The organism is Actinomycetospora sp. CA-101289 (genome assembly GCF_050955895.1).
GTDB lineage: Bacteria > Actinomycetota > Actinomycetes > Mycobacteriales > Pseudonocardiaceae > Actinomycetospora.
In genome coordinates, this window is sequence record NZ_CP192093.1 from 5,793,435 (window position 1) to 6,143,525 (window position 350,091).

Consider the following 350,091-nt stretch of genomic DNA (forward strand, 5'->3'; position numbering starts at 1 on the left):
ATCGAGCCCGACCGGGTGCTGCCGACGATGCACCAGCTGCTGGTGCACGAGCGCAGCAACCCCGCCCTGTTCACCACCCTCGCCACCGCCACCGTCGACCCCACGCGCTCCCGGATGACGCTGCGGCTCGCGGGCCACCCGCCGCCCGCGCTGGTCGGCGAGGGCGAGGACTCCCGGATCCTCTCCGACGCCCGGCTCGGCATGCCCCTGGGCGTCGGTGACGGCAGCGCCTGGGCGCCGCTCGAGGTGGAGCTCCCGCCGAAGTGGACCCTGCTGCTCTACACCGACGGGCTCATCGAGGGCCGCCAGCCGTCCGGTGACGTGCTGTGGACCGACGGGCTGCTCGAGTTGCTGCGCGAGGTCACGGGTGCCCCGGAGCCCTGGCGCGACGACCCGGCCGCGATGCTGGACGGCGTGATGGAACGGGTGCGGTCGCTGTCGACGGCGCAGACCGACGACGTGGCCGCCGTGCTGCTGGTGTGCGACCGGTGAGCGCGCCGACGGTCACCCCCCCGTCGACGGCGGACGCCCCGGCCGAGGGCGACGCCCCCGCGCCCCTCACCCATCCCCGACGGCGGCACCGGGAGGGCCTGAGCCACTGGTCGCTGCAGCGCATCCTCGCCGTCACCGGCACCGCGCTGGCGGTGCTGCTCGTCATCGCGGCCGTCGTCGGGATCGTCGGCCTGGCGGCGCTCGGCCAGCAGCGCATCGCGCTGGTGGATCGTCTCGACCCTGCCCTGCTCGCCGCCCAGCAGCTGGATGCGGCCACGGTCGACCAGGAGACGGGGGTACGCGGCTTCGCGCTCCTCGCGCGACCGGACCTCCTCGAGCCCTACCAGCGGGGACGCGCCGACGAGGCCCGGCTGGTCGGTGAGCTGCGGACGCTGCTGGCGGACCGTCCCGACGCGCTCGCCGAGCTCGCCGAGGTGGAGGACGCCGTCGACGCGTGGCGCGCGACCTACGCCGAGCCGACGCTCGCCGCGGCGGCGGCGGGCACGCCCGGCCCGCCGCTGGAGGCCGGCAAGGCGGCCTTCGACCGCGTCCGCGTCGCGATCGAGGCCCAGCGCGGCCGTCTGCTCGTGCTGCGCGACGACGCCCGCGACGCGCTCGAGAGAGCGGCGGACACCCTCTACGTCGTCGGCGCCGGGACGCTGGTGCTGCTCGCGCTCGGGGTCGCCGCGCTGCTCGCGTGGCTGCGCCGCGTCGTGGTCGTGCCGACCCATCGGCTGGCGCACGAGGTCCGCCAGGTGGTCGACGGCGACCTCGAGCACCGGGTGAGCACGTCCGGCCCCCAGGAGATCACCGAGCTCGCCGAGGACGTCGAGGCGATGCGCGTGCTCATCGTCCGCGAGCTCGCCGACTCGGAGCGGTCCGGCCGGGAGCTCGCCCGCTCGAACTCCGACCTCGAGCAGTTCGCGTACGTGGCGTCGCACGACCTGCAGGAGCCGCTGCGCAAGGTCGCCAGCTTCTGCCAGCTGCTGCAGCGCCGCTACGCCGGCCAGCTCGACGAGCGCGCCGACCAGTACATCGAGTTCGCCACCGACGGCGCCAAGCGCATGCAGGTGCTGATCAACGACCTGCTCGCGTTCTCCCGCGTCGGACGCGGGGGCGACGCGATGGAGCCGGTGGACCTGGGCACGCTGGTGGACAGCGCCGTGCAGAACGTCGCCGGCGCGCTCGAGGAGAGCGGCGGCTCCGTGTCCCACGGCGACCTGCCGACCGTCCTCGGCGCGCCCGCCCTGCTCACCACCGTGTTCCAGAACCTGCTGGGCAACTCGCTGAAGTTCCGCGGCGACGAGGCGCCCCGCGTGCACGTCGAGGCCGAGCGCGTCACCGAACCGAAGAGCGACCGGTGGCTGCTGCGCTTCACCGACAACGGCATCGGGATCGACGCCGAGTACGCGGAGCGCATCTTCGTGATCTTCCAGCGGCTGCACGCCAAGAGCGACTACCCGGGCACCGGCATCGGGCTGGCGATGTGCCGCAAGATCGTCGAGCGCCACGAGGGCGAGATGTGGCTCGAGCCCCGGTCCGGACCGGGCACCACCTTCGTCGTCGCCCTGCCCGCGCTGCCCGACACCCCCGCCGACACCCCTGCCGACGCCCCTGCCGACGTCCAGCCCGCCCCGGAGGCCGCCCCGTGACACCCGCCGACGAGATCCACGTCCTGCTGGTCGAGGACGACCCCGGGGACGTCCTGATGACGCAGGAGGCCTTCGAGCACCACAAGCTGCGCAACCAGCTGCACGTGGTGGCCGACGGCGTCGAGGCGCTGTCGTTCCTGCGCCGCGAGGGCGAGTACGCCGACGCGCCGCGGCCCGGGCTGATCCTGCTGGACCTCAACCTGCCGCGGAAGGACGGCCGCCAGGTGCTCGAGGAGGTCAAGAACGACCAGACGCTGCGCAGCATCCCGATCGTCGTGCTGACCACCTCGCAGGCCGAGGAGGACATCCTGCGCAGCTACAACCTGCACGCCAACGCCTACGTCGCCAAGCCGGTGGACTTCGAGCGGTTCATCGAGGTCATCCGGCAGATCGACGACTTCTTCGTGACGGTGGTGAAGCTCCCCCGGTGACGCTCGACCTGCGCTCGGACACCGTCACCCGTCCCTCGCCCGCGATGCGCGAGGCGATGGCCACCGCCGAGGTCGGCGACGACGTCCTCGACGGCGACCCGACCCTCGCCGCGCTGCAGGCCCGCGTCGCCGACCTGCTCGGCGTCGAGGCCGCGCTGTGGACGCCGACGGGCTGCATGGCCAACACCATCGCGCTCATGCACCACCTGACACGCGGTGACAGGTTCCTCGCCCCCGCGCACGCCCACGTGCTCGAGGCCGAGCTCGGGACCTCGGCGTGGCTCGCGGGCGGGCTGCCCGTGGCGCTCGAGCACGACGCGGGCCCCGGCCGTCCGACGCCCGCCGCCGTGAGCGCGGCCGCGGCGCCCGCCGGCCCCTACTTCGCGCTGCGCACCACGCTGCTGTGCCTGGAGAACACCCACAACGGCGCCGGCGGCGCGGTCACCCCGGTCGACGAGCACCGCGCGCTCGTGGCCGCGGCCCGGGACGCGGGGCTCGCGGTGCACCTCGACGGCGCCCGGATCTGGCACGCCGCGGCGGCGCTCGACGTGCCGCTCGCGGAGCTCACGGCCGGCGTGGACACGGTCAGCGTCTGCCTGTCCAAGGGGCTCGGCGCGCCGATGGGCTCGCTGGTCGCGGGCTCCGCCGCCTTCGTCGACGAGGCCTGGCGGCTGCGCAAGATGCTCGGCGGGGGCATCCGCCAGGGCGGCGTCGTCGGCGCCGCGGGCCTCGTGGCGCTCGACCAGCGCGACGACCTCGCCGGCGACCATGCCCGCGCCGCCCGGCTCGCCGCGGGGCTGCGGGCGCTGGGCTGGCCGGTGATCGCCCCGGACACCAACATCGTCCTGGTCCCGACGGACGACCCCGCGACGCTGGTCGCCGCCCTGCTCGCCGAGGGCGTGCGGGCGGTGCCGTTCGGTCCGGGCGTGCGGTTCGTGACCCACCGCGACGTCGGCGACGACGACCTCGACGCGGTGCTCGAGCGCGCCGCCGAGGTGCCCGCCCCCTCAGCGTGACGCCTGCTCCCGGCCCTCCACCTCGTCGAGCCGGGCGCGCAGCGCGCGGATCTCGACGAGCAGCTCGGCGACCTCGGACGGGCCCGCGCCATTGACGCCGGGAATCCCGGGACCGAGCCCCGCCCGCGGGTCGGGCGGGTCGACCGCGCCGGCGGCGGGGTCCGGGGTCGGGCCGCGCACCGCGTCGGCCGGGTCGCGGGCCCCGACCTGCTCGAGGAACCACGTGGCGATCGCGGCGGTCACGGTGCCCAGGACGGCGATGCCGGCGAGCATGAGGCCCGCCGCGACCAGCCGGCCCTCGACGGTGACCGGCGACAGGTCGCCGTAGCCGACGGTGGTGATCGTCGTCAGCACCCACCACAGCGCGTCCCCGAAGGTCAGGATCGACGCGTCGGGCGCGTCCCGCTCGGCCTCGAAGACGCCGAGCGCCGCCACCACGCTGAGCAGGGTCACCGAGACGATGAGGTAGCTGCCGACACGGCCGCGGAAGTCGTCGCGCAGCACCCGCCCCAGCGTCGAGATCGCGGCCACGAGCCGCAGCAGGCGCAGGAAGCGGAAGAACGGGGCGGCGACGATCAGCAGGTCCAGCGGGTGGCGGTAGATGAAGCGCCACGTGCGGTTGGCCAGCACCAGGCGGATGAGGTAGTCGACGACGAACAGCACCCACACCGCCCAGAGCGCGACGTCGAGCCGCCACCACCACGGGTCCGGGCGGCGGGTGGCGAGCACCTGCACCGCGTAGATCACCAGGTAGAGCACCGCGAGCCCCGTGAGGGGGTAGTCGGTGCGACGCTCCCACGCCTCGAGGCGGGGCTCGTCGGGGTCGGCGGCCATGCGCCGAGAGAGTAGGGCGGCCCCGCGCCTCAGCGCACCGGGTAGTGCGTGCCCGCGGCCTTGACCGTGCGGATCACGGGCGCGGTCTCGACGGTCTGCACGCCGGGCAGGGCCGCGACACGGGTCGTCAGGTAGCGGTACAGCCCGGCCGCGTCGGTGGTGGCGACGCTGGCGTAGATGTTCGCGCGGCCCGCAATCGCCGCGGCGAAGGGCACCTCGGGGTGGGCGGCGAGGGCCCGCCCGGCGGCGTCGAGGTGCGCCGGGGCGACGGTCAGCCACAGCATCGAGCGCAGCCGCAGGTCCGAGACCTCGGGCGTCACGTCGACGTCGAGGTAGAGCAGGCCGCCGGCGCGCAGGTCGTGCAGCCGGCGGCGGACGGTCGACGCCGACGTCCCGCACGCCCGCGCCATGTCCTCCACCGGGGCGCGGCCGTCGACCCGCAGCAGGTCGAGCAGGTGGCGGTCGACGTCGTCGAGACGCGGCGCGGGCCCGGGGGCGGGCACGTGCTCGGCGAGCCGCTGCACCTGCTCCTCGGTGAGCGCGCCCTGCTTCGTGAACGGCTCGCGGGCGCCGCCGTAGAACACGTGCAGGACCTCCTGGGCGCTGACGTCGAGGATGCGCGGGGTCCGCGGGAGGCGGTGCAGCAGCATCTCGTCGGCCGACCGGCCGCGGGCGCGCAGCGCCCCGACGATCTCGGAGCCGCCCGAGATCAGGCTGATCCAGGACGTGTCCTGCAGGCGGGCGAGCGCGTCGGCGATCTCGACGCTCGCGTCGGGCGCGCAGCGCAGCCGCACGTGCCACTGGTCGTCGCCCACCACCGCGGGGTCGCTGAACCCGACGACCCGCAGCGCCCGGGCCGCGCGCAGCCGGGCGTAGCGACGCGCGACGGTCTGGTCGGAGACCCCGAGGACCTCCGCGACCCGGCGGAAGGGCGCCCGGCCGTCGACCTGGAGCGCGTGGACGAGGGCGCGATCGATCTCGTCGAATTCCACCACACCCCGGCCTTCCGGTGTCGATGATCGCTGACAACGCCGTTCACGGGCGGCCTTCGCGGCGGGCGATGTCGAACATGGTCGCACGGCACCCCGCCGTCGAGACCCGATCTACTCCCGTGGAGGAGACCCTCATGCGTTCCTGGTGGCCCCTGGTGGCGATCTGCCTGGGCACCTTCGTGCTCCTGGTGGACGTCACCATCGTGAACGTCGCCCTGCCCCCGATCGCCGCGTCGCTGGGGACGTCGTTCTCCGCGCTGCAGTGGGTGATCGACGGGTACGCGCTCGCGCTCGCCGCGCTGCTCATGGTCACCGGCACCCTGGCCGACCGATTCGGGCGGCGCCGGCTCTACCTGGCCGGGCTCGGGGTGTTCGCGGCGTCCTCGCTCGCCTGCGGGCTCGCGCCGTCCGCGGGCGCGCTCGTCGCGGCCCGGGTCGCGCAGGGCTGCGGCGGCGCGGCGATGTTCGCGACGACCGCCGCGCTCATCGCGACGACCTACCAGGGCCCGCGCCGCGGCACCGCGTTCGGCGTCTGGGGCGCGGTCAACGGGCTCGCCGCCGCGTGCGGACCGCTGCTGGGCGGCCTGCTCACCGAGGCGTGGGGGTGGCGGGCGATCTTCCTGGTCAACCTGCCGGTCGTCGCGGTCGCGGTCGTCCTGACGCTGGCCGTGGTGACCGAGTCGGCGCCCGGCCGCGCCGGGCGCGTGGACGTCGCCGGCGCCACGACCTTCACGGTCGCCGCCGCGTCGCTCGTCTGGGGCCTCGTCTCGGCCGGCGAGCGGGGCTGGGGAGCGACGCCGACCGTGGTGGCGCTCGCGCTCGCGGCGGTCGCGCTCGGCGCGTTCCTCGCCGTGGAGCACCGCAGCGCGGCCCCGATGCTCGACCTCGGGCTGTTCGGCCGGTCGTTCTCGGCCCTCATGGTGGCCGCCGCCGTGCTCTCGGCGTCGGCGTTCGCGCACCTCGCGCTCGTCTCGCTGTGGCTGCAGTCGGTGCTGGGGCTCAGCCCGATCCGCGCCGGGCTCGTGGCGCTGCCGCTGAGCCTCGCGGCGTTCGCGGTGTCCGCGGTCGCCGGGCGCTTCCTGCACAGCGGCTCGCCCGCGCGCCCGGTCGGCGGGGGCCTCGCGCTCATCGGGATCGGCGTACTGCTCATGACCGCGGTCGGCGCGGGATCGGGGCCGTGGGCGCTGGTGCCCGGGCTCGTCGTGGCCGGCCTCGGCGTCGGCCTCGCGACGCCCGTGCTGGTCTCGGCCACGCTCGCCGTCCTCCCGCCGCACAGCGCCGGGGTCGGCAGCGCCGCGGTGAACACGTTCCGCCAGCTCGGCCTGGCCGTCGGGCTCGCCGTGCTGGGCACGGTGTTCACGCGGCGGGTCGCGACGGTGCTCGGTGCGGCCGGGGCGCCGGACGCCGACGGGCTCGCGGTCGTCCTCGCCGGCGGCGGGACGCCCGGCGTCCTCGCGGCCACCCCGCCGGCCGAGCGCCCGGCCGTGGCGGCGCTGGTGGGCGAGGCCTTCCCGGCCGGGCTGGACGCCGTCTTCGTCGTCGCGGGCCTCGCCGCCCTCGTCGCCGCGCTGCTCGTCGCCGTGCTCGTGCGCCCCGCGGCGCCGGCCGACGCGGCGGCCGTGCCTCAGACCGTCGGCAGCCAGTGAGCGAGCCGGTCGAGGGCCTCGCGCACGTCGGCCGTGGCGCCGGCGAAGGACAGCCGGATCCAGGTGTGGCCGTCGACGGGGTCGAAGTCGATGCCCGGCGCCACCGCGACGCCGGTCTCGGCGAGCATCCGCTGCCCGAAGGCGAGCGTGTCGTCGGTGAGGTGGGCGACGTCGGCGTAGACGTAGAACGCGCCGTCGGCGGGCGCGAGCCGCGTCAGCCCGAGGCGCGGGAGGCCGTCGAGCAGCAGGCGCCGGTTGAGGGCGTAGCGCTCGACGTGGCCGTCGGCCTCGGCCACCGAGGCGTCGGTGAACGCCGCGAGCGCCGCGTACTGCGCGGGCACCGGCGGGCAGACCGTGAAGTTGCCGGCGATGACGTCGACGGCACGGCGCAGCCGCTCGGGGACGAGCAGCCAGCCCAGGCGCCAGCCGGTCATCGACCAGTACTTCGAGAACGACGTGACGACGATGGCCTCGTGCGAGGTGCTCCACGCGCTCGTGGTCGCGGGGGCTGATTCTCCGGCCCCGTACTCGATACCGTGGTAGATCTCGTCGCTGACCAGCTGGACGCCGTGCTCGTCGCACCAGCGCGCGAGGGCGGCCAGCTCGCCGGGCTCGATGACGCTGCCGGTGGGGTTCGCGGGGCTGGCGACGACGAGGCCCTTCGGCGGGCGGTCGAGGGCCTCGAGCATCGCGACGGTCGGCTGGAAGCGCGTCTCCTCGCCGCACGGCAGCTCGACGACCTCGCACCCCAGCGCGGCCAGAATGTTGCGGTAGCAGGGGTAACCGGGGCGGGCGAGCACGACGGTGTCGCCCGCGTCGAAGGCCGCGAGGAACGCCAGCAAGAAGCCGCCCGAGCCGCCGGTGGTGGCCACGACGTCCTCGGCACGCACGGTCTCGTCGCCGTAGCGGGCGCGGTGGTGGGCGGCGATCGCCGCGCGCAGCTCGGGCGTCCCCAGCGAGCCCGTGTAGCCGAGGATCTGCTCGTCGAGGGCACGCTTGGCCGCCGCGCGCACGTCGGCCGGGGCGGGCGTCGAGGGCTGGCCCGCGGAGAGGTTGACCAGGTCGCCGTGGGTGCGCGCCCGTTCCCCGGCGGCCGCCCACACGTCCATCACGTGGAACGGGGGGACCATCGCCCGCACCGCCGGACCGAGGCGCGCCAGAGTCGTCACCGCGTCACCCTGACACGGGAGCGCGCTAGTAGCCGACGTAGGCGTCGCCCCGGGCGACGGCCTCGACGCCCGGCACCTGCGACACCGACCCGTAGCGGTCGATGGCGTAGCGGACGCCCGCGATGATGTTGTCGATCGGGTCCTTGATCTCGTCGTGGCCCTCGAGCTTGTACGAGTCGAAGGTCGGCCCGATCGTCTGCATGAGCCCCTGCGACGGCGTGCCCTTGGCGGCGTTCGAGTCCCAGTCGTTGGTGGCCTCCGGGTCGCCGCCCGACTCGTGCTCGATGATCGTGGCGATGTCGTCGGGGTTCATCTTGTCCAGCGGCACGCCCTCGGCCTGCAGCACCACCGTGGCCTCGCGGATCCAGTCGCCGACCTGACCCTGCGGCCCGCCCGTCGGCGCGGCCCCGTCGCCCGAGGCGTCGGGGTCGGTCGAGGCGCCGGTGACGGCGCCGTCCTCCTTGGCGTCGGCGTCGGCGTCGGCGTCGGCGTCGGCACCATCGGTGTCGGAGCCGGTAGCCGCGTCATCGTCCTGCGCATCGGCGTCGTCCGGCGCGTCAGCGTCGTCCTGCGCGTCGGCGTCGTCAGCGGTGGCGTCGGCAGCGGCGTCGTCGTCCTGCGCATCGCCATCAGCGTCCGCACCCGCGCCGCCGGCGGCGTCGTCGTCCCGCCCGTCGACGTCGACAGCGGCGTCATCGCCCTGCGCATCGACCTCAGAGTCGGTGTCCTGAGCGTCGGCACCATCCGCCGCGGCCGGGTCGGTCGCATCCCCGGCGTCCACGCAGTCGTCCGACTGGTCGCCGGCCGGCACGTCGTCGTCGGCCGTGCGCTCGCCCGCGCCGGCCTCGTTCCCGCCGCCGGATGCTTCGGAATCCGAAGCATCGCCGCTACCCGAGCCGTCCCCCGCGTCTGCAGCGGAGCCGGTCGACGCCCCCGCGTCCGAACCGCCCCCGCCCGCACCCCCACCAGATGCTTCGGAATCCGAAGCATCTCCGGTACCGGTCCCGTCCTCGGGGCAGTCGTCCGAACCGCTCCCGCTGTCATCGCCCGTCGTCCCCGGGTCCGCGAGGTCTGAGGTGCTGTCCGCACCACCGCCCGAGAGATCGATGCCCTGCGTCCCGCCGTCGGACCCACCCGAACCGGAGCCGTCGGCCAGCGCGGGAGCGGTGGAGATCGACTCGCCGGTGGGCGCCGGGGCCCAACCGGAGGCACCGATCGTGCGCGCGTCGGGGGTGGGGAGCCGGGAGAAGGCGCGGGCGTCGGCGGCGAGCTCGTGGAGCACGGTCGCGGTGTCGCCGAGATCGGTCTCGGCGCGGGCGAGGGCGGCGCGGGCGGCGGCAGTGGGCTCGGCCATCGCCTGGGCCGCGAGCTGGTCGGCCAGCGGGGCCCGGACCGGGTCGGCGAGGGCCTCGGCGCGGGCGCGGCGGGCGGCGTCGAGGGCGCGGGTGACGTGCCCGTCGACCTCGCGGCGCAGCCCGTCGAGCACCTGCCCCGCGCCGTCGACGCGCTCCCGCATCCGGCCGCTCGCGTCGAGCGTGGTCCGGCCCGCCCGGTCGAGATCGCCGAGGTACTCGGTGAACGCCTCCGCGCCCCGGCCCCGCCAGGCGGCGCGCACCTCCTCGCCGTGGCGGCCCACCGTGGCCAGCGACCCGTCGACGCCCTCGGCCATCGACCCGAGCCCGCGACCGACGGCGCGCAGGACCTCGGGGTCGAGGCGCTGCACCCGGTCGGCGAGGGCGCTGAGCTCCTGCCCGCCCGGCTGCGCGGCGAGCTCGCCGACGGCGTCGAAGGCCACCACGACGTCAGGCCGCGGCAAGCGAGGCGGCGGCGTCCCCGTCACCCGTGCGGACGGCGGTGAGGGCGGCGTCGAGGGCGCGGTCGAGCCCGTCGAGGCACGAGCCGGCGGCGCCGAGCTCGGCGTCGAGGGACCGGACGATCTGGTCGAGCGCGCCGAGCAGCGCGCCGGCGGAGCTCAGGTCGCCGAGGCCGCCGCGGGGCGCGACGACCTGGTCGATCATCGCGGGCAGCCGCCGCGCCTCGGCGGCGACACCCGTGCGGGCCTGCTCGAGGGCCGCCGGCGCGAGGTCGAGGTCGGGCATGGCGCGAGGGTAGGTCGGCGCTCCGCCCGTGTGGGGCCGTTCCGAGAGATCCGGTCAGGACACCGGCACGGCGACCCGGCCGGCGGCGGCGTCCCGCGCGATGTCGGTGCGGTACTGCCCGCCGGGGAGGTCGACGGTGGCGAGGCGGTCGTAGGCGTCGCGGCGGGCGTCCTCGAGGTCGTCGCCGGTCCCGACGACCGAGAGCACCCGGCCGCCGCTCGACACGACGGCCCCGTCGTCGCGCCGCCGCGTGCCGGCGTGCAGGACGCCGTGGCCGTCGGCACCGCGCAGGACGTCGCCGGTGCGCACGGCGCCGGGGTAGCCCTCGGCGGCGACGACGACGGTGACGGCGGCGCCCGGCGCCCAGGTCGGCGGGAGCTCCTGCGCGAGGCGCCCGTCCGCGGCCGCGGCGAGCAGCGAGGCCGCCGAGCTGCGCAGGAGCGCGAGGACGGGCTGGGTCTCGGGGTCGCCGAAGCGGCAGTTGAACTCGATGACCTGCGGACCGGAGGACGTCAGCGCGAGGCCGGCGTAGAGCAGGCCGGAGAACGGGGTGCCGCGGGCGGCGAGCTCGGTGACGACCGGGGCGATGATCCGGTCGACGACGTCGTCGACGAGGCCCTCGGGCGCCCAGGGCAGCGGGGCGTAGGCGCCCATGCCGCCGGTGTTGGGGCCGGCGTCGTCGTCGCCGAGGCGCTTGAAGTCCTGGGCGGGCACGAGCGGGACCACCGTGGTGCCGTCGACGACGCAGAACAGCGAGGCCTCGGGGCCGTCGAGGAACGACTCGAGGAGCACCGGGTGCCCGGCATCGAGCACGGCGGCGGCGTGACGGCGGGCGTCGTCGCGATCGGGGGTGACGAGCACGCCCTTGCCCGCCGCCAGGCCGTCGTCCTTGACGACGTAGGGCGGGTCGAAGCGGTCGAGGGCACGGTCGAGGTCGGCGAGGTCGCGGACGGCCTCGCTGCGCGCGGTGGGGACGCCGGCCGCGGTCATGACGTCCTTGGCGAACGCCTTGGAGCCCTCGATGCGGGCCGCGGCGGCGCTCGGGCCGAAGCAGGCGATGCCGGCGGCGCGCAGCGCGTCGCCCACGCCCGCCACGAGCGGGGCCTCGGGGCCGACGACGACGAGGTCGGCGCGCCAGCGCTGGGCGAGGGCGACGACGAGCTCGGGGTCGGTGGCGTCGGCGAGGCCCGGGTGCTCGGCGATGGCGGCCGTGCCCGCGTTGCCGGGAGCGGCGGCGAGGGCGGTGACCTGGGGGTCGCCGGCGAGGGCGAGCAGCAGGGCGTGCTCGCGGGCACCGGAACCGATCACCAGGACGCGCACGGGCGACACGCTACGGGGGGCGGGCGAGGATCGAGATGGGGGCTTTCCTGGCGTTGAACGCCAGCGTGGCCCCCACGCTTGCATGAACACGTCGACGGCGGTTGGTGGTGGCGGAGGTCGGCGCGGTCGGGAACACTGCCCCGCGATGAGTTCGCCGGGGTGGCCCTCCGTGTCCCGACGGTCCGCGCTCTGGGGCGGTCTGGCCGCCGCCGGGGCGCTCGCGGCGGGGTGCACCAACGCCCCGCCGGGCGCAGCCGCCCCGCCCGCCACGGCGGCGCCGCTGCCCAGCAGCCCCGCCCCCGCTCCACCGTCGGGCGCCGGCATCGAGGCCGTCGAGCCCGGGCGCATCGTCGTCGTCGGGCACCGCGGGGCCTCGGGCTACCGCCCCGAGCACACGCTCGCCGCCTACGAGCTCGCGATCCGCCTCGGCGCCGACGCGGTCGACGTCGACGTCGTCCCCACCCGTGACGGGGCGCTCGTCGCCCGCCACGAGCCCGAGATCGGCGGGACCACCGACGTCGGCACGCGCCCCGAGTTCGCCTCCCGCCGCACCACCAAGGAGATCGACGGGACGGCGTCGACCGGCTGGTTCACCACCGACTTCACGCTCGCCGAGATGCGCACGCTGCGCGCGAAGGAGCGCATCCCGGCCACGCGCCCGCACAACACGCTCTACGACGGCCGGTTCCCCGTGGTCACGTTCGACGAGGTCCTCGACCTGCTCGACCGCCTCGCCGCCGAGCTCCGCCGCCCCGTCGGCGTGCTGCCCGAGATCAAGCACTCGACCTACTTCGCGAGCCTCGGCCTGCCCGTGGAGCCCGCGCTGGTCGAGACCCTGCGCCGCCGGGGCCGCGACCGCGCCGACTCCGGGGTGGTCATCCAGTCGTTCGAGACCGCGAACCTCCGGGCCCTCAAGAGCCAGGTCGGGTGCCCGCTGCTGCAGCTCGTCGACGCCGCCGGCACCCGGCCCGCCGACCTCGTCGCCGCCGGCGACCCGCGCACCTCGGAGACCCTGGTGACCCCGGCGGGCCTGCGCGGCGTCGCCGGCTACGCCACCTGGATCGGGCCGACGAAGGAGCTGATCGTGCCGCTGGGCCCGGGCGACGCCGAGACCGCGCCGACGACCCTGGTGCAGGACGCGCACGCCGCGGACCTCAAGGTCATGCCGTACACGTTCCGCAACGAGAACGAGTTCCTGCCCGCCGCCAGACGACGCGGGGGACCGGGCGCGCCGCCCGACACCTACGGGGACGCGTTCGGCGAGTACCAGCAGTACGTCGCGCTCGGCGTCGACGCCGTGTTCAGCGACGACCCCGACACCGCGCTCGCCGCGGTCCGACCCTAGGGCGCGAGACGCCGGTCGACGTAGCACCAGCGCCAGGTCTCGCCCGGCTCGTACGAGCGCATCACCGCGTGCCCGGTGACCTCGTGGTGCTTCGAGGCGTGGCGGTACGGGCTGGAGTCGCAGCACGCGACGTGCCCGCACTCCAGGCACTTGCGCAGGTGCGCCCACGCCGTCGAGCCCTCGGCCCGGCAGTCGGGGCACAGCAGCGTCTCGCCGTTCGTCGCGACCGCGTCGGGGGTCGGGTCGGTGGCCACGCCCCCGGTGCCGATGGTCAGGAGGTGTTCACAGGCGCCCACCCGGACGAGTCTAGTTGCTCGCGCCAAGGAGGTGCGGCCGTCAGCGCTCCTACGTCGCGCTACCGACCGACCTCCGGCGCGTCATTGACCGACTTCCCGGGTGACGGTCTCTTCGCGACCCGGGCCCACGCCGATCGCGGACACCGGCGCCCCCGAGAGCTCCTCGATGCGCTCGACGTAGTCGCGCGCCTTGGCGGGCAGGTCGGCGAACGAGCGGCACGCCGAGATGTCCTCGAACCAGCCCGGCATCGACTCGTACACCGGCGTCGCGGTGCCCACGTCGGCCTGCGTCATCGGCATCTCGTCGACACGCCGGCCGTCGACCTCGTAGCCCACGCAGATCGGCACGTTCTCCAGCCCGGAGAGCACGTCGAGCTTGGTGAGGAACAGGTCGGTGATGCCGTTGACCCGCACCGCGTAGCGCGCGATCACCGCGTCGAACCACCCGCACCGGCGGCTGCGGCCCGTGGTCACGCCGAACTCGCCGCCGGTCTTGCGCAGGTACTCGCCGTCGGCGTCGAACAGCTCGGTCGGGAACGGGCCCGAGCCCACGCGGGTGGTGTAGGCCTTGAGGATCCCGATCACACGGCCGATGCGCGTCGGCCCGATGCCCGAGCCGGCCGCGGCCCCGCCCGCCGTCGGGCTCGAGGACGTGACGAACGGGTAGGTGCCGTGGTCGACGTCGAGCAGCGTGCCCTGCGAGCCCTCGAGCAGCACGGTCTCGCCGCGCTCGAGGGCGTGGTGCAGCGCGAGGCGGGTGTCGGCGATGCGGTGCGCGAAGCCCTCGGCGTGCCCGAGCAGGGTGTCGGCGACCTCGTCGACGTCCAGCGCCCGCCGGTTGTAGATCTTGACGAGGATCTGGTTCTTGAGCTCGAGCGCCGCCTCGACCTTCTCGCGCAGCAGCTTCTCGTCGAGCAGGTCCTGCATCCGCACGCCGACGCGCGCGACCTTGTCCTGGTACGCGGGCCCGATGCCGCGCCCGGTGGTGCCGATGCGGGACTTGCCCAGGAAGCGCTCGGTGACCTTGTCGATGGCCACGTGGTACGGCGTGATGACGTGCGCGTCGGCGGAGATCAGCAGCTTGCCCGTGTCGACGCCCTTGGCCTCCAGGCCCGCGAGCTCCTCGAGCAGGACGCCGGGGTCGACCACGACGCCGTTGCCGATCACGTTGGTGACCCCGGGCGTCAGGATCCCGGACGGGATGAGGTGCAGCGCGAAGTTCTGGCCGTCGGGCAGCACGACGGTGTGCCCGGCGTTGTTGCCGCCCTGGTAGCGCACCACCCACTGGACCTGCTCACCGAGGATGTCGGTGGCCTTGCCCTTGCCCTCGTCGCCCCACTGGGCGCCGATGAGGACGATGGCCGGCATGTGACACTCCCTGGGTCGACGCCACTGGTCGCACGGGAGTGCAGGCCGCCCCGTACAGCGGAAGGGTAGTCCACGCGTGTGCTCCGGCTCGCCCTCACGGGGGCCCCTGGTGCGCGTGGTGACCTGCGGGGAGACCGCCCGGGCGCGCTGGGGCCCGGCGCTGGCCGACGCGGCGCTCCCCGTGGACGACCTGCCGGCCCTGCCCGCGCGCGCCGAGGTCGACCCGCTGCTCGACGCCCTGCCCGACGACGCCCGCCTGGTCGTCGCCGGCGACGACGCCGCGCTGGCCGCGGTGCTGGTGCGCCTGCTGCGCCGCGAGCGCCTGGCCCTGGCGGTGGGCGTCCTCCCGGCCGCCGACTCGGCCGCCGCCGCCGTCTGGGGCCTGCCGACCGACGTCGAGGCCGCGCTGGCGCTCGCCCGCACGGGCACCGCACGGCCGGTCCCGCTCGTGCGCGACGACCACGGCGGCGTGGTCGCCGGGCGCCACGAGGTCGGCCCCTTCCACGGCGCCGTCTACTGCGAGGACCGCCTGGTCGCCGAGGGCGACGCCGCCGGCATGGTCGTCACGCCCGACCCGGACGCCGGGGTGGCCGTGACCGTCACCGGCCCGCGGCGCCTCGGTGGCCTGCGGGCGGGGCGGGTCGCGGCGCACGCGGGACGCGCCGTGCAGCTCGGGTGCCGGCCGGGCGTCACCGTGGTCCGCGACGGCCTCGCGGCCGACCGGCCCGTGACCCGGCGCAGCTGGTACCGGCACATCGAGGACTGGCGGCTCGTCCGGCCCTGACGTCCGGGGGTCGGGCTCAGTCCTCGGGCGGGGTCAGCGGCACGGTGACGACCAGGACCTCGTGGAGCCCCTCGGACGCGTGCTCGGCGCGGCGGCGCTCGGCGTCGAGGCGGGCGGCCTCGCGGTCGAAGGGGCCGAAGGCGTCGGTCTCGCCGGTGATCGGGTCGGCGACGAGGACGACCCAGGCGGTGCCGCGCTCACCGGCCACCCCGGGGCCGCCGACCGGCTCCGGGTACGCCCCGCCCGCGGCGGGCCCCGACACGTCCACCACGGCCGGAACGTACCCCGCGGTCGGTGCGGGGAGGGGAGCCCGACGCGCCCGGTGATCGCCCCACCGCGACGACCGGCCGGTAGCTGGCCGATCGGGTGGCCGGGCGGCTCCGGAGGGCGACCGCCGCGCCACCGTCCGTGCCTCATCGTGCGGATCACGCATGGGCGGCCGGGGGCGGGGTATGCCAGGAACATGCTCGCCGTGGTGGTCCTCGTCCCGATCGCACTGATGATCCTGGCGTGCTCGCTGGAGCGCTTCGAGGCCCTCACCACGCGCGTCCCCACCCCGCGCGCCCCCCGCGGCGCAGTGCCGGCCCCGCCGGCCGCCCCGACTCCGCACCTGCGCCTGGTGCCGGGCGCCGGCACCCCCGCCGACGTCGTCGCGCCGCCCGCCGACGAGGATCTCCGCCGCGCGTCCTAACCGTCGTCCGGCCGTGACCGGTCCGCCGCCCTGACCGCCTCGTCGCGGTCCATCCCGGTGGCGCGGAGCAGGTCCACGAGCATCGATCGCACCTGGGCGAGCACCACCTCGGCCGAGTAGCCCCCGCCCCGCGCCGGCACCTCCGCCGCCGTGTCGAGCAGCGCCACGCGCGCCCCGTCGGTGGATTCGCCGGTGGTCAGCTCGCGGCGCAGCACCCCCACCGCCTCGGCGAAGCGGCGCAGCACCGGCACCAGGTCGGCGTCCGGACGCTCGCCGTCGCGCAGCGCCGCGTAGCCGCGCCGCGCGAGCACCCGGGCGTTGCGCAGGGCCAGGTCGACGGGCCGCACGGCCGCGCGGAGGCGGGCGAGCTCGCCGCGGTGGCGCCGGCGCTGCGGGGCGATCGTGGTGATCTCGAAGCCGGCGTCCACCGCGTCGGCCAGCGCGTCGACGCGCCCCTGCGTCGCCCGCGCCCGTTCGAGGACCGCGGTCGCGGCCTCGGCGTCGCCCGCCTCGAACGCGTCGGCGATCCCGGTGAGCACGGCCTCGAGCTCGTCGAGCAGCGCGGCGAGCCCACGGCGTGCCCGGGTCAGCGGGTGCGAGGGCAGCGTCGCCGCGGTGAGCAGCCCGATCGCCGCCCCGATCAGCGTGTCGATCCAGCGCGAGAACGCGGCCGTGGTGCCCGGCGGCTGCAGGGTCGCGATGAGGACGGCGGACACGGCGGCCTGGTTGAGCAGCAGGGCGCCGACGTCGAACAGCAGCGCGGCGAGCAGCGCGAGGCCGACGACCACGCTGATCTGCCACCAGCCCGGCCCGATGGCGGCGACGATGAGGTCGCCGACCGCGACGCCGACGCTGACCCCGACGGCCAGCTCCACCGAGCGCCGCAGCCGGTTGGTCACGCCCACGCCCAGCACGAGCACGCACGCGATGGGCGCGAAGAACGGCAGGGCGTGCCCGACGACGTTGCGGGCCACGAGGAACGCGAGGCCCGCCGCCAGCGCGCACTGCAGGATCGGCAGCCCCGAGTCGCGCAGACGCCGGGTGCGGCTGCGGGCGATCCGGCGCAGGCCCTCGGCGGCGGTCACGGGCGGGTCGGCGGTGGGGTCAGCGGTGGGATGAGCAGCGGGTCAGGCCAGGCCCAGGGCCCCGAGGGCCTGCGGGTCGCAGTCGGCCACCAGCGCGGTGCAGCGCTCGACCTCGTCGGTCTCGCCGATGGCCTGCGCGGCTTTGGCCAGCGCGGCCACCGCGCGCAGGAAGCCCTGGTTGGGCTCGTGGTCCCACGGCACGGGGCCGAAGCCCTTCCAGCCGTTGCGCCTCAGCTGGTCGAGCCCGCGGTGGTAGCCGGTGCGCGCGAACGCGTAGGACGTGACGTGCTCGCCCGCCGCGCCGGCACGCTCGGCGAGCGCCGCCCAGCCCGCGCTGTAGGTCGGGTGGTCGGCGACGACGGCGGCCGGGTCCTCCCCGGCCGCGAGGCGCGACGCCGGCTCCGGGGACTCCGGCAGGTACGTGGGCTGGGGTCCGAGCAGGTTGTGCCCGTGGCCCGCACCGGGCCCGGTCGGGATGGTCATGTCGACCATTGTCCCGCCGGGCCCCCCGCGCTCAGCGGCCCAGGGTCTGCCCGGTCGAGCGGAGGTCCTCGCAGGCCGTGACGACGCGGGCGCCCATGCCCTTCTCGGCCTCCTTGAGGTAGCTGCGCGGGTCGTAGACCTTCTTGTTGCCGACCTCGCCGTCCACCTTCAGCACACCGTCGTAGTTCGCGAACATGTGGCCGGCGATGGGCCGGGTGAACGCGTACTGGGCGTCGGTGTCGACGTTCATCTTGATGACGCCGTAGTCGAGGGCCTCGTGGATCTCCTCGAGCAGCGAGCCCGACCCGCCGTGGAACACCAGGTCGAAGGGCTTCGAGCCGTCGGGAAGGCCGAGCTTGCGGGCCGCGACCTCCTGGCCCTCCTTGAGCACCGAGGGCTTGAGCTTGACGTTGCCCGGCTTGTAGACGCCGTGCACGTTGCCGAAGGTGGCCGCCAGCAGGTAGCGGCCCTTCTCGCCGCCGCCGAGGGCGTCGACGGTGTGCTCGTAGTCGCCCGCGGCGGTGTAGAGCTTGTCGTTGATGTCGTTGGCGACGCCGTCCTCCTCGCCGCCGACGACGCCGATCTCCACCTCGAGGATGATCTTCGCCTTCGAGGCCTCGGCCAGCAGCTCCTGGGCGATCTCGAGGTTCTCGTGCAGCTCCACCGCCGAGCCATCCCACATGTGGGACTGGAACAGCGGATTCTGCCCGGCGTTCACGCGGTCCTGACTGATCGCGATCAGCGGGCGGACGAAGGCGTCGAGCTTGTCCTTCGGGCAGTGGTCGGTGTGCAGCGCGACGTTGATCGAGTACTTCTCGGCCACGACGTGGGCGAACTCGGCCAGCGCGCTCGCGCCGGTGACCATGTCCTTCACCGACTGGCCGGAGCCGAACTCCGCGCCGCCGGTGGAGAACTGGATGATCCCGTCGCTCTCGGCCTCGGCGAAGCCGCGCAGCGCGGCGTTGATGGTCTCGGAGGACGTGCAGTTGATGGCCGGGAAGGCGAAGCGGTTCTCCTTCGCCCGGTCCAGCATCTCGTTGTAGACCTCGGGGGTCGCGATGGGCATCGTCGTGCCTCCCAGGAGCGTGTCGACACGGCCGGTCACCGCGGGGTGCGGGCGGCGGGCTGCGGCGCAGTATGACGCAGCGCCCCCGCCCGGCGCTGCGTCGCGGAGGTGTGACCCGGTCGCCGTGGTGCACCCGGGCGCGGTGCCTGGGCCGCGCGGGTGACGACCGGCCGGGCCCTCGTCCCCACCGGGACCACGGGTGGTGAAGGGCTATCGTCGGTGACGTGGGCCATGCCGGGGAGAGTGCCGTCGAGCGCACGCTGGGCAGCCTGAGGGCCATCGACGCGGTCGCCCCGTCCGACGCCTCGGTGCCCCACCCCTCGGCCCCGCCGGTCGGCCCGCCGCCCGGGCTCTTCGGGCCGCAGGTCCCCGCGCCGGTGGCCACCCAGCCGGGGCCCGACGAGGCGCCCCGCACCCTCGAGGACCTCTACCGCGAGCACCGGATGCGCTTCGTCCGGCTCGCCGTCCTGCTCGTCGACGACCCGGCGACCGCCGAGGACGTGGTCCAGGAGGCGTTCACGGGGCTGCACCGGCACTGGAGCCGGCTGCGCGACGAGCACGCGGCGCTGGGCTACCTGCGCACGGCCGTGGTCAACGGGTCGCGCTCGGTGCTGCGCCGCCGGCGCACGGCCCGCGAGTACACCCCGCCGCACACCGCGGACGCCCGGTCGGCCGAGTCGCTGGCGATGCTCTCCGCCGAGCACCAGGCGGTGGTCTCCGCGTTGGGCAAACTCCCGCGGCGCCAGCGTGAGGTGCTGGTGCTGCGCTACTACGGCGGCCTGTCCGAGGCCGAGATCGCGGAGGCGACGGGCATCAGCAAGGGCACGGTCAAGTCCACCGCCAGCCGGGGTCTCGAGGCCATCGGCAAGCTCGTCGGCGGGGTCTGACACCGCACGGACGGCCCCTGGGGCGCGGCGGGCGGCGCCGCTAGCATCCCCCGGGATGGACGACGAGCGACTGCTGGCCGAGGCCCTGCGCGCCCAGGCTGCGGGCGGGGTCTCCACCCCCGGCGTCCCGTCGGACACCGCTCGTCCCGCCGGGCCCACGACCGGCGCCGCCCCCGAGGCGGCCGGCCCCTCCCGGCTCCGTGACCGTTTCCGCCCGCTCGCCCGGTCCCGCCGCCAGGGCGACGGCGACACCCCCCTCCCCGGAGGTCCCGCGATCCCTGCCGAGCCGGCCACCCGTCGCACGCCCGCCCCGCCGACGGCACCCACCAGCACGGGCCGCGGCGCGCCCTCCGTGGGCGCCCCGCCGGTCCCGCGCCCCGCGCCCGGGACGCCCGAGCGGCCCTGGCCGCAGGCGGGTCCCCGTCCACCGGTCCGTCCGGTGCCCGGCCGCCCGCTGCCCACGGGGCCGGTCGCCCACCCGGGCGCGGCCGGGGTTCCCCACCCGCGGCAGCACCCGACCGGCGCGACCCCGGCCGCGCCCGCGCCGGCCGACCCGACCGCGTGGACGCCCGCGCGCATCGCCTGGTGGTCGGGCGTCGCGCTGCTCGCCGGGGCCGTCGCCGGGGCCCTCGCGGCCGTCGGGACGCTGGCCCTACCGGGCTGATCCGGACGATCCGGGAGGCACCCCGGGGTCCCCACGGCGGGCTGCCGCGTACGGTTCGGAGGCGTGTCGCCCACGCTCGCCGCCGCCTCGACCTCCGTGCAGGCCCTCGGCCCGGAGTGGCTGGACCCGCAGTACATCATCCAGGCGCTGGGCCCGTGGGCCCTCGCGGGCGTCTGCCTGATCATCTTCGCGGAGTGCGGGCTGCTGATCGGCTTCTTCCTCCCCGGCGACTCGCTGCTGTTCATCACCGGCCTCGCCGTGGTCACGGACCTCATCGACGCGCCGCTGTGGCTGGTGTGCCTGCTGCTGGTGGTCTCCGCGTTCCTGGGCAACGTCGTCGGCTACTACATCGGGCGCAAGGCCGGGCCGGCGATCTTCGACAAGCCGGACTCCAAGCTTTTCAAGAAGGAGAACGTCGACCGGACGCAGGCCTTCTTCGACAAGTACGGCAACCGCGCGATCGTGCTGGGCCGCTTCGTGCCGATCGTGCGCACGTTCATCACGGTCATGGCCGGCGTCGGGCGCATGGACGCCAAGCGCTTCTTCACCTTCTCGGCGATCGGCGGCGTGCTGTGGGCCGCCGGCGTGACGCTGCTGGGCGCCTGGCTCGGCCGCTTCGACATCGTCAAGAACAACATCGAGGCGATGCTCATCCTGGTCGTGGCGCTCTCGCTGATCCCGATCATCATCGAGGTCATCAAGGCGCGGCGCGAGAAGAAGCTCGGTGCGCAGGGCCTCGCGGAGGACGTCCTCGACGGCGCCACCGACGACGAGCCCACCCGCCGGCTCCCGCGCCAGACCTGAGCTAACCGCCGGGGGCCGCGTGCTCGCGGACCCACGCGTGCATGGCGATCCCGGCCGCGACGCCGGCGTTGATCGAGCGCGTCGAGCCGAACTGGGCGATCGAGAGCACCACGTCGGCGCCGGCGACGGCCTCCGGCGTCAGCCCGACGCCCTCCTGGCCGAACAGCAGCACGCACCGCCGCGGCAGCGCCGCGGTCTCCAGCGACCGCGCGCCGGGCCCGTTGTCGACGGCGACCACCGCGAGGTCCTCGCCGCGCGCCCAGGCCAGCAGCGTGGCGACGTCGGGGTGGTGGTGCACGTGCTGGTAGCGGTCGGTGACCATCGCCCCGCGCCGGTTCCAGCGGCGCCGCCCCACGACGTGCACCGCGGCGGCCGCGAACGCGTTGGCGGTGCGCACGATCGTGCCGATGTTGGCGTCGTGGTGCAGGTTCTCGATCGCGACGTGGAACGGGTGGCGCCGCGTGTCCAGGTCGGCGACCACGGCCTCGCGCCGCCAGTACCGGTAGCGGTCGACGACGTTGCGCCGGTCGCCGCCGGCGAGCAGCTCCGGGTCGTAGCGGGGATCGTCGGGCCACGCGCCGGGCCCTCCTGGCCACGGCCCGACGCCGACGGCCTCCGGACCGGTGCGCCACTCGGTGGGGCCCGGTGCGTCGTCGTCGGGGCCGTCGGGACCGTCGGGGCTGTCGGGGCCGGTCACAGCCCCAGGTCGGCCAGCCCGAGCAGCGAGCGGCACGCCAGGCCGCGGGCCTCGACGGCCTCGGTCGCCCCCGTGCCCCGGTCGACGACGGTGACGACGCCGACGACCTCGGCGCCCGCCTCGACCAGAGCATCGACGGCGGTGAGCACGCTGCCGCCCGTGGTCGAGGTGTCCTCGACGGCGAGCACCCGGCGCCCGGTGACGTCGGGGCCCTCGATGCGCCGCTGCATGCCGTGGGTCTTGGCCGCCGAGCGCACCACGCAGGCGTCGACGGGCGCGCCCGGGGCGTGCATGACGGCCAGCGCCACCGGGTCGGCGCCGAGGGTCAGGCCGCCGGCGGCGTCGTAGGTCCAGTCGGCGGTCAGCTCGCGCACCAGCCGCCCGATGAGGGGCCCGGCCTCGTGGTGCAGGGTCGCCCGGCGCAGGTCGACGTAGTGGTCGGCCTCGCGGCCCGAGGACAGCGTCACGCGCCCGTGCACGACGGAGAGCTCGGCGACGAGGGCGGCGAGGCGGGCGCGGGCGTCCGGGTCGACCGCGGGGCCGGCGGGCGCGGTCATCCGCGCCCCGAGGCCGAGCGGGCCGCGATCGCGCGCAGCAGCGCGCGGGGCACGAGGCGGGTGACGCCGACGATCGTCTTGTACACCGCGCCCGGCACCGACACCGACTTCCCGGCCTCGAGGTCCTCCATCCCCTCGGTGACCACCCGGTCGGCGTCCAGCCACGCCCACGCCGGGCCGGAGCGGCCCGTGCCGAGGCGCTGGTGGAACTCGGTGCGGGTGAAGCCCGGGCACAGCGCCATGACGCGCACGCCGGTGCCCGCCACGGTCAGCGCGAGGTTGCGCGACAGCGCCGTGACGTAGGCCTTGCCGGCGCCGTAGACCGAGCCACGGCCGGGCAGGAACCCGGCGACGCTGGAGACGTTGACGACGTCGCCCTCGCCGCGCGCGACCATGCCGGGCAGGGCCGCGGCGGTCAGCTCGAGCACGGCGGCCATGTTGACCTCGTAGTTGGCGCGCAGGTCGGCGGCGTCGGTGTCGACGAACTCGCCCGCGGTCGCGTACCCCGCGTTGTTGACCAGCAGGGACACCGGCGCGCCGCCGGTCAGGCGTTCCGCCACCCGTCGGCGGCCCGCGGCGTCGGCGAGGTCGGCGACGAGCACCTCGACCTCGATGCCCTGGCCGCGCAGGCGCTCGGCCGTCGCCTCGAGCCGGTCGACGTCGCGGGCGACGAGCACCAGGTCGTGGCCGAGGGCGGCGAGGTGCTCGGCGAAGGCGGCGCCGATCCCGGAGCTGGCGCCGGTGACCAGGGCCGTGCCCGGCCGCGGACCGCGCGGGCCGCGCCGCCCACGCGGGGCCCCGGGCCCGGCGGCGAGCCGGGCGGCGGGGTAGGGCACGAGCCGCGACGCACCGACCAGCGCGCGCGTGGGGACGCCCGGCACGGACATCGCCCGGCCCGCGGCGTGGTCGGCGAGCGCCGCGGCCGCCACGGCGTCCGGCGTCGGCGGGGCGAGGCGCAGCGGCACCGCCGCCGACCCGCCCGGGGTGCCCGGCGGCGGCGGGCAGACGACGGTGATCGCGAGGCCGTCGCGCGCCAGCGCCTGGGCCAGCGACTCGGTGAGGGTCACGACGTAGGCCTGGACGGCGCCGTCGAGCCCGGCCGCCCCGGTGGCGGGCAGGAACCCGGCGACCCCGGCCACGGTGATCACGCCGGTCGGGCCCGGGTGGGCGCGCGCGATCATCCCCGGCAGCGCGGCCCGGGTGAGCGCCAGCACCGCGCCCGCGCCGCGGTCGAGCGCCGCGCGCAGGTCGGCGGGGTCGGCGCCGGGCAGGCCCTCGGTGTGCGGGGGCGGCGGGCCGACCACGAGCAGGTCGACCGGGCGGGTGTCGGCCTGCAGGCGGCGGACGACGAGGTCGAGGTCGTCCGGGTCGGCGAGGTCACCGGGCAGCACCTCGGGGCGCGTGTCCGCGGCGGCGCCGCCGAGCTCGCCGGCGAGCGCCTCGAGGGCGTCGCGCGGCCCGCCGGCGAGGACCAGCGCGTCGCCGGCGGCGTGCAGGCGGTGGGCGAAGGCCCGGCCGAGGTCGGTGTCCGCGCCCGTGACGAGGACCCGGCGCGGTGTCGGGGCGCTCACCGCCCCGAGGACGAGCTGCTGCGGGCGCCGGGCCCGAACTCGTCGTCCTCGATGTCGTAGGGGATGTCGGCGGGGCGGTCGCGGTGGGTCGGGCGCGGTGCGGGCTCGGGCTCGGGCTCGGGCTCGGCGGCGGGCTCCGGGGGGAGCCCGGCGTCGGCGGCCGGCCCGTCCTCGTCGGCGCCGCCGGCGGCGTCCTCGAGGGCGACCGACACCTCGACCAGCGTCTGCAGCAGCGTCTGCACGCGCTCGGGGTCGGCGCCGGGGTCGATGCTGGCGAGCACCCACGTGTCCTCGGCCCACACCAGCGGGACGTCGTTGCCGACGAGGTCGGCCGCGCGGGCGAGGTCGGGCGTCAGGAGCGCGCGCGCCCGGGCCACCGAGGTGACGAACGCGTAGCGCTCGCCGACCTGGCCCAGCGAGTCGAGCCCGGCGTCGTCGGGCAGCGGCGCCGAGGGCAGCCGCAGCTCGAGGGCGACCGGCAGCGTCGCCACCCCGCGCACGGCCGCCACGATGCCGGTGATCTGGCCGGCCTGCTCGTGGTCGAAGACGTGGGCGAGGCGCCGGCCGCCGGGACCGGGCACGGCGCCGGTGGCGAGGTCGAGGGCGCGGCCGGGGCCGCCCTGGTGGACCGCGCCGTAGCGCCAGCGGCTCGGCAGCACCGGGTCGGTGTCGACGAACTCCCAGCTCTTCTGCTCGGCCCAGCGGCGGCGATCGCGGCGGTGGCCGCCGGAGCGGGCACGGTCGGAGAACAGGAGCAGCGCCCCGCCGCCCGCGGCGAGCACCGCGATGACGAACCAGACCCAGGCAGGCACGACCCGCAGCGTACGACGCCGGTGTCCCCCCATCGTGCAGCACGTCACGGCGTGCCGGACCCATGTGAGCGGAATTCGCGGTCATACCCGGGAAAACCACTCACGAAGGGGGTGGCGGGGCGCGGTTAGGCTCGGTGATCGTGAGCGCCACGCTGGTCGCGCGGGACCTCGCCGCCGCGCACGGCGCCCGGGTGCTGTTCTCCGGACTCGACCTCGTCGTCGCGCCCGGGGACGTCATCGGGCTCGTCGGGGTCAACGGCGCGGGCAAGTCGACGCTGCTGCGCCTGCTCGCCGGGCTGGCCGCGCCGGATGCCGGCTCGATCGCCCTGGCCCCGGCCACCGCCACCGTCGGGCACCTGCCCCAGGAGACCGCCCGGGTGCCGGGCGAGACCGTGCGCGGCTTCCTCGGCCGGCGCACCGGGGTGACCGCCGCGGCCGCCATGCTGGAGTCCGCGACGACGGCGCTGGCCGAGGGCGCGCCGGGTGCCGACGACGCCTACGCCGCCGCCCTGGAGCGCTGGCTGGACCTCGGGGGCGCGGACCTCGAGGAGCGCACCGAGGAGGTCGCCGCCGACCTCGGCCTGTCGGTCGACTTGCTCGACGCCCCGATGACCGCCCTGTCCGGGGGCCAGGCCGCCCGCGCCAACCTCGCCTCGCTGCTGCTCGCGCGCTTCGACGTCTTCCTGCTCGACGAGCCCACCAACGACCTCGACCTCGCCGGACTCGAACGCCTCGAGCGCTGGGTCCACGACCTGCGCGCCGGCACCGTCGTGATCAGCCACGACCGCGAGTTCCTCGCGCGCACGGTGACCTCGGTGCTCGAGCTCGACCTCGCCCAGCAGCAGATCACGCACTACGGCGGCGGCTACGACAGCTACCTCGCCGAGCGCGAGACCGCCCGCCGGCACGCCCGCGAGGCCTACGAGGAGTACGCCGACAAGCGCGGCGAGCTGACGAGCCGGATGCAGACCCAGAAGCAGTGGGTGGACAAGGGCGTGCGCAACGCCCGCAAGAAGGCCACCGACGGCGACAAGCACGTCAAGCACCACCGGGGCCAGACCTCGGAGAAGCAGGCGTCGAAGATCGCGCAGACCGAGCGCCGGATCGAGCGCATGGAGGTCGTCGAGGAGCCCCGCAAGGAGTGGGAGCTGCGGATGTCGATCGCCGCCGCGCCCCGCTCGGGGACGGTCGTCGCCACCCTGGACGGCGCCGTCGTCCGCCGCGGCGACTTCACCCTCGGCCCCGTGAGCCTCCAGCTCGACTACGCCGACCGCGTCGCGATCACCGGCGCCAACGGCGCGGGCAAGACGACGCTGCTCGCGCTGCTGCTCGGCCGCCTCGCGCCCGACGAGGGGCGGGCGGCGCTGGGCTCGGGCGTCGTCGTCGGCGAGGTCGACCAGGCGCGGAGTCTGCTCGGCAGCAGCGCGGCCCTGCTCGACGTGCTCTCCCGCGAGCCCGAGCTCGACCGCTGGCCCACCGCCGAGGTGCGGACGTTGCTCGCGAAGTTCGGGCTCGGCTCCGAGCACGTCCACCGCGGCGCGGACACCCTCTCGCCCGGCGAGCGCACCCGCGCCGCGCTGGCGCTGCTGCAGGCCCGCGGGGTCAACCTGCTCGTGCTCGACGAGCCGACCAACCACCTCGACCTCGCCGCCATCGAGCAGCTGGAGTCGGCGCTGGCGGCCTTCGAGGGGACGCTGCTGCTGGTGTCACACGACCGCCGCCTGCTCGCGGGCGTGGCCACCACGCGGCACTGGCACGTCGACGCGGGCCGCGTGGCCGAGGTGGACGCGCCCGCGCGGCACGGCTGAGCCCCGTCACCCACGGTTCACCGCCCGCCGGGCAGGGTGTCCCGTATGTCCCGATCGACGCTCGCCGCCGCCCTGCTGATCGCCGGCCTCGCCCTGGGCGCCACCGCGTGCGACACCGCGGCTCCCGCCTCGCCGGCGCCGGTCTCGGTGCCGCCGGTGCCGGGCGCGCCCGCGGGCCAGGACGACGACGGGGACGACGGCCAGCAGAACGGGGAGGAGGGCCAGGACGGGGGCCAGGACGGGCAGGACGACGACCAGGGCGACGACCGCTGACGCGCCCTTGACGCCGGACCGCGGCGGTGCTTGCATCCTTGCACTCATTGCATGAGTGCAAGGATCAGCCATGGACGAGCGGGACCGGCTCGCGGCGAGCTTCGGGGACATGCGGCGCGCGATGATCCCCGCGTTCCTGCTCGACCTGCTCGGGTCGGTCGACGGCGGAGACGAGCTCTCGCTCACCCAGCTCGCGACCCTCTACGTCCTCGACACCGGCGAGCCGGTGCCCCTCGGAGCGCTCGCGGAGCGGATCGGGCGGTCGGTGTCGGCCACCAGCCGGCTCGTCGACGCCCTCGTGCGCCGCGAGCTCGCCGAACGCCAGGAGCACCCCACCGATCGCCGGGTCCGTCGGGTGGCGATCGGGAAGGCCGGCGAGGCCCTGCTCCGCCGCCTCGAGCGCACCCGGGCCGACGCCCAGCTCGAGGTCACCGACCGCCTCGACCCCGCGGACCGGGCCCTGGTGGCCCGCGCGATGACCCTGCTCGGCGACGCCGCCCGGCAGGCGAGGAGAAATGCCCCGTGACCGACGAGACGCTCGTCCTGCCCCTCGACGCGATCGACCCGGCCGACCCCGCCACGCTCGGCCGGGTCGGGGGCAAGGCGTCCAACCTGGGAGCCCTCGTCCGCGGCGGCCTCGCCGTCCCGGACGGCGTCTGCCTGACCACGGCCGCCTACCTGCGCGCCGTGGCGCTCGGTCCCCTGTTCGACACGCCGCGGCTCGATGCGGCGGAGGCCCGCGCCGCCGTCCTCGCCTCCCCGGTGCCCGCCGAGGTCGCCGAGGCCGTCTGCGCGGCCTGCCCCGACGGTCCGGTCGCGGTGCGGTCGTCGGCCACCGCCGAGGACCTGCCCGACGCCAGCTTCGCGGGCCAGCAGGACACCTTCCTCAACGTCGTCGGCCCCGACGCCGTGCTGGACGCGGTCCGCCGCTGCTGGGCGTCGCTGTGGACCGAACGCGCCGTCGCCTACCGCGACGCCCACGGCATCGACCACGCGGGCGTCGCGCTGGCCGTGGTGATCCAGCGGATGGTCGACGCGCGCTGGGCGGGCGTGCTGTTCACGGCGAACCCCGTGACCGGCCGCCGCGGCGAGGCCGTCGTCGACGCCGCGCCGGGGCTCGGCGAGTCGGTGGTGTCCGGGTCCGTCGACCCCGAGCACCTCGTCGTCGACCCCGACGGGACGGTCACGCGACGCGCGGGAGCCGGCGGGACGCTGGTGCTCCCCCGCGCCGGCGGCGGCACCGAGACCGTGGCGGGCGGGGGCGCCGGGGCGTCCCTGCCCGAGGACGCGGTGCGCGCGCTGGCCGGGCTCGGCCGCCGGGTGGAGGCCCTGTTCGGCGCGCCCCAGGACATCGAGTGGGCCCTGGACGCCGACGGGACGCCGTGGCTGACCCAGTCGCGCCCGATCACCACCCTCTACCCGCTCGTTCAGGGACGCCCGGGCCTGCGCCTGTTCCTGTCGGCGAACGTCGCGCAGGGCGTGTTCCGGCCGCTCACCCCCGCCGGGCTCTCCGCCGCCCGGCACGCCGGCACCGGCCTCGCCCGGTTGCTCGGTGTGCCGATCGACGACCCCGAGCAGGGCCCGCCGATGCTCTCGCAGGCCGGCGAGCGGCTGTTCGTCGACCTCACCGACGTGCTGCGCAGCCGGATCGGGCGACTCGGGGCGCGGGGTGTCCTCGGGGTCATGGAGGCCCGGTCGGCCGCGGTCATCGCCACCCAGCTCGACCGCCCGGAGCTGTCGGTGACGCGGCGCTCGCCGCTGCCGACGCTGCGGCGGGTCGGACGCATCGCGGCGCGCTACCGCATCCCGCCCGCGATCCTGGGGTCCTGGCTGCGACCCGGGCGGGCCCGGGAACGGGCCTTCGACCTGGTCCGCACGGCCGGCGAGGCCCTGCCCGCGCGGCCGGGGGCGGGCCGGGTGGAGCGCATCGAGCGGGCGCGCTGGATGCTCGCCGACCGCTTCGTCCAGGTGCCCCCGCGCACCGCCGCGGCCCCGGTGGCCGGCTTCCTCGCCCTCGGCCTGGCCGCCCGCCTGCTCCGGGGCCACGCCCGTCCCGGCGAGCTGGGCACCGTCCTGCGGGGCGTCCCGCACAACGTCACCACGGAGATGGACCTCGCCCTCTGGGACCTCGCCGTCCGCCTGCGCGACGACGCGGACACCGCCGCCGCCCTCACCGGTACCGGGCCCGTGGAGCTCGCCAGGCGCCGCGACACCTGGCCGCCCGCCCTCGCGGCCGGGATGGCCGACTTCCTCGCCGTCCACGGCCGCCGCGCCGTCGCCGAGATCGACCTCGGCCTGCCGCGCTGGTCCGACGACCCCACCCACCTGCTCGGCGTCCTGGCCAACTACGTGCGCCTCACCGACGCGGACCGCGCGCCGGACACCGTCTTCGCCCGCAGCGCGGCGGAGGCGGACGCGGTGATCGAGCGGCTCGCCGGCCGGGTCGGCGGGCTGCGGGGCCGGGTCGCCGCCGCCGCGCTGCGCCGCGCGCGGGACCTCGTCGGCCTGCGCGAGCTGCCGAAGTACTGGCTGGTCACGGTGCTGGCGGCCGCCCGCGCGGAGCTGGCGGCGGTCGGGGCGGACCTCGCCGACCGGGGCCGCCTGGAGCACCCCGACGACGTCTTCTTCCTGACCCTCACCGAGGCCCGTGAGGACCTCGACCGCCGCGACCTGGTCCGTGCCCGCCGCCACCTACGACCGCGAGCTGCGGCGCCGGCACGTGCCGCGGCTCGTGTACTCCGACGGCACCGAGCCCGAAGCGCTCGCGGAGACCGCTCCGGCCGACGGCGACCTCACCGGGGTCCCGGCCTCGGCGGGCACGGTGACCGGCCCGGTGCGGGTGATCACCGACCCGCAGGGCGCCCACCTGGACCCCGGCGACGTGCTGGTGTGCCCGTCGACCGACCCCGGGTGGACGCCGCTGTTCCTCACCGCCGGCGGCCTGGTGATGGAGATGGGCGGGTCGAACTCCCACGGCGCGGTCGTCGCCCGGGAGTACGGCCTGCCCGCGGTGGTGGGCGTGCGCGACGCCGTGGCCCGGCTGGCCGACGTCACCACCGTGCGCGTGGACGGGACGAGCGGGCGGGTCGAACCGGTCGGGTAGCTACGGGACCAGCCGGTAGAACCGGAAGATGTCGTGCTCCAGCTCGTCGAGCACCTCGACCGCGGTGAACCCCGCGGCCCTGGCGTACTCCTCGAGCGTCGAGCGGCGCATCACCGTGCCGGTGCCCACCGAGCCGGACGTCGACAGGCCGTCGGGCAGGCAGCACATCAGCGAGAAGCCGTAGAACAGCCGCTCGACCTCGTCGCCGTCGGGCGCGAACGCGTCGGCCACCTTCTCGTCCATGATCAGCACGGTGCCGTCGGCGGTGACAGCGCGGCGCATGGCGGCGAGCACCGAGACGGGGTCGGGCATGTCGTGGACGCACTCGAAGGCGCACACGAGGTCGTAGGCGCCGGGCTCCGCCGTCGCCACGTCCGCGTGGTGCACGCGGACCCGGTCGGCGACGCCCTCGGCCTCGGCGTGCCGGCGCGCGGCCGCGACGGACGCGGCGTCGACGTCGAAGCCGTCCACCGACGTCGCCGGGTAACCGCGCGCGATGCCGATCGCCGACCAGCCCTCGCCGCACCCGACGTCGGCCACGCGGCCGCCGGCGCGCAGGGCGGCGTCGACCTCGCCGAGCAGCGGCAGGTGGTCGCGGCTCAGGGCGTCGCGCAGCAGCGGGCGGTTCTGGGCCGCCTGGCCCTCGCGGGCGTCGTCACCCAGCGCCTCCCAGCTCACGCCGCCACCGGTGCGGAACGCCTCGAGCAGGTCGTCGACCCGGCGCAGGGACGCGACGAGGATGCGGGCGAACGGGGTCAGCACGGCCTCGCTGTCGAGGTCGGCGAGCACCGGGACGTGCGCCGCCGGCATCGCGAAGCGACGCCCGTCGGGGTCGGCGGCCGGGTCGTCGACGGTGAGCATCCCGCTGACGGCCTGGTACTCGAGCCACTCGCGGGCATAGCGGGCGGCGGTGCCGGTGCGCGCGGCGAGCTCGCCCGCCGTCGCGGGCCCGTCCTGCGCGAGCGAGCGGTACCAGCCGAGACGGTCGCCGAGGTAGAGCGCGGTCGTCTGCTCCATGCCGAGGATCCAGCCGAACACCGTCTCGGCGCAGGCGTCGGTGGTGTGGGTGGGGGTGTCGTCGGTCGTCGTCATGCGCCGAGGCTCGCACCAGCGGCTGGCACGGCGCTGTCTCCGCGCTGTCGGCGCGCTCCGGGCCCCTATCCTCGTTCGGTGGGAGTGCGGGACGAGCCGGGGCAGACCCTCCGGTTCGCGCGGTCCGACGAGCGCACGGTGGCCTGGGCGGCCGTCGGCACGGGCCCGCCCCTGGTGGTCGGCGGCTGGTGGATGGGCCACCTCGAGCTGAACTGGGCCGACCCCGCCTTCCGCGCCTTCTTCGGGAGGCTGGCCGCCGGGCACACCGTGGTGCGCTATGACCGGCCCGGCTCGGGGCTCTCGCCGGGCGCGCCCGACCACTCCCTCGACGGCGAGGTGGCGGCCCTGGCCGACGTCGTCGCCGCGCTCGGCGAGGCGCCGGTGACACTTCTGGGGGCCTCGTCCGGCGGCCCGGTCGCCGCAGCGCTGGCCGCCCGGCGCCCGGACCTCGTCGAGCGTCTCGTGCTCTACGGCACCTTCGCCGACGGGTCCCGGCTCGCCTCGCCGGCGGTCCGGGACCAGCTCGTCGCCCTCGTCGGCACCCACTGGGGGCTGGGCTCCCGGGTGCTGGCCGACCTGTTCCTGCCCGGCGCGACCCCGGCCGAGCGCGACGGGTTCGCGCGCTTCCAGCGGGCCTCGGCCACCGCCGCCACCGCGTCCGCCGCGCTCGCCGCCGCGTACGCGTTCGACGTCCGGGCGGAGCTCGACCGGGTGGCGGCGCCGACCCTCGTGCTGCACCGGCGCGACGACCGCGCCGTCCCCGTCGCGCTCGGCCGGGACGTCGCCGCCACCGTCCCGGACGCCTCCTTCGTCGCGCTCGAGGGCGACGAGCACTTCCCGTGGCGCGGGGACGCGGACGCGGTGCGCCGGGCCGTGCTGGCGTTCCTCCCGGGCTCCTCGCCGGCGCCCCGGCGCGAGGTCACCCCGCCGACGAGCGTGCTCTCCCCGCGCGAGCTCGACGTCCTGCGGCTGGTGGCCGAGGGCCTCGCCGACCGGGAGATCGCCCGCCGCCTGTCCCTGAGCCCGCACACCGTGCACCGGCACCTCGCGAACGTGCGCAGCAAGCTCGACCTGCCCTCCCGCGCGGCCGCCGCGGCCTACGCGGAGCGCCACCACCTGCTCGAGCCGTAGCCCCGCCTGGCCCGTCCCGGCCACCCCCGCGGATGGCCGGAAGGGGCGACGCGGCCGCCCGCCGCGGCGGAGTGTGCTGCTCCCATGACCACGACCACGATCCCCACCCCGTCCGCGAACCCCGTCCGGGGCCGGCTCAACGCCGCGTTCTTCCGGGTCATGGACCGCTACGTCCACCGCCACCTCGGCGACCGCAAGGCCGCCCTGTTCGCCGACCTGCCGGGCACGGTGGTGGAGCTGGGCGCCGGCACGGGGGCGAACACGCGCTACTACCCGGCGGGGACGCACCTGATCGCCGTCGAGCCCAACCCGCCGATGCACCGTCCCCTGCGGGAGGCCGCCGCCCGCCACGGCCTCGACCTCGAGATCCGCGCGGTGGGAGCCGAGGACACGGGCCTGGCGGACGGGAGTGTCGACGCGGTGGTGAGCACGCTGGTGCTCTGCACCGTGGACGATCCCGCCGCGGTCGTCGCCGAGGTGCGCCGGATCCTGCGCCCCGGCGGCCGGTTCCTCGTGCTCGAGCACGTCGCGGCCCCGGACGGCCCGCTCGCCCGGCTGCAGCGCCTGCTGTGGACCTGCTGGCGGTGGGCGTTCGAGGGCTGCGACCTGCGGCGGCACACCGGTGACCTGCTGGCCAGGGCGGGCTTCGCCGACGTGGCCCTGGAGCGTTACCGCGCCGGCTGGGTGTTCCTGCCCGTAGACGAGCAGGTGGCCGGGACGCTGCGCCGCTGAGTCGTCCGGCACCCCCACAGCGCCGCGGACCCGCCGACGCCGGACACCGCGGCCACCGCGACGCCGGCGGCCGGGCTCGCCGCCGCCTCCGCCACCAGGCCGGCCGTCCCCGGGCCCACCAGCCCGCCGACGGCGGCGGCGAGGTGCAGCACGCCGAGACGGCGACCGAAGCCGACCACCCCGAACAGCTCGGCCGTGGCCGCCCCGGTGAGCCCGACGAAGGTCCCGTGCGCCGCGCCGAACACCAGCGCGAAGCCGGCGAGGGCCGCGACGCCGTGCGCCGGGGCCCACAGGCCGAGGCTCAGGGTCATCACCAGGGCCCCGGCCCGGAACACGGCGAAGGCACCCCGGCGGGCGACGGCCGGCACGACGGCCAGCCGGGCGACCAGGCTCGCCGCGCCCGCGGCCGCGACCAGGGCGGCGCCGGTGGCGAGGTCGATCCCCCGCAGGGCGGCGAACGGCGCGAGGTGCACGAACGGCACGAACATCGCGGCGGAGAGCCCGACGGCGCCCAGACCGAGTCGCCGGAATCCGCGGTCGACGAGGACGGCCCGCAGACCCGGCTCCGGCGGGGCGGGCGCCGCGCCGTCTCGCGACCCGACGGCGGGCGCCGCGGGGACGCACGCCCCGAGCACGACGGCGGCCACCACGGCGAGCACGACGGCGGCGCCCCGGAGCCCGAGCGGCGCGACCAGGGCCACGATCGCCGGCGGAGTGATCGCCGTCGCCAGCCCCGCACCGGCCGTCGCCACCACCAGCGCGGGGCCCCGCCGGCGCTCGAACGCGGCCCCGACGGCCGCCTGCAACGGGACGAACAGGCAGCCCGCGCCCCCGCCGACGCCGAGGGCGAAGCCGGCGGCCGCCACCGCGAATCCGGGCGACGCGGCGAGGACGAGCAGGCCGCCGGGCACGAGGAGCGCGGCGAGCGCGACCAGCGGGCGGGCGCCGTGCCGCTCGGCGAGGGACCCGGTGACCACCCCCGGGGCGAGCATGGTGGCGAGCGTCGCCGCGAGCATCACCGACGCCGTCCCCGCGCCGACCCCGAACGTGGCGGCGACGGGCCCGACGAGCGGACCGGTGCCCGTGGCGAGCCCGAGGGCCACCGCGGTGGCGGCCACCGTCGCCGCCAGCAGCGGGCCGGGGGACACCGGCGTCACCACGATCGCCCCGGCGCGGGCCGGAAGTACTCGCCGGCGATCGAGGCCCGGTAGAGGTCCGCGCCCACCACGGCCTCGAGCCCGGCGGTCTGGGTGGCCGGGGCGCGCAGGGCGGCGACCTTGCGGTCGAGGAGCTCCCCGTCGAACTCGAGGTCGACGGCGAGCTCGGCGTCCGGGCAGGGCGCGAAGGCGTCGTCGGCGTCGTCCATCGGCTCGACGAACTCGCCGAACCTCCGCACCCAGGCCTCGGTCACGGCCGCGTGCAGCACCCGGGGCGTCGCCGGCACGCGTCGCAGCGCACGGTCGGTCCACGCCGAGACCGCGCGGTGGTCGCGGTGCCCGGTGATCCCGTCGGGCCCGAAGGTCAGGACGGTGTCGGGCGCGACCTCGGCGACGATCGCGGCGAGCTCGTCGACGGCCTCCGCGCCGGGGTCGGCGACGAGCGCGCCGTCGAGGTGGCAGCGCCCGCTCGCGTCACCGAGGAAGCGGTGCTCGATGCGGCGCCGTGCCGGGTCGAGCGCGGCGAGGCTCGCCCTGATCTCCCGTGACCGCTCGGCGACGAGGCGGGCCGGCGGCCAGCGCGCCGGGTCGTCGGTGCCGTGCTCGCCGCGGGTGGCGGTCACGACGACGACCCGCCGACCGGCGGCGACCGCCGCGGCCAGGACGCCGCCGGAGAGGTAGAGCTCGTCGTCGGGGTGGGCCCAGACCCCGAGGACCCTGCCGAGGGCGGCGACGTCGCCGGGGGTGCGGACAGTGGTGCGGACGGGACGGGTGGTGGTCGGGGCGCTCACGGCGGTCTCCGGTCGACGACGGGGTGGGACGCCGTCGAGACTCGGGCCGGGCGCTGTCAGCCGGCGTGCACAGCGCTGTCACGCCCGGCCAGGTGGCGCGCGATCGCCGTGCGGGCCAGCACGAGGGCCTGCTCGCGGTCGGGCGCCCGCTCCGGCGGGACACGACCCCGCCCGCGCGGGTCGTCGTGGGCGTCCGGGGCACGGTCGGCGGCGGCGTCGAGCAGGTCCGCCGTCGCGGTGTCGTCGAGCGTGCGCAGCAGGTCGGCGAGGTTGCGCAGGGTGACCCACTGGTGGCTCCAGTTGCCGCCGGCGGCCCAGTGGTCGATCACCTCGCGGTACCCGACGAGCGCGGCCCCGATGCGCCCGGACCGCGAGCGCAACGACGCCAGCCCCACCGCGGCGATCGCCTCGAGGAAGGTCGACCCCACGCTTCGGGCACGGTCCATCCCGACGAGGTAGCCCTCCTCCGCGGCGTCGGTGCGGCCCTCGACGCTGTCGATCTCGGCGGTCACGTAGGCGGCGAGCCCGAGCAGCGACGGGACGTCGCCCGCGGGCAGGAGCGCGATGAGCTCCCGGGCCCGGCCGGGGTCGCCGCCGTAGAGCGCGGCCAGCGCGCCGACGCCCGGCTCCGGCACGGGGCGATCGACCAGGCCCAGCGCCGCGACGTCGTGGGTGACCGCGTCGGCCCACGCGCCGCGGCTCAGGCTCGCGTCGGCGAGGGCCGACAGGCAGGCGCGCCGTCCCTCGCCGTCCCCGGCGCGGGCGCACGCGAGCCCGCGCCGGGCGAGACGGTCGGCGCCGAGGGCGTCCCCGCGCAGGTAGGCGTCGTGGGAAGCGGCGCCCCACACGCGGGCCTCGCGGGGGTGCCCGGCCAGGGCCGGGTCGTCGACGAGCTCGGTGGAGAGGGCACTCACCTCGCGCAGGTCCTGCCAGTAGGCGATCTCGGCGAGCGAGATCGCCATCGCCGTCGCCGCGTCCAGGTCGCCGCGTGTCCGCGCGAGGCGCCACGCGGCCCGCAGGTTGCCGAGCTCGCGGCGCAGCACCGGCCCGACGACGGCCTCCCGGGCGGTCAGCGCGGTCCGCTCCGCCCACGCCGCGAGCTCCACGGCCCAGCGGACCACGTGCCGGTCGGCGGCGTCGTCCTCCCCCGCGGCGACCAGCCGGTCGCGGCCGAAGGCGCGCAGGGTCTCGAGCAACCGGTACCGCGGGCGCCCCGACGGGTCGGACGCCACCTCCACCATCGAGGCGTCGACGAGCCGTGCCAGCAGGTCCCCCGCATCGCCGGCGAGCCCGAGCGCGGTGGCGACCCCCTCCACCGCGACGAGGTCGACACCGTCGGCGAACGCCGAGAGGTGCCGGAACAGGCGCTGCTCCTCGTCGCCGAGCAGGTCGTAGGACCAGGCGACGGTGGCCCGCAGCGTCCGGTGCCGGGCGTGCAGGGCGCGGCTGCCCAGCAGGTCCAGCGCCCGGTCCAGACGCAGGGCGAGCGCCGCCGGGGCGAAGGTCGACAGCCGCCCGGCGGCCAGCTCGACGGCCAGCGGGAGGCCCTCCAGCCGGCGCACGATCTCGGCGACCTCGCGGAGCTCGTCGGGGGAGAACGCGAGGTCGGGGCGCACGCGGCGGGCGCGGTCGAGGAACACGGCAACCGCGGCGGCGTCGGGCAGCGGGGCGAGGCGCACGACGGCCTCCTCGGCGAGCCCCAGCGGCTCGCGGCTCGTGGTCAGCAGCGTGACCCCCGGGCAGCGTTCGAGGATCCCGGCGACGAGGTCGCGGACGGCGTCGAGCAGGTGCTCGCAGTTGTCGAGCACCAGCAGCCGCGGCGACGCATCCAGGACGTCGAGGCAGGCGGTGAGGACGTCGCCGGTGACGGACCCGAGGCGCAGGGCCGCGGCCAGCGCGTCCGGGATCCCCGCCCCGTCGCCGACCGCCGCGAGCATCAGGGTCGCCGCGTCGGGGCGGCGGCGGGCGAGCTCGCGGGCGAGGCGCGTCTTGCCGACCCCGCCCGTCCCGACCACGCTGACCAGCCGTTCGGTGGCGAGCAACCGGTCCGTCGCGGCGAGCTCGCGGTCCCGTCCGTGCAGGTCCGAGGACGTCGCGGGCACCGCGTGCACGGGCGCGGTGGACGCCGGCGCGGGAACCGGCCCGGCCGCGCCGCCCGCCACGTCGCTCTCGAGGGCGGCCAGCGCCGGCGACGGGTCGAGGCCGGTCTCCTCGGCCAGCCGCGCCCGGAACTCCCGCGCGGTGCGCAGGGCCCGCGGCGCCTGGCCGGTGGCGGCCAGCGCGCGCACCAGCAGCAGGACCGCAGGTTCGCGCAGCGGGTCGTCCTCGACCGCCTCCGTCGCCGGGCCCAGCGCCTCCCCGGCGGCGCCCGCCGCGAGCAGCGCGCCGGCCAGCCCGTCGGTGACGTCGCGCCACAGCTCGGCGGCGGCGTCCGCGGCCGCCCGCAGCGGGGGCACCTCGACGAGGTCGGCGAGGGCCGGTCCGCGCCAGGCGGCCCGCGCCTCGCGCAGCAGCGCCGCCGCCGCGGCGGGATCGGCCGGGGCGAGGTCGCGGGCCCGGTCACGCAGGGTCCGCACCCGGCGCAGGTCGAGCCCGTCGTCGTCGAGGCGCAGCCGGTAGCCGCCCTCGTCGGTGGTCAGGCGGGGTGCCGCGGCGCCCAGGTCGGCGCGCAGCCGCGACACGTGGCTGTGCACCGTCGCCCGCGCGGACCCCGGCGGGTCGTCCGGCCACAGCGCGTCGACCACCTGCTCCACGGTCACCGTGCGCCCCTGCGCCAGCGCCAGCAGGGCGAGCACCGCGCGGCGCTTGGGGCCGCGCACGTCGACCGGCCCGCCGTCGACGCTCAGCCGCAGCGGCCCGAGCACGTCGACCCGGACGGCCTCACCCACACCCATCACCACTCCCCGTGGCGAGCATGCCGTGCTGACAGCGGCGTGCAAGGGGCCTGTCAGCCGTCCGGCCGAACCTCGTCGGTGCTCGACACGCACCGCATCGGGAAGGACCCGCCATGACCACGACCACCACCCGCGAGCAGTCCCTCGTCACCACGCTGCGCTTCACCCTGGCCGGCGACGTCATCGATCCCGCCGACGCCCGCTACGACGAGGCCCGCCGGGTCTGGAACGGGCTGATCGACCGACGACCGGCGGTCGTCGCCCGGTGCACCTCCCGCGCCGACGTCCTCACCGCGCTCGCCGCCGCCCGGGCCCATCGGCCCCCGGTGAGCATCCGCGGCGGCGGTCACCAGATCGCCGGGAGCGCCGTCTGCGACGACGGCCTGGTGATCGACCTGTCGGCCATGACCGGGGTGAGCGTCGACCTCGACGCCCGCACCGTCACCGTCGAGCCCGGCGCCCGCTGGGCCGACGTCAACGCCGCCACGAGCCCGCACGGCCTCGTCGTGCCCGGGGGCGAGGTGTCCGAGACCGGCGTCGCCGGGCTGACCCTCGGCGGGGGCATGGGCCACCTGCAGCGGGCGTACGGCCTGAGCTGCGACGCGCTCCGGTCGGTCGAGATCGTCACCGCCGACGGGACGGTGCGCACCGCGAGCCGCGCCGAGCACCCCGACCTCTTCTGGGCCGTCCGCGGTGGCGGGCGCGGCCTCGGCGTCGTCACCGCGATGGAGTTCGCGTTGCGGCCGCTCGGTCCCGAGGTGGCGCAGGCGCTCGTGCTCTACCCGTACGAGGAGGCGGAGCGGGTCCTCGCGGCGTGGCGGGACGTCGTGCCGCGGATGCCGGACACGGTGTCGCCGGAGTTCGCGGTCTGGGGCATCCCGCCGGACCCCGGGTTCCCGGCGGAGATGCACGGCGCTCCGGTGGTCATGGTCGCCGGGCTGTACGCAGGGCCCGCGCAAGAGGGCCTCGAGGTGCTCGCGCCGCTGGCCCGCCTGGGCACGCCCCTCGTGGACGCCACCGCGGTCACCGACTACGTCACCAGCCAGTCCGGCTCCGACCCGCTGTTCCCGGCCGGCGCGCGATACTTCTTCAAGTCGCACTTCCTCGAGCGCTTCGACGACGACGCGGCCGCCGCCGTGCTCGCCGCGGGCGCCGCGCGGCCGACCCCGCAGTCGCTGGTCATCGTCCGCACGATGGGCGGGGCGATCGCGCGCGTCGGGGACGACGAGAGCGCCTTCGCCCACCGGAGGGCCCGGTTCAACGTCAGCATCGACGCGGGCTGGACCGATCCGGCGATGGACGACGCCGCGATCGGGTGGGCGCGGGGGTCCTGGGACGCCCTCACGCCGTTCGCCACCGGCGGTGTGTACGTCAACTTCGCGGGGCTGGACGACGACGCCGACCGCGGCGCGGTGTTCGGCACCCACGCGAACCGGCTCGACGCGATCCAGCGCACCTACGACCCGGACGGCCTGCTCGCGGGGGCCGCGGCCCGGCACTGAGGTGACGAACGAACGGCGCGTCCGCTGCGCGGGAAGCAGCGAACGCGCCGCTCGTTCCTCGAGGGGCTCGGCCGGACGGCCCAGCCAGCGGTCGGTGCCCCTCGAGCGCCCCTCACCCCTGCCGCGGCGGCGGGATGACGTTGCCGGCGGGGACGATGTTCTGGTTGGTCCGGAACAGGTTGTCCGGGTCGTAGCGGCCCTTGATCTCGGCGAGCCGGTCGTAGTTCCCGCGGTACGACGCGCGGATGCGGTCCTCGCCCTCCTCCATCATGAAGTTGATGTAGGCGCCGCCCGCCGAGTACGGGTGCAGCGCCTCCCAGTAGTCGCGGGCCCAGCGCGTGATCGCGTCCACGTTGGCGGGATCGGGGTCGACGCCCACGATGACCCCGGACCACCCGCCGTCGCGGTACGAGAACGCGGTCGCGTCCTCGGGCACCTGGGCGGCCGCACCGTCGATCGGGTACAGGTGCATCGTCGACTGGCCGCTGGGCAGCACCTCGGCGAAGCGTCGGTGCACCTCGATCGCCTCGTCGCTGATTTCCCGGAAGACGTCGCCCTTCCAGTACCACTGCAGCCCGGGCGGGAAGAGCGGGTCGAAGGCCGACTGCAGCGCCGCGTACGGCATCGGTTGCACGCCCACCATCAGCGGGGATCCGAACGTGCGCACCGGCTCGAGCACCTCGTCCGCCCGCTCACCCGGACCGGTGTAGCACCAGACGATCGCGCACACGGTCCGCCCCCACAGCTCCTCGGGGAACGGCGGACCCGGCGGGACGGCCACGATCCCGAGCCACCCGCTGAGCTCCGTCGGCAGGGACGGGAGCAGCTCCCGGTACCAGCGCATGACGTCCGCGAGGTCGTCGAGCGCGTAGAACACCGGACCCCCGACGATCGTCCCGGCGTCGCCCACGGGGTGGCAGCGGAAGGTGAACGAGGTGACGACACCGAAGTTGCCGCCACCCCCGCGCAACGCCCAAAAAAGGTCGGTGTGGTCGTCCTCGGACGCGGTGACGAACGAGCCGTCGGCGAGCACGACATCGGCCGAGAGCAGGTTGTCGACGGTCATCCCGTAGCGACGGGTCAGGTAGCCGGTTCCCCCGCCGAGCGTCAGCCCGGCCACGCCCGTGGTGCCGACGATCCCCGACGGCGTCGCCAGCCCGAACGCACCGGTGGCGTGGTCGACGTCGCCCCAGACACATCCGCCCTCGACCCGCACGGTCCGCTGCTCGGGGTCCACGCGTGTACCGCGCATCGGCGACAGGTCGAGCACCAGCGCGTCGTCGGTGACGCCGAGCCCTGCGGCGTGGTGCCCGCCGCCGCGGACGGCCAGCGTCAGGCCGTGCCGGCGGGCGAAGTCCACGCCGGCGATGACGTCGGCGACGTCGCGGCACTGCGCGACGGCGGCCGGACGCTTGTCGATCATCCCGTTGTAGACGGCCCGGACCGTGTCGTAGTCGGGGTCCGCGGGCAGGACGAGCCGGCCGCGCATGACGGCGGTGAGGTCGGTCCAGGGGACGGTGGCGCGTGGTGCGGTCGTGGTCACGGTGAATCTCCCGCGGGGATCGGACGGTCGGCGAGGGACCGACGGTCCTCGGGACGCGTTCGCGCAGCGTTCGCCTCACCCGTGCGGCGGCACGACCTCGGAACGTGCCGTGCACGCGGTCGGATCGACGGCCCGGAGGTCGGCGAGGCACCGCCGCAGGAGGGCGGTGCTGCCGTGCTCGCGGGCCAGGTCCACCGCGGCCCGGAGGCGTGCGACGGCGCCCGGGCCGTCGTCGAGTGCCGCGCGCCGGCGCAGCACCTCCGGGAGCCACCACACGTCCTGGCGCGACCGGGCGTCGGCGACCGCCGCGTCGAGCACCGCCCGTGCCTCGTCCCGATGCCCCCGCCGCTCCGCGATGTCGGCGACGAGCGTCAGCCAGTACGGCATCCGGAAGAACGCACCCGTGGCCCGCAGCCCGTCGATGCCGCGCCGCGCCGTCGCGGCGCCCTCCGCGCCGCCCTGCACCCAGCCGCTCAGCACCGGCGCCCACTCGCGGTAGTACGCGAAGCCGTAGCGCTCGCACAGCTCGGTCAGCTCGGCCGCCGACGCCTCCAGGGCCGGACGGTCGTCGCGGAACTGGTGGGTGACCGCGTCGTAGGCCAGCGCGACGGCGACGCTGTAGGGGTGCTCGATGCGGCGTGCCAGCGCGACGGTCTCCGCGGCGGTCCTGCGGGCCCGGTCGTCGTCGCCGAGCAGCCAGTGGGCGTGGGCGGCCCACCCCACGCCGTGCACGTCGAGGCGGGTACCGACGCTGAGCGACACCGTGTCCGCCGCGTCGGCGACCACCGCGAAGTGGTGCAGCGCCCGCCGGAGCCGCCCGAGGGCGAACGCCGATCCGGCCGCCGCGAAGTGGGCGTGCGCGACGAGGGCAGGGGCGCCGTCGGCCATCGCGACGACCCGCGTCGCGATCGCCTCGGACTCGCCGACAGCGCCCGCGACGAAGCGGGTGATCCAGAGCCCCACCAGCGCGGACAGCTCGGCGTCCCGGTGCCCGATGCGGTGGGCGAGCGCCACCGACGCCTCCAGCGTCTCCCGCACGACCGGTGACGCGTACCCGTGGCGCGCGTTGAGCGGAGCGGCCAGGGCGTCGCGGAGGGCGAGCTCCTCCTCGTCGCGGTGCCGGCCCGGCAGCATCGCCCGGACCAGGAGCAGGGCCTCCCGGAGCAGCCGGATCGCCTCGCCGTGGGCGAAGCGCGAGGCGGCGACGTGGGCGGCGCGCCGGTACGCCGACACCGCCTGCTCCGGGCGCCCGCTCCACGCGTGGTGGCGTGCCAGCCGCACCGACACGGCGTCGAGGTCGTCGGCGTGCAGTTCCTCGAGGGCGTGCGCCAGGCGGCGGTGCAGCAGCCAGCGGGTGGGCGGGCTGGCCAGCGCGTCGGCCGCCTCGCGCAGGAGGTCGTGCGTGAAGTCGTAGCCGGTCGCCGTCTCGCGGACGATCCGGCGGCGCCAGAGCTCGTCGAGCGCCCGGACCACAGCCTCGGCGTCGAGCTCGCTGGCCTCGACGAGCAGGACGAGGGTGAACTCGCGCCCGACGGCTGCGGCGAGGACGGCGACGTCGCGGGCGGTGGGACTCACCTCCTCCAGGCGGGCGCGCAGCATCCCCGCGAGGTCCCGCTGCGCGAGCCCGGGTCCCCCGCTGACGGCCTCCACGACGTGCAGGGGGAGACCGCCCGTGACCGCGTGCAGGGCCTCGGGGTCGTCGGGGGGCCGTCCGCTGACCGCCGTGGCCAGGCGGGCGGTGCCGGCGGCGCCGAGCGGGTCCAGCGTGAGCTCCGACGCGACACCGGTGGCCCGCATCCGCGGGAACCATCCGTCGACCGCTCCCGGTTCGTCCCGGGCGGTGCCGACGACGAGCAGCGGCGAGTCGCCGGCCCGCCCGAGGAGGTGGGCGACGAAGGCGAGGGTCTCCTGGTCGCCCCACTGCAGGTTGTCCAGCACCAGGAGCAGGGGCCTCCCGACCTGCAGGAACGCCTGCGCGAGCCCCTCGGAGAAGCGGTGGCGCCGCCACGCGTCGGCCATGGCGCGCGCGCCGTCGACGAGGCCCGGGTCCGCCCGCCCGGCGCGGGGGACGAGCCGCTCCACCTCGAGACGCCAGACGGGGTCGAGGGCCTCGGCGGCGGCGTGCACCGCCGGCACCCGGAGCCAGTCCGCGACCGGCGCGAGCGCCAGCCGGTCCGAGGTGCCGTAGCAGCCCGACTCCGCCACGACGCCGTCCCGCTCGCGGACGAGGGTGGCGAGCTCGGCGACCAACCGGCTCTTGCCCACCCCCGCCTCGCCCCGGACGAGGACGAGCCCCGGCGTGCCGGCGACGGCGCGACGCCAGGCCCGGGCCAGGGTGGCGAGCTCCGCCTCCCGGCCGACCAGCGCGGGCGTCCCGCCGGCCCGTGCCTCGACCGGGGTCGCCCCGTCGCCGCCGGGGGAGGAGGTCACGGCGCCGAGCGCCCGTCGCGTGTCGGCGTGCGGGGCGACGCCGAGCTCGCGGCCGAGCACCGACGCGCAGCGCTCGTACGTGCTCACCGCGCCGGCGCGGTCGCCCTGGGCGAGCTGCAGCTCCATGAGCGCCCGGTGCCCGGCCTCCTCCAGCGGCCGCAGCCGCACCCGGCGGCGCGCGACGTCGACCGCCGCCGTCAGGTCGCCGGTGCGCCCCAGCGCCTCGGACAGCAGTCCGCACAGACGCGCGCAGCAGTTCTCGCGGTCCTCACGCACCTCGCGCGCCCACTCGTCGTCGACGCCGGGCAGGAACGCGCCGCGGTACTGCCCGAGCGCGGCGGCCGCGTGGCGCACCACCGCGGCGGTGTCGTCCCGTGTCGCCGCGTCGAGGGCGGCCCCGGCCTCACGGTCGAAGACGCGCAGGTCGACGGCCACCTCGGCCACGTCCTGCCAGGCGAGACCGGCGGTGTCGGCCCGCACGACCGGGGCGTGCTCGAGGGCGTGGCGCAGGTGGTGCAGCTCGCGGCGCAGGTTGGTCAGCGCCTGGGCGTCGCCGGAGTCGGGCCAGAAGAGGGCGGCGAGGCGCGGACGGGGGACGACGGTGCCGGCGTGCGCCACGAGGTGGGCGGCCAGCGCGATCCCCCGAGACGACCGGGCTCGCGGACCGCCCTCCTCGTCGGCGATCACCTGTTGGCCGAGCACCGCGACGTGGAGCATCGGAGGCCTCCCCCCAGCGGTCACCCAGGGTGGCGACGGCACCGCCCCGGGGCCAGGATCGGCGGTCCTCCCGCCCGCTTCGACATGCGATCGTGACGATCGCTGTGGCCGGGCTGGGCTGTCCGGAGGATGATCGGCCCGTCACTCCATCGGCACCGCGGTGCCGCTGACGTCCACGCCCGCCCCGGGCTCGGCCGACACATCGACGATCAGCGTGCTCGGCCGGCCCATCTCCTCGCCCTGGTGCAGGGTCAGGCGCACCGGCGTGGTGATCGTCCCGAGGTCGGCCAGGTACCCCCCGAGCGCCGCGGCGGCCGCTCCCGTGGCCGGATCCTCGTAGACCCCGCCGGGCGGGAACGGGTTGCGCACGGCGAGCTCGACGGCGCCGAGGCGGTGCACGAGCGCCACCGTCGTCCAGCCGCGGGCAGCCATCAGCGTGTCGAGGGCGTCCATGTCGTAGTCCAGCGCGGCGAGGCGCTCCCGGGTGGCGGCGGCCAGCACGAGATGGTTCGCGCCGGCGAACGCCACGCGCGGCGGCAGGGCCGGGTCGAGATCGTCGCGCGTCCAGCGCAGGGCGGCCAGCGCGGCCTCGACGTCGTCGTCGTGCACGGGCACGACGCGCGGCGGGACGCTGGTCAGCGTCGCGAGCAGCGCGCCGTCGCGCCACCGCGTCCGGACGGAGACGGGTCCCGAGCGCGTGGCGAGCACCACCGTCCCGGGTCCGACGCGGTGCGCGAGCGCCACGGCCGTGGCGATGGTCGCGTGGCCGCAGAACGGCACCTCGGCGCGCGGGCTGTAGTAGCGCACCGTGCGGTGGCGCGCGCCGTCGTCACCGAAGCCTGCGTCCCCGACGAGGAACGCGGTCTCGGAGAAGCCGACGTCGGCGGCGATGTCGAGCATCGCCGCCTCGTCGAGGCCCTCGGCGGACAGCACGACCCCGGCCGGGTTGCCCCCGGCCGGGGTCGTGGTGAAGGCGGCGTACCGCAGGATCTCGGGGCCCACCGGCCCGGATCGTAGGGACCTCAGCCCGCCGTGCGGGAGACCACCAGCGCACCGGCGCCGACGTCGGCGGACTCGTCGAGGTCGACGGCCACGGTGTCGCCCTCGCGCACCTCGCCGGCGAGCAGGGCCTTGGCGAGCTGGTCGCCGATCGCCGACTGCACGAGCCGGCGCAGCGGGCGCGCCCCGTACAGCGGGTCGAAGCCCTGCAGCGCGAGCCACTCGCGGGCGGCGTCGCTGACGGCCAGGGTCAGCCGGCGCGCGGCCAGCCGGGCCCCGAGGCGGTCCAGCTGGATGTCGACGATCGAGGTCAGCTCCTCGGTCGACAGCGCGTGGAACACCACGACGTCGTCGAGCCGGTTGAGGAACTCCGGCTTGAACGAGCGCTTGACGGTCTCCATGACCTTGTCCCGGCGGCCGGCGTCGTCGAGCGAGGTGTCCATCAGCGCCGCGGAGCCGAGGTTGGAGGTCAGCACGAGGATCGTGTTGCGGAAGTCCACCGTGCGGCCCTGGCCGTCGGTGAGGCGCCCGTCGTCGAGCACCTGCAACAGCACGTCGAACACGTCCGGGTGCGCCTTCTCGACCTCGTCGAGCAGCACCACCGAGTACGGGCGGCGCCGCACGGCCTCGGTGAGCTGGCCGCCCTGGTCGTAGCCGACGTAGCCGGGGGGCGCGCCGACGAGCCGGGCGACGGAGTGCTTCTCGCCGTACTCGCTCATGTCGATGCGGATCATCGCCCGCTCGTCGTCGAACAGGAACGCGGCGAGCGCCTTGGCCAGCTCGGTCTTGCCGACGCCGGTGGGCCCGAGGAACAGGAACGACCCGGTGGGCCGGTCCTCCTCGCTGATGCCCGCCCGCGCCCGGCGCACCGCGTCGGACACCGCGCGCACCGCCTCGGCCTGCCCGACCACGCGGCGGCCGAGCTCGTCCTCCATGCGCAGCAGCTTCGCGGTCTCGCCCTCGAGCAGGCGGCCGGCGGGGATGCCGGTCCACGCCGAGACGACGTCGGCGACGTCGTCGGGGCCGACCTCCTCCTTGAGCATCACCGGGGCGATCGACGCGGCGTCGGCGGCCTCCAGCTCCTTCTCCAGGGCCGGGATGCGGCCGTGGATGAGCTCCGCCGCCCGCCCGAGGTCGCCGTCGCGCTCGGCGCGGTCGGCCTCACCGCGCAGCGTCTCGAGCTGCTCCTTCAGACCCCGGCTGGCGTTGATCGAGTCCTTCTCGCCCTGCCAGCGGGCCGTGAGGGCGTCGAGCTCCTCGCGGCGCTCGGCCAGCTCGGCGCGCAGCGCGGTCAGGCGCTCGGCGGACGCGGCGTCGGACTCCTTGGCCAGCGCCATCTCCTCGATCTCGAGGCGACGCACGGCGCGCTCGACCTCGTCGATCTCGACGGGCCGCGAATCGATCTCCATGCGCAGCCGCGAGCTGGCCTCGTCGACGAGGTCGATGGCCTTGTCGGGCAGGAAGCGCGCGGTGATGTAGCGGTCGGACAGCGTGGCGGCGGCGACGAGCGCGGCGTCGGTGATGCGCACGCCGTGGTGCACCTCGTAGCGCTCCTTGAGCCCGCGCAGGATGCCGACGGTGTCGTCGACGGTGGGCTCGCCGACGAGCACCTGCTGGAAGCGGCGCTCGAGGGCCGGGTCGGACTCGATGTGCTTGCGGTACTCGTCGAGCGTGGTGGCGCCGACCATCCGCAGCTCGCCCCGGGCGAGCATCGGCTTGATCATGTTGCCGGCGTCCATGGCCGACTCGCCGGTGGCGCCGGCGCCGACGATGGTGTGCAGCTCGTCGATGAACGTGATGACCTGGCCCGCGGAGTCGGTGATCTCCTGCAGGACGGCCTTGAGCCGCTCCTCGAACTCACCGCGGTACTTCGCCCCGGCCACCATCGAGCCCATGTCGAGGGCGACGACGCGCTTGTTGCGCAGCGACTCGGGCACGTCACCGGCGATGATCCGCTGGGCCAGGCCCTCGACGATCGCGGTCTTGCCGACGCCGGGCTCGCCGATGAGCACCGGGTTGTTCTTGGTGCGCCGGCTCAGGACCTGGACGACGCGGCGAATCTCCGCGTCGCGGCCGACCACCGGGTCGAGGGCACCGGAGCGGGCGCGCTCGGTGAGGTCCTGGCCGTACTTCTCCAGGGCCTGGAACGTGTTCTCCGGGTCGGCCGACGTCACGCGCCCCGAGCCACGGACCTTGGTGAACGCCTCCTGCAGCGCCTCGGGCGTCGCGCCGTGGCGGGTCAGCACGTCGCCCGTGCGCCCGCCGGCCGCGGCCAGCCCGACCAGCAGGTGCTCGGTCGAGACGTACTCGTCGCCCATGTCGGCGGCGAGCTGCTGGGCGTGCTGGAGCACGCGCGCCATCTCGCGGTCGAACTGCGGCGCCGAGACGCTCGAGCCGCTGGCGCTCGGCAGCCCCGCGAGGACCTTGCCCACGTCGGCGCGCACGGCCGACGGGTCCGCCCCGACCGCGCGCAGCAGCGGCTCGGTGAGCCCGTCGGCCTGGTCGAGCAGCGCGGCCGCGAGGTGCGCCGGCGAGACCTGGGGATGCCCGTCGACGGTGGCCGCGCGGACCGCGGCGGACACCGCCTGCTGGGTACGGGTGGTGGGGGTGAAGTCCATCGATCCTCCTGGGTGCACCGGGCGGACGGCCCACCAGCCGCCGCCAACTTGAGTCTACCTAGCTCAACCTTGCGTCTTCACGGATTCTTCCCCGCCTCGTGGGAGGACGACCGGTCACCCACAGCGACGTCGACGAGCGGTCCCTCCCCGGGGCGTCGTCGCTGCTCACGGCCCTCGCACACACCGCCCGGCGCACGTGGCGGGCCGGGCGACGAGGCCCCGATGGGGACCCTGCGTGACGACCACGAACGGGCTGTCATAGTGACGGCGTCACGCGGGTCCGGGCGATCCGCGACGGGGGGTCGGGAGGAGCGCCGAGGATGTCCGCGGAGCCGCTGTCCGGAGCCGGTCCGTCCGCGCCCACCCCCCACTCGACCGCCCGTCCCACGCCACGGCCCTCCCCACGGCGCCTCGCCCCGGTGCGCGCCGTCGAGGCGCCGCCCACCACGCCCTTCGTCCGCCCCGGGCGCCACGCGGCGCCGGAGGGAGGGGCAGCGAAGGTCACCCCGACTGCGCCCGCCGCAGCGAAGGACGCCCTCGCTCCCGACGACCTCGCCGCCCGCCGGGTCCGCGAGACCTGGGAGGCCGTGGAGCCGCAGATCGACGAGCTCGCCGACTGGTTCGCCGCGCTGCTGTTCAGCCTCGCGCCCTCGACGCGGGCGCTGTTCCCCGCCCAGGTCAGCGGGCCCGCGCGCCGGCTGCTGCGCTCGCTGGTGGCGCCGATGAGCGCGGTCGACCGTCCCGCGGACCTGAAGGCCATGATCGCGCCGCTGGTGCGCGAGCACCGTGCCCTGGGCCTGGACGCCGAGCAGTACGAGCCGCTCGGGGTGGCGCTGATCGGGGCGATGCGCCGGTACGGTGCCGGCGTCGACGGGGCGTGGGACGACGCCACCGAGCACGCCTGGGTGCGCGCGTTCTCGCTGGCCGTGGGCCCCCTGGAGCAGGCGGTGCGCGCGGCCGACGCGACGCCCGCCGTCGCCGAGGGCACCGTCGTCGGGCACCGGCGGCTGAGCTGGGACCTCGCCGTCGTGCACGTGCGCCCCGACGTCCCGGTGCCCCACCGCGCGGGTCAGTACCTCACCGTCGAGGTGCCCCAGCGCCCCCGCATGTGGCGGCCGCTGAGCCCGGCGACCGCGCCCAGGCCCGACGGCCTGCTCGAGTTCCACGTCCGCGCCGTCGAGGGCGGCTGGGTGAGCCGGGCGATCGTGGCGCACGCGGCCACCGGCGACCGCTGGCGCCTGGGCCCCGCGGCCGGCCGGCTGGGCCTCGACCCGCGCAGCGAGCGCGAGGTGCTCGTGGTCGCCGGCGGCACCGGCGGCGCGCCCGTGCTCGCGCTGTGCGAGGACATGTCCCGGTGGGACCGCCCGCGTCCCTGCACGGTCTTCCTGGGCGGCCGCGTCCCGGACGACCTCACCGTGCTCGACCGGCTGCGGGCCCTCGCCGCGGAGCACCCCTGGCTCGCGGTGGCCGCGGTGTGCGAGGACGACCCGCTCGACGAGAGCACCCTGCCCGGCACGCTGCCCGAGGCCGTGCTGCGCGGCGGCGACTGGTCCTCCCACGACGTTCTGCTCTCCGGCTCGCCGGCGATGATCCGGGCCACGGCGGCCGCGCTGCTCGTCGACGGTGTGCCGCTCGACCGCATCACCTACGACCCGTTCGCCGACCGGTAGCAGACCCCCGGCGACAGCGGTCAGTCGTCCGACGACGACGACGTGCGCTCCGGGAGGTAGGGCTGGATCGCGGCGGCGAGCTTGGCCGGCGTCATCGACTGCAGCCAGATGCGCCCCGGCCCGTGCACCTCGGCCATCACCAGCGACTCGCCGAACAGCTTGTTCTTCACCCCGCGGATCGACGCGAACTCCACGCGCAGGTCCGCCGGCAGGAGAGCGAGGTGGCCCGGGTGGACCCAGAGCGACTGGCCGGCCGCCAGGTCGTACTCGGTGATCTCCCCGGCCAGCTGGACCCACGCCGTGCCGTGCCCGGCGAGCTTCTGGAAGACCACGCCCGCCCCGCCGAAGACCCCGGCCCCGATCTTCTTCTGCAGCCCGACCGAGATCTCGATCTCCGAGGTGCTGGCGACGTACGACCCCGAGAGCACCATCACCGGCGCGGCCGGGTCGACGGTGATCTCGCGGATCGTGCCCGGGAGCTGCGCCGCGAACGCCACGAACCCGCCGGAACGCGGCGGCGTGTACTCGGTGAGGAACAGCCCCCCGCCGCCGAGCGCGCGCTTGAGCCCGCTCATGAACCCGCCGCGGCCCCCCGACCCGAACCGGGTCGAGGTCTCCAGCGAGAAGTCCGCCGTCAGCCACGCGACGTCCCCGCCCTCGGCGATCAGCCGCTCGCCGGGCGCCAGGGTGACCTCGAGGACCGGCATCGTGGTGCCGGTGATCCGCGACTGCATCCGCCGACACTAGCGACGGAAGGGCCCCCCGCACCCCGTTCCTCGCCGTCATCCGCGCGTCACTCGCGGCGGCGCGGCCCCGGCTGCCACACCACCACCGACTGCGTGCGGCGCGCGGGCAGCCGGTCGCTGCGCGACGCGCCCCCCTGCTCGGCGGCGGCGCGCCAGCGGGCCAGCTCCTCGGTGACCTCGGCGATCCGGTCGGTCAGCGCGCCGACCTCCCGCTCGAGCTCGATGATCCGCTTGATGCCGGCGAGGTTGACCCCGTCCTCCTGGGACAGGCGCTGGACCTCGCGCAGCAGGGCGATGTCGCGCACCGAGTAGCGCCGCCCGCCGCCGCTGGCCCGACCCGGGCTGACCAGCCCGATCCGGTCGTAGGAGCGCAGCGTCTGGGCGTGCATGCCGGCGATCTGCGCGGCGATCGAGATGACGAAGACGGGGGTGTCCTCGTCGGCCCACGACGGCAGCGCGGGCAGGGAGGACGACGCCGAGCCGAGCGGGGCGGGCCACGGGCCGCGCTCGGCCGCCCGCCCCGTGTCCTCCCCGCCGCTCACGACGCCGTCTCCCTCCGTGCGGCGGCCTCGGCGCGCCGGGTGAGGTCGGCGCGCGGGTCGTGGTCGGCGGTGGCCTTCGCGTAGGCGTCGAGCGCGTCCCGGGCCTCGGCGCTCAGGCGCTGCGGCACCGACAGCTCGACGGTGACGAGCAGATCGCCGGTGCGCCCGTCCTTGCGGTGCACCCCGCGCCCGCGGACCCGCAGCGTGCGCCCGCTCTGGGTGCCGGCGGGGACCTTGAGCGAGACCTTGCCGTCCATCGTCGGCACGGTGATCGTCGTGCCGACGACCAGCTCGGGGAACGTGACGGGCACGGTCAGCGTCAGGTCGTCGGCGTTGCGCTCCGAGCGCCCGAACGCGCCGTCGGCGTTGACGTGCACGACGACGAACAGGTCGCCGGCGGGTCCGCCGCGGCTGCCGGGCTGCCCCTGCCCGGCGAGCCGGATGCGCTGGCCGTCGTCGACGCCCGGCGGGATGCGCACCGTGAGCGTGCGCGACCGGGTGCTGACGCCGTCGCCGCCGCACTCGGGGCACGGGTCGTCGACGATGGAGCCGCTGCCCGCGCAGTCGCGGCACGGCTCGCTGAACGCGAACGCGCCCTGGCTGCGCGAGACCACGCCGGCCCCGCCGCAGGTCAGGCACGTGCGGGGGCTCGTGCCCGGCTTGGCGCCGTTGCCGCCGCAGGTGCCGCAGCGCGCCGGCGAGGCCAGGCGCAGCGGCAGCGTCGTGCCGCCCACGGCCTCCGCGAAGTCGATGCGCACGTCGGTCTCGACGTCCGCGCCGCGCTGCTCGCGCGGGCGCGTCCCGGCCATGCCGGGTGTCGGTCCCGCCGCGGTGCCCGCGCCCGCGCCGCCGCCGAAGAGCCCGCCGAGCAGGTCGCCGAGCCCGCCCGCGCCGGGGGCCCCGGCGCTGCGCCCGCCGCCGCCAAACAGGTCGCCGACGTCGAAGCCGCCGGAGAACCCGCCGGGCGGGGCGGTGCCGCCGCCGCCCCCGCGCCCGCCGCCGAACCCGCCGAAGCGCCCGCCGGAGAACAGCGTGCGCGCCTCGTCGTACTGCCGGCGCTTCTCCGGGTCCGACAGCACGCCGTACGCCTCGCCCGCGGCCTTGAACTTGGCCTCGGCCTTCGGGTCGTTCTGCTTGGTGTCGGGGTGGTTCTCGCGGGCGATCTTCCGGTACGCCTTCTTGATGTCGGCGTCGGAGGCGTCCTTGGCCACGCCCAGCTCGCGGTAGTAGTCCTTCTCGACCCAGTCACGGGCGCTCATCGGCGGGACTGCTCCTTCCGCGGGTAGGGGGTGGTGTCAGGCGACGGTGCTCTCAGGACGTACCGGCGTCGGCCGTCTGCGACGGCTCGCCGGGACCGGCGGCCGGGGCGCTGCCGTCGGAGTCGGTGACGCCGACCATGGCCGCGCGCAGCACGCGGTCGCCGAAGCGGTAACCGCGGCGCATGACCGTGGTGACGGTCGGGCCCGCGACGTCCGGCGACGTGTCGCTGGCGACGGCCTCGTGCAGCGACGGGTCGAACGGGTCGCCCTCGGCCCCGAACGGGGTGAGCCCGGCGCGCTGGAGCGTCTCGGTGAGACGGTCGGCGACCACCTTGAACGGGCCGGTTAGGTCGCCGTGGCTCTGGGCGCGCTCGACGTCGTCGAGCACGGTGAGCAGCTCGCCGGCGACCGCGGCCTTCGCGGCCGCCACCGTCGACTCGCGCTCGCGCTCGGTGCGCCGGCGGAAGTTGGTGAACTCGGCCGACACGCGCTGCAGGTCGGCGGTGCGCTCGGCGAGCTCGGCGCGGACGCGCTCGACCTCGGGGTCCGCACCGGCCGCGGTCGCGTCACCCGCGGCGGGGCCCGTCGACGCGTCGGCGGCCGCGGCGGCCGCCTGCGCCTCGCCCTGCAGGCCGTCGAGGCCCTCGGGCGACGGCGTCGTCGCCCCGTCGGCGCTGTCCGTGGCCCCGTCGCCCTGCGCGGTGCCGGGCGGCATGTCCTGGCCGGAGGTGGGCACGCCGCCGACGCTCGAGTCGGTGGTGTCCTGCTCCTGCACTGTGACCTCCTCGGGAGGACCGGTCCCGCGCGGTGGCGGGCCCGGTCGGGCGTGATGTGTCGAGCGGGGCCGGCGGGGCCACCGGGCACGCCCGGTGGCCCCGCCGGTGGGGGTCACTGCTTCTTGTCGTCGTCGACGATCTCGGCGTCGACCACGTCGTCGGCCCCGTCCGTGGGCGCACCGGTGTCGCCGGGCGCCCCGGCGGCGCCCGCGGCGCCGCCCTCGGACTGCTGCTGCGCGTAGAGGGCCTGGCCGAGCTGCTGGGACTCGGTGGCGACCTTCTCCGACGCGGCCTTGATGGCCTCGGTGTCGTCGCCCTGGAGCGCGGTCTTCAGCTCGCCGACGGCGTCCTGGACCTTCTCCTTGACGTCCGACGGCAGCTTCTCGTCGTTGTCGGTGATGAACTTCTCGGTCTGGAAGACCAGCGTCTCGGCCTGGTTGCGGACCTCGGCGGCCTCGCGGCGCTTGCGGTCCTCGTCGGCGTGGGCCTCGGCGTCGGCCACCATGCGGTCGATCTCGTCCTTCGAGAGGGCCGAGCCGCCGGTGATGGTCATCTGCTGGGACTTGCCGGTGCCCTTGTCGACGGCCGAGACGTTCACGATGCCGTTGGCGTCGATGTCGAAGCTGACCTCGATCTGCGGCACGCCCTGCGGGGCGGGCGGCAGGTCGGTGAGCTCGAACATGCCGAGCTTCTTGTTGTAGGCCGCGATCTCGCGCTCGCCCTGGAAGACCTGGATCTGCACCGACGGCTGGTTGTTCTCCGCGGTGGTGAAGACCTCGGACTTCTTGGTCGGGATCGTCGTGTTCTTCTCGATCAGCTTGGTCATCACGCCGCCCTTGGTCTCGATGCCGAGGGACAGCGGGGTGACGTCGAGCAGCAGGACGTCCTTGACGTCACCGCGCAGCACGCCGGCCTGCAGCGTGGCGCCGACGGCGACGACCTCGTCCGGGTTGACGCCCTTGTTCGGCTCCTTGCCGCCGGTCAGCTCCTTGACCAGGTCGTGCACGGCGGGCATGCGGGTCGAACCACCGACGAGCACCACGTGGTCGATCTGGCCGACGGAGATGCCGGCGTCCTTGACCACCTGGTTGAACGGGCGGCGGCAGCGGTCGAGCAGGTCGGAGGTGATCCGCTGGAACTCGGCGCGCGAGAGCTGCTCGTCGAGGAAGAGCGGGTTCTTCTCCGCGTCGACCGTGATGTAGGGCAGGTTGATGCCGGCGCTCGACGAGCTGGAGAGCTCGATCTTCGCCTTCTCCGCGGCCTCGCGGAGACGCTGCATCGCCATCTTGTCCTTGGACAGGTCGATGCCCTGCGAGTTCTTGAACTTGTCGACGAGCCACTTGATGATGCGCTCGTCCCAGTCGTCGCCACCGAGCTCGTTGTCGCCGTTGGTGGCCTTGACCTCGACCACGCCGTCGCCGATCTCCAGCAGCGACACGTCGAACGTGCCGCCACCGAGGTCGAAGACCAGGATGGTCTGCTCGGCCTCGCCCTTGTCGAGCCCGTAGGCCAGCGCAGCCGCGGTGGGCTCGTTGACGATGCGCAGGACGTTGAGGCCCGCGATCTGGCCGGCCTCCTTGGTGGCCTGGCGCTGCGCGTCCTCGAAGTAGGCCGGGACGGTGATCACCGCGTCGGTGATCGGCTCGCCCAGGTACGCCTCGGCGTCGCGCTTGAGCTTCTGCAGCGTGCGGGCGCTGATCTCCTGCGCGTTGTACTTCTTGTCGTCGATCTCGACGGACCAGTCCGTGCCCATGTGCCGCTTCACCGACCGGATCGTCCGGTCGACGTTGGTCACCGCCTGGTTCTTCGCCGACTGTCCGACCAGGACGTCGCCGTTCCGGGCGAAGGCGACCACCGACGGGGTGGTGCGGCTCCCCTCGGAGTTCGCGATGACCGTCGGCTCGCCGCCCTCCAGGACGGCGACCACGGAGTTGGTCGTGCCGAGGTCGATGCCGACCGCTCGCGCCATGCTGACGTCTCCTCTCGAGACTGTGTCCATGAGTGCTCTGCGCTCAAGTATGTCCCGAACCCGTGAGTTCGCAACCCAGACCTGAGCCGCAGCTACTCAACTGTGTCACCCCGACCAACGGAGGGTGCCACGGACTTGTTCCCGACACGCTCAACTCCGGGGAAGAAGTCCGGTCCGGCAAGGTCAGGCGCGTCCGACGAGGTCGGCGATCGCGCCGGCGAGGTCGGGGTGACGGAAGTCGTACCCGAGCGCGAGGGCACGGCGGGGGACCATGCGCTGGCTGGTCAGGAGCATCTCGGCGGCCGGGCCGAGGCGCTCGCGGACCGCCTCGGCGGGCTCGACGGCGTCGCACGAGGTCCCGGCGGAGTCGGCGAGCTGCGCCGCCAGCTCGCGGTGCCGGACGGGGTGGGGCGCGGCGACGTTCACGACACCGCGGTACCGCGGATCCTCGAGCGCCTCGACGAGCAGCCCGACGACGTCGTCGACGTGGACCCACGGCACCCACTGCTCGCCGGAGCCGAGGACGGCGCCGCGCCCCTCGACGAACGGGCGACGGAAGAAGTCGAGGGCACCGTGGTCGGGGCCCAGCACCACACCGATGCGGGCGACGACCACGCGGATCGCGGGGTCGGCGTCCCGGGCCGCCTCCTCCCAGTCGGCGTACACGTCGCCGAGGACGAGGTCGCGCGACGCCGGGGTGTCGTCGCCCAGCTCGGCGTCCCCCGCGTCGCCGCACACCGTGAAGCCGCTGGCGCTGACGAGCACACCCGGCCGTCCGTGGCGCGCGAGTGCCCGCACCACGCGGCCGGTGACGTCGACACGGCTGCGGCGCAGCGCGTCCACGTACTCCGGCGTCCAGTGCTGCTCGAACACGTTGCGACCGGCGAGGTTCACGACGGCGCCCGCCTCGGCGACGGCGTCGTCGAGGTCGTGTCCCGTCCCCACCCAGACCCACTCCGGACGGCCGGCGCGCGCCGTGTCCGGGTCCCGCGAGACGCCGACGACCTCGCGCCCACGCGCCCGGAGTGCGGCACCGACACGGTCGCCGATCCACCCGTGCGCACCCGTGACGACGACGCGGCCGGCGGGTGGAGGCGTGGTCACGCGGCCGCCGTCAGTGCGGCCACCGCTGGGTGCTCAGCACCAGCCGGTAGCCGTCCGGGTCCTCGACGGTGACACCCCACTCGTCCCAGTACGGGTCGTGCGCGTCGGCACGACGCCCGCCCGCCTCGACCAACCGGTGCACGAGGTCGCCGGGCACGTCGTCGCCCAGGTACAGCACGAGGAGGTCGTCGACCGTCGGATGCGGCGCCGTGCCGTGGCCGACGAGCTCGAGGTGCCAGGCAGCCCCTGCCCACCCGAGCATCACGATCCCCGGCGGCGGCACGTCGGGTGGCGCCACCCGCATCAGCACGGTCAGGCCCAGACCCGACGTGTAGAAGCGCTCGGCGGCGGCCAGATCGGCGGTCGGTCGCGCGATCCGCACGTGGGTGCGGGGACCGGCGGACGTCGCGGGCACGGCACCTCCACGTCTCATCGGTGGGGAGGTCCGTGGGACGACACGGCCACGGGGCTCCGCCCGCGCATCCTTCTCCCACCGCTGGGAACTGTCGACGGTGCGCTCAGGCGCGGTCGGATCCGGTGCCCGGACGGGTCGCCAGCGGCAGGAGCTCGTCCTCGCCCCACTCCACGGCGCGGGTGCCCAGCGGCACGCCGGTCTGCTGCGCCTCCATCATCTGCCCGCCGCCCAGGTACAACGCCACGTGGTGGATCGTCTCGGGGTCGGACTCGTCGTACGCCCAGAACAGCAGGTCCCCGGGCTGCGCCTGCTCGACCGGGACGTGCGCGCCGGCGTGGTACTGCTCGCGCGACACCCGCGGCAGCACGATCCCCGCGCGCTCGTAGGCGCGCAGCATCAGCCCCGAGCAGTCGTAGCTGCCCGGGCCCGTGGCGCCCCAGACGTAGGGTTTGCCGGTCTCGGCGGTCGCGAACTCGATGGCCGTGCGCGCCACCCCCTCCGGCAGGGCGCTCGCGGGACCCGGCCCGGCCTCGGCCGCGGGCACGCACTCCTGGATCGCCCCGGCGACACCGGCGAGGTCGGTGACGAGGCTGTTGGCCAGCGCCTCCCACTTGGCGTAGGCGTTGGGGAACGCCGAGCGCTGCACGACCTGCGCGGCACGGGTGACCGGCATCGTGTCCCAGCCCGGCACGGTGAGCAGCCGCTCGAAGAACGTCCGCGTCGCGTAGACGGGGTCACGGACCTCCTCGGGGCTGCCCCACCCCTGGCTCGGGCGCTGCTGGAAGACGCCGAGCGAGTCGTGGTCCACCGCGACGTCCATGCCGACGGTGCCCATCTGCGACTCCTGCATGGCCGTGGCCAGCGCGACGACCCAGCCGCGCGGCGGGATCGCCATGCCCTTGGCCACGCCGATGATCGTGGCCGCGGTCTGGCGCTGCACCGCGTCGAGCTCGGCCGACGTCTGCGGGGCGTCGCCCGACGGCGCACCGCCGGTGCCCGCCTCGCACGTCGTGCCCTCGCCCGCCTCCTCGCCGCCGGTGACGAACTGCCCGACGACGAGCAGCCCCGCCGCCAGCACGACGACGAGGAACCCGGCGAGCGCGGCCACCGGCAGCAGCAGGCGCAGGATCCGGAAGCCGGGCGGCAGGCGCGGCGGGGTGATCACGCGAGCCGGCCTCAGGACGCCCGGTCGTAGCCGGAGACGCGCCAGTCACCCGGCCCGACCTGCACGAGCAGCAGCTCCAGGCGCACCGCGTCGGTCGGCACCTGGACGCGCACGGCCTCGGGGCGCACCTCGACGGGCACCGCGGGGCCGGTGACGGCGTTCCCCGGGACGTTCGCGGGGTCGACCTCGGCGAGCACGCCCAGGTACTCGTCGGTGGTGTACGGCGCGAGGCCCGCGCTCCACTGCTGCGGCGTGGTCCCGGCCGGGTGCGTCGCCCAGGCCTGCGTCCAGCGCTCCGCGACGGCGAGGGCCACCGGCGGGGCGTCGGACAGCGGCAGGCTCCGCGGGCTGAGCTCGGTCACCGGCGGCGCGCCGGGAGCGGGGGCGGTGGTGCCGGGCCCGGCGCTCGGGGCGGGCTGGAGGGCGCGTCCGCCGGGGCTCGGACTGCCGACGGCGCCGCCGAGGTACGACAGCCCGATCACGACCGCCACGGCGACGGCGAGCACCACGAACAGGCGCGCCGGGGAGTGCAGCGGCCACTCCCACAGCGCGCGGTAGGCCGCCGCGCGCCCGCGCCTAGTCCGGATCGGCACGCGAGCCTCCGTCGCCGGACGTCCCCGAGGACCCGGCCGGCGCGGACCGCCGTCCGGAGAGCCCGGACGACCCGGCGCCGACCGGCCGGCTGGGGCGGTAGATGCGGTACACCGGCGCGCCGTCGACCAGCTCGGCGCGCACCGGGCGGCCTGGCCCGGAGGCGCCGCTCCCGGCGTCCGCGACCCCGCGGTAGAGGCTGCGGTCGGCGTCGGTCACCTGGGCGCGGGCCGGGGTGGCGTCGCGGTCGCCGCGCGGTATCCCGCCGGGCACGGCGTCCCCGGCCCCCGCGGCACCCCGCGGCAGGGCCCGGCGGGCCCCGTCCCGCGCGGCCAGCGCCGCGGCGGGGTCGGCCGCGTGCGTGGACGCCGCCCCCACCCGCTCGCTGTCCACCCGCACGGGGCCGGCCGCGGCGGCTGCCCCCGCGGCGCCCGCGGTGGGCGTGGCGGCGGTCCGCGACGGGATGCTGCCCTCGGGGCGCCAGCCGTCGCCCCCGTTCGCGCCCGACGTGCGGCGCTCCGACCACCAGTCGTCCTGGCGCGCCGGCGAGCGCGGCAGGAAGCGCGACAGCGCGCCGCTCCCGGCGGGCGGGAGGAAGCCGCTCATCTGGTCGCGGGTCAGCGACACCATCGCCGAGAGCCGCCGGAACGGGCGCGCGACGGCCCACAGCACGATCGTCACGACCCCGGTGACGAGCAGCGCGAGCCACGTGTCGACGCCGGAGCCGGGCCGGAACAGGGCGATGACCATCAGCGAGTGCAGGCCGGCCATCGCCCCCACGAGCAGGGTGTTCACCAGCGCCGCCCCGCCCACGCGCAACGTCGCGGGCAGCACCTCGGGCTTGAGCAGGGCCAGCACGGCGAGCGCCGGGGCCACCATGACGAGTAGCCTGATGATCAACATCGAGACGAGGATCAGCAGCTTGCTCATCAGCTGGAACAGCCCGATGCACACGGCCTGGATCAGCGCGAGCATCCCGGCGCCGGTCCGCGAGCCCTGCCGACCCTGGAAGTAGCTGTACCGGTCGCCCACCCGGTCGGCGACGCTCGTGTACTGCTGCTTCTTGGCGTCCGCCTGGGCCTGGCCGTCCTGCCCGTCGGCGACCTCCTGCTTGGTGAACGTCTGCGCCCGCAGCAGCTCGCGGCCCATGTCGCGCGCCTGCGGCACCTCCGCGGAGCCGAACTGCCCGCGCAGCCAGTTGTTGTAGACGATCTGGTCGGTGAGCACGGTCGGCAGCGTGTTGGCGTCGCCCACCCCGACCTGGCCCAGGAACCCGCGCTGCATCGCGGTCACGCCGTCGAGCAGGACGCCGTCGAGCATGCTCGACCAGCGCACCGGCGCCGCGTAGGCCGCCGCCGCGATCGCCAGGGCGATCACCGCGATCCCGGCGCGCTGGGCCTGGCGGGACAGGTCGCCGCGCATCGCGAGCAGCAGCAGGATCGCCGCGAGCACGATCAGCGCCAGCCCCACCCAGGTGCTGAACACGGCGGTGTACATCGCCTGGGTGCCGGCCTGCACGACGCCGTCGAGCGGGCGCAGCAGCCCCGAACCGCGCTCGATGAGGTAGTGCGCCCAGTTGACGCCGCCGACCACGAGCTTGGCGATGTTGAAGAACTGGTTGCCCAGCCACGTGTCGGTCGCCGCCGCCGGGTCGCGGGCGCCGCCCGGGCCGCAGCCGAGGTCGTAGGTCCACCAGACCTGCCCGGCGTAGCCGACCTCGGCGTAGACGCTGCCCGGGGCCCCGATCCCCAGCGGGGCGGGGTCGAGCGAGCCGACGAGCCCGGTGCCGGGGCGGTCGGGGTCGGGCGCGGCCTTGCAGTCCAGCGGCGCCGCGGACGCGGGCAGCCCGACGAGCACGAGACCCGTGACCAGCGACGTCACGACCATCGCCGCGCGCCGGCGACCCCGCCGGCATTCCGTGGAGCGAAGGACGCCTCGACTGCGCAGGAAGCAGCGGACGACGCCTTCGCTCTCGATGGCGGGGGCGGTGCGCGTGCGCCGCGATCGCCGCCACCCCACGACCAGGGCGGCGGCGAGGACCACGACCGCGAGCGTCACCCCGGTGTCCCGGGACCCTGCCGGCCGGCGCCCACCCACCCGGCGGTGTCGGGCGCCCCGTCGGCGCCGCGGAGGCGCCCGCCGGGCCCGCGGTCGCCGGGCGTGGTGACGGTGTCGTCGTCGGCCAGCTCGCCGACGGCGTCGCCGGTGCTCGGGCCCTCGTCCATGACCCAGGCGTCGGCCCACTCGTCGTCGCCCGGAGGCTCGGGCTCGCGGGGTGCGCGGTCGGCGCCCCGGAGGTCGTCGACGAGGTCGTCGTCGAGGTCGGGGACGAGGTCGTCGAGCCCCGGCGGCAGCGCCGGCTCCGGCGGGCCCACCGGGCCGTCGACGCGCTCGTCGAGCACCGTGCCCTCGACGACGGTCCGCTCCACGAGGGGGTCGCGGGACGGCGTCACCGGCGTGACGCGGGCGGTGCCGGGCGGGGGCGCTGTCGGGGGCGGCGGTGTCGTCCGAGCGGCAGCGGGTGGGACCGGCGGCGGGACCGGGCGCCGGGGCGGGGCGGGCTGGACCGGCGGCGCGGCGGGCGCGGGCCCCGCCGCGGGCACCACCGGCACCGGTCCCGTGCGCTCGGCGTCGGTCTCGGGCGGCACCGGCCCCGCGGGCAGCGGGCGCACCCGCCGGGCGTCGGGGTTGGTGTCGAGGGTCGCGCGCAGGTGCTCGAGGTGCGGGCCCTCGAGGTCGATGCGGATCTTCTCGACGCCGCCGTGACCGTCGGCGAACACGAACTGGCGTGGGGTGTCGTCCGGGCGGTCGTCGTGGCGCGGGCGCGGCGAGAGCGTCCCGAGCATCTCCTCGTAGCCCACGTCGGTGGGCACGCGCAGCAGGCGCAGCGCCTCGGCCTGGGCCTCCTCGTCGTCGGTGCGCCCGACGAACACGGCGTTGACCAGCGACGCGAACCCGGGCACGCGCAGCAGGTCGCCGGCGAGCTGGGAGGCGAACAGCGCGCGGACGTTGAACTTGCGCGAGTCGCGGGCCAGCCGGTCGATGAGCACCTTGCCGGTGGGGATCTGCGACAGGAAGTGCGTCTCGTCGAGCGCGACGCCCTTCCGCAGGTTCCGGTCGGCGGTGTAGATCGTGCGCTGCGTCAGCCAGGACGCGAGGTTGAGCAGCTCGACGGCCAGCGACTCGCCGTCGGTCCACTCCTCGCGCGGGCTGCCGGGGCGCGGCAGCGCCATGCCCTGCATCGTCAGGACGGTGAGGCGGTAGTTCTCCTCGCCGAGCCACGGGTCGACGCGCCGGTCAGCGTGCTCGTCGGGGAACAGCAGCGCGGCCTGCGGCAGCTCGCGGCGCTCCTCGAGGAAGTCGGCGACGACGTCGGCGTGCTCCTCGCCCTCCCGCGCGTGGCGGCGCAGGACGGCGATCACCTGGCCGGGGTCGCGGTCCGGGGCGCCGCCGACCTCGCGGACCGCGCGCAGCAGCACGATCCGGGTGTGGGGCAGGCGCGCCACGTCGAAGGGCAGCAGGCCGGTGAGGACGTCGAGCACCAGGCGGCGCCGGGTGGCGGCGGCCAGCGAGCGCTCGCGGCGCCACGCCTTGTCCGGGTCCTCCTCGTCGAGGAAGTGGTCGCGGCGCGGCTCGGCCACCACGCGGTACGGGTTGAGGATGCCGGGGTCGGCACCGAGCAGGTGGATGTGCCGGGAGAACGGGGCGAGCTCGGGGAGCTTGGCCAGCTCGGCCAGCGGGCCCGACGGGTCGAGCACCGTCCAGCGGGCCCCGGCGCGCAGCGTCTTGTAGACGAGCAGCCCGGTGAGGAACGACTTGCCCGAGCCCAGCCCGCCGACCACCGCGGTGAGGCCGGAGGCCCGGCGGACCTCCTGGGCCATCCACGGGTCCCACGCCACCGGGCGGCGGGTGGCCGTGCACGTCTCGCCGATCATCACCCCGCGCCGGTCGCCCACCGACGCCGACGCGGCCGGCACGCCCGCGGCCACCCAGGTCACCGAGCCGCGGCGCCGGTAGGCGGTCGACGCCAGCGGCTCGCCGGGGATGAACTCGCGGGCGTAGGCGTACTGCGCCTCGGGGTGCTCCATGGCCACGCGCGGGCGGTAGAGGTCGAGCACCTGCTGCGCGCGGGTCAGCGCCTCGCCCTCGTCACGCCCGGAGACCGCGACGCGCCACCAGCCGTAGACCCGGGTGTTGAGCTGCGTCAACCCGCCGGAGAGCTCGTCCTCGATCTGCAGCACCCGATCGGCCTGGCGGGACAGCGACATCGGCGGGTCGAGGTCGTGGTCGTGGGTGTAGTGCCGGATCTGGCTGCGCACCTTGCCCATCTGGCGCTGCAGCTCGCCCGCGACCTCCTCGGGCTTGCGGATGTACACCCGCGCCGACCACTCGACGGGGAACGGCAGGCGGTCGCTGCGCTGCATCCACGGGTCGTCGGCCTCGGGGATGCGCAGCCCGTCCATGAGCCCCACCGACAGCACCGCGACGTGGCGCTGCACCGGCTGCGTCCCGAACCGTCCCAGCACCTGCACGGTCGGCGCGTACGGCTCCTGGTGCAGGGCGACGCCGTCGGTGAACGCGGCGAGGTCCTCGGTCTCCCAGTGCTCCCCGGACGCCGGGGTCACCGTCCGCGGCGCGGGCAGGCCCAGTGAGCACGAGCGGTGCATCAGCCAGGCCATGTCCTCCGCGGTGGCCGGCACCGCGTCGAGCCCAGGGCGCGACACCAGCGCCTCGACGTGCGCGATCTCGGACTCCAGCGCCGACAGCTCCGCGGTGGCGGCCGAGGGCACCAGCCGGCCCAGCAGTGGCGCCGCGCCCTCGAGCCAGCGGTCGACCACCGAGCGCCCGGACACCTCGACGCCGAGGAAGACCTCCTTGTCCGACATCGACAGGCCCATGAGGTGGCGCTGCTCGCCCTCGAGGAACGACTCCCAGCTCAGCGAGCCCGGGACGTCGGGCAGCCGGCCGGGGGCGTTGTGGTCGAACGCCTCCGCCCACAGCGCCACCGGGTAGGGCCGCGAGGTGACGCGCACGTGCAGCCAGCGGCCCTGCAGCTCCCCGAGCTGCGTCGCGATCTGGCGGATCAGGGTCTCGCGCTGCGAGTCGCTGCGGAAGCTCCACGGCTGCGGCGCGAGCCGGTACCAGGCGGTGACCGACGACGCGGTGCGCGCGAGGTTGCCGTCGATCGCGCGCAGCGAGATCGCCGACTTGTACCCCGCGGCCGGCGCCTCCCCGGTCAGCGAGCGCCCGCGCCGGCCGTTCGTGCGCGCCGGCGTGCTGGGGGTCGTGCGCAGCCCGCCGGCGCGCTCGCCCGCACTCCCTGCCTCCAGCGCCTCCGGCGCCGGCCCGCCGTCGCGCCGGGCCCTACCGCGGCGCAGCACCGTCGTCCCCCCGCGCGCCGCGCGAGCGCGCGCCCGGGCCGAAGGGCGCGCCGTCGCCGCCGGCGGGCTCGTTCGACATGGGCCACCCCGGCCGGCGGCGCGGGCGCGCGGGACGCCGCTGGGTGCGGTCGGGATCGCCGGCGTCGGGCCGCCCGGCGCGGTCGATGCGGCGCCCGGAGCGGGGGGCCGGGACCGGCTCGCGGCCGGCCGTGCCCCCGGTCCAGGCGGCGACCGAGGCCTCCGCGGCCGCGGCCGTGCGCGGGTCCGGGGCGGGCGGCAGGCTCGCGGGACGGACGGCGCCGTCGCGGACCGGGTCGCCGATGTCGGCGCTCTCCGGGGGGCCGAACCCGGCGTCGGCGCCGCGGCGCGGACGCGCGGGCCGCCGACGCTCGCCACCCGCAGGAGTCGCCGTACCGGCGGTCCGTGCCCGGCGGTGCGCGCCGCCGGCCTGCGCGTCGAGGTCCGGGGTGAGGTGGCCGTCGCGCTCGGCGCGCCGCGGTCCGGGGACGACGGGCGGCTCGGGCTCCGGAGCGGGCTCGGCGGCGCGGGGCTCGGCGACCCGCGGGGAGCCCGCGCTCGCCACGCCCTCCTCGTCCTCGCGCGGGGGCGGGCCCCACGCGGCGTCCTCCTCCGACGCCCCGGCCCGGACCGTCGGGTGGACGACCCGGCCCTCGCTGCCGCGCGGCAGCGCGACGGCGGTGGGCGCGCCGGTGAGCTTGGGGCGGTCGCGGCGCACGGCGACGTGGCCGGTGGTCAGCGCGCCGCCGATCGTGCCCTGCTTCGCCCGCGGCCCGCGCAGCTCGTGGACGAACAGTGTCAGCCACTCCAGCAGCGGGCGCTCGTCGTTGATCCGCCGCGACACGAACCGCGTCACCGCGACCGTGATGAGCAGCGCCCACGCCACCGAGAAGAAGCCGAGGTCGATGCCGAGGCGACGCTGCACGAACATCACGGCGAGCATGACGAGCAGGCCGACGCCGTAGGCCGAGTACCGGGCCCGCCACGGGAAGGTCGCCCGCGGCGGGCCGAGCCAGACGGCGTCGACGCGGTACACGTCGTCGTCGGTGCGGATGTGCACCCGCGTCACCCGGTGATGAGCTGGGCGAAGAACGCGCCGACCCGGGCACCGGCGCCGGGGGTCAGCGCGATCCCGAGGGCGACCAGGCCGATGAGCAGGCCGATGCTGCGGCGCGCGACGCCGGCGTTGTCGCCCTTGCCGCCGATCCACAACATGATGATCGCGATGCCGAGGAGGATCAGCGGGACGATGTTGTCCTGGATCCAGCCCTGGAGCCCGCCGGTCCCCGGGGCCTGCGCGACGAGGTCGGCGCCGAGGAGCGTGACGGTCATGGCGTTCCTCCTGCTGGCGTCCTGCTCGGTGTGACGAAGCCCGATCTCGACCGGTCGAGTAAACACGGGTGCCCCGGGTAATCAAACCCCTCCGGTGCGTGCTGTCTCCACCGCACCGTCCGTGCCCGGACACCCGTTCCCCACGCCCTCCCCCACAGGCGTCGGCGCATCGTCCACCCTCCGCGACCAGCGTGCGGTCACGAGACCTTCTCGTGGTCCGGACGAGCCTATCGTGATCTCCTGGCCACGGCCGGTCATCACGCTCCGGCGTGGCGTCCACGCCTTCGCGTTCGCAAAGCATCGCCCGATCCGGTGGCGAACCCGGGACGACACACCGGTCGCGCGTCGGTTACCGGCGGGTAGCATCGATCACCTCTCGCAGCGCCGAGGGCCCTACCGGCCGTTACAGTGCGCCGACGCAGTCGTTGCTCTCACCGGGTCACCACCACGACCCGGCTCACGTGGAGGTCCCGTCGTGGTCGTCCGTTTGGTCCTGGGGCTCGCCCTGACCCTGGTCGTGGCCGCGGTGTCGGCACGCCGGGCCTGGTGGCTCTACTCCCTGATCGCCTCCGGCCAGCCCGACGCCAAGCGCGCGGACGGGCTCGGCCAGCGCGTGCGGGCGCAGTTCGTGGAGGTGTTCGGGCAGCGCAAGCTCCTGCGCTGGTCGATCCCCGGCCTCGCCCACCTCTTCACGATGTGGGGCTTCATCATCCTGCTGACGGTCTACATCGAGGCCTACGGCGCCCTGTTCGTCGAGGACTTCCACATCCCGCTGATCGGGACGTGGTCCGCGCTGGGCTTCCTGCAGGACTTCATCGCGATCATGGTGCTGCTCTCGATCATCGCCTTCGCGATCATGCGCGTGCAGCAGGCCCCGGAGCGCCGGGCGCGCACCTCCCGCTTCTACGGGTCGCACACCGGTGGCGCCTGGCTGATCCTCTTCCTGATCTTCAACGTCGTCTGGACGCTGTTCGCCTTCCGCGGCACGTCGTACGCGGCCGGCAACCTGCCCTACGAGTCGGGCGCCTGGGCCTCGATCGCCGCCGGACAGCTGTTCACCGGGCTGTCGCCGACGACGCTGTTCGTGCTCGAGACGGTCTTCCTGCTGCTGCACATCGCGGTGGCGCTGATCTTCCTGGTGGTCGTGCTCTACTCGAAGCACCTCCACATCTTCATCGCGCCGATCAACGTCTCGGCCAAGCGCCTGCCCAAGGCGCTGGGCCCGGTGCCGCCGATCGAGCACGAGGGCAAGCCGATCGACTTCGAGGATCCGCCCGAGGAGGCGGCCTTCGGTCGCGGCAAGATCGAGGACTTCACGTGGAAGGGCATGCTCGACTTCGCGACCTGCACCGAGTGCGGTCGCTGCCAGAGCCAGTGCCCGGCGTGGAACACCGGCAAGCCGCTGTCCCCGAAGCTGCTGATCATGGACCTGCGCGACCACATGTTCGCGAAGGCGCCGTACATGATCGGCGGCAAGGACATGCCGGACGAGGGGTCAGCGACCCAGGACGGCACCACCAACGCCGGCGGTGACGAGGTCGGCCACGGCCACGGCGTCCCCGAGTCCGGCTACGAGCGCCACCGCGGCACCGACGACGTCCAGGCCACGCGCCCGCTGGTCGGCACCGCCGAGCAGCTCGGCGTCATCGACCCCGACGTGCTGTGGTCCTGCACCACCTGCGGCGCGTGCGTCGAGCAGTGCCCGGTCGACATCGAGCACGTGGACCACATCATCGACATGCGCCGCAACCAGGTCATGATCGAGTCGGAGTTCCCGGCCGAGCTGGGCGTCCTGTTCCGCAACCTGGAGAACAAGGGCAACCCCTGGGGCCAGAACAACTCGGCGCGCATGGACTGGGCGAAGGACCTGCCCTTCGAGGTGCCCGAGTTCGACGGCGAGCTGCGGCCCGAGACCGAGTACCTGTTCTTCATCGGCTGCGCCGGCGCCTTCGACGACAACGCCAAGAAGACGGTCCGCGCCGTGGCCGAGCTGCTCAACATCGCCGGCGTCGACTACGTCGTGCTCGGCAAGGAGGAGAGCTGCACGGGCGACCCCGCGCGGCGCTCGGGCAACGAGTTCCTCTTCCAGATGATGGCCGCGCAGACCAAGGAGATGCTCGACGCCGTCTTCGAGGGCCGCGAGCCGGGCACGCGCAAGATCGTCACCACGTGTCCGCACTGCATGAACACCCTCGGGCGCGAGTACCCGCAGCTCGACGGTCACTACGAGGTCGTCCACCACACCCAGCTGCTCAACCAGCTGGTGCGCGAGAAGAAGCTCGTGCCCGTGGCGCCGGAGTCCTCGCCGGTGCCCGCGGCCAAGCTCGACATCTCGTCGGTGACCGGCCTGCAGCACCGCGGCCCGCACTCCGACGGCACCGAGCGCGGCCTCATCCCCGCCGATGGGCACGGGACGCCCGGCCACGACGCCGACCAGACCGCCCCGGCGCCGGTCGCCCTGGCCGAGAAGCACGAGGCCAACGGCCACGGTGCGTCGAACGGGAACGGTGCCGCCAAGCGCAAGACCGTGACCTACCACGACCCGTGCTACCTGGGCCGGCACAACGAGGTCTACAGCCCGCCGCGCGAGCTGGTGGAGGCCGCGGGGGCCGAGCTCAAGGAGATGCCGCGTCACGCGGACCGGGCGCTGTGCTGCGGCGCCGGCGGTGCGCGGATGTGGATGGAGGAGAACATCGGCAAGCGCATCAACATGGAGCGCGTCGACGAGGCCATCTCCACCGAGACCGACACGATCGCCACCGGCTGCCCGTTCTGCCGCGTGATGCTCACCGACGGCCTCACCGAGCGCCAGAGCGAGGCCAAGGCCGTCGGCACCGAGGTCATGGACGTCTCGCAGATGCTGCTCGCGGCGGTCAAGCGCGGTCAGCCCACCGAGGGCGCGGAGACCGACGGGGTCGGCGACTCCGACGCCGACACCGCGGCCACCTCCGCCAACGTGCGGAACCCGGACGTCGAGAACTGACCCACCCCGCACGAACGAACGGCGCCTTCGCTGCTTCCGAAGCAGCGAAGGCGCCGTTCGCGTTCGCACCGCCGCCACGCCCGGCGGGACCCCTGTCGATAGGGTCCGCCCGTGCTGCTCTCCGACCGCGACATCCGCGCCGAGATCACGGCCGGGCGCGTCGGGCTCGACCCCTTCGACGTGACGCTGCTGCAGCCGTCGAGCGTCGACCTGCGCCTCGACCGGCACTTCCGCACGTTCAACAACCACGCCTACACGCACATCGACCCGGCGCTGCAGCAGGACGACCTGACGCGCATGGTCGAGCCGCCCGGCCCCGACGAGGCGTTCGTCCTGCACCCCGGCGAGTTCGTCCTCGGCTCGACGTACGAGGTCATCTCGCTGCCCGACGACATCGCGGGGCGATTAGAAGGAAAGAGTAGTTTGGGCCGTCTGGGCCTGCTGACTCACTCCACCGCCGGATTCATCGACCCCGGTTTCTCGGGCCACGTGACCCTCGAGCTGTCGAACGTCGCCAACCTCCCGATCCGCCTGTGGCCCGGGATGAAGGTCGGGCAGCTCTGCCTGTTCCGGCTGTCCTCGCCCGCCGAGCACCCGTACGGCTCGCCCGTCTACGGCTCGCGCTACCAGGACCAGCGGGGCCCGACGCCCTCGCGCTCGTTCGTCAACTTCCGCCGCGGGCTGCCCACCGACGGCGAGCGCTGACCTACCCGACCAGCTCGCCCGCGCGGTGGACGCGGTTGCGGCCCGAGTTCTTCGCCGAGTAGAGCGCCCGGTCGGCCTCGCTGAGCAGCGCCTCGCCGTCGCCCGCGTGCTCGGGCAGGCCGGCGACGCCGAACGAGGCCGTGACGAGCTGCTTGTCGCCGCGCCGGAAGTCGGCCTCGACGCGGGCGCGCAGGCGCTCGGCGAGCTGAGCGGCGTCGTCGGGGCCGCCGCGGGTGACGAGGATGGCGAACTCCTCGCCGCCGTAGCGGTACGCCGTCTCGCCGTCGCGCATCGCCGTGCGCAGCGTGCTCGCGACCTCCTGGAGCACCACGTCGCCCTGCTGGTGCCCGTAGCGGTCGTTGAGCTCCTTGAAGTGGTCGAGGTCGAGCATGATCACCGACATCGGCGAGCCGTGCCGCTTGGCGTTGGCGACGGCCGAGTCGAGGTCCGCGCCCAGCCGGCGCCGGTTCGCGAGCTGCGTCAGCGGGTCGAACTGCGAGAGGCGCTCGGTGGCCGCGTGCAGGCGGCTCGCCTCGATGGCCGAGCCGGACAGCGTCGCCAGCATCTCGACCGCCGAGAGCCGCTGTCCCTCCACCTCGCCCTCCACCGCGTCGTAGCACTCGAGGATGCCGATGACGCGGGCACCGACCACCAGCGGCACCGCGACGGCCGGGTCCTCGCCGGTGTCGGGATCGCCGCGGGAGATCTGTCCGTACCGCGCGGAGCGCCCCACGACGCCGACCCCGAGGTGGCAGCTGGTCTGCATCGGCGCCACCGGCCCGCTGTCGGAGTCGTAGGCGAGCTCGAGGCCGTTGCCGTCCTCCTCCAGCAGCCACAGCAGCACCCGGCCGTCGGTGACGGCGACCGCGGCCTGGACGGTGGAGTCGATGACGTAGCGCGTGTTGAGACTGCCCGCGATCTCGCGAGCCATGATCAGGATGGTGCGCAGCCGGTCGGTCTGGGCCTGCAGGCGCTCGGCCTGCGCGGACGCCTCCTCGCGCTGGCGGCGCAGGGCGACGGTCATGTCCGCCAGCCCGTCGCGCAGGGCCACGAGCTCGGCCGACCCGTCGACGGGGTGCGGCGGCGTCAGCTTGCCCTCGCCGATGTCGCGGACGGAGGCGAGCAGGCCGTCGACGGGCGCGACGACGTGGCGCTGCAGCCGCTGCCGGCCGCGCAGCGCGACCACGAGCGTCGCCACGCCGACGAGCGCGAGGAGGACGCCGACGACCCACTGCGTGACGATCGAGTTGCGGTCGGCCGTCTCGATCGCGGCGAGGGTGTCGGCGCGCGCGGCGTCCTTGCGGTCCCGGTAGTCGTCGAAGAGGGCCTTGCCCTGCTTGAGGAAGAGCTCGACGCCGCCGGGCGGGGGCAGGCGGCGCGCCTGGTCGGCCCACTCGGCGCGCCAGCGCTGCTGGGCCAGCAGGAGGGCCAGCACGTCCTGGCGCAGCTGGGGCTCCTCGAGGAGGTTGACCATCTGCGAGTCGGCGGCGGCCAGCACGGGGGCGGCCTCGGTGGCGGAGTCGGCGAAGAACTGGTCACCGGTGGCGAGGTAGCCGCGCAGGGCGGCGTCGGTGTCGAGCATCGCCTGGTGGGAGTCCTCGAGCGCGAGGAGCCCGTTCTGCAGGCGCTGGTCGGTGGGCGCGGTGACCGCCGCCGACCAGACGAGCCGGAACACGACCAGCACGACGATGACGAGGGCGGCGACCGACACCGTGAGGCCGAGGCGCTGGACCTCGTGGATCAGCCTGGGTGCTCGCCTCACCGATCTCCGCCCTCCTGGTGCGCCGTGTGTCCACCAGGACCATCAGGCTCGCGGTGCATGACGTTAGCCGCGAGTGGGTAGCGACTCTACTTTTCGTGCACCGGTCATCACTGAGTGATGACGACAGGCCCTTCGTTCGCGGAGCGTGACGTTCGTCAGGCGGACAGGCCGGAGCGCGACCGGTCGGTCGGGAGCCGCACGATGCGGCTGCCGTCCCCGCCCGTCAGCCGCTCCCGCACGAGGCGCTGCGCGGCGGCCGCGGCACGCAGATCGTCCGGGCCGACGCGGTGGGCCTCCTGGGTGGCGACGAGCGCGGCGATGGCGGCCTGGTTCGCGACCTCGACCCCCGTGCCGCCGTCGACCGGCACCGCCACGACGGGGACGTCGCGCCACACCGCCACCTGGGTGGCGGCGAGCGCGGTGGGCGAGCCGCCGCGCACGAGGACGGCGGCGGGCCGGTCGTCGGCGACGACGGCGTCGACGCGGGGCAGCAGCGCGGCCGCCTCGTGCACGGGACCGGCGGCGGGCGGATCGACCAGCAGGACGCGGCCGGCGAGGGCGCCGAGGTCGTCGAGGACCTCGTCGACGGCCATCGGGTCGGGACCCGTGGCGACGAGCACCGGGCGCACCTCGGGGTCGCGGATCGCCAGCGGGGCGAACGCGGTGGCGTCGGCGGCGGACGCGACGACGACGAAGAGTTCGGGGAGGGGGAACTCGCCCTGCTCACGCGCAGTCATGGCGGCCTCCTCCGAGGGGGTCCTGTCTCCCATGGCGTTGACCAGCCAACACGACCCGCGAGCCCAGCAGGAGGCCATGCCGGTGGATCTACCCCGAGGACGCAACCCGCGGTGACGCACGGTGCGATCCAGTCGCGTCCAACCCGTGATCTCGCCGTGATCGAGCGGCGAATGACACGGATGTGATTGCTGACGGTGCCCGGGCTCGGGACCCCGCCGGGGGCCTCCGCAGTGCCGTGTAAGCTCTCCGACGGCACGCGCGAGTGTAGTTCAATGGTAGAACATCAGCTTCCCAAGCTGAGAACGCGGGTTCGATTCCCGTCACTCGCTCCAGAACGTTCCTGCAGGTCAGAACGTCGCGATCGGGTTGATCGGGCTGCCGGACGTCCCCGCGAAGCGCACCGGTGCGACCGCGAGGTGGAAGTCCCACTGGCCGAGCTCGGCCGCCGTCGCCGCGCACGCCTCCAGGTCGCAGTTGTCGAGCAGCCAGAGCCCCATGGCCACGAGGCCCACGGCGTGGACCGGCATCAGCACGTCGTCGTAGCCCGACGGCTGGACGTCCTGGGGCGTGTCGGCGGCGATCAGCGCGACCCCCCGCTCGTGCAGCCACGGCAGGCACGACGCGTGCCAGCCGGCCTGCTCGATGCCGCCGGCCTCGCGCCCCTCGTGGCGGGCGCGGCCCTGGCCGGTGCGCAGCAGCACCGCGTCGCCGGGCCGCACGCGCACGCCCTGGCGGCGCTCGGCCTCCTCGAGGTCGTCCGGGAACACGCCCTCCCCCGGCTCCAGCCACGCCACGTCGCGCACCGCCGCGACGTCCAGCAGGACCCCGCGCGTGAGAATCCCGTCGGCCGCCGCCGTGACGGCCGCCCACGACGACCCCGTGTCGGCGTCGACCAGGGCGTGCGACCGGCCGTTGTACATCGCGCCGTCCCAGAAGAGGTGGCACGGCGAGTCGACGTGGGTGAGCGTGTTGCCGTGGAAGGTGAGGCCGAGCCGCTCGGACGAGAAGCCCCAGCGCCGGTCGCGGTGGAAGGCCGCCGGCATGCCCTCGGCGCCCGGCATCTCGGCGGCGCAGGGGCACGTCGTCGTCGACCGCTCCATGTCACCCGGGACGGCGACCTCCCACGCGCACGACACGCTCCGGCCGTGGCGCACGGCCCGCGCCGCCGCGAGCCGGACGTCGTCGGTGATGTGGTTCAGGGTGCCGCGCTGGTCGTCGTCGCCCCACCGTCCCCAGTTCGACAGCGTGCGGAAGTACCCGAGCACGTCGTCCTGGGTGGGCACCGCTCGCCCTGCCGTCATCGCCGCACCGCCTCCTCCGGTCCGGCACGACCCTAGGAGCGCGCTCGCCCTCCATGGTGACCCGTGCACGTTTCCGGGGCTGGCGACCGGCGCGCCCCCGTCGCGAGGATCGGGCGGTGGACCAGCCCCCCGCCGCGGCGATGATGCAGATGCTCACCGGCACCTGGGTGGCGCAGGCGCTCTACGCCGCCGCGTCGCTCGGGGTCGCCGACGTGCTGGCGGACGAGGGTCCGCTGACGCCCGCGGCGCTGGCGCGGCGCGTCGGCGCCGACCCCGACGCGCTGCACCGGGTCCTGCGGGCGCTGGCCACCCGCGAGGTGTTCGCCGAGGACGAGCACGGGCGCTTCGCCCTGACGCCGCGGGCGGAGTGCCTGCGCGCGGGCGTGCCCGGGGTCCGTGCGCGACTTCGCGATCATGATGGGCAGCGCCCCGGTGTGGCGGTCCTGGGAGCACGTCCTGCACAGCGTGCGCACCGGCGAGCCGGCGTTCGACCACGTCTACGGCGTGCCCGTGTTCGAGCACTACGCCCGCGACCCGGAGGCCGCGGCCGTCGGCGTGGCGGGCCTGCACAGCCGCAGCGTGGCGGAGAACGACGCCGTCGTGGCCGCGGTCGACCTCGGCGACGCCCGGACGCTGCTCGACGTCGGCGGCGGGCGCGGGAGCCTCGTGCGCGCCTTCCTCGCCGCCCACCCGCACCTGCGCGCCACCCTGTTCGACCTCGCACACGTCGTGCGGGACGGGGAGGAGGACGAGCGCCTGTCGCTGGTCGCGGGCGACTTCTTCGCCGCCGTGCCCGGGGCCCACGACGTGGTGGTGCTGAAGAAGGTGCTGCACGACTGGCCCGACGAGCAGGTCACCACGATCCTGCGGGGCTGCGCCGCCGACCTGCCGGGCGACGGCCGGGTCCTCGTGGTCGAGAACCTGGTGACGCCGGGCAACACGCCGTCCTTCGCGAAGTGGCTGGACCTGCTGATGCTCGTCTACGCCGGCGGGCGGGAGCGCACCGAGGCGGACTTCCGCGCCCTGCTCGCCGAGGCCGGGCTGGCGCTGCGGCGGGTCGTCCCCACCGCGACGGGGATCAGCGTCCTCGAGGCCACGCACGCGTGACCGCCGCGCCGTCCACCCGGCCGGTCGCGGCGGACCGGCCGGGCGGATCGGAGTCGGGGCCGGCTACTCGGCGGCCAGCAGCTCGTCGAGCTGCTCGTAGCCCTGCACGACGCCGGTGTCCATGCCGCTGGAGAGCACCATGTCGCGCACCTCCATCGACTCGAGGATCGACAACCCCTCGAGGCGGGTGCGGCCGTCGCCGAGGTCGATGAAGGTCATCACCTCCAGGCTGACGCCGTCCGGGAAGCCCTCGAACGTGAAGGTCTGCACGATGCGCTCGTTCGCCCGGACCTCGTGGAACGAGCCGTAGAAGCGGTACTCGCCCTGGTCGTCGCGGTGGGTGTAGCGGTAGCCGCCGCCGGTCTCGGCGTCCCAGCGCTCGATCTCCATCTCGAGCCGTCGTGGGCCGAGCCAACGCTTGACGAGCTCGGGCTCGACGTGGGCGCGGAACACTTTCTCGGGCGGGGCGTCGAACTCGCGGGTGATGAGGATGGTGGGGACGTTCGGGTCCGCGGTGATGGTGGTCTCGCGGGTCGCGGTGTTCATCACGAAGCTCCTCGTTCGGTGTCGGGTCGGGTGGTGCTGTCTTCGGCGTCCATCTCGGCGAGCACGTCGTCGAGACGGCGGTAGCGCTCCTCGGCCTGGCGCCGATAGCGCTCGATCCACTTGGTCATCAGGTCGAAGACCTCCGCCTCGAGGTGGACCGGCCGGCGCTGCGCCTGGCGCGTGCGGCTGACGAGCCCCGCCTCCTCCAGCACCTTGAGGTGCTTGGACACCGCCTGGAGGCTGACGTCGTAGGGCTCCGCGAGCTCGTTGACGCCGGCGTCCGCGACGGCGAGGCGGGCCACCATGTCGCGCCGGATGGGGTCGGCGAGTGCCGAGAACACCCGGGTGAGCTGGTCGTCCACGGTGACTCCTTGTTCAACCTTGCGGTTGAGAGAACAGTAGCGCGGTCTGCCGCGTTGTTCAACCCCTGAGTTGAGGAAGGATGCGGCGTGGCGCTCCCCCCGCCCACACCCGAGGATCACGACCCATGACCGACTCCCGCATCGACCCCGAGATCGCCGCGGCCGTGGCGCAGCTGGAGGCCGACGGCTGGCTGCCGATGACCCGCGAGGACGTGGGCGAGGCGCGCCGGATCTACCGCGAGCTGGCGCTGGCGCGGCGCGGGGACACCGTCCCCGCGGTGGGGCCGGTGCACGACGACGTGGTCGTCGGCCTGCCCGGCACCGACGCGGACGTCGCCGTGCGCGTCTACGAGCCGCACGGCGAGCAGGCCGCGATCACGGTGGTCTGGCTGCACGGCGGCGGGTGGGTGCTCGGCGACCTCGACACCGGCGACGCCTCGGCCCGGCGGGTTTGCGCGCACCTCGGGGCGACGGTGGTGTCCGTCGACTACCGGCTCGCGCCCGAGCACCCGCACCCGGCGCCGCTGACCGACGCGCACGCCGCCCTGCGGTGGGCGGCGACGCTGCGCCCGTCCGACCGGCTCGTGGTCGGCGGCGACAGCGCGGGCGGCGGGCTGGCCGCGGGGGCGGCGTTGCTCGCCCGCGACTTCGGCCCGCGGCTCGACGCCCAGCTGCTGCTCTACCCCGGCCTCGACCCGTCGATGAGCCGGCCGTCGGTGGCCGAGAACGCCGACGGCCCGTTCCTCACCCGCGCCGACGTCGCCTGGTTCTGGGAGCGCTACCTGCCCGACCCCTCGCTGCGCGGCGACCCGTCGGTGGCGCTGCTCGCGGCCGAGGACCTCGACGGCCTCGCGCCGGCGGTCGTCGCCACCGCCGAGCTCGACCCCCTGCGCGACGAGGGCCGCGCGTACGCGGACGCGCTCGAGGCCGCCGGCGTCGCGGTGCGGCGGCTGGAGGGCACGGGGCTCGTGCACGGCTGGTTCGGGCTGGGTGCGGCATCGGCCGCCGCTCGCGCGGAGGGCGACCGCGCCCTCGACGCGCTGCGGGAGCTGCTCGCGGGCTGAGCCCGCCGGAGGGTCCCGACACGCTCGACCCGCCCGGCGGCGTCCCGCTGCGGCGAAGGGTCCGCGACGCCACAGCGCCCCGGTGCCCCGTCGACGCCTCGACCGCTCGTCGCGCGACGGGCCGCCCGTCGTCCGCTGCGCGCCGCTCGCGGGGATGCGCGGATGCGCATCCCGGCACCGTCACCGCCCGCCGGACCTCTCGCCGCCACGACACGGGGAAACGGCCGTCACCGGCCCTCCCGGGTCGCCGAGGGCGGCGCCGACCACCTCCGGCGCCTCGCTATGTTGCGACGGTCCGATCACGGAATGGTCACGACGAGGAGCGAGGTGACGGTGGGACGACACGGGCAGGACGGCCACGGTCCACGGACCTCCCCGGTCGTTCTCGGCACATCCCGTGCTCCCCGTGGCGCCCGGCGCGCCTCACGCGTCCGCACCGGCTCGGGCTCCGTCCTCGTCGCCGCGGTCGCCGCGGGTGCGGTGATCCCCGCGATCCAGACGATGGCCTCCCAGGTCGCCGACGCCGAGGCGCCGCGCGCCGCCGCCCCGGAGACCACCGCCGCGCTCGCCCTGGCCTCCGAGCACCGCGCCGCGGGCGCCGGGAGCGCCGTGGCCTCGGTCAGCCCCGTGACGCTGCCCGCCACCGCCGCCCGCACGGTGTCCTCCTCGTCCTCCGACGACGGGCCGAGCGCCGGGGACGACGCCGACGTCTCCGCGCTGCTCAAGGCGATGGAGGTCGAGCGCGAGACCGGGCCGCTGGAGTTCGGGCGGCCCTACGAGGCCGGCAACGAGCGCACGCTGGACGGCCAGATCGCCAAGGCGCTGGGCCTCATGGGGCTCCCACAGCGCCTGGCCCCCGGCGTCAAGAAGATCATCATGCGCGAGTCCACCGGCGACCCCGACGCCGTGAACGACTGGGACTCGAACGCCGCCAGCGGCACCCCGTCGAAGGGGCTCATGCAGCTCATCGACACGACGTTCCGCAACGCCGTGCTCCCCGAGCTCGCCGACCGCGGCATCTTCGACCCGGTCGCCAACATCACCGCCGGCGTCCGCACGATGATCGCGAACCACAGCATCGACGACGTCCTCGCCGGCGGGCTGCGCAACTCGGCGGGCAACTACATCGGCTACGGCGGCGCGGCGCTCCCCGACGACGGTCTGGGCCTCGCGGACTGACAGCGGGTACGACGGTGTCATGAGTGATCGCACCTGGCTGGTGACCGGCGCCTCCCGTGGCCTCGGCCGCGCCCTCGTCGAGGCCGTGCTCGCGGCCGGCGACCGCGTCGTGGCGACCGCGCGCGACGCGGGCGCCCTCGACGACCTCGTGACGGAGCACGGCGACCGGCTCCTCACGCGCGACCTGGACGTCACCGACCGCGCGGCGGTGTTCGCCGTGGTCAACCAGGTCGCCGCCGAGACCGGGCGCATCGACGTCCTCGTCGCCAACGCGGGCTACGGCCTCGCGGGCGGGGTCGAGGAGGTCACCGAGGAGCAGGCGCGCCGCCAGGTGGAGGTGAACCTGTTCGGCGCGCTGTGGACGATGCAGGCCGTCCTGCCGACGATGCGCGGCCAGCGTCACGGGCACCTGCTGCCCATCTCGAGCATCGGCGGCGTCGGCGCCTTCCCCCACACCGGGCTCTACCACGCGACGAAGTGGGGCCTCGAGGGCCTGAGCGAGTCGCTGGCCCAGGAGGTCGAGCCGTTCGGCATCCGGACGACGATCGTCGAGCCCGGCCCGTTCCGCACCGACTGGAATGGCACGAGCATGGAGCGCGCGACCCCGATGCACTCCTACGACGAGGTCCTCGGCCCGCGCCGCGAGGCCATGGACGGGTCGGGCGCGTTCACCCAGCCCGGCGACCCCCGACGCGCGGGCGAGGCGATGATCCGCGTCGTCGACAGCGACGACCCGCCCCGGCGCCTGCTGCTCGGCGAGCTGGCCGCGGACCTCGCCCCGAAGCTCTGGCAGCAGCGCATCGACGAGGCCGCGAGCTGGCGCGAGGTCGCGGTCGGCGCCGACTTCCCGGTCGACGAGCGCTAGCCGGCGACCGCCTCCGCGAGCTTGCGCATGGCCGACGCGGCGCTCGGGCTGACCGTCGGGCCGAGGACGGCGAGGCTCGAGATCAGCGCCGCGGCCTCGGGCAGGTCGAAGCGGATCGGCGCGGGGGCGGCGACGCGGGCGAGGCTCACCCCGCCGCCACGGCCTGGGTGCGCGGCGATCGGGACGCCGCTGTCGCGCAGGCGCTCGACGTCGCGGGCCACGGTGCGGGACGAGACGCCGAGCCCGCGGGCCAGGTCGGCGATCTGGAGGCGCGCGCCGTGGGCGGCGTGCAGGCGCTCGATCACCGACTGCTGGCGCTCGACCCGGCGCAGGGCGAGGTGGCCGTCGCGTGACGACGCCGCGAGGGAGGCCCGGTCCACGTCCGGAGACTAGGCCAGAACACGACACCGGCGTGTCCGGTTCCGCCCCTAGCGTCGAGCACCGTGACCGACACCGTCGAGAGCTTCTTCGCCCGCTACGCCCAGGCCCTCCTCGCCCGCGACGAGGACGCCGTCGCGGCCCTCTACGCCGTCCCCGCCCTCGTCCTCTTCCCCGGGACGTCGATCCCGGTGACCGACGCGGCGCAGACCGCGGCGTTCTTCCGCTCCTCCTGGGACCAGTACGAGGGCATCGACGCCGCCGACCCCTCGATCACCGTGATGGGCGAGGGGCCGGTCGGCGTCTGGGCCGACGTCACGTGGGACCACGGCCACGGGCCGGCCGAGCGGTTCTGCTACCAGCTCGTCGCGGGTGGGGACGGCTACCGGATCGCCGTCCTCACCCTCCTCGACCTGCCGCGCTGACTCGGGCTCAGGCGCCCGGGCCCTTCTGCAGGACCGGGCGCAGGGTGTCGAGGACGCTCGCGTCGTCGATGGTCGACGGGACCGCCTCGTCGGCGCCGTCCGCGATGCCGCGCATGGTCTTGCGCAGCACCTTGCCCGAGCGGGTCTTGGGCAGCGCCGGGACGATCGCGACGTCCTTGAACGACGCCACGGCCCCGACGTCGTCGCGGACCATCTTCACGAGCTCGCCGGACAGCTCGGCCTCGTCGCGCTCGACGCCCGCCTTGAGCACCACGAACCCGCGCGGCACCTGGCCCTTCATCTCGTCGTGCACGCCGATCACGGCGCACTCGGCGACGTCGGGGTGCCCGGAGAGCACCTCCTCCATCGAACCGGTCGACAGGCGGTGGCCGGCGACGTTGATGACGTCGTCGGTGCGGCCCATGACGTAGAGGTAGCCGTCCTGGTCGAGGTAGCCGCCGTCGCCGGTGAGGTAGTAGCCCTCGTAGCGGCTCATGTACGACTCGCGGAAGCGCTCGTCGTCGTTCCACAGCGTCTGCAGGCAGCCCGGGGGCAGGGGCAGCTTGATGACGATGGCGCCCTCCTCGCCGTGCGGCAGGACGGTGCCGTCGACGTCGAGGATCTCCACCTGGTACCCGGGCACGGGCACCGAGGGGGAGCCGGCCTTGAGCTCCATCGGCTCGAGGCCGCGCAGGTTCGCCGCGATCGGCCAGCCCGTCTCGGTCTGCCACCAGTGGTCGACCACCGGCACGCCGAGCTTCTCCGACGCCCACGTCCAGGTCTCGGGGTCGAGGCGCTCGCCGGCGAGGAAGAGGGTCTCGAGGCTGGAGATGTCGTACTGCTGCAGGTACGTCGCGTCCGGGTCCTCCTTCTTGATCCCGCGGAACGCGGTGGGCGCGGTGAACAGGGCCTTGACCCCGTGCTCCTCGACCACGCGCCAGAACTGGCCTGCGTCGGGGGTGCCGATCGGCTTGCCCTCGTAGAGCACGGTCGTCGCCCCGACCAGCAGCGGCGCGTAGACGATGTAGGAGTGCCCGACGACCCAGCCGACGTCGGAGGCGGTGAACATGACCTCGCCGGGCCCGACGTCGTACACGTTGGTCATCGACCACGTCAGGGCGACGGCGTGGCCGCCGTTGTCGCGCTGGACGCCCTTGGGCTTGCCCGTGGTGCCCGAGGTGTAGAGGACGTAGAGCGGGTCGGTGGCCTGCACCGACACGCAGTCGGCGGGCTCGGCGTCGCGCTCCGCAGTGATCCAGTCGACGTCGCGCTCGCCCAGCGGGGCCTCGTACTGCGGGCGCTGGAAGACGATCGAGCGCCCGGGGTCGTGGGAGGACAGCTCGATCGCCTTGTCCACCAGCGGCTTGTACTCGATCACCCGCTTGCCCTCGATGCCGCAGGACGCGCTGACGATCGCCGAGGGCTGCGCGTCGTCGATGCGCACGGCGAGCTCGCGGGCGGCGAACCCGCCGAAGACGACGCTGTGGACCGCGCCGAGGCGTGCGCACGCGAGCATCGCGACGACGGCCTCGGGGATCATCGGCATGTAGATGATCACCCGGTCGCCCTTGTCGACCCCGACCGAGCGCAGCACGCCGGCGAAGCGGGCGACGCGGTCGCGCAGCTCGCGGTAGGTGAAGCGCTGGCGGTCGTCGGTGACGGGCGAGTCGTGGACGAGGGCGACCTGGTCGGCGCGCCCGCCGTCGACGTGGCGGTCGAGGGCGTTGTGGCAGGTGTTCAGCTCGCCGCCGGCGAACCACCGCGAGAACGGCACCGCGGACGCATCCATGATCGTCTCGGGTTCGCGGTACCAGTCGACGAGGCTCGCGGCCTCGCGCCAGAAGCCGTCCGGGTCGTTCATGCTGCGGTCGTAGGCCTGCCGGTACTCGCCACTCATGGTCGGCGACACTAGCCACGGCCCCGGACCCCGCGCACTGCCCGACCGGGCGCGCAGATCGTCCCGTTGCGGAAGGTTCGGCCCTCGTCGTCGCCCTCGGCCTCAGGCAACGTGCGCGATCTTTGGCCCTATAGCCCCGAAGATCGCTCACGTGAGGCCCGGTCGCGCGCGTTTGACGTGACCTGGACCACACCATACGGTCGGAGGTGATCCATCGGCCCCGTGGAGCCGCCGCGCCCTCGCGCCGCGCGCGGACTCCGGCCCGGTACGACGTCCCGGTCCCTGACGCCGCCACCGCTCCGCGCCGCTCCGCGGTCTCGCCGACGATGCTGAGGAGCACCCGTCATGAACGGCTACGACCCGCGCACGTCCACAGGGATCCCGACCGAGCCGGTGGGCTCGATGCCCCGCCCGACCACGCTGCAGGACGCCTACGCGGCGTATGACGAGGGTCGGATCGACAAGGCCGCCCTCGAGACCGAGCAGGAGTCGGCGGTGCGCGACACCATCGACCGCTACCAGTCCACCGGCGCCCCGATCATCTCCGACGGCGAGCAGCGGTGGTCGTCGTTCGCGACCTACCCGATCACCGACACCCTCGCGGGCACCGGGCTCGCCCCCACCCTCGGCCCGGGCGGCCAGTTCTTCGCGATCTTCGCCGACGGCCACGGGCGGCAGCTGCCGAAGCTGGAGCGCGGGCCCTTCGCGTACAGCAACTACGCCGCCGACTCCCTGCGGCAGTCGCTGCCGTACGCGACGACCCCGATGAAGCAGGCCGTCATCGCCCCCTCGATGCTCGCGCTGCTCTACCCGCTGAACGAGCCGGTGGAGGGCTACAGCCGGGAGGAGTTCGAGGCGAAGCTGATCGACGAGTGCGAGCAGGACATCCGGCTCGCGTTCGGGGCCGGCGCGGCCCGCGTCTCGGTCGACTTCACCGAGGGTCGGCTCGCGACGCGCGAGGACCCGCGCAACCCCTGGACGGGCGCCGGCCTGCTGCCGCACTTCGTCGAGCTGATCAACCGCGTGATGGCGCGGTTCGACGCCGCCGAGCGGGTCGACATCGGCGTCCACACCTGCCCGGGCGGGGACCGCGACTCGGTGCACTCCGCGGACGTGCCCTACAACAACCTGCTGCCCGAGATGTTCAAGATCGACGCCGGCTACTTCCTCATCCAGCTGGCGAGCGAGCGCGAGAAGGACCCGGTGTACGAGTCGATCGGGAAGAACCTGCGCGACGACGCGAACGGCGTCGTGCAGATGGCCTACCTCGGCGTCATCAACCCCGGCAACCCGCGGGTCGAGAGCGCCGAGGAGGTCGCCGGCCGGCTGGTCCGGGCGGCGGACTTCATCCCGAAGCAGCAGATCGGCTCCACCGACGACTGCGGGTTCTCGCCGTTCTCGATCGACGAGAAGCCCAACCACGGCTCGCCCGACTTCGCCCGCGACGTGGCGTTCCAGAAGATTCGCAACCGGGTCGACGGGACGCGGATGGCCGCGGAGAAGCTCGGCGTCTCCTGACCCTCGCGGTGGTCCTCGAGTTCCGCGCCGGGCGTGCCGACGCGTCCCCGGGGCGGGAGCTGCTCGCCGAGCTCAACGCGCTGCTCGACGCCCAGTACCCGGGCCGGGCGGCGCGCCCGGGCTCGGTGACCGCGCCCGACGAGATGGCGCCGCCGCACGGCCGGTTCCTCGTGGGGTACGAGGACGGCCGCGCGGTGGCCGTCGGGGGTGTCCGTCACCTCGGCGACGGGGTCGGCGAGATCAAGCGGATGTACGTCGTGCCCGGCGCCCGCTCCCGCGGCGTGGGGCGCGCGCTCCTCGCGGCGCTCGAGGACGCCGCACGCGACCTCGGCCTCACCCGGGTGCGGCTCGACGCCGGCCCCGCGCAGGAGCACAGCCGGGCGCTGTTCGCCGCCGTGGGCTACCGGCCGATCGCCGCCTACAACCGCAACCACATCGCCGTGTACTTCGGCGAGAAGGAGCTGCCGGTCAGGCCTTGACCTTCGCCGCGACCCGGCGGGCCCCGGCGAGCACCTCGCCGGGGTCCACGCTCGCCGGGACCCCGTCGGCGAGCACCTGCTCGCCGGCGACCCAGACGTCCCGCACCCCGCGCCCACCGGCCGCCCAGACCAGGTTGGACACGAGCTGGGCGTCGTCGTCGGGGTCGACGAACGCCGCGTCGTCGAGGGAGACGTGCACGAGGTCGGCCCACGCGCCGGGGGCGAGGACGCCGAGGTCGTCGCGGCCCAGCGCGCGGGCGCCCTCGCGGGTGGCCAGCGCCAGCGCGCCGGACGCGGTCAGCGCCGTGGCGTCGGCGTCGCGCTGGCGGGCGAATAGCGAGGCGAGGCGCTGCTCCTCCCACAGGTCGAGGTCGTCGTTGGACGCGGGCGAGTCGGTGCCCAGCCCGAGGCGGATGCCGGCGGCGCGCAGGTCGGTGAGCCGGGCGACGCCCGCGGCGAGCTTGGCGTTCGAGCCCGGGCAGTGGGCGACCGCGACGTCGTGGCGGGCGAGGATCGCGATGTCGTCGTCGGAGAGCTGGATGGCGTGCGCGGCGAGCACCCGCCCGCCCAGCGACCCCGTCGCCTCGAGCATCGCGGGCACCGAGCCGAACTCGGCGCGCACCGCGTCGTCCTCGCCCGGCGCCTCGGCCACGTGCAGGTGCATCAGCGCGCCCCGCTCCTTCGCCAGCGCCGCCGTCGACGTGATCGCCTCGGTGGGCAGCGTGTACGCCGCGTGCGGGCCGTAGCCGAGCTCGATGCGCTCGCCGGGCCCGAACCGCAGCCCGTCGGCGTCGATCCAGCGGGTGATGGCGTCGCGCATCTGCTGCCAGGTGCCCAGGCGCTCCATGCCGGGCGCGGTGATGATCCCCGGCGTCAGGACCACGCGGGAGCCGATCTCGAGCACCGCCTCGACGACGTGCTCGCTCTGGAAGTACATCTCCGCGGACGTGGTGACGCCGCCGCGCAGCATCTCCGCGCTGCCCGCGAGCATCCCGGCGTGGACGTCGGCGCCGTCGAGCTTGGCCTCCGCGGGCCACACCACCTCGGTGAGCCAGCGCATCAGCGGGAGGTCGCCGCCCATGCCGCGCAGCACGGTCAGCGGGGTGTGGGCGTGGGTGTTGACCAGGCCCGGCATGAGCAGGCCGGTGACCCGGGTCGTCGGCGCGTCCGTGGCCGGCGCCGTGTCCGCCGGGCCGACGTGGGCGATGCGCCCGTCGTCGTCGACGTCGACGACCGCGTCGCGCAGCACGCTCCCCGCTTCGTCGCAGGGCAGGACGACCGGGGCCCGGAACCGACGGCTGAAGCGGCGCACGCGCCCATGATGGCTCACCGGCGCCCGAGCCCCAGCCAGGCCAGGACGGCGAGCACGCGGCGGTGGTCGTCGGCGCTGTCGCGGGCGAGGCCGAGCTTGTCGAAGATCGCGGCGATGTGCTTCTCGACCCCGCCCTGGCTGAGGTTCAGGGCCCGGCCGATCGCGCCGTTGGCCCGGCCCTCGGCGACGAGGGCGAGCACCTCGCGCTCCCGCGGACTCAGCGCCGCCACCGGGTCGCCGCGGGCGAACAGCGCCGAGACCACCTCGGGGTCGAGCACGGTGCCGCCGGCGGTCACGCGGGCGAGCGCGTCGGCGAGGTCGTCGAGGCGGGTCACCCGGTCCTTGAGCAGGTAGCCGACGCCGCCGCCGGCGCCGAGCAGGTCGGCGGCGTAGGACACCTCGACGTACTGCGAGAGCACGAGGATCGCGGTGCCCGGCACGTCGCGGCGCACCCGCAGCGCCGCCCGCAGGCCCTCGTCGGTGAACCCCGGCGGCATCCGCACGTCGACGACGGCGACATCGGGGCGGTGCTCGGCGACCGCGGCGACCAGCGCCTCGCCGTCGCCGACCGCGGCCACCACCTCGGCGCCGTACTCGCCGAGCAGCCGGACCAGACCCTCGCGCAGCAGCAGCGAGTCCTCGGCGAGCACGACCCGCATCAGCCCTCCCGCACCGGCAGGCCCGCCGTCAGCACCGTCGGCCCGCCGGCCGGGCTGGAGATCGTCAGCGTGCCGTCGGCGGACGCCACCCGGTCGGCGAGGCCGGCGAGCCCGTGCCCCTTGCCGGAGTGCGCGCCGCCGCGGCCGTCGTCGGCGACCGAGACCACGAGCCGGTCCCCCTCGACGACGGCGGTGACGGTGGCCCCGTGGGCCGCGGCGTGCTTGGCGACGTTGGTCAGCGCCTCGGTGACGACGAAGTAGGCCGTCGTCTCCACCGCGGCCGGCAGGCGCCCGGGCACCGCGACGTCGAGGGTGACCGGCACGGGACTGCGCGCGGCGGCCGCGGCGAGCGCGGCGTCGAGGCCGCGGTCGGCGAGGACCGGCGGGGCGATCCCGCGGGAGAGCGCGCGCAGCTCGGCGAGGGCCTCCCGGGTCTGGGCGATCGCCTCGTCGAGCAGCGGGCGGGCGCGGTCGGGGTCGTCGTCGTCGAGGCGCCGCGACGTGGCCTCGAGGTCCATCGTCAGGCGCACCAGGCGCTGCTGCGGGCCGTCGTGCAGGTCGCGCTCGAGGCGGCGCAGCGTGCTCGCCTCCGCGGCCACCGCGGCCCGTCGCCCGGCGGCGAGCTCACCGGCGCGGGCACGCAGCGCGGCGGTCTGGTTGGTCAGCAGCCCCCGCGCGAGGCCCGCCCGCGCCGCGACGAGACCGCGCACCAGCCACGGGAACACCGCGAGCATCGCCGCCCCGAGCACGGTGTTGACGACGATCTCCGCAAGGCGGGACCCGGTGCCGCTGAGCAGCCAGAACAGGCCGTGGCGGTCGCCCGGCAGCGACCACTCCCACGTCACGAAGAGCAGGCCGCCGATCCCGCCGACACCCCAGGCCAGCGTGATCGCCGCGGCGCCGAGGCGGACGGGGAAGCCGAGCACGGCGTGCAGGAGGTCCCGCCAGGCCTGCGGGTCGCCGACCATGGCGAGCGACAGCGCGGGCCGGCCCGCGCCGGGCACCGCGACCCGGTGATGATGGGGCGGCAGCGCCCGGCCGGTGACGCGCTCGACGGCCCGGCGCTCCACGGTGGCCAGGCCGCGGGCGGCCCAGAGGGTGGCGGCGAGGATCGGGACGCCGATCCAGATCACCAGCGTGGACACCCCCAGGCTGAACCCGGCAACGGCCACGACGAACGCGCCGATCGCGAGCGGCAGGCCGGCGAGCAGGTGGGCGACGCGGAGCCCGAGGGCGGGCAAGGACCGCGCGACGACGTCGTGGCGGACGGTGGGCGCTCCGGGCGGGGGTGCGGCGAGCGACATCTCGGTCATGCCTCCGGACCCTCGTCGTCGCGGCGGGCCGACCCCAGCCGGTGCTCCTCCCGGTCAGGGTAAGGACAACCCCACCCCGGCAGGGGCGTTGTCCGGCTGTGCCGACCGTCCGTGGCGGCGCAGCGTTCCCGGCATGCCGATCCTCGCGTCCTCCGTTCCGTCCGCCCCCTCCGTCCCGCGTCCCGTCCGCGCCGCCGTCGTCGTCTGGCTGGCCGCGGTCGGGGCCGGCGTCGCCGAGACCCTCGTCCACCTCACCGGCCCCGACGCTCCGGGTCCCGGCGCCGTGGCTGTGCGCGCGGCGGTCTACGCCGTCGTCGTCGCGCTCGTGCTGGCGTTGCGCACCGGCCGCGACGCGGTGCGCTGGTCGCTCGCGCTGCTGCTGGGCGTCGTCGGGACGGCCTCCCTGGTGGTCGAACCGCTGACCTGGCTGGCGGCCGGCGGCTCGCCCGTGGAGTACCTCGCCGGCGCCGGCGTCGCGGACCTCGCGATCGTCGCCCTGCGCGTCCTGCACCTCGCGACGGTCGCCGTGGCCCTGGTGCTCATGTTCCGGCCGGCCGCCAACGCGTTCTTCCGCCGATGACTTCCCACCGATGCTTCGAATCCCGAAGCATCTGCGGCGCCTCAGCGCTCGAGGAGCGACCGCAGCGAACGCAGCGGCGGGAGCCAGGCACCGGTGTCGGGCAGGGTATCGAGGCTGACGCGCGGCAGGGGCTCGCGGAACACGCCCTCGATGTCCTCGAGGTCGAGGAAGTCGACGATCTCCGACGCCACCGCGAACGCGGCGTACTCGCGGAACCCGATCACCGTGACCGTGACGCCCTCGGCGACGAGGTCCTCGAGCGGCTCGCGGAACGCCCGCCCGTCGCCCGACGCAACGACCACGTGCGCGAGCCCGCCCTCGGACCGGCGCAGCTCGATGTGGGCGAGCATGTCCGAGTCGACGTCGGAGTCCTCGTACACCTTCGGCTTGGCGAACACCGCGAAGCCGACGTTGCGCAGCGCCTCGACCCAGGGCCGCACGATCTCGGTGGAGCCCGGCACCACGTTGGTGAACACCGTGGCCTCGGCGACGCCCTCCGCGCCCGCCTGGGAGAGCAGCCAGCGCCCGACCGCGTCGAAGCGGGGCCGGAACGCCGAGGTCGGCCGCGTGCCCAGCAGCGAGCCGAGGCTCATGTCGATGTTCGGCGCGTCCCAGACCAGCAGCGTGCGCGCGGGGGGCGCCTCCGCCGCGGTGTCGTCCACGGCCTCGTCGTCGACGCGCCCCCCGTTGATCGAGGGCGGGGTGGCGAGGTCGGCGGGCGACGGGGACGGCGACACGGGCCCGACTCTAACGGCCCGGCGTCGGGTGCGACGGGTGCTCAGGACTCCCTCCCGGGGGAGGCGGCGACGCGGGTGAGCAGGAGGTCGTGGCTCGGGCGTCCCTCCTGCTCGGCGCGCGTCTCGAACTTGGTGCGCGGGCGCCACGCCGGCCGCGGCGCGAAACCGCGGTGGGGGTTGTCGAGCAGGGGCTCGGCGTCGGTGACCTCGAGCATCCACTCGGCGTAGTCGGCGACGTCGGTGGCGAGGTGCAGGGTCGCGCCGGGCGCCAGGCGCGACGCCATCAGCGCCACGGTCGCGGGCTGGACCAGGCGGCGCTTGTGGTGGCGGCGCTTGGGCCACGGGTCGGGGTAGAAGACGCGCAGCCCGGCCAGCGATTCGGGCGCGACGAGATCCTCGAGCACGACGACGGCGTCGCCGCGCACCAGCCGCAGGTTGGTCAGACCCTGGTCCTCGATCCGCATGAGCAGCTGGGCGAGGCCGGGGGGATAGACCTCGACGGCGACGTGGTCGGTGTCGGGCTCGGCGGCGGCGAGGGCGGCGGTCGTCTCGCCCATCCCGGAGCCGATCTCCAGGCGCAGGGGGGCCGTGCGCCCGAACCACGCCGGCGCGTCGAGGCGGCCGTCGGCGTCGCGGGGCGGCAGCGGCCCGCCGGCGTCGCGGTCGAACCCGGGGGCGCCGACCCCGAAGGACGGCCAGAGCCGGTCCCAGGCGCGCTGCTGGCCGGCGGTCATGCGTCCGCCGCGGTCGGTGAAGCTCACCACCGTGCGCCGCGGGACGTCCGGTCCGGACGTCGGCAGCGTGTCGTGATCGGGCCCCACCCCACGATCCTCACACGCGCCCCCGGAGGGGTGTGGCGCGTGGTCGGGGGAGGGGTCAGGAGCGGCGCAGCGCGTCCAGCGTCGCCCGGTCCGGGGTGATGCGGATGCGGACGGCCTCGGCGGGGACGCCGAGCACCGAGCCGACGAGGCGGCGGGCGGCGCCGTCGGCCTCGGCGAGGCGGGCGACGACGACCTCCCGGCCGCTGGGGCCGAAGCGCAGCCGCCAGCCCGAGACGCCGAAGGTGGCGACCACGGCGTGGACGACGTCGGACAGGCGCGGCAGCGGCGTGGTCAGAGGTTCGGCGACGACAGAGGCCGGCCGCCGGGTCAAGGGGACGAGGGTCACATCCGGACATCGCCGCGGTCACGAGCCGGGTTAGCGTCCAGCGGCAGGGATGACCCGGTCGGGCGACAGCTGATGCCCCGAACGGCCCCTAGCCGCCGGAGGAGGGGCCGCCCTCGATCACCTGCTGGCGCGACTGCCGGGCGCGGCGCTGCTGCTCGTACTGCGAAGTCATCGCCGTCTCGATCGACTCGTTGCGCCGCTTGCTGCGGATGCGCGCGAGCAGCAGCAACGACAGGCCGTGGAGCACCCCGAGCAGGAGCATCACGCCGCCGAGCTGGGTGATGACGATCTGTACCCGGCCCTCGACGTCGAAGGGCCGGTAGGTGGAGATCAGCGCGAGGAAGCCGAGCGCGATGAGGTGGAACAGCACGCCGAGCAGGCGGTTGGCCGAGACCGCCGACTCCTCGGAGTCGAAGACGTCGCGCAGGAAGCCGATGCCCGAGCGCATGAGGATCTGGCCCACCACCAGCGTGATCAAGCCCCCCACGACGACGATGAGGAGGTAGGTGGGGGTGTCGAGCACGGCGACTTCCTTCCCTGGTGACGGTTCGTGGTCAGTCTCCCCTGACGTGCGATCACGCGAAACCCTCACGACCTGCGGAACCGCCCTCACCGCCACGGTCCGCCGCCTACGCTGCGGACGCTGTGGGCCCCCTGCGCAGCGCCGTCGTCGCGACCTGCCGCGCGCTGGCGCCCCGCGTGTCGCTGCCCACGGCCGACGCGGTGGAGGCGGTGGCCGCCCGGATGCTCGCGACGCCGTCGCTCGTGGTGGCCGGGCCGGTCTCCTCGGGCAAGTCGACGCTGGTCAACGCGCTGGTCGGGCGGCGGGTGGCCCCGACGGGTGCGGGCGAGTGCACCGGCCTGACCGCCCACTACGTGCGCGGACCGGCCGACCGCCTCGACGTCGTGCTCGTCGACGGCACCCGCCGCCCGCTGCCGCTGGCCGCGGGCGGGCGGGTGCCGGCGGCGGTGGGCGACCGGCTGGGCGTGCGGGTCGAGGACGTCGACCACCTCGTGGTCACGCTCACCAGCGCGGCGCTGGACGGCCTCACCGTCGTCGACACCCCGGGCACCGGCTCGGCCCGGCGCCCGGACGGCACGGCCGGCGGCGCCCGGGCCGACGCGGCGCTCGTGGTGCTGCCGGCCACGGCGCACGCGGGCGACCTCGACGTCCTGCCCGGCCCCGCGGCGCACGGCCCGGCGGGCGTCGTCGCCGTGCTGGGCCGCGCCGACACGGTGTCCGACGACGACGGGCGTGAGCTGGCCGTGGAGCTCGGGCGGCGCCTGGGCGACCGCGTCGGGCCGGTGACCCCGGTGATCGGGCTGCTCGCCGAGACCGCGGTGACCGGGGCGCTGCGGGCCGAGGACGTGGGCGCGCTGCGGGTGCTCGCGGGCGCCGACCCCGCGGTGCTCGAGGTCGCCCTGCTCGACGCCGAGCTGTTCACCACCGCCGAGCTGCCGCTGCCCGTCGAGGCGCGCGTCCGGCTGCTCGAGCTGCTCGACCTGCGGGGCCTGGCGCTCGGGCTCGCGCTCCTGCGCGCCGACGCGGCCGCCGGGGTCGGGGAGCTCTGCGAGGTGCTGCTCGCCGCGTCGGGCCTGGCGACGCTGGTCGGCCGGCTGCGCGACGAGGTCCGCGCGCGCACCGACCTGCACGCGGCGGCCGCCGGGGTGCGCGAGCTCGTCGCGCTGGGCGAGTCGCTGGTGCGCGCCGAGGCGCAGGAGGGCCCGGACGCGGCCACCCGGGGCGAGGGCGTGCGGGTCGCCGACGCGGCCGCCGTGCTGGCGCGCCGGGACGCGTTCACCGAGCGCGCCCTGCTCGCCGCCCGCGCCCGGCTCTGGGCCGGTTCGCTGGGCCTGCCCGCCGAGCTGCTCGACGAGGTCGACCGGCTCGCCGCCCCCGCCCCGCCCGACGTCCGCATCGGCCGGGCGGGCGCGAGCGCGGTCGAGCTCGCCGGGCACGCCGCGCGCCGCGCCGCCTGGTGGCGCGCCTACGGGTCGTGGGGCTCGCCGCGCCGCATCGCCGACCTCGCCCACGTCGTGCACCGCACCTACGCGGGGCTCTGGCGGGAGCTGACGACGTGAGCGATCTGCCCGCGCAGGTCGCGCAGACCCGGGAGGCGCTGGCCGCGCTGCTCGCCCGCCTCGACCCCGACGCCGCCGCCCGGTCCGCCGCGCCGCCGCCGCCCGCGCGCCCGACCGTGGTGCTCGTCGGCGCGCCGGGCCGGGGTCGCGGCGAGCTGCTGGCCGCCCTGCTGGGGCTCGCCGCCGTCCCCGAGCGGGCCGCGGACGGGGCGCTGCGGGCCACCCACGGCGAGGCGGCCGCGGCGCCGGGCCGCCTGGCGCTGCCGGTGCCGCTGCTCGAGGAGCTCGACCTCCTCGCGCCCGGGCGCGCCGCCGACCCGGGCGCCTGGCCGGTGGACGGGGCCACGGCCGCGCTCGTGCTCGCCGACGCCGCCGCCCCGGTCGGCGCCGAGGAGCTCGACGCGCTGGCCCGCGCCGCCGGACGGGTCGACACCGTCGTCTTCGCCCTCACCCGCACCGACGCCCACCGCGGCTGGCGCACGGTGCTCGAGGCGGATCGGGCGCTGGTCGCCGAGCACGTGCCGCGCCTCGCGGGCGCGCCGTGGTTCCCGGTCGCCGCGGCGCTCGCGGGGCGGGCGGGGTCCGCCACCTCCCCGGCCGCCGCCGAGGCGCTGCGGCGCCGCTCGGGGATCGCGGCCCTGCAGCGCGAGCTGCACCGGCTGGTCGCGCGCCGACGGCGCATGCTCGCCGAGGCCAACGCGCTGCGGCTGCTCGCGGCCGGGCTCGACGGCGTCGCGACCCGGGCCGCGGCCACCCGCACCGCGCTGCGCAGCCCGCGCGACGGCACCGGCGATCTCGCGCGCCGCCGCGACGAGCTTCTCGCCGCCCGGGCTGCCCTGCGCCGCGACCACCACACCCGCTGGCGCGCCGACCTCGCCGGCGCACGGGTGGCGGCCGCCGACGACCTCGCCGCCCGGGTGCGGGCCCTCGCTGCGAGCACCCGCGCCCGCATCGACGCCGCCGACCGCGCGGGCCTCGCCGCCGTGCCGCGCGAGCTGGCCGGCGAGGTCGAGACGCTCGCCGCCGCGGTGGTCGAGGGGCTCGGGGCCCGGCTGCGCAGCCTGGTCGCCGCAACGCTCGCCGACCTCGTGCCCGCCGACGAGCTGCCGGCGCTGCGGGTGGCCGAGGTCGCCGACCCCGGCCTCGTGCCGCCGCCGCGGGCCCGGCCGGCCGAGGACCGGCTGCTCGTCGTCGCGGGGGCGTCGGGCGGGCTCGGGCTCTCGCGCCTGGCGCTGCTGCCGCTGCTCGCGGTGCCGCTCGCGCCGGCGGCGCTGGGCGTCGCGCTGGTGCCCGTGTCGGTCGGCCTGGGCCTCGGCGCGGCGGGCTGGGTGGCGCGGGCCCGGCGCCTGGCCGCGGACCGGGCGCACCTGCGGCAGTGGACCACCGAGGCCCTCGCCGAGGTGCGCGGCGACCTCGACCGGGTGCTCGCCGACGCCCTCATCACCACCGAGCGCGAGGTCACCCTCGCCCTGGACGCCGCGCTGGAGGACCGCGCCCGCGAGCTCGAAGACGCGGTGGCCGCCGCCGACCGGGCCGTGCGCCACGCCGGCGCCGACCGCGCCGAGGCCGACCGGGCGGCCGCGCGCACCGCCGCCGAGGCGGCCGAGGGCCGCGACCGCGCGGAGGCCCTGCTGCGCCACCTCGCCGCGCTGCGGGACCGCGTCGACGTGCCCGTGGATGTCGCCGAACCGCACCCACGGCCCGCGGCCGCGACCTAGCCTCGCGCCATGGTGGAGCTGCCCGACGTGCACATCGATCCCGGCGTGCCCGAGCCCGACCTCCTCGTGGGCCCGCCCGAGGCCGCGCAATCGTTCGGGCCCGCCACCGTCGACAGCGACGCCGACGGCCGGCCCGACACCGCGGTGGTGAGCGAGCCCGGGGATCCCGGAGCGCTGACGCTCGCCACCGACCTCGACGGCGACGCCCGCATCGACGTCCTCACCCGCGTGCACGCCGACGGCACGGCGACCACCGAGCTGCTGGACGACCTGGGCGAGGCCGCCGCCGCCCCGTGGGACGAGGGCCCGGTCCCGCCGCCACCGACCATCGACCCGGCCAGCGGACGGTGGGTCCGGGACGGCGCGGGCGGGTAGGTTCGCCGCCCGTGGGGAGTCCCGGGGCGCACGCGGTCGACCAGGACTTCCTCGCGCTGCCCCGCGCGGCCCTCGCCGACGCCGCCCTCGACGCCGCCCGCCGTGGCGGCGCCGAGCACGCCGACCTGCGCGTGCACCGCGTGCGCACCCAGCACCTCGAGCTGCGCGACGGCCGGGTGGTCGTGGCCGCCGACCAGGACACCGCCGGGCTCGCGGTGCGGGTGCTGCGCGACGGCGTGTGGGGCTTCGCCGCCCACGTCGACCTCACCCCGGAGACCGCGGCCGCGACGGCCCGCCGGGCCCTCGACGTCGCCGCCACCCTGACCTCGCTGGCCACCGAGCGGGTCACGCTCGCCGACGAGCCGGTGCACGCCGACGCGGTGTGGGTCTCGCCGTACGACGTCGACCCCTGGGCGGTGGACGTCGCCGACAAGATCGGCCTGCTCACCGCGCGGTCCACCGCGCTGCTCGCCGCGCCGGGCGTCGACCACGTCGCCGCGGGCTGTGTGCAGGTCAAGGAGCAGGTGTTCTACGCCGACACCGCCGGCACCTCGACCACCCAGCAGCGGGTCCGCGTCGACCCCGACGTCACGATCACCACCGTCGACCGCGCCGCCGGCGGCTTCGAGACGCTGCGGGCCCTGGCGCCGCCGACGGGGCGCGGGTGGGAGTACCTCACGGGCACCGGCTGGGACTGGGACACCGAGCTCGCCGAGCTGCCCGAGCTGCTCGCCGAGAAGGTGCGCGCGCCGGGCGTCGAGCCGGGTCCGACCGACCTCGTCATCGACCCCACCAACCTGTGGCTGGTGATCCACGAGTCGATCGGGCACGCCACCGAATACGACCGGGCCATCGGCTACGAGGCCGCCTACGCCGGCACGAGCTTCGCCACCCCGGACAAGCTCGGCACCCTGCGCTACGGCAGCGACGTCCTGTCGGTCACCGGCGACCGGACGGTCCCGCACGGCCTGGCCAGCGTCGGCTACGACGACGACGGCGTCGCCGGCCAGCAGTTCGACCTCATCCGCGACGGCGTGCTCGCCGGCTACCAGGTCGACCGCTCCTTCGCGCCGCGCCTGGGGCTCGACCGGTCGAACGGCTGCGCCTACGCCGACTCCGCCGCGCACGTCCCGCTGCAGCGCATGGCCAACGTGTCGTTGCGCGCCGACCCCGACACCGACCGGTCCACCGCGGCGCTCATCGACGGCGTGGACGACGGGCTCTACATCGTGGGCGACCGGTCGTGGTCGATCGACATGCAGCGCTACAACTTCCAGTTCACCGGGCAGCGGTTCCACCGGATCCGCGACGGCAAGCTGGTCGGGCAGGTCCGCGACGTGGCCTACCAGGCCACGACCACCGACTTCTGGGGCTCGCTCGAGGCCGTGGGCGGGCGCTCGACGTGGCGCCTGGGCGGGGCGTTCAACTGCGGCAAGGCCCAGCCCGGCCAGGTCGCCCCGGTCAGCCACGGCTGCCCGTCGGCGCTGCTGCGCGGCATCACGGTCCTCAACACGGGGAGCGGGTCGTGAGCGCCTCGGGATCGGCGCTGGTCGAGCGGGCCCTGGCCGTCGCCGCCGAGGCGGCGCCCGGTGCGGGGGCGGTCGCGCTGGTCCGCGAGGTGTCCGAGGCCGTGGTGCGCTGGGCCAACTCGACGCTGACCACCAATGGGCACACCGTGGAGCGGCGGCTGTCGGTGATCGTGCTCGTGCCCCTGGACGGCGGCACCGGCGCGGGCGTGGCCACGGTGCCCGCGCCGACCTCGCTCGCCGCGGGCCCCGAGGGCGACGCCGTCCTGCGCGACGCCGTCGCCGGCGCGGTGCAGGCGGCGCAGCGCGGCGGACCCGCCCGCGACGCCGCCCCGCTGCCCGGCCCCGAGGGCGGGGACGACCCGGCGTGGGACGAGGGCGCCGGCGAGACCTCGATGGCCGCCTTCGCCCGCCTCGCCGAGGAGCTCGGCGCGTCGTTCCGCCCCGACGAGGCGTCGTACGGCTTCGGCGAGCACCGCGTCGCGACGTCCTGGCTCGGCACGACCGCCGGTGTGCGGCGCCGCTGGGTGGAGCCCGCCGGGTCGGTGGAGCTCAACCTCAAGGACCCGGAGACGGGCAGCTCGGTGTGGGCGGGCGAGGGCGCCCCCGACCTGCGCAGCATCGACGTCACCGCGCTGGTCGAGGGTCTGCGCGGCCGGCTCCCGTGGGGCCGGCGGCGCATCGACCTGCCGGCGGGGCGCTACGAGACGCTCCTGCCGCCGTCCGCGGTGTCCGACCTGATGATCTACCTCGCGTGGTCGATGGGCGGGCGCCCGGCGCAGGAGGGCCGCTCGGCGTTCTCGCGCGCCGGCGGCACCCGGGTCGGCGAGAAGCTCGGCGCGCTGCCGCTGACCCTCGCCGGCGACCCCGCCGCGCCCGGCTTCCCCGACCTCGCCTACACCCCGGTGCTCGCGACGACGTACTCCGGCGACGAGGTCTCGGTGTTCGACAACGGCGCCGCCACCGGGCGCGTGGAGTGGGTGCGCGACGGCACCGTCGCCACGCTCGCCTACCCGCGGGCGGCGGCCACGGAGTACGGGGCGCCCTTCGCCGCGCCCACCGACAACCTCGTGCTCACCGGCGGCTCCACGGCGTCCACGGCCGACCTCGTCGCCGGCACCGAGCGCGGCCTGCTGCTGACCTGCCTCTGGTACATCCGCGAGGTCGACCCGACGACCCTGCTGCTCACGGGCCTGACCCGCGACGGCGTCTACCTCGTCGAGGGCGGCGAGATCGTCGGCGAGGTCAACAACTTCCGCTTCAACGAGTCGCCTCTGGACCTCCTGCGCCGCGTCACGGAGGCCGGCGCCACCGAGCGCACGCTCCCGCGCGAGTGGAAGGACTGGTTCACCCGCGCCGCCATGCCCCCGCTGCGCGTCCCCGACTTCCCCATGACCTCGGTGTCCCCCGGCCGGTGATGTGCGCTTCGCGCTCGTGAGCACTTCTTGGTGCTCCGGCACCGAGAAGTGCTCACGTGCGCCGCAGGCGCACACTGGAGGGCGTGGTCCGCTCGGTCATGCGCTACACCGCGCCGCAGGAGGCGTGGGAGGCCGACGTTCCGGTCCGCGGGGATGTCGCCGCGCTCGCGACGCTGATCGCCGAGGGCGGGGCGCTGGTGCTCACCGGCGCCGGCATGTCCACCGACTCGGGCATCCCCGACTACCGCGGACCCTCCAGCGCCGCCCGCCGCCACGCCCCGATGACCTACGAGGCCTTCGTCGGCGACCCCGTCGCCCGGCACCGCTACTGGGCCCGCAGCCACGTCGGCTGGCCCCAGATCGCCGGCGCCCGCCCGAACGCCGCGCACCGCGCCGTCGCGTCCCTGCAGCGCGCGGGCCTGCTGCGTGGCGTGATCACCCAGAACGTCGACGGGCTGCACCAGGCCGCGGGCGCGCGCGACGTCGTCGAGCTGCACGGCGCCCTGGACCGCGTGGTCTGCCTGGGCTGCCGCCAGGTGCACGGGCGCGCGGGCGTCCAGGACCGCCTGACCGCGCTCAACCCCGGCCTCGACGCCCGTGCCGCGGCGATCAACCCCGACGGCGACGCCGAGCTGGGCGAGTCCGAGCTCGACCGCTTCACCATGGCCGACTGCCCGTCCTGCGACGCCGGCCCGCTCAAGCCCGACGTCGTCTTCTTCGGCGAGTCGGTCCCCCGGCCCCGCGTCGAGCACTGCTTCGATCTGGTCGACGGCGCGCGCTCCCTGATCGTGCTGGGGTCGTCGCTGACGGTCATGTCGGGCCTGCGGTTCGTCCACGCGGCGACCCGGCGCGGCCTGCCCGTCGCGGTCGTCACAGCAGGTCCGAGCCGCGCGGACGCCGCGGCGGAGGTCCGGCTGACGGGCCGGCTCGGCGAGGTCCTGCCCGCCGTGCTGCACACGCTCGGCCTGCCCGATCGCGCCTGAATCGTTCAGCTTGATCGTGGAAGTGAGGCCCCCGACAGCCATCGGCGGTGTCCTCCCGAGGAACTCTCGTTAACGTCGTACACCCCGACGGACGAGTCCGCGGCACGTCGCAGTGCCGCCGTGGACCGTCTGTACCCGAGGCGACCGGGGCCGCTTCGCGGTCGCGGCACCGGCCGAGTGAGCGAGCGACCGAGCGAGGAGACGCATGACTGCCGTTCCGACCATCCAGGGACTCGAGAACCCGCCGATCCAGCGCCGCGAGGTGCTCGACTGGGTGGCGGAGGTCGCCGAGCTCACCACCCCCGACCAGGTGGTGTGGTGCGACGGGTCCCAGGACGAGTGGGACCGGCTCACGCAGGAGCTCGTGGACGCCGGCACGTACGTCCGGCTCGACCCGGCCAAGAAGCCGAACTCGTTCTACGCCGCGTCGGACCCCGAGGACGTCGCGCGCGTCGAGGAGAGCACCTTCATCTGTTCGGCCGACCCGAGCGGCGCCGGGGTCACGAACAACTGGATGGACCCGGCCGAGATGAAGGCCACGATGACCGAGCTGTACCGCGGGTGCATGCGCGGTCGGACGATGTTCGTCATCCCGTTCTGCATGGGCCCGACGAACGCCGAGCGCCCGATGCTCGGCGTCGAGATCAGCGACTCGGCCTACGTGGTCACCTCGATGCACATCATGACGCGCATGGGCGCGAAGGTGATCGAGCTGCTCGACGGCGACACCGACTGGGTGCCCGCGCTGCACTCGGTGGGCGCGCCGCTCGATCCCGGCCAGGAGGACGTCCCCTGGCCCTGCAACACCACGAAGTACATCTCGCACTTCCCCGAGGAGCGCACCATCTGGAGCTTCGGCTCCGGGTACGGCGGCAACGCCCTGCTGGGCAAGAAGTGCTACTCGCTGCGCATCGCCTCGGCGATGGCGCACGACGAGGGCTGGCTCGCCGAGCACATGCTGATCCTCAAGCTGATCAGCCCCGAGGACAAGGCGTACTACGTCGCGGCGGCGTTCCCGTCGGCCTGCGGCAAGACCAACCTCGCGATGCTCCAGCCCACGATCCCCGGCTGGCGCGCCGAGACGGTCGGCGACGACATCGCCTGGATGCGGTTCGGCCCCGACGGCCGGCTCTACGCGGTGAACCCCGAGTACGGCTTCTTCGGCGTGGCGCCGGGCACCAACTGGAACACGAACCCGAACGCGATGCGCACCATCGAGCAGGGCAACTCCCTGTTCACCAACGTCGCGCTGACCGACGACGGCGACGTCTGGTGGGAGGGCCTGGAGGGCGACCCCCAGCACGTCACCTCCTGGACCGGCGCCGACTGGACCCCCGGGTCGGCCAAGCCGGCCGCGCACCCGAACTCGCGCTACACGACGCCGATCTCGCAGTGCCCCGTCGTCGCCCCCGAGTGGGAGGACCCGCAGGGCGTCCCGATCTCGGCGATCCTCTTCGGCGGGCGTCGCAAGACGACGATCCCGCTGGTCACCGAGTCGTTCGACTGGCAGCACGGCACGTTCATGGGCGCCACCATGTCGAGCGAGATGACGGCCGCGGCCAAGGGCGGCAAGGGCCAGGTCCGCCGCGACCCGATGGCGATGCTGCCGTTCCTCGGCTACAACGTCGGCGACTACTTCCAGCACTGGGTGGACGTGGGCAAGAGCGCCGACGCCACCAAGCTGCCGCGGATCTTCTACGTCAACTGGTTCCGCCGCGGCGAGGACAACCGTTTCCTGTGGCCCGGGTTCGGCGAGAACAGCCGCGTCCTCAAGTGGGTCATCCAGCGGCTCGAGGGCACGGCCGCCGCGACCGAGACGCCCATCGGCCACATCCCGAACGCCGACCAGATCGACCTCGAGGGGCTCAGCGAGCCGCTGGAGGACATCGAGGCCTCGCTGCGGTTCGACCGCGACGAGTGGCGCGAGGAGCTGCCGCTCATCGAGGAGTGGTTCGACAAGATCGGCGACGCCCTGCCGACGTCGATGCGCGACGAGCTCGAGGCCCTGAAGCAGCGCCTCGGCGAGGGCTGACGGCCCGCCGCTGAACGAACGAACGGCGCTCTCGCTGCTACCGGTGCAGCGGGGGCGCCGTTCGTGTGTGCGGAGCACGAGATGGTCGCCGCAGGCGCTTCACCGAGGCGTCACACCGGGCTTACCATCGCTCGGCTCTGGGTGAGCAGCACCGACGAGGAGGTCCCGAGATGACGACGTCCGCCCCGCCGCCCGGGGAGGCCGCGAGCCCCCCGAGCGAGGACACCCCGCCGCCCCGGGGCTGGACGGACGTGCGGTTCCGCGCGGTCAACCTGCTGCTGCTCGTCCCGCTGATCTCGATCCTGCCCTTCCTGTTCAACCAGGAGGACCCGACGCTGATCGGCCTGCCGTTCTTCTACTGGTTCCAGATCGCGGTCATCCCGATCGGCATCGCGTGCACGGTCGCGGTCCACCGGCTGACCCGTCACGTCGACGAGGAGGGTGAGCAGTGACCGGCGCGCAGATCATCCAGCTCGTCGTCTTCACGGTGCTGTTCCTCGCCGTGGCGGTCATGGGCTTCCTGGCCAGCCGCTGGCGGCGCGCCACCGACATCGAGCACCTCGACGAGTGGGGCCTCGGCGGGCGGAAGTTCGGCTCGTGGGTGACGTGGTTCCTGCTCGGCGGCGACCTCTACACCGCCTACACGTTCGTCGCGATCCCGGCGCTGCTGTTCTCGTCGGGTGCGCTCGGCTTCTACGCCGTCCCCTACACGATCATCGCGTTCCCGCTGGTCATGCTGCCGCTGCTGCGCCTGTGGTCGGTCTCGCGGGTGCACGGCTACGTCACGCCGGCCGACTTCGTGCGCGGGCGCTACGACTCCCCGCTGCTGGCGCTGCTCGTCGCGATCACGGGGATCGTCGCGACGATGCCCTACATCGCCCTGCAGCTCGCCGGCCTCGAGGCCGTGCTGCGCACGATGGGCCTCAACGGCTCGGGCTTCTGGGGCCACGCCCCGCTGTTCGTCGCGTTCGTGGTGCTCGCCGCATACACCTACCAGTCGGGCCTGCGCGCGCCGGCGCTGATCGCGGTGGTCAAGGACCTGCTGATCTACCTGGTCATCCTCGTGGCGATCATCTACCTGCCGCTCAAGCTCGGCGGCTGGGGCACGATCGTCGACGCCGGCGCGGCCAAGCTCGCCCAGACCTCGCCGTCCACGGGCCAGCCGATGGGCTCGACGCTGCTGACGGCCAACAACCAGCTGCAGTACGCGACGCTGGCCCTGGGCTCGGCGCTGGCGCTGTTCCTCTACCCGCACTCGATCACCGGTGTGCTCTCCAGCCAGAGCCGCGGCACCATCCGGCGCAACATGGCGGCGCTGCCGGCGTACTCGTTCCTGCTCGCGCTGCTGGCGCTGCTGGGCTACGTCGCGATCGCCGCGGGCAGCAAGCCGATCGTCAACGGCTCCACCGGGCGCCCGGACTCGAACACGATCGTCCCGGTGCTGTTCGCCGGGCAGTTCCCGTCGTGGTTCGCGGGCATCGCCTTCGCCGCGATCGGCATCGGTGCGCTCGTGCCCGCCGCGATCATGTCGATCGCCGCGGCGAACCTGTGGACCCGCAACGTCTACAAGGAGTACCTCCGCCGCGACGCGACCCCGCGCCAGGAGGCCCGTCAGGCCAAGTTCGCGTCGCTGGTGGTCAAGGTCGGTGCGGTGCTGTTCATCGTCGCCGTCGACCCGCAGTTCTCCGTCGACCTGCAGCTCATCGGCGGCGTGATCATCCTGATGACGCTGCCCGCGGTGGCGATCGCGCTCTACACCCGCTGGTTCCACCGCTGGGCGCTGGTCGCCGGCTGGGCCGCGGGGATGGCGTGGGGGATGTACCTGCTCTACCAAATCCCCAACCCGAGCAACGGCAAGCAGCACTTCGGCGGCTCGGCGCTGGCCCTGGACAAGCTGTCGTTCTTCGGCTGGGCGCCCTGGGACGGCTCGCGGGTGCAGATCTACGTCGGGTTCGTGGCGCTGATCCTCAACATCGTCGTCGCCGTGCTGGGGACGCTGGTGCTGCGGGCGATCGGCACGCCCGAGGGCCGCGACCACACCGACGTGTCCGACTACCACGCGACACGGGTCCCCGAGTCCACCGCGCCGGACCAGGTCGCAAGCGTCTGAGCCCCATACTCCGGCGCATGACTCCCGCCGGGACGCTGGCCGACGTCTCGCCCGCCCTCGCCGCCGCGATCGGGGTGGAGGGCTTCGCCGACGGCGTCGACCTCGGGATCGGCGAGGCCCGCGGCGTCGCGCTGCTGCTCATCGACGGGCTGGGCGCGGAGCTGCTGGCCGAGCACGCCGACCGCGCGCCCGCCCTCGCCGAGCTCGCCGCCCGGGGCAGCACGCTGCGCGCGGGCTTCCCGGCGACGACGGCGGTCAGCGTCACGAGCCTGGGCACCGGGCTGGCCTCGGGCGAGCACGGCATCGTCGGCTACAGCATGGGCGTGCCGCCGCTCGACGACCCGGGCGCGCCGGCGGACACGGTGCTCAACACGCTGCGCTGGTGCGCGCACGGCGCCACCGACCCGGTCGACCTGCGCCGCGAGCTGCCGCCCGAGCGGGTGCAGCCCGCGCCGACCGTGCTGGAGCGGGCGGCGCGCGCGGGGGTCGCGGTGACGACGATCGCCCCGGAGATCCAGCGCCGCTCGGGGTTGACCCGCGCCGCCCTGCGCGGCGGGCGCTTCCACGGCGTCACCGCCCTGGGCGACCTCGCCGCCGCCGTGCTCGACGCGCTGGGCGCGGGCCCCGCGGCCGAGCGCGCGTTCTGCTACGCCTACCACGGCGACCTCGACATGCTCGGCCACGCGCACGGGCCGGGCAGCCGCCCCTGGCTGCTGCAGCTCGAGATCGTCGACCGGCTGGTCGCGGCCCTCGCCGGGGACCTGCCCGCCGACACGGTGCTCGCCGTCGTCGCCGACCACGGGATGGTCGGCACGGACGCGGGCTGGCGGGTCGACCTCGACACGACTCCCGCCCTGCTGGCCGGGGTGCGCCGCCTGGCCGGCGAGGCGCGGGTGCGCCACGTCTTCGTCGCCGACGGCGCGCTCGACGACGTCGCCGCGGCCTGGCGCGCCGAGCTCGGCGACGCGGCGTGGGTGCGCACCCGCGACGAGGCGATCGCCGAGGGCTGGTTCGGCGCCGAGGTCACCGACGCGGCGCGCGGGCGCATCGGCGACCTCGTCGCCGCGGCGCAGGGCCACTGGACGATGGTGCGCTCGCGGATCGAGCCGATGGAGACCGCGCTCGTGGGCCACCACGGCTCGCTCACCGACGCCGAGCAGCTCGTCCCGCTGCTCCTGGCGCGCGGGTGAGGTGCGCTCCGCGCACGTGAGCACTTCTCGATGCTCCGGCACCGAGAGGTGCTCACGTGCCGGAGGCACCTACGATCGGCCGGGTGCCGACCGACCCGTCCGCCCCCGTGCCCGGTGCCGCCGCCCCCGGTCAGGAGCCGGTGGAGGAGGGCGTCCGCGAGCTGGCCACGCGCGTGTTCGGGATGGCCCGCGAGGGCGACGCGGCGTCGCTGGCGTCCTACGTCGACGCCGGCGTGCCGGTGGACCTCACCAACGAGAAGGGCGACACGCTCGTCATGCTCGCCGCGTACCACGGGCACGCCGACGCGGTGCGCGTGCTGCTCGAGCGCGGCGCCGACGTGGACCGCCTCAACGACCGGGGCCAGTCGCCGATCGCCGGCGCGGTGTTCAAGGGCGAGGAGGCCGTGGTCCGCGCGCTGGTCGAGTCCGGCGCCGACCCCCGCGCCGGGCACCCCACCGCCGTCGACGCCGCGGTGATGTTCGAGCGCCCCGACCTGCTGGCCCTGCTCGAGCCCCCTACAGCGCCTTGAGGATGTCTTCCACGCGGGCCTTCGCGTCGCCGAAGATCATCGAGGTGTTCTCCTTGAAGAACAGCGGGTTCTGCACACCCGCGTAGCCCACGGCCATCGAGCGCTTGAACACCACGACGTTCTTGGCCTCCCACACCCGGAGCACCGGCATGCCGGCGATGGGGCTGCCCGGGTCGTCCATCGCGGCCGGGTTGACGGTGTCGTTGGCCCCGATGACGAGCACGACCGACGTGGCGGCGAGGTCGTCGTTGATCTCGTCCATCTCCAGGACGACGTCGTAGGGCACCTTGGCCTCGGCGAGCAGCACGTTCATGTGCCCGGGCAGGCGCCCGGCCACCGGGTGGATGCCGAACCGGACCTCGATGCCGCGGTCGGCGAGCCGCCGCGTCAGGTCGGCCACCGGGTACTGCGCCTGCGCGACCGCCATGCCGTAGCCCGGGACAATCACCACGGACGACGCCTCGGTGAGCATCTCGGCCACCTCGTCGGCGTTCACCTCCCGGTGCTCGCCGTCCTCCGTGCCCGACGCCGAGGTGCCCGACTCGACGCCGAACCCACCCGCGATGACCGAGAGGAACGAGCGGTTCATCGCCTGGCACATGACGTAGGACAGGTAGGCACCGGACGACCCGACGAGCGCGCCGGTGACGATGAGCAGGGTGTTGTCGAGCAGGAAGCCCGACGCGGCCGCGGCCCAGCCCGAGTAGCTGTTGAGCATCGACACGACGACGGGCATGTCGCCGCCGCCGATCGAGGCGACGAGGTGCCAGCCGAGCGCCAGCGCCACCGCGGTGATCCCGATCATCAGCCCGAGCGAGGGCGTGATCGTGAAGGCGGCGGTGAGGGCGACGAAGGCGACGAGCGCGGCGAGGTTGAGGGCGTTCTTGCCCGGCAGCGTCAGCGGGCGCGACTTCATGCGCCCGGAGAGCTTGCCGTAGGCGACGATCGAGCCGGTGAACGTCACGGCGCCGATGAACACCCCGACGCCGACCTCGACGGAGTGGATGCCGAGCAGCTCGGGCGGCACCGTGGTTTGCGCAACGCCGACAGCCTCGACCTCGAGGTAGCCGTTCCACCCCACGAGCACGGCGGCGAGGCCGACGAAGCTGTGCAGCAGCGCGATGAGCTCGGGCATGCCGGTCATCTCGACGACCCGCGCGCGCCAGAGCCCGACGACGCCGCCGACCACCATCGCCGCGGCGAGCAGCGCGATCCCGCCGGCGGTGAGCGAGCCGGCGGCCAGTGCGACCGTGGCCACGAGGGCGACGGCCATGCCGGCGATGCCATAGGCGACGCCGGCGCGCGCGGTCTCGTGCTTCGACAGGCCGGCGAGGCTCATCACCGTGAGCAGGGCCGCGACGATGTAGGCGGCGGTGGCCGCGGTCTCCGGGCTCACCGTGCCGGTCCCTTCGTGAACATGGCGAGCATCCGGCGGGTCACCGCGAAGCCCCCCACGATGTTGATGCTGGCCAGCAGGATCGCGACGAACGCGAGCACCGAGACGACGGTGCCGTGCTGCCCGAACTGCAGCAGCGCCCCGACCACCACGACGCCGGAGATCGCGTTGGTCACCGACATGAGCGGCGTGTGCAGGGCGTGGTGGACCTTGCCGATGACGTAGTAGCCGATCACCACGGCCAGCACGAACACCGTGAGGTTGGTGGCCAGGGCCGGCGGGGCGAACGCGGTGGCGGCGAACAGGGCCGCGAACGCCACGGCGATGGCCGTGTAGCGCCGGGCCGGCGAGACCGGCTTCGCGGGCTCCGCCACCGGCGTCGCCGCCGCGGGCTCGGCGGGCGCGCTCGGGGCCGCCGACACCGCGATCGGGGGCGGCGGCCAGAGCACCTCGCCGTGGTGGGTGACCGTGACCGCCCGGATCACGACGTCGTCGAGGTCGAGCACCAGCCGGCCGTCCTTCTCCGGCACCAGCAGCTTGAGCAGGTTGACGAGGTTGGTGCCGTAGAGCTGCGAGGCCTGGGTGGGCAGGCGCGCGGCGAGGTCGGTGTCGCCGACGATCGTCACGCCGTTGTCGGTGACGACGACCTCGCCGGCCACCGAGCCCTCGACGTTGCCGCCCGACCCGGCGGCCATGTCGACCACGACGCTGCCCGGCTTCATCGCCGCGACGTCGGCGGCGGTCAGCAGCCGCGGCGCCGTGCGGCCCGGGATGAGCGCGGTGGTGATGACGACGTCGACGTCCGCGGCCTGCTCGCTGTAGATCTCGGCGGCGCGGGCGTCGTAGGCCTCGGAGGTGGCGCGGGCGTAGCCGTCGGTGCTCGCCTCCTGCTCGACCTCGACAGCGAGGAACTCCCCGCCCAGGGAGCGGACCTGCTCGGCGACCTCGGGCCGCGGGTCGGTCGCGCGCACCACGGCGCCGAGGCTGGACGCGGCCCCGATCGCGGCGAGCCCGGCGACGCCCGCCCCGGCGACCAGCACCTTGGCCGGCGGCACCTTGCCCGCCGCCGTGACCTGGCCGGTGAAGAAGCGCCCGAAGCGGTGCGCGGCCTCGACCACCGCGCGGTAGCCCGCGATGTTGGCCATCGAGCTGAGCACGTCGAGCGACTGGGCCCGCGAGATGCGCGGGACGGCGTCGGTGGCCAGCACGGTGATCCCGCGGCGGGCCAGGTCGGCGAGCAGCTCGGGGTGGCGCGCCGGGCCGACCATCGCGACCAGCGTCGTGCCCGGCGCCATCCGGTCGAGGTGCTCGGCGTCGGGCGGGCGCAGCGCCAGCACGACGTCGGCGGACCACGGGTCGCCGACCTCCGCCCCGGCCGCGGCGTACGCGGCGTCGGTGAAACTCGCCCGCTCCCCCGCGCCGGCCTCGACGACGACCGTCGCCCCCAGGTCGGTCAGACCCACGACCGTCGCCGGCGTCGCCGCCACGCGGGTCTCGTGCTCCCCGGTCTCCCGGGGCACGCCGATGCGCACCGTCGCGCTCCTCTGCTCTCACCTGTCGTTCGTGACCCTAATCTCACGCCCGTGGAGCAGCCGGGTGGAGGGTGCGTCTCACATCGAGACGATCACCACGCAGGGGCGACGCGCTGACCAGGGGCGGAATCCGCGCCCGCCGCCGCGGCGTTGCACCGGACATGCGTGATCCCGTGCTCTCGGTCCTCGACCTCTCGCCGGTGCCCTCCGGTACCCGCACCTCGAAGGCTCTGCATGAGACCGTCGAGCTGGCCCGCACCGTCGAGCGCGCCGGCTACCGGCGCATGTGGCTGGCCGAGCACCACGGCATCCCGAGCGTCGCCAGCTCCAGCCCCGAGATCCTCATCGGTGCCGCTGCGGCGGCGACGAGCACGCTGCGGCTGGGCTCCGGCGGGATCATGCTGCCCAACCACTCGCCGCTGAAGGTGGCCGAGACGTTCCGGGCGCTGGCGGGGCTGTACCCGAGCCAAGATGGATCTGGGACACGCATCGACCTCGGGATCGGCCGCGCGCCTGGCACCGACCCGCGCACCGCGATCGCCCTGCGGCGCAGCCACGAGGCCCTCACCGCCGACGACTTCCCCGAGCAGTTCTCCGAGCTCCGCGGCTACGTCGACGGCTTCCCCGCCGACCACCCCTTCGCCGGCATCGTCGCGATGCCCGACGACGTGCCGCTGCCGCCGGTGTGGATCCTCGCGTCGAGCTACTACGGCGGGCAGGCCGCGGCCGCCTTCGGCACCGGGTTCGCCTACGCCGGGCACTTCGGCGGCGCCGACCCCGGCGAGGCGACGCGCATCTACCGCCAGGGTTTCCGGCCCAGCGACGCCGCGGGGGCCCAGGGGCCGCACGTCGTCCTGGCCGCCGCGGTGATGTGCAGCGAGGACCCCGAGCGCGCCCGCGCGATGGGCCGCGCGCACGCCCTGTCGATGGCCCGCCTGCGCACCGGCAACCCGGGCCCGCTGCCCAGCCCCGAGGAGGCGGCGGCGCACGACTGGAGCGCGGCCGAGCTCCAGGTCGAGCAGGGCATGGCGCCGAAGATGACCGCGGGCACGCCCGAGCAGGTGCGCGACGACCTCGAGCGCCGGGCCCGCGAGGCCGACGCCGACGAGATCATGCTCGTGACGCCGATCCACGACTCCGCCGAGCGCCGGCGCTCCTACGAGCTCGTGGCCGAGGCCTTCGGCGTCTCCCCCGGCGTGGCGAGCGCCGCACCGTCTCTCGCGCAGGCGTAGCGCCCGTGTAACCGGCGGGAAACGGGACGCCCGCAGCGTGGGGGCATGCCCGATCGCGCGGCGTCCACCACCACGCACTGCCCGTACTGCTCGCTGCAGTGCGGGATGACGCTGACCCCGCGCGAGCAGGGCGCGGGGCCGGTGCTCGAGGTGGCCGGCGCGAACTTCCCCACCAACCGCGGCGGGCTCTGCGAGAAGGGCCTGTCGTCCGCGGAGCTGCTGGCCCACCCCGACCGCCTGACCACCCCGCTGGTGCGCGACCGCCGCGACGCGCCGTTCCGCGCCGCGACCTGGGACGAGGCGCTCGACCGCGTGACCGCCGGGCTGCGCGACGCCCAGGAGCGCCATGGCCCCGACGCCGCGGGTCTGTTCGGCGGCGGCGGCGTCACCAACGAGAAGGCCTACCAGGCCGGCAAGTTCGTCCGGGTCGCGCTGCGCAGCGCCTCGATCGACTACAACGGCCGCTTCTGCATGTCCTCGGCGGCCAACGCCGGGCTGCGCGCCTTCGGCGTCGACCGCGGCATGCCGTTCCCGCTCGCCGACATCGCCCGCGCCGACACGGTGCTGCTCGTGGGCTCCAACCCCGCCGACGTCATGCCCCCGGCCATGCGCTGGTTCGCTGCGGGTCGCGAGCGCGGGGCGCAGCACGTCGTCGTCGACCCCCGCTACACGGCCACCGCGGCCGCCGCCGACGTGCACCTCCAGCCGGTCCCGGGCAGCGACCTGGCGCTGGCCAACGGCCTGCTGCACCTCGCGGTCAAGCACCGTCTCGTCGACGCCGCCTACATCGCCGAGCGCACCACCGGTTGGCCCGCGGTCCGGCGCGCCGTGCGCCAGTACTGGCCCGACCGCGTCGAGCGGATCACGGGCGTCCCGGTGGCGGTGATGGAGCGCGCGGTGCGCCTGCTCGCCGCGTCCCGGGCCACGATGATCCTGTCGGGGCGGGGTGCCGAGCAGCACGCGAAGGGCTCGGACACCGCGCTGGCGTGGATCAACCTGGCGCTCGCGCTCGGTCTCCCGGGCCGCCCGTTCTCGGGCTGGGCCACGATGACCGGCCAGGGCAACGGGCAGGGCGGGCGCGAGCACGGCCAGAAGGCCGACCAGCTGCCCGGCTACCGGATGCTCGCCGACCCCGCGGCGCGCGCCCACGTCGCCGGCGTCTGGGGCGTCGACCCCGACGAGCTCCCGCAGCCCGGCGTGTCGGCCTACGAGATGCTCGACCGCCTCGGCACCGACGGCGGCGTCCGCGCGCTGATGGTGATGGCGTCGAACGTCGCGGTGTCCGCGCCGAACACCGCCCACGTCCGCGAGCGGCTCCGCGCGCTGGACCTCCTCGTCGTCTCCGACGTCTTCCTGTCCGAGACCGCCGAGCTCGCCGACGTCGTCCTGCCCATCACCCAGTGGGCCGAGGAGGACGGGACGATGACCAACGTCGAGGGCCGCGTGCTGCGCCGCCGGCGCGCGACCGATGCCCCCGACGGCGTCCGCAGCGACCTCGCGGTGCTGGCCGACCTCGCCGCCCGCCTCGGGCGCGGCGAGCACTTCGACGCCGACCCGCGCACCGTCTTCGACGAGCTGCGCCGCGCCAGCGCGGGTGGTCCGGCCGACTACGCCGGCATCACCTGGGAGCGGATCGAGGCCGAGGGCGGGGTGTTCTGGCCGTGCCCGTCCACCGACCACGAGGGCACGCCCCGGCTCTTCCGCGACGGCTTCCCGACCCCCGACGGCCGCGCGCGCTTCCACGTCGTGCACCACCGCGACGCCGCCGAGCTGCCCGACGCCGCGTACCCGTACCGCCTGACCACCGGCCGCACCCGCGCGCACTACCAGTCGGGGACGCAGACCCGGCGCACGAAGGCGCTCGTCGACGCCGAGCCGGAGCCGGCCCTCGAGGTCCACCCCGACCTCGCCGCGCGCCTCGGCGTGAGCGACGGCGGCGACCTCCTGCTGCGCACCCGACGCGGCCAGGCCCGGATGCGCGCGCGGCTGACCAGCACGATCCGCCCCGACACCGTCTTCGCGCCCTTCCACTGGGGCGGCGACCAGACGATCAACGACCTGACCAACCCCGCGCTGGACCCGGCCTCGCGCATGCCCGAGTTCAAGGTCTGCGCGGTGGCCCTCGAAGCAGCCCCCACCACCCGGGAGGACCCCGCCGCATGATGACCACACCACGGTTCCTGCAGGGCGCGTTCGAGCTCGAGGGGCAGGGCCTGGACAAGCCCTCCCTGCTGCACCCGACGCTCACCTACACGGTGCCCGAGGGGGTCACCGGCCAGGTGCTCTACGTCCGCGGCGGCAACGCGACCGACGAGCTGGCGACCCTGGTGCTCGTCATCGACGGCGCGCCGTCGCGGTGGCTGCCGATCGGCGCGAAGGGCGACATGCACGTCTCGCTCCGCGTGATCGAGGACCTGCTCTCGGGCAGCACCGTCGAGCTGCACGCCGCGGCGCCGGAGGGCTGCCGCGGGACGCTCGTCGTCGACTGCGGTCTGGTGGAGGTCTGACGATGACCCAGATCGCGGAACGCCCGGGGACGACGGACACCACGCCCGCGAAGAGCCGCCTGGTCGTCGTCGGCAACGGGATGTCCGGCGCCCGCGCGCTCGAGGAGATCCTCGCCCGGGGCGGGGGCGACATGTTCGCCGTGACCGTCTTCGGCGACGAGCCCTACGGCAACTACAACCGCATCCTGCTCTCCGAGGTGCTCGCGAACGCCGCCGGCGAGGCCGTCGACAACGCGGACGCCGACGGGCAGGACGACGACGACCTCTACCTCAACCCGCTGGACTGGTACTCCGCGCACGGGATCACGCTGCACGCCGGCGTCCGGGTCGTGCGCATCGACCGGCACGCCAAGGTCGTCCTCGGCGACGACGGCTCGGTGACCCCGTACGACAAGCTCGTCCTGGCCACCGGCAGCCGCTCGTTCTTCCCGCCCATGGACGGCATGTGGAAGAGCAACACCGAGCTGACGCCGGGCGTCTTCGGCTTCCGCAGCCTCGACGACGCCCAAGGGATGCTGCGCCACGTGAAGGGCCGGTCGTCCGCGGTGGTCATCGGCGGTGGGCTGCTGGGGCTCGAGGCGGCCGCCGGGCTGCAGGCGCACGGCCTCGCGGTGCACGTCGTGCACCCCACCCAGGTGCTGATGAACCAGCAGCTCGAGGCCGAGGCGTCGAAGGTGCTGCGCAGCAAGCTCGAGGACATGGGCATGCACCTGCACCTCGGGGTGAAGACCTCGGAGATCCTGGTGACCGACGGCGCCGTTTCCGGGGTCGCGTTCACCGACGGGTCGACCCTGGCGTGCGACACGGTGGTCGTCACCGCCGGCATCCGCCCCAACGTCGGGCTGGCGGTGGTGTCGGGGCTCGAGACCCAGCGCGCGATCGTCGTCGACGACACGATGCGCTCGGTCGACGACGACGACATCTTCGTGGTCGGCGAGTGCGCCCAGCACCGCGGCGAGGTCTACGGCGTCGTCGGCCCGCTCTGGGAGCAGGCGGGCGTGCTGGCCGACGTCATCACGGGGGCGAACCCGGACGCGGAGTACCACGGCTCGCGGCTCGCCACGAAGCTCAAGGTCGCCGGCGTGGACGTCGCGCAGATGGGCGTGAAGGGCCCGGAGCGCGCGTCCGACGAGTTCGTCCAGTTCTCCGAGACCGGGCGCGGCGTCTACCAGACCGTCGTCATCCGCGACGGCACGCTGATCGGGGCGACGCTGGTCGGCGACGTCTCGAAGGTCGCGGCGCTGACCCAGGCCTTCGACAGCCGCTCGGCGCTGCCCGAGGAGCGGGTGAAGCTCCTGTTCGACCTGGGCAGCGCGGCCGACGCGACCTCGGCCGCCGACCTCCCCGACGACACCCAGATCTGCAACTGCAACGGCGTGTCCAAGGGTGACCTGGTGGCGTGCGTGCACGACGGCGCGCAGACCGTCTCGGCCTGCATGGCGGCGACGCGCGCGGGCAAGGGCTGCGGGTCGTGCAAGGGGCTGGTCAAGGAGGTCGTGGAGGCGGCGCTGGGCGGGGAGGGCGCCGAGGACCCGGCCGACTCCTGGTACGTGCCGGGCATCCCGCTGGACAAGCCGACGCTCATGGCGGAGATCCGGGCGCGGGGCCTGACGAGCGTGTCGTCGGTGTTCGCCGAGCTCGCCCCCGGGGGCAAGGAGCACGTCGGCTCGAAGATGGGCCTCACGGCGCTGCTGCGGATGATGTGGCCCGACGACCACGTCGACGAGCGCGACGGGCGCTTCATCAACGACCGGGTGCACGCCAACATCCAGCGCGACGGGACGTTCTCGGTGGTGCCGCGGATGTCGGGCGGGGTGACCTCGCCCGAGCAGCTGCGCCGGATCGCCGACGTGGCCGAGAAGCACGCGATCCCGATGGTCAAGCTGACCGGCGGCCAGCGGATCGACCTGCTCGGCGTGCCGAAGGAGAAGCTGCAGGAGGTGTGGGCGGACCTCGACATGCCGTCGGGCTGGGCCTACGGCAAGAGCTTCCGCACCGTGAAGACCTGCGTCGGCACCGACTTCTGCCGCTTCGGTCTCGGCGACTCCACGAAGCTCGGCATCGACCTGGAGGAGCGGTACAAGGGCATCGAGGGGCCGGCGAAGATGAAGCTCGCCGTCTCCGGCTGCCCGCGCAACTGCGCCGAGTCGATGGTCAAGGACGTGGGGCTGGTGGCCGTGGGCGGCCAGGACGGCGATGAGCACTGCCGGTGGCAGATCTACGTCGGCGGCGCGGCGGGGGCGACGATCCGCAAGGGCGACATCCTGGCGACGGTCGACAGTCACGAGGAGGCGTTGCGGATCACCGGGCGGTTCCTGCAGTACTACCGCGAGAACGCCAACTGGCTGGAGCGCACGTACGACTTCGTGCCGCGGATGGGCCTCGACCACGTGATCGGCGTGGTCGTCGACGACACCGAGGGCATCGCCGCCGAGCTCGACGCGCGGATGCAGGAGTCGGTCGACCGCTACGTCGACCCGTGGGCGGCCGACCAGACCGAGGCGACGCCGGGGCAGTTCCACGACGCGCTGCCGCTGGTGCCGCTGCCCCAGGTGCCCGTGCGGGAGGGAGCGTCGTGAGCAGCACCGAGCAGGCCGTCGAGGCCCGCCTGGGCCCGGTCGACCAGATCCCGCTCGGCGAGGGCCGCGCGTTCCTCGTCGGCGACGAACCGGTGGCCGTGTTCCGGCCGCGCTCGGGCAGGCTCCACGCGCTGCGGGCGATCTGCCCGCACCGCGGCGGCCCGCTCGCCGACGGCCTCACCGACGGCGAGGTGGTGATGTGCCCGCTGCACAACCACCAGTTCTCGCTGACCGACGGTTCCTGCGCCACGGGCGCCGACGACGTCGTCGCCTACCGCGCGACAGAAGAGAATGGCGAGCTCGTCGTGCGCTTGGGCTGAACTCAGCGACCCCGAGCTAGCACAAGATGCAACGCTCGACCGGATCGGCGCTACTGCGCATGCCACTGGTCCACAGGACCCCGATCCTGCGGCTAGCTCTAAATCTCAACGTGCCTGCGGATCAGCGTCGACCGCAAGCGGGCCGACTTGACTGCTTACTGCCACGAGACTAGCCCAGAAGGGTCACTACGTAGGGCCAATCCGGTTAGCTTCACACGCGACCGACGCCGAGGGCCGCGGCGGCATGTTCCAATTTCCGTCGACCGCAGAAGTAGATGTCGAGTGGGGTATTCGATGAGGATTACCGCCCACAATCCTACGACTGAGTCGATCGACCTCTGTGTCGTCGCCACGAGCTCTGAGCGTGGGACTCGAATCGAAGTCACTCAAACCGACTCCACGACGGCTGTCTTCGCATGGCAGGTCGATGGGATCCCCACCGGAACACTGCCCAGCCCCAACGGCGGCTCGTTAGATGTATGGCATCTCAGCGTCGCAGATCTCTCGGCAGGCGTGTGCTACGAAGTCTCGGTCAGCGGCGCCATCTTGCCCAAGAAGGTCGCGTCGGAGTTCAGGACGCTTCCGACTGGACTCCCTTTCCGGGTACTCGCATCATCATGCTACTACCAAGACAACGATCCGATCGGGGCCGTAACAGCACGCCTTTTGCGACCCGATCCCGAGAATCGCCTGACGCACTTCTTCGCGCCCGCCCTGCGGAAACTTCGGCGACTTCGCTATCGGGCAACGTCGCTTCTGTCGTCGAAAGCGGCGCGTTCCACCTTCCGCGGGGGCGTCTCGTCCGGTTACCACGCGATGTACCAATCGCCGAATCTACGACCTGACCTGAAGCTCCTCATGGGTGATCAGATATACCTAGATGCGCCCTTTACGCACTTCAGAGGGCACTCAATCTCGACATCGTCGTTGGAGCGCTGGGTCGCCTCGGTTTATCAGCGCGGCTGGGACACTCTGGGCTACTTCATGACTCACGGCGCGAGTATGAACGTCACTGAGGACCACGAGTACTGGAACAATTTCCCCCACGTCCCCTCAAGGGCGTGGCGCGCTCTCAGGGACGAGGCCACCCGAGAGGTCATGCTGGAACTGGCAGTCGCGCACGCCGAACTGATGCAACTTGCGGAGCCCGTCCGAGCTTTTGTTATCGGCCCCTCCGAAGAGCCCGACATATCGTTCTTCGTCACAGACACCAGAGTCAATCGAACCTTTGAAGAACGTGAAGACGCTCGCTTCATGGACGCGACAGATTTCGACCGACTGCTCGATTGGGTCGGCAACTTGCCCTGTCCTGGTGTCTTGGTACTCGGCCAGCCGCTCCTGACCGCGCCCGGCGGGGGAAACGACTGGAACTTGCCCGCGTACGAGCAGCAATACCTCGAGCTCTGCTCCGCATTATTGCATTCTCCCCGGGACGTGATCATTCTGTGCGGAGACGTCCACTTCGGACGAATTGCCAGGATAGAAGGACCGGGTCGCGACGACCGGGGGGTGTCGATCACAGAAGTCATCTCCTCGCCTCTGGCTGTTCTCGACCCGGCAGGAGCATACTTCGACATCGATAACCCTGCAGACGACTTAACGACTCTACCGGTCGGACATGTCGGGGACACTGATACGCACAGAGGCCGAGTCACCTACCTCGACTGCATGCCTATCGATAAGAGAGACGAGATTTGCGAGGACCACTTCGTCACTGTGAATTTCTCAAGGACGTCTCCCTCAGAGATCGATGTTGAGATCTGCGGCTGGCGAATCCGAGCCGTTGACGAGAACTCGGTGCCCCTCCGGGCGATGGAAAACCACTTGACCCTTCGATAGATGGCCCGATTCCGCTCGACGCCCATCCCTTACTACATCTCACCAAGCACACTTAGTCGCTGCCTCACACCACATTGACCGTTGTTCCGCTGCACCAAGTGACTGATTCTTTGCCTCAATCCTCCGCCCTATGCAGCCTTGAATCGGAGCCCGAGGCGTACGCGGCAGAGACAGCCAGCTCCCCTGCGGGAGGGTGCCCCTACTGTCGAGCCCTCATCGACGAAGATGGCCTCCATGCCACTGAGCACCGAGCGCTTCCTCGACGAGGTCGTCCTGCACACGACCGCGTTCGCCGACGCGGTGCACACCGCGGGCCCGGACACCCGAGTGCCGTCGTGCCCGGACTGGACGGTGCGCGACCTCGCCGAGCACCTCGGCGGCGTGCACCGCTGGTGCGCGGGCACCGTGTCGCGGCCGGGCGAGAAGCTCGTGCGGCGGGGCGTGGGCGACGCGCCGATGCCGGAGTCCGTCGACGAGGTCTCGGCGTGGCTCCTCGAGGGCGCGGCGATCGTGGCCCAGACGATCCGCGACGCCGACGAGGACACGCTGGTCGGCGGCTTCGGCACGATGGTCCCGGTGTCGTTCTGGGCCCGGCGGCAGTGCCACGAGACCCTGGTGCACCGCGCCGACGCCGAGCTCGCGGCGGGCGTCCCGGTGCTCGCCGACGTGGCGCCGGAGATCGCCGCCGACGCCGTCGACGAGCACCTGGCCATGGTCGTCATGGGCGCCGGGCGCCGACCCGAGCTGCGCGCGGACGGCGCGACCCTGCACCTGCACGCCACCGACGAGGGTCTCGACGGGGCCGGCGAGTGGGTCGTGACCCTGGACGCGGAGGGGCCGCGCGTGGAGCACGCGCACCGCAAGAGCGACACCGCGGTGCGCGGACCCGCCCGGGCCCTGCTCACCGTGCTCACCAGCCGCGAACGCCCCGAGGACGTCGGGGTCGACGTCCTCGGGGCGGCGGAACTGCTCGATCGCTGGCGCCAGCACGGCGCCGTGTAGCGATCAGTTGGTCTTGGTCCAGGTCGAGCAGCCCGTGGTCTCGAAGGCGGCGTCGCCGGAGCGGATGGTCACGGTGGCCGGGCCGGTGGGGACACCGTTGGCGATGATCGCGTCGAACTCGCCGCTGGTGTTGCTCAGGCGCGACCAGTAGCACATCCCGAGGCTGCCGGACGCCGGGCCGGTGGTCCGGTAGGTGCCGGCCTCAATGTCCTGACCGACGACGTGGGTGCCGTCGCCGAAGCTCGTCGCGGGACCCGAGGTGGCGGGGGCCGACGCAGCCGGGGAGGCCGGCGCCGCGGCGCCGGACGAGCCGCCCTTGGTCACCGAGACGACCACGGCGTCGCCGGACGCGACCGACGTCCCGGCGCCGGGCTCGATGCCGGTCACGGTCCAGTTCTGCAGGAGGACGACGACGGTGTCCTCGGCGTCCTGCGAGGCGTAGGTGATGTTCGTGAGGCCGAGGCCGCGCAGCTGGCCGTCGACGATCTGGGCGTTCCGCCCCACGACGTCGGACGGCAGCGTGACCGTGGCCGGCGTCGCGGGCGCCGCGGCGGCGCTCGGGGCGGCGGCGGGCGCCGGCGTGGGCGTGGTCGGCGGGGTCTTCGAGCCAAACGAGCCCGCGATCACCAGGACCACGAAGACCGCGAGCACGATCCAGGGCCAGCGACGACGCCGCTGGGGGCCCGGCGCGCCGGCCGCCGGCGCGGGCGGCATGCCACCGGTCATCGGGGGCTGGACCGGCGGGGCGGGCGGGCCGAGGCGGGCGGCGTCGAGCGCGGCGCGCGGGATGGGCATGGTCAGCGGCTCGTCGGCCGGAGCCGGAGCCGGCGCCTGCGCCGGCGCCGGCGCCGGCGCCTGCGCCTGCGCCTGCGCCTGCGCCTGCGCCTGGGTCGCGGTGACGGCGACGCGGACCTTGCGCGGGGTGACCGTGACCGGCCCCGACGGGTGCGGCTCACGGCCGAAGCCCTGGGCTCCGGCGGGAGCGCGGTGACGCGGCGGCTGGACAGCGGTCATGACAGTGATCCCCCGACGAGATGTGTGTCGGCCGCCGTTCGGCGGACCTGCCGCACATGTCGTCGGGCTGTGCGATCCGTTAGCGCCGTCACCGGAACGAGTGAACGGCGCCCCGCGTCGGACACGGCGCCGCCACAGGGCCGCGGCGGAGCACCCGCCGCGGACCACGACGAAGGGGATCGCCGTGGTCCGCGGGCGGGTCGGGGCCGTCCAGCACCACCACCTGCAGCCACCGGCCGGCCAGCGGTTCGAGGCGCACCCCGCCACCGCCGACGGCCTGCGCCACCCGGCGGGCGGGCGGGAGCAGGTCCGCCGGGACGAATCCGGGCATGAGCTCCACCGAGAACCTCGTCGGCGGGCCCGGGTGGACCGTGCCGACGCGCGGGGTGCGGATCGTGACGCCCGCCGGGACGTGGGTCTTGGTGCGCACACCGAGGTGCTCGCACGCGGCCCGGAACTCCTGACGCAGGTCGGCCTCGAACGCCCGCGCAATGGCCTCGAGGCGACGCTCCTCGGTTCCCCGACGACGCACGGAGGGCAGCAGAGGAAGGGAGAAGGAACGGAAGATCCAGCTCATGACGCCCCCTTTCCGGGTGCGCAGAATGGGCGCTCGGGGCGCCGGAGAAAGAACGGGGAAGAATGGTGCACCCGGCCCGGGACACATGCCTGAGCAGCGAGGACACGGACGGCGATCGGCCGTCGTGGTGCGCAGAACCGCGAACGTCAGCGGGTCGTGCAGACCACGGAGCGGATCCCGGTTCGACCGGTGCAGCTGACGCCGTGATACATCGTGTCGTTCATCGGGACCTCCTCTCCGTGTGCGCAGAACACTAGAGGGCGTGGACAGCAGTTGTCCACGCCCTCTGCGAGAAATGCACGTGGCAATTCTCTGAGACGTCAGAGCGTGAGCACGAGCTTGCCGAACGTCGATCCCTTCTCGAGCTCGCGGTGCGCGGCGGCGGCGTCCTCGAGGGCGAAGGTCCCGGCGATCCGGACCGTCAGCACGTCCTCGGCGAGCAGCCGCGCGAGGCCCGTCAGCGCGACGCCGTCGGGCTCGACGAGGAAGTCCGTCACGCGCTTGCCCTCGGCGTGCGCCTGCTCGGTGAGCCCCTCGGGCACCCCCGACGGCACGCACACGAGCAGGCCCCCGCGGCGCATGACCGCCAGCGACGCCGGACCGTTGACCTCGGTGAGGTCGACGGCGACGTCGATGTCCCGGGTGGCCTCGGCGATCTCCTCGCTGTGGTGGTCGATCGCCTCGTCGAGCCCGAGGGCCACGAGGTCGGCGTGCTTGCCGGCCGAGGCGGTGCCGACGACGTGCGCGCCGCGGACCTTCGCCATCTGCACCGCGAGGTGCCCGACGCCTCCGCCGGCGGCGTGGAGCAGCACGCGCTGGTCGCGCTGCACGTCGGCGGTGTCGACGAGGATCTGCCAAGCCGTGAGCCCGGCGAGCGGCGTGGCCGCGGCGACCACGTCGGAGACGCCGTCGGGGATGTGGGCGAACTGCCGCGACGGCGCCGTCACGTAGTCGGCGTACGCCCCGGCCTGGCGCGGGAACCAGGGCATGCCGAAGACGCGGTCGCCGACGGCGAAGCGGTTCACGCCCATGCCGACGGCGTCGACGACCCCGGCGACGTCCCAGCCGACCGTGAACGGCGGGGACGGCATGTCGTCGCCGAGCCCGGCGCCGCCGGCGCGGACCTTGGTGTCCACCGGGTTGACGCCCGCGGCCGTCACCCGCACCCGGATCTCGGTGGGGATCGGCTCGGGGACGGGGGCTTCGTCGAGGTGCAGGACCTCGGGCCCGCCGGGCGCGTCCTGGGTGATCCTGCGCATGGTCGTCGGGGTCGCACTGCTCATGACGGGTGCGTGCCCCGGGGCCGCCGGATGCACACCCTGAGCAGGCCGGAAGCGCCTCGCACCCCGTCGGTAAACTGGGCGTCATGCTGCCGTCCGACCCCGCTACGCGCGTGCCCGAGAAGCCGACCCTCGAGGGCCTCGAGGACCGGTGGGCGGGCGTGTGGCAGGACGAGGGCACCTACGCGTTCGACCGGTCGGCCACCCGCGAGCAGGTGTTCTCCATCGACACCCCGCCGCCCACGGTGTCCGGGTCGCTGCACGTCGGGCACGTGTTCAGCTACACGCACACCGACATCGTCGCCCGTTTCCAGCGCATGCGCGGCAAGCACGTCTTCTACCCGATGGGCTGGGACGACAACGGCCTGCCCACCGAGCGCCGCGTGCAGAACTACTACGGCGTGCGCTGCGAGCCGAGCCTGCCCTACGACCCCGACTTCACCCCGCCGGAGAAGCCCGGCAAGCAGCAGATCGCCATCTCGCGCAAGAACTTCGTCGAGCTCTGCGAGACGCTCACCGCCGAGGACGAGAAGGCGTTCGAGGCGCTGTGGCGGCGCAACGGCCTGTCGGTCGACTGGTCGCACGGCTACCAGACCATCGACGCCCGGGCCCGCGCGATCAGCCAGCGCGCCTTCCTGCGCAACGTCGAGCGCGGCCAGGCCTACGTCTCCATGGCCCCGACGCTGTGGGACGTCACCTTCCGCACCGCGGTCGCGCAGGCCGAGCTCGAGGACCGCGAGCACACCGGCGCGTGGCACCGGATCGCCTACCACGGGGCCGAGGACGTCTTCATCGAGACCACGCGCCCCGAGCTGATCCCGGCCTGCGTCGCGCTGATCGCGCACCCCGACGACGAGCGCTACCAGCCGCTGTTCGGCACGACGGTGCGCTCGCCGCTGTTCGACGTCGAGGTCCCCGTCCTCGCGCACCCGGCCGCCGAGATGGACCGCGGCGCCGGCATCGCGATGTGCTGCACGTTCGGCGACCTCACCGACGTCCAGTGGTGGCGCGAGCTCGACCTGCCCAACCGCACGGTGATCAACCGCGACGGCCGGCTGCTGCGTGAGGTCCCCGAGTGGATCACCTCGGAGCAGGGGCGGCAGCGCTACGAGGAGCTGGCCGGCGCGACGGTGCACACCGCCAAGGAGCGGGTCGTCGCGATGCTGCAGGAGACCGGCGAGCTGGTGGGCGACGTCCGCCCGGTCACGCGCCCGGTGAAGTTCTTCGAGAAGGGCGACAAGCCGCTCGAGATCGTCTCCAGCCGCCAGTGGTACATCCGCAACGGCGGGCGCGACGCGTCGGTCCGCGACGAGATGATCGCCCGCGGCCAGGAGCTGCAGTGGCACCCGGCCTACATGCGCCACCGCTACGAGGACTGGGTGCGCGGCCTCAACGGCGACTGGCTCGTCAGCCGCCAGCGCTTCTTCGGCGTGCCCGTGCCGGTCTGGTACCGCCTCGACGACGCGGGCGAGGTCCGGCCCGACGAGGTCCTCACGCCCGCCGACGACGCGCTGCCCGTCGACCCCTCGACCGACGTCCCGCCCGGCTTCACCGCCGACCAGCGCGACGTCCCGGGCGGCTTCACGGGTGACCGCGACATCCTCGACACCTGGGCCACCTCGTCGCTGACCCCGCAGATCGCGGGCCTGTGGAGCGTCGACGACGACCTGTTCTCGCGGGTCTTCCCGATGGACCTGCGCCCGCAGGGCCACGACATCATCCGCACCTGGCTGTTCTCGACGGTGCTGCGCAGCCACCTCGAGCACGACAGCCTGCCGTGGGCGCACACCGCGCTGTCGGGGTGGATCCTCGACCCCGACCGCAAGAAGATGTCGAAGTCCAAGGGCAACGTCGTCACGCCCATGGACCTGCTCGTCGAGTTCGGCTCCGACGCGGTGCGTTACTGGGCGGCCAGCGGGCGTCCGGGAGTCGACACGGCGTTCGACCGCGGGCAGATGAAGGTCGGCCGGCGCCTCGCGATGAAGCTGCTCAACGCGTCGAAGTTCATCCTCGGGGTCGGCGTGCCCGCCGGCGTCCCGTCGGTGGACGCGGTGTCGACGCCGCTGGACCGCGCGCTGCTCGCCCGTCTCGCCGAGGTCGTGCACAAGGCCACCGAGGCGCTGGAGAACTACGACTACGCCGTGGCCCTCGAGGTCACCGAGCAGTTCTTCTGGTTCTTCTGCGACGACTACCTCGAGCTGGTCAAGTCCCGCGCCTACGGCGAGTTCGACGAGGCCGGGCGCGACTCGGCCCGCGCCACGCTCGCGGTGGCCCTGCGCGTGCTGCAGCGCCTGTTCGCGCCGGTGCTGCCGTTCGTCGCCGAGGAGGTCTGGTCGTGGTGGCAGGAGGGCTCGGTGCACCGCGCGCCGTGGCCCGAGCCGGCCGAGGCCGCCACCGGCGAGGAGGTCGACCCGCAGGTCCTCACGATCGCCTCCGACGTCATCGGCGGCATCCGACGCGCGAAGTCGGAGCAGAAGCTCTCGATCCGCACCGAGGTCGAGACCCTGTCGGTGCAGGCCGCCCCGGCCGCGCTCGAGGCCCTGCGCGAGGCGCTGTCCGACGTCCGGGCCGCCGGCCGGGTACGCGACGTCGAGCTCGTCGCGTCACCCGACGGCGAGCTCGTCACCACCGTCGGCGCGCCCACCGCCTGAGCGGCCCGGCGTGGAGGACCTGCTCGACGCGGTCGCCGACCCGGACGCCGGCTGGAGCGTCGGCACCTTCGGCGCGCTGGCGGAGTTCCTGCGCGACCCCGACGAGCCCGCCGACGTCCGGCGGACGCCGGGCCGGGCGTCGGTGGTCACCCCGCGGGGCGGCGTCGAGGTCCGGCTGACCGACGACGTGCTGCCGGTGGCCTGGGAGCGCCGCGCGGGCGAGAGCTGGAGCCAGGCCGTCGCACTCTGCCTCCTACTGCCTTCGGGCGGGCGGTCGGTGATCACCGAGCTCGGGCCCGACACGACCGCGCTCCGGGACGACGACCGCGACGCCGTGCTCGTCGACCTCGGGGTCGGGGCGCCGCACCTCGAGGCGTGCGTCCGCACCCGCGACGCGTCGCTGCTGGCGTTGCTGCGGGAGGCCGAGGGGCGGCCGCTCGCCGAGGCGGGTGCCGCGGCGTCTGCGCTGGTCGAGGCGGGTCCGCATCGGGTGTTCCGCACGGCCGTGGCGCGGCTCGAGGTGTTCACGCCGATCCCGCCGCCCACCGGCGCGAGCCCCGACGGGCCGCACACCCACCTGCTGCCGCGGCTGCTCGCCCGTGGCCGGACGCACGCGGCCACCGACCCGATCCCGGCCGGCCACGTCCCGGCCGCGACCCTGCACCTCCCGCACCCCACGCGGACGGTCGACGGGCGGCGCACCGCCCCGCGCCCGGACCGGCACCGGCGGGCGCAGGAACTGCTGGCGCGCTTCGGTGATCCGGCGGCCGTGGCGGAGAAGGCGGCGGTGACCGAGGCGCTGGCGACCTCGGCCGTCCCGCCGACCTGGGTGCTGGCACGGCCGTACCGGGCGACGGTGGAGCTGGCGTTGCGGCAGTGCGAGGAGCTGGAGCCCGACCATCCCCACCTCGAGGGGTGGCGGAGACGGTTGCCGCGGGCGGTGGGCTCAGGGGAAGAGCAGCCCCTCACCCACGACCCGGCACAGTGAGCACGACAGACGTGCTGGTCAGTCCTGGAGCTCGGACTGCGGCGTGATGGCGAAGCGGAACTCGTCGCCGTCGCCGCGCTCGGCGTCCGGGACGCGCTCGACGTCGAGCACCTTGTCGTCCAGGGCCGACGCGGCCTGGGGCTCGAGGAAGATCACGGCGCCGCCGCCCTCGAGGACAGTGTCGTCCGCGGCGGGCGTCGGGGCGACGGAGAGCTCGAGGCCCTCCTCCGCCATGTTGGGGGTGGCCGCGATGCGCAGACCCGACCCCTCGGGCATCTCGTTGGACTCGAGGATGGTCGAGATGGCTTCGGCCGCCGTCTCCGTCAGTGCCAGCATGCCTCGTTACCATACGGGTCACGGATTGGTCACGCACGTGGATGCGCGTGCCGTCACGCGACCGAAATCCCCAGCTCCACGCCCGATTACGGAGGGGAACGACCCGATGGCCCTCCCGGTGAGCCCGGACCCCACCGATCGGCGCGCTGCAGTGGTCCGATTGCTCACCGCGTCACCTGACGGTCTCTCCGACGCCGCCCTCGCTAGGGCACTCGGTGGACCCGAGGCCGGTGTGCGTCCGCAGACCGTCAACCACGTCTGCCGCCGGATGGTCGCCGACGGCGAGCTCGAGCGCGTCGGCACCCGCCCGATCCTCAACCGCCTGCCCGCCCCCGCCAGGCGTCGCCGTCGGGGAAAGGCCGGTGCGCCGGCCGTGGAGGCGGTGCCGGACGCGCCCGCTGTCGAGGCCGCGACCGAGCCGCTCGCCGTCGAGACCGTGACCGAGCCGGACGCGCCGACAACGACCCGCAGCCCTGCGCGGCCCCGGCGCCAACGAACTCAGGAGCCCGTGCCCGAGGCCGCGCCAGATGCTTCGGAAACCGAAGCATCTCCGGCTGCGGTCGGAGTCGTGTCGGACGCGTCGATCACGACCCGCGGCTCAGCGCGGACCCGACGGCCGCGAACCCAGAAGCCGGTGCCCGAGGTCGCCCAAACTGCTTCGGAACCCGAAGCATCTCCAGCTGCCGACACGGCGACCGAGCCCCTCGCGGTCGAGGCCGAGCCAAATCCTTCGGAAACCGAAGCATCTCCCATGCCCGAGCCCGAGGTGGCGCCGCGACGGACGGAGGGGCCCACGTGCGGCCCGCCTCCCTACGACGCGCTGCAGGCGTGGTCGCGGGTCGTGAACGTCCAGGCGCTGGTGGCGAGCTGGCTGGTGCGCCGGGGCGCGACCCTGCGGTGGGCGGCCGTCGACGGCGACGGACCCGCGCGCGACCTCGTCGCGTCGATGGACGGCGACGACCTGCACGTCGAGGTCACCGGCTGGCCGGCCGACGGCGCGCGCACGCACCCGACGACGATCGCGGGCGACTGGTTCTCCGCGGCGGAGCAGGCGGCGGCGGAGCGGCGGCGCGCGCACCCGCGGGCGCGCATCGTCATCGCCCTGCCCGACACCCGCCGCTACCGCAGCCTCACCGAGCAGCGCTCGGCGTCGCTGGCGGGCGCGGAGGCCGAGGTGTGGTTCGTCGATCCGGCGGGTGCCGTCCACGCGCGGTGAGCCCCGCCCCGGTGAGGGTCGCCTACCGGTTGGCCCCTCGGGGGTGGGGGTACGAGCGGGACGCCACCACGCGAACGGAAGGTCCCGCATGTCCGCCGACATCACCGAGATGATCCTCGACGACCACGACTGGTTCCGCCGCCAGTTCCTGCGCCTCGCCGACCTGCGTGAGCAGCCCGAGGAGGCCCGGAAGGTGTGGGACGCGCTGGCGATCCAGCTGGAGATCCACGCCTCGGCCGAGGAGCAGCACTTCTACCCGTCGATGGCCCGTCGCGCCGACGACGCGGAGGCGTCGGCCACCGAGGACGCGGTCGGCGACCACGACGAGATCCGCGAGGGGTCCGAGAAGGCGCGCCAGGCCGAGGTCGGCAGCCAGGAGTGGTGGGACGCCATCGACGAGACCGACCAGGCGAACAACCACCACATGGCCGAGGAGGAGCGCGACGACCTCGCGCCGTTCCGCAAGGTCACCTCGCTCGCGTTCCGTCAGGAGCTGGGCGCGAAGTTCGAGCAGTTCAAGGTGAAGCACGCCGAGGGCCGCGGCCTGTCGTTCGAGGAGAAGGACCCCGAGCAGTACGTCAAGGCCGTCACCTCCTGACGCGGGTCAGCGCTGGCCGAGGCCCACGGGGACGATCGGCGAGACGGCCTCGGTGCTCGTCTCGCCGCTCGGACCGGCGGCCGGCGTCGTCGTGAGCACAGCCGCCGCGCCGCCCAGCACCACGGCGAGCAGGGTCGATAGCGCCGGCACCGCCCACCGCGGGCGGCGCTCGAGCGGGACCATCGGGCGCGGCGACCGGGCGAGGGAACCCGCGCGTGGCGCCGGCACGGGCAGCGCGGAGAGCGCGGTCAGCGGGATGCCGTCGGTGGGCGTCGGGTCGTCGAGGACGGCGCCCTGGCGCGGCAGGATCAGCGCCGCGGTGCCGTCGAGCGAGCTCTCCTCGTCGGAGGCCCAGACGACGGTGGTGCCGGGCGTCGCCGCGAGGTGGTCGACGATGGCCGTCGGGCGGTCGGCGACCACGATCGTCGGCACACCCGGGACCTCGTCGCCGAGGGCGTCGTACATGCCCTCGCGCACGGCGTGGTCGGCGAGCTGGGTGAACTCGGCGCGGGTCAGGTAGACCTCGGCGTCGCCGGCCGACACCACGAGCTCCTCGCCGTCCGAGGTGCACATGAGGCGTCGGGCCTCGCGCAGCTCGCGGTCGAGGTGGGCGGCGTCGCGGCGGGCGGCGGCGTCGACGCGCCGGCGCAGCGCGTCGGCGAGCTCCGGGTCGACGACGGCGAGCTTCGCGCGCACCACCCCGCCCAGCAGCGTGTCGAGCCGGCCGCCGATGTCGACCGGCCCTCCTCGCCCGACCTGCACGCCGTCGTCGGCCGTGCACACCGACCAGGCGGCGAGGTCGTCCCCGCGGGCGTCGACGACGATCGCGCGCGTCCCCGCGACCCAGGTCGCGAGCTGGGCCCCCGCCCACGCCACGGCGTCGGGGAGCCACGACGGGTCCGGGAGGCCGGCGAGGCTGACGGCTTCGGTGAGGGCGGCGAAGCGCTCGTGCTCGAGGTCGCCGGGGACGACGATCACCAGGTGCTCGGGGTGCCCGCCCTCCGCGCAGGCGAGGGCGGCCAGGGAGGCGCTGAGCTCCTCGACGTCGCCGTCGACCAGCTCCGCCTCGATGGGCCGGTGGTCCTCGTCGTCGACCCGCACCGCCGCGAGGGATCCGGGGACCGCCTCGAGCGCCAACGTCCACCGGTCCACGTCTCCCCCTCCGGGTGCCGCTGTACTCCGAGCAGGTGTCCCTGCGCTGGTCTGTTCGGACTACAGTAGCGCTCTGTTAGCCGATCCCGGGATCTTCAGCCATCAGTGAGGCGAGCGGTAGGCCGTTGGGCGATCCGAACCTCGCCGTGGGTGGCGGAGCGGGGTCGGGGGACCCCACCTCAGTCGTTCGCCCAGGGTCCAGCGAACACCACCGCGACCTGCGGACCGACCGCGGTCGCGACGTCGTCCGGGAGCAGCTCCAGCGTCAGGAGCACGTTCGCCGCCAGGTGCGCGTCGCGCGTCCAGAGCCGGTCGAGGCCGTCGAGACGACGAGCACGGGTCGGCGGGCGATCCCGCCGGCGCGGTCGGGGTCCACGGGCGGTGCGGGCGGCAGGGGCACGTCGTGCTCGATGCGGCGAAGCAGGTCGTCGTACTCAGCGAGGTCGGCGACCTCGACCCGCGCGACCTGGGCGTCGAGGGCGTCGAGGGCGTCGTAGAACTCGGTCACGGTGCCGATCGAGGCGTCGTCGACGAACCAGGGGCGGCCGTCACGAACCGCGTGCTCCGCCGGGAAATCGATCGAGACCGGCGACTCGACGCCGTCTGGCGGATCGACGAGTTGGCCCCGCGGGCTGACCCGGACGGACGGGGCGTCCTCGGGATAGCAGGCGGACCGATCGAGGACGCGACCGGTGCCCTGGAGGTCCTCGCTCTCCAGACCGACGGTCTCCCCGCCCTTGTCGACGCTGTAGTACCAACGGCCGTCCTCCTCAGCCCGTCCGAGCACCGCGCTCACGTTCCGTGCCACGCCGAGACGACGTGTCCTCGGGTTGTCCTTGATCAGGACGACCTCCCGTGGGTGCCGTTCCGGCAAGCCCGACCCCGTTACGCTCGCGCTCCTGTTCCCCGGGAGGTGGCCGTGACCGTGGACGCCGTGCGCGCCCGCGCCCACCCCGAGCTCGTCCCGCTGTGGCGCGGGCTCGTCGTCTACCGCGTGGTGGCGCTCGTCGCGGCCGTGGTCAACCTCGTGCGGTCGTTCGACGCGTGGGCCCGCCCGGCACTGGGGATCGCGATCGTCGTCGCCATGGCCGTGTGGACGGTGGTCTCGTCCTGGCGCTACCTGCGTAGCGGTGACCCCGCCACCGCCGTCGCCGACCTCGTGATCACCGCGCTGGCCACCGCGTCGACGCTGCTCGTGGACACCCCCGAGCGCATCGCCGCCGGCGGCGCGGTGATCACCACCGTGTGGTCGGCGGGCCCGGTGCTCGCACTCGCCATCGCGCTGGGCTGGCGCGGCGGGCTCGGCGGGGCGCTCGTGACGATCGGCGTGCTGTTCGGGGTGCGCCGGGCCCTGGACACCGACCTGCTCTTCGACGCCCAGCTGCTGCTCGTCGCGGGCCTCGCGGTCGGCCTGGCCGCGGACACCATGCGCCGGTCCACCGAACGTCTCCGCGTCGCCGTCGCCCGGGAGGCGGCCACCGCCGAGCGCGAGCGACTGGCTCGCGACATCCACGACGGCGTGCTGCAGGTGCTGGCCCTGGTGCGCCGGCGCGGCGGGGAGCTCCCCCGCGAGGAGCTCGCCCACCTCGCCGGGGAGCAGGAGGTGGCGCTGCGCCGGCTCATCACGTCGACCCCGGAGCCGCGCGCGGACGGCACCGTCGACCTGTCCTCGCGTCTCGCCGGCGCCCTGCCCGCCCGGGCCTCGCTGGCCGTGCCCGCCGAGCCCGTGCTGCTGCCCGCGGCCGACGCCGACGAGCTGGTGGCGGTGCTGCGCGAGGCCGCGACGAACGCGGCGACGCACGCCGGCGCGGACGCGGGGCTGTGGGTGCTCGTCGAGGACGACGGCGCCGGGGTCACCGTCAGCGTGCGCGACGACGGCGTCGGCATCCCCGCCGGGCGCCTGGACGAGGCCGCCGCGCAGGGCCACCTCGGGGTCGCGTCGTCGATGCGGGGCCGCGTCGCCGCGCTCGGCGGCACCATCACCCTGCACACCGCGCCCGGCGAGGGCACGGAGTGGGAGATCGCCATTCCCAAGGGAGGGGCCTGACGTGGTCCGCGTGATGGTCGTCGACGACCACCCGATCTGGCGCGAGGGCGTCGCGCGCGACCTCGCCGAGCGGGGCCTCGAGGTCGTGGCCACGGCCCCCGACGGCGCGGCCGCGGTGCGCATCGCCCCCGCGGTGCGCCCGGACGTCGTGCTCATGGACCTGCAGCTGCCCGAGCTCTCGGGCGCCGAGGCCACGGCGCGCATCCGCGCGGACCTGCCCGCGGCACGGGTGCTCGTGCTGTCGGCGAGCACCGAGCACGGCGATGTCCTGGGCGCCGTGCGGGCGGGGGCCTCGGGCTACCTGGTCAAGTCGGCCGGGCCCGAGGAGCTGGTCGACGCCGTCGAGCGCACCGCCGCGGGGCACGCCGTGTTCTCGCCGGGGCTCGCGGGGCTGGTGCTCGGCGAGTACCGGCGCCTCGAGACCACGGGTCCCGACGCGCCGGCGCTGACCCCGCGGGAGACCGAGGTGCTGCGCCTCGTGGCCAAGGGCCTGACCGCACGCGCCATCGCTGCGCGGCTGACGCTGTCGCACCGGACGGTCGAGAACCACGTCCAGAACTCCCTGCGCAAGCTCCAGCTCACCAACCGCGTCGAGCTCACGCGGTACGCGATCGAGCAGAGTCTCGACGCGGATGACTGACATGTCCCGATTGACATGTACAGACGGACAGGTGGAAGCTGACCGTCATGGAGAGCGCACCCGGCCGGTTCACGATGCTGACCGCGCTGCTGTGGGACGTCGGCATCCCGCTCGTGGGCTACTACGCCCTGCACCTGCTCGGCGCGTCCGACTGGGTCGCCCTGCTCGTCGCGACGCTCGTGGCGGGCCTGCGGCTGGTGTGGGTGGCGGTGCGCCGGCGCGAGGTGACCTGGTTCGCCGCGGTGATGCTCGCGGTGTTCGGCCTCGGCCTCGCGCTGGCCTTCGTCGGCGGCGACCCACGGTTCCTGCTGGTCAAGGACTCGTTCGGCACCGCGCTGGTGGGCCTGGTGTTCCTGGCGAGCCTGTTCTTCGGCAAGCCGCTGACGCTCTCGGCGTTCCAGACGTGGCAGCCGGGCCAGGCCGTCGAGATGGAGGAGCTCTACCGGACGATCCCGCCGGTGCGGCACACGTTCCGGCTCAGCGCCGTGGTGTGGGGCGTCGGGCTGCTGCTCGAGGCGGCCGCGCGGATCCCGCTGATCTACCTGCTGCCGATCGACGTCATGGTCGGGGTGTCGACGGCGATGATGGTGACCGTGATCGTCGGGCTGTCGCTCTGGAACGGCTGGTACGGCGGGCGCACCGGGGCGAAGGCCCGCGCGTGGGCGCAGGAGCACCACGCGCCGGCGTGACCGGTCAGCCCGGCACCGTCACGCCCATCCGCTCGAGGCTCCAGAGCGCCCAGCCGTGCACGGCCTCGTACTGGCGCACCCCGTACTCGCCGGCCAGCCGACCGAACGGGGGCGGGCCGTCCGTGCCGTGCTGCGCGTCCTCGGACGCCATGAGCGCGCGCAGCGCCTCGCCCTCGCGGGCGCAGGTCTCGGCGATGCCCTCGAGCAGGAGACGGGCGTCGTCGGGCTCGAGCGACTGGACGAGGAACATGCGCAGGACCGTCTCGTCGCGCACGGTGGTGCGCTCGGGCCAGTGCAGCATCCAGCGGCGCAGCTCCGTGCGGCCCTCGTCGGTGAGCGCGTAGCTCTTGCGCCCGCGCGGCCCGGTCTCGTCGACGACCACGAGGCCCGCCTCGGTCATCTTGCCCAGCTCGGGGTAGATGCGGCTGTGGCCGGCCTGCCAGGCGTACTGCCCGATGCCGCCGTCGAAGGCGCGCGTGAGGTCGTACCCGCTGGCCGGGCCCTGGGCGAGCAGCCCCAGCAGGGCGTGGCGCAGCGACATGCGGCGACGCTACCAGTCCGGACGGACATGTCCAGGTTGACAGGTCGCGGTGCCGGGCCGACGCTGGGCGGATGACGAGCAGCCCCACCGAGATCGGTCGCCGCCCCGAGCTGGGCGGGCGCTTCGCGCCGGTGCCCGACGAGATCGACGCCGTCGACCTGCCCGTCGAGGGGACGCTGCCGCCCGAGCTCACCGGCCGCTATCTGCGCAACGGGCCGAACCGGCTGCCCGGCGAGGAGCCCGGCCACCTGTTCACCGCGCACGGGATGCTGCACGGCGTGCGGCTGCGCGCGGGCCGCGCCGAGTGGTACCGCAACCGCTGGGTGCGCACAGGCGCGCTCGAGGGCCGTCCGTTCATGTCCGAGGCCGGCGTCGACCTCACCGCCGTGCCCGCCAACACCCACGTCATCGAGCACGCGGGGCGGCTGTTCGCGCTGGTGGAGAACGGCCTGCCCTACGAGGTGGACGGCGAGCTGGCGACGATCGGGCCCTGCGACTTCGGCGGCCGCCTGACCACCGCGATGACCGCGCACCCGAAGACCGACCCGGAGTCCGGCGACCTGCACTTCTTCGGCTACTCGCCGTTCCCGCCGTTCCTGACGTACCACCGGCTCTCCGCCGACGGCGCCGAGCTCACCAGCCGCGGGGTCGACGTCGCGGGGCCGACGATGATGCACGACTTCGCGGTCACCGCCGAGCACGTCGTGTGGCTCGACCTGCCGATGACGTTCCAGTGGGAGCGGATGGCGACGGGCATGCCGTTCGGGTGGGACGAGGCGTACGGCGCGCGGTTGGGCGTCATGCGCCAGGACGACCCCGCGTGCGCGGTGGCCTGGTTCGACGTCGATCCCTGCTACGTCTTCCACGTCGGCGGGGCCCACACCGACGCGCAGGGTCGCGTGGTGGTGGACGGGGCGCGCTACTCCCCGGCCGACGTCGGCGTGATGTGGGGCGGGCCCGTGCACGGCGACCCCGCGGCCGCCGCGGCCGCGACCGGGGCGGCGCGCATGCACCGCTGGGTGCTCGACCCGCGCGACGGCTCGGTCACCGAGACCGCGCTCGAGGACCGGGGCGTCGAGTTCCCGACGCTCGACGAGTCGCTGGTCGGGCGGGACTCGCGGTGGCGCTACGCGATCGCCGACCGGGGCGCGCAGGGCGAGCGGGCCGGCGCCGTGGTGAAGGTCGACGGCGACGGCACGCTGACCGCGCACGAGCTGGGCCCGGACGTGGTGGCCGGCGAGGCGGTGTTCGTGGCGTCGGCGGCGCCCGGGCGGGCCGAGGACGACGGCTGGCTGCTGACGATCACGACGACGCGTGACGGCGCCGCCTCGCAGTTGCTGGTGCTCGACGCGACGGACGTCGCCGCCGCCCCCGTCGCCGCGGTGACCCTCCCCCGCGGCGTCCCCTCGGGCTTCCACGGCAGCTGGGTGCCCGACCCCACGTGAGCGATCTCTGGGCCTATAGGCCCAAAGATCGCTCACGTGCCTAGTTGAGGTGGGCGCGCCAGCGGCGGGCGTGGCGGTGCAGGGCGTCGGCGTCGCGCGGGAGCGCGTCGGCCCAGGTGTCGAGCAGGTCGGCGGCCTCGCGGAACGCCGCGCGCCGGCCCCGGACCTCGGCCAGCTCGGCGACCTCGGTCGCCGACACCCCGGGCAGGCCCAGGCGCATGCGCAGCACCCAGCCGAGCTCGGCGAGGTCCCCGCGCGAGAGGTGGATGCCGCGCAGGTTCGTCAGCATCCGGACGAGCACCGCCTCGGTGCTGATCGGGGCCAGCAGCGCGTCGTCGAACGCGACCTCGGCGCCCAGGCCCGTGGCCTCGCGGAACCGCGCCTCGCACTGCTCGCGGTCGAGCAGCTCGCCGGTGAACGGGTCGAGGTGCAGCGGCGAGCCGACGGGGTGGACGAGGAAGTGCCCGGGCATGCCGACCGGCTCGAGCGCCACGCCCGCGCGGCGCCCGACCTCCAGGCACAGCACCGCCAGCGTGATCGGGATGCCCGTGCGCCGCGCGAGCACCTGGGTCAGCGAGGAGTTCCGCGGGTCGTAGTAGTCCTTCCGGTCGCCGTGGAAGCCCGCCTCGACGAACAGCCGGCGCACGAGGTCGTCGAGCCCGCCGACGCCCGCCGCGAGCCGGTCGATCTCGGCGCGCGCCGCGTCGACGTCGGCGGCCGGGTCCGCGGCGCGGGCGATCTCGAGGACGGCGTCGAGGAGCTCCGGCTCGCCGCCGTCGACCAGCGCCAGGAACCGCTCCACGGCGTCGTCGACGGCCGCTCGCCGGGCCGCGTCGTCCTCCACGCCGCGCAGTGTGCCCTGCCCGGACACGCGGCGCCGGGCGCGCGGGTCAGGCCGGCCGGGACACCGCCCCCGTGTCCCGCGACCAGGTCAGGCGCCCGTGCTCGAAGTCCTGCTGGCGCCCGTTGGGCACGTCGTACTCCGCGCTCGTGGGGTAGCCCAGCGCCGAGGCCTCGCCACCGGCGGCCCGCCACTGCCCGGCGATCGCCCCGGTGACCGGCCACGCCCCGGTGCGCGGCGACCACACCACCGTCCCGTGCTCGAAGTCGGTGCTGCGCCCCGTGCCGTCGGCGGTCGGCGACTCGACGCGCACCGGCTCGCCCAGCGCGGCGCGGTCGGCCGACCAGGCCGTACGGACGTCGCTTGCCGACTGGTCGATCAGCTGCTGCACCTTCGCCCGCAGCGGCTCGAGCTGCGCGTACCCCGCGTCGCCCGGGCAGGACGTGTTGCCGACGTCGCGGTGGGCGAACAGGGCCGGGACAGTGGTCGTCTGGCCCTTGGGGAAGCGCGAGGTGCCACCTCCGGCGGAGGTGAGCTGGACCTGCTGGCGCGGGTCGCGGTAGAGCCCGCCCAGCTTCCACGCCGCGAGGGCCGCGACGGAGTTCAGCGTCGCCGGGGTGGGCGGCGTCGTCGAGGTGTTGCCCATCATCGCGATGCCGAAGGTCTCGCGGTTGAACCCGCCGGAGTGGGCGGCCACCACGGCCCGGTCCAAGCCGCCGGCCCGGCCCTCGAAGATCGTCCCGTACTTGTCGACCAGCGCGTTGTAGCCGATGTCGCCCCAGCCCTGGGTGCGCGAGTGGTAGGCGTAGATCGCGCGCACGATCTTGGGCGAGTCGGCCGCGGCGTAGTCGTTGGACTCGCTCGTGTGGTGGATCGTCACGGCCTTCACCGTCGGGGTGGTCTCCGGCGGCCAGCTCATCATCGACTCGTCGGCGCCCCACTGCGCCCGCGTGACGTACGTCGGCGACGCGGGCCCGCGCGCCGCGCCCATCGCGCCGATGGCGTCGTCGTTGCTGCCCAGGCCCGGGTCCAGGCGCACGACCTGCACCTCGTCGGTCACCGGCTGCCCGGCGCGCGTCGCGCGGACCTCCACCGCGGTGCGGTCGCCGACCCAGATCGGGTCGGTGCCGCCGCGCTGCGGCGCGACGCTGGATGCCGCGCTGTCGCGCTCGCTGCCGCTCGGGTCCAGGTTCGTCCACGTGCCCCAGGTGCCGGCGGCGTCGGTGGAGCGCAGGGACACGGCGTCCGGTGCCGCGCCCGTCCACGTCACCGCGACGAGGCGCAGCGGCGCGGCGCTGTGCGCCTGGCGCCCGCCGAAGGCGTCACGGGCGCCCGGCGCGTAGGTCACCGGCTCGATGCCGGTGGCGACGGGCTGGGCGGGCGGCAGTCCGGCCGGCGGCATGACGGCGTGCGCCGGGTCGAGCTGGCTGACACCCCCGGTCACGGCCGGGTCGGCCGGCGCCGGCGGGGCCGCGAGCGCGGGCGCGGCGGGGAGCACCAGGGCCGCCGCCGCGACCAACGCGGCGACGCCGACCGTGGCGGACCGTGCTCGTGCCGACCTGCGGGAACGCCCCGTCACTCCCCGGGACCCGGCCATCGCGATCACACCTCCACTCGCGGGCGGCGACCGTCCGGCCGCCGCGCGGGGATCACCATGAACCCCCACACGAGTCACACCAGCCCCACCACGCGCAGAAGCCGCCCGGTCGGGTGACTTCCGGACCGGTCTCGGATCAGAGGTGCGCCTGGGCGAACGTGGCGACCGTCCGCATGGCCATCGCGTCCGCGCCCGCGCCGAACGGGGCGCCCACGACGGGCAGGAGCTTGGTGACGTTGAGGGCCCCGCGGCGGGTGAACCGCGAGGTCAGGCGGTAGCCGATGCGGGTGTCGAGCTGGGCGCGCACCTCCGGCGGCAGCCGCCGCAGCCCCGAGAGCAGCGAGGCGTTGACCAGGTCGAGGCCCGTGCGCTCGGCCAGCTCGACGCCGTCGCCGCCCAGCACGCAGACCATCACCGCGGTGCGCGTCACCGGGTCGTCGAGGTCGCGGCCGCGCAGGCGGGCGATCGCGGCCGCGAGCCGTGTGCTCAGCAGGTAGAGCCCGGTCATCCCCGCCGGCGCGGTGACCACGAGCGTCGCCGCCCCGCCGAGGCTGCTCAGCAGGCCGGTGCTCGCCGCGAGCCGCACGTGCGACCCGACGATCCGGCGCACCGCGGCCTCGACGTCGTCGTCCGTGGCCGCCATCGCGTCGTCGGCGACGCCCGCCGCCCCAGCGAACGGACCGATCCCGGCGACCGCGCGCCGCCACAACTCGTCGACCAGGGTGTCGGGCAGACCCCGCGAGCTCGCCACGCCCCCAGTGTCGCGACTACCCCACGAGGTCGCAGGCGGCGGCCAGGGTCCCGGCCCACCGCTCGGCGCCGTCGCGCTCGCGGGCGCGCTCCAGCCGCTCGCGCTGCGGCGCCGCCCGGGCCCACACCAGCACCCGCCGGTCGATGCGCGCGCCGTAGAAGGCGTCGACGACGAGCTCGGCGAGGTGGTGGTCGGCGCTCGCGATCTCCTTGTACTCCCAGATGGCGAGCAGCCGGTCGGGCGGCTCGCCGAGGGCGCCGATGCCGTCGAGCATCGCCACGGCCGTCGCGCCGTCGGGGGCGTCCGGGTGGGCGTCGAGCAGCGCCGTCCACACCGCGTCGACGACGTCGCGCACGGCGTCGCGCTCGAGCTCGCTCCAGTCCGCCCAGACCTCGGCGACGCGTCCGAGCACCGTGCGCAGGTCCACCCGCTCGTCGGTGAGCGCCCGGCGCAGGAGGAACGGGGTGAGGGCGCGGAGGTCGTCCGCGGTGCCGAGCGTGTTGCCCAGCGCGAGCGCGAGCGTCAGCGGGTCGGCGTCGGCGACCCGCACCTCGCCGTGGCAGTGGGGGCACCCCGCCAGCGACTGCGGGGCCGGGTGCGCCACGAAGGCGGCCTCGAGTCCCCACAGCGCAGCGTCGACGCCCGCGTCCGTCTGTACGTCCATCAGGAGCAATCATCGGCGTCGCAACGCGACACGCTGAGCCGTTCAGGCGAACATGACTCGCTAGTGTGACCGACAGTCGCTCGGTGTACCGCCGAGCGTGTCGACGCGACCACTCGTCCCGTCATCGAGGGCGCCGCCCGGGGGCGCGACACGCCCGGGACGGGCGGGTCCATCACATCGGCGGGCGCCCCGGACGCCGTCGTAGCAGAGTCGGATCATGCGCTCGCGCCGACCGACCCCGACCCCGGGCCCCGAGGTGAAGACCACCGGGGGCCTCCTCCGCGGCATCACCGCGGACGGCGTGCACTCGTGGCGGGGGGTGCCCTACGCCGCGCCCCCGGTCGGCGCGCGGCGCCTGCGCGCCCCGCAGCCCGTCGAGCCGTGGGAGGGCGTGCGCGACGCCTCGCGGTTCGGCCCGGTGCCGATCCAGGAGCGCATCGGCGAGTTCATCGGCGCCGGCAAGCACACCCCGATGGACGAGGACTCCCTGACGCTCAACGTCAGCGCGCCCGTCACACCGTCGGACGAGCCGCGCCCGGTCATGGTCTGGTTCTACGGCGGCGCGTTCGTCGTCGGCGCGTCCTCGGCCCCGACCTACCGCGGCTACGACTTCGTCCGCCGCGGCGACGTCGTCTACGTCAGCGTCAACTACCGCCTCGGCGCGCTGGGCTACCTCGACTTCTCCGGCTACGGCACGCCGGAGCGCCCGGTGGAGTCGAACCTCGGGCTGCGCGACCAGATCGCCGCGCTCGAGTGGGTGCGCGACAACATCGCGGCCTTCGGCGGCGACCCGGACCAGGTGACGATCTTCGGGGAGTCCGCCGGCGCCATCTCGGTGACGACGCTGATGACCGTCCCCTCGGCCCGCGGCCTGTTCCACCGCGCGATCGCCGAGAGCTCCGCGCCGGGCATGGTCTTCGGCCAGGCGCGGAGCCGCGCCTGGGCGGCCTCGTACGTGACGGCCCTCGGCGCCGACGACGACCCGCTCGCCGGCCTGACCACCGCCACCCCGCACCAGCTGCTCGGCGCCGCGCAGGTGCTGCGCGACCAGCTCGGCGACCAGCCCGGCACGATCCCCACCGCGCCCGTGGTGGACGGCGACCTGCTGCCCGAGGCCCCGCTGGACGCCTTCGAGGCCGGGCGCGCGGCGGACGTCCCGCTGATCATCGGGACCAACGACACCGAGGGACGGCTCTTCGAGCTCCCCCGCCTGCGCATGGACGTCCTCGTCAGCGAGGAGCGCGCCGCGCAGATGTTCGCCCTGACCCAGCCGGAGCTGCGCGAGCAGGTGCTCGCGGCCTACGAGGGCACGCCGCACCGCCGCGACCTCGGCGGCGACTACATGTTCTGGTACCCCTCGGTGCGCGTCATGCAGGCCCACCGCGGGCCGGTCTGGGCCTACCGCTACGACCTCACGACGCCGGTGCTCAACCTCATGGGCGTGCGCGCGACGCACGGCATGGAGCTCTTCCCCGTCTTCGGCGTCACCGACCGGGGCTCGGCGGCGTGGCTCACCGCGCTCGGCGGGCGCCGCGAGCTGCGCGCGATGCAGGACCGGGTGCAGGGCGACTGGATCCACTTCGCCCGCCACGGGGCCCCCGCCTCGTACTGGCCGGCCTACGACCCGGACACGCGCCTGACCAAGATCCTCGACCGCGCGGACCGCGTCGAGTCCGACCCGCGCCGCGAGCGCCGCCTGGCCTGGGAGGGCTTCCGCGGCTACGACTAGCTCGTCCGGGGCTTGGCCTTCCGCTTGCGCTGCGCGGCGTACAGCGTGACGGCCAGCGAGATCAGCGCGACGACGGCGAAGACGATGCCCAGGATCGTGTCGTGCTCGACGAAGAAGAAGATCACCGCCACGCCGACCGACAGGATCGTGCCGATGATGCCGATCCCGACGTTGAGCTTGAGCTCGCTCTGCTTCTCGGGCGAGTCGTCGGGGTCGGCGGCGGGGTTCCGGGCCTGGGGAGTCTTGCCCTCCTCGGTCATGGAGACCTTCTACCCCGTCGCGGGGTGCGCGTGAACCCCGGCTACGCCCAGCCGGGCACGACCAGCAGGCCCCAGGCCAGCAGCGGGCCCGCGACGACCACGATCCCGCTGTAGACGAGCATGCGCCGGTAGAAGGCGTCGCGGTCGACCTCGGCCGGGGTGGACGCGAGGACCAGGGCACCGTTGGTGGAGAACGGGCTGACGTCGACGACCGTCGTGGCGACCGCCAGCGCCGCCACCATGCCGATCGGGCCCACCGCGCCCGACTGCAGGAACGGCAGCGCGAGCGGGATCGCGACGCCGAGGATCCCCGCCGACGAGGCGAACGCCGACAGCACGCCGCCGAGGTAGCAGAGCAGCAGCGCGGCGATCAGCGGCACGCCGAGGGCGACGATGCCCGCGCCGACCCAGTCGACCGTCCCGGCCTCCTGCAGCACGGCGACGTAGGTGATGACGCCGCAGACCAGCAGGATCGTCGACCACGCGATCCCCGCGGCGGCCTCGCGGTGCCCGGCGGGGCAGAGGATGCCGAGCAGCACCGCGATCCCGAGCGACAGCACGCCGACGTCGAGACCGAACGCGACCGTGCCGATCGCGAGCGCGGCGATGCCGATGAGCGTGAGCACCTGCTCCCGGCCCACCCGGGGCGGGGTGTCGTCCTCGCCCTCGTCCTCGACGTCGGCCTCACTGTCGGTCTCGTCCGTCGTGGTGGCCGTGTCGGTGCCGGCCGGCACCGCGTGCGCGACCCGCACCCCGGTGAGGCGGCGCCCGCCGAGCACGACGAACAGCACCGCCGCGATCGCCACGTTGATGAGGAACGGGGCGAGGAAGAGCACGAGCGGGCTGAACGGCAGGCCGGTCGGCTCGACGACGCCGGCCACGAAGACGCCGTAGACGCTGATCGGCGAGAACGCCCCGGCCAGCGACCCGTGGACGACCATCATGCCCATGAGCAGCAGGTCCACCCCGTAGCGGCGGGCGAAGGGCATGGCCAGCGGGGCGACGATCGCCACGGCGAACAGGGCCCCGATCGCCGAGAACACCGCCGAGAGCACGAAGAAGATCCAGGGCGCCGCGACGAGGTGGCCGCGCACGAGGCGCATCGACCAGCGCACGAGCAGGTCGACGGTGCCGTTGTGGTGGGCCACCGAGAACAGGTAGGTGAGCCCGACGAGGATGAGGAACAGGTCGACCGGGAAGCCGGCCAGCGCGTCGTCGAGGCTCATGCCGACCAGCAGCACGCCCACCCCGGCCGCCGCGACGAACCCCAGCGCACCGAGGTTCACCGGCAGTAGCGTCGCGATCACGAAGATCACGACCAACACGACGATCGAGACGATCTCCGGGGCCATGCGTTCTCCCGCCGCGCGGGGCGGGCCGCCCCGCCCGCCGAGGGTGACGATTCGCCCACACGGGGTGCGTGATCGTCAACTGCGCCTCAGAGCCGGCGCCGCAGCCCCGACGCCCGCCCGATCGGCCGCGCGATCGCCGCCCGCACCGCCTCCTCGCTGCCGACGAGCCGCACGCGGACCCGCGCCCGGGTGACCGCCGTGTAGAGCAGCTCGCGGGTGAGCAGCGGCGACTCGGCGGGCGGGAGGATCACCGAGACCCGGGCGAACTGGCTGCCCTGCGCGCGGTGCACGGTCATCGCGTACACCGTGGTGACGCCGTCGAGCAGGCTCGGCGCGATCTCGATCGGCGCGTCCCCCCGCGCGAACACCGCCCGCGGCCCCTTCGCGGTGGCCACCACGACGCCGGTGTCGCCGTTGTAGACGCCGCGGTCGTGGTCGTTGGTGGTGACCAGCAGCGGGCGGCCCGGGTACCACTCCTCGTCGCGGTCGGCGACCGGCCCGGCCTCGAGCAGCCAGCGCTCGACGTCCGCGGCCCACCGCGTCACCCCGTAGGGCCCGCGGCGGTGCGCGCAGAGCAGGCGGTGCTCGTCGAGGTGTTCGAGCGCCAGCGGGGCGTCGCCGTCGAGGGCCGCCAGCTCGGTCTCGGAGGCGGCGCCGACGACCTCCTCGCGCAGCGCGCGCAGGCCCGCTGGGTCGCGCACGGTCAGGTCGGCGTCCTCGACGAACACGACGTCGTGCTCGCCGGCGCGCAGCGCGTCCATCGCCGCGTCCGCGTCGCCGACCCGGATCGCGGCGGCCAGGGCCGCGATGGTGCCGTGGAAGCGCCAGGTCCGGTCGAGCACGGTGACGCCGCCGCGTACGGGCGCGCCGGGCGCGCCGACCCGGTCGAGGGCCGCGTCGAGCGCCGGCTCGGGGTCGGCGGGGGCCGCGACCAGGTCGCCGAGCACCGCGCCCGCCTCGACCGACGCGAGCTGGTCGGGGTCGCCGACGAGCACCAGGCGAGCGTCCGGGCGCAGGGCCTCGAGCAGCCGGGCCATGAGCGTCAGCGACACCATCGAGGTCTCGTCGACGACGACCACGTCGTAGGGCAGGCGGCGGTGCCGGTCGAACCGGAAGCGCGACGACCCGCGGATCGGCCCGAGCAGCCGGTGGATCGTCGACGCCGAGAGCCCGAGGACGCGCTCGCGGTCCGCCGGCGGCAGCTCGACCTCGGCGAGCGCCTCCTGCATGCGGGCTGCCGCTTTGCCGGTGGGGGCGGCCAGGGCCACGCGCAGCGACGCGTCCTGGTCGCGCAGCACGGCGAGCAGCGTGGCGACGGTGGTGGTCTTGCCGGTGCCCGGTCCGCCGGCGAGCACGCTGGTCCAGCGCAGCGCGCTCACCGCGACGGCGCGGCGCTGGGCCGCGTCGGTGGCGTCCTCGCCGCCGCGGAACAGGCGGTCGAGCGCGGCGCGCAGACGCTCGTCGTCGACCTCCGGCGCCGCTGCAGCGGCCCGGACGGCGAGCGCCGTGCGGACCTGCTCCTCCTGGCGCCAGTACCGGTCGAGGTAGAGCAGCCCGTCGACCAGCCGCAACGGGTGCCCGGTGGCCGTCGGGTCGTCCGCGGCGACGAGCGGCGAGGCCGCGCAGGCCGCGAGCCACGGGCCGGGCTCGGGCCAGCGCAGATCGGAGGTGTCGACCACCTCGTCGCCCTCGGCCAGCACCGTCCGGTCGACCTGCTCGAGGTCCAGGCACACCGAGCCCGCCCGCAGCGCGCGCACCGTCAGCGCGGCCGCGAGCAGCACCTGCTCGTCGGTCTCGCCGCCGAGGCGCGAGAGCCGGTGGGCGACCTGTACGTCGGTGGCCGCCAGCACCCCGCGCGCGTTGAACTCCGCGAGCAGGCCGGTGGCGCGCACCGCGAACCGGACGCCGTCCTCGGCGAGCTCGCCGGTGGCCGTGGGAGCGCTCACCGCGGACCCCCGTCGAGCAGGGCGCTGAGCTCGACGACCAGCGCCGGCGGCGGGGACCACGCGAACACCCCGCACGTGGTGCCGTCGACCACCGGGGTGTCCGGGCCGCACATCCCGCGCAGGAAGAGGTAGAGCACGCCGCCGAGGTGGGTCGCGGGGTCGTAGCCCCGCAGCCGCCAGCGCAGGAAGCGGTGCAGGGCGACCGCGTACAGCACGGCCTGCAGGGGGTAGTGCGCGGCGATCATCGCGGTGGTCATCGACGCGAGCCCGTAGTGCGCCGCGGTGAGCGGCTCGCGGCCGGCGGGCCCGATCGGGCCGAGCCAGTTGGTCTTGTAGTCGACGACGACGAAGCGCCCGTCGGGGCTGCGCAGGACGCCGTCGATGCTGCCGGTGAGGTAGCCGCGCAGGACCTGCTCGCCGAGCCCGTGGTCGTCGTCGAGCACCTCGGGGTACCGCACGAGCGGGTCGTCGGCGGGCGGGTGGCGCCGCAGCAGCCCCGCGATCTGCGCGAGCGTGACCGCCGGCGTCCCCGCCCCCGCCCGGTCGCCGCCGGCCAGCGGCAGCTCGAAGTCCAGCTCGGCGAGGCGGTCTCGCGGCGCGACGTCGGCGAGGCACCACGGCCGGCTCGCGAGCGGCAGTGGCGTCGCCATGACGGGCAGCAGCGCCGCGGCGAGCGTCGCCGCGGCGACCTCGGCGTGCGGGCGGTGCCGCAGCTCCTCGGCGGACGCGGCGAGCAACCCGGCGTGCAGATCGCCGGTGGCGGTGTCGACGGTCTCGAGCACCGCGTGCACGAGCGTGCCGAAGGCCGCGCCAACGGGGAGGTCGGCGAGCGGCGAGGGCAGCGGCGGGACGTCGTCCGGCGACGCGGCGGGCGCCTCGTCGGGCTCGGTCTCGTCGGTGAGGGTGCGGTCCTCGGGCTCGCTCACCGGGGCGCCGGCGTGCGCCCCGGCGGTGAGCGAGGAGTACGACGAGCGGCGCCACGCGAGGTCGAGGCCGCGGTCGAACGGGGCCGCGGCGAGGCGCCGGGCCTCGCCGGCGTCGGGCACGTAGGGCACCGGCGTCCGCGCCTCGACGCGCTCGACGGCGATGTCCTCGCTGGCCAGGGCGTCGAGGTGCTCGGCGACCCGCACGTCCTCGACCACCGGGTAGGAGCCGTCGGGGTCGGTGCCCGGCCCGGGCCGGCCCCACAGCAGGCGGTGCACCGCCGAGCTCGACGTGTTGGTCGAGGGCGCCCACCAGCACACGACCTGCCCCTGGGCCCGGGTGAGCGCGACGTAGAGCAGGCGCAGGTCCTCGCCGTCGTCCTCGGTGCGCGCGGCGGTGACGTGCTCGGACCACGCGGGGTCGTCGCGCCCGCCGACCGCGCGGACCCGGTGCCCGTCCGCGTCGTGGTGCGTGACCACCGTCGGGTCGTCGGAGACCCAGCGGTCCCACCCGAACGGCACGTAGACCACCGGGTACTCGAGGCCCTTGCACTTGTGCACGGTGAGCACCTGGACCGCGCCAGTGTCGGACTCGAGCCTGCGGCTCCGCTCCGGGCGGATCTCCCCGGCGCCCGCGCTGGTCTCGGCCCGGCGCGCGCGCAGCCACTCCACGAGCGCGACCACCCCGAGCCGCGACTCGACCGACGCGGCGTGCAGCACCTGGCCGATGTGGCGGATGTCGGTCATGCGCCGCTCGCCGTCGACGCGGGCGAGCACCCGCGCGGCCAGCCCCGTCTCGGCCGACGCGGCCTCGAGGAACGCCGCGACCCCGCGCTCGTGCAGCACCGCGCCCCACCGCCGCAAGGCCGCCCCGACCTCGGGCAGCACCTCGTCGGCGTGCGCGTCGAGGTGCGTGGCGCCGTGGCCGAGGAACGTCGTCAGCGCGGCGGCCCGGACCCGCGCGGGGCGCCCCGGCTGCTCGACGGCCTCGAGCAGCGTGAGCCACTCCTCGGCGCTCTCGGTGGCGAACACGCTGGTGGCGCCCGCGAGCACCGAGGGGATGCCGGCCGCGGTGAGCGCGCCCTGCACCAGGGTCGCCTGGGCGTTGGTGCGCACGAGGACGGCGACGTCGCCGGGGCCCAGGTCGCGGTCCTCCCACCGGGACGGCGCGGCGACCAGCTCGGCGACGTCGGCCGCGAGGTCGGCGGCGATCCGCTCGCGCACGCCCACGACCAGCGGGAGCTGGGTGCGGTGGTCGGCGCGCAGGCCCGTCCGCGGCACCACGCGCAGGCGGAAGGGCGCCGGCCGCGGGGCGCCCGCCAGCCGCCGTCCCGGGTGCGCGGACGCCACCGGCGGCACGACGATCCGCGGGTCGCCCAGCGCTGCGCCCCCGAAGACGGTGTGCAGTGCGGTGACCAGCGGCGCGTCGCTGCGCCAGTTGGTCGCGAGCCCGGCGCGGGTGTCGGCGGACTCGACGGCGGCGAGGTAGCTGACGACGTCGGCGCCGCGGAAGCCGTAGATCGCCTGCTTGGGGTCGCCGATGAACGTCAGGGCGGGCGTGCGGCCGTCGCCCGGGTCCTCGTGGAACGCGGCGCGCAGGATGTCCCACTGGATGGGGTCGGTGTCCTGGAACTCGTCGACCAGCACCACCGAGAACCGCGCCCGCAGCCGGGCGCACGCCGCGGCGCCCAGCCGTTCGTGGCGCAGCGCGCGGTGCAGCCGGGTCAGCATGTCGTCGAACGTGTACAGCCGCCGGCGGCGCTTGCGCGCCTCGACCTCCTGGCGCACGGCGCCCGCGAAGGCCGCGCGGGCGCCCGCCCGGTCCGGGGCGTCGCGGCCGGGGGCGATGAGCGCGCCGGGATCGTTGACGACGGCCTGCCCGATGAGCAGGGCGGTGGCGCGGTCGAAGTCGGGCGGCGGCGCGTCGGGCACCGCGTACTTGCGCAGGTAGAAGTCGTCGACGACCTCGGTGACCACGTCGTCGATCCGCTCGACGAACGTGCCGTCCGGGTCGGTGTCGCCGACGATGCCCAGGCCGGTGAGCATGTCCTGGCAGAACTGGTGGGTGGTGGCGATGGTCGCCGCGTCGAAGCCCGCGAGCGCCGTGGCCAGGCGCGCGCGCCGCCGGGCGACCTCCGCGTCGTCGACGTCGGCGAGCAGCTCCAGCACCGGGTCGCCCGAGACGCGCGCCGCCCCGGGGTCGGCGAGGCCCCGCTCGGTGTCGACGAAACGCCCGCGCACCCGCTCGCGCAGCTCCCGCGTCGCCTCGCGCCCGAAGGTCACGATCATGATCTGCGGCAGCGTCGCGTGGCCCTCGGCGACGTAGCGGGCGGCGAGCGCGGCGATGGTGAACGTCTTGCCCGTGCCCGCGGAGGCCTCGAGCACCGTCGTGCCGCGGGGCAGCTCGCCGGTGACCTCGAAGGGCCGGGTCAGCGTGGCGGTCACCGGCCCCTCAGCTCCTCGGCGTCGCGCACCGGCGTCCACAGCCGCGTCGCCAGGCCCGCGAACCGGCTGGGCGCGTCCCCCGACGGGTCGCCGACGAGGTCGTCGAGCAGGCGGCGCCGGCCCCAGACCAGCACGTGGGCGGCGTCGTCCTGCTCCCCGCCGAAGCGGCTGGTCCACTGGTCGCGCGCCCGGTTCATCGCCGCGGCCTCGCCCTTGGTCGCCCGCGTCTGCGCGTACGCCTCGGACGTGCGGCACATCAGCGGCAGCGGCTCGAGCAGCCCGTCGGCGTGCAGCGCGAGCAGGTCGGTGAGCACCTTCTGCGCCACCTCGGGCTCCAGCGGGCGGAGGGTCGACGTCAGCACGGGCGCGCCGTAGTTGCCCCGGCCGACGGTGACCGCCCGCCAGGTGCGGTCCGGGTGCGCCGCGGCGAGCGCGAGAAGGCTGACCCACGCGCGCAGACGGTGCTTCGGCGCCAGCTTCGAGTACGTGACGGTGACCAGCGTGGCGTCGTGCACCCCGCCGACCGCGCCGACCAGGGCGTCGGTGGTGACGTCGACGTCGGTGGCCGCCGTGCCGCGCAGCCCGTCCACCGCCTTGGCCAGTGGCTCGATCTGCCGGCCGAGGTCGCGCACCAGCCGGTCGCCCAGCGGGCCCGGCGGCAGGTCGCCGCGGCGCCGCTCGGCCGCGATGCAGGTGGCGACGTCGCGGCCGGCGAGGCGGTCGCGCAGCAGGCGCTCGCCGATGGCCCACTTCGCCAGCCCGTCGGGCTCGACGGGCACCGCCTCGACGGTCTCCTCCTCCTCGCCGCGCGCGTGCACCCCGAGCCGCTGGCGCAGGAACGCCCGCACCGGGTGCTCGAAGAAACGGGCCAGGTCCTCGAGGTCGACCTCGGCGCGCGCCTTCGGCGGGAGCGGACCGGGCAGGAACGGCGTCGGCGTGCCCCGCTCGGCGAGCAGCGCCCGGGTGCCCGCAAGGGCGAAGCCGTCGAAGGAGAACGGGGTCTTCCCGCCGCCGGCGTCGAAGTCGTCGGCGTCGAAGGGCTGCAGCGGGTTGGCGCGCGTGAGGTGCTCGCGAGCCCTCCGGCCGTCGGCGAAGGCGAAGCTGGCGTCCAGGGTGTCGACCAGCTCGCCGATCGGCACCGCGGGCGGGCGCTCGGCGCCCGTGCGCTCGTCGGCGCCGGAGTGGACGACGACGAGGTGGTCGGTGGCGGCCACGATGGCGTCGAGCAGCAGCTGCCGGTCCTCGGCCGCGGGGTCGCGCTCGCCGACGCGGGGGTCGCGGGCGAGGACGTCGTCGCCGTCGGCGCGGGTCTCGCGGGGGAACACCTGGTCGTCCATGCCGAGCAGGCACACGACGCGGTGCGGCACCGACCGCATCGGCATCAGCGTGGCGACGGTGAGCGTGCCGGTGCGGAAGTTCGCGCGCGTGGGGCGTCCGGCGAGCCGGTCGGCGAGCACCGCCCGCACGTCGTGCAGCGTCATCGCCGGGTCGTGCGGGGCGCTCTCGAGCACCGCGGCCAGCTCGGCGCGGGCCTGCGCGAGCTGCCACGCATCGGCCGGGACCGTCGCGGTGAGCGAGTCGAGGCCCCGGCGCAGGGCGTCGATCCAGGCGCTCAGCGGCCGGTCGCCGCGCAGGTCGTCGACGACGGCGCCGACCCGGTCGACCAGCTCGCCGAGGCGGCCCACGGGCTCGACGTCGGAGGAGTCGACCTCGTCGAGCGGCAGCGCGTCGCCCAGCCAGTCGCCGCCGTCGGCGGACATCGCGACGCCGACGAGCAGGCGGTCGAGCCCCTGGGCCCAGGTGTTCTCGCCGAAGCGGGCCAGCGAGAACGCCGCACGGTGCGCCGCGTCGAGCCCCCAGCGGACACCCGCGGTCTCGGCCAGCTCGCGCAGCCGCTGGAGGTCGTCGTCGTCGAACCGGAAGCGACGGCGCACCGGGTCGGACTCGGCGAGGTCGAGCAGCTGCGAGGCGGTGATCCGGGAGTCGGCGAGCTCGAGCAGCGTCGCGACCGTGCCGAACAGCGGGTTGACCTCACGCAGCGACCGGTCGGCCAGCCGCACCCGCAGCCGGTGCCCCGGGTGTGCGACGTCCTCGCCGTCGCCGGGCCCGAACGTCGCCGTGATCAGCGGCGCGAACGTCTCGATGTCCGGGCACAGGACGATGACGTCGCGCGGCTCGAGCGTCGGGTCCTCGCGCAGCAGGCCCAGGATCGTCTCGCGCAGCACCTCGACCTGGCGGTCCGGCCCGTGGCAGCGGTGGATCCGGATGCTGCCGTCCGTCGCCGTGACCGGCACGGCGGCCGGCGCCCGGTCGTGGCGCAGGTCGTCCTGCAGGCGCGCGAGCAGCGTGGTCCGCGGCGCCGGGTCGGCGTGGTGGTGGTCGGTGCGCGTGGACCGGCCGGGGCGGGCGAGGCGCAGCTGCAGCTCGCGGACGTCGCGGCCGAGGCTCGCGAGCAGCGGGTGCGCGACGGCGTCGGCGCTGGTGTCGTCGCTGCGCCGCTCGGCGTCGTGGTCCTCGAGCCGCGACCAGAGCGCCGGCGAGGGGTGCGGCAGCCAGAGGTGCACCTCGTGGCCGACGGCGAGGGCGTCGAGCACCATGAGCTCGGTGGACGACAGCCGCGTCGCGCCGAAGAGCGAGAGCCGGGCGGGGAAGCGCCCCGGCTTGACCTGCGGGTCGATCTCCGGGGGGCTGGGCTCTGCGACCCGGGCGCGCAGCCGCCGCCACAGCTCGGGCTGCCAGAGCAGGTCGTCCGGGGTGCCGGCGTCGTCGCCCGCCGCCCAGGCCCGGACGAGCGCGGGCCGGTGGTCGGCGTAGCGGCTGAACAGGCGCGCGAGGTGGCGCGCCGCGGCGAAGCGTCGCCCGCGCCGCGTGCCGCTCGGGTCGCCGACGCCGAGGAACGCGCCGAGCGGGGCGCACCACGGCTCCTCGGCGCACGCGTCGATGGTCTCGAGCAGGGGCCAGACCAGCCGGTCCGGACGCCACGGGTCGTCGTCGGGGACGCCGAGCACGCCGGCGACGACCTCCGCCGGCGAGGGGAAGACGACGTTCGCGCACACCCCGTCGTCGCCCCCGGTGACCCCGAGCCGGTGCGACAGCCGCTGGGCGAGCCAGCGCTCGATCCCGCGCGTCGGCACGGCGACGACCTCGGGCTCGAAGGGGTCGTCCAGCGGGTCGGCGAGGACGTCGGCCAGGGCCTCGACGAGCCGATCGGCGCGCTCGGCCCGGTGCACGTGCAGCACGCCGCACCTCCCCCCGCCGACCCGATCTCTGCCTGCCCGGCGACGCTAGACGAGGGGTCCGACACCTTGGCCCTCCGGGCTCGTGCGCGCTTGCCCGTGTCCTGGCGCGGACAAGCGCGCACAGCTCTTGACCTCGACCTTCGTCCAGGCCGGAGCCTCCTCGGTGATCGAGACCCGAGGAGGAGCCATGCGCGTGGTGCAGGTGGAGGAGTTCGGCGGACCGGAGGTGCTGCGGCCGGCGACGGTCCCGGACCCGGAGCCCGGACCGGGCGAGGCGGTGATCGCGGTCGCCGCGGCCGACGTGATGTTCCTGGACACGCTGCTGCGCTCGGGCTGGGGCGAGGACTTCTTCCCCGTGGCGCCGACGTACGTGCCGGGCAGCGGGGTCGGCGGGCTCGTGGCCGCCGTCGGCGCGGACGTCGACCCGTCGTGGACCGGCGTGCGCGTCGTCGCGGACACCAAGCAGGACGTCGGCAGCCGCGAGATCCCGGTCGGCGGCTACGCGGAGCGCGCCGTGGTCGCGGAGTCCGAGCTCATCCCGGTACCCGAGGCCCTCGACGTGCCGCATGCGGTCGCGCTCCTGCACGACGGCCCGACGCTGCAGTCGCTGCTGGACGCGGTGGCGGCCCGGACGGGCGAGCGGGTGCTGGTCGCCGCGGCCGCCGGGGGCGCGGGGGTGCTGCTGGTGCAGGAGCTGACGCGGCGGGGCTTCGAGGTCGTGGCCGCGGCGCGGGGCGACGCGAAGACCGGGCTCCTGCGGTCGCTCGGGGCCGCCGAGGTGGTCGACTACGGCGAGGACGGCTGGACCGACCGCGTCGGCACGGTCGACGCGGTCCTCGACGGCGCCGGCAGCGCGCTCGGACGGGCGGCGTTCGGGCTGGTCGTCGAAGGCGGCCGCTTCGTCTCGTACGGCACCGCGGGCGGCGAGTTCGCCTCGCCCGACCCCGACGAGGCCCGCCGCCGGGGGATCACGGTCGTCGGCCTGACCGACCTGCCCAGCCTCGACCGCGCCCGCCGCCGGGCCCTGGTCGAGAAGACGCTGGTCGAGGCGGCGGCCGGTCACTACCGCCCGGTGATCGGCCAGACCTTCGCCCTCGAGAAGGCGGCGGACGCCCACGCGGCCATCGCGGCCCGGGCGGCGGTGGGGAAGACGTTGTTGGTGCCGTAGAGGCGGTCGGCGGCCCAGGGGCGATTTCTCGGGTGCCGTTCCTACTTGCCCGGCAGGGGCGGGAGAGCGGCGACGATCCGCTCGGCGACTCGTTGCCCGAGTTCGCATGGATCGCGGCGGTCGCCGCTCGACCCACTTTGGTACTCCGAAGAGTTGAACAGTAGTCCCTGGTCGTCCGCGGTGCCAACCGTGAGCGTGCACGACAAATCGCTCGCGCTCGATTGTTCTTGCACTCCGGGAAGTCCGCCCACGGTGACCGGGCGGAATATTGGAAACTGCCGAGCACGATAGGCCCCGACTAGAGGATCGTTTGTCGTCGCGACAACCATTGATATGTAGCGTTCACGATTGACGCCTTCGTGAACGCAAGACCGCTCTCCTGTGGACAACGACTCGACACGCCCCTCAGGGGCGAATCCGAGTTGCACCCACACCTCCCTTGTCAGGGCAGCGCAGGGGTTGGAGGCGAAGGACTCGATAGCCCGTGGTGTCCCTACCTCCGGCGCTCCGAAGCGATCCTGGTTGGGAGGGACCGGCTGAGGTGCCCCCGTTTTGGTGCATCCTGCGAGAAACAGCAAGACCAAGACAGCACTGAAACGCCTCACCCTCGGCCCTCGTAGCCGAAGGCCGAGCGCTGGTCGCTTTCTCGGTACAACTCGAACCCAGCACGAAGCGAAGCAACCAGGCGGTCGATTTCCGCGACGCCCTCCGTGAGGGCCTGCAGGAAGGACCGCGGACCTTCGACTGCGGCCTGTCCCAAGATCTCCGCTGCCTCCAAGCTCACGTTGTCCGCCGCGGGCGGATTCACCTGGCCCAGGCGCACGGCTTCGGCCTTGACGCTCTCAAGCTCGCTTCGGGCCTGCTCCAGCTCCTTTATCGCCTGCGGTGCCTCGGCGATGTTGACCTCGAACATCCCGCCACCGATGCCGTCCAACCCACCGGGTGCGCTCACGGTCGCCGTCCTCCTCGAGAGATCTCCGAGCAGGACGACACGGTAGCCACACCCACGCCCCCGCGGGGGCCGCTTCGCCCAAGACACCGAGCAGGAACCGTGTCCTCAGGACACGGCTCTCGACCTCCTTGGGGCTGCGCGCGCCGGAACGCAGGCCGAGGGAGGAACCGGGTCCTCAGACCACGGCTCCTCCCCGACCAGCCTGGCCCCTATGACCGCGCCGCGTTCGCGTGCACCGCATCATGGACGTACTGCGCCAACCCCGGCGCCATGTCCTCGTACGTCTTGGTGAAGCGGGGGTCGGACACGTACATCTCCGAGATGTTCGCGTGCATCTCGGCCGGGCAGTCGTAGAACCACCGCGTGATGTGCCGGCGGTGGTCCTCCGCGGCGTCCATGGCCGAAGGCGAGTCGGCCGGCTCGCCCGCCTGCAGGGCCTCGACGAAGCGGGCGTTGATCCCGTCCGCCTCGGCCTTGATCGCCTGCCAGTCGGCCTTCGTGTACCGCGAGGTGCGCTCCTGGGACTGGCGCCACGCCTCGGTGTCGCCCCAGCGCTCGCGCGCCTCCTCCTGGTACTCCTCCTTGAAGTCCTCCCCGAACAGCTCGCGCTGCTCCTCGGGGGTCAGCTGCATACCGGACACTTCCGCCTCCAGGGCTCGGTCGATGGCCGTGACGAGCTCGCCGAGCTCGTCCAGCCGGGACATGACCGCGGCCCGTTGCCGGCGCAGGTGCGCGGCAACGTCGGCCCCGGGGTCGTCGAGGAGGACCGCGACCTCCTCGAGCGCGAACCCGAGCCGCCGGTAGACGACGACGTGCTGCAGGCGCACGAGGTCCTCGTCGGTGTAGAGCCGGTACCCCGACGCGCTCCGCCGGCTCGGGCGCAGGAGCCCGATCTCGTCGTAGTGGTGCAGGGTCCGGACCGTCACCCCGGAACGCTCGGCGACCTGACCCACCGTCCAGGTGGTCGTCCCCTGTGCCGTCTCGGTCATGGCACCACCGTGGAGCCTCTCGTCGCGTGAGGGTCAAGCGTCTCCCGTGGACCGTACGAAACCGATGAGCCGCGGGACGACCGTTCGCGGCACCTCCCCGGCCACGTCCGGGCGGAAGGCGTCGCCGACGACGTCCGCCTCCGGCTCGCCGTACATCTCCAGGCGCTCGACCGTGCAGTGCTCCATCACCTCGCGGATGTAGGGGTCCGACAGCGACCAGTGCGCCACGATCGCCGCCGAGTCCGGGTACAGCTGGAAGCTGTGCGCGATCAGCGCCTCGTCGTCGATGAACACCTGCACCGCGAGCTGCGGTCCGTGCTCCTCGACGAACGCCACCCCCTGCTCGACCGCACGGCGGAACTCCTCGAGATGACCCTCCTTGATCCGCATCGTGTTGTGCAGCAGGAGCGGGGCGTGCCGGGAGGACCTCACGACGCCACCCCCGACGGCAGCAGGAGCGTCGAGTCGCCGAACTCGTGCCAGAGGTAGCCCTCGCGCACGGCCGCCGCGTAGGCCCGCCCGACCAGCTCCGGGCCCGCGACCGCCTCGAGCAGCGCGAGGTGGCTCGCCTCGGGTTCGTGCAGCCCAGAGATCAGCCCGCCGACCGCGCGGGCGGGGCGGTGGGCGCCGAGGACGAGGTCGGTCCAGCCGTGTCCTGAGGACACGGTGCCGCCGAGGTCGGCCACGGTCTCCAGCGCCCGGACGACAGTCGTCCCGACGGCGACGACGCGCGCGCCCACCGCCCGCGCCGAGTTCACGAGCCGCGCCGTCGCGGGCGGCACGACGAAGCGCTCGGGCGACGGCGGCTCGTGCTTCTCCGGGCTCGACACCCCGGCGTGCAGCACGAGCGGGGCCACCGTGACCCCGTGCGCCATCAGCCGCACCAGCAGGCGCTCCGAGAGCGGGCGCCCCGCGCTCGGCATCTCCGCGCTGCCGGCCTTGGTCGCGTAGACGGTCTGGTGGTCGGCCAGCGGGAACCGGCCGGCGAGGTGCCCGTACGCGATCGGCCGCCCGTACGCCGCGAGGTAGCCGGCGAGGCCGACCCGCGGCCACGGCCGGGCCCGCCACAGCCGCCGGGGCGCGTCGTCGTCCGGGTACGGCGCGACGAGGGTGAGGACGACTCCGGGCGCCACGAGCCGGTCGCCCGCCACGACGGCCGTCTCGGGTCCGTCGGGGCGGCGCGGTTCGACGACCCAATCGCCGTCGTCGACCGGCGTCGCGACGTGCAGCGTCATCGCCCGCCCGTCGTCGTGCCGGACGTCGAGCGCGGCCGGGAGCGTCGCGGAGGTGTTGACGACGAGCAGGTCGCCGGGGTCGAGCACGTCGGCGAGCTCGCGGAAGCGCCGGTGCTCGACGCGGTCGGGCCGGGCGACGAGCAGGCGCACCCCGTCGCGGGCCAGCCCGCGGTGCTCGGGCGGCTCGTGCGCCTCGGCGCCGGGCGGGAGGACGAAGCGGGTCGCGGGGATGACGGTCACGCCGTCACCACCAGGTCCGCGGCGCGGTACCGGCCGCCGGGCAGGTCGCCCTCGATGAGCGCCCGCAGCGCGGGCACGACCGTCTCGGGCTCCGGCCGATCGCTGATGTCCTCGCCCGGGAACGCCTCCTGGTGCATGACGGTGCGCATGTCGCCGGGGTCGACGACGTACACGCGCCACTGCGGGTTCTCGACGGCCAGCACGGCGGCGAGGTGCTCGAGCGCTGCCTTCGACGCGCCGTAGCCGCCCCAGCCGGCCATCGGCTCGGCGCCGGCGTCGGACGTGATCGCGAGGATGCGCGCGCCGGGCCGCAGCAGCGCGCGCACCGCCTGGACCACGCCCAGCGGTGCGAGGACGTTCACGCGCAGGACCTGCTCGAGGACGTCGAGGGGGTAGTCGGCGAGCTCGGGCTGCGGGCTGGGCCCCAGCAGGCTCGCGTTGAGGACGAGGAGGTCGAGGCCGCCGAGGTCGTCGGCGGCCTCGGCGAGCGCGGTGCGGTGGGCGGGGTCGGCGACGTCGCCGGGCACGTCGACGACCCCCGGCAGGCCCGCGACGGCGTCGGCGAGCTGGTCGCCGTGGCGGGCGTCGACGACGACCCGCCAGCCGTCCTGGGCGAGGTCGGCGGTGAGGGCGCGCCCGAGTCCGCGGGACGCGCCGGTGATGAGTGCGGTGGGGTGCTGCGAGGTCATGCCTCGACGGTGCGACCTCGACGACGGTGCAGGTCAAGCGCGTGTTCGCACGAGCAAAGACTCTCCGCGTTCGCCCACGCCGCGAGTGGCCGTCGTGGTCGGCTTCGACCCGTCGCCGACGGGGGGAGCCGATGTGCGCTGGGTCCGGGGTACGGGCGGGCTGGTCGCCGCCGTCGCCATGGTGGTCATGCTCGCCGGAACGGCCGTCGCCGACGTCCCGGTCGGGTCGGCGCGCTACGTGCCGTGTCCGCCGCCGACCGGCGACGCCTCGCGGTACGTCGGCGCCGCCGCGCCGTTCCGCTGCCACTCGGCCGTCGCCGATCCCCTCGGCAACACCGTCGTCCTGCGGCAGGGTCGGTCCGACGCGGGCCCGAGCGCGTTCGGGATGCTGCACGCGCTGGTCGACCACAACGTCGAGGACCACGTCATCGAGCGGGTCGTGAGCACAGCGTTCCCGCTGACCGCGCCGCGCGGCCGTGTCCGCTACATCGCCGAGTTCCGCGTCGAGGGGCAGGGGACGATGAGCGTGTGGGTGGAGGCCGACCCTCGGCCGTCGAACCAGGCGCCCGACGACCAGCGCTTCGGCGTCGTCACCGCGTACTGCAAGGTGCCGTTGTCGGCTAACCCGGAGAACAAGTGTCCGGACTGGGTCAACGACACGCTGCCCTGAACCCCCTGGCTAGCGTGAGGTCGTGCAGCCCCGAGACGTCGAGACGCTCGCGCGAGTGCTCCGCGAGCAGTACTCGCCGACGGCGCTGGACCCCAGCGTCTCAGCGGCGACGGTCGTCGAGGACGCGGACGGCTTCCGCCGCCTCGTGGTCCCGCGCAGCGAGCAGACCGAGCCGTGGCGCAGCCTGGCGCTGATCGACGCCCGCGCCGTCGGCCCCGTGCTCACGGTGGTGTTCTCGTGGGACGACGGCGCCGATGACGGCACCGTGTTCGTCCTGCCCGTGGACACCCGGGACGTCGACCTCGACGTGGGTGACGACCAGGCGGTCACGACCTACCTCAGCCACCTCCTCGAGTTCACGGTCGGCGGCGACCGGACGGCGTGGGAGGCCGCGCGGAGCACGCCGCTGTCACCGGGGCTGGCGGTCGTCCGGCCCTGGTGAGCGCACGGGCCTTGCGCCGCGATTCCGCACGGAGTCGACTCGGCAGATCGCCGACGGGGGAGGCCACGATGACGACGATCTCCGGGGCCCGGCTGTTCGACGGCACCGACGCCCGCGGCGTGAGCACCGTGACCGTCGAGGGCGGCGTGGTCACCGCGGTCGAGCCCGGCGAGCGCGCGGGCGACGTCGACGGCCGCGGCGCGACGCTGCTGCCCGGCCTCATCGACGCCCACGTGCACCTGCGCGGCGCCGGCAACCTCGGCCAGGCCCTGCGCCACGGCGTGACCACCGTGCTCGACATGTTCTCGGCCCCGCCGCAGTTCACCGCCGTGCTGCGGGGGCGCGCGGCACGCCGCAGCGACGAGGCCGACCTGCGCAGCGCGGGCCTCATGGCCGGCGCGGTCGACGGCTGGCCCGCGGTGATGCTGCCGCCCGACCCCTCCGGCTGGCGCATGCCGGGGCTCGCGGGACCCGGGGACGCCGAGCGGTTCGTGACCGACCGCCTCCGCGAGGGCTCCGACTACCTCAAGATCTTCGTCGAGAACGCCGCCGACGTCTCCCGACCGACGCTCGCGCCCGAGACCGTCGGCGCCCTGTGCGCCGCGGCGAGCGCGCACGGGATGCTGACCGTCGCCCACGCGCCGACCCGCTGGGCCTTCCGCACCGCGCGCGCCGCGGGCGTCGACGTCGTCACCCACCTCCCCCTCGACGGCCCGCTGGACGCCGCCGACGACGAGCTCAGCGGCCTCGTCGTCTGCCCGACGATGACGATGATGCGCGCGCTCACCGACACCGCCAGCACCGAGGAGCTGCTCGCCGACCCGCGGCTCGCGGCCGGCCTCGACGCCGAGGTGGTCGCCGCGATGCGCTCCGGCGACCGCGGCGGCCTGCCGACCAGCTCCGCGCCCGGCGCGTCGTACGACCACGCCGAGGACAACCTGCGGCGCCTCGTCGAGGCCGGCGCCACGATCCTCGCCGGCACCGACGCCAACGACGTCCCGGGCCACGCGGCAGCGGTGGTGCACGGGGCGTCGATGCACCTCGAGCTCGCGCTGCTGGTCCGCTGCGGCCTGTCGCCCCGCGACGCGCTGCGCGCCGCGACGGCGACGCCCGCGAGCGTCTTCGGCCTCCCCGACCGCGGCCGGATCGTGCCCGGCGCGCGCGCCGACCTGCTGCTCGTCGAGGGGGACCCGCTGACCGACGTCACCGCCACCCGCGACGTCCGCGCCGTCTGGCGGAGCGGGGAGCGCGTCGATCGGTGAATCTCGCGGTGTCTCGCGTCGACGCTAGACAGGCGCATACGCCCCGATCGACCACCACGAACGTCGTCGATGGCCACAACGGGTGAAGCCCCGACCCTGGCTGTCCCACCGCGACACAGGGCCGCGACACTGGGCGGGCGTCGCGACTTCCACGCCGGGGGGCAACCATGACGTCCACGCAGGAGCTCCGGGTCGCGGTCGGCCTCTCGCCGCCGAAGGCCTTCGACACCGCCTGCCGCATGGTCGTGGACTACCTGTCGCGCTCCATGCCGCTCGACGCCTGGGCGGTGACGCGCGTGGCGGACGGCCAGCAGACGATGCTGGTGATCGCCGACCACGGCTACGGCCTGGAGCCCGGGCTCAGCACCGCGTGGACCAGCTCGATGTGCCAGTACATGATCGCCGGCGCCGCTCCGCGGATCGTGCCCGACACCCGCGACGTCCCGGACCTGGCGCGCATCGCCTCCGACGCCGCAGCCCAGGGGATGACCGTCGGCACCTACGTCGGCACGCCCATCGTCACCGGCGACGGCGCGCTGTTCGGGACGGTCGTCGGCCTGAACCGCGAGCCGTCCGACGCGGAGCTCGTCGACCAGGAGCCGCTGCTCGACCTCCTGTCGAGCCTGCTCTCGTCGGTGCTCGAGGCCGACACCGTCGCGGTCGACTCCGCGCGGGCGCTCGAGCGGGCGGTCAGCGACGCCGAGACCGACGCGCTCACCGGGCTGCTCAACCGCCGCGGGTGGGAGCGCTGGCTGGCCCGCGAGGACGAGCGCTTCCGCCGCTTCGGCGACCCGGCGTCGGTGGTGATGTTCGACCTCGACGGGCTCAAGGCCGTCAACGACACCGAGGGCCACGACGCCGGTGACCGCCACCTGCGTCACTGCGCCGCGGTCCTGCGCTCGACGATCCGCAGCACCGACCCCGTCGCTCGCCTCGGCGGGGACGAGTTCGCGCTGGTGGCGCAGGTCGGCACCGAGGACACCGCCAACCTCGTGGAGCGCCTGCGCGAGGCCCTCGACGGGGCCGGCGTGCCCTGCTCGATCGGCGCGGCGCCGTTCACGCTGGCCGCGGGCTTCCCGGAGGCGTGCGCCGAGGCCGACGCCGCGATGTACGGCGACAAGCGCGCCCGGCGCGGCGGCGACCACCGGGCCCCGCAGCCCCAGAAGCCCCCGCCGAGCCTGCCGACCGCCTGAGCGCGTCTCAGGACGTGAGCTGCGCGGTGGCGGTGGCCGCCGCGTTGCGGATGTGCCGGACGCACGCCTCCGCGGCGACCTCGGCGTCGCGGGCCTCGACGGCGTCGACCACCGCGCGCAGCTCCTCGGCCGCCTCCGCAGGCCGGCCGGGCGCGGACAGCGACGTCGCCCGGAGCAGGCGCACCCGCGCCTGGAGCCCGGCGAGCGTCTGCTGCAGCGGCCCGCTCGCCGAGCCGTCCATGAGCACGGCGTAGAACCGGTCCTTGGCGCCCAGGTGGTCGTGCACCTCCCCGGCCGCCGCGCTGCGGGCGATCTCGTCGACCGCCGCCCGGAGCGCCCGCACCTGCTCCTCGCCCGCCCGCTGGACGAAGCGCCGCACGGCGAGGGCCTCGAGCGAGGCGCGCATCTCGTAGATGTCCGCGGCGTCCGACGCCGACAGCGACGTCACCTCGGCGCCGCGCTGGGGCACGACCGTGACCAGGCCCTCGGCCGCGAGCTGGCGGATGACCTCGCGCACCGTCGCCCGTGACACCCCCAGGCTCTCGGTGAGCTCCCGCTCGATGAGCCGCTCGCCGGGCCGGAGCCGCAGGTCGAGGATCGCCTGCCGCACCCGGTCGGTCACCTGCTCGCGCAGCGGGGCGGCGACGCGCGGGAGCGGTTCGGCCCCCCACACCGACGACGTCACGTGTGGATCGTGCCATCCCGTCCCGCGAGCTCCGCCAGGATCGGGGCGGCGGTGGTCGCGGCGTGGAGGCCGACGACGCTGGCGATCTCGAACATCTCCAGGATCTCCGGCACCGTCGCACCGAGGCGCAGTGCGTTGCGCAGGTGCAGCTTGAGGCCCGGCACGTAGAGGTGGGTCGCCGAGGCGTCGAACGCGCAGTACACGAGCTCCTTGACCTTCGGCTCCAGCGTCCCGGTCCGCCAGGGCACCGACGAGAACGCGACGTAGGCCTCGAACAGGTCCGGGTCCAGCTCGAGGATCTCGTCCCAGAACGTGTGCCAGTAGCCGCGCGTGGCCGTGAACTCGGCCTTGAGCCGCTCCTGGCGCGGGTCGAGCGGCGCGGGCCCGTCGCGCAGGCCCTCCTCGACGAGTACCTCGACCAGCAGCGGCACGCCGATGTTGGCGGCGTGGATGCCGAGCGTGCTCGTGAGCTCGAGGACCTCCATGACCTCGTGCGGCGTGGCGCCCGCGTCGAGCGCGGCCGCGACGTGCTGGCGGACGCCCGGCGTGTGGAGGTGGGTGGCGGCGGCGTCGACGGCGACGTGGAGGAGCTCCCGCACCTTGGGCGTGAGGGCGCCGGGCTCACGTCGCCAGGGCACCGCGGAGAAGTCGAGACTGGCGCGGACGAACGCGGGGTCGAGCTCGAGCATCCGGTCCCACGGCTCGCCCCACGTCCCGCGCACGCGGACGAACTCGTCCTTGATGGCCTGCTGCTCGTCGGTGAGGGTCACGACGGCTCCTCCCGGTCGCGCAACCACCGGGCGATCTCGGTGTGGTCGGCCGTGGGCCCGAGGTCGGCGAGTGCGGCGTCCCAGAGCTCGACCGTCGCCGCCGCGTGCCGGGACGGGACGCCTGTGGTCGCGGCGAGGTCGAGGGCGATGTGGATGTCCTTGACCAGGAGGCCGATCGAGAACCCGGCGCCGTAGGTGCCGGGCAGGATGTGGTTCGGCCACTTGTTCTCGGTCGAGCCGCTGCGTCCCGACGAGCCGTTGACGACCTCGAGCATCACGGCCGGGTCGAGCCCGAACGCCTCCCCGACGAGCACCGCCTCCGAGCTCGCGACGAGGTGGGCGGCGGACATGAGGTTGTTCAGGGCCTTGAGCGCGTGCCCCGCCCCGACGGGGCCGACGTGCCGGGGACGGCCCATCGCGGCGAGCAGCGGTTCCAGGTCCGCGACGACCTCGTCGGGGCCGCCCACCATCACCGCCAGCGTGCCGGCGCGGGCCCCGGAGACGCCGCCGGAGATCGGGGCGTCGACCAGCACCCGGCCGGTCTCGGCCAGCGTCGCGGCCAGCGCGCGGGTGCGCAGCGGCTCCGACGAGCTCATGTCGACGACCACCCGCGCGGCGTCCAGCTCGGGCACCACCGCCTCGACGACGTCGGAGCTCGGCAGGCACAGCAGCACCGCCTCGGTGTCGACGGCGGTCTCGCCCGCCGAGCCCACGACCGTCGCGCCGGGCACCGCCGCCGCGCACGCCTCCCGGGCCTCCTCGGAGGCGTCGTACGCCCGCACCGTCACGCCGGCGTCGACCAGGCGCGACACCATCGGCGTGCCCATGCGTCCGAGGCCGACGAAGCCGACGGCCCGGTTCACGAGTGCTCCCGCAGCTCGGCCAGCACCCCGTCGGCGACGCGGAACGCCTCGAGCCCGGCGGGCGCGCCGCAGTAGGCCGTGGCCTGGAGCAGCGCCTCCTGGATCTCGGTCTCGGTGGCGCCGTTGGTGATCGCGCCGCGCACGTGCACCGCGAGCTCGTGGGACCGGCCCAGCGCGGTGAGCATCACGAGGTTGAGCAGGCTGCGGGTGCGGCGGTCGAGGCCCGGCCGGTCCCACACCTCGCCCCAGCAGCAGCGGGTCACGTACTCCTGCACCGGCCGGGAGAACTCGCTGACGTTCGCCATCGACCGCTCGACGTGGTCGGCGCCGACGACCTCCCGGCGGATCGCCAGGCCGCGCTCGAACCGCGCGTCGGTCCCGTCGCGGTTCATCGGCCGGCCTGCCCGTACTCGTCGGCGGACACCTCGTGGAGCCACGTCGTCGGGCCCAGGGAGATCGCGAGGTGGGTCATGATCGTGTCGGGCCCGCCGCCGTGCCAGTGCTGCTCACCGGGCGGCACCCAGACGACGTCGCCGACGGTCAGCGGCTGCGGCGTCTCCCCGTGGGTGCACACCCACCCGGTGCCCGCGGTCACGACCAGGATCTGGCCGCGCTCGTGGTGGTGCCAGAACGTCCGCGCGCCGGGCGTGAACGTGACCGAGTTGATCGTGTTCCCCTCGGTGGTGGTGGGCAGCACCGGGTCGCCCCACACCGTGCCGGTGAAGGTCTCTCCGCGTGCCTGAGTGGCGACGCCGTCGGCGCGGCCGTGGACGATCTTCACGAGGCCTCCCCGTTGCTGGGCTGCTGGATCCGGACTCCGCCGGCGAGGTCGCCGAGGGCGTCCACGACGCGGTTGGAGATGACGTCGCCGTAGCCGAGGTGCGCGGCCAGCCCGAACGACGCGAGGGGGCCGGCGGCGTTGAGCGAGGGCACGCCGAGGCGCCCGAGCAGCTCGGTGTAGAGCGTGACGTCCTTGGTCATCAGCCGGCTCGTCAGGCCGCCCTCGAGGTAGTCGCCCTCGACGATGCGCGGGAACCGGTTGCTCGACGCGAACGACTGCCCGCTGCCCCCGTTGACCGCCGCGAGCAGGGTGCGCAGGTCGAGCCCGGCCCGCTGCCCGGCCACCATCACCTCGGCGGTCGCGGCGAGCGTGACCGCGTTGAGGAAGTTGTTGAGCAGCTTCGCCGTGTGCCCGGCGCCGACCGGCCCCAGGTGGTGCACGGTCACCGCCAGCGGCGCGAGGACGGGGCGGATCGCGTCGACCGCGGCGGCGTCCCCGCCCGCCATGATCGTCAGCGTGCCCTTCTCGGCGGCCGCGGCCCCGCCGGAGATGCCGGCGTCGAGGAAGGTGACGTCGCGGGCCGCGGCCTCGGCGGCCAGCGCCACGGTCGACTCGGGGGACGCGGTGGACAGGTCGACCACGGTCGTGCCGGGGGCCGCTCCGGTGAGCAGGTCGCGCACCACCGGCTCGACGACGCTCGAGTCCGGCAGCGAGAGCAGCACCGTCGCGCAGCGCCGCGCGACCTCGGCGGGGTTCGCGGCCGCCTCCGCACCGACGTCCTCCGCCCGGCCCGCGACCGCGTCGTGGCCGACGACCTCCCACCCCGCGTCGACCAGCCGGCGGGCCATCCGCCCGCCCATGTTGCCCAGCCCGATCACGCCGACCCGCGTCATCGGCGGCTCCCCTCCACGTCGATGCGGATCACGAGGTCGTCGATGCCGGTGCCCTGCGCGCGGCCGGGGAAGCGGCGACCGACGTCGGTGTCGTGCCCGGCGACGAGCACCCGGCGGGGGCGGTGCGCGAGGTCCCGCAGCGTGTCGAAGCCCGCGTACATCGCCTCGAGGTCGGCGACGACGAAGAACGGCCGGTCCTCGGTGAGCTCGTCGTAGAAGTGCAGGGCGTCGGCCGCGAGCACGACCTCCCCGCTGGTGGCGGTGATCCGGGCGATGAGCTGGCCGGGGGTGTGGCCGCCGACCTCCATGAGCGCGAACCCGTCGCCGAGCTCGCAGTAGCCGGAGAACGTCGTCACCCGGCCCTCCTCGGCGGCCCGGGCGAGCGCGGCGATCTCGTCGGGCTCGGTGGCGTGCGCGAACTGGACGCGCCCGGCGTGCGGGCCGGTCCAGAACGCCAGCTCGCGCGCGGTCATGACGATCTCTGCGGCGGGGAAGCGGTCGAGGTTGCCGATGTGGTCGTAGTGGGCGTGGCTGACCACGAGCCGGTCGACCCGCGCGGCGTCGATCCCCAGCGCGGCGAGCGCCTCGACGGGGTCGACGAGCACCTCACGCCCGCGGCGCCGCCCGACCTCGGGGTCGAAGCCGCAGTCGACCACCGTGGTGCGCCCGCCCCCGCGGACGACCCAGAAGAAGTAGTCCATGCGGAACGCCTCGTCGGGCTCGCCGTAGACGTGCCAGTTGAGGTAGCTCTCGGCGCGGGTGGTGGTCCGGGTGCCGTAGCGCACGGCCAGGACCTCGTGGTCGGTCACGTCGGCTCCCCCCGCAGCCGCGCGAGCACCGGGAGCAGGTGCTCCAGCAGGCCGTCGGGGTCCTCGGACATCGGGAAGTGGCCGCGGCCGTCCATGACGACGAGGTGACCGCCGAGCTGGTCGGCCGCCCGCCGGCTCATCTCGGTGGTCGCCGAGTAGTCGTACTCGCCGCTGAACACGTAGAGCGGGCAGGTCGCGCGGCCGAGCGCCGCGGCGATCGGCGGGAAGTCGATCGAGTAGAACGCCGTGTCGCCCTGGTAGATCCCGGGCCCGTTGCTGGCGTAGCCCCACAGCGTCTGGGCGCGCGGCCCCGCCGGGCTGGTGGGGGCGATCAGCCCCCCGACCCAGCTGGCGAGGAAGCCGGAGTGGTCGACGTCGGCGCGGTGGGTCCACTCGACGAAGCGCCCGGGCCGGCCGAGGCCGCCCTCCAGCGCGCAGACCCCGGAGAACCGTTCGCCGTGCTCGGCGGCGAGGTAGAGCGCGATCGCGCCGCCCATCGAGCAGCCCAGGAGCACCGGCCGCTCGAGCGCCAGGGCGTCGGCGACCGCGAGCACCGTGGTCGCGTAGGTGGCGGTGTCGAGGGTGTAGCGGCGGTGCTGCCAGTCGTCGGGCGGGTCGGAGCGCCCGTGCCACGGCATGTCGAACGCGATCACCTGGTGGTGGTCGGTGACCCGGGGGTCCTCGAGCAGCCCCCGGAACTGGCGGGAGTCGGCGCCCGCGGTGTGCAGGCAGAGCAGCGGCGGGCCCTCGCCCGCGGTCTCCACGAAGATTCTCCGACCGTCGTCGAGGTGCAGGTAGCGCCCGACGGAGGGGCCGAACCCGGGCGGCGGCGGCGCGGGGTCCGGGCGGCGCTCCCGGGGCGTCCGTTCGGCGTCCCGCAGGGCGTCGAGGAACCGGTCGACGACCGGTGCGTTGCGGGCCCACACCTCGCGCCGGCCGGTGACGCGCTCGTCCCCCCGGGTCGCGACGAGGGCCTGCGCCGTCGTCGCGCCCCGTGGCGGCGGGACCGTGCAGAACTCGGCCCACTCGGCGTCGGACACGGCGAAGCCGACGTCCCAGGTCGCGTTGATGCCCGGGGCGCCCTCGGCGTGCACGTGGCCGTCGGCGACGCGGACCAGGCACCGGTCGTCACCGATCTCCAGGAGCAGCGTCCAGTCGGGTCCGGGCGGCAGCCCGGCGAGCAGGTCGTCGGTGAGCGTGGCCGGGAGATCGAGCCCCACGGCGCCTCCTCGTCCTCGTTGACAGCGGCGGTGACCGACCTTACGTTGCCGATTGTCTGACAGCCAGACACTGCACGGGATCGTCGGCGCCGCGGCCGCCGAGGACGAGGAGTGGTCTCGATGACGAGTCACGAGCAGCCCGGAGCGGCCACCTCGACGGCGGCGACGGCGGAGAGCCCGGAACGCGTGGCGAAGCGGAGGTCGGCGACCCGCGGGGCGTTCTTCGCCGAGTTCGTCGACATGTTCGACATCTACCTGCCGACCGTGGTGCTGACCCCGGCGCTGATCTACTTCCAGCCGCCAGGACAGGTCGACCCGGGGACGGCGGCGATCTTCACCTCGCTGGTCTTCGTGACGACGCTGGTCGGTCGGCCCATCGGGGCGGCCGTGTTCGGCGCGCTGGCCGACCGGCTCGGGCGTCGGCGCAGCACGATCATCTCGGTGACCGGCTTCGGCGTGATCACCCTGCTCATCGCGCTGATCCCCGGCTACGGGACGCTCGGCGTCGCGTCGTACTGGCTGCTCATCGTGCTGCGCTTCCTCGACGGCATCTGCCTCGGCGGCGGCTACACCGGCGCCCTGCCGCTGGCCATGGAGTACTCGACGAAGAGCCGGCGCGGGCTCCTCGGCGGGGTCATCCTCGCGGCGTTCCCGCTGGCCTACGTCGTCATCACGCTCGTCGGCCTGGCGTGCTTCGCGCTCTTCCCGCTGGCCGGGCCGGACTCCGCGTACGCGGTGTGGGGGTGGCGCGTCCCGTTCGTGCTCGGCGCGCTGCTGGCCTTCGCCCTCGCCGTGTACTACGTGCGCAGCGTGTCCGAATCGGAGATATGGCAGGCCGCCGAGGCGGCGAAGGCCGAGGGCACCTCCCAGGGCGGGGCCGGGCGCCCGCTGCTCGCCGTCCTGCGCAGCCCGGCGTTCCTGCAGGTGTTCGGGATGATGACCGGGTTCTGGCTCACGCAGAACCTCGTGACGCTGTTCCTCCCGACCACCGTGCTGCGCAACCTCGTCGGGCTCTCGAACAACCAGCTCACGGTCACCCTGCTGATCGCCTACGTGTGCCTCGTCGGCAGCTACATCGCGGCGGGCGTCATCGGCCAGCGCATCGGGCGACGACGGTTCTTCGTGATCTCCGGAGTGCTCATCGCGACGGTGGGCGTGGCCGTGATGGCCGTGCTCGTGAACGGCCGCGGCCTGCCGCTCGGCCTCGTCATCCTGGTCGTCGTCGTGTTCTCGATCGTCGTGACCGCACCGTGGGGCGTCGTACTGCCCTACATCACCGAGCGGTTCCGCACCGACGTGCGCGCCTCCGGCTTCGGCCTCGGCTTCAGCGTCTCGGTCGTGATCCCGTCGTTCTATGCGTTCTTCCTGGAGGGCCTGGGCGGGGTCATGCCCTACGCGGTCGCCGTGCTCGTCCTGCTCGCCCTCGGCGGCCTCCTCGGGGCCGGCGGCGCGCTCGCGGGTCCGGAGACCAAGGACGTCGACTTCGAGTGAGGTGCGCTGCGCGCATGTGAGCACTTCTTGGTGCTGGAGCACTACGAAGTGCTCACGTGCCGTCAGGCACCCCTGTAGGCGCCGGCCTTGATGTCCTCGAGCAGGCCGGGGCCCGTCGGCGTCCAGTCGAGGACGCGGCGGGTGTGCTCGCTCGCCGCGGACATGTCCAGCCCGAAGAACATCCCGATGAACCCGAAGTGCTCCACCGCGTCCTCGCGCGCCACCGCGGTGACGGGGACGCCGAGCGCATCGCCGATCGCCTGCGCGATCTCGCGGGACGGGACCGCCTCCTCGGCGACGGCGTGCAGCCGCGACCCGGCCGGCGCCGACTCGAGCCCCAGCCGGACGAGGCGGGCGGCGTCGGTGACGTGCACCGCCGACCAGCTCGTCGCGCCGTCGCCGACCGACGCGGAGACCCCGTGGCGCCGCGCGGCGTCGGTGATGATCGCGATGAAGCCGCCGTCGCCGTCGCCGTGGACGGTGGGCGCGAACCGCAGGCTCACGGTGCGCACGCCGCGGTCGACGTAGGCGAGCGCGAGGTTCTCCGCGCCGCCCCGCGGTGACTCCGGCCCGATCGCGGGCGACGGGTCGGCCTCGGTGGCCGGTCGCCCCGTCGTGAGCCCCGCGACCCCGGCGGCCAGGACGAGCGGCCGACCGGTGCCGACGAGCGCCTCGGCGAGGGTCTCGACGGCCGCGCGCTCGGCGCGGTTCGACTCGGCCATGTTCGCCCAGTCGTGCTTGTTCGCCAGGTGGACGACCCCCTCGGCGTCGACCGCGCCGCGGCGCAGGGCGTCGAGGTCGTCGAGGTCGCCGCGCAGGACGGTGGCGCCCTTGGCCTCCAGCGCGGACGCCGAGGCGTCGGAGCGGGCGAGGCCGACGACCTCGTGGTCCGCCGCGAGCAGCTCGTCCACGACGGCGGAGCCGATCCAGCCGCTGGCCCCGGTCACGAAGACACGCATGGTGTACGACCTCTCTGTTGATGACAGTTCCTGACATCACTGTAGACCGCGATGTCAGACGCTGTCATCAGTAGGCTGTGGCCCATGGTCCGCTGGAAACCCGGGGCGCGCGAGCGGCTGCAGGCCGCCGCGCTCGAGCGGTTCGGCGCCCAGGGCTTCGACGCCACCACCGTCGCCGAGATCGCGGCCGCGGCGGGCCTCACCGAGCGGACGTTCTTCCGGCACTTCGCCGACAAGCGCGAAGTGATCTTCACGGGTCAGGACGAGTTCGAGGAGCTCTTCGTCACGGGCATCGAGGAGGCCGAGGCGAGCGACCCGATGGCGATCGTCGCCGCCGCGCTCGACGGCGCGACCGCGTTCTTCCCCGACGAGCGACGCCCGTGGTCCCGGGTGCGCCAGGTCGTCATCGACGCCGACCCCGGCCTGCAGGAGCGCGAGCTCCTCAAGCTCTCCGGGCTGGCCACGACGATGGCCGGCGCGCTGCGGCGCCGCGGCGTCGACCCCACGGCGGCGGCCCTGGCCGCGGAGAGCGGCGTCGCGGTGTTCCGCGTCGGGTTCGCGACGTGGATCGCCGAGGGCGAGGAGCGCCCGCTCGCCGAGATCCTGCGCGCCGTGCTGGCGGAGCTGCGGTCGTTGGTGTGCGCTCCGCGCACGTGAGCACCACTCGGTGCCCCAGCACCAAGTAGTGCTCACATGGGCGGAGCCCACCTCTGCTGCTCGGCGAGGAAGTGCGCCGCGTCGGCGGTGGCGGGGTAGAGCGCCCGGTAGTGCGCGTGGAAGGCGTCGTAGCGGGCGGTGCGCTCGGGGTCGGGGCGCACGACGTCGACGATCGGGTTCCAGGTCGCGGCGTCCGCGTCCAGCCCCAGGGCTCGCGCGGCGAGCAGCGCGTCGCCCAGTGCCGCGCCCGTCGTGTCGGCGGGGATCTCCTGATCGGAACCGGTCACGTCGCTGACGATCTGCGTCCACAGCCCCCCGCGCGTGCCCCCGCCGACCGCCACGAGCCGGGGTGACGGGCCACCGGCGTCGCGGAACGCCTCGAGGTTGTGCCGCACGCCGTGCGCGGTGCCCTCGAGCGCGGCGCGGTAGAGCTCGCCGCGGCCGTGGCCCGTCGTCAGCCCGAGGATCAGGCCCCGGGCGTCGGGGTCGGAGATCGGCGTGCGCTCGCCCGCGAAGTAGGGCAGGAGCAGCAGGCCGCGGGCGCCGGGCGGGACGGCGGCCGCCTCGGTCGTCAGCGTCGCGTAGTCGGCGCCGACCAGGTCGCGCAGCCAGGCGGTGATCGCGCCGGAGGTGGCCATGCCCGCGGCCGTGGTGAACGAGCCGGGCGGGACGCCGCGCGTGGCCCAGAGCGCCGGGTGCCGGGCCGGCGCGTCCGTCACCTGCACCAGGAACATCGTCGTGCCGTACATGACCATCGTGTCGCCGACGGCCGCGACGCCGACGCTCGCGGCCTCGGCCCAGGCGTCGACCGTCCCGGCGATCACCGGGATGCCCTCGGGCAGCCCGGTCTCGCGCGCGGCCCGGCCGTGCACGGTGCCCGCGACGTCCCCGGGCCACAGCAGCCGCGGCAGCGCCAGGCCGGGCGCGACGATGTCGGACCAGTCGCGGGCCCAGTCGCCGGCCTCGAGGTCGTACATCGGGTCGCACTGGCTGGCCGAGTGGTGGTCGAGCACGTACTCGCCGGTCAGGCGGTGGACGAGGTACGACGACGCCATGAGGAAGCGCTCGGTGCGGGCGTACACGTCGGGCTCGTGGCGCTGCAGCCATCGCCACTTCGGCCCCACGGCCTGGCTCGACAGCGGGGTGCCGCCGCGGGCGACGATCCGCTCCGCGCCCAGCTCGTCGGTCAGCTCGGCGATCTCGCGCGTCGCCCGGGTGTCGACGCCGTAGAGGATCGCCGGGCGCAGCGGGCGTCCGTCGGCGTCGGCGGGCAGCAGCACCGGCCCGATCCCGCTGACCCCGACCGCGTCCGGCGTGCCGTGCGCGAGCAGCTCGCGGGTCAGCGCCGCGAAGTCCGCCCACCAGACGTCCTCGGCGTCGTGCTCGACCCACCCGGGGTGCGGGGACGACGTCGCGTGCTCGACGTCGGCACGCGCCACGACCGTGCCGTCCCCGTCGACCAGGACGCCCTTGGACGACGAGGTGCCGATGTCGACGCCGAGCACGAGGGGCACGCGCACAGACCCTAGGTGACGTCACGGCGCCGTCCAGGTCGCGAGGCGTCCGTCGAGGTGGCGCCGTTCGACGTCGTTGCGGGTGGCGTCGACGGCCCGTCGCATCAGCGCGCGGGCCTCCTCGACGCGGCCGAGCTGCCAGTGCAGCTCGGCACGCAGCACGAGCGCGCGGTGGTCCTCCGGTGCGGTCGTCGCGGCGTCGAGCGCCTCGAGCCCGGCCGCCGGTCCGCGCGCGACGGCGACGGCGGCGGCGCGGTTGACCAGCACCGCCGGGGCCGGCATGACCTCGCGGAGGCGGTCGAAGAGGGCGACGACGGCGTCCGGGTCCGCGTCCGGGTGGACCTGGAGCGCGGCGATCGCGGCCTGGAGCACCCAGCGGCCCGGCCGGTCCCCCGCGAGCCGCACGGCCCGTGCCGCATGGTCGAGGCCCTCGCCGACGTCGTCCCACCGCCAGGCGGTGCGGTCCTGGTCGGCGAGGGGCACGAGGTCCCGCGCGGTCCCGAGACGGGCCGCCCGGCGCGCGTCGGTGAGCAGCAGGAGCGCCGAGAGCCCGAGCACCTCGGGCTCGTCCGGGAGCAGCCGACGCAGGAGGGCCGCCAGCCCCAGGGCCTCGTCGCAGAGCTCCGGGCGGACCAGCTCGGGACCCTCGGTGGCCGCGTGGCCCTCGGTGAACAGCAGGCCCACGACCGTGAGGACCGCGCCGAGCCGCTCGGGCCACGCCGACCGGGGCGGGATCTCCAGGGCGATGCCCGCGGTGCGGATCTTCCGCTTCGCGCGGGTCAGGCGCTGCGCGACGGTCGCCTCGCTCGTCGCCATCAGCCGGGCGGTCGCCGCGGAGGTCAGCCCGCAGAGCATGCGCAGCGCGAGCGGGATGCGCGCCGCGTCGCCGAGGGCGGGGTGGCAGCAGGTGAAGACGAGCCGCAGGAGGTCCTCGGCCCCGGTCTCGGCGCCGAAGGGGTCGTCGAGGTCAGCCGCGTCGACGGTCGGCGGAGCCGCCACCGCGGCGAGGTGGTCGTCGGCCACCTTCTCCCGCCGCAGGCGGTCGAGCACCCGCCGTCGCGCGACGGTCTGCAGCCACGCCCCCGGACGGTCCGGGACGCCGTCGCGCGGCCACCGGTCCACCGCGGCGGCGACGGCGTCGGCCGCGGCGTCCTCGGCCCGGTCGAGGTCGCCGCACCACCGCGCGAGGCCGGCGACCAGGGTCGGCCAGTGCTCGCGGTGGACGTCGGCGACGGCGACCTCGAACGGGACGGCCACGGCTCAGCCGAGCTCGGTGAGGGCCCGGACCTCGACCGAGCCCACCTCCGTTCCCGGGCACGCACGCGCGTGACCGAGCGCGGTGTCGAGGTCCGGCGCCTCCACGACCCAGAAACCCCCGAACGACTCGGCGACGTCGGCGAACGGGCCGTCGGTGAGCACCGCCTCGCCGTCACGGACCCGGAGCGTCGTCGCGGTGTCCGCGGGCTCGAGCTGCTCGGCGCCGCGGAGCACGCCGGACTCGGCCAGGGCCTGGGTGAAGGCGACGAACCGGCCGAACAGGTCGGCGTGCTGATCGGGCGGCAGGGCACCGAGGGCCTGGCCGTCGACGTTCGACATCAGGATGTAGCGCATCGAAGAACCTCCTCTCAGGCGAAACGGGTCTGCAGAACGGTCAGCGTGCCGTCGAGGGCGCGTCCGGCGCGACGCGGGAACCCCAACAGCTCGACGAACCGCCGGCTGCGCTTGGCCGAGTAGTCGAACGTGCCGTGGACCTCGGTGCCGCCGGGGACCTCGGCGAGCTCCCATCGCCAGACGTGCCGGCCGGTGTGGCGCCACGCGATCCGCGCGTCCGGGATGTACTCGACGACCGTGTTGACGGTCCGGTAGCCCTTCATGCGCATGGTGAACTCGTCGCCGTCGGCGAGCCGCTCGGGGCCGTCCGCCAGGCCCTTGACCAGCCCCGATCCGTCGAGCGCGGCGTGCGCGCGGGGGTCGGCGAGCACCGCGAACACCGCACTCGGCGGGCCCGCGACCACCGCCGACCGGGTCACGAGGTGGGGCTGGGCATCGGTCATCGTGCTCATGTCGTCCTCCGGGAGGTGCGGGGCCCGTCGCCCCGTGCGGAGGTCCGACGCGCGAGCACCCCGGATTTGGACAGGTCGCCGGGAAGTTTTCCGCCTCGGGTCATCCGTCCAGCCACTGCAGCCACGTCCCGTGCCCGTCGACCCACGCCGATGGCCGGTGGCCGTCGCGTACGAGCAGCGACGGCGTGGGGCCGGGCGGCGGAGCGGGCAGGTCCGCCGGCGGTGGGTGCGGCAGGTCGGCGAGCACGGCCGCGGCCTCGTTGGCCAGCCACACCGCGCCCAGCTCGCCCACCGCCTCCGCGAACGCCGCGCGCCGGGCCGTGGGCACGTAGGCCAGCACGGCGGAGTGGAACACCACGAGAGTCGCGTCGGGCGGGGCCTGGTCGGCGAGGGCGTGGAGGTCGTCGACGAGGTCGCCCCGCACGACGCGCGGCGGATCGGCGCGCGCGACGGCCGCGGCCGCGTCGAGCCGCTCGGCGCGCCCCTCCTCCCCCGGCCACAGCAGGCAGGCGAGCCAGCGCAGGTCGTCGGGGTCGGCGACGTCGAGGGGCTCGAGGTCGATGCCGGCACGCCAGACCACCTTCGGTGCCCGCGACGGCAACGGCGCCGGACCCCGCACCTCGCAGGTCAGCAGCGGCGACCCCGCGATGTGGACGTCCCCGCCGTCGGCGCGCCGGTAGTGGTAGCCGTAGCGGTCGGGCAGGAGGCACAGCCCGGCGCTCGCGCCGACCTCGAGCAAGGCCAGCGGCCCGTCGATCTGCGCCAGTGCCGGCAGGAGCGTGGCGCACCGCGCGGGCTCGTTCGTCTGCGTGCGCCGGGCGCGCATCGTCGCCGCGACCTCGTCCCGGCGCCCCAGCACGACGTCGCGGAGGGCGGCGCGGTCGGACGGCAGCCCGGCGAGGTACCGGACCGTCGCGAGCAGGAGGTTGGGCTGGCGCTTGCTGGCCGGGCGGTCTTCGAGGAAGGCGACCAGCTCCGGGTCGTCGGCCACGCCCAGGGCCAGCTGCTCGTAGAGCGGGCTCCGGCCGTGGGCCTCGTGGAGGGCGAAGCGCCGGTAGTTCTCGGCGACCGTTCGCTCAGCCTCGTTCCCGATCACCAGGCCAGCGGCAGCCGGTGCAGACCGTAGATCAGGGTGCGGTGGCGGAACTCCGGCTCGCCGGCCAGGCGCAGCGTCGGGAACCGCTGCAGCAGGGCCGGGAAGGCGACGCGCATCTCGATCCGCGCGAGCGGGGCGCCGAGGCAGTGGTGGATGCCGTGGCCGAAGGCGAGGTGCGGCGACGGGGCGCGGGTGACGTCGAGGTCCTCGCCGTGCTCGACGGCCGCCGGGTCGCGGTTGGCCGCGGCCAGCGACGAGATCACCAGCTCGCCGGCCGCCACGGGGTGCCCGCCGATCGTCGTGTCCTGCGTCGCCGCCCTCGGGAAGCCGCCGTGCACGACGGTCAGCCAGCGCAGCAGCTCCTCGACCGCCCCGTCGACCGCGGACGGGTCGTCGCGCACGCGGGCGAGCTGGTCGGGGTGCTCGAGCAGGGCGAGCGTGCCCAGCGACAGCATGTTCGACGTCGTCTCGTGTCCGGCGACGAGCAGCAGGTTGCCGATGCCGATGAGCTCGTCGTCGGTGACGTCGTCGGAGTGCTCGCGGATGAGCATGCCGAGCAGGTCGTCGCCCGGGGCGCGGCGGTGGCGGGCGACGAGGTCGAGCATGTACTCCCGCGACGCGTCGGCCAGGCGCATCCGCTCCTGGGGCTCGATGGTGCTGTCGAGCTGGCGGGCGCTGCGCTCGGTGAACCCGCCACGGTCGGCGTAGGGCACGCCGAGCAGCTCGCAGATGACCATCGACGGCGCGGGCAGCGCGAAGTCGGCGACGAGCTCCGCCTGTCCGGCCGACGCCATCGCGTCCAGGTGCTCGGCGACGATCTCCTCGACGCGCGGGACCAGGCGCTTCATCCGCTTCACCGTGAACTCGCGGGTGAGCATGCGCCGCAGCCGCGTGTGGTCCGGCGGGTCCTGGCCTAGCAGGTTGCCGGCCTGGCGCCGGCGGAACTCCGCGGTGTCGCGCCCGGCCGCGACCAGCGCCGGCGGCGCGGGCACCGCGTCGAGGCGGAAGCGCTGCGGGTCGCCGTGCAGCTCGCGCACGTCCTCCCAGCGGCTGACCATCGTCGCCTCGTGCCCGAACGGCGTCCGCACGCGCGCGGTCTCGCCCGCGTCCCGCAGTGCGGTCACCTCGTCGAGCACCGCGAACCCGTCGCGCTGGGCGGCGAGCTCCCCGGACCACGCGTGCGTCACCTGGTCGGTCATGAGGGTCCTCCCGTGGGACGGCGACGCCCCCGATGGTGCTCCCCGTCGGCGCGGGCCGCCTCGCCGTCGACCGCTTCGTACCGATCCAGGCGTGTCGCGATGCCGTCGAGGTAGGCGCCGACCGCCCGCTCGAGGATCCCCTCCTCGGCCAGGACGTCGTCGCCCTCGAAGCCGCCCTCGTACCAGAGGCGGGTCATCGCCGGGTAGCGCTCCTCCTCGAAGTAGCGGTCCCAGAACACGGCGTTGACCGACGACCAGTACTCGGCGATCCCCACCCCGGTGCGGCGGACCTGGTCCTGCTCGCTGGTGGAGTCGCGCGCGAGACCCGTGACCAGCGAGCGCAGGGCGACCGCGGCGTTGGCGACCCCGGCGGGCGACAGGCCGATGTCGAGGAACGCGGCGAAGAACGCGTCCTCCATCGCCAGCACGTGCGGGCCCATCGGCAGCCGGCTGCCCTGGTCGAGGACCCAGGGGTGGCGCGCGTAGAGCGCCCACAGCTCCCGGGCCTGGCGGGCGGCGGCCTCGCGCCAGGGTTCGTCCGGGCGGGGATACAGCTCGCCGGTGATCTCGGCGAAGGCGTGGTCGACCATCAGCGCCACCAGCCCGTCGCGGCTCTCGACGTGCGTGTACAGCGACATCACCCCGACGCCGAGGTCGGCGGCCACCGCGCGCATCGAGAGGTCGTCGAGCCCGCCCGCGTCGGCGCGGGCCGTGGCCGCGGCGACGACCTGCTCGCGCGTCGTGCGCGCCGGCCGCCCGCGTCCGGTCGCGCTGCCGCGTCCCCAGAGCAGGTCGAGGTGGTGCTCGAGGGGCTCGTCGCCCATGCGCCCTCCCTTGCCTTTCCGTACGGCGTCAGCTTAGTCTCCTCTTGTTTCCAGACGCTGTACCGAAAGGATCACGATGATCCGTACGGAGGACCTGCGTCGCACGTTCCGGCGGCGCCGCGAGGTGGTCGAGGCGGTCCGCGGCATCACGCTGCGCGTCGAGCCGGGCGAGCTCGTCGCCGTCCTGGGCCCGAACGGGGCGGGCAAGTCGACGCTGCTGCGGATGCTCACCACGCTGCTCACGCCGACGTCCGGGTGCGCCGAGGTCGCGGGCGTCGACGTCGTCGCCGACCCGACCGGGGTGCGGCGGCGCATCGGCTACGTCGGCCAGGGCAACGCCGGCGGCCACAACCACCGCGTCCTCGACGAACTGATCACCCAGGGCGCGTTCTACGGCCAGACGCGGGCGGACGCGCGCCGGCGGGGCGGCGAGCTGATGGAGATCCTCGAGCTGCGCGGCCTCGAGCGACGGACCGTCGCCTCGCTCTCGGGCGGCCAGAAGCGGCGCATGGACGTCGCGGTCGGGCTCATGCACCGCCCGGGGCTGCTCTTCCTCGACGAGCCCACCACCGGCATGGACCCGCAGGCCCGCGCCAACCTGTGGGAGCACATCACGCGCCTGCGCCACGAGCACGACACGACGGTCGTGCTGACCACCCACTACCTCGACGAGGCCGACGCCATGGCCGAGCGGATCGTCGTCGTCGACCACGGCGAGGTCATCGCCGACGCCGGCAGCGCCGAGCTGCGCGCCCGGCACGCGGAGGACTGCCTCGAGCTGCAGGTCGACGACGTCGCCACCGCCGCACGGTTGCTCGAGGGGTCGACGACGCCCGGGGACCGCGTGGAGCTGCGCCTCGAGCACGGCGCCCGCCGCCTGCCCGCCCTGCTCGCCCGCCTCGACCACGCCGGCGTCACCGTCCACGCCGCGCACCTGCACGAGGCGAGCCTCGACGACGTCTTCCTGGCCCTGACCGGACGGAGCCTGCGCGAGGAAGGAGCGGCGGCGTGAGCACCGAGGTGGCGGCCCCGCCCGACGTCGTGGCCCAGCGGACCGGCTTCGTCCACGACACCGCGACGGTCTTCGTGCGCGAGTTCCAGCTCGTCCTGCGCGACCCGTTCTCGCTGATCTTCTCCCTGCTCCAGCCGCTGGTGTTCCTCGGCCTGTTCGCCCCGCTGCTCGCCGGGTCGCTGTCGGCCGACCAGCTCGGCGGCGAGTCGCCGCTGACGTGGTTCCTGCCCGGCGTCGTCGTGATGATCGCGCTCTTCGGCACCGGCAGCACCGGCGCCAACCTGCTGTTCGAGCTGATGACCGGCAGCTACGAGCGGGTGCTGGCCACGCCGGTGTCGCGCGCGGCGATCCTCGTCGGGCGGGCGCTCAAGGAGCTGGCGCCGCTCGTCGTCCAGGCCGTGATCATCACGCTCGCGGCCGTGCCGTTCGGCGTCACCTTCTCCCCCGTCGGCGTGCTCGTCGGCCTGGCGATCCTCGGCGTGTTCGGGGTCGGGCTCGGGCGCTGTCGTACGCGCTCGCCCTCGCGGCGCGGAATCGCGAGTGGCTGTTCTGGGGCGTGCAGCAAACGTTGATCTTCCCGCTGCTGATCCTCTCCGGGATGATGCTGCCGCTGGAGTCCGGGCCCGCGTGGATGCGGGCGGCGGCGACGGTCAACCCGCTGACCTACGTGGTGGACGCGGAGCGCGCGGCCTTCAGCGGGGCGCTCGCCGACCCGGCGATCCTGTCGGGCTTCGTCGCGGCCGCGGCGACGTGCGTCGTGGGTCTGCTCGTCGGGATCCGATCGGTGCAGCGCAGCGCCGGGTAGCCCGGGCGGCGTGGACCGGACGCGGCTCTCGAAGCGCATGTCCCGCGCGCTGCGGCACGACCCGGCGCGGGTCGGGCTGGAGCTCGACGACGAGGGCTGGACCTCGCTCGACGCGCTGTGCCGGGCGCTGGGAGTGGCGCCGGCGGACGTCGAGGACGTCGTGGCGAACGGGTCGAAGCAGCGCTACGAGGTGGCCGGCGGGCGGGTGCGCGCCCGCTACGGGCACTCGCTGCCCGGGCACGTCGCCCTCCCCGCCGCCGACCCGCCCGGGGAGCTGTTCCACGGGACCGGCGCCGCCACCGTCGACGCGATCCTGCGCGACGGCCTGCGCCCCGGCGCCCGGCAGTACGTGCACCTGTCGCCGTCGGTGGCCACCGCGCGCGAGGTGGGTGCGCGCCATGGCCGGCCCGTGGTGCTGGCGGTGGACGCCCAGGCCGCGGCCGGGGACGGCGTCGTGTTCCGGCGCGGCAACGACGACACCTGGCTGACCGACGAGCTCGACCCCCGCTACCTGCGGCGGGCGTGAGCGAGGACGACCCCCAGGGTAACAAACAGGTCACGGCCACACGGAACGGCACCAGCGCCGCCGCCCGTCTCCCTAGCGTCCGCGCCCATGACCGAGCGCGGACGGGCGTGGGTGATGGGGCTGGCCCTGGTGCTGCTCATGCCGCTCGTGGCCATCACCCTGTCCCTCGCGTCGCCCCGCCTCAGCGGCACGATCACGTGGACGAGCGCGCTCGGGCTCCTGGCCACCGTCCTGATGTCGCTGATCGTCGTACTCGTATCGCGGGTGCGGGGGCTGACGCGGATCCTCGGCGTCGAGGTCAGCAACCGGCTGCACCGCCGCCTCGGGGTCGCCACCGCCGGGTTCACGCTGGTCCACGTGCTGGCCGCGGTGCTGGCGTCGCCCAAGGGGCTGGGCATGCTCAACCCCTTCGCCGTCGGCCCCGCGACCCAGGCCGGCATCGCCGCCACGTTCCTGCTGGTCGTGATCGCCGGCGTGCTCCCGCGGGCCACGGTCCGGCGCTACGGGCAGACCGCGCGGATCCACGCTGTGCTCGGGGTGCTCGTGCTCCTGTTCGTCGGGCTGCACGTGCTGCTCTTCGGCGACATCGCCGAGAACCCCCTGGTCCGGGTGCCCGCGGCGATGCTGGGCGGGGTCGTGCTCGTCGTCCTCCTGCGGCGCTGGCTGATCCGCCCGGCGCTCGGTCGCGGGGCCCACGTCGTCGGCGCCGTCCGTCCCGAGACACCGAGCACCTCGACCGTCGTGCTCCACCCCGCCGGGCGGCCCCTCGACCCGCTGCCCGAGCCCGGCCAGTTCGTGTGGATCCGCCTGCGCCGGCTGCCGATCGCCGAGGAGCACCCGTTCACGATCGCGGCCTCGACCCGCTCCGGGGTGCTCGAGCTGACCGTTCGTGACCAGGGCCCGTTCAGCGGCGGCCTCCTCGACCTCGAGCCGGGGCAGCCGGTGTGGGTCGACGGCCCGCACGGCGCCTTCGTGCCGGCCGCCGTGTCGGGCCCCGCGGACGGCGGGCTCGTGCTCATCGCGGGCGGGGTCGGCGTCACCCCGATCATGAGCATCCTGCGGGCCCACGCCGCCGCCGCCGACCCGCGCGCGCACACCCTCCTGCTCGCCGAGCGCGAGGGCGAGGCGCTGTTCGCCCCCGAGATCGTCGCGCTCTCCCGGCGCCTCGACCTCTCCGTCCTGCGCACCGAGGGCCGCCGCCTCGACGCGGGGATGCTGCGCGCGGTGCTGCCGACCGGCGTCCCGGGCCGCCACCAGTACTTCGTCTGCGGGCCCCCGCCGCTGGTCGGCGCGGCCATCCACGGCCTCGGGACGCTCGGGGTGCCGGCCGGCGCGATCATGACCGAGCGCTTCGGCTGAGGGCCCGGGCTGGCACGCTCGTCGGGTGCCGACGCTCGGGCGGGTCCTCGCGGTCCTCCTGGCGTTGCTCGTGCTCCCCGCCTGTGCGACCTCCCCGCCGCCGGCGGACGCCTCGACGCTGCGCGTGATGACGTGGAACGTCCAGAGCCACGCGCACGAGCCGTCGGAGTGGGCCGAGGTGATCGCCCCGCAGCGTCCCGACGTGCTCGGGGTGCAGGAGATCTGCTTCGCCGAGGCCCTCGAGCTGGCCGCCGTCCTGCGCCGCGACCACGGCCTGCCGTACGAGGTCGTCCCCGGGCCGATCCGGCCGCCGACGCCCGAGGAGGCGAACGCGCCGGTCAACGCCGCCCTCGGCCCGGCGTGCGACACCCCCGCCGACGCCGTGGAGTTCGGGCTCGCCGTGCTGGCGCTCTCGCCGATCACCGAGCCGGCCGTCATCACCTACCCGCCCGACCGCCGCGACGAGCAGCGCGGCTACCTGACCGCGCGAGTCGCGGGCGTCCGCGTGCTCGTCACGCACGTGGGCCTCGACGGCGTCCAGGCCGACCAGCTCCGCCGGCTGGCCGAGGCCGCGGCCGGCGCGGACCCCGTCGTCGTGATGGGCGACCTCAACGTCGCCCCGGACGCCCCGGAGCTCGCGCCCCTGCGCGCGGGGCTCGCCGAGGTCGACCCGGACGGACGCCTCCCGACGACCGCGAGCGGGAAGATCGACTACGTCTTCCTGCGCGGACTCGTGGTCGCGGGCGGCCCCGACGCCCCGGCGACGACTGCGTCCGACCACCGTCCGCTGACAGCCGACCTGCGTCCCGGCCCCTGAGCTCAGAGAGCGCCGATCTGCCGGAGCAGGCCGAGCGTGTCCCAGTGCACCCACTCCTCGACGAACCTGCCGTCGACGATCCGGCTGAGCAGCTGCCCGTCGACCATGACGTGCCGCCCGGTCGGCGCGGTGCCCTGGAGCTCGCCGGCGTGGGTGCCGCGCAGCGTCCAGAGGGTCTCGACCATGTCTGCCTCGGCCAGCTGGCGCTCGACGCGGAGGTCGAAGTCGGCGAGCACTCCGCGGTAGGCCTGGACGCGCGCCTTGAAGCTCGCCGGTCCCGTGCCCTGGTCACCGTTGTAGGGGTCGCGGTTCACGTACTCGGGGGCGAACAGCTCCTCGAGCGCGTCCCACTTGTCGCCGTTCCACATCTCGTCGAACTGTCGCTGTACGAGCTCCTTGTTCTGCTGGGTCGACATCGCGTCGTGCCTCCACCTCGGGGGCGCTCCGCCAGCGCCCGGGCAGCCAGGGTGGGCCTGGTCGCGCGACGCGTCGAGGTCGTAGTTCCCGCACTCTTGACCGATGACCGCCGACTACGGCCCCCACGGCTCGAGCCTGCGCGACCTGCCCCGCCTCCGGCACTCGCGCCGCCGGCGCTCGTCGAGCTGGGACCGCACGGGCGGCAACGACGACCGCGCGACGCTGAAGCCGGGCGAGTCGGTGACGATGCTCGACGTCGCCGGGGCCGGCGTCGTCACCCACCTCTGGATGACCGTCGCTCCCTCGCGCAGCCTCCGGAACCCGCGCGGCAAGGTCCCCGACCTGCTCCGCCACCTCGTCCTGCGCGCCTGGTGGGACGGCGAGGAGCACCCGAGCGTCGCGGTGCCGCTCGGCGACTTCTTCGGCGTCGGCCACGGGCGCACCACGAACTTCGTGTCCCTGCCGCTGCAGATGAGCCCCGAGGACGGCAAGGCGCTGAACTGCTGGTTCGCGATGCCGTTCGGCGCCGGCGCGCGCATAGAGCTGACCAGCGACCTCGCCGACGACGACGTCCTCGTCTACTTCTACGTCGACCACGAGGAGCTCGACACCGTCGGCGACGACGTCGGGCGCTTCCACGCGCAGTGGCGCCGGCAGCTGACCCAGGGGGTCCGGCCCGGCGCCTCGAACGCCGCCTACCAGTTCCACGGCACGAACCTGACAGGAACTGACAACTACACGATCCTCGAGGCCGAGGGCCACGGGCACTACGTCGGCTGCGTGCTCAACATCCAGAACCGGCGCCGGACGCGGCGGTGGAACTGGTACGGCGAGGGCGACGACATGATCTTCATCGACGGCGACGAGTGGCCGCCGACCCTGCACGGCACGGGCACCGAGGACTACGTCAACACCGCCTGGTGCCCGACCCAGACCTACTCCGCGCCGTACCACGGCGTCACGCTCACGGGCGGCAAGAACTGGCGCGGGCCGGTCAGCCTCTACCGCTTCCACATCGAGGACCCGGTGGTGTTCGAGCGCTCGATCCGCGTGAGCATCGAGCACGGCCACGCCAACAGGCGCAGCGACGACTGGTCGTCGGTCGCCTACTGGTACCAGGCCGAGCCCCACCGGCCCTTCGACCTCGCGCCGGTGGCGGAGCGCCTGCCGCTGCGGTGAGCCGGCCCCGTCCTCAGGGGAGCACGAGGTCGGCGAAGTAGTAGCTGCCCGTGTCGACGTCCCGTGGTTCCGGTAGGCGGTCGATCGCCGTCGCCGGCTTCCGCCCTCCGACACCACCACGAGGCAGGATCTCCCGGTGCAGGGCGACGACTCGCCACGGGCGTCTCATCGGCCGCGCCCTGGGGTTGGGGAAGCCGAACACGGGCATGCGGACCGGCTCGACGGAGACGAAGCCCTCGATGAAGACGGGGCGGTCGGGCGGCGGTGGATTGCTGGTCGTGCCGTGCAGCAGGAACCCCTGGCCGCAGGTCTCGACCCGCAGGAGGCCGTCGTCGGGGCCCGGCGTGTCGTCCCGCCGTAGGACCCCTCGGCACACCGACCAGCTGTCGTCGTCGGTGATCAGGTACTCCATGCCGTCGTCGTCGGCCTCCTTCACCTGCCAGTCGTCGATCGACACGGCGAGCTCGTGCACCTCACCCACGCCCATCGACGGGATCAGCCCCTCGTCCAGCTGGAGCGCGAACACCTGCGCCCTCACCCGACCGAGGAGCGCCACCTCGTCGTCCACTTCCGCTGTCGACATCCCAGCCAACTCCCCTCGTTGCAAGCCGTCGACATCTCTGACTCCAGCGGGGACCCAGTGGTTCCGACGATGTGCTCACTGGAGTAGTACCTGTGTAGTACTTTGGTGTTCATGGCTGACGTCCCCGTCCGCGAGCTCAACCAGGACACCGCCCGCGTGCTCGCCCGCGTGAAGGCCGGCGAGCACGTCGCGGTGACCGAGCGCGGGCGCGTGGTCGCCCACCTGGTGCCGACGTCGCCGGGCGCGCTCGGCGATCTCGTCGCTGCCGGGCGCGTCCTCGCGCCCACCCTCAGTGGGCCCCCGCCGCGTCCCGTCGGGCCCGTCCGCGCCGAGCAGGAGGCCGGGGCGCTCTTGCGCGAGCTCCGCGACGACGAGCGTTCCTGATGCTCTACCTCGACACGGCGGCACTCGTAAAGCTGGTGCGTCGGGAGGCCGAGTCCGACGCCCTCGCCGACTGGCTCGCCGAGCGGACCGATACGCCCAGGGTGACCTCGGTGGTCGCCGAGGTGGAGCTGGGCCGGGCGCTGCGCCGCACGGAACCCGAACTCCTCAGCGGTGTCCCGGCCCTCCTCGCCCGGCTCTACCGGTGCGAGATCGACGCCACGGTGCGGGCGACGGCCGCCGCCTTCAGCGATCCGGCCCTGCGGACTCTCGACGCCATCCACCTCGCCACGGCGCTCGTCGTGCTCGGGGACGAGCTCACCGCGTTCGTCACCTACGACGAACGGCTGCTCGCGTCGGCACGGGATCGCGGCTGGCCGGTGGCGACGCCTGGTCGAGCTGGAGCCTGAGCGCAGGACGGACGCGACGACGACGCGCTACGGCCGGGCGGCGACGTCCTCCAGGTAGCGGGCGATCCGCGCGCGGATGACCTCGTCGAGCTCGGCCCGCTCGCCGCTCCTCGCCTCGTAGCGGTCGCGGAGCGCCACCATCTCGTCGATCAGGCCGAGCCGGTCGGGGGCCGAGAAGTAGGCGAGCGCCGCGATCCGCGACGCGCAGTGGTACGGCCGGCTGATGCCCTCCGCGAGCCCGTGCGCCTCGTTCCAGCACACGGTGTCCGGCGCCGCCTCGTCGTCGTCGCGACCGAGGAGCACCTGTGGGGGCACGGTGACGAGGGTGCCCCGCAGCGCGTCCTGCGCGTCGAGATCGCCCTGCACGTCGTGGCGTCGCGCGGTGTCGCGGTCGAGTCGCCGGACGCAGGCGATGGCCGCCTCCTCGACTGCGGTGCCCAGGCGCGCCTGGTCCTCGTCGTCGAGCAGGTCGACCGCGCGGTCCAGCAGCGCCACGTCGTCGGCCACGGCGTGGTCCGGGTAGGACTGGAAGCAGCACGACGTGATGAGGTCCAGCAGCGCGAACCGCAGCCGGAGCTCCGGGTGTTGGGCTCGCCACTCCTGCTCGGCGTGCTGGAGCCGCCGGATCTCGGCGACCACCGGGTTCGGAGCCGTCACGGTGACCATCGTGCACAGGTGGTCCAGTCGTCGGCCGGCGTGGTCCACATGCTGACCACGTCACCGGTGGCGTCGTTGACGATCACCTCGGCCGTCCGCGCGGTCCCCAGGTACTGGTAGATCAGCCGGGTGTTGCCCGGGTCGCCGCGCCGCGGGAAGCCGTAGCTCACCGTCCGGTCGACGCATGAAGCCCGCGACGTCCACGAACGGGTCGTGGACGTTGCCGAGGCCGGCCCGGATGTACATGTGCCGCAGCGAGCTGCAGTACCAGCGGCGCTGCTCGCCGGTCCGGAAGCTGACCCAGCCCATCAGCAGGAACTTGTCGTCGACGGCGTAGCCGATGCAGTCGTGCATGCGCTGCTCGAGCGTGGCCGGGTCGAGGTCGAAGCCCGGGAGCGGGTCCGCCCGCGCGGGCGTGGCGGCCAGCGAGGCGCACAGCAGGAACGCGAGGCCCAGTGCGGCCGCGCGGAGGCCGGCGACGAGGATGCGTGACACCGTCATGCCGAGCACGGTGACGACCGCCGTCGGCACGTACGTGCCGTTCGGGAGAACTCTTTGCTCGCACGGGGCGAGCAAATCCCGGTGACCGGTCGCACCGCGCGGCGCACGTCACGCCCGGCGTGCGCGGGTCACACCCGTCTGCGGTGGCAGGACGACCCCGGCTCCTCGCACCATCGGTCATCGACCTCGGAGGTACTGGATGGACGACCAGGAGCGCTACGACCGCTTCCTCTCCGCACTCGGCTTCCGCGCCGGTGTGGACGACGCCGCGCCCGAGGGCGTGGACCTGACCGACCTCGACGGCGAGCCCGTCGAGCCGCGGGTGCGCCTGCACGTCTGCGCCCGTCGGCTGGCCGAGCACGTGCGCGACGAGGAGGGCCGCGTCCCGTCGGCCGTCGAGCCGGTCGGCGACGTCGAGTCCGACGAGCTGGACGACCCCGAGGCCGCACGCCTGCAGACCCTGCTCGCCCAGATCGAGGAGGCGATCCTCGTCCGCGAGCCGGGGCACGACCACCTCGTGCTCATCGATGGCGGGGTCAGGGCGGTGCGCGAGGCGGACGCCGCCGCCTAGTTGTAGTGCCCATGACCGTTGTTGACGGCGTGGTGGCTTGAACGCAGGGAGACCTCCGGGCGAGGTGTGAGTTGTCGACGCTCATGCCCACACCCGGAGGTCTCGGTGGCCCACCGTAATGCCCGTCTGACCCTGCACGGCCGGTTGCTGCTGGTCAGGCGTGTCCTCGAAGAACAGCGCCCGGTGGCGCACGTGGTGGCCGAGCTCGGGGTGTCCCGGACGACGGACTACAAGTGGGTGCAGCGGTTTCTGCGCGAGGGACTGGCGGGCCTGGCCGACCGGCCGAGCCGCGCCCACCGATGCCCACACCGCACCAGTACCGAGGCCGAGACCGCGGTGGTCGAACTACGACAGCACCGCAAGCTCGGGCCGGCGAGGATCGCGCCGCTGGTCGGGCTGCCGGCATCGACGGTGCACGCGGTGCTGGTCCGGCGGGGGCTCTCGCGGTTGGCGTGGATGGACCGTCCGACCGGGCAGGTGGTGCGCCGCTACGAACGCGACCGGCCTGGTGAGCTGGTCCATGTCGATGTCAAGAAGCTCGGCCGGCTCCGCGAGGGCGGCGGCTGGCGGGTCCACGGCCGCGACAGCCTCGAGCGCCGCCGCTCTCGCTACGGCCCGCGGGTCGGGTTCGACTACGTCCACGCCGCCATCGACGACCACTCCCGCCTGGCCTACCCCGAGATCCATCCCGACGAGAAGGCCGCCACCTGCGCCGGGTTCCTGCGTCGCGCCGCCGCCGCGCTGGCAGAGCTCGGGGTTGAGCGCGTCGAACGGGTCATGACCGACAACGCCCTGGCCTACCGACGGTCGACGGCCTGGCGCCACGCCCTCGACGAGCTCGGCGCCGAGGCGCGGTTCACCCGCCGCTACCGGCCCCAGACCAACGGCAAAGCCGAGCGGTTCAACCGCACCCTGCTCGACGAATGGGCCTACAAGCGCCCCTTCACCAACAACGAGGACCGAGCCGGCGCCTTGCCGCAGTGGCTACACACCTACAACCATCACCGCAGCCACACCGCGCTCGGCGGCCACCCACCCATCACCCGCGTCAACAACGCAGCTGGGCACTACACCTAGTTCTGGGCCGCGCGGCGCCGGGCGAGGCGGGCCTCGAGCTCGTCGGCGCTGAGCGCCACCGCGACGCAGAAGTCGATCGAGGCGTTGACCGCGATCCGCGCCCTCGTCACGGTCCTCGACCGGGGCAGACGCGCGCCGGCCAGCGCGATGTTCCGACGCACGTTGTCGGCGTTCAGCACGAGCTGCTCGTCGAGGGGCAGGCCGGCCAGGGGCACGATCTCCCCGCCGCAGTGACGCTCGGCGAAGATCACGAGGTGCGCGACGATCTTCGCCCGCACACCCGTGAGCGGGCAGCGGGCGCGGAGGAAGTCGGGCTCGTCGTCGCCGGCCACCGTCCACCTCCGCCTCGGGGGACGACGAGCGTGACCGGTCGTCGGCGTGGGCGCTGTGGCACCACGCCGACGACGACGGCGTCAGGCGGCCTCAAGCGCCTCCGCGTGGTCCGAGACCTCAGCGAACGCAAGCCAGAACTGCCTGGCGAAGATGTAGCGCAGGGGGCTCGGGAAGGAGCGGAGGCACGCGTGGACCGCGCCAAGCCCCAGGAGCGCGCGTCGGTCCTTCTCGGCGTTGACAGGCTCGGCTGCAATCCACTTGGCCGTGGCCGAGCACCACTCCTCGAGTTCGTCGGGGGTGGGGTACCTCATCTCGAACATCTCGAAGTCCACCGCCGTGTCGTCGGTGATGCCTTCCGCGATCGCCTCTGCGCATTGCCGTACGAGTTCAGGCAGCTGCGAGCAGAGGCGCGCGACAACAAGGAGGGCGTTGAACTCAGTCACAATAAGAACCCTTCTCGGAGGTGCCGACCCTCGTGGGCCGCGAGACGTACTCAAGCAGGAAAATAAGGTTTGTCAATCAAGGGGGCTTAGGGACTCTAAAGGGCTACTCGTCGGCGCTAAGCTTCCCACTTAGCCCTAAGGGTCGCCTGTCCCAGTCTTAGTAAGAGAATTGTTGGCGGCTTACTGTGCCCACAGGTGCTTCAAGGCCCGTTGGTGCACGCTTAGCTCGCTTGGCGATGGCTTAGCGACGTCCTAGTGCCGCAGGGAAGGCCCTTAGGTGGCCCACTGGCGCCGGACGCTCACCGTCTAAAACCTTAGGGACGCCCTCACGTTCTCGTGTGACCCTCGCCACAGTTTCTCGGTATGCGTCGTCGACCCGAGAACCCCGTCCGGTGGCGGCGGGTGATCGGGTCAAAGGACGCCTGAGTGCGGGACTGTCGGCTCTCAGGAGCCTGGGATCGAGAGACCCAAGTGCGGTCTCGCTCCTCCCACCCTGGCGAACGTTGACCGGGGTGTTCAACGGCAGCCACCGACCAGTCCGGCGCCGGCGTACGTACGGTGACGTCCGTAGCTCCCATCGAGACGTAAGACGACGCAGTCGACACCCTGGGCGGCCGCGAGGACGTCCGCCTCCTCCTGGCCCAAAGCGATCACGCTCTTGGCGTTGCTCCGGCGCGGCTGAGCGACCAGCGAACTGCGGTCCTCGTCCACCGGTTTGCCCGAAGGGGGCCTGCCGGGGCGGGACGGCGAGGCAGAGATCCAGCAGGTGAACAAGGTCTCGCGCCCCGCTTCGTAAGAGGTACAACGCGACGGGAGGGGTGCTGGTGCTCGGCCGGGCAGCGCCCTTCGGCATCGGCGTCGGCATTGGTGCGGCGGGCAATGCGGCGATCGGTGGTCCGTAGTCCGGGGGGTCCGGCACGCCTTCGGCGATCCGCCGCCCGGGCTAGCAGACACGGGTCGGCGTCACGCGAAGGAGTGACCCGGACACCAGCCGCTCCCGACCCTCAGGCAACATCGGGTCCGCTGGCGACTCACCGGGGGGATGCGCGTGACAAAGCTGTCGACGGTGCTCGACCAGGTCGACAACGGCACGATGCTGCTGCCGGAGTTCCAGCGGGGCTATGTCTGGAACCGCGACCAGGTCCGCGGGTTGATGAAGTCGGTGTACCGCGATTACCCGGTCGGTGCCCTGCTGGTGTGGGAGACCGAGGTCGCCGAGGACCAGACGCGCAACGGCGGGCTGCTCGCGACGAGTGGTGGTCAGAAGCGGCTCCTCCTCGATGGCCAGCAGCGGGTCACGAGCCTCTACGGCGTCATCCGCGGACGGGCTCCCGGCTTCTTCGACGGCGATGCCAGCGCATTCAACGGCCTCCACTTCAACGTGGACAGCGAGGATTTCCTCTTCTACGCGCCGATGCGCATGAAGAACGACGCCCGCTGGATCGATGTGACCTCGCTCTTCCGGGACGGCATGGCGTCGGTGATCACCCGGCTCGCCGCTCTCGGCGCGGACCCGGCCCTCTTCTCGACCTGGGTCGAGCGGCTCACCGCCCTGAACAGCATCGTCAACCGTGACTTCCACATCGAGATCATCACCGGTACCGATAAGACCATCGACGTCGTCGTCGACATCTTCAACCGAGTCAACTCAGGGGGAACGAAACTCTCGAAGGGCGACCTGGCGCTCGCACGGATCTGCTCCGAGTGGAAGGACGCACGCCCCTGGATGCGTCGGTACATCGACGCGTGGGCCGAGCGGGGCTTCACCTTCAACCTCGACTGGGTATTGCGCAACGCGACCGCAGCCGCCACGGGGCGCGCCGGATTCTCGGCGCTCGCTGACGTGTCGACCGAGCAGTTCGAAGCCGCGCTGAAGAACTCCCGCAACCACGTCGACCACCTGCTCACGACGCTGCTGGAGCGCTTCGGGATCGACCACAACCAGGTGCTGCTGGGCAAGGGCGCCTTCCCGGTGCTGGTACGCGTTCTCGACAGTCGGGCTGGGGGGCGATTCAACGGGCCGGCCGAGGCCAACCGCGCCATGGCCTGGTACGTCCACGCCGCGCTCCGCGGACGCTTCTCGATGTCCGCCGAGACCAATCTCAACAAGGACCTGCAGACAGCGGAGACGAGCGGCGTCGAGGGGCTCCTCGAGAGCCTGGCGAAGTCGCAGAAGGGCTCGCTGGCCATCCGCACCGAGGACTTCGAGGGCGTCGGTCGGGGCGCACGGTCCTACCCCCTGCTCTACCTCTTGACCCGGGCGATCAGTGGTCGTGACCTGCTCACCGGCGAGCCGTTCGACCGGTCGACGCCCTCGCTGCACGTTCAGGAGATCTTCCCGAAGGCCGCGTTGACAGCGGCCGGCTACGGGCGGCCCGAGGTCAACCAGATCGCCAACTTCGCCTTCGTCACCCAGGACACCGCGGCGCGCCTGTCCGGGCGGCTGCCGCAGGAGCACCTCCTCGAGTGCACGCCCGAGGGACTCCGGGCGCAGTGGATTCCCGAGGACCGATCCCTCTGGACCGTGGACCGCTACCCGGAGTTCCTCGCCGCCCGTCGTGAGCTGCTCGCGCGTGCCGCGGACGCCTTCCTCACCGACCTCGCCGCGGGCACGGCCCTGTGGCCGTCGCCTCCGCTCTACGGCATGGCGGCGCCGGAGGAGCCCGTGGACCGCGGCGCTCGCGCTGCGCAGCTGACGGCGCTGCTCGAGGAGTTCACCCAGCTCGGTTTCACCACGCCGATGGTCGACTGCGACGTCCCCGACCTCGACACCGGCCAGGTGCTCGCCCACGCCGAAGCCTTCTGGCCCGACGGTCTGCAGGCCGGCCAGGACAAGGCGATCGTCCTGGAGCTCGATCCCGAGGAGGCCGACCTCGATCGTCTCGCCGAGAATGACTGCCTCGTCTTCACCTCCGTCGACACGTTGCGGAGCTATGCGCTCCGGCGCAACGCGGTGGCGTCGGGCGACAGCCCCGACGAGGGCACCGCGCACCCGTCAGCGCCCGCCGAGGCGATCGGACCCGGGAGCGACACCAGGGAACCCGTCGATGACGAGCCGGTGCGAGAGGTCTCTGAGGAGGACTCGCCGCTCGAGGACGCGTTCGACCGCGCGATGCTCGATCAGATCGACCGGTGCTTGAAGGAGCTCCGCTACAACCCGAGCTACCTGCGCCTACTGATCTCGCAGCACGGCGCCCTCGGTACGGCCCGCCGGCTACTCGTCCAGCCCGCGGTCAGCGATGGGTTCGTCAAGCTCTGGGAGAACCAGCGCTTGGACCTCACGATCGAGGCCTTGGTCCTCGAGCCGCGCTTCGCCGATCTGTTCACCGACTCCGAGCGCAACACCGCCCGGTCGCGCATGGACGACTTCGGCTGGCCCGGAGCTGCCTGAGTGTCGGTCCTCTCACCTACGGTGATCGACGACGACGCGAAGGGGGCACGGTGAAGGCGACGTCACCGCGGTGGCACGAGGTCGGGGAATCCGAGCACGACGGGGAGCGCCGTGCGCTCGCCTACGTCCGTGAGCTGCTCCCGGACCCTGACCCCTGGGCCGCCTGGGCGCGTTTCACCTTTGCCTCCGAGGACGGGCGCGCGCGGGAGTGCGACGTCCTCGTCGCCGGCCCGGAGGGCCTCCACCTGATCGAGATCAAGAGCTGGCGCGGGCACCTGTCCAACGACGGCCCGCACTGGACGCGGGGCGGGCGGCCGGAAGGCAACCCGCTGCCGTTGCTGGAGCAGAAGAGCAAGGAGCTGCGCTCCTACCTCGCGCACGAGGCCGCCCTGATCGACACCGCGCTCCGGGTGCCATTCGTGCAGGCGTCGCTCTTCCTCTCCGAGCCGGGCATGAGGTCCAGCCTCGACCGGTACGCCCGCGCGCAGGTCTTCGCACCCGACGACGCCGTCAACGACCTGCCTCGCGTCGGCCGCGACCTGCTCCTCGCCCGGGCCACGCAAAGCCGGCCGTCGCCGCGCTTCCTCGAGCTGCTCCCGTCCCTGCTGCACAGCATCGGCATCGCGTCGGGCCTGCCGAGCCGGACGGTGGGCGCGTGGACCATCGACCGGCAGCCGTACGACGAGGGCCCCACCTGGCAGGACTTCCACGCCGGTCGTGCCGACATCGACTGGAACCCGCACCGTCGAGTGCGCATCTACCTGGAGGCCAAGCGCTCCGACGAGACGGTGCGCCGGTCCATCCGGCACGCCGCCGAGCGGGAGTTCCAGGTCGCGGCCGGCGTCCGGCATCCCGGCATCCTCGCCCCGTCCGAGTTCGAGGAGCACGAGCTCGGACCCGCCCTGATCATCGAGCAGGAACGCGACGCGGAACGCCTCGACCACTGGCTCGCGCGCCACCGCGAGGAGCTCTCGGAGGCGGACCGCATCGGCCTCGTCCGGCAGCTCGCCTCCGCCGTCGCCTACGCGCACCGCCGCGGCCTGGTGCACCGGGCGCTGTCGCCGCGCGCGGTGCTGATGGAGTCGGGTGTGCTGCGCGTCGGCGAATGGCAGGTCGCCACCCGTGACATGGCGACGCGCCGCAGCCCGCGCCGCGCCGCGCCCACCTCGATGTCCGCGGGGCACCTGGACCTGGCGGTCGAGCCGTACCTCGCGCCCGACTTCGTCACCGAGGGCGTCGACGGCACCATCGACGTCGACATCTTCGGCGTCGGCGCCATCGCCTACCTCGTCCTCAGCGGCGAGCCGCCGGCCGAGACCCGTCCAGCGCTCAACCAGCGCCTCACCGACGAGGGCTGCCTCGACCCGAAGACCGGCAACGAGGCCCTCGACGCGATCGTCCGGGACGCCACCCGGCCGTCCCTGTCCGAGCGGACGTCGTCGGTCGAGGACGTGCTCCGCGCGCTGCAGGAGGCCGCACGTTCGCCGCGCAAGACCGGCCCCAAGCCGGCGGCGCCACCTGTGAAGGACCCGCTCGACGCGAGGACGGGCGACGTGCTGCCCGGGGGCTACCGCGTGGAGAAGGTGCTCGGCACGGGCTCCGTCGCCCGGGCCTTCCTCGTCCGTCGCGACGGCGGGCAGAACGTGCTCAAGATCGGGCGGAACGCCGAGGCCGAGCGTCTCCTCACCGCCGAGGCCGCCGCGCTCGAGGACCTGCGCCACGACCACATCGTCGTGCTGCGCCGCCCGTCCTTCGCCATCGGCGACCGCCGCGCGATCGAGCTGTCCAACGCCGGCGAGCGCACCCTCGCGGACGTCCTCACCGCCGACGGTCCCCTGCGCGGCGAACGGCTCCGCGTCGCGGGCGACCAGCTGCTCTCCGCCGTCGGCTATCTCGCCGACCGCGGGGTGTTCCACCGCGACGTCAAGCCGTCCAACGTCGGGATGCGCGCTGACCGGGACCCCTTTCGCCTGGCGCTCTTCGACTTCTCCCTGGCCGCCGCGCCCCGCGACGACGTCGTCTCCGGCACCCGCGGCTACCTCGATCCGCACCTCGGCGTCGGCCACCGCACCACCTACGACCTCGCCGCCGAGCAGTACGCCGTCGCCGCGACCCTGCACGAGCTCGCCAGCGGCACCACCCCGCGGTGGGGCGACGACGGCACCGCAGCGGCCTTCGTGCCGTCGGTGACGCTGGACGACGCGGCGTTCGATCCCGCCGTACGCGGCGCGCTCGCGACCTTCCTCCGGCGCGCGCTGGCGAAGGCCGCCGCCGATCGGTTCGCGTCCGTCGAGGAGATGCGGGACGCGTGGAACGCCGTCTTCGCCGCGCCGCCGGTCACGGTGCACGCGCCGGTGGTCACCGGTCTCGACGTCCACGTTGACGTCGTCAACCAGCTCCGGCGGCTCGACGCCGCGGCGCGCGACCGGACGGTCGACGCGCTCCAGCGCGCATCCACCCCGACGCCTCGCCTCGTGGCGCCGGTCGGTGCTCGGGACGACCGGATGCGGCTGCTGCCCGCCGATGACGTCACCGGCGTGGTCCTCCTCGCCGACGGGGCCGAGCGCGGGCTGCTCATCCGGCTCGACGCCCCCGAGGCGGCTGCCTTGTGGGCCGGCGCCCATGCCGCGTCGGTCAACGAGGTGAGCGGCGAGCTCGAGCTCCGCGACGCGGTCGCGCTCGACCGGCTCGCCGAGTCCTTCGCCGCCACCGACGCCGACCTCTACGGGCACGTCACCGACGAGCAGTTCCGCCGGCTCGGCGTGGACGAGCGGATCGCCGACTGGGCGCGCGGTGTGCCGAGCGTCGCCGAGCTGGAGCGCGCCCAGACGCTGATCCCGCCCGCCCAGTACGCGGTGCTGCTCTCGCTGGCACGCGGCGTCCCCGTCGACGACCTGCTCCGCGGCCCGGTCGGGCCGGCGAAGACCGAAGAGCCGGTCGACCCTGACGACCTCGGAGCCGCGGTCGAGCGATCGGCCGGGCAGATCGCGATGCTCGAGGACCTCGAGGAGCTGCGCCAGCTCCTCGAGCGGCCGATCAGCCAGTTCGCGACCTTTCTCCACCCGTCACAGCGCAAGCTCGCCTACAAGCCGAACTGGGGCAGCACCCAGGTCACCGGCGGCCCGGGCACCGGCAAGACGGTCGTGGCCTTGCACCGTGTGAAGTACCTGGTGGAGCGAGCGGACCTCGGTGCGGAAAAAGTCTTGCTCACGACCTTCACCAAGGGCCTCGCCGAGGCACTCGAACGCGACCTGGGGCAGATGCTCAACGCCGAGCGATTGGCCTCGGTCAAGGTCATCAACATCGACCGGTGGGCCCACAGCGTCGTCCGCGACCAGCACGGCCGCCTCGCCATGCTCGACGACAAGGACGCCGACGCCCGCTGGCGACGCGCGGCCGCGGAGGCCGGCACGACGCAGACCCCGGCATTCCTCGACGCCGAGTGGGAGCAGGTGGTGCTGGCCCAGCAGATCACCAGCGAGGCCGAGTACCTGGCGTGCGAGCGACGCGGGCGGGGCAAGCCGCTGCCGGCCTCGCAGCGGGCGCCGGTGTGGCGCGCCATCGAGTCGTTCGCCGAGGGTTTGCGCGCTGACAGCAAGTGGACCTACATGACGATCGCCGACGAGGCCGCGCGCCTGCTCGCCGCAGAGGACACGCCGTACGAGCACGTCGTGGTCGACGAGATCCAGGACCTCCACCCTGCCCACTGGCGTCTCCTGCGCGTCGCGGTGAAGCCGAAGCCCGAGGACCTGTTTCTGACTGGCGACCCACACCAGCGCATCTACGGCCATCGCGTGTCGCTCAAGACCGTCGGCATCAACATCGGCGGCCGCCGCTCGACCAAGCTGTCGCTGAGTTACCGCACCAGCGCGGAGATCCTCGCGTGGGCGCTGCGGATGCTCGGCGACCACCACGAGACCGGCCTCGACGACGTCGCCGACGACCTCGCCTCCTACCGGTCAGCCTTCAGCGGCTCGAAGCCCGAGGTGGTCGGCGCGTCGACGCGCGAGGAGGAAATGGCCGAGCTCGCCGAGGCCGTGCGGCAGTGGCACGAGGACGGCATCGACTGGGAGGACATCGCCGTCGTGGGCCGCGGCCAGCACATCTGGCGCAGCGCCGCGTCGGCGCTGCGGAAGGCCGACGTCCCGGTCGTGGAGCTGCGCAAGGCCGCGGGCGAGTCAGCCGTCCGTGTCGGGACCATGCACGGGCTCAAGGGCCTGGAGTTCCGCGCGGTCGCGGTGGTGGGTGTGTCGGACGGCGTCATCCCGCGAGCGGGGATCACGCCCGCCGAGGAGGACGAGATCGTGCATCGGAACGCGATGCAGGACGAGCGCAACCTTCTGTTCGTCGCCGCGACCCGGCCGCGGGAGCGCCTGCGGGTGTCGTGGCACGGGGCGCCGAGCCCATTCTTGCCGCCGAGCTGAGGTCTCTTCACGCCGTCGCAGCGCGACGTCGCACCTTGATGACCGCGTCGGCGAGCACACGAACCGCCGCATCATTCAGCGCCCTCGTTTCGGAATCGACGTCGGGCCGCAGGGCTTTGAAGTGCAGAAACAGCCGCTCCGACTCCCGGAGGGGCAGGGTCCGCCCCTGCGGAACCGCCATCGCGAACCGTTCGGCCCGGTCGCGAAGACGCCGCGACTCGTCCGCCAGGCGAGCCCGCTCAGCCGAGTGTTCGCCGGTGGGCGCCGCACCATGGCTGCCCGACGAGCCCCTTCTCCGAGGTGCCCGATCGCGGCGCTCCTTCATCGGCCCGCCCCAGAATCCGCGCCCGGCCCGCGACGAGGCGAGGCCAGAGGCCGCCCTGGGAGACTTGGCGGTAACGAGACGGCGCCGGATGGCTCGAAGATCGTCGATCATCTGTCGAACCTCGGCGCCGTCGTCGGCGCGTCGGTACGCGACGAGGTCGGCCTGCAGATCGTCGAGCGTCTTCCAGGTCGGCCGGCGACCGGCCTCGACCGCATCGTGAAGAGCATCCACGCGACGGCGGAGAGCGTCGAAACGCTCTTGGTGAGGGGCCACGTCCGACGATCGCCTCGTCGCCGAATCGACAGCGCGTTGAGCGGGCACGGCCAGTGAGGCCACGGACGAAGTGCGCGTCCGGTTGACGAGTTCCTTCATCGCGGTGTCGAGCTCGGCGAGACGCCAGCTCGGGATGCTGCCGTCGGTGCGCGCAAGCCGAGCGAAGTCGAAGCGAACCGCTTCCACGACCTCACGCCGCGGCGCATGACCGCGCTCCATGGCACGCAAGAGGCTGTCGATCTTCTGCCCGACCTCGTCGGCGGAGATCGGTGGGCGGCTCGTCGCCGGACTCATGTGAGTCACATCGCAGCGACGCCCTGTCCCGTCACCGAGCAGCCGTCACACCTTCGGGTGAGTGCTCCGCTGAGTCCGTACGACCTCGACACGTCCGGGCCGAGGCCTGGGCTACAGGATCTCCTCCGAGGGTCTGCTGATCTCCGAACGCCGAGCGGTTAGGGTCGAATCGACAGAGTGACCGACAGCACGGGGGGTGGGTCGTCCTTGGCGGGCTCGACGAGGTCGGGGGCGGCCGGAGGTACTGCCGCTGCCGCCTATGGAATAAGCGGGCACGGCCGCACATGAGCGAAGCGATCGACAACCCGATCTTGAACTCGCCGTATGAGCAGCCCGACCGGTACTACGACATCGGACCGACGGGGCCAACCGGGTCGGTGCGCGACGGTCGGCGTCCGAGCGAGTCGTTCATCCCCATCGCCGTCAGCAAGAAGGACTCGAAGAAGGCCGGCCGAGCCGTGCAGTCGGAGATTGACTTCGACATCACCGGCGAACGTCGCGAGCGCAACACACTGATCAACGATCTCCGCCGTGACGTCGGCAAATGGCGGCGCAACGCATACGGCGGGGTCACTCCAATCAGTCGCAAGCTCCTTCAACACTGGGCCGACCCGGCGCGCGAGAACCGCGTGCTCTTCTGCCAGCGCGAGGCGGCCGAGACGGCGATCTTCCTGACCGAGGTCGCCGGCCGGCGATCCGACTACCCGGACTGGCGTGAGCGGCTCGAACCCCAGAACGCCGAGCACAACGATGGGCTTCCGCGGGTCGCGCTAAAGATGGCCACCGGTTCGGGCAAGACCGTGGTCATGGCGATGCTCATCGCGTGGCAGACCCTGAACAAGGTGCAGTCGCCGCGCGACGCCCGGTTCACCAACCGATTCCTTGTTGTCGCGCCCGGCGTCACGATCAAAGACCGGCTGCGCGTTCTCATGCCGGAGGACACCGAGAACTATTACGGGCTGCGCGACCTGGTGCCCGCCGACCTCCAGGGCGGTCTGGAGCACGCACGGCTGGTCATCACCAACTACCACGCGTTCCTGCTGCGCGACGCCAAGGAGATCCAGGGCGTCGCGAAGAACACTCGTCTGCTGCTCAAAGGCTTCAACACCCGCGACGCCTTCCAGGAGACCCCCAAGGCGATGGTGAGCCGGGTCCTACGCGACCTCGGAGGCACTGGGCCCGGCAGCCAGAAGATCATCGTCATCAACGACGAGGCCCACCACTGCTACCGCGACCGTCCAGTTGCGGCGGCCGACGGCAAGCGGTCGAAGGAGCAGGAGGACGCCAACGAAGAAGCGCGCGTCTGGTTCAAGGGACTGCAGGCGGTCGCGCAGCACGTCGGGATCAAGCAGGTGTTCGACTTATCTGCTACGCCCTACTACCTCAGCGGGTCCGGCTACTCCGAAGGTCACCTCTTTCCTTGGACGGTCAGCGACTTCTCTCTGATGGACGCGATCGAGTCCGGCATCGTCAAGGTGCCTCGCACCCCCGTCGACGACGACGCCGAGCACAAGCAGGTCACCTACCTGCAGCTCTGGGACTTCGTCGGCGACAACCTGCCGCGCCGTGCGTCGAAGGAAAAGGTCGAGAACTGGGTCCCCCCGAAGGAGCTCGAGGGCGCGCTCGCGAGCCTGCACCGCAGCTACGAAAAGGCGTTCCGGCACTGGGAGTCCGAGCTGGCCACCCACGGCGAGACGCCGCCGGTCTTCATCGTCGTGTGCCCAAACACCGTGGTGAGCAAGCTCGTCTTTGACTGGATCGCCGGCGAGACGATCGAAGACGGGACGACGACCGTCCACAAGCCCGGGAACCTCTCCCTGCTCAGCAATGTGGTCGACGGCGAGCCGCTGCCCCGACCGCGCACCATCCTCATCGACTCCGCCCAGCTCGAGTCCGGCGAGGGCATGAAGGCCGACTTCAAGCAGGCCGCCGGCGCGGAGATCGCGGCCTTCACCGCCGAGTACCGCCGCCGCAACCCCGGTGCGGACGTCGAGAAGATCACCGACGAAGAGCTGCTGCGCGAGGTCATGAACACCGTCGGCAAGCGCGGGCGACTCGGCGAACACGTCCGCTGCGTGGTGAGCGTGTCGATGCTGACCGAGGGCTGGGACGCCAACACCGTCACCCACATCCTCGGCATCCGGCCGTTCCGCAGCCAGCTGCTCTGCGAGCAGGTGGTGGGGCGCGGGCTACGGCGCCGGTCGTACGCCGTGAACGAGGACGGACGGTTCGAACCCGAGTACGCCAACGTCTACGGCATCCCCTTCCAATTCATCCCGACCGACAAGCCGGCGGTCGAGCCAACCGCGCCGCGGCGGATGCAGGAGGTGATGTCACTCGAGGGCCGCGAGGACCTGCGCATCGCCTTCCCCCGACTCGACGGGTATCGAGTCGAGGTCCCCGACGAGGAGATCTACCTCGATCTGCGGGATGCGCCGCGGTTCTACATCGGACCCAGCAGCGTGCCGCGGTGGGTGGAGATGCAGGGGATGGTCGGCGAGGGCGAGCACGAGGGTGGCGACCGGCGCTCGTATCGATCGCAAGAGGTGGCCTACGCGCTGGCCAAGCGGCTGCTCGACGCGCAGTTCACGAGCGCCGACGACAAGCGGCCGTGGTTGTTCCCTCGGCTGGCGGAGCTGTGTCGGTACTGGATCGACGAGCAGGTCGATACCGCTGAGGGCTGGGACCTCACCCCGCTCATGGCGATCACCGAGTTCCAGGCGACCGCCGCCGAGAAGGTGTGGGATGCGATCATCCGCTCCACCGATCGCCGCGGCCGCCTCCGCCCCATGCTCAACCGCTTCGAGCCGCGCGGATCGACGGCGAACGTCGACTTCCAGACCCGCAAACAGGTCGTGCCCACCGAGAAGTCCGAGGTCTCGCATGTCACGCTCGACGGCAAGGACGGCAACACCTGGGAGCAGCTCCTCGCCAGCGAGCTCGAGCTCAACCCGAACGTGACGACATACGTGAAGAACGACCATGTCGGCTTCACCATCCCGTACGTGCATGCCGGCCGGACCCACTCATACGTGCCTGACTTCCTGGTCCGGCTCCGGCCGCGCCCTGACGACGGCTTGGTGCGCACCCTCATTATCGAGGTGTCAGGTAGCCAGAAGAGCCCGGGCCCGACCCAGGCCAAGGCCACCACCGCTCGCGACTCGTGGTGCGCCGCGGTGAACAACCACGGCGGTTTCGGCCGCTGGGGCTACACCGAGATGACCAAGCCTGTCGAGTTCAAGACCCGCCTCGCTGACGCCATCCACCAGCTCTATGTCGACGGACCGATCATCGGCGACCCCGACGTGCTCGACTTCGCCCTGACGCACACCACCGTGAGGAGCCCTCGTGGCGCGTAAGAAGGCAGCGGCCGGGCCCACGCCGGTCAACGCGATCACGCACGGCGACAAGCGCGCCAACATCCCGACCGCCGATGCCGAGGCGTTCGTCGACGACGACGTCGAGGCTGTCCGGAAGGTCCGCCACGACCGCGACGAGACCCTCGACCCGCAGCTCGTGTGGCGCGGCAAGTACGCCGATGACCCGAGCAGCGAGGGCGACGACGACCTGGTGGTCGACGCGCCGCCCATCTACATCCAGGAGAAGATCGACCCGCGCGTTCTGATCGAGAACCTCCGGCGTACGGCCGAGAGCCCCGATGACGAGCCGGAACTAGCGCTCTTCGACGACTTCGACGGCCTCGGCGAGCTTGACCTCGTCGACTTCTACCGGCACGACGCCAACTGGTCGAACCGGATGATCCTCGGCGACTCGCTACAGGTCATGAGCTCACTTGCCGAACGGGAACGCCTGCGGGGCAAGGTCCAGATGATCTACTTTGATCCGCCATACGGCATCAAGTTCGGATCGAACTGGCAGGTCTCTGCCCGCAACCGCGATGTCAAGGACGGAAAGCTCAACGACACGGCCCGTGAAGCGGAGCAGATTAGGGCTTTCCGTGACACGTGGGAGCTTGGTATCCACTCCTATCTTTCCTACCTGCGAGACCGCCTAGCAGTCGCCCGCGAACTTCTGACCGAGTCCGGTTCCTGCTTCTTTCAGATTGGCGACGAGAACGTCCATCTCGTTCGGGGACTGCTTGATGAAGTGTTCGGATCATCAAACTTCGTAAGCCAAATTACTGTTCGGAAGACCCATACCGCCGGAAGCCCGTCTGGCGGGACAGACGTTCTCGCATCCGTATCAGATTACCTTCTATGGTATGCCAAGGACCGAACCGGTATCAAGTACCGGCAGCTCTACGAATATCGAGGCGGGTACGACTGGGTCAACTACGACTATGTCGCAGGTGTGGACGGAAGCACCCGGCGGATAACACGCGAGGAGAAGACTGGATCGGTCCCGCTTACCGGTGGCGAGAGGGTCTATCGCCGCTCCCCTCTGACTTCGAGCTCGAGCCCGGATTCTGCGCGCTTCTCTGTCACTCATGGGAGCAGGTCGTACACGCCAGGAAAAGGCGGGTGGAAGACTAACCTCGAGGGAATGTCTCGGCTCTCGGCCGCAGACAGACTCGAAGCCTACGGCGAGACTCTGGCTTTTCGAAGGTTCACGGACGACTTTCCGTACTTCCCTCGGACTAATCTGTGGACCGACACTGCAAGGGGCGGGTACGGTGAGGATCAATGGTACGTCGTCCAGACCGGGTCGAAAGTCATCGAACGTTGCATGTTGATGTGCACTGATCCGGGAGATCTCGTCGTTGACCCAACCTGTGGGAGTGGGACCACAGCGTTCGTAGCTGAGCGGTGGGCGCGACGATGGATAACCATAGATACTAGCCGCGTGGCTCTCGCGCTTGCGCGCCAACGACTGATGTGCTCAAGGTATCCGTGGTATCTTCTCACTGACAGCGCGGAAGGAAATTCGAAAGAACAAGAACTGACCGCTCAATTGGTCCCTCGTCATAATTTTACGCATGACATTCGACACGGGTTCGTGAACGAGCGCGTCCAGCACATCACATTGAAGTCGATTGCCAACAACCCCGACATCAAAGCTGGGATGAGTCACGCCGAGATCGACGCTGCGGTCAAGCGCCACGCCGACTTTGAGTTGCTCTACGACCGTCCCTACGAGGACCTGAGGAAGGTGCGTGTCGCCGGGCCTTTCACCGTCGAGTCACTGAGCCCGCACCGCTCGCTTGCGTTCGCCAGCGACCCGGGGGCGCCGACCCAACAGTCGGCATCGGAAGGTGAGGCTGCGCAGGACGTCCACGGTGCGCGTTTCGAAGAGTCGATCCTCGACAACCTGTTAAAGGCTGGCATCCAGAATGGCCGCCGCGCCGAGCGGATCAACTTCTCGGCCTTCGATTCCTTCGCCGGCTCTTACGTCCAGGCGCTAGGCGAGAGGGCCGACGGACCCGAGGACGAGCCGCAGGGCCGTGTCGCTCTCGCGATCGGCCCGCAGTACGGCACCGTGAGCCCGCGATTCGTCAAGGACGCCGCTCGCGAGGCGCTCGCCGCAGAGAACGTAGGTCTGCTGTGCATCTTAGGTTTCGCATTCGAGCCCCAGGTCGCGGGCGTCACTGAGGACGACGGTGTCACGGTCGACGCGAGCGATGAGGGGTTCGCCAACGTCGCTGCCGAGCGCAAGCTTGGCCGCATCCCTGTGCTGATGGTGCGGATGAACGCCGACCTGCTCATGGGCGAGGAGCTGAAGAAGACCGGCGCGGGCAACCTCTTCACCGTCTTCGGCGAGCCTGACCTCGAGATTACCGATACCGCAGACGGGCTCGTGGTCCAGCTGCACGGCGTCGACGTCTACGACCCGACCACCGGCGAGGTGCGCAGCAAGGACACTGGCCAGATCGCCCTCTGGATGATTGACACAGACTACAACGACGACTCGTTCTTTGTCCGTCACTGCTACTTCACCGGCGGCAACGACCCGTACAAGCGACTGAAGACCGCGCTGAAGGCAGACATCGACGCCGATGCGTGGGCCTCGCTCTACTCGACGACCTCGCGGCCCTTTACTAAGCCGTCGACAGGGAAGATCGCGGTAAAGGTCATCAACGACTACGGCGACGAGGTCATGAAGGTGTTCGAGGTCTGAGATGACCACCTACACCGCCGCTCAGGCCGAGGCGATCGCCTGCCTCGACGAGCCGTTGCAGATCATCGCCTGCGCGGGCTCCGGCAAGACCCAGGTGATCTCTCAGCGGATCGCCCGCATTCTTGCCCAGCCCGGGGTCGAGCCGCGCCACGTCATCGCCTTTACTTTCACTGAGAAGGCCGCCGCAGAGCTCAAGGAGCGGATCCTCCAGCTCGTCGAGGAGGAGAACGGCACGGTCGTCGGGCTGGCCGAGATGTACGTCGGGACGATGCACGGCTACTGCTTGGACCTGCTGCAGCGCCTTGTCCCCGACACCTTCAAGTTCTCGGTGCTCACCGAGATCACGACCCGCCTGCTGGTCGATCGGAACAGCCGGAAGTCCGGCCTCACGACCTGCCCGACCTCGCTTGCGTCCACCCCGCACCTGAGGCGCTACATCCACTCGCGGCTCTACATGCAGGCCATGAGCGTGCTCCGCGAGGACGTCGTCGATGAGGCGCAGGTGCCGGCGGACGTTCGCGCATCACAGGGTGATTACCTGAAGCTGCTCTACGCCCACGCCAGCTTCGACTTCACTGAGATGATCAATCTCGCGGTCCAGATGCTGGAAGGTGATCCCGGGGAGAACCCCGCCATCGCGACCGTGCAAGACCACATCCGTGGCGACATCCGCTACGTCGTCGTCGACGAGTACCAGGACGTCAATCCCCTGCAAGAGCAGCTGGTGCGCGGTCTCGTCCGCCACGGCGCGAACCTGTGCGTCGTCGGTGACGACGATCAGACCATTTACCAGTGGCGCGGCAGCCAGGTCTCCAACATCGTCACCTTCGCCGACCGCTACGACGACGTCCGGCAAGTGACGCTGGCCGACAACTTCCGCTCCAGCGACGGCATCGTCGAGCTGGCGCGCTCGGTGGCCGAACGGATCCCCGACGACGAGCGGCTGACCAAGACGATGGTCTCGGCCGGCAGCCAGCAGTGGGAACGCGGTGACCTGCTGGCGCTGACTTTCGACCAGGAGCCCGACGAAGTCACCTGGATCTGCGACCGGATCGAAGCTCTTCGCGGGGTTCCCTTCCGCGCCGTTCCGCATGGCGAGCCACGGGGCCTGTCCTGGTCGGACTGCGCGGTCCTTTACCGCTCGGTGGCCAACGACGCAGGCCCCCTCGTGGCCGAGCTCCGCCGTCGAGGTATTCCCTACGTGGTCAAGGGCCTCAACCACCTCTTCGACTCGCCCGAGATCCAGGCCGTCGTCGGCATCTTCCGCGCGATGATCGGCGAGGTCTCCGACGACGACCTGCGCGGCCTCTGGGAGGACGCCGACCTGCTGCCGCAGCCGGAGCGGTGGACGCGCGCCTTGACCGTGCTCGAGGAGGGGCGGGACTTCGATCGCGGCAAGCGCTGGGGGGTTTACAACATCCAGCGCCTCTACCTCGACTTCCTCGAGACCCTGGAGCTGCGCGAGGAGACCATCCCGGGAGCCCCCGGCCGGGGCGAGCTGGTCTTCTACCAGCTGGGCAAGTTCAGCCAGGCGATCTCCGACTTCGAGCAGATCTACTTCAACACCTCTCCCGCCGCCAAGTACGACGCCTTTGCCAAGTGGCTGACCCACCAGGCGCCCGACTACTACGCCGACAGCGACGCCGATGCCGGCTACGCCGTGCCCGATGCCGTCACCATCGCGACCGTGCATCAGTCCAAGGGCATGCAGTGGCCCGCAGTGTTCATCCCCTGCCTGCGACGCAACCGTTTCCCGGCAAAGCGGCACGGCGGCGTGGGGCTGTTCCACGTCATCCCCGAGTCGGCGGTGGACCAGCCGGACCGGTACAAGGGCACCGTCGAGGACGAGACCCGCCTGTTCTACGTCGCCGTCACCCGCGCTCAGAAACACCTCGCCTTGACGTACTCGCCGGGCCCCAACCAGTTGTACCGGAATCGGTCTCCGCTGTTCGACCATTGTGCTGCGCAGACCCCCGTCTCGACGAAGCCGAGCTTGAAGCCACTCCCGGACCGGATCACGCCTACGGCGGCGCACGAGGTCCCGCAGGTCACCATCTCCTTCTCGGAGCTGAAGTACCTGCTGGAGTGCCCGTACTCGTTCAAGCTGCGCTTCCTGTACGGCTTCAACCCGCCGATCCACGAGGCCCTGGGCTTCGGCAAGGGTCTGCACGACGCGTTGGCCGAGGTCCACAAAGCTGCGCTGGCCGGCGAGGCCCTGGGCCCCGAGCACGCGTCCGAGCTCGTCGACCGGCACCTACACGTCCCCTTCGCCTACCCCGACCTGCAGGCCAATCTGCGGGCGGCCGCGATCAAGGCGATCCGCCGCTACTTCCGGATGCACGGCGACGAGATCGCCCGCACCATCCACTCTGAGAAGCAGATCCAGGTCCACGTCGCTCCTGGCATCACTGTGGACGGCCGGATCGACCTCATCCGCCGACTCGACACCGACGAGCTGGCCATCGTCGACTTCAAGTCGAGCGAGCGATCCCAAGACGAGGAAGTCACACGCGACCAGCTCCACGTCTACGCGGTCGGTTACGAGGAGCTCACTGGCGAGGACGCCGACCTCGTTGAGGTCCTCAACCTCGACGAAGCCGGAAAGAACACTCGCGAGGAGGTCGAAGACTCACTGCTGGAACAGATCAAAGAGCGCATCCGCGAGGCCGGCGAGAAAGTCCGAGCGAACCACCTTCCGCGGCTTGGGGACTGGCAACACGAGTGCGACAGCTGCGACCTCGCGGCTTTGTGCCGCGATCGCCCGGAATCGCGGCAATCGAGGCGTTCCGGGTGACCTTCATGCGGAGTTGCCACCATATCGTCAGCGCGTCGTGTTTGGTGCGGCGCATCCCTATATCGAGCGGTCTTGATGAATAGCAGTTTTAGGGTGTCGTCAGTCCAGCGACGTCTTGGCCCAGTCCGCCCGCACACGTACTGTTCGGGGTCGCCACTAACGAGGGGATTAAATGGTCACCGACGATGCCGGCGCGATCGAGAGGATGCTCGAGGCCGCGAGGCTGTTCGTCGAGCATGGGTTAAGCACGGACGACTCCGTGTTCACACCCGGCACGCCGATCTGGACCGCAGCTCACGCAGATGAGCTCGTGCGCCACTACGTCGAGAACCTCGATACAGGCACAGGCGGATTTTTCGAGAAGCTCACCGACCAGCTGGCTCAGGCGAGCGACGGCGCGGTCCAACTTATGGCAGAGCTGCTGTGTCTGAACACTTTGCCGCTCGCCGACTACACATCCACCAGGAAGCGCGCGAACGTCGAGCGGGTGCTCGCGATGATGAGCGAACCGGTGCCTATGCCTTCGTCGCTCGACCGTGCCATCGAGGGCGGTGCGTTCAATGGGGGCGTGGCCTTTAAGACGCAGCGGTGGGCGCAGCTGGCATTCCTCGTCGCGTTCCTCGCCCGATGGAAGGGGTTCGACGCAGCGCGCCGCGCACAGCTCCTGGCCGACCCGTACGCACTGCGCGACGAGCTCGTCGCTACGCCTACGCCGACGAACCGCGCCCCAGCTCAGCAGGCCGCGCTCGCCTACATGATCTTCCCCGGAACCTTCGAACCGATCGTCAGCGTTGACGACAAGAGGAGGATCCGCGCGGCATTCGCCGGTGAGATCGGCGGTGCCGGCGACGACGTCGACCGGGACCTCGAGTCGATCCAGGCGGTGCTCGCCGGACGCGAAGGTGGGTGGGTCGACTTCTACCGTCCACCTTGGCGGGAGCGGTGGCAACCCGTCGAGAAGCCCTCGCCGGAATCAGTACCGGCGCGCCGTGCGTGGTTCGTGCGCTCCGGCGAAGGCGACGAGCTAGTTGCGCGCTGGGTCACCGAGGGATGGATCAGTCGGCCAGCCGCTCACCTCGAGGACATCGACACCTCGACCGACCGCGACGGGATTCGCGCGGCGGTCGACCTCGGCTACAGCGGAACCTCGCAGCACGCGCGGGAGACCAAGGTCGACGAGATTGAGACGGTTCTGCATCGCATGCGCCCCGACGACGTTGTGCTCGCTGTCGTCGACGACGAGGCGTCCATCGGGAGGCTCACCAGCAAAGCGACGGTGGTCGTTGAGAGCGGCGAGGGTGCTCGGCTCCGGCGCGACGCTAGTTGGCGCAGCGAGCCCGTAGCAGTGTCGACGCTGCCGACGACGCTCGCCGCTCGGCTCGGCGCAAGGGGCGTTCTCGAGATCACCGAGCATCTGGAGGCCCTCGACGCGCTGCTCGCGGGCGAGGTTACTGGGGCCGGCGCGGCGGACCTGGTGCTGGAGCCCGCAACCGAGGAGCTCGCCGACCGGTTGCTCTTGCCGCGGGCGTGGCTGCAGGAGTGCGTCGACCTCCTTGGCGAGCAGCGCCAGCTGATCCTCTACGGACCGCCAGGGACGGGGAAGACATTCGTCAGCCGGGAGATCGCCCACCACCTCGCGGGCCGCTCATGCACGACACTCGTGCAGTTCCACCCGGCCTACAGCTACGAGGACTTCTTCGAGGGCTACCGCCCGACCGAGAGGGGCGAAGGTGCTGTGGGCTTCGCGCTCCAGCCCGGGCCCTTCCGGCGGTTGGTCGACCAAGCCCGGGAGAACCCTGCCGAACCCCACGTGCTGGTGATCGACGAGATCAACCGCGGCAACCTCGCGAAAATCTTCGGCGAGCTGTACTTCCTGCTCGAGTATCGCGGTGAGGCCATCGACCTAATGTACGGCGGAGCAGACGGCGAAGCGTTCACCCTTCCACCGAATGTCCTCGTCATCGGCACGATGAACAGCGCAGACAGGTCGATCGCCCTCGTCGACGCCGCGATGCGCCGCCGATTCGCGTTCGTCCCCCTCCACCCTTCGGAGGAGCCGACAGGGGGCCTGCTCCGGCGCTGGCTCAAGCGCCACGGGGTGCCGACGGTAATCGCTGACCTGCACGAGCACCTCAACGATCTGATTGATGATCCCGACATGAAGGTCGGTCCGTCGTACTTCATGCGCCCAACGGTGCGCCGCGAAGACGTACTCGATCGCGTCTGGCGCACCGCGATCCTGCCGCTGCTCGAGGAACACCATTATGGCGATGGAGTCGACGTGCGCTCCCGGTACGACCTGGCAACCCTGCAACGCGCCGTTGGCTGGTCGTGACCACCCTCGACCTCGTCGAGCATGCCGCACCGGTCGACGTCGCGATGCCCGACGATATCGGGGTGGCTCTCGCCGAGAGCGGCATCGCGACGGTCGCGCCGACCCGGCGCCCCGGTTGGTGGCGTGTGTCGGCCGTTCGCAAGGTCGGGGTCGTGGTGCTCAACGGCTTCGAGGTACGGATCGCGCCGAAGATTCCGGTCGCGCGCCTGCTGTTTCTCCTCGGGTATGCGCGGGACCCGAACCTCTGGCGCGATCCGCCGGTCAGGTTCGCCGAGGTCGACGATCTTGTCGCGGCCATCGCGCACGGCTTCGTCCGTCAAGCCGAGCGCGCCCTGCGCCACGGCGTGCTGCACGGCTACGTCGAGCGGGAGGAGTCACTGACGGTCCTGCGCGGGCGCCTGCGTACCGCCGACCAGCTTGCGCGCCGCCATGGGGTACCGCTGCCGCTGGAGGTCCGCTACGACGACTTCGTCGATGACATCGCCGAGAACCGCCTGCTGCGCACTGCCGCGCTCGTGCTCGCGGGGCTCCCGCGGGTGCCGGCGTCGGTCGCCGGCCGGCTACGGCGACTGAGCGCCCGATTGAGCGGCGCACGTCTGATCGCTCGACGCGAGCCGCGCCCGTCGTGGGCTCCAAGCAGGCTGAACGCCGGCTACGTGCCTGCACTGCGGTTAGCCGAGCTGGTGCTCGACGCTGCGTCGATCGAGCACGGGCGCGGTGCCGCGGCATCCTCGAGCTTTCTGATCGACACCTGGCGTGCCTTCGAGGACTTTGTCGGAACCGCCCTCAGGGAGGCGCTGGCGCCGCACGGTGGGTCGCTCGACCTGCAGAGCACGCGCGACTACCTCGACATCGCCAGTCGGGTCCAGCTACGCCCGGACATGGTCTGGCGTCGCGAGGGCAGCGTCGTCGCCGTCCTCGACGCCAAGTACAAGGTCGAGACGGATCGCGGAGTCCCCGAAGCCGACCTCTACCAGATGCTCGCGTACTGCACCGCCCTCGGCCTGCCGCGCGGGCACCTGCTCTACGCGCGAGGGCTCGGCCCGGTCCGCGAGCACAGGGTCCGGCGGGTCGGGACCGTGTTGTCCTGCCGGGCACTCGATCTCGATCAGGAGCCGGAAGCACTCCTCGCGGACGTTGCCTACGTGGCTATGGAGCTCGCCGAGGAGGCTGCGGTCGACGTGCAGCGCATGAGTTATCGGTTGAGCGAGACAGAACGATCGCAGCAGTGAGGGTCTTCGTGCCGGTCGTCCTGGACGCTGCCTCCATCCGCTCGAAGGCCACGCCGTCGCTGTCCGGCACAAACCACGACCAGCTTGTCCGCGCCGCTGAACGCGATCACGCCATACCCCATCCGTGGGCCTTGCACCCCTAATTACGACGGTGCGTCGTTTGGGCAGGCGAACCGGACTGACAGGTCTATCGCCGAGCTGAGGTCCGAGTCGGAGCTCGATCTGACCTCCCCGGCGCCGCTTTCCACCGGCGTCGGTTCTCTCGTGATGTCGGACGCGGAGGAGTCGCGAAGCGCGGTGAACAGCCGTCGTACCGTCGGCGGCCGGGTCGCCGATTTGGGACCCACATCCAGGACGCGCCCCGTCACGCGGCGAACGACGAGACGATGTCATCGAACGGTCAGACCATCGACAAGCCGGTGCCTCGAGGGCTTCCTCAGCCCACCGCCAAGAACTCCTCGTACCGCTCCTTCACTCGCTCGCGGTCGGGGTGCTGGGCCCGTTGCTTCGGCAGGGTCAGGGACACGCCGTCCATCGCCTGCAGCCCGTGCTTCAGCATCGGGCCGTCGATCTCCTCGAGGATGTCGCGCCGAACCGCGATCTTGTAGTCCGGTCGGACGCCCAGGACGTTGGCGTCGAACGCCCGATGGTGGATCGAGCACAACGACAGCCCGTTCGGCACGATCGGCGTTCCGCGCTCCTTTCCGTCCGGAATGATGTGCGCGGCGTCGAGCAGCTCGACATGCTTGAGCCGGCACATCGCGCACGAGCGCTCGTAGGCGCCGAGCACCTGCGCGCGGAAGACCGGCTGGTGGAGCCGAAGCTTTGTGAGCCTCTCCACCGTGCGGCGGCGGTCGACCTCGTCCGGCCCCGGCACGCCGAGCCAGCGCTGCTGGTTGCCGAGCGCCAGCGCCACGCGGAGGTTCTCCGGCTCGTCGCCGACGACGTACACGGGGTACTGCGCCAGGTACACGCCCTGAGCGACAGCGACGAACCACACGAGCGGGAGCTGGTGCTCGAAGGCGCGGCGCAGCGCGCGGTTGTCGGGGAAGTCCGGGTCGGTGCCGCGGTAGGCATAACGCACCAGTCCGTCGGGTCCCTCGACGTCCTCGTAGGGCGGCTTCCCGCCCGGCGGGGTCCAGGTCGTGCGGATCGAGAGCGCTGCGTCGAGCTGCCGCGGCTTGCAGATGCCTTGCTGGCGAAGGAGGAGCGCGACGGTCTGACCGTTGAACGGGAAGTTGGCGACGTCGGGCTGCGTGACGGTCTGCGTGCCGAGCTGCGTGCGCTCGTCGAGCCACCGCATCGCTGCCTCGCGCGCCGCGAGCTCGTCGAGGAGCGCCACGGGCAGGAGCTTGCCATCCCACCCGTGGCCCCGGTAGATCCGTAACGACCGCCCGGGTCGTCACGAAGTCTCCCGGGAGCTCCGAGCCAGGGGCGCCAGACCGACCGAGGCTACGGGGAGCCACGTGACGGCGATGGTGGAGAGGGCGACGAGCGTGCGCTGGGTGCCGGCGGGCGAGCGGGTCGTCGTCGGTCGGATGCGGATCGACGCCGGCACCGTGTACGTCGGGGAAGGCGACGAGCCGTCGTCCCTCGATCCGACGCTGCGGGTCGACCGGCAGCGGCCCGACTGGCACGCGCAGACGGTGGGACGGCCGCCGCGCTACGCCGACCTCGGCCCTGAGGCGCGAGCCGCCTACCTCATCTGGCTGGAGACTGGTCGCCGAGCCGTCGAGGCACCGAGCGTGTGGGCTCTGCTGTACCTCTACGGCCTCGAGCGCCGCGTGCTCCTTGACGGCGACGACGACCCAGCGCTGCGGCAGGAGGCCGACGAGCTCGGCAGGGTCTACGGCCACGACGACGAGGTAAAGCGGCTCGCCACCGCTCTCGGAGGGAACGAACTCTTCCAGCCTCCGCCGCTGAGCGACACGGACCTCGTCCCCGACGCTCTCCGGATCGAGCTCGGCCGTCGGGCCCTCACCTCGACACCGCTCGACGCCGAGTGGGCGCTGGCGTGGGCGTGGTTCCACCCAACGATCCCTCGGCGCACGGCGGCCACTGCCGCGCCCGAGCAGTTCGCCCAGCGTTGGGGTCAGGTGTTCCACGAGACCCACCCGAACGGGCTCCTCGTTGCACCGCGCCGACGGCGCCTGACGCTCGAGCACCGCCCGTCCAATCCGAGCTTGCCCTCACCCCTCGAGATCACCGTGTCGGACGCGTCCGACGTCTTAGACGCTCCGGGACCCGAGCAAGCGCTGCGAAGCATCACCGAGCAGGTCGAGAGCGACCTCGAGACCCACGTGCGGTGGCTCCACCGCAATCCGGGCCACGACGCCGACGTGTCGGCCCTGGGCACGATCCCGCACAGCCTCGTCTCCACCTCCGCCAGCGCACCGGCGGTCGAGCCCCTCGTCATCTGGGCCGAGGAGACGGTGGGCGCCGAGCAGCGGCGCGGCGTCAGCGGCACAGACCTCATCGAGCGCTGGGCGGCAGTGCAGGGCAAGAGCGCCGTCGAGAAGCCCGACGCGCTGACCCTGGTCCGGGTGCTCGACCAGTTCGGTCTCGGCGTCGAACCTGATCCGCGCTTCGGCGGCCGACCCGTCGACGTCGACCAGCCCGCGGTCCTCTTCCGCTTCGAGCATCCCCCGGTCACGTCGCCGTCGCCCGCCTACACCACAGCGCTGGTCACCCTCGAGCTGTGCGCCGCGGTGGCGACGGCGGACGGTGCCGCAGACGACGCCGAGGACGCGCTCCTGGTGGCGCAGGTCGGACGGGTCGAGGGCCTGGTCGACGCCGAGCGGCTCCGTCTCTCCGCGCATCACGATCTGCTGCGCGCGCAGACCGTCGACCTCGCCGCGGTAGCCGAGCGCGTCGGCGCCCTCGATGCCGGGGACCGGCGCCGCCTCGGTCGATATCTGCTCGAGGTCGCTCGGGTCGACGGCGAGATCAGCCGCGCCGAGCGCGCCACCCTCGTCGCCGTCCACGAGCTGCTCGGCCTGCCAGCGCCTGAACTCGAAGGCCGTACCGGCGAGTTCGACGAGGCCAGGCTCGCCGCGACCCGCGCATCCAACGCCGAGGTCCAGGAGCTGCTCGCCGCCATCTTCGCCGACGACGAAGACCCTGAGGAGGACCCGCCACCGGCACCGGAGCAGGCCGACATCGTCGGCCTCGACCGTCGGCACGCGGGGCTGCTGCAGGAGCTCGCCGCCGCCGGGTCGTGGTCACGCGCAGAGCTGGAGCGTGCCGCTCGCCGGCTCGGGGTGATGCCCGACGGGGCGCTGGACGCCATCAACGAGGCCGCGATCGACGCCACGGAGGACCCCGTCATCGAGGTGGACGAGGACGAGTCCGTCACCATCGACGCCGACGTCTACCGAGAGTTGACCGCATGAAGATCAAGCCGCGCGAGCGGAACGCGCTGATCCAGTCGCTGCGTGCCGGAGTCGTCCCTCGAACGGGACAGCACCTCATCCAGGTTGGCCGCGACCAGGAGGTGCGGGCCCTGCTCGCCGACATCGACCGGGTCGCCGACGGAGGATCGACAGTCCGCTTCGTCATCGGCGACTACGGGTCGGGCAAGACGTTCTTCCTCAACCTCGTCCGCGGCATCGCTGCACAGCGCAAGCTCGTCACGTTGCACGCCGATCTGAACCCGGGTCGAAGGCTCCAGTCGACCGGCGGACAGGCGCGCGGGCTCTACACCGAGCTGATGCGCAACACCGGGACCCAGACGAAGGCCGACGGCGCGCTGGCCGCAGTGGTGGAACGCTTCGTCACGCAGGCGATCGAGGAGGCGAGGCGGACCCAGACCGGGACAGGACGGGTCATCAAGGCCCGCCTCAACGAGCTGGAGCAGCTCGTCGGCGGCTACGACTTCGCGCTGGTGATCGAGAAGTACTGGCGCGGGCACGACACCGACGACGACGCACTCAAGACGAACGCCGTGCGGTGGCTGCGCGGTGAGTACTCGACGAAGTCGGAGGCGCGCGCCGACCTCGGCGTCCGCACGATCGTCGACGACAGTTCGTTCTACGACCAGCTCAAGCTGCTCGCGCGCTTCGTACGCCTCGCCGGCTACCAGGGACTCCTGGTGTGCCTCGACGAGATGGTCAACCTGTACAAGATCGCGCACAAGAGCGCCCGCGAGGCGAACTACGAACAAATCCTGCGCATCGTCAACGATTCCCTCCAAGGGAACGTCGAGGGGCTCGGATTCGTCTTCGGTGGCACACCCGACTTCTTGACCAACTCCCGCCGTGGCCTCTACTCGTACGCCGCACTTGCGAGCCGACTCGCCGAGAACCGCTTCGCGACCAACGGACTCGTCGACTACTCGGGTCCGGTGCTGCGCCTCGACCAGCTCCGGCCCGAGGACTTCCACGTCTTGCTGGAGAACGTGCGCGCCGTGTACGCATCGGGTGACCCCCAGCGCCACCTCGTGCCCGACGAGGCCATCGGTGCGTTCATGCAGCACTGCAACCGTCAGATCGGCGACGCCTACTTCCGCACCCCGCGCAGCACCATCAAGGCGTTCTGCGATCTGCTGGCCCTGCTCGAACAGCACCCCGACCGCGATTGGCGCGAGGTGCTCGGTCACACCGTGGTGCCCGTCGAACAGAACCCGGACCTCGCGCCGTTGGACGACGACGATGACCTTGTCCGTTTCTGACGACGACGGACACGTCTTCGTCACGCGAGCGGACATCACCCATCTCGCGTGTGACGACGTCGTCATCCCCACCGGGCACGACCTCGAGATACGCAGCCACTGGCGCGATGCGTTACCCGCCCGGTTCCGGGATGGCGTCGTCCTCGCTGACCTCGGTCTGTCGCGCGTCCTCTGGGGCACGCGGCGATACGCCGAGCTGCCTGGAACCGGAGTTGACGGCCCGCGCGTGTGGCTGATCGACACCGGTGGCGAGGGCACTCGACCGATCTCCTGGTATACCGACGTCCTCCGCGACGTCCTGCTCGCGATCCACGCGCGCGATGACGTCCCTCGCCATCGTCGTGCACGGCGACTGGTGGCGCTTCCACTCATCGGCGTCGGGGAAGGCGGTGCGAGCGCGCGGCGAGGCGACGTCATCGAGGCCGTGCTGCGGCTCCTCGACGAACGCGCGGCTGCGGGACAGGACTGCGCCCTGGTCCTGCGCGCTGAGCGCGACCACGCCGCCGTGCAGCACGTCCGTCGCGCCGCCCGAACCACGGCGTCCTCCCTGCACGACGAGGAGCAGGAGACCCTGGCCGGGGACCTGGCCCGGCGTGCCCGCGCCGGCGAGCTCGCCCTCTTCCTCGGCGCCGGAGTCAGCACGAGCGCGGGCTTGCCGTCGTGGAAGGAGCTGTTGTCTGCCCTCCTCGACCGCACCACGCTGGCAGCCGACGAGCGCACGGCCGTGCTGGACCTGGACGCCCGGGATGCAGCGACGATCGTCGTGCAGGAACTCGAGGCGAACCGGACCAGCTTGCTGACCGCGCTGCGCGAGGTCCTCCCCCAGTGGCGCTACGGCCTGGCCCACGCCCTGCTCGCGAGCCTGCCCGTTGAGCAGGCCGCGACCACCAACTACGACACGCTCTTCGAATCTGCCCGCGCTGACCAGGACCGACCGACCGCAGTTCTGCCCTTCGACGATCCGTCGCTCCCGTGGCTGCTAAAGCTGCACGGCGACCTGCACCACGGCACGGGAGTCGTCCTCACCCGAGACGACTACCTGCGTTTTGGCGGCACCAGCGGGGCACTCGGCGGCGTGGTGCAGGGCATGCTGATGACTCGGCACGTGTTGTTCGCAGGGTTCTCTTTCACCGACGAGAACTTCTTCCGCCTGGCTCACGGAGCCCGTCGAGCACTCGAGTCCGCCGGGCGGAAGCCTCGGGCCTTCGGGACGGCGCTGGAGTTGCACGGCAACCCTCTTCGCCGTCGACTCTGGGCCGGGGAGCTGGACTATGTGGCGTTCGCCCAGGAGGCCTCCACCAGCCTCGCGACAGCGGCTCGACGACTCGAGATCTTCTTCGACCGCGTTGCCTGCTTGGCCGCCGACGATGCCTCCTACCTCCTCGACCCCGCCTACTCATCGCTGATGTCCGAATCAGATCGCGCGCTCGCGTCCGCTCTGGGTGCGCTGGACGGCGTCGCGCGAGGTGACGGGGCCGGGGTCAGCGAGGTGCGAGAGCTCTTGCAGCGCCTCGGGCGGCGGGAAGGGTGACCGGCGCCGACAGCGACGCCGACACCGCGTACGGCCTGCTTGCTCGCCCAGTTCAGCAGTGGGTTCACCGACGCGGGTGGCAGACGCTGCAGGGCGCGCAGGTCCAGGCGGTCGCGCCGATCCTCGAGGCGAAGAGCGATGTCCTCATCACCGCCTCGACAGCAGGCGGCAAGACGGAGGCCGCTTTCCTGCCGATCCTCTCGCGCCTCGTCGACCAGCCGGCGAAGGACCGAGGGGGGATCGACGTCCTCTACCTCTCTCCGCTCAAGGCGCTGATCAACGACCAGTTCGGGCGCCTCGAGGAGATGTGCGCCGACCTGCCGATACCCGTTCACGCGTGGCACGGCGACATCCCTGCGAGCAGGAAGAAGCAGACCTGGCGCGAGCGCTCGGGAATCCTGCTCATCACACCGGAGTCGGTCGAGGGCCTGCTGTGTCATCGCGGCGACGGCATCAAGGGCTTCCTCGGTCGTCTGCGCTACGTCGTCGTCGACGAGCTGCACGCCTTCCCCGGCAGCGCGCGCGGCGCGCAGCTGGCGTCGCTGCTGCACCGTCTCGACCTGATCGCCCGGCGCCGCATTCCCCGCGTCGGGCTCTCCGCGACGGTCGGGGATGTCGGCATCGCGTCCGCCTTCCTCCGGCCCGGACGCGGCGAGCGGGTCATCGTGGTGGCGGCCGTCGACGCACCACGCGAACGCAAGGCCCTGCTTCGCGGGTCGACGAGGGGCCCGTCCGACATCGCTGACCGCCTGTACCGCACTCTGCGCGGGCGCACGAATCTGGTGTTCGCCAACCGCCGCGACGAGGTCGAGGGGTACGCCGACCGTCTGCGCCGTGAGTGCGAGAACGCCCGCGTCCCCAACGAGTTCTTCGCCCACCACGGGAGCCTGTCCAAGGCAGAGCGGGAGGACGTCGAGGAACGGCTCAAGAGCCCCGAGCCGGCGACGGCGATCTGCACCTCGACATTGGAGATGGGCATCGACATCGGCCAAGTGAGCGAGGTCGCCCAGGTCCGCTGCCCGCCATCGGTGGCCGCGCTCCGCCAACGGTGGGGACGGTCCGGACGGCGTCCCGGTGATCCATCTGTCTTGCGCACCTACATCAGCGAGCCCGCACTCACCACCCGCACCGCACCCCACGAGGCGCTGCGCGCGGAGCTCGTGGCGACCGTGGCGATGCTGGAGCTCTTCCGCGTCGACGACTGGTGCGAGGAGCCCGAGAGCGGGGGCCTGCACCTGTCGACGCTCGTGCAGCAGGTCTTGTCGCTCGTCACGCAGCACGACGGTGTCCACCCGCACGAGGCCGAGTCGGTGCTCTGCTCGCACGGCCCCTTCGACATCGACGCCCAGACGTTCCACGAGCTGCTCCTCGCGATGCACGACACCGACCTGCTCATGAGCTCGTCGGACGGGCTGTTGTTGCCTGGCCGTCGCGGTGAGCGGGAGATCGACGACCATGGCTTCTTGTCGGCCTTCGCGACCCCGGACGTCTATCGCGTCCTCGCTCATGGTGAGGAGATCGGCACGATCGACGCGGGTAGCGCCCTCTTGCCCGGGTCCGGAGTCGTGCTCGCTGGGCGACGGTGGCGGGTGGTCGCCGTGCACCAGGAGGCCAGCGAAGTCGTGGTCGTGCCGGACACGGCCGGCACCGCGCCGCAGTTCCCTGCTGGCGGTGCCCTCCGGGTCCACGACCGAGTACGCGCACGGATGCTCGAGCTCTACCTGGGTGCGGACGTCCCGCCCTACCTGGACGAGGGCGCACGCGCCCTGCTGGCCGAGGGACGTGCGATGTTCGCCCAGCTCGAGCTGTACCGCCGCGACACCGTCCCGTGGGGCCAGCAGACGGTCGTGTTCCCCTGGCGCGGCGACCGCGTCCTCGACACCCTGCGGATCGCGCTGCACCACGCCGGCCTCGACGCCGACCGGGAGGGCCCGGCGCTCGTCGTCCAGGCGCCCGAGGAAGCCGTAAGGCGCCTGCTCGACCGGCTCGCGACCGCCCCACCGCCCGACCCGATGGACCTGGCGGCCACGGTGCCCGCCAAGGTCGAGGAGAAGTGGGACGACGTGCTCTCCCCGGAGCTCCTCGACCGCGCGTACGCGGCACGCGCGCTCGATGTCGAGAGTGCGTGGGTGTGGTTGCGCGCTCGAGCCGGTGACTCGCGCACCGGGACGGGCTCCACCCTCACCGACGTCCCGACCCCGGTCTCGCGCCCGGAGGACGAGGCCACCGGAGCGCACCTCGAGCTCGGCACGACTCCCTTGGCGGTCATCGCTGTGCGGCCGACAGGGCTCTCTCCCGGCCGCGGGCACCGCATCGTCGAGATCGCCGTCGTCACCTGTCGTCCGGACGGCTCTGTCGAGGACTTCTGGCACACGCTGCTCGACCCGGACGTGGATGTCGGATCATCGCGGGTCCACGGACTGGTGGCGACCGACGTCATCGGGGCGCCGACCTTCTCGGAGATCGCAGGGGACATCGCGACCCGGATCGAGGGCCGTGTCCTGGTCGCGCACAACGCGCCGTTCGAGATCGGCTTCCTCCGGAACGAGTTCACCCGCGCCGGCCACGAGCCCCCGGAGTGGCCGACGCTGTGCACGATGGCCTTGGCGGACCGCGCCTCGCCGAGTTCGGGACGGTCGCTCCCGGCCGTTTGCGCTGCCCACGGGATCTCGCTGCCGGATGTCCAGAGCGCCCGTGACGACGCCCTGGCCACCGCCTCACTGCTCCATGTCCAACTCGCCGCACTCGGGGTCGGGACGTTCGCCGATCTGGGGACATCGGTGCAGCTCCTGCCCGGCCAGTGGATCTCCAAGCCGCCCACGGGTCGTGTGCTGCCACGCGTTCGCCCCGCACCGCGCACACCCTCGGAGCTCGCGGACCACGCAACGGCGGGCGAGACCGCCTACGCCGACGCGGTCCTCCGGGCTCTCGACGAAGGCGAGCTCTCCGGCGCGGAGCTCCAGGACCTGCTCCGCACGATCCGCTCGTGGTCGCTGACCGCCGGCATGGTCGAGGCCGTGCACCGCGAGGTGCTCGGGAGGCGTGACGTCCCGGAGCTGATCCGCCGGCGGCTCGGCGTCGTCGAGCGAACAGCGGCGCGACTCGTAGCCGATTCGCGATGATCCACTGTGGATGTCGTGCGGCACAGGCATGATGTCGTGGCCGAACGGAGGAGGGGCCGTGACCGCAGTCGGAGGACGCCACGCGCGCGCGGATGACACCGACCGCGACCTGGGCGTCTCGGTCGAACTCCTCCACGCCGGCTTCGTCAATCTCGCCATGGCGACGGCTGGCATCTCGGTCGTCCGGCGCCTCACCGTCACCAACCAAACCGATGACGACCTCACCGACGTCCATCTCGGCGTTGAGCTGCATGACCTGGAGGGTGAGGTCCTCGCCGCGCCGTGGGGCAAGCACCTCGAAGTGCTGCCTCCCCGGACACCCGTGACGTTCGAGACGGTCCTGGTGAAGCCCGACCCCGAGGCCACGGTCACGGTGGACGAGCAGCGACCCGCGTCTCTCGTGGTGGAGGTCGTGGCCGGGGACGCCCGGCGTCGGATGACGGAGCCCGTTCGGTTGCTGGCCTACAACCAGTGGGTGGCCGAGCCGAAGCGGACCGAGCTGAGCTTGGAGCTGCTAGCGGCCTTCGTCCTGCCCAACCACCCTGCCGTTTCCGACCTGCTCGCCGAAGCACGGGAGGAACTGCGCCGCGCGACCGGGAGCCCCTCGACGCAGGGCTACCAGGCTGGCCCCGAACGCGCAGACGAGATCGCAGGAGCGATCTACCGGGCGGCGCAGGCTCGTCGGATCGCCTACAGCGACCCCCCTGCAAGCTGGGGATCTGGCCAGAAGGTCCGCACGCCCGACCAGGTCCTCGCTCGAAGTGGCGTCGGGACGTGTCTGGACACCACCGTTCTGCTCGCCGCAGCCGTCGAGCAGGCAGGTCTACACCCCCTGCTCTGGGTCGTCGAAGGTCACGCCTTCGTCGGCTACTGGCGCGACGAGCACCACCGCCTCACGCAGACGGTGACGACCGAGCCCGAGACCGCCGCCAACGACGTCGATCTCGACCGGATGCGACTCATCGAGACCACCTTCCTCACCGACTCGGAATCGCCCACGTCGTTCGCCGACGCTTGTCGGAATCCTCGTCATCGCTGGCTGCAGGACCGCCCAGAAAAGATCGTCGGGGTCGTCGACGTCCACCAGGCCCGCCGCAACGAGATCCACCCGCTACCCGCGCGGACGAGGGACGCCGCGGGCGGCATCACCGTCACCGTGTATCAGCCGCCCGAGCGGTCTGGAGAGAGCGCCGGGGTGGCGCCCGGTCTAGAGCAGGCTTCGACCGCTCCTCCGCAACGTGACGGCCGGCCCACCGCGCCCGTCCGGGTAGAGCAGTGGAAGAACACCTTGCTCGACCTCAGCCTGCGCAACCGCCTGATCAACTTCTCGTCTGGCCCCAGCGCGACACGGCTCCTGGCCGCGGACGGATCGCTCCCGCTGGTCGAGGACCTGCTCCACGATCGGAAGTCCATCAATCTGCGGCCGGCCGATGACGTCGACGCTGTGTACGGAGCGCGAGGGCTGCGCGGTGCCACCGACCTGCCCCACGAACTGCTGCTCCGCAGACTGAAGCAGGACCGCGAGCTCTACACCGAGCTCGACGGGGGTCCGCACGCGACACGCCTTCGGGGACTCGCACGGAAGGCGCGCACGCTGCTCGAGGAGTCGGGCAGCAGCAATCTCTACCTCGCGGTCGGCACGTTGACCTGGACCCTGGAGCGCCGCGAGCTGCGCTCGCCGCTGCTCCTCCTCCCGGTCACGCTCACCATTGGCCGGGGCGGACGTTCGCACCGGCTCACACTCGACGAGGGAGGCGAGAGCACCCCGAACCACTGCCTCCTCGAGAAGCTGCGCCAGGAGCACGACCTCGAGTTGCCGGGGCTCGCCGAGCCGGTCACCGACGAGCGCGGCGTCGACGTCGCGGCGGTGCTGCGCGCGGTCCGTGAGGCGACCGCGGCAGCCGGCCTACCGTTCCGGGTGCACGAGACCCTCGATCTCGCGGTGCTGCAGTTCGCCAAGTTCGTGCTGTGGCGCGACCTCGATCAGCACTGGTCGCGGTTCGCCGACAGCCCCTTGGTGCACCACCTCGTCCACACTCCGCACGACGCCTTCGAGGACGGCGTCGCCGACCCCGACGAAGACCTCGACGTGCTTGCCGCGTCGTGCCCCGTCGCCGCTGACTCCTCGCAGCTCGACGCCGTTGCGCGGGCGAGGAACGGGCAGACCTTCGTCTTGGAGGGCCCGCCGGGCACCGGGAAGTCCCAGACCATCACCAACCTGCTCTCAGTGGCGATGGCCGAGGGTCGCCGTGTCCTCTTCGTCGCCGAGAAGCGCGCCGCGCTCGACGTGGTCCGCGCACGGTTGGACGCGATCGGCCTAGGCGTCCTCTCCCTCGACCTGCACGACAAGAGCAGCAAGCCCTCGGCGGTCCGCGAGCAGCTGCGTCGCGCCCTCGACCACGAGACGGCCCTCGACGAGGAGGGTTATCGCGTCGCCTACGACGACCTGCGGACCAGCGCCCGCACGCTCGCGCGCTACGCGCAGTCGCTCCACGCGCGAAACGCGATCGGCAAGTCGCTCTACAGCGCACGGGATACGGAGCTCGCTCGCGGCGACGGCCCCACGCTTCCCGTCGATCGCCGCCTCGTCGCGGAGGGAGGCGCCTCTCGCCCGATCGACGTGACCGAGCTCGCCGACGCGGCCTGGCGAGCACGCCCACGGCGTCACCACCCGTGGGGGTTCGTCCGCGGCACGCCCTCGTCGGTCGAAGAGCTGCGCACCGGCACCCGCATCGCCGACGAGGCCTTGGCCGTCATCGCGGGTGGCCCTCCCACCCTTCGCACATTGGTCTATGCCGCGTCGTCAGTGTCAGAACTGAACAAGGCGGTCGCGCTCTGCCGACCGGACCACCCGCCCCTCGGTCTCCTCGACGAGGTGGCGCAGCCACGGTGGGAGCGGGCCGCAGCCGAGGTGCGGACATCCATCGCCCGCTTCATGCACGCGCCTCGTCCCGTGCTCAGTGCCGCACTGCCCACCGCGGTCGGGCTGCCACTCGATGATCTGCTCGGTGACGCGGAGCAAGCCGCCGCCTCGTCGTTCTTCGGACGGAAGAAGCGCCAGCGTCTCGTCCTCGACCGAGTGCGCCCCGGCCTCGTCCCGGGCGCCGAGCCCGAGCTCGCCGGGATCGTGGATCTCCTGACCCAGCTCGTGCGCCTCCGCGACGAGATCCGGGTGCTGCGCGACCAGGTGCGCGCCCTCCCGGGACTCGGGCTTCCCGACGGGTGGAACCCGTTGCTCGACGGCGAGGGCGACCGGCCGCTCGCTCAGGTCACGGCGCTGCAACAGGCAAGCGCGACGTTAGGGGCTACCGATGGCCCGTTCCGTGACGCCCTCCGCGCCCACATCGCCGATCCGTCGCGCGGCGACGGACGGTGGTGGGCGGCGTTGGAACGTCTCACCTCGGGTCTCGGGATCGTCGTCGATGCGGCCGGGATCGCCCCTGACGTGGACACGTGGCGCGACGGTGCATCGCTCGTCGACGCGTGGGGCGCGGGGGCCGACGAGCGCCGCGGTGACGCCGGAGTGGTGCGGCTCCGTGAGTGGGAGGCGCTCTGCGGATTGGTCCGTGCCCTCGCCGAGCGGGGCAGTCCAGAGACGGCGGCCGCTGTGCTGCGGGGAGACGTCGCCCCGGAAGAGCTGCCTGCAGCTTTCGACCGGGGTGTCGCCCGGACCTCGATCGCTGAGCGCCGTGCCTCCGCTGAGCTCGACCGCTTCGACGCCGGCACCCATGAGCGCACCATCGCCCGCCTCGCCCGGGCTTCGGCAGAGGTCCGCCGCCACCTCGTCGAGGCCGTTCCCCGCCGCATCGTCGAGGAGCGCTCATTCGTCTCGGACTCGACGCGCGGCCGCATCGGAGAACTCCGTCGGGAGATCGGTCGCCAGCGCGGCGGCCTCTCCGTCCGTGCCCTGATGGCGCGCTACGGCGATCTCGTCACGCAGGTGACTCCGTGCGTCCTCGTCAGCCCCGACTCGCTGTCACGCTTCATCAGCCCCGATACAGAACCCTTTGACCTGGTCGTGTTCGACGAGGCCTCCCAGATTCGGGTGGCCGACGCCGTCGGGGCACTCGGCCGAGCTCGCGCGGCTGTCGTCGTGGGAGACAGCAAGCAGATGCCGCCCACGATGTTCGGCGGCGCCGGCGCGAACGACGAGGAACTCGAGGTCGAGGCCTCTGACGAGGACGTCATCCCCGAGGACGAGGAGAGCATCCTCTCCGAGTGCGTCCAGGCCCGCGTCCCTCAGACCTGGTTGTCATGGCACTACCGCAGCCAGGACGAAGCTCTGATCGCCTTCAGCAACCGCCACTACTACGAGGGGCGTCTGGCCTCGTTCCCCGCGCCGGCCCGAGCCGGCAACGGCCTCGCGTTCCGCCGGGTCGACGGCCGTTTCTTGCGGTCGGGCTCGCGCGAGACGTTGCGGACGAACCCCGTAGAAGCTCGCGCGGTGGTCGAGGAGATCGTGCGCCGGTTCGCCACCGTGGTCGATGACCCCCCGTCGATCGGCGTGGTCACCTTCAACGTGCAGCAGCGGGACCTGATCGACGAGCTGCTCCGCGCGAGCGAGGTCCCCGCCCTGCTCGACGCCCTCGAGCGCGAGGACGACCGACGCCTCTTCGTCAAGAACCTCGAGAACGTGCAGGGCGACGAGCGGGACACGATCTTCTTCTCCGTGGCTTTCTCGTACGACGACCGCGGTCGGGTGCCGTCCAACTTCGGCCCGCTGAACCGCCTCGGCGGCGAGCGGCGCCTCAACGTCGCCGTCACCCGAGCGCGGCGGGAGGTCGTCGTCTTCTGCTCGTTCGAACCCAGCGACCTCCGAGCCGAGAACTCCACGTCGATCGGGCTCAAGCACCTGCGCGCCTACCTCGAGCTGGCCGCCGGTGGCCTGTCCAGCTCGGGCGACACCGCCCGCAAGCCCTCCGCGCGCGATCGTCATCGGGACGACGTCGCTTCCGCGCTGCGCGAACGGGGTCTGGTCGTGCAAACCGATGTCGGTCTCTCCGAGTTCCGGCTGGACCTCGCCGTGGCTCCGCCTTCCTCCCCCGAGACGCCGACCTTGGCGATCCTCCTCGACGGTCCTGATTGGGCGGCGCGCCGAACGGTCGGCGATCGAGACGGACTGCCTGCCGAGGTTCTCACCCGCGTCCTCGGGTGGCCCGACGTGGCCCGCGTATGGCTGCCCACCTGGATGGCCGATCGTGAGGGCGTCCTGGACGATCTCCAGCGGCGCGTGACCGAGCCCCCACCACCCCCGCCTGAGGAGCCAGCGCCCGCCGCGGTCGACGTACCCGCCGCCTCGTCCGATCTCGTCGAGGAGATCAAACCGAAGCCGGTTGACGCCCGGCCCGCGACGATGGCGTCTGCGCCACCCCAGAAGGCTCCTGCTCAACCTGGGCTAGACCGCCCATCAGGAGCGCGCCAGTCGTCCGAGTTCCAGGCGTGGGAGCCGGGCCTGCTCGGAGGACGGGAGACTCTCGATGCGCTACCCGAGCCTGCCGCAGCAGCCCGCGTCCGCCGGGCATTGGCCGACGCGATCGCCGCCGAGGCACCGATCCCGCTCGCACGTCTCGCGCGGGCAGTGGCCCGCGCCTTCGACCTCAATCGCGTCCGCCAGGAGCGAGTCGATGCCATCCTCGCCCTCCTCTCACCCGACCTGCGCGTCGTCGACGGTGTCGTCTGGAAGCCAGGTACCGACCCTGCGTCGTGGACCGAGTTTCGCGGCTCCGCGGACGGGATGAGTCGGCCGTTCGAGGACATCCCTCTCAAGGAGATCGCCAATGCGATGGACGCGGTGTCGCGAGAGAGCGGCGGCATGGACCGGGAGGAGCTGTACCGGGAGACGCTCGCCGCCTTCGGCGGACGACGGTTGACCACCGGGATCCGCGAACGACTCACCGAGGCGGAGCGTCGCCGCGCCGCGTGAGCCAGCTCGGACCTCGGAATCGCCGTTGACCCTGACGTCAGCCAGCTGCTCGTGGACCCTCGACGCTCGGTGGGACGAAGACCTCGAGTGCCAGCGCCTGGGCGGGATCGCCCGACGTCGGTTCGAACCCGAGACCGACGGCACCGTCGGTCTCGCGGGCCCTCGCTCGCAACACGCGCCCGTCGGGAGCCGTCGGCCACGTCTCCCCCAGGTGCAGCACGATCTCGTCCTGGAGGTCGCGGAAGACCTCGTCGACCGTCTCCGCATCGAGGACCGGCGCCTCGCCCGGGGTGGGCAGGGGGAAGGTCAGCGCCACCTTGAGCGGCGCGCCCTCGCGGCGGATCATGACCGCCAGCTCCGCGCCCGTGGCCACCAATTCGCGGTCGGACGGGAGCAGCGGCGTCAGGACCGAGGCGAGGTGCTCGGCCAGGGCGGCCATCCAGATCCGGCCGGCCTGCTGTGTCAGCTCGGGCATCGCTACCTCGGGGTGATCCGACACTGGTTGTTCGCGGCAACGTACGTGGTGCTGGTCGTCGGTGAGTAGTGGGTGGCCTGGAAGGTGTAGACGTCACCCCAGGTCCACTGCAGACCGGCGTGCCGTTCGATCATGCGGAGTGACGTGTGCAGCTGGTCGTCCTTCACGATGACGTTGGGCGACGACGTGGCCCTCCCGTTGACCAGGTGGTTCCACGTGTAGACACCGGGCGCGGCTCCCGGGTCATCGATGAACCACCACATCGTCAGCGTCGTGAACGTGCCCGTGCGCTCATCGGGGCGCAGGTCCACCTCCACCCGCCCCGCCTCCTCGCGATGCACGTAGTTCAGGCACGGCGGGATCGGGTCGGCGGCGGCGACGCCCGTGCCGCCCAGCAGCAGCGCCAGTGCGCCCACGATCGATGAGCAGAAGCGCGCGTGCGAGGTCATCGTTTCCCCCTCTGGTCGGTCCTCAGGGGGTTGGACCCACACGGAGCGCGTGCGGTTCCACCGGATTCTCGGCGGGAGCTCGGAGCCCCATCAAGACCCTCACGCCGTGGTCCAGGTCCGCGGTGCCGGGCAGGGGCGCGAGGTGCTCGGCGCCGTCATCGCCGCCTGATGTGACCCCGGAGACTGGCCTCCTTGCGCAAGCGAAATATCGCATACCATTCGCCGCATGCCGATCCCGAGCCGCAGCGCCGGTACCGACCGCAGCCCGCTGCGCGAGCAGGCGTTCCGGGCCCTGCGCGCGGCGATCGTCGACGGGACCCTGGAGCCGGGCGAGCGGCTCAACGACGCCGAGCTGAGCGAGTGGCTCGGCGTCTCCCGCACCCCGATCCGCGAAGCGATCGCGCGACTGGAGCAGATCGGGCTGGTGGCCGTCCGCCCCGGCAGCTCGACGACGGTCAGCGCGCTCGACGTGCGCGCCACCGTCGAGGCCCAGTCCGTGGCCGCGGCGATGCACGAGCTCGCCGCCCGCGAAGCCGTCCCGGTTCTCACTACCGCCGACCTCGATGCGATGACCAGCGCCAACGACACCTTCGCCGCGGCGCTGGCCAGCGGCGACGTCGACGGCGCGATCGCCGCCGATGCCGCGTTCCACGGCGTCTTCGTGCGGGTCTGCGGCAACCGCCGGCTCGCCGCGGTGCTCGACGACGTCACCCCGCTGCTGCAGCGGATGGAGCGCGCCCGCTTCGCGTCGCTGACCGGACGCGCGTCGGTGGCCCAGCACGCCCGGATCGTCGAGCTCGCCCGCGCCGGTGACGCCGAGGGTGCGGCCCGCGCCAACCGCGAGAACTGGCTGACGCTGCGCCCCGAACAGGAGCCCCATGACGCTGGATGACTTCGAGCGCTACCCGCTGCTGTTCGGGCCGAGCCCGGTCCACCGCCTCGAGCGCCTGACCGCGCACCTCGGCGGAGCGTCGATCTGGGCCAAGCGGGAGGACTGCAACTCCGGCCTGGCTTACGGCGGCAACAAGACCCGCAAGCTCGAGTACATCGTCCCCGCCGTGCTCGCGTCCGGCGCCGACACGATCGTCTCGATCGGCGGCTACCAGTCCAACCACACGCGCCAGGTCGCCGCGGTCGCCGCCAAGCTCGGGCTGAAGGCCCACCTGGTGCAGGAGAAGTGGGTGGACTGGCCGGACGCGGTCAACGACAAGGTCGGCAACATCCTGCTGTCGCGGATCATGGGCGCCGACGTGCGGCTGAACGCGGCGGGCTTCGACATCGGCATCCGCGACTCCTGGGAGCGCGCCCTGGAGGAGGTCCGAGCGGCCGGCGGGACGCCGTACGGCATCCCGGCCGGTGCCTCGGAGCACCACCTCGGCGGCCTCGGGTTCGCCAACTGGGCGCGCGAGGTGGAGCAGCAGGAGGCCGAGCTCGGCGTCTTCTTCGACACGATCGTCGTCTGCACCGTCACCGGCTCGACGCACGCCGGGATGATCGCCGGCTTCGCCGGGCAGGACCGGCCGCGTCGGGTGATCGGGATCGACGCCTCCGCCATGCTGGCGAAGACGCGCGACCAGGTGGGGCGGATCGCCCGGCACACCGCGGCGCTGATCGGGCTCGGGCGCGAGCTGCGCGACGACGAGATCACCGTGCTCGAGGGCTGGGCCGGGGACCGCTACGGCATCCCGGTGGCGTCGACGATCGACGCGATCCGGCTGACCGGCGAGCTCGAGGGCATGATCATCGACCCGGTGTACGAGGGGAAGTCGATGGCCGGGCTGATCGACCTGGTGCGGTCCGGGGAGATCGCGCCGGATTCGACGGTGCTCTACGCCCACCTCGGCGGCCAGCCCGCGCTCAACGCGTACGCCGGTGCGTTCTCCTGACCAGCAGCTCGTCGTCGGTGGGCCTCGCCATCGTCGACGCATGAGCAGCGCGCCACCCGCGCGTCTGGCCCCCGACGATCTTGTTCGTGGTTTTCGACCCCATCAGCGGGTGCCGACCCACAGCACTGTGCCGGCGGCGCCGGGTGTGCCAGATTTGGGCTCAGGGCGATCCTTGAGCGTTGAGCACTCGGCCCGCGTGGCCCGACGAGAAGCGGTACAGGAGTGCAGCGATGAGCGCGTGGTTGGTGGGCCACGTGCCGTCGTGGCTGCTCTTGATCGGCGTTCTCGTCCTCGTCGTCGGGCTGTCGGTGCTCGTCCAGATCCTCGTTCGTCGTCGGTTCCCGCGGCTGGCGGGCGAGGAACACAACGACGTCCTGCGCTTCGCCGCTGGTGTCGTCGTTCTGGTGTTCACCTTCTTCATCGGCTTCGTCGTCTCCGTCAGGTGGGGTGAGATCAATGCTGCCGATGAACGAGCACGCGCCGAAGGGGCGGCCGGAGTGCAATTGGTCGCTCGCCTGCACGTCTTCGCCGAGCCGGACAGCGAGCGCATACGAGTGGCGCTCCTCCGGTACGAGGAAGCGGCCGTGGTCGAGTGGGACGTGGCGGCGAACGGTGGGTCCTATCCGCCGGCCGACCGAGCGTCGAACGATCTGCGTTCCGCCTACGAACAGGTTCAAGCAAGCAACGATCTACAGAAGACGATGCTCACGAGCTCGTTCACCGATCTCGACGATCTCAGCACGGCTCGCACCGAGCGCGTCCTCCAGGCACAAACCGAGGTGGGACCGCCTTGGCCACTCTGGGGGGTGATCTTGTTGACCACCGCGCTGTTGATGGGCTGTTCCATCGTCTACGGGGTAGCGAATCCCGCGTCCCATGTCGCGATGGTCGCCAGTCTGGCTGTGCTCGTGGGCATGATCCTCTACCTCGTCCTGATGCTGTCGCATCCGTACCTCGGTGAGATCGCCGCCTCCCCCGAGCCGCTGCGCGAGGTCATTCGAGCGCTGTCCCCCAACCCGCCGTGAGTGGGCGCCTCCTGCTGGACGGCCTCGGGTTCGCGAACTGGGCCCGCGAGGTGGAGCAGCAGGAGGCCGAGCGAGCTGCGCGACGACGAGATCCCCGTGCTGGAGGGCTGGGCCGGGGACCGCTACGGCATCCCGTGGCGTCGACGATCGACGCGATCCGGCTGACCGGCGCACTCGAGAAGATGATCATCGACCCGGTGTACGAGGGGAAGTCGATGGCCGGCCTGATCGACCTGGTGCGGTCCGGCGAGATCGGGCCGACCTCGACCGTGCTCTACGCCCACCTCGGCGGCCAGCCCGCGCTCAACGCCTACGTCGGTGCGTTCTCCTGACCAGGAGCTCGCTGTCGGTCGTTCTCGCTATCGTCGACACATGACCAGCGCGGCCCCGGACACGAGGGCGGGCGAGCTCCCGCCCCTGCCGCGGGTGGGTGCGTCTCCCCGCGCGGTGCGGGCCGCGCTCCACCCCGAGCACCACGAGGCGTTCGACCGCGCGTTCCGGGCGGCCCTCGACGAGGCGGAGCGCGAGCTCGACCTGCAGCCCGTGCACGAGGTCGTCGAGCACTGGCGCCGCCGCGCCTGGATCACGCGTGACCGGGAGCAGTATCGGCGGATCGTCCGGGAGGCCGTCGAGGAGTCGACGGGCGAGGCTCCGCCGGAGAGCGAGTCGACACGGGCGTCCGAGGCTCGGCTCTGACGGCAGATGTACGCGCTCGACACCCGAGGGCCGGTGCAGGACCAGATCGACGCGCTGCCACCAGCCGCCGTGCCGGAGTTCGACCGGCTTCGGCAGGCTCTCGAGACCCGGCCGTGGGACGGCGCGCCCTACCTGCTCGAGGACCAGCGGCGCGTCGACCTCCTCCTGGTGCAGTGGGGCCTGACGCCCGACGCGTGACCCCGCCACGGTGGCGGGTACTGGCGCGGGAGACGGATCACCGCCGACGAGGAGGCACCCGTGGCCCACCAGCCGCCCGACCCCTACGACTTCCTGCCCGACGTCGCGTCGTTCAGCGTCACCAGCACCGACGTCAACGACGGGCAGACGCTCCCGAACGCGCAGGTCAGCGGCATCATGGGCGCCGGGGGCGAGGACGTGTCGCCGCAGCTGGAGTGGTCGGGCGCGCCCGAGGGCACGAAGAGCTTCGCGGTCACCTGCTACGACCCCGACGCCCCCACCGCCAGCGGGTTCTGGCACTGGGCGGTCACCAACATCCCGGCCTCCACGGCCTCCCTGCCCGCCGACGCCGGCGACCCCGACAAGGGCCTGCTGCCCGAGGGCGCGATCACGCTGGCCAACGACGCCGGCGCCAGGCGCTACATCGGCGCCGCGCCGCCCGGCGGGCACGGCGAGCACCGCTACATGTTCGTGGTGCACGCGATCGACACCGAGGACCTCGGGGTCGGCGCCGACGCGACGCCCGCGTTCCTCGGCTTCAATCTCTTCTTCCACAGCATCGGGCGGGCGAGGATCACCCCGACGTACGACATCGGCGGCTGAGGGAGGGCGGCATGGCGGGTCGCGACCAGACCGACGACTGGCCGCTGCCCACCCTCGACCGGGTCTCCGCGTTCAGCGACGGTGTCTTCGCCATCGCGATCACGCTGCTGATCCTGCCGCTGACCGAGGCCCAGGTCCGCGACGGCCACGTCGTCGAGGACCTCCTCGCCCTGCAGCACCAGTTCCTGGCGCTGTTCCTGAGCTTCGCGGTGATCGGGGGCTTCTGGCTCCTGCACCACGACGACCTGCGGGCGCTGACGGGCGCAAGCCGGCGGATGCTCGTCGCCAACCTCGTCTTCCTCTTCTTCGTCGTGCTCCTCCCGTTCCCCACCGCCCTGCTGGGCGACGGGGACAGCGCGGCGGCGACGATCATCTACGCGCTCTCGATCATGGCGACGTCGGTGAGCTCGCTGGCCCTGTGGTGGACCGCCGAGCGGGACGGGCTGGTCGACGGCGAGCGCGGCCGGCGCTGGGGACGCGACAAGTACTGGGGCACGGCCGCGGTCGTCATCGCCTTCCTGCCGTCCCTGCCGCTGGCGCTCGTGGCGCCGGGCTGGGCGCGCGTCAGCTGGGCGCTGGCGTTCCCGCTCGGGATACTCGCCGACAAGATCGAGGAGCGCCGGCGCGATCAGGACGGGTCGTCGCGGCGCAGCCGCCGCAGCACCACGGCGCAGTAGATCGCGACGACCAGCAGGACGCCGCCGATCACCGCACTCGCCCACAACCCCGTCACGACGCCGTAGACCACGGCGGCGAGGCCGAGGACGCTCCCGATCACGACGAGCAGGAGCAAGCGGGTGCGTCGGCCGTGGCGGTCGGGTCCAGGCGCGATCACGGCGCGGAGGGTACGCACCTTCCGCGGGGCGCCGTCGGGCACGAAGCTGGCTGGCATGGTGACGGGCGAGCAGGTGCACCCCGAGGACATCGACGCCTGGCGGGCCTGGCTCAGCGAGCACCACGCGCGCGGCACCGGCGTCTGGCTGGTGACGTGGAAGGCGCGCACCGGGCGCCCGACCGTCGGCTACGAGGAGTCCGTCGAGCAGGCGCTGTGCTTCGGCTGGATCGACAGCACCAACCGGTCGCTCGACGACGAGCGCTCGATGATGTGGTTCGCCCCGCGCCGGCGCGGCAGCGGATGGGCCCGCTCGAACAAGCAGCGCATCGCGCGGCTCGAGGAGGCGGGGCTGATGGCGCCCGCCGGCCGCGCCCTGATCGACGAGGCGAAGACCGACGGGTCGTGGACGATGCTCGACGACGTCGAGGACCTGGTGGTCCCGCCCGACCTCGCGGAGGCGTTCGACGGGCACCCGGGAGCGCGCGAGTACTGGGACACGCTGTCCCGCTCGCCGCAGCGGGCGATGCTCGCTTGGGTCGCCGAGGCGAAGAGGCCCGCGACCCGCGCCGGGCGCGTCGCGCAGATCGCGGAGCGGGCGGCGGCCGGCGAGATCGCGTTCCCGCGCCACGCGGGCGGGTAGTCGAGAGGTCATGATGACCGTGATCACCCACGTCAGCCTCACGCCCGGCCGCGAGCCGGAGTGGGACCAGGCGATGCGCGACCGCCTCGAGACCGCCCGCGAGAAGGAGGGCTGGATCGGCAACCAGCTCGTCATCCCGCTCGACGCGCCCAACGAGCGGACCGTGATCGGCACCTGGACGACCCGCGCGGCGTGGGAGGCGTGGCACTCCGACGAGGCGTTCCTCGAGACCCGCGAGCGCATGGAGGGTCTGCAGGACGGGCCGAGTGACACGAGCTGGTACGAGGTCGTGTCCGACGAGCGCGCCTGAGGCCAGGATGGCCGGGTGACCGCACCCTGGGTCCTCGACGAGGACGACGCGCTGGAGCTGTTCGCCTACCTCGTGACCGCCGCGCGCACGCAGGTCGACGAGGCCGCCGAGTACGGGCCGATGCGCCTGCTGACCGCCGCCCACCGCCTCGCCGAGGCCATGGCTCCGCGGGCGTCGGCGGAGACGGCCGAGGCGCTCGCCGGGCCGCTGGCGGCGATGCCGCTGCTGGCCGTGCCGCGCGACCGGGCGGAGTACGTCGAGCAGCTCGACGGGGCGTGCGCGTCGCTGGCCGCGCACCTGAAGCAGCGGTACGGCGCGTGACCGACCCCGTCCCCGATCCTGTCCTCGCCGCCATTCGCCGCCGGCGGGTGACGCGGGCGATGACCGACGAGCCGGTGGCGCGCGAGCAGGTCGAGACGATCCTCGAGGCCGCGCGCTGGGCGCCGACCGCCGGCAACCGGCACCTGCAGCGCTTCGTCGCGACGACCCACCCGGGCACGCTGCGGGTGCTGCGGATGGTGTCGCCCGGGATGATCGCGCGTCCGGCGGCGGCGATCACCGTGTGCGTCGACCGGGGGCTGGCCGCGCGCTACGGCTTCCGTCCCGAGACCCCGGGCCCCTGGATCGACGTCGGCACGGCGACGGCCACGGTCCTGCTCGCCGCGCAGGCGGTGGGCCTGGGCGCGGGGCCGGTGAGCTCGTTCAGCCGCGCCGCCGTCGCCGTCGCGCTCGACCTGCCCGAGGGCTGGAGCCCCGAGCTGATCGTCTGCCTCGGGCACCCCGCGGCGGAGCAGCCGGGCGCGATGACGCCGGGGCGTCGCGTGACCTGGCAGGACCTCACGCGCTGGGTGCCCTGACCGTTCAGTGCCCCCGGAACGCCTCCGCGAGCCACCAGGACGGCTCGTCGGCGACGACCTTCGCGTCCACCACGAGCGGCCGGTCGCGCGGCCCCTCGAGCCAGGCGCGCACCCCGGCGAGGTCCTCGACCGCGCGCACCACGAGCCCCTCGCACCCGAAGCCCCGCCCGATGGCGGCGAGGTCGCGGTCGGGGAAGGTCACGGTGGTGTGGTCGGCGCCGGCGAAGTGGTGCACCTCGGCGCCGTAGGCGGCGTCGTCGTAGACCACCACGAGCAGCGGCAGGCCGAGGCGGGCCGCGGTCTCGAGCTCGGCGACGCCCATGAGGAACCCGCCGTCGCCCAGCGCGGCGACGGTGAGCCGGTCCGGCCGGGCGATCGCCGCGCCGAGGGCCGTCGCCAGCCCCAGCCCCACCGACTGGAACGCCTGGGTGAAGCAGAAGCCGGCCGCGTCGGGCACCGCGAGGTAGGCCGCGGGGTAGCCCATGAAGTTGCCGGAGTCGGTCGCGACGGTGCGGTCGGCGGGCAGCAGGGCATCGAGGTGGGCCGAGAGCACCCGGGGGTCGATCCGCTCCCCGGTCGACGTGTCGTCCACCGGCAGCGTCGCCCACCGGCCCTCGGCCTCGAGGCGCGCGGCCAGCTCGGGGCTGCGGTAGCCGGACGAGGGCGTCACGACCCGCAGCACGTCACGGGCGGTCTCGGCGACGTCCCCGAGCACGCCCTGATCGATCGGGTGGTGGGCGCCGAGGGCGGCGGGGTCGTCGTCGACCTGCACGACGGTGGCGACGTCGCCGATCAGCGCGCCGTGCCGCGTCGTCCACATCGTCAGTGACGCGCCCCAGGCCACGACGACGTCGGCCCCGGCGACGAGCTCGGCGGCGAGCGGCGTCGCGAACCCGCCGCAGATGCCCAGCGACCACGGCGAGCAGGCGAACAGGCCGTGGGCCACCGCCGAGGTCGTGAGCAGCGCGCCGCACGCGTCGGCCAGGGCGGCGAGTTCGGGGCCGGCGTCGCGGGCGCCGCGACCCGCGACGAACACCGGGCGCCGCGCGCCCGCGAGGACCGCCGCGAGCGACGCGACCGAGGCGGTGTCCGGGCGGGTCGGGCTCCAGGGCTCGACCGCGGCGACGAACGCGGGAGAAGGGCACGGCTGGGCCTGGACGTCCAGCGGCAGGTTGAGCACGACCGTCCGCCGCTGCCGGCGCGCGACGGCGAAGGCGCGGACGGTGTCGGCGACGGCGGAGGCCGCCGAGTGCACGCGCTCGGGCACGGCGCCGACCGCGCGGGCGAGCGCGTCCTGGTCGACGCGGAAGTTGGAGCGCACCGCGGCGCCCGCGGGCTCGGCGGCCAGCACGAGGAGCGGGGTGCGGCTCTTGGCGGCCTCGGTCAGGCCGGTCATCGCGTTGGTCAGCCCGCAGCCCTGGTGCACCGACAGCACCGTGACCCGCCCGGACGTCCGCGCGTGGGCGTCGGCCATCGTCGCCGCCCCGCCCTCGTGCCGGGCGGCGGTGAACCCGACCCCGGCGTCGCGCAGGGCGTGGGTGACGACGAAGTTGCCGCTGCCGACCACCGCGTAGACGTGCGCGACGCCGAGGTCGGCGAGCGTGCGGCCGACGACCTCGGCGACGTTCACCGCTCGACCAGCGCGTACACCCGCGCCGGGCTGCCCGAGCCGCCGACGATCGGCAGCGGCGACACCACGACCACGGCGCCGGTCGGGGGCAGGAGCGCGAGGTTCTGCAGGCTCGTCAGGCCCCACTTGCCCGCCCCCATGAGGAAGTGGTGGCAGGAGAAGGGCGGGTCGAACCCGCCGGCGGCGCCCGCGTCCGTGCCGACGGTCTCGGTGCCGAAGCCCGCGACCGGCGACTCCTGCGCGATCCAGCGCGCGCACTCGGCGGACACGCCCGGGGTGTGCGGGCCCTGCTCGTCGGCGTTGGTGAACGCCTCCTGGTCGTGGGAACGGGCGTCCCACCCGGTGCGCAGGAGCAGCCAGCCACCCTCGGGCAGCGGGCCGTGCTCGTCGGTCCAGGCCCGGACGTGGTCGACCTCGAGCAGGAAGTCGGGGTCGGCGGCCACCTCGGCGCTCTTGTCGATCACGGCGGCGGCGCCGATGAGCGTGCGCAGCGGGGCCTGCGACACGTCGAGCCCGTCCCGCCCGGTGACCCAGTGGTTGGGGGCGTCCAGGTGGGTGCCGGTGTGCTCGCCAGTGTGGATGTCGTTCCAGTACCAGGCCGGCCCGCGGTCGTCGTAGCGGCTGAGCTCCTCGAGGCGGAAGCGACCGGTGTTCGCGAACGGCTCGGGCAGCTCCAGGATCGGCGTCGTCTCCGACAGCGGGGCGGTGAGGTCGATGGCCTCGACCGACCCTCCGCGCAGGGCGTCGACGAGGGCGGGCAGCACGGGGGTCACGGGCGGGTCCTCTCGGAGGGGAGTCGATGATGCACAGCGCTCAGGGCACGGCGACAGCCCGCGACACGACCACGACGTCGCTGTTGTTCCCCCGCGCCTGGCGCAGCTCCGGCGGGCGCGGGGTGAAGCCGGGGACGCCGGTGAGGCCGAGGGTCTGGTCGTCGACGCGCAGGGTCAGCGGGCCCGTCACCTGCACGTCCACCACTGCGCCCTCGGGCGGAACATCGTCGAGGCGCAGGGTCATCGGGCCGCCGCCGAGTGGTGCTGACAGGGGCGGCCGTCCTGGGTAGGCGACGGCGACGCCCCGCACGGGCACCTCGGTGCGCAGGAAGACCGTCGGCGCGCCGCGGGGCGAGGTCACCTGGAGGCGCACGGTGTCGGGGGTCCGCGAGAGCACGGTCGCGGCGGGCGGCGGCAGGGGCAGCGCCGTCGCCGGGCCGCGGCTCACCGGCTCGCCGCCCGGCCAGGCCTCGAGCGGGGCCGGGGTCTCGCCGGCGTAGCTGCGGGTCCAGTCGGCGGGGGCGCTGTCCGTCGTCACCCAGCGGGCGGCGCCGGTCTCGGCGTCGAGGACGTAGGCGAGGTCGCTGCCGTAGGGCGTGCGCGGGTCGGGGGCGTCGAGCTGCAGGCCGCCGCCGGCGAGGATCAGGACCCAGACGAACGCCAGGATCGGCAGCGCGTAGCCCCGCGCCATGCCGGGCCGCGGCAGCGCCGAGAGGCTCGCCCCGATCGGGATGCCGACGAGGGTGAAGACGGCGACCGGCAGCCCGTCGGAGATGCCCCCGATGGCGAAGGAGGCCACCGCGAACGGGATGAGCAGCGCGACGGCCGGGACCGCGCCGAGCACGAGCGCCGGGACGGCGAGCCACGGGCGCTCGCGCACCAGGAGCACGAGGATCAGCGCCAGGGCGAGGCCGATCACCGGCCACGCGAGCAGGAACACCGAGCTCTGCGCCACGACCGCGAGCCCCGCGGCGAGCAGGGCCAGCACGAGCAGCGCCCCCGCGGCGAGGGCGACCGCGCCCGGGCGGCGGCGGACCACGCTCACGACCAGCGTCGTGATGACGAACGCCAGCACGCCTGCGGCGACCTCGTAGAGCACCGGGCGGCCGAGGAAGGGCCCGGTGTCGGCGTAGGCCGGGCGGAAGAACACGAGGCCCTGCCACAGCCCGACACCGGCCGCGACGGCGACCACGAGGCCGAGGACGTAAATCAGGGCCGCGCCGAGGACGCCACCGACGGTCGCCCGGGCGCGGTACCGCGCGACGACCACGAGCACGACGACGAGCACCAGCGCCAGGCCCGCGACGCCCCACGCCCACACGCTGTCGTAGCTGACCAGCAGGCCCAGGGCGGCGAAGTAGGTGCGGTCTCCGGTGGCGGGCGCGCCGGAGGCGGCCGGGTCGAGCGGGGCGAGGTCGCGGTCGCCGAGTGCCCGGGTGAGCGCGACCGCGTTGCCGCCGTGGTTCTGCAACGAGGCCCCGCTGAGGTTCGCCGGGGCGTCGCCGGGGGTGTGGTACTGGTACGGCCGCCCGATGAACGCCGCGTTCATCCCCGGGCGCCCGGCGTCGAGCACGGGCGAGAGGTCGGTGTCGTTGGGCAGGAAGCGGTAGACCTCGACCGCCGAGGAGTCGCCCCGCGGGTGGGGGACGCTCGCGGTCCACGCGTCGATCAGCCCGGCGTTGCCCGGCGAGGTCTGGAACAGCAGCGACGGCCCCTCGACGCCCCGGGCCTCCCAGTTGAGGACGACGATCGGGCGGTCGCGGGGCATGCTCTCCCGCACCCAGGCCCGCGCGCCGAGCAGCCCGACCTCCTCGGCGTCGGTGAGCACGACGGTGACGTCGTTGCGCAGCGGCGGGCCCGCGCGCAGGGCCCGGACGGTCTCGAGGACGGTCGCCACGCCGGACATGTCGTCGGCGGCGCCGGGCCCGGCCGCCACCGAGTCGTAGTGCGCCATGAGCACGACGGCCCCGGTCGGCTGCTGCCCCGGCAGGGTCGCGACGACGTTCTCGACGCGGGCGGCCCGGGCCTGGTCCCCTTCGGCGGCGAGGGCGGCGGACGCCTCGACGCGCGGCGCGAGCCCCTCGGCGGCCAGGCGGCCGACGAGGGCGTCGCGGGCGAGGTCGGACGCGGGGCTGCCGACGGGCCGGGGCTCGCGGGCCAGGGCGTCGACGGTGCCGGCGGCGCGCTGGGCGCTGAACTCGGCGGGCGGGGCGCTCGCGGGCACGGGGTCGGGCGGGCTCTCGAGGAGCACGGCGTAGACCCCGATCACCGCGAGCAGCACCACGGCCACCAGGCGCCCGATCACGCGAGCACCGTGCCGTACCGGGCGGTCCGCCGCCAGCGGTCAGCCGCGCAGCGCGCGCTCCGCCGGTGCTGGGGAGCGGTGATCGAGCACCGCGATCGCCACGCGGATCGGCCACACCGCCTGCGACACGACCAGGACGCGCTGGGAGAGGCCGTAGAACTCGCCGGCGGTGACGAGCTCGACGGTGAACCACGCGCAGAGCACGGCGAGCACCGCGAAGGCGATCGCCGAGGTCCGGCGCAGCCCGGGGTCGACCGCGGGCGAGAGGGCCAGCCCCAGGGGCCAGGTGGTGAAGGCGAACCAGGAGAGGCCGGCGGCGACCATGTGCACCATCGAGTAGCCGCCGACCGGCTGCGGGTTGAGCCCCGCGACCGCGAGCAGCACCCCGCCGGCGGCGAGCAGGCTCCACGCCGGGCGCGGCACCCGGGGCCGGAGCCCGAAGGCGATGATCACGAGCAGCACGCCGACCAGGCCGAGCGTGCCGGCCATGATCCACCGGTTGGTCGCGCCGAGACCGGCGAGCGCGCTGAACGACTGGCTCCCCGGGTCGGGGCCGGGCCAGGCGGCCTCGGCAGCGAGGAGGCCGACGACGAGCACGACCGGGGCGAGCACGGCGAGGGCGAGGGTGTCCCAGCCCGTCTCGCTCCAAGGCCGTCGCCGCGACCCGCGCCACGACGCGATCGCGATGCGCAGCGGCCAGACGGTCTCGCTGAGGATGAGCACGCGCTCGGCGACGCCCAGCCACGTCCCGTCGGTCCAGGCCTGGGCGCAGAGCCAGGCGAGCGCCACGGCCATGGCGCCCGTCGCGACCAGCGAATCGCGGCGCAGGTCGGGATCGAGGCCCCGGTCAGCGGCGAGCGGGAGCGGCCAGACGGCGAGGGCGACGGCGCCGATCACCGTGCCCGTCATGTGCAGCGGGGAGCTGCCGTGCACGGGCTGCGCGGCCAGCGCGGCGACGACCACCGCGGCGCCCCCGACGCCCAGGACGAGGCGCGCCGAGCGCCCCACCCCGCGCAGGAACAGGGCCACGAGCACGTTGAGGGCACCTGCGGCGGCCAGGGCGGCGGCCATGATCCAGCGGTCGGTCGCGCCGAGCCCGGCGAGCGTGCTGACCGTCTGGCCGACCGCGTCGTAGCTCCCCGGCGGCTGGGCGGCCTCGGCGAAGAACCCGCCGACGACCAGCACGACGGGCGTCGCGACGGCGAGGGCCACCACCCTCGCGTCGCGACGCCGGTCGGTCGCCAGCAGCGTCATCGGCCGGCTCCTCCCCCCATGTCCCGGTGTGCCCGGTGGATCCTGCACGTCCGCGGCGGGGAGGGTGAGCGCGGTTCCCGGAAGGCGTGACCGCCGGGGTGGCTAGCCTCGCCGATCGCCCTGGGCGAGCGCCACCGTGGGTGCCGGGGCCTCGTCGAGCGGCCGCAGGTCGGCGACGTAGACGGCGTCCTCGGCCACCTCGTCGGGGTCGGGCAGCGCGACGAGGGCTGTAGGTGAGCAGGGGACGCGGGCGGTGCGGACGTATCGGCGCACCTCTCGGACCCGGAACCGCCGCCGGCACAGGGTCACCGCCTCGCCGTGCGGCGTGCCCGCATCGAGCTCGGGCGCCCAGTACAACGCGCCCTCGACCCACACCCGCCCGGAGGCGGGGAGTGTCGCCGCCCAGTTGAGCGGGAAGAGCTGGCCGCCCACGTCGAGGACGTCGACCGTGCAGTCGCAGGCGCCGGGCTCCAGCGGCGCGGCGACGACGGTGCCGCGGGCGTCGGTGCAGCCGAACTCGTCCACCGTCCAGCGGTCACGTCCCGACACCGCCGGCAGGTGCACGTCGGCGTAGATCGCGGGAGCCAGCTCGACCTCGTCGCCGACCCGGAAGGCGGGCAGCGACCCCGCCGCCAGGTAGTGCGGCAGCAGCTGGACGGTCAGCGCCCCGTCGCTGCGCTCCTCGCGCTCCGGCGGCCGGGGCAGCGTCCGCCGCACCAGGTCGTCCACGTCCTCGTACCGGCGGCCGGCCACCGTCCGCCCTCGGTCCCGTCGCGTCCGCGCGGGCTTCGCCATGTCTGCCTCCTCGTGGGTCTCCACGGGGTTGGAGGGAGTGGGAGGGCGATCGGTTCCATCAGGGCGATGGGGCCTGTGGATGGTCGGGGTCGGTCGAGGACGAGGACCGGGCGTGTGGTCAGCGGCGCCCGGCGGGGAGTCCGTCGTTGTAGCCCGTGACGGCGAACAGGCAGGGCTGCCAGGGCTCGACGGGCTTCGCGCCGCTGAAGACCTCGTCGAGGTACTCCTCCAGGACCTGCGCCGCGGCCGCGGGAGCCAGCGGCCACGGCACGAACTCACCGGGAGCCTTGCCGATCTCGCCCGGCGACAGCCGACCGGCGCGCACCAGGCTGACGACGAGCGCGCCGGCGCGCCGCAACAGCGCCAGCTGGTCCTCGCCGCCCTCGGCGATGTGCACGAGCCCCATCGCGTGGCCCATGTCGATCCAGTCGTAGCGGGCCTCCTCGAGGATGTCGTCCATGAGCGACACGTCGTCGGTCATCCGCCCTCCTGCCTCGGTGTGTGCACGCGAACCGGTCGGAAGCCCCCCGCGTTGATGTCCACCGCAGGGTCGTGGGGTGGTGTCGAGGACGTCGCGCGGTAGGTCACGTACGTCCCGTCGGGCAGCAGCAGCACCGTCAGCCCACCGGAGGTCCGCGCGACCTGCCCTCCGGGAGAGAGAGCTTGGTAGATCTGTTCGATCTCCGCGACGGTGTCGACCTCCCGCACGAAGACCTTGTTGTGCTTCCCGCTTCCCGGTCTGCCGATATCGACGCCCCGCCGCGCCGCGTGCTCCGCCGCCGTCAGGCCGTTGTACCGCCCGAGATTCGGAGCCGGCTCGGCGCCCGCGTCCGGGGACTCCGACGGCAACGCCCCCGCCGCCCGGGTCGCGCGCTCGATCCGGCCGGCCGTCCCGGCACCGCCGAGGGCCGAGAGGCCCGCGCCCGTGATCATCCCGCCCGCCCAGCGGGTGGGGTTCGTGGCCAGCTCGCGGGGGTTGAGGGCCTGCTCGATCGTCTCCTGCGGGTGGGCCACCGCGTTGGCGACGCCGGTGCCGAGGTCCTTCCAGCCCTCGACGGCCGCGGCCGGCTCGACGATGAAGCGGGTGGGGTTCACCTGCCAGAGGAACTGGGCGGTCCCGGCCAGCTCCGACCACGCACCACCGAGCGCATCGCCGAGGAAACCCCCGATCTGCTGGCCGACCGAGGGCGCCGGCGGGGCGAGGTCGCGGGCGCGCGCGACGAGCGGGGTGGCGCGGTCGCCGGCCGCGACGACCTCGGCCCGCGCGGCGCGCAGGCGCTCCGCCGCCAGCGAGCGCCCGGCCTCACCGGGGTCGGGGCCGTCCACCGCACGCGGCTGGGTGCTGAGCGTGTCCGCGGCACCCCGCTCCTGCACCGCGACGGCCGCCTCGTCCCGCGCCCACTCGAGCACGTCGGCGACGTCAGCGAGCGCGTCCGCGGCCTGCAGGAACGCCTCGCCCGTCCCCGTCCACTGCGGCGGGATCGGCGCGAACGCCAGGCGGAACGCGTCGGCGGCCTCGCCCTGCCACTCCCCGGTCTCGATGCGCCGCAGCCCGTCGCCCGCCCCGACGAGCGCGGCGCCGAGGCGCGACATCGTCTCCTGGATCGCGCGCACCCCGGCCGGGTCGCCGGGCACGAGCGCGGCCGGGTCCGTCGTCTCCCCGAGCTCGGCCACCGCGTCACCGGGCCCAGCGGAACCCGTCGATGGCGAGGTCCTCGGCCTCGGCGTACGCCCGCGCCGCGTCCCGCAGGCCGCCGGCCAGCGCGTCCCGTCGTCGGTGAGGTTCGCCAGGCCGGGAGCCCAGCGATCGCAGAAGTCGACGGCGACCGCCCCGAGGGCGTCGTGACCGAACGTCGCCGGCGTGGTCGCCAGGTCGTCGACGTCGTGGGCGGCCAGCTCGTCCATCACCGCGTCCACCCCGTGGGCGGCGTCGAACAGCGCCTGGAGCACCACCCGAACGTCGGCCACGTCGCCGGACGCTAGGGACACCGGCGGCGCGGCGGGGGCGGTTTCGCGCAACCGGCAGAATGCGCCGGACATGGACGAGGCGCGGGCGGGTCGAACCGCCGACTACGGACGCGCCGTGCTGCGCGTGCCCGCGCTCGGTCTCGTCCTGCGCCCCGCGCCGCCGGGTGAGGTCGAGGGCGCCTTCCCGTTCGACGGCACCGTGCACGTCGTCACGGCGCACAATCCGGGGCCGGAGCGCCTCCCCGAGCAGGAGAACGCCGCCCGCCAGGCCCGTCTCGAGGCCGAGCTCGACGCCCGGGGCCTGCGGCACTGGGCCACGGTGGCGGGCGCCGAGGACGGGTCGCACGCCGAGGCGGGCGCGCTGGTGGTCGGGCTGGACGACGACGGCGCGCGAGCGCTGGGCGCCGCGTGGGGGCAGGACGCGGTGTTCCGGTGGAGCCGCTCGGCGTGGTCGGTGCTCGCCTGCGACGATGCGGAGCCGGTGGACCTGGGCTGGAGGGTGGCGTGACCGAGCGCTTCGGGCCCTACGAGCTGTCCGAGCTCCTCGGCCGCGGCGGCATGGGCGAGGTGTGGCGGGCGGTCGACACCCGCAAGGCGCGCACCGTCGCCCTCAAGCGGCTGCCGGCGGAGATGACCGGCGAGCGCGAGTTCGAGGACCGGTTCCGCCGCGAGGCCCACGCCGCCGCGCGCCTCAGCGACCCGCACGTCATCCCCATCCACGACTTCGGTGAGATCGACGGCCGGCTGTTCCTCGACATGCGCCTGGTGCACGGCGAGGACGTCGGCGCCGCCATCGAGTCCGTCGGCGCGCTGGGGCCGGCGCGGGCGGTGTCGGTGATCGAGCAGGTCGCGTCGGCGCTGGACGCCGCCCACGACGAGGGCCTCGTGCACCGCGACGTCAAGCCGTCGAACGTGCTGCTCACGCCGTCGAAACGCACGGTCGGGCCGCAGGACTTCGTCTACCTCATCGACTTCGGCATCGCGACCGGCGCCGCGCTGGGCACCCGGCTGACCCAGACCGGCATGGCCATCGGCACCGCGGCCTACATGGCGCCCGAGCGCTTCACCCAGGGCGTCGACGCCGACCCCCGCATCGACGTCTACGCGCTGGGGTGCGTGCTCCACGAGGCGCTGACCGGCAAGCCGCCGTTCGCGGGCCGCGACTTCCCGAGCCTCATGTACGCGCACATCAACACGCCCCCGACCGCGCCGTCGCGGGTGGCGGGCGGGCTGCCGCGGGGGTTCGACGACGTCATCGCGCGGGCGCTGGCCAAGAACCCCGACGAGCGCTACGCCCGGGCCGGCGACCTCGCCGAGGCGGCGCGGGGCGCGCTGGCACCCGGGTCGTCGTCGCAGCGGGTGCTCGAGACGCAGGTCCCGCCGCGTCCGCCCCGTCCGGCGACGCCACCCCCGCGCCCAGGGGGTCGTCCGACGAGCGGGCCGGTGCGTCCGCCGACGGCCGCGTCGCAGCCCGCGTTCGCCCAGCCCTGGCAGCCGGGCCCGCCGCGCTTCGGTCCCGCGCCCGGTCTCCCGCCACCGCCGGTGCCGGTGCCGCCGCGCGGGGGCACCGGGCGGTTCGTCGCGGCGATGGCGGCGCTGCCCGTCGCGGCCCTGCTCGTCCTGATCTGTCTCGGCGGCACCGTCGCCGAGCTGCAGGACTGCTCGACCCGGGCGGCCGCCTGCAGCTCCGGGGTGGTGGCGTTGCTCGGCGCGATCGCCTCGGGCGTCGGCGCAGGCCTGGCGATCGCCGGGCTGACCCGGGCGGGTCGGCGCACCGTGCGACGCGCGGGAGCGGCGTGGTCGGTGCTCGGTGTCGGATTCGTTCTGCTCGTGATCGCGATCGCCCTGGATCCCTGAGCCCCCGCGCCTCGTCGGGGCAGGATGGTGGGCATGAGCGACTGGAACCAGCAGATCATCGACGAGTTCCGAGCCAACGAGGGGCGCGTCGGGGGCAACTTCGAGGGCGCCCCGCTGCTGCTGCTCCATCACCTCGGGCGCAAGTCGGGCGCCGAGCGCGTCAGCCCGATGATGTACCAGGCCGTGGGCGACGACCTGGCCGTGTTCGCGTCCAAGGCCGGCGCCGACACCCACCCCGACTGGTACCTCAATCTGCTCGCGCACCCCGACGTCGAGGTCGAGGTCGGCACCGACAAGGTCGCCGTCCGTGCCCGCGACCTGCCCGCCGACGAGCGCGACCCGATCTGGGAGAAGCAGAAGCAGGACTACCCGGGCTTCGCCGACTACGAGACGAAGACGTCGCGCACCATCCCCGTGGTGCTGCTCCAACGGCGCTGATGCCCGCGGTGTGGAACCCGCTCGCCGCCAAGCGCGGCGAGCTCCTCGATCGCGAGCTGGCGCCGGAGGTGCACGCGGAGCGCTGGGCGCGGCGCCACGACGGGCGGGTCGGGGAGCTCAACCGCTGGGTCGACCACGTCCGGGACACGACGTACGAGAACGTCCCCTACCTCGACCCGGCGGCCGCGGGGTCCGGCGCCCGGGTCCTCGTGCTGATGGGCGACCCGTCGGGCGACGCCGAGGACGGGTCGGGCTTCGTCAGCAAGCACGACAACGACCCCACCGCGCACAACACCTACGTCGCGACCGAGCGCGCCAAGCTCGGCTACGACATCTCGCTGCACTGGCACGTGGTGCCGTGGTGGGTCGCGAACCCGGCCAAGCCCGTGCGCGCGCTGGAGCGGGAGGCCGTGCGCGCGGCGCCCTACCTGGCCGCCCTGGTGGAACTGCTGGATCCGCCACCGAGCGAGGTCGTGCTGCTCGGCCGGCCGGCAGTGCGGGCCTGGGCGCGGCTCGCGAAGGCGGGGCTGCCCGACGCGCTGCGCGAGGCGACGGTGGCGCACGCCCCGCACCCGGGCCCGCTCGTCTTCCACCGCCACGACGCCGCGACCGGGCGGGGCAACAGCGACCTCGTCGTCGAGGCGATGCGGCTGGCCGGGCAGCGGGCGCGCGGCGAGAAGGTGCGCCCGCCGGCGGGTGGCCCGGCGGGTCGACGCCGCCCGTTCTGACGCTCGTCAGCTCGACGATGGGGTCGGGGCTGGCGCGTGTGGGTACCGTCCGGGGCGTGACGGCGACGACCGACGACAGCCCGCGGACCACGCCCGACGTGACCGCTGCCGACGTCGAGCACTGGCGCGAGGTCGTGCAGTGGAAGGACCGGTCGCTGCACCACTCGTCGACGATGCTCAGCCCGCTGCGCGACGGCGTCGCGGAGGTCCGCGCGGGCGTCATGTCGACCCTGCGCCGGATCCCCGGCGTGGCCCAGGTCGACGAAGGCCTGAGCAACGCGTTCCACCAGCTCGCGGCCGCCGGCGCGGGGGCGGGCGCGGCCACGCTGCGGCGCGACGCGGTGTTCGCCGACTTCCGCGCGCAGGGCCACGACGTCACCGACTTCAAGGACATCCGGGCGCTCGACATCGGCGCGGTCCAGGCGGTGATGCCGCGCCTCGACCTCGGCTACACGGTCTTCGCGGGCGTGCAGGGCGGCGTCACCGGCTTCCTGAGCAGCACCGGCGTCACCGCGGCGGCCGGCGGCACGGGCGCGGCGGGGCTCGGGAGCCTGCCGGGGATCGCGGTGACGGTCGCGACGCTGACCGGCGACGCCCTGCTCACGGTCGCGTCGTGCACGCGGGCGGTCGCGCACGTCGCGGCGTACCACGGCTACGACGTCACCAAGCGCAGCGAGCAGATCATCGCGCTGGCGGTGCTCGCGGTGGGCCTGTCGAGCGAGGACGATGCGCCCGGGGCCTACCAGGAGGTCGCGGAACTGATCACCGCGAAGTCGCAGGAGAGCCAGAAGCGCAAGCAGCAGCAGGCGCAGATCAAGCGGCTCGGGCACGCGGTGCACCAGCGGCTGCTGGCGCAGATCGGTCAGCGCGAGATCGCGCAGCTGGTGCCGGTGCTGGGCATCGGTGTCGGCGCGGTGCTCTCGGCGCGGCTGCTGGCGCGGGTCGTCGACACGTCCGCGCACCTGTACCGCGAGCGCTTCCTGCACGACAAGTACGAGCTGCCCTTCGGTGTCGAGCTGCCGTTCGACCCGGCGACCTACCAGCCCTACGTGGACCCGGCCGACGACCACGACGACGGCGGCGACGACATGGACGACGAGGGCGACGAGATCTTCGCGGGCGCCTGACCGGGGCGGTGATCGTGGGGGCTTTCCTGGCGTTGAACGCCAGCGTGGCCCCCACGCTGGCACGGGGCGGTCAGGTCTCGCCCGTCGCGACGAGGTGCTCGCGGAGGTCGGCGGCCGAGGTGAACGCCCGGTAGCCCAGGGCGCGCAGGCGCTCGCCGGCGGGCTCGGTGAGGTCGGGGTCGAGCACCACGGGCGGGGCGAGGGCGCGGCGGCTGATGCCCGTCGGCCACAGGGCGGCGGCGTCGGTGAGCACCCGGCCGTCGCGGGGGTCGTGCACGCGGGCGCCGCGGCGCGGGGGCGGGAAGCCCTGGGCGGCGAGGTCCTCGACCAGGTCGTCGAGCGTCTCCCCGGCGGCCTCCCCCAGCACCGCGCGTCCCGAGCGCCCGCGGCGCGGCCGGTACTCGGTGCGGTCCCAGGGCGCGGTCTCGACCACCGCGAGCGGGCCCGTCGGCGACGACGGCGTGATCCCCGCCGTCGTCGCGGCGTCGAGCACCGGCTGCAGCGCGCCCTCGCGGTCGCTGATCCACCGCGACTCGGCCACCCGGACCACGGGCCAGCCGCAGCGGCGCAGGTCGTGCTCGGCCTCGACGTCGGCGCGGGTCACGGGGCGGTGGGCCTCGTCGCCGTCGCAGATCACCGCGAGCCGCCCGGTCGCGCCGGTGACCACGAGGTCCAGCGTGCGGCCGTGCACCTCGACCTGCGGGACGACGGCGAACCCGAGCGCGGAGAGGTCGGCGAACACCCGCTGCGCGAACAGGCTGGTGAACGCCGGGTGCCGGTGCTCGGTGTCGACCTGCCCGGGCAGCGGCCGGTTCTCCGGCGCGCCCGCCGAGCCGTCGGGCTCCGTCGCCGTGACGTGCTCGAGGAGCTTGCGGCGCAGGTCGGTGGGGGCGAGCTCGTCGACGCGCACCGAGTGGAACAGCCACATCTGGTCGCGGGCCCGCGAGGCGGCGACGTTGAACGCCTGGCGGTAGCGCTCGGCGGTCAGCGACACCAGGCGGTGCCCCGGCGCCACGACCATCGACAGCCACACGACGTCGCGCTCGTCGCCCTGGAAGTCCGCGGCGACGCCGACCCGCAGCCGCCGCGCCTCCCACGCGTCGACCCCGAGGCGCTCGCGCAGCAGGCCGTCGACCAGCTCGACCTGCCCGTGGCCCTGCAGCACGACCACCCCGAACGTCGCGCCGTCGTAGGCGGGGTCGGCGGCGCACCGGGCCACCGCGTCGACCAGCGCCGCCGCCTCGGCCTCGTTGGCCAGCGACGACCCCTGCCCGCGCACCACCGCGCCCGGCACGTACGTCGCGCGCAGCGGCGGCAGCCGGTCGGCGCCGAACTGGCGCAGCGGCACCAGCGGCTCCCCGTGCACGCCGGCGTCGTCGGGGCCCGCGTAGAACTCCCGCGACGACCAGCCGACGATCTCGGGCATCGACCGGAAGTGCTCGCGCAGCCGGATCGGCGGGCCGAACGTCGCCCGGAACACCGAGAAGACGCTGGCCCGCGGCGTGAACTGGCTGCGCAGGTAGAACGGCACCTCGGGGAGGTCGGTCTCCAGCCGCGCGAACGCCGGCTCGAGCGACCCGACGCCGACGTCGGCCGGCGTGCACTGCCGGTCGTCGCCGACGACGATCACCCGCGGGGCGAGCCAGAGCAGGAACAGGCTGGTCAGGTCGGCCTGGCTGGCCTCGTCGACGATCACGACGTCGAACGCGTCGGGCCGGGGGGCGACGACGGAGAGCACCTCGCGGATCGGCATGACCCACGCCGGCACGGCGTCGCGGGCGACCTCGACGGCCTCGCGGGCGGCGGCGCGGTAGCGGTCGGCGTGGCGCCCGGTGCCCCGCCCGACCGCGGCGACCGAGGCGCGGTGGCTCTGCAGCGCGCGCATCTGCTCGGCGCTGACCCCGGTCAGGCACGCCCGCCAGGCCCGCGCGGCCGCGAGTCGGGAGGTGACGCGGGCGAGCTCGACGTCGAGATCGGCGAGACGGTCCGGCGCGGCCTCGTCCACCGCCCAGCGCCGCACCCGCGCCGCGGCCCGCGCGTGGGACCAGGCGCGCTCGAAGCGCTCCTCGCGGTCGGGCCAGGGCTCGCCCGCGTGCGCGCGCAACAGGGCGACGACTCCGGGCGCGGCCGCCTCCAGGCGCGCGGCGAGCGCGTCGGCGCGGCGCTGGTCGCGGGCCTCGCCGTGCGCGGCCTCGACGGCGAGCACGGCCGCGGCGTAGGCGTCGGCGTCGCGGCGGCGCAGGGCGTCGAGGACGGCGACGAGCTCGGGGGCCTGGCGCGCCGGCGGCACCCCGGCCTGCACGCGCTCGACCACCTCGTCGAGCTCGGCGCGGGCGAGGTCGGCGGCGCGGGTGTCGTCGACGTCCAGGGACAGGGTGGCCAGCACGCGCAGCCGGACGATGGAGTCCACGCGCGGACGCTCGGCGGGCGGCAGCGCGGCGAGCAGGCGCCGGACCGCCACCGCGGCGGTGAGCACGGCGCCGACCGCGAGGCACGTCGCGCGCAGCGCGAGCACCTGCTCGACGAGCAGGGCCCGGTGCTCGGCGCGGCGCACGGGGTAGTCGAGCGGGCCGAAGCCCTCGGCGAGCCGGTCGGTGATCTCGAGGATCCGCAGGTGGTGGGCGATCGCCGACGCCCCGGACACCGTCGACGGCTCGGCGCCGTGCAGGTGGATCCGGTCCAGCCAGGGCTCGACGGCCTTCTGCTCGTCGGGCTTGAACAGCCGCCGCGTCTGCCCGCCGTCGGCGAGGAACGCCGCGAACCGCTCGAACACCGGGGCCGCCGCGGCCGCGTCCACGCCCTCGTCGACGCGGACCTGCGCGGGCCCGGCGCGGCGGTCGTGGTCGAGCACCGCGTCGACCACGCCCAGGCCCTCGACCGCGCGCGCCCACAGGTGCCCGGCGCGCCCGCCGAGCACGGCGTCGGTGACGTCGTGGGCCCAGTCGGCGTCCTCGCCGGTGTCCTCCAGGCCGGCCAGCGCGTCGGCCACCCGGCGGCTGACCGCGGGCAGGTGCGCGGCCGCCTCGCCCGGCAGCTGCCCGAGCGCCGCGACGACCTCGCCCGCGTCGCCCGAGGTGGCGTCGAGGCCGCGGGTGACGGTGGCGACCAGGTCGGCGATGTGGTCCTCGGGCGGGAGCTCCACGGGCGGCGGCAGCACCTGGCGGCCGCGCTCGCGCCGCGCCGGGGTCTCGGAGGCCAGCAGCTCGCGCAGCTCGCGGAACTCGGCGACGCCCAGCGGCGGCTCGCGGGGCAGCTCCAGGTCCGGGCCGACGACGTCGGCGAGCCAGCCGTCGCGCTCGTGCCCGGCGAGGACGCGGCGGGCGACCTCGGCGCGCGTGCCGGTCATGCCCGGCCCGAGGTCGCGCTGCACGGCCGTCTCCGCGGCGCGGGCGGTGACGACGGCGTCGAGCGCGGCGTCCCGGTCGGCGCGCAGGTCGGCGCGGCGCTGGGTGAGCTCGGCGACGACCAGGTCCGCCTCGTCCGGGTCGAACTCGGTGCTGCGTGCCGCGAGCCCGGCGATGCCGGCCCCGAACTCGCCGTCGGCCCCGTCGTCGGGGCCCTCGGCCAGCGAGATGCACAGGTCGCGCATCTCGGGCGGCAGCTTGTCGCGCAGCACCCGCAGCGCCTGCGCCTTCTCGCTGGTCACGAGCACGCGGCGGCCCTCGGCGAGCAGCGCGCAGAGCAGGTTGGCGATCGTGTGGGTCTTGCCCGTGCCCGGCGGGCCCTCGACGACGACGCCCGAGTCGCGGCCCAGCCGGGTCAGGATGCGACCCTGCGCGGCGCCGACCGGCAGCGGGAAGAGCGGGTCGGTCACCGGCGTCGCGTCGTGCCCGGTGCGCGCGAGCCAGGCGGCGCGGTCGGCCGGCTCGACGGCGGCGACGAGCTGCGCGAGGCCGACGGGCAGCGGTCGGTCGGACGCGAGGTCGGCCACCATCGCGTCGTAGTAGGTGCGCAGCGCCGCGGCCCCGCGGCGGCGGGCGACGATCGTCGGGGCGGGCACGAGCCACGTCCCCGCGCCGGTCGGCCCGATCCAGTCGTCGCCGCGCTCGTGCTCGACGCGCAGCCGGGCGTCGGCCCAGGCGGCGAGCACGGCGACCAGGTCCTCGTCCAGCGGGGAGGCCGGCGGGTCGGGGCGGGGCGCGGCCTCGTCGACGAGCCCGGTGCCCTCGAGCAGCTCGTCGTCCTCCCAGCGGGCGCCGTCGCCGGCGAGCGTGACGACCATCGCGTCCCCGTCGTGCTCGACGCGCACGGGCCGGGTCAGCAGGTGCACGCGCACGTCGTGGTCCGGGGCGTGCAGCAGGCCGCCGGCGAGCACCAGCTCGACGGCCTCGGGCTGGTCGGCGGCGGCGCGCATGAGGTCGAAGAGCGCGTCGAAGGTGGCGCGCTGACCGGCGGGCACGCGCAGGACCTCGTCGCCGGCGTCCCGGGGCCGGCGGATAGCGCCCTGGTCATTGACGTCGACGAGGGCCAGCTCGCCGACGTGGTGGCGGGTGTGGCGCACCGGACGGGAGCGGGCGAGGGCGACGCGGCGCAGCACGCCGACGAAGCGCTGCACCCGGTCGCGCAGGGCGGGGTCGAGCTCGGGGCGGTCGGCGGCGTGCTCGCCGGCGCCTTCGGTGGAGGCGCCCGCGATCCGGAGCGGCTCCTGCGGCACGGCCACGCCCGCGCTCCTCTCCACTCGTTCGTCCCCCGACGGGTCAGAATCGCATCCCGGTCCCACGCGGGACACGCGTGCCCACCGTCGTGGCGGGATGGAACCGTGCGGGGAGCGCGGCCGTCGAACTCCGTGACGGATCGACGAGGGGGTGGGCGCGTGGACGGCACTGCGGAGGACCCGGCGGAGGTCGCGCGGTTCCTGGCCGGGCTGGTGGCGGCGGGGGCGGAGCACGTCGTCCCGGTGCTGCGCCGGCGCTGGGGTCGCGCGCGGGCGCTGGCCGCGGGGGCGGACCTGGCGCTGCTCGACGCGGCCGACGCCGTGCACGCCCGCGGGTGGGGCCCGCGCGACGTCACCGAGGTGGTGCGGCGCCGCCTGTCCGCGGGGCGGCTGGTGCTGGCCGTCGACGTGCTCGGCGCAGCCGCGGCGCGGAGGCCGCGGGGCGACGCGGCCACGGAGGCCGACCTGGCGGGGCTCGGTGCCGCGCGACCCTCGCGGGACGCCCCGCTGGTCGAGCAGTGGTCCACGTTGCGGGGCCTCGACCCCGACGACGCGCTGCGGGCCACGGCCGACCTCGTGGGGCTGCTGCGCTCGCTGCCGACCCTGCCCCGCCTCGGCGAGGACGCCCGGCCGCCGGAAGGGGTGGACGCCCGGGTGCTCGCCCGGGTGCGGGCGCTGCTGGCCAAGGCCGAGTCCACCGACTACCCCGAGGAGGCCGAGGCGCTCTCGGCCAAGGCTCAGGAGCTCATGGGGCGCCACGCCCTGGAGCAGGCGGTGGTGGCCGGGCCGGGCGACGCCGCCCCCCGGGCGGCCGCGCGGCGCCTGTGGCTCGACCCGCCCTACGCCTCGGCCAAGTCCAACCTCGTGCACCAGGTCGCGGCGGCCAACCGGTGCCGCGCGGTCAGCCTCGCGGCCCTGGACATGGTGACGGTCGTCGGGCACGCCACCGACCTCGCGACCGTCGAGCTGCTGGTCACGTCGCTGCTGGTGCAGGCGGGGCGGGCGATGCTGGTGGCCGACGGGGCGGTGCCGCGCTCGCGGACGCGCTCGTTTCGCCACGCCTTCCTGCTGGCCTACGCGACGCGCATCGGTGAGCGCCTGACCGCCGCGTCCCACGAGGCGCAGGCGCACGCCCGCGCGGAGCTGGGCGAGGGCCTGCTGCCGGTGCTCGCGGCGCGGGCCGAGGTGGTCGAGCGCACGGTCGACGAGCTGTTCCCCCGCGTCACCCGCCGGCGGTTCAGCGTCGGCAACGGGGCCGGCTGGGCCGCCGGGCGCGCCGCGGCCGACGCCGCCAGCCTCACCCCGGGGCGTGACGCGCTCGCTCCCGGCTAGGGGCGAGGATGCCCCCGTGCCCGGCAACCGCGAGCGACGCGCCGCCAAGCAACGGCGGCGGGACGCCAAGCGGGGGCACGTGCCGGGCGACCGGGCCACCGACGATCCCGGCCTGCCGCCCGAGTCCCTGCAGGGGGTGCTGCGCAGCACGGCGGCCGACCTCGCCGCCGGCGACGAGGGCGCGCTCACCGAGCTGCGCCACGTCCTCGTCGAGCACCTCGCACGGCGGCGCGACCGGGTGCTGGCGGCGTGCGACGTGGTGACGGCCGGGGTGTCACCTGCTCCTGGGGAAGGCCTCGGGGCCGCGCTCGCGGGCGGCGACACGGTCTCGTCGTGGGCGGAGCGCGAGGGCGTGCGCACCGAGGAGGCGGCCGTGGCGACGGTGCGGCTGCTGGCTTCCTTGACCTAGACGATGGTTCAGGTCCTAGCGTCGGGGTCATGAGCGACACCGAGCCCCCGATCCGCCTCGCGGTCGTCGTCGGCAGCGTCCGCGACGGTCGCTTCGGCCCGGTCGTCGCCGCGTGGTTCGCCGCGCGGGCGCGCCGCCGCCCCGCGTTCGCCGTCGACGTCGTCGACCTCGCCGAGACCGGCCTCGACGCCGGGTTCGCGGCGCGCCTCGAGGTCGCGGACGCGGTCGTCGTCGTCACGCCGGAGTACAACCACAGCTACCCCGGTCCGCTGAAGACGGCGATCGACGCGGCCGGCGGCGCGTGGCGCGGGAAGCCCGTGGGGTTCGTCGCGTACGGCGGGCTATCCGGCGGGCTGCGGGCTGTGGAGCACCTGCGGTGCGTGCTCGCCGAGCTGCACGCCGTCGGGCTGCGCGACACCGTCAGCTTCCACGGCGCGGCCGGCGCCTTCGACGTCTCGGGTGAGCCTCGCGAGGCCGGGGCCGACGCCGCGGCGACGGTGCTGCTCGACGCCCTGGCCTCGTGGTCGCAGAGGCTGCAGGCGGTGCGCCCGTGAGCGATCAGACCCGTCCCCACCCCGGCCAGGAGCTCTCCGTCGGCGAGGTCGCCACGCGCAGCGGGGTGCCCGTGTCCGCGCTGCACTTCTACGAGCGCGAGGGCCTCATCCGCAGCCGGCGCACCGCCGGCAACCAGCGGCGCTTCCGGCGCGAGGTGCTGCGGCGGCTGTCGTTCATCCGGATCGCCCAGCGCGTCGGGATCCCGCTGGCGGAGATCCGGTCGTCGCTCGACTCGCTGCCGGACGGGCGGACGCCGAACCGCAAGGACTGGGAGGAGCTCTCCGCCCAGTGGCGCGCCGACCTCGACGACCGCATCCACCGCCTGCAGCAGCTGCGCGACGACTTCACCGGCTGCATCGGCTGCGGGTGCCTGTCGCTCGACCGCTGCGGGCTCGTGAACCCGCACGACCGGCTCGCCGCCGACGGGCCGGGGCCGCGGCGCCTGGTCAGCTGAGCACGGCGATCCGGCCCGGGGGCGGTGCCGGGATCGCGTCGGGGTGCAGGGCGTGGGCGAGCGCCTCGATCCCGTCGACGAGCCGGGGACCCGCACGCACGACGTAGGAGGCGGAGTCGACAGCGATCAGGGGTGTTCCCGGCAGCTGCTCGCGGACGGCGGCCGCCTGCGCGACCGCGTCGTCGAGCCCGAACCCGCACGGCGCGACGAGCACGGCGTCGGGGCGCTCGGCGCGCACGTCGTCCCAGGTGGTGGCGACGCTCCGGCCACCGTCGATCCCGGCCAGGGGCTCCCCGCCTGCGCGCCGGACCATCGCCGGCACCCAGTGCCCGGGGAGGTACGGCGGGTCGGTCCACTCGAGGGCGAGGACGCGGGGTCTGGGGCGCCCTCGGAGGGCGTCGTCGATCTCCGCGAGCCGTCGTTGCAGGTCCGCGACCAGCGCGGACCCCGCGTCGTCCGCGCCCGCCGCCCGGGCCACGGCCGCGATGGCGTCGAGCACGTCGTCGAGGGTGTGCGGGTCGACGGTGAGCACGGCGGCCTCGAGGCCGAGGTCGTCGAGGGCCTGGGTGACGCTCGCCTCGGGCAGCGCGCACACCCGGCACAGGTCCTGGGTGAGCACGAGGTCGGGCGCCGCGGCGCGCAGGGCGTCGCGGTCGAGCACGTACTGGGGCAGGCCGCGGGCGGCCCGGTCGCGGACCACCGCGTCGATCTCCGCCGGCGTCAGCCCGGCCGGCAGCGCCGTGTCGACGACGACCGGACGCGTGGCCCGGACGTCGGCGGGCCGGTCGCACTCGAAGGTCACGGCGACGAGGTCGTCGGCCAGCCCCAGCGCGCCGACGATCTCCGTGGCCGCCGGGAGCAGGGACGCGATGCGCACGGTGGCCGACCCTAGGTGCGCTCCGCGCACGTGAGCAGAAATCGGTGCTGGAGCACCGATCTCTGCTCACGTGGGCGTCAGCCCACCAGCGGACGCGGGTCGAAGACGACGCGCATGGTGGCGATGCGGCCGTCGACCACGTGGCTCCAGTTCACGACGACGATCGGGTCGGCGGCGACCGTGGTGTGCAGGTCGTAGACGGTCGCGACGTCGGGCCCGTCGACGAACACGTGGTGGATCGCGACGTCGCGGACGATGCCCAGCAGGCCGTGCAGGCTCGCGATGTTGTCCGCGAGGCCCTCGACATGACCCATCGGGCCGTCGAAGACGATGTCGTCGGCGAGGACGTCGCGCAGCGACTCGGCGTCGCGGCGCCGCCAGCCCTCGAAGTAGGCGGACGCGGTGTCGGCGGGGGTGCGTGTCATGCGTTCCATCGTCGGCCCGCGCCTGCCCAGAAGTCGAAGAGCTGTCGGAGCTCCCTGCTATAACTGCTGATTGTGGAGCTGCACCAGCTGCGCTACCTCGTCGCCGTGGCCGAGGAGGGCGGGTTCACGCGGGCCGCCGCGCGCGAGCACGTCGCGCAGCCGGGCATCAGCGCGCAGGTCGCGCGGCTCGAGCGCGAGCTCGGGCACGTGCTGTTCGACCGGTCGGCGCGCGGCGTGCGCCTCACCCCGGCCGGTGAGGCGGTGCTGCCGCACGCCCGCGCGGCGCTCGCCGCCGTGACCGCGGTGCGCGACACCGCCGACGAGCTCGCCGGGCTCCTGCGCGGGCGGGTGGCGGTGGGCGTGGTGCGCGGCGGCGGGGTCGGCGACCTGCCCGCCCTGCTCGGCGCGTTCCACCGCGCGCACCCGGACGTCGCGATCCGCCTGGTCGAGGCGGCCACCGACGCCCTGGTCGACGGGCTGCGCACCGGCGACCTCGACCTCGCCTGGGTCGGGCGGCACGGCGACCCGCCCGCGGACCTCGAGGTCGACGTCGTCCTCGACGTCCCCCTCGTCGCCGTGCCGCCGCCGGGCGTGGCGCTCGGCGCGACGGTCACGGCGGCCGAGCTCGCCGAGCACCCGGTGATCGCGCTGCCGGTCGGCGCCGGGGTGCGCGCGGCGCTCGACCGCGCGACCGCCGACGCCGGCGTGGTCCTGCGCCCCGCGCTCGAGGCGGGCTCGCCGCCGGTGCTGCTCGACCTCGCCCGCCAGGGCCTCGGCGTGGCCGTCGTGCCGGCGCCGGCCGTCGTCGGGCGGGACGACGCGGTGCCGATCGTCCCCGAGGTGCGGGCGCGCATCGACCTCGCCCGCCGCCGCGACGCGCCCCTGGGCCCCGCGGCACGCGCGCTGCTCACCCTCGCTCGTGAGCGGATGTCCTAGCCGGGAGGATCGCGCCCATGGAGGTCGTGACGGGGCTCGGGCTGTTCGCGCGCGGGGCGGTGACGGTGCTGCGCTCGCCGCGCCTGCTGCTGCTCGGGGCGGTGCCGGCGCTCATCGTCTCGGTGTTCTACGTCGCCGCCCTGATCGCGCTGGTGGCGTGGCTGCCCGACCTCGCGGTGGTCGTGACCCCGTTCGCCGACGGCTGGTCGGACGGCGCGCGCACCACGGCGCACGTCGCCGCCGGCGCCGCGATCGCCGGGGCGGCCGCGACGGTGGCCGTGGTGACGTTCGTGGCGGTCACCCTCGCGGTCGGCGGGCCGTTCTACGAGAAGCTGGCCGAGATCGTCGACGACGAGCTGGGCGCCCCGCCCGCCCTCGCCACGTCCTGGGCGAGCTCGGTCGCCCGCGGCGTGCGCGACGGGCTGCTCCTCGTCGGGCTCTCGCTGCTCGCCGCGGTCCCGCTGTTCGTGCTGGGCCTGGTGCCGGTGGCCGGCCCGGTGCTCGCGTCCGTCGCGGCGGCACTGGTCGGCGGACGCCTGCTGATGATCGAGCTCAGCGCGCCCGCCCTCCAGCGCCGCGGGCTCGACCTGCGCGAGCGCCGCCGCCTCCTGCGCACCCGCCGCGCGCTGACCTGGGGCGTCGGCATCCCCACCTACCTGCTCGCGGCGATCCCGCTCGTCGCGATCCTCGCGATCCCGGCGGGGTCCGCCGCGGCGACGCTGCTGGCGCGCGAGCTGCGCGGGGAGCCGGTGCGCGCCCCGGCTCAGGCGTAGGCGGCCCAGTCGGGCATCGGGGTGCCGTGCAGGGCGGCCTCGAGGCGGTCGAGGTACCAGCGCCAGCCGGCCTCGACGTCCTCGCGCCGCAGCCCACCGGCGAGCCGCTGGGCGAACACGAGCACGGCGCCGCGGCCCGCGGGCTCGACGGTGAGGTCGAGGTGCCAGGAGCGGTCCTCGCTCTCGGGCATCTCGACGGCAAGGTGACGCGGCGGCTCGCAGGCGAGGATGCGCACGTCCACCGGGTCGGCGACCTCCCCGCCCGCGTCGGCCTCGCCCGTCATCGTGAACGCGACCGTGCCGCCGACGCGGGGCTCGCCGGTCCAGGTGCCGATCCAGCGGCCCAGGCGCTCGGAGTCGGTGATCGCGGCCCACACGTCGTCGACCGGGTCGGGGTACTCGCGACGCCAGACGATCGTCTCGGCCCCGTCGGACTCGGTGCGGGTCTCAGCCGGCGGCGTGCTCATCGGGTTCTCCCTGCTCGGCGGCACGGCGCGCACGCCGGCCACGGCGGATCTCGGTGTCGAGGGCGTCGAGCCGGCTCGCGGGGCCGGGCTTCGGCACGTCGTTCAGCGGTCGGAAGCGCTCCAGCCAGGCGTCGAGCTCGGCGAGGGGGCGGCGGTCGAGGGCGTAGATGCGCTGCTGGCCGGCCACGCGGGACGTGACCAGCCCGGCCTCGCGCAGCACGCGCAGGTGCCGGCTGATCGCCGGGCGGCTGATCGGGAACGCCGCGGCGATCTCGCCCGCCCCGACCTCGCCGTCCGCCAGGCGCTCGACGATGGCCCGGCGGACCGGATCGGCGAGCGCGTCGGCGGGGATCACGAGTTTATGTAACCAAAGATTTCATTAACCGGCAAGCTACGCGTCAGCGAATCGCGCTCAGGTGCCCGCGAGCCAGTCGGGGTCGCCGAGGGCCGCCAGCGTCTCCCGGGGCGCGTCGGCGAAGCGCGGGTCGGCGGCCGGGCCGCGGGTCCAGGTCAGGGCGCGGGCGATCACAGCGGCCCGGCAGGCGGTCTCGGCGAGGTGCCGGAGCTCGTCGCGCGGGGCGAGGTCGGCGAAGACGTCGAGGTAGGCGTCGCGGGGCCGGGTGATCGCGGGGTCGTCCGGGGCGACGTCGAGCGTGCGCCGCAGCGAGCCCAGCGCGACGAGCAGGCTCGCGAAGGGGTGGGCGAGCACGGCGTCGCCCCAGTCGGCGAAGCGGCCGTCGCGCAGGACGTTGCCGGTGTGCAGGTCCTGGTGGTCGACGCTGCCGGGGACGGTGTCGATGAGCTGCTCGGACCAGGCGGTGACCTCGGCGTGGTGGCCGTCGCCGGTCCCGATCGTCGCGACGGCCTCCGCGTACCGGGCGGGCAGCGCCGGCGGGGTGGCGTCGGGCACGCCGAGGGCGCGCATGTCCGCGAGGTGGTCCGACGCCGCGCGCTGCAGGCGGGCGTAGCGGGGCAGGGCGTCGGTGAGGGCGGCGGAGGGGTCGGCGCCGGTGTCGCGCACGCTCGGGCCGGTGTCGGGCAGGAGCAGGCGCCGGCCGTCGACGGCCAGCGGGGTCGCGACGGCGTCGGGCGCGACGCGGGCGAGCAGGGCGTGCAGCCCGACCTCGTGGGCCATCCCGGCGCACGGTTCCTTGAGCCACACCGGCCCCTCGGCCGTCGGGACCCGCAGCACCGTCGACCAGGCGCGGTGGCGCTGGGTGACCTCGCCGGTGGGCTGAAGGCCGGTGGCGTCGGTGATCCACGCCAGCACCTCGTCGCGCCAGGCCGCGGTGCCGCGCTCGCTCACGGGCCCATGGTGGCCGACTAGCGTGCCGGGCGTGCTCGTCGTGCTGCCCCCGTCGGAGACCAAGGCCGCCGGCGGCCGCGGGCGTCCCCTCGACCTCGACGCGCTGTCGTTCCCGTCGCTGAACCCGACGCGGAAGGTGCTGGTCGACGAGGTGGTCGCGCTGGCCGCCGACCTGCCCGCGTCCCGGGCGGCGCTGGACGTCTCCGAGCGCCAGGACGACGAGATCGCCCGCAACGCCGCGCTGTGGAGCTCGCCGACCACGCCGGCGCTGCGCCGCTACACCGGCGTGCTCTACGACGCGCTCGACACGGCGTCGCTGACGATGGCCGCCCGGCGGCGCCTGCTCGTCTGCTCGGCGCTGTTCGGGCTGGTCGGGGGCACGGACCCGATCCCGGCGTACCGGTTGTCGGGCACCAGCGCGCTGCCGGGACGCGACGGCCTGCGCACCCTGTGGCGACCCGAGCTGATGCCGCTGCTGGGCGAGGTGGACGACCTCGTCGTCGACCTGCGCTCCGGCCCCTACGCCGCGCTCGGTCCGGCGCGGGGCGCGGTGACGCTCGACGTGCACAGCGAGGCGGCGGACGGCTCGCGGACGGTGGTCAGCCACGCGAACAAGTCGCACAAGGGCCACGCCGCCCGGCTGCTCGCGTCGTCCCGGCGCCGACCCCGCGACGCCGGCGGGGTCCTGGCGCTCCTGCGCGACGCCGGCCTGCGCGTGGAACAGGCGAGCGACCACGCCCTGGTGCTCGTGGTCCCGCGCTGACCCTCATGCCAGCGTGGGGGCCACGCTGGCGTTCAACGCGAGGAAATATCACCCATCTCGCGCCGCACCCTCCGCGAGGCAGTCCCACAAGATCGTGGCGGCTTTCCTGGCGTTCAACGCCAGCGTGGCCCCCACGCTGGCACGCGGAGCGTGCCGTCCAGCGCCGGTCGCCAGTCGGCCAGCGAGCTACAGGTCGGCGAGGACCGCGTCGGACAGGGCGGGCCAGGCGGTCTTCGCCCAGTCGCCGAAGTCCCGGTCCGCCAGCGCCACGCACGCCGCGCCCGCCTCGGGGTCGACCCACAGGAACGTGCCCGACTGACCGAAGTGCCCGAACGTGCCGGGGGCGTTGCGCGACCCCGTCCAGTGCGGGCTCTTGCCGTCGCGCAGCTCGACGCCCAGGCCCCAGTCGTTGGGCTTCTGGTGACCGAAGCCCGGGATCGTGCCGTTGAGGCCCGGGAACTGGACGCTCGTCGCCTCCCGCACGGTGTCGGCGTGCAGCAGCGTCGGCGCCTGCATCTCGGCGGCGAGGCGCAGGAGGTCGTCGACGCTCGCGGTCGCGCCATGGCCCGGCGAGCCGTCGAGCGTGGTCGCCGCCATGCCCAGCGGGGCCAGGAGCGCCTCGTGCAGGTAGTCGGCGAAGGCGATGCCCGTCGCCTCCTCGATCGTCGCGGCCAGCACCTCGAACCCCGCCGACGAGTACAGCCGCCGGGTGCCGGGCTCGGCGACGGCGCGGTGCTCACCGAACGCCAGCCCCGAGGTGTGCGCGAGCAGGTGGCGCACCGTCGAGCCCTCGGGGCCGGCGGGCTGGTCGAGGGTCACCGCCTCCTCCTCGACCGCCACCAGCGCCGCCCAGGCCACCAGCGGCTTGGTCACGGACGCGAGCGGGAAGCGGCGGGCGGTGTCGCCGCGGGTGCCCCGCACCGTGCCGTCGGCGCCGACCACCCCCGCGGCGGCGTGCTCGACGGGCCAGTCGTCGACGAGGGCGAGGCTCTGCACGACACGCGAGCCTAGGTCAGGTCATTCAGCTAGCCAGCGCGTCCCGGGCCGCGCCCGCGGCGTCGTCGAGCAGCGTGCGGGCGGCGTCGTAGCCCCGCGGCTGGTTCGACAGCAGCACCAGCACGTAGCGGCTCTCCAGGTCGGGCAGGCCGGTGGAGTGCAGGTCGACGCTGGACTGCAGGCAGCACAGCCAGCCCTGCTTCGCCGCCGCGGTGCCGCGCCGGGCGGGGTCGAGGAGCCCGAAGCCCTGGTCGAACCCGTCCGCGGCCGTCGCCGGCGCCGCCTCGAGCGACGAGAGCACGAGGTCGCGGTCGGCGGGCGCGAGCCGCGTGAGGATGAAGGCGTAGAGCGTCGCCACGTCCCGGGCCGAGGTCAGGGTCTCGCCCCACTGCCCGGCCCGCTCCGACGGGCTCGTCGCCCTCAGCCCGACCAGCGCCGAGACCCGCTCGATCCCCTCCGGGCCGCCGAAGCGCGAGTACAACCCGTTCATCGCCTCGTCGTCGCTGAGGGTCAGCGCGCGGCGGATGCGCTGCTCGTCGCTCGGGGTCACCGTCACCTGGCCCGCGGCCCGCCGCGTCAGCACGTCGACGATGGTGAACAGCTTGGCCACCGACGCCGTGCGCAGCGGGGTGTCGGCCTCGCCGTTGGCGGTGATCTGGCCCGTGGTGCGGTCGAGCACGGCGACGCCGAGCGTGACCCCGCGCCGCTCGCGCTCGGCGGGCGCGGTGGCGTCGACGGCAGCCTGCGCTCGCGACGGGGTCGGCGCGGGCGTGGTCGTCGTCGTCGGCGGCGGGGTGGTGGGGCGCGGCGTGGTGGCCACCGGGGCGGGCGCCGCCACCGGCGGCGGGGCCTCGGGGCGGGCGCACCCGCCCACCAGCGCCGCCGCGACGAGCGCGGCGGCGGCGAGGCGCGGTGCGCGGCGGGAGGGACCGGCGATCACGGGGCGATCCTGCGCCCGTTCGTGTGAGGTCCGCGCGTCGAAGGGCCGCGACGCGCCGACGTCACACCGCCGTCACCCTCACGCCGCCAGCGCCACCTCGTCCGCGCGCAGGGCCGCGACCACCCGCTCGGTCACGGTCCGCTGGACCGCCCACTGGCGCCCGGGCTCGGTCGTGACCGTCAGGCGCAGCGTCATGCCCGACGCCGAGAGCGACTCGACGCCCAGCACCCGCGGGCCCGCGAGCACGTCGTCGCCGTGACCGGCCTCGTCGATGGCCGTGGCGGCCGCCGACCCGGCGACCGCGGCGGCGTGGGTGATGTCGGTGTCGATCGCCAGCGGCACGTCGACGACGGCGACGGCGTGGTCCTGCGACCCGTTGCCCACGCGCTCGATCGTCCCGTTGCGGACGTACCAGACCATCCCGGCGACGTCGCGGACCGTCGTGGTCCGGAGGCCGACGCGCTCGATGGTGCCGACGGCGTCGCCGAGGTCGACGTGGTCGCCGACGCCGTACTGGTCCTCGAGCAGCATGAAGATCCCGGACAGGAAGTCGCGGACCAGGTTCTGCGCGCCGAACCCGACGGCCAGGCCGAGCACGCCGGCCGAGGCGAGCACCGGGGCGAGGTTCACGCCGACCTGGCCGAGGGCCATGGTGAACGCAGTCCCGAAGATCAGGATGGTGGCGGCGTTGCCGATCACCGACCCGACCGTGCGGGCGCGCTGGGCCCGGCGCGCGGACCCGAAGGCGCGGATGCGGTCGGCGTCGGTGATCCCGCGGCGCCGCCGCAGCAGCGTCACGAGACCGGGCACGCCGGCGCCAGCGCTGGCGTGGCCGATGATGCGGATGACGACGGCCCGGACGACCACCGCGACGACGACGATGAGGGCGACCTGGACGCCCGTGTGGACGAGCGCGTCGAGGGTCGGGGCAGGGGAGAACGGCACGGCAGGACCTCGGGGGAGCGGATCGGGGAGGGATGCCGACACCGCACGGTGCCCGAGACGACCCGGACGCGGCAAACCGCCTGGGCACCGGGCCCGCCCGCGAGGAGATCACCGCGGAGCGGGGCGCGTCGGGCGTCTGTGGGACCCCCCGGAAGGGTAGAGAACCGGACATGTCCACCAGCAGCGCGAGCACGGCGCGCCAGCGAGACCGTTCACCCTTGCTGGTCGCGGGGGCGGTGGCCATCGCGGTCCCCGGCCTCGTGCTGCACGTCGTCGGGCTCTCGCTCTCGCACCCCGTCGACGCCCTGCTCTACGGCGTGGCGATCGTCGGCGCGGCGTTCCTGCTGTCGTGGGCCGCGGAGGCCGCCCAGGTCGACATCTCGGCGGGCCTCGCGATCGCCCTGCTCGCCCTCGTCGCCGTGCTGCCCGAGTACGCCGTCGACTTCGTCTTCACGATCCAGGGCGGCGAGGCCTACGCCCAGTACGGCCCGACCTGCCTGCCACCGGGTTCGATGGAGCAGTCCCCGTGCGGGCTGGCGCTGGCCAACATGACCGGCGCCAACCGGATCCTCGTCGGCGTCGGCTGGGCGCTCGTCGTGCTGCTCGCCGCGATCCGCCTGCGTCGCGGGGGGGCCGACGCGGGGCAGGACGGCGGGGCGGGCACGTCGCACGAGCCGGGCAAGCCGACCAAGGTGACGCTGCTGCGCACCGACTCGGTGCCGCTGGTCTTCCTGCTGATCGCCACCGTCTACTCGATGACCCTGCCGCTGCGCGAGAGCATCACGCTCGTCGACACCGTCGTCCTCGTCGGCATCTTCGTGCTCTACAGCATCCGCGTGGCGAAGGCCCCGGCCGAGGACCCCGACCTCATCGGCCCGTCGGCCTGGATCGGGGGGATGGACGCCCGCAAGCGTCGCACCGGCTACATCGGGCTCTTCGTCGTGGCCGCGGCGATCATCGTGCTGTGCGCCGAGCCCTTCGCCGACTCGCTCGTGCAGACGGGCACCGAGCTGGGCATCAGCCAGTTCTTCCTCGTCCAGTGGCTCGCCCCGCTGGCGTCCGAGGCCCCCGAGCTGCTGGTCGCGGGCCTCTACGCGTGGCGGCTCAAGACCACCGACGCGCTGGCCACGCTGGTGTCGTCGAAGGTCAACCAGTGGTCGCTGCTGGTGGGCACGCTGCCGATCGTGTTCGCGCTGTCCTCGAGCTCGTTCCACGGCCTGCCCGTCGACGTCGTGCAGCGCGAGGAGCTGCTCATCACCGCCGCGCAGTCGCTGTTCGCGGTGGCGCTGCTCGTGACGCTGTCGATCACGGTCTACGGCGCGCTGAGCCTGCTCGGGCTCTTCCTGGCGCAGTTCGTCCTCGCCGCGACCCTGCCCGCACCGCTGCAGTCCCTCGAGCTCCTGATCCTCTCCGGGGTCTACGTGGTGGCGGCTCTCGTGCTGTTCTTCCGGCAGCGCCAGGCGCTGGCCGCGCTGTTCCGCGACGGCCTGCGCACCCCCTACGCCGAACTGACCGAGGCGAAGTGAACCGTCCCAAGCTCGCCGTGATGCTCGTGCACGGCGTCGAGAGCGCCGGCGAGCAGTACGCCGCGCGCGCCATGCGCCTGCTGGGCGAGGAGTTCACCCGCATCGCCGGCGTCCCGGCGTCCGAGGCGCTGGTGATGGAGCCGGCGTTCTGGGCGCCGGTGTTCGAGCCGGGCCAGGAGCAGCTCAGCGAGCGCCTCGGCGGCCGGGGCTCCCGCTGGCTGCTCGGGCTGCTCGACACGCTCGCCGCCCGCGCCAGCCAGGGCTCGACGCTGGCGCTGCTCGCGGCGGCGTCGACGGCGGGGCTGCGCTGGCTCCCCGGACTGGGCGACGCACACTTCCCGACCCTGCGCTGGCTGATCGTGCACTACCTGGGCGACGCGGTGGCCTACCAGTCGGGCTCCGACGGGACGGGGAGCTACGAGGAGGTCCAGGCCACGCTCGCCCGCTCCCTGCACACGCTGGCGGAGAAGGCCGGGGGCGACGCCCCGCTCGCGGTGCTCGGGCACAGCCTCGGCAGCGTCGTGTCCAGCGACTTCCTCTACGACCTGCAAAACGCGGGCGAGGGGACGCCGCTGTCCCCGCAGGCCCGCGCCGAGCTCGGGGACACGCCGCTCGAGCGCGGCGAGACGTTCGGCTGGTACTACACGCTGGGCAGCCCGCTGGCTCTCTGGGCGCAGCGCCACCCGGGGTTCGGGCAGCCGCTGACGGTGCCGCACCCGGAGTTCGACGCGCGTCACCCCGGCCAGAGCCCGGAGTGGGTCAACGTCTACGACCCCGACGACGTCATCAGCTCACCGCTGCGCCCGTTGTCCGACGCCTGGTCCGCCGCGGTGACCGAGGACCGCCGCGTCACCGTCGGCCCCTGGCCCCTCGGGATGACGCCGCTCGCGCACCCGTACTACTGGAACGAGCGGAGCGTCCTCGTCCCCATCGCCTCGGCGCTGGCCCAGGCCTGGCACCGACTTTGACCTGCGGTCTCGTGCGTGCTCGTCCGTGCCCCAGCACGGACGAGCGCTCACACCCCGGTCACTCGCCCCGCACGCCGGCGTCGACGAGGGCGCGGCAGGCCACGGCACCCGGGGAGTTCGAGGCGTTCACGCACCCGCGGTAGGACTGCGCGGCGGACCCGCCGTCGGCGGCGGGGCGGTCCCGAGTGGTCGAGCGCGGCGCCCGGGTGGTCCGGGTCGTCCGCGTCGTCGTCGGCCGGGTCGTCGTCGCGCGGGTCGTCGCCGACGGGGTGGTCGCGGTGGTCGACGGGGCGGCGACGCTCGCGGGCGGAGCGGAGGTCGGCGGGGCCGTCACCTCGGGCACGACGGCCACGACCGGGGCCACCGGGGCGTCACTGGTCCTCGCGATCTGGACCCCCGCTCCCGTTCCCACGGCGATCGCCACCACGGCCAGGGCGCCCACGGCCCACGTACGGATCTCCGACACGTCCGGGAATCGCCTCCCGCCCCTCGAGGGTTACCGGCGCGCGTCGACGATCGCCCGCCCGGCCCAGCGACTCAAACGCGCGCCCGCTCCACCTGCTCGACGCGGTCCTCGGTGGCCATCTCGGTGAGCTTGCGGCCCGCCTCGGCGTCGCGGGTGAGGTTGTCGCCCGTCTTCGGGTCGAAGACGTGCACCTTGCGGCTGTCGAGCCAGAACTCCGCCTCGCGGCCCTCGCGGATGCGGCTGGTCGAGTCGATGGACACCACGGCCTGGGTGCGCAGCTGGTCGGAGTCGAGCTCGCGGGAGAGCTCCTTGAGCTGGTCGGCGACCTCGGTCGGCGCCTCGTACGGGATGTAGGCGTACTGGGCATCGCCGAGCCACTCGGTGACGTCGACGTGGGCGGTGAACGTCGACCCGTGCGGCTTCTTCGCCTCGTCGACCAGCGAGGCGTCCTCGAAGTACTCGGGGCGGATGCCGACGAGCAGCAGGTCGTGGCCGGCGATCTTCTGCGCGCGCTCCTCGCCCAGCTCGATCGGCCCGAAGGGGGTCGAGAGACCGGTGCCCTCGACGGTCGCGGGCAGGAAGTTCATCGGCGGCGAGCCGATGAACCCGGCGACGAACAGGTTGACCGGCTGCTCGTAGAGCTCGCGGGGCGACGCGACCTGCTGGATGACGCCCTTGCGCAGCACGCAGACGCGGTCGCCGAGGGTCATGGCCTCGGTCTGGTCGTGGGTGACGTAGACCGTGGTGATGCCCAGGCGGCGCTGCAGCCGCGAGATCTCGGTGCGCATCTGCCCGCGCAGCTTCGCGTCGAGGTTCGACAACGGCTCGTCGAACAGGAACGCGTCGGCCGACCGGACGATGGCCCGGCCCATGGCCACGCGCTGGCGCTGGCCGCCGGAGAGGTTGGCGGGCTTGCGCTCGAGGTGCTCGCGCAGCTCGAGGACGTCGGCGGCCTCCTCGACGCGCCGGCGCACCTCGTCGTCGGGGACCTTGGCCAGGCGCAGCGGGAACGCGATGTTCTCGTACACGGTCAGGTGCGGGTAGAGCGCGTAGTTCTGGAACACCATCGACAGGTTGCGGTCGCGCGGCGCCTTGTCGTTGACGCGGTTGCCGCCGATCACCATGTCGCCCGAGGTGATGTCCTCCAGCCCGACGATCATGCGCAGCAGCGTCGACTTCCCGCAGCCCGACGGCCCGACCAGGATCATGAACTCGCCGTCGGCGATGTCGAGGCTCACGTCGTTCACGGCCGGGAAGCCGTCGCCGTACTTCTTGACGATGTGGCTCATCTCGATCGAGGACATGGAATCCGCCTATCCCTTCACGGCGCCGTTGGTGAGACCGGCGACGATGCGTCGCTGGAAGAGCAGGACGAGGACGATGACCGGGATGGTCACGATCACCGCGGCGGCCGCGATCGGGCCGTTCGGCGACTCGAACTGCGATGCCCCGGAGAACAGGCCGAGCGCCGCGGGCACCGGGCGCGCCGCCTCGGTGGACGTCAGCGAGATGCCGTAGACGAAGTCGTTCCAGGCCAGGAAGAACGCGATGATCGCCGTGGTGAACACGCCGGGCGCGGCCAGCGGGACGATCACCTTGCGGAACGCCTGCCAGGGCGTCGCGCCGTCGACCTGCGCGGCCTGCTCCATCTCCCACGGGATCTCGCGGAAGAACGCCGACAGCGTCCAGATCGAGATCGGCAGCGTCAGCGACAGGTACGGGATGATGAGGCCCGGCCAGGTGTTGTAGAGCCCGATCTGGCGCCACAGGTTGAACAGCGGCGTGACGATCGAGATCACCGGGAAGATGGCCACGGCCAGCGCCGTCGACAGGATGAGCTTCTTGCCGGGGAAGTCGAGCCGCGCGATCGCGTACGCGGCGAACATCGACAGCAGGCACGAGATCGCCGTCGCGATGATGCAGATGCCGAACGAGTTGACCAGCGCCGGGAGGAAGAGCCCGGCGGCGTCCCCGACGAGGATCTGCTCGTAGTTGGCCCCGGAGAACACGGTGGGCAGGAACTGCCCGTTGGCGATGTCGTCGGAGGACTTGAACGACAGCGACACGATCCACGCCACGGGGAACAGGCAGTAGACGATGATGACGAGGCCGCCGATGCCCCAGCCGACCTTCTCGCGCGTGGACACCGGCTACTCCCCTCGCGCCTGGGACAGGTCGACCTTGAAGCCCTTGATGAACACCCCGCTGATCAGCACCACGGACAGGAACAGCAGCACCGACACCGCCGAGCCCAGCCCGATCTCGACCCGCTCGATCGTCTGGCGGTAGGCCAGGAACGAGACGGTCTCGGTGTCGTTCGCGCCGGCGGTCATGACGAACACCGAGTCGAAGACCCGGAACGCGTCGAGGGTGCGGAACAGGACGGCGACCATGATCGCCGCCTTCATGTTGGGCAGCGTGACCTTGCGCAGGCGCTGCCACCACGTCGCGCCGTCGACCTTGGCCGCCTCCTGCAGGACGTCGGGCACCTGGGCGAGGCCCGCGAGCAGCAGCAGCGAGATGAACGGCGTGGTCTTCCAGATCTCGGCGAGGCAGATGACGAACAGCGACGCGCCCTGCGTGCCGAACCAGTCGGTGTCCGCCGCGACGCCCGGCACCCACGAGAACCAGGAGTTCACGAAGCCGGAGTCGACGCTGAACGCGAACTGCCACGCGAACGCGGAGACGACGGTGATCACTGCGTAGGGGATGAGGATGACCGTGCGCAGGACCGGACGCAGCCCCCGCAGGGCCTGGAGCATGACCAGCGCGAGCCCGAAGCCGAGGACCAGCTCGACCGCCACCGTCACCACTGTGATGAACGCGGTGACGCCGAACGAGGTCCACCAGACCGAGTCGGTGAGGATCACGCCGTAGTTGCCGAGCCCGACGAACGAGGAGTTCTCCGGGTCGGTGAGGCGGTAGTCGAACAGGGAGTCGTAGACCGCCTGGACGATGGGGTAGGCCGTGACCAGCAGCATCACGACGAAGGCGGGACCGGCGAGGTACCAGCCCAGCCGGCGCTCGGCCCGCGACTTGTCGCCCCGGCCCCCGGTGGCGGAGGGGTCGACGGCGCTGGTGGGACGTTCCAGCGTGGCGCTCACAGCAGCGCCTCCTTCCGCAGCACCGCGGTGATGAGGGCCGTGGCGGCCTCGTTGGTCGCGCCCGGCGTCACCGCGCCCGGCGGGTGGAAGGTGCGCTGGATGCCGCCGGAGACCTCGGCGTAGTACGCGGTCGGCGGCCGGGGTGCGGCCAGGGTCAGGGAGTCACGGATGACCGGGGCCATCGGGAACTTCGCCAGCACCGCCGGGTCGGAGAAGACCGAGAGCCGCGACGACGGGTTGCCGTTGGAGACCATGTAGTAGGCCGAGTTGTCCGGCCGGGTGATGCAGGTGGTGGCGTCGTAGGCGAGGTCGGGGTGGGCGCTGAACGCCCCCACGCCGAGGTTGATGCCCCCCAGGGGCGGTGCGCTCGGCCGGTCGGGTGTGGTGCGCGGGTAGATGGTCCAGCCGTAGTCGTCGGGGACGGACTGCGGGAGCGTGCCCTCCTCGACCGCCGACGTCGCCTTCCCCCAGATGAACGGGTAGTTGACCATGAAGGCGGCGGAGCCGGACTGGAACGTGTCGGAGCTGGTGTCCTCGTCGGCGGTGGGGAAGCCGGGCGGGGCGATGCCCGCGTCGCCGTACGCGCGCAGGATGCGGGCGGCCTCGATGCCGGGCGGGGCGTTCAGCCCGAGCTGGACGAGCTCGGGATTGGTCTCGCCCGGGTTCGTGATCACCGAGCCGCCGCTGGACTCGGTGAGGGCGTTGACCCACACGGTCAGCGACTCGCCCCGGACGCCCTGGGCGGCGAACTGGGTGCGGGCCTGAGCGGCGGCCTGGATGAGCTGGTCCCAGGTGACGGGCTGGTTCATGTCCAGGCCCATGGCGGCGACCATCGACTCGCGGTACCAGAGCAGCTGGGTGTTCGCCCAGAACGGGACGGCGACCATGCGACCCTGCCAGGTCGACGCCTCGACCGAGCTGGGGACGCGGTCCTCGCGGGCCGCGACCTCGATGGCCGGCGGCATCGGGGCCAGGAAGCCCGCCTGCGCGAACTCGGGCACGTAGGGCGGGTCGATGCTCATGATGTCGATCGACGAGTCGTTGGCCGCGAGGCGGCGCACGAGCTGCTGGCGCTGCTCGGAAGCCTGCCGGGGCAGGGTCGACGTCGCGATCGTGTAGCGGCCCCCGGACGCCTCGGTGCACCGGCGGGCGATCTCGGCCTGGCCCCCGTCGTCGGGGTTGATGTACCAGGTGAGCACCGGCGGACCCGCCGGCGCGGACCCGCACGCCGAGACGAGCGCGGCGAGCACCGCGACCACGACGGTCAACGACCACCGCAACCGTCGTCGTGGGTGGCGCATGCTGCTCGTCCCCTCCCGGCCCCCGTGATGGAAGCGCTTGCGGTCGGACTGTGGTGATGCGGGTCTCACAAGTCAAGTGCGCTCGGCGATCATTGGGTGACTCTGTGACGTCTGGGGCAATCCGGTGGAGCGGGCGGCGCAGCATCGCGGTCTGCTCCTGGAACCGCTTGCAGAGGCCGTGCCATGCTCGGGCTGTGACCGGGGACACGGCCGAGCCGCAGGGCCCGGCTGCCGTGCGCTCCGCGCCCCGGGTCACCCTCGACGACGTCGCCCGGCGGGCCGGCGTCTCGGCGGCCACCGCGTCCCGCGCGCTCGGCGACCACCCGCACGTCGCCGCCGCCACTCGCCACCGCGTGCGCGAGGCGGCGGCCGCCCTCGACTACGTCGCCTCCCCCGAGGCCACGCGGCTCGCGGGCGGGCCGACGGGCCGGGTCGCGGTGCTCGTGCCCCACCCGTCGCGCTGGTTCTTCGGCGAGCTCATCGAGGGGCTCGAGGCCGTGCTGCGCGCCGCCGAGCTCGACCTCGTGCTCTTCCGCGTGGGCGGGCCCGAGGAACGCCGGGCCTTCTTCGCCCGGCTCCCGGCGCGGCGCGGGGTGGACGCGGTCGTGGTGTTGGCCTTCGCCGTCGACGAGGCCGAGCACGCCCGCCTCGCCTCCCTGGGCGTCACCGTGGTCGCCGCGGGCGGCCGGGTGGCGTCGTACCCGTCGGTGGGCATCGACGACCACCGCGCCGGGCGCCGGGCCGTCGACCACCTGCTCCACCTCGGGCACCGGCGCATCGGCATGCTCGCCGGCGGCGACGAGCAGCGGCTCGCGCCCGATCCCGACGGGCGCTCCTCGGCCTGGCGCGCGGCCCTGCGCGACGCGGGCGCCGAGCCCGACGACGAGCTGGTGGCCACCGCGTCCTGGAGCGGCGAGGGCGGCGCCGAGGGCATGGCGCGCCTGCTCGGGCTGCGCACGCCGCCGACCGCGGTGTTCGCCCACTGCGACGAGATGGCCCTGGGCGCGATGCGGACGCTGCGCCGCGCGGGCCTGCGCGTGCCCGAGGACCTCTCGGTGATCGGGATCGACGACCACCCGCTGGCCGCGCTCACCGACCTGACGACCGTGGCCCAGCCGGTGCGCGAGCAGGGCCGCCGCGCCGGGGAGCTCGTGCTCGACGCCCTGCGCGGGGGCCCGCCGCCGCGGGTGCCGCCCGCCGAGATGCTGCCCACCCACCTGGTGCTGCGCGGCACCACCGCACCCCCGGGAGCCGCCCGGTGACCGCCCCCGACCTGCGCCTGCGCCGCCCCTCGCCCGCGATCGTCGCCCTGCCGTGGGAGCGGGCGCTCGGCGACTGGGACCCCGCCGACGTGCCGCTGCGCGAGCTGCCCGTCGGCCCCAGCCGGCACCTCGTGCGCTTCGTCGAGCTCGACGGCGAGCTCTGGGCGCTCAAGGAGCTGCCGCCGCGGATCGCGCGCCGCGAGTTCGACGTGCTGCGACACCTCGAGGCCGCGGGCCTGCCCGCCGTGCGCCCCGCGGGCCTGGTCACCCAGCCCGACCACGACTGCTCGATCCTGCTCACCCGCTACCTCAGCGGCTCGTGGCAGTACCGCCGCCTGATCGCCCGCCTGCCCCCCAACCGGCCCGCGCACCGGGCGCGCCTGTTCGACGCCATGGTCGGCCTGCTCGTCGAGCTGCACCGCCACGGCGTCTACTGGGGCGACTGCTCGCTGGCCAACACGCTGTTCTCCCGCGACGGTCAGCTGTTCCAGGCGTGGCTCGTCGACGCCGAGACCAGCGAGGTGCACCCGTCGCTCTCCGACGGCCAGCGCGCCCAGGACCTGGACATCCTCGTCGAGAACGTGGCCTCGGGGATGGTCGACCTGGCCGCGAGCCTGGGGCGCCCGCCCGAGATCGACGAGCAGCTCATCGCCGAGGCCACCGCGCTCCCGGCGCGCTACGAGGCGCTGTGGGAGGTGCTGCACACCCAGCCGCAGTTCGCGTTCGGCGACCGGTACCGCATCGAGGGCACGGTGCGCGAGCTCAACGACCTGGGCTACGTCGTCGACGAGGTCAGCCTGGCGCCGGCGCAGGAGTCGGGGGACGGCGGCACGGTCCGGCTGCGCGTCATGGTCGGCGAGCGCAACCACCACGCCCGCTACCTGCGCGAGCTGACGGGCCTGGACGCGGGCGAGGGCCAGGCGCGGATCCTGCTGGGCGACCTGCGCGCCCACCAGCGCACGATCGCCCGCGACCGCCCCCACCGCGTGGGCGAGGAGGAGGCGATCGCGAGCTGGGTGCACGACGTCCTCACGCCCGGGATGCGCCGGGCCCACGCCGCCGTCCGCCACCGCGGCACGGCCGTGCAGGCGTACTGCGACCTGCTCGAGGTCCGCTGGCTGCTCTCCGAGGCCGAGGGCGCCGACGTCGGCACCGACCGGGCGCTCGAGGCGCTGGCCGAGCGCGCCCCGACCGACTCCGCGGCCCGCGCGCTGGTCGCCGACACGGCGTCGGCGCTCCCCGCGGTCGACGACGAGCTGTGGCCGCCGCCCCCCGAGCACTGAGTCACGACACGGCGAGCCACACCGCGGTGTCGGGGCCGAGGCGCCCGTCCTCGAGCGGCGCGCTGGCCAGCAGCACCTCGTCGTGGGCGGGCAGGTCGACCGGGTCGTCCGAGAGGTTGGCGACGCACGCGAACCCGGGCTCGCGGCGCAGGTGCAGCACAGCGTCGCCGGGCGCGGACACCCACGTCATCTCGCCGTCGCCCAGTGCCGGGTGCTCGCGGCGGCGGCGCAGCACGGTGCGGTAGAGCGTGAGGACCGACTCGGGGTCGCCGTCCTGGCGCGCGGCGGCGTAGCGCGCCCACCCGTCGGGCTGCGGCAGCCACGGCGCCGCCGCCCCCTCGGGGCTGAAGCCGGCCGAGGTGCCCTCGTCCGACCACGGCAGGGGCACCCGCGCGCCGTCGCGGCCGCGGACCGTGTGGCCCGAGCGCTCCCACGTGGGGTCCTGGCGGGCGTCATCGGGGATGTCCTCGACCTCGGGCAACCCGAGCTCCTCGCCCTGGTAGACGTACATGCCGCCCGGCAGCGCCGCCTCGAGCAGCAGCGCGGCGCGGGCCCGGCGGGTGCCCAGCGCGAGGTCGGGCGGGGCGTCGGCCTCCGGGGGCACCGCGGACGTCGGGACCGCCTCCCGCTCGCGGCGCGGCCGCCCGTAGCGGCTGGGGTGGCGCACGACGTCGTGGTTGGACAGCACCCAGGTCGCCGACGCCCCGACCTCGCGCAGGTACCCGGTGGTGACGTCGATCGTCTCGCGCAGCGCCGCCGGGTCCCAGGGGGCGACGAGGTAGTCGAAGTTGAACGCCGTGTGCAGCCGGCCCGGGGCGACGTAGCGCGCGAGCCGCCCGGGGGCCGGGGTCCACGCCTCGGCGACGAACATGCGGTCGCCGGCGTACTCGTCGGCCACGCGGCGCCACGCCTCGTACACCTCGAGCACCCCGTCGCGGTCGACGAACGGGTGCCCGCCGGGCCCGTAGCTCCGGCCCAGCATGTCGTCGGCGTCGTCGAGGTCGGGCATCGCGGGGTCCTTGACCAGCCCGTGCGCGACGTCGATGCGGAAGCCGTCGACGCCGCGGTCGAACCAGAACCGCAGGATCGCCTCGAACTCGGCCGCGACGTCGGGGTGCGACCAGTCGAGGTCGGGCTGGCCGGGGTCGAACAGGTGCAGGTACCAGGAGCCGTCGGCCACCCGCGTCCACGCCGGACCGCCGAAGTGCGAGCGCCAGTTGTTCGGCGGGAGGGAGCCGTCGGGGCCCGCGCCCGGCCGGAAGACGTAGCGGTCGCGGGCGCCCGGCTCACCGGCGAGCGCCGCCCGGAACCACGCGTGCTGGTCGGACGTGTGGTTGGGGACGATGTCGGGGATCAGCCGCAGCCCGTGCTCGTGGGCGTCGACGATCAGCTTCTCCGCGTCCGCGACGGTGCCGTACGCGGGCTCGATCGCCCGGTAGTCGGCCACGTCGTAGCCCGCGTCCGCCTGCGGGGACGCGTACCAGGGGTTGATCCACAGCGCGTCGACGCCGAGGTCGGCGAGATAGGGCAGCTTCTCGCGGATGCCCGCGATGTCCCCGATCCCGTCGCCGTCGGCGTCGGCGAAGCTGCGGATGTAGACCTGGTAGATGACGGCGTCGCGCCACCAGGGGTTGTCGGGCACCGGGCGACTCCTGCGAGATGTGGGGGCGGCTCGCCCCCACGATGCCCGACGGACCCGACGTCAGGCGTGGGCCGGGGCGCGCTCCTCGACCTCGTCGTCCTCGAGGTCGTCCTCGTAGTCGTCGTACTCGTCCTCGTACTCGTCGTCCTCGAGGTCCTCGGGCGCGCTGATCTCCTCGGGCGCGGGCGCCTCGTCGATGCCCTCGGGGGCGCGGCGGGAGCGCAGCTTCTCGGTGGCCCAGCGCAGCATCTCCAGGGCCTGCGCGGCGAGGCGCGCGACGAACGCGAGGAACAGGCGGGCCTGCTCCATGAGGAACGCGACCGCGGCGCCCGCGCGCCCGGAGCCGCCCTCGGAGGCGGGGGCGTCCTCGCGCTCCTGCTGATCGCCGGTGCGGCTCTGGTCGAGACGGTCGGCGAGCCCCTCCACCTTGGCGACGGCCTGGTCGGCCACGGCCGTGAGCACGCGGCCGGCGAGCACGGGGAGCATGCGGCGGGCGGCCTCGGTGAGGATCTGGCCGCTCATCTCGGAGGGACGGGGGGCGGTGCCGTTGGTGGTCATCGCTCCCGACGCTAGGCGTGGATCACCGGCGCGACAGTCCCCCGACGGCACCCACCGCTGCGGCACATGCCGGGCCCTGACGGGCATCCGGTGGCACCATGGAGGGAATGCGCCAGCCGGGTCGACGGGAGCGGTTGGTCGCCGCGCAGGACCGCGACGGCGACACCTGCCTGTGGTGCGCCCGCCCGCTGACCGGCACCGTCGGCGCCACCACCGACCACGTCGTGCCCAAGGTCAAGGGCGGGCCGTCGTGGCTCGAGAACGAGGTCGCGGCGTGCCGGCGCTGCAACAGCGAGCGCGGGCACCGCGGCGCGGTCGATTGGCTCGAGGAGTGCGAGCGCCGCGGGTGGTCCCCCGACGCGCCGCGCCTGGAGCGGGTGCTGACGTCGCTGGCGGCGGCGATCGCCGAGCGCGGCGGTCAGCGCCGGGCGCGCCCGCACCTCGACGCCCAGCTCCGCCGGCTGCGCAAGCGTCAGCCCGCCGCGGCCTGACGGGCCTCGTCGCTCGCGTACGCGGCCTCGAAGAACGCCAGCTCCAGCTCGACGGCGCGCGTGAACACCCCGGCCATGCTCTCGCGGCCGGCGTCGTCGGTGGCCGCCGCGACGCGGTCGGTCTCGGCGCGCAACAGCTCGACCCACCGCGCGAACGCGGACCCGCGGTGCAGGTCGATCCACTCGCGGTGCAGCCAGTCGCGCGGCGACGGCTCCGGACGGGCCGCCCAGTCGAGGTAGAGCCACTCGGCGACGAGCAGCACCGACAGCACGCAGCCGTAGGCCCCGGAGCGCCGGGCGTCGTCCATGAGGTCGAGGAAGCCCCGGGTGGGCGGCAGCGGCTCCGCCGGCGCCGTCACCCCGAGCCGGGCCAGCGCGCGGGCGAAGTAGTCGTCCTCGTCGCCGGCCACGAGGCCCAGCTGGCGGGCGATCGCCATCCGCGCGTCGGTGCTGTCGGCGGCGGCCACGGCCTGGCCGAGCAGTGCCACGAAACGGTCGAGGAACAGGGCGTCCTGCGCGAGGTACCGCGCCAGCACCGCGTCGTCGACGGTGCCGGCCCACAGCTCGTCGACGAACCGGTGGCTGGTCGCGGCCTCCCACGTCGGCGCCGTGCGCGCGCGGAGCTCGTCGGAGAAGCTCACCGCCGCCCTCCCGCCGGGACGCCCCGGGTGCCGCAAGCGGGTCGCGGCGCCCGGGCGACGCTCACCGGTCGAACTTGTCCGGGTCGGGCCCGAGACGCTCGGCCCGCTCCATGCCGTTGATCTTCTCGACCTCGTCGTCGCCCAGTTCGAAGTCGAAGATCTCGTAGTTCTCGCGGATGCGCTCGGCCGTCGACGACTTCGGGAAGACGATGTTGCCGATCTGCACGTGCCAGCGGAGCACGACCTGCGCGGGGCTCTTGCCGTGCGCCTGCGCGATCTCGGTGAGCTCGGGGGCGTCGAGCAGGCCCTTGCCCTGGCCGATCGGGCTCCACGCCTCGGTGCGGATGCCGTGGCGCTCGTGGTACGAGCGCAGGCCCGCCTGCTGCATGTGCGGGTGCAGCTCGATCTGGTTCACCGCGGGCACCGTGTCGGTCTCCTCGAGGAGCCGGTCGAGGTGGTGCGGCTGGAAGTTCGAGACGCCGATCGTGTGGGTCTTGCCGTCCTGCTGCGCCTTCTCGAACCCCTTCCACGTGTCGACGTAGAGGTCCTTGCCGGGCAGCGGCCAGTGGATGAGGTAGAGGTCGACGAAGTCGAGCCCCATCTTCTGCAGGCTCTCGTCCAGCGCCGACTGCGCGTCGTCGTAGCCGTGGTTGGAGTTGTTGCACTTGGTCGTGATCCACAGCTGGTCACGCGGGATGTCGGACTTGGCGATGGCCTCGCCGACCTCGGCCTCGTTGCCGTACATCTGCGCGGTGTCGATGTGGCGGTAGCCGACCTCCAGCGCCGTCGTCACCGCCTCGGCGGTGTCGGAGGGGTCGATCTGGAACACACCGAACCCGAGCTGCGGGATCGTGGTGCCGTTGTTCAGCTCGATGCCGGGGACGTCGCTCATGCCCCCGTGTACCCCGTTGGTGCTGCGCACATGTGAGTGCTCGTCCGTGCCCCAGCACGGACAAGCACTCACGGGTCACGCAGTGGCAAAGGCGCCCAGGGTGCGGTCGGGGCGCACGCCGGAGAAGGTGCGGTGCCAGGTGCGGTAGTAGGCGACCTCTTCGTCGCTGCGCAGGTCCCAGCCGTGCTCGATGGCGCGGTCCTCGCTCTCGCGGCCGTCGGCGCCCTCCTTGGCCTTCTCCTTCTCGACCAGCTTGGCCAGCACGTCGCCGGCGCCGGACCCGTCGCCGAACTGCTCCTTGCCGCGCCAGAGGATGTCGAAGGGCACCATCCCGTCGAACGCCTCGCGCAGCAGCTGCTTCTCGGTGCGGTCCTCGGTCTTGAGCTTCCACTCGGCCGGGATCGCGAGCATCTCGCGCATGACGGTGGCGTCGAGGAACGGGACGCGGGCCTCGAGGCCGTAGTTCATCGTCGCCCGGTCGCAGCGCTGCAGGTTGAGCTCGTGGAGCATCTCGATGGAGCGCACCAGCTCGGCCTGCAGGGTGTCCGGGGTGGAGAACTCCTCGCTGTGCACGTACTCGTAGCCCGCGAACAGCTCGTCGGCGCCCTCGCCGGTGAGCACCACCTTGACGTGGCGCACGGCCTCGCGGGCGAGCAGCAGGTTCGGTACCGCCGAGCGCACCAGCGCCGGGTCGAAGTGCTCGATGACCGTGACGGCCTCGTCGAGGGCCGCCTCGAGGTCGTCGGGGGTCGGGACGATCTCGTGGTGCTCGGTGCCCAGGTGCTCGGCGACGGCGCGGGCGGCCAGCAGGTCGGCCGAGCCCTCGGTGCCGACGGCGAAGGTCGGCAGCCGCTCGCCCTTCTCCTCGGCCACCTTCGCCGCGATCGCCGCGACGATCGCGGAGTCGAGCCCGCCGGAGAGGAACACCCCGACCGGCACGTCGCTCATCATGTGGCGACGGATCGAGTCGGACAGGACGTCGCGGATGTGCCCGAGGTCCTCCTCGGTCCACTGCTTGTCCGGGGCCAGGCGCGCGGGGCGCACCTCGACCGGCACCGCGTCGGCGAAACGGACCATCGCGCCCTCGGCCCTGTCCGCCCCGTCGTGGCCGGCGATGCCCGGCGTCCACACGTGCCCGGGCGGGAAGGCCTCCACGTGGGACTGGTCCTCGGCGTCGAAGGCGCGCAGCTCGCTGGCGAACAGCGTCACGCCCTCGAGGCGCGCCCAGTACAGCGGCTTGATGCCGATCGGGTCGCGGGCGACGGCGCCGCGCCCGTCGGTGTGCGCCATCGCCAGCGCGTACATGCCGCGCAGGTCGTGCAGGGCAGCCGACCCGTCGCGCAGCACCAGGCGGAACGCCGACTCGGTGTCCGAGTCGGTGGCGAACCGGACCTCGGACAGGACGTCACGGATGTCCTCGTGGTTGTAGATCTCGCCGTTGCCCACCACGTAGGCCGAATCGGTGTCGTCCGCGATCGGCTGCTTGCCGCCCGTGACGTCCATGATCGAGAGCCGCTGGTGGCCGAGCCACGCGTGCTCGAGGTGCACGCGCCCGGTGTCGTCCGGGCCGCGGTGGTGGATCCGGGCGAGCATCCGCTCGCACTTCTCCGGGTCGATGGTTCCGTACGCCGCGACGATTCCGCACACGGTGCGTCCCACATCCTCAATGTTCTCGACTGGATCACGGCCAGGCCGTGAGCACGTTCCACACAACCACGCGTCGCCCACATCCGCACCGATCCGTCGCACGCGTCACCAGGCTTGAACGATCCCCCACGCGTCCGGTGCGTCAGCGCCAGGCGAACACGGGCTGTTCCAGTCCGTCGACGCGTGTGGTCCGTCCGTGGAGGGCGACCTCGCGGAACTGGAGCAGCACCGCCGCCGTCGGCGCGTGGATGAAGTGGCCGATCAGCGGCATCTGCACCACCGGCCGCGGCGACTCGTCGATCGCGAGGTAGCGCGGCTCGACGTCGAGCTCGTCGAGCGTGATGTGGAACAGCTCCGAGACCTCGTCGGGCGAGGGCCGCAGGTCGCCGACCGCGCTGGCCGCCGCCATGACCACCGGCGTGATCACGAAGCCGGACCGGGTGGGGTAGTCGTCGAGCAGGCCCAGCACGGCGTCGGCGCCGAGGCGCAGGCCGAGCTCCTCGTCGAGCTCGCGGCGGGCCGCGGTGACGGCGTCCTCGCCGGGGTCGAGCGAGCCGCCGGGCAGCGCGAACTGGCCGGGGTGGTCGCGCAGGCGCGAGGTGCGCCGCGTCAGCAGGACGCCCGGGCCGCGCGCCGGGTCGTCGAGGACGACGACGGCGACGGCCGCCGCGCGCAGGTCGGGCTCGTCGGCGACGCGGCGCTCGTCGCGGTCGTGCGCCCGCACCCGCGCGGCCAGCTCCGCCGTCGAGGGATGGCTCATCCCCAGAAGATGCCGGTCGGGTCCGCGTCGACGATGTCGAGCAGCGGCGCCGGCGTCCCCGCCTTGGTCTCGTCGGGGTAGCGGTGCCACCGGCCGCTCGAGTCGGGCCAGAGCAGGATCCAGCGGTCCTCGTCGGGCACCAGGCGCAGCTGGGCGATGGGCTCGGTGGTCCAGCCCGTGCCCAGCTCGGGGAACACCGGGGCCCGCCGCGCGGAGATCGTGATGCGCCCGGCGCGCTCGGTGTAGGAGATGCGCAGCTGGTCGCGCTGCTGCGGCGGGACGCGACGCGCGCACCACTGGCGCACGAGCGCACGGTGTTCGTCGGCGACCTGCACGGGATTCACTGTGACACGGCGTCCCCGGGATGCGGGAGTGCCCCACGCCACGCCGGCGGACGTCCACCCGGTCCGGGGGCGGCGCGGCGCGCCTGCCAGCATGCGCGCCATGGTCACCGTCGGGACGCGCGGCGCTCGGATCGTCGCCGGCACCCTCCTCGGGCTCGGCCTCGCCCTGGGCGCGTGCGGGGGCACGCCGCCGGCCCCGGGCGCGGCGGTCGCTCCCTCGACGAGTGCGCCGGCCACCCCCGACCCGGCGGTCCGGCAGTACTGCGACACGGTCACGCGTGTCCAGGCCGAACAGGCCGCGCCCGGGTCGGGGCAGAACGGGCTGCCCGCGTCGTCGGACAGCGCCCGCCGCCAGGTCGCCGACCTCGTCGCCGTCGCCCCGCCCGAGATCGCCGCCGAGTGGCGCACGGTGGCGTCGCTGACCGACCAGGCCCTCGCCTCCCTCGAGGGCACCGGCGGCGACCCGTCGCGCATCGACACCGCCACCCTCGACCGCCTACAGCGCGACGCCGGACCCGCCGTGGCGCGCATCCAGGAGGTCACCCAGCAGCGCTGTGGCATCACGTTCCGCCCCGGGGGCTGACGACCTCACTCGCGTCGAGAGCGCGAAGGTCACCTCCGCTGCGCCCCACGCAACCGAGGTCGCCTTCGCTGCGCCGGGGCGCGCACCACGCCCTGGCCCCGGCACCGGTCGCCGATCTAGCGTGCGCGGGCGTGGACACCCCGGTCAGCCGCTTCCCCGTCGTCGAGCTCGACGACCTCCCCGACGACCTGCGCGCTCGAGTCGGCGCGATCGCCGAGCGCTCGGGGTTCGTGCCCAACATCTTCCGCGCGCTCGGGCACCGGCCGCCGGAGCTGCGCGCGTTCCTCGACTACCACGACGCGCTCATGGAGCGGGAGTCGCCGCTGTCGAAGGCCGAGCGCGAGCTGGTGATCGTCGCGACGTCCGGGGCCAACCACTGCACGTACTGCGTCGTCGCACACGGCGCGATCCTGCGGGTCCGCAGCAAGGAGCCCGAGATCGCCGACCACGTCGGGATCAACCCCTACGGCGCGCCGCTGGACCCCCGGCGGCGGGCGATCGTCGACCTCGCCCTGGCCCTCGCGCTCGACTCCGCCTCGTTCTCCGACGACGACCTCGACGCCGCGCGCGACGCGGGCCTGAGCGACGAGGAGATCTGGGACGTCGGGGCGATCACGGCGCTGTTCGCGATGTCCAACCGCCTCGCCCACCTCACCGACCTGCGCCCCAACGGCGAGTTCTTCCGCATGGGCCGCGAGCCCCGGGGGTAAGGCCGGGGCCATGAGTTCCGTAGCAGTCCTCGGCACCGGCCTCATGGGCGCGGGCATGGCCCGCAGCCTGCTCCGCGAGGGCCACCAGGTCACGGTGTGGAACCGCAGCACGGAGAAGGCGAAGCCCCTCGCCAACGACGGCGCGACGGTCGCGGACGAGGCGGCCGACGCGGTCGCCGGCGCCGACGTCGTCATCACGATGCTGTTCGACACCGACGCCGTGGCTCAGACGATCGAGCCCGTCCTGCCGCGGTTCCCCGACGGCGCGGTCTGGGTGCAGACCAGCACGGTCGGCATCGAGGGCACGGACCGTCTCGCGGCGATGGCGCGCGACGCCGGCGTCGACTTCCTCGACGTCCCGATGCTCGGCACCAAGGCGCCGGCCGAGAACGGTCAGCTCGTCGTGCTCGCGGCCGGCCCGACGTCGCTGCGCGAGAAGGTGCAGCCGGTCTTCGACGCCATCGGCACCCGGACGCAGTGGGTGAGCGAGCAGGTCGGCGACGCCAGCCGGCTCAAGCTGGCGGTCAACGCCTGGATCGGCGTCGTCGTCAACGGCGTCGCGCAGTCGATCGCCCTGGCCCGCGGGCTCGGGCTCGACCCACAACAGTTCCTCGACGCGGTGCAGGGCGGCGCGCTCGACGCGCCGTACGTGCAGCTCAAGGGCAAGGCGATGATCGACGGCGACTTCACGCCCTCGTTCGAGCTCGACGGCGTCATCAAGGACACCGACCTCATCCACGCGGCCCTGGGCGAGGCCGGCGTCGACGCGACGCTCGCCACCGCGGTCCGGGACCGCCTCGGCGTCGCCTCGGACGGCGGCCACGGCGAGGAGGACATGGCCGCCGTCGTGCACGCCTACTGAGGTGCGCTCCGCGCACGTGAGCAGAAACCGGTGCCTCAGCACCGATTTCTGCTCACGTGCCGTCAGGCACCCGGGGTGTTGCGCGCCAGGTCCAGCGCGTACTGCGGCCAGAACTCGCCGGCCGAGGGCGCGCCGCGGCAGTCGCCGTCGGAGTCGCCCGGCTCCTTGACCCACAGGTAGGCGGCGACGCGCTGCGAGCCGGTGTCGCGGGTGGGCGGGGTGCCCAGCGCCCGGCCCGGCGGGTTGCACCAGGTCGGCTGGTCGGGACCGTCGTACGCGCCCCGGCCGTTGCGGCTGGTGTCGATGACGTAGCGGGCACCGCCGACGGCGCCGGAGACCCGGTCGCCGTACTGCTCCACCTGGTCGGTGGTCATGAAGTTGGAGACGTTGAGGGCGAAGCCCGCGGCTTCGGAGACCCCGGAGGCGCGCAACCCGTCGGCGAGCTTGCCGACGTCCGTGACGAAGCCCGGGTTGCCGGCGTCGATGTAGACCTCGCCGCCCGCGCGCGACAGCGTCCGCACGGCCTCCGCGAGCAGCTCCTCGCGGCCGGCCTGCTCGCCCTCGCCCTCGCAGTTGGTCAGCGTCTGGGGCAGCGCGTCGGGCTCGAGGACCACGACGGCCCGGTTGCCGCCCATGCCGCGGGCGAAGGCGCCGAGCCACTCGCGGTAGGCGTCCTCGTTCTCGGCGCCGCCGCTGGAGTACTGGCCGCAGTCGCGGTTGGGGATGTTGTAGGCCGTGAGCACCGGGGTGCGGCCCGCGTCGCGCGCCTGCGACACGACGCCCGCGACCTCGCCCTCGACGCCGCCGGTCTCGCCCGTGGGCCAGATGGCGACGGGCTGGCGCGCGATCTTCTCGAGCGCGGCGGCGTCCTCGGTGCGCCCGTCGGAGCGCCACTGCTCGACCTGGCGGGCGGCCGACGACGACGGGTCGACCCAGAACTCGGACGCGGCCGGGGCCACGGGCGGCGAGGCGGAGGGGGCCTGCTCGTCGGAGCCGCCGCTGCAGGCGGCGAGACCGAGGGCGGTCACGAGCGCGATCACCGCGGCCGCGCCGGCGACGATCCAGCCCCGGGTGGGCCGACGGGACGCCCGCCGGGACTCCTCCCGCGACTCCTGACGGGACTCGCGGCGGGGGGAACCGCCGGAACCACTGCCGGATCCCCCGTGCCCGTCGAGCCGGATGGGCGCCGTGGCGGCCTCCGACGACACGGCGTCGCCGTGCCGCGCGTTGTCACGTCCCACCGTCGTGCCACCCCCGAGCCTGTCGTCCATACGGCCCCAGGCTCTCAGGCCGCCCCGGGGCGGTCGTGCGGGGGGAGGAGCCGCCCGCCGCCATCAGGCGGCCTCCGGGTCTCCGGGTGCCGGCACCTGGACCCACCGGGCCACCGACGGGACACCGCGCTCGTCGACGAGGAAGAGCATGTAGCGCCCGGGCGGGGCGATCGTGCGGTCCTCCGGCACGGTGACCGACACCCCGCCGTCGCGCTTCGTCATGTCCAGGGCGATCGAGCGCTGCCCGGTGTCGGTGACGTGCGTCGAGGCCATCGGCGCCATGAGCCGCGCGCTCGTGATGCGCGCCGCGTCGGGCGTCGCCACGGTCGCCGTCTGCCCGAGGCCGATGCTGGGCGGCGCGTCCGCGATCGTCGGCTGCGGTCCCCGGAACAGGTACGGCGGCGTGAAGATCTCGATGCGCTGCTCGAACGTGCCGGGGATGGTGCCCGCCGCGTCGTTGAACAGCGGGTCCGAGCCCACGGTCATGACGCGGCCGTCGGGCAGCAGCAGGCCGGCCGAGTGGTAGTTGCGGCCCACCTGCGGGTCGGCGGCGTAGTCCAGGGTGTTGGTCTGCGGCCGGTAGATGCGCGCGTTGTGGTTGTCCGAGGCGCCCTTGCCGCGGTAGTCCCGTGACCCGTTGCTGATCAGCATCGAGTCGTCGGGCAGCGTCGTCAGGTTCGGGTAGCGCGTGCCCTCGGGGAGCGACGGACCCGGCTGCCACGTCGGGTTCGGGGTGTCGAGGTCGATGGTGTCGATGCGCCCGGTGGAGCGGGGGCTCTCGCCGACGCCGCCGCCGCCGACCACGGCGATCCGCTGGTCCTGCACGGGGCCCACCCACGCCGAGCCCGCGGTCTCCATGAGGTCGGGGTCGCGGATGCCGGGGACGGGGCTCAGCACGTTGTTGCGGAGGTCCCAGAAGCCCGGGATGCGGCCCTGCTCGGCGGGGCCGTAGCCCGCGTTGGCCCCGGAGTAGAAGAGCACGTTCTCCCGGGCGGTCTGGAACAGCGCCGGGTACGACGGGAAGTACTGCGTGAGGTCCTTGCGCTCGGTCCAGCGCCGGGTGGCCGGGTCGTAGACCTCGTTCTGCCCATTGAGGATCTCGCCGGTGCCGTCGAGGCCGGAGACCGAGATGACGCTGCCGTCGGCGAGGCCCGTCAGCGTCGGGTACCAGCGCTTGAAGTTCATGTCGCCGACGCGCTCGTAGGCCTCGGTGAACGGGTTGAACTCGTAGCTCTGCTCGATGCCCTGGTAGTCCTGCTTCTCCAGGGTCATCGCCTGGCCCAGCGCGTACAGGTTCTGCGCCTCGGCCGGGGGCACCCCACCGATCGTGTACTGCTTGGGGCCCACCGCGACGTACTGCGGGCCGGCCTCGACCGCCTCGGCGAACACCACGGTCTCGCTCGCGGTCACGACCGCCCCGCGGCGGTTGGCGACCTTGGCCGCGGGCCGCACCGTGAACGGGTGGGTCGCGCGGTAGACCAGGCCCTCGGGCGAGCGGAACTCGGTGCCCGCGGGGAACTCGCGCGGGGCCGCGTCGGGGTTCTCGTTCTTGACGGTCACGCCGCCGGCCGCGTTGGTGACCGCGCCGTCGAGGCGCTCGTAGCGCTGGGTGCCGCCCGCGATGAGCAGGTTGCCCGAGGCCAGGAAGGCGTGGCCGGCGCAGAACATGTCGTCGGGCGTCGGGATCACGCGGCTGCGGCCCGTCGCCGGGTCGTACACGAGGCTCTTGAAGGTCCCCGCGTTGAACATGTCCTCCTTGTTGCCGGATCCGGCGACGAGGAGGATGCGGCCGGTCGGCAGGACCGCGGCGTGGATCGCGTTGACCTTCTGGTCGTCGGGGAGGTCGACGACGTCCCACTTGCCGAACTGCTCCTTGTACTCCTGGCTGTTGATCAGCCGCTGGTGCCGGAGCTCGGAGATCCACGACCACGCCGGCGGCACGTTCACGCCGAGCATGACCGCGGGGACGATCACGAGGAGCAGGAAGCGCTTGACCCGCCTGGTGAGGCCCTGCTCGATCAACTCGCCTCCGTCCGTCGCCCGTCGAGGTGCGGGTGCTCCCCGTCCGGGCCGTGCCGCGCCGGGCCGGCCACCGCAGCCAGCGCCACCACACGCACCGCCACCGTCGGGGCGTTGATCGAGACGGCCTCGGGCGCGGGCGCCCCACCGTCTCGCTCCTCGCGTCTCGTTGCTGTTTCGTTACCGCTGCTCGACCCCACCGAGACCGGCATCACGGTACGCGCGCCCTCGGCCTCGAGCTCGGCCGGTGACGTGAGCAGCATCGGCGGCGTCGTCCGGCGGGGTCCGGGACGGGGGCCGCGCGCCGGTCCCGCGTCGGGACGGGGCATCGGCGAGGGCGGCGTCGGCCGGGCGCCGCGGGTCTCGGACGACCCCGCGCGGGCCGCGGGCCGGGCCTCCGGCCACAGCGGTCCGGGCGGCCCGGGCGGCACGCCCTGCTCGCCCGGCGCCACGTAGCGGGGCGCCTCGGCGGCGGCCGGACGCTCCACGGGACGGCCCGGCGCGGCGGGACCGGGCCGCGGCGTCGGCGTCGGACGCGGGCGCGCCCCGGGCGGGGGCGTGCCGGGACCGACCGGCGGGCGCCCCGCGGGCGGGACCCCGACGGGGCCGGGCATCGGCGGGCGGCCGACGGGACGGGGCTGGCCCGGCTGGCCCGGCTGCGGCTGGCCGAACGGGGGCTGGCCGGGCTGGGGCTGGCCGGGCTGGGGCTGGCCGGGCTGAGGCTGACCCGGCGGGCCTGGCTGGGCCGGCGGGCGGGGCCGGTCGGCCGCGGGACGCGCCGGCTGGCCCGGCTGCCCCGGCGGAGCTGGCTGCGGGGTGGGGCGGGGCCGGACGCGCGGCACGGGCGACGGCGACGGGTCCACCGACGGCGCGGCCTCGGTGGCCGGGCGACGGTCCCGGCCGGCGAGCGAGGCCGTGCGCACCCACCCGGCGGGCAGGTCGCCCTCGAGCCCCCCGGAGGTGCGGGGCCGCGAGGGGTCCCCCACGCCGGCGCCCTCGGCGTGGTGCGAGCGGCGGGTCGTCGACCCGGCGGCGAGCAGCGCGTCGAGGGCGGCGCGCTCGAGGGTCTCGGTGGTGATCCCGGAGCGGCCGTCGGCCATGACGGGCGTCGCGTCGATGGCGGGCTGGCGCCCGACGATCCGCTCGACGAGGCAGAGCACGGGCGGGGCGAGGCACGCGGCCAGCGCGACGGCCGGCCAGAGCAGCACGGCCGGGGTGGCGTAGCCCTGCAGCACCGCCAGGACGATCGCCGCCGCCAGCAGCAGCGCCCACTGCAGGTGGCGCCGAAAGGTCAGGATGTGGTCCGCGCTCGACGACAGGCCCTTGGGCGTGACGACGAACTTCGCCGGCAGCCGCAGCAGGGTCGCGATCAGCGACGACGCGAAGATGGGCGACGCGAAGATCGACATCATCATGCCCTTGACGCCCGAGGAGCCCTCGGCCTCGTAGGGGCTGACGTTGTAGCGGCGGTTGCGCAGGTAGACCCAGAGCTGGAACGCCGTCGCGTCGACGTAGAGCGCGAGCCAGAGCTGCACGGGCACGACGACGCCCTGGACGCCCAGGGCGAGGAACAGACAGGCGTTGACCGCGCCGAGCACCCAGCCGATGGCCATCGACGGGTAGAACGTCGTGATCAGGATGTAGTGCATCGCCCGGCCCGGCGACAGCTTGGGCAGGCGGAAGACCATCTCCTTGAGCAGCACCTCGAAGGTGCCGCGCGACCAGCGCATCTGCTGGCTGAAGAAGTCGCCCCACGACGACGGACCCTCGCCGACGGCGAGCACGTCGGGCGTGTAGACCGACTTCCAGCGCCGCCCCGACGAGGGGTTGCGGCGCGTGTGGAACTTCAAGCCGGTGGCCATGTCCTCGGTGATCGAGTCGGACAGGCCGCCGATGCCGCGCAGCGCGCTGATGCGGATGGCGTTGTTGGTGCCCACCAGCATCGCGGCGTTGTAGCGGTTGGCCGCGCGCTGGATCAGCGAGTGGAACGGGAACTGCTGGGACTCCGCGGCGCGGGTCACGAACGTCTCGTCGTTCGCGTAGCACTGCGGCCCGACGACGAAGGCGACGTCGGGGTCGCGGAAGTAGCCCAGGATCCGCTCGGCGTAGTTGGGCAGCGGCACGTGGTCCGGGTCGACCGAGAGGAAGACCTCGTAGGCCTCGCCGTGCTCGGCGACCCAGGCGTTGTAGTTGCCGTGCTTCGTCTTCGCCTTGAAGGCGCCCTTCTTGCGGTTGTACTTCTCGATGCCCTTGCGGGTGAAGTGGTTGACCCCGAGCTCGTGGCACATGGCCCGGACGTCCGGGTCGTCGCCCTCGTCGAGGATCCAGACGTCGAGGATGCCGTCGTACTGGATCCGCAGCGCCGCCTGCAGCGTGCCGCGCACGACGTCGATCGGCTCCTTGCTGGGCACGATCGTCGTGAGGAACGCGATGCGGCGGTCGGGCTCGGGCGGCACCGGCACGGGGTCGCGCGCGATGACCGACGCCAGCGACAGCGACAGCACGTTGATCAGCCGGAGCAGCTCCATCAGGCCGATCGAGCCGATGACGACCCAGTTCGCGTAGATCGCGAAGGTCGACCCGAACACCGGCGGGCGGTGCGAGGGGTGCAGCAGCCAGAGGAAGAAGAGGGCCTCGAAGGCGAAGTTCAGGCCGGCGACGAGCAGCGAGCGGGCGACGCGTCCCCGGCCGTGGACGGCGTCGACGCCCCGGTAGGCGACCCGGTACGGGCCGTCCTGGGGGTCGGGCTCCCGGATCGGCCCCGCGAGCTGGGAGAACTCCTGGATGCGACGGCCGACGACGAGTTCGGACTCGTCGACCTCGTCCGGGGGTCGCTCGGCAAGAAGGGTCATCGGCCGTTTCGTCTCGATCCTCGCGACAGCACCGACCGCACCGCACCGGCGATCGTCACGAAGCTCCCGTCGTCGTCACTCCTCCTGCGGGCGCGCACGAGGAGCGGTACCGCCGACGTGCCGTCCTCCCGTCGGTCTGGTGATCCGGGCCGCTGGTGTCCCACCGGCCCCGGAAACGGTAAGGGCATCACCCACCGTGCTCGGCGAGGGGGACGGTTCACCGTCCGTTTCGTCGTGCACGACCGAGACCCTGGCCCACCATTGGTCCGGTAGGGCGAGTTCGGACCGGCGGCACACCCAGCGGCACCCGTTCGGGGTCGATGACGCACGGTAGTGCGATCAGGACGCTCGGGCGGCACCGGGTGGGAGCTCGTGGCGCCGGACGGCCACCAGGGCGCGGTCGCTGACCTCGGCGGTCATGTAGGTGCACGACGGCTGGCGACGCCGCTCCGTGGGCGAGCCGGGGTTGAGCAGGCGCACCCCGCCCGGGGTCGTCGTGTCCCACGGGATGTGGCTGTGGCCGAAGACCAGGACGTCGACGGGCGTGTGGCTGCCGGGCCCGAAGCGCGCGTCGCAGCGGCGCTCGCGCCCGGTCGCCGCGCCGGTCTCGTGGGCGACGGCCAGCCGCAGGCCGTCGACCTCGGCCACCGCGGTCTCGGGCAGCCGCGCGCGCAGCTCGTCGCCGTCGTTGTTGCCCCAGCAGCCGATCAGCCGCGGGGTGCGCCGCTCGAGCTCGTCGAGCAGCGCCGGGTCCATCCAGTCGCCGGCGTGCACCACGACGTCCGCGGCGTCAATCGCGGCCCACAGCTCGTCGGGCAGGACCCGCCGGGTGGGCCGGCGGACGGGCAGGTGGGTGTCGCTGGTGATGAGGAGCTTCGTCACCCGTCACCGGTCCAGCAGCAGCGAGTGCAGCGCGACGAGCGCGAGCGGGGCGTAGGGCAGCACGACGACCGCCGGGCCGGTGGTGCGCAGCCAGGTGCGCGACCGCACGCGGGGCCCGTCGTCGGCGCGCGGCTCCTCCACCCCGTGGTCGAGGTGCAGGGTGATCGGCCCGGCGCTGACCCGCCACGACCAGGTGCGGGCCACCTCGTCCACGGCGGTGACCTCGAAGGGGAGGCCGACCACCCCGGCCGCCCGCACCCTGCCGCGCAGGCCGGTCCGCAGGCGCCGCGTGGCGGGACCCGCCGGCTCCGTCACCGTGACCCCGGAGATCTGGGGCGCCCAGTGGCTCCAGCGGTCGAGGTCGGCGTAGCGCTCCCAGGCCTCGTCGGCGGGCAGCGGGCCGGTCGCGCGGAGGGTCGTCTGCACCCCCGTGACGTACCCGCGGCGCCGCTGGACGACGAACACATACTCCGAGTATGGTCTCGCCCGGTACGAGAACGTACCGATCGTTCCCCCGGGGAGGTCCTCGTGGCCCTGTCGCTCCCGCCGTCCGTCGCGCGCTCGCCGCTGGGCACCACGCTGCGCTGGGGGGCCACCCACGGGCTGATGCGCGCGGCGATCCGCCGCCAGGTCCGCGCCGGCAACCCCGACGCCCGCCTGCTGCTCGACCCCGTGCTGCAGGCCGACCCGTTCCCGCACTACGAGCGCCTGCGCGCCTCGCACCCCTTCGCCATGGGCGCCTTCGCCCGGCTCACCGTGCACCACGACACCGCGACCGCCGTGCTGCGCAGCGACGACTTCGGCGTGACCCACCCGACCCAGGTCGTGCCCGCGCCGGCCCGCGCGGCACTCGCCCTGGCCGGGCCCACGCGCCACCCCGGGCCCATCGACCCGCCGTCGATGCTCGCCGTGGACGCGCCCGACCACCCGCGCTACCGCAAGCTCGTCAGCCGCGCCTTCACCGCCCGGCGGGTGGCCGCGCTCCGCGAGCGCACCGGGGAGATCGCCCAGGAGCTGCTCGACGACATGGACCGCGACGTGCGCGCGGGCGAGCCCGTCGACCTCGTCGCCCGCTACGCGAGCCTGCTGCCCGTCACCGTGATCAGCGAGATGCTCGGCGTGCCCACCTCGATGCGCGAGCAGTTCCTGGCCTGGGGCGACGGCGCGGCCACGTCGCTGGACATGGGGCTGACCCGGCAGGCCCACGCCGCCATGGAGCGCAACCTCGCCGCCCTGCACGACTGGATGCGCGACCACCTGCGCCGGCTGCGCCGCGACCCGGGCGACGACCTGCTCTCGAGCCTCGTCGGCGAGGTGGACGAGGAGGGCACCGGGCTCACCGAGCAGGAGCTGGTGTCCACCGCCCTGCTCGTGCTCGCCGCGGGCTTCGAGACCACCGTCAACCTCATCGGCAACGGCACCACCCAGCTCTTCGCCCACCCCGAGCAGCGCGAGCGCCTCGCCGCCGAGCCCGAGCTGTGGCCGAACGCGGTGGACGAGGTGCTGCGCTTCGACCCGCCGGTGGAACGCACGGCGCGCCGGGCGAAGGTCGACACCGAGGTGGCCGGCGAGGCGATCCCCGCCGGCGACCTCGTGGTCACCGTGCTGGCGGGCGCCAACCGCGACCCCCACGTGTTCGCCGACCCGGCGGCGTTCGACGTCGGCCGGGCGAACGCCCGGGAGCACCTGGCGTTCTCCAGCGGCCCGCACTTCTGCCTCGGCGCCCAGCTCGCGCGCATGGAGGGCGAGGTCGCGCTGCGGGCGCTGTTCGAGCGCCACCCGCACCTCGCCCCCGCCGGGGCACCCCGCCGCCGCGTCACCCGCATCCTGCGCGGCTACGCCGAGATGCCCGTGCGCCTGGCGCCGGCGGTCAGCGCGGTGCGCTGACCCCCGCGGTCAGGAGAAGGCGCCGTGCCCGGTGATCTCGCGGCCGACGATCAGCGTCTGGATCGTCTCGGTGCCCTCGAACGTGTGGATCGACTCGATGTCGGCCATGTGCCGCATGACGTGGTTGTCGAGCAGGATGCCGTTGCCGCCGAGCAGGTCGCGGGCCTCGGAGAGGATCCAGCGCGCCTTGCGGGTGTTGTTCATCTTGGCCAGCCCGGCGATGGTCGGCGCGAGGTCGCTGTCCTCGGCGAGCTGCGCGATCTGCATGCAGTAGAGCTGCATGCCGGTCAGCTCGGCGAGCATCTTGACCAGGCGCTCCTGGACGATCTGGTTGCGCGCCAGCGGGCGGCCGAACTGCTGGCGGTCGAGGGCGTAGCGCAGGGCAGCGTCGTAGCCCGCCGTCGCCGCGCCCAGCGCCATCCAGGCGCAGGTCCCGCGCGTGGTGGCCAGCACCCGCCCCGCGTCCTTGAAGCTCTCCGCGCCCGGCAGCCGGTCGCGCTCGGGGACCCGGACCCCGTCGAGGCGGATGTCGGCCTGCCACACGGCCCGCATCGAGCCCTTGCGCGGGATGATCGTGCCCTCGTAGCCGTCGGTCGTGGTGTCGACGAGGAACCCGAGCACGGCGCGGGTCTCGACGTCGCGCGCCCAGATCACGGTGCGCCCGGCGATGCTGCCGTTGCCGATCCAGCGCTTGCGCCCGTCGATCACCCAGTCGTCGCCGTCGCGGCGCGCCGTGGTCTCGAGGGCCACCGAGTCGGACCCGTGGTCGGGCTCGGTGAGGCCGAAGGCGCCGACGAGGTCGAGGCGCGCCATCGCGGGCAGGTACTCCTGCTTCTGCTCCTCCGAGCCCAGCATGTCGATGGCCTTCATCGCCAGGCCCGACTGGACCGCGAAGAACGTGGCGAGGCTGCCGTCGCCGCGCGCGAGCTCCATCGCGACGAGACCGCAGGTCAGCACGTCGTTGCCGGGGCAGCCGTACCCGGTGATGTCGTCGCCGACGATGCCCAGGTCGGGCAGCCCGCGGATGACGTCCCACGACATCTCCGCCGCGTCCCACGCCTCGGGCGCCGCGGGCGACACCACGTGGTCGACGTAGCGGCGCACCGCCATGAACGTGTCCCACTGCGCCTCGGTGAAGCGCCGGCGCACCGAGAAGAAGTCGGTGCCCAGCGCCTCGGTGAGCGGAGCCTGGCTGTCGACGGTCATGGAGACTCCCTCGCCGGGGGCGGGTGGTCCCGCCCACTGACGGTGCGTTCCCCGTGACCGCGATCGCCACGCCACCCGACGGGAGACCCTTGACCGACCCGACGAGCATTTCCACCGAACCCGCTGCCGTCGTCCGCGCCTTCCTCGCCGACCTCGAGCGCCTCGACGTCGACGCGGCCTGCGCGCGCCTGCACCCCGACGTCGTCTACGAGAACGTCTCGCTGCCCCCGGCGCGCGGGATCCGGGCCACCCGCCGGCTGCTCGACCTGCTCACCGCGCGGGCCACGGGGTTCCGCGCCGAGAACCACCGCCTCGTCGCCGACGGGCCGGTGGTGCTGACCGAGCGCACCGACACCATCGAGATCGGGCGCCTGCGCACCTCCTTCTGGGTCTGCGGCACGTTCGAGGTGCACGACGGCGTCATCACCCTGTGGCGCGACTACTTCGACTGGGCCGCGGTCACCGGTGCGCTCCTCGCCGGCACCGGGCGCGCCCTCGCGTCGCTGGTCGGGCGCGGGCGCGGCTGACCCGGGCGCGGACTCCCCGTCGCCGCTCCCCCGAACGGGTCCCGCGCGCGTCACCGGTTCGGGTCGACCCCGGCCACCGCCTGGCCACCGAGCGAAGAAGGGCGGCCGTCGAGCGCAGCCGCGGGAGTGACGGTTGTTCGGGAGGCGTCCGGTCGGGGTATACCCCTGGACTTCGTCACACCCGTGCGGACGCACCGACAGCGGCCCGTACGGCCCACGGCGGACTGGTCCGGACGACGGCCGGTCCCCGCGGGCGCACCACCGGGGGGAGTGGGATGGACGGACGAGCACATCCGAGGAACGGCCACCGCCACGACGGTGGTGTCGAGTACCTCGTCGTGGTCGTGGACACGGCGGGACGCTTCCGCGACGCCTACGGGCCGTACGCGATCGCCACGGCCCGCCGGGAGGCGGCGCGCCGGCGCCACACGCTGTGGGAGGCGGGCGAGCACGCCGTCGACGTCAGGATCGCGCGCCACCACCCCGTGGCGATCCCGCACCAGCGCCTGTCCTGGGGCGTGGGCGAGTGACCGTCAGGCGGAGGCGTCGACGAACCGGAGCACCTCGGCCGTGAAGAGGTCGGTCCCGGTGTCCATGGCCACGTGGCCCTGCCCGGGCATGACGACGCTGCGGGCGTTCGGCAGCGCCGCGTCCAGGGCCTCTCCGACCTCACGGAAGGCAGGCGCGCTCTCGCTCCCGAACAGGAGCAGCGTCGGCACGGTGAGACCCCGGAACCGCTCCGGCTCGAACCGGTACGTCCTGACCGCGCGCAGTTCCCGCGGGATCGTGTGCGCGGCCGCCACGCGTGCCTGCCACGCGGGCTGGGTCCGCAGGAACTCCACCATCTCCGGGGGCGCTCCGGCGAACCGACGGGCCATGGTCGCCACGACCTCGTCCAGGTCGCCCGCCTGCAGCAACGTCTCGAGCCGATCGGTGACCCCCGGCGAATGGCTCTCCGCGTCGGACGCGGGCTCGTAGAGCACCAACGCCCGGATGTCGTGGCCGAGCAGAGCGGCTTCGAGCGCGCACAGCCCTCCGTGCGAGTGGCCGAGCAGGATCACCGGCTCCCCGACGGACCCCACCACCGCGGCCACGTCCTCGAACTCCCGCTCCAGCGCGTAGTCCTCCGCGTCGCCGCTGGCGCCGCGACCGCGACGGTCGACGGCGTGGACCGTGAAGCGCGGCTCGAACGCCGGCAGGACCGGGGCCCACCGGCTGTGGTCGGCGGACGTCCCGTGCACCAGCACGAGCGGCGGTCCGTCGCCGCTGCGCCAGGAGGCGATCGGGGTGCCGTCGGGGGACGTGACCCTCTGCTGGTCCATGACGGCCTCCCGGGCACCGCGGTGGTCGGCCCGGTGTAGCAGAGGCCACCACCGGTGACCAGCGCTCCTACTGGATGTGCCGCCCGCTGATGGCGCGGGCGATGACGAGCTGCTGGATCTGCTCGGTGCCCTCGAAGATGTCGTAGATCTTCGAGTCGCGGTGCATCCGCTCGACGGGGTGCTCGCGGGAGTAGCCCGCGCCGCCGAGGATCTGGATGGCGCGCTCGGTGGCCCACACCGCGACGCGGCCGGCCTTGAGCTTGGACATCGAGCCCTCGCCGGCCTCGAACGCCACGCCGTTGCGGCCCATCCACGCCGCGCGCCAGACGAGCATGCGGGCCGCGTCGATCTCGGTCTTCATGTCGGCGAGCGTGAACGCGATCGACTGGTTGTCGATGATCGGGCGCCCGAAGGTCTCGCGGCCCTTGGCGTAGTCGAGGGCGTACTCGTAGGCGGCGCGGGCGATGCCGATGGCCTGCGACCCGACCGTGGGCCGCGAGAGCTCGAAGGTCTGCATGGCCGACGAGCCCTTGGACTTCACGCCCTCGCGGGCCCGGGCGAGGCGCTCGTCGAGCTTCTCCTTGCCGCCGAGCAGGCAGGAGCCGGGCACCTTGACGTCGTCGAGGAAGACGTCGGCGGTGTGCGAGGCCCGCAGGCCCATCTTCTTGATCTTGCGGGCGGTCTCGAGCCCCGGCGTGTTCGGGGGCACCACGAACGCGGCCTGACCCCGGGAGCCCAGCGTCGAGTCGACGACGGCCTGGACCACGTGGATGTTGGCGATGCCGCCGTTGGTGGCCCACGCCTTCGACCCGGTCAGGGTCCACTCGTCCTTGGCCTCGTCGTACACCGCGCGGGTGCGCATGGCCGAGACGTCGGAGCCCGACTCCGGCTCCGAGGAGCAGAACGCGGCGACCTTGACGTCGCCGGCGTCGCCGTAGCACTGCGGGATGAACTCGACCATCTGCTCGGGCGTGCCCGAGGAGAAGATGCCGGCGACGGCGAGCGTGGTGCCGAAGATGGCCATCCCGATGCCGCCGTCGCCCCAGAACAGCTCCTCGTTGACGATCGGCAGGCTCAGGCCCGTCTCGTCGCCCCAGAAGCTGGCCAGGGTCTCGAAGTTGTAGAGCTCGATCTTGGCCGCCTCCTGGAGGACGGGCCAGGGCGTCTCCTCGCGCTCGTCCCACTCGGCGGCGGCCGGGCGGATGACCTCGGCGGCGAAGCCGTGGGCCCATTCGCGCAGGTCGGTGTGCTCCTCGGACAGTTCCATGGAGAAGGTCATCGCCGTGTCCTCAGGGCTCGTCAGGCGGTCGGGATCGTGAACATCTTCTGCAGCGCCGTGGCGAACCCGAGGTCGCCCTGCACCTTGATCTTGCGGGTCATGAACAGCGTGATCGGGGAGGCGTTGTTCGTGACGATCTTGAGGAACTGCACGCCGTCCATGAACAGCTCGGTGCGCGGCTCCTCGGTCGGCTGGTCCGACACCTCGCACACACCGTGCTGCATCGCGGTCTGGAAGTCGTCGCTGCCGCCGTCCGGCGCGCCGGTGACGTGCCAGTGGACGACCTGGCGCTTGGAGCCCGCGCCCTTCGAGGAGTAGAACTCGGCCATCCGCCCGAAGATGGCGTCGAGGACGGGACGACGGACGTCGGACGACATGACCGCCTCGAGCTGGCCCTTGCCGGTGCTCTTGACCAGGCGCGCGAACAGGGAGGGGTCGATGGTCTTCGCCCCGCCGTCGGACAGGCCCTCGCGCAGCGCGCCGACCAGCTCCTCGTCGGACAGCGACTTCGGGTCGACGCTGCGGCCCAGGTCGTTGACGTCGATCTTCTCGGGCACGGGCTCACTCCGGCGTCGTCGCAGATGTGTCAGGTACTGGCGGTCCCGCCAACGCGGGTTACTTTACGCATCGGTAGTTAAGGTGCAACCGTGACCTCGGAGACCTCGCGCACGGGCCGCCAGCGGCTCGCCCCCGAGGTGCGCCGGCGCCAGGTCCTCGACGCGGCGGTGGCGGTGTTCTCCTCCGAGGGCTTCCACGGCGCGTCAATGGACGCCGTGGCCGTGCGGGCGGGGGTCAGCAAGCCGCTGGTGTACGCCCACGGCGGCAGCAAGGAGGAGCTCTTCGCCGCCTGCCTGCAGCGCGAGGCCGACCGGCTGCTGCGCTCGGTGCTGTCGGCAGCCGGCGAGCCCGACGACGCCCCGCTCGCGCGCCTGCGCCGGGCCCTGCGCGCGTTCTTCCTCGCCCTGACCACGCGTCGCGAGGGCTGGACGGTCCTGTGGCGCCAGGCCTCCACCGGCCCGTTCGCCGGCGAGGTCGACGCGCTGCGCCGCCGGATCGTCGAGCAGGCCGCCGACCTCATGGCCGGTGGGCTCCGCGTGCCCCGCGCCGCCGTCCTGCCCTACGCGCACACCCTGGTCGGGGCGGCCGAGGGCCTCGCCGACTGGTGGCTCACCGACCCCGAGGCCGCCGCCACGACCGGGCCGGGCGACCCCGCAGACGTCCTCGCCGACCTGCTCGTCACCGTCGTCGGCCCCGGCCTCGCGGCCCTCACCGACGCCCCGTCGATCGCGTCGTCTGCGGCCGTCTCGGGTGAGCAGTAGAGAGCCGGATACGCCGCGATCGTGATCGACGCGGGTCTCCCGGGCACCCCGGGGCCGTGATCACCACGCGGTTGCACTGGTCGCGGGACGGCGCGGGCGAGCCGCTCGTGCTCCTGCACGGCGTCGGCAGCACGCACGACGACTTCGCGACGCTGCGGGTGTCGCTGTGCGCCGAGTACGACGTGCTGGCCGCCGACCTGCCCGGGCACGGGCGCTCGTCCGCCCTCGACGGGACGCCGACCGTCGACGCCATCACCGACGCCGTCGAGGCCGACCTCGACGCGCTGGGCCTGGGCCGCGTGCACGTGCTCGGCAACTCGCTCGGCGCCCGCGTCGGCCTCGAGCTGGCGCGGCGCCACCGCGCGTGGTCGGTGGTCGCGATCGCGCCGCCGGGCCTCAACGCCCCCGTCGAGCGGGCCTGGCAGGGGCTCCTGCTCGGCACGGCGCGGGTGGTCCTGCGCACGGGGCGGGCGTGGATCGAGCCGTTGTCGCGCCGCCGCCCGGGACGCGCCGTGCTGCTCGGTGGTCTGCGGGCGTGGCCGTGGCGCGCCTCCCGGGCCGAGGCGCTCGCGGTGCGCGACGGCCTCGCCGACGCCGACGCCTTCTGGACGACGCTGTGGCACGCGGTGCTCGCCGACGTGCCGACCGGGCTCGACGACGTCGACTGCCCCGTCGTCCTCGCCCAGGGCGTGCTCGACGGCGTCGCGGCCGGTCAGACCGTCCGCTACCTGCTCGCCGTACCCGGTGCCCGATTCCGGCCCCTCGCCGCCGCCGGGCACGCGCCGCAGTCCGACCGCCCGGGCGCGATCGTGCGGCTGCTGCGCGAGGCGCGGTCGGCGGCGTGAGGTCGATCGGGGTCCATCCCGGTCTCTTGCGTCTGCCCTAGACACCGGCAGACGGCCCGATGAGCGACACGCCGATGCCGCTTTCTCGCCGCTTCTCGGATCGACGCTAGAGAGGCCCATACGCTCCGATCGAGAGCCGACGGAGGTGGGCATGGACCCCGTACGCAACCCGTACGCCCCCGGCGCGGGCCAGCGCCCGCCCGAGCTGGCCGGCCGCGACCGCGAGCTGCAGGCCTTCGACATCGTGCTCGAGCGCGTCGCCCGCGGCCGTCCCGAGCGCAGCCTCGTGCTGACCGGTCTGCGCGGGGTCGGCAAGACCGTGCTGCTCGGCGAGCTGCGCTCCATGGCCGTCCGCGCCGGCTGGGGCGCCGGGAAGATCGAGGCCCGCCCCGACGCCGACCTGCGCCGGCCCCTGTCGGCCGCGCTGCACCGCGCGGTGCGCGACCTCGCCGTCCACCACCGCGCGCCCGACCGCGTCGAGGACACCCTCGGCGTGCTCAAGGCGTTCGCGCTCAAGGCGACGCCGTCCGACGCGAAGATCAAGGACCGCTGGCAGCCCGGCATCGACGTGCCGGTCAAGAACGGGCGGGCCGACTCGGGCGACATCGAGATCGACCTCGTCGAGCTGTTCGGTGTGTGCGCCGAGCTGGCCGCGGACGTCGGCGTGGGCATCGCGCTGCTCATCGACGAGATGCAGGACCTGCAGCTCGACGACGTCTCCGCCCTCTGCGCGGCCTGCCACGAGCTCTCCCAGTCCGGGGCGCCGCTGGTGGTCGTCGGCGCCGGGCTCCCGCACCTGCCCGCGGTGCTGAGCGCGTCGAAGTCGTACTCCGAGCGCCTCTTCCGCTACGCGATGATCGGCCAGCTCGACCGCACCGACGCCGACCTCGCCCTCACCGTACCCGCCAAGCGCGAGGACGCCGAGCTGACCGGCGACGCGCTCGACGCCCTCTACGAGGTCTCGGGCGGCTATCCCTACTTCGTCCAGGCCTACGGCAAGGCCGCCTGGGACGCCGCGGTCCAGAGCCCGATCGACGCCGACGACGTGCGGATGGCCGCCCCCGAGGCGGGCGCCGAGCTGGCCGTCGGGTTCTTCGGCTCGCGCTACGAGCGGGCGACGCCGGCCGAGCGCGAGTACCTGCAGGGCATGGCCGAGCTGGCCGAGGGCCGCGACGAGCCGGTGACCACCGCCGCGCTGGCCCAGCACCTCGGCCGCAAGCCCTCCTCGCTGTCGCCGGCGCGCGACAGCCTGCTGCGCAAGGGCCTGGTGTTCTCCGCCGAGCGCGGGTGGATCGCCTTCACCGTGCCGCACTTCGGGCGCTTCCTGCTGGGTCGCGACTAGCGTTCGCTGGGCCGTCCGAGTGAACTGCCCGGGGGCCGGTAACGCCCTCCCCGGGGTCGACGACATCCCCCTCGAGCCCCGTGGCGCTGCCGGACCCCCGACCTGGCAGGGCCACGGGGCGTTCCACGTTCCGGGCCTTCTCTCCCCTGTCAGGCGCCTGTGAGCCCTTCCCGGCCCGGCCCCTGACCGGATCCGACCTCCCCGTACGATCCGGGCGTGTCGGATCCCAAGCTGGAGATCCAGATGCTCCACGACCGCGTGATGGTCGCCCCCGTCCACGGCGAGGGCGAGCGACGCAGCAGCGGGGGCATCGTCATCCCGGCGACCGCCCAGCCCGCCAAGCGGCTGGTGTGGGGCGAGGTCTTCGGCACCGGGCAGCACGTCCGCAGCGTCGCGGTGGGGGACCGGGTGCTCTACGGCCAGGACGACCACTACGAGGTCGACGTCTCCGGACGCGCCTTCGTCGTGCTCCGCGAGCGCGACCTGCACGCGGTCGCGACCGCGACCACCGAGCCGACGCGCAGTTCGAGCGGGACGGGGCTGTACCTGTGACCTCACCTGGCGGGCCGAGGCCCGAGGAGACCACCGTCGACTCCGGCCGGACCGACGACCTGGGCGCCCTCGACGAGCCGACCCGGACGATGACGGGCGAGCCCCGGCACGGGGCCGGCCACGGGCGCGACGTCGAGGGCACGGCGTGGATCCCACCGACCGACGGCCCGGACGACGGCTCCCGGCCCCCGGGCCACTCCGCCGACCGGTCCTCCGACGGCGGGCGCCGGCGCCCCCTGCTCCTCGGCGCCGCGGTGGTCGGCCTGCTCGTCGTCCTCTACGTCGGCGACCTGCTCTTCTCCTCCACCGACGTGCCCCGCGGGGTCGCCGTCGCCGGGGTCGAGATCGGCGGCATGGGCAAGCCCGAGGCCGAGCAGGAGCTGCGCACCCAGCTGGCGTCGCGCACCAGCCGGCCCGTGAGCCTGCTGGCCGGCCAGGGCACGGCCACCGTCGACCCGCGCGAGGCCGGCCTCGAGCTCGACGTCGAGGGCACCGTCGCGGAGGCCGGCGAGCAGCCGTTCAACCCGTGGACGCGGGTGACCTCGCTGTTCACCACCCGCGACGTCCCGCCGGTGACCCGGGTCAACGGCTTCGCGCTGGGCCAGGCTCTCGACCGGGTCCGCCCGCAGCTCGACCGCCCCGCCACCGAGGGCACGGTCCGCTTCGAGGGCGTCGAGCCCGTCGCCGTCCCGTCGGTGCCCGGCCAGGTGGTCGAGGGACCGGGTGCGGCGCGCGCGATCACCGAGCACTGGCTCGATCCGACGCCGGTCGCCCTGCCCATCACCGAGGCGCCCGTGACCGTGACGCCCGCGGGCATCCAGCAGGCCATCGACGAGGTGGCCCGCCCGGCCGTCGCCGGCCCGGTGACCGTCATCGGCGACGCGAAGAACGCCACGATCACCACGCGGGCGATCACCACGTTCCTGGTCTTCCGCCCCGACGGCAACGGCGGGCTCGTCCCCTCCATCGACGAGCCCGCGGCGATCCGCGTCGTCGAGCCCCAGCTCGCCACCACCGAGGCCGAGCCCAAGGACGCCACGCTCGCGTTCGCGGGCACCGCGGCCACCGTGGTGCCCGCGGTGGTCGGCCGCGAGATCGACTGGCCGCGCACCTTCACCGGGCTGGTCGAGGCGCTCGGGCGCCCCGCCGACCAGGCCGCCCCGCCGGTGTACACCCCGCCGCCGACGGCGCCCGGCGCCGAGCCGGCGGCCCCGCCGCCCACCACGGGCCGCGCGGTCAACGCCGCCTACACGACCACCCAGCCCGAGGTGACCACCGAGTCGCTGCAGGCCCTGGGCCCGGCCGAGCTGATCGGGGAGTTCACCACCCGCGGCTTCAAGCCCGACTCGGGCCAGAACATCCGGCGCGTCGCCGAGATCGTCAACGGGCAGATCATCGCGCCGAACTCGGTGTTCAGCCTCAACGAGGCGTCGAGCCCCCGCAACGAGGCCAACGGCTTCGTCCCCGCCGGGATCATCGACGACGGCGCGCCGGGCCGGGGCGTCGGCGGCGGCGTCTCGCAGTTCGCCACCACGCTGTTCAACGCCGGCTACTTCGCCGGGCTCGACGACGTCGAGCACAAGGAGCACAGCTACTACATCAGCCGGTACCCCCCGGGGCGCGAGGCGACCGTGTTCGAGGGCTCGATCGACCTGCGCCTCGGCAACGACGGCCCGACGCCGATCTACATCCGCACCCAGTGGACCCCGTCGTCGATCACCGTGCAGCTCTACGGGATCAAGCGCTTCGAGGTCACCTCGGAGCCGGGCCCGCGGACGGACCTGACCCCTCCCGGCGTCCGGGACCTCGGCGGCAACCCGACCTGCACGGCGTCGCAGGGCTCCGAGGGCTTCACCATCACCGACACGCGGGTGCTGCGTGACGTGCGTACCGGCGAGGTCCGCCGGGAACCACGGACCGTGCGCTACGAGCCCCAGCCCACCGTCACCTGCAACGGCCCGTGAGCGGGTCGGCGGCGGACGCCGCGTCGTCACCTCCCTCGTCCAGCTCCCAGAGCTCCTGGTCCGACTCCGCCGCCGACGCCGTGGGCGGTGACGGCGAGGGCGAGGCCCCGCACCGCGCGGTCGAGATCCTCGGCCGCGTCGGCATGGCCGGCTACGGGCTCGTGCACCTGCTCATCGGCGTGATCGCGCTCCAGATCGCGCTGCGCGGCGGCGGGCAGGCCGACCAGCAGGGCGCGCTGTCGACCCTCGCCGCCGAGCCCTTCGGGTTCGCCCTCATCGTCGTGATCGTCATCGGCCTCGTGGCCTTCGGCGTCTGGCAGGGCCTCGCCGCCGTCACCGGCTTCCGCTGGGCCTCGGGCTGGGCCCGCACCCAGCGCCGCATCGCCGCGGGCGCCACCGCGTTCGGCGTGCTCTTCGTGGCGCTCATCGGCGTCCAGCTCCTCGTCACCGGGTCGTCCGGGTCGAGCAGCAACGGGTCGCAGCAGACGACGGCCGGGCTGCTCGCGCTGCCGTTCGGCCAGGTCATCGTGGGGATCGTCGCGCTGGTCGTGCTGGTCATCGCCGGCGCCACGGCGTGGACCGGCTTCCGGGGCTCGTTCGCCGAGGACCTCGCCTGGTCGCGCCTCCCGGGCTCCCTGCGCCGCCCCGTCTACTGGCTCGGCATCGCCGGCCACGTGCTGCGGGCCGTGGCGTTCGCGGTGATGGGCGTGCTGTTCGGGGTGGCCGCGGTGCGCTCCGACCCGGCGCAGGCCGGCGGGCTCGACGCCGCCCTCAAGGCCCTGGCCGCGCAGCCCTTCGGCATCCTGCTGCTGGTGGTCGTGGCGCTGGGCTTCGTCGCCTACGGCCTGTACTGCGGCGCCGACGCGTGGGCGCGGCGGATTTGACCTTCGGTCTCGTGCGCGCCTCCCCGTGCCGGAGCACGGGAAGGCACGCACACCCCGGGAGGGTCAGACCTTGATCGACCCGTGCGGATCGATGACGAACTTCTTCGCGACGCCCGAGTCGAACTGGGCGTAGCCGTCGGGTGCCTCGTCGAGCGAGATGACGGTGGCGTTCACGGCCTTCGCGATGTCGACCTTGTCGCGCAGGATCGCGTTCATCAGCTGGCGGTGGTAGCGCATCACCGGGCACTGGCCGGTGGTGAACGAGTGCGACTTGGCCCAGCCGAGCCCGATGCGGATCGAGAGGCTGCCCTCCTTGGCCGCCTCGTCGGGCGCGCCGGGGTCGCCGGTGACGTAGAGACCCGGGATGCCCAGGCGCCCGGCCGCCCGCGTCACTTCCATGATCGAGTTGAGCACCGTCGCCGGCGCCTCGCCCGCGTCCTTGCCGTGCCCGCGGGCCTCGAAGCCGACGGCGTCCACGGCGGCGTCGACCACCGGCTCGCCGACGATCTGCTCGATCTTGTCGGGCAGCGTGCCCTCCTCGGTGAGGTCGATCGTCTCCGCGCCGATGTTGTCGCGGGCGTGCCGGAGACGGTCGGCGTTCATGTCCCCGACGATCACCGCCGCCGCCCCCAGCAGCTGCGCGGCCGCCGCGGCGGCGAGCCCGACCGGGCCGGCGCCGGCGATGTAGACGGTCGACCCCGTCGTGACGCCCGCGGAGACGCAGCCGTGGTAGCCGGTGGGGAAGATGTCCGAGAGCATCGTCAGGTCGAGGATCTTCTCCATCGCCTGGTCGCGGTCGGGGAACTTCAGGAGGTTCCAGTCGGCGTAGGGGACCATGACGTACTCGGCCTGGCCGCCCTGCCAGCCGCCCATGTCGACGTAGCCGTACGCCGACCCGGGACGCTCGGGGTTGACGTTGAGGCAGACCCCGGTGTGGCCCTCCTTGCACATGCGGCAGCGCCCGCAGGCGATGTTGAAGGGGGCGGAGACGAGGTCGCCCTGCGCGATGAACTCGACGTCGCGGCCGACCTCGACGACCTCGCCGGTGATCTCGTGGCCGAGGATCAGGCCCGCGGGCGCCGTGGTGCGGCCACGGACCATGTGCTGGTCCGAACCGCAGATGTTGGTGGCGACCAGCTTGAGGATGACCCCGTGCGGGCACTGCCGCCCGACGTTGGCGGGGTTCACCCCCGGCCCGTCCTTGAGCTCGAGGCTCGGGTACTCGATGTCCTGGATCTCGACCTTCATGGGCTCGATGTAGGCGACGGCCTTCATGGCGCTCCCTGGGTTGACGACCCTCCGAGTCTGGGCGCGCCTGTGGCCTGTGTCACCCGTCGCAACGATCCCGTAGTGCCATCGCGTCGAACGGTGCGTGCACCTTGACGTCGTTGTCGAAGTAGACGACGACGTCCCTGCCGCGCGGGGCCTGCGGCGGCGGGTCGTCGGGGGCCGCCGTGTCCGCCGAGACCGGGGCCTCGCCCGCGACCCAGGCGCGGATGCGCGCGGCCCACGCGTCGAGCGCGTCGGGGGAGTAGCCGCTGGCGTAGAGCTCGGTGTCGCCGTGCAGGCGGACGTAGACGAGGTCGGCGGTGACGTCGTCGAGGCGCGGGAACGTACCCGCGGTGTCGGCGACGACCAGCGCCACGCCGTGCCGGCGCAGCTGGGCGACGAACCCCGGGTCGCGGAAGCTCGGGTGCCGCACCTCCATCGCGTGGCGCAGCGGGCGCTCGGCGTCGGTCTCGGTGCAGGGATCGGGCACCTTGTCGGTGTGCCCGCCGGCGAGCGCGGCGGCCGCGGTGGTGGTGTGCGGGAGCTGGTCGAGGAAGCCCTCGATCCGCTCGGGGTCGTAGCGCAGGTTCGGCGGGAGCTGCCAGAGCACCGGGCCCAGCTTGGGGCCCAGGGCGAGCAGGCCGGACGCGAAGAAGTTGGCGAGCGCCTCCTCCACGCCGCGCAGCTTCTTCATGTGCGTGACGAAGCGCCCGCCCTTGACCGCGAAGACGAAGTCGTCGGGCGTGCGCTCGGCCCAGGTGCGGTAGCTCGACGCCCGCTGCAGCGAGTAGAAGGAGCCGTTGATCTCGACGGTGTCGAGCCGCTCGGCGAGGTAGGTCAGCTCACGGCGCTGGACCAGGCCCTCGGGGTAGAACACCCGCCGCCACGGCGGATAGATCCACCCCGAGGTCCCGACCTTGGCCTGCGGCATGTGAGTGCTTTCCCGTGTCAGGACACGGGGAAGCACTCACGAGAGCGGAGCTCAAAAGGCCGCGACGTCGAGCTCCATGATCGAGTTCTCGGCGCCCTCGACGATCGCGCGGCGGGACGAGAGCTCGGGGAGCACCGAGCGGGCGAAGAAGCGCGCCACGGCGATCTTGCCCTCGTAGAAGTGCTGGTCGCGGCCCGCGGTGCCGGCGTCGAGGACCTCGCCCGCGACCTCGGCCTGGCGCAGCAGCAGCCACCCGATGACCAGGTCGCCCATGCTCATGAGGAAGCGGACCGCGTGCTGGCCGACCTTGTAGAGGTTGGTGATCTCCTCCTGCGACGAGGTCAGGTACCCGACCATCGTGCCGAGCATCGCCTGCACGTCGGCGAGCGCCGTGGCGAGCAGCGCGCGCTCCTCCTTGAGCCGCCCGTTGCCGCCCTCGGCGTCGATGAACGCCTGGACCTGCCCGGCGACGTGCATGAGCGCCTGGCCGTTGTCGCGGACGATCTTGCGGAAGAAGAAGTCCTGCGCCTGGATCGCCGTGGTGCCCTCGTAGAGCGAGTCGATCTTGGCGTCGCGGATGTACTGCTCGAGCGGGTAGTCCTGCAGGTAGCCCGAGCCGCCGAGGGTCTGCAGCGCGTGGATCAGCTGCTCGCTGGCCCGCTCGGACCCGACGCCCTTGACGATGGGCAGCAGCAGGTCGTTGACCCGCTCGGCCATCGCGATGTCCTCGGGCGAGACCGCGCCGCGGTCGGCGTCCGGCGCCTCGCCGAAGCGGATGACGTCCTGGTAGGTCGACGTGAACGTGTAGGTGGCCCGCAGGCCCTCGGCGTAGGCCTTCTGCAGCATGAGGCTGCGGCGCACGTCCGGGTGGTTGGTGATCGGGACACGGGGGGCGGCCTTGTTGGTCTGCTGGGTCAGGTCGGCGCCCTGGATGCGCTCCTTGGCGTACTCCAGCGCGCGGAGGTAGCCCGTCGAGAGCGTGCCGATGGCCTTGGTGCCGACCATCATCCGCGCGTACTCGATGACCTGGAACATCTGCGCGATGCCGTCGTGGACGTCGCCGAGCAGCCAGCCGGTGGCGGGGACGCCGTGGGCGCCGAAGGTCACCTCGCAGGTGGCGGAGGCGTTGAGGCCCATCTTGTGCTCGACGTTCGTGACGAACGCACCGTTGCGCTCGCCCGGCTCGCCGGACTCGGGGTCGAAGTGGAACTTCGGCACGAGGAAGAGCGAGAGGCCCTTGGTGCCCGGCTTCGCGCCCTCGGGGCGGGCGAGCACCAGGTGCATGATGTTCTCGAAGAGGTCCGAGTCGCCCGAGGTGATGAAGCGCTTCACGCCCTCGATCGACCAGGTGCCGTCGCCGTTGTCGCGGGCCTTGGTGCGCCCGGCGCCCACGTCGGAGCCCGCGTCGGGCTCGGTGAGCACCATGGTCGCGCCCCACTTGCGGTCGACCATGAGCTGCGCCCAGTGCTTCTGCTGCTCGTTGCCGTTGCGGTAGACGACCGAGGCGAAGTTGGGGCCCGCCATGTACATGAACACCGGCGCGTTGGCGCCGAGGATCATCTCGCCGGCCGCCCACTGCACCGACGGGGGCACGCCCATGCCGCCGATCTCGTTGTCGGCCGCGAGGCGCCACCACTCGCCGTCCCACATCGCGTGGAACGACTTCTTGATGCCCTCGTCGAGGTAGGCGCTGTGCGTCTGCGGGTCGAAGCGCACCGGGTTGCGGTCGCCGGACTCGTAGGACTCGCCCAGCGGCCCCTCGGCCATCGCCGCCACCTCGCCCAACAGGGCGCGGGCGGTCTCCTCGTCGGCGTCCGCGAAGGGCCCGGACCCGAAGCGGTCCTGCACGCGGAAGACCTCGAAGAGGTTGAACTCGATGTCGCGGACGTTCGCCCGGTAGTGGCCCATGCCGCCTCGCTCCTGTTCACCAACGGCGCGGTCGGAAACCTCTACCGACCAGTAACCGGAGCCTATTACCCGAGGGTAACCGTGTCGAGGTCGCTCCCCGACCGGATCCACCCGTGGGAGACTCCGGAGCGTCGTCAGGAGGAGCCGGGGTGGCACGCGCGCGGCGGGCGAGGCGGGGCGCCGACCTGCGCACGCGCCTCGCCGAGGTCGACCCCGGCCTCGTCCGGCTGCGCCTGGCCGCGATCGCGGTGGCCGCCATCGCGCTGGCCGTCGCGGCGGTCGGCGCCGCCCGCGCGGCGCTCGACCCGGCCGAGCCGGTGACGGTCCTGCTGTTCGCGGGTGCGCTGGCGATGGTGTCCAACCTCGCGGTCAACGAGCCGGACCTCCCGCGTCGCCGGGCGACCACGGCCCTGATGGTCCTGCCCGCGGCCGCGAGCACGGTGGCCGGCGCCTTCCTCGCGCCCTACCGGGTGCCCGGGGCGGTCGCGTTCGTGCTGGTCATGGTGGTCGCCGTCTGGGTGCGCCGGTACGGACCCCGCGGCTTCGCCCTCGGCATGGCGGGGTTCATGCCGTTCTTCTTCACCCAGTTCCTGCGCGTCACGCCCGCCCAGGTGCCGTGGCTGCTCGTGGCCGTCGTCGCGGGCATCGGCGCGACGCTGCTGCTGCGCGGGGTGGTGTTCGCCGAGCGCCCGGCCCGGACCCTGCGGCGGATGGTGACCGCCTTCCGGGCGCGGGCCCACGCCGTCGTCGAGAGCACCGACGACCTGCTCGCCGCCCTCTCCGACGGCGGGGCGCCGGACGAGCGCACCCTCGAGTCCGGGCGTCGCGCGCGGGCCCGCCTGCAGGAGGTGGCCCTGCTCGTCGAGGACACCCTCGAGCAGACCACCGCCGGGCGCGTCTGGCCGGGACTCGACGACGACGTGCTGGCCCTGCGCATCGCCGACGCCGAGCTCGCGCTGGAGCGGCTGTCGGTCGCGGCGCGGCGCCTCGCGCTGCCGCCCGCCGACGGCCCGCCCGAGGCGCTGGACCCGCAGGTCGTCGCCGCCCTGCGCACCGGGCTGCGCCACCTGCGGGTCGCGCTGGAGTCCGGGCGCGGGCACCCGGAGATCCTCGAGGCGACGGCCGACGCCCGCGCCGCGGTGGCCGGGCTCGTGGCCGACACCCGCGCGGGGGGCGAGCGGGTGCAGCGCACGGCGTTCGCGGTCCGGCGGGTGGCCGACGCGATCCACCACGCCCAGCTCGACGCGCCGGCGCGCCGGGGCGGGGGCACGGCCGGCGTCGGCGAGGCGCGGCGCCCGGCACCGCCGCCCGCCCCGGTCGCCGCGGGCGAGCCCGCCGAGGACGACGTGCGCCCGCAGGACGAGCCCGAACGGCCGGAGCCCGGGGGCATCGCGCTGAGCACGCGGCAGGCCGTGCAGGTCGGGGTGGCGGCGACGCTGGCCATCATCGGCGGCGAGATCGTCGCCCCGTCGCGCTGGTACTGGGCGGTGATCACGGCGTTCGTCGTCTTCGCCGGCACCAACAGCCGGGGCGACCTGCTCTCCCGCGGCTGGGGCCGCATCGTCGGCACGGTCGCGGGCGTGGTGGCGGGCATGGGCCTCGCCGCCCTGGTCGGCGACGACCGCGTGCTCTCGATCGTGCTGCTCGCCGTCTGCATCTTCCTGGCGCTCTACCTCGTGCGCGTCTCGCCCGCACTGCTGGCCTTCGGGATCACGGCGGTGCTGGCGCTGGTCTACGGGCTCATCGGGCAGTTCAGCGTCGAGGTGCTCGTGCTGCGCGTGGAGGAGACGATCATCGGCGCGCTGGCCGCCGTCGTCGCCGCGTTCCTCGTCCTCCCGCGCGGCACGCGCGAGGCCTTCGGGGAGGCGGTCGGCGAGCTCGTCGACGCCGTGGACCGGGTGCTGCGCGAGGCCGCCGACCGCCTCGCGGGCCGCCGGGCGCCGTCACCGCGCGAGGCCGTGCGGGCCATGGACGACGCGCTGGCCACGCTGCGCCAGCGCGCCCGGCCGCTCGCCGATCCCTTCGCGCGCCGGCGGGCCCGCTCGAGCCACCAGCGCGGCCTGCGCGTGCTCGTCGTGTGCGACCTCTACGCCCGGTCGCTGGCCCGCGTCGCCGACCAGGTCACCGACCCCACCTGGGCCGCGACGCTCGACCCCGCGGCGGACCGGGTGCGCGCGAACCTCGACGCGCTGCGCGACGTCCTGGTGCGCGGGAAGCGCGCGTCCGACGGCGGGCAGGTGCGGGCGCAGTCCGCGGAACGGCTCGTCGACGCCGCCGAGGAGCACGCCGCGCGCACCGCCGACGACCCGCACCGCCGCAGCACGATGCTGGCGGCCGTGCGCCTGCTGCGGCGCATCGACCAGGCCGTGGTCGGCCTCGCGATCGACCTGGGCGCCGCGGAGGACCCCGACGACCTCGACGACGGGGCTCAGTCGCCGAGCACCGCGGCCAGCGCCGGGGTGGCGAACACCCGGTCGGGGTCGTAGTCGTCGCGCACCCGCCGGAAGTCGGGCAGGCGCGGGTAGGCCGCCGCGGTGTCCTCGACCGTCCAGTCCGACCGCGACGCCCAGTGCGGGCGCCCGCCGTGGTCGCGCAGCACGCGCCAGGCGCGCTCGAGGACCGGGGCGTGGTCGGTGCCGCGCGGCACCCGCACGGCCACCCAGCCCGTCGCCCGGTCGTGGGCGGGGTGCAGCCAGCCGGTCTCGGGCGCGCCGACGCGCAGGCGCACCGGCAGGCCGACCTCGAGGTGGTCGTCGGCCAGCGCGGCGAGCAGCTCCCGCGCGCCGGCGGCCAGCGCGTGGCGGGGCAGCGCCCACTCGGTCTGCTCGTAGCGCACCGCGGGCGGGCTGGACAGCACGCGGTACATGGGGCCGGTCGCCGAGACGGTGCGGGCGAGCCGGGAGACGGCGCGGTTGAAGCGGGGGACCAGGCGCGGCAGGGCGCGCTCGACGACGACGGCGCCGCCCAGCGCGGTGCGCCCGGTCGCGCCGGCGACCGTGACCCCGAGGCTGCGCTCGCGCTCCTCGGTGTCGCCCGCGTCGTCGGTGTCGTCGTCGGGGTCGTGCGCCGGCAGCGGGTCCGCCCAGCGCGTCAGGGCCGTGGGGGCGGAGGGGAAGACGGCGGCCTCGGCCACGGGGTGGGCCGACCAGAAGCCGTCGTCGAGCACCTCGTCCACCGGGCGGGGCGCGCGCGTGATCCGCGCACGGCCGGCGGGGACCACGGCCAGCTCGGCCTCGAGCACGACGCCGAGGGCGCCGAGCGACGTGCGGGCGGCGTCGAGGTCGCGGGGGGCGACGTCGCGCAGGCGCCCGCGGCCGTCGACGAGGCGCAGGCCGACCACGGCCGCGGACAGCGAGCCGACCGCCGCGCCGCTGCCGTGCATGCCGACGGCCAGCGCGCCGCCGACCGTGGGCGCGGCGAGCTCCAGCGGCGCCTCGAGGGCCAGGTCACGGGTGGCGAGCTCCTCGTGCAGCTCACCCAGCGCGGTGCCGGCGCGGACGCGGACGGTGGGGCGCTCCGAGGTCCCGCCGATGCCGGTGACCCCGCGGAACGCGGAGAGGTCGACGTGGACGCCGTCGGTGACGGCCAGGGCGCTGAAGGAGTGCCCGGCGCCGACGGGTCGGACGGCCTGGCCCCGGTCGGCGGCGCGCCGCACCACGCCGGAGACCCCGCTGTCGTCCAGCGGGCGCACCGTCGCGGTCGGCCGGCACTGCTGGCCTCCGGACCAGTTCGTCCACACGGCGGCCACCCTAGAGGCTCGGGTCCTGCTCAGCGTCCCTCCGGAGCCCGGCGACCGCCCGCCGCGGGGGCGGCGGGCGGTCGGCCGGACGTCACGGGACCGGTGTCAGGAGGCCAGCGAGCCGATGGCCACGTCGACGCCGTCGACGACGTTGCGGCGGACGCGGTCACCCGCGTCGCGGAGCCGGTCGCCGGCGTTGTCGGTCGAGCCGGTGAGGTCGCTCGTGCGCTCGGCGAGCTTGCGGGCGGCCCGGCGGCCGCGCCAGCCCAGCGACGGCTTCCCCTCGGTGTCGACCGCGGCGAGGATGAGGCCGCCGAGGATGCTGATGTTCTTGAGGAACTGCTGCTGCTCGCCGGTCTTCTCGGTGGGGTCGGATTTCTCCCAGAACGGGTGCCCGGCGATCGTGGTCGGGATGATGCTGGCGGCGAGGGCCAGCGACGCGATGCGCGGGAACTTGTTGATGGCCAGCAGCGAGCCGGCCGCGATCTTCACGCCGGCGTCGATGCGCACCAGCTGATCGGGATCCGACGGCACCTGGTCGGGCAGCTGCGGGGCCGCCTTCTCCAGCAGCGGCGAGGCCTTCGCGATGCGCGGCTCGGGGTTCAGCAGGGTGTCGACCCCGCCCTTGATGAAGATGGCGGCCAGCATGGGCCGGGCGAGACGGCGGATGAGCACGAGGGCGACCTCCACGGGCGCGACTGACGACGGCGGCGGACCCGGAACCCGCGGCACCCGTTCGGGGGCACCGTCGGGGCCGCGCGGAGGCCGCAGCATAGCTGTCGCACTGCGAGCCCCCGGGGTCGCGCTCGCCCGGAGCGCGGGCCGCCCCGGTGTTGGGGCGGCCCGTCGAGCCATACCCGACCGGCGACTCAGCGACGCAGCGCGTGCCGTCCGGTACGGACCTCCTCGCGGCGCCAGGTGTGGCGGCCACCGTCGGCCGGGGCGCCGTCCCCGGTGCCGTTCATCGGACGGCGGCGGCGCTCGGCGCGCCGGCGCAGCTCGTCCTCGGGGGACTCCCCGGCGCCGCCGGCCGAGGTTCCTGCGGGCGGCGGCACCGTCGGGACGTCCTGCAGGCCGCGGCGCGCGCCGTGCCCCGCCGAGCCGTCCTGCACCGGCAGCGCCCCGGAACCCGGGTGCGGCTCGGGGACGTGGACGTCGTCGCGTCGCGCCGGGCGCCGCCGCGGCACGCGACGGGACCGGTCGACGGCCAGCTCGTTGAAGATCGGCGTGGGCTCGGCCGTCCGCTCCGGGGCGTCCCGGTCGAGTGTCGCCAGGGCCCGGTCACCGACGACCGGCCGCTCGCGCCGGATCCGGTCGTCACCACCGCGCCCGCGCAGCGCGCCAACGCCCGCGCCCGGCCGCTCCAGCGGCGAGGCCTCGTCCCACACCCACGTGCCGTACGCATCGAGGCGCCACCCACCGCCACCGACGCCGCCGGAACCCTGGTCCTCGCGCCACACCCACATGATCCCTTGACCTCCCCGACCGCTGTTCTTCCAGCCCCGCGTCGTCGCTACCGCCGAACGGCGCAACGACGTGGCGCGTCTGGTCCCCTCAACGGCAGGGACCCGAGGGGACTTGGGGCCCCGATTTCCGCGACACGGCCATTTCGCCGCGACACGCCGACGGATCCCCCGGCCGGGTGTCACCCCGAGGGGGGTGCCGGGGGGTCAAGCGAGGTTTGGGCGGACCCCGGCCGCGCGCCCGGCACTGCGCCGCCGTCCGCCGGGGGCCACGATCGGCGTCGTGCGATGCGTGGTGACCGGGGCGACGGGATACATCGGCGGGCGCCTCGCCCCGCGGCTGGCCGCGGAGGGCCACGACGTGCGCTGCGTGGTCCGCAGGCCGGAGAAGATGCGCGACGTCCCGTGGGCCCGGCAGGTCGAGATCGTCCGCGGCGACGTGCTCGACGAGGAGTCGATGCGCGCCGCGTGCCGGGGCGCGGACGTCCTCTACTACCTCGTGCACTCGCTCTCGGAGAGCGGCTTCGCCGCCGTCGACCGCCAGGCCGCGATGATCAGTGCCCAGGCGGCGCGCGAGGCCGGCGTCTCGCGCATCGTCTTCCTGGGCGGCATGCACCCCGAGGGGGTCGAGCTCTCCGAGCACCTCGCGTCGCGCGCCGAGGTCGGCGAGATCTTCCTGCGCTCCGGCATCCCGACGGTCGTGCTCCAGGCGGCGGTGATCCTCGGGTCCGGGTCGGCGAGCTTCGAGATGCTGCGCTACCTCACCGAGCGGCTGCCGGTGATGCTGACGCCGTCGTGGGTGCACCACCGCGTCCAGCCGATCGCCATCCGCGACGTGCTGCACTACCTGGTCCGCGTCGTCACCGTGCCGCCGGAGGTCAACCGCACCTTCGACATCGGCGGCCCCGACGTCCTGACCTACCTGCAGATGATGGAGGGCTTCGCCGAGGTCGCCGAGCTGCCGCGGCGCACGATGCTGCCGGTGCCGGTGCTGACGCCGCGGCTGTCCTCGCACTGGGTCAACCTCGTGACCCCGGTGCCCCGCTCGACCGCGGTACCGCTGATCGACTCGCTGGTCCACGAGGTCGTCGCGAGCGAGCACGACATCGATCGTTTCGTCGCGCAGCCCGACGGCGGGCTGACCGGGTTCCACCGCGCCGTCCAGCTCGCCCTGCAGCGCATCAGCAGCGGCCAGGTGGAGACGCGCTGGTCGGGCGCGAACGCGAGCTACGCTCCGTCGGACCCGCTGCCCTCGGACCCGTCGTGGGCGGGCGGCAGCGTCTACAGCGACGTCCGCGAGCGCGCGTCGTCCGCGTCCGCCGAGCACGTCTGGGACGTCGTCACCGGCATCGGCGGCGAGCGGGGCTGGTACTCGTTCCCGCTGGGCTGGTGGGCGCGCGGCGTGCTCGACCGGCTGGCCGGCGGCGTCGGCCTGCGCCGGGGGCGCCGCGACGCGGACTTCCTCAAGGTCGGCGACGCGCTCGACTGGTGGCGGGTCGAGGAGTGCGTCGACTCCGACGCCGACGACGACATCCGCGCCGGTCTCGACCTGGCCGAGGGCGAGCGGCTGCTGCGGCTGCGCGCGGAGATGAAGGCGCCGGGGCTCGCGTGGCTCGAGCTGCGCGTCGCCCCCGACGGCACCGGCTCGCACTACCGGCAGCGGGCGATCTTCTTCCCGCACGGGCTGGCAGGGCACGCCTACTGGTGGGTGATCGCGCCGTTCCACGTGCTGGTGTTCGGCGGGATGGAGCGGCGCATCGTCGCGGCCGCCGAGCGGTCGGAGCGCGGCGAGGACCCGGAGCCGCCGGCGGGGCCGCTCGCGCGCCTGCGCGACCGGCGCACGCAGCGCGACGCGGCCCGCTCGCGGCCCTCGGTCGTGAGGTGCGCTCCGCGCACGTGAGCAGAAATCGGTGCTCCAGCACCGATCCCTGCTCACGTGCCGCAGGCACCTACGCGGCGGTGTCCAGGGTCGCGACGGTCTCGCGGTCGAGCTCGAGGGACGCGGCGGCGCAGTTCTCGTCGAGGTGCTCCAGCGAGCTGGTGCCCGGGATCGGGAGCATCACCGAGCTGCGCTGCAACAGCCACGCCAGCGCGACCTGGGCCGCGGTGGCCCCGAGCGCGTCGGCGGCCCGGGCCGCGGCGTTGCCGGGCTCGGCGAGCTTGCCGGCGTCCGCGGGCGCCCACGGGATGAAGCCGATGCCGTGCGCCGTGCAGTGGCGCAGCACGTCGTCGGAGGAGCGGTCGACGAGGTTGTAGCGGTTCTGCACCGAGGCGACGTCCATGATCCGCCCGGCCGCCTCGATCTCGGCGACCGAGACCTGGCTCAGGCCGACCTCGCGGACCTTGCCCTCGCGCTGCAGGTCGGCGAGCAGGCCGAACTGCTCGTCGGAGGCGACGTGCGGGTCGACGCGGTGGAGCTGGAAGAGGTCGAGGGTCTCCACGCCGAGGCGGCGCAGGCTCATCTCGGCCTCCTGGCGCAGGTAGTCCGGGCGCCCGCAGGGGATCCAGCGGTTGGGCCCGGTGCGCAGCAGCCCGGCCTTGGTCGCGACGGTGACGCCGCGGTAGGGGTAGAGCGCCTCGCGGACGAGCTCTTCGCTGACGTACGGGCCGTACGAGTCGGCGGTGTCGACGAAGTCGACGCCGAGGTCCACCGCCCGCCGCAGCACCGCGATCGCGTTGTCCGGGTCCTTCGGCGGGCCCCAGATGCCCTCGCCGGTCAGCCGCATGGCGCCGTAGCCGAGACGGTGCACGGTGAGGGTGCCGCCCAGGGTGAAGGTGCCGGAAGCGGCCGCGACGGCCTGCGTGTCGGTCATCTGCTCTTCCTTCCCGGCCGTGTTGGGTCACCGCCGTGGGATCCACTCTGGCACCACCGCGAGCGGGACGTCGGGGGTGGTGGCGCATCTCCCACCGACCGGCCGGTCTGTCGTCCGCACGTGTCACGTAGCGGGCATCCAGCGGGCCGTCAGGGCCAGTCCCTCCTCGATCCCGCGGGCGCCGAAACCCAGCGCGCGGGCGCCGTCGTCGCGCACCCGGTAGCCCCCGAGGTGGCCGTAGACGACCGAGCGGTCGGCGAAGGGCGGCGCGTCCCCGGCGAGCTCGCTGCCCTGCGGCAGGGCCCGCACGCGGTGGGGGCTCCCGGCCAGCGCGCAGAAGGTGTCGAGGACGGTGGGGAACGACGCGACCTCGCCACAGAGGACGTAGCGCCGCCCCGTCTCGCCGCGCTCGAACGCCAGCAGCTGCCCGGCCGCGACGTCCTCGGCGAGCACCCACCCGACGCAGGTGTCGACGACGTCGCCGACCTCGCCCCGCGCCGCCGCGGCCAGCAGCTGGTCGTAGCTCCACGGCCCACGCGGCGACGGCCCGTAGACGTTGACGACGGTGGCGACGACCGCGTCGACCTCGCCGGCGGCGACCGCCTCGAGCACCACCGCCTCCGCCTCGGCCTTCGTCGTCGAGTACGTGTCGGTGAGCGCGGTCCCGCCGGCCGCGTCCTCGTCCACCACGCAGCCGGGCCCCGCCGGGTCCGGGACGCAGACCGCCGCGCTCGTCGAGGTGTGCACCAGGCGCCGCACCCCCGCGCGCCGCGCCGCCGCGACCACCCGGCGGGTGCCGCCGACGTTCAGCTCGCGCGCCTCCGGCCCGGGCGCCCCGACGGCCGCGGCGAGGTGGAAGACGCCCTCGCAGCCGTCCATCGCGCGGGTCAGGGCCTCGCCGTCGGCCAGGTCGGCGGACACCCGCTCGACGCCGGCGGGCAGGACGTCGGCACGCGCCGGGTCGCGGACGACCGCCCGCACCGCGTACCCCCGCTGGTGCAGCAGGGCCACCACGGCCGACCCGACGAAGCCCGTGGCACCGGTGACGAGGAGCATCGGCGGATCGTGGCACGGAACGTCCCGCGGGAGGCCCGACGAATGACCGCTGATGCGACCACCACCCGCGTCGTCCTCACCACCACCGACTCCGCCGACGAGGCCGAGCGCCTCGCGCGGGTCCTCGTCGACGCGCGACTCGCGGCGTGCGTGCAGATCGCGGGCCCGGTGCGCAGCGTCTTCCGCTGGGAGGGCGCGGTGTCGGTGGAGCCGGAGTGGCAGCTCTGGCTCAAGACCGACGAGTCCCGCGTCGACGACCTGACCGCCCGCCTCGTCGCCGAGCACACCTACGACGTGCCCGAGGTGCTCGTCCTGCCCGTCGCCGGAGGGCACGCGCCGTACGTGACCTGGGTGACGTCGGAGGTCGCGGCTCCGGGAGACGGTTAGCCTCGGCAACGATGTCGTCTCCGGTGGTCGCTGCGCCCGCGCCGCTGCGCCGGGGCGACGCCGGCTTCCGCCCGATCGCGGTCGGGCTCTTCTTCGCGGGCTTCACGACGTTCGCGCTGCTCTACGCGACGCAGCCGCTGCTGCCGGCGCTGGTCGCGACGTACGGCACCACGCCGGGCACGGCCTCGCTGTCGGTCTCGGTGACGACCGCGGCGCTGGCGCTGGGCGTCATCCCCGCCGGCGCGCTGTCGGAGCGCTGGGGACGCCGGCCGGTCATGGTGTGGTCGCTGTCCGCCGCGGTGGTGCTGGGCCTCGCGGCGGCGCTGGCCCCGGGCCTCGGGCTCCTGCTCGTGCTGCGCGCGCTCGAGGGCCTGGCGCTGGCCGGGCTCCCCGCGGTCGGCATGGCCTACCTCGCCGACGAGATCGACGGCGAGCACCTGGGCGCGGCGATGGGGCTCTACGTCGCCGGGAACTCGGTCGGAGGATTCGGAGGGCGCCTCGTGGTCAGCGCCGTCGCCGACCTCACCGGCTCGTGGCGCTGGGCGCTCGCCGCCATCGCGCTGCTCTCGGGAGCCTGCCTCGTGGCGTTCGTCGCGGTGCTGCCCGCCTCGCGCCGCTTCCGGCCGGCGCCGGTCGGGCGGCAGGCGCTGCTGGGCGAGGTCCGCTCCCACCTCGCCGACCCCGTGCTGCGCCGCCTCTTCGCGATCGGGCTGCTCGTCATGGGCGTGTTCGTCTGCGCCTACAACTACGTGACGTTCCTGCTGCTCGCGCCGCCGTTCCGCCTGCCCGCGCTCGTCGTCGGGTTCGTCTTCGTGCTCTACGCGCTGGGCACCGCGACGTCGACGCGCACCGGCCGTCTCGCCGACCGCGTCGGCACCCGCGCCGTGCTGCTCGGCGCGGTCGGGGTCGCGGCGGTCGGCGCGGTGGCGACGCTGGCGTCGCTGCTGTGGCTGGTGATCGCCGGCCTGGCCCTGCTGACCGTCGGGTTCTTCGCGGCGCACACGGTCGCGAGCGCCGAGGTCGGGCGCCGCGCGGACCACGGCCGCGCCGTCGCCTCCGGGCTCTACCTCGGGGCGTACTACGTGGGCTCGTCGGTGGGCGGGACGCTGGGCGGCGTGGCGTTCGGGCTCGCGGGGTGGCCCGCGACCGTGGGGTTCATGGTCGTGCTGCTGGGGCTGGCGGCGGCCGTCGCGCTCCGACAACCCGGATCGGCCGGTGGCCGCCTACCCTCAGGCGGGTGAGGTGTGGCGGGGACGGGGTCGCGCCGGGGACGGTCGTCGCCGACGCGATGCTGGCGCGCCCGAAGGTGTGCGCCGCCGACCTGACCGTCGCCCGCGCGCACGAGCTCTTCGGCGACGACCACGTGCACTCGCTGCTCGTGGTGGGCGCGGGCGTCCTGCTCGCCGTGGTCGAGCAGGCCGACCTCGCCGGCGCGCCGGCGGGCGCCGCGGCCCGCCACCACGGCCGGCTCGGGGACCGCGTCGTCGGCCCGCACGAGGACATGCTGGTGACCTGGACGGCGATGCTCGCCGACGGCCGGCGCCGCCTCGCGGTGGTCGACGAGCAGGGCGTGCTGCTGGGCCTGCTCTGCCTCAAGCGCAGCGGGCGGGGGTTCTGCTCGCAGGCCGACGTCGACGCCCGGGCGTTCGAGCGCGAGGCCCTCGCGCCGTAGGGCCTCCCTAGCCTCGCGCGATGTCGCTGAAGCGGCTGTAGTGCAGCTGGTGCGCCACGGTGATGGTGGCCGTGGGCCCGTTGCGGTGCTTGGCCAGGATGACGTCGGCCTCGCCGGCTCGGGGGTCGTCGCGCTCGAACGCGTCGGGCCGGCTGAGCAGCATGACCATGTCCGCGTCCTGCTCCAGCGACCCCGACTCGCGCAGGTCGGAGAGCATCGGCTTCTTGTCGGTGCGCTGCTCGGGACCACGGTTGAGCTGGCTGATGGCGACCAGGGGGACCTCGAGCTCCTTGGCCAGCAGCTTGAGCTGCCGGGAGAACTCCGAGACCTCCTGCTGGCGGGACTCGACCTTCTTGCCCGAGGTCATCAGCTGCATGTAGTCGAGGATGATCAGCTTCAGGTCGTGGCGCTGCTTGAGCCGCCGTGCCTTCGCCCGAATCTCCATGATCGTCATGTTGGGCGAGTCGTCGATGAACATCGGCGCCTCGCTGATCTCGCTCATGCGCCGCGCCAGCCGCGTCCAGTCGTCGTCGGTCATGGTGCCGGCGCGCATGTCGGCCAGGCGGATCTTCGCCTCGGCCGAGAGCATGCGCATGACGATCTCGGTGCGGCTCATCTCCAGCGAGAAGACCACGCTGGTGAGGCCGTGCTTGATGCTCGCGTTGCGGGCGAAGTCCAGCCCGAGCGTCGAGTTGTGCGTCGGGACCATGGACCGACCGGCCAGGTACAGGTGGTCGGGGTTGTCGACCTCCACGCAGCGCACGGGTACCGACGACACCGGCCGGACGTCGACGACGTAGCGCAGGCTCGTCCGGGTGTCGTCGACCGCGCGGCGGCGCTCCTTGTGGGCGAGGCGCTTGCGCTCGAGCCGGAACACCTCCTGGGTGGTCGAGAACATCACGAGGTACGCGGTGCTCGAGCTCTCGCTGCAACCCCGCACCGGCTTGGTCACCGTCGAGCAGCGCAGCCCGACACTCGCGACGAGCTCGGCGACGTCGGCGGCCAGGCGGGCGCTGGTGACCGCGAACTGGACGACCCCCGTGGGCAGCACGGTGCCGTCGGTGTCGAGGAGACCGGCCAGCAGCGCGCGGCGCTGACCCTCGGACGCCCGCAGGTACTCGGCGGGGATGTGCTTGTCGCCGAGGACCCCCAGGGTGCGCAGGCGGGCCTGCACCGTGCCGTGCGCCCGGCCGCACACGACGCAGGCGCGCTCGGCGGGCGGCGGTTCGGCCGGGAGCCGCAGGCCGTAGCGCAGGTGGCCCATGAGCGGCGCCTCGAGACCCTCAGCCTCGACGTCCGCCGCGATCTCCGGGTCCGCACTCGTGAACGACGCCGACGCCGAGGTGCCGTCGCCCAGCCACACGCCGAGGGCGTAGGGCGGGACCGGCAGCTCGCGCTCGGGCAGCCGGAGGGGTGCGGCGACCGGCACCGAGTGGTTCACCCGGCTGCCCGGACCCGATGTGGCGGCGGTGGGGCAGCGCAGGCTCGCCGCGATCTCCGCCGTCGTCCGCACCTGGGCGGCGACGTGCGGGGACCGGCGCGAGGCCCGGGTGTCGGTGAGCCACTGGTGCTGCTCGTCGGCGACGATCACCGTGCCGTCGGAGAACTCGACCTCGTAGCAGGGCCGGCCGCGCAGGACCTCGGTGGCCGCGACGACGCGCGTGGGCCGCCCGGAGGCGTCGACCAGCCGGTCGCCGGGCCGGACCTCGCCCATCGTGGTCCAGCCGTCCGGGGTGGCGAGCGGGGTGTCGAGCGCGAGCGCCTTCCCGATGCCGGGACGGGCGGCGACGATGACCATCTGGCCGGCGTGCAGGCCGTTGGTGACGTCGTCGAGGTCGGTGAACCCGGTGGGCACGCCGAAGGACACGCCGCCGCGCGAGGCGATGGCGTCGATCTCGTCCATCGTGGGCTGGAGGACGTCCTCGAGCGCGACGTAGTCCTCGGTGACGCGGCGGTCGGTGACCTCGTAGACCGCGGCCTGGGCGCGGTCGACGACGTCGTCGGTATCGGCGCCCTCGGCCCCGTGGTAGCCGAGCTGCACGATGCGCGTGCCCGCCTCGACGAGGCGCCGCAGGATCGCGCGGTCGGCGACGATCTCGGCGTAGTAGCCGGCGTTCGCCGCCGTGGGGACCGTCGCGATGAGCGTGTGCAGGTACGGCGCCCCGCCGATGCGCAGCAGCTCGCCGCGGCGCTCGAGCTCCGCGGAGACGGTGACGGGGTCGGCCGGCTCGCCGCGGCCGTAGAGGTCGAGCACGCACTCGTAGATCGTCTGGTGGGCCGGGCGGTAGAAGTCGTCCGGCTTGAGCATCTCGACGGTGTCGGCGATGGCGTCCTTGCTGAGCAGGATCGCCCCGAGCACCGACTGCTCGGCCGGGAGGTCCTGCGGGGGCTGCCGGTCGAACTCGGTGGGCGCCTTCGACCGCTCCTGACCCCGTCCGGACGTCCCCCGGTCGTCCAGCACCGCCACGACTGCTCCCTCCGCTCGCACCACCCGGCAGGCGCCGGGACGGTGCACGTCCTCGAACACCCGTTCTAGCAGCGCCCACCGACAGCCCCGCCGTCCCGACGCCGCGGCGTCCGGGCAGCAGCCGTCCCGACCGCGTCCGTCGGCACGCTAGGGCCCCGTCGGCGGCGACCCAAGCGGGCCTGGGGATGCCCTGGGGACAGCCGGGGGGCCGATCCACCGAGCACACCCCGATGATGGGCACACACCTGGGGACAACCTGTTGGCAACCGATCTTTCTCGGCCGTTCTCCCTGCTCAGAGCCTTGTGCGCACTGTGGACAACAAGTGGATGAACGTCGCCCCGGCGCGTCGCCGGCCGCGTGTCGCCGGGGTGTTCACCCGGTCGCGCAGCGTCGCGAGCCGAGCGGGGGTCTTGGCTCGCCGGACGGTGCCGACGGTGCTCCGGGTGATCGAAGTACCGATACGGACGCTCAACGTCTGCATGAGTGGAGCACGCCGATAGGGCCACTTCGCTGACATCCCGAGCCCCGGACACACGTCGGGCCCGGTACCGCGCGGTGGCGGTCCGGGCCCGAGGTGGTGGTGCGGTGGTGGGGGGGGCGTCAGCCGCCCTGGACCTCCAGCGGGAGGTCCACGGCGACGTCCGGGTGCAGGCGCACGGTGACCGTGTGGTCGCCGGTCGACTTGATGTGCCCCGCGATGTCGACGAACCGCTTGTCGAGGTTCGGGCCGCCCTGCGAGCGGACGGCGGACACGACGTCGGCCGGGGTGATCGAGCCGAAGAGCCGGCCGCCCTGACCGGCCTTGCCGGTGACGCGCACGGTGCCCAGCCCCTGGATCTGGCCGGCCACCTCCTTGGCGTGGTCCAGGTCGCGGATCCGCTTGCCCTCCTGGGTGCGACGGATCGTCTCGACCTGCTTCTGCGCGCCGCGGGTGGCCACGATGGCCAGGCCGCGGGGCAGCAGGAAGTTGCGGCCGTAACCGTCCTTGACCTCGACGGTGTCGCCGGGGCCCCCGAGGTTGGCCACGTCGGCGGTGAGGATGAGCTTCACGTCGTCCTCCCTCAGCGCGCGGTCGAGGTGTAGGGCAGCAGGGCCATCTCGCGCGAGTTCTTCACCGCGATGGCCACGTCGCGCTGGTGCTGCGAGCAGTTGCCCGACACCCGGCGCGCGCGGATCTTCCCGCGGTCGGAGATGTACTTCCGCAGGAGGTTCGTGTCCTTGTAGTCGATCTCCTGGTTCTTGTCCTTGCAGAAGGTGCAGACCTTCTTCTTGGGCTTGCGCACCGGCGGCTTCGCCATGGTGTGTCTTCTCCTGAGCAGAACGGGAAGTGGATCGAGGTCTTAGAAGGGGGGCTCGTCGTCGTAGCCGCCGCCACCGCCGCCGCCGGAGGAACCGGCGGCCGGGGCCGAGGCCCAGGGGTCGTCGCCCCCGCCGTAGCCCCCACCGGAGCCGGAGCCGCCGCCGGAGGCGCCGTAGCCCCCGCCGCCGTTGCCGCCGCCACCGCCGTAGCCACCGCCGCCCCCGGCACCCCGGGAGGCCTTGGTGACCGACGCGGTCGCGTAGCGCAGCGACGGGCCGATCTCGTCGACCTCGAGCTCGATGACGGTGCGCTTCTCGCCCTCACGGGTCTCGAAGGAGCGCTGCTTGAGGCGTCCCTGCACGATCACCCGCGCGCCGCGGGTCAGCGTCTCGGCGACGTTCTCCGCGGCCTGGCGCCAGATGTTGCAGCGCAGGAACAGGGCCTCGCCGTCCTTCCACTCGCCGCTCTGGCGGTCGAAGGTGCGCGGCGTCGAGGCGACGGTGAAGTTCGCGACGGCGGCGCCCGACGGCGTGAACCGCAACTCCGGGTCGGCGGTGAGGTTGCCGACCACGGTGATGACGGTGTCGCCGGCCATCAGTTCGCCTTGCCCCGGCGCCCGGCGAAGGCGGGATCGCGGCGCATGACCTTGGTCCGCAGCACGGACTCGTTGAGCGCGAGCTGCCGGTCCATCTCCTTGACCGTGGCGGGCTCGCAGTTGATGTCGAGGACCGCGTAGATGCCCTCGGCGTGCTTCTCGATCTCGTAGGCGAGGCGGCGACGGCCCCACACCTCGACGTTCTCGACCGTACCGCCGTCGTTGCGGACGACGTTGAGGAACGTCTCCAGGGACGGGGCGACGGTGCGCTCGTCGAGACTCGGCTCGAGGATGACGACCAGTTCGTAGTGGCGCACGAGTTCCACTCACCTCCTGTGGGCTCAGCGGCCACGGACGTTCCGTGGCAGGAGGGGTTCTCGGTCCGACCAGTCTACCGACCGGCTCTCCGGCGCCCTCACCAGGTCCGACGCAGCGCCGGACCCGGTGGTTCCGTCGGACCCGCAGGAGGCCCGGGAGGACGGTCAGGCCGGGACGGGCGTGCGACCCACGACGGTCGGGAGCTCGTCGGCGTCCGCCGGGGCCGGCGCGGCGATGGCGGCCACCGTGAGCGCGTCGTCGTCCACCTCGTCGGCCTCGTCCGCCGTGACCGCCACGGGGGCGGCCACACCGGCCGTGTCGTCGTCCGCCTCGGAGGCGGCCGGCGCCGGCGTGCGGGCACCGACGCCCGCGGTGCCCAGCACGATGCGCCGCACCGCGAAGGCCGCGACACCGGAGAGGACGAGCACGGCGATGAGCGCCGGCACCCCGACGCCGCCGCCGGTCAGACCGTCGACGGGCAGGGCCTGCACCTGGCTGGCCGTGGTGACGGCGCTGGCCGCGTCGTAGCCCAGGTAGGCGGGCGCGCCGGCGCGCAGACCGGGGAACGCCGAGCCGAGCAGCATGTTCGGGTCGTAGGCGGCGACGCCCGGCGCGGGGCCGCTGGCCGAGCGCAGGAACGACGAGGGCAGGGCGCTGAAGGCGGGCGCGAACGCCGGCGCGGCGGCGGCGGCCTGCTGCGGGGTCAGCGCGGGCGCGGCGGGTGCGGGGGCGGCCGGGGCGACCGACGAGCGGGGGAGCAGCGAGGCCCGGGGGCGCGCCGAGGGCGACAGCACGGCGCCGGTGCCCTCGCGCAGCTCCTCGGTGGCCTGGCGCAGCGGCGGGGCGGCCTCGGCGACGCGGGTGGTCACCGGCTCGACGACCGTCACCTGCACGCGGCAGAGGATGCCGCCGAGGGTGGCGGTGATCGGGTCCATGCCCCGGGTGACCACGCGGACGATGGGGAGCCCGAGGTCGGGGATGACCTTGACCTGCTGTCCCGGCTCCGCGCGCACGGTCTGCCCGCAGCGCGCCTCGACGACGTCGTCGGAGCTGGGCGCGGCGAGGGCGGAACCGGCACCGAGCAGGAGCGAACCCGTCACCAGACCACCGGCGAGGAGGCTCGTCAGCAGACGGGGAGGACGCAGGACCATGGACGGACCTTTCTGGCGGAGCCCGGGGGAAGCCGGGGACGACCCCGCGGGGGAGCGGGCCGTCCCGGCGGCACGTGGACCCAACGAGCCCATCGCCCGGTGGTGACGCCCAGCCTCACCCGACTGCCGGAGTCGGGGCCCGCCGACACGCGGTGCACAGCGGGTCCGCCCTCATCGAGGGACTCGAGTCCGTCCCCGGGCCCGTCCGAACGGCCCAGCGACGGCGTCGACGACGGACTCGGCGCGGGCGAGGAGGCGCGTGTGGTCGGGCGCCTCGTCGAGCACGCCGCCGTCGGGGTCGTCGAGGCCGCGGGAGAACGACGGGTCGCGCGGCGTCCGGACGGGGTCGTGCTCCGGGCGCAGCACCGAGCGCACGACCAGGGCGGCGATCGCGATCACCGCGAGGTCGCGCAGGAGCACCGCGCCGTAGAACCACGGCGCGGGCAGGCCCTTGGCGTCGGTGCCGAGGTAGTAGTACATCCGCGGCGCCCAGACCAGGGCGTCGACCGCCATCCACGCCAGCAGAGGGCGCCAGCGGGGGTACGCGAGCGCCGCCAGCGGCACCAGCCACAGCGAGTACTGCGGGCTCCACACCTTGTTGGTCAGCAGGAACGCCGCCACGACGAGGAACGCGACGGCCGCGAACCGCGGGCGCCGGGGCGCCTTGACGACGAGCACCGCCACCGCGAGGCAGCACAGCGCGAACAGCACCGCGCTCACGGCGTTGAGCACGGTCGGCGGCTGGCCGGGCGCGAGCACGCCGTCGAAGCCGCTCCAGCCGGTGAGGCCCGCGACGACGTTGTAGAGCGAGTCGGGGTCGGCGCCGCGCTCGGAGTTGAGGCGGAAGAACTCCCACCACCCGGTCGGCGCCGCGATCGCCACGGGCAGGTTCAGCAGCGCCCACGCCGCCACCCCGGCCAGGGTCGCCTGGCCCCAGGCCCGCATCCGCCCCGCGCGCAGGCACAGCAGCAGCAGGGGGAAGAGCAGGAACAGCGGGTAGAGCTTGGCCGCCGCCCCGACGCCGAGGATCACCCCGGCCAGCACCGGGCGCCTGCGGGCCCAGGCGAGCATCCCGAGCGTCGCCGCCGCGACGGCGAGCGTGTCGAAGTTGGTGAACGCGTGCACCGCGACCAGCGGTGACACCGCGGCGATCGCGGCGTCCCAGGGCCGGCCGGGGCGCAGCCGGACCACCGCCCACACCGTCACGAGCCAGGCGAGGGCGAGCCAGAACGCGGAGAGGTCGAAGTAGACGACCACCGCCAGCCCGCCCGGCAGCAGGCCGGCCGAGGCGCCGGCGAGCCAGACGTCGGCGAGGCGGGCGTTGGCCCACTGGAAGAACCCGGTGAGCACCGGGTACTCCATGTAGCGCACCTGCTCGGTGCCGTCGTCGCGCCGGTCGACCCACGACGTCACGTAGGGGACGCCGCCGACGTCGAGGCGCTCGGCGGTGTAGAGCGGGACGGTGTCGGAGTAGCACATCGCCACGTACTGGCGGCCGTCGCGCCAGTCGAGCTCGAGGCCGCGCTCGCCCGGGTACTGCTGCAGGCACGGCGCCTTCGCGAACCACGCCAGCGCGAGCACGACGACGCCGAGCAGCAGCACCACCCGCAGCGGGGTGAGGAAGCGGGCGCGCCCGGCCACCGCGTGGTCGCCGAGCGGACCGCCGATCGCCGCCGACACGGACGCGACGAACGGGTCCTCCTGCGTGGGGCGGACCCGCTGGTCAGGACCCAGCGACGCCGGGTCGTGCGTGCGGGCACGTCCCGAGCTCGCCGCGCCCTGCGGGGACGCCTGGTCGGTGGAGCTCACGCGGGCCCGATCGCGCCGAGCCCGCCGGGCCGGTCAGCCACCGAAGAGGCCGCCGCCGTCGCCGCCGTCCCCACCACCGTCGCCGCCGCCCGCACCGCCGTCGCCGCCGTCTCCGGCGCCGCCACCGCCCGGGTCGGCGCCGCCGCCACCGCCGTCTCCACCGCCGCCGACACCGCCGCCCGCGTCGCCGCCGCCACCACCGTCACCGCCGTAGTAGCCGCCGCCGTCGCCGCCGTAGTACGGGTCGCCGCCGTAGGGGTCGCCGCCCTGGTCGCCGCCGCCCTGGTCGCCCTGGGGCGGACACGGCTGGCCCTCGACGCAGCCGGGCTGCTCGGGCGGGGCCGCCGGCGTGGTCTGCGGGGGCGCGCCGATCGGCCGGAAGTCGGAGAACTGCTCGACCGGGTCGCCGCGCAGGGCGTCGTTCATGTAGCCCTGCCAGATCTGGCCGGGCACCCCGCGGCCGTAGATCGGCCGCCCGCCGCTGTTCTTGATCGGCGTGTTGTCGTCGGAGCCGACCCAGACCGCCGTCGAGACCGAGGGCGTGAAGCCGACCATCCAGGCGTCGTTGTTCTGCCCGTCGACCGACGACTGCACGGTGCCGGTCTTGGCCGCCACCGGACGGCCGCCGCCGAGCGGGACGCCGGAGTGGTCGGCGACCTGGAGCATCGCCTCGGTGACGTTGCGGGCGAGCTGCTGGCTCATCCGCTGCTCGCCCGCCGGCACGCCCGCGTCGAAGAGGACCCGGCCGTCGGCCGTCGTGACGCGGCTGACGAGGTGCGGGCGGTGGTAGACGCCGTCGGCCGCGAAGGTCGCGTAGGCCGAGGCCATGTCGCCGGGGCGGACCTCGCGGTCACCCAGCGAGATGCCACCGCTGGGGTTGGGCAGCGGCGCGGAGATGCCCGCCTGGTGCGCGGCGTCGGCGACGCGCTGCGGGCCGACCTGGACGCCGAGCTGGTAGAAGACGGTGTTGATCGACTGCGTCATCGCCGTCCGGAGGTCGCAGTTCGGGCAGCTCTCGCCCTCGCTGTTCTCGATCTCGGTCCCGGCGATGGTCTGCGGGCTCGACCCGTCGAAGGTGGTGCCCAGACCGATCGGGTCGGGGTTGCGCTCGAGCCCCGCCAGCAGCACGAACGGCTTGAACGACGAGCCCGGCTGGCGCTGGGTCTGCGCGTAGTCGAAGCCCGAGCCGTCCTCGCCGCCGTAGTAGGCGAGGACCGCCCCGGTGCGCGGGTCGACCGAGACCAGCGCCGTGCGCAGGTTGGCGGGCTGGCCGCGCAGCTGGCGCTCGACCGACTCCACCGCCTCGTCCTGCATCTGCGGGTCGATCGTCGTCGTGACCTGCAGCCCCTCCTGGTTCACCTGTTGCTCGGTGATCCCGTAGCCGTTCAGCTCTGCGCGCACCGCCGAGACGATGTGGCCGCGGTCGTTGTCCGGGATGCCGCTGCGGCGGGGCTGCGGCGCGATCGTCGCCGGGAAGGTCTGCGCGCGGCGCTCGGGGGCCGGAAGCCAGTTCTGGCTGACCATGCCGTCGAGCACGAAGTTCCAGCGCTGCTCGGACATCGCCCGGTCCACCGCGGGGTCCCAGCGCGACGGGGCCTGGATCAGGCCCGCGAGCACCGCGCCCTCGGACACCGTGAGCTGCGAGACGTCCTTGCCGTAGTAGGCCTGCGACGCGGCCTGGATGCCGTACGCCCCGCGGCCGAAGTAGATGGAGTTCAGGTAGTTGCCGAGGATCTCCTCCTTGGACTGCTCCTGGGAGATCTTCGCGGCGATCACCACCTCCTTGTACTTGCGCCACAGCGAGTACTCGTCGCCCACCAGCACGTTCTTCACGTACTGCTGGGTGATCGTCGAGCCGCCGCCGACGCCGCCGGTGGTCTGGTTCCACACCGCGCGCACGATGCCGACCGGGTCGAAGCCGAGGTTCGAGTAGAACGAGCGGTCCTCGGCCGAGAGCACCGCCTGCTGGACGTGCAGCGGCACCTGGGTGATCGGCACCTTGATGCGGTTGCCCTGCTCGGGCACGAGCGAGGCCAGCGACGACCCGTTCGCGTACGAGATCGTCGCGACCTGGTTGTTGGCCGCGTCGTCGGGCGTCGGGACGCGGAAGAAGATCCAGCCGACGGCGAACGCCAGCACCGGGCCGAGCAGGAGCACCGCGAGCAGCAGGTAGGCGGTGCGCCGGATGCGCCGCCAGCGCCGCTTGCGCGGGTCCGGGGCGGGCTCCTCGCGCTGCGGGCGACGGCCGCCGCCGCGGGGCGGGTCGTCGTCGCCGCCGGTGCGGCGGGTGGGCGCCGGGGACACCGCGGTGCCCGAGATGCCGCTGGCGGCCAGTGCGGAGCCGGAGGCCGCCGTCGCGGTCGGGGCCATCGCCCGGGTCGCGCTCGTGCGGCCGGGCCGGCCGGTGTCGTGGGTCAGCAGGCGCCCGTCGCCCCAGGCCTCCGCGCGCCCGTCACCGGCCTCGCGGCCGTCGGGCGGGGTGACGGTGCCGACGGCGCTGCGGCGCGCGGCGGGGGCGGTGGCGCCGGTCGACACGGTGGGGGCGTCGGTGGCGTGCTCGTGCGTCGGGTTCTGCGACGGGGGCACGGCCCGCCATCCCGGGGGCAGACCGCCGACCGGTGGTGGCTCGTGGCGCTGGTCCTGGCGCTGGTGGTCCTGGCGCTGGTCGTGGCGCATCGTCGGCGGCGGGCCGGAGCGGCCGTGCGGGGGCGGACCGGGACGGGCTCCCGGCGGCGGGCCCTGGGGGCCGCGCGGGGGTCCCGGCGGCGGGCCGGGCGGGCCGCTGCGGTGGGGCGGACCGGGCGGGGTGCCCCGGTCGGACCGCGGCGGGGGTGCGCCGGGGTGGGACCGGTCGGGCCCGGAGGGGCGTGTGCCCCCGCGGTCCGTGCGCCGCTCGTCGTCCACCGATCGCCTCCCGATGCCGGGCGCATGTCCCGGAGCCCCGCTCTCGTCGGTCCCGGACGCCGACCGCCACGGCGGGCCGTCAGGTGGTGGCGGTCCGGCGGCGCCGGCGGCCCCCTCCCGACGCGTCGTCGGTTCCCAGGACGTATGACTGTACGAGGTGGTTCCACCGACACGATCGGCAGACCTCCACGACGTGGACGGTGAACTCGCTGACCGCATCCGCCAACCGGCTGATCTCGTCGGCGGATCGGGCGGATCCCGCGGCCGCGCCGAGGCGCTCGCCGAAGATCCACAGCACCTCGGTCAGGGGTTCGCGGTGACAGAGCGGGCACGTCCGCGTGGTCGGCCGGCCGTGGAACGAGGCGGCCCGGAGCAGGTAGGCCCCGGCGTCGCACGCCTCGGCGGTGGGCACGCGCCCGGCCGCGACGGCGGCGATCGCCGCGCGGCGCTGCAGCGCGTAGTCGACCACCTGACGGGCTCCCGGCACGCGTTCCAGCGTAGCCATCACCGGGCCCCGCGTCCCCTCGTCGCGGGTCCTGCGGAGGCGCCCCGGTGCGCGCCCGGGTGTGACGTGATCGTCCTCCCGTCACCCCTGATGTATCGCGGCGATACAGTCAGCCGCGAGTCGCGCGTTCGCGCGGCCGAGGTTCCGGACGGGAGGTGGCCGTGCTCGAACTCGCGGTGCTCGGCCTCCTGCACGAGGCACCGATGCACGGCTACCAGCTGCGCAAGCAGCTGCACGCCCGCCTCGGCACCTTCCGCGCGTTCTCCTGGGGCTCCCTCTACCCGACCCTGCGTCGACTCCAGCGCGCCGGGCTCATCGCGGAGACCAGTGAGTCCGCGGAGGCCACCGAGGACGGCGCCGAGCCCGCCGCCACCGCCCGCGCCCGCGGGTCGTGGGGACGGCGCGGCCGCCGCGTCTTCGCGCTGACCGCCGACGGCAAGGACCGCTTCGACGAGCTCGTGGCCGAGGCCGGCCCGCAGACCTGGGACGACGAGAGCTTCGGCGTCCACCTGGCCTTCTTCTCCCGCACGCCGGTCGAGGTGCGCATGCGCATCCTCGAGGGCCGGCGACGCCGCGTGGAGGAGCGTCGCGAGGGCCTGCGTTCGACGCTGTCGCGCGCGAGCGAGCAGATCGACCACTACACCCGCGAGCTGCACCGCCTCGGCCTCGAGTCCACGGAGCGCGAGGTGCGCTGGCTCAACGAGCTCATCGCCGCCGAGCGCGACGGAGCCCGACCCGACGCGGCCGGGACGCCGGACGAGGTGCCCGCACCCCGCCCGCCGTCCGAGAGCGACGCCTGAACCACCAGGTCCGTCCACACCCTTCACCCCGAGGAAGAGACAAGAGGAGACACCCATGGGTTCGGTCCGAGTGGCGATCGTCGGCGTGGGCAACTGCGCCGCGTCCCTCGTGCAGGGCGTGACGTACTACGCCGATGCCGACCCGGCCGCCCGTGTGCCGGGTCTCATGCACGTCGACTTCGGCGGCTACCACGTCCGCGACCTCGAGTTCGTGGCCGCGTTCGACGTCGACGCGAAGAAGGTGGGCCAGGACCTGGCCGACGCCATCGTCGCCTCCGAGAACAACACCATCAAGATCGCCGACGTGGCGCCCACGGGCGTGACCGTGCAGCGCGGTCCGACGATGGACGGCCTCGGCCGCTACTACCGCGAGACGATCACCGAGGCCGACGGCGACCCCGTCGACGTCGTCGCCGCCCTGCGCGAGGCGCGGGCCGACGTGCTGGTGTCGTACCTGCCCGTGGGCAGCGAGGACGCCGACCGCTTCTACGCGCAGTGCGCGCTCGACGCGGGCGTCGGCTTCGTCAACGCCCTGCCCGTGTTCATCGCGTCGGACCCCGAGTGGGCGAAGAAGTTCACCGACGCCGGGGTGCCGATCGTCGGCGACGACATCAAGTCCCAGGTCGGCGCGACCATCACCCACCGCGTGCTCGCGAAGCTCTTCGAGGACCGCGGCGTGCAGCTCGACCGCACGATGCAGCTCAACGTGGGCGGCAACATGGACTTCCGCAACATGCTCGAGCGCGAGCGCCTGGAGTCCAAGAAGACGTCCAAGACCAACTCGGTGACCTCGCAGATCGACCGCGACATGGGCGCGGGCAACATCCACATCGGCCCGTCGGACCACGTCGCGTGGCTCGACGACCGCAAGTGGGCCTACGTGCGCCTCGAGGGCCGGGCGTTCGGCGACGTGCCGCTGTCGCTCGAGTACAAGCTCGAGGTGTGGGACTCGCCGAACTCCGCCGGCATCATCATCGACGCCGTGCGCGCGGCGAAGATCGCGATGGACCGGGGCATCGGCGGCCCGCTGCTGGCGCCGTCGTCGTACTTCATGAAGTCGCCGCCCGAGCAGTACCGGGACTCGGTGGCCTACGACCGCGTCGAGGAGTTCATCCGCGGGGAGCGCGGGCCGGCCTGAGGCGGATTCGACCGAAGGACGCCCGTGGCCGGAACGGTGGCGGCGAGGCTGTGGTGACCGAAGGGCCCGTTCGCTCGACTAGTTCGAGCGGACGGGCCCTTCGCTCGCGTCGGGGGAGGTCGCAACGAGGACGGCGGAGCCACCAGGGCGCGCGCCTGCTCCAGCGCGGCCCGGAGCTTGCGCTCGACGCCTCGGGGGTCCTCGCGCAGCTCTCGCGGCGTGATCGGGACGACCACGAACCCGGCCGCGACGAGCTCGGCGTGCCGGCGCATCGTCGCGTCGAAGGCCCGAGGTCGGCGTGGTGGGCGAACGAGTGCAGCTCGATCGCCATGGGCACGCCGTCGACCAGGCCGTCGACGCAGGCCAGGAACGACCCGCGGCGCGGTGGACGTCGCGGTTCCAGCGAACCTCGGGGACCCCTCGATCCCGGCGACGAGCTCGCGCAGCCAGGCCTCGGCGGCGGACCGGATGCCGTCCTCGAGCTCGACGATCACCGATCGCACCAGGGCGGCACCCCGGCAGGAGCCCGTCTCGATCTCGGCGCGGAGGGCCGCGACGGTGACCATGCGCCGCTGGACCGCCTCGCAGAGCAGGGCGCGGACCTCGTCGATGTGCGTGAGCCGGCGCGCAGCGTCGAGCACGGCGCGGTGCAGCACGGCGCAGCGGATGCCCTGCAGAAGGCGGACGGCCGGCACCCTCTCGGTGCGCTCGACCAGCAGGAACTCTCGGACAGGCGCCGGTTTGGACGCAGCTCGCGTGCTCGCGGCTCCACGTTTCGAGCGAAGGGGCCCTTCGCTCAAGACACACGCTGCTCGCCGCCCGCCACCGCGTGATCACCGGCGCGGCTGATCGGGCCGGGCCACCGCCGGCGCCACGCACCCGATTCGTTCCGGCGGCGGGCGCCCATCGCCGGCCTATCCGAGCGAAGGGGCCCTTCGCTCAGATAGACCCCGCGCCGCCCCGCTCAGCGGACGATGTTCACCAAGCGCCCGGGCACGACGATGACCTTGCGCGGCTCGGCGCCCCCGAGCAGGTCGACCACCTTGGGGTCGGCGAGCGCGGCCGCGCGCACCGCGTCCTCGTCCGCGGTCGCCGGCACCGTGATGCGCGCGCGGACCTTGCCGTTGACCTGGATCGGGTACTCGACGGTGTCCTCGACCAGCAGCGCCGGGTCGGCCTCGGGGAACGGCGCGAAGGCCAGCGTGTCCGGGTGGCCCAGCCGCGACCACAGCTCCTCGGCCAGGTGCGGGCACAGCGGCGCGAGCATGAGCAGCAGCGGCTCGAGCACGCTCCGCGGGGTGCCGCCCGCCGGGTAGGCCTTGGTCAGGTGGTTGGTCAGCTCGATGAGCTTCGCGACCGCGGTGTTGTAGTGCATGGCGGGCAGGTCGGTGCGCACGCCGTCGATGGCCTTGTGCAGCGCGGTCAGCGTGTCGCGGTCCGGCTCGTCGTCGGTGACGCGCAGCTCGCCGGTCTGCTCGTCGACCGCGAGGCGCCACACGCGCTGCAGGAAGCGGTGCGAGCCGACGACGTCGCGCGTGGACCAGGGCCGCGAGGCCTCCATCGGGCCCGTCGACATCTCGTAGAGCCGGAAGGTGTCGGCGCCGTAGACCGCGCACATCTCGTCGGGCGTCACCACGTTGCGCAGCGACTTGCCCATCTTCCCGTACTCCTGGCGCACGGGCTCGCCGTTCCACGTGAATCCGGTCGGGGCGTCGGCGGACTCGACGACCTCCTCGGCCGGCACGTACACCCCGCGCGCGTCGGTGTACGCCCACGCCTGGACGTAGCCCTGGTTGAACAGTCGGCGGAACGGCTCCGACGACGACACGTGGCCGAGGTCGTAGAGCACCTTGTGCCAGAACCGCGCGTACAGCAGGTGCAACACGGCGTGCTCGACGCCGCCGACGTAGAGGTCGACGCCGCCGGGGTCGCCCGGGCCCCGCGGCCCGAGCCAGTAGCGCTCGACGTCGGGGTCGACGAAGCGCTCGGCGTTGTGCGGGTCGAGGTAGCGCAGGTAGTACCAGCACGAGCCCGCCCACTGGGGCATCGTGTTGGTCTCGCGGACATAGTCGGCGAACCCGCGCTCCGGGTCGGACGGCAGATCCTCGGCGAACGACACCCACTCCGTCGCCCGGGCCAGCGGCGACTCCGGCGAGGAGTCACGGTCGTCGGGAGCGAACGACTTGGGCGAGTAGTCCTCGACGTCGGGCAGCAGCACCGGCAGGTCGGCGTCGGGCAGCGCGCGCGGGATCGACGGACCGCCGTCGGTCTCGCCGTCGGCGACGTACGCGACGGGGAACGGCTCGCCCCAGTAGCGCTGGCGGGAGAACAACCAGTCGCGCAGCTTGTACTGCACCACCGGCTCGCCCGCGCCCTTGCCCGACAGCCACGACGTGATCGCGGCCTTGGCCTCGTCGACGCCCAGCCCGTCGAGGCTGATCTCGTCGTTGGCCGAGTTGATCGCGGGGCCGGCGCCGACGTAGGCCTGGCCGTCGAAGCCGTCCGGCGGTGCGACCGTGCGGCGGATCGGCAGGCCGAAGACGCTGGCGAAGTCCCAGTCGCGCTGGTCCTGGCCGGGCACGGCCATGATGGCGCCGGTGCCGTAGCCCATGAGGACGTAGTCGGCGACGAAGACGGGCAGCGGCTCGCCGTTGACGGGGTTGGTCGCCCAGGCGCCGGTGAAGACGCCGGTCTTGTCGCGGGCCTCCTGGCGCTCGAGGTCCGAGCGCTGCGCGACGACGCTGCGGTACTGCGCGACGGCCTGCGCCGGGGTGTCGGCGCCGCCGGTCCAGCGCCCGTCGAGCTCCTCGCCGGTGTTGGGCGCCGGCCACGCGTCTCCGACCAGCGCGTCGACCAGCGGGTGCTCGGGCGCGAGCACCAGGTAGGTCGCGCCGAACAGGGTGTCGGGACGGGTGGTGAAGACCTCGATGTCGCCCGCGGGCGACGCGAAGCGCACCTGCGCCCCCTGGGAGCGCCCGATCCAGTTGCGCTGCATCGCCTTGACCGACTCGGGCCAGTCGAGGCCGTCGAGGTCGGCGACCAGCCGGTCGGCGTAGGCGGTGATCCGCATCATCCACTGGCGCAGGTTGCGCCGGAAGACGGGGAAGTTGCCGCGCTCGGAGCGCCCGTCGGCGGTGACCTCCTCGTTGGACAGCACCGTGCCCAGCGCCGGGCACCAGTTGACCGGCGCGTCGGCCAGGTAGGCCAGGCGGTGGCCGTCGAGGACGCGGTCCTGCTCGGGGCGCGACAGTGTCGCCCAGTCGCGGCCGTCGGGCAGCGCGCGGATGCCGGCCTCGAGCTCGGCCTCGAGCTCGGTGATCGGGCGCGCCCGGCCGGCCTCGACGTCGTACCAGGAGCCGTGGATCTGTAGGAAGATCCACTGCGTCCAGCGGTAGAAGTCGATGTCGGTGGTGGACACCGAGCGGTGCTGGTCGTGCGCGAGCCCGAGCTGGCGGATCTGCTCGCGGTACCGGGCGATGTTGGCCTCGGTGGTGGTGCGCGGGTGCGTCCCGGTCTGCACCGCGTATTGCTCGGCGGGCAGGCCGAAGGCGTCGAAGCCCATCGTGTGCAGCACCGTGCGCCCGGTCATGCGCAGGAAGCGGCCGAGGACGTCGGTGCCGATGAACCCCAGCGGGTGCCCGACGTGCAGGCCCGCGCCGGAGGGGTACGGGAACATGTCCATCAGGTAGAACTTCTCGCCCGCCGGCGCCGGGTGGCCCGGGCCGGGGTTGGCGACGGCGAACGTGTCCGCGGACTCCCAGTGGTCCTGCCAGCGCCGCTCGATCTGGCCGGCGAGCGCGGCGGTGTAGCGGTGGGGCGGGACGCCGGACGTCTCGGCGCGGCTCGCCACCTCGGGCTCGGCGGTCACGGGGGTCCTCCTGGGTCTCGACCGGTGGTCCCCGCACCCGCGGACCCGCCCGGCCGGCACCCGCCCCGGCGTCCGCCGACGATCCGGGCGCCGCGCCCCGGCGGGGGGCACCGCGGATCCCGCGAGGACGGCTCCGAGCCTACTCTGGGGGTGTGATCGTCCCGGCCCTGGTCCTGACGCTGGCGGCGCTCGTCGTGGGCGTCGCCGGCGTGCTCGCGTCCGCCCACCGGCTCCCGCGCAACCGCGTCCTCGGCGTGCGCACGACGTGGAGCATGAGCAGCGTCGCCGCGTTCCGCCGCGCCAACCGCGCCGCGGCGCCCGCGTTCGTCGCGGCCGGCGTCGTCGGGATCGCCGGGGCGCTGGCCGCGGTGCTGTCCGCGAGCACCGTCTCGGGCGTGACGATGCTGGTGCTCGGCGCCCTCGGGCTCGTGGGGCTGCTGGGGGTCGGCGGCGTCGTGGGCAGTCGCGTCGCGGTCGCCGAGGAGGCCGAGCACGACGCGCTGCTGGCGATGCCCCCGACGCCGTGCACGGCGGGGGCGCCCGAGCCGCCGGACGACGCGACGTGTGCCCCGGCCGGCGCGTGCGGCGGCGCCTGCGCGCTCTGCCCGCGGGCCTCGTCGGGCGCCTGAGCTACCAGCCCCAGGTGCCCGGGCCGCCCTTGAACGGCCCGACGACGTCGCGGGTGATCCAGCCGCCGTAGAACCCGCCGGGCTGGGGCTCGATGCGCTCGCCGTCGAGGGTGATCTCGTCGATCGGGGCCGGGTAGAGCGCCACGCGGTCGGCGAGCTCGGGGAACGTCGCGCTGACGTCCCCCTCGGGGTACCACCAGCCCACGTCGACCAGCGGGGCCGCGCCGGGCACGACGACGTCGACGTAGCGGGCGGTGCCCTTCCACTCGCACACCGTGCGGCGCTGCGCCGGCCGCAGGACGCCCTCGGTGAACGCGGTGCGCGGGAGGTAGTAGGTCGGCGGGTGGCTGGTCTCGAGCACGCGGTAGACGTCGTCGGTGTCGGCGACGACGGTGCCGGCGTGGGTCACGACCGCGCGCCGGTGGACCGCCTCCGCGCGCGGCGGGCGGGGGTAGTCCCACACCGACTCCTGGCCCGGTCCCGGCTCGACGCGTCGCATGACGGCGACGCTAGGCCCGTGCAGGCCAGTCGGCGCGGCCGAACGCGGCGCACCCCCGGGAACGAACGGCGAGTTCGCTGCTTCGGAAGCAGCGAGAGCGCCGTTCGTTCGTCACGAGGCGCTCAGTTGCGGCGCGGCTCGCTGGTGTGGGTGGCGAGGAGGGCCAGGGGGACGCCCTGGCGGCGCAGGACCCCGCCCCAGAGGTCGTAGCCGGCGGGGGCGAGGACGTCGTCGGGCAGCGCGGGGACGACGTACCAGTCGCCCCGGCCGATCTCGCCCGCGAGCTGGCCACGGTCCCAGCCGGAGTAGCCGGCGAAGACCCGCAGGCCGCGGACGCGGGGGGCGAGGTCGTCGGGGTCGCCGTCGAGGTCGACGAGCGCGACCGGGCCGCGGACGCCGACCACCCCGCCGGTGCGCGCCGGGTCCTCGCCGGCGCGCAGGGCCGCGAGGCAGAGCGCCGTCCGCTGCTCGACCGGGCCGCCGACGAACACCGCGGGCGGATTGGTCGTGTGCGGCCCCCAGGTGGGCAGCACGTCGGCCACCGAGACCTCGCTCGGCCGGTTGAGCACGACGCCGAGCGTGCCGGTCGAGCGGTGGTCGATGACGAACACGACCGAGCGCGCGAAGTTGGGGTCGGTCAGGTTCGGGGCGGCCACGAGGAGCGTCCCCGCCTCGACCTCGGCCTGCTGATGTTCACCCACACCACTGGCCACGCGCCCCATCGTCGCACCGACGCGCGGCCGGGCGGCAGGGGCTCCTGCGGTGGCGGCGCGCACGCTCGGGGGGCCATCGGGCTGTCCGGAAAGCGACGTCGGGCCCGGACCGTTCGGCCACCCGGGCGCGTACCGTGAGCGCCCGTGCCCGTCGCGCCCGGACCGACCGCGCCCGCGTCACGGGCCCCGCGGCCGGCCGGACGACTCCGCGAGCTGCTCACCCACCCCGGCTTCGGCAAGCTGCTGACCGTCCGCCTCGCCTCCCAGTGGGGTGACGGCGTGTTCCAGGCGGCGCTCGGCGGGCTGGTGCTGTTCAGCCCCGAGCGCGAGGCCGACCCGGTGATGGTCGCCCTCGGGCTGGCCACGGTGCTGCTGCCGTACTCGATCGTCGGGCCGTTCGCCGGCGCGCTGCTCGACCGCTGGGACCGCAAGCGCGTCCTCGTCGTGGCCGGCGCGCTGCGCGGGGTGCTCACGCTGCTCACCGCGCTGGTGGTGCTCGCCGGGTTCAGCGGCCCACCGCTCTACCTCGGCGCGCTCGCGACCATCGGCGTCAGCCGGTTCATCCAGGCCGGGCTCTCCGCCGCGCTGCCCCACGTGGTGGCCGACGAGCACCTGGTGGGCGCGAACTCCCTGGTCACCACCTCCGGCGCGGTGGCCGCGGCGATCGGCGCCGGCTGCGCGATCGGCCTGCGCGGCCTGCTCGGCCCGCAGGACACCGACGCCGCCTGGACGACGATGCTCGCCGCGGTGGGCTCGGTGCTCATCGTCGCGGTGGCCGCCACCATCGCCCGCGGGTCGCTCGGGCCCGACGAGCGCCGCGAGGCCGCGCAGGCCCTGCGCGCCGTGGCCTCCGGGCTCGCCGACGGGGCCCGCGCCGCCCGGGACGCCCCCGGCGTCGTCGCCGCCTTCTGCGCGGTGGCCGCGCACCGCCTGGCCTTCGGCGTGACGACGCTCGTGGTGCTGCTGCTCATGCGCTACGCGCTCGCCGACGTCGGCCCGTTCAAGGCCGGCATCGCGGGGCTCGGCGAGGTGGTGGTCGCCGTGGCGGCCGGCCTGGGCGTGGCGGCCGTGCTGACGCCGTGGCTCACCGCGCGCGTCGGGCGCCCCGGCACCGTGCGGATCATGCTGGTGCTCGCGGCGGCCGCCCTGCTGGGCCTCGGGCTGCCGATGACCCTGCCGACGATCCTCGCCGGCTCGTTCGTGCTCGGGCTGGTGGGCCAGGCGATCAAGCTCTGCTCCGACGCCGCCGTGCAGCGCGAGGTCGGCGACGGGGTGCGCGGGCGGGTGTTCTCGCTGTCGGACACCACGTTCAACGTCACCTACGTGGCCGCGGTGGCGGGCGCGGCGTTCCTCGCCCCGCCCGACGGGCGCTCGCCGCTGCTGCTGGCGCTGGCCGCCGGGCTGTACCTGTTCGGCCTGGTCATCCACGAGTGGGCGCTGCGCACCGGCACCCAGGAGCGCCCTCACGGCGGCACCCAGCCCGCCGCGCCCTCGGCCACCGCCGCGTCCACCGCGCCGTCGGCGTCGGTGTCGACCAGCAGCACGTCCCAGCGCGCCGACGGCGAGCCCGGCTCCGACGACAGGTAGGCCAGCTCGGCGCGGCCGTCGTGGTCGGCGTCGACCAGCATCTGCTCGGCGCGCCCGTCGCCGTCGAGGTCGCTGAGCACCTCGTCGCCCGCCTCGTGGTCGGCGTCCGCCGCGAGGCCGTCGAGCACCCCGTCGCCGTCGGTGTCGAGCGCCGGCGTGCCGCCCGCGGACCGTCCGCGCACGTCGGTCCAGGTCAGCGCCACGGTGCCGACGGTGGCGGGGCCCGGCCCGGCATCGAGCGCCGCCCGCGCGTCCCACACGCCGCGGCCCGACGGGTCGGCGTAGGCGTGGTCGGCCCGCCCGTCGTCGTCGAGGTCGAGCACCGAGCGCTCGGCGGCCCCGTCGCCGTCGGCGTCCCACAGCGCGTCGTCGACGCGGCCGTCGCCGTCGAAGTCGAGCACGACGGCGTCGGGCGCGCCGGACGGGCCGAGGTCGGCGTCGGCGAGGGAGGTGTGACGGTGCACCGGGCCCCGCCCGGTGCCGAAGACGTAGCTGATCGAGCCCACACCGGGTTCGACGCAGGCGTCAGGCCCCCGGTTCCGTGATCCCCTCGGCCGCCGCCCACCGCAGCAGCTCCGCGCGGGCCTCGTCGTCGTCGAGGGGACCGCGCTCGAGGCGCACGTCCTTGAGGTGGCGCCAAGCGCGCCCCACCACCGGGCCGGGCGGGACGCCGAGCAGCTCCATGATCGCGTTGCCGTCGAGGTCGGGGCGCACGCGCGCCAGGTCCTCCTCCTCGGCGATGCGCGCGATCCGCTCCTCGAGCTCGTCGTAGGAGCGCTGCAGGGCGGCGGCCCGGCGCTTGTTGCGCGTCGTGGAGTCCGAGCGCACGAGCTTGTGCAGCCGATCGAGCAGCGGCCCGGCGTCGGTGGCGTAGCGGCGCACCGCGGAGTCGGTCCACTCGCCCTTGCCGTAGCCGTGGAAGCGCAGGTGCAGGAACACCAGGTTCGCGACGTCCTCGATCAGCGCCTTGGGGTAGCGCAGCTCGCGCAGCCGCTTGCGGGTCATCTTGGCGCCGACCACCTCGTGGTGGTGGAAGCTCACGCGGCGCCCGGGCTCGACCCGGCGGGTGGCCGGCTTGCCGATGTCGTGTAGCAGCGCGGCGAGGCGCAGCACGAGGTCCGGGCCGTCGGTCTCGCGGTCGATCGCCTGCTCCAGGACGGTCAGCGAGTGCTCGTAGACGTCCTTGTGCTGGGCGTGCTCGTCGATCTCGAGGCGCATCGCCGGCACCTCGGGCAGCACGACGTCGGCGAGACCCGTGTCGACCATGAGCTCGATCCCGCGCCGCGGGTACGCGCCGAGCATCAGCTTCGACAGCTCCGCCTGCACCCGCTCCGCGGTGATGCGGGCCAGCTGCGGCGCCATCGCCGTCATCGCGGCCCGCACCCGCGGCGCCACCTCGAGGCCGAGCTGCGCGACGAACCGGGCCGCGCGCAGCAGCCGCAGCGGGTCGTCGCCGAACGATCGCTCGGGCTCCACCGGGGTGTCGAGCACGCCGCGGGCCAGCGCCGCGAGCCCGCCGCACGGGTCGACGAAGGTGCGGTCGGGCAGCGAGAGCGCCATGGCGTTGGTCGTGAAGTCGCGGCGCACGAGGTCGCCCTCGATGGTGTCGCCGAAGGCCACCACGGGGTTGCGGCTCACGCCGTCGTAGGCGTCCGCGCGGAACGTCGTGATCTCGAGGGTCAGGCCGTGGCGCGCGGCGCCGACCGTGCCGAACGCGATGCCGGTGTCCCACACCGCCTCGGCCCAGCCCGTGACCAGCCGCTGGATCTGCTCGGGCCGGGCGTCGGTGGTTAAGTCCAGGTCCGACGACGGGCGCCCGAGCAGGGCGTCGCGCACGCTGCCGCCCACCAGGTAGAGCCGGTGACCCGCGTCGGCGAACCGCCGGGCGAGGTCGTCGACGACGGGGGAGTAGCGCAGCATCTCCACCACCGCCGCGTGGTCGGCGCCGGTGGACACGGGGGCCTGCGCAGGTCCGGACACGACGGGGCAGCGTACCTCGCGGGGACACGCCGGCCCCGACACCGGCGCCACCCCGGCACGACACCGCGGCGTCGGCACGCCGACACACCCCCGTCACCGGAGCGGCGCCGTACCATCGCGCACGTGTCCACCCCGTCCCGCCGGTCCGGCGACCGGCGTCGGCGGGGCTCCCGGCGACGGATGCGCACGGTCGACGAGACGTCCGCGGGTGGCCTCGTCGTCGACGCCGCCGGCTCCAGCGCGGCCCTCATCGGCCGGCTCGACCGCCGCGGCCGCCTGCTCTGGTCGCTGCCCAAGGGCCACCTCGAGGAGGGCGAGACCGCCGAGCAGGCCGCGGTGCGGGAGGTCGAGGAGGAGACCGGCATCATCGCGTCCGTGCGCGCGTTCCTCGGCAGCATCGACTACTGGTTCGTCGCCGAGGACCGCCGGATCCACAAGACCGTGCACCACTACCTCCTCGACGCCCACGGCGGCGAGCTCTCCGACGCCGACGTCGAGGTCACCGAGGTGGCCTGGGTGCCGCTGAGCGAGCTGGACTCCCGGCTGGCCTACGCCGACGAGCGCCGCCTCGTGCGCCGCGCCGCCCAGATCCTGGAGGAGACGGCGTGACCCCTCCCCGCCGCCCGCGGGGAGCCCGTCGTGTCCCGCGCGCCGTCGCGGGGGTCCTGCTGCTCGTGCTGGTCGGGCTGCTGCTCGGCGTCCCCCCGGTGGCCGGCGCCGCCCCCCGGGACGCCCCGCCGGTCGAGGTCGTGCTCGACACCCTCGCCCCACGCGTCGTCACCGCCGACGGGCCCGGCGAGCTGGTGGTGACGGGGCGGGTCGCCAACCGTTCGGCGGTGTCGGCCCGCGACGTCGGGGTGCGCCTGGAGCGCGGGGCCCCGCTGTCCGGGACGCGCGCGGCACTCGGGGCGCTCGACGGCGACGGGTCCACCGCCGCGGTGCGCACCCCCGTCACCGAGGTCGTGCCGGTGCTCGAGCCCGGGCAGGTCGCCCCGTTCACGGTGCGCGTGCCCCTGATCGGCCCCGGGACCGGCTCGCTGGCCCTCGCCGCGGCGGGCGTGCACCCGCTGCTCGTCGACGTCGACGGCGCGCTCGGCACCGGCGGCCCCGCCCGGCTCGGCGCCGTGCGCCTGCTGCTGCCCGTGGTCGGCGTGCCCGGCGGGGACCCGCTCGCCGCCCCGCCGGTGGGCCGGGCCACGGGCGTCTCGGTGCTCTACCCGCTGGCCGACCGCCCGCGCCGCGTCCCGGTGGTCCCCGGCTCGCCGGTGGTGCTCGCCGACGACGACCTGGCGGCGTCCTTCGCGCCGGGCGGGCGGCTCGCCGGGCTGGTCGACGCGCTGGGCCGGGCCGCGCCTGCGGGCTCGGCGGCGGGGCGCTCGGTGTGCCTGGCGGTCGACGCCGACCTGCTCGAGACCGCGGAGGCGATGGCCGGCGGGTACCGGGTGAGCACCCCCGACGGCGGCACCACGGCCGGCACCGGCGCCACCGCCGCGGCCCGCTGGCTCGACAGCGCGCGCGCCGCCGCCCGCGGGCGCTGCGTCACCGCCCTGCCCTACGCCGGCACCGACCTCGTCGCCACCGCCCGCGGCAACCTCACCGACCTGACCACCGCCGCCGTCGCCACGAGCACCCGGCGCGTCGCCGAGATCCTCGGTGTGACGCCCGTACCCGACACCGTCTGGCCGGCCGGTGGGCTCCTCGACGAGCGCAGCCTCGCCGACCTCACCGGCGGCGGCACCCGCGCCCTGCTGCTCGACCCCGGGGTCCTCGACGACGGCCTGCCGCCCGGCGCCCTCGCGCGCCTGCCCGGCCCGCCCGCCGACGCGCCCGTCGCCGTCGGGATCGACCCCGTGACGGCGGCGGCGCTCGCGCCGCGGGAGGCGCGGGCCGACCGATCGGCGAGCCCCGCCGGCACCCCGGCCCCCCTCGCGGCCCAGGACGCGGTCGGGGCGCTGACCCTGCGCGCGCTCGAGGAGACCCCGGACGACGAGCCCGCGCCCGTCAGCGTCGTCGCCCCGCCCCCCGACTGGGCCGCCGACGGGGCCGAGGCCGCCGCGCTCCTCACGGCCGTCGAGGATCTCGCCCGCCTCGGCCTCGCCCGCCCCGTCGACCTGGGCACGCTGCTCGCCCCGATCGGCCCCGGGTCCGCGCTGCCGGCCACCGCGCTGGCGACCCCGTCGTCCGGGGTCGACGGCCTGGAGGAGTCGGTGGTCGACCGCGCGCGGGAGGTCCGCGAGCGCCAGCGCGAGCTGCTCGCCGCCACCGAGCGGGACGGGGTCGGCGCGCCGTCGCCCTCGGACTTCGTCGAGCCCCTCACCGACGGCGTGCTGCGCAGCCTGTCCGCCACGCGGCGCGACGATCCGCCCGCCCAGGAGGCGGCGGTGACCGCGGTGGAGCGCCAGACCGAGGAGCTGCGCTCCCTCGTGCGCGTGGTCCAGCCGTCGGGCTCGTACTCGCTGGGCACCAACGACGCCCCGCTGCTGCTGACCGTGGAGAACCGGCTGCCGGTGGCCGTGCGCGTCGAGGTCGTGCTGGAGCCCACGAACGGGTTGCGGACGGGGCCGCTGCCGGCCATCACCGTGCCGGCGTTCGGCAGCCGTCAGGTGCAGGTCGAGGTCGAGGTGACCCGCGCGGGCCAGTTCGCCGTCGACGCCCAGGCCCGGACACCGGGGGGTGAACCTCTCGGACCCACGGCTCGTCTGCTGCTGCGATCGACCGCCTACGGCACGATCACGGTGTGGTTGACCGCGTCCGCAGCCGTCGTGCTGGTGATCCTGGCGAGCGTGCGGATCGCTCGCCGGGTGCGGGCGGCCCGCCGGGACCGCCGGTCCCGGCGCAGTCACCACCGGCGGGGCCCGAGCACGCCGACGGACCCGACCGACCCGGAGGACGCCCCGACCCGCGAGCTGCAGACGCGGTGACCGCGCCCGAGCCCGGCCGGCGACCCCGCGAGGCGTCTCCCGAGGGTCCTGCCGACGACGGCCCCGAGGTGCCCGAGGTCGTCCCCCCGCCGCCCCCGCCCGGCGCGCGGGGCCGGGGCGCGCCCGGCGCGCGCCCGGGACCGCCGCCCGGGGCGCCGGCGCGCCCGCCCGGTCCGCCTCCTGGCCCGCCCGGCCCGCCCGCCGGCCCGCCCCCAGGCCCGCCCGCGGGTCCGCCGCCCGGTCAGCAGGCCGGACCCCCGCGGGCCCCCCAACCGCTACCGCAGCCACCGCCCGGGGCCCCGCCGCCTGGCGCCGGCCGCTCGCCCGCCGCACCCGGTGTCCCGGGCCCCGCCGGCGGTCCGGGAGGCCCGCGTCCCCCCAGCCGCCCGCCGACATCGCCCGCCCAGCCCCCACCCGGGGAGCCCACCCGCCCCGTCGCCCGCAGCGGACCCCCGCCCGTCCGCCCGCCGGGCTCGCCCCCGGGCGCCGCCGCGTCGGAGCCGTCGACCACGGGCCTCACCGCGCCCACCGCCGCCGTCGAGGCCGTCGACTCCCTCGGCAGCGACCCTGCCGACCCCCACCGCACCGAGGTCCTGCCCGTCGGCCACCCCGGCGAGCGCACCGTCCGCGTCGCGCGCCCGGCGCCGCTGGCCTCGTGGAGCCATGCGGGCTCGTCCGAGGAGACGGTCCTGCTGCCGCGGCCGCCGCTGGAGCAGGACGCGCCGGCCGTCCCGGCGCCGCGGGCCCCGACCGAAGCGGACAGCCGCGACGACGGGGCGCTCGTGCGCGCCTCGGGCGGCATGGCCGTCGCCACCCTCGTCAGCCGCCTGACCGGGTTCCTGCGCACCCTCGGCCTCACCGCCATCGTCGGCCTCAACCTCGTCGGCAGCGCGTTCAACGTCGCCAACACCCTGCCGAACATCATCTTCGAGCTCCTGCTCGGCGGCGTGCTGACCAGCGTCGTCATCCCGGTGCTGGTCCAGGCGGCCAAGGAGGACGGCGACGACGGGCAGGGCTTCGCCCAGAAGCTGCTCGCCGGGGCCGCGGTGGGCCTCGCCCTCGCGACCGCCCTCGCGGTGGTCGCCGCACCCCTGCTCATCCGGCCCTACCTCGACCCGGGCACCGACCTCGAGCTGGCCACCGACTTCGCCTACCTGCTGCTCCCGCAGATCTTCTTCTACGGGATGGGCGCGCTGTTCGGGGCGATCCTCAACTCGCGGGCCAACTTCGGGCCGGCCGCCTGGGCCCCGGTGCTCAACAACGTCGTCGCGCTGATCGCGCTCGCGATCTACGCGTTCCTGCCGTCGCCCGAGGTCGGCATCTCCGGCACGCAGCTGCTGGTGCTGGGGATCGGGAGCACGCTCGGGATCGTCGTGCAGGCCGCGGTGATGCTGCCCGCGATGCGCCGCGTCGGCTTCCGCTGGAAGTGGCGGTTCGGGTGGGACCAGCGCCTCACCGCGTTCGGCGGCCTCGCCGCGTGGGTGGTCGGCTACGTGCTGGTCAGCCAGGTCGGCCTCGCCGCGATCCTGCGCGTCGCGTCGGGGGCCAGCGACGGCGGTCCCGCCGTCTACAGCTACGCGTGGCTGCTCATCCAGGTGCCCTACGGGGTGCTCGGGGTCTCGCTGCTCACCGCGCTGATGCCCCGCATGAGCGCCGCCGCGGCCAACGGTCGCACCGACCAGGTCGTCTCCGACCTCTCGCTCGGCTCGCGCCTCTCGACGGTGACCCTGCTGCCGGTGAGCGCCCTGCTCACGGTGTTCGGCTCGTACCTCGGCGTCGCGCTGTTCTCGGTCGGGCGCTCCGGGCCGGAGGGCGCCGCGTCGCTCGGCGGGGCCATGGCCGCCTCGGCGTTCGGGCTGGTGCCGATGGCCGTCGTCATGCTCCAGATGCGCGTGTTCTACGCCATGAACGACGCCCGCACCCCGACGCTGATCATGGTCGTCATCACCGCGGTCAAGGTGCCGATGGCCTACCTCTGCCCCGTCGTGCTGCCCCCCGAGCAGGTGGTGCTCGGCCTGGCCGGGGTCAACGCCTTCGGGTTCGTCGTCGGCCTCGTCGTCGGCAACGTCTGGCTGCGCGTGCGCCTGGGGCACCTCGACACCAAGCGCGTGCTGCGCACCCTCGTCCTCACGCTGCTCGCCTCGCTCGTCGCGGTCCTGGTCGCCGTGCTGGTCGTGACGCTGCTCGAGCGGCTCCTCGGCAGCGGGTTGTCCCTGGTGCTGCGCTCGTGGGTCGTGCTCGTCGTCGGCTCCGGGGTGTTCCTCGCCGTCGTCGCCGTGGCCATGCGGCTCCTGCGCGTGCCCGAGCTGGACCCTGTGGTCGCACGGCTACGCCGTCTGGTGGGCAGGGGACGCGCCCGAACGACCTGATCCGCGCGTGAGGGCGCGCCGGCCGGGCAACCCGGACCCGTGCTCCGGCGTCCCCCGGAGCGCTGGTGGTGTCCCGTAGTCTCAGCACGGGTCGAAGGGGGAGGTGGGGCGTGGCGGGCGAGCAGTCCGGGGAGCACACGCCCACCGGCCCCGCGGGCGACGAGCCCCGGCGCGACGGGCCGGGTCGCGACAAGCCGCGGCCCCGCCTCGGTGTCGGGGTCGACGGGCCCACCCTGCACGTCGCGCGCACCTCCGACACGCCGAACGGCGGTGCCACGAACGGGTCGACCCCGACCTCGGCGACGTCGGCGACGTCGGCGACGCCCACCACCACCGGCACCACCCCGATCACCGGCGGCGCCGGCCGCGCGCCACGGGGGCCGGCCACGCGGGGCCCCGGCCCCGGCGCCCCGCCGTCCGGGCCCTTTCCCGCGCCCCCGCGCAGGCCCGGCCGCGGTCCCGGTCGCCCGGCCACCGGTCCGGGTTCCGGCCCGATGCCCGTCGCGGGGCCGCTCATGCCCGGCACGCTGCTGGCCGAGCGCTACCGCCTGGTGGCCGAGGTCGGGCGCGACCGCAGCGCTGACGCCGCCCTGTGGAAGGCCCGCGACGTCATGCTCGAGCGCGACGTGGCGATCACGCTGCTCGTCGGCTCCTGGCAGGGCGACGCCCGGGCGTCCGCGGCGCTCTCGCGCGCGACGCGGACGGCGCACTTCGAGCACCCGCACGCCGCCCGCATCCTCGACGTCGTCCGGCCCGGCGGCAGCCCGCTGCCCGGTGGGGTGCTGGGCGCCGCCGTCGCCGAGTGGACCCCGGGGCGCGACCTCGCCGAGCTCGTCTCCGGCGGCCCGCTGCGCCCCAGCGCCGCGCTGCGCGTCATCGAGCCGCTCGCCGACGCCGTGGCCGCCGCGCACCGGTCGGGCCTGGTCCTCGGCCTCGACCACCCGCAGCGTGTGCGCGTGAGCGCCCGCGCCGCCACCCGCCTCGCCTTCCCCATGCCGCGCGGCGAGGCCACCAACGCCGACGACGTGCACGGCCTCGGCGCCCTGCTCTACCTGCTGCTCACCGCCCGCTGGCCGGGTGCGGCGGGCAGCCAGGCCCCGGCCGGGCTGCGCCTCGCCCCGGCCGCGCCCGGCGGCGGCCCGGTGCCCGCCCGCACCCTGCGCCCCGACCTGCCCGTCGAGCTCGCCGCGCTGGTCGACCGCACGCTCGACGAGGACGGCGGCATCCGCACCGCCGCCGCCGTGCACCGCCTCGTCACGCAGATGCGCGAGGGCCTCGAGGACGACGGCGTGCTGCTGCCGGTGCTGGAGGACGGGCAGACCATCGACGCCGACGACCCGGCCGAGGTGTGGCACGACGACGCCGTCCCCGACCCCGGGCCCGACCCCGCGCGCCGGCGCAAGCTGCGCATCGGGGTGACCGCCCTCGTGCTGGCCACGCTCGCCATCCTCGGGTTCGCGACCTACCAGGTCGTGTCCGTGGTGATCGGCGGCGGCTCGTCGGCGCCGCCGGTGGTCGTCATCCCCACCGAGACCGCGGCCCCGAGCCCGGCCCCCGCCCCCGGACCGGCGACGCCGGCCGCGCCCGCCCCGGTGGCCGCGGGCCCCGTGCAGCTCTCGAGCGTCGCGGTCTACAGCCCCGCCGGCGACCCGGACAACCCCACGCGCATCAACCGCGCCGCCGACAACGACCCGTCGACGACGTGGTCGACCTCGGAGTACCGCCAGCAGCTCCCGGCGCTCAAGCCCGGCATCGGCATGATGTCGACGTTCACCACGCCGGCCGCGGTCGCGGCCGTCACCGTGCGCTCGCCGAGCCCGGGGACGCGCATCGAGATCCGGTCGGCGCCCGCCGCGGACGTCCCGCTGGCCCAGACCCAGCTGCTCGGCGCCGGGACGGTCGAGGGCGACCAGGTGCGCATCCCGCTGCAGGCCGCGCCGCCCACCGGCAACCTGCTCATCTGGATCACCGCGCTGGGCCAGGAGGACGACCGCTACGTCAGCGAGCTGGCCGACGTGACGATCGAGCGCGCCGGGCCCTGACGGGCTCTCCGAAACGGCCCCGGCGGCCGCGCGCCGGCGGCTAGCGTCGCCGCCGTGCCCGACCCGCGCAGCGACCGCGAGCTCCTCGCCGCGCACGTCGCCGGCGTGGACGGGGCGTTCGACGTGCTGGTGCGCCGCTACGCGGAGCGCCTGTGGCTGCTCGCGTTCCGCACGCTCGACCACCGCGAGGACGCCGCCGACGCGGTGCAGGCGACGTTCGTGTCCGCGCTGCGCTCGGCGGCCCGATACCGGGGCGACTCCGAGGTCTCCACCTGGCTGCACCGCATCGTCGTCAACGCCTGCCTCGACCGGATCCGCCGGCGCCGCACCCGGTCCACCGAGCCGCTCGCCGGCCACGACCTGCCCACCCCGCGCGACGGCATCGACGACCACCTCACGCGCCTGACCGTCGCGGACGCCCTGGCCACGCTGCCCGACGGCCAGCGCCTCGCCGTCGTCCTCGTCGACGTGCACGGGTTCTCGATCGCCGAGGCCGCGGAGGTGCTCGGGGTGCGCGAGGGCACGGTCAAGAGCCGCTGCGCGCGGGCCCGCGGGCGCCTGGCCGTGCTGCTCGGCCACCTCCGCCCGCCCGAGCGCCGCACGGGGACGCCGACGGCGGGGAACGCCGCGGGCCCCGCCGACGTCCAACAGTCGAGCGACGTGAGCGACCGGACGGGAGGAGGCGCGTGACCGACGACGAGCACCGCGCCGCAGGGGGCCCGGAGCACCCGGGGGACACCGAGGGTCCCGACGCCGTGCTGCCCGACCCGCGCGACCCCGTGGTGGCCACCGCCCTGGCGCGCACGCGCGACGACCTCGCCGCGCACGGCGCGCGCACCCCCGCCCCGCCCGCCGACCTCCTCGCGGGCATCGACCGCGCCCTGGCCGCCGAGCGCGCCGGGCCCGAGCCGGTCGCCGAGCCGGTCGCCGCGCCCGTCCGCCGGCGCCGGCCGGTCCTCGTCGCCGGCGCGCTCGTCGCCGCGGCGGCCGCCGTCGTGGCCCTCGTGGCCGTCGTGCTGGCCCCGTCCGGACCGGCGCCCGCCCCGCCCGCGCCGACGGCCGCCCCGGCCCCGGGGCCCGACGTCCCCGTGCTCGCCGGCGGCGACGGCCCCGCCGCGCTGCGGGCGGGCCTCGGCAGCACCGACTACGGCCCGCTCGCCGCGCCCGGGCGACTCGCCGGCTGCCTCGCCGCTCACGGCGTCCCGGCGGGCGTGCGCCCGGTCGGGGCCCGGCAGGTGGTGGTCGACGGGCGGCCGGGCGTGCTGCTCGTGCTGCCCACCGGCACGGCCGCGCGGTTCCGGCTGCTGGCCGTCGGACCGGACTGCGCCGCCGGGGCACCGTTCACCCTCTCCGACACGCTCGTCGGCCGGTGAGCGGGGCCATCCGGGGAATCCTCGGGGCGTGCCGAGCGTTGACGCCCACGTGAGCGACCAGACCATCCACGACGTGATCATCGTGGGCTCGGGCCCGGCCGGGTACACCGCCGCGGTGTACTCGTCGCGCGCCCAGCTCGACGTGGTCGTCTTCGAGGGCAGCCAGTTCGGCGGTGCCCTCATGACCACCACGGGCGTCGAGAACTACCCGGGCTTCGCCGACGAGATCCAGGGCCCCGAGCTCATGGACCGCATGCGCCGCCAGGCCGAGCGCTTCGGCGCCGTCCTGCGCCCCGAGGACGTCGAGTCGGTCGACCTGCGCGGTGACGTCAAGTCGGTGCGGGTCAACGGCACCGACCACCGCGCCCGCGCGGTCATCCTCGCGATGGGTGCCCAGGCCCGCTACCTCGGCGTCCCCGGCGAGGAGCGGCTGCTCGGCCGCGGCGTCAGCGCCTGCGCCACCTGTGACGGCTTCTTCTTCCGCGACCACGACATCGTCGTGGTCGGCGGCGGCGACTCCGCGATGGAGGAGGCCACCTTCCTCACCCGGTTCGCCCGCTCGGTGACGATCCTCCACCGGCGCAGCGAGTTCCGGGCCTCCGGGATCATGCTGGAGCGGGCCCGCCAGGACCCGAAGATCACGATCCGCACCGACACGGTGGTCGAGGAGGTCCTCGGCGACACCACTGTCGAGGGTGTGCGGGTGCGCAACACGCTGACCGGCGAGGAGGAGACGCTGGCCGTCTCCGGCTTCTTCGTCGCCGTCGGCCACGACCCGCGCTCGGGGCTCGTGCGCGACGTCGTCGAGACCGACGACGAGGGCTACGTCCGCGTCGCCCTGCCCGGCACCGGGACCAACGTCCCCGGCGTGTTCGCCTGCGGCGACCTCGTCGACCACACCTACCGGCAGGCGATCACGGCCGCCGGCAGCGGGTGCCAGGCGTCCATCGACGCCGAGCGCTGGCTCACCGAGCAGCCCGACAACACCCGCGACACCGCCCCGCCGCCCACCCCGGGCGTCAACGGGGCCCTGGTCGACGGGCTCGCGTCCGTAGGGCCGGCGACCGCCCGCAGCACCGGCGGTGCCACCGGCGGCTCCGTCGACGAGGGTTCGCCCGAGCCCGCGGGCGACGCCGTCCCCGCCCCGTCCTGATCCGCCGTACCGACAACCGTCCATCCCCGGAAGGAAGGCCGCCATGAGCGTGCCCGTGAACGTCACCGATGCCACCTTCGCCGACGAGGTCCTCGGCAGCGAGAAGCCCGTCGTCGTCGACTTCTGGGCGACCTGGTGCGGCCCCTGCAAGATGGTCGCCCCGGTCCTCGAGGAGATCGCGGCGGAGCACGGCGACAAGCTGACCGTCGCCAAGCTCGACATCGACCAGAACCCCGCCACCGCGCGTGACTACCAGGTCATGTCGATCCCGACGCTGCTCGTCTTCCAGGGCGGCAAGCCGGTCAAGCAGATCGTCGGTGCCCGGCCGAAGTCGGCGCTGCTCGACGACCTCTCGGACGTCATCAACTGACCATCGAGTGAGCGGTGCCGGGTTCATCCCGGATCGCACGGCTCGGCCCCGGCGCCGGGCGGACACCCCTCGCGGGTGACCGCCCGGCGCCGTCGTGTGTCCGGCCGGCGCCGCCGGATCGTGACCCGCCCCGACGCCCCGCTGCACGGCCAGGCGCGCCCGGCAGGGCACAATGAGAACCCAGTGAGGCGCGACCACACCGGGCGTCCGGACCCGGGCGCGGACTCTTCGGGAGCGAACTGCATGCAGCTGCTGAGCCGCGGTGACGCCGGCCCGCCGGTCGCCGAGGTACGCGCAGCCCTCGAGGAGATGGGCATCGTCGAGCCCGGCGGGCCCGGACCCGTCCTGTTCGACGACGTGCTCGAGCAGGCCGTGCGCATCTTCCAGCAGCAGCGGGGCCTCATCACCGACGGCATCGTCGGGCCCGCCACGTACCGCGCGCTGCGCGACGCCCGCTGGGCCCTGGGCGACCGGATGCTGCTGCTCCACACGCAGTCGCCGCTCACCGGCGACGACGTGTTCGCGCTGCAGGAGCGCCTGCTGGAGCTCGGCTACGACTCGGGGCGCGCCGACGGCGTGTTCGGTCGGCAGACCGAGCAGGCCCTGCGCAGCTTCCAGCGCGACTACGGCATGAGCCCCGACGGCATGTGCGGGCCCCGCACCCTGCGCCACCTCGGCTACCTGGGCCGCAAGGTCACCGGCGGGCGGCCGGGCCTGCTGCGCGAGCAGGAGCGGCTGCACCGCGCCGGCCCGCGCCTGTCCGGCAAGCGCATCGTCATCGACCCGGGCCACGGCGGCGCCGACCGCGGCGTGCTCGTGGGCACCGGGCCCGACGCGGTCACCGAGGCCGGGGTCGTCGCCGACATCGCCCGCCGCCTCGAGGGACGCATGGCCGCGGCCGGCATGGAGGCCCTGCTCTCCCACGGCCCGCAGGACTGCCCGACCGACGCCGAGCGCGCCGGGTTCGCCAACTCCGCGGGCGCCGACGTCGTCCTGTCGCTGCACGTCGACGCCAACGCCAGCCCGGCGGCCAACGGCCTCGCCGCGTTCCACTTCGGCACCGGCAACGGCGCCACCTCGACGGTCGGCGAGGCCCTCGCCGGGTTCATCCACCGCGAGCTGCTGGCCCGCACCCGCATGCTCGACTGCGGCGTCCACGGGCGCCCGTGGGAGCTGCTGCGCCTCACGCGCATGCCCGCCGTGCGCGTCGAGATCGGCTACCTCACCAACGACCGCGACCGCGCGGCCCTGCTCGACCCCGGCTTCCGCGACGTCGTCGCCGAGGGGCTCCTCGTCGCGGTCAAGCGGCTCTACCTGCTCGGGCAGGACGACAAGCCCACCGGCACGTTCACCTGGGCCGAGGTCCTGCAGCGCGAGCACAACCGCCCCGCCGGGGTGTAGCAGTCAGCCGCAGGTCGGCATCGCAGCATCAGGACCGTGTGGTGGCTCTTGCCGGGGCCGGCGCGGCCGCCGGGGCCGTCGAGATCGTCACCGTGCCCAGCATCTGGGCGATGGCGGCCTCGACGTCCTCCTTCCAGTTGAAGCCGGTGCGCAGCTCGAAGCGCAGCCGCGGCCAGCGCGGGTGCGGCGCCACCGTCTTGAAGCCCACGCCGCGCAGGAAGGCGGCGGGCAGGACGCACGTCGGCGTGCCCGACTCGGTCCGGCCGTGGGCCTCGGCGCGGGGACGCTCGGCGTCGTCGGCGAACGCCTCGACCGCCTTGACCCCGCGGCGGGTGAGGTCACGGACGACGTCCTGGACCAGCAGCCGGCCGAGGCCCTCGCCGGCGAAGTCCGGCAGCACGTGCAGGCCGCCGAGCAGGACGGCGTCGGGCGAGACCGGGGCGGTCGGGAACGCCGCGGCCCGCGGCACCACCGAGGGCGGCGCGTAGAAGGCGAACCCGGCCGGCACGCCGTCGACGTGGGCGATGCGCCCGCACGAGCCCCACTCGAGGAGGACGCCGCTGACCCAGGCCTCCTTCTCGAGCTCGAGGGTCCCGAAGTCCTCGGCCTGGTCGGCGAGGTGCGGCGGGATCTCCCAGTAGACGCAGCGGCGACACTGCTTGGGCAGCTCCTCGATGTTGTCGAGGGTGACCCCGACACAGGTCCGCGTCACGCGTTCCGCCTTCCCCGACGACTCTCCGGCGAGGAGGATACGGTCCTCGCCCGCCGACCCTCCCGGCCACGGGGTCCCCCGGCCGGACGAATCCACCGCCACCCCGTACGGCAGCGTCGATCTCAGGGCGCCCCCAGATGAACGCTGGGCGCACCGACGATCACTCCTGGGGTGGGGGCCCCGAGGAGGGGTCCCGGCCCATCAGACGGGCGATGCGCTCCAGATCGTCCACCGAGCCGAACTCGACGACGATCCGACCCTTGCGCTGTCCGAGCTCGACCTTGACGCGGGTGTCGAAGGTGTCCGACAGCCGTTCGGCGAGGTCCTGGAGGCCCGGCGCGCGCATCGGCCGACGGGCGGGCTTCTTCGCCGTGGGCGGGGTGGCCCCGCGCGCCAGCGTCACGGCCTCCTCGGCGGCGCGCACCGAGAGACCCTCGGCGACGATGCGCGCGGCCAGCTCCTCCTGCGCGCCCGCGTCCTCGAGCCCGAGCAGCGCGCGGGCGTGGCCCGCGGACAGCACCCCGGCGGCGACGCGGCGCTGGACGGCGACCGGGAGCCGCAGCAGGCGGATCGTGTTGGTGATCGCGGGCCGGCTGCGGCCGATGCGCTCGGCGAGCTGCTCGTGCGTCACGTCGAACTCGGTCAGCAGCTGCTGGTAGGCGGCCGCCTCCTCGAGCGGGTTGAGCTGGACGCGGTGGATGTTCTCGAGCAGCGCGTCGCGCAGGAGCGTGTCGTCCGGCGTGTGCCGCACGATCGCGGGGATGTGCTCGAGCCCCACCAGCTGGGCGGCGCGCCAGCGGCGCTCGCCCATGACCAGCTCGTGGGTGAGCGTCGCCCCGCTGTCCGGCGACGGCTCGGGCTCGGGGAGCTCGCGCACGACGATGGGCTGCAGCAGCCCGAACTCGCGGATCGAGTGCTCGAGCTCGGCGAGCGCCTCGGGGTCGAACACCTGCCGCGGCTGGCGCGGGTTCGCGCGGATCCCGTCGAGCCGGACCTCGCGGTACACGGCGCCGGCGACCTCCCCCGCGCTCTCCGGGGCGGCCGCCGACGGCTCCGCGGCCGGCGGGGCCTCCTCGTCGCGCCGGGCGCCGATGACGACGTCGGCGGCGCGCGCCCCGAGCCCGGGGCGCGACGGGGCGGGCCCGGCGGCGGGCGTCTCCGGGGGACCGGTGGGGATGAGTGCGGCCAGCCCGCGTCCCAGCCCGCCGCGTCGCTCCGTGCGCTCGCTCATCGCGCCCCCTCCGCGGTCTCGGCCCGGCGTCGCGTCCGTGCAGCCACCTCGCGCGCCGCGTCGAGGTAGCTCATGGCCCCGCGCGAGCCCGGGTCGTAGGTCAGCACGGTCTGCCCGAAGCCGGGCGCCTCGGAGACCTTGACGCTGCGGGGGATCACGGTGCGCAGGACGACGTCGCCGAAGTGGTTGCGCACCTCGGACGTCACCTGGTCGGCGAGCTTCGTGCGCCCGTCGTACATCGTCAGCAGGATCGTCGACACGTGGAGCCCGGGATTGAGGTGGGACTGCACGAGCGCGATGTTGTTCAGCAGCTGCGACAGGCCCTCCAGCGCGTAGTACTCGCACTGGATCGGGATGAGCACCTCGGGTGCCGCGACCATCGCGTTCAGCGTCAGCAGGCCCAGCGACGGCGGGCAGTCGATGATCACGTAGTCGACGTCGAGCCGGTCGAGCGCCTCCGTCGTCAGCGCGTTCTTCAGCCGCGACTCCCGGTTGAGCATCGACACCAGCTCGATCTCCGAGCCGGCCAGGTCGATGGTCGCGGGAACGCAGAGGAGGTCCGGCGAGCGGTCGCACACCGCGGCGGCCTCGTCGATGGTCATCTCGCCGAGCAGGACCTCGTAGATCGAGGGCGTGCCGCTGCGGTGGTCCACGCCGAGGGCCGTGCTCGCGTTGCCCTGGGGATCGAGGTCGACGACCAGCACCCGGGCCCCGTGCAGCGACAGCGCCGCCGCGAGGTTGACCGCGCTGGTCGTCTTGCCGACGCCGCCCTTCTGGTTGGCGACGGTGATGATGCGTCGCTCGGCGGGGCGCGGCATCCGGTGGTCCTCGGGGTGCAGGACCCGGGCGGCCCGCGCCGCCTCCTCCGCGATCGGCGTCATGCCCTCGTCGCCGGCGGGGTAGAGCACCTCGCCGGCACCGAGGACGCCGGCGCCCACGCTGGCTGCGGCGTCGCTGACGGCCTCGCGCACCTTCTCCGCCGAGGGCCGGTCGCGCGGCGTTTCACGTGGAACGGGTCGCTCGCTGACGGTGCGGAGGGCAGCTCGACCCGTCGGGGTGGACGTCGGTCGCTCAGTCACGGACTCGATCCTTCCTGCTGCGGGCGCGGCGTCCGGAACCGGGGGACGTGCCACGTCGCTCGCTCCGGCTTACCAGCACGACCGTGGTGGCCGCGTCTCCCACGCCGCACCGCACGACCCGGCAGTCCTCACCGCCGGCCGCGCGGATCTCCTTGAGGTCACGCTCGACCTCGCTCTCGGCGCTCGCGCCCTTCATCGCCGCCAGGATCCCACCCGGCCGCACGAGGGGGAGCGACCAGGTCGCCAATCGCCCCATCGGGGCCACGGCGCGGGCCGTCACCACGTCGCTCTCGCCGCAACGCCGGCGCGTCTCGCGCTCCTCCGCCCGGCCGCGCACCACCGTCACGGCGAGCCCGAGCTCCTGCACGACCCGCTCGAGCCACGCCACGCGCCGTGCCATCGGCTCCAGGAGCGTGATCTCGAGGTCCGGCCGCGCGAGGGCCAGCGGGACGCCCGGGAGCCCGGCGCCCGACCCGATGTCGACGACGCCCGCACCCTCCGGCAGGACCTCGCCGACCGCCGCGCTGTTGAGCACGTGGCGGTCCCAGAGGCGGGGCAGCTCGCGCGGCCCCACGACGCCCTGGGCGTGCCCGGGGCCGGCGAGCAGCTCGACGTAGCGCTCGGCGGCGCGCAGGCGGTCACCGAAGACCTCCGCCGCCACGGCAGGCGTCGGGGGCACCGCCGGCGCATCGACCGCCCCGGGGACGTCGTCGTTCTCCGTCGTGCTCACCGTCGCGTTCCACGTGGAACGCCCGTGGCGCGGCGCGGTGCCGCGGGTCCCGTCGGCACGGCGGTCAGCCCGCCGGGTGGACCACGACGCGCCGGCGGGGCTCCTCGCCCTCGCTCTCGCTGCGGACCCCGCCGACCGTCGCGACCGCGTCGTGCACGATCTTGCGCTCGAACGGCGTCATGAAGCGCAGGCGCTGGCTGTGCCCGGTGTCCTTGGTCTCCTGCGCCGCCTGGCGCCCGAGGTCCGTGAGCTCCGAGCGCCGCTGCGAGCGCCAGCCGGCGACGTCGAGCATGAGGCGGTTGCGCGCACCGGTCGACTGCTGCACCGCGAGACGCGTGAGCTCCTGGAGCGCTTCGAGGACGTCGCCCCGGGCGCCGACGAGCTTCTCGAGGTCCTTGCCACCCTCCACGCTCACGACCGCGCGGCCCGCCTCGACGTCGAGGTCGATGTCGCCGTCGTAGTCGAGGATGTCGAGCAGCCGCTCGAGGTAGTCGCCCGCGATGTCGCCCTCGCGGACCAGCTGGTCCTCCGAGCTGCGCTCCGCGCGCGTGGCGTCCTCGCCGGGCGCCTCCGCCCCCGCCTGCCCCCGGTCCTGCTCCTGGTCCTCGTCCTGCGACGTCACGGTCTCCGACACGTCGTCTCCCTTTCCGCCCGGCCCGGCCGGGGCCTGTCTGGCACGTGTCGCGCCGGCATCGCGCGGACGTGCGGGTCCGTGGTCCGGTCCGTGCCGCGAGGTGTCGCGCACGTCGACCGGGCTGAGGTGGCGGGGGACCGGGCGGCGTCGCCGTCGGCCCTCGCCGCCGCCTACTTCTTCTTCTTGGGCCGCTTGCCCTGGCCCGAGGAGGCGAGCTGGCCGCCCTTGGCGCCGTTCGAGCCGTTGGAGCCGTTCGTGCCGTGGGAGCCGTTGCCCCCGCCGCCGGACCCCTTGCCGCCCGTCTGGCCGGCGCCGTTGCCGCTGGCCCGGGCGACCTTGCCCGGCGCCGGGCGACCCGAGCCCTGGCGCTGCTGGCCACCGCCCCCGCGGGAGGGCCCGAGCTTGCCGGGGGCACGGCGTCCCGAGCCCTTCTTCGACCCGCCGCCCCCGGACCCCCCGGTCGGCTGGCCGGTGGTCGGGGCGGGCTCGTCGGCCACCACGACGTCGTCCTCGGCGGCGGTGTCGGCGGCGGTCGTGTCCGCGTCACCGGCGAGCGGGCGCTGGCGCTGCGGCTTCTGGCCCGGGCGGGGCGCCAGGGCGTCGCGCTGCTCGCGCGCCTGCTCGCGCTTCTCCTCCTCCTCGCGGGCGATCTTGCGGTAGATGAGGAACTGCTGGCCGAGCGTCCACGAGTTCTGGCTCAAGAAGTAGATCAGGATCGCGATCGGGAAGAAGGCGCCGAAGACCAGCAGACCGGCCGGGAACAGCCACATCGTGATCTTGCCCATGATCGCGGCCTGCGGGTTCGCGGCGGCTGCCGGGCTCTGGTGCTGCTGCGAGACGCGTGCGGTGAAGTGGGTGGCCACCGCGGCCAGGATCATCAGCGGGAGCGCGACCGGGACGACGTGGCTCTGGAAGTTCCCGAAGTTGAACGAGAAGGTGCCGAGCGACTGCATCCCGCCGGCGATCGCCTCGTTCAGCCGGACGCCGAAGATGTCGGCGTTGGTGAACGACTCGATGTCGGCCCGGTCGAAGACGTAGTTGTAGGGGTAGTTCGGCTGGAACCCGCGCAGCACGTGGAACAGACCGATGAAGACCGGGAGCTGCACCAGCAGCGGCAGGCAGCCGCCCAGCGGGTTGACGCCGTGCTCCTTCTGGAGCTTCTGCATCTCCTCCGCGAGCTTCGTGCGGTCGTTCTTGTACTTCTCCTGCAGCTTCTTGATCTGCGGCTGGAACTCCTGCATCTTGCGCATCGAGCGCACCTGGCTGATGAACGGCTTGATCAGCAGGGCCCGCAGCGTGAAGACGAGGAAGATCACCGACAGCGCCCAGCCGAAGCCGTTGGCGGGTCCGAGGACGAAGCCGAACACCTCGTGCCAGAACCACATGATGGCCGACACCGGGTAGTAGATGAAGTTCAGCACGACTCTCGCTCCTCGGTGTGGGGGTCAGCCCCCGTGTCGGCGGCGCGGCGGGGCCACCCGCACCGCGTCCGGTGGCCGCGTGGCGGCACCGGGTCCAGACCTCCAGGGTGCCAGGGCGCGCACTTGACCACCCTGACCAGGGTCAGCCCCGTGCCGATCACGACCCCGTGGGTGCGCAGCGCCCCGACCGCGTAGGCGCTGCAGGTGGGGTGGAAGCGGCACGACGGCGGGAACATCGGGGAGATCCACCGCTGGTAGAACCCGAGCACGGCGACCAGGGCACGGACCGCCGGCGACGGGCGCGCCGACGGACCCGGCACCCGGGCTCGGTCGTCCACCGATGCCGTCCTCCTCGTCGGGGCGCGGGCCGCACACTGCGGGGGCTCGGCAGGTGCCGGTCGCGCTCGTCCCCGCCATGGTGCCCTCCCGCGCGACCGGAAGCGACCGTGGCGGCAGGGTGCCTCTGGGGTCGTGGGAGCATCCGCGCCGTGTCGATCGACGGAAGCCCCACCGCCATCAGGAGGAACGGGAGCGGCACCCGGCGGTCCCGCGCGGTGCGCGCGGTCCTCTGCGCCGCCGCCCGACGGGGCACCGTGGTCGAGAAGGAGATCCTGGGCCTCGCCGACCTGGTCCGCCCCGGCGACGTCTGCCTCGACGTCGGCGCGGAGTTCGGGCTCTACACCCACGTGCTCGCCGACCTCGTCGGGCCGACCGGCACGGTCCACGCCTTCGAGCCCCAGCGCGGCGCCCACCGCGCCCTGCAGCTCGGCATCCGTGCGGCCGGCCTCGACTGGGTCGGCCTGCACCGCCTCGCGCTCGGCGCGACGCCGGGCACCGCGGAGCTGTCGGTGCCGCGCCGCCGCGGGCTGCCGGTGCACGGGCGCGCGTACCTGACCGCCGGCGCCCGGGACGACGGCCCGAACCGCGAGTTCGCGGGCCACCGGCTCGAGACCGTCGCCGTCGAGACCGTCGACACCGTGGTCGCCGACCTCGGGCTCCCGCGGCTCACCCTGGTCAAGGCCGACGTCGAGGGCGCCGAGGGCGCGCTGCTCGACGGTGCCGCCGGGACGCTCGCCCGTCACCGTCCTCACCTGCTGCTCGAGATCGAGGACCGGCACACCGGCAAGTACGGGGTGCGGGCCGACGAGCTGTTCGACCGGCTCACGGGCGGGCTGGGGTACACGGCGCGCACCTGGTCGCGGGGCTGGCGGCCCGTCGCGGGGATCGTCGACACCGAGCGCAACTACCTCTTCAGTCCGTGAGTCGCAGCCGCGCGAGCGCGGCGTCGAGGTCCTCGCCGAGCTCGGCCGAGGTGGCGTCCGCCGCCGCGGGCTGGGCGCGGACGACGAGGTCGGTGCCCGGCGGCAACGTCGCCAGGCGCGGGCGCAGCAGGTGACGCAGGCGCCGGCTGACCCGGTGCCGGACGACGGCGGGGCCCACCCCGCGGCCGACGACGAGCCCGGCGCGGGCCGGGCGGTCCGGGGTCGGCGGCACCACCGACGGGGCGAGCGCGTGCACCACGAGCCGGCGTCGCCCCGCGCGGCGTCCGCGGCGCAGCACGAAGCGGAAGTCCTGGGGCCGGGTGATCCGGAGGGGGCGGGGGAGCACGGGGGGATGCCGCAGGGCGCCGCCGGGGTGGGTGGGCGCGGCCCGACACACGACGACGGGACCGCCTCGGGTGGAGGGGCCCCGTCGGGTGGATCGAACCGCCGGCCCGGCCGGCGGGCCGGTCAGGCGCTGATCTGCTCGCGGCCCTTGCGGCGGCGCGAGGCCAGCACGGCGCGGCCGGCGCGCGTGCGCATGCGCAGCCGGAAGCCGTGGGTCTTCGACCGGCGACGGTTGTTCGGCTGGAACGTGCGCTTGCCCTTGGCCACTTTCGGGTTCTCCTGCTCCAACGCGCCGCGCGATCGCGGCAGCACGGTCAGTGCCGGCGGCCCGTCGGGCGCCGACTCCGGTCGCGTCCAGGGTAGCCGGTGACCCGTGCCCGACGAGCACCCCGGTCGGCGACCGCCGCGCGGGGGGAGGTTGTGGCCCGGTCGGCTGCCTTGTTAGCGTCCTGCTCCCGCCGTGGTCGCGGGTCCCGCCGAGGCGGACCGCGCCGCCACCACGGGTGGACGCCGCGCCCCGGGCGCCGGGGGGCTTCGCCGGGACCCACGCGTCTCCGTCCGCGCTCCGTCGTGCACAGTTGTGGACAGGATTGTGGACGCGCGCGCCCGCGGACGGACCGGGACGACCCCCTTGGCCGGGGCAGGGGACGGAGGGGGTGCCGG

General features: G+C 74.3%; 315 protein-coding genes, 1 tRNA gene and 3 pseudogenes (1 of these 319 cut by a window edge). 150 read left to right on the plus strand and 169 right to left on the minus strand.

The window, feature by feature from the left end:
* The 4 genes in view from ACQPX6_RS28860 to ACQPX6_RS28875 are tightly spaced (at most 44 nt apart) and all read left to right on the plus strand, a layout consistent with a single transcriptional unit that may run on beyond the window.
* Window positions 1-492: the end of a PP2C family protein-serine/threonine phosphatase gene (locus tag ACQPX6_RS28860; protein ID WP_433784216.1), read on the plus strand. The gene continues 696 nt to the left of window position 1, outside the view; 492 of the gene's 1,188 nt are visible here — the last part of the coding sequence; its start codon lies beyond the left edge, outside the window; its stop codon occupies window positions 490-492.
* Window positions 489-2,144 carry a sensor histidine kinase gene (locus ACQPX6_RS28865; protein WP_433784217.1) on the plus strand — a complete coding sequence of 552 codons (1,656 nt, stop codon included), beginning with the start codon at window positions 489-491 and terminating at the stop codon, window positions 2,142-2,144. The genes ACQPX6_RS28860 and ACQPX6_RS28865 overlap by 4 nt, the downstream gene beginning before the upstream one ends.
* Complete coding sequence (locus tag ACQPX6_RS28870) at window positions 2,141-2,575, plus strand: response regulator (RefSeq protein ID WP_433784218.1); 435 nt, start codon at window positions 2,141-2,143, stop codon at window positions 2,573-2,575. Before ACQPX6_RS28865 ends, ACQPX6_RS28870 begins: the two co-directional genes overlap by 4 nt.
* Before the next feature lie 44 nt (window positions 2,576-2,619).
* Window positions 2,620-3,591, plus strand: coding sequence for a threonine aldolase family protein (locus ACQPX6_RS28875; protein WP_433788392.1), 972 nt, complete (start codon window positions 2,620-2,622; stop codon window positions 3,589-3,591).
* Here the strand turns inward: ACQPX6_RS28875 and ACQPX6_RS28880 are convergent.
* Both ACQPX6_RS28880 and ACQPX6_RS28885 read right to left on the minus strand, forming a co-directional pair.
* On the minus strand, window positions 3,583-4,425 hold the full coding sequence (locus ACQPX6_RS28880) for a potassium channel family protein (protein WP_433784220.1): 843 nt from the start codon (window positions 4,423-4,425) through the stop codon (window positions 3,583-3,585). The genes ACQPX6_RS28875 and ACQPX6_RS28880 overlap by 9 nt on opposite strands.
* 29 nt (window positions 4,426-4,454) lie before the next feature.
* The gene (locus tag ACQPX6_RS28885; protein WP_433784222.1) at window positions 4,455-5,417 is read right to left on the minus strand and encodes an Lrp/AsnC family transcriptional regulator; all 963 of its coding nucleotides are present in this window, start codon (window positions 5,415-5,417) and stop codon (window positions 4,455-4,457) included.
* A 77-nt stretch (window positions 5,418-5,494) separates the two neighbouring features.
* On the opposite strand from ACQPX6_RS28885, the gene ACQPX6_RS28890 reads away from it, so the two are divergent.
* Window positions 5,495-7,063: a DHA2 family efflux MFS transporter permease subunit gene (locus tag ACQPX6_RS28890; protein ID WP_433784224.1), complete on the plus strand. Its 1,569-nt coding sequence runs from the start codon at window positions 5,495-5,497 to the stop codon at window positions 7,061-7,063.
* Here the strand turns inward: ACQPX6_RS28890 and ACQPX6_RS28895 are convergent.
* The 4 genes from ACQPX6_RS28895 to purD form a co-directional block, all read right to left on the minus strand.
* The gene (locus tag ACQPX6_RS28895; RefSeq protein WP_433788393.1) at window positions 7,042-8,193 is read right to left on the minus strand and encodes a pyridoxal phosphate-dependent aminotransferase; all 1,152 of its coding nucleotides are present in this window, start codon (window positions 8,191-8,193) and stop codon (window positions 7,042-7,044) included. The genes ACQPX6_RS28890 and ACQPX6_RS28895 overlap by 22 nt on opposite strands.
* 64 nt (window positions 8,194-8,257) lie before the next feature.
* A complete protein-coding gene (locus ACQPX6_RS28900; RefSeq protein ID WP_433784225.1) occupies window positions 8,258-10,030 on the minus strand; it encodes a transglycosylase SLT domain-containing protein in 1,773 nt (590 codons plus the stop codon).
* Between the two features lie 4 nt (window positions 10,031-10,034).
* The gene (locus ACQPX6_RS28905; RefSeq protein ID WP_433784226.1) at window positions 10,035-10,331 is read right to left on the minus strand and encodes a hypothetical protein; all 297 of its coding nucleotides are present in this window, start codon (window positions 10,329-10,331) and stop codon (window positions 10,035-10,037) included.
* 54 nt (window positions 10,332-10,385) lie between these two features.
* Window positions 10,386-11,651 carry a phosphoribosylamine--glycine ligase gene (gene purD, locus ACQPX6_RS28910; RefSeq protein WP_433784227.1) on the minus strand — a complete coding sequence of 422 codons (1,266 nt, stop codon included), beginning with the start codon at window positions 11,649-11,651 and terminating at the stop codon, window positions 10,386-10,388.
* Between the two features lie 169 nt (window positions 11,652-11,820).
* On the opposite strand from purD, the gene ACQPX6_RS28915 reads away from it, so the two are divergent.
* Window positions 11,821-12,996 (plus strand): glycerophosphodiester phosphodiesterase, encoded by a 1,176-nt coding sequence (locus ACQPX6_RS28915; RefSeq protein ID WP_433784229.1) that lies wholly within the window; start codon window positions 11,821-11,823, stop codon window positions 12,994-12,996.
* Here the strand turns inward: ACQPX6_RS28915 and ACQPX6_RS28920 are convergent.
* Window positions 12,993-13,292 (minus strand): UBP-type zinc finger domain-containing protein, encoded by a 300-nt coding sequence (locus ACQPX6_RS28920; RefSeq protein WP_433784230.1) that lies wholly within the window; start codon window positions 13,290-13,292, stop codon window positions 12,993-12,995. The genes ACQPX6_RS28915 and ACQPX6_RS28920 overlap by 4 nt on opposite strands.
* Window positions 13,293-13,373: 81 nt before the next feature.
* Entirely contained in the window at window positions 13,374-14,660 is a 1,287-nt protein-coding gene (locus ACQPX6_RS28925; RefSeq protein WP_433784232.1) for an adenylosuccinate synthase, read from the minus strand.
* A 109-nt stretch (window positions 14,661-14,769) separates the two neighbouring features.
* Between ACQPX6_RS28925 and ACQPX6_RS28930 the strand changes: the two genes are divergently transcribed.
* Window positions 14,770-15,444: a hypothetical protein gene (locus ACQPX6_RS28930; RefSeq protein WP_433784233.1), complete on the plus strand. Its 675-nt coding sequence runs from the start codon at window positions 14,770-14,772 to the stop codon at window positions 15,442-15,444.
* 16 nt (window positions 15,445-15,460) lie between these two features.
* Here the strand turns inward: ACQPX6_RS28930 and ACQPX6_RS28935 are convergent, their stop codons facing one another.
* Window positions 15,461-15,715, minus strand: a complete 255-nt coding sequence (locus ACQPX6_RS28935; protein WP_433784234.1) for a hypothetical protein — start codon at window positions 15,713-15,715, stop codon at window positions 15,461-15,463.
* 192 nt (window positions 15,716-15,907) lie between these two features.
* Between ACQPX6_RS28935 and ACQPX6_RS28940 the strand changes: the two genes are divergently transcribed.
* Window positions 15,908-16,135: a hypothetical protein gene (locus ACQPX6_RS28940; protein ID WP_433784235.1), complete on the plus strand. Its 228-nt coding sequence runs from the start codon at window positions 15,908-15,910 to the stop codon at window positions 16,133-16,135.
* Here the strand turns inward: ACQPX6_RS28940 and ACQPX6_RS28945 are convergent.
* The 3 genes from ACQPX6_RS28945 to fbaA are packed head-to-tail and all read right to left on the minus strand — an operon-like array spanning window position 16,132 to window position 18,769.
* Window positions 16,132-17,220: an FUSC family protein gene (locus tag ACQPX6_RS28945; RefSeq protein WP_433784236.1), complete on the minus strand. Its 1,089-nt coding sequence runs from the start codon at window positions 17,218-17,220 to the stop codon at window positions 16,132-16,134. The two genes, ACQPX6_RS28940 and ACQPX6_RS28945, sit on opposite strands and share 4 nt — an antisense overlap.
* A gap of 42 nt (window positions 17,221-17,262) precedes the next feature.
* Window positions 17,263-17,703, minus strand: a complete 441-nt coding sequence (locus tag ACQPX6_RS28950) for a DUF3151 domain-containing protein (protein ID WP_433784237.1) — start codon at window positions 17,701-17,703, stop codon at window positions 17,263-17,265.
* Between the two features lie 31 nt (window positions 17,704-17,734).
* Entirely contained in the window at window positions 17,735-18,769 is a 1,035-nt protein-coding gene (gene fbaA / locus ACQPX6_RS28955; protein ID WP_433784238.1) for a class II fructose-bisphosphate aldolase, read from the minus strand.
* 224 nt (window positions 18,770-18,993) lie between these two features.
* Here fbaA and ACQPX6_RS28960 point away from each other — a divergent pair, with 224 nt between their 5' ends.
* From ACQPX6_RS28960 to ACQPX6_RS28970, 3 genes are all read left to right on the plus strand, one after another.
* Entirely contained in the window at window positions 18,994-19,656 is a 663-nt protein-coding gene (locus ACQPX6_RS28960; protein ID WP_433784239.1) for a SigE family RNA polymerase sigma factor, read from the plus strand.
* 55 nt (window positions 19,657-19,711) lie between these two features.
* Window positions 19,712-20,320, plus strand: coding sequence for a hypothetical protein (locus ACQPX6_RS28965; protein WP_433784240.1), 609 nt, complete (start codon window positions 19,712-19,714; stop codon window positions 20,318-20,320).
* A gap of 63 nt (window positions 20,321-20,383) precedes the next feature.
* Entirely contained in the window at window positions 20,384-21,124 is a 741-nt protein-coding gene (locus tag ACQPX6_RS28970; protein ID WP_433784241.1) for a DedA family protein, read from the plus strand.
* A gap of 1 nt (window position 21,125) precedes the next feature.
* Here the strand turns inward: ACQPX6_RS28970 and ACQPX6_RS28975 are convergent, their stop codons facing one another.
* From ACQPX6_RS28975 to ACQPX6_RS28990, 4 genes are read right to left on the minus strand one after another with little or no spacing between them, the layout of a single operon-like run.
* Window positions 21,126-21,821 (minus strand): TrmH family RNA methyltransferase, encoded by a 696-nt coding sequence (locus ACQPX6_RS28975; protein WP_433784242.1) that lies wholly within the window; start codon window positions 21,819-21,821, stop codon window positions 21,126-21,128.
* Window positions 21,818-22,378, minus strand: coding sequence for an orotate phosphoribosyltransferase (gene pyrE / locus ACQPX6_RS28980; protein ID WP_433784243.1), 561 nt, complete (start codon window positions 22,376-22,378; stop codon window positions 21,818-21,820). Before pyrE ends, ACQPX6_RS28975 begins: the two co-directional genes overlap by 4 nt.
* Window positions 22,375-23,949: an SDR family NAD(P)-dependent oxidoreductase gene (locus ACQPX6_RS28985; RefSeq protein WP_433784244.1), complete on the minus strand. Its 1,575-nt coding sequence runs from the start codon at window positions 23,947-23,949 to the stop codon at window positions 22,375-22,377. Before ACQPX6_RS28985 ends, pyrE begins: the two co-directional genes overlap by 4 nt.
* Window positions 23,946-24,761 carry a hypothetical protein gene (locus ACQPX6_RS28990; RefSeq protein WP_433784245.1) on the minus strand — a complete coding sequence of 272 codons (816 nt, stop codon included), beginning with the start codon at window positions 24,759-24,761 and terminating at the stop codon, window positions 23,946-23,948. The genes ACQPX6_RS28985 and ACQPX6_RS28990 overlap by 4 nt, the downstream gene beginning before the upstream one ends.
* Window positions 24,762-24,901: 140 nt before the next feature.
* On the opposite strand from ACQPX6_RS28990, the gene ACQPX6_RS28995 reads away from it, so the two are divergent.
* The 5 genes and pseudogenes from ACQPX6_RS28995 (at window position 24,902) to ACQPX6_RS29015 (ending at window position 29,945) form a co-directional block, all read left to right on the plus strand.
* Window positions 24,902-26,569, plus strand: coding sequence for an ABC-F family ATP-binding cassette domain-containing protein (locus ACQPX6_RS28995; RefSeq protein WP_433784246.1), 1,668 nt, complete (start codon window positions 24,902-24,904; stop codon window positions 26,567-26,569).
* 45 nt (window positions 26,570-26,614) lie between these two features.
* The gene (locus ACQPX6_RS29000; protein ID WP_433784247.1) at window positions 26,615-26,842 is read left to right on the plus strand and encodes a hypothetical protein; all 228 of its coding nucleotides are present in this window, start codon (window positions 26,615-26,617) and stop codon (window positions 26,840-26,842) included.
* A gap of 70 nt (window positions 26,843-26,912) precedes the next feature.
* A complete protein-coding gene (locus ACQPX6_RS29005; RefSeq protein WP_433784248.1) occupies window positions 26,913-27,368 on the plus strand; it encodes a MarR family winged helix-turn-helix transcriptional regulator in 456 nt (151 codons plus the stop codon).
* Window positions 27,365-28,195: pseudogene (locus ACQPX6_RS29010) on the plus strand (PEP/pyruvate-binding domain-containing protein); the annotation flags it as partial. The gene ACQPX6_RS29005 and the pseudogene ACQPX6_RS29010, both read left to right, overlap by 4 nt.
* Before the next feature lie 1,534 nt (window positions 28,196-29,729).
* A complete protein-coding gene (locus ACQPX6_RS29015) occupies window positions 29,730-29,945 on the plus strand; it encodes a PEP-utilizing enzyme (protein WP_433788394.1) in 216 nt (71 codons plus the stop codon).
* On the opposite strand, the gene ACQPX6_RS29020 is transcribed toward ACQPX6_RS29015, so the two are convergent.
* Complete coding sequence (locus ACQPX6_RS29020; RefSeq protein ID WP_433784249.1) at window positions 29,946-31,037, minus strand: class I SAM-dependent methyltransferase; 1,092 nt, start codon at window positions 31,035-31,037, stop codon at window positions 29,946-29,948.
* A gap of 78 nt (window positions 31,038-31,115) precedes the next feature.
* Here ACQPX6_RS29020 and ACQPX6_RS29025 point away from each other — a divergent pair, with 78 nt between their 5' ends.
* Together ACQPX6_RS29025 and ACQPX6_RS29030 are read left to right on the plus strand one after the other, a co-directional pair.
* Window positions 31,116-32,168, plus strand: coding sequence for an alpha/beta fold hydrolase (locus ACQPX6_RS29025; protein WP_433784250.1), 1,053 nt, complete (start codon window positions 31,116-31,118; stop codon window positions 32,166-32,168).
* 84 nt (window positions 32,169-32,252) lie between these two features.
* Window positions 32,253-32,900 carry a methyltransferase domain-containing protein gene (locus ACQPX6_RS29030; RefSeq protein ID WP_433784251.1) on the plus strand — a complete coding sequence of 216 codons (648 nt, stop codon included), beginning with the start codon at window positions 32,253-32,255 and terminating at the stop codon, window positions 32,898-32,900.
* Here ACQPX6_RS29030 and ACQPX6_RS29035 read toward each other — a convergent pair.
* From ACQPX6_RS29035 to ACQPX6_RS29045, 3 genes are read right to left on the minus strand one after another with little or no spacing between them, the layout of a single operon-like run.
* A complete protein-coding gene (locus ACQPX6_RS29035; protein ID WP_433784252.1) occupies window positions 32,837-34,048 on the minus strand; it encodes an MFS transporter in 1,212 nt (403 codons plus the stop codon). The two genes, ACQPX6_RS29030 and ACQPX6_RS29035, sit on opposite strands and share 64 nt — an antisense overlap.
* A 5-nt stretch (window positions 34,049-34,053) precedes the next feature.
* Window positions 34,054-34,848, minus strand: a complete 795-nt coding sequence (locus ACQPX6_RS29040; protein WP_433784253.1) for a PIG-L deacetylase family protein — start codon at window positions 34,846-34,848, stop codon at window positions 34,054-34,056.
* A 56-nt stretch (window positions 34,849-34,904) separates the two neighbouring features.
* Complete coding sequence (locus ACQPX6_RS29045; RefSeq protein WP_433784254.1) at window positions 34,905-37,742, minus strand: BTAD domain-containing putative transcriptional regulator; 2,838 nt, start codon at window positions 37,740-37,742, stop codon at window positions 34,905-34,907.
* Window positions 37,743-37,855: 113 nt separating this feature from the next.
* Between ACQPX6_RS29045 and ACQPX6_RS29050 the strand changes: the two genes are divergently transcribed.
* Window positions 37,856-39,244, plus strand: a complete 1,389-nt coding sequence (locus ACQPX6_RS29050) for an FAD-binding oxidoreductase (RefSeq protein ID WP_433784255.1) — start codon at window positions 37,856-37,858, stop codon at window positions 39,242-39,244.
* A gap of 112 nt (window positions 39,245-39,356) precedes the next feature.
* On the opposite strand, the gene ACQPX6_RS29055 is transcribed toward ACQPX6_RS29050, so the two are convergent.
* The 4 genes from ACQPX6_RS29055 to clpB form a co-directional block, all read right to left on the minus strand.
* Window positions 39,357-40,787 (minus strand): FAD-binding oxidoreductase, encoded by a 1,431-nt coding sequence (locus tag ACQPX6_RS29055; RefSeq protein WP_433784256.1) that lies wholly within the window; start codon window positions 40,785-40,787, stop codon window positions 39,357-39,359.
* Window positions 40,788-40,862: 75 nt separating this feature from the next.
* Window positions 40,863-43,934 carry an ATP-binding protein gene (locus tag ACQPX6_RS29060; protein ID WP_433784257.1) on the minus strand — a complete coding sequence of 1,024 codons (3,072 nt, stop codon included), beginning with the start codon at window positions 43,932-43,934 and terminating at the stop codon, window positions 40,863-40,865.
* Window positions 43,935-44,075: 141 nt separating this feature from the next.
* Window positions 44,076-44,936 (minus strand): PhzF family phenazine biosynthesis protein, encoded by an 861-nt coding sequence (locus ACQPX6_RS29065; protein WP_433784258.1) that lies wholly within the window; start codon window positions 44,934-44,936, stop codon window positions 44,076-44,078.
* 20 nt (window positions 44,937-44,956) lie between these two features.
* Complete coding sequence (gene clpB / locus ACQPX6_RS29070; protein ID WP_433784260.1) at window positions 44,957-47,551, minus strand: ATP-dependent chaperone ClpB; 2,595 nt, start codon at window positions 47,549-47,551, stop codon at window positions 44,957-44,959.
* 419 nt (window positions 47,552-47,970) lie between these two features.
* Between clpB and ACQPX6_RS29075 the strand changes: the two genes are divergently transcribed.
* Complete coding sequence (locus tag ACQPX6_RS29075) at window positions 47,971-49,221, plus strand: FAD-binding oxidoreductase (protein WP_433784261.1); 1,251 nt, start codon at window positions 47,971-47,973, stop codon at window positions 49,219-49,221.
* 20 nt (window positions 49,222-49,241) lie between these two features.
* Here the strand turns inward: ACQPX6_RS29075 and ACQPX6_RS29080 are convergent, their stop codons facing one another.
* The 13 genes from ACQPX6_RS29080 to ACQPX6_RS29140 form a co-directional block, all read right to left on the minus strand.
* Window positions 49,242-49,955: an AIM24 family protein gene (locus ACQPX6_RS29080; protein WP_433784262.1), complete on the minus strand. Its 714-nt coding sequence runs from the start codon at window positions 49,953-49,955 to the stop codon at window positions 49,242-49,244.
* A gap of 59 nt (window positions 49,956-50,014) precedes the next feature.
* Window positions 50,015-50,431, minus strand: a complete 417-nt coding sequence (locus ACQPX6_RS29085; protein WP_433788395.1) for a heat shock protein transcriptional repressor HspR — start codon at window positions 50,429-50,431, stop codon at window positions 50,015-50,017.
* A 74-nt stretch (window positions 50,432-50,505) separates the two neighbouring features.
* Window positions 50,506-51,768: a DnaJ C-terminal domain-containing protein gene (locus tag ACQPX6_RS29090; RefSeq protein ID WP_433784263.1), complete on the minus strand. Its 1,263-nt coding sequence runs from the start codon at window positions 51,766-51,768 to the stop codon at window positions 50,506-50,508.
* A gap of 52 nt (window positions 51,769-51,820) precedes the next feature.
* A complete protein-coding gene (gene grpE, locus ACQPX6_RS29095) occupies window positions 51,821-52,543 on the minus strand; it encodes a nucleotide exchange factor GrpE (protein WP_433784264.1) in 723 nt (240 codons plus the stop codon).
* Between the two features lie 113 nt (window positions 52,544-52,656).
* A complete protein-coding gene (gene dnaK, locus ACQPX6_RS29100) occupies window positions 52,657-54,513 on the minus strand; it encodes a molecular chaperone DnaK (RefSeq protein WP_433784265.1) in 1,857 nt (618 codons plus the stop codon).
* Between the two features lie 183 nt (window positions 54,514-54,696).
* Window positions 54,697-55,617, minus strand: coding sequence for a TIGR01777 family oxidoreductase (locus ACQPX6_RS29105; protein ID WP_433784267.1), 921 nt, complete (start codon window positions 55,615-55,617; stop codon window positions 54,697-54,699).
* A 10-nt stretch (window positions 55,618-55,627) separates the two neighbouring features.
* Window positions 55,628-56,032, minus strand: a complete 405-nt coding sequence (locus ACQPX6_RS29110; RefSeq protein ID WP_433784268.1) for a VOC family protein — start codon at window positions 56,030-56,032, stop codon at window positions 55,628-55,630.
* A gap of 103 nt (window positions 56,033-56,135) precedes the next feature.
* Window positions 56,136-57,146: a C40 family peptidase gene (locus ACQPX6_RS29115; protein WP_433788396.1), complete on the minus strand. Its 1,011-nt coding sequence runs from the start codon at window positions 57,144-57,146 to the stop codon at window positions 56,136-56,138.
* Window positions 57,147-57,208: 62 nt separating this feature from the next.
* Entirely contained in the window at window positions 57,209-57,790 is a 582-nt protein-coding gene (locus tag ACQPX6_RS29120; protein WP_433784269.1) for a hypothetical protein, read from the minus strand.
* The gene (locus ACQPX6_RS29125) at window positions 57,774-59,846 is read right to left on the minus strand and encodes a hypothetical protein (RefSeq protein WP_433784270.1); all 2,073 of its coding nucleotides are present in this window, start codon (window positions 59,844-59,846) and stop codon (window positions 57,774-57,776) included. Before ACQPX6_RS29125 ends, ACQPX6_RS29120 begins: the two co-directional genes overlap by 17 nt.
* Window positions 59,843-63,169, minus strand: a complete 3,327-nt coding sequence (locus tag ACQPX6_RS29130; protein WP_433784271.1) for an ATP-binding protein — start codon at window positions 63,167-63,169, stop codon at window positions 59,843-59,845. Before ACQPX6_RS29130 ends, ACQPX6_RS29125 begins: the two co-directional genes overlap by 4 nt.
* A complete protein-coding gene (locus ACQPX6_RS29135) occupies window positions 63,153-64,247 on the minus strand; it encodes a hypothetical protein (RefSeq protein WP_433784272.1) in 1,095 nt (364 codons plus the stop codon). Before ACQPX6_RS29135 ends, ACQPX6_RS29130 begins: the two co-directional genes overlap by 17 nt.
* A 5-nt stretch (window positions 64,248-64,252) precedes the next feature.
* Entirely contained in the window at window positions 64,253-64,519 is a 267-nt protein-coding gene (locus tag ACQPX6_RS29140) for a hypothetical protein (protein WP_433784273.1), read from the minus strand.
* Between the two features lie 475 nt (window positions 64,520-64,994).
* On the opposite strand from ACQPX6_RS29140, the gene ACQPX6_RS29145 reads away from it, so the two are divergent.
* Together ACQPX6_RS29145 and dcd are read left to right on the plus strand one after the other, a co-directional pair.
* A complete protein-coding gene (locus tag ACQPX6_RS29145) occupies window positions 64,995-67,502 on the plus strand; it encodes a heterodisulfide reductase-related iron-sulfur binding cluster (RefSeq protein ID WP_433784274.1) in 2,508 nt (835 codons plus the stop codon).
* Between the two features lie 111 nt (window positions 67,503-67,613).
* Window positions 67,614-68,207, plus strand: coding sequence for a dCTP deaminase (dcd, locus tag ACQPX6_RS29150; protein ID WP_433784276.1), 594 nt, complete (start codon window positions 67,614-67,616; stop codon window positions 68,205-68,207).
* 1 nt (window position 68,208) lies between these two features.
* Here the strand turns inward: dcd and ACQPX6_RS29155 are convergent, their stop codons facing one another.
* Both ACQPX6_RS29155 and ACQPX6_RS29160 read right to left on the minus strand, forming a co-directional pair.
* On the minus strand, window positions 68,209-69,969 hold the full coding sequence (locus ACQPX6_RS29155) for a diguanylate cyclase domain-containing protein (protein ID WP_433784277.1): 1,761 nt from the start codon (window positions 69,967-69,969) through the stop codon (window positions 68,209-68,211).
* A 155-nt stretch (window positions 69,970-70,124) separates the two neighbouring features.
* The gene (locus ACQPX6_RS29160; protein ID WP_433784278.1) at window positions 70,125-70,706 is read right to left on the minus strand and encodes a hypothetical protein; all 582 of its coding nucleotides are present in this window, start codon (window positions 70,704-70,706) and stop codon (window positions 70,125-70,127) included.
* A 259-nt stretch (window positions 70,707-70,965) separates the two neighbouring features.
* On the opposite strand from ACQPX6_RS29160, the gene ACQPX6_RS29165 reads away from it, so the two are divergent.
* Window positions 70,966-71,039, plus strand: a tRNA-Gly gene (locus tag ACQPX6_RS29165).
* Between the two features lie 15 nt (window positions 71,040-71,054).
* Here the strand turns inward: ACQPX6_RS29165 and ACQPX6_RS29170 are convergent.
* Window positions 71,055-72,008: a cyclase family protein gene (locus ACQPX6_RS29170; RefSeq protein ID WP_433784280.1), complete on the minus strand. Its 954-nt coding sequence runs from the start codon at window positions 72,006-72,008 to the stop codon at window positions 71,055-71,057.
* Between the two features lie 143 nt (window positions 72,009-72,151).
* Here ACQPX6_RS29170 and ACQPX6_RS29175 point away from each other — a divergent pair.
* Window positions 72,152-72,370 (plus strand): annotated as a pseudogene (locus ACQPX6_RS29175) (methyltransferase family protein); the annotation flags it as partial.
* A 34-nt stretch (window positions 72,371-72,404) separates the two neighbouring features.
* The gene (locus ACQPX6_RS29180; RefSeq protein WP_433784281.1) at window positions 72,405-73,115 is read left to right on the plus strand and encodes a methyltransferase; all 711 of its coding nucleotides are present in this window, start codon (window positions 72,405-72,407) and stop codon (window positions 73,113-73,115) included.
* A gap of 63 nt (window positions 73,116-73,178) precedes the next feature.
* On the opposite strand, the gene ACQPX6_RS29185 is transcribed toward ACQPX6_RS29180, so the two are convergent.
* On the minus strand, window positions 73,179-73,661 hold the full coding sequence (locus ACQPX6_RS29185) for an SRPBCC family protein (protein WP_433784283.1): 483 nt from the start codon (window positions 73,659-73,661) through the stop codon (window positions 73,179-73,181).
* Window positions 73,661-74,023 carry an ArsR/SmtB family transcription factor gene (locus ACQPX6_RS29190; RefSeq protein ID WP_433784285.1) on the minus strand — a complete coding sequence of 121 codons (363 nt, stop codon included), beginning with the start codon at window positions 74,021-74,023 and terminating at the stop codon, window positions 73,661-73,663. Before ACQPX6_RS29190 ends, ACQPX6_RS29185 begins: the two co-directional genes overlap by 1 nt.
* Before the next feature lie 125 nt (window positions 74,024-74,148).
* Between ACQPX6_RS29190 and ACQPX6_RS29195 the strand changes: the two genes are divergently transcribed.
* The 3 genes from ACQPX6_RS29195 (at window position 74,149) to ACQPX6_RS29205 (ending at window position 77,131) form a co-directional block, all read left to right on the plus strand.
* Window positions 74,149-75,087 carry an alpha/beta hydrolase gene (locus ACQPX6_RS29195; protein ID WP_433784286.1) on the plus strand — a complete coding sequence of 313 codons (939 nt, stop codon included), beginning with the start codon at window positions 74,149-74,151 and terminating at the stop codon, window positions 75,085-75,087.
* Window positions 75,088-75,588: 501 nt separating this feature from the next.
* On the plus strand, window positions 75,589-76,266 hold the full coding sequence (locus ACQPX6_RS29200) for a transglycosylase SLT domain-containing protein (RefSeq protein ID WP_433784287.1): 678 nt from the start codon (window positions 75,589-75,591) through the stop codon (window positions 76,264-76,266).
* A gap of 19 nt (window positions 76,267-76,285) precedes the next feature.
* Window positions 76,286-77,131 (plus strand): oxidoreductase, encoded by an 846-nt coding sequence (locus ACQPX6_RS29205; RefSeq protein ID WP_433784288.1) that lies wholly within the window; start codon window positions 76,286-76,288, stop codon window positions 77,129-77,131.
* Here the strand turns inward: ACQPX6_RS29205 and ACQPX6_RS29210 are convergent.
* On the minus strand, window positions 77,128-77,511 hold the full coding sequence (locus ACQPX6_RS29210; protein ID WP_433784289.1) for a helix-turn-helix transcriptional regulator: 384 nt from the start codon (window positions 77,509-77,511) through the stop codon (window positions 77,128-77,130). The genes ACQPX6_RS29205 and ACQPX6_RS29210 overlap by 4 nt on opposite strands.
* A gap of 63 nt (window positions 77,512-77,574) precedes the next feature.
* Here ACQPX6_RS29210 and ACQPX6_RS29215 point away from each other — a divergent pair, with 63 nt between their 5' ends.
* Window positions 77,575-77,934 carry a hypothetical protein gene (locus tag ACQPX6_RS29215; RefSeq protein ID WP_433784290.1) on the plus strand — a complete coding sequence of 120 codons (360 nt, stop codon included), beginning with the start codon at window positions 77,575-77,577 and terminating at the stop codon, window positions 77,932-77,934.
* A 7-nt stretch (window positions 77,935-77,941) separates the two neighbouring features.
* Here the strand turns inward: ACQPX6_RS29215 and ACQPX6_RS29220 are convergent, their stop codons facing one another.
* Window positions 77,942-79,831, minus strand: a complete 1,890-nt coding sequence (locus ACQPX6_RS29220; protein WP_433784291.1) for a propionyl-CoA synthetase — start codon at window positions 79,829-79,831, stop codon at window positions 77,942-77,944.
* A gap of 345 nt (window positions 79,832-80,176) precedes the next feature.
* On the opposite strand from ACQPX6_RS29220, the gene ACQPX6_RS29225 reads away from it, so the two are divergent.
* Window positions 80,177-81,349 (plus strand): 5-methyltetrahydropteroyltriglutamate--homocysteine methyltransferase, encoded by a 1,173-nt coding sequence (locus ACQPX6_RS29225; protein ID WP_433784292.1) that lies wholly within the window; start codon window positions 80,177-80,179, stop codon window positions 81,347-81,349.
* Between the two features lie 8 nt (window positions 81,350-81,357).
* On the plus strand, window positions 81,358-81,828 hold the full coding sequence (locus ACQPX6_RS29230) for a GNAT family N-acetyltransferase (RefSeq protein ID WP_433784293.1): 471 nt from the start codon (window positions 81,358-81,360) through the stop codon (window positions 81,826-81,828).
* Here ACQPX6_RS29230 and ACQPX6_RS29235 read toward each other — a convergent pair.
* Genes ACQPX6_RS29235 through ACQPX6_RS29245 form a run of 3 tightly spaced genes read right to left on the minus strand, consistent with a single transcriptional unit; the run spans window position 81,818 to window position 85,112 of the window.
* Complete coding sequence (locus ACQPX6_RS29235) at window positions 81,818-83,140, minus strand: amidohydrolase family protein (RefSeq protein WP_433784294.1); 1,323 nt, start codon at window positions 83,138-83,140, stop codon at window positions 81,818-81,820. The genes ACQPX6_RS29230 and ACQPX6_RS29235 overlap by 11 nt on opposite strands.
* Before the next feature lie 14 nt (window positions 83,141-83,154).
* Window positions 83,155-83,799: a response regulator gene (locus ACQPX6_RS29240; RefSeq protein ID WP_433784296.1), complete on the minus strand. Its 645-nt coding sequence runs from the start codon at window positions 83,797-83,799 to the stop codon at window positions 83,155-83,157.
* Complete coding sequence (locus ACQPX6_RS29245; protein ID WP_433784297.1) at window positions 83,799-85,112, minus strand: sensor histidine kinase; 1,314 nt, start codon at window positions 85,110-85,112, stop codon at window positions 83,799-83,801. Before ACQPX6_RS29245 ends, ACQPX6_RS29240 begins: the two co-directional genes overlap by 1 nt.
* 133 nt (window positions 85,113-85,245) lie before the next feature.
* Between ACQPX6_RS29245 and ACQPX6_RS29250 the strand changes: the two genes are divergently transcribed.
* A complete protein-coding gene (locus ACQPX6_RS29250) occupies window positions 85,246-85,692 on the plus strand; it encodes a hypothetical protein (protein ID WP_433784298.1) in 447 nt (148 codons plus the stop codon).
* A 41-nt stretch (window positions 85,693-85,733) separates the two neighbouring features.
* Here ACQPX6_RS29250 and ACQPX6_RS29255 read toward each other — a convergent pair whose 3' ends face one another.
* From ACQPX6_RS29255 to ACQPX6_RS29270, 4 genes are all read right to left on the minus strand, one after another.
* Complete coding sequence (locus ACQPX6_RS29255) at window positions 85,734-86,429, minus strand: NYN domain-containing protein (RefSeq protein WP_433784299.1); 696 nt, start codon at window positions 86,427-86,429, stop codon at window positions 85,734-85,736.
* Between the two features lie 41 nt (window positions 86,430-86,470).
* Complete coding sequence (trmB, locus tag ACQPX6_RS29260; RefSeq protein WP_433788397.1) at window positions 86,471-87,163, minus strand: tRNA (guanosine(46)-N7)-methyltransferase TrmB; 693 nt, start codon at window positions 87,161-87,163, stop codon at window positions 86,471-86,473.
* Window positions 87,164-87,305: 142 nt separating this feature from the next.
* Window positions 87,306-87,581 carry a hypothetical protein gene (locus ACQPX6_RS29265; RefSeq protein WP_433784300.1) on the minus strand — a complete coding sequence of 92 codons (276 nt, stop codon included), beginning with the start codon at window positions 87,579-87,581 and terminating at the stop codon, window positions 87,306-87,308.
* A 103-nt stretch (window positions 87,582-87,684) separates the two neighbouring features.
* The gene (locus ACQPX6_RS29270; RefSeq protein WP_433784301.1) at window positions 87,685-88,119 is read right to left on the minus strand and encodes a hypothetical protein; all 435 of its coding nucleotides are present in this window, start codon (window positions 88,117-88,119) and stop codon (window positions 87,685-87,687) included.
* Between the two features lie 122 nt (window positions 88,120-88,241).
* Between ACQPX6_RS29270 and ACQPX6_RS29275 the strand changes: the two genes are divergently transcribed.
* The 11 genes from ACQPX6_RS29275 to ACQPX6_RS29325 all read left to right on the plus strand — a co-directional run bounded on the left by ACQPX6_RS29275 (window position 88,242) and on the right by ACQPX6_RS29325 (window position 101,560).
* Entirely contained in the window at window positions 88,242-89,678 is a 1,437-nt protein-coding gene (locus tag ACQPX6_RS29275) for a dynamin family protein (protein WP_433784302.1), read from the plus strand.
* On the plus strand, window positions 89,675-91,396 hold the full coding sequence (locus tag ACQPX6_RS29280) for a hypothetical protein (protein WP_433784303.1): 1,722 nt from the start codon (window positions 89,675-89,677) through the stop codon (window positions 91,394-91,396). Before ACQPX6_RS29275 ends, ACQPX6_RS29280 begins: the two co-directional genes overlap by 4 nt.
* Before the next feature lie 9 nt (window positions 91,397-91,405).
* Window positions 91,406-91,771 (plus strand): hypothetical protein, encoded by a 366-nt coding sequence (locus ACQPX6_RS29285; RefSeq protein ID WP_433784304.1) that lies wholly within the window; start codon window positions 91,406-91,408, stop codon window positions 91,769-91,771.
* 11 nt (window positions 91,772-91,782) lie between these two features.
* On the plus strand, window positions 91,783-93,300 hold the full coding sequence (locus ACQPX6_RS29290) for a TldD/PmbA family protein (protein ID WP_433784306.1): 1,518 nt from the start codon (window positions 91,783-91,785) through the stop codon (window positions 93,298-93,300).
* A complete protein-coding gene (locus ACQPX6_RS29295) occupies window positions 93,297-94,715 on the plus strand; it encodes a metallopeptidase TldD-related protein (RefSeq protein ID WP_433784307.1) in 1,419 nt (472 codons plus the stop codon). The genes ACQPX6_RS29290 and ACQPX6_RS29295 overlap by 4 nt, the downstream gene beginning before the upstream one ends.
* A gap of 98 nt (window positions 94,716-94,813) precedes the next feature.
* The gene (locus ACQPX6_RS29300; protein WP_433788398.1) at window positions 94,814-95,698 is read left to right on the plus strand and encodes an NAD-dependent protein deacetylase; all 885 of its coding nucleotides are present in this window, start codon (window positions 94,814-94,816) and stop codon (window positions 95,696-95,698) included.
* Between the two features lie 205 nt (window positions 95,699-95,903).
* A complete protein-coding gene (locus ACQPX6_RS29305; RefSeq protein WP_433784309.1) occupies window positions 95,904-97,730 on the plus strand; it encodes a phosphoenolpyruvate carboxykinase (GTP) in 1,827 nt (608 codons plus the stop codon).
* Window positions 97,731-97,900: 170 nt separating this feature from the next.
* Window positions 97,901-98,182 (plus strand): DUF3311 domain-containing protein, encoded by a 282-nt coding sequence (locus ACQPX6_RS29310; RefSeq protein WP_433784310.1) that lies wholly within the window; start codon window positions 97,901-97,903, stop codon window positions 98,180-98,182.
* Window positions 98,179-99,840 (plus strand): monocarboxylate uptake permease MctP, encoded by a 1,662-nt coding sequence (gene mctP / locus ACQPX6_RS29315; RefSeq protein ID WP_433784311.1) that lies wholly within the window; start codon window positions 98,179-98,181, stop codon window positions 99,838-99,840. Before ACQPX6_RS29310 ends, mctP begins: the two co-directional genes overlap by 4 nt.
* A 17-nt stretch (window positions 99,841-99,857) precedes the next feature.
* On the plus strand, window positions 99,858-101,030 hold the full coding sequence (locus tag ACQPX6_RS29320) for an alkaline phosphatase family protein (RefSeq protein ID WP_433784312.1): 1,173 nt from the start codon (window positions 99,858-99,860) through the stop codon (window positions 101,028-101,030).
* 182 nt (window positions 101,031-101,212) lie between these two features.
* Window positions 101,213-101,560 carry an ankyrin repeat domain-containing protein gene (locus ACQPX6_RS29325; protein WP_433788399.1) on the plus strand — a complete coding sequence of 116 codons (348 nt, stop codon included), beginning with the start codon at window positions 101,213-101,215 and terminating at the stop codon, window positions 101,558-101,560.
* Here the strand turns inward: ACQPX6_RS29325 and pntB are convergent.
* Window positions 101,547-102,956, minus strand: a complete 1,410-nt coding sequence (pntB, locus tag ACQPX6_RS29330) for a Re/Si-specific NAD(P)(+) transhydrogenase subunit beta (protein WP_433784313.1) — start codon at window positions 102,954-102,956, stop codon at window positions 101,547-101,549. The two genes, ACQPX6_RS29325 and pntB, sit on opposite strands and share 14 nt — an antisense overlap.
* The gene (locus ACQPX6_RS29335) at window positions 102,953-104,488 is read right to left on the minus strand and encodes a Re/Si-specific NAD(P)(+) transhydrogenase subunit alpha (RefSeq protein ID WP_433784314.1); all 1,536 of its coding nucleotides are present in this window, start codon (window positions 104,486-104,488) and stop codon (window positions 102,953-102,955) included. Before ACQPX6_RS29335 ends, pntB begins: the two co-directional genes overlap by 4 nt.
* Before the next feature lie 161 nt (window positions 104,489-104,649).
* Between ACQPX6_RS29335 and ACQPX6_RS29340 the strand changes: the two genes are divergently transcribed.
* The 7 genes from ACQPX6_RS29340 to ACQPX6_RS29370 all read left to right on the plus strand — a co-directional run bounded on the left by ACQPX6_RS29340 (window position 104,650) and on the right by ACQPX6_RS29370 (window position 113,967).
* On the plus strand, window positions 104,650-105,720 hold the full coding sequence (locus tag ACQPX6_RS29340; RefSeq protein ID WP_433784315.1) for an LLM class flavin-dependent oxidoreductase: 1,071 nt from the start codon (window positions 104,650-104,652) through the stop codon (window positions 105,718-105,720).
* Between the two features lie 45 nt (window positions 105,721-105,765).
* Complete coding sequence (locus ACQPX6_RS29345) at window positions 105,766-107,883, plus strand: molybdopterin oxidoreductase family protein (RefSeq protein ID WP_433784316.1); 2,118 nt, start codon at window positions 105,766-105,768, stop codon at window positions 107,881-107,883.
* On the plus strand, window positions 107,880-108,227 hold the full coding sequence (locus tag ACQPX6_RS29350) for a molybdopterin oxidoreductase (RefSeq protein ID WP_433784317.1): 348 nt from the start codon (window positions 107,880-107,882) through the stop codon (window positions 108,225-108,227). Before ACQPX6_RS29345 ends, ACQPX6_RS29350 begins: the two co-directional genes overlap by 4 nt.
* A gap of 2 nt (window positions 108,228-108,229) precedes the next feature.
* Window positions 108,230-110,806, plus strand: a complete 2,577-nt coding sequence (gene nirB / locus ACQPX6_RS29355) for a nitrite reductase large subunit NirB (protein WP_433784318.1) — start codon at window positions 108,230-108,232, stop codon at window positions 110,804-110,806.
* On the plus strand, window positions 110,803-111,126 hold the full coding sequence (locus tag ACQPX6_RS29360) for a Rieske (2Fe-2S) protein (RefSeq protein WP_433784319.1): 324 nt from the start codon (window positions 110,803-110,805) through the stop codon (window positions 111,124-111,126). The genes nirB and ACQPX6_RS29360 overlap by 4 nt, the downstream gene beginning before the upstream one ends.
* Before the next feature lie 858 nt (window positions 111,127-111,984).
* On the plus strand, window positions 111,985-112,965 hold the full coding sequence (locus ACQPX6_RS29365; RefSeq protein WP_433784320.1) for a hypothetical protein: 981 nt from the start codon (window positions 111,985-111,987) through the stop codon (window positions 112,963-112,965).
* A gap of 234 nt (window positions 112,966-113,199) precedes the next feature.
* Window positions 113,200-113,967 (plus strand): maleylpyruvate isomerase family mycothiol-dependent enzyme, encoded by a 768-nt coding sequence (locus ACQPX6_RS29370; protein WP_433784322.1) that lies wholly within the window; start codon window positions 113,200-113,202, stop codon window positions 113,965-113,967.
* Window positions 113,968-113,970: 3 nt separating this feature from the next.
* On the opposite strand, the gene ACQPX6_RS29375 is transcribed toward ACQPX6_RS29370, so the two are convergent.
* The 3 genes from ACQPX6_RS29375 to ACQPX6_RS29385 all read right to left on the minus strand — a co-directional run bounded on the left by ACQPX6_RS29375 (window position 113,971) and on the right by ACQPX6_RS29385 (window position 116,841).
* On the minus strand, window positions 113,971-114,981 hold the full coding sequence (locus ACQPX6_RS29375; protein WP_433784323.1) for a hypothetical protein: 1,011 nt from the start codon (window positions 114,979-114,981) through the stop codon (window positions 113,971-113,973).
* A gap of 88 nt (window positions 114,982-115,069) precedes the next feature.
* The gene (locus tag ACQPX6_RS29380) at window positions 115,070-115,513 is read right to left on the minus strand and encodes a hypothetical protein (RefSeq protein ID WP_433784324.1); all 444 of its coding nucleotides are present in this window, start codon (window positions 115,511-115,513) and stop codon (window positions 115,070-115,072) included.
* A gap of 365 nt (window positions 115,514-115,878) precedes the next feature.
* Window positions 115,879-116,841, minus strand: a complete 963-nt coding sequence (locus ACQPX6_RS29385) for an NADP-dependent oxidoreductase (RefSeq protein WP_433784325.1) — start codon at window positions 116,839-116,841, stop codon at window positions 115,879-115,881.
* A gap of 83 nt (window positions 116,842-116,924) precedes the next feature.
* Here ACQPX6_RS29385 and valS point away from each other — a divergent pair, with 83 nt between their 5' ends.
* Complete coding sequence (valS, locus tag ACQPX6_RS29390; RefSeq protein ID WP_433784327.1) at window positions 116,925-119,489, plus strand: valine--tRNA ligase; 2,565 nt, start codon at window positions 116,925-116,927, stop codon at window positions 119,487-119,489.
* Window positions 119,490-119,499: 10 nt separating this feature from the next.
* A complete protein-coding gene (locus tag ACQPX6_RS29395; protein WP_433784328.1) occupies window positions 119,500-120,477 on the plus strand; it encodes a DUF6925 family protein in 978 nt (325 codons plus the stop codon).
* An 18-nt stretch (window positions 120,478-120,495) separates the two neighbouring features.
* On the opposite strand, the gene ACQPX6_RS29400 is transcribed toward ACQPX6_RS29395, so the two are convergent.
* Window positions 120,496-120,813, minus strand: a complete 318-nt coding sequence (locus tag ACQPX6_RS29400; RefSeq protein ID WP_116708087.1) for an adhesin — start codon at window positions 120,811-120,813, stop codon at window positions 120,496-120,498.
* A 751-nt stretch (window positions 120,814-121,564) separates the two neighbouring features.
* Between ACQPX6_RS29400 and ACQPX6_RS29405 the strand changes: the two genes are divergently transcribed.
* A complete protein-coding gene (locus tag ACQPX6_RS29405) occupies window positions 121,565-122,029 on the plus strand; it encodes a hypothetical protein (protein ID WP_433784329.1) in 465 nt (154 codons plus the stop codon).
* 88 nt (window positions 122,030-122,117) lie between these two features.
* A complete protein-coding gene (locus tag ACQPX6_RS29410) occupies window positions 122,118-122,627 on the plus strand; it encodes a hemerythrin domain-containing protein (protein WP_433784330.1) in 510 nt (169 codons plus the stop codon).
* 6 nt (window positions 122,628-122,633) lie between these two features.
* Here the strand turns inward: ACQPX6_RS29410 and ACQPX6_RS29415 are convergent, their stop codons facing one another.
* Together ACQPX6_RS29415 and ACQPX6_RS29420 are read right to left on the minus strand one after the other, a co-directional pair.
* The gene (locus ACQPX6_RS29415; RefSeq protein ID WP_433784331.1) at window positions 122,634-123,779 is read right to left on the minus strand and encodes a hypothetical protein; all 1,146 of its coding nucleotides are present in this window, start codon (window positions 123,777-123,779) and stop codon (window positions 122,634-122,636) included.
* A 265-nt stretch (window positions 123,780-124,044) separates the two neighbouring features.
* Entirely contained in the window at window positions 124,045-124,575 is a 531-nt protein-coding gene (locus ACQPX6_RS29420; protein ID WP_433784332.1) for a hypothetical protein, read from the minus strand.
* 123 nt (window positions 124,576-124,698) lie between these two features.
* Between ACQPX6_RS29420 and macS the strand changes: the two genes are divergently transcribed.
* The 3 genes from macS to ACQPX6_RS29435 are packed head-to-tail and all read left to right on the plus strand — an operon-like array spanning window position 124,699 to window position 127,155.
* Window positions 124,699-125,826, plus strand: coding sequence for a MacS family sensor histidine kinase (gene macS / locus ACQPX6_RS29425; RefSeq protein ID WP_433784334.1), 1,128 nt, complete (start codon window positions 124,699-124,701; stop codon window positions 125,824-125,826).
* 13 nt (window positions 125,827-125,839) lie between these two features.
* A complete protein-coding gene (locus tag ACQPX6_RS29430) occupies window positions 125,840-126,466 on the plus strand; it encodes a response regulator (RefSeq protein ID WP_433788400.1) in 627 nt (208 codons plus the stop codon).
* A gap of 47 nt (window positions 126,467-126,513) precedes the next feature.
* Entirely contained in the window at window positions 126,514-127,155 is a 642-nt protein-coding gene (locus tag ACQPX6_RS29435; RefSeq protein ID WP_433784335.1) for a VC0807 family protein, read from the plus strand.
* A 4-nt stretch (window positions 127,156-127,159) separates the two neighbouring features.
* Here the strand turns inward: ACQPX6_RS29435 and ACQPX6_RS29440 are convergent, their stop codons facing one another.
* Window positions 127,160-127,696, minus strand: a complete 537-nt coding sequence (locus tag ACQPX6_RS29440) for a PadR family transcriptional regulator (RefSeq protein ID WP_433784337.1) — start codon at window positions 127,694-127,696, stop codon at window positions 127,160-127,162.
* A 71-nt stretch (window positions 127,697-127,767) separates the two neighbouring features.
* Here ACQPX6_RS29440 and ACQPX6_RS29445 point away from each other — a divergent pair, with 71 nt between their 5' ends.
* Window positions 127,768-129,141: a carotenoid oxygenase family protein gene (locus tag ACQPX6_RS29445; protein WP_433784338.1), complete on the plus strand. Its 1,374-nt coding sequence runs from the start codon at window positions 127,768-127,770 to the stop codon at window positions 129,139-129,141.
* 40 nt (window positions 129,142-129,181) lie between these two features.
* On the opposite strand, the gene ACQPX6_RS29450 is transcribed toward ACQPX6_RS29445, so the two are convergent.
* From ACQPX6_RS29450 to ACQPX6_RS29465, 4 genes are all read right to left on the minus strand, one after another.
* The gene (locus ACQPX6_RS29450) at window positions 129,182-129,985 is read right to left on the minus strand and encodes a transglutaminase family protein (RefSeq protein WP_433784339.1); all 804 of its coding nucleotides are present in this window, start codon (window positions 129,983-129,985) and stop codon (window positions 129,182-129,184) included.
* Window positions 129,986-130,031: 46 nt separating this feature from the next.
* The gene (locus ACQPX6_RS29455) at window positions 130,032-131,501 is read right to left on the minus strand and encodes an N-acetylmuramoyl-L-alanine amidase (RefSeq protein WP_433784340.1); all 1,470 of its coding nucleotides are present in this window, start codon (window positions 131,499-131,501) and stop codon (window positions 130,032-130,034) included.
* A gap of 214 nt (window positions 131,502-131,715) precedes the next feature.
* On the minus strand, window positions 131,716-132,330 hold the full coding sequence (locus ACQPX6_RS29460; RefSeq protein ID WP_433784342.1) for a hypothetical protein: 615 nt from the start codon (window positions 132,328-132,330) through the stop codon (window positions 131,716-131,718).
* Between the two features lie 16 nt (window positions 132,331-132,346).
* Entirely contained in the window at window positions 132,347-132,994 is a 648-nt protein-coding gene (locus ACQPX6_RS29465; protein ID WP_433784343.1) for a hypothetical protein, read from the minus strand.
* A 217-nt stretch (window positions 132,995-133,211) separates the two neighbouring features.
* Here ACQPX6_RS29465 and ACQPX6_RS29470 point away from each other — a divergent pair, with 217 nt between their 5' ends.
* Window positions 133,212-134,723, plus strand: coding sequence for a carboxylesterase/lipase family protein (locus ACQPX6_RS29470; protein ID WP_433784345.1), 1,512 nt, complete (start codon window positions 133,212-133,214; stop codon window positions 134,721-134,723).
* Here the strand turns inward: ACQPX6_RS29470 and ACQPX6_RS29475 are convergent.
* The 5 genes from ACQPX6_RS29475 to recC all read right to left on the minus strand — a co-directional run bounded on the left by ACQPX6_RS29475 (window position 134,720) and on the right by recC (window position 144,888).
* Entirely contained in the window at window positions 134,720-134,983 is a 264-nt protein-coding gene (locus tag ACQPX6_RS29475; protein ID WP_433784346.1) for a hypothetical protein, read from the minus strand. The genes ACQPX6_RS29470 and ACQPX6_RS29475 overlap by 4 nt on opposite strands.
* A 41-nt stretch (window positions 134,984-135,024) precedes the next feature.
* Window positions 135,025-136,335, minus strand: coding sequence for an SLC13 family permease (locus ACQPX6_RS29480; protein WP_433784347.1), 1,311 nt, complete (start codon window positions 136,333-136,335; stop codon window positions 135,025-135,027).
* Window positions 136,336-136,421: 86 nt separating this feature from the next.
* A complete protein-coding gene (recD, locus tag ACQPX6_RS29485) occupies window positions 136,422-138,281 on the minus strand; it encodes an exodeoxyribonuclease V subunit alpha (protein ID WP_433784349.1) in 1,860 nt (619 codons plus the stop codon).
* Window positions 138,278-141,649: a UvrD-helicase domain-containing protein gene (locus ACQPX6_RS29490; protein WP_433784351.1), complete on the minus strand. Its 3,372-nt coding sequence runs from the start codon at window positions 141,647-141,649 to the stop codon at window positions 138,278-138,280. Before ACQPX6_RS29490 ends, recD begins: the two co-directional genes overlap by 4 nt.
* The gene (gene recC / locus ACQPX6_RS29495) at window positions 141,646-144,888 is read right to left on the minus strand and encodes an exodeoxyribonuclease V subunit gamma (RefSeq protein WP_433784353.1); all 3,243 of its coding nucleotides are present in this window, start codon (window positions 144,886-144,888) and stop codon (window positions 141,646-141,648) included. The genes ACQPX6_RS29490 and recC overlap by 4 nt, the downstream gene beginning before the upstream one ends.
* A 187-nt stretch (window positions 144,889-145,075) precedes the next feature.
* Here recC and ACQPX6_RS29500 point away from each other — a divergent pair, with 187 nt between their 5' ends.
* A complete protein-coding gene (locus tag ACQPX6_RS29500; RefSeq protein ID WP_433784354.1) occupies window positions 145,076-146,056 on the plus strand; it encodes a zinc-binding dehydrogenase in 981 nt (326 codons plus the stop codon).
* Between the two features lie 41 nt (window positions 146,057-146,097).
* Here the strand turns inward: ACQPX6_RS29500 and ACQPX6_RS29505 are convergent, their stop codons facing one another.
* The 6 genes from ACQPX6_RS29505 to ACQPX6_RS29530 all read right to left on the minus strand — a co-directional run bounded on the left by ACQPX6_RS29505 (window position 146,098) and on the right by ACQPX6_RS29530 (window position 150,161).
* Window positions 146,098-146,661 (minus strand): DUF3558 domain-containing protein, encoded by a 564-nt coding sequence (locus tag ACQPX6_RS29505; protein ID WP_433784355.1) that lies wholly within the window; start codon window positions 146,659-146,661, stop codon window positions 146,098-146,100.
* Window positions 146,658-147,008, minus strand: coding sequence for a PE domain-containing protein (locus tag ACQPX6_RS29510; protein WP_433784357.1), 351 nt, complete (start codon window positions 147,006-147,008; stop codon window positions 146,658-146,660). The genes ACQPX6_RS29505 and ACQPX6_RS29510 overlap by 4 nt, the downstream gene beginning before the upstream one ends.
* A 209-nt stretch (window positions 147,009-147,217) precedes the next feature.
* Window positions 147,218-147,997, minus strand: a complete 780-nt coding sequence (locus tag ACQPX6_RS29515) for a MerR family transcriptional regulator (RefSeq protein WP_433784359.1) — start codon at window positions 147,995-147,997, stop codon at window positions 147,218-147,220.
* A 33-nt stretch (window positions 147,998-148,030) separates the two neighbouring features.
* Window positions 148,031-148,429: a hypothetical protein gene (locus ACQPX6_RS29520; RefSeq protein ID WP_433784360.1), complete on the minus strand. Its 399-nt coding sequence runs from the start codon at window positions 148,427-148,429 to the stop codon at window positions 148,031-148,033.
* Window positions 148,426-149,472, minus strand: coding sequence for an S-adenosylmethionine:tRNA ribosyltransferase-isomerase (locus ACQPX6_RS29525; RefSeq protein WP_433784361.1), 1,047 nt, complete (start codon window positions 149,470-149,472; stop codon window positions 148,426-148,428). Before ACQPX6_RS29525 ends, ACQPX6_RS29520 begins: the two co-directional genes overlap by 4 nt.
* Window positions 149,469-150,161 (minus strand): SDR family NAD(P)-dependent oxidoreductase, encoded by a 693-nt coding sequence (locus tag ACQPX6_RS29530; protein WP_433784362.1) that lies wholly within the window; start codon window positions 150,159-150,161, stop codon window positions 149,469-149,471. Before ACQPX6_RS29530 ends, ACQPX6_RS29525 begins: the two co-directional genes overlap by 4 nt.
* 133 nt (window positions 150,162-150,294) lie before the next feature.
* Here ACQPX6_RS29530 and ACQPX6_RS29535 point away from each other — a divergent pair, with 133 nt between their 5' ends.
* The 4 genes from ACQPX6_RS29535 (at window position 150,295) to ACQPX6_RS29550 (ending at window position 153,728) form a co-directional block, all read left to right on the plus strand.
* Window positions 150,295-150,831: a hypothetical protein gene (locus tag ACQPX6_RS29535; protein WP_433784363.1), complete on the plus strand. Its 537-nt coding sequence runs from the start codon at window positions 150,295-150,297 to the stop codon at window positions 150,829-150,831.
* 22 nt (window positions 150,832-150,853) lie between these two features.
* On the plus strand, window positions 150,854-151,273 hold the full coding sequence (locus ACQPX6_RS29540) for a hypothetical protein (RefSeq protein ID WP_433784364.1): 420 nt from the start codon (window positions 150,854-150,856) through the stop codon (window positions 151,271-151,273).
* Window positions 151,274-151,341: 68 nt separating this feature from the next.
* Window positions 151,342-152,535: an amidohydrolase family protein gene (locus ACQPX6_RS29545; protein ID WP_433784365.1), complete on the plus strand. Its 1,194-nt coding sequence runs from the start codon at window positions 151,342-151,344 to the stop codon at window positions 152,533-152,535.
* Between the two features lie 167 nt (window positions 152,536-152,702).
* Entirely contained in the window at window positions 152,703-153,728 is a 1,026-nt protein-coding gene (locus ACQPX6_RS29550) for a sensor domain-containing diguanylate cyclase (RefSeq protein WP_433784366.1), read from the plus strand.
* A 7-nt stretch (window positions 153,729-153,735) separates the two neighbouring features.
* On the opposite strand, the gene ACQPX6_RS29555 is transcribed toward ACQPX6_RS29550, so the two are convergent.
* From ACQPX6_RS29555 to ACQPX6_RS29590, 8 genes are read right to left on the minus strand one after another with little or no spacing between them, the layout of a single operon-like run.
* Complete coding sequence (locus tag ACQPX6_RS29555) at window positions 153,736-154,413, minus strand: GntR family transcriptional regulator (RefSeq protein WP_433784367.1); 678 nt, start codon at window positions 154,411-154,413, stop codon at window positions 153,736-153,738.
* Window positions 154,410-155,183, minus strand: a complete 774-nt coding sequence (locus ACQPX6_RS29560; protein ID WP_433784369.1) for a carboxymuconolactone decarboxylase family protein — start codon at window positions 155,181-155,183, stop codon at window positions 154,410-154,412. Before ACQPX6_RS29560 ends, ACQPX6_RS29555 begins: the two co-directional genes overlap by 4 nt.
* Window positions 155,180-156,046, minus strand: a complete 867-nt coding sequence (locus tag ACQPX6_RS29565; protein WP_433784370.1) for an NAD(P)-dependent oxidoreductase — start codon at window positions 156,044-156,046, stop codon at window positions 155,180-155,182. The genes ACQPX6_RS29560 and ACQPX6_RS29565 overlap by 4 nt, the downstream gene beginning before the upstream one ends.
* On the minus strand, window positions 156,043-156,438 hold the full coding sequence (locus ACQPX6_RS29570) for a carboxymuconolactone decarboxylase family protein (protein WP_433784371.1): 396 nt from the start codon (window positions 156,436-156,438) through the stop codon (window positions 156,043-156,045). Before ACQPX6_RS29570 ends, ACQPX6_RS29565 begins: the two co-directional genes overlap by 4 nt.
* Window positions 156,435-156,827, minus strand: coding sequence for a cupin domain-containing protein (locus ACQPX6_RS29575; RefSeq protein ID WP_433784372.1), 393 nt, complete (start codon window positions 156,825-156,827; stop codon window positions 156,435-156,437). Before ACQPX6_RS29575 ends, ACQPX6_RS29570 begins: the two co-directional genes overlap by 4 nt.
* Window positions 156,824-157,720 carry an NAD(P)-dependent oxidoreductase gene (locus tag ACQPX6_RS29580; protein ID WP_433784373.1) on the minus strand — a complete coding sequence of 299 codons (897 nt, stop codon included), beginning with the start codon at window positions 157,718-157,720 and terminating at the stop codon, window positions 156,824-156,826. Before ACQPX6_RS29580 ends, ACQPX6_RS29575 begins: the two co-directional genes overlap by 4 nt.
* On the minus strand, window positions 157,717-158,529 hold the full coding sequence (locus ACQPX6_RS29585) for an N-acyl homoserine lactonase family protein (protein ID WP_433784375.1): 813 nt from the start codon (window positions 158,527-158,529) through the stop codon (window positions 157,717-157,719). The genes ACQPX6_RS29580 and ACQPX6_RS29585 overlap by 4 nt, the downstream gene beginning before the upstream one ends.
* Window positions 158,526-159,749, minus strand: a complete 1,224-nt coding sequence (locus ACQPX6_RS29590; RefSeq protein WP_433784376.1) for an alpha/beta fold hydrolase — start codon at window positions 159,747-159,749, stop codon at window positions 158,526-158,528. Before ACQPX6_RS29590 ends, ACQPX6_RS29585 begins: the two co-directional genes overlap by 4 nt.
* 120 nt (window positions 159,750-159,869) lie before the next feature.
* On the opposite strand from ACQPX6_RS29590, the gene ACQPX6_RS29595 reads away from it, so the two are divergent.
* On the plus strand, window positions 159,870-161,240 hold the full coding sequence (locus tag ACQPX6_RS29595; RefSeq protein WP_433784377.1) for an MFS transporter: 1,371 nt from the start codon (window positions 159,870-159,872) through the stop codon (window positions 161,238-161,240).
* Window positions 161,241-161,302: 62 nt separating this feature from the next.
* Here the strand turns inward: ACQPX6_RS29595 and ACQPX6_RS29600 are convergent, their stop codons facing one another.
* Entirely contained in the window at window positions 161,303-162,199 is an 897-nt protein-coding gene (locus ACQPX6_RS29600; RefSeq protein ID WP_433784379.1) for an SDR family oxidoreductase, read from the minus strand.
* An 84-nt stretch (window positions 162,200-162,283) separates the two neighbouring features.
* Here ACQPX6_RS29600 and ACQPX6_RS29605 point away from each other — a divergent pair, with 84 nt between their 5' ends.
* Window positions 162,284-162,856, plus strand: coding sequence for a TetR family transcriptional regulator (locus ACQPX6_RS29605; protein WP_433784380.1), 573 nt, complete (start codon window positions 162,284-162,286; stop codon window positions 162,854-162,856).
* A gap of 32 nt (window positions 162,857-162,888) precedes the next feature.
* On the opposite strand, the gene ACQPX6_RS29610 is transcribed toward ACQPX6_RS29605, so the two are convergent.
* The 7 genes from ACQPX6_RS29610 to ACQPX6_RS29640 form a co-directional block, all read right to left on the minus strand.
* Window positions 162,889-164,376, minus strand: coding sequence for an FGGY-family carbohydrate kinase (locus ACQPX6_RS29610; RefSeq protein WP_433784382.1), 1,488 nt, complete (start codon window positions 164,374-164,376; stop codon window positions 162,889-162,891).
* Window positions 164,377-164,391: 15 nt separating this feature from the next.
* Window positions 164,392-165,627, minus strand: coding sequence for an RNA polymerase sigma factor (locus ACQPX6_RS29615; RefSeq protein ID WP_433784383.1), 1,236 nt, complete (start codon window positions 165,625-165,627; stop codon window positions 164,392-164,394).
* 3 nt (window positions 165,628-165,630) lie between these two features.
* Window positions 165,631-165,981: a YciI family protein gene (locus ACQPX6_RS29620; RefSeq protein ID WP_433784384.1), complete on the minus strand. Its 351-nt coding sequence runs from the start codon at window positions 165,979-165,981 to the stop codon at window positions 165,631-165,633.
* A 14-nt stretch (window positions 165,982-165,995) separates the two neighbouring features.
* On the minus strand, window positions 165,996-166,433 hold the full coding sequence (locus ACQPX6_RS29625; protein ID WP_433784386.1) for an SRPBCC family protein: 438 nt from the start codon (window positions 166,431-166,433) through the stop codon (window positions 165,996-165,998).
* Window positions 166,434-166,533: 100 nt separating this feature from the next.
* Window positions 166,534-167,529 (minus strand): DUF2332 domain-containing protein, encoded by a 996-nt coding sequence (locus ACQPX6_RS29630; protein ID WP_433784387.1) that lies wholly within the window; start codon window positions 167,527-167,529, stop codon window positions 166,534-166,536.
* A complete protein-coding gene (locus ACQPX6_RS29635) occupies window positions 167,526-168,728 on the minus strand; it encodes a cytochrome P450 (protein WP_433784388.1) in 1,203 nt (400 codons plus the stop codon). Before ACQPX6_RS29635 ends, ACQPX6_RS29630 begins: the two co-directional genes overlap by 4 nt.
* Window positions 168,725-169,552: a TetR/AcrR family transcriptional regulator gene (locus ACQPX6_RS29640; RefSeq protein ID WP_433784389.1), complete on the minus strand. Its 828-nt coding sequence runs from the start codon at window positions 169,550-169,552 to the stop codon at window positions 168,725-168,727. The genes ACQPX6_RS29635 and ACQPX6_RS29640 overlap by 4 nt, the downstream gene beginning before the upstream one ends.
* A 76-nt stretch (window positions 169,553-169,628) precedes the next feature.
* Here ACQPX6_RS29640 and ACQPX6_RS29645 point away from each other — a divergent pair, with 76 nt between their 5' ends.
* The 6 genes from ACQPX6_RS29645 (at window position 169,629) to ACQPX6_RS29670 (ending at window position 174,071) form a co-directional block, all read left to right on the plus strand.
* A complete protein-coding gene (locus ACQPX6_RS29645; RefSeq protein WP_433784391.1) occupies window positions 169,629-170,564 on the plus strand; it encodes an ATP-binding cassette domain-containing protein in 936 nt (311 codons plus the stop codon).
* Window positions 170,561-171,136 (plus strand): ABC transporter permease, encoded by a 576-nt coding sequence (locus tag ACQPX6_RS29650; protein ID WP_433784393.1) that lies wholly within the window; start codon window positions 170,561-170,563, stop codon window positions 171,134-171,136. Before ACQPX6_RS29645 ends, ACQPX6_RS29650 begins: the two co-directional genes overlap by 4 nt.
* Complete coding sequence (locus tag ACQPX6_RS29655) at window positions 171,121-171,369, plus strand: ABC transporter permease (RefSeq protein ID WP_433784395.1); 249 nt, start codon at window positions 171,121-171,123, stop codon at window positions 171,367-171,369. The genes ACQPX6_RS29650 and ACQPX6_RS29655 overlap by 16 nt, the downstream gene beginning before the upstream one ends.
* Window positions 171,370-171,379: 10 nt before the next feature.
* Window positions 171,380-171,895, plus strand: a complete 516-nt coding sequence (locus ACQPX6_RS29660) for an RNA 2'-phosphotransferase (RefSeq protein ID WP_433784397.1) — start codon at window positions 171,380-171,382, stop codon at window positions 171,893-171,895.
* Window positions 171,896-171,982: 87 nt separating this feature from the next.
* Window positions 171,983-173,254 (plus strand): ferric reductase-like transmembrane domain-containing protein, encoded by a 1,272-nt coding sequence (locus ACQPX6_RS29665; RefSeq protein WP_433784398.1) that lies wholly within the window; start codon window positions 171,983-171,985, stop codon window positions 173,252-173,254.
* Between the two features lie 25 nt (window positions 173,255-173,279).
* On the plus strand, window positions 173,280-174,071 hold the full coding sequence (locus ACQPX6_RS29670; protein WP_433784400.1) for an endonuclease/exonuclease/phosphatase family protein: 792 nt from the start codon (window positions 173,280-173,282) through the stop codon (window positions 174,069-174,071).
* 2 nt (window positions 174,072-174,073) lie between these two features.
* On the opposite strand, the gene ACQPX6_RS29675 is transcribed toward ACQPX6_RS29670, so the two are convergent.
* Window positions 174,074-174,487, minus strand: a complete 414-nt coding sequence (locus ACQPX6_RS29675; protein WP_433784401.1) for an ester cyclase — start codon at window positions 174,485-174,487, stop codon at window positions 174,074-174,076.
* Window positions 174,488-174,590: 103 nt separating this feature from the next.
* Between ACQPX6_RS29675 and ACQPX6_RS29680 the strand changes: the two genes are divergently transcribed.
* Window positions 174,591-175,667, plus strand: coding sequence for a glycoside hydrolase family 172 protein (locus ACQPX6_RS29680; RefSeq protein WP_433784402.1), 1,077 nt, complete (start codon window positions 174,591-174,593; stop codon window positions 175,665-175,667).
* Window positions 175,668-175,680: 13 nt separating this feature from the next.
* Here ACQPX6_RS29680 and ACQPX6_RS29685 read toward each other — a convergent pair whose 3' ends face one another.
* Window positions 175,681-176,250: a hypothetical protein gene (locus tag ACQPX6_RS29685; RefSeq protein ID WP_433784403.1), complete on the minus strand. Its 570-nt coding sequence runs from the start codon at window positions 176,248-176,250 to the stop codon at window positions 175,681-175,683.
* A gap of 111 nt (window positions 176,251-176,361) precedes the next feature.
* Here ACQPX6_RS29685 and ACQPX6_RS29690 point away from each other — a divergent pair, with 111 nt between their 5' ends.
* Window positions 176,362-176,634, plus strand: a complete 273-nt coding sequence (locus ACQPX6_RS29690; protein WP_433784404.1) for a type II toxin-antitoxin system Phd/YefM family antitoxin — start codon at window positions 176,362-176,364, stop codon at window positions 176,632-176,634.
* The gene (locus ACQPX6_RS29695) at window positions 176,634-177,041 is read left to right on the plus strand and encodes a type II toxin-antitoxin system VapC family toxin (RefSeq protein WP_433784406.1); all 408 of its coding nucleotides are present in this window, start codon (window positions 176,634-176,636) and stop codon (window positions 177,039-177,041) included. Before ACQPX6_RS29690 ends, ACQPX6_RS29695 begins: the two co-directional genes overlap by 1 nt.
* Before the next feature lie 27 nt (window positions 177,042-177,068).
* Here the strand turns inward: ACQPX6_RS29695 and ACQPX6_RS29700 are convergent, their stop codons facing one another.
* Window positions 177,069-177,698, minus strand: coding sequence for a hypothetical protein (locus ACQPX6_RS29700; RefSeq protein ID WP_433784407.1), 630 nt, complete (start codon window positions 177,696-177,698; stop codon window positions 177,069-177,071).
* A gap of 60 nt (window positions 177,699-177,758) precedes the next feature.
* Window positions 177,759-178,199, minus strand: coding sequence for a hypothetical protein (locus ACQPX6_RS29705; protein WP_433784408.1), 441 nt, complete (start codon window positions 178,197-178,199; stop codon window positions 177,759-177,761).
* A 199-nt stretch (window positions 178,200-178,398) separates the two neighbouring features.
* On the opposite strand from ACQPX6_RS29705, the gene ACQPX6_RS29710 reads away from it, so the two are divergent.
* Together ACQPX6_RS29710 and ACQPX6_RS29715 are read left to right on the plus strand one after the other, a co-directional pair.
* Complete coding sequence (locus tag ACQPX6_RS29710; protein WP_433784409.1) at window positions 178,399-178,770, plus strand: hypothetical protein; 372 nt, start codon at window positions 178,399-178,401, stop codon at window positions 178,768-178,770.
* Between the two features lie 105 nt (window positions 178,771-178,875).
* Window positions 178,876-179,847, plus strand: a complete 972-nt coding sequence (locus tag ACQPX6_RS29715) for an IS481 family transposase (RefSeq protein ID WP_433784411.1) — start codon at window positions 178,876-178,878, stop codon at window positions 179,845-179,847.
* On the opposite strand, the gene ACQPX6_RS29720 is transcribed toward ACQPX6_RS29715, so the two are convergent.
* Window positions 179,844-180,179 (minus strand): hypothetical protein, encoded by a 336-nt coding sequence (locus ACQPX6_RS29720; RefSeq protein ID WP_433784412.1) that lies wholly within the window; start codon window positions 180,177-180,179, stop codon window positions 179,844-179,846. The two genes, ACQPX6_RS29715 and ACQPX6_RS29720, sit on opposite strands and share 4 nt — an antisense overlap.
* 81 nt (window positions 180,180-180,260) lie before the next feature.
* The gene (locus tag ACQPX6_RS29725) at window positions 180,261-180,623 is read right to left on the minus strand and encodes a hypothetical protein (RefSeq protein ID WP_433784414.1); all 363 of its coding nucleotides are present in this window, start codon (window positions 180,621-180,623) and stop codon (window positions 180,261-180,263) included.
* A 1,066-nt stretch (window positions 180,624-181,689) separates the two neighbouring features.
* Here ACQPX6_RS29725 and ACQPX6_RS29730 point away from each other — a divergent pair.
* On the plus strand, window positions 181,690-184,014 hold the full coding sequence (locus ACQPX6_RS29730) for a GmrSD restriction endonuclease domain-containing protein (protein WP_433784415.1): 2,325 nt from the start codon (window positions 181,690-181,692) through the stop codon (window positions 184,012-184,014).
* 50 nt (window positions 184,015-184,064) lie between these two features.
* Window positions 184,065-188,438, plus strand: coding sequence for a protein kinase domain-containing protein (locus ACQPX6_RS29735; protein ID WP_433784416.1), 4,374 nt, complete (start codon window positions 184,065-184,067; stop codon window positions 188,436-188,438).
* Window positions 188,439-188,445: 7 nt separating this feature from the next.
* Here ACQPX6_RS29735 and ACQPX6_RS29740 read toward each other — a convergent pair whose 3' ends face one another.
* A complete protein-coding gene (locus ACQPX6_RS29740; protein ID WP_433784417.1) occupies window positions 188,446-189,330 on the minus strand; it encodes a hypothetical protein in 885 nt (294 codons plus the stop codon).
* A 284-nt stretch (window positions 189,331-189,614) separates the two neighbouring features.
* Here ACQPX6_RS29740 and ACQPX6_RS29745 point away from each other — a divergent pair, with 284 nt between their 5' ends.
* The 5 genes from ACQPX6_RS29745 (at window position 189,615) to ACQPX6_RS29765 (ending at window position 201,766) form a co-directional block, all read left to right on the plus strand.
* Complete coding sequence (locus ACQPX6_RS29745; RefSeq protein ID WP_433784418.1) at window positions 189,615-192,689, plus strand: BPTD_3080 family restriction endonuclease; 3,075 nt, start codon at window positions 189,615-189,617, stop codon at window positions 192,687-192,689.
* The gene (locus ACQPX6_RS29750; protein ID WP_433784419.1) at window positions 192,679-195,405 is read left to right on the plus strand and encodes a site-specific DNA-methyltransferase; all 2,727 of its coding nucleotides are present in this window, start codon (window positions 192,679-192,681) and stop codon (window positions 195,403-195,405) included. The genes ACQPX6_RS29745 and ACQPX6_RS29750 overlap by 11 nt, the downstream gene beginning before the upstream one ends.
* Before the next feature lies 1 nt (window position 195,406).
* Window positions 195,407-198,199, plus strand: a complete 2,793-nt coding sequence (locus ACQPX6_RS29755) for an ATP-dependent helicase (RefSeq protein WP_433784420.1) — start codon at window positions 195,407-195,409, stop codon at window positions 198,197-198,199.
* A gap of 172 nt (window positions 198,200-198,371) precedes the next feature.
* A complete protein-coding gene (locus ACQPX6_RS29760; protein ID WP_433784421.1) occupies window positions 198,372-200,534 on the plus strand; it encodes an McrB family protein in 2,163 nt (720 codons plus the stop codon).
* Window positions 200,531-201,766, plus strand: coding sequence for an McrC family protein (locus tag ACQPX6_RS29765; protein WP_433784422.1), 1,236 nt, complete (start codon window positions 200,531-200,533; stop codon window positions 201,764-201,766). Before ACQPX6_RS29760 ends, ACQPX6_RS29765 begins: the two co-directional genes overlap by 4 nt.
* A gap of 436 nt (window positions 201,767-202,202) precedes the next feature.
* Here the strand turns inward: ACQPX6_RS29765 and ACQPX6_RS29770 are convergent, their stop codons facing one another.
* Window positions 202,203-203,108 (minus strand): HNH endonuclease, encoded by a 906-nt coding sequence (locus ACQPX6_RS29770; RefSeq protein WP_433784423.1) that lies wholly within the window; start codon window positions 203,106-203,108, stop codon window positions 202,203-202,205.
* Between the two features lie 133 nt (window positions 203,109-203,241).
* Between ACQPX6_RS29770 and ACQPX6_RS29775 the strand changes: the two genes are divergently transcribed.
* From ACQPX6_RS29775 to ACQPX6_RS29795, 5 genes are read left to right on the plus strand one after another with little or no spacing between them, the layout of a single operon-like run.
* Complete coding sequence (locus ACQPX6_RS29775; RefSeq protein ID WP_433788401.1) at window positions 203,242-205,158, plus strand: TerB N-terminal domain-containing protein; 1,917 nt, start codon at window positions 203,242-203,244, stop codon at window positions 205,156-205,158.
* Complete coding sequence (locus tag ACQPX6_RS29780) at window positions 205,155-206,435, plus strand: ATP-binding protein (protein ID WP_433784424.1); 1,281 nt, start codon at window positions 205,155-205,157, stop codon at window positions 206,433-206,435. Before ACQPX6_RS29775 ends, ACQPX6_RS29780 begins: the two co-directional genes overlap by 4 nt.
* Complete coding sequence (locus ACQPX6_RS29785; protein WP_433784426.1) at window positions 206,416-207,966, plus strand: SIR2 family protein; 1,551 nt, start codon at window positions 206,416-206,418, stop codon at window positions 207,964-207,966. Before ACQPX6_RS29780 ends, ACQPX6_RS29785 begins: the two co-directional genes overlap by 20 nt.
* On the plus strand, window positions 207,963-211,088 hold the full coding sequence (locus ACQPX6_RS29790; protein WP_433784428.1) for a DEAD/DEAH box helicase: 3,126 nt from the start codon (window positions 207,963-207,965) through the stop codon (window positions 211,086-211,088). The genes ACQPX6_RS29785 and ACQPX6_RS29790 overlap by 4 nt, the downstream gene beginning before the upstream one ends.
* A 58-nt stretch (window positions 211,089-211,146) precedes the next feature.
* Window positions 211,147-217,011 carry a DUF4011 domain-containing protein gene (locus tag ACQPX6_RS29795; RefSeq protein WP_433784429.1) on the plus strand — a complete coding sequence of 1,955 codons (5,865 nt, stop codon included), beginning with the start codon at window positions 211,147-211,149 and terminating at the stop codon, window positions 217,009-217,011.
* Window positions 217,012-217,048: 37 nt separating this feature from the next.
* On the opposite strand, the gene ACQPX6_RS29800 is transcribed toward ACQPX6_RS29795, so the two are convergent.
* Both ACQPX6_RS29800 and ACQPX6_RS29805 read right to left on the minus strand, forming a co-directional pair.
* The gene (locus tag ACQPX6_RS29800) at window positions 217,049-217,486 is read right to left on the minus strand and encodes a hypothetical protein (protein ID WP_433784430.1); all 438 of its coding nucleotides are present in this window, start codon (window positions 217,484-217,486) and stop codon (window positions 217,049-217,051) included.
* Window positions 217,487-217,488: 2 nt separating this feature from the next.
* A complete protein-coding gene (locus tag ACQPX6_RS29805) occupies window positions 217,489-217,935 on the minus strand; it encodes a hypothetical protein (RefSeq protein WP_433784432.1) in 447 nt (148 codons plus the stop codon).
* Window positions 217,936-218,161: 226 nt separating this feature from the next.
* Here ACQPX6_RS29805 and ACQPX6_RS29810 point away from each other — a divergent pair, with 226 nt between their 5' ends.
* From ACQPX6_RS29810 to ACQPX6_RS29845, 8 genes and pseudogenes are all read left to right on the plus strand, one after another.
* Entirely contained in the window at window positions 218,162-218,827 is a 666-nt protein-coding gene (locus ACQPX6_RS29810; RefSeq protein ID WP_433784433.1) for a GntR family transcriptional regulator, read from the plus strand.
* A complete protein-coding gene (locus ACQPX6_RS29815; protein WP_433784434.1) occupies window positions 218,814-219,821 on the plus strand; it encodes a 1-aminocyclopropane-1-carboxylate deaminase in 1,008 nt (335 codons plus the stop codon). The genes ACQPX6_RS29810 and ACQPX6_RS29815 overlap by 14 nt, the downstream gene beginning before the upstream one ends.
* Window positions 219,822-220,051: 230 nt before the next feature.
* Window positions 220,052-220,846 carry a hypothetical protein gene (locus tag ACQPX6_RS29820; RefSeq protein ID WP_433784435.1) on the plus strand — a complete coding sequence of 265 codons (795 nt, stop codon included), beginning with the start codon at window positions 220,052-220,054 and terminating at the stop codon, window positions 220,844-220,846.
* Between the two features lie 131 nt (window positions 220,847-220,977).
* A pseudogene (locus ACQPX6_RS29825) lies at window positions 220,978-221,178 on the plus strand (1-aminocyclopropane-1-carboxylate deaminase); the annotation flags it as partial.
* 40 nt (window positions 221,179-221,218) lie between these two features.
* Complete coding sequence (locus ACQPX6_RS29830) at window positions 221,219-221,542, plus strand: DUF6247 family protein (protein ID WP_433784437.1); 324 nt, start codon at window positions 221,219-221,221, stop codon at window positions 221,540-221,542.
* 33 nt (window positions 221,543-221,575) lie between these two features.
* Complete coding sequence (locus tag ACQPX6_RS29835) at window positions 221,576-221,740, plus strand: hypothetical protein (protein WP_433784438.1); 165 nt, start codon at window positions 221,576-221,578, stop codon at window positions 221,738-221,740.
* Between the two features lie 60 nt (window positions 221,741-221,800).
* Window positions 221,801-222,343, plus strand: coding sequence for a YbhB/YbcL family Raf kinase inhibitor-like protein (locus ACQPX6_RS29840; RefSeq protein ID WP_433784439.1), 543 nt, complete (start codon window positions 221,801-221,803; stop codon window positions 222,341-222,343).
* A gap of 11 nt (window positions 222,344-222,354) precedes the next feature.
* Window positions 222,355-223,020 (plus strand): TMEM175 family protein, encoded by a 666-nt coding sequence (locus ACQPX6_RS29845; protein ID WP_433784440.1) that lies wholly within the window; start codon window positions 222,355-222,357, stop codon window positions 223,018-223,020.
* Here ACQPX6_RS29845 and ACQPX6_RS29850 read toward each other — a convergent pair.
* Window positions 222,972-223,178 carry a hypothetical protein gene (locus ACQPX6_RS29850; protein ID WP_433784441.1) on the minus strand — a complete coding sequence of 69 codons (207 nt, stop codon included), beginning with the start codon at window positions 223,176-223,178 and terminating at the stop codon, window positions 222,972-222,974. The genes ACQPX6_RS29845 and ACQPX6_RS29850 overlap by 49 nt on opposite strands.
* 55 nt (window positions 223,179-223,233) lie before the next feature.
* Here ACQPX6_RS29850 and ACQPX6_RS29855 point away from each other — a divergent pair, with 55 nt between their 5' ends.
* Genes ACQPX6_RS29855 through ACQPX6_RS29870 form a run of 4 tightly spaced genes read left to right on the plus strand, consistent with a single transcriptional unit; the run spans window position 223,234 to window position 224,985 of the window.
* A complete protein-coding gene (locus ACQPX6_RS29855) occupies window positions 223,234-223,818 on the plus strand; it encodes a YdeI/OmpD-associated family protein (protein ID WP_433784442.1) in 585 nt (194 codons plus the stop codon).
* 10 nt (window positions 223,819-223,828) lie between these two features.
* Window positions 223,829-224,128: an antibiotic biosynthesis monooxygenase family protein gene (locus tag ACQPX6_RS29860; RefSeq protein WP_433784443.1), complete on the plus strand. Its 300-nt coding sequence runs from the start codon at window positions 223,829-223,831 to the stop codon at window positions 224,126-224,128.
* A 15-nt stretch (window positions 224,129-224,143) separates the two neighbouring features.
* Window positions 224,144-224,449 (plus strand): DUF6092 family protein, encoded by a 306-nt coding sequence (locus ACQPX6_RS29865; RefSeq protein ID WP_433784444.1) that lies wholly within the window; start codon window positions 224,144-224,146, stop codon window positions 224,447-224,449.
* Entirely contained in the window at window positions 224,446-224,985 is a 540-nt protein-coding gene (locus ACQPX6_RS29870; RefSeq protein WP_433784445.1) for a nitroreductase family protein, read from the plus strand. Before ACQPX6_RS29865 ends, ACQPX6_RS29870 begins: the two co-directional genes overlap by 4 nt.
* 4 nt (window positions 224,986-224,989) lie before the next feature.
* Here ACQPX6_RS29870 and ACQPX6_RS29875 read toward each other — a convergent pair whose 3' ends face one another.
* The 7 genes from ACQPX6_RS29875 to ACQPX6_RS29905 form a co-directional block, all read right to left on the minus strand.
* Window positions 224,990-226,615 carry a thiamine pyrophosphate-binding protein gene (locus tag ACQPX6_RS29875; RefSeq protein ID WP_433784446.1) on the minus strand — a complete coding sequence of 542 codons (1,626 nt, stop codon included), beginning with the start codon at window positions 226,613-226,615 and terminating at the stop codon, window positions 224,990-224,992.
* Window positions 226,612-227,388: a cyclase family protein gene (locus ACQPX6_RS29880; RefSeq protein ID WP_433784448.1), complete on the minus strand. Its 777-nt coding sequence runs from the start codon at window positions 227,386-227,388 to the stop codon at window positions 226,612-226,614. The genes ACQPX6_RS29875 and ACQPX6_RS29880 overlap by 4 nt, the downstream gene beginning before the upstream one ends.
* A gap of 40 nt (window positions 227,389-227,428) precedes the next feature.
* Window positions 227,429-229,693, minus strand: coding sequence for a M20/M25/M40 family metallo-hydrolase (locus ACQPX6_RS29885; RefSeq protein ID WP_433784449.1), 2,265 nt, complete (start codon window positions 229,691-229,693; stop codon window positions 227,429-227,431).
* A 39-nt stretch (window positions 229,694-229,732) separates the two neighbouring features.
* Window positions 229,733-230,947 carry a DUF998 domain-containing protein gene (locus ACQPX6_RS29890; RefSeq protein ID WP_433784450.1) on the minus strand — a complete coding sequence of 405 codons (1,215 nt, stop codon included), beginning with the start codon at window positions 230,945-230,947 and terminating at the stop codon, window positions 229,733-229,735.
* 102 nt (window positions 230,948-231,049) lie between these two features.
* The gene (locus tag ACQPX6_RS29895) at window positions 231,050-231,742 is read right to left on the minus strand and encodes a hypothetical protein (RefSeq protein ID WP_433784451.1); all 693 of its coding nucleotides are present in this window, start codon (window positions 231,740-231,742) and stop codon (window positions 231,050-231,052) included.
* A 118-nt stretch (window positions 231,743-231,860) separates the two neighbouring features.
* Window positions 231,861-232,223 (minus strand): hypothetical protein, encoded by a 363-nt coding sequence (locus tag ACQPX6_RS29900; protein WP_433784452.1) that lies wholly within the window; start codon window positions 232,221-232,223, stop codon window positions 231,861-231,863.
* Entirely contained in the window at window positions 232,220-233,710 is a 1,491-nt protein-coding gene (locus tag ACQPX6_RS29905) for a putative T7SS-secreted protein (RefSeq protein ID WP_433784453.1), read from the minus strand. Before ACQPX6_RS29905 ends, ACQPX6_RS29900 begins: the two co-directional genes overlap by 4 nt.
* 70 nt (window positions 233,711-233,780) lie before the next feature.
* Here ACQPX6_RS29905 and ACQPX6_RS29910 point away from each other — a divergent pair, with 70 nt between their 5' ends.
* From ACQPX6_RS29910 to ACQPX6_RS29930, 5 genes are read left to right on the plus strand one after another with little or no spacing between them, the layout of a single operon-like run.
* Window positions 233,781-234,218 (plus strand): DUF3293 domain-containing protein, encoded by a 438-nt coding sequence (locus ACQPX6_RS29910; protein ID WP_433784454.1) that lies wholly within the window; start codon window positions 233,781-233,783, stop codon window positions 234,216-234,218.
* On the plus strand, window positions 234,215-235,567 hold the full coding sequence (locus tag ACQPX6_RS29915) for a serine/threonine-protein kinase (protein ID WP_433784455.1): 1,353 nt from the start codon (window positions 234,215-234,217) through the stop codon (window positions 235,565-235,567). The genes ACQPX6_RS29910 and ACQPX6_RS29915 overlap by 4 nt, the downstream gene beginning before the upstream one ends.
* Window positions 235,568-235,600: 33 nt before the next feature.
* Entirely contained in the window at window positions 235,601-236,005 is a 405-nt protein-coding gene (locus tag ACQPX6_RS29920; protein WP_433784456.1) for a nitroreductase family deazaflavin-dependent oxidoreductase, read from the plus strand.
* Window positions 236,005-236,733 carry a hypothetical protein gene (locus ACQPX6_RS29925; RefSeq protein WP_433784457.1) on the plus strand — a complete coding sequence of 243 codons (729 nt, stop codon included), beginning with the start codon at window positions 236,005-236,007 and terminating at the stop codon, window positions 236,731-236,733. The genes ACQPX6_RS29920 and ACQPX6_RS29925 overlap by 1 nt, the downstream gene beginning before the upstream one ends.
* Before the next feature lie 56 nt (window positions 236,734-236,789).
* Complete coding sequence (locus tag ACQPX6_RS29930; RefSeq protein WP_433784459.1) at window positions 236,790-237,860, plus strand: EcsC family protein; 1,071 nt, start codon at window positions 236,790-236,792, stop codon at window positions 237,858-237,860.
* 70 nt (window positions 237,861-237,930) lie between these two features.
* On the opposite strand, the gene ACQPX6_RS29935 is transcribed toward ACQPX6_RS29930, so the two are convergent.
* Window positions 237,931-242,520, minus strand: a complete 4,590-nt coding sequence (locus ACQPX6_RS29935) for an AAA domain-containing protein (protein WP_433784460.1) — start codon at window positions 242,518-242,520, stop codon at window positions 237,931-237,933.
* Between the two features lie 153 nt (window positions 242,521-242,673).
* Between ACQPX6_RS29935 and ACQPX6_RS29940 the strand changes: the two genes are divergently transcribed.
* From ACQPX6_RS29940 to soxR, 4 genes are read left to right on the plus strand one after another with little or no spacing between them, the layout of a single operon-like run.
* The gene (locus ACQPX6_RS29940) at window positions 242,674-243,846 is read left to right on the plus strand and encodes a DUF2786 domain-containing protein (RefSeq protein ID WP_433784461.1); all 1,173 of its coding nucleotides are present in this window, start codon (window positions 242,674-242,676) and stop codon (window positions 243,844-243,846) included.
* A 16-nt stretch (window positions 243,847-243,862) separates the two neighbouring features.
* Window positions 243,863-244,255 (plus strand): hypothetical protein, encoded by a 393-nt coding sequence (locus ACQPX6_RS29945; protein WP_433784462.1) that lies wholly within the window; start codon window positions 243,863-243,865, stop codon window positions 244,253-244,255.
* 29 nt (window positions 244,256-244,284) lie between these two features.
* Complete coding sequence (locus ACQPX6_RS29950; RefSeq protein ID WP_433784463.1) at window positions 244,285-244,809, plus strand: NADPH-dependent FMN reductase; 525 nt, start codon at window positions 244,285-244,287, stop codon at window positions 244,807-244,809.
* Window positions 244,806-245,264, plus strand: a complete 459-nt coding sequence (gene soxR, locus ACQPX6_RS29955; protein ID WP_433784464.1) for a redox-sensitive transcriptional activator SoxR — start codon at window positions 244,806-244,808, stop codon at window positions 245,262-245,264. Before ACQPX6_RS29950 ends, soxR begins: the two co-directional genes overlap by 4 nt.
* Here the strand turns inward: soxR and ACQPX6_RS29960 are convergent.
* Together ACQPX6_RS29960 and ACQPX6_RS29965 are read right to left on the minus strand one after the other, a co-directional pair.
* Window positions 245,257-246,141: an ABC transporter substrate-binding protein gene (locus ACQPX6_RS29960; protein ID WP_433784465.1), complete on the minus strand. Its 885-nt coding sequence runs from the start codon at window positions 246,139-246,141 to the stop codon at window positions 245,257-245,259. The two genes, soxR and ACQPX6_RS29960, sit on opposite strands and share 8 nt — an antisense overlap.
* Before the next feature lie 77 nt (window positions 246,142-246,218).
* On the minus strand, window positions 246,219-246,566 hold the full coding sequence (locus ACQPX6_RS29965; protein ID WP_433784467.1) for a nuclear transport factor 2 family protein: 348 nt from the start codon (window positions 246,564-246,566) through the stop codon (window positions 246,219-246,221).
* A 72-nt stretch (window positions 246,567-246,638) separates the two neighbouring features.
* Between ACQPX6_RS29965 and ACQPX6_RS29970 the strand changes: the two genes are divergently transcribed.
* Window positions 246,639-247,502 carry a LysR family transcriptional regulator gene (locus ACQPX6_RS29970; protein ID WP_433784468.1) on the plus strand — a complete coding sequence of 288 codons (864 nt, stop codon included), beginning with the start codon at window positions 246,639-246,641 and terminating at the stop codon, window positions 247,500-247,502.
* Window positions 247,503-247,519: 17 nt separating this feature from the next.
* On the plus strand, window positions 247,520-248,275 hold the full coding sequence (locus ACQPX6_RS29975) for an EI24 domain-containing protein (protein WP_433784470.1): 756 nt from the start codon (window positions 247,520-247,522) through the stop codon (window positions 248,273-248,275).
* Here ACQPX6_RS29975 and ACQPX6_RS29980 read toward each other — a convergent pair.
* Genes ACQPX6_RS29980 through ACQPX6_RS29990 form a run of 3 tightly spaced genes read right to left on the minus strand, consistent with a single transcriptional unit; the run spans window position 248,266 to window position 250,048 of the window.
* On the minus strand, window positions 248,266-248,742 hold the full coding sequence (locus tag ACQPX6_RS29980) for an SRPBCC domain-containing protein (protein WP_433784472.1): 477 nt from the start codon (window positions 248,740-248,742) through the stop codon (window positions 248,266-248,268). The two genes, ACQPX6_RS29975 and ACQPX6_RS29980, sit on opposite strands and share 10 nt — an antisense overlap.
* Window positions 248,723-249,097, minus strand: a complete 375-nt coding sequence (locus tag ACQPX6_RS29985) for an ArsR/SmtB family transcription factor (RefSeq protein WP_433784473.1) — start codon at window positions 249,095-249,097, stop codon at window positions 248,723-248,725. The genes ACQPX6_RS29980 and ACQPX6_RS29985 overlap by 20 nt, the downstream gene beginning before the upstream one ends.
* A 57-nt stretch (window positions 249,098-249,154) precedes the next feature.
* Window positions 249,155-250,048, minus strand: a complete 894-nt coding sequence (locus ACQPX6_RS29990) for an aminoglycoside phosphotransferase family protein (RefSeq protein ID WP_433784474.1) — start codon at window positions 250,046-250,048, stop codon at window positions 249,155-249,157.
* A gap of 31 nt (window positions 250,049-250,079) precedes the next feature.
* Between ACQPX6_RS29990 and ACQPX6_RS29995 the strand changes: the two genes are divergently transcribed.
* Window positions 250,080-250,811 (plus strand): YaaA family protein, encoded by a 732-nt coding sequence (locus tag ACQPX6_RS29995; RefSeq protein ID WP_433784476.1) that lies wholly within the window; start codon window positions 250,080-250,082, stop codon window positions 250,809-250,811.
* A 186-nt stretch (window positions 250,812-250,997) separates the two neighbouring features.
* On the opposite strand, the gene ACQPX6_RS30000 is transcribed toward ACQPX6_RS29995, so the two are convergent.
* The 3 genes from ACQPX6_RS30000 to ACQPX6_RS30010 all read right to left on the minus strand — a co-directional run bounded on the left by ACQPX6_RS30000 (window position 250,998) and on the right by ACQPX6_RS30010 (window position 253,692).
* Entirely contained in the window at window positions 250,998-251,807 is an 810-nt protein-coding gene (locus ACQPX6_RS30000; protein ID WP_433784478.1) for a serine hydrolase domain-containing protein, read from the minus strand.
* A gap of 25 nt (window positions 251,808-251,832) precedes the next feature.
* Window positions 251,833-252,747: a serine hydrolase gene (locus ACQPX6_RS30005; protein ID WP_433784479.1), complete on the minus strand. Its 915-nt coding sequence runs from the start codon at window positions 252,745-252,747 to the stop codon at window positions 251,833-251,835.
* Between the two features lie 78 nt (window positions 252,748-252,825).
* Complete coding sequence (locus tag ACQPX6_RS30010) at window positions 252,826-253,692, minus strand: mechanosensitive ion channel family protein (RefSeq protein ID WP_433784480.1); 867 nt, start codon at window positions 253,690-253,692, stop codon at window positions 252,826-252,828.
* Between the two features lie 170 nt (window positions 253,693-253,862).
* Between ACQPX6_RS30010 and ACQPX6_RS30015 the strand changes: the two genes are divergently transcribed.
* A complete protein-coding gene (locus ACQPX6_RS30015) occupies window positions 253,863-255,218 on the plus strand; it encodes a sodium:proton exchanger (protein ID WP_433784481.1) in 1,356 nt (451 codons plus the stop codon).
* The gene (locus ACQPX6_RS30020) at window positions 255,215-256,186 is read left to right on the plus strand and encodes a hypothetical protein (protein WP_433784482.1); all 972 of its coding nucleotides are present in this window, start codon (window positions 255,215-255,217) and stop codon (window positions 256,184-256,186) included. Before ACQPX6_RS30015 ends, ACQPX6_RS30020 begins: the two co-directional genes overlap by 4 nt.
* Window positions 256,187-256,244: 58 nt before the next feature.
* Here ACQPX6_RS30020 and ACQPX6_RS30025 read toward each other — a convergent pair whose 3' ends face one another.
* From ACQPX6_RS30025 to ACQPX6_RS30045, 5 genes are all read right to left on the minus strand, one after another.
* Entirely contained in the window at window positions 256,245-256,652 is a 408-nt protein-coding gene (locus tag ACQPX6_RS30025; RefSeq protein WP_433784483.1) for a hypothetical protein, read from the minus strand.
* Window positions 256,653-256,723: 71 nt separating this feature from the next.
* Complete coding sequence (locus ACQPX6_RS30030) at window positions 256,724-257,956, minus strand: ABC transporter ATP-binding protein (protein ID WP_433784484.1); 1,233 nt, start codon at window positions 257,954-257,956, stop codon at window positions 256,724-256,726.
* Between the two features lie 9 nt (window positions 257,957-257,965).
* The gene (locus ACQPX6_RS30035) at window positions 257,966-258,799 is read right to left on the minus strand and encodes a carbohydrate ABC transporter permease (protein ID WP_433784485.1); all 834 of its coding nucleotides are present in this window, start codon (window positions 258,797-258,799) and stop codon (window positions 257,966-257,968) included.
* Between the two features lie 3 nt (window positions 258,800-258,802).
* Window positions 258,803-259,756 carry a carbohydrate ABC transporter permease gene (locus ACQPX6_RS30040; protein WP_433784486.1) on the minus strand — a complete coding sequence of 318 codons (954 nt, stop codon included), beginning with the start codon at window positions 259,754-259,756 and terminating at the stop codon, window positions 258,803-258,805.
* On the minus strand, window positions 259,753-261,015 hold the full coding sequence (locus tag ACQPX6_RS30045) for an extracellular solute-binding protein (RefSeq protein ID WP_433788402.1): 1,263 nt from the start codon (window positions 261,013-261,015) through the stop codon (window positions 259,753-259,755). The genes ACQPX6_RS30040 and ACQPX6_RS30045 overlap by 4 nt, the downstream gene beginning before the upstream one ends.
* A 236-nt stretch (window positions 261,016-261,251) precedes the next feature.
* On the opposite strand from ACQPX6_RS30045, the gene ACQPX6_RS30050 reads away from it, so the two are divergent.
* Window positions 261,252-262,319 carry a LacI family DNA-binding transcriptional regulator gene (locus ACQPX6_RS30050; RefSeq protein ID WP_433784487.1) on the plus strand — a complete coding sequence of 356 codons (1,068 nt, stop codon included), beginning with the start codon at window positions 261,252-261,254 and terminating at the stop codon, window positions 262,317-262,319.
* Window positions 262,316-263,602, plus strand: a complete 1,287-nt coding sequence (locus ACQPX6_RS30055) for a DUF4032 domain-containing protein (protein ID WP_433784488.1) — start codon at window positions 262,316-262,318, stop codon at window positions 263,600-263,602. Before ACQPX6_RS30050 ends, ACQPX6_RS30055 begins: the two co-directional genes overlap by 4 nt.
* Window position 263,603: 1 nt before the next feature.
* Here ACQPX6_RS30055 and ACQPX6_RS30060 read toward each other — a convergent pair whose 3' ends face one another.
* Together ACQPX6_RS30060 and ACQPX6_RS30065 are read right to left on the minus strand one after the other, a co-directional pair.
* Window positions 263,604-265,244: a glycoside hydrolase family 13 protein gene (locus ACQPX6_RS30060; RefSeq protein ID WP_433784489.1), complete on the minus strand. Its 1,641-nt coding sequence runs from the start codon at window positions 265,242-265,244 to the stop codon at window positions 263,604-263,606.
* A gap of 60 nt (window positions 265,245-265,304) precedes the next feature.
* Window positions 265,305-265,802: a hypothetical protein gene (locus tag ACQPX6_RS30065; protein WP_433784490.1), complete on the minus strand. Its 498-nt coding sequence runs from the start codon at window positions 265,800-265,802 to the stop codon at window positions 265,305-265,307.
* Window positions 265,803-265,909: 107 nt separating this feature from the next.
* On the opposite strand from ACQPX6_RS30065, the gene ACQPX6_RS30070 reads away from it, so the two are divergent.
* On the plus strand, window positions 265,910-266,293 hold the full coding sequence (locus ACQPX6_RS30070; protein ID WP_433784491.1) for an HNH endonuclease: 384 nt from the start codon (window positions 265,910-265,912) through the stop codon (window positions 266,291-266,293).
* Here the strand turns inward: ACQPX6_RS30070 and ACQPX6_RS30075 are convergent.
* The 5 genes from ACQPX6_RS30075 to ACQPX6_RS30095 form a co-directional block, all read right to left on the minus strand.
* Window positions 266,275-266,934 carry a TenA family protein gene (locus ACQPX6_RS30075; RefSeq protein ID WP_433784492.1) on the minus strand — a complete coding sequence of 220 codons (660 nt, stop codon included), beginning with the start codon at window positions 266,932-266,934 and terminating at the stop codon, window positions 266,275-266,277. The genes ACQPX6_RS30070 and ACQPX6_RS30075 overlap by 19 nt on opposite strands.
* A gap of 61 nt (window positions 266,935-266,995) precedes the next feature.
* Complete coding sequence (locus tag ACQPX6_RS30080) at window positions 266,996-267,826, minus strand: aldo/keto reductase (RefSeq protein ID WP_433784493.1); 831 nt, start codon at window positions 267,824-267,826, stop codon at window positions 266,996-266,998.
* 75 nt (window positions 267,827-267,901) lie between these two features.
* Complete coding sequence (asnB, locus tag ACQPX6_RS30085) at window positions 267,902-269,473, minus strand: asparagine synthase (glutamine-hydrolyzing) (protein ID WP_433784494.1); 1,572 nt, start codon at window positions 269,471-269,473, stop codon at window positions 267,902-267,904.
* Window positions 269,474-269,615: 142 nt separating this feature from the next.
* A complete protein-coding gene (locus ACQPX6_RS30090; protein WP_433784495.1) occupies window positions 269,616-270,233 on the minus strand; it encodes an NUDIX hydrolase in 618 nt (205 codons plus the stop codon).
* Window positions 270,230-270,568 (minus strand): DUF3024 domain-containing protein, encoded by a 339-nt coding sequence (locus tag ACQPX6_RS30095; protein ID WP_433784496.1) that lies wholly within the window; start codon window positions 270,566-270,568, stop codon window positions 270,230-270,232. Before ACQPX6_RS30095 ends, ACQPX6_RS30090 begins: the two co-directional genes overlap by 4 nt.
* A 109-nt stretch (window positions 270,569-270,677) precedes the next feature.
* On the opposite strand from ACQPX6_RS30095, the gene ACQPX6_RS30100 reads away from it, so the two are divergent.
* The 3 genes from ACQPX6_RS30100 (at window position 270,678) to ACQPX6_RS30110 (ending at window position 272,732) form a co-directional block, all read left to right on the plus strand.
* Entirely contained in the window at window positions 270,678-271,160 is a 483-nt protein-coding gene (locus ACQPX6_RS30100; RefSeq protein WP_433784498.1) for a hypothetical protein, read from the plus strand.
* A 131-nt stretch (window positions 271,161-271,291) separates the two neighbouring features.
* Window positions 271,292-271,870 carry a peroxidase-related enzyme gene (locus ACQPX6_RS30105; protein ID WP_433784499.1) on the plus strand — a complete coding sequence of 193 codons (579 nt, stop codon included), beginning with the start codon at window positions 271,292-271,294 and terminating at the stop codon, window positions 271,868-271,870.
* A 10-nt stretch (window positions 271,871-271,880) separates the two neighbouring features.
* Window positions 271,881-272,732, plus strand: a complete 852-nt coding sequence (locus ACQPX6_RS30110) for an NAD(P)-dependent oxidoreductase (RefSeq protein WP_433784501.1) — start codon at window positions 271,881-271,883, stop codon at window positions 272,730-272,732.
* A 62-nt stretch (window positions 272,733-272,794) separates the two neighbouring features.
* Here ACQPX6_RS30110 and ACQPX6_RS30115 read toward each other — a convergent pair whose 3' ends face one another.
* The 5 genes from ACQPX6_RS30115 to ACQPX6_RS30135 form a co-directional block, all read right to left on the minus strand.
* Window positions 272,795-273,973 (minus strand): glycoside hydrolase family 6 protein, encoded by a 1,179-nt coding sequence (locus ACQPX6_RS30115; RefSeq protein ID WP_433784503.1) that lies wholly within the window; start codon window positions 273,971-273,973, stop codon window positions 272,795-272,797.
* Between the two features lie 93 nt (window positions 273,974-274,066).
* Complete coding sequence (locus ACQPX6_RS30120) at window positions 274,067-276,025, minus strand: galactose oxidase-like domain-containing protein (protein WP_433784504.1); 1,959 nt, start codon at window positions 276,023-276,025, stop codon at window positions 274,067-274,069.
* The gene (locus ACQPX6_RS30125; RefSeq protein WP_433784505.1) at window positions 276,022-278,874 is read right to left on the minus strand and encodes a glycosyltransferase family 2 protein; all 2,853 of its coding nucleotides are present in this window, start codon (window positions 278,872-278,874) and stop codon (window positions 276,022-276,024) included. The genes ACQPX6_RS30120 and ACQPX6_RS30125 overlap by 4 nt, the downstream gene beginning before the upstream one ends.
* Before the next feature lie 339 nt (window positions 278,875-279,213).
* Window positions 279,214-279,756, minus strand: a complete 543-nt coding sequence (locus tag ACQPX6_RS30130; protein WP_433784507.1) for a metallophosphoesterase family protein — start codon at window positions 279,754-279,756, stop codon at window positions 279,214-279,216.
* Window positions 279,757-279,759: 3 nt separating this feature from the next.
* Window positions 279,760-280,221 (minus strand): SRPBCC family protein, encoded by a 462-nt coding sequence (locus tag ACQPX6_RS30135; RefSeq protein ID WP_433784509.1) that lies wholly within the window; start codon window positions 280,219-280,221, stop codon window positions 279,760-279,762.
* A 63-nt stretch (window positions 280,222-280,284) separates the two neighbouring features.
* Here ACQPX6_RS30135 and ACQPX6_RS30140 point away from each other — a divergent pair, with 63 nt between their 5' ends.
* Window positions 280,285-281,643 (plus strand): cytochrome P450, encoded by a 1,359-nt coding sequence (locus tag ACQPX6_RS30140; RefSeq protein WP_433784510.1) that lies wholly within the window; start codon window positions 280,285-280,287, stop codon window positions 281,641-281,643.
* Between the two features lie 9 nt (window positions 281,644-281,652).
* Here the strand turns inward: ACQPX6_RS30140 and ACQPX6_RS30145 are convergent, their stop codons facing one another.
* On the minus strand, window positions 281,653-282,849 hold the full coding sequence (locus ACQPX6_RS30145; protein WP_433784511.1) for an acyl-CoA dehydrogenase family protein: 1,197 nt from the start codon (window positions 282,847-282,849) through the stop codon (window positions 281,653-281,655).
* 89 nt (window positions 282,850-282,938) lie between these two features.
* Here ACQPX6_RS30145 and ACQPX6_RS30150 point away from each other — a divergent pair, with 89 nt between their 5' ends.
* Together ACQPX6_RS30150 and ACQPX6_RS30155 are read left to right on the plus strand one after the other, a co-directional pair.
* Window positions 282,939-283,376, plus strand: coding sequence for a limonene-1,2-epoxide hydrolase family protein (locus tag ACQPX6_RS30150; RefSeq protein WP_433784512.1), 438 nt, complete (start codon window positions 282,939-282,941; stop codon window positions 283,374-283,376).
* Window positions 283,377-283,651: 275 nt separating this feature from the next.
* Window positions 283,652-283,906 carry a hypothetical protein gene (locus tag ACQPX6_RS30155; protein WP_433784513.1) on the plus strand — a complete coding sequence of 85 codons (255 nt, stop codon included), beginning with the start codon at window positions 283,652-283,654 and terminating at the stop codon, window positions 283,904-283,906.
* Window positions 283,907-283,909: 3 nt separating this feature from the next.
* Here ACQPX6_RS30155 and ACQPX6_RS30160 read toward each other — a convergent pair whose 3' ends face one another.
* The 3 genes from ACQPX6_RS30160 to ACQPX6_RS30170 all read right to left on the minus strand — a co-directional run bounded on the left by ACQPX6_RS30160 (window position 283,910) and on the right by ACQPX6_RS30170 (window position 286,534).
* Complete coding sequence (locus ACQPX6_RS30160) at window positions 283,910-284,698, minus strand: alpha/beta fold hydrolase (protein WP_433784514.1); 789 nt, start codon at window positions 284,696-284,698, stop codon at window positions 283,910-283,912.
* A gap of 67 nt (window positions 284,699-284,765) precedes the next feature.
* Window positions 284,766-285,977, minus strand: a complete 1,212-nt coding sequence (locus ACQPX6_RS30165; protein ID WP_433784515.1) for an acyl-CoA dehydrogenase family protein — start codon at window positions 285,975-285,977, stop codon at window positions 284,766-284,768.
* Window positions 285,978-285,997: 20 nt separating this feature from the next.
* Window positions 285,998-286,534, minus strand: coding sequence for an SCP2 sterol-binding domain-containing protein (locus ACQPX6_RS30170; RefSeq protein WP_433784517.1), 537 nt, complete (start codon window positions 286,532-286,534; stop codon window positions 285,998-286,000).
* Window positions 286,535-286,624: 90 nt separating this feature from the next.
* Between ACQPX6_RS30170 and ACQPX6_RS30175 the strand changes: the two genes are divergently transcribed.
* From ACQPX6_RS30175 to ACQPX6_RS30200, 6 genes are all read left to right on the plus strand, one after another.
* On the plus strand, window positions 286,625-287,296 hold the full coding sequence (locus ACQPX6_RS30175) for a TetR/AcrR family transcriptional regulator (protein WP_433784518.1): 672 nt from the start codon (window positions 286,625-286,627) through the stop codon (window positions 287,294-287,296).
* Window positions 287,297-287,352: 56 nt separating this feature from the next.
* Window positions 287,353-288,141 (plus strand): alpha/beta fold hydrolase, encoded by a 789-nt coding sequence (locus ACQPX6_RS30180; protein ID WP_433784520.1) that lies wholly within the window; start codon window positions 287,353-287,355, stop codon window positions 288,139-288,141.
* A 151-nt stretch (window positions 288,142-288,292) separates the two neighbouring features.
* Window positions 288,293-289,483, plus strand: a complete 1,191-nt coding sequence (locus ACQPX6_RS30185) for an AAA family ATPase (protein WP_433784522.1) — start codon at window positions 288,293-288,295, stop codon at window positions 289,481-289,483.
* 216 nt (window positions 289,484-289,699) lie between these two features.
* Window positions 289,700-290,035 (plus strand): GroES family chaperonin, encoded by a 336-nt coding sequence (locus ACQPX6_RS30190; protein ID WP_433784524.1) that lies wholly within the window; start codon window positions 289,700-289,702, stop codon window positions 290,033-290,035.
* Window positions 290,032-291,999, plus strand: coding sequence for a VanW family protein (locus ACQPX6_RS30195; protein ID WP_433784525.1), 1,968 nt, complete (start codon window positions 290,032-290,034; stop codon window positions 291,997-291,999). Before ACQPX6_RS30190 ends, ACQPX6_RS30195 begins: the two co-directional genes overlap by 4 nt.
* Complete coding sequence (locus tag ACQPX6_RS30200; RefSeq protein ID WP_433784526.1) at window positions 291,996-292,883, plus strand: DUF1206 domain-containing protein; 888 nt, start codon at window positions 291,996-291,998, stop codon at window positions 292,881-292,883. Before ACQPX6_RS30195 ends, ACQPX6_RS30200 begins: the two co-directional genes overlap by 4 nt.
* Window positions 292,884-292,946: 63 nt before the next feature.
* Here ACQPX6_RS30200 and fdhA read toward each other — a convergent pair whose 3' ends face one another.
* From fdhA to ACQPX6_RS30215, 3 genes are read right to left on the minus strand one after another with little or no spacing between them, the layout of a single operon-like run.
* Complete coding sequence (gene fdhA, locus ACQPX6_RS30205; protein WP_433784527.1) at window positions 292,947-294,158, minus strand: formaldehyde dehydrogenase, glutathione-independent; 1,212 nt, start codon at window positions 294,156-294,158, stop codon at window positions 292,947-292,949.
* Between the two features lie 52 nt (window positions 294,159-294,210).
* Window positions 294,211-295,083: a DUF72 domain-containing protein gene (locus ACQPX6_RS30210; RefSeq protein ID WP_433784528.1), complete on the minus strand. Its 873-nt coding sequence runs from the start codon at window positions 295,081-295,083 to the stop codon at window positions 294,211-294,213.
* Between the two features lie 51 nt (window positions 295,084-295,134).
* On the minus strand, window positions 295,135-296,991 hold the full coding sequence (locus ACQPX6_RS30215) for an acyl-CoA dehydrogenase (protein WP_433784529.1): 1,857 nt from the start codon (window positions 296,989-296,991) through the stop codon (window positions 295,135-295,137).
* A 149-nt stretch (window positions 296,992-297,140) separates the two neighbouring features.
* On the opposite strand from ACQPX6_RS30215, the gene ACQPX6_RS30220 reads away from it, so the two are divergent.
* Window positions 297,141-299,477 carry an FUSC family protein gene (locus ACQPX6_RS30220; RefSeq protein ID WP_433784530.1) on the plus strand — a complete coding sequence of 779 codons (2,337 nt, stop codon included), beginning with the start codon at window positions 297,141-297,143 and terminating at the stop codon, window positions 299,475-299,477.
* Here the strand turns inward: ACQPX6_RS30220 and ACQPX6_RS30225 are convergent.
* The 3 genes from ACQPX6_RS30225 to ACQPX6_RS30235 form a co-directional block, all read right to left on the minus strand.
* Entirely contained in the window at window positions 299,420-300,730 is a 1,311-nt protein-coding gene (locus ACQPX6_RS30225) for a D-arabinono-1,4-lactone oxidase (RefSeq protein ID WP_433784532.1), read from the minus strand. The genes ACQPX6_RS30220 and ACQPX6_RS30225 overlap by 58 nt on opposite strands.
* A gap of 105 nt (window positions 300,731-300,835) precedes the next feature.
* Entirely contained in the window at window positions 300,836-301,420 is a 585-nt protein-coding gene (locus ACQPX6_RS30230) for a DoxX family protein (protein ID WP_433784533.1), read from the minus strand.
* Between the two features lie 179 nt (window positions 301,421-301,599).
* Window positions 301,600-302,196, minus strand: coding sequence for a hypothetical protein (locus ACQPX6_RS30235; protein WP_433784535.1), 597 nt, complete (start codon window positions 302,194-302,196; stop codon window positions 301,600-301,602).
* A gap of 280 nt (window positions 302,197-302,476) precedes the next feature.
* Between ACQPX6_RS30235 and ACQPX6_RS30240 the strand changes: the two genes are divergently transcribed.
* On the plus strand, window positions 302,477-304,093 hold the full coding sequence (locus ACQPX6_RS30240; RefSeq protein WP_433784537.1) for an SDR family oxidoreductase: 1,617 nt from the start codon (window positions 302,477-302,479) through the stop codon (window positions 304,091-304,093).
* A 49-nt stretch (window positions 304,094-304,142) separates the two neighbouring features.
* On the opposite strand, the gene ACQPX6_RS30245 is transcribed toward ACQPX6_RS30240, so the two are convergent.
* Window positions 304,143-305,006, minus strand: a complete 864-nt coding sequence (locus tag ACQPX6_RS30245; RefSeq protein WP_433784538.1) for an aldo/keto reductase — start codon at window positions 305,004-305,006, stop codon at window positions 304,143-304,145.
* 123 nt (window positions 305,007-305,129) lie between these two features.
* Window positions 305,130-306,062, minus strand: a complete 933-nt coding sequence (locus tag ACQPX6_RS30250; protein WP_433784540.1) for an NAD-dependent epimerase/dehydratase family protein — start codon at window positions 306,060-306,062, stop codon at window positions 305,130-305,132.
* A gap of 42 nt (window positions 306,063-306,104) precedes the next feature.
* On the opposite strand from ACQPX6_RS30250, the gene cutA reads away from it, so the two are divergent.
* Genes cutA through ACQPX6_RS30265 form a run of 3 tightly spaced genes read left to right on the plus strand, consistent with a single transcriptional unit; the run spans window position 306,105 to window position 308,121 of the window.
* On the plus strand, window positions 306,105-306,449 hold the full coding sequence (cutA, locus tag ACQPX6_RS30255) for a divalent-cation tolerance protein CutA (RefSeq protein WP_433784541.1): 345 nt from the start codon (window positions 306,105-306,107) through the stop codon (window positions 306,447-306,449).
* Window positions 306,450-306,460: 11 nt separating this feature from the next.
* Complete coding sequence (locus tag ACQPX6_RS30260) at window positions 306,461-307,690, plus strand: MFS transporter (protein WP_433784542.1); 1,230 nt, start codon at window positions 306,461-306,463, stop codon at window positions 307,688-307,690.
* On the plus strand, window positions 307,687-308,121 hold the full coding sequence (locus ACQPX6_RS30265; protein WP_433784544.1) for a CBS domain-containing protein: 435 nt from the start codon (window positions 307,687-307,689) through the stop codon (window positions 308,119-308,121). Before ACQPX6_RS30260 ends, ACQPX6_RS30265 begins: the two co-directional genes overlap by 4 nt.
* A gap of 7 nt (window positions 308,122-308,128) precedes the next feature.
* Here ACQPX6_RS30265 and dnaB read toward each other — a convergent pair whose 3' ends face one another.
* From dnaB to ACQPX6_RS30310, 9 genes are all read right to left on the minus strand, one after another.
* Entirely contained in the window at window positions 308,129-310,588 is a 2,460-nt protein-coding gene (dnaB, locus tag ACQPX6_RS30270; RefSeq protein ID WP_433784545.1) for a replicative DNA helicase, read from the minus strand.
* Window positions 310,589-311,189: 601 nt separating this feature from the next.
* Window positions 311,190-311,639 carry a 50S ribosomal protein L9 gene (gene rplI, locus ACQPX6_RS30275; RefSeq protein ID WP_433784546.1) on the minus strand — a complete coding sequence of 150 codons (450 nt, stop codon included), beginning with the start codon at window positions 311,637-311,639 and terminating at the stop codon, window positions 311,190-311,192.
* Between the two features lie 11 nt (window positions 311,640-311,650).
* Window positions 311,651-311,887, minus strand: a complete 237-nt coding sequence (rpsR, locus tag ACQPX6_RS30280; RefSeq protein WP_433784547.1) for a 30S ribosomal protein S18 — start codon at window positions 311,885-311,887, stop codon at window positions 311,651-311,653.
* Between the two features lie 42 nt (window positions 311,888-311,929).
* Window positions 311,930-312,484 (minus strand): single-stranded DNA-binding protein, encoded by a 555-nt coding sequence (locus tag ACQPX6_RS30285; protein ID WP_433784548.1) that lies wholly within the window; start codon window positions 312,482-312,484, stop codon window positions 311,930-311,932.
* Entirely contained in the window at window positions 312,484-312,810 is a 327-nt protein-coding gene (gene rpsF, locus ACQPX6_RS30290) for a 30S ribosomal protein S6 (protein WP_433784549.1), read from the minus strand. The genes ACQPX6_RS30285 and rpsF overlap by 1 nt, the downstream gene beginning before the upstream one ends.
* Window positions 312,811-312,966: 156 nt before the next feature.
* Window positions 312,967-313,902, minus strand: coding sequence for a hypothetical protein (locus ACQPX6_RS30295; RefSeq protein ID WP_433784550.1), 936 nt, complete (start codon window positions 313,900-313,902; stop codon window positions 312,967-312,969).
* Between the two features lie 222 nt (window positions 313,903-314,124).
* Window positions 314,125-315,762: a glycosyltransferase family 87 protein gene (locus ACQPX6_RS30300; RefSeq protein WP_433784551.1), complete on the minus strand. Its 1,638-nt coding sequence runs from the start codon at window positions 315,760-315,762 to the stop codon at window positions 314,125-314,127.
* Between the two features lie 33 nt (window positions 315,763-315,795).
* Window positions 315,796-318,666, minus strand: coding sequence for a transglycosylase domain-containing protein (locus tag ACQPX6_RS30305; RefSeq protein WP_433784552.1), 2,871 nt, complete (start codon window positions 318,664-318,666; stop codon window positions 315,796-315,798).
* Between the two features lie 79 nt (window positions 318,667-318,745).
* On the minus strand, window positions 318,746-319,153 hold the full coding sequence (locus tag ACQPX6_RS30310) for a DUF5318 family protein (RefSeq protein WP_433784554.1): 408 nt from the start codon (window positions 319,151-319,153) through the stop codon (window positions 318,746-318,748).
* 179 nt (window positions 319,154-319,332) lie between these two features.
* Here ACQPX6_RS30310 and ACQPX6_RS30315 point away from each other — a divergent pair, with 179 nt between their 5' ends.
* From ACQPX6_RS30315 to ACQPX6_RS30325, 3 genes are read left to right on the plus strand one after another with little or no spacing between them, the layout of a single operon-like run.
* Complete coding sequence (locus ACQPX6_RS30315) at window positions 319,333-319,971, plus strand: PadR family transcriptional regulator (protein WP_433788403.1); 639 nt, start codon at window positions 319,333-319,335, stop codon at window positions 319,969-319,971.
* A gap of 55 nt (window positions 319,972-320,026) precedes the next feature.
* Entirely contained in the window at window positions 320,027-321,109 is a 1,083-nt protein-coding gene (locus tag ACQPX6_RS30320) for an inositol-3-phosphate synthase (protein WP_433784555.1), read from the plus strand.
* A 53-nt stretch (window positions 321,110-321,162) separates the two neighbouring features.
* On the plus strand, window positions 321,163-321,942 hold the full coding sequence (locus ACQPX6_RS30325) for a hypothetical protein (RefSeq protein ID WP_433784556.1): 780 nt from the start codon (window positions 321,163-321,165) through the stop codon (window positions 321,940-321,942).
* Window positions 321,943-322,073: 131 nt separating this feature from the next.
* Here ACQPX6_RS30325 and ACQPX6_RS30330 read toward each other — a convergent pair whose 3' ends face one another.
* Window positions 322,074-324,977: a leucine--tRNA ligase gene (locus tag ACQPX6_RS30330; protein ID WP_433784557.1), complete on the minus strand. Its 2,904-nt coding sequence runs from the start codon at window positions 324,975-324,977 to the stop codon at window positions 322,074-322,076.
* 152 nt (window positions 324,978-325,129) lie between these two features.
* On the opposite strand from ACQPX6_RS30330, the gene ACQPX6_RS30335 reads away from it, so the two are divergent.
* On the plus strand, window positions 325,130-325,606 hold the full coding sequence (locus tag ACQPX6_RS30335; protein WP_433784558.1) for an SdpI family protein: 477 nt from the start codon (window positions 325,130-325,132) through the stop codon (window positions 325,604-325,606).
* A gap of 1 nt (window position 325,607) precedes the next feature.
* Here the strand turns inward: ACQPX6_RS30335 and ACQPX6_RS30340 are convergent, their stop codons facing one another.
* Together ACQPX6_RS30340 and ACQPX6_RS30345 are read right to left on the minus strand one after the other, a co-directional pair.
* On the minus strand, window positions 325,608-326,105 hold the full coding sequence (locus tag ACQPX6_RS30340; protein WP_433784559.1) for a DUF427 domain-containing protein: 498 nt from the start codon (window positions 326,103-326,105) through the stop codon (window positions 325,608-325,610).
* 122 nt (window positions 326,106-326,227) lie between these two features.
* Window positions 326,228-326,818: a YqgE/AlgH family protein gene (locus ACQPX6_RS30345; protein ID WP_433784560.1), complete on the minus strand. Its 591-nt coding sequence runs from the start codon at window positions 326,816-326,818 to the stop codon at window positions 326,228-326,230.
* Window positions 326,819-326,962: 144 nt separating this feature from the next.
* Here ACQPX6_RS30345 and ACQPX6_RS30350 point away from each other — a divergent pair, with 144 nt between their 5' ends.
* Entirely contained in the window at window positions 326,963-328,405 is a 1,443-nt protein-coding gene (locus tag ACQPX6_RS30350) for an MFS transporter (protein ID WP_433784561.1), read from the plus strand.
* A 525-nt stretch (window positions 328,406-328,930) separates the two neighbouring features.
* Here the strand turns inward: ACQPX6_RS30350 and ACQPX6_RS30355 are convergent.
* The gene (locus tag ACQPX6_RS30355; protein WP_433784562.1) at window positions 328,931-330,385 is read right to left on the minus strand and encodes a CCA tRNA nucleotidyltransferase; all 1,455 of its coding nucleotides are present in this window, start codon (window positions 330,383-330,385) and stop codon (window positions 328,931-328,933) included.
* A gap of 180 nt (window positions 330,386-330,565) precedes the next feature.
* Here ACQPX6_RS30355 and ACQPX6_RS30360 point away from each other — a divergent pair, with 180 nt between their 5' ends.
* The 9 genes from ACQPX6_RS30360 to ACQPX6_RS30400 all read left to right on the plus strand — a co-directional run bounded on the left by ACQPX6_RS30360 (window position 330,566) and on the right by ACQPX6_RS30400 (window position 342,014).
* Window positions 330,566-330,994, plus strand: coding sequence for an NUDIX hydrolase (locus tag ACQPX6_RS30360; RefSeq protein WP_433788404.1), 429 nt, complete (start codon window positions 330,566-330,568; stop codon window positions 330,992-330,994).
* Window positions 330,991-333,306, plus strand: a complete 2,316-nt coding sequence (locus tag ACQPX6_RS30365; protein ID WP_433784563.1) for a DUF6049 family protein — start codon at window positions 330,991-330,993, stop codon at window positions 333,304-333,306. The genes ACQPX6_RS30360 and ACQPX6_RS30365 overlap by 4 nt, the downstream gene beginning before the upstream one ends.
* Window positions 333,303-335,675, plus strand: coding sequence for a murein biosynthesis integral membrane protein MurJ (gene murJ / locus ACQPX6_RS30370; RefSeq protein WP_433784565.1), 2,373 nt, complete (start codon window positions 333,303-333,305; stop codon window positions 335,673-335,675). The genes ACQPX6_RS30365 and murJ overlap by 4 nt, the downstream gene beginning before the upstream one ends.
* Window positions 335,676-335,785: 110 nt before the next feature.
* Complete coding sequence (locus ACQPX6_RS30375) at window positions 335,786-337,717, plus strand: protein kinase family protein (RefSeq protein ID WP_433784567.1); 1,932 nt, start codon at window positions 335,786-335,788, stop codon at window positions 337,715-337,717.
* 54 nt (window positions 337,718-337,771) lie between these two features.
* Window positions 337,772-338,407 carry an RNA polymerase sigma factor SigM gene (gene sigM / locus ACQPX6_RS30380; protein ID WP_433784568.1) on the plus strand — a complete coding sequence of 212 codons (636 nt, stop codon included), beginning with the start codon at window positions 337,772-337,774 and terminating at the stop codon, window positions 338,405-338,407.
* Window positions 338,404-339,090, plus strand: coding sequence for a hypothetical protein (locus tag ACQPX6_RS30385; RefSeq protein WP_433784570.1), 687 nt, complete (start codon window positions 338,404-338,406; stop codon window positions 339,088-339,090). The genes sigM and ACQPX6_RS30385 overlap by 4 nt, the downstream gene beginning before the upstream one ends.
* Before the next feature lie 49 nt (window positions 339,091-339,139).
* Entirely contained in the window at window positions 339,140-340,243 is a 1,104-nt protein-coding gene (gene trxB, locus ACQPX6_RS30390) for a thioredoxin-disulfide reductase (protein ID WP_433784572.1), read from the plus strand.
* Between the two features lie 43 nt (window positions 340,244-340,286).
* Window positions 340,287-340,613, plus strand: coding sequence for a thioredoxin (gene trxA / locus ACQPX6_RS30395; protein WP_433784574.1), 327 nt, complete (start codon window positions 340,287-340,289; stop codon window positions 340,611-340,613).
* Between the two features lie 243 nt (window positions 340,614-340,856).
* A complete protein-coding gene (locus ACQPX6_RS30400) occupies window positions 340,857-342,014 on the plus strand; it encodes an N-acetylmuramoyl-L-alanine amidase (protein ID WP_433784576.1) in 1,158 nt (385 codons plus the stop codon).
* 28 nt (window positions 342,015-342,042) lie between these two features.
* On the opposite strand, the gene ACQPX6_RS30405 is transcribed toward ACQPX6_RS30400, so the two are convergent.
* The 7 genes from ACQPX6_RS30405 to yidD all read right to left on the minus strand — a co-directional run bounded on the left by ACQPX6_RS30405 (window position 342,043) and on the right by yidD (window position 348,159).
* Window positions 342,043-342,726, minus strand: a complete 684-nt coding sequence (locus ACQPX6_RS30405) for a GNAT family N-acetyltransferase (RefSeq protein WP_433784578.1) — start codon at window positions 342,724-342,726, stop codon at window positions 342,043-342,045.
* Window positions 342,727-342,886: 160 nt separating this feature from the next.
* Window positions 342,887-343,957: a ParB/RepB/Spo0J family partition protein gene (locus tag ACQPX6_RS30410; protein WP_433784580.1), complete on the minus strand. Its 1,071-nt coding sequence runs from the start codon at window positions 343,955-343,957 to the stop codon at window positions 342,887-342,889.
* Window positions 343,954-344,838 carry a ParA family protein gene (locus tag ACQPX6_RS30415; protein WP_433788405.1) on the minus strand — a complete coding sequence of 295 codons (885 nt, stop codon included), beginning with the start codon at window positions 344,836-344,838 and terminating at the stop codon, window positions 343,954-343,956. Before ACQPX6_RS30415 ends, ACQPX6_RS30410 begins: the two co-directional genes overlap by 4 nt.
* Window positions 344,839-345,028: 190 nt before the next feature.
* A complete protein-coding gene (rsmG, locus tag ACQPX6_RS30420) occupies window positions 345,029-345,715 on the minus strand; it encodes a 16S rRNA (guanine(527)-N(7))-methyltransferase RsmG (RefSeq protein ID WP_433788406.1) in 687 nt (228 codons plus the stop codon).
* A gap of 115 nt (window positions 345,716-345,830) precedes the next feature.
* Window positions 345,831-346,400, minus strand: coding sequence for a protein jag (locus tag ACQPX6_RS30425; protein WP_433784582.1), 570 nt, complete (start codon window positions 346,398-346,400; stop codon window positions 345,831-345,833).
* 170 nt (window positions 346,401-346,570) lie between these two features.
* Window positions 346,571-347,821, minus strand: a complete 1,251-nt coding sequence (gene yidC / locus ACQPX6_RS30430; RefSeq protein WP_433784583.1) for a membrane protein insertase YidC — start codon at window positions 347,819-347,821, stop codon at window positions 346,571-346,573.
* Window positions 347,815-348,159 (minus strand): membrane protein insertion efficiency factor YidD, encoded by a 345-nt coding sequence (yidD, locus tag ACQPX6_RS30435; RefSeq protein ID WP_433784585.1) that lies wholly within the window; start codon window positions 348,157-348,159, stop codon window positions 347,815-347,817. Before yidD ends, yidC begins: the two co-directional genes overlap by 7 nt.
* A gap of 150 nt (window positions 348,160-348,309) precedes the next feature.
* Between yidD and ACQPX6_RS30440 the strand changes: the two genes are divergently transcribed.
* The gene (locus ACQPX6_RS30440) at window positions 348,310-349,083 is read left to right on the plus strand and encodes an FkbM family methyltransferase (protein ID WP_433784586.1); all 774 of its coding nucleotides are present in this window, start codon (window positions 348,310-348,312) and stop codon (window positions 349,081-349,083) included.
* On the opposite strand, the gene rnpA is transcribed toward ACQPX6_RS30440, so the two are convergent.
* On the minus strand, window positions 349,073-349,429 hold the full coding sequence (gene rnpA / locus ACQPX6_RS30445) for a ribonuclease P protein component (RefSeq protein ID WP_433784587.1): 357 nt from the start codon (window positions 349,427-349,429) through the stop codon (window positions 349,073-349,075). The genes ACQPX6_RS30440 and rnpA overlap by 11 nt on opposite strands.
* 122 nt (window positions 349,430-349,551) lie before the next feature.
* Complete coding sequence (gene rpmH, locus ACQPX6_RS30450; RefSeq protein ID WP_285658377.1) at window positions 349,552-349,695, minus strand: 50S ribosomal protein L34; 144 nt, start codon at window positions 349,693-349,695, stop codon at window positions 349,552-349,554.
* Between the last annotated feature and the right edge of the window lie 396 nt (window positions 349,696-350,091).

Coding starts and splice junctions, on each gene's coding strand:
- ACQPX6_RS29705 (WP_433784408.1), bottom strand. CDS start 178,199: ATGACGGTGTCACGCATCCTCGTCGCCGGCCTCCGCGCGGCCGCACTG.
- ACQPX6_RS29830 (WP_433784437.1), top strand. CDS start 221,219: ATGACCAGCGCGGCCCCGGACACGAGGGCGGGCGAGCTCCCGCCCCTG.
- ACQPX6_RS29090 (WP_433784263.1), bottom strand. CDS start 51,768: ATGAGCGCCCGTGACTGGGTCGAGAAGGACTACTACCGCGAGCTGGGC.
- ACQPX6_RS29140 (WP_433784273.1), bottom strand. CDS start 64,519: ATGACCGTCACGCTCCTCGGCGCCGACCTCGTCGCGCAGGCCCCGGGG.
- ACQPX6_RS29760 (WP_433784421.1), top strand. CDS start 198,372: ATGGTCACCGACGATGCCGGCGCGATCGAGAGGATGCTCGAGGCCGCG.
- ACQPX6_RS29890 (WP_433784450.1), bottom strand. CDS start 230,947: ATGACGCTGCTGGCGACCGACCGGCGTCGCGACGCGAGGGTGGTGGCC.
- ACQPX6_RS29435 (WP_433784335.1), top strand. CDS start 126,514: ATGGAGAGCGCACCCGGCCGGTTCACGATGCTGACCGCGCTGCTGTGG.
- ACQPX6_RS30030 (WP_433784484.1), bottom strand. CDS start 257,956: ATGTCCTCGATCGAGATGAGCCACATCGTCAAGAAGTACGGCGACGGC.
- ACQPX6_RS30185 (WP_433784522.1), top strand. CDS start 288,293: ATGGACCCCGTACGCAACCCGTACGCCCCCGGCGCGGGCCAGCGCCCG.
- ACQPX6_RS29745 (WP_433784418.1), top strand. CDS start 189,615: ATGAGCGAAGCGATCGACAACCCGATCTTGAACTCGCCGTATGAGCAG.
- ACQPX6_RS29810 (WP_433784433.1), top strand. CDS start 218,162: ATGCCGATCCCGAGCCGCAGCGCCGGTACCGACCGCAGCCCGCTGCGC.
- ACQPX6_RS29465 (WP_433784343.1), bottom strand. CDS start 132,994: ATGGACGTACAGACGGACGCGGGCGTCGACGCTGCGCTGTGGGGACTC.
- ACQPX6_RS29685 (WP_433784403.1), bottom strand. CDS start 176,250: ATGTCGACAGCGGAAGTGGACGACGAGGTGGCGCTCCTCGGTCGGGTG.
- ACQPX6_RS30015 (WP_433784481.1), top strand. CDS start 253,863: ATGTCCACCAGCAGCGCGAGCACGGCGCGCCAGCGAGACCGTTCACCC.
- ACQPX6_RS29895 (WP_433784451.1), bottom strand. CDS start 231,742: ATGGCGAAGCCCGCGCGGACGCGACGGGACCGAGGGCGGACGGTGGCC.
- ACQPX6_RS30410 (WP_433784580.1), bottom strand. CDS start 343,957: ATGAGCGAGCGCACGGAGCGACGCGGCGGGCTGGGACGCGGGCTGGCC.
- ACQPX6_RS29860 (WP_433784443.1), top strand. CDS start 223,829: ATGATGACCGTGATCACCCACGTCAGCCTCACGCCCGGCCGCGAGCCG.
- ACQPX6_RS28925 (WP_433784232.1), bottom strand. CDS start 14,660: ATGCCGGCCATCGTCCTCATCGGCGCCCAGTGGGGCGACGAGGGCAAG.
- ACQPX6_RS29675 (WP_433784401.1), bottom strand. CDS start 174,487: ATGTCGACCCAGCAGAACAAGGAGCTCGTACAGCGACAGTTCGACGAG.
- ACQPX6_RS29285 (WP_433784304.1), top strand. CDS start 91,406: ATGGTGGAGCTGCCCGACGTGCACATCGATCCCGGCGTGCCCGAGCCC.
- ACQPX6_RS29185 (WP_433784283.1), bottom strand. CDS start 73,661: ATGAACACCGCGACCCGCGAGACCACCATCACCGCGGACCCGAACGTC.
- ACQPX6_RS29310 (WP_433784310.1), top strand. CDS start 97,901: ATGACGACGTCCGCCCCGCCGCCCGGGGAGGCCGCGAGCCCCCCGAGC.
- ACQPX6_RS30110 (WP_433784501.1), top strand. CDS start 271,881: ATGAGTTCCGTAGCAGTCCTCGGCACCGGCCTCATGGGCGCGGGCATG.
- ACQPX6_RS29050 (WP_433784255.1), top strand. CDS start 37,856: ATGACCACGACCACCACCCGCGAGCAGTCCCTCGTCACCACGCTGCGC.
- ACQPX6_RS29220 (WP_433784291.1), bottom strand. CDS start 79,831: ATGAGTGGCGAGTACCGGCAGGCCTACGACCGCAGCATGAACGACCCG.
- clpB (WP_433784260.1), bottom strand. CDS start 47,551: ATGGACTTCACCCCCACCACCCGTACCCAGCAGGCGGTGTCCGCCGCG.
- ACQPX6_RS29365 (WP_433784320.1), top strand. CDS start 111,985: ATGGGTGATCAGATATACCTAGATGCGCCCTTTACGCACTTCAGAGGG.
- ACQPX6_RS28895 (WP_433788393.1), bottom strand. CDS start 8,193: ATGGTCCCCCCGTTCCACGTGATGGACGTGTGGGCGGCCGCCGGGGAA.
- ACQPX6_RS29925 (WP_433784457.1), top strand. CDS start 236,005: ATGCCCGCGGTGTGGAACCCGCTCGCCGCCAAGCGCGGCGAGCTCCTC.
- ACQPX6_RS29385 (WP_433784325.1), bottom strand. CDS start 116,841: ATGAGCAGTGCGACCCCGACGACCATGCGCAGGATCACCCAGGACGCG.
- ACQPX6_RS30165 (WP_433784515.1), bottom strand. CDS start 285,977: ATGACCTTCTCCATGGAACTGTCCGAGGAGCACACCGACCTGCGCGAA.
- ACQPX6_RS29020 (WP_433784249.1), bottom strand. CDS start 31,037: ATGACGACGACCGACGACACCCCCACCCACACCACCGACGCCTGCGCC.
- ACQPX6_RS29195 (WP_433784286.1), top strand. CDS start 74,149: ATGACCGACTCCCGCATCGACCCCGAGATCGCCGCGGCCGTGGCGCAG.
- ACQPX6_RS29755 (WP_433784420.1), top strand. CDS start 195,407: ATGACCACCTACACCGCCGCTCAGGCCGAGGCGATCGCCTGCCTCGAC.
- ACQPX6_RS30125 (WP_433784505.1), bottom strand. CDS start 278,874: ATGACCCTTCTTGCCGAGCGACCCCCGGACGAGGTCGACGAGTCCGAA.
- ACQPX6_RS29640 (WP_433784389.1), bottom strand. CDS start 169,552: ATGGGCGACGAGCCCCTCGAGCACCACCTCGACCTGCTCTGGGGACGC.
- ACQPX6_RS29965 (WP_433784467.1), bottom strand. CDS start 246,566: ATGACACGCACCCCCGCCGACACCGCGTCCGCCTACTTCGAGGGCTGG.
- trxA (WP_433784574.1), top strand. CDS start 340,287: ATGAGCGTGCCCGTGAACGTCACCGATGCCACCTTCGCCGACGAGGTC.
- ACQPX6_RS28965 (WP_433784240.1), top strand. CDS start 19,712: ATGGACGACGAGCGACTGCTGGCCGAGGCCCTGCGCGCCCAGGCTGCG.
- ACQPX6_RS29045 (WP_433784254.1), bottom strand. CDS start 37,742: ATGGGTGTGGGTGAGGCCGTCCGGGTCGACGTGCTCGGGCCGCTGCGG.
- nirB (WP_433784318.1), top strand. CDS start 108,230: ATGACCCAGATCGCGGAACGCCCGGGGACGACGGACACCACGCCCGCG.
- ACQPX6_RS28940 (WP_433784235.1), top strand. CDS start 15,908: ATGCTCGCCGTGGTGGTCCTCGTCCCGATCGCACTGATGATCCTGGCG.
- ACQPX6_RS29980 (WP_433784472.1), bottom strand. CDS start 248,742: ATGAGCACGCCGCCGGCTGAGACCCGCACCGAGTCCGACGGGGCCGAG.
- ACQPX6_RS29515 (WP_433784359.1), bottom strand. CDS start 147,997: ATGACCGAGACGGCACAGGGGACGACCACCTGGACGGTGGGTCAGGTC.
- ACQPX6_RS29350 (WP_433784317.1), top strand. CDS start 107,880: ATGATGACCACACCACGGTTCCTGCAGGGCGCGTTCGAGCTCGAGGGG.
- ACQPX6_RS29740 (WP_433784417.1), bottom strand. CDS start 189,330: ATGAGTCCGGCGACGAGCCGCCCACCGATCTCCGCCGACGAGGTCGGG.
- ACQPX6_RS29900 (WP_433784452.1), bottom strand. CDS start 232,223: ATGACCGACGACGTGTCGCTCATGGACGACATCCTCGAGGAGGCCCGC.
- ACQPX6_RS29475 (WP_433784346.1), bottom strand. CDS start 134,983: ATGACCGAGGAGGGCAAGACTCCCCAGGCCCGGAACCCCGCCGCCGAC.
- ACQPX6_RS29950 (WP_433784463.1), top strand. CDS start 244,285: ATGAGCGACACCGAGCCCCCGATCCGCCTCGCGGTCGTCGTCGGCAGC.
- ACQPX6_RS29080 (WP_433784262.1), bottom strand. CDS start 49,955: ATGCAGTCGCGGATCACCGGCACCACGATGCCGGTCCTCGAGGTCACC.
- ACQPX6_RS30360 (WP_433788404.1), top strand. CDS start 330,566: ATGCGCACGGTCGACGAGACGTCCGCGGGTGGCCTCGTCGTCGACGCC.
- fbaA (WP_433784238.1), bottom strand. CDS start 18,769: ATGCCCATCGCGACCCCCGAGGTCTACAACGAGATGCTGGACCGGGCG.
- ACQPX6_RS29480 (WP_433784347.1), bottom strand. CDS start 136,335: ATGGCCCCGGAGATCGTCTCGATCGTCGTGTTGGTCGTGATCTTCGTG.
- ACQPX6_RS29820 (WP_433784435.1), top strand. CDS start 220,052: ATGAGCGCGTGGTTGGTGGGCCACGTGCCGTCGTGGCTGCTCTTGATC.
- ACQPX6_RS29160 (WP_433784278.1), bottom strand. CDS start 70,706: ATGACTGCGCGTGAGCAGGGCGAGTTCCCCCTCCCCGAACTCTTCGTC.
- ACQPX6_RS29800 (WP_433784430.1), bottom strand. CDS start 217,486: ATGCCCGAGCTGACACAGCAGGCCGGCCGGATCTGGATGGCCGCCCTG.
- ACQPX6_RS29680 (WP_433784402.1), top strand. CDS start 174,591: ATGACCGCCGACTACGGCCCCCACGGCTCGAGCCTGCGCGACCTGCCC.
- ACQPX6_RS29060 (WP_433784257.1), bottom strand. CDS start 43,934: ATGCTCCACGTCGCGGTGCTCGGCCAACAGGTGATCGCCGACGAGGAG.
- pyrE (WP_433784243.1), bottom strand. CDS start 22,378: ATGACCGCGCCCGCCGGCCCCGCGGTCGACCCGGACGCCCGCGCCCGC.
- ACQPX6_RS29635 (WP_433784388.1), bottom strand. CDS start 168,728: ATGACCGACCAGGTGACGCACGCGTGGTCCGGGGAGCTCGCCGCCCAG.
- ACQPX6_RS29845 (WP_433784440.1), top strand. CDS start 222,355: ATGGCGGGTCGCGACCAGACCGACGACTGGCCGCTGCCCACCCTCGAC.
- ACQPX6_RS30090 (WP_433784495.1), bottom strand. CDS start 270,233: ATGAGCCATCCCTCGACGGCGGAGCTGGCCGCGCGGGTGCGGGCGCAC.
- ACQPX6_RS30065 (WP_433784490.1), bottom strand. CDS start 265,802: ATGACCACCAACGGCACCGCCCCCCGTCCCTCCGAGATGAGCGGCCAG.
- ACQPX6_RS29550 (WP_433784366.1), top strand. CDS start 152,703: ATGACGTCCACGCAGGAGCTCCGGGTCGCGGTCGGCCTCTCGCCGCCG.
- ACQPX6_RS29600 (WP_433784379.1), bottom strand. CDS start 162,199: ATGCGTGTCTTCGTGACCGGGGCCAGCGGCTGGATCGGCTCCGCCGTC.
- ACQPX6_RS29570 (WP_433784371.1), bottom strand. CDS start 156,438: ATGAACCGCGACGGGACCGACGCGCGGTTCGAGCGCGGCCTGGCGATC.
- ACQPX6_RS29645 (WP_433784391.1), top strand. CDS start 169,629: ATGATCCGTACGGAGGACCTGCGTCGCACGTTCCGGCGGCGCCGCGAG.
- ACQPX6_RS29625 (WP_433784386.1), bottom strand. CDS start 166,433: ATGAGCACGATGACCGATGCCCAGCCCCACCTCGTGACCCGGTCGGCG.
- ACQPX6_RS30415 (WP_433788405.1), bottom strand. CDS start 344,838: ATGACGCCGATCGCGGAGGAGGCGGCGCGGGCCGCCCGGGTCCTGCAC.
- ACQPX6_RS30210 (WP_433784528.1), bottom strand. CDS start 295,083: ATGCCGCAGGCCAAGGTCGGGACCTCGGGGTGGATCTATCCGCCGTGG.
- cutA (WP_433784541.1), top strand. CDS start 306,105: ATGACCGCTGATGCGACCACCACCCGCGTCGTCCTCACCACCACCGAC.
- ACQPX6_RS29695 (WP_433784406.1), top strand. CDS start 176,634: ATGCTCTACCTCGACACGGCGGCACTCGTAAAGCTGGTGCGTCGGGAG.
- ACQPX6_RS28880 (WP_433784220.1), bottom strand. CDS start 4,425: ATGGCCGCCGACCCCGACGAGCCCCGCCTCGAGGCGTGGGAGCGTCGC.
- ACQPX6_RS29170 (WP_433784280.1), bottom strand. CDS start 72,008: ATGACGGCAGGGCGAGCGGTGCCCACCCAGGACGACGTGCTCGGGTAC.
- ACQPX6_RS30285 (WP_433784548.1), bottom strand. CDS start 312,484: ATGGCCGGCGACACCGTCATCACCGTGGTCGGCAACCTCACCGCCGAC.
- ACQPX6_RS29030 (WP_433784251.1), top strand. CDS start 32,253: ATGACCACGACCACGATCCCCACCCCGTCCGCGAACCCCGTCCGGGGC.
- ACQPX6_RS29975 (WP_433784470.1), top strand. CDS start 247,520: ATGGAGGTCGTGACGGGGCTCGGGCTGTTCGCGCGCGGGGCGGTGACG.
- ACQPX6_RS29305 (WP_433784309.1), top strand. CDS start 95,904: ATGACTGCCGTTCCGACCATCCAGGGACTCGAGAACCCGCCGATCCAG.
- ACQPX6_RS29605 (WP_433784380.1), top strand. CDS start 162,284: ATGGTCCGCTGGAAACCCGGGGCGCGCGAGCGGCTGCAGGCCGCCGCG.
- ACQPX6_RS29780 (WP_433784424.1), top strand. CDS start 205,155: ATGAAGATCAAGCCGCGCGAGCGGAACGCGCTGATCCAGTCGCTGCGT.
- ACQPX6_RS29775 (WP_433788401.1), top strand. CDS start 203,242: ATGGTGGAGAGGGCGACGAGCGTGCGCTGGGTGCCGGCGGGCGAGCGG.
- ACQPX6_RS29345 (WP_433784316.1), top strand. CDS start 105,766: ATGCCCGATCGCGCGGCGTCCACCACCACGCACTGCCCGTACTGCTCG.
- ACQPX6_RS30320 (WP_433784555.1), top strand. CDS start 320,027: ATGGGTTCGGTCCGAGTGGCGATCGTCGGCGTGGGCAACTGCGCCGCG.
- ACQPX6_RS28890 (WP_433784224.1), top strand. CDS start 5,495: ATGGTCGCACGGCACCCCGCCGTCGAGACCCGATCTACTCCCGTGGAG.
- ACQPX6_RS30250 (WP_433784540.1), bottom strand. CDS start 306,062: ATGCTCCTCGTCACCGGTGCCACGGGCTTCGTCGGGTCGGCCGTGGTG.
- ACQPX6_RS29205 (WP_433784288.1), top strand. CDS start 76,286: ATGAGTGATCGCACCTGGCTGGTGACCGGCGCCTCCCGTGGCCTCGGC.
- ACQPX6_RS30235 (WP_433784535.1), bottom strand. CDS start 302,196: ATGTGGGTGTGGCGCGAGGACCAGGGTTCCGGCGGCGTCGGTGGCGGT.
- ACQPX6_RS29580 (WP_433784373.1), bottom strand. CDS start 157,720: ATGACGCGGGTCGGCGTGATCGGGCTGGGCAACATGGGCGGGCGGATG.
- ACQPX6_RS30215 (WP_433784529.1), bottom strand. CDS start 296,991: ATGGGCCACTACCGGGCGAACGTCCGCGACATCGAGTTCAACCTCTTC.
- ACQPX6_RS30245 (WP_433784538.1), bottom strand. CDS start 305,006: ATGACCGACACGCAGGCCGTCGCGGCCGCTTCCGGCACCTTCACCCTG.
- ACQPX6_RS29500 (WP_433784354.1), top strand. CDS start 145,076: ATGCGCGTGGTGCAGGTGGAGGAGTTCGGCGGACCGGAGGTGCTGCGG.
- ACQPX6_RS30080 (WP_433784493.1), bottom strand. CDS start 267,826: ATGAGCGACGTCCCCGGCATCGAGCTGAACAACGGCACCACGATCCCG.
- ACQPX6_RS29470 (WP_433784345.1), top strand. CDS start 133,212: ATGCGCTCGCGCCGACCGACCCCGACCCCGGGCCCCGAGGTGAAGACC.
- ACQPX6_RS29855 (WP_433784442.1), top strand. CDS start 223,234: ATGGTGACGGGCGAGCAGGTGCACCCCGAGGACATCGACGCCTGGCGG.
- ACQPX6_RS30100 (WP_433784498.1), top strand. CDS start 270,678: ATGGTCACCGTCGGGACGCGCGGCGCTCGGATCGTCGCCGGCACCCTC.
- ACQPX6_RS29595 (WP_433784377.1), top strand. CDS start 159,870: ATGACGAGTCACGAGCAGCCCGGAGCGGCCACCTCGACGGCGGCGACG.
- ACQPX6_RS29785 (WP_433784426.1), top strand. CDS start 206,416: ATGACCTTGTCCGTTTCTGACGACGACGGACACGTCTTCGTCACGCGA.
- ACQPX6_RS29910 (WP_433784454.1), top strand. CDS start 233,781: ATGGACGAGGCGCGGGCGGGTCGAACCGCCGACTACGGACGCGCCGTG.
- ACQPX6_RS29440 (WP_433784337.1), bottom strand. CDS start 127,696: ATGTCGCTGCGCCACGCCCTGCTGGGGCTGCTCGCCCAGGGCCCGGCC.
- ACQPX6_RS29370 (WP_433784322.1), top strand. CDS start 113,200: ATGCCACTGAGCACCGAGCGCTTCCTCGACGAGGTCGTCCTGCACACG.
- ACQPX6_RS29665 (WP_433784398.1), top strand. CDS start 171,983: ATGACCGAGCGCGGACGGGCGTGGGTGATGGGGCTGGCCCTGGTGCTG.
- valS (WP_433784327.1), top strand. CDS start 116,925: ATGCTGCCGTCCGACCCCGCTACGCGCGTGCCCGAGAAGCCGACCCTC.
- ACQPX6_RS28905 (WP_433784226.1), bottom strand. CDS start 10,331: ATGCCCGACCTCGACCTCGCGCCGGCGGCCCTCGAGCAGGCCCGCACG.
- ACQPX6_RS30145 (WP_433784511.1), bottom strand. CDS start 282,849: ATGACCGTCGACAGCCAGGCTCCGCTCACCGAGGCGCTGGGCACCGAC.
- ACQPX6_RS29400 (WP_116708087.1), bottom strand. CDS start 120,813: ATGCTGGCACTGACGGAGACGGCGGCCGAAGCCATCTCGACCATCCTC.
- ACQPX6_RS30400 (WP_433784576.1), top strand. CDS start 340,857: ATGCAGCTGCTGAGCCGCGGTGACGCCGGCCCGCCGGTCGCCGAGGTA.
- ACQPX6_RS29805 (WP_433784432.1), bottom strand. CDS start 217,935: ATGACCTCGCACGCGCGCTTCTGCTCATCGATCGTGGGCGCACTGGCG.
- ACQPX6_RS30340 (WP_433784559.1), bottom strand. CDS start 326,105: ATGCGACGCGTCGAGCCGGGACCGGGCCAGGAGTCGGTGTGGGACTAC.
- ACQPX6_RS29000 (WP_433784247.1), top strand. CDS start 26,615: ATGTCCCGATCGACGCTCGCCGCCGCCCTGCTGATCGCCGGCCTCGCC.
- dnaK (WP_433784265.1), bottom strand. CDS start 54,513: ATGGCGCGAGCGGTCGGCATCGACCTCGGCACGACCAACTCCGTGGTC.
- ACQPX6_RS29250 (WP_433784298.1), top strand. CDS start 85,246: ATGCCGATCCTCGCGTCCTCCGTTCCGTCCGCCCCCTCCGTCCCGCGT.
- ACQPX6_RS29340 (WP_433784315.1), top strand. CDS start 104,650: ATGCGTGATCCCGTGCTCTCGGTCCTCGACCTCTCGCCGGTGCCCTCC.
- rpsR (WP_433784547.1), bottom strand. CDS start 311,887: ATGGCGAAGCCGCCGGTGCGCAAGCCCAAGAAGAAGGTCTGCACCTTC.
- ACQPX6_RS29245 (WP_433784297.1), bottom strand. CDS start 85,112: ATGACCGAGATGTCGCTCGCCGCACCCCCGCCCGGAGCGCCCACCGTC.
- ACQPX6_RS29545 (WP_433784365.1), top strand. CDS start 151,342: ATGACGACGATCTCCGGGGCCCGGCTGTTCGACGGCACCGACGCCCGC.
- ACQPX6_RS29410 (WP_433784330.1), top strand. CDS start 122,118: ATGTCCGCCGACATCACCGAGATGATCCTCGACGACCACGACTGGTTC.
- ACQPX6_RS29375 (WP_433784323.1), bottom strand. CDS start 114,981: ATGACCGCTGTCCAGCCGCCGCGTCACCGCGCTCCCGCCGGAGCCCAG.
- ACQPX6_RS29620 (WP_433784384.1), bottom strand. CDS start 165,981: ATGCGCTACATCCTGATGTCGAACGTCGACGGCCAGGCCCTCGGTGCC.
- ACQPX6_RS28950 (WP_433784237.1), bottom strand. CDS start 17,703: ATGACCATCCCGACCGGGCCCGGTGCGGGCCACGGGCACAACCTGCTC.
- ACQPX6_RS29320 (WP_433784312.1), top strand. CDS start 99,858: ATGACTCCCGCCGGGACGCTGGCCGACGTCTCGCCCGCCCTCGCCGCC.
- ACQPX6_RS30160 (WP_433784514.1), bottom strand. CDS start 284,698: ATGGACCAGCAGAGGGTCACGTCCCCCGACGGCACCCCGATCGCCTCC.
- ACQPX6_RS29815 (WP_433784434.1), top strand. CDS start 218,814: ATGACGCTGGATGACTTCGAGCGCTACCCGCTGCTGTTCGGGCCGAGC.
- ACQPX6_RS29325 (WP_433788399.1), top strand. CDS start 101,213: ATGGCCCGCGAGGGCGACGCGGCGTCGCTGGCGTCCTACGTCGACGCC.
- ACQPX6_RS29240 (WP_433784296.1), bottom strand. CDS start 83,799: ATGCGGGTCGTGCTCGCCGAGGACTCGCTGCTGCTGCGCGAGGGTCTG.
- ACQPX6_RS29445 (WP_433784338.1), top strand. CDS start 127,768: ATGACGAGCAGCCCCACCGAGATCGGTCGCCGCCCCGAGCTGGGCGGG.
- ACQPX6_RS30260 (WP_433784542.1), top strand. CDS start 306,461: ATGTCGTCTCCGGTGGTCGCTGCGCCCGCGCCGCTGCGCCGGGGCGAC.
- ACQPX6_RS29200 (WP_433784287.1), top strand. CDS start 75,589: ATGGCCTCCCAGGTCGCCGACGCCGAGGCGCCGCGCGCCGCCGCCCCG.
- ACQPX6_RS30155 (WP_433784513.1), top strand. CDS start 283,652: ATGGACGGACGAGCACATCCGAGGAACGGCCACCGCCACGACGGTGGT.
- ACQPX6_RS29530 (WP_433784362.1), bottom strand. CDS start 150,161: ATGACCTCGCAGCACCCCACCGCACTCATCACCGGCGCGTCCCGCGGA.
- ACQPX6_RS29920 (WP_433784456.1), top strand. CDS start 235,601: ATGAGCGACTGGAACCAGCAGATCATCGACGAGTTCCGAGCCAACGAG.
- ACQPX6_RS28875 (WP_433788392.1), top strand. CDS start 2,620: ATGCGCGAGGCGATGGCCACCGCCGAGGTCGGCGACGACGTCCTCGAC.
- ACQPX6_RS30070 (WP_433784491.1), top strand. CDS start 265,910: ATGCGCCAGCCGGGTCGACGGGAGCGGTTGGTCGCCGCGCAGGACCGC.
- ACQPX6_RS29005 (WP_433784248.1), top strand. CDS start 26,913: ATGGACGAGCGGGACCGGCTCGCGGCGAGCTTCGGGGACATGCGGCGC.
- ACQPX6_RS29430 (WP_433788400.1), top strand. CDS start 125,840: ATGGTCGTCGACGACCACCCGATCTGGCGCGAGGGCGTCGCGCGCGAC.
- ACQPX6_RS29405 (WP_433784329.1), top strand. CDS start 121,565: ATGCCCGAGCCCGAGGTGGCGCCGCGACGGACGGAGGGGCCCACGTGC.
- ACQPX6_RS29690 (WP_433784404.1), top strand. CDS start 176,362: ATGGCTGACGTCCCCGTCCGCGAGCTCAACCAGGACACCGCCCGCGTG.
- ACQPX6_RS29300 (WP_433788398.1), top strand. CDS start 94,814: ATGCGCTACACCGCGCCGCAGGAGGCGTGGGAGGCCGACGTTCCGGTC.
- trmB (WP_433788397.1), bottom strand. CDS start 87,163: ATGACCGCCGGCCAGCAGCGCGCCTGGGACCGGCTCTGGCCGTCCTTC.
- fdhA (WP_433784527.1), bottom strand. CDS start 294,158: ATGAAGGCCGTCGCCTACATCGAGCCCATGAAGGTCGAGATCCAGGAC.
- ACQPX6_RS29225 (WP_433784292.1), top strand. CDS start 80,177: ATGAACGGCTACGACCCGCGCACGTCCACAGGGATCCCGACCGAGCCG.
- ACQPX6_RS29710 (WP_433784409.1), top strand. CDS start 178,399: ATGGACGACCAGGAGCGCTACGACCGCTTCCTCTCCGCACTCGGCTTC.